The 449,614-nt window shown below is 69.1% G+C and carries 446 protein-coding genes, 6 tRNA genes, 1 pseudogene and 1 riboswitch (2 of these 454 only partly in view); of the genes and pseudogenes, 179 read left to right on the top strand and 274 right to left on the bottom strand.

Going from position 1 to position 449,614, the window contains the following annotated elements; translation table 11 throughout:
• The 5 genes from FB381_RS05740 to FB381_RS05720 form a co-directional block, all read right to left on the bottom strand.
• Positions 1-1,312: the 5' portion of a glycosyltransferase gene (locus FB381_RS05740; protein ID WP_141779401.1), read on the bottom strand. The gene continues 716 nt to the left of window position 1, outside the view; only the first 1,312 of its 2,028 coding nucleotides appear in the window; the start codon lies at positions 1,310-1,312; the stop codon falls past the left edge of the window.
• Positions 1,309-2,502 (bottom strand): UDP-galactopyranose mutase, encoded by a 1,194-nt coding sequence (gene glf / locus FB381_RS05735; protein WP_141779400.1) that lies wholly within the window; start codon positions 2,500-2,502, stop codon positions 1,309-1,311. The genes FB381_RS05740 and glf overlap by 4 nt, the downstream gene beginning before the upstream one ends.
• Before the next feature lie 50 nt (positions 2,503-2,552).
• Positions 2,553-3,470, bottom strand: a complete 918-nt coding sequence (locus FB381_RS05730; protein ID WP_141779399.1) for a glycosyltransferase — start codon at positions 3,468-3,470, stop codon at positions 2,553-2,555.
• Entirely contained in the window at positions 3,467-4,390 is a 924-nt protein-coding gene (locus FB381_RS05725) for a glycosyltransferase family 2 protein (protein WP_141779398.1), read from the bottom strand. Before FB381_RS05725 ends, FB381_RS05730 begins: the two co-directional genes overlap by 4 nt.
• A 74-nt stretch (positions 4,391-4,464) precedes the next feature.
• Positions 4,465-5,988, bottom strand: coding sequence for an LCP family protein (locus FB381_RS05720; RefSeq protein ID WP_141779397.1), 1,524 nt, complete (start codon positions 5,986-5,988; stop codon positions 4,465-4,467).
• Between the two features lie 293 nt (positions 5,989-6,281).
• On the opposite strand from FB381_RS05720, the gene FB381_RS05715 reads away from it, so the two are divergent.
• The 3 genes from FB381_RS05715 (at position 6,282) to FB381_RS05705 (ending at position 9,176) form a co-directional block, all read left to right on the top strand.
• Positions 6,282-7,535, top strand: a complete 1,254-nt coding sequence (locus FB381_RS05715; protein ID WP_170225064.1) for an LCP family protein — start codon at positions 6,282-6,284, stop codon at positions 7,533-7,535.
• 100 nt (positions 7,536-7,635) lie between these two features.
• A complete protein-coding gene (locus FB381_RS05710) occupies positions 7,636-8,391 on the top strand; it encodes an ABC transporter ATP-binding protein (protein ID WP_141779395.1) in 756 nt (251 codons plus the stop codon).
• Positions 8,391-9,176 (top strand): ABC transporter permease subunit, encoded by a 786-nt coding sequence (locus tag FB381_RS05705; RefSeq protein ID WP_141779394.1) that lies wholly within the window; start codon positions 8,391-8,393, stop codon positions 9,174-9,176. Before FB381_RS05710 ends, FB381_RS05705 begins: the two co-directional genes overlap by 1 nt.
• 26 nt (positions 9,177-9,202) lie before the next feature.
• Here the strand turns inward: FB381_RS05705 and FB381_RS05700 are convergent, their stop codons facing one another.
• Positions 9,203-9,898: a response regulator gene (locus FB381_RS05700; protein ID WP_281285035.1), complete on the bottom strand. Its 696-nt coding sequence runs from the start codon at positions 9,896-9,898 to the stop codon at positions 9,203-9,205.
• A complete protein-coding gene (locus FB381_RS05695; protein WP_170225063.1) occupies positions 9,895-11,058 on the bottom strand; it encodes a sensor histidine kinase in 1,164 nt (387 codons plus the stop codon). Before FB381_RS05695 ends, FB381_RS05700 begins: the two co-directional genes overlap by 4 nt.
• A 124-nt stretch (positions 11,059-11,182) precedes the next feature.
• On the opposite strand from FB381_RS05695, the gene FB381_RS05690 reads away from it, so the two are divergent.
• Positions 11,183-12,082 carry a crotonase/enoyl-CoA hydratase family protein gene (locus FB381_RS05690; RefSeq protein WP_141779392.1) on the top strand — a complete coding sequence of 300 codons (900 nt, stop codon included), beginning with the start codon at positions 11,183-11,185 and terminating at the stop codon, positions 12,080-12,082.
• A gap of 143 nt (positions 12,083-12,225) precedes the next feature.
• Here the strand turns inward: FB381_RS05690 and FB381_RS05685 are convergent, their stop codons facing one another.
• From FB381_RS05685 to FB381_RS05665, 5 genes are all read right to left on the bottom strand, one after another.
• Positions 12,226-13,023, bottom strand: a complete 798-nt coding sequence (locus FB381_RS05685) for a 3'(2'),5'-bisphosphate nucleotidase CysQ (RefSeq protein WP_211352329.1) — start codon at positions 13,021-13,023, stop codon at positions 12,226-12,228.
• A 10-nt stretch (positions 13,024-13,033) separates the two neighbouring features.
• Positions 13,034-15,097, bottom strand: coding sequence for a serine/threonine-protein kinase (locus FB381_RS05680; RefSeq protein ID WP_141779390.1), 2,064 nt, complete (start codon positions 15,095-15,097; stop codon positions 13,034-13,036).
• An 81-nt stretch (positions 15,098-15,178) separates the two neighbouring features.
• Positions 15,179-16,525 carry an exopolysaccharide biosynthesis polyprenyl glycosylphosphotransferase gene (locus FB381_RS05675; protein WP_141779389.1) on the bottom strand — a complete coding sequence of 449 codons (1,347 nt, stop codon included), beginning with the start codon at positions 16,523-16,525 and terminating at the stop codon, positions 15,179-15,181.
• Between the two features lie 127 nt (positions 16,526-16,652).
• Positions 16,653-17,345, bottom strand: a complete 693-nt coding sequence (locus FB381_RS05670; protein WP_141779388.1) for a response regulator transcription factor — start codon at positions 17,343-17,345, stop codon at positions 16,653-16,655.
• Positions 17,326-18,336 (bottom strand): sensor histidine kinase, encoded by a 1,011-nt coding sequence (locus FB381_RS05665; RefSeq protein WP_170225062.1) that lies wholly within the window; start codon positions 18,334-18,336, stop codon positions 17,326-17,328. The genes FB381_RS05670 and FB381_RS05665 overlap by 20 nt, the downstream gene beginning before the upstream one ends.
• A 383-nt stretch (positions 18,337-18,719) precedes the next feature.
• Between FB381_RS05665 and FB381_RS05660 the strand changes: the two genes are divergently transcribed.
• Entirely contained in the window at positions 18,720-19,355 is a 636-nt protein-coding gene (locus FB381_RS05660) for a helix-turn-helix transcriptional regulator (protein WP_141779386.1), read from the top strand.
• Positions 19,356-19,373: 18 nt separating this feature from the next.
• Here FB381_RS05660 and pth read toward each other — a convergent pair whose 3' ends face one another.
• Both pth and FB381_RS05650 read right to left on the bottom strand, forming a co-directional pair.
• The gene (gene pth, locus FB381_RS05655) at positions 19,374-19,994 is read right to left on the bottom strand and encodes an aminoacyl-tRNA hydrolase (RefSeq protein ID WP_246087976.1); all 621 of its coding nucleotides are present in this window, start codon (positions 19,992-19,994) and stop codon (positions 19,374-19,376) included.
• Positions 19,991-20,614: a 50S ribosomal protein L25/general stress protein Ctc gene (locus FB381_RS05650; protein WP_141779385.1), complete on the bottom strand. Its 624-nt coding sequence runs from the start codon at positions 20,612-20,614 to the stop codon at positions 19,991-19,993. The genes pth and FB381_RS05650 overlap by 4 nt, the downstream gene beginning before the upstream one ends.
• 223 nt (positions 20,615-20,837) lie before the next feature.
• Here FB381_RS05650 and pepN point away from each other — a divergent pair, with 223 nt between their 5' ends.
• Both pepN and FB381_RS05640 read left to right on the top strand, forming a co-directional pair.
• The gene (gene pepN, locus FB381_RS05645) at positions 20,838-23,258 is read left to right on the top strand and encodes an aminopeptidase N (protein WP_141779384.1); all 2,421 of its coding nucleotides are present in this window, start codon (positions 20,838-20,840) and stop codon (positions 23,256-23,258) included.
• A gap of 48 nt (positions 23,259-23,306) precedes the next feature.
• Entirely contained in the window at positions 23,307-24,323 is a 1,017-nt protein-coding gene (locus tag FB381_RS05640) for an LCP family protein (protein ID WP_141779383.1), read from the top strand.
• A 284-nt stretch (positions 24,324-24,607) separates the two neighbouring features.
• Here FB381_RS05640 and FB381_RS05635 read toward each other — a convergent pair whose 3' ends face one another.
• The 5 genes from FB381_RS05635 to FB381_RS05615 all read right to left on the bottom strand — a co-directional run bounded on the left by FB381_RS05635 (position 24,608) and on the right by FB381_RS05615 (position 31,679).
• Positions 24,608-25,870, bottom strand: coding sequence for an HNH endonuclease signature motif containing protein (locus FB381_RS05635; RefSeq protein ID WP_141779382.1), 1,263 nt, complete (start codon positions 25,868-25,870; stop codon positions 24,608-24,610).
• A 349-nt stretch (positions 25,871-26,219) separates the two neighbouring features.
• Positions 26,220-26,750 carry a putative immunity protein gene (locus FB381_RS05630; RefSeq protein WP_141779381.1) on the bottom strand — a complete coding sequence of 177 codons (531 nt, stop codon included), beginning with the start codon at positions 26,748-26,750 and terminating at the stop codon, positions 26,220-26,222.
• 13 nt (positions 26,751-26,763) lie between these two features.
• The gene (locus tag FB381_RS05625) at positions 26,764-27,738 is read right to left on the bottom strand and encodes a ribose-phosphate diphosphokinase (protein WP_141779380.1); all 975 of its coding nucleotides are present in this window, start codon (positions 27,736-27,738) and stop codon (positions 26,764-26,766) included.
• A 74-nt stretch (positions 27,739-27,812) separates the two neighbouring features.
• Positions 27,813-29,279, bottom strand: a complete 1,467-nt coding sequence (glmU, locus tag FB381_RS05620; RefSeq protein ID WP_141779379.1) for a bifunctional UDP-N-acetylglucosamine diphosphorylase/glucosamine-1-phosphate N-acetyltransferase GlmU — start codon at positions 29,277-29,279, stop codon at positions 27,813-27,815.
• Positions 29,280-29,540: 261 nt separating this feature from the next.
• Positions 29,541-31,679, bottom strand: coding sequence for a SpoIIE family protein phosphatase (locus tag FB381_RS05615; protein WP_141779378.1), 2,139 nt, complete (start codon positions 31,677-31,679; stop codon positions 29,541-29,543).
• 174 nt (positions 31,680-31,853) lie between these two features.
• Here FB381_RS05615 and FB381_RS05610 point away from each other — a divergent pair, with 174 nt between their 5' ends.
• Both FB381_RS05610 and FB381_RS05605 read left to right on the top strand, forming a co-directional pair.
• On the top strand, positions 31,854-37,178 hold the full coding sequence (locus FB381_RS05610; protein ID WP_211352328.1) for a HAMP domain-containing protein: 5,325 nt from the start codon (positions 31,854-31,856) through the stop codon (positions 37,176-37,178).
• 76 nt (positions 37,179-37,254) lie between these two features.
• A complete protein-coding gene (locus FB381_RS05605; RefSeq protein WP_141779377.1) occupies positions 37,255-37,875 on the top strand; it encodes a response regulator in 621 nt (206 codons plus the stop codon).
• 31 nt (positions 37,876-37,906) lie between these two features.
• Here FB381_RS05605 and FB381_RS05600 read toward each other — a convergent pair whose 3' ends face one another.
• From FB381_RS05600 to FB381_RS05590, 3 genes are read right to left on the bottom strand one after another with little or no spacing between them, the layout of a single operon-like run.
• Positions 37,907-38,143 carry a DUF6752 domain-containing protein gene (locus FB381_RS05600; RefSeq protein ID WP_141779376.1) on the bottom strand — a complete coding sequence of 79 codons (237 nt, stop codon included), beginning with the start codon at positions 38,141-38,143 and terminating at the stop codon, positions 37,907-37,909.
• Between the two features lies 1 nt (position 38,144).
• Complete coding sequence (locus FB381_RS05595) at positions 38,145-39,764, bottom strand: class I SAM-dependent methyltransferase (protein ID WP_141779375.1); 1,620 nt, start codon at positions 39,762-39,764, stop codon at positions 38,145-38,147.
• A complete protein-coding gene (locus FB381_RS05590; RefSeq protein WP_141779374.1) occupies positions 39,761-40,192 on the bottom strand; it encodes an FAD synthase family protein in 432 nt (143 codons plus the stop codon). Before FB381_RS05590 ends, FB381_RS05595 begins: the two co-directional genes overlap by 4 nt.
• A 278-nt stretch (positions 40,193-40,470) precedes the next feature.
• Between FB381_RS05590 and FB381_RS05585 the strand changes: the two genes are divergently transcribed.
• Complete coding sequence (locus FB381_RS05585) at positions 40,471-40,995, top strand: hypothetical protein (protein ID WP_141779373.1); 525 nt, start codon at positions 40,471-40,473, stop codon at positions 40,993-40,995.
• A gap of 205 nt (positions 40,996-41,200) precedes the next feature.
• Here the strand turns inward: FB381_RS05585 and FB381_RS05580 are convergent, their stop codons facing one another.
• Positions 41,201-41,923: an aquaporin gene (locus FB381_RS05580; protein ID WP_141779372.1), complete on the bottom strand. Its 723-nt coding sequence runs from the start codon at positions 41,921-41,923 to the stop codon at positions 41,201-41,203.
• Between the two features lie 38 nt (positions 41,924-41,961).
• Between FB381_RS05580 and FB381_RS05575 the strand changes: the two genes are divergently transcribed.
• A complete protein-coding gene (locus tag FB381_RS05575) occupies positions 41,962-42,630 on the top strand; it encodes an arsenate reductase/protein-tyrosine-phosphatase family protein (RefSeq protein WP_141779371.1) in 669 nt (222 codons plus the stop codon).
• 34 nt (positions 42,631-42,664) lie between these two features.
• Positions 42,665-43,156 carry an arsenate reductase ArsC gene (locus FB381_RS05570; RefSeq protein ID WP_281285034.1) on the top strand — a complete coding sequence of 164 codons (492 nt, stop codon included), beginning with the start codon at positions 42,665-42,667 and terminating at the stop codon, positions 43,154-43,156.
• Here FB381_RS05570 and FB381_RS05565 read toward each other — a convergent pair.
• Entirely contained in the window at positions 43,143-44,468 is a 1,326-nt protein-coding gene (locus FB381_RS05565) for an FAD-dependent oxidoreductase (RefSeq protein ID WP_141779370.1), read from the bottom strand. The genes FB381_RS05570 and FB381_RS05565 overlap by 14 nt on opposite strands.
• A gap of 89 nt (positions 44,469-44,557) precedes the next feature.
• Between FB381_RS05565 and FB381_RS05560 the strand changes: the two genes are divergently transcribed.
• The gene (locus tag FB381_RS05560; protein WP_141779369.1) at positions 44,558-44,908 is read left to right on the top strand and encodes an ArsR/SmtB family transcription factor; all 351 of its coding nucleotides are present in this window, start codon (positions 44,558-44,560) and stop codon (positions 44,906-44,908) included.
• A gap of 63 nt (positions 44,909-44,971) precedes the next feature.
• Here the strand turns inward: FB381_RS05560 and FB381_RS05555 are convergent.
• The 4 genes from FB381_RS05555 to FB381_RS05540 form a co-directional block, all read right to left on the bottom strand.
• A tRNA-Gln gene (locus tag FB381_RS05555) sits at positions 44,972-45,050 on the bottom strand.
• Positions 45,051-45,111: 61 nt separating this feature from the next.
• Positions 45,112-45,918: an ABC transporter permease gene (locus tag FB381_RS05550; protein ID WP_141779368.1), complete on the bottom strand. Its 807-nt coding sequence runs from the start codon at positions 45,916-45,918 to the stop codon at positions 45,112-45,114.
• Positions 45,915-46,673, bottom strand: a complete 759-nt coding sequence (locus tag FB381_RS05545) for an ABC transporter ATP-binding protein (RefSeq protein WP_141779367.1) — start codon at positions 46,671-46,673, stop codon at positions 45,915-45,917. The genes FB381_RS05550 and FB381_RS05545 overlap by 4 nt, the downstream gene beginning before the upstream one ends.
• Positions 46,670-47,035, bottom strand: a complete 366-nt coding sequence (locus FB381_RS05540) for a hypothetical protein (RefSeq protein WP_141779366.1) — start codon at positions 47,033-47,035, stop codon at positions 46,670-46,672. Before FB381_RS05540 ends, FB381_RS05545 begins: the two co-directional genes overlap by 4 nt.
• 61 nt (positions 47,036-47,096) lie before the next feature.
• On the opposite strand from FB381_RS05540, the gene FB381_RS05535 reads away from it, so the two are divergent.
• Both FB381_RS05535 and FB381_RS05530 read left to right on the top strand, forming a co-directional pair.
• Positions 47,097-47,618, top strand: a complete 522-nt coding sequence (locus FB381_RS05535; RefSeq protein ID WP_141779365.1) for a helix-turn-helix domain-containing protein — start codon at positions 47,097-47,099, stop codon at positions 47,616-47,618.
• 315 nt (positions 47,619-47,933) lie between these two features.
• Positions 47,934-48,422, top strand: coding sequence for a hypothetical protein (locus FB381_RS05530; RefSeq protein WP_141779364.1), 489 nt, complete (start codon positions 47,934-47,936; stop codon positions 48,420-48,422).
• A gap of 53 nt (positions 48,423-48,475) precedes the next feature.
• On the opposite strand, the gene FB381_RS05525 is transcribed toward FB381_RS05530, so the two are convergent.
• From FB381_RS05525 to FB381_RS05515, 3 genes are all read right to left on the bottom strand, one after another.
• Positions 48,476-48,721 carry a hypothetical protein gene (locus FB381_RS05525; protein ID WP_141779363.1) on the bottom strand — a complete coding sequence of 82 codons (246 nt, stop codon included), beginning with the start codon at positions 48,719-48,721 and terminating at the stop codon, positions 48,476-48,478.
• Between the two features lie 163 nt (positions 48,722-48,884).
• Positions 48,885-50,285 carry a Tle-like phospholipase domain-containing protein gene (locus FB381_RS05520; RefSeq protein WP_170225061.1) on the bottom strand — a complete coding sequence of 467 codons (1,401 nt, stop codon included), beginning with the start codon at positions 50,283-50,285 and terminating at the stop codon, positions 48,885-48,887.
• A 125-nt stretch (positions 50,286-50,410) separates the two neighbouring features.
• Positions 50,411-50,701 carry a hypothetical protein gene (locus FB381_RS05515; protein ID WP_141779361.1) on the bottom strand — a complete coding sequence of 97 codons (291 nt, stop codon included), beginning with the start codon at positions 50,699-50,701 and terminating at the stop codon, positions 50,411-50,413.
• Positions 50,702-51,480: 779 nt separating this feature from the next.
• Here FB381_RS05515 and FB381_RS24435 point away from each other — a divergent pair.
• Positions 51,481-51,603: a hypothetical protein gene (locus FB381_RS24435; RefSeq protein WP_281285033.1), complete on the top strand. Its 123-nt coding sequence runs from the start codon at positions 51,481-51,483 to the stop codon at positions 51,601-51,603.
• Between the two features lie 18 nt (positions 51,604-51,621).
• On the top strand, positions 51,622-53,232 hold the full coding sequence (locus tag FB381_RS05510; protein ID WP_141779360.1) for a recombinase family protein: 1,611 nt from the start codon (positions 51,622-51,624) through the stop codon (positions 53,230-53,232).
• Between the two features lie 416 nt (positions 53,233-53,648).
• Here FB381_RS05510 and FB381_RS05505 read toward each other — a convergent pair whose 3' ends face one another.
• The gene (locus tag FB381_RS05505) at positions 53,649-54,278 is read right to left on the bottom strand and encodes a class I SAM-dependent methyltransferase (protein WP_141779359.1); all 630 of its coding nucleotides are present in this window, start codon (positions 54,276-54,278) and stop codon (positions 53,649-53,651) included.
• Between the two features lie 50 nt (positions 54,279-54,328).
• On the opposite strand from FB381_RS05505, the gene FB381_RS05500 reads away from it, so the two are divergent.
• From FB381_RS05500 to lspA, 3 genes are read left to right on the top strand one after another with little or no spacing between them, the layout of a single operon-like run.
• Positions 54,329-54,718: an ArsR/SmtB family transcription factor gene (locus FB381_RS05500; protein WP_141779358.1), complete on the top strand. Its 390-nt coding sequence runs from the start codon at positions 54,329-54,331 to the stop codon at positions 54,716-54,718.
• Positions 54,715-55,425: a cation diffusion facilitator family transporter gene (locus tag FB381_RS05495; RefSeq protein ID WP_141779357.1), complete on the top strand. Its 711-nt coding sequence runs from the start codon at positions 54,715-54,717 to the stop codon at positions 55,423-55,425. Before FB381_RS05500 ends, FB381_RS05495 begins: the two co-directional genes overlap by 4 nt.
• Complete coding sequence (gene lspA, locus FB381_RS05490) at positions 55,404-55,919, top strand: signal peptidase II (RefSeq protein ID WP_211352327.1); 516 nt, start codon at positions 55,404-55,406, stop codon at positions 55,917-55,919. Before FB381_RS05495 ends, lspA begins: the two co-directional genes overlap by 22 nt.
• Positions 55,920-56,113: 194 nt before the next feature.
• Here lspA and FB381_RS05485 read toward each other — a convergent pair whose 3' ends face one another.
• The 4 genes from FB381_RS05485 to FB381_RS05470 all read right to left on the bottom strand — a co-directional run bounded on the left by FB381_RS05485 (position 56,114) and on the right by FB381_RS05470 (position 58,923).
• Entirely contained in the window at positions 56,114-56,962 is an 849-nt protein-coding gene (locus FB381_RS05485; protein ID WP_141779356.1) for a F510_1955 family glycosylhydrolase, read from the bottom strand.
• 23 nt (positions 56,963-56,985) lie between these two features.
• Entirely contained in the window at positions 56,986-57,339 is a 354-nt protein-coding gene (locus FB381_RS23815; RefSeq protein WP_170225060.1) for a DUF2752 domain-containing protein, read from the bottom strand.
• A gap of 246 nt (positions 57,340-57,585) precedes the next feature.
• Positions 57,586-57,858 carry a heavy-metal-associated domain-containing protein gene (locus FB381_RS05475; protein WP_141779354.1) on the bottom strand — a complete coding sequence of 91 codons (273 nt, stop codon included), beginning with the start codon at positions 57,856-57,858 and terminating at the stop codon, positions 57,586-57,588.
• Between the two features lie 6 nt (positions 57,859-57,864).
• A complete protein-coding gene (locus FB381_RS05470) occupies positions 57,865-58,923 on the bottom strand; it encodes an urease accessory protein UreH domain-containing protein (RefSeq protein ID WP_141779353.1) in 1,059 nt (352 codons plus the stop codon).
• Between the two features lie 62 nt (positions 58,924-58,985).
• On the opposite strand from FB381_RS05470, the gene FB381_RS05465 reads away from it, so the two are divergent.
• Together FB381_RS05465 and FB381_RS05460 are read left to right on the top strand one after the other, a co-directional pair.
• Positions 58,986-61,250 carry a heavy metal translocating P-type ATPase gene (locus FB381_RS05465; RefSeq protein WP_141779352.1) on the top strand — a complete coding sequence of 755 codons (2,265 nt, stop codon included), beginning with the start codon at positions 58,986-58,988 and terminating at the stop codon, positions 61,248-61,250.
• 11 nt (positions 61,251-61,261) lie between these two features.
• Positions 61,262-63,148: a copper resistance CopC/CopD family protein gene (locus FB381_RS05460; protein ID WP_141779351.1), complete on the top strand. Its 1,887-nt coding sequence runs from the start codon at positions 61,262-61,264 to the stop codon at positions 63,146-63,148.
• A 26-nt stretch (positions 63,149-63,174) separates the two neighbouring features.
• Here FB381_RS05460 and FB381_RS05455 read toward each other — a convergent pair whose 3' ends face one another.
• From FB381_RS05455 to FB381_RS05425, 7 genes are all read right to left on the bottom strand, one after another.
• Positions 63,175-64,116 carry a M56 family metallopeptidase gene (locus FB381_RS05455; RefSeq protein WP_141779350.1) on the bottom strand — a complete coding sequence of 314 codons (942 nt, stop codon included), beginning with the start codon at positions 64,114-64,116 and terminating at the stop codon, positions 63,175-63,177.
• Positions 64,113-64,466 carry a BlaI/MecI/CopY family transcriptional regulator gene (locus tag FB381_RS05450; RefSeq protein WP_141779349.1) on the bottom strand — a complete coding sequence of 118 codons (354 nt, stop codon included), beginning with the start codon at positions 64,464-64,466 and terminating at the stop codon, positions 64,113-64,115. The genes FB381_RS05455 and FB381_RS05450 overlap by 4 nt, the downstream gene beginning before the upstream one ends.
• Before the next feature lie 125 nt (positions 64,467-64,591).
• The gene (locus FB381_RS05445; RefSeq protein ID WP_141779348.1) at positions 64,592-65,242 is read right to left on the bottom strand and encodes a vitamin K epoxide reductase family protein; all 651 of its coding nucleotides are present in this window, start codon (positions 65,240-65,242) and stop codon (positions 64,592-64,594) included.
• Complete coding sequence (locus tag FB381_RS05440) at positions 65,242-65,910, bottom strand: DsbA family protein (protein ID WP_246087974.1); 669 nt, start codon at positions 65,908-65,910, stop codon at positions 65,242-65,244. Before FB381_RS05440 ends, FB381_RS05445 begins: the two co-directional genes overlap by 1 nt.
• 163 nt (positions 65,911-66,073) lie before the next feature.
• Positions 66,074-66,976: a c-type cytochrome biogenesis protein CcsB gene (ccsB, locus tag FB381_RS05435; protein ID WP_141779347.1), complete on the bottom strand. Its 903-nt coding sequence runs from the start codon at positions 66,974-66,976 to the stop codon at positions 66,074-66,076.
• Positions 66,973-68,457, bottom strand: coding sequence for a cytochrome c biogenesis protein ResB (gene resB, locus FB381_RS05430; RefSeq protein ID WP_246087973.1), 1,485 nt, complete (start codon positions 68,455-68,457; stop codon positions 66,973-66,975). Before resB ends, ccsB begins: the two co-directional genes overlap by 4 nt.
• Positions 68,458-68,561: 104 nt before the next feature.
• Entirely contained in the window at positions 68,562-69,185 is a 624-nt protein-coding gene (locus tag FB381_RS05425; RefSeq protein ID WP_141779345.1) for a TlpA family protein disulfide reductase, read from the bottom strand.
• Positions 69,186-69,485: 300 nt separating this feature from the next.
• Between FB381_RS05425 and FB381_RS05420 the strand changes: the two genes are divergently transcribed.
• Positions 69,486-70,280 (top strand): M15 family metallopeptidase, encoded by a 795-nt coding sequence (locus FB381_RS05420; RefSeq protein WP_141779344.1) that lies wholly within the window; start codon positions 69,486-69,488, stop codon positions 70,278-70,280.
• A gap of 107 nt (positions 70,281-70,387) precedes the next feature.
• Here FB381_RS05420 and FB381_RS05415 read toward each other — a convergent pair whose 3' ends face one another.
• From FB381_RS05415 to FB381_RS05405, 3 genes are all read right to left on the bottom strand, one after another.
• Positions 70,388-71,242 (bottom strand): cation diffusion facilitator family transporter, encoded by an 855-nt coding sequence (locus tag FB381_RS05415; RefSeq protein ID WP_378899904.1) that lies wholly within the window; start codon positions 71,240-71,242, stop codon positions 70,388-70,390.
• 65 nt (positions 71,243-71,307) lie between these two features.
• Positions 71,308-72,021, bottom strand: a complete 714-nt coding sequence (locus FB381_RS05410; protein WP_141779342.1) for a cation diffusion facilitator family transporter — start codon at positions 72,019-72,021, stop codon at positions 71,308-71,310.
• Entirely contained in the window at positions 72,018-72,395 is a 378-nt protein-coding gene (locus tag FB381_RS05405; RefSeq protein ID WP_141779341.1) for an ArsR/SmtB family transcription factor, read from the bottom strand. Before FB381_RS05405 ends, FB381_RS05410 begins: the two co-directional genes overlap by 4 nt.
• Positions 72,396-72,643: 248 nt before the next feature.
• On the opposite strand from FB381_RS05405, the gene FB381_RS05400 reads away from it, so the two are divergent.
• Positions 72,644-73,228, top strand: coding sequence for a copper resistance CopC family protein (locus FB381_RS05400; protein ID WP_170225058.1), 585 nt, complete (start codon positions 72,644-72,646; stop codon positions 73,226-73,228).
• Positions 73,225-75,219, top strand: coding sequence for a bifunctional copper resistance protein CopD/cytochrome c oxidase assembly protein (locus FB381_RS05395; RefSeq protein ID WP_211352326.1), 1,995 nt, complete (start codon positions 73,225-73,227; stop codon positions 75,217-75,219). Before FB381_RS05400 ends, FB381_RS05395 begins: the two co-directional genes overlap by 4 nt.
• On the opposite strand, the gene FB381_RS05390 is transcribed toward FB381_RS05395, so the two are convergent.
• The gene (locus FB381_RS05390) at positions 75,199-76,185 is read right to left on the bottom strand and encodes a M56 family metallopeptidase (RefSeq protein ID WP_141779339.1); all 987 of its coding nucleotides are present in this window, start codon (positions 76,183-76,185) and stop codon (positions 75,199-75,201) included. The two genes, FB381_RS05395 and FB381_RS05390, sit on opposite strands and share 21 nt — an antisense overlap.
• Complete coding sequence (locus FB381_RS05385) at positions 76,182-76,574, bottom strand: BlaI/MecI/CopY family transcriptional regulator (RefSeq protein ID WP_141779338.1); 393 nt, start codon at positions 76,572-76,574, stop codon at positions 76,182-76,184. The genes FB381_RS05390 and FB381_RS05385 overlap by 4 nt, the downstream gene beginning before the upstream one ends.
• Positions 76,575-76,923: 349 nt before the next feature.
• Here FB381_RS05385 and FB381_RS05380 point away from each other — a divergent pair, with 349 nt between their 5' ends.
• From FB381_RS05380 to mobF, 3 genes are read left to right on the top strand one after another with little or no spacing between them, the layout of a single operon-like run.
• Positions 76,924-77,367, top strand: coding sequence for a hypothetical protein (locus FB381_RS05380; protein WP_141779337.1), 444 nt, complete (start codon positions 76,924-76,926; stop codon positions 77,365-77,367).
• 5 nt (positions 77,368-77,372) lie between these two features.
• Positions 77,373-78,695: a hypothetical protein gene (locus FB381_RS05375; RefSeq protein ID WP_141779336.1), complete on the top strand. Its 1,323-nt coding sequence runs from the start codon at positions 77,373-77,375 to the stop codon at positions 78,693-78,695.
• 50 nt (positions 78,696-78,745) lie between these two features.
• Complete coding sequence (mobF, locus tag FB381_RS05370) at positions 78,746-82,477, top strand: MobF family relaxase (RefSeq protein ID WP_246087971.1); 3,732 nt, start codon at positions 78,746-78,748, stop codon at positions 82,475-82,477.
• A 9-nt stretch (positions 82,478-82,486) separates the two neighbouring features.
• On the opposite strand, the gene FB381_RS05365 is transcribed toward mobF, so the two are convergent.
• Positions 82,487-83,227: a hypothetical protein gene (locus FB381_RS05365; protein WP_141779334.1), complete on the bottom strand. Its 741-nt coding sequence runs from the start codon at positions 83,225-83,227 to the stop codon at positions 82,487-82,489.
• Between the two features lie 194 nt (positions 83,228-83,421).
• Between FB381_RS05365 and FB381_RS05360 the strand changes: the two genes are divergently transcribed.
• From FB381_RS05360 to FB381_RS05350, 3 genes are all read left to right on the top strand, one after another.
• Positions 83,422-84,096 carry a helix-turn-helix domain-containing protein gene (locus FB381_RS05360; RefSeq protein ID WP_141779333.1) on the top strand — a complete coding sequence of 225 codons (675 nt, stop codon included), beginning with the start codon at positions 83,422-83,424 and terminating at the stop codon, positions 84,094-84,096.
• A gap of 136 nt (positions 84,097-84,232) precedes the next feature.
• Entirely contained in the window at positions 84,233-85,339 is a 1,107-nt protein-coding gene (locus FB381_RS05355; RefSeq protein WP_170225057.1) for an ATP-dependent DNA ligase, read from the top strand.
• Between the two features lie 47 nt (positions 85,340-85,386).
• Positions 85,387-85,911 (top strand): hypothetical protein, encoded by a 525-nt coding sequence (locus FB381_RS05350; RefSeq protein ID WP_141779332.1) that lies wholly within the window; start codon positions 85,387-85,389, stop codon positions 85,909-85,911.
• A gap of 244 nt (positions 85,912-86,155) precedes the next feature.
• Here the strand turns inward: FB381_RS05350 and FB381_RS05345 are convergent, their stop codons facing one another.
• Positions 86,156-87,241 carry a DNA polymerase domain-containing protein gene (locus tag FB381_RS05345; protein WP_141779331.1) on the bottom strand — a complete coding sequence of 362 codons (1,086 nt, stop codon included), beginning with the start codon at positions 87,239-87,241 and terminating at the stop codon, positions 86,156-86,158.
• A 151-nt stretch (positions 87,242-87,392) separates the two neighbouring features.
• Here FB381_RS05345 and FB381_RS05340 point away from each other — a divergent pair, with 151 nt between their 5' ends.
• The 3 genes from FB381_RS05340 to FB381_RS05330 all read left to right on the top strand — a co-directional run bounded on the left by FB381_RS05340 (position 87,393) and on the right by FB381_RS05330 (position 91,000).
• Entirely contained in the window at positions 87,393-88,679 is a 1,287-nt protein-coding gene (locus FB381_RS05340; RefSeq protein WP_141779330.1) for a pyroglutamyl peptidase, read from the top strand.
• Between the two features lie 122 nt (positions 88,680-88,801).
• Positions 88,802-89,662, top strand: a complete 861-nt coding sequence (locus FB381_RS05335; protein WP_170225056.1) for a DUF4349 domain-containing protein — start codon at positions 88,802-88,804, stop codon at positions 89,660-89,662.
• Positions 89,663-89,704: 42 nt separating this feature from the next.
• A complete protein-coding gene (locus FB381_RS05330; protein WP_141779328.1) occupies positions 89,705-91,000 on the top strand; it encodes a GNAT family N-acetyltransferase in 1,296 nt (431 codons plus the stop codon).
• A gap of 7 nt (positions 91,001-91,007) precedes the next feature.
• Here the strand turns inward: FB381_RS05330 and FB381_RS05325 are convergent, their stop codons facing one another.
• Positions 91,008-91,448, bottom strand: coding sequence for a cysteine dioxygenase (locus tag FB381_RS05325; RefSeq protein WP_170225055.1), 441 nt, complete (start codon positions 91,446-91,448; stop codon positions 91,008-91,010).
• 113 nt (positions 91,449-91,561) lie between these two features.
• Here FB381_RS05325 and msrB point away from each other — a divergent pair, with 113 nt between their 5' ends.
• Positions 91,562-91,966 (top strand): peptide-methionine (R)-S-oxide reductase MsrB, encoded by a 405-nt coding sequence (gene msrB / locus FB381_RS05320; protein WP_141779326.1) that lies wholly within the window; start codon positions 91,562-91,564, stop codon positions 91,964-91,966.
• 39 nt (positions 91,967-92,005) lie between these two features.
• On the opposite strand, the gene FB381_RS05315 is transcribed toward msrB, so the two are convergent.
• Positions 92,006-93,193, bottom strand: coding sequence for an acyltransferase family protein (locus FB381_RS05315; RefSeq protein ID WP_141779325.1), 1,188 nt, complete (start codon positions 93,191-93,193; stop codon positions 92,006-92,008).
• A gap of 147 nt (positions 93,194-93,340) precedes the next feature.
• On the opposite strand from FB381_RS05315, the gene FB381_RS05310 reads away from it, so the two are divergent.
• Both FB381_RS05310 and FB381_RS05305 read left to right on the top strand, forming a co-directional pair.
• Positions 93,341-94,084, top strand: a complete 744-nt coding sequence (locus FB381_RS05310) for a sulfotransferase-like domain-containing protein (protein ID WP_246087970.1) — start codon at positions 93,341-93,343, stop codon at positions 94,082-94,084.
• Positions 94,084-94,977: an aminotransferase class IV gene (locus FB381_RS05305; RefSeq protein WP_141779324.1), complete on the top strand. Its 894-nt coding sequence runs from the start codon at positions 94,084-94,086 to the stop codon at positions 94,975-94,977. Before FB381_RS05310 ends, FB381_RS05305 begins: the two co-directional genes overlap by 1 nt.
• A gap of 118 nt (positions 94,978-95,095) precedes the next feature.
• Here FB381_RS05305 and FB381_RS05300 read toward each other — a convergent pair whose 3' ends face one another.
• Positions 95,096-95,875: an LLM class F420-dependent oxidoreductase gene (locus tag FB381_RS05300; RefSeq protein WP_141779323.1), complete on the bottom strand. Its 780-nt coding sequence runs from the start codon at positions 95,873-95,875 to the stop codon at positions 95,096-95,098.
• 102 nt (positions 95,876-95,977) lie between these two features.
• On the opposite strand from FB381_RS05300, the gene FB381_RS05295 reads away from it, so the two are divergent.
• Together FB381_RS05295 and FB381_RS05290 are read left to right on the top strand one after the other, a co-directional pair.
• On the top strand, positions 95,978-97,258 hold the full coding sequence (locus tag FB381_RS05295) for a uracil-xanthine permease family protein (RefSeq protein ID WP_141779322.1): 1,281 nt from the start codon (positions 95,978-95,980) through the stop codon (positions 97,256-97,258).
• A 325-nt stretch (positions 97,259-97,583) separates the two neighbouring features.
• Entirely contained in the window at positions 97,584-98,594 is a 1,011-nt protein-coding gene (locus tag FB381_RS05290; RefSeq protein WP_141779321.1) for an IS481 family transposase, read from the top strand.
• 282 nt (positions 98,595-98,876) lie between these two features.
• On the opposite strand, the gene FB381_RS05285 is transcribed toward FB381_RS05290, so the two are convergent.
• The 4 genes from FB381_RS05285 to hemQ all read right to left on the bottom strand — a co-directional run bounded on the left by FB381_RS05285 (position 98,877) and on the right by hemQ (position 104,394).
• Positions 98,877-99,128 carry a hypothetical protein gene (locus FB381_RS05285; RefSeq protein ID WP_141779320.1) on the bottom strand — a complete coding sequence of 84 codons (252 nt, stop codon included), beginning with the start codon at positions 99,126-99,128 and terminating at the stop codon, positions 98,877-98,879.
• Entirely contained in the window at positions 99,125-102,784 is a 3,660-nt protein-coding gene (locus FB381_RS05280; protein WP_141779319.1) for an RHS repeat-associated core domain-containing protein, read from the bottom strand. The genes FB381_RS05285 and FB381_RS05280 overlap by 4 nt, the downstream gene beginning before the upstream one ends.
• 10 nt (positions 102,785-102,794) lie before the next feature.
• Entirely contained in the window at positions 102,795-103,502 is a 708-nt protein-coding gene (locus FB381_RS05275; protein WP_141779318.1) for a WXG100-like domain-containing protein, read from the bottom strand.
• Between the two features lie 172 nt (positions 103,503-103,674).
• Positions 103,675-104,394 carry a hydrogen peroxide-dependent heme synthase gene (gene hemQ, locus FB381_RS05270; protein WP_141779317.1) on the bottom strand — a complete coding sequence of 240 codons (720 nt, stop codon included), beginning with the start codon at positions 104,392-104,394 and terminating at the stop codon, positions 103,675-103,677.
• Positions 104,395-104,479: 85 nt separating this feature from the next.
• Between hemQ and FB381_RS05265 the strand changes: the two genes are divergently transcribed.
• Positions 104,480-105,418, top strand: coding sequence for an alpha/beta hydrolase (locus tag FB381_RS05265; protein ID WP_141779316.1), 939 nt, complete (start codon positions 104,480-104,482; stop codon positions 105,416-105,418).
• A 120-nt stretch (positions 105,419-105,538) separates the two neighbouring features.
• Here the strand turns inward: FB381_RS05265 and hemG are convergent, their stop codons facing one another.
• The 7 genes from hemG to sfnG form a co-directional block, all read right to left on the bottom strand.
• Complete coding sequence (gene hemG / locus FB381_RS05260) at positions 105,539-106,843, bottom strand: protoporphyrinogen oxidase (protein WP_141779315.1); 1,305 nt, start codon at positions 106,841-106,843, stop codon at positions 105,539-105,541.
• A 37-nt stretch (positions 106,844-106,880) separates the two neighbouring features.
• Complete coding sequence (locus FB381_RS05255) at positions 106,881-107,171, bottom strand: ribosomal protein L7/L12 (RefSeq protein ID WP_141779314.1); 291 nt, start codon at positions 107,169-107,171, stop codon at positions 106,881-106,883.
• A gap of 189 nt (positions 107,172-107,360) precedes the next feature.
• A complete protein-coding gene (locus FB381_RS05250; RefSeq protein WP_141779313.1) occupies positions 107,361-107,858 on the bottom strand; it encodes a flavin reductase family protein in 498 nt (165 codons plus the stop codon).
• A complete protein-coding gene (locus FB381_RS05245; protein ID WP_141779312.1) occupies positions 107,855-109,201 on the bottom strand; it encodes an MFS transporter in 1,347 nt (448 codons plus the stop codon). Before FB381_RS05245 ends, FB381_RS05250 begins: the two co-directional genes overlap by 4 nt.
• An 8-nt stretch (positions 109,202-109,209) precedes the next feature.
• Positions 109,210-110,358 carry an LLM class flavin-dependent oxidoreductase gene (locus FB381_RS05240; RefSeq protein WP_141779311.1) on the bottom strand — a complete coding sequence of 383 codons (1,149 nt, stop codon included), beginning with the start codon at positions 110,356-110,358 and terminating at the stop codon, positions 109,210-109,212.
• A gap of 31 nt (positions 110,359-110,389) precedes the next feature.
• Positions 110,390-111,589: an SfnB family sulfur acquisition oxidoreductase gene (locus FB381_RS05235; RefSeq protein ID WP_170225307.1), complete on the bottom strand. Its 1,200-nt coding sequence runs from the start codon at positions 111,587-111,589 to the stop codon at positions 110,390-110,392.
• 5 nt (positions 111,590-111,594) lie between these two features.
• On the bottom strand, positions 111,595-112,701 hold the full coding sequence (gene sfnG, locus FB381_RS05230; protein ID WP_141779309.1) for a dimethylsulfone monooxygenase SfnG: 1,107 nt from the start codon (positions 112,699-112,701) through the stop codon (positions 111,595-111,597).
• A 171-nt stretch (positions 112,702-112,872) separates the two neighbouring features.
• On the opposite strand from sfnG, the gene FB381_RS05225 reads away from it, so the two are divergent.
• Positions 112,873-113,790, top strand: a complete 918-nt coding sequence (locus FB381_RS05225) for a LysR family transcriptional regulator (RefSeq protein WP_141779308.1) — start codon at positions 112,873-112,875, stop codon at positions 113,788-113,790.
• Here the strand turns inward: FB381_RS05225 and hemE are convergent.
• A complete protein-coding gene (hemE, locus tag FB381_RS05220; RefSeq protein WP_141779307.1) occupies positions 113,765-114,811 on the bottom strand; it encodes a uroporphyrinogen decarboxylase in 1,047 nt (348 codons plus the stop codon). The genes FB381_RS05225 and hemE overlap by 26 nt on opposite strands.
• 79 nt (positions 114,812-114,890) lie before the next feature.
• Here hemE and FB381_RS05215 point away from each other — a divergent pair, with 79 nt between their 5' ends.
• A complete protein-coding gene (locus tag FB381_RS05215; protein ID WP_141779306.1) occupies positions 114,891-115,529 on the top strand; it encodes a DUF3000 domain-containing protein in 639 nt (212 codons plus the stop codon).
• Positions 115,526-116,833 carry an HRDC domain-containing protein gene (locus FB381_RS05210; protein WP_141779305.1) on the top strand — a complete coding sequence of 436 codons (1,308 nt, stop codon included), beginning with the start codon at positions 115,526-115,528 and terminating at the stop codon, positions 116,831-116,833. The genes FB381_RS05215 and FB381_RS05210 overlap by 4 nt, the downstream gene beginning before the upstream one ends.
• Before the next feature lie 144 nt (positions 116,834-116,977).
• Here the strand turns inward: FB381_RS05210 and FB381_RS05205 are convergent, their stop codons facing one another.
• The 3 genes from FB381_RS05205 to hrpA form a co-directional block, all read right to left on the bottom strand.
• Positions 116,978-118,354 (bottom strand): ABC transporter substrate-binding protein, encoded by a 1,377-nt coding sequence (locus FB381_RS05205; protein WP_170225054.1) that lies wholly within the window; start codon positions 118,352-118,354, stop codon positions 116,978-116,980.
• A gap of 353 nt (positions 118,355-118,707) precedes the next feature.
• Positions 118,708-119,304: a hypothetical protein gene (locus FB381_RS05200; protein ID WP_246087969.1), complete on the bottom strand. Its 597-nt coding sequence runs from the start codon at positions 119,302-119,304 to the stop codon at positions 118,708-118,710.
• 136 nt (positions 119,305-119,440) lie between these two features.
• The gene (gene hrpA, locus FB381_RS05195) at positions 119,441-123,337 is read right to left on the bottom strand and encodes an ATP-dependent RNA helicase HrpA (RefSeq protein WP_246087968.1); all 3,897 of its coding nucleotides are present in this window, start codon (positions 123,335-123,337) and stop codon (positions 119,441-119,443) included.
• Positions 123,338-123,488: 151 nt separating this feature from the next.
• Between hrpA and FB381_RS05190 the strand changes: the two genes are divergently transcribed.
• Positions 123,489-124,487: an alpha/beta hydrolase gene (locus FB381_RS05190; RefSeq protein ID WP_141779302.1), complete on the top strand. Its 999-nt coding sequence runs from the start codon at positions 123,489-123,491 to the stop codon at positions 124,485-124,487.
• 80 nt (positions 124,488-124,567) lie between these two features.
• Here FB381_RS05190 and FB381_RS05185 read toward each other — a convergent pair whose 3' ends face one another.
• Positions 124,568-125,038: a hypothetical protein gene (locus FB381_RS05185; protein WP_141779301.1), complete on the bottom strand. Its 471-nt coding sequence runs from the start codon at positions 125,036-125,038 to the stop codon at positions 124,568-124,570.
• Positions 125,039-125,140: 102 nt separating this feature from the next.
• Complete coding sequence (locus FB381_RS05180; RefSeq protein ID WP_170225053.1) at positions 125,141-126,127, bottom strand: ArsR/SmtB family transcription factor; 987 nt, start codon at positions 126,125-126,127, stop codon at positions 125,141-125,143.
• A 126-nt stretch (positions 126,128-126,253) separates the two neighbouring features.
• Between FB381_RS05180 and FB381_RS05175 the strand changes: the two genes are divergently transcribed.
• From FB381_RS05175 to FB381_RS05155, 5 genes are all read left to right on the top strand, one after another.
• Complete coding sequence (locus FB381_RS05175) at positions 126,254-126,445, top strand: hypothetical protein (RefSeq protein ID WP_141779299.1); 192 nt, start codon at positions 126,254-126,256, stop codon at positions 126,443-126,445.
• An 88-nt stretch (positions 126,446-126,533) separates the two neighbouring features.
• Entirely contained in the window at positions 126,534-127,820 is a 1,287-nt protein-coding gene (locus FB381_RS05170; protein ID WP_246087967.1) for a citrate synthase, read from the top strand.
• A 50-nt stretch (positions 127,821-127,870) separates the two neighbouring features.
• Complete coding sequence (locus FB381_RS05165; RefSeq protein ID WP_246087966.1) at positions 127,871-128,479, top strand: HAD family hydrolase; 609 nt, start codon at positions 127,871-127,873, stop codon at positions 128,477-128,479.
• A 77-nt stretch (positions 128,480-128,556) separates the two neighbouring features.
• On the top strand, positions 128,557-129,462 hold the full coding sequence (locus FB381_RS05160; RefSeq protein ID WP_141779296.1) for a TIGR03621 family F420-dependent LLM class oxidoreductase: 906 nt from the start codon (positions 128,557-128,559) through the stop codon (positions 129,460-129,462).
• A gap of 75 nt (positions 129,463-129,537) precedes the next feature.
• Positions 129,538-130,902, top strand: coding sequence for a trypsin-like peptidase domain-containing protein (locus tag FB381_RS05155; protein ID WP_141779295.1), 1,365 nt, complete (start codon positions 129,538-129,540; stop codon positions 130,900-130,902).
• A 107-nt stretch (positions 130,903-131,009) separates the two neighbouring features.
• Here FB381_RS05155 and FB381_RS05150 read toward each other — a convergent pair whose 3' ends face one another.
• Positions 131,010-132,029, bottom strand: a complete 1,020-nt coding sequence (locus FB381_RS05150) for a GNAT family N-acetyltransferase (protein WP_141779294.1) — start codon at positions 132,027-132,029, stop codon at positions 131,010-131,012.
• Positions 132,026-133,717, bottom strand: a complete 1,692-nt coding sequence (locus tag FB381_RS05145) for an ABC-F family ATP-binding cassette domain-containing protein (protein ID WP_141779293.1) — start codon at positions 133,715-133,717, stop codon at positions 132,026-132,028. The genes FB381_RS05150 and FB381_RS05145 overlap by 4 nt, the downstream gene beginning before the upstream one ends.
• A gap of 106 nt (positions 133,718-133,823) precedes the next feature.
• Here FB381_RS05145 and FB381_RS05140 point away from each other — a divergent pair, with 106 nt between their 5' ends.
• Positions 133,824-134,756, top strand: coding sequence for an alpha/beta hydrolase (locus FB381_RS05140; RefSeq protein WP_246087965.1), 933 nt, complete (start codon positions 133,824-133,826; stop codon positions 134,754-134,756).
• 60 nt (positions 134,757-134,816) lie between these two features.
• A complete protein-coding gene (locus tag FB381_RS05135) occupies positions 134,817-136,157 on the top strand; it encodes a cytochrome P450 (protein WP_246087964.1) in 1,341 nt (446 codons plus the stop codon).
• Between the two features lie 81 nt (positions 136,158-136,238).
• On the opposite strand, the gene FB381_RS05130 is transcribed toward FB381_RS05135, so the two are convergent.
• The 40 genes from FB381_RS05130 to rpsJ all read right to left on the bottom strand — a co-directional run bounded on the left by FB381_RS05130 (position 136,239) and on the right by rpsJ (position 161,727).
• Positions 136,239-136,847: a class I SAM-dependent methyltransferase gene (locus FB381_RS05130; protein WP_141779291.1), complete on the bottom strand. Its 609-nt coding sequence runs from the start codon at positions 136,845-136,847 to the stop codon at positions 136,239-136,241.
• Complete coding sequence (gene truA / locus FB381_RS05125; protein WP_141779290.1) at positions 136,834-137,712, bottom strand: tRNA pseudouridine(38-40) synthase TruA; 879 nt, start codon at positions 137,710-137,712, stop codon at positions 136,834-136,836. Before truA ends, FB381_RS05130 begins: the two co-directional genes overlap by 14 nt.
• Positions 137,713-137,824: 112 nt before the next feature.
• The gene (gene rplQ / locus FB381_RS05120) at positions 137,825-138,352 is read right to left on the bottom strand and encodes a 50S ribosomal protein L17 (protein WP_141779289.1); all 528 of its coding nucleotides are present in this window, start codon (positions 138,350-138,352) and stop codon (positions 137,825-137,827) included.
• 158 nt (positions 138,353-138,510) lie between these two features.
• Positions 138,511-139,527, bottom strand: coding sequence for a DNA-directed RNA polymerase subunit alpha (locus tag FB381_RS05115; RefSeq protein ID WP_141779288.1), 1,017 nt, complete (start codon positions 139,525-139,527; stop codon positions 138,511-138,513).
• Positions 139,528-139,676: 149 nt separating this feature from the next.
• Complete coding sequence (gene rpsD / locus FB381_RS05110; RefSeq protein ID WP_141779287.1) at positions 139,677-140,285, bottom strand: 30S ribosomal protein S4; 609 nt, start codon at positions 140,283-140,285, stop codon at positions 139,677-139,679.
• A 34-nt stretch (positions 140,286-140,319) separates the two neighbouring features.
• Positions 140,320-140,721, bottom strand: coding sequence for a 30S ribosomal protein S11 (gene rpsK / locus FB381_RS05105; RefSeq protein ID WP_008361058.1), 402 nt, complete (start codon positions 140,719-140,721; stop codon positions 140,320-140,322).
• A 78-nt stretch (positions 140,722-140,799) separates the two neighbouring features.
• Complete coding sequence (gene rpsM / locus FB381_RS05100; protein ID WP_141779286.1) at positions 140,800-141,177, bottom strand: 30S ribosomal protein S13; 378 nt, start codon at positions 141,175-141,177, stop codon at positions 140,800-140,802.
• A 183-nt stretch (positions 141,178-141,360) separates the two neighbouring features.
• Positions 141,361-141,474, bottom strand: a complete 114-nt coding sequence (rpmJ, locus tag FB381_RS05095; protein WP_141779285.1) for a 50S ribosomal protein L36 — start codon at positions 141,472-141,474, stop codon at positions 141,361-141,363.
• A gap of 29 nt (positions 141,475-141,503) precedes the next feature.
• A complete protein-coding gene (gene infA / locus FB381_RS05090) occupies positions 141,504-141,725 on the bottom strand; it encodes a translation initiation factor IF-1 (protein ID WP_011757309.1) in 222 nt (73 codons plus the stop codon).
• Between the two features lie 233 nt (positions 141,726-141,958).
• Positions 141,959-143,212 (bottom strand): styrene monooxygenase/indole monooxygenase family protein, encoded by a 1,254-nt coding sequence (locus FB381_RS05085; protein WP_141779284.1) that lies wholly within the window; start codon positions 143,210-143,212, stop codon positions 141,959-141,961.
• 38 nt (positions 143,213-143,250) lie between these two features.
• The gene (locus FB381_RS05080) at positions 143,251-143,841 is read right to left on the bottom strand and encodes a GTP-binding protein (RefSeq protein ID WP_141779283.1); all 591 of its coding nucleotides are present in this window, start codon (positions 143,839-143,841) and stop codon (positions 143,251-143,253) included.
• Positions 143,819-144,163, bottom strand: coding sequence for a DUF742 domain-containing protein (locus tag FB381_RS05075; RefSeq protein WP_141779282.1), 345 nt, complete (start codon positions 144,161-144,163; stop codon positions 143,819-143,821). Before FB381_RS05075 ends, FB381_RS05080 begins: the two co-directional genes overlap by 23 nt.
• A complete protein-coding gene (locus FB381_RS05070; RefSeq protein WP_141779281.1) occupies positions 144,160-144,609 on the bottom strand; it encodes a roadblock/LC7 domain-containing protein in 450 nt (149 codons plus the stop codon). Before FB381_RS05070 ends, FB381_RS05075 begins: the two co-directional genes overlap by 4 nt.
• Positions 144,610-144,638: 29 nt before the next feature.
• Complete coding sequence (locus FB381_RS05065) at positions 144,639-145,982, bottom strand: ATP-binding protein (RefSeq protein ID WP_170225052.1); 1,344 nt, start codon at positions 145,980-145,982, stop codon at positions 144,639-144,641.
• A 391-nt stretch (positions 145,983-146,373) separates the two neighbouring features.
• The gene (locus FB381_RS05060) at positions 146,374-147,411 is read right to left on the bottom strand and encodes an LLM class flavin-dependent oxidoreductase (RefSeq protein ID WP_141779279.1); all 1,038 of its coding nucleotides are present in this window, start codon (positions 147,409-147,411) and stop codon (positions 146,374-146,376) included.
• 71 nt (positions 147,412-147,482) lie between these two features.
• Entirely contained in the window at positions 147,483-148,565 is a 1,083-nt protein-coding gene (locus FB381_RS05055) for an enterochelin esterase domain-containing protein (RefSeq protein ID WP_170225051.1), read from the bottom strand.
• 338 nt (positions 148,566-148,903) lie between these two features.
• Positions 148,904-149,719, bottom strand: coding sequence for a type I methionyl aminopeptidase (map, locus tag FB381_RS05050; RefSeq protein WP_141779277.1), 816 nt, complete (start codon positions 149,717-149,719; stop codon positions 148,904-148,906).
• Between the two features lie 19 nt (positions 149,720-149,738).
• On the bottom strand, positions 149,739-150,314 hold the full coding sequence (locus FB381_RS05045; protein ID WP_141779276.1) for an adenylate kinase: 576 nt from the start codon (positions 150,312-150,314) through the stop codon (positions 149,739-149,741).
• Positions 150,311-151,621, bottom strand: a complete 1,311-nt coding sequence (gene secY, locus FB381_RS05040) for a preprotein translocase subunit SecY (RefSeq protein WP_141779275.1) — start codon at positions 151,619-151,621, stop codon at positions 150,311-150,313. The genes FB381_RS05045 and secY overlap by 4 nt, the downstream gene beginning before the upstream one ends.
• Before the next feature lie 183 nt (positions 151,622-151,804).
• Positions 151,805-152,245, bottom strand: a complete 441-nt coding sequence (gene rplO / locus FB381_RS05035) for a 50S ribosomal protein L15 (protein ID WP_141779274.1) — start codon at positions 152,243-152,245, stop codon at positions 151,805-151,807.
• A gap of 1 nt (position 152,246) precedes the next feature.
• Complete coding sequence (rpmD, locus tag FB381_RS05030) at positions 152,247-152,429, bottom strand: 50S ribosomal protein L30 (RefSeq protein WP_141779273.1); 183 nt, start codon at positions 152,427-152,429, stop codon at positions 152,247-152,249.
• On the bottom strand, positions 152,429-153,040 hold the full coding sequence (gene rpsE / locus FB381_RS05025) for a 30S ribosomal protein S5 (RefSeq protein ID WP_141779272.1): 612 nt from the start codon (positions 153,038-153,040) through the stop codon (positions 152,429-152,431). The genes rpmD and rpsE overlap by 1 nt, the downstream gene beginning before the upstream one ends.
• Before the next feature lie 34 nt (positions 153,041-153,074).
• Positions 153,075-153,458, bottom strand: coding sequence for a 50S ribosomal protein L18 (gene rplR, locus FB381_RS05020; RefSeq protein WP_141779271.1), 384 nt, complete (start codon positions 153,456-153,458; stop codon positions 153,075-153,077).
• On the bottom strand, positions 153,458-153,997 hold the full coding sequence (rplF, locus tag FB381_RS05015; RefSeq protein WP_141779270.1) for a 50S ribosomal protein L6: 540 nt from the start codon (positions 153,995-153,997) through the stop codon (positions 153,458-153,460). The genes rplR and rplF overlap by 1 nt, the downstream gene beginning before the upstream one ends.
• A gap of 21 nt (positions 153,998-154,018) precedes the next feature.
• The gene (gene rpsH, locus FB381_RS05010) at positions 154,019-154,426 is read right to left on the bottom strand and encodes a 30S ribosomal protein S8 (RefSeq protein WP_141779269.1); all 408 of its coding nucleotides are present in this window, start codon (positions 154,424-154,426) and stop codon (positions 154,019-154,021) included.
• Positions 154,427-154,509: 83 nt separating this feature from the next.
• Entirely contained in the window at positions 154,510-154,695 is a 186-nt protein-coding gene (locus tag FB381_RS05005) for a type Z 30S ribosomal protein S14 (RefSeq protein WP_017932844.1), read from the bottom strand.
• A gap of 1 nt (position 154,696) precedes the next feature.
• A complete protein-coding gene (gene rplE / locus FB381_RS05000; RefSeq protein ID WP_141779268.1) occupies positions 154,697-155,257 on the bottom strand; it encodes a 50S ribosomal protein L5 in 561 nt (186 codons plus the stop codon).
• A 2-nt stretch (positions 155,258-155,259) separates the two neighbouring features.
• Positions 155,260-155,619, bottom strand: coding sequence for a 50S ribosomal protein L24 (gene rplX / locus FB381_RS04995; RefSeq protein ID WP_141779267.1), 360 nt, complete (start codon positions 155,617-155,619; stop codon positions 155,260-155,262).
• On the bottom strand, positions 155,619-155,987 hold the full coding sequence (gene rplN / locus FB381_RS04990) for a 50S ribosomal protein L14 (RefSeq protein ID WP_008361015.1): 369 nt from the start codon (positions 155,985-155,987) through the stop codon (positions 155,619-155,621). The genes rplX and rplN overlap by 1 nt, the downstream gene beginning before the upstream one ends.
• 181 nt (positions 155,988-156,168) lie before the next feature.
• On the bottom strand, positions 156,169-156,450 hold the full coding sequence (gene rpsQ, locus FB381_RS04985) for a 30S ribosomal protein S17 (protein WP_141779266.1): 282 nt from the start codon (positions 156,448-156,450) through the stop codon (positions 156,169-156,171).
• 1 nt (position 156,451) lies between these two features.
• A complete protein-coding gene (gene rpmC, locus FB381_RS04980) occupies positions 156,452-156,694 on the bottom strand; it encodes a 50S ribosomal protein L29 (RefSeq protein ID WP_141779265.1) in 243 nt (80 codons plus the stop codon).
• Positions 156,691-157,113, bottom strand: coding sequence for a 50S ribosomal protein L16 (rplP, locus tag FB381_RS04975; RefSeq protein ID WP_141779264.1), 423 nt, complete (start codon positions 157,111-157,113; stop codon positions 156,691-156,693). The genes rpmC and rplP overlap by 4 nt, the downstream gene beginning before the upstream one ends.
• A gap of 3 nt (positions 157,114-157,116) precedes the next feature.
• The gene (gene rpsC, locus FB381_RS04970) at positions 157,117-157,944 is read right to left on the bottom strand and encodes a 30S ribosomal protein S3 (RefSeq protein ID WP_141779263.1); all 828 of its coding nucleotides are present in this window, start codon (positions 157,942-157,944) and stop codon (positions 157,117-157,119) included.
• Positions 157,944-158,363 carry a 50S ribosomal protein L22 gene (gene rplV / locus FB381_RS04965; RefSeq protein ID WP_141779262.1) on the bottom strand — a complete coding sequence of 140 codons (420 nt, stop codon included), beginning with the start codon at positions 158,361-158,363 and terminating at the stop codon, positions 157,944-157,946. The genes rpsC and rplV overlap by 1 nt, the downstream gene beginning before the upstream one ends.
• Positions 158,364-158,406: 43 nt before the next feature.
• Complete coding sequence (gene rpsS / locus FB381_RS04960; RefSeq protein WP_141779261.1) at positions 158,407-158,688, bottom strand: 30S ribosomal protein S19; 282 nt, start codon at positions 158,686-158,688, stop codon at positions 158,407-158,409.
• 3 nt (positions 158,689-158,691) lie between these two features.
• Positions 158,692-159,528 (bottom strand): 50S ribosomal protein L2, encoded by an 837-nt coding sequence (rplB, locus tag FB381_RS04955; protein ID WP_141779260.1) that lies wholly within the window; start codon positions 159,526-159,528, stop codon positions 158,692-158,694.
• Positions 159,529-159,544: 16 nt separating this feature from the next.
• On the bottom strand, positions 159,545-159,841 hold the full coding sequence (gene rplW / locus FB381_RS04950) for a 50S ribosomal protein L23 (RefSeq protein ID WP_141779259.1): 297 nt from the start codon (positions 159,839-159,841) through the stop codon (positions 159,545-159,547).
• Complete coding sequence (gene rplD / locus FB381_RS04945; RefSeq protein WP_141779258.1) at positions 159,838-160,749, bottom strand: 50S ribosomal protein L4, sunset domain variant; 912 nt, start codon at positions 160,747-160,749, stop codon at positions 159,838-159,840. Before rplD ends, rplW begins: the two co-directional genes overlap by 4 nt.
• 2 nt (positions 160,750-160,751) lie before the next feature.
• Positions 160,752-161,408 carry a 50S ribosomal protein L3 gene (rplC, locus tag FB381_RS04940; protein ID WP_141779257.1) on the bottom strand — a complete coding sequence of 219 codons (657 nt, stop codon included), beginning with the start codon at positions 161,406-161,408 and terminating at the stop codon, positions 160,752-160,754.
• 10 nt (positions 161,409-161,418) lie between these two features.
• Entirely contained in the window at positions 161,419-161,727 is a 309-nt protein-coding gene (rpsJ, locus tag FB381_RS04935) for a 30S ribosomal protein S10 (protein ID WP_008360994.1), read from the bottom strand.
• 425 nt (positions 161,728-162,152) lie between these two features.
• Here rpsJ and FB381_RS04930 point away from each other — a divergent pair, with 425 nt between their 5' ends.
• From FB381_RS04930 to FB381_RS04910, 5 genes are all read left to right on the top strand, one after another.
• Entirely contained in the window at positions 162,153-163,223 is a 1,071-nt protein-coding gene (locus tag FB381_RS04930) for a glycerophosphoryl diester phosphodiesterase membrane domain-containing protein (protein ID WP_141779256.1), read from the top strand.
• The gene (locus FB381_RS04925) at positions 163,220-163,834 is read left to right on the top strand and encodes a DUF4129 domain-containing protein (RefSeq protein ID WP_141779255.1); all 615 of its coding nucleotides are present in this window, start codon (positions 163,220-163,222) and stop codon (positions 163,832-163,834) included. The genes FB381_RS04930 and FB381_RS04925 overlap by 4 nt, the downstream gene beginning before the upstream one ends.
• Positions 163,831-164,979: a DUF4350 domain-containing protein gene (locus tag FB381_RS04920; RefSeq protein ID WP_141779254.1), complete on the top strand. Its 1,149-nt coding sequence runs from the start codon at positions 163,831-163,833 to the stop codon at positions 164,977-164,979. Before FB381_RS04925 ends, FB381_RS04920 begins: the two co-directional genes overlap by 4 nt.
• Complete coding sequence (locus FB381_RS04915) at positions 164,976-165,962, top strand: AAA family ATPase (RefSeq protein WP_141779253.1); 987 nt, start codon at positions 164,976-164,978, stop codon at positions 165,960-165,962. The genes FB381_RS04920 and FB381_RS04915 overlap by 4 nt, the downstream gene beginning before the upstream one ends.
• Before the next feature lie 70 nt (positions 165,963-166,032).
• Positions 166,033-167,361, top strand: coding sequence for a DUF58 domain-containing protein (locus FB381_RS04910; protein ID WP_141779252.1), 1,329 nt, complete (start codon positions 166,033-166,035; stop codon positions 167,359-167,361).
• A 27-nt stretch (positions 167,362-167,388) separates the two neighbouring features.
• Here FB381_RS04910 and FB381_RS04905 read toward each other — a convergent pair whose 3' ends face one another.
• Positions 167,389-168,384 (bottom strand): stage II sporulation protein M, encoded by a 996-nt coding sequence (locus tag FB381_RS04905; RefSeq protein WP_141779251.1) that lies wholly within the window; start codon positions 168,382-168,384, stop codon positions 167,389-167,391.
• A 23-nt stretch (positions 168,385-168,407) separates the two neighbouring features.
• Here FB381_RS04905 and FB381_RS04900 point away from each other — a divergent pair, with 23 nt between their 5' ends.
• Entirely contained in the window at positions 168,408-169,244 is an 837-nt protein-coding gene (locus FB381_RS04900; protein WP_141779250.1) for an RDD family protein, read from the top strand.
• On the opposite strand, the gene FB381_RS04895 is transcribed toward FB381_RS04900, so the two are convergent.
• The 9 genes from FB381_RS04895 to FB381_RS04855 form a co-directional block, all read right to left on the bottom strand.
• On the bottom strand, positions 169,241-169,855 hold the full coding sequence (locus FB381_RS04895; RefSeq protein ID WP_141779249.1) for a hypothetical protein: 615 nt from the start codon (positions 169,853-169,855) through the stop codon (positions 169,241-169,243). The two genes, FB381_RS04900 and FB381_RS04895, sit on opposite strands and share 4 nt — an antisense overlap.
• A gap of 57 nt (positions 169,856-169,912) precedes the next feature.
• On the bottom strand, positions 169,913-170,650 hold the full coding sequence (trmB, locus tag FB381_RS04890; RefSeq protein ID WP_141779248.1) for a tRNA (guanosine(46)-N7)-methyltransferase TrmB: 738 nt from the start codon (positions 170,648-170,650) through the stop codon (positions 169,913-169,915).
• A gap of 173 nt (positions 170,651-170,823) precedes the next feature.
• On the bottom strand, positions 170,824-172,017 hold the full coding sequence (gene tuf / locus FB381_RS04885) for an elongation factor Tu (protein WP_141779247.1): 1,194 nt from the start codon (positions 172,015-172,017) through the stop codon (positions 170,824-170,826).
• Between the two features lie 84 nt (positions 172,018-172,101).
• Positions 172,102-174,216 (bottom strand): elongation factor G, encoded by a 2,115-nt coding sequence (gene fusA, locus FB381_RS04880; protein ID WP_141779246.1) that lies wholly within the window; start codon positions 174,214-174,216, stop codon positions 172,102-172,104.
• Between the two features lie 84 nt (positions 174,217-174,300).
• A complete protein-coding gene (gene rpsG, locus FB381_RS04875; protein ID WP_141779245.1) occupies positions 174,301-174,771 on the bottom strand; it encodes a 30S ribosomal protein S7 in 471 nt (156 codons plus the stop codon).
• Position 174,772: 1 nt separating this feature from the next.
• A complete protein-coding gene (rpsL, locus tag FB381_RS04870; protein WP_091052356.1) occupies positions 174,773-175,144 on the bottom strand; it encodes a 30S ribosomal protein S12 in 372 nt (123 codons plus the stop codon).
• Between the two features lie 286 nt (positions 175,145-175,430).
• Positions 175,431-176,702 (bottom strand): MFS transporter, encoded by a 1,272-nt coding sequence (locus FB381_RS04865; protein ID WP_141779244.1) that lies wholly within the window; start codon positions 176,700-176,702, stop codon positions 175,431-175,433.
• Positions 176,699-177,160: a MarR family winged helix-turn-helix transcriptional regulator gene (locus tag FB381_RS04860; RefSeq protein WP_246087962.1), complete on the bottom strand. Its 462-nt coding sequence runs from the start codon at positions 177,158-177,160 to the stop codon at positions 176,699-176,701. Before FB381_RS04860 ends, FB381_RS04865 begins: the two co-directional genes overlap by 4 nt.
• 85 nt (positions 177,161-177,245) lie before the next feature.
• Positions 177,246-177,395: a DUF1059 domain-containing protein gene (locus FB381_RS04855; protein ID WP_141779242.1), complete on the bottom strand. Its 150-nt coding sequence runs from the start codon at positions 177,393-177,395 to the stop codon at positions 177,246-177,248.
• Between the two features lie 71 nt (positions 177,396-177,466).
• On the opposite strand from FB381_RS04855, the gene FB381_RS04850 reads away from it, so the two are divergent.
• Positions 177,467-177,802, top strand: a complete 336-nt coding sequence (locus FB381_RS04850; RefSeq protein WP_141779241.1) for a DUF2530 domain-containing protein — start codon at positions 177,467-177,469, stop codon at positions 177,800-177,802.
• A 35-nt stretch (positions 177,803-177,837) separates the two neighbouring features.
• On the opposite strand, the gene FB381_RS04845 is transcribed toward FB381_RS04850, so the two are convergent.
• From FB381_RS04845 to FB381_RS04825, 6 genes are all read right to left on the bottom strand, one after another.
• Complete coding sequence (locus FB381_RS04845; protein WP_141782607.1) at positions 177,838-178,632, bottom strand: DUF3027 domain-containing protein; 795 nt, start codon at positions 178,630-178,632, stop codon at positions 177,838-177,840.
• 196 nt (positions 178,633-178,828) lie between these two features.
• Entirely contained in the window at positions 178,829-179,380 is a 552-nt protein-coding gene (locus FB381_RS04840; protein WP_084101379.1) for a GTP-binding protein, read from the bottom strand.
• Between the two features lie 40 nt (positions 179,381-179,420).
• A complete protein-coding gene (locus tag FB381_RS04835) occupies positions 179,421-179,771 on the bottom strand; it encodes a DUF742 domain-containing protein (protein WP_141779240.1) in 351 nt (116 codons plus the stop codon).
• Positions 179,772-179,798: 27 nt separating this feature from the next.
• Positions 179,799-180,041: a roadblock/LC7 domain-containing protein gene (locus FB381_RS24570; RefSeq protein WP_425465456.1), complete on the bottom strand. Its 243-nt coding sequence runs from the start codon at positions 180,039-180,041 to the stop codon at positions 179,799-179,801.
• Positions 179,983-180,195 (bottom strand): roadblock/LC7 domain-containing protein, encoded by a 213-nt coding sequence (locus FB381_RS24565; RefSeq protein ID WP_425465440.1) that lies wholly within the window; start codon positions 180,193-180,195, stop codon positions 179,983-179,985. The genes FB381_RS24570 and FB381_RS24565 overlap by 59 nt, the downstream gene beginning before the upstream one ends.
• Positions 180,192-183,494, bottom strand: a complete 3,303-nt coding sequence (locus FB381_RS04825) for a HAMP domain-containing sensor histidine kinase (protein WP_170225050.1) — start codon at positions 183,492-183,494, stop codon at positions 180,192-180,194. Before FB381_RS04825 ends, FB381_RS24565 begins: the two co-directional genes overlap by 4 nt.
• 490 nt (positions 183,495-183,984) lie before the next feature.
• Here FB381_RS04825 and FB381_RS04820 point away from each other — a divergent pair, with 490 nt between their 5' ends.
• Complete coding sequence (locus FB381_RS04820; RefSeq protein ID WP_141779238.1) at positions 183,985-184,383, top strand: cold-shock protein; 399 nt, start codon at positions 183,985-183,987, stop codon at positions 184,381-184,383.
• A 21-nt stretch (positions 184,384-184,404) separates the two neighbouring features.
• Here the strand turns inward: FB381_RS04820 and FB381_RS04815 are convergent, their stop codons facing one another.
• Genes FB381_RS04815 through FB381_RS04805 form a run of 3 tightly spaced genes read right to left on the bottom strand, consistent with a single transcriptional unit; the run spans position 184,405 to position 187,071 of the window.
• Complete coding sequence (locus FB381_RS04815; protein ID WP_141779237.1) at positions 184,405-185,115, bottom strand: M50 family metallopeptidase; 711 nt, start codon at positions 185,113-185,115, stop codon at positions 184,405-184,407.
• Entirely contained in the window at positions 185,112-185,972 is an 861-nt protein-coding gene (gene larE, locus FB381_RS04810) for an ATP-dependent sacrificial sulfur transferase LarE (protein ID WP_141779236.1), read from the bottom strand. Before larE ends, FB381_RS04815 begins: the two co-directional genes overlap by 4 nt.
• A gap of 22 nt (positions 185,973-185,994) precedes the next feature.
• Positions 185,995-187,071 carry a nitrate- and nitrite sensing domain-containing protein gene (locus tag FB381_RS04805; RefSeq protein ID WP_141779235.1) on the bottom strand — a complete coding sequence of 359 codons (1,077 nt, stop codon included), beginning with the start codon at positions 187,069-187,071 and terminating at the stop codon, positions 185,995-185,997.
• Between the two features lie 108 nt (positions 187,072-187,179).
• On the opposite strand from FB381_RS04805, the gene lepB reads away from it, so the two are divergent.
• Entirely contained in the window at positions 187,180-187,959 is a 780-nt protein-coding gene (lepB, locus tag FB381_RS04800) for a signal peptidase I (protein WP_141779234.1), read from the top strand.
• A gap of 76 nt (positions 187,960-188,035) precedes the next feature.
• Here lepB and FB381_RS04795 read toward each other — a convergent pair whose 3' ends face one another.
• The 3 genes from FB381_RS04795 to FB381_RS04785 all read right to left on the bottom strand — a co-directional run bounded on the left by FB381_RS04795 (position 188,036) and on the right by FB381_RS04785 (position 192,241).
• Positions 188,036-189,256 (bottom strand): RDD family protein, encoded by a 1,221-nt coding sequence (locus FB381_RS04795; protein WP_141779233.1) that lies wholly within the window; start codon positions 189,254-189,256, stop codon positions 188,036-188,038.
• A 61-nt stretch (positions 189,257-189,317) separates the two neighbouring features.
• Positions 189,318-191,417, bottom strand: a complete 2,100-nt coding sequence (locus FB381_RS04790; protein WP_141779232.1) for an FHA domain-containing protein — start codon at positions 191,415-191,417, stop codon at positions 189,318-189,320.
• Positions 191,414-192,241 carry a PP2C family protein-serine/threonine phosphatase gene (locus tag FB381_RS04785; RefSeq protein WP_141779231.1) on the bottom strand — a complete coding sequence of 276 codons (828 nt, stop codon included), beginning with the start codon at positions 192,239-192,241 and terminating at the stop codon, positions 191,414-191,416. The genes FB381_RS04790 and FB381_RS04785 overlap by 4 nt, the downstream gene beginning before the upstream one ends.
• Before the next feature lie 30 nt (positions 192,242-192,271).
• Here FB381_RS04785 and FB381_RS04780 point away from each other — a divergent pair, with 30 nt between their 5' ends.
• Together FB381_RS04780 and FB381_RS04775 are read left to right on the top strand one after the other, a co-directional pair.
• Complete coding sequence (locus tag FB381_RS04780; protein WP_425465439.1) at positions 192,272-194,521, top strand: helicase-associated domain-containing protein; 2,250 nt, start codon at positions 192,272-192,274, stop codon at positions 194,519-194,521.
• 9 nt (positions 194,522-194,530) lie between these two features.
• Positions 194,531-196,180, top strand: coding sequence for a DNA repair helicase XPB (locus FB381_RS04775; RefSeq protein ID WP_141779229.1), 1,650 nt, complete (start codon positions 194,531-194,533; stop codon positions 196,178-196,180).
• A gap of 7 nt (positions 196,181-196,187) precedes the next feature.
• Here the strand turns inward: FB381_RS04775 and FB381_RS04770 are convergent, their stop codons facing one another.
• Together FB381_RS04770 and FB381_RS04765 are read right to left on the bottom strand one after the other, a co-directional pair.
• Positions 196,188-196,445 (bottom strand): hypothetical protein, encoded by a 258-nt coding sequence (locus FB381_RS04770; protein WP_141779228.1) that lies wholly within the window; start codon positions 196,443-196,445, stop codon positions 196,188-196,190.
• 86 nt (positions 196,446-196,531) lie between these two features.
• Entirely contained in the window at positions 196,532-196,975 is a 444-nt protein-coding gene (locus FB381_RS04765; protein WP_141779227.1) for a pyridoxamine 5'-phosphate oxidase family protein, read from the bottom strand.
• A 35-nt stretch (positions 196,976-197,010) separates the two neighbouring features.
• On the opposite strand from FB381_RS04765, the gene FB381_RS04760 reads away from it, so the two are divergent.
• Positions 197,011-197,307 (top strand): DUF1905 domain-containing protein, encoded by a 297-nt coding sequence (locus tag FB381_RS04760; protein ID WP_141779226.1) that lies wholly within the window; start codon positions 197,011-197,013, stop codon positions 197,305-197,307.
• Between the two features lie 38 nt (positions 197,308-197,345).
• Here FB381_RS04760 and FB381_RS04755 read toward each other — a convergent pair whose 3' ends face one another.
• Both FB381_RS04755 and FB381_RS04750 read right to left on the bottom strand, forming a co-directional pair.
• The gene (locus FB381_RS04755) at positions 197,346-197,969 is read right to left on the bottom strand and encodes a TetR/AcrR family transcriptional regulator (protein ID WP_141779225.1); all 624 of its coding nucleotides are present in this window, start codon (positions 197,967-197,969) and stop codon (positions 197,346-197,348) included.
• Positions 197,966-198,562 (bottom strand): hypothetical protein, encoded by a 597-nt coding sequence (locus FB381_RS04750; protein ID WP_141779224.1) that lies wholly within the window; start codon positions 198,560-198,562, stop codon positions 197,966-197,968. Before FB381_RS04750 ends, FB381_RS04755 begins: the two co-directional genes overlap by 4 nt.
• Positions 198,563-198,664: 102 nt before the next feature.
• Between FB381_RS04750 and FB381_RS04745 the strand changes: the two genes are divergently transcribed.
• From FB381_RS04745 to FB381_RS04710, 8 genes are all read left to right on the top strand, one after another.
• Positions 198,665-199,657 (top strand): TIGR01777 family oxidoreductase, encoded by a 993-nt coding sequence (locus tag FB381_RS04745; RefSeq protein ID WP_141779223.1) that lies wholly within the window; start codon positions 198,665-198,667, stop codon positions 199,655-199,657.
• A complete protein-coding gene (locus FB381_RS04740) occupies positions 199,654-199,950 on the top strand; it encodes a DUF2087 domain-containing protein (protein ID WP_141779222.1) in 297 nt (98 codons plus the stop codon). The genes FB381_RS04745 and FB381_RS04740 overlap by 4 nt, the downstream gene beginning before the upstream one ends.
• Positions 199,951-199,986: 36 nt before the next feature.
• Positions 199,987-200,397, top strand: coding sequence for a hypothetical protein (locus FB381_RS04735; RefSeq protein WP_141779221.1), 411 nt, complete (start codon positions 199,987-199,989; stop codon positions 200,395-200,397).
• Between the two features lie 55 nt (positions 200,398-200,452).
• The gene (locus FB381_RS04730; RefSeq protein ID WP_170225049.1) at positions 200,453-201,097 is read left to right on the top strand and encodes an exonuclease domain-containing protein; all 645 of its coding nucleotides are present in this window, start codon (positions 200,453-200,455) and stop codon (positions 201,095-201,097) included.
• 135 nt (positions 201,098-201,232) lie between these two features.
• Positions 201,233-202,114, top strand: coding sequence for a L,D-transpeptidase family protein (locus FB381_RS04725; RefSeq protein ID WP_246087960.1), 882 nt, complete (start codon positions 201,233-201,235; stop codon positions 202,112-202,114).
• A gap of 74 nt (positions 202,115-202,188) precedes the next feature.
• Entirely contained in the window at positions 202,189-203,385 is a 1,197-nt protein-coding gene (gene serA / locus FB381_RS04720; RefSeq protein WP_141779219.1) for a phosphoglycerate dehydrogenase, read from the top strand.
• Between the two features lie 60 nt (positions 203,386-203,445).
• Entirely contained in the window at positions 203,446-204,045 is a 600-nt protein-coding gene (locus FB381_RS04715) for an HD domain-containing protein (RefSeq protein ID WP_141779218.1), read from the top strand.
• Between the two features lie 58 nt (positions 204,046-204,103).
• Entirely contained in the window at positions 204,104-205,384 is a 1,281-nt protein-coding gene (locus FB381_RS04710) for an MFS transporter (RefSeq protein WP_141779217.1), read from the top strand.
• 124 nt (positions 205,385-205,508) lie between these two features.
• On the opposite strand, the gene FB381_RS04705 is transcribed toward FB381_RS04710, so the two are convergent.
• Positions 205,509-205,766 carry a DUF4031 domain-containing protein gene (locus FB381_RS04705; RefSeq protein ID WP_141779216.1) on the bottom strand — a complete coding sequence of 86 codons (258 nt, stop codon included), beginning with the start codon at positions 205,764-205,766 and terminating at the stop codon, positions 205,509-205,511.
• Positions 205,767-205,827: 61 nt separating this feature from the next.
• Here FB381_RS04705 and FB381_RS04700 point away from each other — a divergent pair, with 61 nt between their 5' ends.
• Positions 205,828-206,178 carry a hypothetical protein gene (locus tag FB381_RS04700; protein WP_141779215.1) on the top strand — a complete coding sequence of 117 codons (351 nt, stop codon included), beginning with the start codon at positions 205,828-205,830 and terminating at the stop codon, positions 206,176-206,178.
• Position 206,179: 1 nt separating this feature from the next.
• On the opposite strand, the gene FB381_RS04695 is transcribed toward FB381_RS04700, so the two are convergent.
• Positions 206,180-206,893 (bottom strand): GntR family transcriptional regulator, encoded by a 714-nt coding sequence (locus FB381_RS04695; protein ID WP_141779214.1) that lies wholly within the window; start codon positions 206,891-206,893, stop codon positions 206,180-206,182.
• Between the two features lie 158 nt (positions 206,894-207,051).
• Here FB381_RS04695 and FB381_RS04690 point away from each other — a divergent pair, with 158 nt between their 5' ends.
• The 7 genes from FB381_RS04690 to FB381_RS04660 all read left to right on the top strand — a co-directional run bounded on the left by FB381_RS04690 (position 207,052) and on the right by FB381_RS04660 (position 212,875).
• Entirely contained in the window at positions 207,052-207,663 is a 612-nt protein-coding gene (locus FB381_RS04690; RefSeq protein ID WP_141779213.1) for an alpha-ketoglutarate-dependent dioxygenase AlkB, read from the top strand.
• A gap of 104 nt (positions 207,664-207,767) precedes the next feature.
• Complete coding sequence (locus FB381_RS04685) at positions 207,768-208,781, top strand: AAA family ATPase (protein ID WP_141779212.1); 1,014 nt, start codon at positions 207,768-207,770, stop codon at positions 208,779-208,781.
• A gap of 19 nt (positions 208,782-208,800) precedes the next feature.
• The gene (locus FB381_RS04680) at positions 208,801-209,688 is read left to right on the top strand and encodes a DUF58 domain-containing protein (RefSeq protein WP_141779211.1); all 888 of its coding nucleotides are present in this window, start codon (positions 208,801-208,803) and stop codon (positions 209,686-209,688) included.
• Complete coding sequence (locus FB381_RS04675) at positions 209,675-210,178, top strand: hypothetical protein (protein WP_141779210.1); 504 nt, start codon at positions 209,675-209,677, stop codon at positions 210,176-210,178. The genes FB381_RS04680 and FB381_RS04675 overlap by 14 nt, the downstream gene beginning before the upstream one ends.
• The gene (locus FB381_RS04670; RefSeq protein WP_141779209.1) at positions 210,169-211,227 is read left to right on the top strand and encodes a VWA domain-containing protein; all 1,059 of its coding nucleotides are present in this window, start codon (positions 210,169-210,171) and stop codon (positions 211,225-211,227) included. Before FB381_RS04675 ends, FB381_RS04670 begins: the two co-directional genes overlap by 10 nt.
• Positions 211,227-212,129 (top strand): vWA domain-containing protein, encoded by a 903-nt coding sequence (locus tag FB381_RS04665; protein WP_141779208.1) that lies wholly within the window; start codon positions 211,227-211,229, stop codon positions 212,127-212,129. Before FB381_RS04670 ends, FB381_RS04665 begins: the two co-directional genes overlap by 1 nt.
• Positions 212,126-212,875, top strand: coding sequence for a tetratricopeptide repeat protein (locus FB381_RS04660; RefSeq protein WP_141779207.1), 750 nt, complete (start codon positions 212,126-212,128; stop codon positions 212,873-212,875). The genes FB381_RS04665 and FB381_RS04660 overlap by 4 nt, the downstream gene beginning before the upstream one ends.
• A gap of 16 nt (positions 212,876-212,891) precedes the next feature.
• On the opposite strand, the gene FB381_RS04655 is transcribed toward FB381_RS04660, so the two are convergent.
• From FB381_RS04655 to FB381_RS04585, 15 genes are all read right to left on the bottom strand, one after another.
• Positions 212,892-213,860, bottom strand: a complete 969-nt coding sequence (locus tag FB381_RS04655; RefSeq protein WP_141779206.1) for an AraC family transcriptional regulator — start codon at positions 213,858-213,860, stop codon at positions 212,892-212,894.
• A gap of 149 nt (positions 213,861-214,009) precedes the next feature.
• Positions 214,010-215,506: a flavin-containing monooxygenase gene (locus FB381_RS04650; RefSeq protein WP_141779205.1), complete on the bottom strand. Its 1,497-nt coding sequence runs from the start codon at positions 215,504-215,506 to the stop codon at positions 214,010-214,012.
• A gap of 107 nt (positions 215,507-215,613) precedes the next feature.
• A complete protein-coding gene (locus FB381_RS04645) occupies positions 215,614-216,390 on the bottom strand; it encodes an SRPBCC family protein (RefSeq protein WP_141779204.1) in 777 nt (258 codons plus the stop codon).
• A gap of 3 nt (positions 216,391-216,393) precedes the next feature.
• A complete protein-coding gene (locus FB381_RS04640) occupies positions 216,394-217,248 on the bottom strand; it encodes an FAD binding domain-containing protein (RefSeq protein WP_141779203.1) in 855 nt (284 codons plus the stop codon).
• Complete coding sequence (locus FB381_RS04635) at positions 217,245-219,722, bottom strand: xanthine dehydrogenase family protein molybdopterin-binding subunit (RefSeq protein WP_141779202.1); 2,478 nt, start codon at positions 219,720-219,722, stop codon at positions 217,245-217,247. The genes FB381_RS04640 and FB381_RS04635 overlap by 4 nt, the downstream gene beginning before the upstream one ends.
• The gene (locus tag FB381_RS04630; RefSeq protein ID WP_141779201.1) at positions 219,719-220,246 is read right to left on the bottom strand and encodes a (2Fe-2S)-binding protein; all 528 of its coding nucleotides are present in this window, start codon (positions 220,244-220,246) and stop codon (positions 219,719-219,721) included. The genes FB381_RS04635 and FB381_RS04630 overlap by 4 nt, the downstream gene beginning before the upstream one ends.
• Positions 220,247-220,336: 90 nt before the next feature.
• Complete coding sequence (locus tag FB381_RS04625) at positions 220,337-221,560, bottom strand: sigma-54-dependent transcriptional regulator family protein (RefSeq protein WP_141779200.1); 1,224 nt, start codon at positions 221,558-221,560, stop codon at positions 220,337-220,339.
• A gap of 112 nt (positions 221,561-221,672) precedes the next feature.
• The gene (locus FB381_RS04620) at positions 221,673-222,803 is read right to left on the bottom strand and encodes an XdhC family protein (RefSeq protein ID WP_141779199.1); all 1,131 of its coding nucleotides are present in this window, start codon (positions 222,801-222,803) and stop codon (positions 221,673-221,675) included.
• A complete protein-coding gene (locus FB381_RS04615; protein WP_141779198.1) occupies positions 222,796-223,899 on the bottom strand; it encodes a vWA domain-containing protein in 1,104 nt (367 codons plus the stop codon). Before FB381_RS04615 ends, FB381_RS04620 begins: the two co-directional genes overlap by 8 nt.
• Positions 223,896-224,789, bottom strand: coding sequence for an AAA family ATPase (locus FB381_RS04610; protein ID WP_141779197.1), 894 nt, complete (start codon positions 224,787-224,789; stop codon positions 223,896-223,898). Before FB381_RS04610 ends, FB381_RS04615 begins: the two co-directional genes overlap by 4 nt.
• Before the next feature lie 56 nt (positions 224,790-224,845).
• Positions 224,846-225,406, bottom strand: a complete 561-nt coding sequence (locus FB381_RS04605; RefSeq protein ID WP_141779196.1) for a nucleotidyltransferase family protein — start codon at positions 225,404-225,406, stop codon at positions 224,846-224,848.
• Positions 225,407-225,453: 47 nt separating this feature from the next.
• Positions 225,454-226,041, bottom strand: a complete 588-nt coding sequence (locus FB381_RS04600) for a hypothetical protein (protein ID WP_141779195.1) — start codon at positions 226,039-226,041, stop codon at positions 225,454-225,456.
• 308 nt (positions 226,042-226,349) lie between these two features.
• The gene (locus FB381_RS04595) at positions 226,350-227,396 is read right to left on the bottom strand and encodes an alpha/beta hydrolase family protein (RefSeq protein ID WP_141779194.1); all 1,047 of its coding nucleotides are present in this window, start codon (positions 227,394-227,396) and stop codon (positions 226,350-226,352) included.
• Between the two features lie 166 nt (positions 227,397-227,562).
• Complete coding sequence (gene groL / locus FB381_RS04590) at positions 227,563-229,197, bottom strand: chaperonin GroEL (RefSeq protein WP_141779193.1); 1,635 nt, start codon at positions 229,195-229,197, stop codon at positions 227,563-227,565.
• 225 nt (positions 229,198-229,422) lie between these two features.
• Entirely contained in the window at positions 229,423-230,025 is a 603-nt protein-coding gene (locus FB381_RS04585) for a GNAT family N-acetyltransferase (RefSeq protein ID WP_141779192.1), read from the bottom strand.
• 144 nt (positions 230,026-230,169) lie between these two features.
• Between FB381_RS04585 and FB381_RS04580 the strand changes: the two genes are divergently transcribed.
• The 5 genes from FB381_RS04580 to FB381_RS04560 all read left to right on the top strand — a co-directional run bounded on the left by FB381_RS04580 (position 230,170) and on the right by FB381_RS04560 (position 235,403).
• Positions 230,170-230,529, top strand: a complete 360-nt coding sequence (locus tag FB381_RS04580; RefSeq protein WP_246087959.1) for a YciI family protein — start codon at positions 230,170-230,172, stop codon at positions 230,527-230,529.
• Positions 230,529-230,876: a YciI family protein gene (locus tag FB381_RS04575; RefSeq protein ID WP_141779191.1), complete on the top strand. Its 348-nt coding sequence runs from the start codon at positions 230,529-230,531 to the stop codon at positions 230,874-230,876. The genes FB381_RS04580 and FB381_RS04575 overlap by 1 nt, the downstream gene beginning before the upstream one ends.
• On the top strand, positions 230,873-232,120 hold the full coding sequence (locus tag FB381_RS04570; RefSeq protein WP_141779190.1) for an RNA polymerase sigma factor: 1,248 nt from the start codon (positions 230,873-230,875) through the stop codon (positions 232,118-232,120). The genes FB381_RS04575 and FB381_RS04570 overlap by 4 nt, the downstream gene beginning before the upstream one ends.
• 34 nt (positions 232,121-232,154) lie before the next feature.
• Complete coding sequence (locus tag FB381_RS04565; RefSeq protein ID WP_141779189.1) at positions 232,155-233,723, top strand: AMP-binding protein; 1,569 nt, start codon at positions 232,155-232,157, stop codon at positions 233,721-233,723.
• 111 nt (positions 233,724-233,834) lie between these two features.
• Positions 233,835-235,403, top strand: a complete 1,569-nt coding sequence (locus FB381_RS04560) for an AMP-binding protein (protein WP_141779188.1) — start codon at positions 233,835-233,837, stop codon at positions 235,401-235,403.
• Between the two features lie 38 nt (positions 235,404-235,441).
• Here FB381_RS04560 and FB381_RS04555 read toward each other — a convergent pair whose 3' ends face one another.
• Positions 235,442-236,350, bottom strand: a complete 909-nt coding sequence (locus tag FB381_RS04555; protein ID WP_211352325.1) for an SGNH/GDSL hydrolase family protein — start codon at positions 236,348-236,350, stop codon at positions 235,442-235,444.
• Positions 236,351-236,447: 97 nt separating this feature from the next.
• Between FB381_RS04555 and FB381_RS04550 the strand changes: the two genes are divergently transcribed.
• The gene (locus FB381_RS04550) at positions 236,448-237,818 is read left to right on the top strand and encodes a PQQ-binding-like beta-propeller repeat protein (RefSeq protein ID WP_170225048.1); all 1,371 of its coding nucleotides are present in this window, start codon (positions 236,448-236,450) and stop codon (positions 237,816-237,818) included.
• 96 nt (positions 237,819-237,914) lie between these two features.
• On the opposite strand, the gene thrC is transcribed toward FB381_RS04550, so the two are convergent.
• From thrC to napA, 5 genes are all read right to left on the bottom strand, one after another.
• Positions 237,915-239,189, bottom strand: a complete 1,275-nt coding sequence (gene thrC, locus FB381_RS04545; protein ID WP_141779186.1) for a threonine synthase — start codon at positions 239,187-239,189, stop codon at positions 237,915-237,917.
• 11 nt (positions 239,190-239,200) lie between these two features.
• Positions 239,201-239,339, bottom strand: a riboswitch (SAM riboswitch).
• Positions 239,340-239,500: 161 nt separating this feature from the next.
• Positions 239,501-241,822, bottom strand: a complete 2,322-nt coding sequence (lon, locus tag FB381_RS04540; RefSeq protein WP_141779185.1) for an endopeptidase La — start codon at positions 241,820-241,822, stop codon at positions 239,501-239,503.
• Between the two features lie 169 nt (positions 241,823-241,991).
• Positions 241,992-242,852 (bottom strand): trehalose-phosphatase, encoded by an 861-nt coding sequence (gene otsB / locus FB381_RS04535; protein WP_141779184.1) that lies wholly within the window; start codon positions 242,850-242,852, stop codon positions 241,992-241,994.
• A gap of 93 nt (positions 242,853-242,945) precedes the next feature.
• Entirely contained in the window at positions 242,946-243,473 is a 528-nt protein-coding gene (locus FB381_RS04530) for a LytR C-terminal domain-containing protein (protein WP_141779183.1), read from the bottom strand.
• Positions 243,474-243,770 carry a nucleoid-associated protein NapA gene (napA, locus tag FB381_RS04525; RefSeq protein ID WP_141779182.1) on the bottom strand — a complete coding sequence of 99 codons (297 nt, stop codon included), beginning with the start codon at positions 243,768-243,770 and terminating at the stop codon, positions 243,474-243,476.
• Positions 243,771-243,928: 158 nt separating this feature from the next.
• On the opposite strand from napA, the gene FB381_RS04520 reads away from it, so the two are divergent.
• Both FB381_RS04520 and FB381_RS04515 read left to right on the top strand, forming a co-directional pair.
• Positions 243,929-245,356 carry an alpha,alpha-trehalose-phosphate synthase (UDP-forming) gene (locus tag FB381_RS04520; protein WP_425465438.1) on the top strand — a complete coding sequence of 476 codons (1,428 nt, stop codon included), beginning with the start codon at positions 243,929-243,931 and terminating at the stop codon, positions 245,354-245,356.
• Between the two features lie 49 nt (positions 245,357-245,405).
• Complete coding sequence (locus tag FB381_RS04515; protein ID WP_141779181.1) at positions 245,406-246,428, top strand: Gfo/Idh/MocA family protein; 1,023 nt, start codon at positions 245,406-245,408, stop codon at positions 246,426-246,428.
• A 132-nt stretch (positions 246,429-246,560) separates the two neighbouring features.
• Here the strand turns inward: FB381_RS04515 and FB381_RS04510 are convergent, their stop codons facing one another.
• Positions 246,561-248,111 (bottom strand): FMN-binding glutamate synthase family protein, encoded by a 1,551-nt coding sequence (locus FB381_RS04510; protein WP_141779180.1) that lies wholly within the window; start codon positions 248,109-248,111, stop codon positions 246,561-246,563.
• A gap of 64 nt (positions 248,112-248,175) precedes the next feature.
• Positions 248,176-249,171 carry an LLM class F420-dependent oxidoreductase gene (locus FB381_RS04505; RefSeq protein ID WP_141779179.1) on the bottom strand — a complete coding sequence of 332 codons (996 nt, stop codon included), beginning with the start codon at positions 249,169-249,171 and terminating at the stop codon, positions 248,176-248,178.
• Between the two features lie 91 nt (positions 249,172-249,262).
• On the opposite strand from FB381_RS04505, the gene FB381_RS04500 reads away from it, so the two are divergent.
• From FB381_RS04500 to pdxY, 4 genes are all read left to right on the top strand, one after another.
• Positions 249,263-249,952 (top strand): uracil-DNA glycosylase, encoded by a 690-nt coding sequence (locus tag FB381_RS04500; RefSeq protein ID WP_141779178.1) that lies wholly within the window; start codon positions 249,263-249,265, stop codon positions 249,950-249,952.
• A 61-nt stretch (positions 249,953-250,013) separates the two neighbouring features.
• Positions 250,014-250,577, top strand: coding sequence for a hypothetical protein (locus FB381_RS04495; protein WP_141779177.1), 564 nt, complete (start codon positions 250,014-250,016; stop codon positions 250,575-250,577).
• A gap of 17 nt (positions 250,578-250,594) precedes the next feature.
• Positions 250,595-251,215, top strand: coding sequence for a rhomboid family intramembrane serine protease (locus FB381_RS04490; protein WP_141779176.1), 621 nt, complete (start codon positions 250,595-250,597; stop codon positions 251,213-251,215).
• 56 nt (positions 251,216-251,271) lie between these two features.
• Complete coding sequence (gene pdxY, locus FB381_RS04485; RefSeq protein ID WP_141779175.1) at positions 251,272-252,123, top strand: pyridoxal kinase PdxY; 852 nt, start codon at positions 251,272-251,274, stop codon at positions 252,121-252,123.
• Here pdxY and FB381_RS24215 read toward each other — a convergent pair whose 3' ends face one another.
• A complete protein-coding gene (locus FB381_RS24215) occupies positions 252,124-252,357 on the bottom strand; it encodes an HNH endonuclease (RefSeq protein ID WP_246087958.1) in 234 nt (77 codons plus the stop codon).
• 206 nt (positions 252,358-252,563) lie between these two features.
• Positions 252,564-252,639 (bottom strand) — tRNA-Thr (locus FB381_RS04475).
• Positions 252,640-252,811: 172 nt separating this feature from the next.
• On the opposite strand from FB381_RS04475, the gene FB381_RS04470 reads away from it, so the two are divergent.
• Positions 252,812-254,341, top strand: coding sequence for an alanine/glycine:cation symporter family protein (locus tag FB381_RS04470; protein WP_141779173.1), 1,530 nt, complete (start codon positions 252,812-252,814; stop codon positions 254,339-254,341).
• A 10-nt stretch (positions 254,342-254,351) separates the two neighbouring features.
• On the opposite strand, the gene FB381_RS04465 is transcribed toward FB381_RS04470, so the two are convergent.
• The 5 genes from FB381_RS04465 to nirD all read right to left on the bottom strand — a co-directional run bounded on the left by FB381_RS04465 (position 254,352) and on the right by nirD (position 259,412).
• Entirely contained in the window at positions 254,352-255,869 is a 1,518-nt protein-coding gene (locus FB381_RS04465; protein ID WP_141779172.1) for a metallophosphoesterase, read from the bottom strand.
• Between the two features lie 47 nt (positions 255,870-255,916).
• Positions 255,917-256,870, bottom strand: a complete 954-nt coding sequence (gene rlmB / locus FB381_RS04460) for a 23S rRNA (guanosine(2251)-2'-O)-methyltransferase RlmB (protein ID WP_141779171.1) — start codon at positions 256,868-256,870, stop codon at positions 255,917-255,919.
• Positions 256,871-256,985: 115 nt separating this feature from the next.
• Positions 256,986-258,392, bottom strand: a complete 1,407-nt coding sequence (cysS, locus tag FB381_RS04455) for a cysteine--tRNA ligase (protein ID WP_141779170.1) — start codon at positions 258,390-258,392, stop codon at positions 256,986-256,988.
• Positions 258,393-258,508: 116 nt separating this feature from the next.
• Positions 258,509-258,988, bottom strand: coding sequence for a 2-C-methyl-D-erythritol 2,4-cyclodiphosphate synthase (gene ispF, locus FB381_RS04450; protein ID WP_141779169.1), 480 nt, complete (start codon positions 258,986-258,988; stop codon positions 258,509-258,511).
• Between the two features lie 61 nt (positions 258,989-259,049).
• Positions 259,050-259,412, bottom strand: a complete 363-nt coding sequence (gene nirD, locus FB381_RS04445; RefSeq protein ID WP_141779168.1) for a nitrite reductase small subunit NirD — start codon at positions 259,410-259,412, stop codon at positions 259,050-259,052.
• Positions 259,413-259,505: 93 nt separating this feature from the next.
• On the opposite strand from nirD, the gene FB381_RS04440 reads away from it, so the two are divergent.
• Entirely contained in the window at positions 259,506-260,210 is a 705-nt protein-coding gene (locus FB381_RS04440) for an IspD/TarI family cytidylyltransferase (protein WP_141779167.1), read from the top strand.
• Here FB381_RS04440 and FB381_RS04435 read toward each other — a convergent pair.
• Positions 260,203-260,811: a glycosyltransferase family protein gene (locus FB381_RS04435; RefSeq protein ID WP_246087957.1), complete on the bottom strand. Its 609-nt coding sequence runs from the start codon at positions 260,809-260,811 to the stop codon at positions 260,203-260,205. The two genes, FB381_RS04440 and FB381_RS04435, sit on opposite strands and share 8 nt — an antisense overlap.
• Positions 260,812-260,919: 108 nt before the next feature.
• The gene (locus FB381_RS04430) at positions 260,920-261,405 is read right to left on the bottom strand and encodes a CarD family transcriptional regulator (protein WP_008360791.1); all 486 of its coding nucleotides are present in this window, start codon (positions 261,403-261,405) and stop codon (positions 260,920-260,922) included.
• Between the two features lie 238 nt (positions 261,406-261,643).
• On the opposite strand from FB381_RS04430, the gene FB381_RS04425 reads away from it, so the two are divergent.
• From FB381_RS04425 to FB381_RS04415, 3 genes are read left to right on the top strand one after another with little or no spacing between them, the layout of a single operon-like run.
• On the top strand, positions 261,644-262,489 hold the full coding sequence (locus tag FB381_RS04425; RefSeq protein ID WP_141779165.1) for a hypothetical protein: 846 nt from the start codon (positions 261,644-261,646) through the stop codon (positions 262,487-262,489).
• Between the two features lie 43 nt (positions 262,490-262,532).
• On the top strand, positions 262,533-263,336 hold the full coding sequence (locus FB381_RS04420) for a hypothetical protein (RefSeq protein WP_141779164.1): 804 nt from the start codon (positions 262,533-262,535) through the stop codon (positions 263,334-263,336).
• A complete protein-coding gene (locus tag FB381_RS04415) occupies positions 263,336-264,076 on the top strand; it encodes a phosphoglyceromutase (protein WP_141779163.1) in 741 nt (246 codons plus the stop codon). Before FB381_RS04420 ends, FB381_RS04415 begins: the two co-directional genes overlap by 1 nt.
• A gap of 87 nt (positions 264,077-264,163) precedes the next feature.
• Here FB381_RS04415 and phoU read toward each other — a convergent pair whose 3' ends face one another.
• On the bottom strand, positions 264,164-264,814 hold the full coding sequence (gene phoU, locus FB381_RS04410; protein WP_141779162.1) for a phosphate signaling complex protein PhoU: 651 nt from the start codon (positions 264,812-264,814) through the stop codon (positions 264,164-264,166).
• Positions 264,815-264,935: 121 nt separating this feature from the next.
• On the opposite strand from phoU, the gene FB381_RS04405 reads away from it, so the two are divergent.
• Both FB381_RS04405 and FB381_RS04400 read left to right on the top strand, forming a co-directional pair.
• Positions 264,936-266,093 carry a sensor histidine kinase gene (locus FB381_RS04405; RefSeq protein WP_141779161.1) on the top strand — a complete coding sequence of 386 codons (1,158 nt, stop codon included), beginning with the start codon at positions 264,936-264,938 and terminating at the stop codon, positions 266,091-266,093.
• The gene (locus FB381_RS04400) at positions 266,090-266,767 is read left to right on the top strand and encodes a response regulator transcription factor (protein ID WP_141779160.1); all 678 of its coding nucleotides are present in this window, start codon (positions 266,090-266,092) and stop codon (positions 266,765-266,767) included. Before FB381_RS04405 ends, FB381_RS04400 begins: the two co-directional genes overlap by 4 nt.
• Before the next feature lie 74 nt (positions 266,768-266,841).
• On the opposite strand, the gene FB381_RS04395 is transcribed toward FB381_RS04400, so the two are convergent.
• Complete coding sequence (locus tag FB381_RS04395; RefSeq protein WP_141779159.1) at positions 266,842-268,155, bottom strand: MFS transporter; 1,314 nt, start codon at positions 268,153-268,155, stop codon at positions 266,842-266,844.
• Positions 268,156-268,226: 71 nt separating this feature from the next.
• Here FB381_RS04395 and FB381_RS04390 point away from each other — a divergent pair, with 71 nt between their 5' ends.
• Positions 268,227-269,210: a GlxA family transcriptional regulator gene (locus FB381_RS04390; RefSeq protein ID WP_141779158.1), complete on the top strand. Its 984-nt coding sequence runs from the start codon at positions 268,227-268,229 to the stop codon at positions 269,208-269,210.
• Positions 269,211-269,357: 147 nt separating this feature from the next.
• Positions 269,358-270,266, top strand: coding sequence for a DMT family transporter (locus tag FB381_RS04385; protein ID WP_141779157.1), 909 nt, complete (start codon positions 269,358-269,360; stop codon positions 270,264-270,266).
• Here the strand turns inward: FB381_RS04385 and FB381_RS04380 are convergent.
• Complete coding sequence (locus FB381_RS04380; protein WP_141779156.1) at positions 270,254-270,967, bottom strand: ArsR/SmtB family transcription factor; 714 nt, start codon at positions 270,965-270,967, stop codon at positions 270,254-270,256. The genes FB381_RS04385 and FB381_RS04380 overlap by 13 nt on opposite strands.
• 66 nt (positions 270,968-271,033) lie before the next feature.
• Between FB381_RS04380 and FB381_RS04375 the strand changes: the two genes are divergently transcribed.
• On the top strand, positions 271,034-271,549 hold the full coding sequence (locus FB381_RS04375) for a hypothetical protein (protein ID WP_141779155.1): 516 nt from the start codon (positions 271,034-271,036) through the stop codon (positions 271,547-271,549).
• A 77-nt stretch (positions 271,550-271,626) separates the two neighbouring features.
• Here FB381_RS04375 and FB381_RS04370 read toward each other — a convergent pair whose 3' ends face one another.
• Entirely contained in the window at positions 271,627-272,130 is a 504-nt protein-coding gene (locus FB381_RS04370) for a type III secretion system chaperone family protein (protein ID WP_141779154.1), read from the bottom strand.
• On the bottom strand, positions 272,127-273,386 hold the full coding sequence (gene mshA / locus FB381_RS04365; RefSeq protein ID WP_141779153.1) for a D-inositol-3-phosphate glycosyltransferase: 1,260 nt from the start codon (positions 273,384-273,386) through the stop codon (positions 272,127-272,129). The genes FB381_RS04370 and mshA overlap by 4 nt, the downstream gene beginning before the upstream one ends.
• Positions 273,387-273,529: 143 nt before the next feature.
• Here mshA and FB381_RS04360 point away from each other — a divergent pair, with 143 nt between their 5' ends.
• On the top strand, positions 273,530-274,285 hold the full coding sequence (locus FB381_RS04360) for an SDR family NAD(P)-dependent oxidoreductase (protein ID WP_141779152.1): 756 nt from the start codon (positions 273,530-273,532) through the stop codon (positions 274,283-274,285).
• Between the two features lie 72 nt (positions 274,286-274,357).
• The gene (locus FB381_RS04355) at positions 274,358-275,047 is read left to right on the top strand and encodes an aspartate/glutamate racemase family protein (protein WP_141779151.1); all 690 of its coding nucleotides are present in this window, start codon (positions 274,358-274,360) and stop codon (positions 275,045-275,047) included.
• A 180-nt stretch (positions 275,048-275,227) separates the two neighbouring features.
• On the opposite strand, the gene FB381_RS04350 is transcribed toward FB381_RS04355, so the two are convergent.
• Positions 275,228-276,544 carry a M4 family metallopeptidase gene (locus FB381_RS04350; RefSeq protein WP_141779150.1) on the bottom strand — a complete coding sequence of 439 codons (1,317 nt, stop codon included), beginning with the start codon at positions 276,542-276,544 and terminating at the stop codon, positions 275,228-275,230.
• A gap of 98 nt (positions 276,545-276,642) precedes the next feature.
• Here FB381_RS04350 and typA point away from each other — a divergent pair, with 98 nt between their 5' ends.
• The 19 genes from typA to FB381_RS04255 all read left to right on the top strand — a co-directional run bounded on the left by typA (position 276,643) and on the right by FB381_RS04255 (position 297,020).
• Positions 276,643-278,535, top strand: coding sequence for a translational GTPase TypA (gene typA / locus FB381_RS04345; protein ID WP_141779149.1), 1,893 nt, complete (start codon positions 276,643-276,645; stop codon positions 278,533-278,535).
• A gap of 74 nt (positions 278,536-278,609) precedes the next feature.
• Positions 278,610-279,488 carry an SIS domain-containing protein gene (locus FB381_RS04340; protein ID WP_141779148.1) on the top strand — a complete coding sequence of 293 codons (879 nt, stop codon included), beginning with the start codon at positions 278,610-278,612 and terminating at the stop codon, positions 279,486-279,488.
• Complete coding sequence (locus FB381_RS04335; RefSeq protein WP_141779147.1) at positions 279,488-280,390, top strand: ROK family protein; 903 nt, start codon at positions 279,488-279,490, stop codon at positions 280,388-280,390. The genes FB381_RS04340 and FB381_RS04335 overlap by 1 nt, the downstream gene beginning before the upstream one ends.
• Complete coding sequence (locus FB381_RS04330; RefSeq protein WP_141779146.1) at positions 280,387-281,385, top strand: 1-phosphofructokinase family hexose kinase; 999 nt, start codon at positions 280,387-280,389, stop codon at positions 281,383-281,385. The genes FB381_RS04335 and FB381_RS04330 overlap by 4 nt, the downstream gene beginning before the upstream one ends.
• Complete coding sequence (locus tag FB381_RS04325; RefSeq protein ID WP_141779145.1) at positions 281,386-282,219, top strand: class II fructose-bisphosphate aldolase; 834 nt, start codon at positions 281,386-281,388, stop codon at positions 282,217-282,219.
• Between the two features lie 191 nt (positions 282,220-282,410).
• Positions 282,411-283,709, top strand: a complete 1,299-nt coding sequence (locus tag FB381_RS04320; protein WP_141779144.1) for an ABC transporter substrate-binding protein — start codon at positions 282,411-282,413, stop codon at positions 283,707-283,709.
• A gap of 6 nt (positions 283,710-283,715) precedes the next feature.
• A complete protein-coding gene (locus FB381_RS04315) occupies positions 283,716-284,681 on the top strand; it encodes a carbohydrate ABC transporter permease (protein WP_141779143.1) in 966 nt (321 codons plus the stop codon).
• Positions 284,678-285,517, top strand: coding sequence for a carbohydrate ABC transporter permease (locus FB381_RS04310; protein WP_141779142.1), 840 nt, complete (start codon positions 284,678-284,680; stop codon positions 285,515-285,517). Before FB381_RS04315 ends, FB381_RS04310 begins: the two co-directional genes overlap by 4 nt.
• Positions 285,514-286,983, top strand: a complete 1,470-nt coding sequence (locus tag FB381_RS04305; RefSeq protein ID WP_141779141.1) for a GH1 family beta-glucosidase — start codon at positions 285,514-285,516, stop codon at positions 286,981-286,983. Before FB381_RS04310 ends, FB381_RS04305 begins: the two co-directional genes overlap by 4 nt.
• 14 nt (positions 286,984-286,997) lie before the next feature.
• Positions 286,998-287,996: a LacI family DNA-binding transcriptional regulator gene (locus tag FB381_RS04300; RefSeq protein ID WP_170225047.1), complete on the top strand. Its 999-nt coding sequence runs from the start codon at positions 286,998-287,000 to the stop codon at positions 287,994-287,996.
• A gap of 116 nt (positions 287,997-288,112) precedes the next feature.
• The gene (gene ectA, locus FB381_RS04295; RefSeq protein WP_141779139.1) at positions 288,113-288,637 is read left to right on the top strand and encodes a diaminobutyrate acetyltransferase; all 525 of its coding nucleotides are present in this window, start codon (positions 288,113-288,115) and stop codon (positions 288,635-288,637) included.
• A 102-nt stretch (positions 288,638-288,739) separates the two neighbouring features.
• Positions 288,740-290,053 carry a diaminobutyrate--2-oxoglutarate transaminase gene (gene ectB, locus FB381_RS04290; protein ID WP_141779138.1) on the top strand — a complete coding sequence of 438 codons (1,314 nt, stop codon included), beginning with the start codon at positions 288,740-288,742 and terminating at the stop codon, positions 290,051-290,053.
• Between the two features lie 34 nt (positions 290,054-290,087).
• Positions 290,088-290,504 (top strand): ectoine synthase, encoded by a 417-nt coding sequence (locus tag FB381_RS04285; protein ID WP_141779137.1) that lies wholly within the window; start codon positions 290,088-290,090, stop codon positions 290,502-290,504.
• A gap of 21 nt (positions 290,505-290,525) precedes the next feature.
• Positions 290,526-291,425: an ectoine hydroxylase gene (gene thpD / locus FB381_RS04280; RefSeq protein ID WP_141779136.1), complete on the top strand. Its 900-nt coding sequence runs from the start codon at positions 290,526-290,528 to the stop codon at positions 291,423-291,425.
• Between the two features lie 131 nt (positions 291,426-291,556).
• On the top strand, positions 291,557-291,886 hold the full coding sequence (locus FB381_RS04275; RefSeq protein ID WP_141779135.1) for a DUF4333 domain-containing protein: 330 nt from the start codon (positions 291,557-291,559) through the stop codon (positions 291,884-291,886).
• Between the two features lie 38 nt (positions 291,887-291,924).
• A complete protein-coding gene (locus tag FB381_RS04270) occupies positions 291,925-292,476 on the top strand; it encodes a hypothetical protein (protein WP_141779134.1) in 552 nt (183 codons plus the stop codon).
• A 10-nt stretch (positions 292,477-292,486) separates the two neighbouring features.
• Entirely contained in the window at positions 292,487-292,990 is a 504-nt protein-coding gene (locus tag FB381_RS04265; protein ID WP_141779133.1) for a MarR family winged helix-turn-helix transcriptional regulator, read from the top strand.
• A gap of 72 nt (positions 292,991-293,062) precedes the next feature.
• Positions 293,063-296,179 carry a fused isobutyryl-CoA mutase/GTPase IcmF gene (icmF, locus tag FB381_RS04260; RefSeq protein ID WP_141779132.1) on the top strand — a complete coding sequence of 1,039 codons (3,117 nt, stop codon included), beginning with the start codon at positions 293,063-293,065 and terminating at the stop codon, positions 296,177-296,179.
• A 76-nt stretch (positions 296,180-296,255) separates the two neighbouring features.
• Positions 296,256-297,020 (top strand): helical backbone metal receptor, encoded by a 765-nt coding sequence (locus FB381_RS04255; protein ID WP_425465437.1) that lies wholly within the window; start codon positions 296,256-296,258, stop codon positions 297,018-297,020.
• Between the two features lie 14 nt (positions 297,021-297,034).
• Here the strand turns inward: FB381_RS04255 and FB381_RS04250 are convergent, their stop codons facing one another.
• Positions 297,035-297,889 carry an oxidoreductase gene (locus FB381_RS04250; RefSeq protein ID WP_141779131.1) on the bottom strand — a complete coding sequence of 285 codons (855 nt, stop codon included), beginning with the start codon at positions 297,887-297,889 and terminating at the stop codon, positions 297,035-297,037.
• A gap of 132 nt (positions 297,890-298,021) precedes the next feature.
• Here FB381_RS04250 and FB381_RS04245 point away from each other — a divergent pair, with 132 nt between their 5' ends.
• A complete protein-coding gene (locus FB381_RS04245) occupies positions 298,022-298,861 on the top strand; it encodes a helix-turn-helix transcriptional regulator (protein ID WP_246087954.1) in 840 nt (279 codons plus the stop codon).
• Here FB381_RS04245 and FB381_RS04240 read toward each other — a convergent pair.
• The 5 genes from FB381_RS04240 to FB381_RS04220 are packed head-to-tail and all read right to left on the bottom strand — an operon-like array spanning position 298,848 to position 303,649.
• Positions 298,848-299,600, bottom strand: coding sequence for a DinB family protein (locus FB381_RS04240; protein WP_141779129.1), 753 nt, complete (start codon positions 299,598-299,600; stop codon positions 298,848-298,850). The two genes, FB381_RS04245 and FB381_RS04240, sit on opposite strands and share 14 nt — an antisense overlap.
• A 38-nt stretch (positions 299,601-299,638) precedes the next feature.
• Positions 299,639-300,397 carry an enoyl-CoA hydratase-related protein gene (locus FB381_RS04235; RefSeq protein ID WP_141779128.1) on the bottom strand — a complete coding sequence of 253 codons (759 nt, stop codon included), beginning with the start codon at positions 300,395-300,397 and terminating at the stop codon, positions 299,639-299,641.
• A 46-nt stretch (positions 300,398-300,443) separates the two neighbouring features.
• Positions 300,444-301,814 (bottom strand): ABC transporter substrate-binding protein, encoded by a 1,371-nt coding sequence (locus FB381_RS04230; RefSeq protein ID WP_141779127.1) that lies wholly within the window; start codon positions 301,812-301,814, stop codon positions 300,444-300,446.
• Positions 301,815-301,871: 57 nt separating this feature from the next.
• The gene (locus FB381_RS04225; protein ID WP_141779126.1) at positions 301,872-302,729 is read right to left on the bottom strand and encodes a carbohydrate ABC transporter permease; all 858 of its coding nucleotides are present in this window, start codon (positions 302,727-302,729) and stop codon (positions 301,872-301,874) included.
• Entirely contained in the window at positions 302,726-303,649 is a 924-nt protein-coding gene (locus FB381_RS04220) for a carbohydrate ABC transporter permease (protein WP_211352323.1), read from the bottom strand. Before FB381_RS04220 ends, FB381_RS04225 begins: the two co-directional genes overlap by 4 nt.
• Positions 303,650-303,899: 250 nt before the next feature.
• Between FB381_RS04220 and FB381_RS04215 the strand changes: the two genes are divergently transcribed.
• A complete protein-coding gene (locus FB381_RS04215; RefSeq protein WP_141779125.1) occupies positions 303,900-304,238 on the top strand; it encodes an ArsR/SmtB family transcription factor in 339 nt (112 codons plus the stop codon).
• 35 nt (positions 304,239-304,273) lie between these two features.
• Here FB381_RS04215 and FB381_RS23810 read toward each other — a convergent pair whose 3' ends face one another.
• The 3 genes from FB381_RS23810 to FB381_RS04205 form a co-directional block, all read right to left on the bottom strand.
• Complete coding sequence (locus tag FB381_RS23810) at positions 304,274-304,417, bottom strand: hypothetical protein (RefSeq protein ID WP_170225046.1); 144 nt, start codon at positions 304,415-304,417, stop codon at positions 304,274-304,276.
• 31 nt (positions 304,418-304,448) lie between these two features.
• Positions 304,449-305,777 (bottom strand): MFS transporter, encoded by a 1,329-nt coding sequence (locus FB381_RS04210; protein WP_141779124.1) that lies wholly within the window; start codon positions 305,775-305,777, stop codon positions 304,449-304,451.
• Between the two features lie 425 nt (positions 305,778-306,202).
• Positions 306,203-306,877: a dihydrofolate reductase family protein gene (locus tag FB381_RS04205; RefSeq protein WP_141779123.1), complete on the bottom strand. Its 675-nt coding sequence runs from the start codon at positions 306,875-306,877 to the stop codon at positions 306,203-306,205.
• Between the two features lie 74 nt (positions 306,878-306,951).
• Here FB381_RS04205 and galE point away from each other — a divergent pair, with 74 nt between their 5' ends.
• On the top strand, positions 306,952-307,929 hold the full coding sequence (gene galE, locus FB381_RS04200) for a UDP-glucose 4-epimerase GalE (RefSeq protein WP_141779122.1): 978 nt from the start codon (positions 306,952-306,954) through the stop codon (positions 307,927-307,929).
• 387 nt (positions 307,930-308,316) lie between these two features.
• On the opposite strand, the gene FB381_RS04195 is transcribed toward galE, so the two are convergent.
• The 3 genes from FB381_RS04195 to FB381_RS04185 form a co-directional block, all read right to left on the bottom strand.
• Positions 308,317-308,958 carry a hypothetical protein gene (locus tag FB381_RS04195; RefSeq protein WP_141779121.1) on the bottom strand — a complete coding sequence of 214 codons (642 nt, stop codon included), beginning with the start codon at positions 308,956-308,958 and terminating at the stop codon, positions 308,317-308,319.
• A complete protein-coding gene (locus FB381_RS04190) occupies positions 308,936-309,379 on the bottom strand; it encodes a helix-turn-helix domain-containing protein (protein ID WP_141779120.1) in 444 nt (147 codons plus the stop codon). Before FB381_RS04190 ends, FB381_RS04195 begins: the two co-directional genes overlap by 23 nt.
• A 174-nt stretch (positions 309,380-309,553) precedes the next feature.
• Positions 309,554-310,510, bottom strand: a complete 957-nt coding sequence (locus FB381_RS04185; RefSeq protein ID WP_141779119.1) for an asparaginase — start codon at positions 310,508-310,510, stop codon at positions 309,554-309,556.
• A 28-nt stretch (positions 310,511-310,538) separates the two neighbouring features.
• On the opposite strand from FB381_RS04185, the gene FB381_RS04180 reads away from it, so the two are divergent.
• Positions 310,539-311,474: a sulfite exporter TauE/SafE family protein gene (locus tag FB381_RS04180; protein ID WP_141779118.1), complete on the top strand. Its 936-nt coding sequence runs from the start codon at positions 310,539-310,541 to the stop codon at positions 311,472-311,474.
• A 70-nt stretch (positions 311,475-311,544) separates the two neighbouring features.
• Here the strand turns inward: FB381_RS04180 and FB381_RS04175 are convergent, their stop codons facing one another.
• Both FB381_RS04175 and rfbB read right to left on the bottom strand, forming a co-directional pair.
• Positions 311,545-312,927, bottom strand: coding sequence for a sugar nucleotide-binding protein (locus FB381_RS04175; protein ID WP_141779117.1), 1,383 nt, complete (start codon positions 312,925-312,927; stop codon positions 311,545-311,547).
• A gap of 2 nt (positions 312,928-312,929) precedes the next feature.
• Positions 312,930-313,928 (bottom strand): dTDP-glucose 4,6-dehydratase, encoded by a 999-nt coding sequence (rfbB, locus tag FB381_RS04170; RefSeq protein WP_141779116.1) that lies wholly within the window; start codon positions 313,926-313,928, stop codon positions 312,930-312,932.
• 94 nt (positions 313,929-314,022) lie between these two features.
• On the opposite strand from rfbB, the gene rfbA reads away from it, so the two are divergent.
• Positions 314,023-314,895: a glucose-1-phosphate thymidylyltransferase RfbA gene (gene rfbA / locus FB381_RS04165; RefSeq protein ID WP_141779115.1), complete on the top strand. Its 873-nt coding sequence runs from the start codon at positions 314,023-314,025 to the stop codon at positions 314,893-314,895.
• 7 nt (positions 314,896-314,902) lie between these two features.
• On the opposite strand, the gene FB381_RS04160 is transcribed toward rfbA, so the two are convergent.
• Positions 314,903-315,274 (bottom strand): phosphomannose isomerase type II C-terminal cupin domain, encoded by a 372-nt coding sequence (locus FB381_RS04160; protein WP_246087953.1) that lies wholly within the window; start codon positions 315,272-315,274, stop codon positions 314,903-314,905.
• Positions 315,275-315,403: 129 nt separating this feature from the next.
• Complete coding sequence (locus FB381_RS04155; protein ID WP_141779113.1) at positions 315,404-316,570, bottom strand: nucleotide sugar dehydrogenase; 1,167 nt, start codon at positions 316,568-316,570, stop codon at positions 315,404-315,406.
• 91 nt (positions 316,571-316,661) lie between these two features.
• Between FB381_RS04155 and FB381_RS04150 the strand changes: the two genes are divergently transcribed.
• Genes FB381_RS04150 through FB381_RS04140 form a run of 3 tightly spaced genes read left to right on the top strand, consistent with a single transcriptional unit; the run spans position 316,662 to position 318,628 of the window.
• Positions 316,662-316,943 (top strand): helix-turn-helix transcriptional regulator, encoded by a 282-nt coding sequence (locus FB381_RS04150; protein WP_211352322.1) that lies wholly within the window; start codon positions 316,662-316,664, stop codon positions 316,941-316,943.
• Complete coding sequence (locus tag FB381_RS04145; RefSeq protein WP_141779111.1) at positions 316,943-317,827, top strand: HipA N-terminal domain-containing protein; 885 nt, start codon at positions 316,943-316,945, stop codon at positions 317,825-317,827. The genes FB381_RS04150 and FB381_RS04145 overlap by 1 nt, the downstream gene beginning before the upstream one ends.
• Before the next feature lie 9 nt (positions 317,828-317,836).
• The gene (locus tag FB381_RS04140) at positions 317,837-318,628 is read left to right on the top strand and encodes an IclR family transcriptional regulator domain-containing protein (protein ID WP_141779110.1); all 792 of its coding nucleotides are present in this window, start codon (positions 317,837-317,839) and stop codon (positions 318,626-318,628) included.
• A gap of 11 nt (positions 318,629-318,639) precedes the next feature.
• On the opposite strand, the gene FB381_RS04135 is transcribed toward FB381_RS04140, so the two are convergent.
• The 8 genes from FB381_RS04135 to FB381_RS04100 are packed head-to-tail and all read right to left on the bottom strand — an operon-like array spanning position 318,640 to position 326,527.
• On the bottom strand, positions 318,640-319,596 hold the full coding sequence (locus FB381_RS04135) for a PDR/VanB family oxidoreductase (protein ID WP_141779109.1): 957 nt from the start codon (positions 319,594-319,596) through the stop codon (positions 318,640-318,642).
• Positions 319,593-320,096, bottom strand: coding sequence for a hypothetical protein (locus tag FB381_RS04130; protein ID WP_141779108.1), 504 nt, complete (start codon positions 320,094-320,096; stop codon positions 319,593-319,595). Before FB381_RS04130 ends, FB381_RS04135 begins: the two co-directional genes overlap by 4 nt.
• Positions 320,093-321,214 carry a zinc-dependent alcohol dehydrogenase gene (locus FB381_RS04125; protein ID WP_141779107.1) on the bottom strand — a complete coding sequence of 374 codons (1,122 nt, stop codon included), beginning with the start codon at positions 321,212-321,214 and terminating at the stop codon, positions 320,093-320,095. The genes FB381_RS04130 and FB381_RS04125 overlap by 4 nt, the downstream gene beginning before the upstream one ends.
• Positions 321,211-322,080, bottom strand: coding sequence for an ABC transporter ATP-binding protein (locus FB381_RS04120; protein ID WP_141779106.1), 870 nt, complete (start codon positions 322,078-322,080; stop codon positions 321,211-321,213). The genes FB381_RS04125 and FB381_RS04120 overlap by 4 nt, the downstream gene beginning before the upstream one ends.
• 30 nt (positions 322,081-322,110) lie before the next feature.
• Entirely contained in the window at positions 322,111-322,944 is an 834-nt protein-coding gene (locus FB381_RS04115; protein ID WP_170225045.1) for an ABC transporter permease, read from the bottom strand.
• 5 nt (positions 322,945-322,949) lie between these two features.
• Positions 322,950-324,017 (bottom strand): ABC transporter substrate-binding protein, encoded by a 1,068-nt coding sequence (locus FB381_RS04110; RefSeq protein WP_141779104.1) that lies wholly within the window; start codon positions 324,015-324,017, stop codon positions 322,950-322,952.
• A 17-nt stretch (positions 324,018-324,034) separates the two neighbouring features.
• Positions 324,035-325,318, bottom strand: a complete 1,284-nt coding sequence (locus FB381_RS04105) for an aromatic ring-hydroxylating dioxygenase subunit alpha (RefSeq protein WP_141779103.1) — start codon at positions 325,316-325,318, stop codon at positions 324,035-324,037.
• Positions 325,319-325,330: 12 nt separating this feature from the next.
• Complete coding sequence (locus tag FB381_RS04100; RefSeq protein WP_141779102.1) at positions 325,331-326,527, bottom strand: MFS transporter; 1,197 nt, start codon at positions 326,525-326,527, stop codon at positions 325,331-325,333.
• Positions 326,528-326,670: 143 nt separating this feature from the next.
• On the opposite strand from FB381_RS04100, the gene FB381_RS04095 reads away from it, so the two are divergent.
• The 4 genes from FB381_RS04095 to cysC all read left to right on the top strand — a co-directional run bounded on the left by FB381_RS04095 (position 326,671) and on the right by cysC (position 331,149).
• The gene (locus FB381_RS04095; RefSeq protein ID WP_141779101.1) at positions 326,671-327,477 is read left to right on the top strand and encodes an IclR family transcriptional regulator domain-containing protein; all 807 of its coding nucleotides are present in this window, start codon (positions 326,671-326,673) and stop codon (positions 327,475-327,477) included.
• 203 nt (positions 327,478-327,680) lie between these two features.
• Positions 327,681-328,595: a sulfate adenylyltransferase subunit CysD gene (gene cysD, locus FB381_RS04090; protein WP_141779100.1), complete on the top strand. Its 915-nt coding sequence runs from the start codon at positions 327,681-327,683 to the stop codon at positions 328,593-328,595.
• Positions 328,595-329,860, top strand: a complete 1,266-nt coding sequence (locus FB381_RS04085; RefSeq protein WP_246087952.1) for a sulfate adenylyltransferase subunit 1 — start codon at positions 328,595-328,597, stop codon at positions 329,858-329,860. Before cysD ends, FB381_RS04085 begins: the two co-directional genes overlap by 1 nt.
• An 89-nt stretch (positions 329,861-329,949) precedes the next feature.
• Positions 329,950-331,149 carry an adenylyl-sulfate kinase gene (gene cysC / locus FB381_RS04080; protein ID WP_141779099.1) on the top strand — a complete coding sequence of 400 codons (1,200 nt, stop codon included), beginning with the start codon at positions 329,950-329,952 and terminating at the stop codon, positions 331,147-331,149.
• 21 nt (positions 331,150-331,170) lie between these two features.
• Here the strand turns inward: cysC and FB381_RS04075 are convergent, their stop codons facing one another.
• Positions 331,171-332,319 (bottom strand): FAD-dependent oxidoreductase, encoded by a 1,149-nt coding sequence (locus FB381_RS04075; RefSeq protein WP_170225044.1) that lies wholly within the window; start codon positions 332,317-332,319, stop codon positions 331,171-331,173.
• Between the two features lie 110 nt (positions 332,320-332,429).
• Between FB381_RS04075 and FB381_RS04070 the strand changes: the two genes are divergently transcribed.
• Positions 332,430-333,008, top strand: coding sequence for a TetR/AcrR family transcriptional regulator (locus FB381_RS04070; protein WP_141779097.1), 579 nt, complete (start codon positions 332,430-332,432; stop codon positions 333,006-333,008).
• 114 nt (positions 333,009-333,122) lie between these two features.
• On the opposite strand, the gene FB381_RS04065 is transcribed toward FB381_RS04070, so the two are convergent.
• The 6 genes from FB381_RS04065 to FB381_RS04040 all read right to left on the bottom strand — a co-directional run bounded on the left by FB381_RS04065 (position 333,123) and on the right by FB381_RS04040 (position 336,774).
• Positions 333,123-333,947, bottom strand: a complete 825-nt coding sequence (locus FB381_RS04065) for a beta-keto acid cleavage family enzyme (protein ID WP_141779096.1) — start codon at positions 333,945-333,947, stop codon at positions 333,123-333,125.
• A gap of 127 nt (positions 333,948-334,074) precedes the next feature.
• Positions 334,075-334,374 carry a DUF1416 domain-containing protein gene (locus tag FB381_RS04060; RefSeq protein ID WP_141779095.1) on the bottom strand — a complete coding sequence of 100 codons (300 nt, stop codon included), beginning with the start codon at positions 334,372-334,374 and terminating at the stop codon, positions 334,075-334,077.
• A 4-nt stretch (positions 334,375-334,378) separates the two neighbouring features.
• Positions 334,379-335,227, bottom strand: coding sequence for a sulfurtransferase (locus tag FB381_RS04055; RefSeq protein ID WP_141779094.1), 849 nt, complete (start codon positions 335,225-335,227; stop codon positions 334,379-334,381).
• A 72-nt stretch (positions 335,228-335,299) separates the two neighbouring features.
• Positions 335,300-335,746 (bottom strand): DUF4395 domain-containing protein, encoded by a 447-nt coding sequence (locus tag FB381_RS04050; protein ID WP_141779093.1) that lies wholly within the window; start codon positions 335,744-335,746, stop codon positions 335,300-335,302.
• A 238-nt stretch (positions 335,747-335,984) separates the two neighbouring features.
• Positions 335,985-336,455 (bottom strand): thioredoxin family protein, encoded by a 471-nt coding sequence (locus FB381_RS04045; RefSeq protein WP_211352321.1) that lies wholly within the window; start codon positions 336,453-336,455, stop codon positions 335,985-335,987.
• 49 nt (positions 336,456-336,504) lie between these two features.
• Entirely contained in the window at positions 336,505-336,774 is a 270-nt protein-coding gene (locus FB381_RS04040) for a MoaD/ThiS family protein (protein WP_141779092.1), read from the bottom strand.
• 123 nt (positions 336,775-336,897) lie between these two features.
• On the opposite strand from FB381_RS04040, the gene FB381_RS04035 reads away from it, so the two are divergent.
• The 4 genes and pseudogenes from FB381_RS04035 to FB381_RS24425 all read left to right on the top strand — a co-directional run bounded on the left by FB381_RS04035 (position 336,898) and on the right by FB381_RS24425 (position 339,496).
• Complete coding sequence (locus FB381_RS04035; protein ID WP_141779091.1) at positions 336,898-337,647, top strand: response regulator transcription factor; 750 nt, start codon at positions 336,898-336,900, stop codon at positions 337,645-337,647.
• Positions 337,648-337,678: 31 nt separating this feature from the next.
• The gene (gene mshD, locus FB381_RS04030; RefSeq protein ID WP_141779090.1) at positions 337,679-338,512 is read left to right on the top strand and encodes a mycothiol synthase; all 834 of its coding nucleotides are present in this window, start codon (positions 337,679-337,681) and stop codon (positions 338,510-338,512) included.
• An 11-nt stretch (positions 338,513-338,523) separates the two neighbouring features.
• Positions 338,524-339,069 (top strand): annotated as a pseudogene (locus FB381_RS24560) (ADP-ribosylglycohydrolase family protein); the annotation flags it as partial.
• A 148-nt stretch (positions 339,070-339,217) separates the two neighbouring features.
• Positions 339,218-339,496 carry an ADP-ribosylglycohydrolase family protein gene (locus FB381_RS24425; RefSeq protein WP_211352541.1) on the top strand — a complete coding sequence of 93 codons (279 nt, stop codon included), beginning with the start codon at positions 339,218-339,220 and terminating at the stop codon, positions 339,494-339,496.
• Positions 339,497-339,505: 9 nt separating this feature from the next.
• Here the strand turns inward: FB381_RS24425 and ygfZ are convergent, their stop codons facing one another.
• The 3 genes from ygfZ to FB381_RS04010 are packed head-to-tail and all read right to left on the bottom strand — an operon-like array spanning position 339,506 to position 341,459.
• Positions 339,506-340,465, bottom strand: coding sequence for a CAF17-like 4Fe-4S cluster assembly/insertion protein YgfZ (gene ygfZ / locus FB381_RS04020; RefSeq protein WP_141779089.1), 960 nt, complete (start codon positions 340,463-340,465; stop codon positions 339,506-339,508).
• Complete coding sequence (locus FB381_RS04015; protein WP_246087951.1) at positions 340,462-340,950, bottom strand: Fur family transcriptional regulator; 489 nt, start codon at positions 340,948-340,950, stop codon at positions 340,462-340,464. Before FB381_RS04015 ends, ygfZ begins: the two co-directional genes overlap by 4 nt.
• A gap of 5 nt (positions 340,951-340,955) precedes the next feature.
• The gene (locus FB381_RS04010; protein WP_141779088.1) at positions 340,956-341,459 is read right to left on the bottom strand and encodes a heme-binding beta-barrel domain-containing protein; all 504 of its coding nucleotides are present in this window, start codon (positions 341,457-341,459) and stop codon (positions 340,956-340,958) included.
• 53 nt (positions 341,460-341,512) lie between these two features.
• Here FB381_RS04010 and FB381_RS04005 point away from each other — a divergent pair, with 53 nt between their 5' ends.
• Both FB381_RS04005 and FB381_RS04000 read left to right on the top strand, forming a co-directional pair.
• A complete protein-coding gene (locus FB381_RS04005; RefSeq protein ID WP_141779087.1) occupies positions 341,513-341,872 on the top strand; it encodes a DsrE family protein in 360 nt (119 codons plus the stop codon).
• 92 nt (positions 341,873-341,964) lie between these two features.
• Positions 341,965-344,595 (top strand): hypothetical protein, encoded by a 2,631-nt coding sequence (locus FB381_RS04000; RefSeq protein ID WP_141779086.1) that lies wholly within the window; start codon positions 341,965-341,967, stop codon positions 344,593-344,595.
• A gap of 64 nt (positions 344,596-344,659) precedes the next feature.
• Here FB381_RS04000 and FB381_RS03995 read toward each other — a convergent pair whose 3' ends face one another.
• A complete protein-coding gene (locus FB381_RS03995) occupies positions 344,660-345,718 on the bottom strand; it encodes an alpha/beta hydrolase (protein WP_246087950.1) in 1,059 nt (352 codons plus the stop codon).
• 125 nt (positions 345,719-345,843) lie between these two features.
• Between FB381_RS03995 and FB381_RS03990 the strand changes: the two genes are divergently transcribed.
• The 3 genes from FB381_RS03990 (at position 345,844) to FB381_RS03980 (ending at position 349,744) form a co-directional block, all read left to right on the top strand.
• Complete coding sequence (locus FB381_RS03990) at positions 345,844-348,039, top strand: RNA degradosome polyphosphate kinase (protein ID WP_141779085.1); 2,196 nt, start codon at positions 345,844-345,846, stop codon at positions 348,037-348,039.
• An 81-nt stretch (positions 348,040-348,120) separates the two neighbouring features.
• The gene (locus FB381_RS03985) at positions 348,121-348,738 is read left to right on the top strand and encodes a DUF47 domain-containing protein (protein WP_141779084.1); all 618 of its coding nucleotides are present in this window, start codon (positions 348,121-348,123) and stop codon (positions 348,736-348,738) included.
• 4 nt (positions 348,739-348,742) lie between these two features.
• On the top strand, positions 348,743-349,744 hold the full coding sequence (locus FB381_RS03980) for an inorganic phosphate transporter (protein WP_141779083.1): 1,002 nt from the start codon (positions 348,743-348,745) through the stop codon (positions 349,742-349,744).
• Positions 349,745-349,845: 101 nt separating this feature from the next.
• Here FB381_RS03980 and pstB read toward each other — a convergent pair whose 3' ends face one another.
• The 5 genes from pstB to FB381_RS03955 all read right to left on the bottom strand — a co-directional run bounded on the left by pstB (position 349,846) and on the right by FB381_RS03955 (position 354,884).
• Positions 349,846-350,619 (bottom strand): phosphate ABC transporter ATP-binding protein PstB, encoded by a 774-nt coding sequence (pstB, locus tag FB381_RS03975; RefSeq protein ID WP_141779082.1) that lies wholly within the window; start codon positions 350,617-350,619, stop codon positions 349,846-349,848.
• A 9-nt stretch (positions 350,620-350,628) separates the two neighbouring features.
• Positions 350,629-351,699: a phosphate ABC transporter permease PstA gene (gene pstA / locus FB381_RS03970; protein WP_141779081.1), complete on the bottom strand. Its 1,071-nt coding sequence runs from the start codon at positions 351,697-351,699 to the stop codon at positions 350,629-350,631.
• Entirely contained in the window at positions 351,696-352,658 is a 963-nt protein-coding gene (gene pstC / locus FB381_RS03965; RefSeq protein WP_246087949.1) for a phosphate ABC transporter permease subunit PstC, read from the bottom strand. Before pstC ends, pstA begins: the two co-directional genes overlap by 4 nt.
• 91 nt (positions 352,659-352,749) lie before the next feature.
• The gene (gene pstS / locus FB381_RS03960) at positions 352,750-353,844 is read right to left on the bottom strand and encodes a phosphate ABC transporter substrate-binding protein PstS (RefSeq protein ID WP_141779080.1); all 1,095 of its coding nucleotides are present in this window, start codon (positions 353,842-353,844) and stop codon (positions 352,750-352,752) included.
• A 173-nt stretch (positions 353,845-354,017) separates the two neighbouring features.
• Positions 354,018-354,884, bottom strand: a complete 867-nt coding sequence (locus FB381_RS03955; protein ID WP_141779079.1) for an NUDIX hydrolase — start codon at positions 354,882-354,884, stop codon at positions 354,018-354,020.
• A 77-nt stretch (positions 354,885-354,961) separates the two neighbouring features.
• On the opposite strand from FB381_RS03955, the gene FB381_RS03950 reads away from it, so the two are divergent.
• Positions 354,962-356,095, top strand: a complete 1,134-nt coding sequence (locus tag FB381_RS03950) for a hypothetical protein (RefSeq protein ID WP_141779078.1) — start codon at positions 354,962-354,964, stop codon at positions 356,093-356,095.
• 35 nt (positions 356,096-356,130) lie between these two features.
• Here FB381_RS03950 and FB381_RS23805 read toward each other — a convergent pair whose 3' ends face one another.
• From FB381_RS23805 to FB381_RS03940, 3 genes are all read right to left on the bottom strand, one after another.
• Positions 356,131-356,277, bottom strand: coding sequence for a hypothetical protein (locus FB381_RS23805; RefSeq protein WP_170225043.1), 147 nt, complete (start codon positions 356,275-356,277; stop codon positions 356,131-356,133).
• Positions 356,278-356,515: 238 nt separating this feature from the next.
• Positions 356,516-356,719 carry a cold-shock protein gene (locus FB381_RS03945; protein ID WP_045548871.1) on the bottom strand — a complete coding sequence of 68 codons (204 nt, stop codon included), beginning with the start codon at positions 356,717-356,719 and terminating at the stop codon, positions 356,516-356,518.
• Positions 356,720-357,053: 334 nt separating this feature from the next.
• A complete protein-coding gene (locus FB381_RS03940) occupies positions 357,054-357,668 on the bottom strand; it encodes a TetR/AcrR family transcriptional regulator (protein WP_141779077.1) in 615 nt (204 codons plus the stop codon).
• A 58-nt stretch (positions 357,669-357,726) separates the two neighbouring features.
• Here FB381_RS03940 and FB381_RS03935 point away from each other — a divergent pair, with 58 nt between their 5' ends.
• Entirely contained in the window at positions 357,727-358,572 is an 846-nt protein-coding gene (locus FB381_RS03935) for an alpha/beta fold hydrolase (RefSeq protein WP_141779076.1), read from the top strand.
• A 59-nt stretch (positions 358,573-358,631) separates the two neighbouring features.
• Here FB381_RS03935 and FB381_RS03930 read toward each other — a convergent pair.
• Positions 358,632-358,704: transfer RNA gene (locus tag FB381_RS03930), tRNA-Lys, on the bottom strand.
• A 42-nt stretch (positions 358,705-358,746) separates the two neighbouring features.
• A complete protein-coding gene (locus FB381_RS03925) occupies positions 358,747-359,619 on the bottom strand; it encodes a helix-turn-helix domain-containing protein (protein ID WP_170225042.1) in 873 nt (290 codons plus the stop codon).
• Between the two features lie 147 nt (positions 359,620-359,766).
• Here FB381_RS03925 and FB381_RS03920 point away from each other — a divergent pair, with 147 nt between their 5' ends.
• A complete protein-coding gene (locus FB381_RS03920; RefSeq protein WP_141779074.1) occupies positions 359,767-360,480 on the top strand; it encodes a TetR/AcrR family transcriptional regulator in 714 nt (237 codons plus the stop codon).
• Here the strand turns inward: FB381_RS03920 and FB381_RS03915 are convergent.
• Positions 360,456-360,929: a MarR family winged helix-turn-helix transcriptional regulator gene (locus tag FB381_RS03915; protein ID WP_141779073.1), complete on the bottom strand. Its 474-nt coding sequence runs from the start codon at positions 360,927-360,929 to the stop codon at positions 360,456-360,458. The two genes, FB381_RS03920 and FB381_RS03915, sit on opposite strands and share 25 nt — an antisense overlap.
• Positions 360,930-361,011: 82 nt before the next feature.
• Between FB381_RS03915 and FB381_RS03910 the strand changes: the two genes are divergently transcribed.
• Positions 361,012-362,499: an MFS transporter gene (locus FB381_RS03910; protein ID WP_211352319.1), complete on the top strand. Its 1,488-nt coding sequence runs from the start codon at positions 361,012-361,014 to the stop codon at positions 362,497-362,499.
• Positions 362,500-362,637: 138 nt separating this feature from the next.
• On the opposite strand, the gene FB381_RS03905 is transcribed toward FB381_RS03910, so the two are convergent.
• The 4 genes from FB381_RS03905 to FB381_RS03890 form a co-directional block, all read right to left on the bottom strand.
• Positions 362,638-364,473 (bottom strand): bifunctional metallophosphatase/5'-nucleotidase, encoded by a 1,836-nt coding sequence (locus FB381_RS03905; protein WP_141779072.1) that lies wholly within the window; start codon positions 364,471-364,473, stop codon positions 362,638-362,640.
• Positions 364,474-364,619: 146 nt separating this feature from the next.
• Complete coding sequence (locus FB381_RS03900; protein ID WP_141779071.1) at positions 364,620-365,939, bottom strand: M20 family metallopeptidase; 1,320 nt, start codon at positions 365,937-365,939, stop codon at positions 364,620-364,622.
• Positions 365,940-366,043: 104 nt separating this feature from the next.
• Complete coding sequence (locus FB381_RS03895) at positions 366,044-367,876, bottom strand: serine hydrolase domain-containing protein (protein WP_141779070.1); 1,833 nt, start codon at positions 367,874-367,876, stop codon at positions 366,044-366,046.
• A 53-nt stretch (positions 367,877-367,929) separates the two neighbouring features.
• Positions 367,930-369,405, bottom strand: a complete 1,476-nt coding sequence (locus FB381_RS03890) for an amidase (RefSeq protein ID WP_141779069.1) — start codon at positions 369,403-369,405, stop codon at positions 367,930-367,932.
• A 95-nt stretch (positions 369,406-369,500) separates the two neighbouring features.
• On the opposite strand from FB381_RS03890, the gene FB381_RS03885 reads away from it, so the two are divergent.
• Positions 369,501-369,971: a DUF4440 domain-containing protein gene (locus FB381_RS03885; RefSeq protein ID WP_141779068.1), complete on the top strand. Its 471-nt coding sequence runs from the start codon at positions 369,501-369,503 to the stop codon at positions 369,969-369,971.
• On the opposite strand, the gene FB381_RS03880 is transcribed toward FB381_RS03885, so the two are convergent.
• Positions 369,952-371,562 (bottom strand): AbgT family transporter, encoded by a 1,611-nt coding sequence (locus FB381_RS03880; RefSeq protein ID WP_141779067.1) that lies wholly within the window; start codon positions 371,560-371,562, stop codon positions 369,952-369,954. The genes FB381_RS03885 and FB381_RS03880 overlap by 20 nt on opposite strands.
• 161 nt (positions 371,563-371,723) lie before the next feature.
• Between FB381_RS03880 and FB381_RS03875 the strand changes: the two genes are divergently transcribed.
• Complete coding sequence (locus tag FB381_RS03875; RefSeq protein ID WP_141779066.1) at positions 371,724-372,398, top strand: ATP-binding cassette domain-containing protein; 675 nt, start codon at positions 371,724-371,726, stop codon at positions 372,396-372,398.
• 22 nt (positions 372,399-372,420) lie between these two features.
• Here the strand turns inward: FB381_RS03875 and mgrA are convergent, their stop codons facing one another.
• The 3 genes from mgrA to FB381_RS03860 are packed head-to-tail and all read right to left on the bottom strand — an operon-like array spanning position 372,421 to position 374,669.
• Positions 372,421-373,482 (bottom strand): L-glyceraldehyde 3-phosphate reductase, encoded by a 1,062-nt coding sequence (gene mgrA / locus FB381_RS03870; protein ID WP_141779065.1) that lies wholly within the window; start codon positions 373,480-373,482, stop codon positions 372,421-372,423.
• Complete coding sequence (locus FB381_RS03865) at positions 373,479-373,892, bottom strand: DoxX family protein (protein WP_141779064.1); 414 nt, start codon at positions 373,890-373,892, stop codon at positions 373,479-373,481. Before FB381_RS03865 ends, mgrA begins: the two co-directional genes overlap by 4 nt.
• A 42-nt stretch (positions 373,893-373,934) precedes the next feature.
• On the bottom strand, positions 373,935-374,669 hold the full coding sequence (locus tag FB381_RS03860) for a TetR/AcrR family transcriptional regulator (protein WP_141779063.1): 735 nt from the start codon (positions 374,667-374,669) through the stop codon (positions 373,935-373,937).
• Between the two features lie 87 nt (positions 374,670-374,756).
• Here FB381_RS03860 and FB381_RS03855 point away from each other — a divergent pair, with 87 nt between their 5' ends.
• Positions 374,757-375,617, top strand: coding sequence for an SDR family oxidoreductase (locus tag FB381_RS03855; protein WP_141779062.1), 861 nt, complete (start codon positions 374,757-374,759; stop codon positions 375,615-375,617).
• A 146-nt stretch (positions 375,618-375,763) separates the two neighbouring features.
• On the opposite strand, the gene FB381_RS03850 is transcribed toward FB381_RS03855, so the two are convergent.
• From FB381_RS03850 to FB381_RS03835, 4 genes are all read right to left on the bottom strand, one after another.
• Entirely contained in the window at positions 375,764-376,750 is a 987-nt protein-coding gene (locus FB381_RS03850) for a hypothetical protein (protein ID WP_211352318.1), read from the bottom strand.
• A gap of 61 nt (positions 376,751-376,811) precedes the next feature.
• On the bottom strand, positions 376,812-377,843 hold the full coding sequence (gene dmpG, locus FB381_RS03845) for a 4-hydroxy-2-oxovalerate aldolase (protein WP_141779061.1): 1,032 nt from the start codon (positions 377,841-377,843) through the stop codon (positions 376,812-376,814).
• Positions 377,844-377,845: 2 nt separating this feature from the next.
• Positions 377,846-378,799: an acetaldehyde dehydrogenase (acetylating) gene (locus FB381_RS03840; RefSeq protein WP_141779060.1), complete on the bottom strand. Its 954-nt coding sequence runs from the start codon at positions 378,797-378,799 to the stop codon at positions 377,846-377,848.
• Between the two features lie 5 nt (positions 378,800-378,804).
• Entirely contained in the window at positions 378,805-379,611 is an 807-nt protein-coding gene (locus FB381_RS03835; protein ID WP_141779059.1) for a 2-keto-4-pentenoate hydratase, read from the bottom strand.
• A 68-nt stretch (positions 379,612-379,679) separates the two neighbouring features.
• Here FB381_RS03835 and FB381_RS03830 point away from each other — a divergent pair, with 68 nt between their 5' ends.
• Entirely contained in the window at positions 379,680-380,450 is a 771-nt protein-coding gene (locus FB381_RS03830) for an IclR family transcriptional regulator (RefSeq protein ID WP_141779058.1), read from the top strand.
• A gap of 22 nt (positions 380,451-380,472) precedes the next feature.
• Here FB381_RS03830 and FB381_RS03825 read toward each other — a convergent pair whose 3' ends face one another.
• The 6 genes from FB381_RS03825 to FB381_RS03800 all read right to left on the bottom strand — a co-directional run bounded on the left by FB381_RS03825 (position 380,473) and on the right by FB381_RS03800 (position 385,912).
• A complete protein-coding gene (locus FB381_RS03825; RefSeq protein WP_141779057.1) occupies positions 380,473-380,754 on the bottom strand; it encodes a hypothetical protein in 282 nt (93 codons plus the stop codon).
• Positions 380,751-381,284, bottom strand: a complete 534-nt coding sequence (locus FB381_RS03820) for a GNAT family N-acetyltransferase (protein ID WP_141779056.1) — start codon at positions 381,282-381,284, stop codon at positions 380,751-380,753. Before FB381_RS03820 ends, FB381_RS03825 begins: the two co-directional genes overlap by 4 nt.
• A 60-nt stretch (positions 381,285-381,344) precedes the next feature.
• The gene (locus tag FB381_RS03815; protein ID WP_141779055.1) at positions 381,345-382,433 is read right to left on the bottom strand and encodes a PDR/VanB family oxidoreductase; all 1,089 of its coding nucleotides are present in this window, start codon (positions 382,431-382,433) and stop codon (positions 381,345-381,347) included.
• Positions 382,434-382,512: 79 nt separating this feature from the next.
• Complete coding sequence (locus tag FB381_RS03810; RefSeq protein WP_141779054.1) at positions 382,513-383,475, bottom strand: metal-dependent hydrolase; 963 nt, start codon at positions 383,473-383,475, stop codon at positions 382,513-382,515.
• The gene (locus FB381_RS03805; protein ID WP_141779053.1) at positions 383,472-384,311 is read right to left on the bottom strand and encodes an alpha/beta fold hydrolase; all 840 of its coding nucleotides are present in this window, start codon (positions 384,309-384,311) and stop codon (positions 383,472-383,474) included. The genes FB381_RS03810 and FB381_RS03805 overlap by 4 nt, the downstream gene beginning before the upstream one ends.
• A 152-nt stretch (positions 384,312-384,463) precedes the next feature.
• Positions 384,464-385,912 (bottom strand): NAD(P)/FAD-dependent oxidoreductase, encoded by a 1,449-nt coding sequence (locus tag FB381_RS03800; protein WP_141779052.1) that lies wholly within the window; start codon positions 385,910-385,912, stop codon positions 384,464-384,466.
• 367 nt (positions 385,913-386,279) lie between these two features.
• Here FB381_RS03800 and FB381_RS03795 point away from each other — a divergent pair, with 367 nt between their 5' ends.
• Positions 386,280-387,176: an ATP-binding protein gene (locus tag FB381_RS03795; protein ID WP_246087948.1), complete on the top strand. Its 897-nt coding sequence runs from the start codon at positions 386,280-386,282 to the stop codon at positions 387,174-387,176.
• Between the two features lie 40 nt (positions 387,177-387,216).
• On the opposite strand, the gene FB381_RS03790 is transcribed toward FB381_RS03795, so the two are convergent.
• Together FB381_RS03790 and FB381_RS03785 are read right to left on the bottom strand one after the other, a co-directional pair.
• Positions 387,217-387,573, bottom strand: coding sequence for a metallopeptidase family protein (locus tag FB381_RS03790; protein WP_141779050.1), 357 nt, complete (start codon positions 387,571-387,573; stop codon positions 387,217-387,219).
• 30 nt (positions 387,574-387,603) lie between these two features.
• On the bottom strand, positions 387,604-387,966 hold the full coding sequence (locus tag FB381_RS03785; protein WP_141779049.1) for a WhiB family transcriptional regulator: 363 nt from the start codon (positions 387,964-387,966) through the stop codon (positions 387,604-387,606).
• A gap of 282 nt (positions 387,967-388,248) precedes the next feature.
• Between FB381_RS03785 and FB381_RS03780 the strand changes: the two genes are divergently transcribed.
• The gene (locus FB381_RS03780) at positions 388,249-389,292 is read left to right on the top strand and encodes a hypothetical protein (RefSeq protein ID WP_141779048.1); all 1,044 of its coding nucleotides are present in this window, start codon (positions 388,249-388,251) and stop codon (positions 389,290-389,292) included.
• Between the two features lie 108 nt (positions 389,293-389,400).
• Here the strand turns inward: FB381_RS03780 and FB381_RS03775 are convergent, their stop codons facing one another.
• From FB381_RS03775 to FB381_RS03765, 3 genes are all read right to left on the bottom strand, one after another.
• A complete protein-coding gene (locus FB381_RS03775; protein WP_141779047.1) occupies positions 389,401-390,072 on the bottom strand; it encodes a hypothetical protein in 672 nt (223 codons plus the stop codon).
• Between the two features lie 661 nt (positions 390,073-390,733).
• A tRNA-Asp gene (locus FB381_RS03770) sits at positions 390,734-390,807 on the bottom strand.
• Between the two features lie 76 nt (positions 390,808-390,883).
• Entirely contained in the window at positions 390,884-392,707 is a 1,824-nt protein-coding gene (locus FB381_RS03765; RefSeq protein ID WP_141779046.1) for an alpha/beta hydrolase family protein, read from the bottom strand.
• A 355-nt stretch (positions 392,708-393,062) separates the two neighbouring features.
• Between FB381_RS03765 and FB381_RS03760 the strand changes: the two genes are divergently transcribed.
• Complete coding sequence (locus FB381_RS03760; RefSeq protein ID WP_141779045.1) at positions 393,063-394,337, top strand: HNH endonuclease signature motif containing protein; 1,275 nt, start codon at positions 393,063-393,065, stop codon at positions 394,335-394,337.
• Positions 394,338-394,690: 353 nt separating this feature from the next.
• Here the strand turns inward: FB381_RS03760 and FB381_RS03755 are convergent, their stop codons facing one another.
• Both FB381_RS03755 and macS read right to left on the bottom strand, forming a co-directional pair.
• Positions 394,691-395,320, bottom strand: coding sequence for a response regulator (locus FB381_RS03755; protein WP_141782594.1), 630 nt, complete (start codon positions 395,318-395,320; stop codon positions 394,691-394,693).
• A gap of 20 nt (positions 395,321-395,340) precedes the next feature.
• Positions 395,341-396,483, bottom strand: a complete 1,143-nt coding sequence (macS, locus tag FB381_RS03750) for a MacS family sensor histidine kinase (RefSeq protein WP_246087947.1) — start codon at positions 396,481-396,483, stop codon at positions 395,341-395,343.
• 81 nt (positions 396,484-396,564) lie between these two features.
• On the opposite strand from macS, the gene FB381_RS03745 reads away from it, so the two are divergent.
• Entirely contained in the window at positions 396,565-396,939 is a 375-nt protein-coding gene (locus tag FB381_RS03745; protein WP_141779043.1) for a VOC family protein, read from the top strand.
• A gap of 101 nt (positions 396,940-397,040) precedes the next feature.
• On the opposite strand, the gene FB381_RS03740 is transcribed toward FB381_RS03745, so the two are convergent.
• Positions 397,041-397,113: transfer RNA gene (locus FB381_RS03740), tRNA-Glu, on the bottom strand.
• A 115-nt stretch (positions 397,114-397,228) separates the two neighbouring features.
• Here FB381_RS03740 and FB381_RS03735 point away from each other — a divergent pair.
• Both FB381_RS03735 and FB381_RS03730 read left to right on the top strand, forming a co-directional pair.
• Positions 397,229-397,302 (top strand) — tRNA-Phe (locus tag FB381_RS03735).
• A gap of 167 nt (positions 397,303-397,469) precedes the next feature.
• The gene (locus FB381_RS03730) at positions 397,470-400,988 is read left to right on the top strand and encodes an SCO7613 C-terminal domain-containing membrane protein (protein WP_141779042.1); all 3,519 of its coding nucleotides are present in this window, start codon (positions 397,470-397,472) and stop codon (positions 400,986-400,988) included.
• A gap of 219 nt (positions 400,989-401,207) precedes the next feature.
• On the opposite strand, the gene FB381_RS03725 is transcribed toward FB381_RS03730, so the two are convergent.
• Complete coding sequence (locus tag FB381_RS03725) at positions 401,208-401,411, bottom strand: DUF3073 domain-containing protein (RefSeq protein WP_141779041.1); 204 nt, start codon at positions 401,409-401,411, stop codon at positions 401,208-401,210.
• A 287-nt stretch (positions 401,412-401,698) separates the two neighbouring features.
• On the opposite strand from FB381_RS03725, the gene FB381_RS03720 reads away from it, so the two are divergent.
• Positions 401,699-403,867 carry a PhoX family protein gene (locus FB381_RS03720; RefSeq protein WP_246087946.1) on the top strand — a complete coding sequence of 723 codons (2,169 nt, stop codon included), beginning with the start codon at positions 401,699-401,701 and terminating at the stop codon, positions 403,865-403,867.
• A gap of 135 nt (positions 403,868-404,002) precedes the next feature.
• On the opposite strand, the gene purM is transcribed toward FB381_RS03720, so the two are convergent.
• Together purM and purF are read right to left on the bottom strand one after the other, a co-directional pair.
• Entirely contained in the window at positions 404,003-405,085 is a 1,083-nt protein-coding gene (gene purM / locus FB381_RS03715) for a phosphoribosylformylglycinamidine cyclo-ligase (RefSeq protein WP_141779040.1), read from the bottom strand.
• Positions 405,086-405,098: 13 nt separating this feature from the next.
• Entirely contained in the window at positions 405,099-406,616 is a 1,518-nt protein-coding gene (gene purF / locus FB381_RS03710; RefSeq protein WP_141779039.1) for an amidophosphoribosyltransferase, read from the bottom strand.
• Between the two features lie 180 nt (positions 406,617-406,796).
• Between purF and FB381_RS03705 the strand changes: the two genes are divergently transcribed.
• The 3 genes from FB381_RS03705 to FB381_RS03695 all read left to right on the top strand — a co-directional run bounded on the left by FB381_RS03705 (position 406,797) and on the right by FB381_RS03695 (position 412,538).
• Positions 406,797-408,689: a sensor histidine kinase gene (locus FB381_RS03705; protein ID WP_170225041.1), complete on the top strand. Its 1,893-nt coding sequence runs from the start codon at positions 406,797-406,799 to the stop codon at positions 408,687-408,689.
• A 48-nt stretch (positions 408,690-408,737) separates the two neighbouring features.
• Positions 408,738-410,573, top strand: a complete 1,836-nt coding sequence (locus tag FB381_RS03700; protein ID WP_141779037.1) for a sensor histidine kinase — start codon at positions 408,738-408,740, stop codon at positions 410,571-410,573.
• A 228-nt stretch (positions 410,574-410,801) separates the two neighbouring features.
• Positions 410,802-412,538, top strand: a complete 1,737-nt coding sequence (locus tag FB381_RS03695) for a sensor histidine kinase (protein ID WP_170225040.1) — start codon at positions 410,802-410,804, stop codon at positions 412,536-412,538.
• Between the two features lie 115 nt (positions 412,539-412,653).
• On the opposite strand, the gene FB381_RS03690 is transcribed toward FB381_RS03695, so the two are convergent.
• Positions 412,654-414,018, bottom strand: a complete 1,365-nt coding sequence (locus FB381_RS03690; protein WP_141779035.1) for a dipeptidase — start codon at positions 414,016-414,018, stop codon at positions 412,654-412,656.
• Between the two features lie 9 nt (positions 414,019-414,027).
• A complete protein-coding gene (locus FB381_RS03685; protein WP_141779034.1) occupies positions 414,028-414,384 on the bottom strand; it encodes a sterol carrier family protein in 357 nt (118 codons plus the stop codon).
• Between the two features lie 72 nt (positions 414,385-414,456).
• On the opposite strand from FB381_RS03685, the gene FB381_RS03680 reads away from it, so the two are divergent.
• From FB381_RS03680 to FB381_RS03670, 3 genes are read left to right on the top strand one after another with little or no spacing between them, the layout of a single operon-like run.
• Positions 414,457-415,179, top strand: coding sequence for a hypothetical protein (locus FB381_RS03680; RefSeq protein WP_141779033.1), 723 nt, complete (start codon positions 414,457-414,459; stop codon positions 415,177-415,179).
• On the top strand, positions 415,176-415,985 hold the full coding sequence (locus FB381_RS03675; RefSeq protein WP_141779032.1) for a serine hydrolase: 810 nt from the start codon (positions 415,176-415,178) through the stop codon (positions 415,983-415,985). Before FB381_RS03680 ends, FB381_RS03675 begins: the two co-directional genes overlap by 4 nt.
• Positions 415,986-416,001: 16 nt before the next feature.
• Complete coding sequence (locus FB381_RS03670) at positions 416,002-416,550, top strand: GNAT family N-acetyltransferase (RefSeq protein ID WP_141779031.1); 549 nt, start codon at positions 416,002-416,004, stop codon at positions 416,548-416,550.
• Between the two features lie 12 nt (positions 416,551-416,562).
• Here the strand turns inward: FB381_RS03670 and FB381_RS03665 are convergent, their stop codons facing one another.
• Complete coding sequence (locus tag FB381_RS03665) at positions 416,563-417,516, bottom strand: helix-turn-helix transcriptional regulator (protein ID WP_141779030.1); 954 nt, start codon at positions 417,514-417,516, stop codon at positions 416,563-416,565.
• Between the two features lie 215 nt (positions 417,517-417,731).
• Here FB381_RS03665 and FB381_RS03660 point away from each other — a divergent pair, with 215 nt between their 5' ends.
• The 3 genes from FB381_RS03660 to FB381_RS03650 are packed head-to-tail and all read left to right on the top strand — an operon-like array spanning position 417,732 to position 421,101.
• Positions 417,732-418,757: an ATP-binding cassette domain-containing protein gene (locus tag FB381_RS03660; RefSeq protein WP_141779029.1), complete on the top strand. Its 1,026-nt coding sequence runs from the start codon at positions 417,732-417,734 to the stop codon at positions 418,755-418,757.
• The gene (locus tag FB381_RS03655; protein ID WP_141779028.1) at positions 418,754-419,560 is read left to right on the top strand and encodes an ABC transporter permease; all 807 of its coding nucleotides are present in this window, start codon (positions 418,754-418,756) and stop codon (positions 419,558-419,560) included. Before FB381_RS03660 ends, FB381_RS03655 begins: the two co-directional genes overlap by 4 nt.
• Positions 419,561-419,604: 44 nt before the next feature.
• Complete coding sequence (locus FB381_RS03650; protein WP_141779027.1) at positions 419,605-421,101, top strand: DHA2 family efflux MFS transporter permease subunit; 1,497 nt, start codon at positions 419,605-419,607, stop codon at positions 421,099-421,101.
• Positions 421,102-421,149: 48 nt separating this feature from the next.
• Here the strand turns inward: FB381_RS03650 and FB381_RS03645 are convergent, their stop codons facing one another.
• On the bottom strand, positions 421,150-421,869 hold the full coding sequence (locus FB381_RS03645) for a TetR/AcrR family transcriptional regulator (protein ID WP_246087945.1): 720 nt from the start codon (positions 421,867-421,869) through the stop codon (positions 421,150-421,152).
• A gap of 103 nt (positions 421,870-421,972) precedes the next feature.
• Between FB381_RS03645 and FB381_RS03640 the strand changes: the two genes are divergently transcribed.
• Positions 421,973-422,728 carry a DUF2306 domain-containing protein gene (locus FB381_RS03640; RefSeq protein ID WP_141779025.1) on the top strand — a complete coding sequence of 252 codons (756 nt, stop codon included), beginning with the start codon at positions 421,973-421,975 and terminating at the stop codon, positions 422,726-422,728.
• On the opposite strand, the gene purL is transcribed toward FB381_RS03640, so the two are convergent.
• Both purL and FB381_RS03630 read right to left on the bottom strand, forming a co-directional pair.
• Positions 422,647-424,935, bottom strand: coding sequence for a phosphoribosylformylglycinamidine synthase subunit PurL (purL, locus tag FB381_RS03635; RefSeq protein ID WP_141779024.1), 2,289 nt, complete (start codon positions 424,933-424,935; stop codon positions 422,647-422,649). The two genes, FB381_RS03640 and purL, sit on opposite strands and share 82 nt — an antisense overlap.
• A gap of 67 nt (positions 424,936-425,002) precedes the next feature.
• Complete coding sequence (locus FB381_RS03630) at positions 425,003-425,647, bottom strand: hypothetical protein (RefSeq protein ID WP_141779023.1); 645 nt, start codon at positions 425,645-425,647, stop codon at positions 425,003-425,005.
• Between the two features lie 191 nt (positions 425,648-425,838).
• Here FB381_RS03630 and FB381_RS03625 point away from each other — a divergent pair, with 191 nt between their 5' ends.
• The 3 genes from FB381_RS03625 to FB381_RS03615 all read left to right on the top strand — a co-directional run bounded on the left by FB381_RS03625 (position 425,839) and on the right by FB381_RS03615 (position 429,012).
• Positions 425,839-427,194, top strand: a complete 1,356-nt coding sequence (locus FB381_RS03625) for a glycoside hydrolase domain-containing protein (RefSeq protein WP_141779022.1) — start codon at positions 425,839-425,841, stop codon at positions 427,192-427,194.
• Positions 427,195-427,324: 130 nt separating this feature from the next.
• A complete protein-coding gene (locus FB381_RS03620; protein ID WP_141779021.1) occupies positions 427,325-428,884 on the top strand; it encodes a sodium-dependent transporter in 1,560 nt (519 codons plus the stop codon).
• On the top strand, positions 428,881-429,012 hold the full coding sequence (locus FB381_RS03615) for a methionine/alanine import family NSS transporter small subunit (protein ID WP_141779020.1): 132 nt from the start codon (positions 428,881-428,883) through the stop codon (positions 429,010-429,012). The genes FB381_RS03620 and FB381_RS03615 overlap by 4 nt, the downstream gene beginning before the upstream one ends.
• A gap of 32 nt (positions 429,013-429,044) precedes the next feature.
• Here the strand turns inward: FB381_RS03615 and FB381_RS03610 are convergent, their stop codons facing one another.
• Both FB381_RS03610 and FB381_RS03605 read right to left on the bottom strand, forming a co-directional pair.
• Positions 429,045-429,551 (bottom strand): YflT domain-containing protein, encoded by a 507-nt coding sequence (locus FB381_RS03610; protein WP_141779019.1) that lies wholly within the window; start codon positions 429,549-429,551, stop codon positions 429,045-429,047.
• 32 nt (positions 429,552-429,583) lie between these two features.
• On the bottom strand, positions 429,584-430,135 hold the full coding sequence (locus FB381_RS03605) for a TetR/AcrR family transcriptional regulator (protein WP_141779018.1): 552 nt from the start codon (positions 430,133-430,135) through the stop codon (positions 429,584-429,586).
• Positions 430,136-430,304: 169 nt separating this feature from the next.
• Between FB381_RS03605 and FB381_RS03600 the strand changes: the two genes are divergently transcribed.
• Positions 430,305-431,741 carry an MFS transporter gene (locus FB381_RS03600; RefSeq protein WP_141779017.1) on the top strand — a complete coding sequence of 479 codons (1,437 nt, stop codon included), beginning with the start codon at positions 430,305-430,307 and terminating at the stop codon, positions 431,739-431,741.
• A gap of 157 nt (positions 431,742-431,898) precedes the next feature.
• Here the strand turns inward: FB381_RS03600 and purQ are convergent, their stop codons facing one another.
• Together purQ and purS are read right to left on the bottom strand one after the other, a co-directional pair.
• Positions 431,899-432,567 carry a phosphoribosylformylglycinamidine synthase subunit PurQ gene (gene purQ / locus FB381_RS03595; RefSeq protein ID WP_141779016.1) on the bottom strand — a complete coding sequence of 223 codons (669 nt, stop codon included), beginning with the start codon at positions 432,565-432,567 and terminating at the stop codon, positions 431,899-431,901.
• On the bottom strand, positions 432,564-432,827 hold the full coding sequence (gene purS / locus FB381_RS03590) for a phosphoribosylformylglycinamidine synthase subunit PurS (protein WP_141779015.1): 264 nt from the start codon (positions 432,825-432,827) through the stop codon (positions 432,564-432,566). Before purS ends, purQ begins: the two co-directional genes overlap by 4 nt.
• An 80-nt stretch (positions 432,828-432,907) precedes the next feature.
• Here purS and FB381_RS03585 point away from each other — a divergent pair, with 80 nt between their 5' ends.
• On the top strand, positions 432,908-434,152 hold the full coding sequence (locus FB381_RS03585; protein WP_141779014.1) for an MFS transporter: 1,245 nt from the start codon (positions 432,908-432,910) through the stop codon (positions 434,150-434,152).
• A gap of 139 nt (positions 434,153-434,291) precedes the next feature.
• Positions 434,292-434,915: a hypothetical protein gene (locus FB381_RS03580; protein ID WP_141779013.1), complete on the top strand. Its 624-nt coding sequence runs from the start codon at positions 434,292-434,294 to the stop codon at positions 434,913-434,915.
• A 63-nt stretch (positions 434,916-434,978) separates the two neighbouring features.
• Here the strand turns inward: FB381_RS03580 and FB381_RS03575 are convergent, their stop codons facing one another.
• Positions 434,979-435,590, bottom strand: coding sequence for a helix-turn-helix domain-containing protein (locus FB381_RS03575; RefSeq protein WP_141779012.1), 612 nt, complete (start codon positions 435,588-435,590; stop codon positions 434,979-434,981).
• A gap of 95 nt (positions 435,591-435,685) precedes the next feature.
• On the opposite strand from FB381_RS03575, the gene FB381_RS03570 reads away from it, so the two are divergent.
• On the top strand, positions 435,686-437,278 hold the full coding sequence (locus FB381_RS03570) for an MFS transporter (RefSeq protein WP_211352316.1): 1,593 nt from the start codon (positions 435,686-435,688) through the stop codon (positions 437,276-437,278).
• Positions 437,279-437,350: 72 nt separating this feature from the next.
• Here the strand turns inward: FB381_RS03570 and FB381_RS03565 are convergent, their stop codons facing one another.
• Complete coding sequence (locus FB381_RS03565) at positions 437,351-438,913, bottom strand: long-chain-fatty-acid--CoA ligase (RefSeq protein ID WP_141779011.1); 1,563 nt, start codon at positions 438,911-438,913, stop codon at positions 437,351-437,353.
• An 85-nt stretch (positions 438,914-438,998) separates the two neighbouring features.
• Positions 438,999-439,907 (bottom strand): phosphoribosylaminoimidazolesuccinocarboxamide synthase, encoded by a 909-nt coding sequence (locus FB381_RS03560; protein ID WP_141779010.1) that lies wholly within the window; start codon positions 439,905-439,907, stop codon positions 438,999-439,001.
• Positions 439,908-440,052: 145 nt separating this feature from the next.
• Here FB381_RS03560 and FB381_RS03555 point away from each other — a divergent pair, with 145 nt between their 5' ends.
• Positions 440,053-440,649: an HIT family protein gene (locus tag FB381_RS03555; RefSeq protein WP_141779009.1), complete on the top strand. Its 597-nt coding sequence runs from the start codon at positions 440,053-440,055 to the stop codon at positions 440,647-440,649.
• Between the two features lie 13 nt (positions 440,650-440,662).
• Here the strand turns inward: FB381_RS03555 and FB381_RS03550 are convergent, their stop codons facing one another.
• Entirely contained in the window at positions 440,663-441,871 is a 1,209-nt protein-coding gene (locus FB381_RS03550) for an MFS transporter (protein WP_246087944.1), read from the bottom strand.
• A gap of 83 nt (positions 441,872-441,954) precedes the next feature.
• On the opposite strand from FB381_RS03550, the gene FB381_RS03545 reads away from it, so the two are divergent.
• The gene (locus tag FB381_RS03545; protein ID WP_141779007.1) at positions 441,955-442,293 is read left to right on the top strand and encodes an ArsR/SmtB family transcription factor; all 339 of its coding nucleotides are present in this window, start codon (positions 441,955-441,957) and stop codon (positions 442,291-442,293) included.
• On the opposite strand, the gene FB381_RS03540 is transcribed toward FB381_RS03545, so the two are convergent.
• From FB381_RS03540 to purB, 3 genes are read right to left on the bottom strand one after another with little or no spacing between them, the layout of a single operon-like run.
• Positions 442,280-443,179 (bottom strand): oxygenase MpaB family protein, encoded by a 900-nt coding sequence (locus tag FB381_RS03540; RefSeq protein ID WP_141779006.1) that lies wholly within the window; start codon positions 443,177-443,179, stop codon positions 442,280-442,282. The two genes, FB381_RS03545 and FB381_RS03540, sit on opposite strands and share 14 nt — an antisense overlap.
• A 40-nt stretch (positions 443,180-443,219) precedes the next feature.
• A complete protein-coding gene (locus FB381_RS03535) occupies positions 443,220-443,633 on the bottom strand; it encodes an NUDIX hydrolase (protein WP_246087943.1) in 414 nt (137 codons plus the stop codon).
• Between the two features lie 2 nt (positions 443,634-443,635).
• A complete protein-coding gene (purB, locus tag FB381_RS03530) occupies positions 443,636-445,051 on the bottom strand; it encodes an adenylosuccinate lyase (RefSeq protein ID WP_141782590.1) in 1,416 nt (471 codons plus the stop codon).
• Positions 445,052-445,105: 54 nt separating this feature from the next.
• On the opposite strand from purB, the gene FB381_RS03525 reads away from it, so the two are divergent.
• Entirely contained in the window at positions 445,106-446,320 is a 1,215-nt protein-coding gene (locus tag FB381_RS03525; protein WP_141779005.1) for a DUF4032 domain-containing protein, read from the top strand.
• On the opposite strand, the gene FB381_RS03520 is transcribed toward FB381_RS03525, so the two are convergent.
• From FB381_RS03520 to FB381_RS03505, 4 genes are all read right to left on the bottom strand, one after another.
• Positions 446,298-446,576: a hypothetical protein gene (locus FB381_RS03520; protein WP_141779004.1), complete on the bottom strand. Its 279-nt coding sequence runs from the start codon at positions 446,574-446,576 to the stop codon at positions 446,298-446,300. The genes FB381_RS03525 and FB381_RS03520 overlap by 23 nt on opposite strands.
• Positions 446,577-446,672: 96 nt before the next feature.
• A complete protein-coding gene (gene purD, locus FB381_RS03515; RefSeq protein WP_141779003.1) occupies positions 446,673-447,968 on the bottom strand; it encodes a phosphoribosylamine--glycine ligase in 1,296 nt (431 codons plus the stop codon).
• 9 nt (positions 447,969-447,977) lie between these two features.
• On the bottom strand, positions 447,978-449,276 hold the full coding sequence (locus FB381_RS03510) for an adenylosuccinate synthase (RefSeq protein WP_141779002.1): 1,299 nt from the start codon (positions 449,274-449,276) through the stop codon (positions 447,978-447,980).
• Positions 449,277-449,512: 236 nt separating this feature from the next.
• Positions 449,513-449,614, bottom strand: partial view of a helix-turn-helix transcriptional regulator gene (locus FB381_RS03505; protein WP_141779001.1) — the end only. The gene runs 879 nt beyond the window's last position; only the last 102 of its 981 coding nucleotides appear in the window; its start codon lies beyond the right edge, outside the window; its stop codon occupies positions 449,513-449,515.

Genomic DNA, 449,614 nt, shown 5'->3' with positions numbered 1-449,614 from the left:
AGTCGAGCGCGTCGTTCTTGTCGGTCCACGGGACGTGCCACACGGCCGCGCCGGGGAACGAGACCGTCGGGAAACCGGCCTCCTTGGCGCGCAGTCCGTACTCGGAGTCGTCCCACTTGATGAAGACCGGCAGCGAGAGCCCGATCTCCTCGATCACGACGCGCGGGATCAGGCACATGAACCAGCCGTTGAAGTCGACGTCGACGCGCTTGTGCAGCCAGCGCGTCGAGCGCAGGTTGCGGGCGCCGAAGTCCCAGTCGCCGATGACGCCGGGAGCCGACTGCCACCAGAAGCGCCACGGCTGGACGATCTCGCCGAAGGTGTGCAGCCGGGACTTCGCGAAGAGCGAGAACATGTGGCCGCCGACGATGGTCGGCTGCTTGGCGAGGTCACCGAAGGTGACCGCTCGGATGATGCCCTCGGGCTCGCAGACGACGTCGTCGTCCATCATCAGGGCGTACGTCGCGGTGCCCTTGCGCACCGACTCGAGCTGACCGCGCGCGTAACCGCCGGAGCCACCCAGGTTGCCCTGCTCGATGATGCGCAGCAGGCTCCCCCCATTCTCCTTGGCCAGCGCCTTCTCAGCAGCGGGGAACTCGGGGTCGTCGACGACCTTCTTGGTGCCCTGCTCCATCACGAAGACGGTGTCGAGGTAGGGCCGCAGCTGCTCGTCCTCACCCATCTGGGCCAGCAGCTTCGAGGCGAAGTCGGGCTTGTTCATCGTGGTGACACAGATGTCGACGGTGCCGTGCTCGGCACGGTCGTCGGGGACCTCCGCGGTCCACTCGGCCGAGGTGACGACGGCGTCCTCGTCGGAGGCGATCACGTCGTACCAGTACCAGCCGCCGTCGACGAACGGCTTCAGCGGCAGGTCGAAGGTGAAGGTGCCCTCGGGGTTGCTGCCCGTGTCGGCGGCCTCGACGCGCTGCGAGCGGCCGTTGGCCATCGACTTGTAGACGATGACGCTGGCGCCGCGGCCCTTCAGGGTCACGGTCAGCTTCACGTCGTCGACCACGGTGTGCCGACGCCAGTAGCTGGCCGGGAACGCGTTGAAGTAGGTGCCGAGCGAGAGCCGGTCGCCCTGGGTGACCCGCAGCGCCGTACGCGACTCGAGCTGGTCGGGGTGCACCTGGGTGCCGTCGTTGATCGACTGGCGGATCTGGGCGTTGTTCAGCGCCTGGGCGGTCTTGTCGGGGCCGACCTCGTACTTGTCGGCGTCGAGGATCGCGGCCTGGTTGTCGACGTAGAGCGGGAGTACGTCGGAGTCACGGTCGAGCGGCAGGATCTGCCGCTGCAGGAGTCGGGTATTCACTCGTCAACGCCTCCGGAGGTGAGGGGGGTGCCGTCCTCGAAGTACGGACGGAGCTTGTTCTCGAACATGGTGAGCGCGGACGCGATCGCCATGTGCATGTCCAGGTACTTGTAGGTGCCGAGGCGGCCACCGAAGAGCACCATCGGCTCCTTCTTGGCCAGGTCGCGGTAGACCAGGATCTTCTCGCGGTTGTCGGCGGTGTTGATCGGGTAGTACGGCTCGTCGCCCTCCTGGGCGAAGCGGCTGTACTCCTTCACGACGATGGTCTTGCCGGGCTTGTAGCGGTCGGCACGCTCGGGGTGGAGGTGCTTGAACTCCAGCTCACGGGTGAACGGGACCTCCGGGTCGTTGGCGTTGACCACGCCGGTGCCCTGGTAGTCGTCGACGTCGAGGGTCTCGGACTCGAGGTCGACGGTGCGCCAGGAGAGCTTGCCCGCGGAGAAGTCGAAGTATTCGTCGACCGGCCCGGTGTAGACGATCGGGACCTTGCCCTTGAAGTCGTCGATCACCGAGAAGAAGTCGGTGTCGAGCTTGACCTCGATGTTGGGGTGGTCGGCCATCCGCTCCAGCCAGGCGGTGTAGCCGTCGACCGGGAGGCCCTCGTACTTGTCGTTGAAGTAGCGGTTGTCGAAGGTGTAGCGGACCGGCAGCCGGGTGATGATGTCGGGCGAGAGCTCCGTCGGGTCCTTCTCCCACTGCTTGGCGGTGTAGCCCTTGATGAACGCCTCGTAGAGGGGGCGCCCGATCAGGGAGATCGCCTTCTCCTCGAGGTTCTGCGCCTCGTCGGTGCTGAACTCGGAGGCCTGCTCCGCGATCAGCGCCCGGGCCTCGTCGGGCCTGTGCGACTTCCCGAAGAACGAGTTGATCAGCGCGAGGTTCATCGGCAGGGAGTAGACCTGCCCCTTGTACTTGCCGAACACCCGGTGCTGGTAGTTCGTGAACTCGGTGAACTTCCGGACGTAGTCCCACACCTTCTCGTTGGAGGTGTGGAAGAGGTGGGTGCCGTACTTGTGCACCTCGATGCCGGTCTCCTCGTCGAACTCGGAGTAGGCGTTGCCACCGACGTGGGAGCGGCGCTCGATGATGAGCACCTTCTTGTCCAGCTCGGAGGCTGCACGCTCGGCGATGGTCAGGCCGAAGAGGCCGGAGCCGACGACGACGAGGTCAGGAGTGGTTTCAGGGAAGGACACGATCGCTCAGTCTAGGTCTCTGTTGGTAGGGACTGTTGGTAGGGAATGGGTCAGGCAGACGGGACGGTGCTGGATCTCGACGGGGTGCGCATGCCCCGCGCCGCGAACAGCGCCTTGATCACGTTGACGGCTTCGTGCTTGCCGCCACGCAGCGGGCTGAGGAGGACCACAGCCGCGGTGATGAGCCAGGGCTTGAGACGTACGAGGACGTTCTCGCCGTAGCGGAGGTGAACGACGAACAGGTTGCGATACATGTAGAAGCCCTTCCAGCCGGCCAGGTCGTGCTGCTGGCTGAAGTCGAGCTGCCGCACGAGCACCGCGTCGCGCTGGGCCCAGATCGTGCGCCCGGCGCGGCGGGCCCGGATGGCCAGGTCCACGTCGTCGTAGAAGATGAAGTAGGAGGGGTCGGGGAGCCCGATCTCCTCCAGGACGGTGCGGCGGATCATGAAGCCCTCGAAGGCGACGTTCTCCACCGGCACCCGCTCGGGCATGGCCTCCCGGGTCGGGTAGGTGTCCATGACCGAGGCGGTCTTGGGCTTGATCGCCAGCGGGTTGCGCAGGTCGAACTTCAGGGCCGCCAGCTCGATCAGGTTGCCGTTGCGGTCCTCGCGTACGGAGAAGAGGCAGTCCTCGTCCTGCGCGAGCAGCACCTCGAGGCAGTCGTGGGCGGGGACGACGTCGTCGTCGATCAGGTAGAGGCGGTCCCAGCCCTGCTCGACCGCGGCCTTGGAGCCGAGGTGGAAGCCGCCGGCTCCGCCGAGGTTCTCCGGGCTGTCGATGACCTGGAGGTTGGGCGTGATCGCCTCGGCGAGCACCTGGCTGGTGTGGTCGGTCGACGCGTTGTTGACCACGATGACGGCGTCGGCGGGCTGGTCGAGCTTGGTGAGCCCGTCGAGCAGCCCGCGCAGCATGTCGGCGCGGTTGTAGGTGACGACGACGATCGCGACCGTCTCACGGGTGGTGCTCAACGAAGGAACCTCTCGTGTCCACTGAAGTCCCCCCGGATGGCTGCTCGCCATGCCTGCATCGACAGCCAGATCCGGCTCGGCTGGGGCTTGGTGAGCAGGTAGAACCATAGGGTCTTCGCCACGAAAGCCAAAGCGAAGGGCCACCCTCGGTAGTCGCGCAGGTTGAGCAGGTTGTTGCGCGCCATGCAGTAGTGCTTCAGGTCGCTGGGCGTGTGGTTGTACGTCGCTCTCCCCCACGCCATCGGGGTGCCGAGATCACCCACGGCCGGGTGGCGCACCTGGGCGCCGACGACGGTCGCGATCCGCGCCCCGGCACGCTCGGCCCGGAGCCGGTACTCGTGGTCGTCGCCCCAGATGAAGAACTCCGCACGCGGGTAGCCGATCCGCTCGACGAGGTCACGGGTGACCAGCACGCCGTTGAACGGGATCACGATGTCCTTGATCAGACCGTCGGTGGCGGCCTGCTCGACATCGTGCAGCTGGTGCACGACCTTGGAGCGGCCCGGGAGCCGGATCGGGAACACGAGACGACCGGGGTCGCCCTCGTCGACCACCAGCGGGCCCCAGAAGTCGAGATCGGTCTGCTTGAGCAGCAGAGCCAGGCACTCGGGGTCGGGCATGCCGTCGTCGTCCATCAGCCAGACCAGGTCGGCGCCACGCTCGATCGCCAGCTCGAGGCCGTCGTGGAAACCGCCGGCGCCGCCGCTGTTGCGTTCGAGGGTGTGCGCGAGCACCGGAACGCTCCGCGCCGCGCCGTCGAGATCGGCGAGCCACTGGGAGGTGCCGTCGGTGGAGGCGTTGTCGATGACGATGACCTCATCGAGGTCGGCGACCACGTCGAGCCGCTCCAGCAGAGGCTGCAGCAGCTCGAGACGGTTGAAGGTCACCACGACGGCGGCGACACGTTTGCTCCCTGGCACGGTTCCAGACTAGCCGCGACCTCGGGGGTTCCCGGGAATCAGCGGGCCCATGTGACGCCTCGTTAACGTGCTGTTCAGCACGCCGAGGCGAGGTCGTCGGTCTCGTTGGCCTGGTAGCCCTTGTTGCGCGATCCCTTCGCTCCGCCGGTGACGGGGCTGTCGTCGTCGGAGCCGTCGGCCTTCGAGCCGCCGGTGGCCTGCGCCTTGACACCGTCGTTCTTCGCGGGTGCCTTGGTCTCGCCGTCGTCGCCGCCACCCGGCTCCTCGAAGACCTCTTCCTTCTTCGGTGTGGCCTTCTTCACCGCGTCGTGCACCAGGCCGTGCACCTCGGACATGTCGGGGTCGGCACTGTCCACCAGCGGCGGCACCAGCGAGAGCGTCGAGATCTTCTGCGACTTGGCCTTCAGCGCCAGCGCGGAGAAGCGCTCGATCTCGCTCGGCGGCACGGTGGTGGTGATCGTGGAGCCGGTCGCCTTCGCGACGTCCTGGTAGTGGCGTACGACGTCGGCGGGACTGGTCTGCTCCAGGATCGCGTTCATGACGCACTTCTGACGGGCCATCCGGGAGTAGTCGTCGGAGTCGTGGCGGGCTCGGGCGTACCAGAGCGTCTCCCAGCCGTCGAGCTTCTTCGTGCCGGGCTGGATATGGGTATAGAACTTGTCGGACGGGATGCCGACCGGGATCGGCTGGCGTACGTTCATGGTGACCCCGCCGATGGCGTCGACGATCTTCTGGAAGCCGTCGAGGTCGACCATCGCGTAGTAGCTGATCTGCAGGTCGGTGATGCCCTCGACCGCGTCGATGGTGGCGGCCATGCCGGGCTTGTCCTCGTCCTTGTAGAGGTCCTTGTGGTCCTCCGCCCAGGTGCTCACGCCGTTGAGGTAGCAGCCGTCGCAGTCGAACCCACGCGGGAACTTCTTGTCCATCGGCGAACCGTCGTCGAAGGTGAAGTTCTGCATGTTGCGAGGCAGGCCGATCAGCACGGTGCGTCCGGTGACGGCGTCGATGGAGGCGACCGTGAGCGAGTCGGGCCGCAGCCCCCAGCGGGTCTTGCCGCTGTCGCCGTCGGCACCCGCGAGCAGCACGTTGAAGCGGCCGTTGTGGGCCTCGGCGGCCTCGGCGCCGGAGAAGATCGCCTCGACCATGCCCTTGTGCACGCCGACCAGGTGGGCGCCGAAGATCATGGTCGCGGCCACCGAGAACGCCAGCGCGCCGTTGATCGCGACCACGATGCGGCGCTGCTTGAGGTCGAGCTCGAGCGGCCGGCCCAGGCGCCAGGCGTCGACGAAGAGCGCGGCCCAGGCGATGGCGCCGGCGATCAGCGCGAGCCGGAAGAGACCGAGCAGCCACGGGGTCGTGCCGAGCCGGAAGACCAGGCCGTGCCAGAGCAGGGAGATGAGGAAGACCAGCCCGGCGGTGACGCCGAGGCCGAGGACGGTCCAGATCGCGATCCGGCCGACCCTGCGGTTGCCGGCGACGAGCTGGGCCGAGCCGGGCAGGAGCAGTGTGATCAGCAGCAGCGCCATCGCACGGCGGAACCGCACGCGAGAGGCGCGTTCTGCGGCCGTACGTTGGGGCCGGTAGTTCTGGTCAGCCATCACAGGTCCCTCGGGGAAGTTCTTCTTTACCAGGCAGGTCTCTTACCGGACAGTTTTAACCGGGCGAGGGGCCGACCAGGCGAAAGGGGTTGCCCCGTCAGTATCACCAGTCACACAGGTAACACGGTGGTGCGACGCGCCGTCTAACTCTACCGGCGCGGCACGGTACCTTTGAGCGCATGCCTAATCCCCGCCGACCAGGCAACCCTGACGACCCCCGGGCACAGCAGTACGGGTGGGCGTATGGCCGTGGTCAGTCTGCTCCGCCCAACGGGCCAGAGCAGACCAACGTCATGCCGACGGCCCAGCGCCCCGATCGAGGTGCGCCTCCCCCTGCACCGCCGCGTGGCGGTTATGACCGCCCGCTGCCGCAGCCTGGGCAGATCGCGCCCACGCCCGGCTACGACCAGGGCTACAACCAGGGCTACGGGCAACAGGGTTATCCGCAACAGGGCTATGGGCAGCAGGGCGGTTGGAGCCAGCCGAGCGAGTACGGCGGCGGCAACGGGGGCTACGGCGGCCCGGGCGATGGCTACGGCGGCCGCGGGGGCCGCGGTGGGCGTGGCCCCCGGCCGAAGAAGCGGCACCCGTTCCGCCGGTTCGTCGCCATCTTGATGATCCCGGTGCTGATCCTGGTCGGCGCGATCGCATGGATCGGCATCAGCGCGTGGAACAAGGTCGACAAGGTGCCCTACGAGCCGACCGCCGGCGAGCGGCCCGCCGACCAGCCCGGCACCACCTACCTCATCGTGGCCAGCGACTCCCGCGAAGGCCTGACCAAGGCGGAGAAGAACAAGCTGCACACCGGCGACGCCGCCGGCAGCCGCACCGACACGATCAAGCTGATGCACACCGGTGCCGGCAAGACGATCGTGGTCACCATCCCGCGTGACTCTCCCGTCGACATCCCCGGCCACGGCAAGACCAAGATCAACTCAGCCTTCGCCTACGGCGGCCCCGAGCTGCTGACCCAGACGATCGAGCAGAACACCGGCGTACGCATCGACGGCTACGTCGAGATCGGCATGGGCGGCCTCGCCCGGCTGGTCGACGGCGTCGGCGGCGTCGAGATCTGCCCGAAGCAGAACATGAAGGACGACCTGGCCGGCCTCGACGTCAAGAAGGGCTGCCAGGACGCCGACGGCGCGACCGCGCTGGCCTACGCGCGCTCGCGCCACGTGGAGAGCACCGGAGACCTGGCGCGAGGCGTCAACCAGACCGAGGTCATCTCCGGCATCGGGAAGAAGATGACCGACCCGACCACCGTCCTCAACCCGTTCAAGCTCGCCGAGATGGGCAAGGGCGCCGAGGGCCTCAAGGTCGGCAAGGGCATGAGCGTCATCGGTGGCGCGAAGTTCGCGTGGGCGTTCAAGGCGCTCGCCGGTGGCTCCGCGAAGACCTGCGGTGTGCCGATCGTCGGCATGAGCACCGAGTGGGACCGCGAACGTGCGCTGACGATGTTCGGTCACATCAAGGAAGACAGCGTCGACCAGATGCCGGGCGACATCTGCACCCCGACCGGTCTGCCGAAGAGCGTCACCGGCTGATCCTCGCCTCACACCACAGCCGTCCCTACCGACTTTCGTCGGTAGGGACGGCTGCTTTTCGGCCACTGTGCGCGACCGCGCGCGTCCCTAGGTTCGACGCATGATCACTCTGGACCACCTGACCAAGAGATACGGGGCGACCACCGCGGTCGACGATCTCACCCTGCAGATAGAGCCCGGGCGCGTCACCGGGTTCCTCGGCCCCAACGGCGCCGGCAAGTCCACGACGATGCGGATGATCCTCGGCCTGGACCGGCCGACGTCGGGCACCGCCACCATCGACGGCCGCCCCTACGTCTCGCTGCGGCGTCCGCTGCGCGAGGTAGGCGCACTGCTGGACGCCAAGGCGGCGCACCCCGGTCGCCGGCTGCGTACGCATCTGGTGGCGATGGCGCGGAGCAACTCGATCCCGGTGGCCCGGGTCGACGAGGTGCTCGAGCGGGTCGGCCTGGCCGGGGTCGCCCGGCGACGGGCCGGCAACCTGTCGCTCGGGATGAGCCAGCGGCTCGGGATCGCGGGCGTGCTGCTGGGCGACCCGCGCGTCATGCTCTTCGACGAGCCGGTCAACGGTCTCGACCCCGACGGGGTGCTGTGGATCCGCCAGCTGCTGAGGTCGCTCGCCGCGGAGGGGCGAACGGTGCTCGTTTCCAGCCACCTGATGAGCGAGATGCAGCAGACCGCCGACCACCTGGTCGTGATGGGCCGGGGCCGACTGCTCGCGGACTCCTCGATGGCCTCGTTCGTCGCCGGTCACGGGTCGCTCGAGGAGGCGTACTTCCGGCTGACCGCCGGGAGCGTGGAGTATTCGGGCCGAAGCGGACCCCGAGGCGACCAGCACGGGACGGAGGTCGCCTGATGCCGAGCTTCTTCGCGACGGTCTCCTCGGAGTGGACCAAGCTCTGGTCGGTGCGCTCGACCTGGTGGTGCCTGGTCGGCGCGACCGCGCTGATGGCGATCTACGCGGTGCCGCTCGGCTTCGATGCGGCCGAGCCCAACCCGGAGCTGTCCCATGCCGACCAGCTGCTCCACGTCGAGGACGTCGCCACCGCGGGGCTGCTGTTCACCCAGTTCGCCCTGATCGCCCTGGCCCTGCTGACGGTGACCTCGGAGTATGCCTCCGGCAGCATGCGCACGACGCTGCAGTGCGAGCCCCGGCGCGGGCAGGTGCTGGCCGCGAAGCTCGTCGTCGTCGAGGTGGTCGCCCTGGCCTCCGGGGCATTGCTCGCCTTCCTCGGCGCCGGCCTCGGCTACCTGACCGCCGGTGACTACGGCGTCTTCGACGTCTCCGCGGTGGCCGAGGTGGCCGGCCGGGTCAGTGTCTACCTGGGCGTGGTCGTCGCGCTGGCCGTCGGGCTCGCGGTGGGGCTGCGCAGCACCGCCGGGGCGCTCGTGGTGGCCTTCCTGGCGCTGTTCCTGCTGCCGATGGTGCTGATCATGAGCGGGATGGACCTGATGACCGACGTCTCGTTCTACCTGCCGGGCACCGCGGGCACCGAATACCTCGGCATCGGGATCGCCACCCTCTTCGGGCTCTCCGACGAGCTGCCCTACGGGCGCAACGGCGGCCTCGGGCTCCTGGCCACCTGGGCGGCGGTCACTCTGCTGGCGGGCTTCGTGGTGTTCCGCAGACGGGACGCCTGACGGCTCGCCCGGGATACCCAGAGCCTCTAACCGTCCTCGCCCACGAGCCCGGCCTCGTGGGCGAGGACTGCTGCCTGCACCCGGTTGCGTACGCCGAGCCGGCCGAAGGCGCTGCTCAGATAGGCCTTCACGGTGCCTTCCACGAGATGGAGCCGGCGACCGATCTCCGCGTTGGAGAGGCCTGCCCCGACCAGCGCCATCACGTCGCGCTCGCGGTCGGTGAGCTCGGCGACCTTGGCCCGCGCGTCGGCGGCCCGCGACATCCGGTCACCCGCCCCGGCGCCGAGCTCGGCGATGACCCGCTGGGCGACCCGTGGGGAGAGGAAGGCGGCGCCGTCGGCGACCGCGTGCACGCCGGCGAGCAGCTCGCGCGGGTCTCCGGCCTTCAGCAGGAACCCGCTGGCACCGTCGCCGAGCGCGCGGGCGATGTAGGCGTCCTCGGAAAAGGTGGTCAGCATGACCCGCGCGGTCGCCGGCGCGGTGCGGGCGATCTCGGCCGCCGCCGCCAGTCCGTCCATCCGCGGCATCCGGACGTCGAGCAGCGCCACGTCGGGCCGGTGGCGCTGTGCGGCCTCGACCGCCTCGCGCCCGTCGGCGGCCTCGGCGACCACCTCGATCGCCTCGTCGGTCTCCAGGATCGCGCGTACGCCGGCCCGCACCATCGCCTCGTCGTCGGCCAGCAGCACGCGGATCGTCCCGGTCGCTCGCCGGGGCTCGCTCACAGCGTCGCCTCGTGGCGCGACACGTCGTCGGCGACGCCGGCAGCGGGCAGGTCGGCGACGACCTCGAAGCCGCCACCCGGACGCGGGCCGTGGCGCAACGAGCCGCCGGCGGCCCGGGCCGCCTCCTCCAGCCCGACCAGGCCCAGCCGGGTCGTGGCTCCGACCCGAGCCGGAAGGGTCGCGCGCCCGTTGGTCACCGCGAGGCGTACGCCGCCGGGCTGCTGCTCGACCGAGACCGTCACCGACGACCCCGGGGCGTGTCGGGCGGCGTTGGTGAGCGCCTCCTGGACGATGCGGTGCGCGGCCGCGTCGCGCACCGGCGGGTTGGCCGGATGCTCGTCGAGCGAGCCCTCCAGGCGTACGTCCATACCCGACTCGCGCGCACGCTCGACCAGGCCACCGATCCCGACGGAGGACGGGGCCAGCGGCGCGGCCTCGCTCGCGGGACGCAGCACACCGACGATCTCGCCGAGCCGCTCGGTGGCCCCGGCGGCGGCAGCGCGGATGGCGCCGGCCGAGCGCTGGTGGGTCTCGGAGAGACCCGGCGCCATCTCGAGCGCACCGGCCCGGAGCGCGATCAGGCTGAGCTCGTGGCCCAGGGAGTCGTGCATCTCCTGCGCCAGCCGGGCCCGCTCGGTGAGCTGGACCTGCTCGATCTCGGTCTCGTGGCTGCGGGCGACCTGGCGCAGGTAGCGGCCGCTGAGCCAGGGCAGCGCCATGAAGACGACCATGTTGCCGACCATCGCGATCCGCAGGCCGCCGCCGTTGACGACGGGGTCGAGCACCGTCAGCGCGACCACGGCGGATCCCGCGACGGCCACGACGGGCCACACCCGGTCGGCCGACCTGCCGACGAGGAAGCTGACCAGGGCAGCGAAGACGACGTAGCTGACCAGGATCCAGCCGTCGTTGGCCACCAGCGTGCCACCGACCAGGGCGCACACGAGCGCCGCGGCGACCGCCGGGTGTCTCCGCAGGAGGCCCATGGACACCGCGACGCCGACCACGCCCGCCACCGCCGACCAGCCGGCCCACCGCGGGTAGTCGGTGCCGGCCAGGTAGAGATGCTCGGCGGCGACCGCCACGACCATGAGGACCGCGAGGGTCCCCGTCGCGCGAAATGGCTCGGCCCAAGCCCCGGGCCGTCGCAGCAGACTCACGCTCGCCACGTTAGTTGCCGCCCCACTCGGCGCGTACCGACTTTCGACAGTATCCGGGCGGCGCGCGGTCGGTAGGCAGACCCGGTCTTCCGAAGTCGAACACAAGCAATACAGACTGTGGCCCATGGCTTACGAGACGCTGACCTTCGACGTGGACCCCGACGGCATCGCCCTGCTGACCCTCAACCGCCCCGACGCTCTCAACTCGTTCACCGTGACGATGGCGCGTGAGCTGGAGCAGGTCTTCACCACCGACGCGATGGCCGACGAGGTGCGGGCGGTCGTGGTGACCGGTGCCGGACGCGCCTTCTGCGCGGGGATGGACCTCACCGCGGAGGGCAACGTGTTCGGGCTCGACGAGTCGCTGAAGCCGACTCCGCAGACGCTCGGCGAGCACCTGGCCGACCCCGACAAGCACCCGGAGTACGCCGACGGCGTGCGCGACACCGGCGGCAAGGTCACCCTCGCCATCCACGCGCTGCCGAAGCCGGTCATCGCCGCCGTCAACGGCCCCGCCGTCGGGATCGGGGCCACCATGCTGTGCGCGATGGACGCCCGGCTCGCCTCGTCCAAGGCACGGATCGGCTTCGTCTTCGGCAAGCTCGGCATCGTCCCCGAAGCGTGCTCGTCCTACTTCCTGCCACGCGTCGTGGGCATCCCCCGCGCCCTGGAGTGGCTCTACACCGCTGAGGTCCTCAACCCCGACCAGGCGCTCGAAGGCGGTCTCGTACGCAGCATCCACCTGCCCGACGAGCTGCTGCCCGCTGCGTTCGAGCTGGCGCGGAGGTTCACCCGCAACAGGTCTGCGGTCGGCACCGCGCTCGTACGCCAGCTGATCACCCGCAACGCCTCGGCCCGCCACCCACTCGAGGCCCACCAGGCCGACTCGCTGGCCATGTTCTACTCCTCGATCGGCGACGGCAAGGAGGGTGTCGCCGCGTTCCTGGAGAAGCGCGACCCGGAGTTCACTGCGAAAGCGTCCGAGCTGCCAGGCGTCTTTCCCGACGCTGACCTGCATCTTTAGCCGACATTTTCCTGTTGTACGGCTGAATCCCGGGTTATCGTCGAAGTGGGCCCGCCCGCTGGTCTCGCACCCGGGCGCGGCCGCGGTCGGCACGCAGTGCCCAACCCGAGATGGGCGCGTGTCGACCGCCTCTCGGCGGGGTGTTACTCGACCCCGTGCCGCTCGATGAACGAGAGGATCTGCTCGGAGAGCTCGGGGCGGCAGACGATGACGTCGGGCAGGTAGACGTCGTCCTGGTTGTAGCGCAACGGGGAGCCGTCGATGCGGGAGGTGAACAGGCCCGCGGCGGCGGCGACGGCGACGGGAGCGGCAGAGTCCCACTCGTACTGGCCGCCCGCGTGGACGTACGCATCGGAGATGTCGCGCACGACCGACATCATCTTCACCCCGGCCGAGCCCATCGGCACCAGGTCGGCGCCGATCTCCTCGGCCAGCGCCTCGACGAACGCCGGCGGCCGGCTGCGGGAGACGGCGATCCGCGGGCGCTCGGAGGTCGAAGGCGGCACCACGGGGGCCGCGCCGGTGTGGAACGTGCTCTGCACGGACGCACCGGCCAGGGCCGGCTGGGCGACCGCGCCGGCGATCAGCTCGCCCCCGTTGGAGGAGGCCCACAGGGCCACGTGCACCGCCCAGTCGTCGCGCGGCGGCTCGGAGAACTCACGGGTGCCGTCGAGCGGGTCGATGATCCAGACCCGGTCCTTGCCGAGCCGCTCCTTGGAGTCCTTGCCCTCCTCGGAGAGGACGGCATCGTCGGGACGGTGCTCGGCCACCAGCTCCATCAGCAGCTCGTGAGCCGCCAGGTCTCCGGCGTCCTTCAGCTCCTTGCCCTCGAGCCCGGAGGTCGCACGCACCTCGAGCAGCCGCTGACCGGCGGCCTCTGCCAGCCAGGCGGCCAGCAGGTGATCGGAGGCGAGGATCTCGGCGGAAGGTTCGAAAGTCACCCGCGGCACTCTAGCGAGGCGAGCGGCGGGTCCGATAAAGGGCCAGCCCGAGGCCGATCGTGACCACGAGCGCCACGCCTGTCAGCACGCCTCGCAGGATCAGCCCGGTCTTGGTGCTCTCGTGCTCGGCCGAGACGTCGTCGGAGAGGCCTTCGGCGGAGGCGAGGATGACCTCGCGCAGCGACTGGATGAACTCCACGGCACCGTCGGACCAGGTGCGTACGATCGGCTCGCCCTTCGACGCGGAGCGCAGCTCCTTGATGACGTGGTCGATGCCGCCCTTCTCGACGACCTCGTGGATGGTGCGCTGCACCATGACCTCTCCCGAGCCCTTGGCGAAGGTGCCGTCGGAGATCTTGTCGAGCTCGCCCTGCAGCTCCGGCGAGGCACCGGAGTAGAACCCCTGGGACGCCTTCACCCAGGCCGCCTCCGACTTGTTGAGCTCCTCGACGTCCTTCGCACCGATGTCACCGTCGGAGAGGGCGACGACCATGAGCTCCCGCTCGACGCTGAACGCCTCCGAGGCCTCCTTCAGGTCGGCGAGGTTGCGCACCTGCTCGTAGGCGTCTTGGTCCTTCAGCTCCGGCACCTGCCCGGCCAGCGTCAGCAGGTTGTTGGCGAGCTCGGTGTAGACCTCGCGCGCAGCGTCCTGGCTGGCCTGGTCGCCCTCCTGCATCTCCACCCGGTAGAGCTCGAAGTCGTTGAGCACGTCGGTGATGTCGTGGTGCAGCGCGCGCAGCTCGGCGTCGTCGTCGACGTCGATCTTGTCGGCGTCGGTCTGCCACTCCTCGATCGCGATGTCGGTGGTGTGCAGATACGTGGAGCGTACGTTGACCGGCGCCTGCGCCACCGGCTGCAGCGAGTCGCGCTCGAAGATCACGTCGACGGCGAGCTCGATGGTCTCCGGGAGCGCCTCGGTCAGAGCGGCCGCACGACCTGTCTCCTTGCTGTGCTGATAACCGTCGACGGTCGCCCAGGCGCCGAGCGCCAGCCCGATCACCGCCGGGACCATCGCCATGCTCATCACCCGGCGCGCACCGCCCGGGCGCTTGACCGGCCGCGCCCCCGTCGAGGGGTGCGCGGCGTAGGAACCGGAGGTGGCGAACGAACCCGACAGACCGTAGGAGCCGGAGCCGGTCGACCCGGCCGCAGGGAACGAGCCCGACGAGGCGAACGACCCTGCCGGGAAGGAGCCAGAGGACTGCGGAGTGCGCGGCCCGGGCACGTTGGCCTCGAAGACCGGCAGCGGACCCGACCCGGTGAGCACTCCGACGACGTCGTAGGCGTTGGGCCGCTGGCCGGCTTCCTTGGCCATCATCATCGCGACCAGGTCGTCGATGATGCCCGGCACCTGGACAACGCTGCTGACCCGCGGGATCGGCGCGGCGGCGTGCTGGTAGACCATCGCCGCCGGCGCGCCGCCGGAGTAGGGCGCACGGCCGGTGAGCATCTCGTAGAAGACGCAGCCGAGGGAGTAGATGTCGCTCGGCGGACCGACCTCGCCGCCCGAGCCACGCTCGGGCGAGAGATAGCCGAGGCTGCCCATGACGTCGTGGGTGGAGGTGAGTCGCTGGTCGCCGAGGTGGGCGAGCTGAGCGATCCCGAAGTCGACGATGCGGATCCGGCGGTCACCGTCGTAGACGAGGTTGGACGGCTTGATGTCGCGGTGGACGATGCCCTGGCCGTGCACCGCTGCGAGCGTACGCGCGGCCTGGACGACGACCTCGCCGGCCTCCCTGGCGCTCAGCGGGCCGTGACTGCGCAGACGTTCACCGAGGTCGGGGCCGGTGAGGAGCTCCATCACGAGGAAGGCCATCGGCCCGCTCTCGGTGCGCTCGGTGCCGGCGTCGTGGATCTGCACGGTGCCGGGGTGGCTGGCGGCCGCGGTGGAGAGCGACTCGCGACGGAAGCGCTCGATCATGGTGGGGTCGGCCGATGTCCGCACCACCTTCACCGCCACCCAGCGCTGCAGGGTGAGGTCCATGGCTTGCCAGACCTCGCCCATGCCGCCCCGCCCGATCAGGCGGTGCAGCTCATAACGGCCGGCAATCGTGGGGTGGGAGGAGGTGTGCATGGGGGACGTTCCCGTCGAGGATCCAGTTGTTGACTTCTATCGGTTGTGCACGCAATGGCCTGGGAGTTTAGGTGACACTCACTAGTAGGCGCCAGAGCCGCGGACGACGGCTTTCACCGTGCGCACGACGATGCCGAAGTCCCGCAGGAGAGTCCAGTTGTCGACATAGTCCAGGTCCAGGCGCACGGTGTCCTCCCAGGAGAGGTCCGAGCGACCCGAGACCTGCCATAGTCCGGTCAGACCGGGAGCGACGGCGAGGCGGCGGTGCGAGTCGCGATCGTACATCGCCACCTCGCTCGGCAGCCCCGGACGGGGTCCGACCAACGACATCTGGCCCAGCACGATGTTGAACAGCTGGGGCAGCTCGTCGAGAGAGTACTTGCGCAGCATGCGGCCGACCCGGGTGACTCGCGGGTCGACCCGGAGCTTGAACAGCACGTGCCCGGGCCGGTGGTCGAGGGTGCGCAGCAGCGCCTCCGCGTCGGCGACCATGGTGCGGAACTTCCAGATCCGGAACTGCTCTCCCCCACGCCCGACCCGCACCTGCCGGAAGAAGACCGGGCCGGGCGAGTCGAGCTTGATCATGATCGCCAGCACGACGAAGACCGGCAGGAGCACGACGACGGCCGCCACCGCGGCCAGCCACTCCCACACGTACTTGACCAGCCGGGTGAGCCGGGCGCGCAGCGCCTCGTCGACGTAGAGGAGCGTCATCGAGCCCAACCGCATCGACGACGTACGCTGCGGGGTGACGTCCTGCATCCGGGTGCTGACGAGCAGCGGCAGCCCGAAGGACTCGCTGGTCCAGGCGAGCCGCTGGATCTCTCGGCCGGCCAGGTCGGGACCCGGCACGACCAGCACGGCGTCGGGGGCGACCGAAGCGATCGCAGCGGACAGCCCGTCGGCCCGGCAGACCGCCGCGGCCTCCATGAGCCCGCCGCTGAGCCGGTGGGTCCACTCCGGGATCACGCCGTGGTCATGGGCCGCCTCGACGACCACGACCCGCAGCGGGTTGCGCGGCCGGGAGCTGAAGATGTAACCCACCACGCGGAAGCCGAGCGCCGTGACCAGCCCGATGATCGTCTGCGCGACCAGCTGGCCCTGCGGCAGCTCGACGACGGCACCCAGCAGCCAGGTGGCCATGCTCAGCGCCATGAACGCCTTGAAGACTCCGGAGACGGTCGCGCGCAGACGCTCGGCGCCCGGCAGGATCTTCGGCGCGGTGATCCGCGTCGTCAGACCCCACACCAGACCCCAGCCCAGGGCGTGGACGACCTCCTGGCCGACGAGCAGCGGCGCCAGCAGCATCACCGCGAGGCCATCGAGCATCGATGCCTGCAACCGAAGGGAGAGCGCCTTCGGGGACACTCTCCTGCGGTTGATGTCGATAGGAACGACCGTTCCTACCGGCGCCAGCTCGATAGTCATTCATCTCCCCTGTGGCCGGTGCGCGCCCGACCGCGTGCTCATCCGAGAACAATGAGGGATGAACGCGGCCAGTTGGGGCGATCGGCCGTCGGTTAGACCAAATGAGGGAATGACTTGCGGTGACGGGTCATTCGAGGGACTGCGGCGATCGCCAGCCGAGCCGGTGCGCGAGCCCGACGGCTGCGATCTGAGAGGTGACCTGGAGCTTGGCGAGGATCGACTTCACCTGGGTGCGCACCGTCGCCTCGGAGACGACGCCGAGCACCGCGATCTCGTGGACCGTACGCCCCATCATCAGGTGGCCCAGCACCTGGGCCTCACGCTTGGTGAGCAGCTCGATGCGGCGGCTCAGCTCGGCCACCTCGTGCTGACGCTCGAACCAGATCCTGATCAGCCGCTCGCGGTCGGAGACCGCGAGCACGCTGGCTCCCTGGTGGAGCCGCCTGACGGTGCCGAGGATCTCGCCGAGCGGGCGCGACTTGGAGAGCACCGTGCGGGCACCCTTGCGCAGCGCCTGGCCCCACCGCGCCTCCTCGATCGCCGCGGTGACCACGACGACGTCGACGCCGGCCTTGGCCAGCGGCTCGATCATCCGGATGCCGTCGCCGTAGCGGCCGAGGTCGAGGTCGAGCAGCACGATCTTGGGCTTGTTGCGGAGCACGACGGAGACCATCGTGGCGGTCGAGACGGGCTCGCTGGGCATGGGGATGCGGCGTACGTCGTATCCCTCCAGGGAGACCGCGAGCTCGAGCGACTCCGCGAAGAGCACATGGTCCTCGACGATGACGACGCGATACTGGCTACGCTGCGACGACACCATCGGCAGCGCCTTCCTTCTCGGAGCCGGCGGCGGGCTCGGTGGCAGGGACGGGGTGGCCCTCGATGACGGCGCTCGGCAGAGTCACCACGAAGGTCGTGCGCGCACGGACCGCCAGGCGCAGCGAGCCACCCATCCGCGCGGCGAGCTTGTGGGCGACGTTGAGGCCGATGCCCTGACCACCCGAGTCGGGGCCCCGCACGCCCCACTCGAAGATGCGGTCGTGCACCTCGGGCGCGACGCCGCTGCCGTCGTCGCTGACCTCGATGACCACCATCGGGCCTGACGTCTCGGACGCATGCCGCACCGCGACCTCGACCGCCCCGGAGCCGTGCTTGGCGGCGTTGTCGATCAGCACGTTGAGGATCTCCGCGACCGCGTCCGAGCTGCCGGCGGCGAGCGCCGTGCTGGGCGTGTGGACGACCGTGGTGCCGCCGGCCTCGTGGGCCAGCGCGAGGTTGTGGAGCACCATGTCGACATCGACGACGCCGGCGTCGACCGGCGCCGTGTCGGCGCCGCCCCGCTGGGCTCGGACGAGCCGCTCCAGGCGTCGGAGCTCGCTGCCCATCATCGACATCATCGCCACGCGCCGGTCGGGGTCGAGTGTCTCCGAGGTGCACAGCAGCTCGCTGGCCGAGCGGATCCCCGCGAGCGTCGAGGTGACCTCGTGCATCCGGGCGCGGTGGACCCGCTGGATCTCGCGAGCGCTGAGCAGGTCGCTGTAGACCTCGTCGGCCTCCCTCGCCTCTGCCGCGCAGACACGTCGGTAGATGCGCACACCTCCCTGCAGGAGGAAGGCTGCGGCGGCCAGCGACGAGCTCAGGACGATGAGCGGCAGGAGCCAGAAGATGTGACCGCTGGCGTCGAAGGTGACCCAGGGCCCCTGAAGGATTGCGATGAGAAAACTCTGGACGCCGATGAAGACGGCGGTGGTCGTCGCGTAGGCGGTGCCCAACCAGCCCGAGCTGATGCTCGTGAAAATGGACGTAGACATGCTGCTCCCCATGGCGGGTCGGCCAGAGAGGAAAGACGCCCGATCGGGAACCTGCTCACGGTCCCGCTTCCCCAGCCCGAGGTTGTCGGGCCTCCCCAGTTTGAATGTTATGACCGAACCTTCACTGAAGGAACGTAGTGAGAACGTTATCTCCACGCGAGGTCATCGAGGGCCAATACCGAGAATTGAGGACAAGTCGTTTTTCGGGCCCGCTCAGGGCCTCTGTTCTCCCAGGTCATCCCCAAACTTGGGGGCTGCTAGAACCTGTTTCGGATCCAGGGGGTCCCACCAGTCATGGTCCGTATACCCCCAGGGATATCGAACGGGGCCCGCGACGACCGATCGGCACGACAGACATGGCAGCCCCTTCAGCGCCTCTCAGGGTGGCCGTCACGGCCGACGAGACGATGACGCTCGACGCGGTGAAGGTCTCCCTCCTCGGCCGGGGAATGATCGTCACCGCGACCGTCTCCGTCGCCGTCGCCCCGCGCCGGCTGCTGGCCGGAGACCCGGCGGTGCTGCTGGTGGTCACCGACCTCTCCGAGTGGAGCGACCTCGAGCAGGTCTGTGCCCTGGTCGGGGGCGTACACCTGCCCGCGGTGGCGCTCACCACCGCACCGCGCGGCGGGCTGTGGGGAGCGGTGCTCGAGGCCGGCGCGTCCATCGTGCTCTCGGCCCACGCCGACTCCGACACGATCGAGGCCACGCTGCGCGACGCCTCCGCCGGCCGCCGGCTCGCTCCGGCCGAGGTCGACGACCTGGTCGCCCGGTGGCATCGCCTGCGCGAGGAGCGTGACCGGATCCGCAGCGAGCTCGACTCGCTCACCGTGCGCGAGCGCGAGGTGCTCGAGCTGCTCTACGACGGCGAGACGGTCGCCGACATCGCGGCCCGCTTGGGCGTGGCCCAGGCGACGGTGCGCAGCCAGGTGAAGTCGATCCTGCGCAAGCTCGAGGTCGGATCACAGCTGGCGGCCGTCGCGGCGTACGACTGCTCGCTGCATCCTCCGCCGCCTCGATGACTCGACCAGGAGACTCGACTAGGAGTTGAACCGCTGCTGGGTCTTCTCCAGCCCCTCGGCGACCAGCGACTCGATGGCGTCGGCGGCGGTGTCGACCACGAAGGGAAGCACCTTGCGCTCGGCACTGGAGAAGTTGGAGAGCACGAAGTCGTGCACCTCCTGGCGACCTGGAGGGCGGCCGATGCCGACGCGCAGCCGATGGAAGTCGCCGGTGCCGAGCGAGGACCGCATCGACTTGAGGCCGTTGTGGCCGTTGTCGCCGCCGCCCAGCTTGACCCGCATCGTGTCGTAGGCGATGTCGAGCTCGTCGTGGATGGCGACGATGTGGTCAGGGGCGACCTTGTAGAAGGTCGCCAGCGCCTTGACCGGCCCGCCGGACTCGTTCATGTAGGTGCGGGAACGGGCGAGCACGACGCGCGGACCGGGCACTCCCGGGCTGTGCTCATTTCTGGCACCCGGGAGCCGCCCTTCCACGACATCCGCACGGCCGGACTTGTGGGAGCGCCACTTGCCGTCCAGCCGGTCGGCCAGCTCGTCGGTGACGAGGTAGCCGATGTTGTGACGGTGCCCGGCGTACGTCGGCCCGGGGTTGCCCAGACCGACGACCAGCCAGACACCGTCGTTCACCGAGTCGTTCACTCGGCGTCGGTGGCCTCAGCCTCGTCCTCGCCGGTCTCGCCCTCGGCGGCCTCTTCCTCGTCCTCCGGCTCCTCGATGACGCGGGCCTCGGTGACGTTGACGACCAGGGTCTCCGGGTCGGTGACCAGGGTGGAGCCCTTGGGCAGGGTGACCTCGCTGGCGAAGATCTGGGTGCCGGCCTCGAGACCCTCGACGCTGACCTCGATGCTCTCCGGGACGTGGGTGGCCTCGGCCTCGACGGTCAGGGTGTTCGCGTCGGTGACGACCATGGTGCCGGAGATGGCGTCGCCCACGACGTGGACGGTGATGTCGACGGTGACCTTCTCGCCCGCGCGGACGGCGACGAAGTCGACGTGCTCGATGACGCGGCGTACGTCGTCGATCTGGACCTGCTTGGTCAGCGCCAGCTGCTTCTTGCCGTCGATGGAGAGCTCCAGCAGCGCGTTGGCGCCGTGGTTCTTGAGCGCCATCATCGTGGCGTGGCCCGGCAGGCTCAGGTGGATCGGGTCGGCGCCGTGGCCGTAGACGACCGCCGGGATCTTGTTCTCACGGCGGATGCGACGAGCGGCACCCTTGCCGAACTCGGTGCGCTTCTCGGCGACGATCTTCTCGCTGGACATGCGTTGAACTCCTCGATGGATGAAGCTGGATGTCTGTGGGCCCGGCTGGTCCAACGAAGGCCGTGCGACGAAGGCACGGCGTCCCTTTGAGGAGACGTCCACCTTGTCGATCACGGAGCGCGAGGCGCTCCCTCGCCGAGGCAACTGCCACAGCCTATCCCCGGTTGCGGCTGACAGCGAAATGCGGGCGCGCGCTGACCTGGGAGGACGTACGTTGGCCGACGTGTCACTCACTCTCGGCGAAGCCCGCACGCGAGCAGGCGTGCTCTCCTCCGTCTCCTACTCCGTGGATCTCGACCTCACCGACGTCGAGACGTTCCGGAGTCACGTGCGGGTGCGGTTCGGCTCGGCGGCGGCCGAGACGTTCCTCGAGCTCAAGGGCGCGCGCTCGGTCTCGCTGAGCGTCAACGGGGTGGCCACCGCGACCTCCTACGACGGCCTGCGGGTCGACCTCACCGGCCTCTCGACCACCGAGGTCAACGAGGTCGAGGTGGTCGCGACGCTGCCCTACACGACCGACGGCGACGGGATGCACACCTTCATCGACCCGGCCGACGGAGCACGCTACGTGGCCGCCTATCTCGGGATGGACAACGCCGCGAAGGTCTTCGCCTGCTTCGACCAGAACGACCTCAAGGCGACGTTCGACGTCTCGGTCACCGCCGACCCGGCCGACACCGTGCTGGCCAACGGAGCGCTCGTCTCCCGCGAGGGCGGTCGTTGGGTCTTCGCCACCACTCCCCCGATCCCGCCCGCGCTCGTGGTGGTCGCGGCCGGCGACTGGCACTCGGTGCGATGGTCGGCGGTGTTCGACTCCGGGGCGAGCCTCGACTTCGGCTGGCACGCCCGGCGGTCGCTGGCCGCCGAGCTCGACCGCGACGCGGCCGAGCTGCGACGTACGACGGAGGACTGTTTCGCCCACTACGCCGAGATCTTCGAGGAGCCCTACCCGTTCGACTCCTACGACCAGGTCTTCGTGCCCGGGCTCAACTGGGGTGCGCAGGAGATGCCGGGCTGCGTGACCTACCGCGACGAGCTGCTCCCCCGCGGCGCGATCACCGACACCCAGCGCGCGATCCGCGGGGTGATCATCGCCCACGAGATGTCGCACATGTGGTTCGGCGACTCGATGACGATGACCTGGTGGGAGGACACCTGGCTGCAGGAGTCGTTCGCCGACTACATGGGCTATCGGGTGGCCGAGGCGGGCGCCGGCTTCTCGGACCTGCTGGTCGAGGTCGAGATCGGGCGCAAGCCGTGGGGCTATCGCGCCGACGCCCGCAGCTCGACCCATCCGGTGGCCCCGCTGCCGACCGACGTGCCCGACGTCGACACCGCGGCCACCATCTTCGACGGCATCTCCTACGCCAAGGGCGCGGCCTGCCTGGCACAGCTCGCCTTCTGGCTCGGCGACGACGAGTTCATGGCCGGGGTCAACCGGCACCTGACCCGCTTCCGCTTCGCCAACGCGACGCTCGCCGACTTCGTGGAGTCGCTCGCGGCGACCTCGTCCAGAGACGTACGCGGCTGGGTGGATGCCTGGCTGCGCCGCCCGGGCTTCGACACCGTGGTCGTGCGGCGCGAGGCAGACGTGCCGGTGCTCGTGCGCGAGGGCGAGCGGCCGCACGCGTTCACGGTGGCCGCCTACGACTCCGCCCTGCGTCTGGTGGGCACCGAGCGGGTCGAGCTGGGTGACTCGCCGGTCGCGCTCCCCCACTACGCCGGCCTGGTCGTGATGCCCAACGCGGGCGGCGAGACCTTCGCCGCGCTGCGCCTCGACCACCACTCGTGGCAGGCGCTCTCCGACGGGCTCTCCGGGCTCAAGGACCCGCTCGTGCGCGCAGTGCTCTGGACCTCCGCCTATCTCCAGGTGCGCTCCCGTGACCTCTCGGCCGACGACTTCCTGACGCTGGTCGAGACCCACCTGCCCGCCGAGACCCGCGCGGAGATCATCGAGGGCGTGCTCGAGGAGACCAGGTCGGTGATCATCCCCCAGCGGGTGCCGGCCGAGCGTGCGGCAGGCGCGGTCGCACGAGTCGCCTCGGCGGCGTCGGCCGGGCTCGAGTCCGCCCGGGGTGACACGCAGCTGACCATGGCCTGGGCCCCGACCCTGGCCGCGACCTGCGCCGACCCCGATCTGCTGCGCGGCTGGCTGGCCGAGGAGCAGATCGGCGCCGACATCCCGCTCCTGCCCACCACGCGCTGGGACGCCGTCGCGCGGCTGGCCTCGCTCGGCGACGCCGATGCCCGGTTCATCTCCGCCCAGCGTGACCGCGACGTCACCTCCGAGGGCTATCTGGGGGCGCTGCGGGCGCTCGCCGCCCGTCCGTCTGTCTCGGCGAAGGACGCCGCCTGGGACGCGATGGGCACCCGTGACATCAACAACCGTCGCTTCGGTGCGCTCGCCGCGGGGATGTGGATCCCTGAGCAGGCCCATCTCCTGCGCCCCTACGTCGACGCCTACATCCGCGAGGCTCCGGCCCTCGCCACCCGGGGCCAGGCCTTCGCCCAGGAGGTGGGGCGCGCGTTCCCGCAGGTCGCGCTCGACCGCGACCAGCTCGACACGCTCCGCGACGCGCTGGCAGGCGGCGTACCGACGATCCTGAGGCGCTCCTGGCAGGACCACCTCGACGACCGGGAGTAGCTCCCATTAGCCTCTAGGCGCTCTCGACCCCACTTCCTGAGGACGGCCATGAAGAAGTCGCGCATCCTGCTCGCTCTCGGGATAGCGTTCGTCGTGATCGTCGGCGCCGTCGGCGGCACGGGCTGGTATCTCGCCCACCGGCTCGACCGGCAGGTGAAGTCCGTCGACGTCTTCGGGGGCCTCGAGGAGCGGCCGGCGGCGGCCACCGACGCCGCGGCCGGCTCGATGAACATCCTGCTGCTGGGCACCGACGGGCGCACCGGTGACCATGCCACCACCGGCACCGAGGCCACGGCGACCTGGACACCGGGCGAGCAGCGCGCCGACACGATGATGCTCCTTCACCTGAGCGCGGACCGTCGCTCGGCCTCCGTCATCTCGATCCCACGTGACTCGTGGGTGCGGATCCCCGGCCACGGCAAGGCCAAGGTCAACGCCGCTTTCTCCGAGGGCGGCCCCCGGCTGAGCGTGCAGACGGTCGAGCGGCTCACCGGCGTACGCATCGACCATGTCGCCTGGGTCGACTGGGCCGGGTTCGAGGAGATCGGCGACCTCCTCGGCGGCGTCGAGGTCTACGTGCCGGAGACCGTCCACGACTCGGCGCGTCACCGCACCTGGACCGAGGGCAAGCACCTGCTCACCGGCGAGGAGGCCCTCCTCTACGTACGCCAGCGCTACGGTCTCCCCGGCGGCGACCTGGACCGCGTCAAGCGCCAGCAGTACGTGCTGCGTTCCATCCTCCGCGGCCTCCGCGACAGCGTCGACCCGAAGGACCCCAAGAAGGCCTACGACCTCCTCGACGTCATCACCCGGCACCTCACCGTCGACTCCGGCTTCTCGGGCGGCGACCTCCGCGGCCTCGCCCTCGACCTCGCCCGCATGCCCTCCTCGGACCTCACCTTCTTCACCGCCCCCGTGGCCGGCCTCGGCAAGGAGGGCAAGCAGAGCGTGGTCTATCTCGACATGCGCAAGGGTCGTGACCTCTGGGAGGCCGTGCGTTCGGATGATGTGGACTCTTGGTTGGATCAGAATCCTGGGGTCGTGACTGGGAAGACGGTGAGCTGAGGCTCCTTCTTGCTGGCGCGCTTCGGCTTTCGTCGCGTGCGGGTTGGGAGCTGGCGCTGGTCGATCGCGTCTGGCTGGTGGCCGCCGACCCGTTCTTGGAGGTCTAAAGATTTGGCTGGTTATCGGGGCGGCGGCAGGGGTGTGGCGCGGAGATCTTGGGTTGGGTACGGAGTTGAGAGCCCGGGCCAGGGTCGCAGGTCGGGCAGGTGTGGTTTGCGGGGACTGTGACAGAGGGTCTGACCTTGTGAACGATTCACAAAGATCGGACCCGTGCGAGGTCGGCATCAGGTTCGCCTAGTGAACCGAATCCGTCCGTCCGGGAGACGCTCGTGCCCGTAGTCAGGGTCATGGATCCGCCGGTGGTCGCTGGGGCACAACAGGACCATGTTGGCTAGGTCGGTCTTGCCGCCTTCGGCCCAGGGTCTGAGGTGATGGGCCTCGGTCCACGCGGCTGAAGCATCGCAATCTTCGGCTTGGCAGCACTCGTCCCGTAGCCGTAGCGCTCTGTGCTGGATCGGATGCGCCAACCTGGCCGTGCGGCCTAGATCGAGGATCTCCGAGTCGGTGCCCAGCACCACCGGAACCAGGTCCGCGCTGCACGCCATCCGGCGGGCCTCAGCTGCGGTGATCTGGTCACCGTCAAAACCGAGTGCAGCTGTGCCGAGGTCCTTGCGGAGATCCTCGAGGCTCATCGTGATGAACACCGTGGTCGCGTGCCCACCATGACGGGGCAGGTTCTCCACGTCGTAGGTCTCGACGACCCGAGCGAAAGCCTGACCCAACAGCCGCTCATAGGAGACCTTGCGGCCCTTGTCCTCGGCCGACCACTTCCTCGGCTGCGCCAGGGAGTCCAGCATCGTGCGTAGACGCATCCCGACCGCACGCGAGACACGGGCGTGGATGTCGACGGTGCCGTCACCGTTGTCACGAGCCCGGAAGAACGTACGCCGCTGCGCCTGCTCTTCCTCCCGCTGCAACGCCTTCGACTCGGCGGCCTCGAAACGCTCGGGGTCGATCTCGGCCAGGATCCGCTTGCCGACGATCTTCAGCTCGTTCGCGGTCAACCGGGTCGCATGATCGACCAGCAGCTTCTCGGCGAGCACGAGGTCTTCGGCGCTGGCTGCTGGATCGGCCTCGATCGCAGACAGGGCTTTGGTGATCACCCGGGCCTTGTCCTGGGACACCACACCTTCCGCGAGACCCGCAGCGACCAACTCATACCTAGCCACCGCCGACGCGAGCTTCACCTGCCCACGACCCACACCCCGATCAACCAGAAGCGCGGTCCGCATCCAACCCGAGGCATCCTTCGCACCAGTCTCCTCAGCGATGTCACCAGCCGACGCGAGCACCCGCAGCTCGAGCGCAGCCTGCTGCGCCTTCAAGATCTCGAGCCGCGCCAACACATCCTTCTTCTGACTGGTTCGCCAATAAGCGGGCTCCATCGCCAGCAGGTCACCCAGAGCAGTTTCGATGCCAGCGAGAGCCCTCGCAACCGGGTCACTGGGGCTGGTGCCCCAGTGGTCGGCATGGTTCTCGACGCTCATCGCTGACCCCCTCTCAAGGTGCCCGTCGGATACCCCTGATTTTACTCTTTACCGACCAGTAGCTCCACCTCTTTTCGCAGGTCAACGCGCCTTTTTCGCGGCAGCGACCAGCAGTCGCTCCTCCCGGCCACACCCTGGCCGCCGCCCCGATAATCAGCCAAATCTTTTCTCGATCTGGCCCGGAGTCCAGGACCGCGTAGCGGCCGGCGTAGCCGGCGCCCGAAGGGCGTCCTTGACGCCGGGCCAGATCGAGAAGACCCTCCAGGAAAGGGTCGGCGGCCCACACCCATCCCGAAAACCATCCACCTACCGCGGCGAGGCCACAACCAGGTTCACCGCCGCCGAATCCTCAGCGCGACACACGCAGCCGAGCGTCAAGCATGCTCATGAGCTCAGCGACGCGGCTCTTGCCGGCGGGCGCGTCCGGGTAACGCAGGAGCACGTCGACCAGCACCCGATCAGCGCGCTCGACGGCACGGTTCAGAGAAGCAGAAGCAGCCCCGGGATCACCCGGCGCCTCGAGCTCGGCGATCCGCGCGACACTCGCAGGGGCGCGCAGGATGTGCCCGACCTGGGTGGCTTTGGCAATCGGATGAAGATAGGCCGCCGACCCAGCGTCACCGGCGCTCCGCGCCGCCAGCCGCGCCGCCTCCGAGGGCGCCTCGGCGGCGGCGCGGTGAGCGTCCAGCGATGTGACGCGCTGCAGCTTCGTACGCCGCGAACCACCCACGAACTCCCAGGCAGCTTCCAGCGCGGCTCTCGGACGCGGGTCGTCGGGGCACGCCGTTTCGAAGACCGGCAGCACCTCGGCGGCGGTCTCCGCGACGTAGCGGGCGACGACCCGCAGCTCGTCGGTGGTCAGCTCGAAGTCGCCCGCCACGGGGAGACCTGGCTCAGGCGTGCCCGTCGAACATCGAGGTCACCGAGCCGTCCTCGAAGACCTCGCGGATGGCTCGGGCCAGCATCGGCGCGATCGAGAGCGTGGTGAGCTTGTCGAACTGCTTCTCCTCCGGCACCGGCAGGGTGTTGGTGATGACGACCTCGGTGGCGGTGGAGTTCTTCAGCCGGTCGACGGCGGGGTCGGAGAGGATCGCGTGGGTGGCGGCGATGATCACGCCGGCCGCACCGTCCTTCATCAGCGCCTCGGCGGCCTTCACGATGGTGCCGCCGGTGTCGATCATGTCGTCGGTGAGCACGCAGATGCGGCCCTCGACCTCGCCCACGACGCGGTTGGCGACGGTCTCGTTGGGCCGGGTGATGTCGCGGGTCTTGTGGATGAAGGCCAGCGGCACGTTGCCGAGCCGCGCGGCCCAGCGCTCGGCGACCTTGATCCGACCGGCATCGGGAGAGACGACGGCCAGCGGCTGGTTGCCGTACTTCTCCTTGATGTAGTCGGTCAGCAGCGGCAGTGCCATCAGGTGGTCGACGGGCCCGTCGAAGTAGCCCTGGAGCTGGTCGGCGTGGAGGTCGACGGAGATGATCCGGTCGGCGCCCGCGGTCTTGAACATGTCGGCGACCAGGCGGGCCGAGATCGGCTCGCGACCGCGGTGCTTCTTGTCCTGGCGGGAGTAGCCCCAGAACGGCATCACGACGGTGATCCGCTTGGCCGAGGCCCGCTTGAGCGCGTCGACCATGATCAGGTGCTCCATGAGCCACTGGTTGATCGGGGCGGTGTGGCTCTGGAGCACGAAGGCGTCCGAGCCGCGCACCGACTCCTCGTAGCGGATGTAGGTCTCGGAGTTGGCGAAGTCGTAGGCCGAGGTCGGCGTCAGCTTCGTACCGAGCAGGTCAGCGACCTCCTCGGCGAGGACCGGGTGCGCCCGGCCGCTGAAGAGCATCATCTGCTTCTCGGTGGTGCGCTTGGTCATGTGCTGGCTCCTACCCCCGGGGTCACTGCCCTTGGATTCTGCATCAACAACGCCTTCGCGCCCAACCCCCGGCGTCACTCGTCCGTCGCCTCGGGTTCACCGAGGATGGGTACGCCCGCGTCGAGCGCTTCTGCGGCGGCGGCCGCCTGCGGGGTGCCCGCCCGCCTCGCGAGCGCCCACCCCTCGATGATCCTCTGCTGACCTGCAGAGACGGCCAGGGCACCGGCCGGCACGTCGTCGCGGATCAGGGCCTCTCCGCCTGTCGCAGCACCGTCACCGACGGTGACCGGGGCGACAAACGTCACACCCGAACCCGACTTCACGTGGCGGCCGATGCGGGTCTTGTGCTTGTTGACCCCGTCGTAGTTGGCGAAGATCGTGCCGGCCCCGATGTTGGTGGCCTCCCCGATCGTCGCGTCGCCGACGTAGGACAGGTGCGGCACCTTCGCGCCGGCGCCGATGGTGGAGTTCTTGACCTCGACGAAGCCGCCGATCTTGCCCTCGTCGCCGAGCACCGTGCCCGGGCGCAGGTAGGAGAACGGTCCGACGGTGGCGCCGGGCCCGACGACGGCGAGCTCTGCCTGCGTACGCACCACCCGGGCGCCGTGGCCGACCTCGGTGTCCTTCAGCGTGCAGTCGGGGCCGATGACCGCGTCCTCGTCGATCCGCGTGGCCCCGATGAGCTGGGTGCCGGGCAGGATCGTGACGTCGGTGGCGAGCTCGACGTCGGCGTCGATCCAGGTGGTGGCCGGGTCCATGACGGTGACCCCGTCCTTCATCCACCGGGTGACGATCCGCTCGTTGAGCGTCTTCCCCAGGTCCGCCAGCTGGGCGCGGTCGTTGGCGCCTTCGGCCTCGGTGACGTCGTCGAGCACGTAGGCGTCGACGCCCAGCCCGTCGGCGACGGCGAGCGCGATCGCGTCGGTGAGGTAGAACTCCGACTTCGCGTTGTCGTTGCCGATCCGCGGGAGCACGTCGGCCAGGAACGCCCCGTCGAAGGCGATGATGCCCGAGTTGATCTCGGTGATCGCGCGCTGCTCCGCGGAGGCGTCCTTCTCCTCGACGATCCCGGTGACCCCGGCGCCGGGTCCGTCGTCGGCGCGCAGGATCCGCCCGTACCCGAACGGCTCCGGCACGATCCCGCTCAGGATCGTGGCGGCCCGTCCCGCGCTCTCGTGCTCGGCGACGAGCGCACGCAGCGACTCGCCGCGCAGCAGAGGCGTGTCGCCGTACGTCACGACGACGGTGCCGGTGGCGACCGACGCCGTCTCGACCGCCATCCGCACGGCGTGGGCGGTGCCCAGCTGCTCCTCCTGCACCGCGATCACGGTCTCGGGCAGGATCTCGGCGATGTGCGGCTCGACCAGCTCGCGCTGGTGCCCCACCACCGTGACGACGCGGGTGGCGCCGGCCTCCGAGACCGCGGCCAGCACATGGCCGACCAGGCTGCGACCCGCGATCTGGTGGAGCATCTTGGGAGTCTTGGACTTCATCCGGGTGCCGCCACCGGCAGCCAGCACGATCACGGTCAGCTCGCTCATGTTGGCTCAGTCTAGGGTCACGACCGTGGTGGCCCCGAGCCTGGGATCGGCGATCCCGGCCACGGCCGGGATCGACCGCGACTAGTGGTGTGTCGCCGGAGTTCCTGAACGGTTGGCGTCGTCAGGGTGCGTGCCTCGCAAGGCGGCGTCCCGTAGTCATACCGGGCGCCAATGACAGGCGCAGCCGAGGGGCGCCAACGCGGCGAGGCGCGTGCCATGGCGGCGCGAACCGCCCAGGAAATTCGGAGACACGCCACTGGCTCAGCGAGGCGCCGGGGCAGATGCCCTGTCCAGGTCGAGGACGAGCACGGCCATGTCGTCGGAGGGCGGGGTGGCGGAGAAGTCGGCGACCGCCTCCAGCAGCCGGTCGGCGGTGGCCTGCGCGCCCGAGCCGTCACTGGTGGCCAGGACCGCCGCGACACCCGCCTCCTCGAACATCGGCACGCCGTCGCGGCGCTCCAGCACACCGTCGGTCACGATGACGAGCCGGTCTCCGCGCTCGACGCGCACCTCCTCCTCGATGTAGTCGACGGCGTCGATGACGCCCAGCAGAGCCTGCGGCCGGCCGACCCGGCGGGCGGGCGCCTCCGGGTCGACGCGGGAGACCAGGAACGGTGGCGGGTGACCGGCACACACGATGCGTACGCGGAACCTCGATGCCCCGGTGGCCTCGATCGTGCCGCAGACGAGCGTGATGAAACGGCCTCGCGGTCCCTCGTCGCAGATCGCGCCGTTGAGCCGCTCCAGGGTCGGCGCGATCGGGATGCCCGCGCGCATCAGCGCCCGCACCGTGTGGCGCGACATCCCGGCGACCGCGGCCGCCTCGGGCCCGACGCCGCAGACGTCGCCCACCATGAAGCCCCAGCGGCCGGCGCCGAGGGCGAAGATGTCGTAGAAGTCGCCGCCGGCGTCGTTGAACTCACCGGTGGGCTCATAGCCCACCCCGATGTCGACACCCGGGATCTCGGGAAGCACCGACGGCAGCAGGCTGCGCTGCAGGGCCTGGCCGATGTCGTGCAGCTCAGTGTGAGCGCGGGCGTTGTCGATCGCCAGCGCCGCCCGCCGGGCCAGCGACTCCGCCACCGTCAGCCGCTCTCGGCGCAACGGGTCACCGACGGGCCGGCCCAGGGTGAGCCAGCCGATGACCCGGTTGCGTGCCTCCAGCGGGAGGATCGCGACCTCCCCCGCGAAGTCCGGCTCCGCGGGCGCCTCCCGGCCCGCCGGCTCCGCCTTCGCGAGCGCCCCGCGCACCGCGTCGAGGTGCTGCTCGTCGGCATGCCAGGCGAACTGGAGCCGAGGATGGCCGCGGACGTCGTTGAGGTAGATGCCGCACCACGCGGCCAGCCGCGGCACCACGATCTGCCCGGTCATCGCGGTCGTCGCCTCCAGGTCCAACGACCCCGCCAGCATCACGCTGGCCTCCCCCTGGAACGCCAGCCAGGAGCGTCGCTCGCCGTCGGCGGCCCGGTTCGACGCCCGGTCGACGCTCGGCGCGACCCAGTCGGCGATGCGCTGCAGCTGGGCCCCGTCGTCGGTGGCGAAGCCGCCCGGCTCGGCCCTCGCAACCGCGAGCGTGCCGATCACGCGCCCGTCGAAGGCCACCGGCGCGGTCACCAGCGAGCGCAGCTCGAGCTCGCCGAGCAGCTCGACCGGCGTGACCCGGAGGTCGCTGATCGCCAGCGGCCGGAAGCTCGCCCGCAGGCTCGGCGCGCCCGCCTCGCCGCGGCGTACGCTCCGCCCCTGGATCGGCGCCGCGCCGCCGCTGGTGGCGGCCACCACGAACCGGTCCTCCATCTCGTTCTCGAGCAGGAGATAGGCGGCCTCGGCGTCGAGCTTCTCCCGGGTCTGGTCGACGACCAGCTCGAGCATGTCGGCGAGCGCGAGCTGGTTGAGGGCGTGACCGCTCAGCCCCAGCGGATCACCACCGTTCGCCGACGCGCTCTCTCGCTGATGCGGGTCCAGGTCGTCGGGACCTCCCCCGGAAGGGGCCTCGATCTCGAGGGGCGTGCCGACGAGCGCGAACGCCGCCCACACCCGCTTGTTGTCCTTGCGGTACTCGACGCCCCAGGCCGTCGCCAGCGCCGAGGTGAGGAGCAGACCGCGCCCGTGCTCGCTGACGCCGGGGCGGGCGTTGGCACCGACCGGGAGCACCCGGGTCGGATGCTGGTCGACCACGTCGATGCGGAGCCGGTCGGCCTCGCGTACGACCACGACGGTCGTCGGCGTGCCGGCATGGGTCACGGCATTGGTGACCAGCTCGCTGGTGAGCAGCACGGCGTCGTCGAGGAGGTCGTCGAGGCCCCAGTCGACGATCACGGTCCGCGCGAAACGGCGCGCTTCCGAGACCGACGTGGGTGCCGGTTCGAAGGTGCGCGAGAGCGTCTTGGCTCCACTGCTCATGGCACCGCCGATTCTGCACCCGTTTTGCCTGGGTGTGGGAGCGATCACCAGAAGGTACCGGCGGGTAGGTCACGAAGTGACCAGAATCGATGGGGAACGACCATTTGGCGATCGCGGAACACCGATGAGTGCGACACTGCAGCAGACACGCGACTCAGCGTGAGAGGAGGCACGATGACCTCGTCGTCGGGGAACTCGACCAGCACCACGCTCCCGGAGCAGGTGGCAGTCGATCCGCTCGCATTTCGCCGCCTCAAGGACGCGATGACGGCGATGCGCGACGGCATCTTCACGGGCCGTCTCGAGCCCATCGACGGACCGCTCGGCGACCTCGCCACCGTCCACAACGAGATCGGCGAGCGGCTGACCCACCTCTCCCTCGAGCTCTCCCGTGTGCGCCGCGAGGCCGGGCGCGACGGCCGTCACGACGAGCGTCTTCGACCGAGCATCGGCGGCGGAGCCTGGGCGGCCGCCGTCGAGGACGCCAACGACCTGGTCGCCGACCTGGCCCGCCCCACCGCCGAGGTGGCCCGGGTCGTCACCGCGGTCTCCGCCGGCGACCTCACCCAGACGATGGACGTACGCCGCGGCAGCCGCGCCCTCAAGGGCGACCCGCTGCAGGTCGCCAAGAGCGTCAACGGCCTGGTCGCCCAGCTCGCCACGATCACCGAGGAGATCGCCAGGGTCACCCGCGAGGTCGGCACCGAGGGCAAGCTCGGTGGGCGCGCGCGGGTGCGCAACGCGTCCGGCACCTGGCGCGACCTCGTCGAAGCCGTCAACACGATGTCGTCGCGGCTGACCGCGCAGGTGCGCGACATCGCCGAGGTCACCACCGCCGTCGCCAACGGCGACCTCTCGCGCACGGTCACCATCGAGGTCTCCGGGGAGATGGCCCAGCTCAAGGAGACCGTCGACCGGATGGTCGGTCAGCTCTCCGCGTTCGCCGACGAGGTCACCCGCGTCGCCCGCGAGGTCGGCACCGAGGGCCGGCTCGGCGGTCAGGCCGACGTGCGCGGTGTCTCCGGCACCTGGCGCGACCTGACCGACTCGGTCAACACGATGGCCTCCAACCTCACCTCCCAGGTGCGCGGCATCTCCTCGGTCGCCAAGGCCGTGGCGCGCGGCGACCTCTCGCAGCAGATCACGGTGACGGCGCGCGGTGAGGTCGCCGAGCTCGCCGAGACGCTCAACTCGATGACCGCCACCCTGCAGACCTTCGCCGACGAGGTCACCCGGGTCGCGAAGGAGGTCGGCACCGAGGGCATCCTCGGTGGCCAGGCGGAGGTGCCGGGCGTGGCGGGCCGATGGAAGGACCTCACCGACTCGGTCAACTCGATGGCGAGCAACCTGACCAACCAGGTGCGCGACATCGCCCAGGTCACCACCGCCGTCGCCCGCGGCGACCTGTCCCAGAAGATCACCGTCGACGTACGCGGCGAGCTCGCCGAGCTCAAGACCACCGTCAACACCATGGTCGACCAGCTCTCCGCCTTCGCCGACGAGGTCACCCGCGTCGCCCGCGAGGTCGGCACCGAAGGGATGCTGGGCGGCCAGGCCGAGGTGCCGGGCGTCGACGGACGCTGGAAGAGCCTCACCGACTCGGTCAACTCGATGGCGACCAACCTGACCAACCAGGTGCGCAACATCGCCCAGGTCACCACCGCCGTCGCCCGCGGCGACCTGTCCCAGAAGATCACCGTCGACGTACGCGGCGAGCTCGCCGAGCTCAAGACCACCGTCAACACCATGGTCGACCAGCTCTCCGCCTTCGCCGACGAGGTCACCCGCGTCGCCCGCGAGGTGGGTGGTGAGGGCCGGCTGGGCGGCCAGGCGGCGGTGCCCGGCGTCTCCGGCACCTGGCGAGACCTCACCGACTCGGTGAACTTCATGGCGGGCACCCTGACCGCCCAGGTGCGCAACATCGCCGAGGTGACGACCGCGGTCGCCGGCGGCGACCTGACCAGGAAGATCACCGTCGACGCCCGCGGCGAGATCCTCGAGCTCAAGTCGACGGTCAACACCATGGTCGACCAGCTCTCCTCCTTCGCCGACGAGGTCACCCGCGTCGCCCGCGAGGTCGGCACCGACGGCAAGCTCGGCGGCCAGGCCGACGTGCACGACGTCTCCGGCACCTGGAAGGGGCTCACCGAGAACGTCAACCTGATGGCCGCCAACCTGACCTTCCAGGTGCGCAACATCGCCCAGGTCACCACCGCCGTCGCCCGCGGCGACCTCACCCAGAAGATCACCGTCGACGCCCGCGGCGAGATCCTCGAGCTCAAGTCGACCATCAACACCATGGTCGACCAGCTCTCCTCCTTCGCCGACGAGGTCACCCGCGTCGCCCGCGAGGTCGGCACCGAAGGCGTGCTCGGCGGCCAGGCCCAGGTGCCCGGTGTCGCCGGCACCTGGCGCGACCTGACCGTGTCGGTCAACTCGATGGCCTCCAACCTGACCGACCAGGTGCGCAGCATCGCCCAGGTCTCCACCGCGGTCTCCCAGGGCGACCTCTCCCAGAAGATCTCCATCGAGGCCCGCGGCGAGGTCGCGGCCCTGGCCGGCACCACCAACGCGATGGTCGACACCCTGCGCGCCTTCGCCGACGAGGTCACCCGCGTCGCCCGCGAGGTCGGCACCGAGGGCTCGCTGGGAGGTCAGGCGCACGTGCGCGGGGTGGCCGGCACGTGGAAGGACCTCACCGACTCGGTCAACTCGATGGCGACCAACCTGACCAACCAGGTGCGCAACATCGCCCAGGTCACCACCGCCGTCGCCCGCGGCGACCTCACCCAGAAGATCACCGTCGACGCCCGCGGCGAGATCCTCGAGCTCAAGTCGACCATCAACACCATGGTCGACCAGCTCTCCTCCTTCGCCGACGAGGTCACCCGCGTCGCCCGCGAGGTCGGCACCGAGGGCCAGCTCGGTGGCCAGGCCGAGGTCGCCGACGTCTCCGGCACCTGGCGTGGCCTGACGGAGAACGTCAACCAGCTCGCCTCGACCCTGACCACCCAGCTGCGTGCGATCGCCGAGGTCACCACCGCGGTCACTCAAGGTGACCTGAGCAGGCAGATCACCGTCGGCGCCGCGGGCGAGGTCGCCGATCTGAAGGACAACCTCAACGAGATGATCGACTCGCTGCGCGAGACCACGCGTGCCAACGAGGACCAGGACTGGCTCAAGACCAACCTGGCCCGTTTCACCGGCCACATGCAGGGCGGTCGCGACCTGCTCGAGGTCGCGCGGCTGATCGTCTCCGAGCTCACCCCGCTCGTCGACGCCCAGCAAGGCTCGATCTTCCTCACCGACCAGGCTCCCGAGCACGACGGGCCGAAGGTGCTGCGTCGCATCGCCTCCTACGGCTATCGGCCGACCCCCGACGTGCCCGACGTCTTCGCGCTGGGTGAAGGGTTGGTCGGGCAGGCCGCCTACGACCGCCAACCCATCATCGTGCGCGACGTGCCTGCCGACTTCCTCCGCATCGCCTCCGGCCACGGGTCGGCGGCACCGGCCTCGATCGTGGTGCTCCCGGTGGTCTTCGAGGAGAAAGTGATCGGCGTCGTCGAGCTCGCCTCCTTCCGGCCGTTCAGCGCCGTCCACATGCAGTTCCTCGAGCAGCTCGCGGAGTCGATCGGCGTCTCGCTCAACGCCATCATGGCCAGCTCGCGCACCGAGGAGCTGCTGGTCGAGTCGCAGCGGCTCGCCGCCGAGCTGCAGGACAAGCAGGACGAGGGCGAGCGCCAGCAGGTCGAGCTGCAGCAGACCAACGCCGCGCTCGAGGAGAAGGCGCGCCAGCTCGTGGACCAGAACCAGGCGATCGAGATCAAGAACATCGAGATCGAGGACGCACGACGAGGGCTGGAGGAACGAGCCGAGCAGCTGGCCCTCTCCTCACGCTACAAGTCGGAGTTCCTGGCCAACATGTCGCACGAGCTGCGTACGCCGCTCAACTCGCTGCTCATCCTGGCCCGGCTCCTCTCCGACAACGTCGACGGCAACCTCAACGCCCGCCAGGTCGAATACTCCCGCACCATCCACGGCGCCGGCACCGACCTCCTCCAGCTGATCAACGACATCCTCGACCTCTCCAAGGTCGAGGCCGGGAAGATGGACGTGCATGTCTCCGACGTCGCGGTCACCTCGGTGGTGGAGTACGTCGAGGCGACCTTCCGGCCGCTGACCGCCGAGAAGGATCTCGCCTTCGTGGTCGACGTCGGCCCCGACGTGCCTCGGGCGCTGCGCTCGGACCAGCACCGGCTCCAGCAGGTGCTGCGCAACCTGCTCTCCAACGCGGTGAAGTTCACCGACCGCGGCGGCGTCCGGCTGCTGATCCGCGACGCTTCCGGCGAGCGCTTCTCGACGCCGAGCCTGCAGGCCGCCGACGCCGTGCTCGCGTTCACGGTGGCAGACACCGGCATCGGCATCCCGCCCGAGAAGCTGCGGGTGATCTTCGAGGCCTTCCAGCAGGCCGACGGCACGATCAGTCGCAAGTTCGGCGGCACCGGCCTCGGGCTCTCGATCAGCCGGGAGGTCGCCCATCTCATCGGCGGCGAGATCCAGGTCGAGAGCCAGCCCGGCCACGGCAGCTCGTTCACCCTCTACGTGCCGCGGATCAGCGCGGAGGCCACCGAGGCGGCGACCGTGGCGCTGCCTGCCGTGGAGCAGACGGACGACCCTGCTGCGGTGACCGACCACACGCTGCTGGTGATCAGCGGCGACGGTGAGGCCGGCACCGGCACCACCAGCGCCGTGGTCGAGGCGCTGTTCGGCCCGGTCGACGAGGTCGAGACCGTCTTCGCGTCCTCCGCCGACGACGCACAGGCGGTCCTCGCCGAGCGGGAGGTCGACTGTGTCGTGCTCGACCTCGCGCCGACCGAGGGCGGCTTCGAGGTGCTCCGCTGGATGCGTGCCCGCCGACGTACGAAGGAGATCCCGGTCGTGATGAGTAGGGTCGGCGAGGTGACCAAGGCGCAGCAGAACCGGCTCGACCGGTATGCGCAGGCGATGACCCTCCAGATGCCGGCGACCGTCGAGGAGGCGATCGACGAGGTCAGCGTGCTGCTCGGTCACACCACGACGCAGCGCCCCCAGACGTACGCCACCGACGCTGCCGACTCGACCGGCCAGTTCGCGGGGCGCAGGATCTTGATCGTCGACGACGACGTGCGCAACGTCTTCGCGCTCACCAGCGCGCTCGAGCAGCACGGCATCGACGTGCTCTACGCCGAGTCGGGCGAGGCCGGGATCGAGGCGCTCGAGCGCGAGCCGGGCGTCGACCTGGTGCTGATGGACATCATGATGCCCGGCATGGATGGCCTGACCGCGATGCGGCTCATCCGCGACATCCCGCAGTTCAAGAGCCTGCCGATGATCGCGCTGACCGCGAAGGCGATGACCGGCGACCGCGAGGACAGCATCGCCGCAGGCGCCTCCGAATACATCACCAAACCGGTCGACGTCGCCGACCTGCTCTCGCTGTTCCGGGTGTGGTTGGCATGAGCGAGCGCCAGCGAGCGACCAGCAGCCTCAGGCCGCCTCCTCCGCACCCTTGCCACTTTCCGACGGAGGCGACGGCATGAGTGGACGGGCGAAGATCCTGCTGGTCGATGATCGGCCGGCCAACCTCGTCGCGCTCGAGGCGATCCTCGGCTCGCTCGACCAGACCCTGGTCCGGGCCGGTTCCGGGGAGGACGCCTTGCGTGCGCTCCTCCATGACGACTTCGCGCTGATCCTGCTCGACGCGCAGATGCCGGGGATGGACGGCTTCGAGACGGCCACGCGGATCAAGGCGCGCGAGCGCACGAAGAACGTGCCGATCATCTTCTTGACCGCCAACGACTTCGACACCCACCTCGCGTACCGCGGCTACACGACCGGCGCGGCCGACTTCCTCGCCAAGCCGTTCGACCCCTGGCTCCTGCGTGCGAAGGTGCAGGTCTTCGTCGACCTGTGGCACGCCAGCCGCAAGCTGAGCGCCCAGGCCGACCTGCTGCGCCGATCGCTGGACGAGCGTCGCGGTGCGCTCGGCCGGGCCGACGTCGACGTCGTCACCGACCTCCGCGCCCGCGTCGCGAGTGTGGAGGAGGCCGTCGCCGACCTGGACTCCGGCGCCGACATGGGGCCCGGCGGTGACGCCCGTCGCCGGCTAGGTCAGCGGCTCGACGATCTCAGGCGGGCCGTCGACGCGCTGGAGTGAATCGCGCCAGAGTGAATGGCGTCCGGTCGAGTCAGATCCGGTCGCGGTACTCCGCCAGGACCTTCTCCGCCTTCTCCTTGTCGGCGTCCTGCAGCGGGATCAGCAGCTCGGCGACGACGTCAGTCAGCTCGGCGACACGACGGTTGAGCTGGCGCTGCTCCTGCACCTCGGCCTCGAGCGCCTCGATGCGGCGCACCAGCGAGGCGCGCGTACGGGCCGCGTCACGGGCGCCGCGGGCGATGTTCTTGATGCCGGAATCGTCGGACATGTCAGTTTCCTTCCGCAGCAGGCTGCGCTGAGTCTTGGGGTGCGGGCCAGGAGGCACGCAGACGGGCGACGCGAGGCATCGGCGTGCCGAGCATGTCGGCGCCGTCGACGATCTCGAGATGCTCGATCACACCGCCGGCCGCCTCGATCTCGGCTCGGACCAGGTCGGGGTCGACGCGGCGTACGAGGCCTTCGGGCTCGGGAGTCGGCAGGGACTCGTCGTCGCCGGTAGCTGCGAACTCGAGGTAGAGCTTGCCGCCGCCGGGCCGCAGCGCCATCTTCGACAAGGTCCACAGCTGGCTGCGCGCGGCGCCGTCGAGACAGCCGATCAGGTCGCGGGCGAAGAGGTGGTGCGGGTCGCGGGCCAGCCGCGCGCCGAGCGCGAGCGTCGAGCGCAGCTCGCCGAGGATCAGCTGGTCGACGGTGAGCGAGAGCTTGCTGCGGTTGGCCCGGCGACGGATGGCCGCCACGGCCGCGCGGGAGAAGTCGACGGCGTGCACCTGGTGCCCGTTACGTGCGAAGTAGCGCGCGTCGCGACTGTTCGCGCCGGCACCGATGTCGACGACCTTGGCGTCGTCGGGCAGCTGCTCGAGCACCCACGTGCCGAAGGGCGACTCCTTGCCCTCGATCTCGCCCGCGTGGGTGTTGTGGAACTCGGTCCAGAAGCCCATGTCGGTGCGGAAGCCACGCAGCCACCCGTCCAGACGGCGTACGCCGGCCGGCGGATCCGCGTACTTGAACGACGGGTCGGGGGTGCGCCACTGCGGCCCGTAGATGAAGGCCAGCATCTCTTCGGGCTCGGCGGGAGCCGGGAAGTCGTAGCCGTGCAGGTTGATCGTCGAGACCGGCACGATCGCCTCGCGGCGCAGCCGGCCGGAGCGGTTGCCGAGCTGGTAGAAGACCGGCTCGCCGTCGGCGTCGGGCACGTAGAACGCGACGAAGATGTCGATGTGCACCTTGCGGCCGTCGGAGACCTCGAGGAGCACCTTGATGTCGCCGCCGGACATCCGCAGCAGGCTCCAGCCGCGTCCGCGCATGGTGCGCTCGATGGCGTACGACTCGGTGATGATATCGGCCGGCACGGTGTGCTTGGAGAGGTAGCAGACGTCGGTGTCGGAGTCGTGGCCGAGCATCCGACCCTCGCGGATCGCGCCGAGGAGCGCGCCGTAGTTGAGGTAGGCCTCGACGCCGACCACGTCGCGCAGGTCGGCGAGCACACGCTGGGTGCCCTCGAGGATCTCCGCGCGGATGCTTTCGTCGGTGGCCTCGAACGAGCGGGTCAGGTGGCCGACCTTGTCGACGCTGAGCGGGTGGCCCTCCTTGTCGACGATGGAGATCGCGCCCTCACCGGTGCCGAGCGTGACCTTCTCCTCGAAGAGCGCCTCGCCCTCGTAGTCGGCGATCGTCACGGTGGCGGAGCCGTCGAGGAACCGGGTGAGCACCCCGGGCCACCGCACCAGGGTGCCGTCGCCGACCGCCTCGCCGTCGCGCTCGGGGGTCAGGGACCAGACGTACTGCCCGTCGACGGAGAGGACCAGCACCGGCGTCGAGGAGTCGCGCACGAGAACCCCGTCGTCGGAGACCTCGAACTGTCCGCCCGGTGCGGGGGAGCTGGACGTCACGAGACCTGGGCACCCTCTCGCGAGATGGCCTTCCGCAGAGCGGTGCTGCTGGTCTGGAGGGTGTAGGGGAAGTAGATGAGCTCGACACCGACCGACGCCATCTTCTTCTCGAGCGCGTCGCCCTTCTCGGTGCCCTTCCAGTCATCGCCCTTGAAGAGGTGGGTGAACCCGACCTCGCGCCAGGAGTCGACCTTGTCGGTGGTGCGCTCGGCATAGACCGCGTCCACGATCCCGATCGCCTCCACGATCTCCAGCCTCTCGACGAGGGGCACCGTCGGAATGATCCCCTTGGACGCCTCGCAGACCTCGTCGGAGACCACGCCCGCGATCAACGTGTCGCAGCGCTCCCGCGCCTGGCGAAGCATGTTGAGGTGGCCGACGTGGAAGAGATCGAACACGCCAGGTACGTAACCGATGATCGGTCCCATGCCCACGTTCCTCCAAGTGTTTGTCGATTAGTTTGGGCGACTTTACACCCTGCTCCCCCACGGCCCTGTCACAGGCCAGTATCCATGTCTCCCCAGGCATCCTCGGAATCACCAGCGCGACACGCGGACGCACACAGGAAGCCCGGTGACCTTACACGAAAGTGAACAACGTGCAGCCAACAGTGTTGTCGGCGGGGTGTCCGGACGGACGTCACGACTCCGCCCGCTGAGGCACACACAAGGCAGGTCATCGCCGTATCTGCTGCATGATGGGCGACATGAGCGACATGCCGCCGGGCCACTCCCCCGATCCCGAACGCTCTGGGAAGGACCCTCGCCGGTCCAGCACGGCGCGGGAGCCGCGCGTCGACCGCCGGCGTGCGTTGATCGTGGCCCTGGTGGCAGCCGTCGCATGGTTGGTCGCCCTGTTCCTCCCGGCCTATCCGGTCACCGACGGTGACGCGATCCCCGGGTTGATGTGTGCTGCTTTCGGCGCCCTGTACGGCGCGTGGGCGCTGACCGCCTGGGCAGGACAGCTCCTGACAGCACTGGTCGCCCTGGTCGGCGTGCTCCTACCGCACAGGTCATGGGTGCTGCGGGTGCTGCCGCTGGTCGTCGGCCTGGCCGCCATCACAGCCGCGGCGACGCTGATCGGGATGGACGTTCCACTCGACGAGAGCGGCAACAACCGCGGCGAGATCAGCGGCCTGGGGATCGGCTTCTATCTGTGGGCAGCTTCGCTGCTGCTCGTCGGCCTGGCCCCGTGGTTCGTACGCCGCCATGAAGAGCCGCCGCCGAGCTGAGGTCATCTGACCGTCTCTGCTCCCCAGGTAGGAGTCGAACCTACGTCGCTGATCCTCGCTCAAAGGCACGTTCCCACCTACACCTGAGCGTGAACGTGTGTCACTGAGTGACGCGGAAATCGCATGGGTTGGTGTGTCGTCCGTGTGCCATCAACCGGGCCAAGAGAGCGACGCGCAATCCCCCTTCCGGACCATTGATGCGTCCCTACGAGTGCGGGATCACGACGTCATCAGCACGGTCGCCGGCGTCGGGGTAGAGAGCCAGGATCAGCAGTACACCGACGACGAGTCCCACGACCTGAGCAAGGACGAACGGCGCCACTGAACCGGGCGCGATGCCAGCGAAGGTGTCAGAGAAGACTCGGCCGATCGTGACCGCCGGATTGGCGAACGAGGTGGAGCTGGTGAACCAGTAGGCAGCACCGATGTAGCCGCCCACGGCAGGGGCGGCCAGCGCGCCGCGGTCGCTGCGTACGAGCGCGAAGATCAGAGCGACCAGGCCGGCCGTGGCCACGATCTCGGCCACGAAGTGACCGCCGGTGGCGCGGTCCTTGGTCGAGATCGCCTGCTCGACCTCGAACATCACGTTGGCCAGCGCCGCACCGCCGATCGCTCCAAGAATCTGCGCGATCGAGTAGGCGCCGACCTCGGGTAACGAGAGCCCTTTGCCCGCGCGGCGGCCGAGGAACCAATCGGCGAGCGAGACCACCGGGTTGAAGTGCGCGCCTGAGACCGGGCCGAGCATCAGGATCAGAGCGGCCAACCCGAAGACGGTCGCCAGCGAGTTCTCCAGGAGCTGCAGGCCGGTGTCGGCGGGCGAGAGCTGTTGTGCGGCGATGCCGGATCCGACGACCACGGTGACAAGGAGGGCCGTGCCGAGGAGCTCGGCGAGCAGGCGGCGCGGGAGGGACAAGTTCACGGGTCGCATTCTTGACGACCCAAGATTGATCAGTCAATATTGAGTCAATGGATGCTGAGATAAAGTCAGAGTTGCAGCGACGAGCCAACGTGCATGCGTCGCTCGGCGATCCGGTGCGGCTCCGCATCGTTGACAGCCTCCAGATAACTGATGCCTCCCCCACAGAGCTCGGCGCGATGCTGAATGTCCCGTCGAACTTGTTTGCTCACCACGTCCAGGCGCTGGTGAACGCAGGCGTCGTGTCCCGTCACCATTCCGAGGGCGACGGGAGACGCACGTACCTGCACCTCGAGCAGGACACGCTCGAGAGCCTGGGCACCGCCTCCCCCATGGTGGTGCCCAGGCGTGTCCTGTTCGTGTGCACGGGCAACTCGGCACGTTCTCATCTGGCTGCGGCACTGTGGCGTCAGGTCAGCTCGGTCCCGGCCGCGTCCGCCGGCACTCATCCTGCTGCGCAGATCAACCCTGGAACGCTCGATGCCGCCGCTCGTCACGATCTGGACGTCCCCATCGTCGAGCCCCGCCATGTCGATGACGTGCTGGATCCCGAGGATCTGGTCGTCACGGTGTGTGACCGTGCTCACGAAACGCCGAAGGGGCCTGGTGAGCTGCACTGGTCGATCCCGGACCCGGTGACCAAGGGGCCTGAGGCTTTTGACGCTGTGTACGTCGAGCTCGAGCACCGCGTCAAGACGCTTGCTTCCCGCTTCTCCTGACACACAACACCCCCACACGGAACGAGTTCACCCCATGGACGACAGCCTCACCCCCGACCAGAAGCTGGCCCTGGAGAGCGCCACCGCGCACCTCGCCGAGGACGGCAAGCCGGGCGTGCTGTTCCTGTGCGTCGAGAACGCCGGCCGCTCCCAGATGGCGCTCGGCTTCTTCCAGCACTACGCCGGCGGCCAGGCGATCGGCTGGTCCGGTGGTTCAGCACCAGCCGCAGGGATCAACCCGGTTGCGGTCGAGGCCATGGCCGAGCTCGGGATCGATATCTCTGGAGAGTTCCCCAAGCCGTGGACCGATGAGGTCGTTCGCAGCGCCGATGCCGTCATCACGATGGGGTGCGGTGACGCCTGCCCGTTCTACCCCGGCAAGCGCTACGAGGACTGGAAGGTCACGGACCCGAAGGGCGGCGGCATCGAGCACGTGCGCGGCATCCGCGACGAGATCGAGCAGCGGGTGCTCGCCCTGCTGCTCGATCTCGGCGTTACACCGGATCGCTCGGTCACGAGAGAGTGATCGGCGCCCGGCTGATCGTGAACAGTTCCCCGCTCGGGGCCGACGGGCCGCAGCAGCCACCGCCACCCTGTGCACTGTCCGGGTCGTCGAACACTCCGGCGCCGCCACACACTCCGGTGTCGGGGAGCTCTAGCTCGACCCGGGCGGCGGCGTCGTGGTCACCGGCGAGCTCGGCAACCACGCTGCGTACCTGCTCGTAGCCGGTCATCGCCAGGAACGTCGGCGCCCGTCCGTAGGACTTCATCCCGACCAGGTAGAGGTCGGGCTCGGGCTGGGCGAGGTCCTTGGCGCCGGTCGCGCTGACCGAGCCGCAGGAGTGGAGGTTGGGGTCGATCTGGACCGCGATGTTGCGCGGCGCCTCGAGCGTCGGGTCCAGGTCGAGCCGCATCTCGCTCAGGAAGCCGAGATCCGGGCGGTAGCCGGTCAGGACAACGACCTGGTCGGCCTCGACGACGCGGCCGTCCTCGGAGATCACGCTCGCGCCGTCGACCCGCTCCGTGCGGAACCCGGTCACCAGCTCGACCGTGCCGTCCTGGACGGCCTTCTTCGCGCGTACGCCGAGAGCGCCCCGCTCCGGGAGCTCGTCGGCGTCACCACCACCGAAGGTGTTGGTCGAGACCGCCCGGCGGATCGCCCAGGTGATCCTGGTTCCCGGGTGGTCCTTGGCAATCGCGGTGAGCTCGTTGACGGCGTTGAAGGCCGAGTCACCGGCTCCGATCACGACCGTGTGCCGGGCGGCGTACGCCTCGGGGTGGGCACGGTCCGGGACGGCATAGCCGAGCGCGCCCGCGGCATGGGCGGCGCGCTCGCCGAGAGCGGGGAGGCCATCGGCCCCGGCAGGGTTGGGCCGGCGCCAGGTGCCGGACGCGTCGATGACGGCGCGCACCTGGACGCGTTCCTCGGCACCATCGGCGCTGGTCACATGGAGGACGAACGGCTGCTCGGCGCGGTCCGCGTCGACCAGCCGGTCACGGCCCTTGCGCGAGACGCCGGTAACCACAGAGCCGTAGTGGATGTGGTCGACAAGAGCGTCGGCCAGCGGGGCGAGGTAGCGCTCGCGCCACTGAGCGCCGGTGGGATAGCCCTTCTCCGGCGCAGACCAGCCGGCGGGCTCCAAACGCCGGACGGCTGCCTTGTCGACCAGCTCGGGCCAAGCCGAGAAGAGACGCACGTGGCCCCACTCGGCAACCGCCGCAGCAGGCTCGCTCCCCTGCTCGAACACAAGCGGGGTGAGCCCACGCTCCAAGAGATGGGCCGCGGCCGCGAGCCCCTGGGGCCCAGCGCCGATGACAGCAACAGGAAGGTCGGTCATGATGCTCCTCAGATTCACGAACGTCGATATGTTGGCGACCCTAGATGACGTATCGACGTTCGTCAATATAATTCGGTACAATAGCCGTCATGACCACCCTTCCCGCGCTTCCGTCCGCCGCCGTCGCGTGCTGCTCACCCGTGACCGCGGGCATCCTCGATGACAACCAGGCCGAGGCACTGGCGCGGATGTTCAAGGCGCTCGGCGACCCGAACCGGGTCAAGCTGCTCTCGATCATCGCGGCCGGCGAGGACCAGGAGGCGTGCATCTGCGACCTCACCGAGCCGATCGGTCTGTCACAACCAACCGTGTCCCACCACATGAAGCTGCTGGTCGAGGCCGGACTGGTCACCCGCGAGCAGCGCGGCCGATGGGCGTACTTCTCCATCGTTCCCGGCATGCTCGACGCTCTCGCCGACACCTTGGCATCTCGCCCCTAGCACCGCGACCAGCTTCCCTGCCCCACGGCTCACATCCGGCGCCGGTCTCTTCGGTGCTCTCTGCTCCCCAGGTAGGAGTCGAACCTACGTCGCTGATCCTGATTCAAAGTCAGGCGGGCCCTGCCGGCAGACCAACTGGGGAACGTACGCCGAAACGCACGGCACAACTGTAGACGGCAGAGGCCGTGGCTACCGCACTGACATCAGGTGACGTCGCGGCGCAGGGAGACGGCGGCGGCCAGGGCCGAGGACATCAGCGCGTAGCCGAGGAGAACCAGTGCTCCGATCAGCGGCGCCTGGATCGCGGGGCCGCTCTGCCCCGTCTCGGCGGCGATCATCTCCAGCAACGCGGTGGAGCCGGTGAGGGCGGAGGCGGCTCCGCCGGGCAGGAAGGGATAGGCCATGTTCACGCCCGGCACGATCATGATCAGGTTCTCCACGAGATAGAAGTAGCCCAGGGTGAGGCCGATCGCGAGGAACTGGTTGCGCGCGATCGCGCCGATGCCGACACCCAGCAGCATGTAGATGGCAGCAGCGGCCCCGTATCGCGACACGGTGCCCACCACGTCGGCGACGCCGAGCCCCAGGCCACCTCCGTGCAACGCCGAGCCCGCGTAGAGGCCGGCGACCGCGGTCAGGGCAAAGGCGAGGCCGTAGCCCAGACCGAGGGCGCTGTAGGCGACCAGCTTGGCGATCAGCACCTGCCCGCGCCGCGGGATCGCAAGGAAGGTGGTCGCGACGGTGCGGTGCCGATACTCGCCGCTGATCGCGGCCGTGCCGATCAGCGCCGGCACGAACAGGGTGACACTGAGCAGGCTCAGCACGCCCGAGACACCTTCGACCGTGTCGAGACCGGGCATCGGCGGGGTGGCGTTCTCGGGGCCGGTCAGGCTGACGAGCCCGACGAGGCCGCCTCCGCACAGCGCCGCCGCGATCAGCGTCCACCAGATCAGTCGCGTGCGTGTCAGGCGCACGAGCTCGCCCCGGATCGCACCAGTGAGCTGCCTCATGCCATCTCCTTCTCGATCATGCTCAGATAGGCCTCCTCCAGGGAGGCGTGGTTGTCGGTGAAGTCGCTCAGCGACCCCGACCACAGCGAACGACCGCCCTCGATGATCACCACGTCATCGATCATCTGCTGCAGATCGGTGAGCACATGGCTGGCGACCAGCACCGTGCCACCGGCGTCGGCGAAGGCGCGCAGCCTCCGGCGGAGCCAGATCGTGCCGGAGGGGTCGAGCCCGTTGGTCGGCTCGTCGAGGATCAGCCCGGCGGGCTCGCCCAGCAGGGCCGTGGCCAGCGCCAGCCGCTGCCGCATCCCGGTCGAGAATCCGCGTACGCGGCGACGTGCCGCCGAGCGCAGGCCGGTCTCGTCGAGCACCTGCTCGACGCGGTCGTCCGAGGCGCGGATCATGGCCGCCTGCGTCTGCAGGTGTCCCCTGGCCGTCATCCCCGGATGGGCGCCGGCCAGGTCACCGACGACACCCAGCACCCGCGGTGGGCACTCCAGCGCGGCGTACGGCATCCCGTCGATGGTCGCGGTGCCGCCGTCGGCACGGATCAGCCCGGTGAGGATGCGCAGGGTGGTGCTCTTGCCCGCACCGTTGGGCCCGATGAACCCGGTCACCCTCCCCGGACGCGCCTCCAGGTCGATCCGGTTCAGCGCCGGCACCGCGCCGAAGCCCTTGACCAGGCCCTGGGCCCGCAGCAGCGGACCCTGCAGCCGTTCGACGTCCGAGGCCGTCGCGCTCGCCGAGGCGCTCATGCCCATGCCTGAGCGCCGAGGTCGGCGGCGATCTCGGCAGCGTCGCGGTCGCTGATGAGCAGCTCGTCGAACCCGGCACCGGCATCCCGGTCGCGCATCCGCACCCGCAGCAGCGGCAGCCCGCGCGACATCGAGACCAGTCGGCGGGTGCCGTCCGGGTGCCGGAAGGTGCCGAGCTTGCGATAGCCGGAGACGACCAGGCCCGAGCGGATGCCCAGGATCTCCGAGCTCCACCCGGGCAGGGCCTCGACGTAGTCGATCCCGTCGATGTCGACGGTGTGGCTCGAGCGGCCTGCCATCAGCAGCTCCCAGCTGGGAAAGGTGACCGTCAGCCGCCGGCCGTCGAAGTTGAGGGTGGTCATCGCGCCTCCTAGACTATGTTCAGATCGATAACATTCTCAGAATGAGAATAATGGAGGGTGAATGGCTCCGCAAGGCGATATCTCCACAGTCGTCGCGCATCCCGTGCGGCTGCGGATCCTGCACGCGGTGGGCAGCCGCGACCAGACGACGGCCGAGCTGCAGACGCTGCTCCCCGACGTCCCGCAGGCAACGCTGTATCGACACATCTCGGTGCTCGTGAAGGCGGAGGTGCTCGCCGTGGCATCGGAGCGGCGCGTACGAGGCGCCGTCGAGCGCACCTACACGCTGGGCGAGCGGATGGCCCACGTCGACCAGGCCGAGCTGTCGACGCTGTCGGACGAGCAGGTGCGGGCCGCCTTCCTCGCCTTCGTCGGCGAGCTCCTCCGCACCTTCGAGGACTCGCTCGGCCTGGGCGAGGTGGCCCGCAGCCACCTCGGGTTCGGCTCGGGCCCCCTCTACGTCGACGAGGACGACCTGGCGCGGATCCAGGAGGGTTTCAACGCCCTGATCTCTCCCCACCTCGAGCAGGTCGACGACAAGCAGCGCGTGATGCTCTCCACGGTGCTGCTGCCGACCGAGTGACTTCCGCTCGGATCGGGACAGGCAACGGACGAGGCAGTGAAGGCCCGCGAGGCGTACGTCCTGACCTCGCCGAGGACCTCGCCCGAACCGGCGCCGGCCGCCGCATCGTCGCAATCGTCTCGGCTAGGCCGGTTGTTGGCATGGCGGTTTGGTTGGACGAGGCCGGCCCACCGCGGCCGGACCACCGGCATGGGGATCCGCTCCTACGTGCGGGCCGCTTCGTTCCTCCTCGCCGGGTTGGCCCCTTGGGCTGTACGGCGTGGCAACGACGCACATCCGTCTTGACGCACATCAAGGGCCGATAGCATCTCGTGCATGCAGCGACTCCTCAGACTGACATGCGGCCTCCTCCTGCTCCCATTGATGGCCTGCAACCCGATCAACAAAGCCACCGACGGATGCAAAGATGCCGATGAGGCAGTCGTCAACACGGTCATGGAGACAGTGAATCCAGACCCCAAGATCAATGGGATGCGGAAGATCGAGTTCGTGCGAGCCAAGGTCATCGACCTCCCCGACGATATGCAGAAGTTCGGCTTCAACCAGATCATGGTCATCACCACCAATCAGTTCTTTGATGAGAACCATATGGATGAAGACTCTCGCCTCCCCGGCGTGGAGACCCCCACCACCTTCGCACTCAATTCAGAGACTGACCACGTCGCTCCCATCGACAAGTTCGCCAAAACAACCTTCACCCTCACCGACGCGGCGCAAAAAGACCCGGATTGGGACGACTGGGTGAAGTCGATCACAACCACCGAGGCGTTCAGTACCGTGAGCGGATGTGCCGACAGCGCATAGCGCCCGTGCGAGATCGGCATATGGGCGCGTCGGTCGCTCCGTGAATCAACCACTTACTGGCCCGAGAACGGATCAGCGTCCTTCCATGACATCGTTGCAGCCAACGAGTCGTAGGTCGACATGCGGTCGCGGGCGTTCGGGAAGATCGTGGCGTCCAGGACGAGCGTGCGAGCGCTGGTCGGATGAGCGATCCAATAGGTCGACGACAGCGAGACATCGCCGCTGCGCTCGGCGCGAACTATCCAGAATCCGTGATCGCTCCTCAGCTCGGTCGCCTCACCGCCCGCCTCCGCCCGCAACGACTCAATCGCTGCGTCCTTGCCAGCGAAGATCGCCGGAGACGGCAGAGACCGCGGCCACGTCAGCGTCAGTAGTTCGGGCTGATCTTGGCGTAGGAAGATCTGGTGACCCCCGGCCGCGCGCCAGCGGTCGAGGTCATCACGAAACCGCGCCGCATGAAGCTCACCGGCAGGACCCGAACCTCGAAGTACGTCTAGAAGTCTGCCCACACGCTGGGCGTCTCCGGCTTGGCATTGCATCCACACCCCCTCGAGCACGAAGTCGAGCTGCGGCGGCTCTCCCATTGCCAACATTCTCATCCGTCCTTCTAGTTGCTGCCGTGCCATGGGAAGGCCCCCTACCGTGCCCCGCAGCGATACCAGGCGTCTCCGTCGGGATCGTCACCTGCACTCCGGCAGGCGGAACTACGTCGATGCCCTCCTGGCCGATGGTGAGAGGGTCGTTACTGGTCCGGAAGTTCGTCACGTTGTCAGCGCTCGCACGATCGCCGTATGCATCGGCGGCCGCGGCGTAGTTTCCTGCGCCGATGCCCTCGGCGTTGAACGTGGTCGCGTTACAACCGGTCGCAACGCTCGCGGTCGCGGCCAGGCTGCCACCAAGGGAGTGTCCGGTGAACTCGACGTTATCTATGCCGAAGGTGTCGGTAACCTGGGTCGCCAGATCGATCGCTTGCTCGTGCTGCGCTGACGAAAGGTCGCCGGCGTTCTGGAGATTCTGGCTCCAGTCGCCGGCGTTCATTTCGCTACCGCGATAGGCGACCGCGACCTCGCCCGTCTCGGGATTACGAAAGACTGATGCCTGGAAGTTCTTGTCCGTGGCCATGTCGATCCCGTATGCCGCTAACTCGGCCCCAGTCAACCGGTGCCACGGCTTGGGGGCGCCCGAATCATTGTATGAGGCGTCCGCTAGGTCGAACATCTCATCGACATGCTTCCGGTAAGCCTGCCCCGCTGGGCCTGGGTCTCTGAACTTCTCCACAGCCTCGCGCCGAGCAGCGTCAGACGCGGCGCTGGGATTCTCGTCGCCCCAAGGATTCACCAGATCGATCAGCACGTTTTCCAACGCGGACAACGACTTCGCGATCTCCGCTAGAAGATCCGCCACCGGGGCGAGCGCATCGAGAATGTCTTCGCCGAGTCCCTTGATGTCATCGAACATGCCATCGTTGAGCGGTGAGTCCTCGACGACGTCCTCGATCAGACTGTCAGCATGTTCAGCGGCGCGGTTCCAATCATCGCGTGCGGCGTTGTAGGCGGCCTCGGCGGCAGCGACATTGCCCCGAAGCTCATCCATCCTCGACTCGTGGGCGTCTGCACCGTCCTCAGGAACATCTTCATTCGCTGCCGTAGCCGCATCCTCTCGCGCCTGCTCGTACTCTAAAATCGCGCGATCGGCCGCTTCGATAGCCCCGTCCTGATCGCGAGCAAACTCCAGCAGCGCCTCACCTGCGACCTGGTAGCGCTCAGCCGCCTGCTCAAGCCGCGGTAGCACCTCCTCGGCCCGATCGATGGCCTTCTTGAGCCCTTTGCTCTCGCCACCCTCACCGTTGACCAAACGTTCCATCGTGCTGGCAGAGCTTCGGATCGACTCAGCGGTGCCCAGTAGACGCTGAGCCCCGCTACGCACTGTCCCCGGATCGCCAGGAATCGGAGTCAACTCGTAGAGATAAGCTCCGGGTCCCCCCGTCATCAGGAGACCGCCCCTTCGAGACTATCGCCGAGTTCCGCGTCCAACTCTCGGAACCCCTGCTCAACCAACCTGACACCACGCCAGACCGTGTCGAGATCATCGACCATGTCTTCTCGACGCTCGTCCCAAGAACTTCCGAAGTCCTCCAAGCGATCGGCTAGACCGTCGTGCCCGACGGCATCAATCAGGTCCACGCCGACTCCGTCGGTCTGCCCAAACTGGTCGCAAACCCTTGACAGGTCACTCCAAAGTTTCTGAAGATCGTCCAAATTGAGCCTGATGTCCGCCAACACTGCCTCCCCGAGCCGCCAAGATCTGCCGTCATGCTAGCGGTAAGGGTAGGCACCTGCATTGGCAAACCTCTACCCCAATCCTGGCAACCTGTGAACACGTGGATTCCCGAGATGCCGCCAATTCTGCCGACCAATCCGCGAAACTCGTGTCAGGCGACGGAGGGTATGTGTTCGATCCGAGGTGGGACCAATTGCAGTTGGCGCTGATCGCCCCATCCCCCAGGGCGCTGGTCGTGTCGCGAACGGCCACCCCAAGACATCAGAGAACAACATTTGTTCCCCGAATGGGTGCAATCGCTGCCACGGCAGATGCGGCGCTCACTCATCTGGGCGCCGTTGCCGAGCGGCAATGGGTCTGGTGACCACCGCGCAGGCCCGCCCACACTGAGCCCGGCGTCGAGCGGACCATCGCCGATCTGGTCAAGGTCTGCGCCGTCAGCTCGCTCATCGCCGACGCCGTTCGCGACGGCGTCCGCAGCGACTAGCTCGCCGCATCCGACCGACTCGCCACCTCCCTCACGCCCACTGCGGCTCCGGGAAAGACCGGCCGAACGCGTGCCCGAGATCTCTTCGACCTCGCCGGCACCGCACCAGAAGGTTGGCGCCATGACTGAAGGCGTGGCTACGGAAATTGGCCACAGGCGTACCGAGCACCGAGACGTTCACCGCCACGAGCGCCGCCGACCCCGCGCCAACGACTCCGCGCCCGACGCAACCTGGGATCCCCGAACCCTGACTTGGGGAACACCCACCCTCGGCTGACCTACTGTGTTCACGTGGACCTTCCCGTGATGCCGCCGATCCTGCCGATGCTCGCGAAGCCTGCCAAGGGCGTGCCGGGCGACGGGGGCTATGCGTTCGAGCCGAAGTGGGACGACATCCGTTCTAGTTGTACGTAATCGCGGTACGATGCATCCGTGAACGCACGGCGCCACAACGCCGGGCCGCAGGTGCGGCACGGAGTTGGTTACACGCGCTACTCGACCGACGAGCAGGGTTCGACGGCTGAGCAGCGCGCGATCAACGACGCCGTTGCCGCCGAACACGACATCGTCTTGACGCACTCGTTCGCCGACGAAGGTGTCTCTCGCAGTCTCGCCGACCGCCCGGGCCTCCAAGAGCTCTTCGACTACCTGGAAGCCAACCGCGATGTGCACTACCTGGTAGTCAACGAGCTCGAGCGACTCACCGCAGGTATCGGCCAGCGCCAGCAGATCACCACCCTGTGCAAACGACTCGGCATCACGCTCGTGACAGAGGACATCGGCCTGATCGATCCGCACGACGAGGACGCGATGTACGACGCCGACCTACGCGCCGTGAACGCGAAGGGCGAGGTGCTCAAGGTCAGGCGCCGCACTCGCCGCAATCTTCGCGCCAAGGTTGCGGCCGGCTCCACGATCGCCATGCGCCCCGCGTACGGCGTACGTATGAAGCCGCTCGTGGTCGATGGCGTCGAGCTTCCCAGCGGGATGCCGGCCTTCGTCGGAGGCCGCAAGGTGCGTTCAGGCGAACTCGAACTGCACCCGGACGAATACCCCTGGCTCAAGCAGATCTTCGCATGGGCCGATGAAGGCGTGCCCTCCGACGAAATCGCCCGACGGCTGAATACGGAAGCGGTACCAACCAAGACACGACGGTCCGGGTGGGGCGGAAACACGATCAACGGAATCCTCGACAACCCTCTCTACAAGGGTGAACTGGTGTGGGGCCGGCGGCAGGTTCTTCGCGACGAGAACGGCAGGGCCTACCTGGAAGCCCGCGACGAGGACGACCCTGGACGTGTCGTGAAGGCTTCCCCGCTCGGTCCGCTCGTGGATCCCGACCTCTGGGACCGCGTGCACACTCAGCGCATGGCTCGACGCGGCGAACGCCGCATGAAGAAGCGCGTCGTTCCCGAGCACGTCCTGGATCGGTTCGTCTACTGCGCCCGCTGCGGACACCGCATGTACGCCCGAGTCGATAATCCGGGCAAACCGAACATGAAGATCCGCATCAGGTTCTACTGCCCCGGCACTCGACCCGGAATGGTGGCCAAGGAAGGCTATCCAGGCACCTGCACGCGCGTGAACAGCATGCTGGCCGACCGCATCATCAAGGGTGTCGGTTCGCAGCCGATACGTGGTGGCGCCACGGTCCAGGTCACGGTCAGCCGCGGCGTCTCCAAAGACGAACACGCCCGAAGGCGGACCGCCCTAGAGGCCCGCATCGCGGAGTCTGAAGCCGAGTGGAAGAACGCCAAACGACTGGCGATCAAGGGCCTTCTCGATGACGACGACCTCGTGTCGACGAAGCGCCGCACTGATGAGGCGGTCAGTGCGGCGCGGGCCGACCTGGCTGACCTTGGTGACAGCGCGCAGATCGAGATTCTCCCGTTCGCCGGAGAGATTGCCGAGCGGTTCGCCGAGCTGGCCCAAGCCTTGGAAGACGAATCAGCACCCGTCGCTCTACGGCAGAGACTGCTACGCGACTTCGGCGTTCACCGCATCTACGTCGACAACCCAGACATCCGCGTCGAGCTGCTCTAACGGCACCCCCGCCAAGAACGCATCCCGCTTCGCCTTGAACACGGCCAGCGCTCGCACCGCCCGTGCGTCCTGCTCCGGCGTGAGGATCTTGGCTCGCTCACCGTCACAGAGCCTGTCCTGGTGCACTCGTCCGCTCGAAGCCACCTCGAGAGAACTCGATCGCGCAGGGGGTATCAACGCGTCTGGAGTCGCTTCCCGCCTGGACGCCGCCCTCATGACCGTTGCACCCCCTGATGCAGTCAGCGCGGCATGCCGCGCTCCTACTACCCAGGGTCGAAACCACTCCGCCAGTGGCCACCCTCGCCCTCGAACACCCGCTCACCGTGACATGGCGATTTTCAAGCCGCCACCTGACGTGCGGTGCGGCACGCCCTCTGACCTGCCGAAATCACGTCCCTCGGTGATGGGCATCGTGCTCATTCGCTGCCGAAGTCGAGCTTGCGGGCGGCGCCGAGCAGATAGTCGCCCTGGATGCGGGTGAATGCACCGGTCACAGCCAGGCCGTGATGGGGTAGCTCGGCGAGGAAATCCTGCGCGGTGAATCGGTCGTGCTCGGGGTGGTCGAACAGTCGCCGGTAGGTCGGTCGGGCCAGGGCATGGGCGGTGACTTCGTCGAAGATGAACATTCCGCCGGGTTTCAGCACACGTGCGATCTCAGCGACGCTCGCGCGCCAATCGGGGATGTGATGGATGATCGCGAAGTCGAAGGCCGCGTCATAGGTGGCGTCCGCGGCATCAAACGCCGCCTTCAGGTCGGTGGCGTCCGCTACCTGGAGGCGCACCCGGTCCGGACGGTCCGCTAGGCGGTGCTGGGCCTTGGCCACCATGTCGGGATCGAGGTCAAGTGCATCGACCTGTGCGGCCTGGAAGCGGTCGAGGATCATCCGTGTGCCGTACCCGGAGCCGCAGCCGATCTCCACGGCGCGGCCGCCCTCTGGTAGCGGCCCGCCGGCCAGCCGCAACAGCGCGGGGACCTCGTAGAAGCGTTGCAGGGCCCGGCGGGCGGGACTGTTGACCGCTGCTTTCTCGATTCGGTTCATCAACATGACACGACCCCTTCTAGATAAACATCGACTACGACAGTTATCATCGTTCCATGACGATTGATAGCACGGAGAGCGCACTGTCGGCTACCACCTCATGTGGGGCGCCGACCGCGGCCGTTGCCCTGTTCCGTTCCCTGGGAGACCCGGCACGCCTGGCGATTCTGCGGCGACTTGCAGAGGGCGAGGCCCGCGTCACGGACCTAGTCAGCTGCGTGGGGCTGGCGCAGTCCACAGTCTCCGCGCACCTCGCCTGCCTGCGCGACTGTGGCCTGATCACCTCCCGGCCACAAGGCCGCGCCACCCTGCACTCGCTCGCTAGGCCGGAGCTGCTCGACCTGCTCGCCTCCGCAGAGCAGTTGCTCGCCGCTACCGGCGACGCCGTCGACCTGTGCCCCACCTACGGATCCAACTCCATCGGCCCTGAGGAGTCCACCCGATGAGCAGCACACCGACCACGGCCACCACGCCGGACGTGACCGGCAAGGCTGCCCGCCGCGCTGTCAGGTACGCCCAGTTCACGATCGGCTACAACGTCGTCGAGGGCATCATCGCGATCGCGGCCGGCACGGTCGCCGGGGCGGTCTCGCTGATCGGCTTTGGGGTCGACTCCAGCATCGAGGTCGCTGCCGCGACGGTGGTCCTGGTGCGGCTGCTCGCGGAGATGAAGGGCGGCGAACCAGACGAGGCCAAGGAACGCAGGGCCCTGAAGTTCATCGCCGTCACGTTCTTCGCCCTCGCCGCCTACGTCACCATCGAAGGCATCCGCGACCTCGTCAGCGGCGAGAAACCCGACACCTCCCTGGTCGGCATCGTCTTGACCGGCGTCTCCATCGTCATCATGCCCTGGCTGGCCCACGCCAAGCGCAAGGCCGGTCTGGAGATGAACTCCCGCCTCGTCGTCGCCGACGCCGCCGAAACGAAGCTGTGCGCGTGGCTGTCCGTATCGACCTTCGCGGGACTGGTGGCCTTCGCGCTGTTGGGCTGGACCTGGATCGACCCCGTAGCCGGCTTTGTCATCGCCGCCTTCGCCATCATGGAGGGCAAGGAAGCCTGGGAAGGCGAACTCGTCTGCGACGATGGCTGCGAAGACGACGACAACGAGCCCGGCTCCGGCCAGGCGTCCTCGTGCTCGCAGGACTGCCAGTGACAGCCCCTAGCACCACCGTCGCAGCTCGGTCCCGCGTCCTCAAACGCCGGATCGGGCTGCTCGTCCTGGCCGCCGTCCTTGCCGGAGCCGACCTCGGAATCAAGGCATGGGCCGAACGCGCCCTACCTGCTGCTCCGATCGAAGGCGGCCTTCTCGATCTCCGGCTCACCTTCAACCCCGGCGTCGCATTCTCCTTCGCAGCCGACGCTCCGTCCTGGATCGTCGTCGGGATAACCGCCCTTCTCACGGCAGGGGTAGCAGTGCTGCTATGGCGCACCACGCCAGAAGCAAGCCAGCCCTGGGGCCTCGCGCTCGCCGTCATTCTCGGCGGCGCGCTCGCCAACCTCATCGATCGCACGCCGGACGGGCACGTCACCGATTACCTGCACACCGGCTGGTGGCCCACCTTCAACCTCGCGGACGTTTTCATCGTGACCGGCGGACTCCTGCTCGTTGCGCTGTCTTGGAAGGACCAACCAGCAACTGAGACCTAGGAGGCACGCAAAATTCGCCGACGCGCGTCCGTCGGCGTCACAGCACCAAGGCCGTTTCGGCGCCACCTTTGGGTAACGTCGATCCTGGAGTCCATGTTGGAACATCGGATCGATCCAGCTCGTACTGGAGAAACTGCCGGACAGGACCCGTTCGCGGTGACGCCGCTGTCGGATCAACCGGGGCACTTACGCAGTTACTGTCCGATTTCGACGATCTTGGACCACGTCGCCCCCTGATCCTCGGATGCGTAGATTCCGGTATCGGTTGCGACGTGCCAGACGGTGTCCGTGGCGTCGAGGGCTTCGGGTTGCCCAGTGACCGATCCTGGGTTGATCCAGTCGCCGGTTGCAGAGTCGGCCGTGTAGACCTTGCCGTCAGGTCCGGTGCCGACGAGCACGCCGCGCGGGGTGGCGTCGATCCACACGAGCCGGGGTGCGTCGGCGACTTTCGTGGTCTGGCCGCCGAGGTCCACCCGGACGAGTTCACCCGCTCCGGTGGTGGCGAGGACCTGATCAGTCTTGCCCGACGATGAGGCGAGGTCGATGAACTCGCCCTCCGTCACGCTCTTCCACGTCGTACGGTCGGTGGTGGCGAGGATCTGGCTGCTGTTGGAGTCGTAGCCGAACACCCGGTTGCCGACGACCTCGAGTGCGTGGAAGTCGGCCTCGCCCTGGAGTGACAGGGGTTTCCAGGTCTTGGCTGCATCGGTGGATTCGATCAGACCGAGATGGGGCGGCAGGTCCTCGTTCAGGTCCGGGTGGCCGCTGCCCAGGAAGGTGTGCGGACCGGTGACGGTGAACGCCATGGTGTCTTGCCAGCGGTTGGCGATGCGGGTTGGTGTGCCGTTCTCGATCTTGAAGACCCCGAGGTGTCCTGCTGCATACAGGGCGCCGTCGGCGGGATCGATGCCGAGCCCGTGGATGTGGCCGATCTGTTGATCGTCGCCCGTGGCGGCTGAGCGTTCCGGTTGGTCCGACGCGCAGCCGCCCAGAAGCAGGATCACGGAGGAGGAGATCGCTACAAGAACAGGCAGGCGGTGCATGGTTCGATCCTCAGGGTCAGGGTTCAACGAACAGGGTGGTCGATGAAGGTGAAGGTGCCCTGCATCAGCAGGTCGGCCCGACCCTGTTGCCGGATCTCGAGAAGGATCAGCAAGATCACGGCCGCAGCGATGGCGATCCTGCGTGCGCGGCGGGTCCAGGTGATGTGCGCGGTGAGCCAACGGCCGGTCATGATGCCGGTGGCGCCACGTAGGAGCAGCAGGCTTACGACCAGCACGGTGGCGATGCCGAGTGGGTTGTAGCGCCATGCCTCACCCCACCGACCCATCGCGGTGTAGCGGGCGGCACGAGTGCCGCCGCACAGCGGGTCCATGATCCCGTACCAGTGCAACGGCCCGTGGAGATCGATCGGGGGCAAGCCGAACACCGCCATGCCTCCAGCGATCACTGCCAGGCCCGCCGCCCCGAGACTGATCCACCGGTATCGGTCGCGCCCCTCGAGAGTCACCCGCATCGCCAGATGGGTGTGCGATGGCGCGTTCACAGGCACGTCCGCACCCCGAGCACGGTGAGCGTGAAGCCGATGACGATGAACGCCCCGAACGCATACACGGGCCACAGACTCTTCTGCGCCCATCTCTTTGAGCGGTTGCCCATCAGGACCTCACGACCGTGCCCGGCGAAACCATGCGCGCCGTGCGGGTGCAGCCTGAGCGCTCACGGATACAGGGTTGACGTCGTAGCCGGCGATGCGGATCGCCTCGGCGACGTGGGCAGGTTCGCATCGGGTGGGGTCGAGCGTGACAGTAGTGAGCTTCTTCTTGAGCGAAGTGGTCGAAGAAGTCACGCCATCGAGTTCTTCGACGGCCTCGTCGATGAGGATGCTGCAGCTGTTGCAGTGCATGCCGGTCACGGCCCAGGTATAGGTGGTCTGCATGGTGTCCTAGCTGATCGTGATGGTGCCGGAGTACATGCCCATCGAGCACGAGTAGTCGATGCGCCCGGCCTTGGTGATGCCGAGGTCGAACGGGGTGTCGCCGTTCTCGGGCAGAACTGTTTGAGTGTTGAGGGCGGGGACGACGAGCGCTCGTACGCATCCGTAGGCGCCCTGGGAACGGAAGATCACCTTGGTCGGGACGCCTGCCTTGAGTGCGAGGTTTGCTGGCGAGAACCGGCCCGAGGTGACTGTGATGACCGCAGTCTGTGTGCCGTCGGCCATCGTCACCGTAGAGGCGTCCGCGATCGCTGGTTGGTCGATACCGAAGGTCTGTTTGAGATTCTGCGCGGCCAGCGGCGAACCGGCCAGGGTGAGGCCGCCGTTCAGCGTGTAGAACCCGGCGAGAAGCACAACGATGCCGGTGGCGAGCGCGAGCCGGCCCTTCCAGGCAGCCGCCGCCTTGTGAGCGACATATCCGATGAGGGTGAACAACGGCGCGGTGCCGAGAACGAACACAGCCATGGTGAGCGCGCCCCGTACAGGGGATCCTGAGGTGATGGCCAGCGCCATCATCGACAGCGTCACGCCACACGGCAGCAGGATCGAGGCGAACCCGAGGATCGCTGGAGCCAGGGCGCTTGTCGAGTGTGCACGACCACGCACGAGCTTCACCCAGGAGGCGGGCAGAGTGATCGCGAAACTCCTGAAGCCCGGTACGCCGAGCTGAGCCAGACCGAAGGCGATGATCAGAAGGCCCGCCACGATCTGCACGGTCGAGCGGAGATTCGGAGAGAGCTGGACGGCCGAGCCGACTGCGCCGAGCAGCGCGCCGAACAGAGCGTGCGAGGTGATCTTCCCGGCGAGAAAGCCGCCCACCGGAGCCAGGTCACCTCCGAGCTGTGCCTGCCACGTCTGCTTCATCGCCGGCTGTCGCTTCCCGCCCTCAATCCCGGTCGTGCGACCCTTCTGGCGCGCCACCAGACCGGCCAGAAGGCCACCTTGGACGGCGGCACATGAGACGCCGCCAGCCAGTAGGCCGGCAAGGAGGATGGCGCCAAGGTTCATGGGGATGGTCTCCGTTCGTTCGCGACAGTGCTACTACTATGTCAGATAGTAGAAAGGACGCCATGACCGACACCTCGCTGTCCGCAGGGCCCGCCACAGGCGGCACCGTGGACCTCACGATCACCGGGATGACCTGCGCATCCTGCGCGACCCGAATCGAGCGGAAGCTCAACAAGATGCCCGGCGTCCTCGCGACGGTCAACTTCGCCACGGCCTCCGCGCACGTCACGTTCCCAGGCAGCGTGTTGCCCGACGAGCTGGTTGCGACCGTCGCGACCGCCGGATACGGCGCCGCACTCCCGAGACCAGAGCACGGATCTGGTGAGGCGTCGGCAGAGGCGGCCGAGGCGCGGCGCATCCGTTCCCTGCGGGATCGGCTGATCCTGTCTGCCGTGCTGTCCCTACCGGTGGTGGTGCTGTCGATGGTGCCGCCGGCGCAGTTCCAGTTCTGGCAGTGGCTCGCGTTTGCGCTCGCCTCACCGGTCGCCCTGTGGGGTGCATGGCCCTTCCACCGTGCTGCCGCCGTCAACGCTCGGCACGGTGCGGCCACGATGGACACGTTGGTCTCGATCGGTGTGCTGGCCGCTTGGGGGTGGAGTGTCTACGCGCTGTTCTTCGGAGGTGCCGGCGAGTCGGGCATGCACATGGAGTTCTCCCTGATGCCGCGGTCCGGCGAGCTCGGCCGCACTCCGGAGATCTACCTCGAGGTCGCTGCCGCCCTGACGGCGTTCATCCTCGCCGGCCGCTACTTCGAGGCGCGAGCGAGACGCCGCGCCGGCGAGGCGATCCGTGCCCTGCTGGACCTCGGGGCGAAGGACGTCGCAGTCTTGCGAGACGGCGTCGAGGTGCGTATCCCCGTCGACCATCTCACGATCGGCACGGAGTTCGTCGTACGCCCCGGCGAGAAGATCGCCACCGACGGCGAGGTCGTCGACGGCGCCTCCGCGGTGGACGAGTCACTGCTCACCGGCGAGGCGGTCCCAGTCGAAGTCGCCCCGGGCGACACCGTCACAGGAGCTACCGTCAACGCAGGGGGTCGACTCGTCGTACGAGCAACTCGGGTCGGCAGCGACACCAAGTTGGCTCAGATCGCCCGCCTCGTCGAGCAGGCGCAGACCGGCAAGGCCCATGCCCAACGGCTCGCTGACCGGGTGTCAGCAGTCTTCGTACCCGCCGTCCTGGTCATCGCGGCCGGCACCTTCGGGCTCTGGATCGGTCTCGGTCACACTGCCACCGCAGCGATCACGGCGGCTGTCGCCGTCCTCATCATCGCCTGCCCCTGTGCACTGGGCCTGGCCACCCCGACTGCGCTGATGGTCGGCACCGGCCGTGGTGCCCACCTCGGTCTACTGATCCGTGGACCCGAGGTGCTGGAGTCCACCCGACGTGTGGACACCATCGTCCTGGACAAGACCGGTACTGTCACCGAGGGCCGGATGCGGCTTCTCGAGGTCATCACCGACGAGGGGACGGACCGGGAAGAGGCCCTGCAGTTGGCAGGTGCGATCGAGCATGCGAGCGAACATCCCATTGCCCGCGCCATTGCCGAAACACTCAGCGACCCTCGACCTGTCTCGGACTTCCACAACCATGCGGGTCGGGGCGTCAGCGGCGTCGTGGACGGCAACGAGGTGTTCGCCGGTCGGGCAACATGGCTTGCCACGTTGGGTCTGGCGATCCCTGACGCTCTGGTTTCTGCACAGCGCAATGCCGAGGCGGCCGGTCACACGGTCGTGCTCGCTGCCTGGAGCGGACAGGCGCGGGCGGCGCTGGTGGTCGCGGACGCGCTCCGGCCCACCAGCGCGGGCGCCGTCGTCGACTTGAAGAGGCTCGGCCTGACGCCGATCCTCCTCACCGGCGACAACGAGGCGGCCGCACAGCACATCGCTGCCCAGGTCGACATCGCGCATGTCATCGCCGAAGTCCACCCCGAGGACAAGGTCGACGTCATCAAGAAACTCCAAGCCGACGGTAAGGTCGTCGCCATGGTCGGCGATGGCGTCAACGACGCGGCCGCGCTCGCGCAGGCCGACCTCGGCCTCGCCATGGGCACCGGCACCGACGCCGCCATCGCCGCTGCCGACCTGACCCTGGTCAAGGGTGATCTGCGGGGCGCCGTCGACGCCATCAGGCTGGCCCGCAAGACCTTGGGCACCATCAAGGGCAACCTGTTCTGGGCGTTCTTCTACAACGTGGCCGCCCTACCCCTAGCTGCATTCGGTCTGCTCAACCCACTCATCGCCGGCGCCGCCATGGCGAGCTCCTCGGTGTTCGTGGTCAGCAACAGCCTCCGGCTTCGCCGCTTCAAACCCCTCCACGCACGGTGATCCGATCGCTGGTGGTACTGGCCGCCGTCTGCATCGTGCTGCTGAGCCTCCCCTCACCAGCGCAGGCGCACGCGACCCTCCTCTTCACCACACCCACCGCCAACGGTGCAGTCCCCACCTCGCCGCGGCAGATCCAGCTGGTCTTCGATCAGGCCGTCGCCCCCGCAGGCAGCGCGCTCACCATCACAGGCCCGGACGGGGCAGCCCCGGTAGGAGCGGTGAGGCTCAGCCGCGGCGACCGAGTCCTGTCGGTGCCGTTGCTGTCGCGCCTCGAGCCAGGCGAGTACGAGGTGGCCTGGGCAGTCACCGCGCGTGATGGCGACTCGATGGCCGCCGAGTTCCGGTTCGCGGTCGGCTCCAGCGCCGGGCTCACTCTGGGTCCACAGACGCCACAAACACCAGGTGCCACTCCCACAGGGGTGCTCCGATGGCTGCTGTTCGCCGGCCTCGCCCTGCTGCTGGGCGGATTGGTCGGAGAGCACCTGGCGCGGCGTACGAGCGAGCCCGACGACCCCCGCCCGCTGCTCCGCACCGGCGGGGGTCTCGCCCTCCTAGGAGCCGTCGGCCTGGCGCTCGTCCAAGCCGGCGGCGGATCGCTTTCGAGCGGGGTCACCCGGGTCGGCGTGCTGGTCGACTCCGCCCCGGGACGGCTCGCCGCAGGCGAGGTGGCCCTGGCCCTCGTCGTGCTGGCCTCCCGTCGCCGCACGGTGCTGATCGCAGGGACGGTCGGTATCGCGATCCTCGAAGGCCTGCGAGCTCATCCCCAGGCGGAGCTCCCGGGCTGGGGTGCGGTGTTCCTCAGCCTTCACCTACTTGCCGCAGCGGTGTGGCTCGGAGCGCTGGTCCACACCGTCCGGGTTGCTCTACGCCGGGGCGGGCCGGGTGCTCGCGATGCCTTCGTCACCTATGCCCGACCTGCGCTCTGGGTCGTCGTAGCCGTGCTGGTCGCGGGCACGCTCGCGGCCGCGCCGCTCGTCCCTCTGGGCGACATCGTCCCCATGCTCACCGATACCTCGTACGGCCGCTGGCTCGCCGCCAAGCTCGGACTCGTTCTCGTGGCCGTCGCGCTCGCACTCGCAGCCCGCTGGTTCCTACGCCGAGGTGCCCGGCAGCCTTCGGTGGCTGCCCACCTTGAGATCGGGGCCCTCGCGGGCGTGCTCGTGGCCTCCTCAGCACTCACCGCGCTTGCTCCACCGACTCCGGAGGACGCGCCGCTACCGTTTCCTCCCCCACCCTCAGGTGAGGTCGTGGCACTGGGCACCCGGGCCGGCTGGATCGGAATCGGAGCCACAGCAAGCCAAGGCCAACTCGTGATCCGGCTCGTCACGCCGGATACGGCAGCCACTTCCGCGGACACGGGGAGCAATCGCTACACGCTGTCGGGCAACGTCACACCACCACGGCAGGCGCCAGTGAAACTGCGCTTTCGCGAGTGCGGTGAAGGATGCTTCGTCACACCGATCGACTGGAGCCCGGGATCCAGCACCGTCACCCTCTATGTCGACGACGAGGAGTTCGACGGCGGTACCGCCGCGCTCCTCGTCCCCTGGCCGGCTCGACCTGCTCCCGACCTGCTCAAGAAGGCTGTGGCTGCGACGGAGCGCGAACCCCGTGTGGTGGTCCACGAGCAGGTCACCAGCGACACGAGCATCGGCGCTGCCGGGCGATCCGCGATTCCGTTGACCGGTCGGGAGTACCTCGGCACAGGGCCGTTCGGTTCAGGGGTCGCTCCGGTGGTCATCCGCCTCGACGACAACACGCTCGCCCTCGGATATCCGGCAGAAGCAACCTACGTGCAACTCACGCTCGATCACCACGACCGCATCGTGCAGGAAGTGCTCGCCGCACCCAATCACCTCGTCACCCGGACTCTGATCTATCCCGAGCACGGCGACTAACCCAGCGCCAAGACCGTTGGCGCTTGTCAGGGCATCGCGAAGGGGCATGCAGCAGCCGGAGCAAGCGTCCCCACCGCGATCGGGCCGAGCAGTACGGCCAGCGCCACGGCCGTCACGAGAACAACCCGGAACCCTCCCGACCTGGGGTCTGGATCGACCAGGCGACGCACCCGGCGGATGACCGTGCTGCCACCCGCACCGAATGCCGTTGCCGGGGTAGCTGCCTCTGCCAGACACAGCAGGGCGCCCGCCACGACGTGTCGGTCCGTATGGCGAACCGCGGCATCGTCCGCTGCCATCTCAACCAGGCCCGGAACAGCGTTCGCCGCCGCACGGAACAGAGGCACGAACGGAAACGCCGTCCCTAGCACCGTCGCAGCAGAGACCACCAGCGCATGCCGCCCGCGCAGGTGAGCGCGCTCATGCTCGAGCACCGCCGCCAATTCGGCACGCGACAAGACCTCGAGCGCTGCATTGGTGACGTACACGTCACCACGAGCCCAGTGAGGAAGGCAGAACACCGTCGCTGGGCCCTGGTCGATCACTCGGACGTCAGGTTCAGACTCGTGCGGGACCGCCAGCATCGCCAGCCTCAGTCGCTGCGCACGGCGGTCGCGGCCGATCCTCCGAGCGTGCCGGAAGCCGCACCAGAGCACTCGCATCGCGCCAACGAGAAGAACCGTGATCCCCAACAGCCCAGCGAGAGTGACCGGCTCCGCCGTGCGTGCATGGGTCAGCAGCTCCGCGCAACGACCGAGGAGCTCCAGGCCTGATGCACTCGTCCAGATATGGCGGCATAACAGCGCTGCACCCATTCCGAACGACAGCAGCACCGCTGCCGAGGTCGTCTGCCAGGCAAGCACGCCCGACATCGGAGCAGACTCCGGTCGCATGACTCGGTCGATCAGTCGCGGCCCCAGCCCGCCGAGTGCCAAGGCGAGACTGAGCAAGATGATGCTGGCTGTCACGGCTTGTCCGCCAGGAGTGCCCTCAGCTGCGCCAGCTCGTCAGGCGTGATCTTCTCGACGAAATGCAACAACGTCGCGCTCCTGTCAGCACTTCCGGCCAGCACCTCCTCCATCAGCTCCGCCTCGTGCTCCTCTCGTGGTCGCGCAGCCTGGTAGACGTAGGCCCGACCTGCACGCCCGCGCGTCAAGAAGCCCTTCGAATGGAGATTGTCCATCACGGTCATCACCGTCGTATACGCAATCTCGCGGCTCTGCTGCAGTCTCTCCACCACCGCGCGCACCGTGACAGGCTCTCTGACCTCCCACATCACGCCCATGACGGTGGCCTCAAGTTGCCCTAGTCCACGCATGTCCGTCCTCGATCCGCGAGCGTCTCCCATGAAATCCTATCGCTCATAGTAGATGCGTCGTCCGGCGATGATCCGGCGGTGGCGAACCAGGGCTTACGACGCCGTCTGCAATGTGACCGGCGGGCTTACGCCAAGGTCGACCAGTAGTACCAGAACCGATGTGCGATCAACGTCAGCACCAGCACGGCCGCCGTGGTCACCACCACGAGATGCCAGCGTGCAGACCATCGCACCACGGCACTACGGCCGACCCTGGCGCCGAACATCCCCGCGCCGGCGTTTCGGAGAGTGACATACCAGAACACGGCCCCCATCACGGCCCACACCACCATGCAGTACGGGCACAACGCGCCGATCCGGTAGAGACTCTGGAAGATGAGCCATCCCACGAAGGCCATGCCGAACGTTGCGCCGACTTGAAGGCCGATCCAATACCAACGCTTGAGTTCGGCACCAGCAAGGAGCGCAGCGCCTGTCATTGCGACGACAGGGAAGGCGGCCACCCCGATGAGTGGGTTGGGGAACCCGAACGCCTCGGCCTGATCGGCAGACATCACCGATCCGCAGCTGAGCACCGGGTTGATGCTGCAGGTGGGCAGGTAGTCCGGGTTGCGTAGCAGCGTGAACTTCTCTACCGCCAGCACGAATGCTGCAGCTAGGCCGACCAGGCCGGCGATGAGCAGCAGCCACGCAAGGGCCTTGTCAGAGATCGGCAGCGAAGTGACAGGAACGCCATCACGGGCCCTATCGCTGCCGGACGCTCGCGTGGTGGCCATCACTTGCCCAGTGCAGCGTCGAGAGCCGTGTTGAAGTCCTCCGCAGCGGCTGGCTCGAACAGCTCGCCGTCAAGGTAGAACGTCGGGGTTCCCTGGACCCCGAGCTCGGTGCCGTCGTCGACATCGCGTTGAACGCGATCAGCAACATCCTTGGACGAGTAGTCGGCGTCGAACCGCTTCATGTCCAGCCCGAGCTCCGCAGCGTACTTGCGAAACAGCGCATCCATCGGTTTCTGCTGCTCACCCCACGCAGACTGGGTCTCGAACATCCGCTGGTACATCTGCTCGTACTTGCCCTGTCTCGCTGCCGACTCCACGGCCCGCGCGGCGCGGGTGGAGTTGAAGTGCCCAGGTAGCGGGTAGTACCGGGTCACGAAGGTCACCTCGCCGGCGTACTCCTCGCGAAGCTCCTCGACGATCGGATAGGCGGCACGACAGGCCTCGCACTCGAAGTCCAAGAACTCGACCAGCACCACGTCACTGGTTCCCCGTTCCCCGAGAACGTGGCTGTCGGGACGTACGAGGCGTGGATCAGGCGCACCGTTCGCGGTCTTCGATGAGTCGCCCGTTGCAGGTTCGTCGTCACGGCCTGTCGAGAACAGGAGGCCTCCGATGCCGATCACGAAGGCTGCGGCGATCAGCATCGCGACTTTCAACTGGATGGTCACAGGCACAACTCTCGTCTCAGTGGAATCTACGATGATGGATCGTAGTAAATGGCCGGTAGTCGATTCGCCCTCGGGCTGGACGCGACCGCGGACAGCACCCAGTTCACGGCGTCTCGACCAGGGGCACCATCAGATCGTCAGACGTTGCCAGCGCCGCGAACCTCTACACGCCTGCGTAGGAATGGAGACCGGTGATCCACAGGTTCACGCCGAACAGGTTGAACAGGAGCGCCAGGTAGCCGGCGATCGCGAACCAGGAGGCTCGGGCTCCGCGCCAGCCGACGGTTGACTGGGCGTGCAGGTAGGCAGCGTAGAGCACCCAGGTGATGAATGCCCAGGTCTCCTTCGGGTCCCATCCCCAGTAGCGTCCCCAGGAGTTCTCCGCCCAGATCGCGCCCGCAATCACCGCGAACGTCCAGATCGGGAATGCGAACATCGCTGCCCCGTGGGCGACTCGCTCGAGGATCTCCGCGGCCGGAAGGGTGGCGGCGTACCGCCGAGATGGAGCGGCATCGACACCTTGGCGTTTGTCGGAGCGGATTCGCACCAAGAAGAGTGCTGCCGCGACGAACCCCACCGTGAAGATTCCGCTGGCCGTGATCGCGGCCGCTACGTGAATGACGAGCCAGTACGAGTTGAGCACCGGAACCAGCGAGCCGGCGGGTGTGTACAGCACGGTGACGGCGAGCCCCAATGCCAGCAGCAGGACCGCGACGACCCACACCCCGAGCGTCCGGACCGGCTGCCGACGCAGAAAAATCAGATAGGCGCCGCCGGAGGCAAGGGCGGCCACGATGACGAACTCGTACATGTTGCCCCATGGCGCGCGTTGAGTCGCCAGAGCCCTCGTGGCGACGCCCCCGACATTGAGCAGGAAAGCCAGCACAGTTAGCGAGGTCCCCACAGCTCCGATCAGGACCAGACGGTTGCTCTGCCGGACTCTGGGCCCGCTGGTCGCGACACGTCCTGCGCTCTCAGCGGCATAGGCAAGCAGCGCAAGCCCATAGATGGCGATGGCCGAGTAGATCATCGAGTCGGAGAGTTCGGCAAAGGTCTGTGTGTTCATGTGCCATCGTCCTCGGGGGATTTGGTGGTGGGTCCGTCCAGGGCGGCGATCAGGTCTCTTGACTCGGATACCGGTGCCTCGCGCCTTGCCAGAGGGAGTGAGGCGAGCTCGATGTGATTCCCGTCATCCGTGTTCGTGACGCGGACCCACAGGCGTCGCCTTGGGATCGCCAGCGACATGGTGAGTCCGACCAGCAGGAGGACGGCAGCAACGAGAGAAACCTCCTTGCCGGGGTCGTAGGCGATCTGGAAGTTGGCGAACTGCGCGAGACCGTCGAAGGTGAGGCTGCCGTTGCCATCGGGGAGGCTCATCGTCTCGCCGGGCGAGAGTGCTTGGCTGAAGGGTTTGTCGTCCGTTTGGACCTGGCTCAGACCCGACTTGTCCAAGGTGAACACTGATTGCGGGGTGCCGTCGCCGAGACCGAGGTCACCGGTGAATGCGGTCAGGAAGAGCTGGGGGTCGATGGCTTTCGGGAAGGCCGAGTACGGCCCTGACTCGTCGATCGCAGCGGTGGGCAGGAAGGTTCCCTGGAACGCGATCTGTACGGGGCGCGCGTCGGGAGCCTTCACGACTCCGTCGGAGGCGAGTGCGGAGTCCTTGGGCAGGAAGATCACCGGACCTGTGAAGACCACCGCACCGGTTCCGTCGCGGACCGTGACCTTGGGCGCGTAGCCGTGACCGGTCAGAAACACCTTCGTGCCGCGAACAACGAGGGGTTGATTCGGCGAGACTGTCGTTTGACGCTCGGGACTGCTGTCGGATGTGCGGTAGGAGATGTTCGCCTTGAAGTCCCTGGGTTCTCCGGCCTTTGGTCCCGTCAATTCGTACGTTGCCATGAAGTCCTCGAGCCGGAGCGTGAACGGTTCGAGGTCGTCAACGTCGGTCCAAGGTGAGCGAGCGAAGCCGTCGTAGAGGGCACGGACGTTGGTGAACGATGATCCTTCGATGACCGCGACCCGGCCCTCATACCCAAGCAATTTGCCTGCGGCGACGCCAAAGAGGAGGACGAGCAGTGAAAGATGGAACATCAAGTTCCCCACTTCCCGAAGGTAGCCCTTCTCGGCTCGCACTTGATCGGCGTCCATGACCACTCGAAAGCCCCGACGGCGCAGGTGCCGTGCTGCGGTGTCGAGCAACTCCTCGGCGTCGAGGCGGCTGGACCAGCTTCGGTGCCCGTGCAGGCGGGCCAGGTTGCGCGGAGCCGCGGGTGGGCTACTTCGTGCGGATCGCCACAACTGGCGGGTGCGAGGTAGGACACAGCCCGTCATCGAGACCAGCAGCAGGATGTATATCGCCGCGAACCATGGCGACGCATAGACCTCGAACATGCCGAACCTGTCGAGCCAAGGCGCCAAGTCGGGGTGGTCTCGCTGGTACTGAGTCACCGCGAAGGGGTCGCTGGCTACACCGCGCTGAGGCAACAACGAGCCGGGGATCGCCGCTAGGGCGAGCAGCGCGAGCAGAATGACTGCGGTACGCATCGCAGTCAGCTTCCTCCAAGCCCAGCGACCCCACCCCCAAGAGATGCGCGCTTCCTCAGGCCGGGATGACTGCACCCTCCCCGGGCCGAACTCAGGTGAGCGCATCACGACGTGGGCCCCGATGCCTCCAGCGTTCGCGTGACCAATGCCTTGAGAGTCGAGTACTTGGCCGGGCCCAGGATCCGAGCAGCGAGCCTGCCCTCTGCGTCGACGACGAATGTGCTCGGAACGGCGCGTGGTGGAAACGCGCTACCGAACGCGAGGAGGGCATCGGGCGCCGATGCGGTGGTGATACTCGGGTAAGCGATGTCATAGGTGCGTTCGAAAGCGCGGGCCGCCTGATCATTGTCACGAACATTGATGCCGATGAACCTGACACCCGATGTCGCAAACTCCGTCGAGAGCCGACGTAGTACCGGCGCCTCGGTACGACACGGCGCGCACCATGAGCCCCACACGTTGTATACGACGACTCCGCTCACCTCGGCGCTGGAGAAAGTGCCACCGTCGAGAAGCCCACCTCGGATACTCCCGACCGGTCTGCGGTCGCCGGCTCTGTACTCCTCGACAGAGTCACCACCCGGGGAAGCGGCCGAGCTCTGGCCGGGGCCATCTCGGAGGAACATGGCCGCTCCGATGACTGCGCCGAACGCAACGACCAAGGCCACCGCCACCACGGCGAGGAGCCGGCCTCGACTTGTCGAGCCCTTGTCATTCTGCTCAAGCATGGATCCCCTTCGCACGGTCCTGTCCCCTCGTTCTTGAGGTCGCCAGGACTGTTCGTACTAGCCTACTTAGTAGGATAGTAGGTGTCTGGTCTCGTGCATCCGTGGGGGAGGGCAACACCGGCACTGGTCAAGAGATCCCGTCCGGGAGCGTTACGTTCTCTATGAGAGTTCCCTGTGGTCTTTATGAGAGTTTCCGTGGTCTGCCACTCGGGTTCGACGGTCTCCGATGTCGAATAGTAGATTGTGGGGCCGCCCCGAGAGCTGGCCAATCGCTCGCGTTCATGCGGGAGACAGGGAGCCATGGGGTGCCGCAAAGACAACCACGTGAGGAACATGAGTCGACGACCCCAGGGACGACACCGTGCCGAAAGGCTGTCGCGACGACGATGGAGCGGCGAGCGGCGATCGCCGGGCTCGCTCGGGCCCTCTGGGCTTGCGGCCGGAGCGGTGGTAGCCACCGCGGCTGCCTTCACCGTGGCGTCTGCGGTCACTCAGGACGAACGCGCTGCAGTCACCGATTCCGGAGCACAGGCTCCGGCAAGCGCCCGACCGACCGAAGCCGTGGAGGCATCCCCGAACGCAGCGACAGATCGTCGCAAGCCGGTCACGCGAGGCGCCCCGAGCACGAGGACCAAGCCCAAGCGGGATGGTGATCCGGCATGGCTCCGGTCCTGCACTGCCTCGGACCAGGCCACCTCTCATCCCAACGGAAGCCTGCCGGCGGGAGAGCTGTGCGGGCTCCCGGTCGGCAGCTCCCACGCTCTTCACCCCGATGCCGCCGAGGCCTGGTCGCGGCTCGACGACCGCTACCGTTCTGAGTTCGGCGAAGGCATCTGCGTGACCGACTCCTACCGGAGTATCGAAGCGCAGGAGCAGGTGTTCGAAGCCAAGCCGGACCTGGCAGCAGACCCCGGCACGAGCCGCCACGGCTGGGGGATCGCGCTGGACCTCTGCGGCGGTGCCGAGTCCTACTCGTCAGCTACTCACGCGTGGCTGCGGCGCAACGGTCCCGACCTGGGCTGGGACAACCCCCAGTGGGCACGCAGCGACGGGTCGAAACCGGAACCATGGCATTGGGAGTTCTCGGCGAGATAGCGTCCCCGTGCCTGCACCTTGGTGATCATGGAAACCCATCTCGCAACGGCTCTCGCGTGCACGATGACCGGCAAGGCTGTACCGACCCGCCTGGCCGGCACGAGTCCCTACCAGTTGACCTCGTGACACTGCGCCGTCGGCGCCTGCTCGACCTGCAACGTCGCGTGCTCGATCCGGTGCTCCGTGGCGAGCAGCGCTTGGGCCCGAGTCAGCACGTCATCGGGCGACACGCCTGCGCTGGTGACCAAATGGGCAGTGGCCACATTCATGCCGGAGGTGAGGGTCCAGATGTGCAGATCGTGGACCTCGCTCACGCCGTCGATGGCCTCCAGACCGGTGACGACCTCGTCCAGACTGACGCCGTCGGGCACGTGCTGGCCGAGAACGGCGAGGACCTCGCGGCCGAGCACGACAGCACGTACGGCCACGAAGATGCCGATCGCCAGAGCCACGGCGGTGTCCCACAGGCCGTTTCCGGTTGCCGCGACCAGGATCGCGGCCAGGATGACCCCAACGCTGCCGGCAGCATCGGCAACGACTTCGTAGTAGGCGCCCTTGACGTTGAGCGACTCGGTCGAACCGGAGCGGAGCAGGAGCATCGAGACGACGTTCACCGCCAGGCCGATGACACCAACGACCAGCATCGTGCCCGATGCCGGCTCCGGCGACTCCCCGATCCGGGCGACCGACTCGGCGACGACGTAGGCGGACACGCCGAGCATGATCAAGACGGTGAGGCCGGAGGCGAACACCTCAGCGCGGTAGGAGCCGTACGTCCTGCGGCCGGTCGTGTCTGGCCTGGTGGCGATCCTGGTGGCGACGAGCGCAGCCCCCAGAGCGACCACATCCGCGGCCATGTGGCCGGCATCGGAGACGAGGGCGAGAGACCCGGAGAGCAATCCCGCGACCAGCTCGACCAGGAAGAATGCGGCGACCAGGCCAAACGCCGCCGTCAACCTCACGCGGTAGCGGGAACCGGCATGCCCGGCGGCGGGCGCATGTCCGTGTCCGTGTCCGTGGCCGCCCATCAGAGCCTCCCCTCGTCGTTGCAGCATCCGTCAGCGCAGCCGCCGGAGGCGGTGTCGAGGTCGGCCGGCAGATCAGGTCCGCACGCGCATCCCTCTCCACGCCACGCCTCGAGTCCTTCCCGCACCGCGACGGCGGCGATGACGAGACCCGCGATCGGGTCGGCCCACGCCCATCCGAGCGCAGCATTGAGAAGCAGGCCCGCAAGGAGGACCGCCGACAGGTAGGTGCACAGCAAGGTCTGCGTGGAGTCCGCGACAACGGCGTTCGACCCGAGCGCTCGCCCCGTGCGCCGCTGCGCCCAGGACAGGAACGGCATGATCACAAGCGAGGCCACAGCCAGAGCGATCCCGACCGGCGAGCTTTCCGGTGCATCACCACTCAGCAGCGCGCGGACGGACTCGAACGTCACGTAGCCGGCGAGTGCGAAGAAGGACAACGCCATCAGGCGCAACGCCTGCCGCTCGCGAGACTCCGGAAGCGGATGCCGGAACTGCCACAAGATGATCAGGCCACTGCTGACCTCCACGATCGAGTCCAGGCCGAATCCGACCAGCGCGACAGACCCGGCGATCAGCCCGGCACTGATCGCGATGACTGCCTCGATCACGTTGTAGCTCACGGACGCGGCGGCCAACAGTTGAGCACGGCGGCCCAGCCGCTTGCGCCTTGCTTGGTCTCCAGTGAAGACCGGGGCGGGAAGATCGGTGGTCACTGTGCCGCCTCCTCACCGTTGACCGGACACAACACGACGGCGTCTCCAGTGGCAGCCAGAAGCTCTTCTGCGGCCGCGAACACCTTGAGCACCGCGTCGCGATGCGTCAGCGAGTACACCGACGACCGTCCGACCGACCGGGACTCGACCAGCCCGCAGTCGCGAAGGCAGGCCAGGTGCTTCGAGACCGTGGACTGGGCCAATCCGAGGTGTTGGGTCAGATCCGCCACGCGGTGCTCCCCCAGGAGCAGGTGCCGCAGGATCGCTACGCGCGAGGGATCACTCATCCCGCGGAACAAGCAGGCTGCGGCAACGCCAGCGGAACGCTCGTCGATCGGCGGAGCGCCAACCCCTTCGACATTAATGATCGCCATTCGGCGATGTTATCGCCAGTCGCGCACGCCATGTCAAGTCTCGCCAGCCGGCGATTCTCGGATGCCGGCGCAGCTCTCAGGAACTTCCCAGTCGCCACTACTACTTTGCATCGTACGCGCCTGGGTCGCGCCGACCGTGGCGGCCGAACCCAGCGAGAGCATTAGACGAACGAGCGCACCAGTCGAAGGAGACTCCGATGCCCCATCCCACGCGTCCGCGACACCTCGCAACGCTCGTTGCGGCCGCCATGGTCGGGGCGGTCGCCCTCCTCGGCTCGGTTGCTCCCGCCGAGGCGCACACCGCGGTGGTCGCGTCGAACCCGGCGGCCGGCGCGCAACTGTCGGCCATGCCGACCCAGGTGCGGCTCACCTTCAACGAGGCCATCAGCGCGGAGTACGCAACGCTGACCCTCTCCGCCCCGGAGACGCCCGCCACCTCGCTGTCCTCCCCCACAGCCGAAGGAACCCAGCTGGTCGCGGCCGTGCCTGCGACAGCCACGTCGGGCGCCGGTGGCGACGCGGTCCCGTGGACACTCAGCTTTCGCGTCGTCTCAACCGATGGTCATCCGGTCACCGGAACCGTCAAGTTCACCGTCGCGGCTCGCCCAGCGACGAACCCGGGAGACGCCTCGCCCAGTGCCTCGCCGACTGCGTCAGCTTCGATGACGGACGAACCGCGGCCATCGAGCGGTAATCGGTCCTCGGGCACCGACGCCGCCAAGGAGGCACCAGGAACCACCGCCGGCCGTATCGTGTTCCTCGCCGTCCTGCTCGTGCCCTTGATCGCGATGCCGGTCGTCCTGCTGCGTCGTCGCAAGGACGGTCAGGAGTGACCAGGAGAGCTCTCCTCATCGGTCTGCTGACCACTCCTGTCCTGGTGACCGTCGCCCTGTTGTCGCTCACCGGCGCGGTCGCGTCTCCGACATCAGGCCTCCCCGACCCCGGCGCCCTCACTCGGTGGGGTCTGCCCGTCGCTCGCGTCGTGCGCGATGTCGCCGCAACGGTGACGATCGGCAGCCTGGTGTTGGCGGCGGTGCTGCTGCCAGGAGCGGGCCGGCGCCTCCTTGGGGCTGCACAGCGCAGGAGCCAGGTCGTAGCCGCTGCCGCCGGCTCCACCTGGGTCGTTGCGGGAGCCATCGAGATCATCTTCGTACAGGCTGATGTCTCAGGGGTCTCACCGTGGTCCGGAGGGTGGGCGCCGGTGTGGTTCTTCATCACCCAGATCGACTACGGCAAGGCACTTGCGGCCAGCCTCGTCCTCGCTGCGGCCGCGACGACCACCGCGGCCCTGGTGCGCAGCGTGACCGGCATCGGATTCAGCACGTTGCTGGCCCTGGCTGCCCTGTGGCCACTCGCCCTGACCGGGCACGCCGCAGGAGACTCCGACCACGATCTCGGAGTGAACCTGCAGTTTCTGCACCTGGTCCCGGTCACGATCTGGGTCGGCACCCTGGCCGCTCTCCTGGTTGCCGGCGCCGCTGCCCGCACGACGTCCGTGATCTCGGGATTCTCTCGCCTCGCCGGCTGGTGTGCAGCGCTGGTAGGCCTGTCGGGAGTGCTCGCTGCCGGCATCCGGGTGCCTGCCGTCGCCGACCTCCTCAGCACGTATGGAGCCTTGCTCGCCATCAAGGCAGCGGTGCTAGGTGCATGCCTGGGGATCGGCTGGTGGCATCGACGGCGCCTGCTGGCCTCGACCCCGGCATCCTTCACCGGGGGCCGTTTCGCACGCCTCGCCGTTGGAGAGCTTGCCCTGATGGGCGTCGCGATCGGTACCGGGGTCGCTTTGGGCCGCTCCGCGCCTCCATCGGGCTCCGGCACAGAACCCGCGGCGACTCCGGCCGAGGCGATCCTCGGGCAGCCCATGCCGCCCGAGCTGACGGCCCAACGATGGATCACCGAATGGCGCCTGGACACGTTCTGGGGCCCTGTCGCCGTGCTCGCGGCCGTGCTCTATCTGCTCGGTGTGCGCCGACTCCATCAGCGCGGCGTCGTCTGGTCACGAGGCCGCACGGTGCTATGGCTCCTCGGTTGCCTGGTTCTGCTGTGGGCGACCAGTGGGCCCCCAGGAACCTACGGCGAGGTGTTGTTCAGCATGCACATGGTTCAACACATGACCATCGCCACGCTGGTTCCGATCCTCTTGGTGCTCGGCAGCCCGGTGACCCTGGCGCTGCGTGTACTTCGACGACGTACGGACGGCTCCCGCGGCGCCCGGGAGTGGCTCCTCGTCATCGTGCACTCGTGGCCCGTCGGCCTGCTCGGGCATCCACTGGTGGCGGCCGGCCTCTTCATCATCAGTCTGCCCACCTTCTACTACTCCGGGCTCTTCGAGCTTGCCCTGAGTACACACACCGGACATCTGCTGATGACCGCGCACTTCCTGCTCAGCGGCTACCTGCTCGCCAACGTCGTGTGCGGCGAGGATCCGGGGCCCCGCCGACCGCCCTATCCGCTGCGGGTCCTGCTGGTGATGGCGACCTTCGCGTTCCACGCCTTCTTCTCGATCTCGTTGATGTCCAGCCGCAAGATCTTGGCTCAAGAGTGGTACGGCGGGCTGGGGCGCACCTGGGGCGACACCCTCGCGCAGGACCAATATCTGGGCGCGTCCCTGGGCTGGGCCATGGGTGACCTCCCACTCGCACTTCTGGCAGCAGCGCTCGTTGCCGCCTGGGTCCGCGCCGACGGCCGTGAGGCCCGTCGTCTCGACAGGCGAGCTGAACGGGACGGAGATGCAGCGCGGGCCGCGTACAACGCTCGACTGCAAGCGCTGGCGGACCGGTCCCCCGACGGATCCGACACAGGATCAGGGCAGCGCGACGTCTGAACGTCCCGGCACGTCACAAGCATGCTCATACGGTGCGCAGTGCTCCCGCAGGGTCGACTCGATCGCCGGGAGCAGCCCGATCAGCACCGGACCGAGCAGCAGCGCGGCCGCGAGCCCGGTCAGCGCCACCCGCGCGCCGGCGCCCAGCCGCTCGGGCCGACCAAGCAGCCTCCGAACGCGGGTCACTGCGTCTGCACCGTGGGCGGCAAGCGTCGCGGTGGGCGCCGGGCCCGAGGCCATCCTGACCAGCGCCTCAGCCAGACTCTGACGACCGCTAGCTCGTGCGGCCGCGTCATCGGCATGCATCTCGACCAGCAACTCCACCTCTCGGGCGCCGTGCGCGAACGCGGGAACGAACCCGAAGGCACGGTTCAGCCCCGATGCCCACAACACCGCCCAGTGGTGCCTCGCCCGAAGATGCGCCCGTTCATGGGTCAGCACCGCGATCCTCTGCTCAGGACGCAAGAGTCGCTCGGCACCCGTGGTGAGGACGACCACCGGTCGGCGGCCAGGTACGCAGTAAGCCGCTGGACGATCGTCCTCGAGGAGCAGCACGCCATCAGATCTCGGGGCCGCAAGCAGGGCGAGCCGCCCGCGCGTGACCCGACGCGCAACGCCCGCTGCGCGGGCCTCCAACATCGTGCAACCCACCGCTCGAGCCAGGACGACACACCCGATCACCGCGCCCGTCACGCGCCCGATCCAGCCGAACGGCGCAGCATAGTGCCCCTCGAGCAGGCCCAGACAGGTCCCGAGCCAGCCAGATGCCGCCGAGAATACGGGCGGCGGCAACGCAACCAGCGCGGCCGCCAGGAGCACCGAGGCCAGGATGGTCACCGACACCGACTGCCACACGACCAACCCGATGACCGGCGCTCGCCTCACCCACCCGGCGCGCGAGAGCATCGTGGCGCCCAGGGTTCCGGCGGTGGCGGCAACCACGATCAGCACGACGACGGCGATCACGACCGTCCCTCCCCGGTCGATCGGTCCACAGGATCGACGGCGACGGCGTCTAGTGCCTCGCGCAGCTCCTGGGCCTCCTCGGCGCTGAGCTGACCGACGAAGTGAAGCAATGTCGACCGCGGCGTACCACTCGTGCTGAGCAGTTCCTCCATGGCCGTGGCAGTGTGCTCCGCACGCGACGCCACCGGACGATAGCGATAGGCCTTGCCGTCAAGCTCTCGCTCGAGGACGCCCTTGCGGAAGAGCTTGTCCATCACCGTCATCACCGTCGTGTACGCCCGCTGCCGATCGGTAGGCAGAAGCGCATGAACCTCGCGAACCGTCAGCGGCCGATCCGCCGACCACAACCGGTCCATCACCTTGGCTTCTAGATGCCCGAACTGACGCATACCGGTGATTCTCCCTCACTCTTACGCCGCAACACTCATCGGTTCTGCGCCCCGATCCTGGACAGCACATGCTGGCGCACGGCCTGTCGCTCGTGGATGCTGAGCTCGTGCTTACCGACCACGTCGGCCAGCTCAACCACGCTGTCTGCCACAAGTGTCACCTGGCAGTCGGGACAGGTCAGCTCCACGGGTGTCAACGGCACACCTCCTACTACTCATGATAGGAGACGCTCCGTCGCCGTGCGCTGCGGGTGCCGCATGTTTGGAGAACTCTCAGCACCCACCTTTACCCTCCTACTACTTGTTGTAGGAGACGGGGTGATGGCCCCGCTGACGAAAGGGATCTGCTGTGAAGAAGGCACTGGCGGTAGCTGGCGCGGGAGCGGTCGTGATGCTGCTCGCAGGATGCGGCGGTGGCGGCACAGCCCCGGCCACGACACCCACGCCTGCACAGTCCTCGTCCCCGTCCACGGGTGATCAGGCCGCCTCGCCAGCGCGTTCCTCCTCCAGCCCGGTGCAGCAGGAACCCGAAGGGCCAGTCGTCGAGGTGTCCATCTCCGGAAAGTCTGTGACTCCTAAGGGCACCCGGATTCAGGCCAAGGTCGGCGAACCGGTGACCTTTGTCGTCACCTCCGATCGGGCCGGCGGCCTCCACGTCCACTCCAGTCCGGAGCAGACCCCCGAGTTCTCCGAGGGCACGACCACGATCCAGGTCACCATCGACAAGCCGGGCGTGGTCGAAGTGGAGGAGCACGAGTCCGATGCGTTGATCGTGCAAATCGAAGCGCGCTGACACCGATGTACACCCTCTTTCCCGCTCACGGCATCGGGGGCGCACAGGACCTTCCTATCCCGGCCAGCTATGCCATCACCGGGTCCGGGATCGCGCTGGCGGCTTCGTTCGTGATCCTCATTCTTGCTTGGCGCCGCCCGCGCCTTGACGCAAGCAAGGGCCGTCGGCTGCCGACGTGGCTCGCGATCGCCCTCGATTCCCGTTGGGCCGAGGGAGCAGCACGCACTCTCGGCATGATCGCCTTCGGCTACTTCGTCTGGGCGCTCGTCGCCGGACCGGACCTTGCTTCCAACCCGGTCTTCGGGATCGTCTACGTGTTCGTCTGGGTCGGACTTGTGCCGGTATCACTCCTGTTCGGACCCGCCTGGAAGGCGATCAGCCCGCTGCGCACGGTCTATGCAGGCATCACGGCCCTGGGCGGCCCGGCCCTTCGTGGCGGACTGATCCCGCTCCCTCGTTTCGCCGGTTACTGGCCTGCCACGATCGGGCTGTTCGCCTTCGCCTGGCTCGAGTTGGCCGCACCCAACTCCACCTACATCACGCCCATTCGCGGATGGTTCACGGTCTACGTGGTCACCCTCGTCCTCGGCGCCGTCATCTTCGGGGAGCGTTGGTTCGAGCGCGCGGATCCGTTCGAGGCCTACTCGACCCTCATCGGCCAACTGTCACCGTTGGGGCGAGACGCCGACGGCAACCGCATCTGGCAATGGCCGCTCAACCACCTGGACGGCCTCGACGCCAGCCCGAGCCGCGTCGCCGTCGTGGCGGTGCTGCTCGGGTCGACCGCGTATGACAGCTTCAGCCGCTCTCCGACGTGGGCACGCATCACCCAGACCACGGTCATTGACGCCACCGTCCTCGGCACCTTGGTACTGCTGGCCTTCTGCGTCTTCGTGGGCGTCACCTTCACCGCCGGGACCATTGCCACCGCCGTCGGTCCAGGTCTAAGGCGAGCTCAGCTGCCAGCGCTCTTTGCCCACTCCGTCGCGCCTATCATCGTCGGCTACGTCGTCGCGCACTACATGACGCTCCTGCTCGAGTACGGCCAACAGGTTCTGATCCAGCTGAGCGACCCGATGCTCAACGGCTCGAACCTGCTCGGCACAGCCGATTGGACCCCGGTCTACTTCCTCTCCAGCCAACCTACGACGATCGCCGTCATCAAGGTCCTCGCCGTGGTGACCGGCCATGTCCTCGGTGTCATCGCCGCCCACGATCGCGCCGTCAAGCTTCTTCCGAGAACCCACCAGGTCACCGGACAGCTCGGCCTGCTGGTCGTGATGATCACCTACACAGTCGGCGGCTTGTACCTGTTGTTCAGTGGCTGAGCCGACAGGTCCTGGGGTCGCGCGGCACCGGGATGTGATCAGACCCGGGGGTGGCGCGCTCGGCGTCGAGTAGGAGAGGTCGAGCTCGGTCATGCCGGTCAGGGTCATTTGGTGGAAGAGCGCAATGCGGATCGCGATCGGGGTCGCGCCCGGTACCTCCTCCTCCCCGCCAGGGCGGCATGCGAGCCACGGACTACCCCGCAGAACGCACAGACCTCTTTCATTCCCGCTCCCCCTCGGCCACTCGCGGTCCTCCCCTGCCCCTGGGGTACGTGACCATGACGATCCACAAGCTGACCGCAGGCTCGGGGTACGAGTACCTGACCCGCCAGGTAGCGGCGGGTGACTCCACCGAGCTCGGCGCCACAGCGCTGGCGGACTACTACGAGGCCAAGGGCGAGGCGCCCGGTCGGTGGGCGGGATCTGGGCTCGACGCCTTCGCTGGCCCGGACGGGATCAACGCGGGCGATGTGGTGACAGCCGAACAGATGGGCCACCTGTTCGGCGTCGGCGAGCATCCCGTCACCGGGAGACCGTTGGGTCGGCGGACGCGGTCGGACGGGGTGGCAGGGTTCGATCTGACCTTCAGCCCGGTGAAGTCGGTCTCGACGCTTTGGGCGGTCGCGCCACCCGAGATCGCGCGTGCGATCGAGCAGGCCCACGATGCCGCGGTCAACGACGCGATGGCGTATGTCGAGCGCGAGGTGCTGTTCACCCGCGAAGGGACCGACGGGGCGCGGCAGGTCAAGACCCGCGGCTTGATCGCGGCCGCGTTCCGCCACCGGGACTCCCGTGCCGGCGACCCGGACCTTCATACCCATGTCGCCGTCGCGAACAAGGTGCAGGCGAAACTTTCGGGCAAGTGGCTGACCGTCTATGGCCGGCTGTTATTTCAGCACACGGTGGCGATCTCGGAGACCTATAACACCGCACTCGAGTACCGGCTCGGCGAGGCGCTCGGTGTCACGTTCGCCGAACGGGCGAACCCTCGGGAGCGGCGCGCTGTCCGCGAGATCGTGGGTGTCTCAGCCGGGCTGTGTCGAGTGTGGTCGCGGCGGGCCCGGGACATCGACCGCCGTGAGGACGACCTCGTGAGCGCGTTCATCGCGGAGCACGGTCGGCCGCCGACAGAGTCGGAACGGCTCGGGCTGGTACAGCAGGCCAATCTAGAGACGCGCGCCCCTAAGCATGAGCCGCGCGCCGAGGCCGACCAGCGACGAATCTGGCGCCGCCAGGCATCGGAGTTCCTCGGGAGCGAGTCGACCCTCGCCGCGATGATCCACGAAGCATTGGATGTGTCGCCGCCGGTGCGCCGATCGACCTCTACCGACGTCGTCGACACACACGTGATCCACGCAATGGCAGTCGCCGTCATCACCGAGCTCGAGACCCGTCGGGCGACCTGGCAAAGCTGGCATCTGCGGGCAGAGGCGGAGCGTCAGGTGCGGGCCATGGCACCTGGTCAGATCAGGGCAGGTGACCTTCCCGCGATGGCCGATGCGGTCGTCGCGGCGGCCGTCGGGATGTCGGTGTCGCTCACGCCGGACGACGATCCCATCGACCAAAGGACCGATCTTCGCCAACCCAGTGGCCTTCGTCGCTCGGGCGGAACCAGCGTGTATCGACATACCGGCGCCGATCACTACACCAGTCAGCGGATCCTTCAAGCCGAACAGCGACTGGTCGACGCGGCCGGTCTGGGCAGCGACTTCGCGTTCTCTGCGGAAGAAGTGGACATCGTCCTGGCCGCCAGCGCGGTCGCCGGGGTACGGCTCAATGACGGACAACACGCGCTCGTGCATGCGCTGGCCGGTGGTGGTCACCGGGTCCGCCTCGCATTGGCGCCGGCGGGGTCGGGGAAGACGACCGCGGTCGAGGTGCTGGCTGCGGTCTGGACGATGAATGGTTATGACGCGATCGGGCTGGCACCGTCGGCCGCCGCGGCGAAGGTACTTCAGGAGGCGACCGGCCTGCCCTGCGAGACCCTCGCGAAGATCGACGACGAGGTCGCCACCCAGCCCACCAACACTGGGGGTGACCGTCGCAGTGGGCTGAGCACCCGGATCGGACCAGAGACCCTGGTGGTGATCGACGAGGCGGGAATGGCCGACACGTTGACGCTCGACCGGGTAGTCGCGTTCTGCATCTCGCGCGGTGCCACGATCCGGCTCCTGGGCGATGACCAGCAGCTCTCCGCCGTCGGCGCCGGTGGCGTGCTGCGCGACATCACCCATCGGCACGGAGCCGACCGGCTCGAGGAAGTCGTACGCTTCATCGACCCCGGCGAGGCCGCAGCCTCCTTAGACCTTCGCGACGGTGATCAGACCGCGATCGGGTTCTACCTCGACCACGACCGCATCCACACCGCCGACGAAGACACCACGATCGCCGAGGTCCTCGCCGCCTGGCAACACGACCGAGACGACGGGCTGGACACACTCATGCTGGCCCCCACCCGAAACATGGCCGCCACCCTCAACCACCAGGCACGCACCCGGCGTCTCGCCGGCATCGCGCCGCGGACCGAGGTCGAACTGGCCGACGGCAACCAGGCATCAGTCGGGGACACGATCATCACCCGTCACAACCAGCGCCGCCTGGCCGTCTCCGGCACCGACTGGGTCAAGAACGGTGACCGGTGGACCATCACCCGCATCCGCGGCGCCGCATTGACCGTACGCCACGCCACAACCGGCTTGAAGGCGTCGCTGCCTGCCGAATACGTGCACGACCACGTCGAGCTCGGCTACGCCTCAACCGTTCACACCGCACAAGGCCTCACCGCCGACGTCGTCCACGGGATCGTCGACGGCCGCGAGGATCGGCAGATGCTGTACACGATGCTGACCCGCGGCCGCCGCGAGAACCACGTCCATCTGGTGCTCGAACCGATCGACCCCGTCGAGGCCGATCGGCGGCAGTGCATGCTGCCTGGACTGCAGGAACAACTGACCGCGATCCAGATCCTCGACGACGTGGTCGGTCGTGACGGTGCTGCGGTCTCGGCCACCACCACGCTCCGCCGCGGCCGCAGCTGGTCCACCCAGCTCCACGACGCCTCCCTACGCTACGCCGACGCGGTCGCCACCGGAGCAATGCGAGTGCTTGGCAGCGGTTGGGAAGACGCCCTCGACGCGGCCGGCGAAGGCCCACTCCCCTGGCTACCCGCGATACCTGCCGACCTGGCGCGGGATGAGTCCTGGGGTCCATATCTCACCGCTCGTTCCCAACATGTCGAGGTGACAAGACAGGGCTTCCTCGACCACCTGGTCGGCGCCGACATACCGACAGCGATCGAAAGCCAGAAGCGTCCGGCCTGGATGACGCGGTACGCCGATGTCCTCGGAGACCTCCACGACACCGTCGCGCTGTGGCGAGCCGCCCGCGGCGTACCCGAAGACGATCCGCGCCCGACCGGGCCAGCCGTCACCGAACCGCGCGCCGGCCGCTTCCAACGCCATCTCCTGCGGCAGCTCACTGGTCGCTACAGCGACTCGGTCCAGCGCTGGCACGAGCTGATCCTCCGCCGGACAGGAATCCAGGCCCAGGACGACCACACCCGAGGCGAAGCCATCGAGCTCGCTCGACTGCTCGACACGCTCCATCGCCGCGGCCACGACTCCCGCGGACTGCTAGACCGTGCCCTGAGCAGCGGCGCATTGCCCGAGGGGCATGCCATCGCCGCCCTGACCTACCGCGTCCGCAGGCTCACCCCGCGCGACCCGCTTCAGTCACGATCCGAGTCCGCCGGGCATGCTGGCCCATCGGCGATCGGTATGTGACCCCGGGGGTCACGCTGCGCCGACCTCGTCGCCGCCCTGGTGGTCGGCACGCCAGCGGTCCAGGCTGATGTCGTCGGTGCACGCGGCGGCGTAGGTCTTCAGGCGGTCCAGTGCATGGGCGGCGCGTCGCCGCAGCGTACGCGCGGCCTCCGGGTGGTCGTGGGCGACCAGTTCGACGGCCGCAGGGGTAGTCAGGCCCAATCGACCGCGATGCAGCGGTGCGCCGACGGTCTCGGCTGACGCCGCGAGCTCGCAGAGCAGGCGCACTTCATCCTCTGCTATCGCGTGGTCGCGGACTGCCTCGTCGAAGAACTCGCCCAGCTCCACCTCCGGCGCGACCTCCGCCTCCGGCGACTCACGATCGCCGGCACCGCTCGCGAGCGTGGTGAGGTCGTCGGCGAGCAGCACGCGCGCCCAGTGACGGTCGGCACGACTGCCGACCCCGAGTGAGGCCGCGACCTCGCGTCGGGTCGCGTTCAACAGCGCCCGGGCCAGCCACGGCGTTCGTAGCCGATGCGCCTGGGCGGCCTGCAGCCACAGCTCCGAGGCGACCAGCGCATCGATGTCGGGCGACAGATCGCTCAACGCCTCCGCAACCCGGCACCCTCCGGGGATCAGAAGCCACACCAGGGCAGCGACTGCTGACCGGTCGGTCGCGGTCAGCGTCGCCAGGGTCCGCAGCACCGCCGCCTTGTTCGCGACGTCAGCCTGGCGGGTCCATTCCCTGAGGTCAGCCAGGTCATCGACCACGGCCAGGCACGGGTCGACAGCGCACCATCGCTCCCACCCTTCTCGCGCTTCAGCGAGCAGCGGTGACGCTGGATCGTCGAGTCCGAACTGGTCTGCAACACTCATCGAGGCCCCCATTCCTGGCTGTCACCAGGTAGGTGCGCAAGACAAATGCAGATCTTGAGCGTGCCAGATCTGAAGAGTTATATTTTGGTATGGCCGTCGGCCACGAGGGCTCACTGTTGGAGGCCGCTCGCGCTGCTCGCGGGTTGACCCAAGAGGCGCTCGCGCGCCGATGCGGGACATCACAGCCATCGCTGTCGGCTTACGAACGTGGAGCGAAGTCGCCCACCCTCGCCGTCCTCGAGCGCATCTTGCGATGCCTTGACTTCGAGCTCGCCCTCAACGAGCGGATCACCTTCCACCAGATCACGGTTGCCGGGCCTGGACGGTCCACGGCGCTGGTGCCGAACCGGCTGTGGCGGTTGTCGCCTGAGCAATGCTTCGCGCCGCTGTGGGTGTGGCACGGTCGTGACCACAGGGTGTTCGCGCTGAGTGATCGCGACAAACGCGCCGCCGGTTATGCCTGGCTGCTGCGCTATGGCGACGAGACCCAGCTCTTCGAGCACGTCGACGCTGCGCTGCTGGTCGACCTGTGGCCCGATCTGGTCGACGGCCTGCCCCCGGAGATCCGCGACGCGTGGTGGCCACTGGTCGGATGGACCCGGGATCAGTCCGTCGAGGAACTGATCCTCGCCGACGCTCGAGCCTGGGGGCAGGACTACAGACGCCGGACCGCTACCCGCGCAAAGAGGCTGCGGGTGTTCCGACGGCTGGCCGACTACGGGCTCGATCCCGATCAGATCCGAGCACTGATGCGGCACTGGTGAGGTCATCACCGCGAGCCCGACGAGGTCGATGACGAGTATCGCGAACCTTGCGACCGGGAACCCCGACAGCCTCACCTGGACCACCGACACACCGAATGAGGCAACGATCACCCACGGGCTCACCTATCGTGACAGCGTGGACCTTCCTGTGATGCCGCCGATCCTGCCGATGCTGGCCAAGCCGGCGTCGCTTGAGAAGGTGCTCTCCATGGCACCCAACGTCCAACTAGAACCAAAATGGGACGGGTTTCGGTGCATCGTGTTCAAGGACGGCGACGAGGTGGAGCTGGCCTCGCGCAACACCAAGCCGCTGACGCGCTACTTCCCCGAGGTGGTCGAGGAGCTGCGGAGGGTGCTGCCCGACAAGATCGTGCTCGACGGGGAGATCTTCGTGTCGATCGGCGACCGGCTCGAGTTCGAGGTGCTGCAGCAGCGCATCCACCCGGCGAAGTCGCGGATCACGCTGCTGGCCGAGGAGACGCCGGCCTCGTACGCGGCCTTCGACCTGCTCGCGCTGGGCGAGGAGTCGTTCCTGGAGAAGCCGCTGAGCGAGCGGCGGGCTGCGCTGGAGGGAGCCTTCGCCCCGGTGACGTCGCAGAGCGTCCACCTGTGCACCACGACGACCGACCCCGAGGTCGCTCAGGACTGGTTCACCCGGTTCGAGGGCGCCGGCCTCGACGGGGTGATGGCCAAGCCGCTGGACGCCCCCTACTCCCCCGACAAGCGCACCATGCTCAAGGTCAAGCACTCCCGTACGGCTGATGTGGTCGTGGCCGGCTACCGCGAGCACAAGACGTCCACCCCGGAGAAGCCGCTGCTCGGGAGTCTGCTGCTGGGGCTCTACGCCCCCGGTGAGGACGGTCAGCCCGAGCTGCAGCACATCGGCGTCTCGGCCTCGTTCACCGCCGCGCGCCGCGCGGAGCTGTGGCAGGAGCTGCAGCCGCTGGTCGTGCCCATCGAAGAGCACCCGTGGGGGCGTTGGAACGAGTGGCTCACCGCCAACCCCGATCGTGTCCCGGGCACGCAGAGCCGCTGGTCTGCGGGGAAGGACCTCTCCTTCACGCCGCTGCGCCCCGAGCGGGTGCTCGAGGTGGGCTATGACCACATGGAGGGGCGCCGGTTCCGGCACACAGCCCAGTTCAAGCGGTGGCGCACCGACCGTGACCCCGAGACGTGCGGCTACGAGCAGCTCGAGGAGCCGGTGGCCTACGAGCTGTCCGAAGTGCTCGGAGGTCCACGCTGACCGGCACGGCCTGAACAGCACGACCAAATCCCGCTAGGGTCACAGGTATGAGCTACGACGTCGTACTGCTGGTCGAGCAGGCACTCACTCTCGACGACGCCACCCGGGTCCACTCTCTCCACGAGGGGGTCGAAGACCCGATCTACCACGTGCTGCTGCCCTTGGAGGATGCCGCGGCGCGGATCGAGTCGGCGATGGGCACTCTCAGCGCGGCCGAGTATCTCGGCTCGGCGATGATCATGAACGAGATCGACCTCGACGCGGTGCGCGAGGAGGCCAAGGACGAGGCCGAGAAGGCGCTCGAGCAGACGCTGAAGGTGCTGACCACCTCCGGCGCGGCCGCGCACGGCGAGCTGGTCCAGGACCCGGTCAAGGCGCTGCGCAGCAAGGTCGCCGCGGTCGACGGGCGCGAGGCGATCATCATGACCCGGCCGCACGTGGTCGCGGAGTTCTTCCACGTCGACTGGTCCCACCAGGCGCGTCGCCATCTCGACGTGCCGGTGCTGCACCTGATCGAGCACGAGAACTTCGACGAGCAGGCCGGCGAGGGCGAAGGCGTCTCCGGGATGTGAGACGCCTCAGGCGGCTTGTTCCGCCCGCGTTTCGGCTGATCGCCCCGAATATGACAGGCGACACACGAAGGGTTACCGCCCTGTTACCAAGATCCGTGGCGGTCATGCTGGCAATCCCCTAATATTTGTGCGTTCGCCGTTCCGGGGGGATCCGGCGAACGGGAAGTGCCTGCTCGTGCGATCGGGGGATCCGCGCTGAGCAGGCGCTTCCTTTTCTTTCTTCCGGTCCCCTCCTCAGGCCGACCTACTTGTCGTCGATGCGGTTGCCGTCGTCGTCCCAGTGGGAGGCGACCTTCTTGCTCGGCTGCACCCGCGGCGGCTCCCCCGGCATCTTCGGGTAGTCGGGCGGGAAGTTGAGCTCGCCGCCGGGCAACGACTCCCACAGGTCGAGCAGGGGCTCGAGGTCGTACGCCTCGTCGTCGATCTCTGCCCAGCGGTCGCCGTCGGCGAGGAAGTCGGGCACGGTGAAGAGGTTCAGCTCGCGCGGGTCCTCGAGGTCGGCGAGCTCGCCCCAGGTGAGCGGCGTGGAGACCGGAGCACCGGGCTTGGCACGCAGCGAGTAGGCCGAGGCGATGGTGCGATCTCGGTTGTTCTGGTTGAAGTCGACGAAGATGCGCTCGCCGCGCTCCTCCTTCCACCAGGCGGTGGTCACTCCCCCGTCGCGTCGCTCCAGCTCGCGCCCGAAGCCGATCGCGGCGTGACGCAGCTGCTCGAAGGTCCACTCCGGCCGGATGCGCACATAGATGTGTACGCCGCGGTTGCCGCTGGTCTTCGCGAACCCACGCAGGCCGAGCTCCTCGAGGGCCTCCTTGGCCACACCGGCGACCCGCACGACGTCGGCGAAGTCGGTGCCCGGCTGCGGGTCGAGGTCGATGCGCAGCTCGTCGGGGCGATCCACGTTCGCGCGGCGGACGGGCCACGGGTGGAAGGTGAGCGCGCCCATCTGGGCGCACCAGACCGGGATCGCAGCCTCGGTCGGGCAGATCTCGCGCGCCGTACGCCCGCTCGGGAAGGTCACCTGCACCTCTTCGAGATAGTCGGGAGCCCCCTTGGGGGTGCGCTTCTGGTAAAAGCCGTCGCCCTCTTTGTCGGTGGGTCCGGTGGCCAGCTTCATGCCCTCGCGCCAGCCGTCGGGCCAACGCTCCAGCGCGGTCGGACGATCGCGGAGCGCCCGCATCAGCGGGTCGCCGACGGCCGCGAAGAACTCAGCGACCATCAGCTTCGTCACCTCTGCGGTGCGGTCCGTCGCTTCGTAGATCACCCGGTCGGGGCTGGAGATCCGCACCTCGCGCTCGCCTACCTGCACGTGTGCCGGCGGTGTCTTGGCCATGTCGCCAACCTAGCCGTCCCCGGACTCGCCCACCCACCGAAATCGCTCGAAGTGACCCGGCAAGACGGGAGAAGCCACTAGCCAGTACGTCCCGGGAGCGGAATGATCCGCTCCAACCTCCTCCGGCGACCCACCTTCTGAAGGACTCCGCATGCCGACTCGCACCTCGGCGCTCACCCGCGCCGCCGCAGCCCTGACTTCCGCGGCCCTGGCCACTACTGCCGTCACTCTCGGGCTCGCCACCGGCGCCCCCGCAGCGGCGAGCGCCGCGCCGGGGTGCGGCACCATCACCTCCCCCGAGACCCGGGTGGAGCACACGCGGCTCACCGAGCCGGCGGTCGCAGACATCCTGGCGCGCTCCGGTTTCGACGACGTCGCCGGCACCGTCAGGGCAGCCGTCTGCGACGCCGGCCACAGCAGGGTTGCCGTCGCCGCGGCTCGGCTCGCGGGCCAGGCCCTGTGGCAGCGAGCGGTCGACCGGGTCCAGGGGCGCGGCGACACCGGCGGCGACCTGCCCCGCAGCGACGACCGTCCGCTCTACTGGGCGCGCCTCGCCGGCGAGCTCGAGCTCGCTCGGGTCGCTCCGGGCTTCCCGAGCTGGTCCGAGGACGCACGCCACAAGGTGATGCGGGCGTTCGACGAGGCGTCTCGTGGCATCGACACGACGCGGTTCGACGGCGGCAAGCACGCCAGGCAGCGGCAGGTGCTCGCCTCGGGCTTCGACCCGTTCACGCTCGATCGCAACATCCGGCAGTCCAACCCGTCGGGCGCGACCGCGCTCGCGATGGACGGACGCACCGTCTCGACCCCCGACGGGCCGGTCGAGATCCAGACCGTGGTCTTCCCCGTGCTGTGGGGGCCGTTCGCCGACGGCATCGTCGAGCGCGCGTTCCTTCCGCACCTGGTCTCCGGGCGGCGTACGGTCGACACGGCGATCACGATCAGCCAGGGTCGCGAGGGCCGCTTCGACCTGGAGTACTGGAACGGCGCCCACCGCGGCACCGTCCCCGACAACGACCGGGTCGTCGTCGACGAGACGATCCCGATCCCTGAAGACCTGCCCCACACCACCCCGCAGCCTCAGTGGACCCGCACCACGCTCCCCACGGATGCGATGAAGGCCGCGCCGACCGGCAGCTTCCCGGTCAACATCAACCACACGATCACCGAGATCCCGGCCGGATCGACGACTCCGGTCACCCGGGAGGACCCGACACCGGGCTCCACGGCGGTGGCCGGCGCAGGCGGCGACTACCTCTCGAACGAGTCCGCCTACCGCGCCACGGCGCTGCGCGACGCGCTCGAGGCCGACACCAAGCAGGGTCACATCCACGTGCCGATCCTGTCGGGTGACGCCACCGGTGAGCCCGTCGCCGAGATGCGCGACGGCATCGTGGCCCAGACCCTCGCACTGGTGGTCGCCGCGGCGACGAACTGACCAGGCCCCGACCGCACCACAACCGGCTGCATCGAAACGGTGCCCCCGGGCGTATCCCAGGCATGACATCGACAAAGGTCCGGCCTAGCTCGGGTATGGCCCTTGCGATCACCCTCACCACCATGCTCGTGCTCACCGGCTGCGGCGGGTCGGCGGGCTCGGAGAAGTCGGCCGACAGCGGCTCGGCCACGACCTCGTTGGCGGAGACCGGGGGCGGCGCCGGCAAGGCGGCGTCCGCCCCCGACCACGACGCCAAGCAGGCTCCGGCGGTCGCCGAGCAGGCGATCATCTCCACCGGCACCATCGCCACCGAGACGAAGGACGTGGCCAAGGCACGTACGCAGGTCCAGCACGTCACCGACAAGCACTCCGGCCAGGTCGCCGAGCAGGAGACCGGCACCGACGACGACGGCAGGCCCGGGCACACCCGGATGGTCCTGCGGATCCCGTCGACCTCCTTCGCGAAGGCGATGGCCGAGCTCGAGAAGCTCGGCACCCTGGTCGACTCCAGCACCACCGCGACCGACGTGACCACCGAGGTGGTCGACACCGACGTGCGCGTGAAGAACGCCCGAGCGAGCATCGAGCGGATCCGTACACTGCTCGCCCGTGCCGAGCAGATCAGCGATGTGATCTCGATCGAGTCCGAGCTCGCCAGCCGTGAGGCGGAGCTCAACTCGCTGCTCGCCCAGCAGGCACATCTGGCCGACCAGACCTCGCTGTCGACGATCACGATCACCATCTCGCGCGCCGGCACCGGCTCCGGCGACGGAGACGACGCGGGCTTCCTCCCCGGGCTCAGCGCCGGATGGGGTGCGCTCGGCGCGCTCGGGATCGGGGTCGCGACCGCTGCGGGAGCGCTGCTGCCGTGGATCCCGGTCATCGCCCTGGTCGCGGTGCCGATCTGGCTGCTGGTGCGTCGGCGTCGACACGTCTCGACCACCGTGCCGACGACCGCGACGCCAGCCGAGGCGGAGGCATAAAACCTGTCGCGGGCGCAGACGGCGGCGGCGTACGTTCGACTCATGTCACGCCTCGAACACCCCGGCCTCGTCTTCCGCAGTCTCGACCCGTCCGAGGGTGACGAGGCGTTGCTGAAGGGGTGGTACGAGGCGACCCGGCGCGGTTTCCACCAGACCCGCGGCAACGACGACGGGTTCGCGGCCTGGCGGGCACACACCCAGAACGACTCGCTGACCCTGCTCGGCGCCTGGTCGGAGGCCACCGAGTTCGCCTCGGCGACCATGCCGGTCGCCACGTTCTCCTCGTGGACGGCGCCGGTCAACGTGGGTGGCGGCACCAGCCTGCCGACGCGCCTGATCAGCGACGTCACCGTCGCCCCGACCCACCGTCGGCAGGGGCTGCTGCGCAAGCTGATGACGGTCGCACTGGCCGACGCCGTCGCCGAGGGGCTGCCGCTGGCTGCCCTGACCGTGTCGGAGGGGTCGATCTACGGGCGCTTCGGGTTCGGCATGGCCACGCACGTGCGTCAGGTGGAGGTCGAGGTGACCTCGAAGTTCAGGTTCCGCGACGACGCGATCACCGACGACGGCTCGGTCACCCTCCTCGAGCCGGCCGACGCGTGGAAGACGATCGCCTCCGTCTACGCCACGTTCCAGGAGACCACCCGCGGCTCGGTCACCCGCCCGCACTACTACGAGACCTGGCTCTCCAGCGCCTACGACTTCGGCGGCGACTCCAAGGACGAGTCCAAGCAGCGGGTGGCGCTGCACCTGGACGCGTCCGGCACCCCCGATGGTTACGTGGTCTTCAAGACCGCCGACGAGCGCAACGACGCCGGCCTGCGGATGGCCACCGTCGTCGACCTGGTCGCCCTGACCCCGGCCGCCTACCTCCGCCTGTGGCGGTTCCTCGCCGACATCGACCTCGTCGAGCGGGTCAGCTGGCGCAAGGCACCGCTGCGCGACCCGCTCTCGTGGGCGCTCGCCGAGCCGTTCGTCGTCAAGAGCGAGGAGCTCGACGACTTCTTGTGGATGCGCGTGCTCGATCCGGTCGCGGCGCTGCAGGCACGGCCGTGGCACGCCGACGGCGAGATCGTGCTCGGCGTCGACGACCAGCTCGGGCACGCCTCCGGCGCCTGGCAGGTCGTGGTCCGCGACGGCCGCGCCGAGGTCACCGCGACGGACGCACGCCCGAGCGTGACGCTGAGCGCAGACACCCTCGGCGCGCTCTACCTCGGCGGCGTGGACGTGCGCACCCTGGCGGCCGCGGGCCGTGTCACCGGCTCGACCGAGGCGATCGAGACCTGGGCCGCGATGGCCGACGGCGGGCCACTGCCCTACTGCATCACCGGGTTCTGAGCGGCGCTCAGGACCGCCCGGGCTCGGCACCGATCAGGCTGATCCGGTCACCGAGGAAGCGATAGCTGTGCATCGCGTCCAGGTGCGGCGTGTAGGCGTGCAGGCTGATCGCCGGCAGCGAACCGACGTTGCGTACGTCGTGGACATGGCCGGGCGCGTGCACCCGAGCGTCACCGGGGCCGATGTCGGCGATCTGGAGTCCGCCGAACCAGTTGTGCTCGATCAGGCTGCCCTCGAGCACGGTGAAAGCGGCAGCCGCGGAGCCGTGGTCGTGGAAGCCGGTGCTGGTGCCGGGCGCCCAGGCGATCAACCAGACCTCGACCTCGTCGTCGCGGTGCACGAGGTGGAAGTCCCGTCCGCTCTCGGGCACCTGGGTCTGCGCGAGAAGCTCGTCGTCGGCATAGGTGCGGATGGCGTCCAGCAGGGGCTGTGCGGCGAGCGTGGTCATGATGGCCTCCTCCAGAAGCAGCGCGGAATTAAAGTATAGTGAATCACTCGACATTCGCAACGGGTATCCAGCCGCTGGAATCCGGCTCCCACCCCAGACGTACCATTTCAACCATGGGTTACAACGTGGAGAAGTCCGACGAGCAGTGGCGTGCCGAGCTGTCGCCGGAGGAGTACGCGGTGCTGCGCGAGGCCGGCACCGAGCGGGCGTTCACGGGTGAATACACCGACACCGAGACCAAGGGCGTCTACTCGTGCAAGGCCTGCCAGGCCAAGCTGTTCGAGTCGGACACCAAGTTCCACTCGGGCTGCGGCTGGCCGTCGTTCTACCAGCCGATCTCAGACACGATCGAATACATCGAGGACAAGTCGCACGGGATGGACCGGGTCGAGGTGCGCTGCGCCAACTGCGGCTCCCACCTCGGCCACGTCTTCCCCGACGGCTACGGCACCCCGACCGGTGACCGGTTCTGCATCAACTCGATCTCGATCAGCCTCGCGCCGAGCGACGAGGCCTGACCCGCACCACTGGGCCGCACCGCTGAGCCCGCACCGGGCTCAGCGGTTGACCGACTCCATCTCGCGCTCACGCACGGGCGCCTCAACGCGCGTACGTGCGGGCGTCTGGGAGCGGGAGACCCGGGGGCGGCCGTCCTGGTGGGCCAACGACGCGAAAGCGCTCTTCAGTCCGCGCTTGAGCAGCGGGGCCAGCGGCCGCTCGACCAGGCGGTGGATCAGCCAGGCCAGCACGAGCGAGGCGCCGACGGCGATGGCCAGGACGGCGTAGCGGGGCAGGTCGCCGGTGAGCGCCCGGATGATGGCGAATCCCCAGTACTGGTGGATCAGGTAGAGCGGGTAGGTCAGCAGGCCCGCCGTGGTGAACCAGCGGCCCGTGATCCGTGAGACCGGGGTCAGGGTGACCACGGCGACCAGCACGAAGCACGCCAGGCTGGCCAGCACACACCAGGCCACCGGCGGGTCGAAGTTGGTCCACTCCATCAGCCGGTCACGGGTGTTGAGCGACGCCCAGCCCGCGCCGAGGGCGACGTTCTGCAGCAACACCAGCCAGGCGAGCAGGTTCCGTTTGTCGCGAGCCACCATGTAGAGGGCCATGCCGCCGGCGAACATCGGGGCGTACTCGGCGATCAGGATGTTGCTGAGGAGCCCCGCGCCGGCAGCGTCGGCGAGCACCGCGGCGGTCGGCCAGATGGCGGCGAAGGCGAGCACGCGCGCACCCGTCAGACCGAAGACCATCAAGATGCCGATCAGCACGTAGAACCGCAGCTCGAACCAGAGCGTCCAGTAGACGCCGTCGACCATCGGCACGTCGAAGGCCGTCTGCATCATCGTCAGGTTGACGCCGACGTCGGTGAGGGCCACGTGCTTGTCGTTGGGGCTCCACACGAACAGCAGCAGACCCGCGGTCAGCAGCACCGCGGCCCAGTAGCCCGGGAAGAGACGGGTGATCCGCGAGGTGGTGAACGAGGCGACGTCGCGCCCCCAGGCCGACATCAGGATCACGAACCCGGAGATGATGAAGAAGAGGTCGACGCCGAACTGCCCGAAGACCGTCACGTTCGACAGGTGCGGGAAGATCTCGGAGGAGACGGTGCCCTCACGCCAGGGGTCATGGGCCCGGGCAGTGAAGTGGTAGAGCACCACCGCGAGGGCTGCGAAGAGGCGTACGGCGTCGAGGACGGCCATCCGGCCGAGCGACGTCTCGTGATGGGTCTTGGGTGCAGACACAGCGATCCTGGGGTTGGGGGACCTTGAGATGAGCGTTGGGCGAAATTACAGCGTACCTAGCCCGAACGGGCTATGCGAAACCGCCACTCGGGTCATCTGGGGTAGTTAACTCTGCAACTTCATCCGGCGATCGCTACGTTGAGCGATGTGACTGAGCCGATGGTGACCGAGCGCATCGCGATGTGGTCCGGGCCTCGCAACCTGTCGACGGCCTTGATGCGTTCGTTCGAGAACCGGCCCGACTGCACCGTCCTCGACGAGCCGCTGTACGCCGCCTACCTCTCGGCCACCGGCATCGATCACCCCGGAAGCGCCGAGGTGATCGCCTCCCAGCCGACGGACTGGCGGGTGGTGGCCCGCGAGATCACCACCGCTCCGGTCGACTCAGCGATCCAGTATCAGAAGCACATGACCCACCACATGCTCCCCTCGATGGACTGGAAGGCCTTCTCGGGACTCTCGCACGCGTTCCTGGTGCGTGACCCGCTGCGGGTGCTGACGTCGTATGCCAAGGTGCGCGAGGAGCCGACGCTGGAGGATCTCGGTCTCCCCCAGCAGGTGGCGCTCTTCGAGGAGTTCGGTGGGCCGGTGATCGACGCCGCCTCGATCCTGGAAGCCCCTCGCGAGTCGCTCAGAGCGCTGTGCGCCGCGCTGGGGATCGGGTTCGACGAGGCGATGCTGACATGGCCGGTCGGCCGTCGTGACTCCGACGGCGTCTGGGCGTCGCACTGGTATTCGGGCGTATGGGCGTCGACCGGCTTCGCGGTCTCCTCCCCCGGCGCCGCCGACCCGTTGCCCGCACGGCTGGAGCCGCTGCTGGAGCGATGCCTGCCCTACTACGATCGCCTCGCCCCCTATGTCATGGCTCCTCGAGTCGAGAATGGTGACTGATGCTCCAGACCTACGACGCCCGCAACGACGACCTCCAGGTCTGGATCAACGGCGACCTCACCCACCGGCTCGAGGCGCGGATCTCGCCGTTCGACTCGCTCGCCCAGGGCGGCGACGGCGTCTGGGAGGGGCTGCGGCTCACCCAGGGGCGCATCTTCAAGCTCTCCGAGCATCTGCTGAGGCTGCGCCGATCGGCCCGGGCTCTCGCGTTCACCGACATCCCGTCGCACGCGTTCATGATCTCGGCGATCCGGGAGTGCCTGGCGGCGAACGGGATGCACGACGACGTCCACATCCGGCTCACGCTCTCCCGCGGGGTGAAGGTGACCTCCGGCATGGATCCGCGGCTCAACCAGTCGGGGCCGACGCTGATCGTGCTGGCCGAGTTCAAGTCGCCGGTCTACGACGACGCGGGCATCTCGCTGGTCACCGCCGCCCAGCGGCGCCCGCGTGCCGACATGCTCGACCCGAAGATCCACCACAACAACCTGATCCCCTCGATCCTGGCGAAGGTCGAGGCCAACAACGCCGGCGCCGACGACGCGCTGATGCTCGACGACCTCGGCTTCGTCGCCGAGACCAACGCGACCCACTTCTTCCACGTACGCGACGGGGTGCTGCGCACCTCGACCACGCGGGCGTGCCCCGAGGGCATCACCCGCGCCACCGTCCTGGAGCTGGCTGCCCAGCTGGGGCAGCCGGTCGCGGTCGGCGACTTCTCGCTCACCGACGCCCACACCGCCGACGAGGCCTTCGTGACCGGCACCATGGGCGGGCTGACCCCGGTGGTCTCGCTCGACGGTCGGCCGATCGAGCGTGGGCCGGTCACGCAGCAGCTCGCCAAGGCGTACGCGGATCTGCTGGTGACGTCGGGGACGGTTGTCGTCGGGTGACCGTGTTGGTCTCGACACGCCTTCGCCTGGCGGCTCCGGCGGCTCGACCACCGTTGGTTGAGCCGGGCGAGCGCCAGCGAGCCCGTGTCGAAACCAACACAGCCGCGAAGGCACGAGGTCAGGCGCCGACCGAGTCCCGCCAGGCGACGAGCTTCTCCAGCGGCGCGAGGTCGTAGTCGGGGCCGTCGACGCCGTAGGTGAACAGCGTGGCGCCGGCGTCGTGGAGCGGCTTGGCGGCCTCGACGGTGTCGGCCGCCGTCGAGACCTCGATCTCGGTCACGTCGCGGCCGATGGCCGCGCAGTGCTCGGCGAGGATGCCGCGCTTGCGCTCGAGGGTGGCCACGTCGGAGAACGAGTGCCAGATGTCGGCGTGCTTCGCGACGTACTTCAGGGTCTTCTTCTCCCCGCCGCCACCGATCATCACCGGGATGTCGCCCGAACCATCGCGGCCCAGCGGTGCGGGGTTGAGCTCGCTCCAGCGCTTCTCGATGCGCGGCAGCGCCTCGCCGAGGGCGTCGAGGCGGGAGCCGGCGGTGCCGAAGTCGTAGCCGTACTCGGTGTAGTCGCGCTCGAACCAGCCCGACCCGATGCCGAAGACCAGCCGGCCGTCAGAGATGTGGTCGACGGTGCGGGCCATGTCGGCGAGCAGCTCGGGGTTGCGGTAGGAGTTGCAGGTCACCAGGCAGCCGATCTCGACGCTGGTGGTCTGCTCGGCCCAGGCGGCGAGCATGGTCCAGGCCTCGAAGTGCTTGCCGTCGGGTTCGCCGTAGAGCGGGTAGAAGTGGTCCCAGTTGAAGATCACGTCGACGCCGATCTCCTCCGCGCGGCGCGCGGCGTCGCGGATCTGGGCGTAGTCGGCGTGCTGGGGCTGGATCTGGACTCCGATGCGGATCGTCATGTCATCAACCCTACGGAGCGTCCCACTTCCGTCCTCGCGGGAATCGGCCCTATCGTTCGGCGAGCGGCGATCGCGCCGTACGAGAGCTGAAGAGGGTGCGAGATGCGATTCGGTTGGGACCTGCACGAAGACGGCAAGAACGTACGCGACGGGGCGATCGTCAATCCCGGTGAACGGCTGAGCTGGCCGCGCACGATCGGCTTCGGCGGGCAGCACGTGGTCGCGATGTTCGGCGCGACGTTCCTGGTGCCGCTGCTGACCGGCTTCCCGCCGACCACCACGCTGTTCTTCTCCGGCGCCGGCACGCTGCTCTTCCTGCTCATCACGCGCAACCGGCTGCCTTCCTATCTCGGCTCGTCGTTCGCGTTCATCGCGCCGATCGGGGCCGCCATGGGCGGCGGCGGGATGGGCGCCGCGCTCTTCGGGATCATGGTCACCGGCGCGCTGCTGGCGCTGGTCGGGGTGATCGTGATGGTCACCGGCACCCGGTGGATCGAGGTGCTGATGCCTCCGGTGGTGACCGGTGCGATCGTCGCGCTGATCGGTCTCAACCTCGCCTCGGCCGCGACCAACAACGTCGTCGGTGGCGACCCGGCCAAGCCCGACAACGGCGCGGTGCTGGTCGCCGCGATCACGCTGGCGACGGTGCTGGTCGTCGCCGTGGCCTTCCGCGGGCTGATCGCCCGGCTCTCGATCCTGGTCGGTGTCGTCGTCGGCTACATCGCCGCGCTGATCGCCGGCCAGATCGACACCTCGGCGTTCAAGGAGGCGGCCTGGTTCGGGCTGCCCGACTTCTCCACGCCGGATGTGACCTGGTCGGTCGTGCCGATGTTCCTGCCCGTCGTGCTCGTGCTCATCGCCGAGAACGTCGGCCACGTACGCAGCGTCGCCCACCTCGCCGGCGACGACACCATCAACCGCGAGACCGGCCGAGCGCTCTTCGCCGACGGCCTCGCCACCACCATCGCCGGCGGCTTCGGCGGCTCCGCGACCACGACGTACGGCGAGAACATCGGCGTCATGACCGCCACCCGCGTCTTCTCCACCGCCGCCTACTGGGTCGCCGGCGTGGTCGCGATCCTGCTCTCGCTGTCACCGAAGTTCGGTGCCCTGCTGAACACGATCCCCGCCGGCGTCCTCGGCGGCATCACCGTCGCCCTCTACGGCCTCATCGGCCTCATCGGCATCCGGATCTGGCTCGACAACCGCGTCGACTTCGCCGACCCGGTCAACCAGTTCACCGCCGCTGCCGCCCTCGTCATCGGCATCGGCAACCTCACCCTCACCTTCGGCGACCTCACCTTTACTGGGATCGCCCTCGGCACCATCGCCGCGGTCGTGATCTTCCACGGGATGAGCGCGCTGGCGCGACTGCGGCAGTAGTCGTGAAGTTGCGGAGTGGCCTATAGGCCGCTTGGCCTCACCCTGCCTGAGCCGTCTAACCCGATGCTGCTCTGCGACCACATCGACTCCGGGTGCGATCACCCAGTCGGGACGTTGAGGATAGGGATCACCACAGCGAGGTCTGTCGAACTGAGCCAGACTTGGCCGCCGTTGTCGCACATAACGACGACGCGACTAGCTGTGATGCCCAGGCACGTTGGTCGAGTTCCTGTGACGACACGGTCTGAGGTGTAGATGGACGAAGGCCTCCCCGGTGTGGAGTGGAGCTGTCTAGGAACCAGTTCCGCCACCAGGAGAGGCCTTCGTGTCCCACGCTACCCATGCCAACGCTGCCCTGACCCCTCGCGCCCGGCTCAGGCTTGCGCGTCTCGTCGTTGAACACGGCTGGCCGCCGGCCCGCGCTGCTGAGCGTTATGACGTCTCGTGGCGTACCGCGAAGAAGTGGGCCGAGCGTTACCGCTACGAAGGTCCGGCTGGGATGCTCGACCGGTCCTCAGCGCCGCACCATCAACCCAACCTGACCCCGGCTCCGGTCGTGCGCAAGATCGTGCATCTGCGGTGGAAACAACGCCTCGGGCCGGTCCAGATCGCCGACAGGCTCAACATGGCTTCCTCGACCGTGCACGCCGTGCTCGTGCGGTGTCGGATCAACCGTCTCGCCCACATCGACCGGGCCACCGGTGAGCCGATCCGCCGCTACGAACACGACAAGCCCGGCGACCTGATCCACGTCGACGTCAAGAAGCTCGGCAAGATCCCCGACGGCGGCGGCTGGCGCTACCTCGGCAAACAGCAGGGCGACAAGAACCGCTCCACAACAGCCAAACGCACCGGTGGACCCAAGAACAAACACCGTCAACCACTGATCGGAACCTGCTACCTACACACCGTGATCGACGACCACTCCCGCGTGGCCTACGTCGAAGCCCACGACGACGAGACCAGCCAAACCGCTGTCGCGGTCCTCAAGAACGCGGTCGCCTGGTTCGCCGCCCGCGGCGTCACCGTCCAGCGTGTCATCAGCGACAACGGCAGCTGCTACAAGTCCCACCTATGGCGCGAAACCTGCGCAGATCTAGGCATCACGCCGAAGAAGACCAGGCCCTACCGGCCACAGACCAACGGGAAGATCGAACGCTTCCACCGCACCCTGGCCGAGGGATGGGCATTCAAGAAGTTCTACAACTCCGAATCCGCCCGACTCGCCGCCCTGCCAGGATGGGTCCACCAGTACAACCACCACCGGCCCCACTCAGCAATCGGGAAAGCCGCACCCATCACCAGATTGAACAACCTGGCTGGGCATCACAACTAGCGGATGTGCCGAACGGCCCTAGCAGACCTTGACCGTCATGAGGCTTTTATCGCACCACATCTAGATCGAGGAACTGCGCTTGCAGGACTTGCAGCACGTCGCCGTGCCCGCCCGGTGAAAGATCGCCTCGATGAGGATCTCGGCGCCGGTTCCGGCGTCGGGAAATCACCCCATCGGGCCGTGGTGTCATCCGGGAGTTAGTACACCTCAGAGCGCTTGAGAACATACGTGCGCGCTAAGCGTGGCCTATCGGCCACTCTCGACTTCACGGCCTCTGCGAGGTCATCTATTGGGATCGACGTAAGAGTACCTTCTCGCGTCAGCACCCGAGGCAACTGCGATCTGACAGAACTGCTGCCACTCACGCTCGTCGAACTTGTTCCCACTGTCGAATAGGTGCTCCGCCAATACGTCCAACGCAAGGATCCACTCGGTATGCGACGCCCAGTCCTTGACATCAACAACCGTCGCTTCCGGCACCTTTGGAGCGATGTCATCCGCGAACTCAATGATCTGGTTCATGAGGTCGTTCATGGCACGATCGCTCCAGTTGGCGCTCCGGGATCGGGGAATGCGGTGCGAATTTTACCTGTAGCGGGCTCAAATGCAACCCGAATCTGAACTCCGTCACGAACTTCCCAGGCCCGCCAGATCGCGGGGTTACCCGCGTTTGTCAGCGCGCCACCACTACCTGTCTGGACCCTCCAGACCGTCCCGGGGTCGGTAACGATGTCACCGACGTTATGAATGATCTGAGCATCAGACCACGACTGCGGATATGGAGTTTTGCCGGGTGCCCCGGGCCAGCGGTGCCCCCCACTGCCTGGACCATCGCCGTCAAGAATGTGCTGACGCTCGGCCGGGTCGAGAATGTCAACGTATCCGCAAGGCGCGAGACCCTGAGGATCAGCCAGCACCAGCGGGTTAGAGACATACGTACTCGGGTTCGACGCAGCCACAAGGCCAATCGGATCCTGGGCGAGGTAGCGGCCCGTGGCGGGGTCGTAGTACCGGTGATGATTGTAGTGCAGGCCAGTCTCATCATCGGCGTACTGGCCAGCGAAGCGGAGCGGGGTCGCCGACTCCTCAGATGACGCGCCCCAGATGGTGCGCCGTGCGTGCCAATGAAGGCGACCGCCTGAATCGACCAACTCCGATGGGGAACCGGCTAGGTCGGTGACGATGGAGTAGAAGCGGGCATCGACGTCGCCCTGAGTGAGCTCAACCTGGGCGAGGGGCTGGTAGCCCTGATGCACCCAGGAGAGGGTGTCGCCGATTCGATCGGTCTGCTCGATGAGGACGATGCCGTCCCAAGCAAAGAGGGTCTCCTCGATCACCTCGCCGGACTCGGCGTGGCGGCGCTTGGCGACCCGGCGGCCGAGGGCGTCGTAGAGGTAGGTCCAGCGGGTGCCGTCGGGGGTGCGGACGGCGGTGAGGCGGTCATTGGCGTCCCACTCGTAGAGCCAGGTGTCGGGCTTCTCCGACAAGCGGGTGCGGGTCTGACGCACCAGGCGCCCTTGGGCGTCGTACGCGTAGCGGTTGCGGCCGGCGCGGGTGAGGAGGGTGCCCTCGTAGTCGCGGCGCTCGGCGTCGCCACCGCCGGTGGCGGAGCGGGTGATGTTGCCGAGCGGGTCGTAGGAGTAGGTCTCGGAGACCGAGTCGTCGAGGGCGACCGAGGTGATCCGGTCGGCCAGGTCGAGCTCGAAGCGGCGGGCGCCGGTGAGCTTGTCCTCGACGCCGATCAGGCGGCCTGCCGACTCGTAGGCGTAGGTGCGCTCCTGGAGCACATCTGCTGGTGACGCGGCGTCGTTGCGCTCGAGGCGCTGGGCCAGGGGCTGACCGAGGAGGTCCCAGGTCTGCTCGAGGACGACGTCGCCGGAGGTACGCCGGGTCTCGCGGCCCGCTTCGTCGTGCTCGAAGGCGATCTCCTGGCCGGCGACGGTCATCCGCTCCGGGGCGATCCCTGCGCCGTAGGACCACTCGGTCTCGACGCCTGCGGGAGTCGTACGCCGCATCGGGCGGCCCAAGGCGTCGTACGTCTTGGTCACGCTGCGGCCGTTGACGGCCTCGGAGAGCACGCGGCCGAGCGGGTCGCGCTCGATGGCCAGGTCGACCCCCGGAGAGGTCGCACGCAGGAGGCGACCGAGCGGGTCGTAGGCCAGGGTCGTGGTCTGCTCGCCAGCTTCTTCGGTGACGACGTTGCCGAGGACGTCGTAGTCGTAGGCCACGCGCTGACCTGCGCCGTTGACCTGTTCGACCAGCTGGCCGGCGGTGTCGTAGACGTAGGTCAGGGTGCGGCCGTTGTAGTCGGTCTCGGTCGCGAGACGACCGGCGGCGTCGTACTCGTAGAGCCACGACTCACCTTGTGGATTGGTGACGCTGGTCAGCCGCAACTCAGGATCGTAGGCGTAGCGCGTGGTGGAGCCGTCGGGCGCCATGACCTCGGCCGGCATGTCGAAGTGGGTGAACCTGGTCATCGTCACCCGACCCGCCGGGTCGGTGTAGGAGACCGGGTTTCCCTCGCCGTCGTACGTCCAGGACTCCGTCGAACCGTCGGGGAGCAGACGCGCGGCGAGCTGCCCCTCGACGGTCCACCCGTATTCGGAGCGGGCGCCCAGAGCATCCGTGCTCGCGACGACCCGGCCGAAGTGGTCACGCTCGTACTCGACACGGCGGCCGTCGGCCTCGACGACACTCTTCGGCAGGCCGGCGGCGTCGGTCTCTATCGTGCGGACCCGACCAAGCGGGTCGGTGACCGAGGCCAGATGGCCGTGGTCGTCGTAGGCGAATCCGGTGGTCGCGCCGGTGGCGTCGGTGACCGAGATGCGCCGGCCGGCGTCGTCGTAGCCCAGCGTGGTCATCGAACCGTCGGGCAGCACCAGGCGCGACGGGCGCGGGCCGCCGTCCGTGTCGATCCACTCCGTCGTCGCACGACTGTCGTCGGGGCGCGCGACCCGCGTGAGGTTGCCGGCGTCGTCGTAGAAGAAGGTCGTACGGCGGCCGAGCGGGTCGACGCGCGCCAGCAGCTGGTTCTGCTCGCTCCACTCGGAGCTCGTCGTGGCGCCGAGCGGGTCCACCGTGGCGACGACCTGGAACCGGCTGTTGATCTTGAAGACGGTGGTCAGGTCGCGGGAGTCGGTCACCCGGGTCTCGCGTACTCCGCTGGCGTTGGCTTCGCCGTAGGCGAAGGTGTTGCGCATGACGCCGTCGGAGCCGCCCTGGCTGACACAACGGCCATGGGCGTCGTACTCGTAGTCGTAGAAGGTGCCGTTGCGGTCGACCCAGCGGGTCAGTCGGTGCTGGTCGTAGCCGAACTCGAGCTCTTCGCCCGAGCCGTTGAGTACGCCGACCAGGTCACCGTGGTCGCCGTAGCGGAAGGTCCTGACGGGAATGGGGTCGCTGCCGTCGGCGCCGGTCACGGTCAGGCCCGTCACTCGGTCTCCAGACGTAGCCACCTCCACCCGATATCCGGCGCTGTGGGTGACCTCGGTCGGGGCACCGTGCTCGTCACGAGCGAACCGGATCCAGTCGCCCGACGGGTTCGTGATCGACGAGAGCCATGCAGTCCCACCAGCACCGTCTGGGGTGAAGTGACGGGTCTCGCCTGTCGCCGTGTCCAGCAGGCGCACCTCGCCTTCCTCGGCGAACCGAAGGCGGAACGGGCCGCCCGCGACCGGTCGCGCATCCTGGCCGGATGTGAAGTTCTTGAACACATGCGTCCGCGCGTCGGCCGTCACCACCACGGCCGAGCTGCGTCCCACCAGGTCGGTGTGGATGTCGACACGCTCGTCGAACGTCGACGACCACGACGGGCCGAGCCAATGCCCGTAGGTCCAGTCGCTCGAGTGCTTACGCGACAAGATCAGCGGGAGATCGCCGGGCAACGAGAGGTCGGTCTGCTGGAGGAAGACCGCGCCGGTAGCGACGTCAACCGGGTCACCGCAGCCCTTCTGGTCCCGATCACCACCTTGGGCCGAACCATCCGTGGTGGACGCATTCTTCGTGTTCCCCGGGCGGTTCGAACCAGACTGCGCCGCGCTGCTGTCCCAGTCCTTGCGAGCATTCATGTGCTTGCGGATGCTCTCAGCAACGTCATCAGCGTTCTTCTTGAACGACTGTGCGACGTCGCGGAAGGCATTGGTCACCGCTTCGCGGATCTCCTCGACGACATCGCTCATCTTCTTAGCCATCGATGTCTCCTCAAGACCCTGCGAACGGAAGTGCCGAAACCTCGGCTGCGAACGTCGTGCACAACTCGTACTGATCGGTACCGCAGTCGTTGAGCGCGGTGGCGATCTGATCCATCACGTCATAGCTGAGCTCGGTCGCCGCGGTCGCGTCGCCGTCGCTCACCAGCGGCGCCGACGCGATCGACACCGCCGCCTCGGCGATCGTGCCGGTCAGCGGCTCGACCACCATGCTCGCGATCTGCCCGATCAGCTCTTCCATCAGAAGATCGGTGGCGATGTCGAGCGCCTTCTTCCGCGCCGCGATCAGGGCCGCGTTGCCAGCCACGCTGAGTCCGGCGGTGACCACGGCGGTCGCGGCGGCGGCCGCGATCTGGGCGGCCGTGATCGTCAGCTCGGCGATCACCTTGACCTTCAGACCGACGATGGCGTCAGCGGCGACATCGATGCCGGTCGCGATGCCGGGCATCGCGTCGAGCAGGCTGTCCATGTTGGCCGTGCGGTTCTCGGTCCACGCCCGGATGAGTGCGTTGGTCGACTGAGCCTTCGCACCGTCGCCGAGCTCGTTGACCCGGACCTCGAGATCGTTGAGGGTGCCGCGGAGGTCTTCCTCCAGCCGACGCACCATCTGCGCAGCTTCGCGGACAGCGTCCTCGTCGACGTTCGGCCATTCGTACCCGAGCAGGTCGAGCACGAAATCCAGCTCCCCAGGGACGGTCATCCCCATACTTCTGCCCTCCCGCAGTCACTTGGGTGTTGAGGAACCGCGACGGGATCAGCAGACGAACCCGAGCACGGTGCCACCGCGCGAGAAAGGCTAGTGGAGTCGTACGCGGCTGCCCACCGTAATTCGGAAGGCTCTGGGCATCCTGGGCAGCCAGCCCGGGCAGGAATCAGGGCAGACGGTCGAGGAGGTCGGCGATCTCGACGCGAGCGCCGGTGTAGAACGGCACCTCCTCGCGTACGTGACGACGGGTCTCGGAGCCGCGCAGGTGACGCATCAGGTCGACGATGCGGGAGAGGTCGTCGGCCTCGAAGGCCAGGATCCACTCGTAGTCGCCGAGCGCGAAGGACGGGACGGTGTTGGCGCGCACGTCGGGGTAGCCGCGGGCCATCTGGCCGTGCTCGGCGAGGAGACGACGGCGCTCCTTGTCGTCGAGGAGATACCACTCGTAGGACCGCACGAAGGGGTAGACCGCGGCGTAGTCGTGGGTGCGCTCGTCGGCGAGGAACGCCGGCAGGTGGCTGCGGTTGAACTCGGCGGGACGGTGCAGCGCCATCTGCGACCAGACCGGCACCAGGCGCGCGCCGAAGGTGGTGCGGCGCAACCGGTGGTAGGCCGACTGGAGCTTGTCGGAGGAGTCGGCGTGCAGCCAGAACATCACGTCGGCGTCGGCGCGCAGGCCAGCCACGTCGTAGGTGCCGCGGACGACGATGTCGTCGTCGGCGAAGGCGGCGAAGAGCTCCTCGACCTCGACGGCCTCCGCCTTACGGTCGGCCTCACCGAGGGTCTCGGCCAGCGAGAAGACCGACCACATCGTGTAACGGATGGTGTCGTTGAGCTCGTTGATCTTGGCGGCGTTGGACTGGATGTCGGCCTGCGGATCGGTCATGGCCCCCATTTTGCGACATGAGGGGTAACCGTCCGGATCCGGGATGCCGGACCGCGGCCGAGGGCCGATGCGGCAGGCTGTCGCCATGAGTGACCGCCTGCCGCTGCGCGCCCGAGCCCTCGCCTTCCTCCAGGCCCGCCTGGTCAAGGTGCCGACCACCGCGGAGGAGATGATCGCGCTGCGCAACCAGCGTGAGGGTTTCCGCACCGGACCGGTCGTCGGCTTCCTCTTCGGGCGCCCCGCCGACGTCGAGATCGAGGAGACGTACGTCGACGGGCGACGTCTCCTGATCTACACGCCCCGCGGGCTCAGCGGGCCCGCTCCGGTGGTCATCAACTTCCACGGCGGCGGCTGGTGCCTCGGCACCCCGGAGCAGAGCGCCTGGGTGTCGAGCAACGTCGCCGCCGAGACCGGCTCGATCGTGGTCGCACCGTCCTACCGACTGGCCCCCGAGCACCCGTTCCCGGCCGGGGTCGAGGACGCCTGGTCGACGGTGGAGTGGGTGGCGAAACACGTCGATGACCTGGGCGGAGACCCTTCGAAGATCTCGGTGATGGGCGACAGCGCCGGCGGCAACCTCGCGGCCGTCGTCTCGCTGATGGCGCGCGACGCGGGCGGTCCCCCGATCCGCGCCCAGGTGCTGATCTATCCGGCGGTGGAGATGTATGAGACCTTCCCCTCCGAGGCCGCCAACGCCGACGGCCCGGTGCTGACCTCGAAGCAGATGAGCACGTTCGGCCACCTCTACATGGGTTCGCGCTACGGCGACGAGACCTGGCAGGCCTCTCCCATGCGCGCCGACTCCCACGCCGACCTGCCGCCGGCCCACATCATCACCGCCCTGCACGACCCGATCCGCGACCACGGCACCCTCTATGCCGACGCCCTGCGTGCGGCCGGAACACCGGTCGACCTCGTCGACTACGGCACCGCGTTCCACGGCTTCATGTCGCTGCCCGGCGTCGCCCCGGTCGCCAAGGAGGCTCTCGCCGCGATCATCACCTTCTTGCGCGATCTCGACTGATCCCCGTCGAGTCGGCTCGTCCTGACCGGATTCAGCGCCGAGTCGGCGCGTCATGACGAGCCGACTCGGCGTCAATCTTGGTCAGGACGAGCCGACTCGACGTCTGACGAGCGGGCGGTCTCAGGCGATCGCGTTCGCGGCCCGATGGCCGGAGCCGATCGTCGCCGGGATGCCGACGCCGTCGTAGGAGGCTCCGGCGAGAGCGAGACCGGGCACGCCGCGTACGGCGCCGCGGATGCGGGCGACGCGGTCGAGGTGGCCGACCGGATACTGCGGGAGCGCGTCGGGCCATCGCTGGACGTGCACGTCGGACGGCTTCGCGGTGATGCCCGCGATCCGTTCGAGGGCCGCGAGGGAGTCGGCGACCAGGCGGTCGTCGTCATCGGAGGGCGGCTCGCCGTGGCGTCCGATCGACGTACGCAGGTAGTGGCCGCGCTCTCCCACCCATGCCCACTTCGCGAAGGAGAAGGTGGAGGCCTTGATCGCGCAGTCCTCGACCGGCGGCACGAGGAATCCGGACTTGCCGGCCAGCGCGGCGGGCAGGTCGGGGAAGGCGAAGGTGACCACCGCGACGCTCGCGGTCTCGATGCCCGCCAGCTCGCGAGCAGCCGACGGAGCGGTCGAGGCGAGCAGCCTCGCGGCAACCGGGGCAGGCGTCGCGACCACGACCGCGTCTGCCGTCTCGGCCTCGTCGCCGGCCTCGACGAGGAAACCCTGTGCCGTGCGCGTGACCTTGGTGACGGGCACGTCGAACCGCACGTCCAACCCCTCCGCCAACGCGGCGGGCAGGCGCGACATGCCACCTTCGATCCCGGCGAACACCGGCACCGTCGAGCTCGGGAGCGCGGCAGCGGCTTCGAGCAGCGAGCCCCTCTCGGCCAGCTTGAACAGCTGCGGGGCGGCCGCCGCCACCGAGATCGAGCGAGCATGGCCGGCGTAGACCCCGGCGAGCAGCGGCTCGGCGAGCCGGTCGGCCGTCTCGTCGCCGAAGCGGGCGGCGATGAGGTCTCCGATCGAGGTGTCGACGTCGGTGTCCGCCGGCGGGAGCGTGGGCTCGCGGCGTACGACCTCGAGGGTCTCCTCGGAGAGGAGGCCCGACGACTCCAGGCCGGCCAGGTCGAGCGGCACCCCCATGATCGAGCGCGGGATCGGCCGCAGCGACCCCCGCGACCAGATCGACGACTTCGCGTCGGTCGGGTGCACCACCTCGAGACCGATCTCCCGGGCGAGCGCGACCCCTTCGGGCCGCCGGTTGAGCATCGCCTCGGCGCCGACGTCGACCAGCTGGCCGGCGACCGACTCACCGCGGACCTTTCCGCCGACCCGGTCGGAGCTCTCCAGCACCGTGACCCGATGCCCCTTCAGCGACAGATCACGGGCCGCGCTCAGCCCCGCGATCCCTGCCCCAACGACGATGACACGCACACGGAGAGTCTCGCACCCCGTACGCAGCCTCTCGTGGTCAGGTGAGTCGCTCGACCTCGTTCTTGGCCTCGGCCAGCCCCGCGCCCGTCACCTCGCGGTAGACCTTGATCGCCTGGATCTTCTTGCCCGAGCGCGCCAGCGCCAGGATCTCCTCCTCGCGCGGGAGCGCCGGCTCCTCCAGCCCCGCCTGCTTCAGGAGCAGGTCGACCTTGCTCTCGAGCCGGTCGATCCGGCGCGACACCTCCGACCTGACCTTCTTCTCCGACGACTCGATCGCGAAGTAGACCAGGACCAGACCGAACAGAGCGACGACGCCGACGACATCCATACCCGGGATCGTAGATGCTTGGGTAAAGCCTCACCCCGCCCGGTCGAGACGTCACTCGCGCAGGTCGAGAGGTCGCTCGTGCAGGCCGAAACGTCACTTGTGCAGGTCGAGAGGCCACGTCCTGCCAACTCGACCTGCAGAGGTGACTCTTCGACCTGCAGGGGTGACTTCTCGGCGGGAGGGGGTAGGTCAGCCGGCGAGGCGGCCGAAGTTGGAGCGGTGGAAGACGAGGGGCTGGCCGGCGCCGTGGTCGGCGGCGTGGAGGCGGAGCAGCACGACGATGTGGTCGCCGGCCTCGACCTCGCGGTAGATCGAGCAGTCGAACCGGGCCAGGCCCTCGTCGAGAGTGAGGGCTCCGTCGAGCGACTCGCTGACGACGAGGTCGTCGAAGCGGGAGTCGACGGGGCCGGCGAGCTGGCGGCAGACCTCGCCGTGGTGCTCGGCGAGCACGGTGACCCCGAGGTGCGAGGACCGCCGCAGGTCGGGCCAGGTCTTCGAGGTGTTGGCCACCGAGAAGGAGACCAGCGGAGGGTCCAGCGACACCGAGGTGAACGACGACGCGGCCAGGCCGACGGGGCGTCCGTCGACGACGGCAGCGACCGCCACCACGCCGCTGGGGAAGACCCCGAAGGCCTGTCGCAGGGCGGCCTGGTCGAGATCCTGGTTCGTACGCAGCGGGCTCGTCATGACGCCACCACCTCTCTCGCGGGCTCTGCCCGCGCATCATCCACCGCAGTGTCCCGCAGCTCTTCGCCACGCGTCTCCGGCAGCAACCACATGCAGGTCAAGCTGATCGCGGCGACCACGACGTTGTAGCCGGCCACCCACCACAGCGAGCGGTCGTCGGAGAGCGCCACCAGGGCGGCCGCGATCAGCGGCGTCAGCCCGGAGGCCACCACTCCGGAGATCTGATAGAGCGCGTTGAGCGCGGAGAACCGGTAGCGGGTGTCGAACAGCTCGCTCCAGAACGCCGCCAACGGCCCGTAGACGGTGCCGTAGACCAGGCCGAGGCCACCGACGAACGCCGCCACCGAGGCCACCACCGCCCCCGACTGCACCGCTGCCGCGACCGGGAAGGCGATGACCAGCGCCGTGACAGCACCGACCGTGTAGACCGGCCGGCGCCCGAACCGGTCGCTGAGCGCACCGGCGACGACCGTCATGATCACACCCAGCAGGGCGCCCGCCATGATCGCGTCGAGCACCACCGACCGGCTCAGGCCGGCATCGGTCACCGCGTAGGAGAGCAGGAAGACCGAGTAGAGGTTGTAGGTGAACCCCTCCACGAACCGGGTGCCCATGCCGAGCAGCAGCGTGCGCGGCTGACGCCGGAAGAGCTCCGCGACCGGCAGCTTGGAGACCTTCTTCTCCGCCTGCACCTCCTGGAAGGAGGGCGTCTCCATGATGGAGAGCCGGATCCAGGCGCCGATCCCGAGCAGCACGATCGAGATCAGGAAGCAGACCCGCCAGCCCCACGCCAGGAAGGCTGCGTCGGGCAGCTGCGAGGCGATCGCGAACGCTCCCGAGGCGAGCACCAGCCCTCCCGGGACACCGATGTGCGCGAAGCTGCCGTAGAGCCCGCGCCGCCCTCTCGGGGCGTACTCGGTCGCCAGCAGCACCGCGCCGCCGTACTCACCGCCGACGCCGATCCCCTGCAGGATCCGGAGCACCACGAGGGCGATCGGGGCGAGCACCCCGATGGAGTCGTACGTCGGCAGCAGCCCGACCAGCGACGTGCCCACACCCATGATCATGAGCGTCCAGATCAGCATGGTCTTGCGGCCGATCCGGTCGCCGAAGTGCCCGAAGATCAGGCCGCCGATCGGGCGAGCGAGGAACCCGACGGCGAAGGTGCCGAAGGAGGCGAAGGTCGCGGCGGTGCCGCTGAGCCCGTTGAAGTAGAGCTTGTCGAAGACGAGGCCGGCGGCCGTGCCGTAGAGGAAGAAGTCGTACCACTCGATGGTGGCGCCGACCGAGGCTGCCAGCGCGACCCGCTTCGGGTTCGCGGTGGCCTGGTGGGGGACGGACACGGGTCCTCCTACTGGGCCGCGGCGCCGAACGGCACCGCCGCTCCGCGGCCGACGACAGGGGCGGGGTGGGACCACAGGCCCCGGCGCTCGAGCTCGGGCAGCACGCCCTCACCGAACCAGTAGGACTCCTCCAGGTGCGGGTAGCCGGAGAGCACGAACTCGGAGATCCCGACCTCGTGGTAGGCCTCGACCAGGTCGGCGATCTCGGTGTAGGAGCCGACCAGAGCCGTGCCGGCGCCGCCGCGGACCAGGCCGACGCCGGCCCACAGGTTGGGGTGGATCTCGAGCCCGTCGCGGGAGCCCTGGTTGAGCTCCAGCATGCGCCGCTGCCCCTCCGAGGCGCTGCGCGAGAGCCCCGCCTGCACGCGTGCGATGTCTTCGTCGGAGATGTTCTCCAGCAGCCGGTCGGCCTCGGCCCAGGCCTCGGCCGAGGTGTCTCGGGCGATGGAGTGGAGCCGGATCCCGAAGCGGAGCTCACGTCCGCGGTCGGCGGCGAGCTTGCGCACCCGCTCGATCTTCTCCGCGACCGCCGCCGGCGGCTCGCCCCAGGTCAGGTAGACGTCGGCGTGCTCGGCCGCGACGTCCAGCGCGGCCGGCGAGGAGCCGCCGAAGTAGACGTCCGGGATCGGCGTGGGCCGCTGCTCGAGCCGGGCGTTGTCGACCGAGAGGTGCTTGCCCTCGAAGGTCACCGTCTCCCCTGCCCAGAGCCGGCGGACGATGTGCAGGAACTCCCCGCACCGCTCATAGCGCGAGTCCTTGTCGAGGAAGTCGCCGTACATCCGCTGCTCGTGGTCCTCACCGCCGGTGACGACGTTGAGCAGCAGCCGCTCACCGGACAGGTTCTGGAACGTGCCCGCCATCTGCGCGGCCAGGTAGGGCGAGACCGAGTCGGGCCGGAAGGCGACTAGGAACTTCAGCCGCTCCGAGACCGAGCTGAGCATCGCGGTCGTCACCCAGGCGTCCTCGCACCACGCCCCGGTCGGCGTCAGCGCCGCCTCGAACCCGAGCTGCTCGGCGCTGCGGGCGATCTGGCCGAGATAGGGCACGGTCGCCGGCCGCCCGGACGCCATCGCGCTGACGCCGTGACCGCCGCCGATCACATGGCGGCCGTCACCGCCGTTGGTCGGGAGGAACCAGTGGAACTTGAGGGTGCTCATGCATTGCCTTTCGGGAGGGATGGAGGGGATGTCAGATCTGCCCGTGACGAGGTGGCCGGGTGCCCTCGACGGCCCACCGCCCGAGGTGCTGGACCTTCCACGAGGTGGGGTCGTGAAGCGTGTGGGTGCGGGCGTTGCGCCAGTGCCGGTCGAGGTTGGTCGCCGTCAGCGCCGCCCGGGTGCCGGCGACCTCGGGCAGTCGGCTGGCGACGTCGACCGACACCTTCGCCGCCGTCGCCCGCGCGGCCGCCACCGCCAGGCTGGCCTCCGCGGCCGACTCCTCACCGAGGGAGGCATCGGCCGCGTCGACGCGCCGGGCCGCCTCGGCCAGCAAGGCCTCGGCGCTGCGTACGGCCAGCTCCATCTCGCCGAAGGCGTGCACGACCAGCGGGTCCTCGCAGGCCCGTTCGGCCCCGGCGAGCTCGATGGCGTCGGGGTAGGGACGCGACTTGGTGCGCACGAACTCCCCGGCCTCGTCCAGTGCCCGCCGGGCGATCCCGGCGTCGATGGCGGCGTGCAGGAGCTGCGCGAACGCCCCGTAGGTGGTCGGCCCGTCGAAGGTGACCGAGAACGGCGTCACCCAATCGTCCGCTACGGGAACATCTGTGAAGCGAACCGTTCCAGAACCGGTCGTACGCTGCCCGACGGCGTCCCAGTCGTCGATGATCTCGATGCCCGGCGTCTCGGCGCGCACCCAGGCCACGTGCAGCGGCCCGTCGACGTCGAGGTGGGTGAGCACGGCGAGGTAGTCGGCGAAGAGCGACCCGGTGCAGTAGAACTTCTCGCCGTTGAGCAGCCACTCCCCCGGCTCCCGAGCGGGCGTGAGCGTCGTACGGATGTCACGCACGTGCTTGGTGCCGAGCTCCGACTGCGCGTTGGCGACCAGCGCACCGGCGCGCACCTCGCTGTAGATCCGCTGCTGCTGCTCACGGGTGCCGTTGAGGCGCAGCTGGTTGAGGAAGACGAAGTGGCTGTGCGGGACCTGCCCGACGTTGGGGTCGCCCCAGGAGACCAGCCGGAACACCTCGGCGACGGTCGCCGCCGGAAGGTCCGGGCCGCCGAACTCCAGCGGCACCGTGATCGCGCCCAGACCCGAGGCGGCGTACGCCTTGACCTGGTCGTGAGGCAGCACCCGGACCCGGTCGCGCCCGCCGTCGCCGAGCGCGATCTCGTCGGCCAGCCGCTGCGCCACCGCGGGCGCGGTCTCGGTGTCGAGCCGGGCGATCTCCATCGTGCTCAAACCGCGGGCTCCAGCTGCTGCGCCTCGAGCTCACGCACGATCGGGAGCACGCGCTGACCGAAGTACTCCACGTCTTCGAGGTAGTGCAGGAAGCCGCCGAGGATCAGGTCGGCGCCGGCCCTCTTGAGCTCCACGATCCGCTCGGCGACCTGCTCGGGCGTGCCGACCAGCCCGGTCTTGAAGCCGTCGTTGTACTGGACCAGGTCCTCGAAGGAGGAGTCCTGCCACATCCCGGTCTTGTCGCCGGTCGACTGGCCGGCCTGCTTCACCGCCGACCCGAAGCCCTCGACAGCCTCCCGGTCGGCCTTGTCGATGATCTCCCGGACGGTCTCGCGCGCCTCCTTCTCGGTGTCACGAGCGACGATGAAGCCGTTGATGCCGAACCTGACGCGGCGCCCCAGCGGCTCGGCGACCGCGTTGACGTCGGCGATCTGCGCGGCGAGGCCCTCAGGGGTGTTGCCGTTGGCGAAGTACCAGTCGGAGACGCGGCCGGCCATCGCCTTGGCGTCGGAGGAGTTGCCGCCCTGGAAGATCTCCGGGTGCGGCCGGCCCTCGCCGGCCAGCGGCTTCGGCTTGAGGTCGAAGTCGTGCAGCCGGTAGAAGTCACCGTTGAGCTCGGCGGCATCAGAGGTCCAGATCTCGCGCAGGTAGCGGATGAACTCCTCCGAGCGGCGGTAGCGCTCACCGTGCTCGAGCCACGGCTCGCCGAGCTTGGTGAACTCGTCCTTGAACCAGCCGGAGACGACGTTGACCGCCGCGCGTCCGCCGGAGATGTGGTCGGCGGTCGCCTGGAACTTCGCGAGCACGCCGGGCTGCCACAGCCCGGGGTGGACGGCGGCGATCACCTTCAGCCGCTCGGTCGCCAGCAGCAGCGCGAGCGAGAACGAGGTCGACTCGTGCTGATAGGCCGCGCCGTAGGAGGCCATGTAGCGCACCTGCGTGAGGGCATACTCGAAGCCGTTCTTCTCGGCCAGCTGCGCGAGCTCCTTGTTGAAGTCGTAGCTCCAGTCGGTGCGCTGCTCGATCTTGCTCACCACCAGGCCGCCGCTCACGTTGGGCACCCAGTAGGCGAACTTCAGCGGATCGGTTGCGGGTGACGTCATGGGGGTCTCCTTCGGGTCGCTTATGTCCACTAAAATAATTCACTTAAGCGCCAAACAAGCTTCCGTCTTCCCATCTGGACAACCGGAAGACCCGATCCCGTGACAAGCGCTGCCTGTCGCACGAGGTCGATCCGACAGGTCCTGCACATCACCACCACCAGGGAGACCGCCATGAGGATCGAGCAGCTGGAGTACATCGCGGCCGTGACCCAGCACGGCTCGCTGCGACGCGCGAGCGAGCACCTCCACATCTCGCAGCCGGCGCTGAGCGAGGCGATCACCAAGCTCGAGCGCGAGCTCGGCGTCACCCTCCTCGACCGCCGCCGAGCCGGCGCGCGGATCAGCCGCGAGGGCCAGGAGCTGCTCCACTCGATGTCCGACGTGCTCGAGGCCGTCGACCGGCTGCGCCTGGCCGCCGGCGACCAGAGCGCCGGAGTCAGCTCGGTGCGGGTCGGCACCGTCCATGCCGGCACCGCCACCGTGCTGCTCCCCACCCTGCGCCGCTTCAGCAGCGAGCACCCGCGCACCACCGTCGAGGTGCGCACCCTCGTGCAGGAGGACATCTATCTCGCCCTGGTCGAAGGCGCGATCGATGTCGGCCTGGTCAACCTGCTCGACGGCGACGACCTGCCGCCGACCATCGAGGGCACCACGCTGCTGCGTGGGCGACCGGTCGTGGTCGTCCCCACCGCACACCGGCTCGCCGAGCGCGAGGAGATCACGGTCGATGACCTACGCGACGAGCCGTTCGTCGGGATGCGAGCCGGCTACCTGATGCACCGTTTCGCCCACCGTGTCTTCGGCCGCGACCTCCCCCGTCACTGGCATGCCACCGACGGTGCCGAGATGGGCAAGATGATGGTCGCCGAGGGGCTCGGGCTCACCCTGCTGCCCGACTACAGCGTGATCGGTGACCCTCGTGAGAGCGGCGGTCACATCACCGCGCGCCCCCTCGCCGGAGACCGGTCCCGGGTCACGATGACGGCCGTGCGGCGGCACCAGGCACGTACGACCTCGGGCACGCACAGCCTGCTCGAGCTGCTCGCCGCGACCGCCCGCGGGGTCAGCGGCTCTGCACGAACTCCGTGAGCCGCGCGAGCTGGTCGGGGTCGGTCGACGGGATGACACCGTGGCCGAGGTTGAAGATGTGGCTCTTCGCCTGCCGACCGGTCTCGATGATGCTCGCGGCCTGATCGAGCATCACCTCGGTGGGCGCGAAGACGAGGGCCGGATCGAGGTTGCCCTGGACGACGAAGTCGTCGCCGAGCTGGCCGATCGCCCAGTCGAGCGGGGTGCGCCAGTCGACACCGACCGCCTCGGCGCCGGCGCGGCCCATCTGCGGGAGCAGCATGGAGGAGTTGACGCCGAAGTGGATGCGCGGCACCCCCAGCTCACCGATGCGGCTGAGCACGCCGGCGGAGTAGGGCAGCACGAACCGCTCGTAGTCGGCGGGGTTGCAGGCACCGGCCCAGGAGTCGAAGAGCTGCACCGCGGACGCGCCCGCGCGCACCTGGACCTCCAAGAACGCCGCCGAGATGCCGGCGATCTTGCGCATCAGCGCATCCCACACGTCGGGGGCGCCGAACATGAGCGCCTTGGTCTTGGCGTAGTCCTTCGACGGGCCACCCTCGACCAGGTACGAGGCGACGGTGAACGGGGCGCCGGCGAAGCCGATCAGCGGGGTGCCGCCGTTGATGCCGGCCAGCTCGCCGACGAGGTTGTGCACCGCCTCGGTGATGTAGGTGACGTGCTCGGGGGCGAGATCCGGGATCGCCTCCACGTCGGCCAGCGTGCGTACGGGGTCAGCGACCACCGGGCCCACACCGGGCTTGATGTCGAGATCGACACCGACCGCCTTGAGCGGCAGCACGATGTCGGAGAAGAAGATGGCCGCGTCGACGCCGTAGCGGCGTACGGGCTGGAGGGTGATCTCGGTGATCAGGTCGGCGTTCTGGCACGACTCGAGCATCCCGATGCCCTCACGCACCTTGAGATACTCCGGCAGCGAACGGCCCGCCTGACGCATGAACCACACCGGCGTACGGCTCGGCTTCTGCCCTGCGAGCGCCTGCAGGAACGGCGAGGAGACGAGCGCGTCGGAGGAGTTCATGGCTACCACTGGGCAATGGTCCCACCCGGCGCGGCGTGTACGCACATCGCGAATCGCGCCGAAGACATACGCTGTTCACATGGTCGTCCGTGGAGAGTCGCGTCCCACCGCGGGAGCGGAGAGCGGTCCAGCCGCCTTCCGATCCGCTGCGGAAGGGCTGCGCGCCGCGAGTTTTCGACCCGAGGTGCTGAGCGAGGAGATGCCCGCGCCGCAGCGGATCGCGCCGTTCGCGGCAGCGCTGTCGGCCGACGTGACCATCGACGACGTCGACGTGGCCACCGGGCGACTGATCCTGCTGCACGACCCGGACGGCAACGACGCCTGGGGATCGGTGAACGGGCTCCCCGGCACCTTCCGACTGGTCGCCTACGTGCGCGCCGACATCGACGTCGAGCACATCAGCGACCCGCTGCTGGGCGAGGTCGGCTGGTCCTGGCTGGTCGACGCCCTGGCCGGACACGGCGCCGAGCACGTCGCTGCCGCGGGCACCGTGACGAGGGTCGCCACCGAGGCCTATGGCGGGATGTCCGAGGAGGACGGCACCGCCCAGATCGAGATCCGCGCCTCCTGGACGCCCGTCGGCGACGCAGCAGGCGCTACCGACGTGAAACCACATACCGAGGCGTGGGGCGAGCTGCTCTGCACGGCCGCGGGACTTCCTCCGGTGCCGGAGGGTGTCACCGTCATGCCGAGCCGACGGGGGCAGCGCGGCGCGTGAACAACGAGAACCCAGACCCGAAGACCGACCCGAAGGCCGAAGCCGCGATCGCACCGGAGACCGAGGAAGAGGTCGCGCCGGCTCCCCTGCTGACGCTGCGCGACGGGCTGCCCGCGGTGATCGACACCGACGACGGCCTGGCCAAGGCCGCCGAGGCGCTCGCCCGCGGCACCGGACCCGTCGGGATCGACGCCGAGCGCGCCTCCGGCTATCGCTACTCCAACCGCGCCTACCTCCTCCAGCTGCGACGCGTTGGGTCCGGGAGCTGGCTGATCGACCCGATCGGGCTGACCACGATGCAGCCCCTGATCGATGCGCTCGACGGCACCGAGTGGATCCTGCACGCCGCCACCCAAGACCTTCCGTGCCTCAGTGAGCTGGGGCTGCACCCGACGGCGCTGTTCGACACCGAGCTCGCCGGACGCCTGCTGGGCTACCCGCGCGTCGGGCTCGGCACCCTGGTCGAGACCGTGCTCGGGTTCACGATGCTCAAGGAGCACTCGGCCGCCGACTGGTCGACCCGGCCGCTGCCGGATGCCTGGCTCGAGTACGCAGCTCTCGATGTCGAGGTGCTCGTCGAGCTCCGCGAAGCGCTCGCCGCCGAGCTCGTCGAGCAGGGCAAGGACGAGTGGGCCCGGCAGGAGTTCAACTGGCTGCGCGGCTTCGAGGCGCCGGTGCGCGTCGATGCCTGGCGGCGTACGTCCGGGATGCATCGCGTCCGCGGCCGCCGCGGTCTCGCCGCGGTGCGCGGGCTGTGGACCGAGCGTGACCGGATCGCGCAGCAGCGCGACGTCACGCCGAGCCGGATCATCCCCGACGCCGCGATCGTGGCCGCGTCGCAGGAGCTCCCCCAGGACAAGGCCTCGCTCCTCGGGCTGAAGGGCTTCCACGGTCGTGGCGCCGAGCGCTACGTGACCTCGTGGCTCAAGGCGCTCGACGACGCCGTCACGATGGGCGAGGACGAGCTGCCGGTGCGCTCACCCCGCTCCGACGGCCCTCCCCCGCCGCGCGCGTGGTCCGACAAGGACCCGGTCGCCGCACGGCGCCTCGCCCTGGCCCGCGAGTCGGTCAACGCTCTGGCCGAGGAGCGCAACCTGCCCGCCGAGAACCTCCTCACCCCCGACTTCCTGCGCCGCACCATGTGGGCTCCGCCCAAGACCCGCGAGCCCGGCGCACTCCTCGACGACATCATCGAGCGCCTCGCCGGCCTCGGCGCTCGAGGCTGGCAGATCGCCCTCACCGCCCCGCTCCTCACCGACGCCATCCTGCACGCCGAGCCCGACGACGACTCCTCCGACTCCTGACCCCCGCAGCCGAGAAGTCACTCCTGCAGGCCGAGGCGTCACGTCTGCAGGTCGACACGTCACCGTCTGACCTCTCAGCCTGCAGAAGTGACTTCTCGCCCTGCGGGCCTGACTTCTCGACCTGCAGGCCTGACCTCTCGACCGTCAGGCGCTCGGGGAGGGAGAGCCTGAGGGAGAGGTCGACGGGGACGAGGAAGGGGTGGGCTGGGGGAAGACGGTCTTGGAGAGCTCGTCGATCTGAACGGCGAAGTCCTCGATCTGGTCGGGCTCGGCGACGGTCATCGAACCGCGTACGGCCTGGGCGGCGATCTTCTGCAGCTGGGTGATCTGGGAGGCCTCGGGAAGCACCTGCATGTCACGCACGGTGTCGGTGAAGATGCGGGCGTTCTTGGGGTTGCGCTCGGGCTGGGTGAAGACCGGCGCATAGCCGACCTCGGAGTTGACCGGCACGAAGTGGCCGGTGCGGACCATCTTCACGACCGACTCGGTCGAGATGAGGTAGGCGAGGAAGTCGGCCGCGGTGTCGGCGTCGGCGGTCTTCGAGCCCATGCACAGGCCAGCGTACTCACCGGTGGTGCCGTTGCCGCCCGGCATCGGCATCACGTCCCACTCGATGCCCTCGGTGGCGCGCAGGTCGGAGACCAGCGACCGGTCACCGGCCAACGCGACCAGGCGGCCCTGCTTGAAGGCCTGGAACGGGGTGCGCTTGCCGAGGTCCTTGTTGGTGGCCAGCACGTTGGGCTGGCTGAACGCCTCGACGAGGTCCTCGTAGGCGCCGGCGGAGTCACCGAGCGCCGTGGACGTCGGAGTCAGCGGGTCGTCGAAGAGGGTGGCGCCGGCACCGGCGAGCCAGGGCATGAGCGCCGAGAGGTTCTGCTCGACGTAGGTGCCTCGCACACCCTTCTTGTGCTCGCCGGCGTAGGTCATCGTCGAGCTGAACTGCTCGAGAGTCCAGTTGCGCAGCGAACCGTCGGCCCGGGCGCTCGGCGTGGGCACACCGGCTTCCTTCATCCCGGCCAGGTCGACGAGTCCGGTGTTGACGTAGACGACCTGCGGCGAGACGGAGTAGGGCATGCACTCGAGGCGACGGTCGACGGAGAAGTCCTCCATCGCCTCACGGGAGTACTTGTCGCCGAAGTCGACGTTGCGAGCCTCCAGCAAGGTGTCGACGGGCTGGATCCGCTTGTCTTCGGCGAAACCGGCCACGTCGGCGCGCGGGGTGAGCACCACGTCGACCTTCTCCCCGCTCTTCATCGCGGCGGTGAGCTGGTCCTCGGTGGGCCAGGACTTCACCTCGACGGTGACGTTGGGGACGGCGCGGGTGTATTCGGCCGCTAGCTGCTTGTAGGTGTCGACCAGCTTCTTGTGGCCCGAGACGCCGAAGACGAGCGTCGCCTTGGCCGGCGCCTTCGTCGCGGCGCTCGGTGACGGCTCCGGGGCCGGTTCACCACCGCAGGCGGCGAGCGTCGCCGTGAGAACCGTCGCGAGAAGCGCCGTTGTCAGCCGCGTGCGCCGCACCATTTCCTCCATCTCAACACCAAGACCGGGTCTGTGATGGAACCACAGACCCGGTTTACCAGCGATTCACTTTACGATACCTACCTGGACAGATCCTGAGAAAGCGCTGGCCGGGATCCTCTCTCCGGCTCCATCTCCGCACTCACCGGAGCGGATCGGGTGCGTCGTTGATCACTTTTTCGACGATCTCCAGGCCGAGCGCATCGCCTGGCCGCCATCACGATGAAGAACACGCCGGACCGGGAGCGCCTCACGGCGCATGGCCGCTCGTAGCGGCTAATTTTGGGACCCGGGGCTGCCGCGGCCCGACGTGTTCGGCACCTATTCTAACGGCGCTGACAACCGCCGACACATCCTCAGGTGAGCCGCTGCGCGAGCTCGGCATGTCCCGCGGCCTCGAGCTGCTCGGAGAGCAGCAGCATGTTGCGTACGTCCTTACCGTCCGCGTCGGGGTCGAGGGCTGCCCGTCCGGCGGCGACGACGCGGGCGAAGGCGGCAGCGCGGAGCAGCACGTCGGCGAAGTCGCTGGTGACGATGCCGCGCAGCACCTCGTCGACCATCGACTTGAGCTCCTCGGGCCCCGGAGGGCTCCCGACACCGGCCACCACCTGCGCGACCTGCGCCTTCGCGCGCCCGGCCTCGAACTCGCGCGCCGCCCCGACCGGGTCGGCGTAGACCCAGCTGCGCAGCAGGTAGAGCCGCCACAGGCAGCCGGCCAGCGACTCTGCCGGCGAGCCCGACCAGACCTCGGCGATCGTCTCGATGCCCTCGGACTCGGCCAGGTGCAGGATCCGTTCGGCCACAGCCGGGTCGTCGCTGTCGCGCGCGCCGCGTACGAGCGCCGTCGCCGCCGTGTCGGCCGCCTCCTGCACCAGCGCAGGATCGTCGCCCCCGAGGAGGGAGTCGAAGAAGCCGTCCCCGGGACGCATCGGCGAATGAAACTCTCTGGCCATCCGTTCGAGCCTAGCGGGCCGCCGCGCGCTGTAACACGTCGTTCGGAGGACTATCCGGTCGTTCAGAACGGGCGAGTAGTCCTACGAACGACGTGTTACCCCTCGTCGCGCCGGCCCGTTCCAGCAGCACGACCGCTTAGCCGAGCAGCTTGCGGATGCGCGCGTCGGAGACCTTCTCGGCGGTGCCGAGGTGCTGGGCCCAGAGCTGTACGCGATATTCCTCGAGCATCCAGCGCAGCTGTCGCAGTCGCGGCCCCGGTGGCCGGCCCTCAGCCAGCGCCTCGACCTGGTGCAGGTAGGCGTCCTGGAGGGAGGCGATGCGGTCGTGGGTGGTGCGATCGGCGCGCAGGTCGGCGTCGAGCTTGCGGCGCCGCTCGACGATCGCCTTGAGATAGGTCGGATAGCGCCTGATCTGGGTCGCGCCCGCTTCCGCGACGAACCCGCGGTGCACCAGGCGAGCGAGCTGCTCCTTCATGTCGGTCAGGGCCGGCAGCTGATACATGTCGGCCCGCCCGGAGAGCGCCTTGTCGGTCTCGCGATAGGCGTCGAGGGCCCGCATCACGTCGGCGAGCACCGCACGAACAGCCGTCGTCAGATCGGCCGGCGTGCCCGCCGCGGCCAGCACTGCGGCGTACGCCTGAGAGGTCCGCGGCAGCGGGCGGGCATCGACCAGCTGACGCACGACGGCGGCTCGACAGTCCTCGACGAGCTCGGCGGCGCTCGGGTAGGGAGACCCCGCCAGTGCCAGCTTCTCCATGGTGGAGAGCCCGTCGACGACCTGCTTGCCGACGTCGGGAAGCGCCAGGAGCAGGAGGCGTACGACCCCCAGTCGGTGCCGAGCCTCGGCCTCCTCGGCCGAGCCCGCCACCACGAGGCCGACGGAGGCACCTTCGTCGGTGAGGCACGGGAACACCGTCACCTCATGACCCGCGCGCTTCTCGGTCACGGTCGCGGAGATGTCGCCGAAGACCCAGGTCGTCTCGCCGCTGCGGGTGTGTCCGCCCGAGGCCGCGACCTCGGCGATGGCCGCCTCGAACTCGCCCTTGAGCGGCTCCTTGAGACCGTCGAGATCCTTGCCCCGAGCGGTGACCCGGCCGTTCTCCCCGACCACGCGATAGGTCGGGCGCAGGTGCTCGGGGACCTTGTCCCAGTCCCACGCCTCGCGCGGGATGTGGACGCCCGCGGTCGAGCGCGCCCACCGCTCCAGAGCGGTCAGCAGCGGCTCCTCCCCCGCCGGGGTCTCCCGCAGGAAGGTGCGGGCCTTGTCGGGGGCAGGCACGAAGCTGACCCGGAGCTGCTTGGGCAGCGAACGGATCAGCGCGGTGACGAGCTCTTCGCGCAGGCCCGGCACGAGCCAGGAGAAGTCGTCGGCGCCGACCCGGTTGAGGGTGGCGACCGGCACGTCGATGGTGAGCCCGTCGTCGGCCGTGCCGGGCTCGAAGTGGTAGCTCAATGGGAACGTCAGCGGGCCGCCGCCAGGACCCTGCAGGTCCCACTGCGCCGGGAAGTCGCTGTCGGTGACCTCACCGGCGGCCTCGTTGGTGAGCATCGAGAGGTCGAAGGCGAGCAGGTCGGGGCTCTCCCGACGCGCCTGCTTCCACCACTGGTCGAAGTGGGCGCCGGAGACGATCGTGTCGGGGAGCCGGCGGTCGTAGAAGTCGAAGAGCGCGTGCTCGTCGACCACGATGTCGCGACGACGAGCCCGGTGCTCGAGCTCCTCGGCCTCCTCCACCAGCCTGGCGTTGTCGCGCAGGAACCGGTGGTTGGTGCGCCACTCGCCATAGACCAGGGCGTGCCTGATGAAGAGCTCGCGGGAGAGCTCGGGGTCGATCTTGCCGAAGGCGACCGGCCGGTCGGCGACCAGCGGCACCCCGTAGAGCGTCACCTTCTCCCGCGCCATCACCGAGGCGCGCTTCTGTGACCACACCGGCTCGGAGTAGGTGCGCTTGACCAGGTCACGACCGAGCTTCTCGGCCCACTCGGGCTTGATCGCGGCGTTCTGCCGCGCCCAGAGCCGCGAGGTCTCGACGAGCTCCGACGACATCACGAACTGCGGGTTCTTCCGGTGCAGCGCCGATCCGGGGAAGATCGCGAACTTCGCCCCGCGGGCTCCCTGATACTCCCGTGGCCCCGGCCGGCGCTTCTCCCGCGCACGCGCACCGTCGGCCTTCGCGTCGCGCTCCTCCAACGCCCCGATGTGCGAGAGCAGCCCCGAGAGCAGCGCCTGGTGGATCCCGTCGGCGTCGTAGGCTGCCCCCTCCGAGTTCAGCGAAGTCTCGCCGTCGGTCTCAGCAGACTCGACCACCGTCGCCCTGCCGAGGTCGATCTTCATCTCCCGGCACACCTGCCGCAGCTGCGACTCGAGGTCCTGCCACTCCCGCACGCGTACGTAGTGCAGGAACTCCCGCTTGCACAGCCGCCGGAACGCGCTCGAGGAGAGCTCGCGCTGCTGTTCCTTCAGATAGCGCCACAGATTCAGCCAGGTGAGGAAGTCGGAGGTCTCGTCCTTGAACCGGGCGTGCAGCTGGTCGGCCTGTGCCTGCTCCTTGGGGTGGTCCTGCCCCGGCCGCTCCCGCGGGTCCTGGAGCGAGAGCGCGGCAGCGACGACGATGACGTCGCGTACGCAGCCCAGCCGCTCGGCCTCGAGCACCATCCGCGCCAGCCGCGGGTCGATCGGCAGCCTGGCCAGCCGCCGGCCCAGCTTCGTCAGCCGCTGCCCGCGCATCGCGCCGAGCTCCTCGAGAAGCTGTACGCCGGCCGTGATGTTGCGCCGATCAGGCGCCTCCACGAACGGGAAGCGGGCGATGTCACCGAGACCGAGGGACGCCATCTGGAGGATGACCGAGGCCAGGTTGGTCCGCAGGATCTCCGGGTCGGTGAACTCGTCGCGCCCGAGGAAGTCCTCCTCGGAGTAGAGCCGGATCGCGATGCCCGCCTCGACCCGCCCCGTACGCCCCGACCGCTGGTTGGCCGAGGCCTGCGAGATGGGCTCGATGGGCAGCCGCTGCACCTTGGTGCGTGCGGAGTAGCGCGAGATGCGGGCGACACCGGTGTCGACGACGTACTTGATCCCGGGCACCGTCAGCGAGGTCTCGGCGACGTTGGTCGCGAGCACGATCCGGCGGCCGGTGTGGGGTGAGAAGACCCGGTGCTGGTCGGCCGCGGAAAGCCGGGAGAACAACGGGACGATCTCGACGAGACCGGTCCCGGAGCGCCCCTTGTTCAGCCCGAGCGCGTCACCCAGGGCGTCAGCCGCGTCCCTGATCTCCCGCTCGCCCGGCAGGAAGACCAGCACGTCGCCGGGCCCCTCGGCGGAGAGCTCCTTGACCGCGTCGACGATGGCCTCGGTCTGGTCGCGGACGACGACGTCGCCCTCTTCGTCCTCCTCGGAGAGCTCCATCAGCGGCCGGTAGCGCACCTCGACCGGATACGTACGCCCGGAGACCTCGATGATCGGTGCGGGCTCACCCGAGGCGTCGGCGAAGTGGGCCGCGAACCGCTCCGGGTCGATGGTGGCCGAGGTGATGATCACCTTCAGGTCGGGCCGTCGCGGCAGCAGCCGGCGCAGGTAGCCCAGCAGGAAGTCGATGTTGAGCGAGCGCTCGTGAGCCTCGTCGATGATGATCGTGTCGTAGCGGCGCAGGTCGCGGTCGCGCTGCAGCTCGGCCAGCAGGATGCCGTCGGTCATCAGCTTGATCCGGGACGCCTTGGACGACTTGTCCATGAACCGCACCTGGTAGCCGACCAGGTCGCCCAGCTCGGTGCCGAGCTCGGAGGCGATCCGCTCGGCGACCGAGCGCGCCGCGATCCGGCGGGGCTGGGTGTGTCCGATGATCCCGTTCGAACCGCGCCCGAGCTCCAGGCAGATCTTGGGCAGCTGGGTCGTCTTCCCCGATCCGGTCTCGCCCGCGACGATCACCACCTGGTGGTCGCGGATCGCGGCGGCGATGTCGTCGCGGCGCTGACTGACCGGAAGCTCGGCGGGGTAGGTGATCACGATGGACGGCGCAACGGACTGGTCGGACTCGGACATGAGGTCACCCATTCTCCCCCGGCGCACCCTTCGACCGCACATCGGTTTCGCGATCGCCCACCTGACGGCACCGGCCTGTGCGAGCAGGGCGCCGGTGGAGGAGGCTGGGGCCGCATCCCGACCTGTGCCCCCGACCTCGAAGGAGTGGTCCATGACCGCGAACTGTCCCGAGACCCCCGCTCGCCCGCCGTTCGACCCCGAGCTCGTGCCCGTGCTCGAGACGCTGCGGGCCGAGGCCGGTGAGACCGCGACGGTCTCGGCACAGACCCTGGAGGCCGCGCGACGACGGAACGCCGAGGGGTTCTCGGACATCGAGCCGGTGGATCTGACCGCGGGCGGAGCGGTCAGGATCGAGGAGTTCCAGGCACCGGGGCCGGCAGGAGCACCGGAGATCACGCTGCTGGTCCTGCGGCCGGTCGCCGAGAGCGCCCCTCGCCCGGCGATCTTCCACACCCACGGCGGTGGCATGGTCATGGGCAACCGCATGGCCGGCGTCGACGCCTTCCTCCCCCACGTCGCCGACGGCAGCGCCGTGGTCGTCTCGGTGGAGTATCGCCTCGCCCCCGAGCACCCCGACCCGGCACCCGTCGAAGACTGCTACGCCGGCCTCGTCTGGACGGCGAAGAACGCCGCGACGCTCGGGGTCGACCCCGAGCGCATCATGATCGGCGGATCGAGCGCGGGCGGCGGCCTGGCTGCCGGCACCGCACTGCTCGCCCGTGACCGCGGCTTCCCCCGGCTGACCCACCAGATCCTGATCTGTCCGATGCTCGACGACCGCCTCGAGACCCACAGCAGCCAGATGCTCGACGAGGAGGGCGTCTGGGACCGCAACTCCAACCTGTTCGGCTGGACCGCGCTGCTCGGCGAGCGCCGAGGCGGCCCCGACGTCACCCCGTACGCCGCACCAGCACGCGCCGAGGACCTCACCGGCCTCCCCCGCACCTATATCGACACCGGCTCGGTGGAGACCTTCCGCGACGAGACGCTGACCTATGCCCGCCGGCTCTCGGAGGCGGGCGTCAGCGTCGACCTCCACATGTGGGGCGGCGGGTTCCACGGGTTCGACCAGGTCGCCGGCCAGGCGGCCGTCTCGCGCGCCTCGGTCGCGACCCGCGAGGAGTTCGTCCGTCGGGCCCTGGCGGGCTGACCCACGACGGAGACGGAGCGTGGGCGACCTCGCTGTCGAGGTCACCCACGCTCCGTCTGCCGGATGGCTGGTGGTTCAGCTCAGCTCGGGCACGACTTGATGTACCAGATCGGGTCCCAGTCGATCTGCTCCTGCTCGTTCACCGGCTGGGAGGTGACCTTCGCCTTCCCCGACTTGGTCAGGAACTTCGCGACCCCGTCCTCGCCCCCGGTCTGGTCGTTCACGTAGATGCCGGGGTAGCCACCGAAGTACTTCAGCGAGTAGGTCTTGCACTGGTAGAACTGGAAGATCTTGAACTCCTCCTTGACCGGATCCCACGCGTCCACGCAGAGGCGACCCTTCGGGCAGTTGTAGTCGAGGAGTCCGCCCTTCTTGTGGAAGGTCTTCTCCGCGGCCGGCGAGACCGACGGCGAGTGAGCGGCCGTGCCGACCGGCTCCGGCGAGCCGCCGGACTTCACGTCCCGGCTCCCGTCCGTCGCAGCCACCGCGCCGGAGGCGAAGGTGGTGGCCGCCATCGAGAGTGCTGCTACAGCGATGATGCGCTTGATCATGAGATTGCCTTTCGGATGGATCGGATGTGGAGGAATGACCCTCCGAGACTCCGATCGACCGGCACCTCGGCGAAACCTATTTGGCCAGGGCCGAAAGGTGTATCAGGACGCCGCGGCCCCGCTCAGCACCTGCGACCCGAGCCTGGTGATCTCGTGACGGACCGAGGCGCCCTCGCGACGCGTGGTGATGAGGCCGCCTTCGCGCAGGATGCTCGCCTGCTGGCTGGCCGAGCCGACCGAGATCTCGCACCGGCGCGCCAGTTCACCGGTCGAGCACCCCGACCGCACCGCTGCGAGCGCGGCAGCACGCGTACGTCCGAGCAGGGCGCTCACCGGCTGACCGGGCGCCCCCGAGGACTCGACCGAAGCCGTGAGCCCGGTGGCCGGCTTGGCGGTGGGGTAGGCCAGCATCGGCTCGGGTCCGGGATCGCACAGCTTGAACGGGGTCTCCGGCTCGCAGAAGTAGGACGGCTGGAGCAGGAGTCCGCGGCCCTCGAGGTGTATCTCGGCATCGGTGTAGTTGTCGATCTCCAGCACGGGCGCCCGCCATCGGCACCCGGGGAGGCCGCCCAGCACCGCCTCCAGGCCGCCCTCCGACATCTGCCGGGCACGCAGGTGCCGGTCGGCCGCGACCACGTCGCTCAACGAGCGCCACACCGGCGCGATCGCACCCTCGTGGTAGATCGCCATCGCCTTCCCCAACGTACGCAGCGCCGCCGCCTCGGCACGACGTACGGCCTCGAGCCAGGGGGTCAACCGCCGCCGGCTCGCCATCGCGGCGAGCTGCGCGGAGATCGCGCCCTTCGGCGTACGCAAGGAGATCTCCATCCCGTCACCGAACCCGTGGCCTCCGCCCGACGGCGTCATGAAGTCCGGTGAGATCCCGCGCGGGGGCGCGATCTCGGCGAGCGGGCACAGCACGTCTCGCGGCAGCAGGTGCATGGTCTGCCGGCGCCATCGCGCCAGCTCCACGGCGCGTCCGTGCGTCTGGAGCGCGTGCAGGCTGAGCTGCACCTCCCAGAGCGCGTCGGGACCGTCGGCGATCCTGACGCGGGCAAGGTCCTCGCAGGTGAAGTGAATCCGCAGCATCGTGTCCCCCGACCATGATGACGACTGGCGACTTACCATGCTGCGCGCCCGGACTCACCGACTTCTGACAGAAATCTGCCACCCAGAATCCGCGTTCTTTGGCCCGGGCACCTAGATTATGTGCCCATGACCGGGGAGCCGAGCCAGAGCGACGTCGAGGGTGCGCTGCGTGCGCTCCGTGGGGAAGACGATTCGATGAACGAGCGTTCGGTGCAGACCGCGCTCGACCTCCACCGACTACGCGACGCGTTGACCCGGTTCGGCGACGACGAGCCGTCCGGTGACACCAGACCGGCCCAGAAACGGCGCCATCGCTGAGGCCCAAATCGGCCAATGGGTGGGATGCCGAGTTACGTAGGCGATTTCAAGAGCGTTAACGTTGCTGATCGTGACCGAATCTCTAACTGTGCGTGACAACCGCACCGGGGTGGAGTACGACATCCCGATCACCGACGGCACCATCCGCGCCGCCGACCTGGGGAAGATCAAGGCCGCAGACCCGGCCACCCAAGAAGATGGCCCCGGCTTGGCCGTATACGACCCCGGCTTCGTCAACACCGCCTCGTGTCGTTCGTCCGTCACCTATATCGACGGTGACAAGGGCGTGCTCGAGTATCGCGGCTATCCGATCGAGCAGCTCGCCGAGAAGTCGAGCTTCCTCGAGGTCTCCTACCTCCTGGTCCACGGCGAGCTGCCGACCAAGGAGCAGTACGACGCGTGGGTGCACGAGATCACCTACCACACGTTCGTGCACGAGAACATCAAGGAGTTCATGGAGGGCTTCCGCTACGACGCCCATCCGATGGGCATGCTGATGGCCTCCGTCGGTGCGATGTCGACGTTCTACCCGGACGCCGCCAACATCTCCGACCCCGAGAACCGTCGTCTGCAGATCATCCGGCTGATCGCCAAGATGCCGACCCTCGGCGCCTGGGCCTTCCGGCACGCGCAGGGCAAGCCCTACGTCTACCCGGACAACGACCTCTCCTACACCGGCAACTTCCTGTCCATGCTCTTCAAGATGAGCGAGAGCAAGTACGCCCCCGACGAGCGCATCGAGAAGGCGCTCGACACGCTCTTCATCCTCCACGCCGACCACGAGCAGAACGCCTCCGCCAACGCGGTGCGGTCGGTCGGCTCGACCCAGGTCGACCCCTACTCGTCGGTCTCGGCCGGCGTCGGCGCCCTCTTCGGCCCGCTCCACGGCGGCGCCAACGAGGCGGTCCTGCGGATGCTGCGCCGCATCGGCAAGGTGGAGAACATCCCCGCCTTCATCGCCGGCGTCAAGGACGGCAACGAGCGGCTGATGGGCTTCGGCCACCGGGTCTACAAGAACTACGACCCGCGGGCGAAGATCATCAAGCAGCAGGCGCTCAACGTCTTCGAGGTCACCGGCACCAACCCGCTGCTCGAGATCGCGATGGAGCTGGAGAAGATCGCGCTGGAGGACGAATACTTCGTCAGCCGCAAGCTCTACCCCAACGTCGACTTCTACTCCGGCCTCATCTACGAGGCCCTGGAGTTCCCGCCCGAGATGTTCACCGTGCTGTTCGCCATCGGGCGTACGCCCGGCTGGCTCTCCCAGTGGCTCGAGCTCGTGCAGGACAAGGAGCAGAAGATCGCCCGTCCGAAGCAGATCTACACCGGCGAGCGCGGCCTCGACTTCGTCCCGCGCGACGTGCGCTGGGCGTGATCTGGACGGTGACCGCACCTCTCCGAACCCCGACCCCGTCCACCTCTGAGGTGGATGGGGTCGTCTGGGACTTCGGGCAGGTCCTCATCAGGTGGGACCCGCTCCCGGCGATCGCGGCCGGTGTGGGTGACGCCGACGCGCGGGCGTTCCTGAGCACCTACGACTTCGGTGCGTGGAACCACGCCCAAGACGCCGGCCGCACCTGGGCGGAGGCGCTCCGGGTGCTCCAGGACGAGGCGCCGCAGTGGCTCGCCGCTGCGGCGGCGTACGTCGACAACTTCAGGCTCGCGCTGCTCGGGCCGGTCCTCGGCACCCATGAGATCGTCCGCGAGCTCGACGCCGCTGACGTGCCACAGCTCGGGCTGACCAACTGGTCGGCCGAGCTCTACCCGCATGCTCCCGCGAACTACGACGTCATCGGGCTGCTCCGCGACGTGGTCGTCTCCGGAGAGGCGAAGCTGGCCAAGCCCGACCCGGCGATCTTCCGCCTGCTCGCCGAGCGCGCCGGCACCGCGCTCGACCGGCTCGCGTTCGTCGACGACAGCGCCGTCAACGTGGCGGCCGCCGCCGAGCTCGGGATGCGCGCGTTCCAGTTCACCGGAGCCGAGAAGCTCCGCTCCGACCTGCGCTCGCTCGGGCTCCCGGTCGCGCTCGCCTGACCTGCACGCAGATCTGCGTACGCCAGGGTCGCCTGTGGTCGGATCCGCGCGCCCGCGGACGGGGCGAGGCTGGGCTCATGAACACCACACCGGCAAACACCCCCTTCCGCTTCGGGGTCGTCGCGGGCCAGGCGCCCACCGGCGCCGCCTGGAGCGACCTCGCCCGCCGCGTCGAGAGCGCGGGCTACGACACGTTCGTCATGCCCGACAACGTCTCCTTCGGCCATGCCGTGTTTCCGGCCCTCGCGGCCGCGGCGGCCGTGACCACGCGGCTCCACGTCGGCACCTACGTCTTGGCCAACGACTTCCGCCACCCCGTGCAGGTCGCCAAGGAGTCGGCGACCCTCTCGGTGCTCTCCGGCGGACGCTTCGAGCTCGGCCTGGGTGCCGGCCGCCCCGACGCGGCGCGCGAGAACGCGATGCTCGGGCTGGGCTTCGAGCGCCCGGGCGCTCGCGTCGACCGCCTCGTGGAGTCGATCGGCCTGATCAAGCGGCTCCTCGCCGGTGAGACGGTCACGGTCGACGGCCCCCACTATCGGGCCACCGAGGCGACGGTGCTGCCCTACGGCATCCCGCCTCAACAGGTGCCCGTCCTCGTCGCCGGAGGGGGTCCGCGGATGCTCCGGATCGCCGGCGAGCACGCCGACACCGCCGCCCTCGGCATCCCGTTCGTCGCCGAGGAGCCGATCGTGCGCGCCGCCGTCGATCACGTACGCTCCGCCGACCGCCCCACCGGCGGCTCGGCCGAGCTCAACCTCAACCTGATGGCGGTCGGCGACGTCGTGCCTCGCTACCTCGCCGGCAGGATCGACCCTGCCGCCCTCGCTGCCTCGGGCGCCATCGGCGCGGTGCACGGCTCTCCCGAGGAGATAGCCGACCAGCTCCGCGAGCGGCGCGACCGGCTGGGGATCTCCTACGTGCTGGTCGGCGACGAGCTGATGGATGCGTTCGCCCCCGTCGTACGTCTTCTCAGCGGCTCCTGAGCCTGCTGGCATCTCTTCGAGACCGCATAGGTCAGTCTCAGCCGGTTCACAGAGACACTGGCCAGACTGAATGACATGACCGACGAACCCACTCCTCAGCAGCCCAGTGGGACCCCTCCACAGTGGGCGCCCCCAGGCACCTCCGCAGCTCCGACCACGCCGCCTCCAGGGGTGGCCCCCAACGCGGCCCCGACCACGACCTCGACCTCGGTCATGCCGCCGCCTCCGCTCGGTCCGGTCGCCACGCCGAAGAAGAAGGACCGGCGGGCCGCGCTCGCCGCCTCTGCCCTCGTCGGCGCCCTCGTGCTCGGTGGCGGTGCCGGTTTCGGTGGCGCCGCGCTGTTCTACTCGACCCAGGACGACAGCACCCGGAGCGGTGGCAACGCCGCGACCGGCTCGCAGGTCGTCAACAGCAACGCCCCGAAGGGCACCTCCGAGAAGGTGGCAGCCAAGGTGTTGCCCTCGGTGGTGAAGATCGAGGTCGCTGGCCAGGGCGGCAGCGGATCGGGGTCCGGCATCATCCTCTCCTCCGACGGTCTGATCCTGACCAACAACCACGTCGTCGACATGTCGTCGGCATCGGCCCAAGGCGGCCAGCCAGGGTTCCCCGGAGCGCCCGGCCAGCAGCAGCCCGAGCAGCAGCAGGGGCAGTCGCCGACGATCACCGTCGACTTCAGCGACGGCACCAAGGCCAAGGCGAAGGTGGTCGGCAACGACCCGCTGACCGACACCGCGGTGATCCAGGCCGAGGGCGTCTCCGGCCTCACCCCGGCCACGATCGGGAAGTCCAGCAAGCTGGTCGTCGGGCAGGACGTGGTCGCGATCGGGTCGCCGTACGGCCTCGACTCGACGGTCACCACCGGCATCGTCAGCGCCCTCGACCGCCCGGTCAACGTCGGCTCGGACTCCTCCGGCAACGCCACCGTCTACCCGGCCATCCAGACCGACGCCGCCATCAACCCCGGCAACTCCGGTGGCGCGCTGGTCGACATGAACGGCAACGTGGTCGGCATCAACGCCTCGATCCGCTCCAACTCCTCCTCCGGCTCGGAGGCCGGCTCGATCGGTCTCGGTTTCGCGATCCCGATCGACGAGGTGCTGCCGATCATCGACCAGCTCAAGGCCGGCGACGACCCCACCCACGCCCGGATGGGCATCTCGGTCGGCGACAGCGCGGCCGCCGGCTCGGGCGAGAGCTCGGGCGACAGCTCGGTCACCGGCGCCACCGTGCAGAGCGTCACCAAGGACAGCGCGGCCGAGGAGGCCGGTCTGGAGAAGGGCGACACGATCACCAAGGTCGACGCCCACCAGATCAACGGCTCCGACTCCCTGGTCGCCACGGTCCGCTCCTACCGCCCCGGCGACAAGGTCGAGGTGACCTGGTCGCGCGACGGCGAGGAGCAGAGCGCCAAGATCACCCTGGACTCCGACGCCACCTGATCTCCCCGCACGGCGCTGGGCCCCAGAGGGGACTCAGCGCCGCGGGGTGCCAACCCGCGGTGTGCTGCCAGGAGTGCGCTCAGGCGCACCTCCGGCAGCACACCGCGTCATTTCTGGAAGCTTGCCAGCCACTCCACCTCGTCGAAGCCCATGGCTTCGTTGACGTGGATCATGTGGGCGTTGACCTCGGCGTTGTAGGTCGACACCGTCGGCACCTCGGGACGCTCGGACTGGAGCAGCCTGAGGTTGGCGACCTTCACCGCCAGACCGAGCCGGTGGCCGCGGTGAGCGGCCTCGACCAGGGTGCCCCACTGGTAGCTGTTGCCGTCGTGGCTCGAGTAGCCGATCACGGTGTAGGCGACCACCGCGCCGTGGGCGTCGAGCGCCACCGAGTGATAGAGCGTGCGCTTCTGCGCATCGACCAGCTGCTCCATCTCACGCACCCTCCCCACGTCGGGCTTCGGCGCCTCGACGTCGAGATCGCCGGTCGGTGCCTCGGTCTCCAGGCTGGCGTCGAGCGCCGCCCAGCTCTCCACGATGTCGTCAGGCACCGGTCCGACCCAGGATCGCAGCGTGTAGGCGCCGTGGCGCTCCGCCGCCTCCGCGGCCAGCCGGTCGAGGGTCTCCGCAGCCACCGGGAGGCGCAGCACGCGGCGCACCTCGATCAGCGCGGCCGCATAGCCGCGCGCGACGGCGAACTCCCGGCCCGGCGACCCGTCACCGGTCGAACCGAGCGACCACGGCCACCAGACCTCACCGGCGAGGGACGTACGCCCCGCGGCGCGCGCCTCGGCCTCGACATGCTCGAGCAGAGCGGTGCCGTGGCCGTGCCTGCGGTGAGCCGGCAGCACCGCCACCACGAGCATCGCCCGGTGGACGTTGTCGACCAACGGCATCGCCAGCCAGGCGCCTCCGACCACGGTGCCGTCGACGCGCGCGAGGTAGGCCCTCCGGTCGGTCTTCGTGGTCTTCTGCCGCAGCTCGGCGTGGAGCTCCTCGCGTGCCCACACGTCGGCGTCGGGGCCGCGTACGTCGAGCCACGAGGTCGTCACCGCGTCGAACCACGCGTCGAAGGCGTCGTCGAGAGGATCTATCCGCTCGATCACCAGACCTGTCGAGCCACTCATCGCGACCTCTCCACTCTCGTCTCGTCCCAGACCGGCTCTGCAGACTCGTAGACGTCACCGTCGGCGCCGTAGACCAGGAAGCGGTCGAAGCCGCGGGCGAACCAGCGATCGTGGGTGACCGCGACGACCGTGCCGTCGAACGACTCCAGCCCGGCCTCGAGGGCCTCGGCGGACTGCACGTCGAGGTTGTCGGTCGGCTCGTCGAGGAGCAGCAGGGTGGCACCGCTCAGCTCGAGCAGCAGGATCTGGAACCGAGCCTGCTGGCCGCCCGAGAGCGAGTCGAAGGTCTGTTCCGCCGAGTGGGCGAGCTCGTAGCGGTCGAGCACCCGCGAGGCCGCCTCGCGCCCCATGCCCGAGCGCCCGACCCCGTCGGGTCCGGCCTCGCCGCGGTGCAGGACGTCGAGCAGCGTACGCCCCGCGAGCTCGGGATGCGCATGGGTCTGCACGAACCAGCCCGGCCGCACCCGGGCTCCCAGCCGCGCCTGACCGCGGTGGCGTACGGGCTCGATCGAGACCTCTCCCACCGGCTCGTGCTCCTTGTCTGGCATCGAGCCGCCGCCGGCCAGGAGCCGCAGGAAGTGTGACTTGCCGGAGCCGTTGGAGCCGAGCACCGCCACCCGCTCGCCGTACCAGACCTCGAGGTCGAAGGGGCGCATCAGCCCGGTGAGCTCGAGCGCCTCGCAGACCACTGCACGCTTGCCGGTGCGGCCGCCGCGCAGCCGCATCACGACCTGCTGCTCGCGCGGCTGCTCGATCGGCGGCCCGGCCTGCTCGAACTTCTCCAGGCGCGTCTTCGCGGCCTGGTAGCGCGAGGCCATGTCGGAGTTGTAGGCGGCCTTCTGCTTGTACATCAGCATCTGGGCGCGCAGCTTGGCGTGCTCCTCGTCCCAGCGCTTGCGCAGCTCCTCGAAACGTTCGAAGCGTGCCTCCCGGGCCTCGTGATAGCTCGCGAAGCCGCCGGCGTGGGTCCAGACCAGGTTGCCGGAGGAGCCGAGCTCGACGGTCACCACCCGGGTAGCGGTGTTGTTGAGCAGCTCACGGTCGTGGCTGACGTAGAGGATCGTCTTCGGCGACTCCCGGATGCGCTCCTCGAGCCACATCTTGCCGGGCACGTCGAGGAAGTTGTCGGGCTCGTCGAGCAGGAGCACCTGGTCGGGCCCGCGAAGCAGGTACTCGAGCACGAGCCGCTTCTGCTCGCCACCGGAGAGGGTGTCCAGCGAGCGGTAGCGGGCGCGGTCGAAGGCCACCCCGAGGCCGGCCATGGTGCAGACGTCCCAGACGACCTCGAGGTCGTAGCCGCCCGCGTCCGCGTACTCGGCCAGCGCGGTCGCGTAGCGCATCTGCAGCCGCTCGTCCTCCGACGACATCAGCTCCAGCTCGCACCTCTCGACCTCGGCCGAGGCAGCCCGCACCCGCGGCGGCGCCACCGACATCAGCAGCTCACCGACGGTGGACGAGCCGCGGCCGACCATCTGGCGCATCACCCCGAGGCCGCCCGAGCGCACCACGGAGCCGGCGGTCGGGGTCAGCTCGCCGGTCACGATCCGCAGCAGCGTCGTCTTCCCGGCGCCGTTGGCGCCGACCAGCGCCACCTTGGCGCCCTCCCCCACCCGGAAGGAAACATCCTCGAGCAGCACCCGTCCGTCCGGCAGCTGGAACCTCACTCCGGCAACGTCTACGTGTCCCACAACGATCCAGTCTTGCATCCGTGTCGAATGGTTATTTCGGCCAGCGGTCCCGTCAGTAGAACGTGACCCTCGACACTTTTTGGCGATTACCGATATGACTTACGCCATGCCTCCGCTCGACAGCCAGATCGCCGACCTGCTCACGTTCTTGGCCAAGGGCCAGCCGCTGGAGTCCCACGACCCGCCGAGCGCCCGAGCGTTGTATCGCGCGATGGCCGTCGACGGACGTCGCGGCGAGCCGCTGATGTCGGTCAAGTCCGTGGAGGAGACCACAATCCCGGGGCCCGCCGGCGACATCCCCGTCCGGGTCTACCGGCCCGCGACGGAGGGCGAGCTGCCGACGATCGTGATGTTCCACGGCGGCGGCTGGGTCGTCGGCGACCTCGACTCCCACGAGAACCAGGCGCGCAGCCTCGCCACCCTCTGTGACGCCGTGGTCGTCTCGGTCGGCTACCGGCTCGCCCCCGAGCACCCCTTCCCCGCCGCGTACGACGACGCCGTGGCCGCGGCCCGCTGGGCGGGAGACAACGCCGCGACGCTGGGCGGTGACGGACGCATCGCTGTCGCCGGCGACAGCGCCGGAGGCAACCTGTCCGCCGTGGTCGCCCAGGTGCTCGCGGCCGAGGGACGCGAGCTCGCCGGCCAGCTGCTGATCTACCCGGCGACCGACATGACCGGCGGATATCCGTCCTATGCCGAGAACGGCCACGGCTACTTCCTGGAGCTGCCCACGATGAAGTGGTTCTCCGACAACTACCTCGGTGCCGTCCACGCCGACCGCGCCGACCCGCGGCTGAGCCCGATCAAGGGCGACCTGAAGGGTCTGGCGCCGGCGGTGCTGGTGACGGCCGAGTTCGATCCGCTGCGCGACGAGGGCGTGGCGTACGCCAAGGCGCTGGAGAGCTCCGGGGTGCCGACCACCTACCACCACTTCGACGGCCTCATCCACGGCTTCTTCGACATGGGGCACCACTCGCAGGCTGCTCAGCGGGCGGTCGAGGAGACCTGCGCGCTGTTCAGGACCCTGCTGCACGGCTGAGCGGCCCCATCAGGGGGATTCCTGATGACCGAGATCTGGTGATGGTCCAGACTGGTCCGCATGCCGATTCCTGCCCAGGTGAGTTCCTTTCGACGGGCGTTGACGCGCCCGCTGACCGAGCGTGTCCGCAAGGTTGCCCTGCAGTTCGCGATGCGGGGCAAGGAGTCACCGATCCCCGACATCACCACGCTGCGCAAGATCCCCGAGCACCTCACCTTCCCACTGCGCCGTGACGGCCTCGACCCGGTGCCGCTGCTGGCCGAGAGCCGCGCCCAGGCACCCGTCACCACGCTCGGCTCGGTGCTGGGCCTCGACATCGTGCTGATCACCGGTCACGCCGAGTCCAAGCAGGTGCTGGCCGACAAGGAGACATACTCCAACGACATGCGCCACCTGCTCGGCACCCGCAAGCGCAGCGACGCCGAAGGCATCGGCGGGCTGGGCATGACCGACCCGCCCGATCACACCAAGCTCCGCGGGCTGCTGACGCCGGAGTTCACCATGCGCCGGCTCGGTCGTCTCAACGAGATGATCGACCGCATCGTCGCCGACGCCCTCGACGACATGGAGGCCAACGGCCCCGAGGTCGACCTCGTGCAGCGCTTCGGCTTCGAGATCCCGTTCCGGGTCATCTGTGAGCTCCTGGGCATGCCCGAGGACGTACGCGACGAGTTCCACGAGCTCGGCATGGCCCGTTTCGACCTCTCCGAGGGTGGCGCAGGCTCGTTCGGCGCCGCCACCGAGACGCGCACCTTCCTGATCGAGCAGGTGCGCCAGCAGCGCGCCGACCCCGGCGACGGCATGATCGGCGAGATCATCCGCAACAAGGGCTCGGAGTACGACGACGTCGAGCTCGGCGGCCTCGCCGACGGCGTCTTCCTCGGCGGCTACGAGACCTCCGCCTCGATGCTCTCGATGGGCGCCTACGTGCTGATGCAGAACCCCGAGGCGTACGAGATCCTGCGCTCGGGCGACAAGGCCGGCGTCGACAAGGTCGTCGAGGAGCTGCTGCGCTACCTGTGCCCGGTGCAGCTCGCCTTCCCGCGGTTCGCCCGCGAGGACCACGACCTCTTCGGCACGCCCGTCAAGAAGGGGGCCGTCGTGCTGGTCAGCCTCACCGGCGCCAACCGCGACCCCGCAGTCGTGCCGAGGCCCGAGCAGTTCGACCTGCGCAACGCCGACACCATGCACTTCGCCTTCGGCCACGGCATGCACCGCTGCGTCGGCGCCGAGCTGGCCCGGATGGAGCTCCGCGCCGCCCTCACCGGCCTCGCCCGCCGCTTCCCCGACCTCGCGATGACCACCGACGACCCCGGCGACCTCGGCTGGCGCGACCTATCGGTCGTCTACAGCCTCGACCGCCTCCCGGTCCGCCTCTCCAAGGACCCCGTCCCCGCCTGACCCTCCGATCGCCGAGTCGGCTCGTTAGAACGCGCCGACTCGACGGGAAATCGTGTCGGAACGAGCCGACTCGGCGAGGGGTCAGCTGCGTACGGTCTCGAGGACTCGGAATCCCTTGGCGCTGCCGATGCGGGTCGTCGGATAGCCCTGGTCGGTGATCCAGCGCTGGAGCGAGTCGCCACCGAGGTTCTTGCCGACGACCATGACCGCGCGGCCCTCGGGGGCCAGGCGCGGGAGCCAGGTCAGCAGGAGCTCGTGGAGGGCCGGCTTGCCGATCCGGATCGGCGGGTTGCTCCAGATCTCGTCGTACGTCTCCCCCGGGTCGACCTGGGCGGGTGTCGCCGCGCGATATCGGCCCTCGAGCCCCAGCTTCGTGGCGTTCTCGTTGGCCAGCAGCACCGCCCGCTCGTTGACGTCGACGCCCGTGACGTGCGCGGAGGGGGCAGCCAGCGCGCAGGCGAGCCCGATGATCCCGTAGCCGCAGCCCAGGTCGAGGATACGGCCGCCGGCGGGCGGGTCGGTCTCCTTGAAGAGCACCGACGTGCCGATGTCGAGGCGTCCCTTGGCGAACACCCCTGACCCGCTGACCAGGTCGAGGTCCATGCCCCACACGGTCGCCGAGAGCGGGATCCGGGCGAACGGCACCGACGGGTCGGCGGAGAAGTAGTGCTCGTCGTCAGTCTCGGTCACGGTCGTTCGCTTCCAGGTCGGACTCGGTCCTGCGGTTCATCGTGCGCTCGTGCTGTGCCGCGAGCATGTCGTCGGGAGGATAGGCGACCTCCTCGAGCGTCAACCCATTGGCCGGAGCGATCGGGATCGACGAGGTCCGGGTGCGCGCGGCCAGCGACACCTTCGCCCAGGCGACGTCTTTGCGCCCCTCACCGATCACCATCAGGCAACCGACCAGCGAGCGCACCATCGAGTGGCAGAACGCGTCGGCGACGACCGTCGCCTCGATGATCCCGTCGTCACGACGGTCCCAGGTCAGCTGTCGCAGGTTGCGGATCGTGGTCGCGCCCTCCCGCGGCTTGCAGAAGGAAGCGAAGTCGTTGAGCCCCACCAGATCCGCGGAGGCGACGTTCATCGCGGAGAGGTCGAGGGGTCGGGTGCGGTAGAGCACCGCGAGGCGCTGCAGCGGGTCGACGAAGGCCGGGTCGTCGACGATCCGGTAGACGTAGCGCCGTGAGAGCGCCGAGAAGCGGGCGTTGAACCCCTCCGGCGCCTCGGTCGCGCGACGCACCCGCAGATCGGCGGGAAGGATCCCGTTCAGGCGGCGCACCAGCGCCTCCAGCGGCGTCTGCTCGGAGCGGCCACGCGAGGACTCCAGGATCTCGGCGTCGATGTCGAAGTGGGCGACCTGTCCGCGGGCGTGCACACCGGAGTCGGTGCGGCCGGCGACCGTCACCCAGACCTGAGCCCGCTCCCCCGTACGCTTCACCCGCAGCGCAGTCCCGAGCGCCTCCTGCAGCTCGCCCTGGACCGTACGCAGCCCCGGCTGGGTCGCCCAGCCGTGGAACGCGGTCCCGTCGTAGGCGAGGTCGATCCTGATACGCACGTGGCTCATTGTCCCAGCAACCCTCGCCGCGAGCGGAATGCGCGACGATACCGCCCGAAAACGGCTGTGGCCCGCCACCCTCACGGGTGACGGGCCACAGACTCAGACCTGATCAGGCCTTGGCGTCCTCGGCGGACTCCTCAGCAGGAGCCTCCTCGGCCGGAGCGGCCTCAGCAGCGGTGTCCTCGGCCGGGGCCTCGGTCTCCTCCACCTTGGTCTCCTCCACCGGAGCCTCCTCGACCGGGGCCTTGGCAGCCGGAGCAGCCTTGGTCTTCGGCTCGTAGGCGTCGGTGACGAGCTCGATCACAGCCATCGGAGCGTTGTCGCCCTTGCGGGGACCGATCTTGGTGATCCGGGTGTAGCCACCCGGGCGCTCCGAGAACTGCTCGGCGATCTCGGTGAACAGGGTGTGCACGACCGACTTGTCGCGGATGGTCTTGAGGACCTCGCGACGGTTGTGCAGGTCACCCTTCTTGGCCTTGGTGATCAGCTTCTCCGCGACGGGGCGGAGGTGCCGAGCCTTGGCCTCGGTGGTGGTGATGCGGCCGTTCTCGAACAGCGCCGTGGCGAGGTTCGAGAGCATCAGCTTCTGGTGCGCGGGCGAACCGCCGAAACGGGCACCCTTCTTCGGGGTAGGCATCCTGCCTGCTCCTTCTCTCCGGCCGTACTAGGTACCGGGGTAGACGCCCAAGTGGGCGATTTTCTTTATGGGTTACGCCGGGCCGCAGCTACGCCGCGACCCTGTGGCGAAGTGTCCGCCCGGCCTCGGGCGTTGCCGCTTGGCCGGGCGTCAACAACTCAGTACTGCTCGTCCTCGACGAACGCGTCGTCGTCATCGTCGCCGTAGGCGGCGAGGGCGGCGGACGGGTCGAAGCCCGGAGCGCTGTCCTTGAGGGACAGGCCCATCTCGTGCAGCTTCAGCTTGACCTCGTCGATCGACTTGGCGCCGAAGTTGCGGATGTCGAGCAGGTCCTGCTCCGAACGCGAGATGAGCTCACCCACGGTGTGGATGCCCTCGCGCTTGAGGCAGTTGTAGGAGCGGACGGTCAGCTGCAGGTCCTCGACCGGGAGGGCGAGGTCGGCGGCGAGCTGCTCGTCGACCGGCGACGGGCCGATGTCGATGCCCTCGGCGTCGACGTTCAGCTCACGGGCCAGACCGAAGAGCTCGACCAGGGTCTTACCGGCCGAGGCGATCGCGTCGCGGGGAGCGATCGACGGCTTGGTCTCGACGTCGATGACGAGCTTGTCGAAGTCGGTGCGCTGCTCGACTCGGGTGGCCTCGACCTTGTAGCTGACCTTGAGGACCGGCGAGTAGATCGAGTCGACCGGGATGCGGCCGATCTCGTTCTCGGCGCCCTTGTTCTGCACGGCGGAGACGTAGCCACGGCCGCGCTCGACGACGAGCTCGAGCTCGAGCTTGCCCTTGTCGGACAGGGTCGCGATCTTCAGGTCGGGGTTGTGCACCTCGACACCGGCCGGCGGCGCGATGTCGGCAGCGGTGACGTCACCGGCACCGGACTTGCGCAGGTACATGGTCACGGGCTCGTCGTGCTCCGAGGAGACGACCAGGCCCTTGAGGTTGAGGATGATCTCGGTGACATCTTCCTTGACGCCCTCGATGGTCGAGAACTCGTGGAGGACGCCGTCGATCTTGATCGACGTGACCGAGGCACCGGGGATCGAGGAGAGCAGGGTGCGCCGAAGAGAGTTGCCCAGCGTGTAACCGAAGCCCGGCTCGAGGGGCTCGATCACGAAGCGGGAGCGGAACTCCTCGACGGACTCTTCCGACAGGGTTGGGCGCTGTGCGATAAGCACTGATTTGTCCTTTCCGGGCCGACCGCTATTTGACGGACCCGAACTTCAAGGGGTGATGACGGAAGGCTGTGGGGGCGGCAAGGCCCCGGCGTACATATTCGAATGTATGTGAACGCCGGGGACTCACCGTGGTTGCTGCGTGGGGTTGATCAGAGCTTCGAGTAGTACTCGACGATCAACTGCTCCTGGACCGGCACATCGATCTGCGCGCGGACCGGGAGCTGGTGAACCAGGATGCGCATCCGGCTCGGGACAGCCTCGAGCCAAGCCGGGACGACGCGCTCGCCGTGGGTCTCGCGAGCCACGATGAACGGGGTCATCTCCAGGGACTTCTCGCGAACGTCGATGACGTCGTGAGCGGTGACCTGGAACGAAGGCACGTTGACCTTCTTGCCGTTGACCAGGAAGTGGCCGTGGACGACCAGCTGGCGGGCCTGACGGCGGGTGCGGGCGAACCCGGCGCGGTAGACGACGTTGTCCAGGCGGCCCTCGAGCAGCTGGAGCAGGTTGTCACCGGTCTTGCCGTCGCGGCGGTGCGCCTCGGAGTAGTAGGAGTGGAACTGCTTCTCCATGACGCCGTAGGTGAAGCGAGCCTTCTGCTTCTCACGAAGCTGGAGGAGGTACTCGCTCTCCTTGATGCGGCCGCGGCCGTGCTGGCCGGGAGGGTAGGGGCGCTTCTCGAACGCCGCGTCGTTGCCGACAAGGTCGACACCGAGACGGCGCGACTTGCGGGTCATGGGTCCGGTGTAACGGGCCATTACTCTTCAGTCTCCTTCGTTGTCTCGGTGGGGATCAAACGCGACGGCGCTTGGGCGGACGGCAACCGTTGTGCGGAGCCGGCGTGACGTCCTGGATGGTGCCGACCTCGAGGCCGATCGCACCCAGCGAGCGGATCGCGGTCTCGCGGCCCGAGCCCGGGCCCTTGACGAAGACGTCGATCTTCTTCATGCCGTGGTCCATCGCACGACGGCCAGCGGCCTCAGCGGCCATCTGAGCGGCGAACGGGGTCGACTTGCGCGAGCCCTTGAAGCCGACGGTGCCGGCCGAGGCCCACGAGATCACCGCACCGGTCGGGTCGGTGATCGTGACGATCGTGTTGTTGAACGTGCTCTTGATGTGGGCTTCGCCCTGAGCGACGTTCTTCTTCTCCTTGCGACGGATCTTCGTCGCACCCTGACGGGTCTTCGGAGGCATGCATTAACTCCTGTGTTGGCTGGTCTGTGTGATCGAGGCGAAGACTCGAGTGATCACGACGCGCTTAGCGCGTCAGCGTCACTTGGTCTTCTTCTTGCCGGCGACGGTGCGCTTCGGGCCCTTGCGGGTGCGAGCGTTGGTCTTGGTGCGCTGACCGCGGACCGGGAGGCCCTGACGGTGACGGCGACCCTGGTAGCTGCCGATCTCGATCTTGCGGCGGATGTCAGCCTGGACCTCACGACGGAGGTCACCCTCGGTCTGGATGCCCTGGGCCTCGATCTCGTCGCGGAGCTTGACCAGCTCGTCCTCGGCCAGAGCGTGCACCCGGGTGTTCGGGTCGACGCCGGTGGCCTCGAGGAGCTTCTGCGAGGTGGTTCGGCCGATGCCGAAGATGTAGGTGAGAGCGATCTCCACGCGCTTGTCGCGCGGAAGGTCAACACCTTGGAGGCGTGCCATTGTGTTCCTTCTGGTTCATCAGAGGTGTCGGTCGGGTCGCGTCCCGGGGTGGCACCCTCGGGCTCCGGCCTCTGTTCCGGAGGTGACTTCGGACCCAGACGAATCTGGTGGAGCGTCCTAGCGACTCGATGCGAATATTCAGTTTGGTCGAGCAGTCCGAGCCAGGGGCTCAGTCGCTCAGCCTCAGCCCTGGCGCTGCTTGTGGCGCGGGTTGGGGCAGATCACCATGACGCGGCCGTGGCGACGGATCACCTTGCAGCTGTCACAGATCTTCTTCACGCTCGGGTTGACCTTCATGTCAGCCCTTTCTTGATCGTCCGGCTTGGTTACTTGTACCGGTAGACGATCCGACCGCGGGTCAGGTCGTAGGGGGACAGCTCCACCACCACGCGGTCCTCGGGGAGGATCCGGATGTAGTGCTGTCGCATCTTGCCGCTGATGTGGGCGAGAACCTTGTGTCCGTTGCTCAGCTCCACGCGGAACATGGCGTTGGGGAGGGCCTCCACTACGGTGCCCTCGATCTCGATCACGCCTTCTTTCTTCGGCATGCCCTCTGCAATCTGTTGGTCGGTCAACTACCGTTCAAAACCACGGATCGGGTGACCCGCAGGCGGTCCGGGAACCTCTCCGAGGAACGGAGTGGACCTCGTGAAGCCATCTGCATGTCTCACCCGCGAGCGCACAGAAGCGCGCTGACCGGGCAGCCGCGAGGCACGACGAGACAGACCCACGTTGGACCGACTACCAAGCCTAGACCCCTAGATCAGCAATGCCCTAATCGTCAAGCCCCGGGCGTCGCGTTGCCCTCGGCGACCTTCGCGACGTACGCGAGCGCAGCGTCCGGATCGCCCAGGAACGGGCCGAGATCCTCGGGGTGCGGGAACAGCCTGGTGAACCGGTCGGCGACCTGCTGGTGCTGGGTGGCCGCGCCGAGCACCTGCTGCACGTGGTCCGGCAGCGGGTTGAGCAGCGCGTCGGTCATGCCGGTGCCGTGCTGGGCACGCTCCTCCCAGAACTTCTCGAAGGTCGCCTCCATCCACTCGGCGTCGAACGGCCGGTCGCCACGGTCGAGGATCGCCTTGGTGTAGATCGAGGCGCAGTGAGCGGCGTTGTTGGAGCCCTGGCCCGCGACCGGGTCGTTGAGCACCACCACGTCGGCCATGCCGAGCACGTAGGTGTCGTCAGCGATCTCGGCGTACGGCTTGCGGATCGTGCCGGGGTAGGAACCGCTCAGCGACGCGCGCGGATCGGTCGGCTCGCACTCGCGCATCAGGTCGGCCTCCCACGGCATGTACTCCTGCAGCACGTGCTGGAGGCGACGCAGATGCTCGTCGGGCTGCGGGCGGTCGAAGAAGCAGTCGAACGGCCCGTCCGGGATCGCCTCGATGAACGCCACCCGGCTCGGCCCCGTCAGCGTCTGGTTGCTGATCACGAACAGCTCGCCGATGCCGGGGACGACGTTGATGCGCATGCTCCCGGCGGGGAAGTCGTCGGGCTCGACCATCCCGTCGAGGTAGATGGCCGAGAGCGCACGACCGGGCTCGACGTACTTGGACCGGACGGGGTCGCGGTCGAAGAGCTCGACGAGCTCGCCCTTGCCCGCCGCGATCAGGCTCAGGTCGTACATCGGCGCCAGGCCGGCCAGGTCGGAGGTCATCACCGGGTGGTAGATGATGCGACCGCCGCGGTCCTCGAAGAGCTCCATCCACGCCGGCATCTTCAGACGCTGGTCGACCGACATCGCGTACGGCTGCCACGGCCCGTCGAACTTCAGCGCACGGACGCCCTTCTCCGGGCTGACCGAGATGCCGACGTCGTGGATGCGGGGCGCCGTCTCCTCCCACAGGTTCAAGTCGTAGGCCCGCTCGGTGTTGAGAGCGGGGTCGAACATGACCTGGGTCGACGTCGGCCAGCCGTCACGGATCTCGTCGGGCGTACGAGCCGACAGGACGGTCACCTCGTAGCCTTCGACCTGAAGGCTGAGGGCGAGCTGCAAGCCCGCCTGGCCAGCACCGACGATCAAGATCTTGCGCAATGGAAACAATGCTCCTTCGGTGTTGAGAAGCTCCCGGCTCAGCTGCCGGCCGGGGTCGACTTCATCGTGTGCGAGAGGCAGGCGACCAGCGTCTTCGCGGTCGCCCTCGGGTCGCGGGCGTCCACAGCCACCAGCGGCGTGCGCTCGTCGAGGCAGAGCGCGTCGCGCACCTTCTCCAGGGAGTGGGTCAGCTTCCCGTCGAACATGTTCACCGCGACGATGAACGGCACCTTCGAGTCGTTCTCGAAGTAGTTGACCGCGGGGAACGACGCGTCCAGACGACGGGTGTCGACCAGCACGACAGCACCACTGGCACCGCGGCACAGGTCGTCCCACATCGGCCAGAACCGGGGCTGCCCCGGGGTGCCGAACAGGTAGAGCATCAGGTCGGGCGCAAGAGTGACCCGGCCGAAGTCCATCGCGACAGTGGTCGTGGTCTTCTCGCTCGAGTCGTCGAGCGGGTCCACCGACTTGCCGGCCTGCGTCATCCACGCCTCGGTGTTGACCGGAGGGATCTCGGAGACGGACGCGACCATGGTCGACTTACCGACGCCGAAACCGCCTGCGATCACGAGCTTGGCAGAGGTGACGGTCGGCCCGGGACGGTCAGGCGAGCTCGGAAAGGCCATCGATAACTCTCTTCAACAGACGGTGGTCGAACGGGGAGTCATAAGCCCCGTCATTGATCTGCAGGTGCTCGGTCGAAGCCAGGTCCTCGAGCAGCACGCGGGTCACACCGAGAGAGATACCGCTGTGTGCGGACAGCTCGGCGACCGACTGCGGCCCGAGACGTACGCGGTCATAGAGCTTGCGTGACTCCGGCGCCAGCTTCGCGGCAGCGCGAGCGTCGAAGTGTGGCGCCGACACCAGCGTGTGCACGAACAGCTGATGCTTGGTCTGGGTGCGCCCACCGGTCAGCACGTACGGACGAACCCACGGGTTCGAAGTCAAGCCCGCCCCCCGGACATCGAGGTCACCGTCATCTGTCGCAGCTCGTCGCGCATCTGCGGGGTGAGCACGTGGCCGACGGCGTCGACCATCTGAGCCATCCGGTGAGCGACCACGCCCAGGTTGGCGCCGGCGCCGACGAGCACTGCGAAGCCGGCCAGATCGCCGATGCCCATGAACAGGAAGTGCCCGGTGTGGAACTTGAGCATCACCTGGTCGCAGCCGGGCTCGCCGACCTCACGCGCGATGTTGTTGCCGAGGCTGATCACGCCGGCGGTCATGGCGGCGAGCGGGTCGGCGACGTTGGCGGACATGCCGCCGGCACCGATCAGAGGGAGCCCGTCGGAGGAGACGATGAGGGCGTGCGTCACTCCCGGTGTGGAACTGGCGAAGTTGTCGATCAGCCAGCTGAATTCCGTGGGGTCGCGGGGGACGACCGGGCTTTCCATTACGACAGGGTTCCTTTCACTGCTGGGCCTTAGCGGCCGATGGAGAACGCGTCCAGGTCGTCGGCAAAGGAGTGCCGGGCCGATGACTGGTCCTCGGGCGAGGCCTCTGGGGTCTGTGGTGCTTCGGCCGGTTCACGCAGCGAACCTCCGTCTCGCAGGCTGACCGGCTCCCGGCGCGGGAGCGCCCCGGACTCTACTTGGCCATCCGGCTCCGCGGGCGCCGAGGTCCCGTCCGTCTCGCCCGCCTCGTCGGGGACCGGGAGCGGCGTCTTCATCGTGTCGGCGGAGATGTCGGGCGAGGGCTGCTGCACAGGAGGGGGCGCGAGCTGGGCCGACGGCAGGCGCATCGGCCTGGACGCTGGGCTCTGGTGCGATTCGCGGCTCGGCTCCGGGCTGGGCTCCGGCGCGGCGCCGGTCGCAGCGCCGGTCGAGGAATCCGGCAGCGGCTGACCGGAGTCCGGCAGCGGCTGACGCATCGGCAACGCCCGCTGTGAACCGGTCTGCGGGTCTCCCTGAAGACCGGGCTGCGGCCGCTGCAAGGGCCTCGGACGCGGGGCCTGCTGCGGGGCCTCCTGCGAGGTCTGCTGCGGGCCGCGGTGACGCTGTGCGGGCAGGACCGAGATGCTGCCCGCGCCCGTGCTTGCGCTCTGTCGCGGCGCCTCCGCGCGCTCGACCGGCGCGACCGGCAGCTCGCACAGCAGCTGGGCAGGCACCGTCACCATCGCGATCATGCCGTTGCCGGGCGCCGGCCTGGTGGCCAGGCGTACGTCGATGTCGTACTTGCGAGCGATGCGGTGGACGACGGGGAAGCCCGTGTGGCTCCCGGACTTGCTGACCAGCTCGACGATCGGGCCGGCCAGAAGCGCGTTGAGGCGGCCCACCGACCGCTCCGGGATTCCGATGCCGGTGTCCTCGATGCGGAACAGCACGCTGCCCGCATCGGCCAGGTGGACGTTGACCGTCACCTTTCCCGGCGAGTACTTGGTCGCGTTGTCGAGCAGCGCGGCCACCAGGCACGCGACGTCGTCGGCCGCGTAGCCGATCACGGCGAGATCGCTGACCCGGCCGATGGTGACCTGGTTGTAGCGCTCGATGCTGGACAGACCGATCCGGATGATGTCGAGCAGCGAGGTGTCGGTGCCGCCCATCTCTTCCTCGGAGCGCCCGGCGAGGGTGCGCAGGTCGCGGCTCGCGCGGCGCATCCGGGTGACCGCATGGTCGACCTCGTAGAGCTTCCGCAGCCTGTCCGGGTCGTCCTCGTCCGCCTCGAGCCCGTCCAGCGAGATACGCATCTGCTCGGCCAGGCTGATCATCTGCAGGCCGAACTGCTCCATGATCTCGGGCCAGGCCTCGTCGTCCTCCTGCGGCGACACGGACGGTGTCGAGGAAGGCTCGACGGATGGCGGCAGCTGCTGGTGCGTTGGTCCGGCGTTGAGCTGGCCGGCGTTCGGTGGCACCGACGCGTAGCCCGGTGCCTGAGAGACGGTCGGTGGGAATGAGCGAGCACGACCCGGATCTGACTGCTCAGAGAGCGTCTCAGCCTGGGGTGCCCGGCGCTTCAACCAGCGCAGGCTCCAGCGTGTCATGAGGCGGCACTTTCAACTGTGGAAAAAGAAACAGAGCGGTGAAGATATTGGCACAACGGTGCGCGAGCGTACCGAGACGAGCCACGAACCAGACAGTGTCCTAGGTCCTGGGACCCAACTTGTTCAGGCGCGCCGTCGGCCTCACGACGATGTCTGCCAGTGCTCAGTCTGCCAGTGCTCAGCCTGCCAGTAGACGCAAGGTCTCCTCACGGGTGGGGGCGGTGCGCGGGTCGCTTCCCTCGTAGGCGGACCCGACAGGGTTCACCATCACCTCGTCGACACCGTAGTCGTCGGCCATCCCGGCCAGGCTCGCCTTCGCGTACGCGGCCGAGCCGATCACCCAGCGCGACCGCATGGTGTCGATGAGCCCCTGGTGGGCCTCCGGGATCTCGGTCTTCTCAGCCTCCTCGATGCTGGGCTGCGCGGTCAGCGGCTGGCCGGTGCGCAGGTTGAGCATGGTCAACAGCTGCGGCAGCGCCCGCCGGTCGGCCTCCTCTGCCGTCTCGGCCACGCTGGCGTTGACCGTCAGGAACGTCTTCGGCTCGCTGAGCAGCTCCGAGGGCTGGAAGGTCGACCGATAGAGCTCGATCATCGCCTTGGTGTCGGTGGCGTTGCCCGCGAAGTGATGGGCGAAGACGTACGGCAGGCCCTTCTGTGCCGCCAGCCGGGCCGAGAAGTCGGAGGAGCCGAGCAGCCAGAGCTCGGCGACCGACTCGGCGGACGGCGTGGCGTGCAGGACGTGCTGGCGGCCACCTGCCATCAGCCCGACACCCTGGGGCGCCATCATCGCGGCGATGTCGTCGAGATACTCAGGGAAGCGGTTGACCGCGTCGTCGGTGACTCCCCCGGCGCCGTGGCGCAGGGCCCACGAGGTCACCGGGTCGGTGCCGGGCGCGCGCCCGATGCCGAGGTCGATCCGCCCCGGGAAGGCGGCCTCGAGCAGTGCGAACTGCTCCGCGACCACCAGCGGCGCGTGGTTGGGCAGCATCACTCCCCCGGACCCGACCCGGATCCGCTCCGTCGCACCGGCGACCAGCGAGATCAGCACCGGCGGGTTCGTCGACCCCACGGCCGGCATGTTGTGGTGCTCGGCCAGCCAGTAACGCTGATAGCCCAGATCGTCGGCCACCTTGGCCAGCGACAGGGTCGCGGCCAGGGCATCTGCGGAGGATTGGTCCTTGCGGACCGGGACGAGGTCGAGAACGCTCAGCTTCACGTGAACACTCAACCCCCGCCGAACCGTGACTTATTCCGAGCGAGACAGCAACCGCGCGAAGCGCGGAGAGGTCAGGAGGGCGGCAGCAGGGCGCGGAGACCGTCGGCGACGGCCGAACGCCACCAGGCGTAGTCGTGGCCGCCGTTGTGCTCGGCGGAGGTGACATCGATCCCGGCCGCGCGCAGACGGTCGACGAGGTCGTGGTGGAGCTCGTCGAGCACCCACTCCTGGGTGCCGTGCGCGAGGTGCACGCGCGTCTTGGAGTCGGCGGTGACCGCGTCGGCGAGGTCGTCGAGCCACAACGACGCCGACTGGCTGGCGACGCCGTGGATGAGATCGGGGTAGGTCAGACCGGCGCGCAGCGCGGTGACACCGCCGAGGCTCTGCCCCACGACGTAGGTCTCCTCGGAGACCGCACGGCGCTCGCGCACCCACGGCAGCAGCTGGTTGACGATGTAGTCGGCGCCCTCGCCGCCGGCGAGCTCCTCCCACCGCTTGTCGCGGCCCCCGGAGGCGGGCAGGACGCAACGTACGTGGCGGAGGTGGCCGTCTGCGATCAGGTTGTCGAGCGTGGTCGGCAGCGAGTGGTGGTCGGTCCAGATCTCGCCGTCGAGCGCGACCACGAGGGGCAGGTCGACGTTGGGCCCGGCGCCGGCCGGGTCGTAGAGCCAGACGTCGCGGCCGTCGGGGCCCGCTTCCAACGTCACCGTGCCGGCCACGACGTCGTCACGCCGGAAGAGCCACGGCTGCAGCGACGCGTCGGGGAGCGAGACCACCGACTGCTTGATGCCCTGCCGGTTGTGGCACCAGTCGGGGTTGAGCGGGTCGATGTAGCCACGGTCGAGCACCGCACGCAGCTCGATCTGCCCCTCGGCCTCCCAGGGGGCCTGCTCCCCCGGGTGCTTGCACAGGAAGGAGTAGGAAGCCCGCCAGTCGCTCCGCATCAGGAACGAGGCATGCCACAAGTCGGTGCCCTCTTTGCGCTCGAGCATCGTGTCGCCGGGATGGCGCTCGTCGGTGAGCCGGTTGGCATAGAGGAGCACCTCCTCGGCCTCGGCGTCGCGCCAGCAGAACGTGACGATCACGGCGTCGCCCTCGTCGGCGCCCGTCTCCTCGATGAGTGGGGTCGAGGTGGCGATCTGGTCCCAGAACATCTCGATGTCCTCAGGACTGAGACGATCGATGATCGCGCTTCGCGTACGTGCAGATGGATTGGGTCGCGCCGCTTTCGACGGCCGCAACTGCGTGCTCATCCGGTTCTTTCCTCCCGAGCGCGAGGCACTCCCTGTCCCCGCGGGCTGACCAAGTTACTCACAGTCGGGGCGACATGCGAGGTCCAAAGGTCTCTTTCTCTGTCAACTGATAGGTGATGTCGCATATCCGCTAGTGAATCGCACGGAAAGCGCCAGAAACAGTCAGTTTCCGCTGGTTGTCGGTCCACCTGGTGGCACGAAAGAGCGAGCGACCACGCTTGCCCGCCTCTGCCTCCGGCTCAGTGCCCGCCCCAGGGCACACCGAGCTTGCCGAGCATCTCCTCGCCGCCATCGAGGGCGGTGAGGACCCAGGCACCGTCGGGCGTCAGCGCGAAGGTGTGCTCGTAGTGGGCGGCCCAGGAGCCGTCGTCGGTGACGACGGTCCAGTCGTCGTCGAGGGTCGTGACCTCGTGGCCGCCGAGGGTGAGCATCGGCTCGACCGCCAGCGCGATGCCGCGTTGCAGCTTCGGGCCCTTGCCAGGCTTGCCGTAGTTGAAGACCGACGGCTCCATGTGCATCTCGGTGCCGATGCCGTGCCCGCTGAAGTCCTCGAGGATGCCGTAGTCGCCCTGGGAGTCGACGTGGGTCTCGACCGCGTGGGAGATGTCGGTGACCCGGCCGCCCAGGCGCGCGGCCGCGATGCCGCGCCACATGGACTCCTCGGTGACCCGCATCAGCTCGGAGACCTCGTCGGGCACAGATCCCATCGCCACCGTGATCGCGGCGTCACCGTGCCAGCCGTCGACGATCGCGCCGCAGTCGATGGAGATGATGTCGCCGTCCTTCAGCGTCCGGGAGCCCGGGATGCCGTGGACGACGACCTCGTTGACCGAGGCGCAGATCGAACCGGGGAAGCCGTGATAGCCCTTGAACGAAGGAACGCCACCGCGGGACCGGATCGAGTCCTCCGCGATGGCGTCCAGCTCGAGAAGGGTGACCCCGGGCCGCGCAGCGGCCCGGAGCACCTCAAGCGTCTCCCCGACCACCAGGCCGGCAATACGCATCTTCTCGATCTGTTCAGGGGTCTTGATCTGGATGCTGTTCAAGAAACCCATGGATTCAGAGTATTTCAGTTCAGGATTCGGGGATGATGTCGAGCTCGTCGAAGATGCGCTTGGTGACGTCGTCGACCTCACCCATGCCGTCGATCTCGTGGACCAGCCCGCGACCCTTGTAGACCTCGATCAGCGGCGCCGTCTCCTCGAGGTAGACCTCCTGGCGCCGGCGGATGACGTCTTCGGTGTCGTCGGCACGGCCCTCGACCTCGGAGCGCTGGAGCAGCCGCTGCACGATCTCGTCCTTGTCGACGGTCAGCACGACCACGGCGTCCAGCGCGTGGCCGGTGAACTTGATCATCCCGTCGAGCTCCTCGACCTGCGCGAGGGTGCGCGGGTAGCCGTCGAGGAGGAAGCCGTGGGATGCGTCGGGCTCGTCGATGCGGTTGCGAACCATCAGGTTCGTCACCGAGTCCGGGACGTACTCTCCCTTGTCCATGTAGGACTTCGCCTCGAGACCCAGTGGCGTGCCCTGGGAGACATTGGCGCGGAAGATGTCGCCGGTCGAGATCGCGGGGATCCCGAAGTGCTCGGCAATGAACTTCGCCTGGGTGCCCTTGCCGGCTCCCGGCGGGCCCATGATGATCAGTCTCATCGGAGGAACCCTTCATAGTTGCGCTGCTGGAGCTGGCTCTCGATCTGCTTCACCGTGTCGAGAGCGACACCGACCATGATGAGGATCGAGGTGCCACCGAAGGGGAAGTTCTGGTTCGCCCCGACGAGCGCAAGAGCGATCAACGGGATGAGTGCGATCAGACCGAGGTAGAGCGAGCCCGGCAGCGTGATACGGGACAAAACATAGGACAGGTAGTCCTCGGTCGGCTTCCCGGCCCGAATTCCTGGGATGAAGCCGCCGTATTTCTTCATGTTGTCGGCGACCTCCGGTGGGTTGAAGGTGATCGACACGTAGAAGTAGGTGAAGAAGATGATCAACGCGAAGTACGTCGCCATGTAGATCGGGTGGTCGCCCTTGACGAAGTAGTTATTGATCCAGTCGACCCACATCGGCGGGTTCTTCGCGTTCTGGTTGAACTGAGCAGCCATCGCCGGCAGGTAGAGCAGCGAGGAGGCGAAGATGACCGGGATGACACCGGCCTGGTTCACCTTGAGCGGGATGTAGGTCGAGGAGCCGCCGAACATCTTGCGGCCGACCATCCGGCGGGCGTACTGCACCGGGATGCGGCGCTGAGCCTGCTCGATGAAGATGACCGCGGCCATGATCGCCAGACCGATGACCAGCACGATCGAGAAGGTCCACCAGCCCTTGTCGTTCTTGACCGCCCACATCGTGGCCGGGAACGTGGCGACGACCTGGGTGAAGATCAGGATCGACATGCCGTTGCCGATGCCGCGCTCGGTGATCAGCTCACCGAGCCACATGATGACCGCGGTGCCGGCGGTCATGGTGACGACCATGACCAGGAAGGTCGCGGTGCCGTCGTCGTGGAGCAGCGGCTTGGAGCATCCCTGGAGCAGGTCGCCCGAACGAGCCAGCGCGACGATGCCGGTGGCCTGCAGCACGGCCAGGCCGAGAGTCAGGTAGCGCGTGTACTGAGTGATCTTCGTCTGACCCGCCTGGCCCTCCTTCTTGAGGGCCTCCAGACGGGGGATCACGACGACGAGCAGCTGCAGGATGATGCTCGCGGTGATGTACGGCATGATGCCGAGCGCGAAGATCGTCAGCTGCAGCAGGGCGCCGCCGGAGAAGAGATTCACCAGGTTGTAGAGCCCGGCACTGTCACCACTCTGGGCGGTGTCAAGACACTGCTGGACGTTCGCCACGTGAACGCCAGGAGCAGGGATCTGAGATCCTGCCCGGAAGATCACGACGATCAGGAGAACGAAGAGCAGCTTCTTGCGCAGGTCCGGTGTACGGAACGCTGAAGCGAACGCGCCAAGCACGAATGGTTCCTCTTTCGACAATCAGGGGTCGCAGGGCCTGCGCCGATGCGAAAACCCGTGGAAGCCTAACAGCCGCCACGAAGGGTCGTGAACATAGGGCCTCAAACGTCGAGAGCGCGGACGGGACCCATCAGGGCGACCCGGCCGCGCTCCCACGAGACAGGCTCTACGTTAGTAGAACTGTCAGAGCACCGTGACAGTTCCGCCAGCGGCCTCGATCTTCTCCTTGGCAGAGCCGGAGAAGGCGTTGGCGCTGATCTCGACCTTGACGGACAGGTCGCCCTGGCCCAGGACCTTGACCGGGTGGCCCTTGCGGACAGCACCCTTCTCGATCAGGGTCTCGGGGGTGACGACGCCGCCCTCAGGGAACAGCTCGTTGAGCTTGTCGAGGTTGACGACCTGGAACTCCACCTTGAAGGGGTTCTTGAAGCCCTTCAGCTTGGGGAGCCGCATGTGCATCGGGGTCTGGCCACCCTCGAAGGCAGCCGGGACCTGGTAACGGGCCTTCGTGCCCTTGGTGCCTCGACCGGCAGTCTTGCCCTTCGAAGCCTCACCACGACCAACACGGGTCTTGGCCTTCTTGGAGCCGGGAGCCGGCGCCAGGTTGTGCACCTTGAGTGCCATATCAGTCGACCTCCTCGACCGTCACCAGGTGACGGACGGTCTGGACCATGCCGCGGATCTCCGGGCGGTCCTCCTTGACGACTACGTCGCCGATCCGCTTGAGACCGAGCGTACGCAGGGTGTCCCGCTGGTTCTGCTTGAGACCAACGAGGCCCTTGTTCTGCTTGACCTTCAGCTGTGCCATCAGACCGACACCTCCGCCGCGGGCGCCTGAGCCTCGGCCTGCGACTTGAGCAGCGCCTCCGGAGCAACGTCCTCGACCGGGAGACCACGACGGGCGGCGACGGCCTCGGGCTGCTCGAGCATCCGCAGGGCCTCCACCGTCGCGTGGACGATGTTGATCTGGTTGGACGAACCGAGCGACTTGCTCAGCACGTCGTGGATGCCGGCGCACTCCAGGACCGCACGCACCGGGCCACCGGCGATAACACCGGTACCAGGGGCGGCCGGACGGAGAAGGACCACACCAGCGGCCTTCTCACCCTGCACCGGGTGCGGGATCGTGCCCTGGATGCGGGGAACGCGGAAGAACTGCTTCTTCGCTTCCTCGACACCCTTGGCGATCGCCGCGGGAACTTCCTTCGCCTTACCGTATCCGACGCCGACCAGACCTTCACCGTCACCGACGATCACGAGGGCGGTGAAGCTGAAGCGACGACCACCCTTCACGACCTTGGCGACGCGGTTGATCGCAACGACCTTCTCGATGTAGGCGGTCTTGTCGGCACCTTGGTTGCGACGGTCGTCGCGACCTCGGCGCTCGCCACCACGCTGTCCGCGCTGGGCTCCGCTCATGAGACTCTTCCTCTACTCTCTTCAGCTCTTGCGATCAGAAGGCCAGACCGCCGTCGCGCGCGCCGTCAGCGAGCGCGGCAACACGGCCGTGGTACTTGTTACCGGCACGGTCGAAGACGACCGTCTCGACGCCCGCGGCCTTGGCGCGGGAGGCGACCAGCTCGCCGACCTGCTTGGCCTTGGCGGTCTTGTCACCCGAGGCGGACCGCAGGTCGCCCTCGATGGTCGAGGCCGACGCAAGCGTCTTGCCGGCCAGGTCGTCGACGACCTGGGCGGTGATGTGCTTGGACGACCGGGTCACGACGAGGCGCGGGCGCTCCGGCGTACCGTCGATCCTCTTCCGACCGCGGGCCTGACGACGCAGACGCGAACGGACACGGGAAGCGGTGTGCTTGTTGTTCGACAGCGAGATGGCCATCACTTACCAGCCTTTCCGACCTTGCGGCGGATGTTCTCGCCGGCGTAACGAACGCCCTTACCCTTGTAGGGCTCCGGCTTGCGCAGCTTGCGGATGTTGGCCGCAACCTCACCGACCTGCTGCTTGTCGATGCCCACGACGCCGAGCTTGGTCGGACCGTCGGTGGTGAAGGTGATGCCCTCAGGAGCGTCGAAGACGATCGGGTGCGAGTAGCCCAGCTGGAACTCCAGCTTGGTCGGGCCCTTCGGCAGGACGCGGTAACCCACGCCGACGATCTCGAGCTTCTTCTCGTAGCCCTCGGTGACACCCAGGACCATGTTGTTGACCAGCGTGCGGGACAGGCCGTGCAGCGACCTGTTGTCCCGGCTGTCGTCGGGGCGCTCGACGTCGAGGACGCCGTCACCCTTCGTGACCGTGATCGGGGTGGCCACAGTGTGCGACAGGGTGCCCTTGGGGCCCTTGACCGTCACAGTCTGGCCGTCGATGGTGACGTCCACGCCGGCCGGAACCTGGACGGGGAGCTTGCCAATACGCGACATTTCTTCTTCTCCCTTCCCTGGTTACCAGACGTAGGCGAGGACTTCCCCACCTACGCCCTTCTTGTTGGCCTGGCGGTCGGTCAGCAGCCCCTGGCTCGTCGAGATGATCGCGACGCCGAGGCCGCCGAGCACCTTGGGGAGACCGGTGTGCTTTGCGTAGACACGCAGGCCGGGCTTGCTGATGCGGCGTACGCCGGCGATCGAGCGCTCACGGGTGCGGCCGTACTTGAGGGTGATCGTCAGCGTCTTGCCGACCTCGCCCTCGCCCGGCTCCGCCACCTCGTACTTGGTGATGTAACCCTCCTGCTGGAGGATCTCAGCGACGCCCTGCTTCAGCTTGCTGTACGGCATCGAAACCGTATCGTGGAACGCCTGGTTGGCGTTGCGCAGACGAGTGAGCATGTCTGCGATCGGGTCAGTCATCGTCATTGGCCGAACGGCCCTTTCTCGTAGTGGTTTCCACCGAACAGCTTCGGCGGACCTTCAACGTCAGTGGTTGGAACGGTGATCGCTCACCAGGAGGACTTGGTGACGCCGGGCAGCTCGCCCCGGTGGGCCATCTCGCGCAGGCAGATTCGGCACAGGCCGAACTTGCGGAACACGGCCTTCGGGCGGCCGCAGCGCTGGCAGCGGGTGTAACCGCGAACCGCAAACTTCGGCTTGCGGGCGGCCTTCACCTTGAGAGCGGTCTTCGCCATCTCAGTTCTCCTTGAACGGGAAGCCGAGCGCCTTGAGCAGCGCGCGACCCTGGTCGTCGTTGGTGGCAGTCGTCACGAGGGTGATGTCCATGCCCCGCGAGCGGTCGATCTTGTCCTGGTTGATCTCGTGGAACATGACCTGCTCGGTGAGACCGAAGGTGTAGTTGCCGTTGCCGTCGAACTGCTTGCCGTTGAGACCGCGGAAGTCGCGGATACGGGGCAGGGCGAGCGACAGCAGGCGGTCGAGGAACTCCCACATGCGGTCGCCGCGCAGCGTGACGTGCGCACCGATCGGCATGCCCTCACGCAGCTTGAACTGCGCGATGGACTTCTTCGCCTTGTTGATCAGCGGCTTCTGGCCGGTGATCGCGGTCAGGTCGTTGACAGCGCCCTCGATCAGCTTGGAGTCGCGAGCAGCCTCGCCGACACCCATGTTGACGACGATCTTGGTCAGACCGGGGATCTGCATGACGTTCGAGATCTCGAACTCCTTCTGGAGCTCGGGAGCGATCTCGTCGCGGTACTTCGTCTTGAGGCGCGGGGCCACAGCGGTGTCGGTCATGATCAGATGTCCTTACCGGTCTTGCGCGAGATGCGAACGCTACGCTCAGCGGCGTACGTCGAACCGTCGGGGCGACGCTTCTGAACCGTCTCGCGGCGGAAGCCGACGCGAACCGGGTCGTTGCCCTCGAGCAGCTGAACGTTGGAAACGTGGATCGGGGCCTCGGTGGTCACGATGCCGCCGGTGGTGCCGGCGCGACCGCCCTGGTCCTGGACCTTGGTGTGCTTCTTGATGAGGTTGATCCCCTCAACGATGACACGGTCCTCCTTGGTGAGGACAGCGATCACCTTGCCGGAGCCGCCCTTGTCCTTACCAGCGATCACCTTGACGGTGTCGCCCTTCTTGATGTGCGAGCGACCCATCAGAGCACCTCCGGTGCAAGCGAGATGATCTTCATGAACTTCTTGTCGCGCAGCTCGCGGCCGACCGGGCCGAAGATGCGGGTGCCTCGCGGCTCGCCGTCGTTCTTGAGGATGACGGCGGCGTTCTCGTCGAAGCGGATGTACGAGCCGTCGGCGCGGCGGCGCTCCTTGACGGTGCGCACGATGACGGCCTTGACGACGTCACCCTTCTTCACGTTGCCACCGGGGATAGCGTCCTTGACGGTGGCGACGATGGTGTCGCCGATGCCGGCGTAGCGACGACCAGAACCACCGAGCACACGAATGCAAAGGATCTCCTTCGCACCAGTGTTGTCGGCGACCTTGAGTCGCGACTCCTGCTGGATCATTACTTCTCCTTGTCGAGCTGGTTCTCTCTCCGCTCATGGCGGAGGAGCCTTGCCGAACGTAATGGGATTTGATGGGCACAGGCCCAGCGAACAATGGTCGCTGGACCTGCACCCTTTGGTCAATTTGGCGACCTGGAAATGCCCAGTTCACCAGCCGGATCCGTCTCCTAGGAGACGAGGATCACTTGGCGCGCTCGACGACCTCGACGAGACGCCACCGCTTGGTCGCGGACAGCGGCCGGGTCTCCATGACCAGGACGCGGTCGCCGACGCCGGCGGTGTTCTGCTCGTCGTGAGCCTTGAGCTTGCTGCTACGACGCATGACCTTGCCGTAGAGCGGGTGCTTCACGCGGTCCTCAACCTCGACGACGATGGTCTTGTCCATCTTGTCGCCGACGACGAGGCCCTCACGCACCTTGCGCGTGTTGCGCTCGGTGGTCTCCTGGGTTGACTCAGTAGCCATCTCAGGCCTCCTCAGTGGTCTCGGCACCCGGGGTCACGCGAATGCCGAGCTCGCGCTCACGCACCACGGTGTAGATCCGGGCGATGTCCTTCTTGACGGTGCGGAGCCGACCGTGGCTCTCCAGCTGGCCGGTGGCCGCCTGGAAGCGGAGGTTGAACAGCTCCTCCTTGGCCTCGCGCAGCTTCGACTCGAGGTCGACGTCGGTGAGCTCGTCCAGCTCGAACGCCTGCAGAGAGTTGGTCATGAGAACTCACCAGCCTCTCGCGTGATGAAACGGCACTTCATGGGCAGCTTGTGGATCGCGCGGCGCATCGCCTCGCGAGCCGTGGACTCGTCGACACCGGAAAGCTCGAACATGACACGGCCGGGCTTGACGTTGGCGACCCACCACTCGGGGGAACCCTTACCGGAACCCATGCGGGTCTCGGCAGGCTTCTTGGTCAGCGGGACGTCGGGGTAGATGTTGATCCACACCTTGCCGCCACGCTTGATGTGACGAGTCATCGCGATACGCGCCGCCTCGATCTGGCGGTTGGTCACGTAGTGACCCTCGATCGCCTGGATGCCGAAGTCACCGAAGGCAAGCTTCGTGCCACCCTTGGCAACGCCGGTGCGCTTGGGGTGGTGCTGCTTGCGGTGCTTGACTCGACGGGGCATCAGCATGGATCAGCCCTCCTGGGTCGTGGTCTCGGCGGCGGGAGCCTCAGCGGCAGCCGGCGCCTCAGTCTTGGCCGCGCGGTCGGCGCGGTTGGGGCGGTCCCCGCGGGATCCACGCGAGGGACGGTCGCCACGGCCGCCACGGCGGTCGTTGCCACCGCGACCCGGGACGCCCGCACGGGCGGCCTGGGCAGCCTGACGCTCGGCACGCGAGCCGGCGACCTCACCCTTGTAGATCCAGACCTTCACGCCGATGCGGCCGAAGGTCGTACGAGCCTCGTAGAAGCCGTAGTCGATGTCGGCACGCAGCGTGTGCAGCGGGACGCGACCCTCGCGGTAGAACTCCGTACGCGACATCTCCGCGCCGTTGAGACGACCCGAGCACTGGATCCGGATGCCCTTGGCACCGGAGCGCATGGTGGTCTGCATGGCCTTGCGCATCGCGCGACGGAACTGCACGCGGCCGCTGAGCTGCTCGGCAACACCCTGGGCGACCAGCTGAGCGTCGACCTCGGGGCTCTTGACCTCGAGGATGTTCAGCTGGACCTGCTTGCCGGTGAGCTTCTCCAGCTCGGTGCGGAGGCGGTCGGCCTCGGCGCCGCGGCGACCGATCACGATGCCGGGACGCGCGGTGTGGATGTCCACACGGACGCGGTCACGGGTGCGCTCGATCTCGACCTTGGCGATGCCGGCCCGCTCCATGCCCTTGCTGAGCAGCTTGCGGATCTTGACGTCCTCGCCGACGTACTCCTTGTACTGCTTGTCGGCGTACCAGCGCGACTTGTGGTCGGTCGAGATGCCCAGGCGGAAGCCGTTGGGGTTGATCTTCTGACCCATTAGTTCTTTCCGCCCTTCTCGACGACGTCCGCCGGCTGCACGACCAGGGTGATGTGCGAGGTCCGCTTGTTGATGCGGGTCGCACGACCCTGGGCGCGGGGACGCCAGCGCTTCATGGTCGGACCTTCGTCGACCATGGCGACCGAGACGACGAGGTCGTCACGGTCCAGACCCTCGGCCGACACCGCGTTGGCGATGGCGCTCTCGAGGACCTTGTAGACAGTCTCGGAGGCTGCCTGCGGCGCGAACTGCAGCAGGGACAAAGCCTCGTCGACGGGCAGGCCGCGGACCAGGTCGACGACCCGGCGTGCCTTCATCGGGGTGATCCGCACGAAGCGGGCACTCGCGAAGGCACCCGGCTGGTCGCCGAGGAGCGACTCGCGGCGGGCGCTGACGCGCACACGCTCGGTGGTGCTCATTCTCGTTCTCTCCAGATTCCTAGGTGGGTTGGGCACCACCGCCTCAGCGGCGGCGGCCCTTCCGGTCGTCCTTCACGTGACCCTTGAACGTGCGGGTCGGGGCAAACTCGCCCAGCTTGTGCCCGACCATCGAGTCGGAGACGAACACCGGGACGTGCTTGCGACCGTCGTGCACCGCGATGGTGTGACCGATCATCTCGGGCACGATCATCGAGCGGCGCGACCAGGTCTTGATCACGTTGTGGCTGCCCTTGTCGTTCTCGGCGTCCACCTTCTTCTGAAGGTGGTCGTCGACGAAGGGGCCCTTCTTCAGGCTGCGAGGCATTGCTTACTTCCTACCCTTCCCGCTCTTACGGCGGCGGATGATCTGCGAGTCAGAGGCCTTGCGCTTGCGCGTGCGGCCCTCGGGCTTACCCCAGGGGCTGACCGGGTGACGGCCACCAGAGGTCTTACCCTCACCACCACCGTGCGGGTGGTCGACCGGGTTCATGACGACACCACGGACGGTCGGGCGAACGCCCTTCCACCGCATCCGGCCGGCCTTGCCCCAGTTGATGTTGGACTGCTCGGCGTTGCCGACCTCTCCAACGGTGGCGCGGCAGCGCACGTCGACGAAGCGCATCTCGCCCGAAGGCATACGCAGCGTGGCCTTGGAGCCCTCACGGGCGACCAGCTGGCCGCTCATGCCGGCGGAGCGGGCGATCTTCGCGCCGCCACCGGGACGCAGCTCAACATTGTGGATGGTCGTACCGACCGGGATGTTGCGCAGCGGGAGGTTGTTGCCGGGCTTGATGTCGGCACCCGGGCCGGACTCCACGACGGTGCCCTGGCTGACGCCGACCGGCGCGAGGATGTAGCGCTTCTCGCCATCGAAGTAGTGCAGCAGGGCGATACGGGCGGTGCGGTTGGGGTCGTACTCGATGTGAGCGACCTTGGCCGGCACGCCGTCCTTGTCGTAACGACGGAAGTCGATGATCCGGTAGGCGCGCTTGTGACCGCCACCCTGGTGACGCGTGGTGACGCGACCCTGGTTGTTGCGGCCACCCTTCTTGGGAAGGGGCTTGGTCAGCGACTTCTCCGGCGTGGTCCGAGTGATCTCGGCGAAGTCGGCCACCGACGAGCCACGACGGCCCGGGGTGGTCGGCTTGTACTTACGAATAGCCATGTTCAGTCAGTCCTTCTCACGCGCCGAAGATATCGATGCGGTCACCCTCGGCCAGGGACACGATCGCGCGCTTGGTGTCAGGGCGCTTGCCCATGCCGTACCGCGTACGACGGGCCTTGCCCTTGCGGTTGACCGTGTTGACCGAGGTCACCTTGACGTCGAACACCTTCTCGACCGCGATCTTGATCTCGGTCTTGTTCGCGTCGGGGCGAACGATGAAGGTGTACTTGTTCTGGTCGAGGAGGCCGTAGCTCTTCTCGGAGACCACCGGCGCGAGCAGGATGTCGCGGGGGTCGTAGTGCAGCGTGCTCACTTGTCGGCCTCCTTGTCAGAAGCAGCCTTCTTGCCGGCCTCGACGAAGCCAGCCGCAATGGCGTCCTCAGCGGACTTGAACCAGACCTCGGCCTTGGTCGCGTCGTACCAACGGCCGCCCGGGGCGTGGAACTTCTTGTCCTTGCCCTTGACGTTGCCCTTGATCGAGTAACCCTCGGGAGCGGAGCCGTCCTCGAGCGGCGCGACAGCACCCTCGGGAAGGTCCGACTCCGCGGCAGGCGCAGCAGCGGCGGCGGTCTTCTTGGTCTCGGCCTTCTTGACCTCACCAGCGGTGGCGGTCTCCTTGGCGGCGACGACCGGCTTGCCCGAGACGAAGATCTCGTAGGCCGGCTTGGAGAAGACAACGTCGTCGGAGACGAGGACGTCGTAGGTGTTGAGCTGGTCGGCCCAGAGCAGGTGCACCTCGGGGACGTTGCGCAGGCTCAGCGCGGCGACGGACTCGGAGCGGTCCAGGACGACCAGGAAACGCTTGGCGTCCGAGATCGACCGGAGGCCGGTCAGAGCGGTCTTCGTCGAGGGACCCTCGAGGGAGAACTCGACGACGTGGATCTGGCTGGCGCGAGCCCGGTCGGAGAGGGCACCGCGGAGGGCGGCAGCCTTCATCTTCTTGGGGGTGCGCTGGCTGTAGTCACGCGGCTGCGGGCCGTGGACGGTGCCACCACCGGCGAACTGCGGCGCACGGGTCGAACCCTGGCGGGCGCGGCCGGTGCCCTTCTGCTTGTAGGGCTTGCGGCCACCGCCGCGGACCTCGCCGCGGGTCTTGGTGGCGTGCGTGCCCTGGCGCGCAGCGGCCTGCTGCGCGACGACGACCTGGTGGATCAGCGGGATGTTGAGCTCAACATCGAAGATCTCAGCCGGGAAGTCGACCTTGACGGTCTTGATAGCCATGATCAGGCCTCCAGCTTCTTAGCAGCCGAGCGCAGGACCACGAGGCCACCCTTGGGGCCAGGAATGGCGCCCTTGACCAGGATGAGGCCCTTCTCGGTGTCGACGGCGTGCACGGTGAGGTTCTGGGTGGTGACGGTGTCAGTACCCATGTGACCGGCCATGCGGACGCCCTTGAACACGCGACCCGGGGTGGCGCAGGCGCCAATCGATCCCGGCTTGCGGTGGTTGCGGTGAGCACCGTGGGAGGCGCCGACACCGGAGAAGCCGTGACGCTTCATGGTGCCCGCGAAACCCTTACCCTTCGAGGTGCCCGTGACGTCGATGTCCTCGCCGGCGGCGAAGGTGTCGACGGGGAGCTCCTGGCCGGCGGCGTACGACGCGGCGTCAGCGGTGCGGATCTCGGCCAGGTGGCGGCGCGGCGTGGTGCCGGCCTTCTCGAACTGGCCGGCGCCCGGCTTGTTCACCTTGCGGCCGTCGATCTCGCCGAAGCCGATCTGGACGGCGTTGTAGCCGTCAGCCTCGGGGGTGCGGACCTGGGTCACGACGTTGGTGTTCGCCGCGATGACGGTCACGGGGACGACGATGTTGTTCTCGTCCCACAGCTGGGTCATGCCGAGCTTGGTGCCCAGGAGACCCTTCACGTTGCGTTCGATCGTCATGTCGTCAACCTCAGAGCTTGATCTCGATGTCGACACCAGCAGGCAGGTCGAGCCGCATGAGGGAGTCAACAGTCTTCGGGGTCGGGTCGATGATGTCGATGAGGCGCTTGTGGGTGCGCATCTCGAAGTGCTCGCGCGAGTCCTTGTACTTGTGCGGCGAGCGGATGACGCAGTACACGTTCTTCTCGGTCGGCAGCGGCACCGGGCCGGCGACCTTGGCACCCGTACGGGTGACCGTGTCCACGATCTTTCGCGCCGAGGTGTCGATCACCTCGTGGTCATAGGCCTTGAGCCTGATGCGGATCTTCTGTCCCGCCATCTGTCTCTCTCGTCCTTCTTGGTCAGCGTGCCGCGTGCTACAGGCGTCCTCCGGCTGAGTCGGCCCGGCTGCTCACTTCCGGCTCCGACCCCCGAGGTCGGGCGTGTCGTCATCACTGTCATAGAAAACAACAGCGGACAACGCCGAACCAACGACGAGTCGTTCACCATCAGCTTTACTGGAATCACGCCTTCGGGATGGGCACACGGCGACCACCGACCACATCCGGGCAGACTGATCAGTCTGCTCAGGTGACGCGATTCAGTAGTCAATGTGTGCGCACCCCAGCGCACATTCACTGGAGCAACCCGAGAATCTTGTCACGGCTACGCAGGTGGCTCCAAATCAACGGTGACCCTCGGGTCCCTTCTGAAAGGATGCCCCCATCCGAGCAATCGCCGGACGTCGCGACGAGGAGCATCAGCATGTCAGGAGCGTGGCCACCCCCGCCGGGTGAGCAACCTCAACAGGGTGCGGCGACCCCGCCGACCCCGACCCAGTTCGCGACCCCGCCGGCCTGGCCCCAACAGCTGCCACCGGCACACAAGCCGGGAGCCGTCCCGCTGCGTCCGCTGGGGCTCGGCGACATGCTCGACGGCGCCTTCCGGCTCGTACGCTTCAACCCCGGCGCCACGGTCGGCGCCTCCGTCCTCGTCGCGGCCGTGGCGATGGCCATCCCGCTGGTCGTGACCGGCACGATGACGTTCACCGGCGACAGCCTCAAGACCTTCGGGTCCGCGCTCGAGGACCCCGACTACCAACCCGGCGGTGCCGAGGTCGTCGGGATCGTGGCCGCGGTCGGGTCGCTGCTCGTGGGCATGATCCTGCAGGGCTTCGGCACCATCTTGGTCGCCGGGATGATCTCCCACGTCGCCCACGCGGCGGCGATCGGCAAGAAGCTCACCCTCACCCAGGCGTGGGCCGCCACCCACGGCAACCGCTGGCGGTTGATCGGGCTCGCGGTGCTGTTCGCCGGCGTCGCGCTGCTCGCCCTCGGGGTCGCGGTGGCGCTCATCGTGCTGGTGGCGGTCGTCCAGGACAGCCCGCTCCGGGCGATCCTGGCCGGTGTCCTCCTGGGGTTGCTGCTGTTCGTCGCCGCGGTCTTCGTCTCGGTGCGCTTCTACCTGCTCGCGGTGCCGTCGCTCATGCTCGAGCGCACCGGCGTCATCGGTGCGGTCCGGCGCGCCTGGCAGCTCTCGAAGGGCCAGTTCTGGCGGCTGCTCGGCATCGCTCTGCTCGCCTCGATCATCGCCGGGTTCGCCTCACAGATCATCGGCTTCCCGATCAGCATCATCGCCAGCGTGGTCAGCGTCGCGGTGCCCGACCTCTACTTCCTGGCGACGATCACCGGCAACGCCCTCGCCACCGTGGTGGCCGCCGCGATCGCGACCCCGTTCACCGGCGCGGTGACCAACCTGCAGTATCTCGACCAGCGCATCCGCAAGGAGTCCTACGAGGTCGAGCTGATGGAGCAGGCCGGGCTGTTGAGCAGATGATCCTCGCGCAACCCACTCCCCCGCTGACGCCCACGCCCGAGGAGGGCCGCTCCTGGCTGCGGCGCGAGCTGGCCGACCCCGAGTATCACGACCTCGACCTCGTCCAGCGGATCATGCGCTGGATCGAGCGCACCCTGTCCGGCGGGCTCCCGTCTGCGGGCGACATGCCGTGGGCCCAGACGGTCGCCGCGATGGTCGTCTTCGCGCTGCTCCTGGTCGGGATCGGGCTGCTCGTCTCCCGCGCCCGGCGCAGCCCCCGAGCCGCCCGCGACCGCAACGGCGACGTGCTCACCGACGAGTCGCTCTCTGCTGCTGCGCTCCGGCAGCGGGCCGAGGCGGCGTACGGTGCGGGCGATCATGGCACCGCGGTCGTCGAAGGCTTCCGCGCGCTCGCCAGGCGACAGGTCGAGCGTGGCCGGCTGGCCGACGACCCCGGGCTGACCGCTGCCGAGGTGGCGGCGAGCCTGGAGCGTGAGGTCGCTGCTGTGGACGGTCGGGCCGTACGCGCCGCGGAGCTGTTCGACGAGGTGCTCTACGGCGACCATCCGGCGACCCGGGAACAGGCCGAGGGCGTGCTCGCTCTCGAGCAGGAGCTGGCGGTGGCGCGATGAGTGCCGCGGCCGACGCCGAGGTGAGTGGCCCGACCACCGCCGAACAGGGCCGGTTCCGGCGGCACCGCCCGCTGCTGATCGTCGCGCTGGCGTTCGTGGTCGCGGTCGTGCTGGCGTACGTCGCGACCCCGAAGGGTGGTGACTCCTATGCCCCGCTCGACCCCGAGAGCCCTGACCCCGACGGAACCCGGGCGCTCGTCGAGGTGCTCGAGGAGCACGGTGTCGACGTCGAGATCGTCCGGTCCGCGAAGGCCCTCGACGACACCCGCATCGGGGCGGAGACGACCGTCTTCGTGACCGGCACCAATGCCCTCGGCGAGCGCACCGCCGATCGGCTCCGCGAGCGCGCGGGCGGCGTGGACGACCTCATCCTGGCGGCCCCCGAGCCCTACGTTTCGGCGATGCTCGACATCCCCTACCAGGTCGCTCAGACCTCTGACTCGGTCGAGGCCGACTGCGACGACCGCCGTTGGAAAGGGCTGAGCATCCAGGCAGACGAGATCGCTGCCTACGACGGCGGCTCGTGCTTCCCCCACCAGGACGGCGCGGTGCTCGCACCGGCCGACGACCTCACCGTATGGGGCGCGCCGCAGGTGCTGACCAACGAGCAGATCCTGCGCGCCGACAACGCCACGGTCGCGCTGCGGCTGCTCGGCGGCGCCGACCACCTGGTCTGGTACGTCCCCTCGCTCGACGACGTCGCTCCGGGCGAGGGCAGCTCCCCCGCGTCGCTGCTGCCGGACTGGATCCGCCCCGGCCTGTGGATCGTGGTGCTCACCGTGATCGCTCTCGCGCTCGCCCGCGGCCGACGGCTGGGTCCGCTGGCGGTCGAGCCGCTTCCGGTCCACGTGCGCGCCGGGGAGACGACCCGAAGCCTCGGCCGGCTCTACCGCCGCTCCGGCGATCGCTCGCACGCCGCCGCGACCCTGCGCCACGCCTCGCGCAGCCGCCTGACCCGTACGCTCCGCCTCGGTCGCGACGCCACGTCCGAGGCCGTCGTGCGCGCCGTCGCCCGTCGCACCGGCCGCGCCGAGGTCGACATCTCCGCGCTGCTCCTCGACGGGACGAGCCTCACCACCGACCATGACCTGATCACGCTGGCCAACGCGCTGGCCGCTCTCGAGGAAGAGGTAAGAAACCCATGACCCAGTCCGAGACGAGTCCGTCGGGCACGACACCGGGCGGCGCCCAGGAGCGGCTCACCGCGGTCCGGGCCGAGGTCGCCAAGGCCGTCGTCGGCCAGGATGCCGCGGTCTCCGGTCTGCTGGTGGCGCTGGTGTGCGGCGGCCACGTGCTGATGGAGGGCGTGCCCGGCACGGCGAAGACCTTGCTCGTGCGGGCCCTGTCGGCCGCGCTCTCCGTCGAGACCCGGCGGGTGCAGTTCACCCCCGACCTGATGCCCGGCGACATCACCGGCTCGATGGTGGTCGAGTCGTCCCACGGCTCCCTGACGTTCCGCGAAGGCCCGGTCTTCACCAACCTGCTCCTCGCCGACGAGATCAACCGCACCCCGCCGAAGACCCAGTCGGCGCTGCTCGAGGCGATGGAGGAGGGCCAGGTCTCGGTCGACGGGGTGACCCGGCCGCTGCCGAGCCCGTTCCTCGTCGCCGCGACCCAGAACCCGATCGAGTACGAAGGTGTCTACCCGCTCCCCGAGGCGCAGCTCGACCGCTTCCTGCTGAAGGTCGTGCTGCCGGTGCCCGCGCGCACCGACGAGGTCGAGATCCTCACCCGGCACGCCTCCGGCTTCGACCCGCGCGACGTCGCCGGCGCGGGCGTCACCGCGGTGGCGTCCGGAGCCGACATCGAGGCCGCGCGCCGGCTCGTCGGCGACGTGCAGGTCTCCGCCGAGGTCACCGGCTACATCGTCGACATCGCCCGAGCCACCCGGGAGTCTCCGTCGCTGTCGGCGGGCGTCTCGCCCCGCGGCGCCACCGCGCTGCTGCGCGCCGCCCGCGCCTGGGCGTGGTTGGCCGGACGCGACTTCGTCACCCCCGACGACGTGAAGTCCCTGGCTCACGCCACCCTCGCCCACCGCCTCGCCCTGCGTCCCGAGGCCGAGCTCGAGGGTGTCCAGGTCGGACAGGTGCTCTCCTCCGCCATCGGCGCCGTCCCCGTCCCCCGATGACCAGCCCCCGCCGAGACGTCACCCCTGCAGGTCGAGCGGTCACCACCCCCGATGCACCGGGGTGGCACTGATGGCGATCACCTGGCGGGTCCCGCTGCTGATGCTGGCCGGCATCGTGCCGGTCGTGCTGTGGCCGGCCGGCAGCACGGCCGCGGTCTGGATCCTGCTCGTCATCGTGCTCGTGCTGCTCGACGTGCTCATCGCGCCGAAGCCGGCGTCGTTGGAGATCCGGCGCACGCAGCTGGGCGGCATCCGGCTCGGTGATGAGGCGGCCTCCGAGCTGATCATCCGCTCCCCCGCCAGGTCGGTGCGAGCGCTGATCCGCGACGCCTGGCAGCCGACGGCCGGGGCCGGGTCGACCACCTCGGGCTCCGCCTCGGCCACCAATCGTCACCGGATCCGGCTCGGCCTCGGCGACAGCACCAGGCTGCGTACGCCACTACGACCGCGACGCCGCGGCGACCTGCACGCGCTGGGCGTGACGGTGCGGGCCTACGGACCGCTGGGGCTGGGCGCCCGCCAACGCACGCTCCAGGTGGAGGGAGCGGTGCGAGTGCTGCCCGCCTTCGAGTCGCGCAAGCATCTCCCCTCGCGACTCCAACGCCTGCGGGAGCTGGATGGACGGGCCGCGGTGCGGGTGCGCGGACAGGGCACGGAGTTCGACTCGCTGCGGGAGTATGTCCGAGGCGACGACGTACGCTCCATCGACTGGCGCACCACCGCGCGCTCTCGCACGGTCGTGGTGCGCACCTGGCAGCCGGAGCGCGACCGCCGGGTGGTGCTGGTGCTCGACACCTCCCGCACCTCGGCAGCCAGGGTCGAGGGCGCCGGCGGCGGGGTGCCGCGGCTCGACTCGGCCATGGACGCCGGCCTGCTGCTGGCCGCCATCGCCTCCCGGGCCGGCGACCGTATCGACTTCCTCGGCGGCGACCAGCGGGTGCGCTCCCGGCTGCGTCTCGCCGGCCAGCGCGACGTCACCCAGCGACTCCAGGAGACGATGGCCGACCTCGAGCCGGTGATCGCCGAGGCCGACTGGTCCACCCTCGCCGGCGCCGTCGCGGGTCTCGGCCGCCACCGCGCCCTCGTCGTCCTGCTGACACCTCTCGACCCGCACGCGATCGAGGAGTCGCTCCTCCCCGTGCTCCCGGTGCTGACCCAGCACCACCGCGTCGTCCTCGCCTCGGTCAGAGATCCAGAGCTCGAAGCCACCGCCGCCTCCCGCGACACCCTCGACGACGTCTACGCCGCTGCCGCCGCCGAGCAGACGCTGCGCCGCCGCGACCACACCGCCGCCATGCTCCGCGCCCTCGGGGTCGACATCGTCGACGCCGACGCCGAGTCCCTCCCGCCTGCCCTCGCCGACCACTACCTGCAGCTCAAGGCCACCGGTCAGCTCTGAGTTCGACTCACGAGGTCGGGCCTACGTCTACGACTGGGTGGCGACGCGGTCCTCCAGCAGGCGCTCGTCGATGTCGCCGGTCTCGCCGTGCGAGGCGGCGGCGCGGCCGACGATGAAGACGTAGGCGAGGAACGCGAGCTCGGCGAGGATGCCGATGCCGACGCGGGCCCAGGTGGGCAGGGGTGAGGGGGTGACGAAGGCTTCGATGATGCCGGAGATCAGCAGCACGACGATGAGGCCGAGGGCGATGCCGGCAGCCGTGCGTCCCTCGCGGGCCATCGACTGGCCACGGGTGAGCGGGCCGGGGTCGATCCACGACCAGAACAGTCGCAGGCCGACGGCTCCAGCGACGAAGACGGCGGTCAGCTCGAGCAGACCGTGGGGCAGGATCAGGCCCCAGAAGAGGCCGGCGCGGTCGTGACGATGCATCAGGGTGCCGAGCACCGCCAGGTTGGAGATGTTGCCGAACATCGAGTAGATCACCGGCAGCCCGAGCACGCCCAGCGCGATGCAGAGGAACGAGACCCAGACGTTGTTGAGCCATACCTGGGTGGCGAACGACGAGGCCGCGTGCTCGCTGTAATAGCCCTCGATGTCGTGCTCGACCAGTTGCTCGACCTGGTCGGGCGCGATCAGCGACTGCTCGACCTCGGGGTGCCCCAACAGCCACCAGATCATCACCGCGGTGGCGATCACGTTGGCTGCCATCATTCCCAGCCACCACCAGCGCAGCCGGTAGAGCGCTGCCGGGAAGCGGTGGGTGAAGAAGCGCAGGAAGCCCGACCAGGTGCTGGTGTGGGTGCCGGTCGTGCGGTTGCGGGCGGCCGCCAGCAGCACCGAGAGGTGCTGCACGACCGTCGGGTCGGGGGCGTTGCTGCGTACGACCGAGAGCTGGGTGCTCACCCGCTGGTAGAGCTCGACCAGCTCGTCGGCCTGGGCACCGTTCAGCCGGCGCTCGGCGAGCAATTGCTCGAGCCGGGTGCGGTCGGCCGAGGTCGAGGCCAGATACGCGTCGAGATCCACGCCCGCAGCGTACGCTGACGCCCATGTCTCCCGCGCCGCAATCGCCCGAGCGACGCCCCGAACGAGCGCTGCTCACCGATGACGACCTCGTCACCGGCGATGCGGTCGCGCTCGACCTTCCCGCGGCCGGGCTGGGCATGCGGCTGCTCTCGGGGCTGATCGACGTCATCGTCGTGCTGGTGCTGCTGGTCGTGACGTTGATCGTCTTCATGACCGCCGCGCCCGAGTCCGACGAGGCCCTCGCCTGGGCGGCCTACATCGCGGCCACCGCGACGGTGTTCCTCATCGTCCCGACGACGATCGAGACACTCACCCGAGGCCGCTCGCTCGGCCGGCTCGCCCTCGGGCTCCGCGTCGTGCGCGACGACGGCGGTGCCATCAGCTTCCACCATGCGTTCGTGCGCGCGCTGGTCGGCTACGTCGAGATCTACGGCACCGGCGGGGCCGCGGCGTTCCTGACCGCTATGATCCACCCGCGCGGCAAGCGCCTCGGCGACATCGCCGCCGGCACCTACGTCATCCGTGTCCGGGTCCCGCTGCGGCCGCCGATCCCGATCCAGATGCCGCCGGGCCTGGCCGCCTGGGCCGCTGGCGCCGACGTCGCGACCATCCCGGTCGGCCTGAGCCTGGCCGTGCGCCGGTTCCTCTCCGGCGAGGTCGGCACCTACACCGACCCCGTACGCCGCGCCGCGCTCGCCGAGCGGCTGGCGACCGAGGTGCAGACGTACGTCGCCCCCGGGCCGCCGCCAGGCACCCCGGCGGAGGCCTACCTGGCCGCCGTGCTCGCCACCCGACGCGACCGCGACGCCGCGCGACTGGCCCGCGACGAGCGCCTGCGGGCCCGCCTCACCGCGCGCTAACCGCGCAGTCGCTTGGTGCTCAACCCCGCGGCGTTCAGCTCGAGCGCGGCCAGCTCGGCCACGACGGCGGCGTCCCCGTCGCGCCAGGCCCGGACCGGGTCGTTGCTGATCTTCGCCAGCTCGTGCAACGGCCGGGTCGACATCGCCCGCAGCGCGACGAGGTCGGCGCCGGTGCCGGCCTCAAGGAAGCGTCGGGTCGAGGTCGCGGTGCGGATGAACCGCCACCGCAACGGAACGTAGACCAGCAGCCACATCACCACCGGGACCACCACGACGGCGACAGCGAACCCGAGCGCGATGGTGCCGACGGCCTCGACCTGCGACTCACCGGCCGCCGAGAGCCGGTCGGCGGCCCGTGCGGCGCCCTCGAACGGCGTCGAGAAACCGTCACTGACCAGCGGCAGGTCGTCCACCCTCCCAGCAGCTTCGAGCAGCCTCTCGGAGAGCGACCTGCCCGCCTCGTCCATCTTCTCGCCCGGCACCGCGAGCGCGGAGATCAGCTCGTGGACGAGCCGGCCGACCACGATCCACCCGACGATCCACGCCAGCGTCAACACGTCGGCGAGCACCTGGGCGATGCGGCGCGAGGGAATGTCGGCGTACAGCAGCATGTCACCGATCCTGACGCTTCACACCCCACAGATCGGTCACGACACGGGCAGCTCGGGTCAACGCCTCCGGTAGAGCAGGTCGGTGATGACCCGGTCCTTGGCGAGGCCCTTGCGCTCGAACTTGGTCACCGGGCGCTCCTCCCAGCGCTCGACCGCACCGCCGGTCAGCAGCGGCTCGGCATCGAGCACCTCGATCATCTGCTCGGCGTACTCGACCCAGTCGGTCGCCAGACGCCACACGCCGCCCGACTTCAGCCGCTCGGCGATCATCCTGGCATTCTCCGCCGTCACCAGGCGGCGCTTGTGGTGACGCGTCTTGTGCCACGGGTCGGGGAAGAACGTCCACACCTCGCTGACCGACTCCGGCGCGACGAGGTTCTCGAGCGTCCAGAGAGCGTCGACGCTGCAGAAACGTACGTTCGTCGCACCCGCCGCCCCTACCCGGGCCAGGCTCTCCGCGACACCGGGGCGCCAGACCTCGAGACCGAGGATGTCGTACGCAGGACGAGCCGCGGCGAGCACGGCGGTCGCCTCCCCCACTCCCCCACCGATGTCGACGATCAGCGGAGCCTTCTGTCCGTCTTCGCGGGAACCGAACCAGCTCTCCAGCGAGAAGCCCGGCTCGTCGACGGCCTCGTCAGGGATGACCCACTGTTCGGCGTACTCGTCCCAAGCCCGCTGCTGCTTGGTGTCCAGGCGGCTGCCGCGGCGGGTGTAGGTGAGGACCTCGCGTACGGTGCGGCCGTCCTCCAGGAGTTTTTGGTGGGGTCTTGCGGGGCGGGCTGGGTCTGTCACTTCTTCTTACCTTGGTCTTGTGGGGCGCCGACGCGGCGCAATACGGTCCTCACTTCGTTCCGGTCCGTTTGCGCCGAGTCAGCGCCTACCTGGTCCTCCGACCACAGCAAAGGGCCCCCTTCGCCTAGCGGCTCCGGGGACCCTTCACTGTGGATCAGATGATCAGTTGACGATCACTTGTTGATCTTCGTGACGCGACCCGCGCCGACGGTGCGACCGCCCTCACGGATAGCGAACTTCAGACCCTCGTCCATCGCGATGGGCTGGATGAGCTCGACCGACATCTCGGTGTTGTCACCCGGCATGACCATCTCGGTGCCCTCGGGGAGGGTCACGACGCCAGTCACGTCCGTGGTGCGGAAGTAGAACTGGGGACGGTAGTTGTTGAAGAACGGGGTGTGACGGCCACCCTCCTCCTTCGAGAGGATGTAGACAGAGCCCTCGAAGTTGGTGTGGGGGGTCGTGGTGCCCGGCTTGATGACAACCATGCCGCGCTCGACGTCCTCGCGCTTGGTGCCACGGAGGAGCAGACCGACGTTCTCACCGGCCTGGCCCTCGTCGAGCAGCTTGCGGAACATCTCGACACCGGTGACGGTCGACTTCTGCGAACCCTCGCGGATACCGACGATCTCGACCTCTTCGCCGACCTTGACGATGCCGCGCTCGATACGACCGGTGATGACGGTGCCACGACCGGTGATCGTGAAGACGTCCTCAACGGGCATCAGGAAGGGCTTCTCGGTCTCGCGAGCCGGGGTGGGGATGTAGTCGTCGACGGCCTGCATGAGCTCGGCGATCGAGTCCATCCACTTCTCCTCGCCCTGCAGGGCGGGGAAGGCGGCGACGCGGACGACCGGAAGGTCGTCACCCGGGAACTCGTACTCGCTGAGGAGCTCGCGCACCTCCATCTCGACGAGCTCGATGAGCTCCTCGTCGTCGACCATGTCGCACTTGTTGAGCGCGACGACGATCGAGGGCACGCCGACCTGGCGGGCCAGGAGCACGTGCTCCTTGGTCTGCGGCATCGGACCGTCGGTGGCGGCGACGACGAGGATCGCGCCGTCCATCTGGGCCGCACCGGTGATCATGTTCTTGACGTAGTCCGCGTGACCGGGGCAGTCGACGTGGGCGTAGTGACGCGCCTCGGTCTGGTACTCGATGTGAGCGATCGAGATCGTGATGCCTCGCTGGCGCTCCTCGGGGGCCTTGTCGATGGCGTCGAAGGGCGACTCATCGTTCAGCTCCGGGTGCTTCGCGTGCAGCACCTTCGAGATCGCCGCGGTAAGAGTGGTCTTACCGTGGTCGATGTGACCGATGGTGCCGATGTTGACGTGCGGCTTGTTCCGCTCGAACTTCGCCTTAGCCACTGTGGGCTCCTCCTGGTGTGATTTTCTTACTGACTCGTACTGAGTGTTGCAACTGCCGAAGTCCCTGGACGGGCGACCCGAAGGTCACTCGCCACGGGCCTTCTTGATGATCTCGTCGGCGACGTTCGTGGGAACCTCGGCGTACGAGTCGAACTCCATCGAGTACGACGCCTGACCACTGGTCTTGGACCGGAGGTCACCGACGTACCCGAACATCTCGGAAAGCGGGACGAGCGCGTTGACGACCATGTCGCCGTGACGCTCCTCCTGCGAGGAAACCTGACCGCGGCGGGAGTTGATGTCGCCGATCACGGTGCCCAGGAACGTGTCCGGGGTGGTGACCTCGACGGCGAACATCGGCTCCAGCAGCACGGCCTTCGCCATGCGGGCGGCCTCCTTGAAGGCCTGGTTGCCGGCGATCTTGAAGGCGAGCTCGGAGGAGTCGACGTCGTGGTAGGCGCCGTCCTCGAGCGAGACCTTCACGTCGACCATCGGGAAGCCGGCGAGGATGCCGAACTCCAGGGCCTCCTGCGCACCCTGGTCGACCGAAGGGATGTACTCCTTCGGCACGCGACCACCGGTGACGTTGTTGACGAACTCGTAGCCCACGCCCAGGCCGGTCTCGGGGTCGGTGTTCGGCTCGATCGACATGACGACCTTCGCGAACTGACCCGATCCACCGGTCTGCTTCTTGTGGGTGTAGGAGTGGCCGTCCACCTTGCGGCGGATGGTCTCGCGGTAGGCGACCTGCGGCTTGCCGACGGTCGCCTCGACCTTGAACTCGCGCTTCATCCGGTCGACGAAGACCTCCAGGTGGAGCTCGCCCATACCGGCGATGATCGTCTGGCCGGTCTGGTCGTCGGACTTGACCGTGAAGGTCGGGTCCTCTTCGGTCAGACGCTGGATCGCGGTGCCGAGCTTCTGCTGGTCGCTCTTCGTCTTCGGCTCGATGGCGACCTCGATCACCGGAGCCGGGAAGCTCATCGACTCCAGGACGACCGGGTTCGACGGGTCGCACAGCGTGTGACCGGTCTTGGTGTCCTTCAGGCCCATGACCGCGACGATCTGACCGGCACCCACCGACGCGATCTCCTCGCGCTTGTTGGCGTGCATCTGGTAGATCTTGCCGATCCGCTCCTTGCGGCCGTTGATCGGGTTGACCACGGTCGCACCCGCCTCGACCTTGCCGGAGTAGACGCGCAGGTAGAACAGCTTGCCGAGGTGCGGGTCGGAGGCGATCTTGAAGATCAGACCCGAGAAGGGCGCCTCCTCGGAGGGCTGCCGGGTGACCTCGACCTCTTCGTCCTTGACGTCGTGACCGACGATCGACTCGACGTCGATCGGCGAGGGCAGGAAGTCGATGATCGCGTCGAGCAGGGGCTGGACGCCCTTGTTCTTGAACGCGGTGCCGGTGAGGATCGGGTTGAGCTTGTCGGCCAGGGTCGCGCGACGGATGGCGGCCTTCAGGGTGGGAACGTCGAAGACGTCGCCCTCCTCGAGGTAGACCTCCATGATGTCGTCGTCGGCCTCGGCGAGGGTCTCGACGAGCTTCTCGCGCCACTCGGCGGCCTTGTCGGCCAGGTCGGCGGGGATCTCCTCGACGACGTAGTCCTCGCCCTGGGCGGTCTCGCCGCGCCAGGTCAGCGCGCGCATGCCGATCAGGTCGACGACACCGAGGAAGTCGGACTCGGCACCGATCGGCAGCTGCAGCACCAGCGGGTTGGCGTGCAGCTTGTCGACGATGGAGTCGACGACCATGTAGAAGTCGGCACCCGTGCGGTCGAGCTTGTTGATGAAGCACATCCGCGGGACGGCGTACTTGTTCGCCTGGCGCCACACGGTCTGCGACTGGGGCTCGACACCGGCAACGCCGTCGAAGACGGCGACGGCGCCGTCGAGGACGCGCAGCGAGCGCTCGACCTCGACGGTGAAGTCGACGTGCCCGGGGGTGTCGATGATGTTGATCTGGTGGTCCTTCCACCAGCAGGTCGTCGCGGCGGACGTGATCGTGATGCCGCGCTCCTGCTCCTGCTCCATCCAGTCCATCGTGGCTGCGCCTTCGTGGACCTCACCGATCTTGTAAGAGATACCGGTGTAGTACAGGATGCGCTCGGTGGTGGTGGTCTTACCAGCATCGATGTGCGCCATGATGCCGATGTTGCGGACTACATTGAGGTCCGTGGTGATGTCGACGGCCACTGTCTTCAGCGTTCCTTAAAGAGATTGTCTTCGGTCTGGATGGGGCGGGGCGCCCAGGTCATACCGTGCACGCCCCGCCGTACGTCACCAGCGGTAGTGCGCGAAGGCCTTGTTGGACTCGGCCATCTTGTGAGTGTCCTCGCGCTTCTTCACAGCGGCACCGAGGCCGTTGCTCGCGTCGAGGATCTCGTTCATCAGGCGCTCGGCCATCGTCTTCTCACGACGGTCCTGCGAGTAACCGACGAGCCAGCGCAGCGCGAGCGTGGTGCCGCGGGTGCCCTTGACCTCGATCGGAACCTGGTAGGTCGCGCCACCGACACGGCGGGACTTGACCTCGATCGCCGGCTTCACGTTGTCCATCGCACGCTTGAGGGTGACCACGGGGTCGGTGCCGGTCTTCTCACGGCAGCCCTCGAGGGCGGTGTAGACGATGCGCTGGGCAACCTGCTTCTTGCCGTCCTGGAGGACCTTGCTCACCAGCTGGGTGACCAGCTGGGAGCCGTAGACCGGGTCGACGACGAGCGGACGCTTGGGAGCGGGACCCTTACGAGGCATGTCACTTCTCCTTCTTCGCGCCGTAGCGCGAACGGGCCTGCTTGCGGTTCTTGACACCCTGGGTGTCGAGCGTGCCGCGAATGATCTTGTAACGAACACCGGGGAGGTCCTTCACACGACCGCCGCGGACGAGCACGATGGAGTGCTCCTGAAGGTTGTGGCCCACACCCGGGATGTAAGCGGTGACCTCGACGCCGGAGGAGAGGCGCACACGGGCGACCTTCCGGAGGGCGGAGTTCGGCTTCTTCGGGGTGGTGGTGTAGACGCGCGTGCAGACGCCACGGCGCTGCGGCGATCCCTTGAGGGCAGGCGTCTTCGACTTGGTCGCCTTGTCCTCGCGGCCCTTGCGGACCAGCTGGTTGATTGTGGGCACCTCGGTGGTTCCCCTTCTTTTCTTCTCTCACGACGTGACGCTCTGTCACGAAGGATCAAATGGTGTGCGTCCAGGTGGTGCGATACCAACTGGTCCCGCCTCGCCCCCGAGGTCGGGCGTGTCGCCCTGACCCCAACAACGTGAGGACGGATCTTGCGAACCGAATCCCTCAACTGAGGGCGCCGAGCCCGGTTTCGAGACCCATTCTCGAACTTGCTCCGGGCACGCGCAGCGGCCTGGTTGTCCCAGACACGCTTCAGAGGCTACCCGGCGGCTTGAGAGAGGGTCAAAACGGAACGCTCTGCGGCATTTGCCGCGGGCTCCGCTTGGGTCCCTGCCTGGGCCAGCCGCCCTGAAGTCGCACCAGAACGAGCACTCCCACCAGCGTACCGAACAGCACCATGGCGCCACTGGCGTACAAGGTCGCGCGGGCGCCGAAGTGCTCCCCGACGAGGCCGATCAGCGGGGCGCCCATCGGGGTGCCGCCCATGACGACGGTCATGTAGATCGCCATCACCCGGCCACGGAAGGCCGGAGCGGCCTCGGTCTGCATCGTGGCGTTGCACGTGTTGAGGGTGGTGATCGTGAAGAAGCCGAGGAACGGGCCGGCCAGGGCGAAGAGGGCGTACGTCGGCATCAGCCCGGAGACGATGAGCATGAGCCCGAAGCCCGTGGCGGCCAGCACGATCAGCCGCAGCGGGATCCGGGTGCGCCGCGCACCGAGCAGCGCGCCGGAGAGCGAGCCGATCGCCAGGACGGTGCCGAGCAGACCGAACTCGCTGGCGCCCTTGCCGAACTCCTCGGTCGCCATCAGGGCGGAGGTGATCGGGAAGTTCATCCCGAAGGTGCCGGCGAAGAAGACGATGACGAGCACCATCAGCATCTTGGGCTGCGTACGGATGTAGGCGATGCCCTCGCGCAGCATCCCTGGCCGCCGGGCGACAGGGTCGGGTGAGTGCAGCTCGGCGGTGTTCATCCGCTGCAGCTGCCCGATCACCGCCAGGTAGGAGACGGCGTTGATCAGGATCACCCAGCCGGTCGCCTGCGGCCCGCTGCCCAGCCAGCCGATCAGGAGCCCGGCCAGGGCCGGCCCCACCAGGCGGGCGAGGTTGAACGAGGCCGAGTTGAGCCCGACGGCGTTGGTGAGGTCGTCGGGGTGCACCATCTCCGAGACGAACGACTGCCTGCCCGGGCCGTCGAAGGCCGCTCCGACGCCGAAGAGGAACGCGATCACGTAGACCATCCACACCTGCGCGTGCCCGCTCACCGCCAGCACACCGAGAGCCAGTGCCATCAGCGCCATCCACCCCTGGGCGACCTGCAGGATGCGCCGCTTCGGGAAGCGGTCGGCGATCACCCCGGCATAGGGGCTGAGCAGCAGGATCGGCAGGAACTGCAGCCCGGTCGTGGCACCGAGTGCCGCTCCCCCGCCGCCAAGGCTCAGGACCAGCCAGTCCTGGGCGATGCGTTGCATCCAGGTGCCGACGTTGGAGACGACACTCCCGGCCAGGTAGAGGCGGTAGTTGTGGCTGCGCAGGGAACGGAATGTGGGGCTCAACTGGTGGCTATTCTCTCCATGATGGTGGCGGCAGTGCGGAGGGCGGCGAGCTCGTCGGCATCGATGTCGGCGAGCTGACGGGCGAGCCACGCATCGCGGCTCAACCGGTCCTTGCGTACGGTGCGGCGGCCCTTGTCGGTGATCGAGACCAAGACCTGGCGGCGGTCGGTCTCGCCCTGTCGGCGTGCGACGTAGCCGCCCTCCTCGAGGCAGTTGACCATCCGGGTCATGCTCGGAGGCTGGACCCGCTCGCGAGCGGCGAGGGCGCCGAGGGTCATCTCGTCGTTTGCGAACAGCGCCCCCAGCACCGCCATCGACCCCAGCGAGAGGTCGTTGTCGGGGTGGCGCTCGTTGGCCAGGCGGCGGCGCATCCGCATGACGGAGGTGCGCAGCGACGACGCGACCTCGGGGATGTCAGAGGTCGCGCCGGCGGCGATCGAGGACTGTGCGGTAGGCATGACGGTAAGCATAACTGCTTACCATCGCTAACTATTCCCGCAGACCTGTCGAAGCGGGTGAACGGGTCTCAGCGGCGCGAGCCGGTCAGGACATCGCGGCGAGCATCAGGATCTCGTCGCGGCTGTAGGTGCGGTCGGGGTGCGCCTCGGCGAGGTGCTCCTGCACCTTCTCGACCAGCTCGTCGTCGGTCTCGGTGCGGAAGTTGGAGCCACAGGGGCAGCGAAGCGAAGCCATGCCTCCCAGCGTAGCGCCCGGTCGAGACCCACAGGTGTCGCGCTCCCCGCTCCTCGCCTAGATTGGAGCCCATGAACGACCAGTGGCGCGACGAGGACTACTCCGGCACCTACCCGGAGCAGCACTACGACGCCTACGAGGGCGACTACTACGCCGCCGACGACCCGGGCTACGCCGAGGCACCTCCCGAGCCGAAGATCGAGCTCGTCGACGAAGACGGTGTCAGAGCCTTCGAGCTCTCGACGCTCGGCTGGCTGGTCGCGTTCGTCGCCCTGCTCCCCTTCTGGGGCCTGCTCAGCGACCGCGGCTGGACCTGGTGGGTCTGGACCTGCCTGGCCGCCTTCGGCATCGGCGCCATCGGCATCGAGGTCACCCGGCGACGCAGGGCGCGTCGGATGCGCAACTGACCCAGGCGCCCGTTAGGCGTTGGGCGCGTCTCGGGTCAGAGCGCCTCGACGTCGAGGCTGAGTGTGTCGAAGACCGGCTCCGGCAACGGCTGCGGCTCGTGCTTCTTCGCCAGCCGCACCTCCGAGTGCGCACCGCACCCGTGGTTGAGGCTGACCACCTTGCCGTCGTCGTTCGCGTCGCCGTTGGCGCACACCCCGAAGCTGGAGGCGAGGTGACCGGTGAGCCGGACCAGGAAGCCACAGCTGTGGCACTGGTCGGGGGCAGCCTGGGCGAGCGGCGCCTCGGGGCCGCCGTCACCGGCGTACCACCGCTCGGCGGCGTCGTCGAAGCCGGAGGCGGAGAGGGTACGGACGCGGCCGAGACCGAGGTCCTTGGCGACCTGGCGCACCTGAGCCTTCTCGTCGGCGTCGAGCGGGTCGTCACCGAAGGCGTACGTCGGGACCAACCGCTCGTCGTCGTCCTCGACCGGCAGCAGATCGCCGGGAGTGAGATCGCCGGGCTTGATCCGGTCGCGGTAGGGAACCCAGGCAGGTGCCACGACCGCTGCGTCACCCGGGACCAGGACTACCTCGTTGACGGTCAGCCGGCTCGTGTCGCCCAGCACGGGGACGTAGACGACCGTGACCGACCAGTGCCAGCCCACATAGCCCTTGCGGGTGCAGGCGAACAGGTGGGTCACGACGCCCGGACCGGCGCCCTCCTCGGCCACATGGCCGAGGTGTTCTCCGACGTCACCGGCTGGGACGTCGGACAGGAGCGCGGAGCGGGCCTCGTCGACGGCAGCGACGGCCGTCGCATCGGCGTACGGGGTCGTGATCACGGACCACATCCTCGCCCACAGGCGTCTCAGGTTCCACTTCGGGGTCACCTTGCGCCACCACAACCTGAACTTCCGCACAACTCGTCATCCTCGCAGACGCCCGCCGCTACCGCACAGTCAGGGCTCGCCACACCTCTCCTGAAATGCCCGACACCCGCCGGAGCCGGGCTCCAACGGGTGTCGGGGTGTGATCGCGGGTCGCGGACTACTGCAGCGCGCGGGTCGAGACCATCGAGAGGACGTACTCGACCAGAGAGATCAGCGTCGCCTTGGTCGACTGGCGGTCGCGAGCGTCGCAGGTGACGATCGGGATGTCCGGGCGAAGAGCCAGGGCCTCACGGATCTGCTCCGGCTTGTAGGCCTGGTTGGCACCGAAGACGTTGTGCGCCACCACGAACGGCACGTTGCGGGACTCGAAGTAGTCGATCGCGCCGAAGGAGTCGGCGAGGCGACGGGTGTCGATGAGCACCACAGCACCGATGGCGCCCTGGGTCAGGTCGTCCCACATGAACCAGAACCGGTTCTGGCCCGGCGTACCGAAGAGGTAGAGGATCAGGTCGGAGTCCAACGAGACCCGGCCGAAGTCCATCGCGACGGTCGTCGTCTTCTTGTTGGGCACGGCGGAGAGGTCGTCGACACCGGCCGTGGCCTGCGTCATCACGGCCTCGGTCGTCAGCGGGACGATCTCCGAGACGGATCCGACGAAGGTCGTCTTACCAACGCCGAACCCTCCGGCGATGACGATCTTCGCAGACATTGTCGCCTGCTTGGAGTCGGTGGTCACTGCATTACTCCTGTCAAAGCTTCCTCAGGCCGGACAGCACGCGCTCGAGGAGAGCGGTGTCCGGGGCGTCCGGGACCTTGCTGGCGTGCACCTGCACCACGCCGCGTTCTGCAAGGTCACCGATCAGGACTCGGGCGACACCAAGGGGCACCCGGATGAGTGCCGCGACCTCAGCGACGGAACGGCTCTCACGGCAGAGCTCGGCGATCGTCCGCTCCTCTGGCGAACGGACGTATCCGTCGATCACATACCGGTCGGTGATCACCAGGGCTTCCAGCGGGAAGACGCGCTTGGGTTGAGTGCGTCCACGGGTCAGGGCGTACGGCCTGACCAGCGGCGGCGGTTCGGAGGCGTGGTTGCTCACGATCTCAGTCCTAGGGTCGGGGCACGATCAGGCGCCGGTTCTGGCATCTGGGGTGAGGGCGGTGGCGACACGCGAGATCAGCAGCTGCATCTGGTAGCCAACCTGTCCCAGATCGCAGTCGGGGGCGGCGAGGGCGGCAAGGCTGGAGCCCTCACCAACCGCCATGAGAACCAGATAGCCACCGTCCATCTCGATGACCATCTGCTGGACGTTACCCGCGGCGAAGCAGCGCGCTGCTCCCTGGGTAAGACTGGTGAGACCGGAGGCGATCGCCGAGAGCTGGTCGGCCCGGTCCGGGGGGGAAGTCGACGGAGCTGGCCATCGGCATGCCATCAGCCGACACCAGGATCGCGTGGGCGATGTCGGGGGTGCGCTGGGTCAGGCTGTCGACAAGCCAGTCCAGTCCTGCGGGGGCCGTTGTCACTGCTGCTCCTCACCTTCGGGGTTGCTTTCCGCCTCAGCGGGATTGTTGCGGGCGCGGCTGACGCCCTTCTGGAAGCTGGACATGCCGCGAGTGCGGCGGGCGTCCATGTTACGCGGACCTGATGTCGGCGGTGTGACCGAAGGGGCCGCGCCGGGGATGAGGTTCTGACCAGGGACACGTACGGGGAGGCCACCCTGAGTGATCGACTCGGGGTCCTGCTCCTGAAGCTGCTCGAGCTCCTGGGCGCGGCGCCAACCTTCGTCACCGGGCGAGGACCAGCTCGGCGGCGTCGTCGGCTCGTCGTCCTGGGGAGCCTGGTCGTCGGCCGGCGCACCGGGAGCTGCGGGCGCAGCGCCGGCGTCTCCGGGCTTGGCTCCGTTGGCCGCCTTGGCGGCCGGACCCTCGAGCGGGTCGCTCAGCGGGTCGCCCTTGGCCTCCATCGCGCGGCGCGCACCGAGCGGCCGGCGACGGGTGAACCACTCCGACTGGAGGTCGTCGAAGATCGAGCCACCCTGGTCGTCCTCGAGGATCTGCACCTCGGTGGTCGAGTCGAGCGGGCTGGCCGCGTTGGTCGGCTCGGGCGCCATCGGGCCCGGGGCGATCGCGTCGCCGGCGGGACCGAACGGGTCGTCGTCCGGACCGAAGCCCGGAGGCGGCGTGCGCGGAGTGGTGTGCTCGTTGGGACGCTCGAACGTACGGAAGGAGCCGGTGTTGGTGCCGAACGGGCTGCCGCCCTGACCGCCCGGGTCGCGCCGCGGCAGGTCGTCGGTCTGGCTCGGGTCGAATCGACCGTCGGGGAACCGCGCGGCCAGATCCTCGGCCTTGCGAACCGGCAGCATGTTGGACAGGAAGCTCTGCGGCTGTCCGCCCGGCTGGCCGCCCTGTTGCTGGGGCTGCTGCGGCTGCTGCGGCGCCTGGTTGCCACCGAACGGGTCGCCACCGAACTGCTGCTGGCTGCCGCTGAACTGCTGCGGCTGAGCGGGGAAGCTGCCGCTGCGGGAGGTCGGGCCCTCGAAGCCCGGGTCGCCCGGCATCGGCGGCACGCCACCGTACGCAGGCTGCTGACCGGTCTGCGGACCGTTCTGCCCGAAGCCGTTGTGCTGACCGGAGAAGCCGTTGGCGCCCTGCTGCGGGAACGACCCGGTGCCGCCGGCGAGGTTGGGGTGGTTGGAGGCACCCGGGGTGCGGCTCGGCAGCGCCGGGGCCGCGGCCGAGTTCATCGGCGCCTCCGGCGCGGGGAGCGCGCCGACGGGAACGTCGTAGGGGTTGCCGCCGGCGTAGGGCTGCGAGTCGTAGGCAGGCATGCCGTACTGCATCTCGTAGGGAAGCTCACCGGTGACGGGGTAGCCGCCGGTCTGCTGCCCGTAGCCGCCCTGGAAGGCGTAGGCGTCGTAGCCCTGCTGCTCGGCCGAGGGGGCCTCGGCGTGGGCGCCGACGATCGTGGTGACCGGCATCTCGACCCGCGCGACCACACCGCGGGGGCGGTTGGGCACGAGCTCGATGTAGAGGCCGTGGCGCGCCGCGAGGCGCGCGACCACGACGAGACCCATCATCCGGGCGACGTCGGCGTCGAGGCCGGTGGCGCGGCGCAGCTTCATGTTGGCCGCGTCGAGCTCCTCCGGCGTCATCCCGATGCCGAGGTCTTCGATCTCCACCAGCAGCGGCGCGGCCGGGCCGGCGCGGAAGGTGCGGATCGTGACCGCGGTGTCGGGCGGGGAGAAGTTGGTGGCGTTCTCGATCATCTCCGCGAGGAGGTGCACGAGGTCACCGGCGATCGCGCCCTCGAACTCCGCGTTCTCCTCGGAGTCGATGTCGACCCGGGCGAACTGCTCGATCTCAGAGGCGGCCGCACGCAGCACGTCGAGCACCGGCACGGGGCCGCGAGCGGCGTGGCCGATCTCGCCGCCGGCGAGGACGAGGAGGGACTCGTCGTTGCGGCGCATACGGGTCGCGAGGTGGTCGAGGCGGAACAGGTTGGCGAGGTCGTCGGGGTCCTGCTCGTTGGCCTCGAGCTGGTCGATGAGCTGGAGCTGACGCTCGACGAGGCTCTGCGAACGGCGGGAGAGGTTCATGAACATCTTGTCGACGTTCGTACGCAGCTCGGCCTGCTCGCCGGCGAGCCGGACCGCCTCGACGTGGACCGCGTCGAACGCGTCGGCGACGTCGCCGATCTCGTCTCGACGGGCGATGTCGAGCGGCTCCACATAGGTGTCGACCGGGCCTTCGGCCTGGTTCATGTAGGTGACTCGCTCAGGCAGGTCGTGGTTGGCCAGGTTGTAGGCCAGACGACGCAGCTGACTCAGCGGCGACAGGATGGAGCGGGCCGCGACCAGACCGACGGCGAGAGCGAAGATCAGCACGCCGAGGACGAGGACACCGATGATGATGGCGTCGCGGGTCGCGTCGTCCTTGATCTGGCCGACGTCGTCGCTGATCTCCTGGGCGGTCGCGACGATCATCTTCTGCAGACCGCGGATGAACTCGGTGCTGGCGCCGGTGTACTGGTCCGGGCTCATCTTGATCCGGTCCATGCTGCCGCTGGAGATCACCTGGTTGACGACCCGGTGCGCGGGGGCTCCGATCGAGCCGTCGGTGGTGGTGTCGTTGGTCAGCTCGTCGAGCATCTTCTGGATGTCGGGAGAGGTCTTGAGGTAGTAGTCGGAGGTGGACAGGCGCCACTTGGCCTCGGCACGCGCGAGCTCGGCGAAATCCTCGTCGCTGAGCACGTCGGGGTTGACCTCGCCGTTCTTCTCCCTGACCGCCTTCTCGCCGAGCGCCTTCATCATGATGACGCGCTCGGTGCCCATCGCCTCCGAGGCGGGGCGCACGTTGCTGATCGCGGAGATCTTGGAGAAGACGTCGTCGTCCTCCAGGGTCGGCATCTGCGCGGAGATGCCGAAGAGGTTGTTCATCACGTTCGTGTAGGCCAGCTGCGCCTCGACCGCGGTGTCCTTCTCCTGGATCTGGGCGCGCAGGTCGTCGATGCCGTTCAGCGCCTGCTGGATCTCGACGATGTTGTTCTCGAGGTCCTTGTCGTCGCCGGCGTCGATCTCCTTCGCCTTGGCGCTCCACGCCTCGATCGACTCGTCGGTCGTCTGCTGCAGAGGCCGCATGACGACCTCGGGAACGCCCGCAAGGGCACCGTCACGCTCGAAGAGGATGTTGATCGCGAGGTTGTAGGTGTCAGGCAGCGCCTGGGCGACCGTCTCGGCCTGGCGCGCTTCCGCCTGAGCTGAGAGGGCGCGCGAAATGCTCAGCCCGCCGAACACCATGGCCGCGATGGTCGGGATGAGCAGCACGAAGATCAGGCGTGCTCGAATTCCCTGCCAGGGCTTTCGTTCCGGACGGTGGGTTGAGCTTGCGTATGGCTCGGCCATTACTCCCTCTCGTGGCCATGTCACATCATTCCCGAGCAAGGTGCACACCGTCTGTGGCGCACACCCAATCCCCCGCCGCGAAGTCTGCCGGCACTCGGGGCGTGCCTGTCTGCAGTCTTTGGCGACGTAAACCTACGTCATAACTGGTCTCGATTACCAATGGTGTGCGAAATCATTTGCAAATCTACTGAGGGGTAGCCGGAGTATACGGCCCCGGCCGAGTCGGGGACCAGCCGTCCGGCCACAGACACCGTGCTGAGCGGCCCGACTGCGGGGTCCTGCCGGGCGGTCCGAAGGGGAATACCTCGCGCGCCTGTAGGCGCCGAGGGCTAGGCTCTCCCGCGTCAGCCGTCACAGTCGCCGGCCGACGTACGTTGTGGAGCGCTGTTGCGCGAGGAAGGGGCAAGCTGCCGTGCCTACTGGCAAGGTTAAGTGGTTCGACGCCGAGAAGGGCTTCGGGTTTCTGTCGCAGGACGACGGCCCGGACGTCTACGTCCACGCCGACGCGCTCCCCGAGGGCGTTGCCAAGACCCTGAAGGCCGGCACCCGGGTGGAGTTCGGCATCGCCCAGGGCCGCCGCGGCGAGCAGGCGCTCTCGGTGACCGTGCTGGAGCGCACGCCTTCCGTCTCCGGCCGTCAGCGTGCGGCCAAGCGCCGCAACCCCGAGGAGATGGAGCTGATCGTCGAGAACGTCATCAAGCTCCTCGACGACATCCGCGACGGCTACGCCAAGGGTCGCCCGCCCACGCGAGAGCTGGGTCAGAAGGTCTCCCCCGCGCTGCGTCAGATCGCCGACGAGTTCGAGCTGTAGGCAGATCGCGCTCGGAACCGGTCAGACCAGGTCGGACAGCGTCGGCACGAGCGTGGTGACACCCACGACGAGCCCGGCGAGGTTGACCACCAGCAGGCCCAGGATCCACATCACCGACGGGATGCCGGTCAGCCCGGCGAGCTGGTCGGGGTCGGATCCGCGGCGCCCACGCGCTCCTCGGCCGAGGAGTTCCAGGAGCGGCCTCGGCGAGGCGAGCAGGAGCAGCCAGGTGACCAGGGTGGCGGCGACGGTCTGGATCCGGTCGTCGCCGTACCAGCTGATCGCGCCCAGCGCCGCCCCGAGCACCAGCAGCACGACGAGGCCGTAGCCGTTGCGCACCCACAGCAGGAGCACGAGCATCGCCGCCACCAGGAGCCACAGCAGCCCGAGGGCGTGACCGGCGGCGAGGAGCGTGGCGCTGAGCAGACCGAGCAGCGCGGGCGCGAGGTAGCCGGCGGCGAGCATCGCCACCATCCCGGGGCCGCTCGGCTTGCCGCGCGAGAGCGTGACCCCCGAGGTGTCGGAGTGGAGCTTGATGCCCGACAGGCGCCGGCCCACCAGCACGGCCACCACCGCGTGGCCCGCCTCGTGGACGACGGTGACCCCGAGGCGTACGGTGCGCCACGACGTACGCCACACGACCAGCGCCAGGGCGACGAGCCCGGCACCGATCAGCCAGGGCGCTTCGGGCACGGCTTGGGTCGCGGTGATCGTGTGCCAGAAGTCGATCACCGGGGCGCCTGCCTCGATCGCGGTTCGTTCATGGATCCGGAGCGGAAGCCCTTCGGATCGATCACCGCGTCGGTGAATCCTGCGTCGGTCACGGTCGTGAGCACCTCATCAGCTTCGTGGGGGTCGAGAGGCAGGAGGCTAGCCGACAGCTCCACGGTGGCCTTCTCCCCGTGGTCGCGCACGCGCAGGTCGAGCTTGGCGGCGTCGTGTCCGTGGGTGGCCAGGACGCTGCGAAGGTCGCGCTCGGCGCGCTCGACGCGCGCCAGCCGACGCGGGGTGACCTCGAGGCCGTAGGCGATGCGGCTGGAGAGGCAGGCGGCGGCCGGCTTGTCCCAGGTGGGCAGGCCCCAGATCCGCGAGGCCTCGCGGATCTGGGCCTTGGTGAGGCCGGCGTCCTTGAGCGGGGTGATCGCGCCGCGCTCGGCGGCCGCGCGGATGCCCGGCCGCAGCCCACCGAGACCTTCGACGGCGTCGTCGGCGTTGGTGCCGGTGGCCACGTGGGCGAGACCGAGCTCGCGGGCCAGCGGGGTCAGGGTGTCGAGCAGCTCGGCCTTGCAGAAGAAGCAGCGGTCGGTGCCGTTGGCGCGGTAGCCCTCCCGCTCGATCTCGTGGGTGCGCGGGGTGATGAGGCGTACGCCGAGGCTCTGCGCCAGCTCCGCGGCCGGGTCCCTCTCGGAGACCGGGAGACTGTGCGAGTAGCCGGTCGCGGCAGCCACGTTGTCGCTGGTCAGGACCCTGGTGGCGGCGGCGAGGAGGAAGGCGCTGTCGGCACCGCCCGAATAGGCGACCAAGACACTTCCCCGCACCTCGAGATCGTGCTCGAGAGCCTCGAGACGACGGGCGAGTTCTGGAGACACGCGTCGAGCGTATCGGGGCCGATCACACCCGGCGGCGACTCAGGACGATGCCGAGCACGAGCAGCACCAGCGCGACCACGAGCAGCACCACGACGACGCAGACGACACCGATGACGATCATCAGTGCGGTGGTGCTCGCGTCCTGTCGGATCTGAGCGGCATCGGCGCTCACCTCCTCGGCGGACCCGGCCGATATCCGCTGCAGCCCCAGGGTCAGGTCCAAGACCGAGGAGAAGTAGCTCCCCGGGGTCGCGGCGACCTTTCCGAGGCCGCCGTCGATGACCTCGCCGACCGCCTGCTGAGCAGGTGTGCCGACGGCGCCCTCCTCGGCCGTCCCGTCGGTGAGCTGGTCGAGGGCGTGACGCTGCTCGTCGGAGGTGTGCGCGTAGAAGTCGCCCAGGGACGTACGCCACGTGGCTTCGGCCTCGGCCAGCGCGGCCAGCTCTCGATCACCGGCTCGCGATGGCTGGGTGGGCCCCGCAGCCATCTCCTGCGGCACGAGGGCAGCCATGATGCTCCGCTCCTGGCCGAGGGCGACCCAGGCCGCGCCGAGGTCGGCGAGCGCCTTGCTCCGCGTGTCGTCGGCTTCCTCGCCGAGCGACGGCATCCGCGCCGGGAGGCCGAACAGGCTGGTGGTCAGATCGGTGTATCGCCGGGCCGCCTCCGACCGGGTAGCCTTCTTCCGGAGCTGCTCGCGCAGGTCGTCGATCCCGTTCAGCTCGCCGCGGATGTCAGCGACCTGACGCCCGAGCTCCTCGTCGCCGTCGGTGTCGATCGCCCGCGCCGCGCTCAGCCAGGCCTTGATCGTCACATCGGTCGCCTCCTGCAGAGGACGCATCACGACGGGAGGCACGCCGGCCAGCCGGCCGTCGCGCTCGGAGAGCAGGGAGGAGGCCACGGCGTACGTCTCCGGCAGCGCCTCGGCGACCGACTCCGCCTGACGAGCGTCCTCCTCGGCGGCGAGGGCGCGCGAGATGCCCGATCCACCGACGACTGCTGCCGCGACAGCGAGGAGGAGGACGACCGCGAGAGCGACCCAGATCCACCACGGGCGCTTCCTGGCAAGGTCTCGGGCGGTCGGTTCGGCGATCTGGGTCATCGGACTCTCTTGTCATCACGTGAACGGCATCCCGAGTGGTGTCAACCTAGCGGTCGGCGGCCGGGCGCGACCCTGAATTTCGACGGCTCGCGGGTAGGGTCCGGATGCATGGGGGCCATGAACGAGGAGCCGGCAGCCGGGTCGGGCCAGGGGTCCAGGGGATTCCTGCGCTCGCTCGGCGAGATCGTGATCATCGCGGTCACGGCGGTGCTGCTGGCCATCTTCATCAAGACCTTCCTGGTGCAGGCGTTCTACATCCCGTCCGGGTCGATGGAGCCCGGTCTCGCGATCAACGACCGGGTGCTGGTCGAGAAACCCTCCTACTGGCTGGGCGGCTCCCCCGAGCGCGGCGACGTGGTCGTCTTCGCCGATCCCGGTGACTGGATCTTCGCCAACCAGATCCCACCCTCACCCTCCGGCTTTCGGGCCGCGCTCTCGAAGATCGGGCTCTACCCCAGCGGCGACCACCTCGTGAAACGGGTCATCGGCGTCGGCGGCGACACCGTCGAGTGCTGCGACTCGGGGCGCATCCTCGTCAACGGCACCGCTCTCGACGAGACCTCGTTCATCGCCCCGACCGACCACTGCGACGGGCCGATGACCCAGGACAACGGCGCCTATCTCGCGGGCGGCTGCAAGGGCTGGAAGGCGGTCGTCCCGAAGGGTCGGCTCTTCGTGATGGGTGACAACCGCGCCAACTCCGCCGACTCCTCCTTCCACCTGTGCAGCCCGAAGCGTCAGAGGTCGACCGACCCCGCGATCAAGGAGACCTGCTCGAGCGCGTACGTGCCGGTCTCCGACGTCGTCGGCCGTGTCGCAGCCGTCTTCTGGCCGACCGACCGCTTCGGTCTCGAGCATCGCCCCGCGACCTTCGACAACGTCGACTGAGCGCCGAGAAGTCACGCACGCAGGCCGAGAAGTCACGAGCGTGACTTCTCGGCCTGCAGGGGTGACTTCTCGGCGCTCAGGCCTCGCGCACGACGTCCATGGTGCGGTCGCCGAACTTGACCTTGTCGCCGTCGATCAGCGCCGCCGGGCGGCGGGCACCGAGGGCCCTGGCGGCGCCCTTGCGGATCAGGGTGCTGCCGTTGGTGGAGCCGCGGTCCATGACCACGAGGCTGCCGTCGGCAGCGACCTGGAACTGGGCGTGGGTCTTCGACAGGGACATGTCGCTGGAGGGAAGGGCAACCCGGTGGGAGACCTCCTCGCCCGGACGCGGCTCCGGGCCGCGGCCGACGATGGCGAGGCCCTCGACGACGAAGCTCTGCCCCGTGTCGAAGGTGACCTTCCAGCGAGCCGTCGCCGCGGGAGGTGCGGTCGTCGGCGGGGGCGGCGGAGCGGCAGGCTGCGCAGGAGCCGGAGGAGCCGGAGGAGCCGCCGGAGCCGGAGGCGTCGGCACCGGCGCGGCCGGGGTCTGGCGAGCGGCGGGAGTCGGCCCGACCTGAGTCGGGGCGTCCTGGGCGGCCGCGGCCGCCCGAGCCTGATCGATCCGAGCCTGGTCGGCCGGGTCGCCCTGGAACTGGACGACCGGGGCCGACGGGTCCTGGGTCGGGGCCTTCTGCGCCGGCACGGTCTGGGTCGGAGCCGCAGGGGTCTCCGGCCTGGCCGACCGCTCCGGTGCGGCCTCGGCCTGCTTCAGACGCATGGTGGTCAGGTTGACGATGCGACGCGGCGCCGGAGCCTCCTCCTCTGCCTCGACGACGACCGGCGGACGTACGTCGACGACGACGGAGCCCGCGCGACGGTCGTGCCAGCCCTGACGGCGACCACGGTCGTCCATGGCCGCGACCCAGGCGAAGGTGGCGGTGCCGATGCCGAGCGTCGGGATGGTGCACAGCCCGAGCAGGCCCTGGCGTACGAACGCCTTTCCGACGCCGATGGGGCCACCCCCGGATCCCGCGTCGTCGCTGACCACACGGAGACCGAGCGCCACCTTCCCGGGGGTCTTGCCACCGGAGCCGGTCAGCACGGCACCGACCAGCCAGACCACCAGCACGACACCGAGAACCAGCGCGACCCCGGGCAGCGGGCTGCCGTTGCGGAAGAAGACCAGCCAGGCGACGAACGCCGCCGCGGCGAAGATCGCCCAGGCGATCACCCTGTCGATCGCGAACGCGTAGAACCGGCGGTCCGGCTCCGCGATCGCAGCCTCGACCACCGGGCCCTGGATGCCGGCAGCACTCATGCCGCCGCCCCCGTGGCACAGAGCGAACACGGAGGCGGCGGCATCAGCAGATGCTGGTGGATCACGGGTTGGTCACCCGGATTGTCAGACTGTCACCGAGGTCGATGACAGCACCGGGCATGAGCTGGACGGGTACGCCGGGGCGGAGGTCCTCCGGGCCGAGCCCGGGCTGGACCAGCACGGTGCCGTTGGTCGAGCCGAGGTCGGTGACCACCGCAGCACCGTGGTCGACCCCGGCACCCGGCCGGATCTCACAGTGGGTCGAGGAGATCTCCTGGTGCGGGCTCGGCACGGTCACCAGCATCGGCTGCTCGGTGGGCGTGAACCGGCTCGCCTCGGGCGCACGGCCCACCAGCACGACCCGGTCGACCTCGACGCGGTCGCCGCTGGAGAACTCCAGACGCGCAACCGGGTAGGCGGTCACCTTCGGGGCCTCGGGCTGGCCGGGGATCCCGGCGAGGCCGGCGTTGAGGTCTTCACCGACACCGATGCGGGTCAGACCGTCGTGGTCGTCCTCGTCGGGGTTGGGCTCCTCCCAGGACTGCTCCTCGGGCGCCTCCGGCGCCGGAGGCGCCGAGGGCGGGGCGGGCGGCGCCGGCGGGAACGGGAACGCACCCGGGGCCGGTGGCGCGGGCGGGGCCGGCGGGATGTCACCCACCGACGACTCGGCCGGCGGACCGTCCAGCGGCGGGCCAGCGAGCGGCGGACCCTCGGCGGGCGGACCGTCCAGCGGCGGGCCGTCCAGGGGCGGGCCGTCGACCATCGGCCCGTCGAGCGGCTCGCCGTCCGAGACGTGATCGCCCTCTGGTGCAGCCTCGGCCTCGGCGTCGCCCCCAGCGGGCACGTCGGCCTGCGACTCGACGTCCGCGTCGGCGAAGGCCGCGGGCGGCCCGTCGATCGGCGGCGGCGGAGGGGTCAGCGGCGGCGGGGGCGGCACCGGCGGCGGACCGAACTCGGGCGCAGCGGCCGACTCCGGCTGCTCGTGGCCGGGCTCGTCGTCCGACGCCTCGAACGACCGGCTGTCATAGCCCTGGTCGTCATAGCCTTGGTCGTCGAAGGTCTTCTCGTCGACGGCCTGAAGGACCTCCGTCTCGTCGTCCGCACCGGCGTCACCGTCGGAGAGCGGGTCCGGGGAGACCGCGGGCGGCCCGAAGGACGACGCCACCGCAGCGGCGTGCTCGTCGCTGGCGTAGTCGTCCTCATAGCCGTGCGAGCCCGCGTCGGGGGCCTGCTCGTCGGACTGCTCCGAAGCACCGGGGAGCTCGAAGGACTCGGTGTGCTCGGTCAGGTCGTCGTGGCGCGGCGCCAAGGCATCGCCGGACTCCTCGCCGCGGCTCACCGAGATCGGCTCGTCCGAGTCGGGCTCCTGGCCGAGGGCAGCGTCATCATCGGAGTCGTAGCCCGACTCAGAGTCGCCGTCAGACTGATCGCCGGAGACCGGGATCGGGGGCACGACCGACAGCGACGGCGCCGCGGACGACTCCTCCTCGACCGGCTGCTCCTCAGCGACGGCCTCGTCGACGCCGTCGCGCTCGGCGGAGTCGTCGTAGTTGTGCTCGGGCAACGGGTCGGAGAGCGGGTCGGCGACGGCCGCGGCCGGCTCGACGCTCTCCTCGTTGCCCTCTTCGACCGCGACCCGGGAGCCGACGAAACCGGCGCGGCTCTCGGGCGAGTCGTCGTGGTTGGACTCCGGGGCGAGCGGCGGGACCTCGAGCCCCGAGACGCGCAGCAGCCCGCCCAGGGCTGTCATCGGCTCACCGGTCGCGCCCTCCTCGCCCAACGAGACCGACATCCGGGTCACACCGTCGAGCGTGCGCTCGACCCACGTCTTCGACGTCGAGCCGTCGACCTCGACCGCCCCCTCACCGGCCTCGAAGGAGACCACCGAAGGACCGCGGACGACCGTGCGTACGCTGCCGCCCTCCGGTGTCACGTCTCCAGAGATGAGGACGAAACCGGGCAACGAGCTGAGCCCGGTCGCGACGAGCGCGTCGAGCACCTCGTCGAACCCGGCACCGTCGTCGACGAGCGCCCAGAGGGCACCCGCGCGGCCCTTCTCCGAAGGCGGGAGCAGCACCGTGGCGCTCTCACCGATGATGCCGAACCACGTGCCCGGCGTATAGGACGTGCTTGCGATGGTTGTCGGCTGACGCTCACTCATGGCAGCACTCCTAGCTTCTGCTCCATACTCACCCTTTGTTGCTCCGAGTCATACGGGTTCTCCTCGGTCAATCCCATCACATCGACCACGATTGCGGTGGCGTTGTCACGCCCGCCTGCCTCGACCGCTGCGGCGACGAGCTTCTCGGCGGTGTCGCGCGCATCGGTCGACTCCGAGGCCAAGATGTCGGAGATCTCAGAATCCGAGATCATTCCGCTCACGCCGTCCGAGCACAGCATCAACCGCGCGCCGACGGGAAGCGTCACCTGGAAGATGTCGGGAACGGCAGGTGCCATCCCGCCCAAGGCCCTGGTCACGACGTTGCGCTCCGGGTGGCGCTCGGCCTCCTCGGGCGTGATCTGGCCGGCGTCGACCAGCTCCTGGACCAGGCTGTGGTCGCGGCTGAGCTGACTCAACGTACCGTCGAAGTATCGGTAGATGCGCGAGTCGCCGACGTTGAGGAGCACCCACAGCGGGCTGCTGCCGCCGTCGGCGATCAGGGCCGCGGCGCACGTCGTGCCGGACTGGTATTCGGCGGATCCGCGCGAGCGCTGCTCGAGCGCGAAGGCCACGATGCGGTCCTGGGCGGCCTGGAGCGCTTCGACCATCGCCTGGCTGCCGGCCTCGGACTCGTAATGGGCGCCGCCGAGCTTGGCGAACTCCTGGATCACCATCTCGCTGGCGATGTCACCACCGTCGTGGCCGCCCATGCCGTCGGCTACGACGAAGACCGGTGGCTCGGCCACGTGGGAGTCCTCGTTGACCTTGCGCACCTGGCCGACGTCGGTGGCCGACCCGTGCGCGATCACTACTTTCCTGGACATCTCGCTCCCTAGGTCTGCCGGGATAGCGTGATGCCGATGGACACAGGCTTCCGCTCACTGGCAGACCAATTGCGCTCTTGGTCCACAGAGCGCATCTCGCACCTGCTTCTTGCTCGTCCTGATCTCGCCACGCCGTCCCCTCATGACTCCAGCCAACTCGCCGCCCGAGCAGCCACCCGCACATCTTTGCAGCACGCTCTGGATGACCTTAACCATCTCGAACTGGTCGTGCTTGATGCCGTTGTCCTGGCGAATCAAACCACCAAAGCCCACCTATCTTCCATGGTGAACGCTGAAGTCGACGCTTCGACACGGGCACTTTCTCATCTGGAGGCACGCTGCCTGGTCTGGCACTCCCTCGGAGGCCTCCGCGCGGTGACCGGGGTCTCGGCCCTGCTGGGCCGCTCCGGCGGGGGCTCGGGGCTGCAACCGTTCACCGGTGACCACGACGATGCCGTACGCCGCCTGGCGGCCGTATCGCCCGAGGCCAGGGCCATGTTGGAGGCCGTCGACGCCGGCGGCGGGCAGGCCTCCTCCGCCCGCGCGCGCACGGACATCTCGGTGGCCGAGGCCGCCGGGCCGGCCGAGGAGCTGATCGCGCACGGCCTGTTGATCGCATCTCCGTCGGGCGGGGAGATGCTGACCCTTCCCGGCGAGGTGGGACTCGCCCTGCGGGGCGGGGTGACCACGCGGGCAGCCGCTGACGTCGCGCCGCCGCTGCCGACCTCCGAGCGCGCTTCCTCGCTGGTCGACCGCGCTGCCGCGGGAGCCGCCTTCGAGGTCGTGCGCAACCTCGAGCTCCTCCACGACGCCTGGGGGTCCACACCTCCTCGGACGTTGCGCGGCGGGGCCGGCCTGACGGTGCGTGACCTGAGGGCGAGCGCCGAGCGGCTCCATGTCTCCGAGTCTGTCGCGGCGCTGCTGGTCGAGGTCGCCTGGGCCTCGGGGCTGCTCGCCCAGAGCGCCGACGAGGAGGGCGACCCGTGCTGGATGCCGACCGACCTCTTCGACCAGTGGCTGCAGCAGCCGATGGCATCGCGATGGGCCCACGTGGCCGGTGCCTGGCTGGCGACACCACGCATCCCCGGGCTGGTCGGCGAGCGAGATGTCGCCGGGAAGACGTGGAACGCGCTCGCTCCCGAGATGGCCGGGGCCACGGTCGCCGAGACGCGGAGACTCACCCTCGGCCTGCTCGCCGACCTGCCCGCAGGAGAGGTGCTCGCCGCGGGCACCGGACCCGCGGCCGTCGTGGCCAGGCTCTCCTGGGAGCGGCCTCGACGCCCGCGCACCCGCACCGAGTCGCGCGAGTCGCTGGTGGCCTGGGCGCTCAGCGAGGCGGAGACGCTCGGGCTGGGCGCCTTCGGCGGGCTGGCTACCTACGGGCGGACGCTGCTCGCCGGCGAGGACGCTGTGGCGGTGCTGGCCGAGCTGCTGCCGGCACCCGTCGACCATGTGCTGCTGCAGGGCGACCTGACCGCGGTCGCCCCCGGGCCGCTCGAACCCACCCTCGGGCGCACGCTCGCCGTGGTCGCGACCGTGGAGTCGCACGGCGGAGCGACGGTCTACCGGTTCACCAAGGAGTCGGTGCGCCGCGCGATGGACCGTGGCTGGACCGCCGCCGAGATCCATGCCTTCCTCGCGGTCGCCTCCCGCACACCGGTGCCGCAGGCGCTGACCTACCTGGTCGATGACACGGCCCGCACCTTCGGCACCGTGCGGGTCGGGTTCGCTGCCGCCTATCTGCGCAGCGACGACGAGACCGCGCTCGCCGAGCTGCTGGCCCACCCGGCGGCCGACTCGCTCGGGCTGCGACGGCTCGCGCCGACCGTGGTGGTCAGCACCGTCGCCCTCGACTCGCTCCTCCCCCGGCTGCGCGAGCTCGGGCTCGCGCCGGTCGTGGAGGCTCCCGACGGCTCGGTCCATGTCGCGCGGCCCGACGCCAAGCGCGCCAAGGCTCGCGCGCGGCGTACGCCCGCGGCCGACGAGGCGCAGGTGACGGCCCGGGCGCGCGCGGTCGCGACGAAGATCAAGGCTGGCGACGAGGTGGCCGACTCCCGGCCGAGGCCGGCCGAGCCGGCCACGACCATGGCGATCCTCCACGAGGCCATCGACGCCGGTGAGCCGGTGGTGCTCTCCTACGTCGACGGCCGCGGGGTGGGCGGCGAGGCACGCGTGGAGCCGTTGGGCGTCGACGGCGGCTTCCTCGAGGCGCGGGTCGGCGACGACCTGCGCACCTTCGCGCTCTCCCGAGTTCGGAGCGTACGACCCTCGCAGCCGTAGGCTGGTGCGGTGAACGACGGCCCCCTGATCGTCCAGTCGGACAAGACGCTGCTGCTCGAGATCGACCATGCCCGGGCGGGTGAGTGCCGCAAGGCGATCGCGCCGTTCGCCGAGCTCGAGCGGTCACCGGAGCACATCCACACCTACCGGCTCACACCTCTGGGGCTGTGGAACGCTCGCGCTGCCGGGCACGATGCCGAGCAGGTGGTCGACACGCTGCTGGAGTTCTCCCGCTACCCGGTGCCGCACTCCCTTCTGGTCGATGTCGCCGAGACGATGGCCCGCTACGGCCGGCTGCGGCTGGAGAAGAACCCGGCCAACGGGCTGATGCTGGTCTCCTCCGACCGCGCGGTGCTCGAGGAGGTCGTGCGCGCCAAGAAGGTCGCCGGGATGCTCGGCGAACGCCTCGACGACGACACCGTCGCGGTCCACCCCTCCGAGCGGGGCAACCTCAAGCAGGCGCTGCTCAAGCTCGGCTGGCCGGCCGAGGACTTCGCCGGCTACGTCGACGGCGAGGCCCACTCGATCGCGCTCGACACCACCGACTGGACGTTGCGGCCCTATCAGGCCGAGGCGGTCGAGTCGTTCTGGCACGGCGGCTCCGGGGTCGTCGTGCTCCCCTGTGGCGCCGGTAAGACGCTCGTCGGGGCGGCCGCCATGGCCGAGGCGCAGGCGACGACGTTGATCCTCGTCACCAACACCGTCTCCGCACGGCAGTGGAAGGACGAGCTCGTACGCCGCACCTCACTGACTCCGGACGAGATCGGCGAATACTCGGGCAGCGTCAAGGAGATCCGCCCGGTCACGATCGCCACCTACCAGGTGCTGACCACGCGACGGAAGGGCACCTACCCCCACCTCGAGCTGCTCGACGCCCGCGACTGGGGCCTCGTCGTCTACGACGAGGTGCACCTCCTCCCTGCCCCGATCTTCCGGATGACCGCCGACCTCCAGGCGCGGCGCCGACTCGGCCTGACCGCCACGCTGGTGCGCGAGGACGGGCGCGAGGGTGACGTGTTCTCACTGATCGGGCCCAAGCGCTACGACGCCCCCTGGAAGGACATCGAGGCGCAGGGTTGGATCGCACCGGCCGACTGTGTCGAGGTGCGGGTGACCCTGCCGACCGACGAGCGTCTCGTCTACGCCACCGCAGAGCCCGACGAGCGCTATCGGATCGCCTCGTGCACGCACCACAAGATCGACGTCGTCAAGGAGATCGTCGGGGCTCACGCGGGCAAGCCGACCCTCGTGATCGGCCAGTATCTCGACCAGCTCGACGAGATCGCCGACTCGCTCGGCGCTCCCGTCATCGAGGGCAAGACGACGGTCAAGGAGCGCCAGCGGCTCTTCGACGCCTTCCGCTCCGGCGAGCTCGACCTCCTCGTCGTCTCCAAGGTCGCCAACTTCTCCATCGACCTCCCCTCCGCGGAGGTCGCGATCCAGGTCTCCGGCTCCTTCGGGTCGCGGCAGGAGGAGGCCCAGCGCCTCGGCCGCCTGCTTCGCCCCGGCGACGGCAACAAGACCGCGCACTTCTACACGATCGTCTCCCGCGACACCATCGACGCCGACTTCGCCCAGAACCGCCAACGCTTCCTGGCCGAGCAGGGCTACGCGTACCGCATCGTCGACGCCGAGTCGCTCGACGACCTCACGCCCTGAGCTCACCTCAGCCCAGCGGCGCGACGCGGATCTGGTGGGGCGGTGGACAGCTCTGCACCCACTGGTCGCGGCACTCCCGGCACAGCAGGTAGGTGTGGGTGCAGCGGTCTTCGGGGCAGAGCACGGTCACGGCGTAGGCGGCCACCTCGCCACAAGGCAGCGCATCGTTGTCCGGGTCGCCGCAGCTGCACTCGCACTCCGGCGGCTCGGTGAACTCCTCCTCGAGCCGTTCGATCTCCTCGTTGATGGTCGTGCTGATGGTCATGACATCTCCTCCGTCCGGATCGGATGTCGTCCTCGGCTCCATCAAAGCAGGGAGCACCGACAGTCATGGCTCGGTCGGCCGAGGCCTCACTCGTCGAGCCAGCGGCCCTCGCGCATCAGATGGCGTCCGTCGAGCTCGTTCGACTCGCGCCAGGCCTGGATCTTCGTCGGCCGCACCCGGATCAGGCTGTCGGCCCAGGCGCTCGGATCCCCACCCTGCTTCTCCACGTAGCGCTCGAGCACCGCCTGCGGCGTACGCCCCATCGGCTCGACCTCGGCCCGGCCGTCGATGATCACCACGTCACGCAGCTCGCCGAGCGCCAGGCGCACGACCGGGGACGCGGAGAGGTTGCGCTGCGTACGCGCCCCGCCCATGCTCGCGATCCAGATCTCGTCGTCCCACCACACGAACGAGATCGGCACCAGCCAGGGCTGGTCGTCGTGCGCGGAGGCGATCCACAGATCGATGTCGCTCTCGAGACGGGCGCGGGTGTCGGCGAGCCGCTGGGCGAGAGGGCGAGGGTCGGCCATGCGCCTACGCTAGCGGGCACCTGAGGAGGAATGCCGTGGATACGTGGGAGTTCGAGGCCGAGCTGTGGCCGTGGAAGGACGAGACCGACGCCCGCATCTTCGTGACCGCTCCACCCGAGGTGACCGAGGAGATCCGAGAGGCGACGATCGCCACCGGCCCACCCCGCGGCTTCGGATCGGTGAGGGTCGAGGCGAGGATCGGCACCACCACCTGGCGCACCTCGGTCTTCCCAGGTCAGGAAGGCTATGCGCTACCGATCAAGAAGGACGTACGTCGCCGCGAGGCCCTGGCGGTCGGCGACCTCGCGCGGGTCGCGCTGACCCTGCTCTGACCGACAACGTCTGCCTCCCGCCGCCGTGCCCAGCTGTCTCAGGTCCGCCCCTTGAGCCGGGAGCGGAGCACGAGCCGGGCGGCGGGGCCGAGGTCTTCGATGACCTCCACCAGCGCACCGAGCTGCTCGAGCGACGCGAAGGCCGCCTCGGCACCAGGGCGATCGACGCCGTCGTAGAGGAGCAGCCCGACGAACGCGGAGCTGATCGCCCGGGACAGACCGGAGGCGTCCACCGCCTCCTCGAACGGGCCACCGTCGAGCGCACGGGCCACGGCCGTCTCGATCTCCTCGTTCCACCGTGCCATCGCGTAGCGCGCGGTCTCCGCCAGCGTCTGGTCGCGCTGGGCACCGGCCATGAGCTGGGCCATCAGGGTGACGGTGCCGGCGGCTCGCTCGCGCTCGTGAAGACTGCGGCCGACCTCCAGCAGCTCCCCCAACGACGCCACCTCGGCGAGCTCGTCCCGGTAGGACTCCGCGGCCTCGTCCGTCGCCGCCCGGCACGCCTGGTCGACCAGGTCCGTCACCGTGCCGAAGTGGTAGAAGACCAGGGCCTGGTTGACGTCCGCCCGGGCTGCGATCGCCCGCGCCGAGAGCCCGGCGATGCCGTCGTCCTTGAGCAGGTCGGTCACCGCCAGCATCAGCTTGGCCTTGGTGGGGTTCATTCTGCGGCGGGCTCCTTGGTGACGAGCAGATTGAAGATGATCAGCACGGAGCCGAGTATGCCGCCGACGATCCAGCCCAGGAACGAGACCCCGAGAAGTAGCCCCGGCTCACCGAGACCCTCGAGCGTCACGACCCGCCAGGCACCCACCGCAGCGCCGACCAGGCTGGCACAGACCGCGACCCGCGGCGTACGCAAGGACAGGATGCGCACGCCTCGCACCACCACCCCACCGAAGCACACCCCGAGCGCTCCGGCGATGACGACGAGCACGAGCAGATAGACGAAGTTATCGCCGTCCCACATGTCCGACCCTGCGAACACAACCTCGGTGACCAGCAGGTATGCGGCGCCGGTCGCCACTGCCCCTGGCCACACCCGATCACCGAACACCGACGGACCCAGCAGCGCGGCCGGAGCGACCAGCACGGCCGCCGGCAGACCTGCGAGGGCACCGACCACCACCCCGGCCACTCCTCCGAAGACCGTCCCCACCACGGGCACGACGAACGTGCCGAGCCCACCGCCGAGCACGAGTCCCAGCAGGATCCCGAAGAGCCATCCCCGTCCGACGGCCAGCATCACAGACCTCACCCGACCAGCCATGTACGCCTCCCGAACATCCGTTGAGCGATTGCTCAAAAACACCATAGCGCGGTATTGAGCGATCGCTCAAACATGCCTATCGTGAGCTCCATGAAGATCGTGATCCCCGGTGGAACGGGCCAGGTCGGAGGCATCCTGCGGCGCGCGTGGAGCGCGCGAGGGCATGAGGTCGTGGTGCTCTCCCGCCACCCGGAGCAGCTCGAGGAGGGCGTACGTCATCTCGCCTGGGACGGGCGCACGCTCGGCCCCTGGGCGGCCGAGATCGACGGCGCGGACGCGGTGGTGAACCTCGCCGGGCGCACGGTCAGCTGCCGCTACACCGACGCCAACCTGAAGCAGATGATGGACTCGCGCGTCGAGTCGACCAGGGTCGTCGGGGAGGCGATCGCCCGAGCCGGCGCTCCCCCGCGCGCGTGGCTGCAGATGAGCACCGCGACGGTCTACGCCCACCGTTTCGACGCCCCCAACGACGAGGCCACCGGCATCATCGGCGGCGACGAGCCCGACGTGCCGGCCCACTGGGAGTTCTCGACCCGCATCGCCAAGGCGTGGGAGGCCGAGCAGGCCGCGGCGGAGGCTCCGGAGACCCGCAAGGTCGCGCTGCGCTCGGCGATGGTGATGAGCCCGGACCGGGGCGGCGTCTTCGACGTGCTCCTCACCATGACCCGCCTCGGCCTCGGCGGCCCGGTCGCCGGCGGCGACCAGTTCGTCTCCTGGATCCACGAGCACGACTTCGTACGTGCCTGTGACCTGCTCATCGAGCGCGACGACATCTCCGGGCCCGTGAACGTGGCGGCGCCGGGGCCGCTGCCCCAGCGCGACCTGATGCGCGTGCTGCGCAAGGAGGCCGGGATGCCGATCGGGCTGCCGGCGACCGCCTGGATGGCCGAGATCGGCGCCTGGGCGATGCGCTCGGACGCCGAGCTGCTCCTCAAGAGCCGCCGCGTCGTGCCGGGTCGGCTGCTCGAGGCGGGCTTCGAGTTCGAGCTCCCCGAGTGGGAGGCGGCGGCCCACGACCTCGTCGTCCGGCGACGGGTAAACCGGTCGCACCGCGCGTCCACGAGGAGCAGGATGGGCGGGTGACCCGCGCGACCTGGCAGCCCCGACCCGACGACGCCGAGACGCTGAGACGGTTCTTCGGCAAGGACGGGCGCCTGCTCACCATCCCCTCGAAGCACGTGAAGAAGCTCGTGGTGCTCAACCAGCTAGCCCAGGCCTTCGAACCTGGCCAGGTCTATCCCGAGCGCGAGGTCAACGAGATCCTGGGACGGTTCCACGACGACTACGCCGCGCTGCGCCGCTACCTCTACGAGGAGGGGTTCATGATGCGTGAGGGCGGCCGTTACTGGCGCGCGGGCGGCAGCGTCGACACCTGATCGCGGCCTCCGATCGCGATCGGGCATGATCGCCCCATGACGATGCCGGAGCAGCCGGGCCAGCCAGTGCCCGGACCGCAGCCCGTGGGATGGATCGACGTGACCATCCAGGGCAGCGCCATGACCTCGAACATGATCGTGCCGACAGTGCTCCTCAACGGGCACCAGATGCCGACGAAGTACGGCCGCAACGTCTTCCCGGTGCCGCCCGGATCCTGGAAGATCGACATGTACGCCCAGTGGACCTGGAAGTTCGGGAAGGCGTCGCTCACCTGCGACGTCGCCGAGGGCCAGACCGTGCCGGTCTTCTACGCCGCGCCGATGACCGGGTTCAACAAGGGCGCGATCGGTCACGAGAAGCAGCGTCGGCCCGGGGTGCTCGGGTTCGTGCTGCTGATGGTGGTGCTCGTGCTCGTCGTCGCAGGGATCGTCGCCCTCACGATCTGACCGCCGGCGTGGCGGGCCGGCGAGAGTGTCGGTGCTCACCGATAGCGTCAGCATCGTGACCAGGACCGAGGTGCGCCGACAGAGCCGAGCGCGGGGCTACGCGGTCCTCGACGTCGAGACGACCGGGCTCGACCCCTACCGTGACCGGGTGATCCAGGTGGCGATCCGCCAGATCTCCGCCGACGGCGTCACCGAGTCGGTGTGGGAGACGCTGGTCAACCCGGGCGCCGGGGTCGACCCCGGCCCGGTCGAGGTGCACGGCCTGACCAGCGCCCACCTCGCCGAGGCCCCCTCCTACCAGGAGGTCGCCGCCACGATCGCCCACCATCTCCGAGGCCGGGTCTTCGTGGCCCACAACGCCGCCTTCGACTGGGCATTCGTGTCCGTGGAGTCGGATCGCGCCGGCGTACGCCTCGAGGTGCTCGACTGGCTGTGCACGATGCGGCTGGCGAAGGTGCTCGCCCTCGAGGTCGCCGACAAGTCGTTGGCCACCATCGCGGCCTACTACACGGTCGAGCAGCTGAAGGCCCACGACGCCGGCGACGACACCCGCGTGGCCGCCGAGATCCTGCTGCGGGAGCTGGCCGACGCCACCAAGATCGGCGTGGCTCTCCCGCTGGTCGCGTGCAACACCGCCCGCCACCGCGTCGAGCGCACCGTGCGCCGCTGGTTCAGCCGCCTCGGCCCAGCCCGTCGCTGAGAGCCCGTCTCGCGAGCGAACGTCCCACTGACCGAGACGTTTCGGGCAGGTATGCAACCGATGACCCCGGTTCGGACATCAAGGTGTCGTCGGCCCGATCTAATTGAAGGCCCAGAGTCCGGAGCGAGGCGCGGAATGATCAAGCGGGGAATGATCGAGCAGGGCACGTTCAAGGGGAGAACCATCGAGCGGGGCATGGCCGTCGGGGCGCTCCTCACCCTCCTGGCAGGCATGTCCGTGGCATGCGGCACCGACCCGGCAGCGCAGACGGCGCCCGAGGCGAACACCTCACCGGCGGCCGCCTCCTCGACCAGCCCGTCGACCTCACCGAGCGCGAAGCCGAAGCCCAAACCGAAGCCCAAGCCGTCACCGACCTCGGGCCCGCGGCTGTTCGGCAACGGCGCGAGCGGCGACAACGTACGCGACCTGCAGGCGCGCCTGAAGCAGATCGGCTGGTTCAACGCCGGCGTGACCGGGTTCTACGGCAACGTGACGACCGAGGCGGTGAGCGGGTTCCAGGCCAAGCGCGGCATCGCGGTCACCGGCTTCGTCGACCAGACCACGCTCGACCGGCTCCACGCGATGACCCGCGAACCGACAGAGGCCGAGCTGACCAACGCGCCGCCGCCGGTGGCCGCCGCCAAGCTCGATCCGCGCTGCCTGAGCGGCCGGGTGCTGTGCATCGACAAGTCCACCTCGATGCTGCGCTGGGTCATCGGCGGCACGGTGCAGATGAGCGTCGAGGTGCGCTTCGGCTCCCAGGAGCTGCCCACCCGCGAGGGCCAGTTCTCGATCTTCGCCAAGAGCCGCGACCACGTCTCCACCATCTACAAGACCTCGATGCCGTTCGCGATGTTCTTCTCCGGCGGCCAGGCGGTCCACTACTCCCCCGACTTCGCCGCCAACGGCTACAACGGCGCCTCCCACGGCTGCGTGAACGTACGCAACCATGCCGCCATCACCTCGCTCTACGACCAGGTCCACATCGGCGACGGGGTCGTCGTCTACTGGTCCTGAGGCGGGTGCGCCGGCAGCTGTCCGGCCTGCGGCGAAGATTCCTGACACGTACGCAGACGGCCTACCCTTGAGCCATGAAGGCGCTGCTCCTGGAGAACATCCATCCCGTCGCTGTCGAGAACCTCGAGAAGGCTGGCTTCGAGGTCGAACTGCGCAGCAAGTCCCTCTCCGAGGACGAGCTCGTGGAGTCCCTGCCGGGCGTGACCCTGCTGGGCATCCGTTCCAACACCCACATCACCCCGCGCGTGCTCGAGGCGGCCACCGACCTCAAGGCGATCGGCTGCTTCTGCATCGGCACCAACCAGGTCGACCTGACCTCGGCGGCCGAGCACGGCGTGGCCGTCTTCAACGCCCCCTACTCCAACACCCGGTCGGTGGTGGAGCTGGTCCTCGGCTACATCATCAGCCTCGCCCGCCGTCTTCCCGAGAAGACCGAGAAGATGCACGCCGGCGTCTGGGACAAGTCGGCGAAGGGCTCCCACGAGGTGCGCGGCCGCACGCTGGGCATCATCGGCTACGGCAACATCGGCACCCAGCTGTCCAACGTCGCCGAGGCGCTGGGCTTCTACGTCATCTTCTACGACATCGCCGACCGGCTCGCCCACGGCAACGCCCGCCGGATGAATTCGCTCGACGAGCTTCTCGAGCAGGCCGACGTGGTCTCGATCCACATCGACGGCCGCCCCGGCAACCTCGGGATGTTCGGCGAGGAGCAGTTCGCGAAGATGAAGCCGCGCTCGATGTTCATCAACGCGGCGCGAGGCTTCCTGGTCGACAACGACGCGCTGCGCAGGCACATCGAGTCCGGCCACATCGCCGGCGCCGCCCTCGACGTCTTCCCGACCGAGCCCAAGGCGCAGGGCGACCCGTTCGAGTCGCCGCTGCTGGGGCTCGACAACGTCATCCTGACCCCGCACGTGGGCGGCTCGACGCAGGAGGCCCAGGAGGAGATCGGCTGGTTCGTCTCCGGCAAGCTGCGTGACTTCGTTCACGCCGGGTCAACCGCGCTCTCGGTCAACCTGCCGGCCGTCCAGCCGCCGCCGCTGACGGAGGGATCGCGGCTCGCGCTGCTCCACGACAGCGTGCCCGGCGTGCTCGCCGAGCTCAACAACCTGCTCGCCGCCGAGGGGCTCAACGTGACCGGCCAGTATCTGGCCACGAGCGGCGAGACCGGCTTCGTGGTCACCGACGTCACCGACGTACCTCCGACGACGCTGGAGAAGATCACCGCCGACCCGCACACGAAGTGGGTGCGCGCCTACAACGCGTGAGGCTGGGGCATGCCTGCCGAAGAAGGCGATTTCGCCAGGCATGCCCTACGGTTTCAGCCCATGGATCTCCCTCAACATTGGCCGCTGCCTGAGGCAGCCGACCTTCTCGGCGACATCTTGGCGGCCTACGCCGAGCCGACTCGCCGCTATCACGACAGCCGTCACCTCGCCGAGGTGCTGGAGCGGATCGAGGAGCTGCGGGAGGAGGGTGAGCGTTTCGACCCGCTGACGGTCACGCTCGCGGCGTTCTTCCACGACGCCGTCTACGACGGCGAGCGCGATGCCGAGGAGCGCTCGGCGACGTGGGCCGAGGAGGCCCTGCGCGACCACCTGGACGCGGACGTGGTGGCCGAGATCGCCCGCCTGGTGCGCTTGACCGAGACCCATGACCCCGAACCGCACGACCTCGGTGGGCGCGTGCTCTCCGACGCCGACCTGGCGATCCTGGCGTCCCCGAAGGAGCGCTACGGCGAATACGCGGCGACCGTCCGTGAGGAGTACGGCTACCTCTCCGACGAGGAGTTCCGCGTCGGCCGCGCCCAGGTCCTGGAGGGCCTGCTGGAGAAGGAGTCGCTCTTCTCGACCCCCTACGCGAGGATCAGCTGGGAGGCCGCCGCCCGGGCCAACATCGCGGCCGAGATGGAGACCCTGGCTCCATAACTGTCACCTGATCGATAACGATTGGTGGCGGGCCGATCGCCGGTGACAGAATCTGGCGGTGAGCTTCCAGACGTACGCCGAGCTGTGGCGGATTCCCGATGTTCGCCGCATCCTCGTGCTGGGTCTGTTCCTGCGCCTGCCGATGCCGGCGTCGGCGGTGATCGTGACCCTGCACGTGGTCGGCCCGCTCGACCGCTCCTACGCCGAGGCCGGCCTGGTCTCGACCGTGCTCGCGATCGCGATGGCGATCTCCGCGCCGTGGCTCGGTCGGCTGCTCGACCGGCTCGGCCTGCGGCGTACGCTCCTGCTGCCGTTGGCCGTGCTCCCGATCGCGTGGTCGGTGGCGCCGTGGGTCGGCTACCTTCCGCTGCTCGCGCTGGTCGCCGTGGCCGGCCTGTTCACCGTGCCGTCCTTCTCCGTCGTGCGGCAGGTGATGATCCGCTCGGTCGGCCCCGGCAAGCGCACCGCCGCGCTCAGCGCCGATGCGGTCATGACCGAGCTGTGCTTCATGACAGGGCCGCTGATCGGGGTGCTCGGCGCGAGCTACCTGGGCACCTCGTGGGCGCTGATGCTGAGCCAGTGGCTCGGGATCGTGGCAGCCGTCGGGCTCTGGCTGCTCAACCCGGCGATCACGGAGAGCGAGAGCGTCGACCCTGCCGAGGCGACCGCCTCCGTACCTGCCGTCGCGGCGGCCATCCCCGCCGCCGTGGCCACCGCCGACGGCGGCGCCGCCGAGCCCTCGTCCCGGCGCTGGAGGCTGCCCACCTGGGTCAGCCCCGGCGTCGTGCTCCTCCTCGCCGGCACCTTCGCCGCCTCGCTCATCCTCGTCGCCGAGGATCTCGGCACCGTCGCCGCGATGCGAGACTTCGACCGGACCACCTATCTCGGCCTGGTGATGGCGGTCTGGGCCCTGGGGTCGCTGCTCGGCGCGCTGATCTACGGTGCGCTCAACAGCCATCCGTCGGCCGCGATGATGCTGGTGCTGCTGGGGGCGACGACGATGCTCGCCGCCATCGCCCCGGAACCGATCTCGTTCGCAGCGCTGCTGCTGGTCAGCGGGTTCTTCTGCGCACCGACCCTGACCGCCGCGCTCGAGGCGATCACCAGCCGGGTCTCCTCGTCCGTACGCGGCGAGGTGATGGGCTGGCACGGCTCGGCCATCACCCTCGGCAGCGCCGTCGGCGCCCCTGCCGCCGGTTTCGCCATCGACATGATCGGCTGGCAGGGCGGCTTCCTCCTCGGCGGCGGCCTCGGCCTGCTGATCTCGACAGCGATCTGGCTCACCACCCGTCGCATCTCGAAGCCCTACCCCGAAGCGTCAGGCCTGCAGGCCGAGTAGTCACTCCTGCAGGCCCAAGCGTCATTCCTGCAGGCCGAGACGTCACGGGGTGACTTCTCGACCTGCAGACCCGACTTCTCAACCTGCAGACCTGACCTCTCGACCTGCAGGGGTGACTTCTCGGCTAGCGGGGTTTGCGACGGCGGAGGCCGGCGGCGATGAGGGCGGAGACGAGGTCGCGGGAGGAGACGGCGACGGCACCGGCAGAGATCATGTCGTCGTAGGCCTCCGCCGGTACGTCGTAGTGGTCTCGGTCGAAACCGCGCGGCGGCACTCCGACACGGCCGGCGAAGGCATGCAGCTCGTCGTAGGAGGTGTCGCTGGCGAGGTGCGACCACATCCGGCCACGGCTGGGTACGTTCGGCGGGTCGATGAGGATCACGACCCCTTCATACCCTGCGCACCGCTACCGCGGGCTTGATCCGTCGGCAACAATGGCCTCGATGAACACGACAGTGCTGTTCGATGCTCGGGCGAAGGTCCTCCACGACCTGGAGGCCCGTGGACTCGCAGGTGCAGCCGCCGTCTCCGCCCTCGAGGACGCCATGACCCAGCGGGGCTGGTGGGTCGAGCAGTGGCCCGAGGGCAAGGCGTACGTCGCCGGGCTGGTCGCCCAGGACGTGCAGGACCTGCTCTTCGACTCAGACAGGTCGGCACGCTGGCCGGTGTGCGTCTCGTGCCCGCCGGAGGCGCCGGTGCACTCGCTCCACATCACCCCCGACCTCGGCGGGCCGGACCCGATCTGGATCTGCGAGGAGAGCGGCGACGCGGTCGCGTCGCTGGGCGACCTCTGAGTCAGGACGGCCCGAGCTGCAGGTGCAGCGCATACCGGTCGGCGCGGTAGACCGAGCGGCACATCTCGACGTAGCGGTCGCTGGCGACCGACCTCCGCTGCCTGCGGAGGACCGGCACACCGACCGAGAGGCCGAGCAGGGTGGCCTCCTCGATGTTGGCCACGTCGGCACGGAAGGTGTCGTCGACCCACGTCGGGCGCATCTCGCGGCTGGCCAGCTCGGCATAGAGGCTCGTGGGCGCGGTGCGTTCGAGCAGCCCGGGCACGATCGCCTCGTCGAGGTAGACGTCCTCGATGCAGATCGGCACGCCATCGCCGCTGCGCAGCCGGCGCCAGTGGACCACGGACGTCCCCGGGCTCACGCTCAGCCAACGCGCGATGGTGGGGCCGGCCTTCTCGCGTTTGAGCATCAGCGTCTCCGAGCTCGCGTGCATCCCTCGGCGAGCCATCTCCTCGCTGAAGCCCATCACGGCGCTCGCCATCCGCGGCGGCCGGGCCACGAAGGTGCCCCGCCCCGGGATCCGCACCAGCAGACCGTCGGCGACGAGCGCGTCGAGCGCCTGCCTCACCGTCGCCCGCGCGACGCTGAACTTCTGCACCAGGTCGCGCTCGGACGGCGCCGAAGCCCCCGGCTGCTCACCGGCGAGCAGCTCTCGGACGTACTCCCGGATCTGGACGTGCTTGAGCGAGCGCTCACCCGCGACCGACCGCACCATGAAAGCAGAGCGTAGGTGTCCTTCCGGCGTACGTCCGGCGTATGCCCCAGGTTTGGTCAAGTTGTGACATTGCAACGAGATGAGGCAGTTCGGCTGCAACGAAACCGAAACCGCTCGATTCACTAGAACAAGTGTTCGATAACGAGTACACTGCAGGAGTGGACTTCCAGGGAACACTCTTCGCGCCCGCCGACGACGAGACCACCGAGCCTGCCTACGAGCGGCTCCACCTCGACCGCGGTGCCTGGGTCGACATCGCCCGCGGCTGGCTGCCCGAACCCGACGACGTCTTCGAGACGCTGGTCAGCGAGGTCCCGTGGCACGAGGAGACCCGTCAGATGTATGACCGCGTCGTGGAGGTGCCGCGCCTGCTGCACACCTACATGCAGGGTGATCCGCTCCCCCACCCCCGCCTGGCCGAAGCCCGTGGCCGGCTCACCGCCCACTATCTGCCCGAGCTGGGCGAGCCGTTCGTGACTGCCGGCTGCTGCTACTACCGCAACGGCAACGACTCGGTCGCCTGGCACGGCGACAAGATCGGCCGCGGCCGCACCAACGACACGATGGTCGCGATCGTCTCGGTCGGAGATCCGCGCCGGCTCGCGCTGCGACCTCATGGTGGCGGCAAGGGGATGAGCGTGGAGATGGGCCACGGTGACCTCGTCGTGATGGGTGGCTCCTGCCAGCGCACCTGGGAGCACGCCATCCCCAAGGTCTCCTCCGCCGGCCCGCGGATCTCGGTCCAGTTCCGGCCTCGCAACGTCTTCTGATCCCGGCGACCAGCGGGCGGTCCACCGTCCGGAGGCGGGGCCCGGATGCGTTCCGTACGCTGGTAGGAAAGGATGGGACCGCCAGCCGAAGCCTTGGAGCCGCCTTGACCACGACAGCACCACCCCTCGCCCCGCCGACCGCCGAAGACCTCGCGAGGGCGAAGGAGATCGTCGGGCGGGTCAGCAACGCCTTCAGCAGCCGAGTCGTCGGGCAGGAGCGGCTGCGCACCGCGCTGTTGATCGCGCTTCTCTCCGAGGGTCACGTGCTGCTGGAGAGCGTGCCCGGGCTGGCTAAGACGCTCGCCGCCTCCACCCTGAGCCAGACGGTCAAGGCGCAGTTCTCCCGCATCCAGTGCACCCCCGACCTGCTGCCCAGCGACATCATCGGCACCCAGGTCTACGACCAGCGCAACCACGAGTTCGAGACCCAGCTGGGCCCCGTGCACGCCAACTTCGTGCTCCTCGACGAGATCAACCGCTCCTCGGCCAAGACGCAGAGCGCCATGCTCGAGGCGATGCAGGAGCGCCAGACCTCGATCGCCGGCCACATCCATCCGCTGCCGCGCCCGTTCATGGTGCTCGCCACGCAGAACCCGATCGAGGAGGAGGGCACCTACGTCCTCCCCCACGCACAGATGGACCGGTTCCTGCTCAAGGAGATCGTCAACTATCCCAGCGACGGCGAGGAGCTCGTCGTGCTGGAGCGCATCGAGGCCGGCACCCTCGGCCCCGACCACGACGACACCGCACCGGTGGCCTCCCCCGACGACGTGATCTGGCTGCAGGAGCTCACCAAGCGGGTCTACGTCGACCCGGCGATCAAGCGCTACATCGTCGCCCTCGTGCAGGCCACCCGCAACGCCGACAAGCTGCTCGGGCCGCAGATGGGCTCCTACGTCGAGATCGGCGCGTCACCGCGCGCCTCGATCGCCTTCCTGCAGGCTTCCCGTGCGGCGGCGCTGCTGCTCGGGCGCTCCTACGTCACCCCCGAAGACGTCCGCGAGCTGCGCCACAGCATCCTGCGTCACCGGCTCCACCTCAGCTTCGAGGCCCTGGCCGAGAAGGTCCAGCCCGAGATGCTGGTCGACGCGCTGGTCCGCGCGGTGCCGAGCCCCTGACCTGGCCGAGACACACGACATGGCGACCTATCTCCCCCGGATCCGCACGCGGCTGATGATCCACGCCCACCGTAAGGTGGTGGGTCTGCTCGACGGTGAGTACGCGTCGCTGCAGACGGGCAGGAGCATGGACTTCCACGACCTTCGCGGCTACGTGCCCGGCGACGACGTGAAGGACATCGACTGGAAGGCGACCGCCCGCTCGCGCACCCTGCTGGTCAAGCGGTTCGCCGCCGAGCGGCAGCACCTGGTGCTGCTGGCGATCTCCACCGGCCGGAGCATGGCCGCCCAGGCGACCGGCACCACGACCAAACGCGACCTGGCCATCTTCACCGCCGGGCTCGTCGGCTGGCTGGGCGTGCGCCACGGCGACAAGGTCGCGGTCGCCTACGGTGACTCGAGCGTGCAGAAGCTCACCAAGCCCGCCGACACCGAGATCGCGCTCGAGCGTGCGCTGGGGCTGGCCCACGACGCCACCAGCGTCGACGCGGCCGAGGCCGACATCGTCGCGGTGCTGCGCCACATCGCCGCCAACGTACGCCGCCGGGCGATCCTGCTCGTCGTCACCGACGAGCACGAGCTCAGCGAGGAGATGGCCACCGTGCTGCGACGCCTCACCGTGCAGCACGAGGTGCTCGTCGCCGGCATCGACGATCTCGACCCGACGGCCGCCGTGACCGGCAGCGGGCCGACGGTCGACGTCGACACGGTCGCCGCCCTGCCCGGCTGGCTCAGCGGCGATGCCGTCCTCCAGGCGCAGTACGCAGAGCTGGCCGCCACCGAGGAGCACGGCCTGCGCGGCAGCCTCGACCGTCTCGGCATCGCCTACCAGCGCGTCCGCGACGACTCCACCGCCATCGGCGCGATCTTCCACCTGCTGGAGAGGCACCGGCATGCGCGGCGCTGAGGTCCCGGAGGAGTTCCAGCAGCCGATCGCCCACTCGGGGTGGTGGCTGGTGCTCGCGCTCGCGCTGCTGGCCGCCGTGGTGCTCTACTACCTGGCGGTCATCGTGCTGACCCGCCGGCCGAAGCCGACCGTCGAGGTCGAGACGCCGTGGGTGCCGCCGGCGCGCGACGTACGAGCCGAGCACCTGGCCGAGATCGACCGGATCGAGCGCGCGGTGAGCCGCGGCGACCTACCGGCGCGGGTCGGGCATCAGCACCTGAGCCGTACGGTGCGCGACTACGTCGCCGAGGTCAGCCAGGTGCCGGCCGACAAGATGGTGCTCGCCGACCTGAGGGCGAGCGTACGCAGCGACCCCCGCACCCGTCCGCTGGCGATGGCCGTCGAGGTGATGTACCCGCCCGCCTTCGCCTCCGACGAGGAGGGCCGGGCGGCCGACCGTTTCCCCGAGGCGCTCGGCCGGGCTCGGCAGGTGGTGACGTCATGGACCTGAAGTGGCCCCTGATCGGCGTCATCGTGCTCGTCATCACGATCGCCGCGGCCGTGGCGATCGTCGTCTGGGCGGATCGGGTGCACCGCCGTCCCGTCGATGCGGTGCTGGTCGCTCACACCGAGCGGCTGCGACGGCTCCCCCGTTTCCGCGAGCTCGCGACCCAGCAGCGGTGGCTCTCCTGGTGGCAGACCGCGGCAGTCGCCCTCGCCGTCATCGGCTGCATCTGGCTGATCGCCCGCCCGCAGGCCACCGACGTCAGCCAGCACCGCTACTCCACCCGCGACATCGTGCTCTGCCTCGACGCCTCGACCTCGATGTTCGACGAGGACACCCAGGTCACCCAGGCCTACTCCCAGCTCGTCGACGGCCTCGACGGCGAGCGGGTCAGCCTGGTGCTGTGGAGCGACGCCGCGGTCACCGTCTTCCCGCTCACCGACGACTACGGCTGGGTGCAGGACGAGCTCGGCCGCGCGGGCCGTGCCTTCGCCCTCGGCGACCAGGAGTACGTCGCCGGCACCTATCTCGGCAAGGAGCGCGCCTCGCTGATCAGCGACGGCATCGTCTCCTGCGTGAAGCGGTTCGACATGTCCAACTCCGAGCGCGGCCGGGCCGTCATCGTCGCCTCCGACAACGACCCGCAGGGCGGCCCACCGGTCTACTCGCTGCCCGAGGCCACCAAGTTCGCCAGCGAGCGCGACGTGCAGCTCTTCGGCATCGGCTCCTCCGACCTCAGCTTCCAGGAGGACAAGCGCGCCAGCTTCGAGCAGGCCGTGACCGACACCGGCGGCACCTTCTCCCTGCTCGGCGACGACGGCTCGATCGAGTCGATCCTGGCGGGCATCGACAAGCTCTCCGCCGACGAGGTCGTCGAGCCGCCCAAGTATCAGGTGCGTGACGCCCCCGGCTGGCCGATCGCGACGATCGTGCTCGGGGTGCTCATGCTCCTCGGCGGCTGGCTCTACGCCCTCTTCCGCTCCGGCGGCCTCTCGCCGACGGCCTGGTCTCGGCAGGCTCGACCGCCGATGGCCCGCCCGAAGGAGCGGGTGTGATGAGCGCGAAGACCTGGCAGATCCTCACCATCGCCCGCCGTGTGCTGATCGTGCTGCTCACCGTCGTCGTCCTGGCGCGTCCGACCTGGGGCGCGGCACCGTCGCAGATGCGTACGGCCGACCTGGACGTGCTCGTCGTGGTCGACCGCACCCGGTCGATGGTCGCCGAGGACGGACCGGGCGACGTGTCTCGGATGGCGCTGCTCAAGAAGGATCTCAAGGCGCTCTCCGCCGAGCTGCCCTCGGTGCGATTCGGGGCGATCACCTTCGGCGGCGAGGTCGTGCGCACGGAGATGCCGTTCACCTACGACACCACCGCCTTCGACGCGTGGGTCGACGGTCTCTACGCCGAGCGTGCCTTCGACGGCTCGGGCTCCTCCGTCGATGCCCCGCGCGAGGAGGTCGTCGACGCCCTCGAGCGTGACCGGGAGCGCTATCCCGAGCGACGCCGGATCGTCGTGTTCGCCTCCGACGGGGAGAACACCCGTGGCGGAGGCGACCAGGAGTCGTTCTCCGAGGTGAACGACCTCTCGGCGGGCGGAGTGGTGCTGGGCTACGGCACCGAGCAGGGCGGCCGGATGCCCTGGGACGACGAACGCCCCCAGGACGGCTACCTCAAGGACGGCGAGGGCCAGGAGGCCCGCTCCAAGATCGACCTGGCCAACCTGCGTGAGATCGCCTCCCAGATGGGGTTGGAGTCGTTGCATCGCACGACGACGGACCCTGCCGAGATCGCCACCGAGGCCTCCACCTGGGACTCCAAGCTGCTCACCGAGGAGTCCGCGACCGGAGCCAAGGTCTCGCGCGTCTGGATCTTCGGCTTCCCGCTGATCGCGCTGCTGCTGTGGGAGCTGTGGGGCCACCGTCGCCGCGGCCACGAGGCCGAGGAGGTGCTGTCATGACCGTCACCGATGAGACGCCCGTCGACGACGCCGCCGGGTCGGCCGGAGCGTCGAGCACGGCCCCGACCACCCGCGAGCAGCTGCGCCGCGTGCTGCTGCTGATCGGGATCGTGCCCGTGGTCATCGCGCTCGCGTTCCTGATCAAGGTGGTCGTGATGGGCCACCACGACCGAGGCGGCCTCGAGGCCTGGGACGAGCGCGACGCCGCGAGCGCGATGGAGCACTACGACGCCAACCGCGGCCTCAACGTCCTGCAGCCGTGGATCGCTCACTTCGACGCCGGCAACGCCGCCTTCCTGCTGGGCGAGAACGCCCGTGCCATCGCCTACTTCGGCGAGGCCCTGGAGCGTGCGCCGAAGGAGCACGAGTGCACCGTACGCATCAACATGTCGCTCACCCAGGAGGCGGTCGGCGACCGGGCGCGAGACGCCGGTGACCAGGAGCTGGCGAAGTCGGCCTACGAGGAGGCGCTCGCCACGCTGAAGGACGGTGACTGCCCCACCTCCTCCGGGCAGGGCGAGGAGCAGTCGCAGCAGGGCAAGTCGGCCCAGGAGCGGCTCGAGGACAAGCTCGACCCCAAGCAGCCGCCGCCGCAGAGCAACGAGAAGCCGCCGCCCGAGAAGCCGCAGGACCAGAGCGAGAAGGAGGACAAGCTCGACCAGCGCAACGGCGACGGGGAGGACTACCGGCGCGACGACGCCGACCTCGACGACTACGGCGGGTTCAGCGACGAGCCCCAGTGGTGAAGTTCAGCGGTGAGTCTCAGCGCATGAGCGTCTGAGACGGAAGCTCTCCGAACTGCGCGCGGTAGGCCTGCGAGAACCGGCCGAGGTGGAAGAAGCCCCACTGGGCCGCGACCTCGGTGACCGAGACCGCACTGGCGTCCGCGGCGAGCAGGTCGGCGTAGGCACGCTCCAGCCGGGCCCGCCGCCAGTATTCCAACGGCGTGGTGCCGAGGTCGCGCTGGAACCCCTCCTGCAGCGTGCGGGGCGAGACCCCGACCGCCTTGGCCAGCTCGGCGACCTTCCAGGCGCGGTCCGGCTGGGCCTCGAGCAGATCGACGGCCATGCGTACGGCCCGCGAGATGCTGGAGGAGGCGTGCTCGGGCGCGATCTCCAACGACGTGTTGGCCTGCACCGTGAGCAGCCCGCCGATCAGCGCCTGCTCATAGGGCGCGGCGACCAGCGGTGAGCTCATCAGGGAGCCGCCCGCCTCGACGTTGTCGTAGGCCAGACGCACCATCTTCAGCCAGTCGCGCACCTCGGGACGACCCAGGTCGAGGGTGGGGTCGAAGACGACCGGGCCGGAGGACCCCAGCCCGGCGGCGGCCTCCTCGACGGCACTGCGCCGGATGTAGACCTGCAGCTTCTCGCAGCCGTCGGACCAGAGCATGTCGACAGCCTCGGTCGGCGACCCGATCGAGGCGCGGGTGCGGTCGGCGAGCACGACCTGCTCACCCACCTTGACCTTGGCGGTGCCGGCGAGCGGGAGCTGGATCAGGTAGAAGTCGTCGAAGGTGCCCGGCGTGATCCGCACCTCGTCGCCGTAGCGCATGTAGTTGAGCATCACGTCGTCGCCCAGGGGCGCGGCGTTGTGCACCATGTCGAGCTGCGATCCCGCCTTGGTCAGCGCCAGGTAGTGGGAGCAGAACCGCTCCGCCACCGCTTCGCGCGCCTGGTCGACGTCAGTGGTGGCGATCAGGTTGTGACGGCCCAGTAGAGGACGGGGCAATGGGGGCTCCTGGAGCGAGGCTCGACGGACCGAACAGCGTAGTGGAGCCGAAGCCGTCTACGCGGGATCTCGGCGCGATCACCGTCAAAGGTCCCACTCCCGACGAGATGCCGACCCCACCCATATATGCCGGCATCTCGTCGGGTGGACTACCCCTTCGCCGCCAGCTTCCGCGCGAGACGGGGAGTGATCGAGGCGTACGCCTTCGGGTCGATCGGCAGCAGCCACTGCTTCGCCTTGGTCGCGCTGCCGATGTCGAGCCCGACGTCGTCGAGCACCTCGTCGATGTTGTGCATGGAGAACGGGATGACGTTGGTGCCGCGGGCGTGGTGGCCGTCGGTGCGCTCACGCATCCAGGCGACCCGCTCGGCGACGTGCGACTCCATCTCCTCGGCCGACGGCAGGTCGTGCCCGCCGGCGAGGTGGGAGCCGATCCAGACGGCACTCATCTCGGCCGAGAGCGGCGCGAAGAGAGAGGAGTTGTAGCCGGCGAAGGTCAGGTCCGGCACGCCGAGCGGCAGGATCTGGCGGTAGAGCCGGTAGTCGCCGTTGTCGTCGGTGAGCTGGTCCTGGATCTCCTCGGAGAAGAACGGCAGCTCCTGCTGGAAACCGGTCGCGGTCACCACGACGTCGGCAGGCACCGCGCGGCCGTTGGCGAGCTCGGCGTACGCCTTGTCGTCCTTCGAGGTGAAGGTGGCGATCTCGGTGTCGCGCTCGACCACGATGTCGCCGGCCTCGACACCCTCGAAGAATCCCTCGGTGGCCAGCGAGACGGTCGAGCGGGCGATGTCGGTGAACTGACCCTTGGGCAGCAGCCCGAGCTTCTTCAGCTTGAGCTGGCCGGTGGTGACCGACTCGACGCTGCCGACCATCGACCCCGCCATCTTCGAGCCTCCGGCATGCAGCACCTTCTCGGCGCCGTGGATCTCCTGGTAGGGGAAGAGCCCCTCCCCCAGGCGGGTCAGCAGCAGCATCTTGTAGTTGAGGACGCCCTTGATGCGGCGCGGCATCTTCCACAGCAGCTGGCGCGCGACCACGGTGGTCGAGGCGGCTTCCTTGGCGACCTCGACCGCCACGTCACAGGCCGACTTGCCGTAGCCGACGATCACGACGTCCTTGCCCTTGACGGACTCCAGGTCGTGCAGCCGGCTGGGCGGGAGGATCGTGCCGCCCGCGGCCTCGAGCTCGTCGACCCCGTCGTACGTCGGCGAGAACGGCTCCGAGAAGACCCCGCTGGCCACCACCAGGTGGTCGAAGTGCTCGGCCGTCTCGTCCTCCCCGTCGGCCGACGTGACGGTCGTCGAGGTGATGTCCCAGCCGCCCCCTCCAGCCGGCTGGGCACTGCTCACCTCCGTGGAGAGCCTGATCATCGGGGCGAGCTCGAACTTCTCGACGTACATCTCGAGATAGGTCTGCACCTGCTCGCCGCTGAGCCACTCGGGGAACGCCTTGGGCATCCTCAGGTCCGAGAGCGTGTAGGAGTCCTTGCTGTTCTGCGTGGTGAGGCCCGGATAACGACGGGTGCGGCTCCAGACGCCACCGACGTCGGGCGCCTTCTCGAAGACGGTGACGTCGTGACCGAGCTCGGTGAGCACCTTCGCCGACGCAATACCTGCGAACCCGGCACCGATGACCGCGATCTTCACTTTTCTGTTTCCTCTCGCAGCGGGGTCTGCGTAGTGGAAACGCTAGAGACGTCGCCCGGCACCCGCTATCCAGGTTGCGCGGGCGCTATCCGGATTGCGCGACGGATTCACCTCCGCACGAGCTTGCGGACAAACACCACTGCGGCGACGATGGCGGCACCGATGGCGATCTTCTTGCCGTAGTTCTTCATCAGCGCCGGACCCACCGTCGCGCCCAGGTCGATCGCATCGGCTCTCCCTCCGCTGGTCGAGCCGCCCCCGCTGATCGAGCCGCCGGAGCCGCTAGGCGGAGGGGTGTCGAGACCAACACGGTCGTCTGTCGCGCTCGAGGGGACTGTGTTGGTCTCGACACGCTCGCTAGCGCTCGCGGCTCGACCAGCGGAGTCGTCGGCGCTCGCGGCTCGACCAGCGGGGGCGTCGGGCTCGACCGGCGGGGCGGCTGCCGGGGCCGACTTCTCCTCCAGGCACGCCACGAACTGGCCGAGAAGCTTGTCGGAGACGTCCTGCATCACCCCGCGCCCGAACTGGGCGGGCTTGCCGGTGACGGCGAGCTCGGTGACGATCTCGACCTTGGTGCCGTCGCCGTCGGGAGCCATCGTCAGGGTCGCGTTGGCACCCGCGGTGCCGTTGCCTCGCTTGTCACGGCCTTTGGCCTCCACGACCAGCCGACGGGCGGCCTCGTCCTTCTCGACGAAGGTGCCGGAGCCGGCATAGACCATGGCGATCGGGCCGAGCTTGACCTTCACCGTGCCGGAGAAGGTGTCGCCCTCGGCCGAGGTGACCTGGGCTCCCGGGAAGCATTCGGCCAGCGAGCCGATGTCCAAGAAGCTGTCCCAGGTCTCCTCGACCGAGGTCGGAACCGTGAACTCGTGCGTCAGATCCACGCCTCAGCCTCCGAGCGCCTGTGTGATGGCGCGCCTGGTCAGCACGGTGACCAGGTGGCGCCGGTAGTCGGCGTCGCCGTTGAGGTCGGAGGGCGGCTCGACGCCGTCGGCGGCCAGGGCCGCGGCGCTGCGTACGACCTCCTCGGTGGCCTGCTGCCCGACCAGCGCCTGCTCGACGCCGGCTGCGCGCAACGGGGTCGCCCCCATGTTGGTGAGCCCGATCGCCGCGCCCTCGATCACACCCCCGGAGACCTTGAGCGTCGCGCCGACCGCGCAGATCGGCCACTGGTGGGCGACCCGGACGAACTTCTCGTAGTGGGCGCTCCATCCGGTGTGCTTGGGGATGCGTACGCCGGTGAGCAGCTCGTCGTCGGAGACGGCCGTCTCGAAGAGCCCCTGGAAGAAGTCGGCGGCCGGCACCACTCGCTCCCCGGCCGGCCCGGCGATGACGAGCTCGGCATCCAGCGCCAGCGCCGGGGCTCCGAGATCGCCCGCCGGGTCGGCGTGGGCAAGCGCGCCACCGAAGGTGCCACGGTGGCGGACCTGCTCGTCGGCGACCGTAGCCGTGGCATGCGCGACCAGCGCCGCATGCTCGGCCACCAGAGGATCGGTCGCGACGTCGCAGTGACGCGTCATGGCGCCGACGAGGATCGAGTCCCCCTCGTCACGTACGCCGCGGAGCGAGTCGATGCGACCGAGGTCGATGACCCACTCCGGGGCGTTGAGACGCATCCTCAGCACCGGCAGCAGGCTCTGGCCGCCGGCAATCACCTTGGCCTCGTCGCCGTACTGGGCGAGCGCGGCGAGCGCCTCCTCGACCGAGGTCGGGGCGACGTAGTCGAACGATGCGGGAATCACTGGGCGTCTCCTTCCGTGCGGTCGACGTTGCCGGACATGCCCGTCGACGGATCGAAGTGTGCTGCGGCCGCACCGGTGGTCTCGCCGCCGGCCGAACCCTCGTTGATCGCCCGCCACACCCGCTCCGGTGTGCAGGGCATGGCCACGTCGTGCACGCCCAGCGGGCGCAGCGCGTCGACGACGGCGTTGACCACCGCCGGGGTGGAGGCGATCGTGCCGGCCTCGCCGACACCCTTGGTGCCGAGCGTGTTGGTGGTGGCCGGCGAGGTGGTGTGGTCGATCTCGAAGGAGATCGTGTCGGCGGCCGTCGGGAGCAGGTAGTCGACGAACGAGCCCGACACCAGCGTGCCGGCGTCGTCGTAGACCGCGTCCTCCCACAGCGCCTGGGCGATGCCCTGCACCAGTCCACCGTGCACCTGACCTGCGACGATGAGCGGGTTGATGATGTTGCCGATGTCGTCGCAGCAGATGTATCGGCGCATCTTCACCGCCCCGGTCTCGGTGTCGACCTCCATCGCGCACAGGTGGGTGCCGTGCGGGAAGTTGAAGTTGTCGGGGTCGAAGGTGGCCTCGGAGTCGAGGTTGGCCTCGACGCCGTCGGGCAGGTTGTGCGCGGCGAAGACGGCGGTGGCGAGCTCACCGATGGCCATGCCCTGGTCGGTGCCCTTGACCGCCCACCTACCTCCGGAGAACTCCAGGTCGTCGACGCTCGCCTCGAGCAGGTGGGCAGCGATCGGCTTCGCCTTCTCGAGCACCTTGTCGGCGGCCCGCACCAGCGCCTCACCGCCCACGACCAGGCTCCTGGAGCCGTAGGTGTCATAGCCCTTGGCCGCGATCTGGGTGTCGCCGTGGAGCACCTCGACATCCTCGAAAGGCACCCCGAGGCGGTCGGCCACGATCTGGCTGAACGCGGTCTCGTGGCCCTGCCCGTGCGCGCTCGCGCCGGTGATGACCTCGACCTTGCCGGTGGGCGTGAGCCGCACCTCGGCGTGCTCCCAGCCGCCCGCGCCGTAGTCGAGGCTGCCGAGCACCCTCGAGGGCGCCAGGCCACACATCTCGGTGAAGGTCGAGATGCCGATGCCGAGCTGGATCGGGTCGTTGTTGGCCCGTCGCTCAGCCTGCTCGCGACGCAGCTCGTCGTAGCCGAACATCTCCTTCGCCTTGGCGGTCGCGGCCTCGTAGTTGCCCGAGTCGTAGGTCAGGCCCGCGACGGTGGTGAACGGGAACTCCTCGTGCTTGATCCAGTTCTTCTCCCGGATCTCGAGCGGGTCGACCCCGACCTCGGCGGCCAGCTCGTCCATCAGCCGTTCGATGGCGTACGTCGCCTCCGGCCGTCCCGCGCCGCGGTAGGCGTCGGTCCAGGTGGTGTTGGTGAGCACCGTCTGGCAGTTGAACTGGTAGGCCGGGAACTTGTAGATCGCGTTGAACATGAACGCGCCGAGCACCGGGACGCCGCCGCCGACGATCGCGACATAGGCACCCAGGTTGGCGTCGAGCTCGACCTTGAGCCCGGTCACCTGGCCGTCCTTGGTGGCCGAGAGGGTGAGCTTCTGGATCTGGTCGCGACCGTGATGGGCGGCCAGCAGCGACTCGGAGCGGGTCTCGGTGTATTTCACCGGCTTGCCCAGCCGGCGGGCCATCGCGAAGACGATCATCTCCTCCGGCGTCTGCTGGAGCTTGCCGCCGAAACCGCCGCCGACATCGGGCGCGATCACCCGGATCTTCGACTCCGGCACCCCCGTGGTCGCTGCGAACGCGAACCGCAGGATGTGCGGGATCTGGGTAGCGCTCCACACCGTGAACTGCTCACCGGTCGGGTCGCACACGACGCTGCGCGGCTCCATGAAGGCCGGGATCAGGCGCTGCTGGCGGTAGGTGCGCTCCAGGACGATGCCACCGTTCTGCGCGGTGGAGATCGCCTCGTCGACGCTGCCGCCGGTGCCGGCCTCGGCGCTGTCGAAGACCCACAGGGCCGACTTGTTGGTGCCGAGGTCGGGGTGGGCGAGCACCTCGTCCTTGACCGCCTCCTCGAGGGAGACGACCGCGGGGAGCTCCTCGTAGTCGACCTCGACCAGCTCGGCGGCGTCTCGGGCCGCTGCCGCGGACCGGGCGGCCACCACGGCCACGATCTCACCGGCGAAGGTGACCCGGTCGACGGCGACCGGCGGGTGGGCCGGCGCCTTCTGGTCGGGCGTGATCGGCCAGGCGTTGATGCAGACGCCGAGGCTCTCGTCGAAGTCCTTGGCCGCCAGCACGGCGACCACGTTCTCCGAGGTCTCCGCGCCGCTGGTGTCGATGCCGGTGATGCGCGCGTGGGCGAACGGGCTGCGCACCATCGCCAGATGGAGCATCCCGGGCAGGTTGATGTTGTCGGTCCAGCGGGTCCTGCCCGTGATCAGGCGCGCGTCCTCCTTGCGGCGCCGGTCGCGGCCGATCTCGCTCGACTTGTCGGGGCGTGCGTCCACGGCGGTCACAGCGCGTCGACCTCCTCGGTCGCGCCGCGCGTGTCGGCTGCCGTGGCCAGCTGACCGCTGGCGTACTGCACGGCGCGGACGATGTTGTGGTAGCCCGTGCAGCGGCACAGGTTGCCCTCGATGCCCTCACGGATCTCGGACTCGGACGGCTGCGGGTTGCGCTTGATCAGGTCGACGGACTGCATGATCATGCCCGGCGTACAGAATCCGCACTGCAGGCCGTGGCACTCGCGAAACGCCTCCTGCATCGGGTGGAGGCCGCTCTCGGAGGAGTCGGTCGCGGTGGCGGCGAGCCCTTCGATGGTGGTCACCTCGCATCCGTCGGCCTGCACGGCGAGCACGTTGCACGACTTCACCGAGTCACCGTCGAGATGGACCGTGCACGCGCCGCAGTTGCTGGTGTCGCAACCGATGACCGTGCCGGTCTTGCCGAGTCCTTCGCGCAGATACTGCACGAGCAGCGTGCGAGGTGCGACGTCGTCGGTGACCTTCATACCGTCGACGTTCATGCTGATCCGGGTCATGTTGACTCCCTGCCAGACGTCACTGTGTGGGCCAGGTCACACTAGGACGCGCAGGGTTGGGCAGCGGTTGGCCAGCCGCTGCAGGAGCTCCTACCGGCTGGCGGCCAGACGGGCCCGCAGCAGCGGCACCGCCGGATGAGCGCTCCCGCCGAGCCGCCTCAGGCAGTGGTCGACGACCTCGGTGTCGTAGGGAGCCAGCTCGCTGTAGCGCAGCACCGCGTCGGGCTGCGGGTCACCGATCAGCGACTCGCGCAGCGCGACCGCGACGTACTCGGCCATCTCGGCCAGAGCCGGGCTGTTGGTGCCGGGCAGCAGATCACCGCCGTACGCCTCCACGGCAGCAGCGACGCGGCCGTGGCGGATCAAGGTCAGCACCTGCTCGACGTCGGTGGCGACCGGCATCAGCAACCGGTAGGGACGCGAGGCCACCTGACCACCGAGCGCCTGCCGCAAGTGGGAGACCTCGGCCTTGAGCGTGGAGAAGGTGACCGCCTGGTCGCCGTAGACCATCGCGTGCAGTCGCTCGAGCGAGAGCCCTTCGGGATGAAGCGCGAGCAGCGCCAGGATCTCGGTCTGGCGGCGGTTGAGCAACAGCCGCTGGCCATCGAGCCAGGTCTCCGCGGTGCCCAGCAGAGTGAGCACCAGACCGGGTTGGGCGATCGCCTCGTCGGCCTGCTGGGTCGGCAGGCTCGGCAGCGCCCCCTCGATCAGCCGGGCCATCACCCGGGCCGTGGCCAGACCGATCGGGTGGGTGCGGTCCCAGGTCGTGGAGAGGTCGAGCACGCCGAGGTGGGTGCCGGTGACCGGGTCGTGGAGCGGCGCGGCCCAGCAGACCCAGTTGTGCACCGCCTCGGCGTAGTGCTCGGCACCGAAGACCATCGCCGGGGCGTCGGTGCGGTTGGCGAGGTCGAGCGCGTTGGTGCCGGCCGACTGGTCGTCCCAGCGACCCGCGGGCACGAAGTTGACCGCCTCGGCCTTGCGCCGCATCACCCGTCCGCCGTAGGTCCACAGCACCCGCGTGTCGGGGTCGGTGACCGCGATGACGAGGTCGCCGTCGTCGGCGGTGCTGCGCAGATCCTCCTCGACCCGCTCGACGGCGAGCTGGAGCGGCGAGCCGCGCCACATCTCGCGGGTCTCGTCCTCGTCGGCCAGCGGCGCCTCGCGCACGTCGGGCCGCACCGCCGTCGCCGAGCGCGTCCAGCTCGAGAGGATCTCGGGCCGCACGAACTCTTCGGCGTCGTCACCGCCCTCGATGAACGTGGTCCAGGCACGCGTCGCGTCGACGCGACGCGCCTGCAGGTCGCTGCGAACCATCACTCCCCCTCTGGGGTCCGGCTCTGTCGAGCTGGCTGGTCCTGCCAAGGTAGCACTCGGTGACGCACCTCACGACCGCCTTCGCGGTAGTGCGGACGACCCGGGCCCGACCTCAGCGATAGACGACGTCCTGATGGATCCGGCCCTGCGTCGCAGCCAGGCGCTCGCCGGTGCCGCCCCAGCGACCGGCGATGATCTCGGCGGCGATCGAGACGGCGGTCTCCTCCGGCGTACGGGCACCGAGGTCGAGTCCGATCGGGCTGCTCAGGCGGGCGATCTCCTCGTCGGTGAGGCCGGCTTCGCGCAGGCGGGCGAGGCGGTCGTCGTGGGTGCGGCGCGAGCCCATCGCGCCGATGTAGGCGACCTCGGGGAGGCGGAGGGCGACCTCGAGGAGGGGTACGTCGAACTTGGGGTCGTGGGTGAGGACGGCGATCACGGTGCGCTGATCGATGCGGCCCTCCTCGAGCTCGGTGCGCAGGTAGCGGTGGGGCCAGTCGACGACGACCTCGTCGGCCTCCGGGAAGCGGGAGTTGGTGGCGAAGACCGGGCGGGCGTCGCAGACGGTGACCCGGTAGCCGAGGAAGGTGCCGACCCGGGCGACGGCGGCGGCGAAGTCGATCGCGCCGAAGACGAGCATCCGGGGCTTGGGCGCGAAGGACCACACGAAGACGCGCATGCCCTCGCCGCGGCGCTCGCCGTCGATGCCGTAGGAGAGCGTCTGGTTGGTGCCGTGGGCCAGGAGCCCGAGCGCGTCGTCGTGGACGGCGTCGTCCATCCGGGCGCTGCCCAGCGATCCCTTGACCCCTTCGGGGTGGATCAGCACGCGGCGCCCCAGGATCTCTGGGTCGGGATGCTCGATGACGGTCGCGAGCGCGACCGGGCTGCCGCTGCGTACGTCCTCGGCGAGCTCGCCGAGCTCGGGGAAGGTCTCCTTCGAGACCTTCTCGACGAAGACGTCGAGGATGCCACCGCAGGTCAGGCCGACCGAGAAGGCGTCGTCGTCGGAGACGCCGTAGCGGTTGAGCTCGGCCACACCGGTCTCGGCGACCTCGCGGGAGACCTCGTAGACCGCGCCCTCGACGCAGCCGCCCGAGACCGAGCCGACCGCGGTCTCGTCCGGGCCGACCAGCATGGAGGCCCCCGGTGGCCGGGGCGCCGACTGGAAGGTCGCCACCACGGTGGCCACCGCCACGGTCTCGCCGGAGTCCCACCACTTCATCAGATCGTCGAGCACGTCACGCACGCGCGATCACCTCCACCAGATCCTCGTACGTCGCCAGTGAGTGCCCGGCGACGAAGTCGTCCACGTGCGGCAGCACCGCGACGATGCCTCGCTGCAGCGGCTCATATCCAACCTTGCCACGGTGTGGGTTGAGCCACACCACCCGATGGGCGAGACGATGCAGCCTCGCCGTCTGCTCCTCGAGGAGCGTGGTGTCGCCGCGCTCCCAGCCGTCGCTCGCGACGACCACCACGGCGCCCCTGGCCAGGCCGAGGTGTCGCCGCAGGAATGCCTGCAGGTTGTCGCCGAGCCGGGTGCCGCCCGACCAGTCGGGCACCGCCTCCCCCGCCGCGACGAGCGCGCGGTCCGGGTCGCGGTGGCGCAGTGCGCGGGTGATGTCGGTGAGCCTGGTGCCCAGCGTGAACACGGCGCCGTGCCCGCCGGCCGTGCTCACCCGGTGGGCGACCCGCAGCAGCACGTCCGCGTAGTCGCTCATCGATCCGGAGACGTCGATCAGCCAGACCACCCGCCGCGGGCGCTCGCCGCGCCGGCGGTAGTGGATCTCGGCGGGTTCGCCGAGGTGGCGCAGGCTGGCTCGCAGGGTGCGGTGGGCGTCGACGCGGCCGCGGCGCCAGGCGTCCTGACGCGGCGTGGGTCTGCGCGGCGTCTGCGGTCGCAGTCTCGCGATCAGGCCGGCGACCCGCTCCTGCTCGGCCGAGCTGAGGTCGGCGACGTCTCGGTGACGCAGGGTCTCGATGTCGCTGGCCTGTGCCCGGACGACGTCACCGTCCTCCTCACCGGCGCCGTCCCCGGCCTGCGGCTCGGTCTCGGGGAGGGTGGAGACGGCCGAGACCGTACGCAGCGACACCGGCGGCACCGGCATCCTCGCCGTCGACCCGAACCAGGCCTCGAAGACCTGGTCGTAGCGGCGCAGGTCGTCGGGGCCGGCGCACAACGTCGCGCGTCCTGCGGCATAGGTCGCAGCCGCGTCAGCGGCGCCGAGGATCGCCGTGGCCTGCAGGAAGCCGTGAGCGCGGTCCTGGGTCGCCGCCACCCCTGCCGCACGCAGGGCTCGGGTGAAGCCGAGCAGGATCTCCGTGCCGTCGTGATCGTTCATGCCAGCAGCCGATCCAGGGCCGCCCGCACCCGGTCGCCGTCCTCACGATGCTTGACGAGCGCGCCGAGGGTGGCCGCGGCGCTCTCCAGGTCGAGCTCGAGCGCCCCCAGGTGATGCAGCGCGCGGGCCCAGTCGAGGGTCTCGGCCACGCCCGGCGCCTTGAGCAGAGCGCTCGCGGCGCCGGCGCCGCTGTCGGTGCCGCGCAGCTGCTGCACGACGGTGACCACCTGGCGAGCGAGCGTCTCGGAGACCTCGGGGGCCCGGCGACGTACGATCTCGACCTCGCGGTCGAGCCCCGGATGGTCGATCCAGTGGTAGAGGCAGCGGCGCTTGAGGGCGTCGTGGAGCTCGCGGGTGCGGTTGGAGGTGAGCACGACGATCGGCGGCACCGCGGCGGCGACCGTGCCGAACTCCGGGATCGTCACGCGATAGGTCGAGAGCACCTCGAGCAGGAACGCCTCGAACTCGTCGTCGGCCCGGTCGATCTCGTCGACGAGCAGCACCGACGGCGAGCGTCGCAGCGCAGCCAGCACCGGACGGGCGAGCAGGAACCGCTCGTCGTAGAGCGACTTCTCCGCCTCCTCGACCTCGGCGTCGGTGCCGGCCGCCTCGAGGGCGCGCAGGTGCAGGATCTGGCGGGCGAAGTCCCAGTCGTAGAGCGCCTGGGTGGAGTCGATGCCCTCATAGCACTGCAGCCGCACCATCGGGAGGTCGAGAGCCTCCGCGATCGCCTCGGCCAGCGCGGTCTTGCCGGTGCCGGGCTCCCCCTCGAGGAGCAGCGGCCGCTGCATCTTCACCGCGAGGAACGTCACCGTGGCCAGCTCGGGGTCTGCCAGATATCCGGTGGAGGCCAGCCGCTCGGCAATCACCCCAGGCGAGTTCGGCTCCATGTCGCAACCCTAGAGGGCGAGAAGTTGGCTGGTGGTTGGGAAACCAGGGAACGGCATCAGCGGGCTCGGTCGACGTCGGAGCCGGTCGCCAGGTCGCCGCACTCCACCAGGCGTACGTCGTGCGACCTCAGGTAGGTCCGCGCACCCTGGTCGCCCACCGCGGCGTCGGTGACTCCCTGCCAGTGGTCGCGGCCGATCAGCACCGGATGGCCGGGAACCCCTGCGTACGCCGCTCGCGCCAACCCAGCGGTGGCGTCGTCGTCCGCTCCGGCCCGGACCATCCGCGCAACCACGTCAGCGCCCACGTCGGGCAGATCGACGAGGTGGACGAGAGCCCCCTCGACGTCCGACCCGAGGGCGCCCGACCCGAGCGCGTGCAGACCGGCCCGGAGCGAGGCGCCCATCCCCTCGTCCCAGTCGTCGGCGACGACGACCTCCTGGCCGGCCGGGAGCAGCGCACGAGCCTCCTCGGCGGCGGCGCCGAGCACCACGAGCACGCGGTCGCAACCACCCTCGCGAAGCACGCCGATCGACCGGACCAGCCAGTCGTCGACGAGCGCCTTCGGTCTCCCCATCCGGCGCCCCGCGCCGGCGGCCAGCAGCAGCCCGGCGATCATCGGCGCGGCCCGCTCGGGTGCGGCATCACTTGAAGATCACGTGAAGGTCACTTGAAGGCGTTGGTGTACATCTTCTGCAGCTTCGCGTCCTTGACGTCGCTGTAGCCGCAGCCGATCACCTTGGCGTCGCCCTTGGCCGCGACGAGATAGGTCTTGTCCTTCTTGAACTCCGGCATCGGGATCGTGCTCGGCTTGGGCAGGCTGACCCGGACGGTGTCGGTGCCGCCGAAGCCGTCGGCGTACATCCAGGTCTTCACCCGCAGCTCGGCCTCGCTGCCGGCAGACGTCGTCGTGGTCGAGACCACGGTGCCCTCGAAGGCCAGCGCGGCGTTCTGGGCAAGCCACTTCGCGGTCGGCGGGATGCAGCGGGCGGCGTCGCCGACCACGGTCAGCTCGGTCGCCCCGTCACCCTCGGCAGGAGCCGACGGCGAGGGCGGCTCCGCGGTCTCGGTGACGGTCGCGGTCGGCGATGCGGGGCCGGCCTTCGGGTCGTCGGCCTTGTCGTCGGACCCGAGGAGCCCGAAGGAGGCGACCACGGCGACCAGGACGACCAGGACGGCGACGACAGCCGCGATCCAGCGCCACGGTGAACGCGGCTGCTTCATCTCGGTCTTCTGTCCGGCGTCGACGCTCATGCCAACATCATGCCCCATCGTCGTGCGTCATCTGCGGACGTCGCCGGAGGTTCGGCGACCGGCGGCCACCACACACGCAGGCACACACGCAGGCGGGGCCCTGACTTCGATGAGCCCTGACCCCGCCCGCCTCTGCAGAACCTCACCCGGACGTCATTGGGCTTCAAAGCCCCCCAGGTCCAGACGCTTCCCCGCAGTTGGCCACTGTGTGTGGAGCACCCATGCTGCGTTACCGACCTGTTGCCGAAACAGTGTCGAAAGTCCTCAAATGACGGGACCTGTGGGCCCGCCCGAGCCACCTGATCAGGTCATCCCAGGTGGCGATCGAGAAACCCGGCGACCCGCCTGATGGAGAGGTCCCACTGCGGCCCGAAGGCGTGCTGCTCCCCCTGATAGACCCACAGCCGCTGACGTACGCCCGCGGCCTCGAGCAGGTCCCGGGTCCGGTAGGCCCACCGGATCGGGCAGGACTCGTCGTCGGTCCCGTGGTGCATCTGCAGCGGAACCTCGATGCGATCGAAGTAGGTCCGGGCCGACAGCCCGGCCCAGAACTCAGGCTCCCGCTCGGGGTCGCCGTGCTGTCGGTAGAGCCGGGCCACCTCGTCCGGCCGCGACGGCACCGCCCAACGGTCGATGCTGTCGACGATGTCGGAGGAGACCGAGGCGTACGCCACGCCTGCCCGCACCAGGCCGGGCCGGGCGACCAGCACGTTCATCACCACGGCGCCGCCCATGGAGCGGCCGAGCAGCGCGGTGCGGTCGGGGTCGACGTACGGGAGCCGCTTCATCGCCTGGACGGCGTTGATCGTGTCGCGGGTGTAGCCGAGGCGGCTCTCGTCCTCCTCGGTGCCCTCCGGGCTCTGCCAACTCTTGGGCGACGAGGAGCCGGCATGGCCGCGATAGTCGGTGTGCAGGACGACGTAGCCCTCCCGCGCCAGCCGGTCCTGCTCGCGTCGTAGCCCCTGCCCGGTCACGTAGATGTCGGTGTCGATGTGGCCGTGCGCGAAGACCACGCCCGGGAACGGACCGGACCCCCGCGGCCGGAGGAGCACCCCGGTGATCGTCAGCCGATCGCTCGGGTAGCTGACCTCGAAGCGCCGGTAGGCGTCCGTGCTCCCCGACTCGCGCAGCACCTTCACCTCGCCACCGGGGAAGTCCTCCCGCATCAGCTGCGGGAGCGAGACCTTGTCGGTCACCGGCGGCAGCGTCTGCGACGGGCTCGAGGAGGGCGCGGACGGTGTCGTCGAGGCTCCTGGTGTCGCGCTCCGGGACGGTGGCGAAGCCGCCGGCTCGCCGCCGCATCCGGCGAGAAGCACGGCTGAGAACGCCAGCGCCGACATCGCCTTCGGGCCCATGCGGTCGAGAGTAGCGCCGCGCCCGCGGTACGACGGGACACTTCGGTCGCTCTACCCGCTGGTAACGGACGCGAACGTCCCGTCGTACCTCCTGGCGGCAACCGGAACACGCGAAGAGGGCCTCTCCCGAAGGAGAGGCCCTCTTGGTGGAGCTAGCGAAACAGCCTCAGAAGCCCATGCCGCCCATGTCACCCATGCCACCGGTCGGGTCGCCACCAGCGGCGGCCTTCTCCGGCTTGTCGGCCACGACGGCCTCGGTGGTGAGGAACAGCGCGGCGATCGACGCAGCGTTCTGCAGCGCGGAGCGGGTCACCTTGGCCGGGTCGATGATGCCGGCCTGGAGCAGGTCGACGTACTCGCCCGTGGCCGCGTTGAGGCCCTGGCCGATCGGGAGACCGGCGACCTTCTCCGCCACGACGCCGCCCTCGAGGCCGGCGTTGACCGCGATCTGCTTCAGCGGCGCCGAGATGGCGGCCCTGACGATCGAGGCGCCGGTGGACTCGTCGCCCTCGAGCTCGAGCTTCTCGAACGCGGAGACGGCGGCCTGGATCAGCGCGACACCACCGCCGGGGAGGATGCCCTCCTCGACAGCAGCCTTCGCGTTGCGGACGGCGTCCTCGATGCGGTGCTTGCGCTCCTTGAGCTCGACCTCGGTGGCCGCGCCGACCTTGATGACGGCCACGCCGCCGGCCAGCTTGGCGAGGCGCTCCTGGAGCTTCTCGCGGTCGTAGTCGGAGTCGGACTTCTCGATCTCGGCGCGGATCTGGTTGACCCGACCCTCGATCTGACCCTCGTCGCCGGAACCCTCGACGATGGTGGTCTCGTCCTTGGTGATGACGACCTTGCGGGCCTGCCCGAGCAGCTCGATGCCGGCGGTCTCCAGGGAGAGGCCGACCTCCTCGGAGATGACCTGGCCACCGGTGAGGATCGCGATGTCCTGCAGCATGGCCTTGCGGCGGTCACCGAAGCCCGGAGCCTTGACGGCGACGGACTTGAAGGTGCCCTTGATCTTGTTGACGACCAGCGTCGAGAGAGCCTCGCCGTCGACGTCCTCGGCCAGGATGACCAGCGGCTTGCCGGTCTGCATGACCTTCTCCAGGACCGGGACCAGGTCCTTCACGCTGGAGATCTTCGAGTTGACGATCAGGATGTACGGGTCGTCGAGGACGGTCTCCATACGCTCCGGGTCGGTCACGAAGTAGGCCGAGATGTAGCCCTTGTCGAAGCGCATACCCTCGGTCAGCTCGAGGTCGAGCCCGAAGGTGTTCGACTCCTCGACCGTGATGACGCCTTCCTTGCCGACCTTGTCCATCGCCTCGGCGATGATCTCGCCGACGGTGTTGTCAGCAGCGGAGATCGAGGCGGTAGCAGCGATCTGCTCCTTGGTCTCGATGTCCTTGGCCTGGGCGAGCAGCTGCTCGGAGACGGCGTCGACGGCCGCCTCGATGCCGCGCTTCAGGCCGGCCGGGTTGGCACCCGCGGCGACGTTGCGAAGACCCTCGCGAACCAGCGCCTGGGCGAGAACGGTCGCGGTCGTCGTGCCGTCACCGGCGACGTCGTCGGTCTTCTTCGCGACCTCCTTGACCAGCTCGGCACCGATCTTCTCGTAGGGGTCCTCGAGCTCGATCTCCTTGGCGATGGAGACACCATCGTTGGTGATCGTGGGGGCGCCCCACTTCTTCTCGAGAACGACATTGCGGCCCTTGGGGCCGAGGGTGACCTTGACGGCGTCTGCGAGGGTGTTGAGACCCTTCTCCAGACCCCGACGGGCCTCCTCGTTGAAAGCAATAAGCTTCGGCATTAGCTCCTGCGATCCTTCACTTGGGAAGTTCGTTGGATCCGGTCCGATGGGTTGCCCGCGACGGACGACGCCGTCAGCCACGAACCCTTCTCGTGACCTCTGAACGCCTCAACGTCACCGGTCCGGTTGTTGTCACTCTCATGGTAAGAGTGCCAGCCTCATGTTTAGCACTCGACCCCTGAGAGTGCAAGAAATCCGAGGCCGTCAGGCCGCGTCACAGAGCCTTCACAGAGGCTTCACGAGCTCGGCGAACTCGAGGTCGTCACGCAGCGGGACGCCGAAGCGCTCGTCGCCGTAGGGGAACGGCTCGAAGGCGCCCGTGCGCCGGAACCCCCGCCGCTCGTAGAACGCGATCAGGTCCTCGCGCTGGCGGATCACGGTCATCCGCATCTCCCCCGCACCGAGCTCCTCGCGCGCGATCCGCTCCGCCTCGGCCAGGACCGCCTTGCCGACACCGCCACCCTGCAGACCCGGGGAGACCGAGAACATCCCGAAGTAGACGTAGGCGAATCGAGCGAGGTCGGGCGGCGAGCTTGCTCGTCCGTCCGCGCCGAGCGAGGGAGCAACCGCGCGAAGCGCGGACGCGTCGCGCTTCTGCAGCTGGCAGCAGCTGACGATCCGCTCCGACCGCTCGGCGACCAGCAGCCGCGAGCCCGGCGCGAGGATCACGTCGCGTACGCCCTCGGGGTCGGTGCGCTGGCCGGCCAGCAGGTCCGCCTCGGTCGTCCAGCCCACCCGGGAGTCGTCGCCCCGGTACGCCGACTCGATCAGCCCGACCAGGGGTTCGACGTCGGAGAGGGTCGCATCACGGAAGACCAGTTCGGGCACGGCGTCGAGCGTAGCCGCCGGGTGGACGACGTACGTCCTCGTTCGTTCTCGGTGTCGATGTGGCCTCTCTGTGTCGATTTGGCACTGCCCCACCCGTCATCCCGGTGTAAGACTCGAACCGAGGCACACGAAGGGATCACGACGATGACCAGATACATGGTGCTGCTACCGACGAACGAGGCCTTCTGGGCCGAGGCCACGCCGGAGGAGAAGGCGGCCGGATACGAGGTGCACGGCAGGTTCGCCAAGCTCCTCGCCGAGCGCGGCCACAAGGTCACCGGTGGCGCCGAGCTCCACCACTCCAGCAAGGCCAAGACGCTGCGGAAGACCGGTGAGGGCGTGTCGATCACCGACGGCCCGTACGCCGAGAGCGTCGAGCACGTGACCGGCTTCTACACGATCGAGACCGACGACGTCGACGACATGCTCGAGTGCTGCACCGTGCTCGCCGAGCTCGAGACGGCGCTCGAGGTCCGCGAGATCGTCGACCACGAGGAGATGTGATGAGGTATCTCCTCCTGCTCGGCGGCCCCGACCACCACGCCCGCTGGGACGCCCTCTCTGAGGAGCAGAAGCAGGCGGCGTACGCCGACTTCGGTGCCTTCGCGACGGCGGTCGCGGAGCGGGGCGAGCTGATCGACGGAGACGCCCTCCAGCCCGCCACCACCTCGCTCACCGTCCACGAGGACGGCTCGGTCACCGACGGCCCGTTCGCGGAGTCGGTCGAGCAGCTCGGCGGCTACTACGTGGTCGAGGTGCCCTCGATCGACGACGCCGTCGCCCTCGCGAAGCTGCTCCCGAAGCACTTCGCGGTCGAGGTCAGGCCGACCCAGGGCGTCCAGATCAGGTGACGTACGCCGAGACGTTGCTGCGCGAGGAGTGGGGCCGCCTGCTGGCCCTGCTCGTCGCGCAGTTCCGTCGGCTCGACCTGGCCGAGGAGGGCTTGGCCGACGCGTTCGAGGCGGCCGCCCGGCACTGGCCGGTCGACGGCGAGCCCGACAACGGACCGGCCTGGCTGCTCACCACCGCGCGCCGGCGGATCGTGGACCGGATGCGCTCCGAGGAGGTGCTGGCCCGCAAGATGCCGCTGCTCGCCGTGGATGCGGCGGTGACCCAGGAGGCGCAGCGGGTCATGGCCACGGTGCCGGCCGGGGCGGGCGGCGAGACGGTCTCCGACGAGCGGCTGCGGCTGGTGCTGCTCTGCACCCACCCGACGCTGTCGCGCGAGGCGGCGGCCGCGCTCACCCTCCGGCTGGTGCTCGGCGTCTCCACCGAGGACATCGGGCGGCTCTTCCTGCAGTCGAAGGCGACGATGGCGGCGCGGCTGACCCGGGCGCGGAAGCGGCTGGCGGGCGCCTCCTTCGAGGTGCCCGCGGACCTCGCCGACCTGGCCGGCCGGGTCGGCATCGTCGCCGAGGTCGCCTATCTCGCGTTCACAGCCGGCTACGCCCCCGGCACCGGCCCCGATGTCGTACGCACCGACCTGGCCGGCGAGGCGATCCGGCTGGTCCGGGTGCTGCGCGCCGTGCTCCCGGCGCCCGACCACGAGGTCGACGCCCTGCTCGCCCTGATGCTGCTGCAGCACTCCCGCCGCGACGCGCGGATCGGACCGGACGGTGCCCTCGTCCTGCTCCCCGACCAGGACCGCACCCGCTGGCGCACCGAGGAGGTCACCGAGGCGGTGGCGCTCCTCACCCCGCTCGCCCACGCCGCGCCGGCGCCGTATCTCCTCCAGGCCCTGATCGCCGCCGAGCACGCCGTCGCGCCCACCTCCGAGGCGACCGCCTGGCACCGGATCGTCGAGCGCTACGACGAGCTGCTCGCACTCTGCGACACCCCCGTCGTCCGGCTCAACCGCGCGGTCGCGGTCGCCGAGGCAGACGGAGCCGCTGCCGGGCTCGAGGCGCTGGAGTCGGTCGCGCTCCCGGGACACCGGCTCCCCGCCGTACGTGCGCAGCTGCTGGAGCGGTCGGGGCAGCACCTCGACGCGATCGAGGCCTACGCCGCGGCGGTGGCGCTCTGCACGCACGGGCCGGAGCGGGCCGATCTCGACCGACGACGGGCCGTCCTGGAAGGTTTGCACACCGATCCCTAGACGAGAACACGTTCTACTTGTCACACTCGGAGCTGTGACCCCGATCACTCTGCCCGACATCCTCGAGGCGATGGCCGACGCCATCCCCGACCACACCGCCGTGTTCACGATGGACCGCGCCTACAGTTATGCCGAGCTCGACGAGCGCGCGAGCCGTCTGGCCAACCACCTCATCGGCCAAGGCATCGAGCCGGGCGACCACGTCGCCGTGCACTCCCGCAACCGCATCGAGTGGGTCGACGCGTTCTACGGGATCATGAAGGCCCGGGCGGTGCCGATCAACATCAACCACAAGTATCTCCACGACGAGCTCGACCATCTCTACCGCAGCTCCGACGCCGTCGCCGCGATCATCGGCCCCGAGCACGTCGAGGCCGTCGCGAACCTCGACCTCGGCATCCCGACGCTGGTGCTGGGCGAGGCGTACGACGCCGCGGTCTCTGCGGCCTCCAAGGAGCGCCCCGACGTCGAGCGCAGCGCCGACGACCGCTACGTCATCTACACCGGTGGCACGACCGGGATGCCGAAGGGTGTCGAGTGGCGCCAGGAGGACATCATCCGCGCCGCGATGAACGCCAGCCGGTTCGGCGCGCCCTTCGAGACCGTCGAGCAGCTCACCGAGGAGGCCGCCGCCCGGGAGACCCCGATGATGCTGCTGGCCTGCGGCCCGATGATGCACGGCGGCAGCCAGTGGATCATGGGCAACGGCCACGTCGCCGGGTGCGCGGTCGCCCTCTACACCGAGCCCACCTGGTCGGCCGAGACGATCCTCGACCTGGTCGAGGCAGCCGGGGTCAACTCGCTCACCTTCCTCGGCGACGCGATGGGCCGTCCGGTCGCCGAGGCGATCCTGCGCGAGCCGGAGCGCTGGGACCTGAGCAGCCTGTTCGCCGTCTCCAACGGCGCCGCGCCGATCTCGGCGGGCGTGCGGTCACAGCTGCAGCAGGCGCTGCCCGGCCGCTACCTGCTCGACACCTACGGCGCCTCGGAGTCGGGGGCGACCGGCATGCACGTCGACGAGGGCAAGGAGGGCGCGCAGGCGGCGCCGAGGTTCCAGGTCGGGATGGACGTGCAGGTCTTCGACACCGACCTGTCGCCGTGCGCACCGGGCGAGAGCGGGATGCTCGCCCGCACCGGTCCGATCCCGTTGGGCTACTACGGCGACCCGGTCAAGACCGCCGCGACGTTCAAGGAGATCGACGGACAGCGGTGGTCGATCCCGGGCGACTTCGCACGGCGCGAGGAGGACGGCTCGATCACCGTGCTGGGCCGCGGCTCGGGCTGCATCAACACCGGCGGGGAGAAGGTCTTCCCCGAAGAGGTCGAGGCGGTGCTGCTGCGCCACGAGGACGTCTTCGACACCGCGGTCGTCGGCACCCCGAACGAGCGGTGGGGCCAGCAGGTCACAGCGCTCGTGCAGCTCCGCGACGGCGCGCAGGCCTCTCCGGAGGCCCTGCGGACGCACTGCCGGAGCCTGATCTCCGCCTACAAGGTGCCCAAGGACATCCTTCTCGTCGAGCGGGTCCCCAGGACGCCCGTGAGCAAGGTGGACTATCGTGCGAGCGCTGCGGTCGCTGCCGAGCTGCTCGAGGCGCACACGTGACGACCGTCTGATCCGACGTACGGTTCGGTTCCGTACGGCCCTACCCAAGGAAGCGCATCCGTCTCTGTGTCCGCCGTGATCCCCCTGACATTGCCCGACATCCTGGAAGCGATGGCCGATGCGATCCCCGACCGCACGGCCGTCGTCACCACCGACCGCGCCTACACCTACGCCGAGATCGACGAGCGTGCCACCCGCCTGGCCAACCACCTGCTCAGCATCGGCCTCGAGCCGGGCGCGCAGGTCGCGATCCACGCCACCAACCGGATCGAGTGGGTCGACGCGCTCTTCGGCTGCCTCAAGGCGCGCACGATCCCGGTCAACATCAACCACGGCTACCGCCGCGAGGAGCTGGCCCGCACCTACGCCGCCGCCGACTGCGTCGCGGCCATCGTCTCCCCCGAGTTCGCCGACGACCTGGACGAGCTCGACCTGAAGCTGGACCACCGGATCGTCCTGGGCGCCGACTACGACGCGAAGGTCGCCGCCGCGTCCAAGGAGCGCCCGAAGGTCGAGCGTACGCCGGGCGACTGGCACATCATCTACACCACCGGCACCACCGGCACCCCGAAGGGCGCGGTCTGGCGCCAGGAAGACCTGATCTGGGCGGCGCTCAACACGGTGCGCCGCAACGCGCCGATCCCGTCGGTGGCCGGCCTGGCCGCCGAGGCGACAGCGCGCGAGTCGGGCGTCGTGCTGCTCGCCGGTGGTCCGCTGCTCCACGGGCAGAGCCAGCTCCTGCTCCTGCGTGCCCTCGTCGCCGGCGGCACCGCGGTGCTCGACACCTCACCGACGTTCTCGGCCGAGGCCTTCCTCGACCTCGCCGAGAAGACCGGCGCCACCGCGATCACGCTGCTCGGCGACGCCCAGGCCCGACCGGTCGCCGAGGCCCGCCTGACCGGCAAGAAGCGCTGGCCGCTGCGTTCGCTGGCAGGGGTCTCCAACACCGCCGCGCCGCTCTCCGACGGGGTGCTCTCGGTGCTGCGCAACGCGTTCGCGCGCCGGGTCATCGTCGACTCCTACGGCACCCTGGAGACCGGTGTCACCGGGTCGCGTGCCGACGACGGGTCGTCGCTCGCACCCGGCGAGGCGCGCTTCATGGTCGGCCCGGAGGTGCAGGTCTTCAACCCCGACCTCACGCCGGCTGCTCCCGGGGTCGAGGGGCTCGTGGCCCGCTCGGGTCCGGCGGCGCTGGGCTACTACAAGGACAACGCCCGCTCGGCGAGCGCCATCAAGCTGATCGACAACCGCCGCTGGACCTTCGCCGGCGACATCGCCCGCCGCGAGCAGGACGGCTCGATCACCCTGCTCGGCCGGGCCGCCACCCTGGTCAGGACCGGCGACCTCGAGATCCACCCGGAGAACATCGAAGGCGTGCTCCTCGCCCACGACGACGTCGTCGACGCCGCGGTCTTCGGTATGCCCCACCCGCGCTGGGGCCAGCAGGTCGCCGCACTCGTGCAGGTGGCTGCGGCCTCCGAGGCCACGGCCGCCGACCTGCGCAGGCACGCCCGCGAGGTGCTCGGGGAGTCGCACGAGCCCAAGCTCGTGCTGCTCGTCGAGTCGGTGCCGCGTACGCCTGCGGGCACGGTGGACTACCGCGCCGCCGCGGGGCTCACCGCCGACCTGCTCAGCACCGGCCACAAGCGCCCCGACGAGGACGACGCCTCGAGCGACTGACCGCGGGGCGGCTCAGCCCACCACGCCGAGTCGGCTCGTCATGACGAGCCGACTCGACCTGCATCTGCGTCAGGATGCGCCGACTCGGCAGGGTCGGGCAGATGGTGGCCGAACGGGACCTGCTGGACCTGCCCCAGCGCAGCGAGCACGGAGGGCAGCATCGCCTTGGCGGTGCGCTTGTAGCCCATGGCGCTGGGGTGGAAGTGGTCGATGGCGAACATCTCGTCGGGGTTGGTGATGAAGAACGGGCCGACGACGTCGGAGAGGGAGACGACGTGGGCTCCCTTGGCCAGCGCGGTCTCGCGCTGCCCGTCGGCCAGCTGCTTGGCGATCCGGCGGCCGAGCGAGCGCAGCGGCTGCGGCAGGGGTCGCACCGCGCCGACATCGGGGCAGGTGCCGACGACGACCTCGGCTCCGCGCTCGCGCAGGGTGTCGATGACCTCGCCCAGCACTCGGGTGGAGTCCTTCTGCGGCACCCGGTGGGTCACGTCGTTGCCTCCGACGATCACCACGGCGACGTCGGGCCGATAGCGCTTCGGCAGCGAGTCGAGCTGCCCGGGGAGCATCGAGGTCTCGGCCCCGACCACCGCCGCCGTACGCAGCCGCACCGGTCGTTGCAGAGCCTTGGCCACCCCCTTGGCCAGCCGGCCGCCGAGCGTGCCGCCCCTGGTCTCCGCGCCGAGCCCGGCGGCGATCGAGTCGCCGAGCACGAGCAGCTCGACCGGCGTACCTCCGTAGGTCTTCTTGTAGACCTTGTCGGCGTCGATCGCCTCCTCGCCGAGCGGCTTGCCGATCACGTCGCGCGCGTGCGCCGCCTGTCTCTTCAGCAACGTCACGAACCCGGCTCCCGCCGCCGCTCCCACGACGCCGATCGCACCGGCGACCCCGGCGGTCGCGGCGACCATGCCGAGCCACCTGGCCTCTTCACTCGTCTTCGCGCTGCTCACATTCCTTATCTGTAGCGCACGAGGGTGAACGGACGGTTCACCCGGGTGCGACCTGCGACGCAGCGGACGGCAGAGGCCGCATAGTGGTGCCATGGTCATGTCTCGGGCACAGGCGATCACCGCTGCGGCCATGTTCATCGTCGGCGTCGCACTGGTCGTGTGGACGCTGATCGGTGATCTCGGGATGCGGTGGGGTGTGATCGGGAGCGTCCTGCTCGGCTTCACGGCGGTCGAGGTCTACCTGATGCTGCTGGACGACGAGCAGCGCAGGCCGGTCCGCACCCGGCTCTACCTGCTGACCCCGTTGATCAGTGGCGGGATCTTCGCGGCCGCGGTGATCCAGGAGCGCCCCGACCCGGTGCCTGGTGCCGTGCTCGCCGAGGGCGGATCGGCGATCGGGTCGTACGACGGGGGCGCACTCACATGGGGCATGTTGGACGGGCTGGCGAGGACTGCGAACGGCCACACCCGTCCTGTCGGCGATGACGACGACAGCTTCTTCGATCCTCCGGTGCTGGCCACCGAGAACGTCGTGATCGACAGCCGTCGTTACGTCGTAACCTCGTATGACCCGGTGTCCGGCAAGGAACGATGGTCGCGGCGGATCCCGTACTTCGACGTGTTCCGACGGTACGGCGACCTGCTCGTCTATGAGGGCGACGGCTACACCGCCGCGTTGGAGATCACCTCAGGTGAGGACCGATGGCGTCGGGTCGGTGGGCCGACGCTGGGCAACGGCGGGCTGATCGTCACCGGCACCGATCGGTGGTGGGACCTCAACTTCACCTCTGGGATGCACGGACTGATCGATCAGGTCCGCTACGTCGGAATCCGCGACACGAAGTCCTACCGGCACCTCGCTGTCGTCGACGTCACGAGCGGGAAGGTGGTCCGCACCGAGCCGTTCGCCTTCCAGAGGGACCCGTTCGCCATCGCCGGCGACTTCCTCTACACCGCCGACTCCGACGGTGCGCGCGCCATCTCGCTGGTCGGCGACGGACCGCCCCGGCCGGTCGCGATGCGGCCCCACGACAACTCCGCCGACGTCGAGGAACCGGACAGGCTCTTCGAGTCGAAGTATCCCGGCTTCATCGGGGCCATGCCGGACGCGTGGCAGTTCCCGGAGAAACCGGACATCACGATCGATCGCAATGCGACCGGCCGACCGGCCTTCCCCGTGGTCTCGGCCTCGGGCGAGCAGGCGGTCTGGTTCGCCGGGTCGCCCCGCGTGGTCAGGATCGAGGATGCGTACGAGGAGATCCTCGCGTACGCCTACGACGACGGCACCTATCTCCAGCTCGTCACGGATCGCGATGCCGTCGGCACTCGAGTGCATCGTCTCGACGTGGTGCGCGGGCGCACGGTGGCGAGCTACGCGGTGGCCGTCGACACGGAGGCCGAACCGACGCTGTCACTGCGCAACGGGCTGGCCTGCGTCGGCGGCGAGTGTCGCCGACTGACCGAGTGACGCCTCGCTATGACAGAGGGTCTGACCTCGTGATTCTTTCACAAGGTCAGACCCTCTGTCATAGTCGCGAAGGACCCGCGTTACCCGCTGACAGCCCTACGCCTGGGAGAGCCCGGCGTCCTCGAAGGCGTCGTAGTTGGGGGCGATGGTGGCGCGAGGGCCGACGATGCCGCTGACCGCGTCGAGGGTCTTCAGGCCGTGGCCGGTGTTGATGATCACCGTCTCCAGGCTCGGGTCGAGGGCACCGGTCTCGACGAGCTTCTTGGTGACCGCGAGCGTGGTGCCGCCGGCCGTCTCGGTGAAGATGCCCTCGGTGCGCGCCAGGAGCACGATCGCCTCACGGATCTCGTCGTCGGAGACCTCCTCGACCGCGCCGCCGGTGGAGCGGGTGGCGTCGAGCACGTAGATGCCGTCGGCGGGGTTGCCGATCGCCAGCGACTTGGCGATGGTGTCGGGCTTGACCGGGCGGATCGCGTCCACACCCGACTTGAAGGCGGTGGCGACGGGGTTGCAGCCGGTGGCCTGCGCACCGAAGATCCGGTAGGGCTTCTCCTCGACGAGACCGAGCTTGATCAGCTCCTTGAAGGCCTTGTCGACCTTGGTCAGCTGGGATCCGGAGGCGACCGGGATGACGATCTGGTCGGGCAGGCGCCAGCCGAGCTGCTCGGCGATCTCGAAGCCGAGCGTCTTGGAGCCCTCGGCGTAGAAGGGACGTACGTTGACGTTCACGAACGCCCAGCCCTCCTCCTCCGCGGCGATCTCCTGGGCGAGCTTGTTGACGTCGTCGTAGTTGCCGTCGACGGCGATCAGGTTGTCGGTGAAGACGGCCGAGTTGACCTGCTTGGGCTGCTCGAGGTTGCTCGGGATGAAGACGGCGGTGGGGATCCCGGCGCGGGCGCCGGCGGCGGCGACGGCGTTGGCCAGGTTGCCGGTGCTCGGGCAGGCGAAGACCTTCGCATCGAGCTCGCGGGCGGCGCTCAGCGCGCAGGCGACCACGCGGTCCTTGAAGGAGTTGGTCGGGTTGGTCGAGTCGTCCTTCACCCAGATCTTCTCCAGGCCGAGCTCCTTGGCGAGGTTCTTCGCGTCCAGGAGGCGAGTGAAGCCGGGCTCGGTGTTGGGGCTCTGCTCGATGTCGGCCGGCACCGGCAGCAGCGCCTTGTAGCGCCAGATGTTGCGGGGTCCGGCCTCGATCTCCTCGCGGGTCACGGCCGGGAAGTCATAGGCCACCTCCAGTGGCCCGAAACACTCCGGACAGGCGTAGTGCGGACCGAGCTCGATCTGGTGACCGCACTCGCGGCACGACAGCGCCGAGGCGTTGCCGAAAGCGCCCTCGCGCAGGCCCTTCGTCGTCTCCGTGGTCGCAGCGCTCATGAGAAACCTCCTCCTCATCTTCCCCGATCACGTCTCTCGCGCCGGGCCGGAATTAGCACCTGCTCCGCTACCCGCCCTGGCATGGGAGGAGGCTCGCGGTCGGTTGCCGGGACTTCACTGGGCCGTTCCCTCAGTCCCTCTCGATGAGCAGTAGCGATCGTACGGCAGGTATCAACCGCCCAACACACCCGGGTTCCACTCCGCGGACCGGCTGTCCAGCATCCGGGATGCCCCGAGGTGTAACACGCTGTTACGCGGACTACCCGGTCGTTCAGAACGACCGGGTAGTCCTACGAACGACGTGTTACAGCTCAGGCGGCGTGCGCCGGAGCGACCGTCGACTCCCCCTCGGCGGCGGCCAGGGCGCCGCGTACGACATCCCTGACATCGCTCACCAGGTTGATCTTCAGCGCCTGCTTCACCTCGTCGGGCACCTCGTCGAGGTCGGGCTCGTTGCGCTGGGGCACGAAGACCTCGGTGAGACCGGCACGCTGGGCGGCGAGCAGCTTCTGCTTGAGGCCGCCGATGGGCAGCACCCGGCCGGAGAGGGAGACCTCACCGGTCATGCCGACCTCGCCGCGCACCGGGCGACCGGTGGCGAGCGACGTGAGCGCGGTGACCATCGTGATCCCGGCGCTGGGCCCGTCCTTCGGCACCGCACCTGCCGGCACGTGGACGTGGAGCGAGCGGTCCAGCACGGCCGGGTCGACGCCCAGCTCGGCCGCGTGCGAGCGGACGAACGAGAGCGCTATCTGCGCCGACTCCTTCATCACCTCACCGAGCTGGCCGGTGATGTTCAGGCCGGTCTGCCCGTCGGACGCGGACGCCTCGATGAAGAGCACGTCCCCACCGAGCCCCGTGACGGCCAGTCCGGTGGCAACACCCGGGACCGACGTACGCTCCGCCGACTCCGGCGTGAAGCGCGGGCGGCCGACGAGGTCCTTGAGGTTGTCCAGGTCGATCTCGACGCGCTCCGCCCCGGTCGCCAGCCGTGTCGCCGCCTTGCGCAGCGCCTTGGCGAGCAGCCGCTCGAGCTGGCGTACGCCGGCCTCACGGGTGTAGTTGGCGGCCAGCTCACGCAGCGCCTCGTCGGAGATCGTCGCCTCCTCGGTGGTCACCGCGGCGCGCTCGAGCTGCCGGGGCAGCAGGAAGTCGCGGGCGATGGCGACCTTGTCGTCCTCGGTGTAGCCGTCGATGGTGACCAGCTCCATGCGGTCCAGCAGCGCCGACGGGATCTGCTCGACCACGTTGGCCGTGGCGATGAAGAGCACGTCGGAGAGGTCCAGGTCGAGCTCGAGGTAGTGGTCGCGGAAGGTGTGGTTCTGCGCCGGGTCGAGCACCTCGAGCAGCGCCGCAGCGGGGTCACCGCGGTAGTCGGAGCCGACCTTGTCGACCTCGTCGAGGAGCACGACCGGGTTCATCGAGCCGGACTCCTTGATGGCCCGCACGATCCGGCCCGGGAGCGCGCCGACGTAGGTGCGCCGGTGGCCGCGGATCTCGGCCTCGTCGCGGACGCCACCGAGCGCGACGCGAACGAACTTTCGTCCGAGCGAGCGCGCCACCGACTCACCGAGCGAGGTCTTGCCGACTCCCGGAGGACCGGCGAGCAGCACCACGGCGCCGGAGCCGCGGCCGCCGATGACCTGCAGCCCGCGCTCGGCGCGGCGCGAACGCACCGCCAGATACTCGACGATCCGGTCCTTGACCTCCTCGAGGCCGTGGTGGTCGGCATCGAGCACCTCACGCGCGGCCTCGACGTCGGTCGAGTCCTCGGTGACGACACCCCAGGGCAGCTCGAGCACGGTGTCGAGCCAGGTGCGGATCCAGGCGGTCTCGGGGTTCTGCTCGGATCCCCGCTCGAGCTTGTCGACCTCGCGCAGCGCGGCCTCGCGTACGGCCCCGGGAAGGTCGGCGGACTCGACCCGGGCCCGGTAGTCGTCGGAGCCCTCGGGCTCGCCCTCGCCGAGCTCCTTGCGGATCGCGGCCAGCTGCTGGCGCAGCAGGAACTCCCGCTGCGTCTTCTCCATGCCGTCGCGTACGTCCTCGGCGATCTTGTCGGTGACCTCGGCCTCGGCGATGTAGTCCTTGGCCCACTCGATCACCTTCTCGAGGCGCTCGACGACGTCGGGCGTCTCCAGCAGCTCGCGCTTGGCCTCGTCCTCGAGATAGGGCGCGTAGCCGGCGGTGTCGGCGATCTCCGAGGGGTCGCTCAGGCGGTTGACCTGGTCGATGACCGGCCACGCCTCACGGCGCTGCAGCACGGCGACGACCAGGCGCTTGTAGTCCTCGGCCAGCTCGTGCGCGCGCTCGTCGGCGGTCTCCTCGACCGTCTCCACCTCGACCCACAGCGCCGCACCGGGGCCGGTCACGCCGGCACCGATCCGCGCCCGCGCGTCGGCACGCAGCACCGCCGCGGCCTCGCCACCACGGAAGCGGCCGACCCGCTCGACCGTCGCGACCGCACCGTACGTCGCGTAGCGATCGCCCAGCCGTGGCGCGACCAGGACCCGGCTCTCCGAGCTGGCCCGAGCGGCATCGATCGCCGCCTGGGCTGCTTCGTCGAGCTCGATCGGCACGACCATCCCTGGCAGCACCACGGCATCGGAGACGAACAGCACGGGAAGCTTGTCCATGACGGACCCTCCTAGAAGAAGTTGAGTGATACCGGCTCAACTTCCGAGGGAAACCGGATGTTCCCTCCGGTTAAAGTGTTCGCTGTGGGCGAACGGAGCGAGGTGTAACACGCTGTTACACCGACTATCCGGTCGTTCTCATAGGGCGGGTAGTCCTACGAACGACGTGTTACCCCTCCGCTGCGGCGGCCGTCAGCCCCCGCAGCAGCCCCAGCACACCTTCCACCCCGTCGACCTCGACATCGGCGAGCTCGGCGAGCGGGCCGCGGTCGAGGCCGGGGTGGGCGTAGACGAGGAGCGTCGGCGCGGAGGCGCGCTCGCCCCACTTCCTGATCGCCTCGAAGGCCTCGATGTCACCGAGGTCGTCACCCCCGAACACGATCGCGCGCGGAGAGACCTCGTCGACCAGCGTGTCGATCGCATGACCCTTGTGCATGCCGGGCGCGCGCACCTCGATCACCTGCTTGCCGGGCTCGATCATCAGCCCGTGCTCGGCAGCGAGAGCGGTCATCTCCGGGAGCAGCCGCTCGACCAGTCCGTCAGGGTCGGGGAGCCGGCGGGTGTGCACGCCGACGGCGAGACCCTTCTCCTCGATGTAGGCCTCCTGCACGCCCTGGCTCTCGAGCAGCGCCGGCAGAGCCTCCTCGAAGGCGGCGAGCCCCTCGGGCGGCGGCGGGCCGACGACGACCCGGTCGGAGCCGCTCCAGCGCTCGTTGCCGTACTGCCCGAAGACGTAGAGCTCCTTGCCCATCTCCGCGAGCGCGTCGGCGATCGCGTCGAGCCCGCCGAGCTCGACGACCTGGCCGGCAGGGCGGCCGGTGACGATGGCCAGCGCCTTCACCCGGGCGCCGAGCGCGATCAGCACGTCGGCGGCGTCGGGGTGGATGCGCGCGGCGGACGGGTCGACGACGATCGGCGACAGCGTGCCGTCGAAGTCGAGTCCGACGAGCGCGTCGGCGGCAGCAGCGGCGACCGCGGCGTACTTCTGCTCACCGACGTCGGTGGAGCCATCACGCTGGAGTTCGGGCATGCCTCAATCGTGACACGTCAACCACGTCCCGGCAGAGCCGTCGGCGGGTGGGCGTGCGGCAGATCACATGCCCGCGAAACGTCCGTGTTGAGCTCAGAGGGCGCCGGTCAGGACGACCGTCAGCCGGTCACCCTTCATCGAGCCCTCGACGGCCACATGGGTTCGTTTGATGCCGAGATCCGCGGCGAGCTGCTCGCCCTCACGCTTCATCACCGGCGGGTAGTAGACGGTGCTCTCGGGGATGGCGCCGACCCAGTTGTCCTCGCCGACCACGTTCCACCCGACCGTGGTGGCCTTCCCGGCGACCTCGCCGGCCAGCCCCGCGATCCGGGTGTTGTTGTAGATCTCGACGTTGACCTTGCTGCGCTCGACGGGCTTGGGCGCGGTCTTCGCCGGCTTCTTCTCGACCGGCTTCTTCTCGGCCTTCTTCGGGGCCGTGGACGCGGTCGCCGACGGAGTGCCACCGGCAGGGGTGATCTCCTTCTCCCCGCCCTTGTCGTCGCCGCCGGTGAGCCAGAAGACGATCACCGCCGCGACGACGGCGAACACGCTGAGCGCGATGACGGGCGCGGGCAGGGCAACTCCCCGCTCGTCCTTCGAGTGACGTACGCAGCCGGTCATTCAGACCTCGAAACCGAGCCGTCTCGCCGAGCGCTGACGCTGCCGGGCCGCGCGGAGCCGACGGAGCCGACGCACCAGCAGCGGGTCGGCCTCGAGGGCCTCCGGCTTGTCGATCAAGGCGTTGAGCACCTGGTAGTAGCGAGTGGCGGACATGTTGAACGCCTCGCGCACGGCTGCTTCCTTCGCGCCGGCGTACTTCCACCACTGACGCTCGAAGTCCAGGATCTGCTTGTCACGCTCACTGAGGCTCGAGGGGTCCTCACCCTGGCCGGTGACCTGCACATTGACAGCGCTCATTCTTCGTCCCCCGGGGTCGTCTGCATCTGGCCACAGACTAACCCGGCGAACTACACGCCTGTGGTTCACCCTGCGGCGTGTTACTTGACAGGTATTTCTCCCCACCGGCTGAGACCACTCCGCGCCCAACCGGGCCTCGGTCGATTAGAGTCGGAGACGTGCAGGCTGACCTGGTAATCGTGGCCAACCGGCTGCCCGTCGATCGCGTGGAGATGCCGGACGGCACGAAGGCGTGGCGACGCTCGCCCGGAGGCCTCGTCAGCGCGCTCGAGCCGGTGCTCCGCGCCAACGAGGGTGTCTGGATCGGGTGGCCCGGCGGCACCGACGAAGACCTCGAGCCGTTCGAGGACGACGGCCTCCACCTGCTGCCGATGACGATGACCGCGCAGGACATCGAGGAGCACTACGAGGGCTTCTCCAACGGCACCCTTTGGCCGCTCTACCACGACGTCGTCGCCAAGCCGGAGTTCCACCGCGAGTGGTGGGACGGCTATCAGCGGGTCAACCAGCGGTTCGCCGAGAAGTGCGCCGAGGTCGCCGCCAAGGGCGCGACCGTCTGGGTGCAGGACTACCAGCTCCAGCTGGTGCCGCAGATGCTGCGCGAGCTCCGCCCCGACCTGCGCATCGGCTTCTACCTGCACATCCCGTTCCCTCCGGCCGAGCTGTTCCAGCAGGTGCCGTGGCGCCGCCAGTTGCTCGAGGGGCTCCTCGGGGCCGACCTGGTCGGCTTCCAGCTCCCGCAGGCGGCACAGAACTTCGTACGCCTCGTGCGCCAGCGCGTCGGCCACAAGACCCATCGCGACCTGGTCTACCTGCCCGACGGGCGCACCGTGCGCGCCGCCGCCTTCCCGATCTCGATCGACTTCATCGGCTTCGACGAGATGGCCCACGACGAGGGCGTCAACCAGCGCGCCAAGGAGATCCGCCAGCAGCTCGGCGACCCGAAGAAGATCCTGCTCGGTGTCGACCGGCTCGACTACACCAAGGGCATCTACGCCAGGCTGCGCGCCTACGGCGAGCTGATCCGCGACACCCACCTCGACGTCGAGGACGCCATCTTCGTGCAGGTGGCGGTGCCCTCGCGCGAGCGCGTCGAGCAGTACCGCAAGCTGCGCGACGACATCGACCGCCTCGTCGGCCGGCTCAACGGCGACCTCGGTCGCATCGGCCGCCCCGCGATCGCCTACCTGCACACCTCGCTGCCCCGCAACGAGATGGCCGCGCTCTACCGCGCCGCCGACATCATGGTCGTCACCCCCTACCGCGACGGGATGAACCTGGTCGCGAAGGAGTACGTCGCTACCCGCTACGAGGACGACGGCGCGCTCGTGCTCTCCGAGTTCGCCGGCGCCGCCGAGGAGCTGCGCCAGGCCTGGCTCGTGAACCCCTACGACATCAACGGGATGAAGGCCGCGCTGCTGGAGGCCTACGAGGCCGAGCCCAAGGAGCTCACCCGCCGGATGAAGGCGATGCGCAAGCAGGTCGCCGCCCGCGACGTACGCCACTGGGCAGACACCTTCCTCGAGGAGCTCGCCGGGGTGCCGGGCAACCACACCAAGAGCGTGCTCCCACCCAACGCACGGTGACGGCTGCTGCCCTGGTGCCGCCCGGGCAGGGCGCCACTAGAGTCGGGGCGTGACCACCAACTCTGACCCGATCAGGTGGGGAATTCTCGGCACCGGCCGGATCGCCCACTCCCTCGCCACCGACCTGATGCTCGTGCCCGACGGCCGTCTCGTGGCCGTCGGCTCGCGGACCAAGGAGTCGGCCGAGTCCTTCGCGAAGGACTACGAGGCCGACGGACCTGTCCGCGCGCACGGCTCCTACGAGGAGCTGGCCGCCGACGAGGAGGTCGACGTCGTCTACATCGCCTCGCCCCACTCCCACCATCTCGAGCACGCCACGCTGGTGCTCGAGGCCGGCAAGCCCGTGCTGTGCGAGAAGGCGCTGACGCTCAACGCCGCCGACTCGCAGACGATGGTCGACCTGGCCGCCTCCAAGAAGCTGTTCCTGATGGAAGCCATGTGGATGGCGACCAACCCGATCATCCGGCGCGTGGTCGCCGATGTGCAGTCGGGGCGGTTCGGCGCACCTCGTCACGTGCACGCCGAGCTCGGCTTCGTCGCCGACCCCGAGAAGCACCAGCGGCTCCTCGACCCGGCGCTCGGCGCCAGCGCGCTGCTCGACATGGGCATCTACCCCCTCACCTTCGCCCACCTCCTCTTCGGCGAGGCCCGCTCGCTGACCGCACAGGCCAACCTCGGTGAGGGCGCCGACGGCGGCACCTTCGACCTCGACCTGGTGATGACCGGGAAGTACGCCGAGAACCGGCTCTCCACGATGGTCGCCTCGGTCACCTCCTACTCCTCGCGCTCGGCGGCCATCGCCACCGACCAGGGCCGCGTCGAGCTGAGCGACTTCCACCACCCCTCCTCGGCGGTCTTCAAGCCCGCCAACGGCGACGAGCCGGTCGAGATCGTGGGCGACGAGCCCGTCATCGGCGCGGCGTACGGCAACGAGATCGTCGAAGTGCAGCGCTGCCTGCGCGAGGGCCTCCTCGAGTCGCCCCTCGTCACGCACGCCCAGACCCTCAGCCTGATGCGTCAGATGGACATGATCCGCGCGTCCATCGGCGCCCGCTACGCCACCGAGGCCTGACCCCCTCCAGCCCAGGAGTCACTCCCACAGGCCGAAGCGTCAGCTCTGCAGGTCGAGTGGGCACCTTCGTGCCCACTCGACCTGCAGAAGCGACCTCTCGACCTGCAGGAGTGACGTCTCGGCGGGGATCGATCAGGCGGTCGACGGCTTCTCGTTGAACGTACGCTGCGGGTGGACCACGGCGAGGAGGTCGTCGGTGACCTGGCGGCCGAGGCTGCCCCAGTGGTCCTTGTAGCCGTAGACGCCGGCGAGGGTGCGGGACTCGTAGTCGCCGTTCATGACCTCGATGTCGTGCGGGGTGATCAGGCCGGGGTGGGCGACGCCGACGGCGGCGGAGAGCTTCATCAGCTCCTTGCGCATCGTCTTGAGGTAGCTCGCACAGCGGTCGCCCTTGTCCATCGGGTCGAGGCCGCCGGTGAGCCACTTGTTCTGCGTCGCGACGCCGGTCGGGCAGACGTCCTCGTGGCACCGCTGCGACTGGATGCACCCGATGGACAGCATCGCCTCCCGGCCGACGTTGATCATGTCGGCACCGAGTGCGAAGGCGACCGCGGCGTTCTCCGGGAGCCCGACCTTGGCCGAGGCGATGAAGGTGACCGAGTCGGTCAGCCCGAGCTCGGCGAAGGTGCCGTAGACCCGGGAGAAGCCGATCCGGAAGGGCATCGCGACGGCGTCGGCGAAGATCAGCGGCGCGGCGCCGGTGCCACCTTCGGCACCGTCGATGGTGATGAAGTCGACCCCGCGCTCGCCCGACTGCATCTTGGCGGCGAGCTCCTGCCAGAACCCCATCTCACCGACCGCCGACTTGATACCGACCGGCAGCCCGGTCTCCTCGGCGAGCATCTCGACGAAGTCGAGCATCGAGTCGACGTCGGAGAAGGCGCTGTGGCGAGACGGCGACGCGCAGTCCTTGCCGACCTCGATGCCGCGGATCTCGGCGATCTCCGGGCTCACCTTGGCCGCCGGCAGCAGGCCGCCGAGGCCGGGCTTGGCGCCTTGGGAGAGCTTGATCTCGATCGCCTTGACCGGCGCCGTCGCGACCCGCTCCTTGAGCCGGTCGAGGCTGAAGGAGCCGTCGGGGTTGCGGCAGCCGAAGTAGGCGGTGCCGATCTGCAGGATCAGGTCGGCCCCACCCTCGAGGTGGTAAGGCGAGATGCCGCCCTCGCCGCTGTTGTGCATCGCGCCGGCCCGGCTCGCGCCGCGGCTGAGCGCCTTGATCGCCGGCCCCGACAGCGACCCGAAGCTCATCGCCGAGATGTTGATGACCGACTCCGGCCGGAACGCCTTCGCCCGGCCCCGCGGCCCGCCGAGGACCTTCGCCGAGGGCAGCTTCGCCGCCGGGTCGTGGTCGTCGGGCAGGGCGTCGGCAAACGTACGGTGCTTGATCTGGACGTGGCCCTGAAGGTGCTCGATGTCGTTGTCGGTGCCGAAGCCGAAGTAGTTGTTCTGCTCCTTCGACGAGGCGTAGACCCATCGACGCTGGTCACGGCTGAACGGCCGCTCCTCGTCGTTGCTCGTCACGATGTATTGGCGCAGCTCCGGCCCGATCTTCTCGAGCAGGTAGCGGGCATGTCCCAACACCGGAAAGTTCCGCAGGACCGCGTGCTTGCGCTGGGTGAGGTCGCGCGCGGCGATCACGCCCGCGGCAACGGCCACTCCCCCGACCAGGGTCGTCATCTTCATGTACGTCTTCCTACCTGTCGCTCATGCACTTGTAAACGTTCCACCCGGGGCGTCGGCCATCGCCTCAGGCGAGCTCCGGGATCACCTGCGACTCGAAGAGCTCGAGCGAGGAGCGGTCGTAGGCGGCGTCGGCGAAGTAGGTGATGGCGTAGGTCATCCCAAGCTCCTCGAGCGCCTTCAGCTTCTCGACGATCTGCTCCGGTGTGCCGACCAGCCCCTGGACGCCGATGCGGCGGGCATGCTCGGGGCCCGCACTCTCGCCCAGCGACGTGGCGAGGTGGTCGGCGTACCAGTCGATCTTGTCCTGCGCCTCCTTCTCGGTCTCCCCGATGAAGACGTTGTAGTTGGACGAGCGGGTGATCTCGGAGAAGTCGCGGCCGACCGTGTCGCAGTGGGCCCGCAGGATCTCCGACTTCGACCGGAACGTCTCGGCGTCCCCACCGAAGTTGGTGTAGTCGGCGTACTGCGCGGCGATCTTGAGCGTCACCTTCTCGCCTCCGCCGGCGATCCACAGCGGGATGCCGGAGCGGCCCTTCTGGAGCGGCAGCGGCTGACAGATGGCGCCGTCGACCTGGTAGTACGTGCCGTCGAGCGAGGAGACGCCCTTCGTCCAGGCCTGCTGGAAGATCTGCACACCCTCGCGCAGCATCCCGAGCCGGTCGCGGGCCGCGGGGAAGCCGTAGCCGTAGGCGCGCCACTCGTGCTCGTACCAGCCCGCGCCGATGCCCATCTCGATCCGGCCGCCGCTGATGTGGTCGGCCGTGGCGGCGACCTTCGCCAGGTAGGCCGGGTTGCGGTAGGACATGCACGAGCACATCTGACCGAGCCGGATCCTCGACGTCACCGCACCCAGGCCGGCCATCAGCGACCAGGCCTCGTGGGTCGCCTGGTCCGACGGCTCCGGGGTCGTGTGGAAGTGGTCGTAGACCCAAGCGCTCTCGAAGGCCGAGCCGGCGTCGGCATGGGTCACCAGATCCCTCATCGTCGTCCACTGGTCCGCGGGGTCGACCCCGACGAGGTCGAAGCGCCATCCCTGCGGGACGAAGAAACCGAACTTCATGCCTACTCCTTCATGGATCCGATGTGGCTGCCACAGAACCGCCTGTCACAGACAACGTATCCGTCGGCGCCAGCCGATACCCTCACGATCTATGAGTGGACTCGCTGGACTCGTGGACAAGGGCCTGATGGCAGCCGACTGGGCCGAGGCGCTGGCTCCGGTCGAGCCTCAGATCGAGCAGATGGGCCGCTTCCTGCGCGACGAGCTCGCGGCCAGGCGCCCCTACCTTCCCGACGGCGACCGCATCTTCAACGCCTTCCGACGGCCGCTGCGAGACGTACGCGTCCTGATCGTCGGCCAGGATCCCTACCCGACGATCGGGCACCCGATCGGGCTCAGCTTCGCCGTCGAGAAGGACGTACGCCCCCTGCCCGCGTCGCTGCGCAACATCTATGCCGAGATGGCGACCGACCTCGACGTGAAGGCGCCCGAGCACGGCGACCTCTCGGCCTGGGCCGACCGCGGGGTGATGCTGCTCAACACCTCGCTGACGGTGCGTCCCGGCGCACCTGCGTCGCACTCGAAGAAGGGCTGGGAGGAGGTCACCGGGCGCGCGATCGACGTGCTCGGCAACCGCGGCGGCCCGCTGGTCGCGGTCCTGTGGGGCCGGCACGCGCAGAATCTCGAGCCGAAGCTGCGCAGCGTTCCCGCGATCAAGTCGGTCCACCCCTCACCGCTCTCCGCGCGACGCGGGTTCTTCGGCTCGCGGCCGTTCTCCCGCGCCAACGCGCTCCTGGTCGAGCAGGGCGGCTCACCGATCGACTGGTCGTTGCCCGACTGAGCCTCCCGCACACCGTGCGCGGACTAGGATCGGAGCATCGGCGCGCTGAACGGGGGTCAGGGTGGGTGAGGAGACGACCGGACCGACCCTGTCCGTCCCGCAGGGGGTCAAGATCGGCGGCGCCGTCGTCGCGATCCTGCTCGCGGTGTGGGCCGCCGTCCTCGGTGGCCGGATCCTGATGGACCGGTCCGGGCCGCCCGAGTTCCCCGCCGGCGGCGTACGCGACTGGGCGACGTTCGCCGACCACCTCGTGCTCGGCACCCCTGACGGCGAGGACCGGCTCGACATCACCACGGTCCTGTGGTCGCGGCAGGGCGCGCACCCGATCAACCGGCGGATCACGGTCGCGGCCGAGATGACCGAGGGCGAGGCGTACGCCGTGCCGGTCGCCTGGCTCGAGGACGACGACGGCGGGGACGACGGCCGCTGGGTGGCGCTGTCCCAGGATGCGGTCGTGCGGCTGTCCGAGGGGCGGATCGCCGGCGCCGGTGACACCTGGGCCGAGCATCACCTCGGGGAGCATCCGCGTGCTCTGGCGAGCGAGCTCTACGAGACCGGCCCCTATCCGGCCGCGGTCCCCCACCTCTACGAGAGCCTCCGCCAACGACTGGCCGCTGTGGAGTAGTCGGTAGGATTTCTGCCGTGAGCCAGGAATCCCCCACGCGCATCCAACGCACCCACTGGCTCCGTGCCGGGATCTGGGCGCTCGGTTTCGTCGCTCTGCTGTGGGTCCTCGAAGCCACCGACTACATCAGCGGGCACCAGCTCGACACCCTCGGCATCGTGCCGCGCACCGACGCCGGGCTGCTCGGCATCGTGTTCGCCCCGGTGCTGCACTTCGGGTGGGCCCACCTCTACGGCAATACCCTGCCCGCGCTCATCCTCAGCTTCCTGGTGCTCGCCTCCGGGGTCGGCCGCGGGATCGTGGCCACGCTCATCGTCTGGGTCGTCGGCGGTGTCGGCGTCTGGCTGATGTCGCCGGCGGGCAGCATCACCGCCGGCACCTCGATGCTGATCTTCGGCTGGCTGACCTACCTGATCCTGCGTGGCATGTTCAGCCACCGCGTCGGTCAGATCGTCATCGGCGTGCTCATCTTCCTGGCCTACGGCAGCCTGCTCCTCGGTGTGCTCCCCGGGCAGCCCGGGGTCTCGTGGCAGGGACACCTCTACGGCGCGATCGGTGGCGCGCTGGCGGCCTGGCTGCTCCACGACCCGTCACAGAAGACGGCCGGAAAGAAGAAGCCGACCAAGAAGTCCGCCTGACCTGCCTTGGTCGACCCGGTCGACGCGCAGGCCGGGTTCTGGAGGAAACTGTGACCATGCAGATCCTCTCCATCCAGTCGCACGTCGCCTTCGGCTACGTCGGCAACTCGGCGGCCGTCTTCCCCATCCAGCGGCTCGGTCACGAGGTCTGGCCGGTGCTCACGGTCAACTTCTCCAACCACACCGGCTACGGCGCCTGGCGTGGACCCGTCGTGTCGGCCGACCAGGTCGCCGAGGTCATCGAGGGGATCTCCGAGCGCGACGGTCTTTCCACCGTCTCCGCCGTGCTGTCCGGCTACCAGGGCGATCCCGCCGTCGGCGCGCACATCCTGGAGACCGCGCGCCGGGTCAAGGAGCTCAACCCGCGCGCGCTCTACTGCTGCGACCCGGTGATGGGCGACGTCGGGCGGGGCATGTTCGTGCGCGAGGGCATCCCCGAGTTCATGCGTGACGAGGTCGTGCCGGCCGCCGACGTGATCACACCCAACCACTTCGAGCTCAACTTCCTGGCGGGCGTGGAGTCGACCAACACGCTGGACGAGGTGCTCGCGGCCGTCGACTCGGTGCGGGAGTCCGGCCCGTCCAACGTGCTCGTCACCTCGGTGATCACCGAGACCGACCCCACCCACCTGGATCTCGTCGCCGTCTCCGACGAGGGCGCCTGGTCGGTCACCACGCCCCTGCTCCCGATCTCTCCGAACGGCGGCGGCGACGTCACCGCGGCCGTCTACCTCTCCCACCTGCTCTCGACCGGCTCGACCCCGACCGCCCTCGGCCACACGGCCAACACCCTCTTCGCCATCCTCGCCCGCACCCTCGAGTCCGGCCGCCGCGAGCTCGAGCTCGTCGCGAGCCAGGACGACATCGCCCACCCGCCGACGACGTACGAGGTCACGCAGCTGCGCTGATCAGTAGGACTTGCCGTCGGCGTACCGCTGCCGCCGCCAGGCCCGGCCGCTCCCCCGGTTCTTCGCCTTGTACGTCGGGAGCTGGCTGTCGCAGTTCGGGCAGACCAGCCTCAGGTTCTCCCGCCTGTTGTTGGTCGCGTCGCCGTCGATGTGGTCCAGCACGAAGGTCAGCTCGAGGTCGTTCCACGACGCTGGGAATGCGCATATCGCACAGTGGCCGACTTGATCCTCCATCAGGTGGAGCTTCACGTAATGACGCCGGCTGCCGCTGAGGTTAGCCTCACCGGTCTTCAACCATCGTTCGATCTTCGCCCGACGTTCCATCGCCCTCTGGCAGGCGTTGCTGCAGAATCTGAGCTGGTGGCGCTTCTCAAGGGGCGCACCACACCCCACGCAAACTCTCATGTCGGTGAGACTAAGCGCGACCACCGACAACTTCGTGGAGCCGATGACAGGACTCGAACCTGCGATCTTGGTCTTACAAGGACCCTGCTGTACCAACTCAGCTACACCGGCATGCCGTACGCCAGAGCGACGACTGCACAATCGTAGCCAGTCGCAGCCCGATCTGCGCAGCCAGCGGGTCGCCCGACCGACGGGTCGCTGAGCAACCCTCGAAAACACTCGCATGATCGAGGTCTGAGATGGTTCCCTTCTTCCGAACAAACGGCAGACGAAGGGAAAGCGGATGACGGACGTCTTGGGCGCGATCAGCGCGGTCGTATGGAGCGACTGGCTGGTGTATCTCTGCCTCGCGGTGGGGGTGTTCTTCTCCGTGAGATCTCGGTTCCTGCAGGTGCGTCACTTCCCCGAGATGCTGCGGCTCCTGGCGCGCGGCCAGAAGTCGCCCTCCGGGGTCTCCTCGTTCCAGGCGCTCGCGATGTCGCTCGCCGGGCGCGTCGGCACAGGCAACATCGCGGGTGTCGCGACCGCGATCGCGTTCGGTGGCCCGGGTGCGATGTTCTGGATGTGGGCGGTCGCCTTCCTGGGTGCCTCGACGTCGTTCGTGGAGAGCACGCTGGGTCAGGTCTACAAGACTCGCGACCCGCTGACCGGTGAATACCGCGGCGGTCCGGCCTACTACTTCAGCCGGGCGTTCGCGCACACTCGCGCTGGCCGCTACTTCACGATCTATGGGTTCATCTTCGCGGCCGTGACGGTGCTGGCGTGCGGCGTACTCCTGCCCGGCGTGCAGGCGAACTCGATGTCCGCCGCGATGACCAACGCCTGGGGCGTCCCGGACTGGGGCGTCGCGCTCGCGACCGTCGTCGTGCTCGCGTTCGTCGTGGTCGGTGGCGTCAAGCGCATCGCGTCCTTCGCGACCCTCGTGGTGCCGTTCATGGCGGTCGCCTACGTCCTCGTCGCCATGGTCGTCGTGGTCGTCAACGCCGACCGTCTCCCGGCGGTGCTCAGCGACGTCTTCTCGAGCGCCTTCGGGCTCCACTCCACGTTCGGCGCCGTGCTCGGTATGGCCGTGATGTGGGGCGTCAAGCGTGGCGTCTACTCCAACGAGGCCGGGCAGGGCACCGGCCCGCACGCGGCCGCCGCGGCCGAGGTCTCGCACCCCGCCAAGCAGGGCCTCGTGCAGGCCTTCGCCGTCTACGTCGACACCCTGTTCGTCTGCTCCGCCACCGGTTTCCTCATGCTCTCCACCGGCGCCTACCGCGTCTTCGAGGGCGGCAGCGAGAGCGGCGGCGTCCTCGCCGACGGTGGCAGGCTCCCCGCCGGGACCGAGGTCGGCCCGGCCTACACCCAGACGGCCTTCGACACCGTGTTCCCCGGCATCGGTGCGTCCTTCATCGCGATCTCGCTGCTGTTCTTCTGCTTCACCACGATGGTGGCCTACTACTACATGGCCGAGACCAACCTGCGCTTCCTCGTCGGCCGCTTCGCCACCGTGCCGCTGGGCGGTCGCCGTGGCGTCTCGCTCGGCCGCGTGGTGACGCTCCTGCTGCAGGTGCTGATCCTCGCTGCCTCGGCCTACGGCTGCGTCTCGACGGCCAGCGACGCCTGGACGCTCGGCGACATCGGTGTCGCCCTGATGGCGTGGCTGAACATCATCGGGATCCTCGTGCTCCAGCAGCCGGCGTTCGCTGCGCTCCGCGACTACGAGCGGCAGAAGAAGCAGGGGCTCGACCCGGTCTTCGACCCGCGTGCGCTGGGCATCACCGGAGCCACCTTCTGGGAGACCTACGAGCCCGAGCGTCAGCGGGTCTAGCCAGCCGGGTCTAGCGAGCCGGGTCTAGCGGGACGTAGGTGTGTGCGGTGAGGGCGCCGTTGGTCTCGAGCTCGACCGACTGGAGCCCGACGGGGAGCCCGTCGGCGTAGGTGATCAGGGTGACCTCGGCGGTGCGGCGGATCTTCCCCATCGCGAAGGCGTACGCCGCGCCGCCGGTCGTGCCGTTGGTGTAGGTCCAGCCGACGTCGCCGTTCTCGCCCTCGACCTCGCTGGGCCCGGAGTGCACGTGGCGGTGCCCGCCGACGACGAGGGTGGCGCAGCCCCGGGCCAGGGTCTGGCGGCCCAGGGAGGGGTCGTGGACGAGAAGGGTGCCGATCGGCGTGCCGTCCTCCTGGGCGGCGCAAGCGATGTCGGCCAGCTTCGAGCCCGCCTCCTCGAAGCTGATCCCCTGGTCGTCGACCCAGTTGCCCAGGCCGCTGGTGCGTGGGTCGGGTACGCCGAGGATCGTGGAGTCGCCGGGGCCGTCGACGACCTCTCCGTCGAGGACGGTCCAGCCCTTCTTGTCGAGATAGTCGCCGACGGTCGGGCCGTGGTCGTGGTTGCCGGTGACCGCCCACTTGTCGAGCCCGTCGCTCGCGTCGGTGAGCGAGTCGAGGGAGAAGGTCTCCCAGTCGGAGCCGGTCGAGGTGTCGTCGCCGGCGTCGAGGATCCCGGTGGCTCCGCCCTCGTCGGCGATCGCACGCACGACGGCGTCCATCCCGACGTTGTCGTGCCGGTCCGAGACGAGCACCGACACGGTCTCGTCGGCCGACGGCTTGCGCAGCTCCAGGTCCGACGTCTTCTCGACGACCTTCTGATAGAAGGTGCGGCTCGAGTCATAGGTGTCGACGGCGCTGGCCACCAGCCGCCGGGTCTGCCTGGCGTAGGCGTCGCCGCGCACCTCCACCCCGGCGAGGTCGTCGGGCAACGGGATCTCGGGGCCGAGGAAGTCGCCCAACGGGGTCCACCTGCCGGCGACCAGTGCGGCGTCCCTGTCGGCGGCGGGGGCCTCCGGCTCGTTCCAGGGCTGCCAGACGGCGACCGCGACCACTGCCACGGCGACCACGCCGACCCCTGCGGTGGCGAGGCCTCGTCGCGTACGGACCCGGCCCTTGGCCAGGCGAAGCAGGTCGGCACGACGCCGTGGGCCGGGCAACCGCCACAGCAGGACGCCTCCGGCGACGATCACGAGCGAGACCGCAGCACCACGCACCGCCGCGGCGACGAGCATCGACTCGACCTGCTCGACGACCACGGCACGCTGGCCGTCGGGCGCCGACCCGAGCACCGCATAGCGCTCGAAGAGCTCGTCCATCGAGTGCAGCTCGGTCTTGCCGAGCGTGACGTCGACGCCCACCGGGCCGGAGACGTCGAGGCGTACGTCGGGCAGCACCGGCCCGGTGTGGATGATCGCCTTGCCCGACAGCGTCGGGCGCAGGGTCGAGTCGTGGCCGGCGAGCACCATCTGACGTTCGCTGGACAGGAAGAGCCACGCGCTCACCCCGACGGCGAGCACGAGCCACAACACTCCTAGCCCCGCCCACAGGGCGAGGCCACGAAGCAGGCTGCGACGGGTCAGCGCCGCGCCTCCGCAACCGCGTAGAGCACCACCGAGGCAGCGACGCCGGCGTTGAGCGACTCGACCGAGTTGACCATCGGGATCGAGACGATCTGGTCGCAGGTCTCCTGCACCAGCCGGGAGAGCCCACCGCCCTCGGCGCCGACGACGATCACCAGCGGACCGTCGGCGAGCCCCTCGGGGGCGGCCAGACCGGGCAGGTCGACGTCGCCCTCCATGTCGAGCCCGACGACCATGCAGCCGGCCTCCTGGTAGGCCTTCAGCTGCCGGGTCAGGTTGACCGTCTGGGCGACCGGGATCCGCGCCGCCGCGCCCGCGGACGTCTTCCAGGCGGCGGCGGTCACGCCGGCCGCGCGCCGCTCCGGGATCACCACACCGTGGGCGCCGAACGCGGCCGCGCTGCGCACGATGGCGCCGAGGTTGCGTGGGTCGGTGACCTGGTCGAGCGCCACGATCAGCGGCGGCTCCCCCACCTCGTCGGCACGGTCGAGCAGATCGTCGGCGTGGGCGTACTCGTAGGCCGGGATGCGCGCCGCCAGCCCCTGGTGACCGTTGAAGCCGGTCTGGCGGTCGAGCTCGCCCTTGGTCACCTCGAGCAGCGAGATGCCCTTCTCGGAGGCGAGCTGGAAGGCCTCGCGCAGCCGGCCGTCGCGCTCGGCACCCTCGGCGACGTAGATGCCGTTGACCGGCACGTCCTCGCGCAGCGCCTCCACGACCGAGTTGCGGCCGATGATCCACTCGGCGTCGCCGGCTGACCGCTTGCGCGGCTTGCCGCCACGCTGCTCAGCGGCCTTCGCCGCCTTGTAGGCCTTGTGGTAGGGCCGGTCCTTCGCCTTCGGCGTCGGTCCCTTGCCCTCGAGCCCGCGGCGTACGTTGCCGCCGGTGCCCGCCGTGGCGCCCTTCTTGCGACCCTTCGAGATCGCCCCGCGACGCTGGGAGTTGCCTGCCATCAGTGTTGTCCCGTCCGTTGATCACCGAGGTGGCTCGGTGAGATGTCACTTCCTTCGCGGAGCTCCACGAAGGAGGTGCGCGTTCGCCGAGTTACCTCGGTCAGCATCCGAGCCATCAGATGCTCCACTTCGGCCCGGCCGGAGTGTCTTCGATCTCGATCCCGGCGTCCTTGAGGCGGTCTCGCAGCGCGTCGGCGCGGGCCCAGTCCTTGGTCGCGCGCGCCTCCGTACGCTCCTCGAGGAGGCCACGCACCAGGACGTCGATCGCCAAGGTCAGCTTCTCGTCGTCGCCGCCGGCCGGGCCCCAGGCGGGGTCGGCCGGGTCGAGCCCGAGCACGTCGAGCATGCTGCGTACGCTCGCGGCGACCCCACGCAGCGCGGGAGTGTCGCCGCCGGCGAGGAGCTTGTTGCCCTCGCGGACGACGTCGTGCAGGGCGCCGACCGCCGCCGGGGTGCCGAGGTCGTCGTCCATCGCCTCGACGAACTCCGCGCAGGCGACACCGTCGCTCGGGATCTCGCCGATCGTCTCGGCGGCCCGGTCGAGGAAGTTCTCGATCCGCTGGAACGCCTGCGCCGCGTCGTCGAGCGCCTCGAAGGAGAACTCGACGTGGGAGCGGTAGTGGGCGGCCACGAGGTAGTAGCGCAGCTCGATGCCGCGCACCTTCTTCAAGACCTCGGGGATGACCAGCGAGTTGCCCAGCGACTTCGACATCTTCTCGCCCGAGGTGGTGATCCAGGCGTTGTGGAGCCAGTAGCTCGCGAACGGCCGGCCGGCGGCGCGCGACTGCGCCTGCTCGTTCTCGTGGTGCGGGAAGCGCAGGTCGAGGCCACCGCCGTGGAAGTCGAACGCCGGGCCGAGGTATTTCCCGGCCATCGCCGAGCACTCGATGTGCCATCCGGGACGACCCGGACCCCAGGGCGAGGGCCACGAGGCGGTCTCCGGCTCGGAGACCTTCCGGCCCTTCCACAGCGCGAAGTCGCGCGAATCGCGCTTCCCGCGAGGGTCGGCGTCGGCCGCGGCCTCCATGTCGTCGACCTTCTGGCCGGACAGCTCGCCGTAGGCGGGCCAGGAGCGCACGTCGAAGTAGACGTCGGCCGAGCCGTCCTCGGCCGCGTAGGCGTGGCCCTTGGCGATCAGCTCCTCGATCAGCGCGATGATCTCGGGGATGTGGCCGGTGGCCAGCGGCTCGTAGGTGGGCCGGGCGACGTTGAGCGAGGCGTAGGCGGCGTCGAGCTCACGGTGCATGTCGTAGGCGAGGTTGTACCAGGGCCGGTGCTGCTCGCCCGACTTCGCCAGGATCTTGTCGTCGATGTCGGTGACGTTGCGGATGAAGGTCGTCTCATAGCCCGAGGCCCGCAGCCACCGCTGCAGCACGTCGAAGTTCACGCCGCTGCGTACGTGACCGACGTGGGGCTCCGACTGCACGGTCAGCCCACAGACGTAGAGCGACGCCTTGCCGGGCTGCAAGGGAGTGAAGTCACGTGCTTCACGGGTCGCCGAGTCGTAGAGCCGAAGTGCCATGCCCCAAGTCTAGGGACGCAGCCTGCGAGTACAGGATTCGCGACGCGCGTTGAGCGAGCGCCAGCGAGCGAACCGTGGGCATCTCATCGTGCCCCGCCGGTATTCTGGCGCCTGCGCTACCGGCGGGGCGCGATGAGCACGGTGGCGATGGCGGCGACGCCTTCGCCGCGTCCGGTGAGTCCGAGACCGTCGGTCGTCGTGGCGGTCACCGAGACGCTCGCGCCCGCCGCCTCGGAGAGCGCCTGGCTGGCCTCCGCCCGCCGGGGGCCGATCTTCGGTCGGTTGCCGATCACCTGGACGGCGATGTTGCCGATCTCGAAACCGGCCTCGCGCACCCGGCGAGCCGCCTCCTGCAGCAGTGTGGCTCCGGCCGCGCCGGACCACTCCGGCTCGGCGGTGCCGAAGTTGGACCCGAGGTCGCCGAGGCCTGCGGCCGAGAAGAGCGCGTCGCAGCAGGCGTGGGCGGCGACGTCGCCGTCGGAGTGGCCGGCCAGGCCCTGCGGCTCGTCGGGGAAGCTGAGCCCGGCGAGATGCATCGGCACACCGTCGGCGAGGCTGTGTACGTCGGTCCCGACGCCGACCAGAGGAAGCTGCACGCTCCGCAGTCTCCCAGATGCTCCCAGATACCCGGTCAGCTGCCCGGCCGGGCGGGCGCGGTCAGCCCACCTTGCGGCGCCCGACGTGAATGAGCCCGTCGACGACCCGCACCTCGTAGGCGGGGATCGCGACGTGCGGGTCGTCGAGACACCGTCCCGTACGCAGGTCGAACCCGTGCCGGTGAGCGGGCGAGGCGACGAACGGCACGCCGTCGCGGACGCCCACGATCCCTCTGGCGATCACCGACGCCTTGGCGAACGGATCGTGGTTGCCCAGCGCGTAGACGATGTCGCCGGGCATCCGGAAGATGGCGATCGCCTGGCCGTGGACCAGTGCGGTGGCTCCCCGCTCCATCCCGAGCGCGGCGACCTGGCAGACCGAGTGCCACTCGGCATGCCTGTCCCCGTGAGAGCGAGTGCTCATGACGTCGAACCTAGGGCGCGCAGCTTCCGTCTCCTGTTTCGGCTTGTAACGGGTGCGTAAACACCCGAGCGCCGGTGCCGATAGCCTCGAGGCGTGCCCGCTGCTCTCGTCCTCCTGGCCGCCGGATCCGGCACCCGTGTCGGGGCCTCCGTCAACAAGGTGCTGCTCCCGCTCGACGGTTCCGAGGATCCGGCCACCTCGGCCCTCGGTCTCTCGCTGCGGGTCGCGCTGGAGGTCGACGACGTCGAGCGCATCGTCCTCGTCGTACGCAGCGGCGACGAGGACGCGGTCGCGGCGATCGTGCAGCCCCTGCTCGGCGAGCGCGAGGTCGCGATGGTCGTCGGCGGCGCCACCCGTCACGCCTCCGAGCAGGCAGCGCTCGGGGTGCTCCGGACCGACATCGAGGGCGGCCGGATCGATGTGGTCGCGATCCACGACACCGCCCGGCCGCTGGCCGACACCGGCCTCTACGCGGCGGTCGTCGACGCGGCTCGCGAGCACGGCGGGGCCATCCCGGCCGTGCCGCTCACCCACCTCGCGACCATGTCTCTGCAGCCCGTCGAGAAGGCCGCGGGCGATGCGCTCGTCGGCGTACAGACGCCGCAGGCGTTCGGAGCGGCGAGCCTGCTGGCGGCCTACACCCGGGCCGCGGCGGACGGCTTCGACGGCACCGACACCGGTGCGACGCTGGAGCGCTATCAGCCCGATGTACGCATCGTGGCCGTGCCCAGCAGGCCGGGCAACCTCAAGGTGACCTTCGCCGACGACCTCCGCATGGTCGAGGCGCTCCTCAGCTGACCGCTGCCCGCGAGAGCGCCTCCAGGAGGCGTACGTCCTCCTCGGAGGCCACCCGCCGACCGACCGGCGGCGCCTCGACGGAGATGACCGGCACCCGGCTCGCCAGCGACGCGGCGATCGTGGCGAAGTCGCCGGAGGGCCACTGCTCCAGCGTGGCGACGACCGCCGGGGGCAGCACGATCGGCGAGGCGATCGAGATCAGCTCGGAGCGGTCGATCGTCCGGCCGAGCTCGGCAGCCCCCTCGGAGATCGAGATCGTCTTGACCGTGTCGGTGACCGGGCGTACGCCGATCACGACCGCGTCGCGCTCGACCGCGGTCGAGAGGCAGTGAGCGATGAAGGCCGGCGGGGTCATCGGGCACAGCGAGTCGTGGAGGACCAGCGGCTCCTCGGCCGCGACGATGCCCTCCCACGAGGTGGTGAAGTCGACCGGCGTCACCCCGGATTCCCCCAGCGCCCAGGTCGCCGCGGCGACCAGCGCCTCGTCGTGGATCAGCGCGAACGGCAGCGACCCTCGGCCGTCGTCGGCGACGATCCCGAGCGCCGGCGGGACCTCGACGGTCTCGTCGATCTCGTCGTAGTCGGCGTAGATGTCCTCCATGGGGGCCACGCTAGTGCCACCGGCGGATCGGCCCGCCCACCCAGCCTGCAAAACGCGAAACAGGCCCCGGGTTCACCCCGGAGCCTGTAACGCAGACCCGAACCAGCTTCAGCTGGCCAGCACCTCGTCGAGGAGGACTTCAGCCTTGTCTTCGTTGGTGTGCTCGCACAGCGCGAGCTCCGAGACGAGGATCTGGCGTGCTTTGGCAAGCATGCGCTTCTCCCCGGCGGAGAGGCCACGGTCACGTTCACGACGCCACAGGTCGCGCACGACCTCGGCGACCTTCATGACGTCGCCGCTGTGCAGCTTCTCCAGGTTTGCCTTGTAACGACGCGACCAGTTGGTCGGCTCCTCGACGTGCTCCGCGCGGAGCACCTCGAAGACTCGATCGAGCCCGTCCTTGTCCACGACGTCTCGAACTCCGACGAGCTCGAGGTTGTTGGCCGGAACACGAACCACGAGGTCCTGCTGAGCGATGATGCGGAGCACAAGATACTGTCGCTCCTCACCCTTGATGGTGCGCATCTCGATGTCTTCGATGACGGCCGCGCCATGGTTCGGGTATACGACGGTCTCGCCGACGGTGAAAGTCATTTTTTTAGGTACCCCTTCCTAGGGCTACAAGTCTACCACGGATCTTAGAATTCGGATTCCGCGTTTTTGCAGGTCAGGGCATCAATGTGGGGTTGACAGATCGATAAGTTGTGTGTTTCCGCGCGCGGAGGTCGCAGCGCGTGTCGCGAGGTCGCTCGTTTCGAAACGACACTGAAATCTTTGGCGTGGCTCAGCCAGTTGTCCTGCGCGGCTTGGCCCCGTATCGGATACTGCCGCCATGGCGAATGCATCGCAGAGCGCCCCCAAGACCATCTTCACCATGTCGTCGAACGCCCAGGTGCAGGACCAGGAAGCGACGCAGGCCAGTGCGTCCGCCGTGCCTGCTGCCTCGGCGCACGAGCAGAGCGTCATGGACAAGGTCGGCAACTGGGCCCCGCTCCTCCTTGTTCGTAGCGCGCATCCGCGTCAAGCAGTCCTGACCGCAATCGGCATCGCGGGGGCTGCGGTCCTCGCCGGTCTCTCGACCCGCGAGGTCGCGCTGATCGCGATCACCGTGCTGGTCGGGCAGGCCGTGCTCGGCTGGCACAACGACCTCGTCGACCAGTCGGCCGACCGCCGTCACGGGCGCGGCGGCAAGCCGATCTCCGACGGTCGCCTCGAAGCCGGCGGCGTCTGGTTCGTGCTGTGCTGCGGCGTACTCCTGATCATCCCGCTCTCGGTGACCTCCGGCACCGTGGCCGGCCTGTTCTATCTCGGCTCGCTGGTGCTCGGGATGCTCGCCAACGTGGTGCTGCGCAAGGGGCTCTTCTCCTGGGTCCCGTGGGCGGCGACCTTCGCCTGCTACCCCGGATATCTCTCGTATGCCGGCTGGGCCGGTGAGTCCGCGGGCGGACCACCTCACTGGGCGATGATCGCCCTCGCCGCTGCCCTCGGCGTCGGCGCGCACTTCCTGACCGCCCTGTGGGGGCTCGTCGCCGACAACGAGGACGGCTGGACCTACCTGCCGCTCAAGGCCGGGCTCAAGCTGGGCGCGGGCAAGCTGCTGCTGGTCACGCTCGTCTACATCGCCGCCGTGGTCGGCGCGATGCTGTACGTCGCGAGCACCGTCGGGCTGCGTGCCTGACCCTTTTCCATGATCGCCGGATCGGGCGGATAGAGTGTCGCGCGTGACGACCATGGTTAAGCAGAAGCGGCTCGCGATCGCGGGTGTCCTCGTGGCTCTCGCCGTGCCCGCGCTGAGCGCCTGCAACAGCTTCGACTACGCGACCGACCGCCCCAACGAGATCACCCACGGCGGTTCGACGCTCGATGGCGCAGTGCGGGTCAACGCCGCTCGCATCGTGACCGCGCAGGAAGGCACCGGCATCCTCGTCGGCACCTTCTCGCTCGACCCCGCCATCAACCCGGCGGTGACCGGCAAGACGCTGCCGACGGTCACCGCCATCGAGACCGCGGACGACGCCACCAAGACCGTCACCCCCGAGTCGTTCAAGGCGATCGAGCTGCCCGACGCCGGCATCATCAACCTCGCCGACCCCGCCATCGGTGGCATCGCGGTCACCGGCGACTTCAAGCCGGGCGACAGCATCCCGATGACCTTCACCTTCTCCGAGGGCGACCCGAAGACCATCTCGATCCCGGTGGTCTCCCAGTGCGGCACCTACCTCGACGTCGTCGCGGCCACCGACAAGGCCGAGAAGCCCGCCAAGAAGGGCAAGAACGCGGGCAAGCAGGGCACTGCCGACGAGGGCACCGCCGGTGAGGGCACCGAGGAGGCCTCGACCCTTCCGGCCGACGCTCCCACCGAGTCCGAGGGCGCCGCTTCCGAGGGCGCTCAGGCCGAGGGCGCTCAGGCCGAGGGCGCTCAGGCCGAGGGCGAGCACGCGGAGGGCGAGCACGCCGCCAGCCAGGACCCCTACTCCTGCGAGTTCCCCGAGGCTGCCCTTCCGGGCGCCGAGGAAGCGCACTGATGACCTACAAGCTCGTCCTGCTGCGTCACGGCGAGAGCGACTGGAACGCGCTCAACCTCTCCACCGGCTGGGTCGACGTCGACCTCACCGACAAGGGTCGGGCCGAGGCCGTCAACGGCGGCAAGTTGCTGGGCGAGGCGGAGCTGCTTCCCGACTTGGTCCACACGAGCCTGCTGCGCCGTGCGATCAACACCGCCAACATCGCGCTCGACACCGCCGGTCGTCACTGGATCCCGGTGCGGCGCGACTGGCGCCTCAACGAGCGTCACTACGGCGCGCTGCAGGGCAAGAACAAGTCCGAGACGCTGAAGAAGTTCGGCGAGGAGCAGTTCCAGCTCTGGCGCCGCTCCTACGACGTACCGCCGCCGCCGATCGAGGCCGACTCGGAGTTCTCCCAGGCCGATGACCCGCGCTACGCGGACATCGAGGTGCCGGCCACCGAGTGCCTCAAGGACGTCGTGGCCCGGATGATCCCCTACTGGGAGTCGGCCATCGTGCCCGACCTCGAGGCCGGCAAGACGGTGCTGGTCACCGCCCACGGAAACAGCCTGCGCGCGCTGGTCAAGCACCTCGACGACATCTCCGAGACCGACATCGCCAAGCTCAACATCCCCACCGGCCAGCCGCTGGTCTACGAGCTCGACGAGTCGCTCCGCCCGGTCGTCGCCGGCGGCACCTACCTCGACCCCGAGGCCGCAGCGGCCGCCGCCGAGGCAGTCGCCAACCAGGGCAAGCAGTAGCCAAGACCACGCACGAATCGTCGAGTCGGCTCGTTGTGACGAGCCGACTCGACGCGTTTTCGTGTCAGGACGAGCCGACTCGACGGGTCAGGAGTCGGCGGGGGTCTTGCCGGTGACGACGAAGACGACCCGGTTGGCGACCGTCACGGAGTGGTCGGCGATGCGCTCGTAGTAGCGGCCCAGCAGGGCGACGTCGACGGCCGCCTCGACGCCCGCGTCCCAGTCCTGGCCGAGCAGCTCGGCGAACGACTTGCGGCGCAGCCGGTCCATCTCGTCGTCGTCGGCGACGAGGTCCTGGGCCGCGGAGACGTCGCGGTCGCGGAGGATCTGGCAGGTGCGGTCGACCATCTGCTCGGCCACCTCCGCCATCTTGGCGATGGTCTGGTGGGCCAGCTCGGGAACAGCCTTGTTCGGCGTACGCAGCCTGGCGATCTTGGCGACGTGGACGGAGAGGTCGCCCATCCGCTCGAGGTCGGCGATCATCCGCAGGGCGGCGACGACGACCCGAAGGTCACCGGCGACCGGCGACTGCAGGCCGAGCAGCTCGAGCGCGTTCTCCTCGATCCGCTCGCGGGCGTCGTCGATCGCGACGTCGTTGTCGATCACCTGCTCGGCAAGGTCGCTGCGGGCCTCGAGAAGAGCCGCGGTGGCGTCGCGCACGGCGACGGAGACCAGCTCGCAGACGCTGGTCAGGTCGGTGAAGATGGCATCGAGGTCGTCATGGAAAGCAGCACGCATGAACCGATCGTAGACACCCGACGTGTACTACATCCCCCACAGAGTGAACCCGTGGTGAACGTTCGGCGCGATCGCGTCCACGGGTAGGGATGAGGGTGTTTGATGGGATTACCCTGATCGTGTGGACTCGACGACGCAGGCCTTTCTTGCTGCGCTCCTCGGCGCGGTCGTCGCCGGAGCGGCGGTGCTTGCATGGGCGATGAGCGAGCGCTCCCGTCGACGCACGCCTGACGCGGATCCCCCGAAGGTCCCCTCCGAGGTGGCCGCGGTCCTCTCGGTGCTGCGCAGCAGCGCGGTCGTCGTCGACGAGGACGACACGGTGCTCAAGGCCAGCGCCCCGGCGTACGCCCTCGGGCTGGTGCGCGGCACCTCGCTGGTCTCGCCCGAGCTCTCCGAGCTAGTCCACGGCGTGCGCCGCGACGGCCAGATCCGCGAGACCGAGCTGGTGATCTCGCGCGCCAACGGGGCCTCGCGACACGTCACCGCCCGCGTCGCGCCGCTCGGCACCCGCCTCTGCCTCGCGCTGGTCGAGGACCGCACCCGCGAGCGCCGCGTGGAGGCCGTGCGCCGCGACTTCGTCGCCAACGTGAGCCATGAGCTCAAGACGCCGGTCGGCGCGATCCGGGTGCTCGCCGACGCGGTCACCGAAGCCTCCGGCGACCCCGATGCCGTACGCCGCTTCTCCAACCGGATGATCACCGAGTCCGAGCGCCTGACCGCGCTGGTCCAGCAGATCATCGAGCTCTCCCGGCTGCAGGGCGACGAGCCGTTGGAGACGCCGGTCGCGGTCGACGTCGACAAGGTCATCGCCTCCTCCGTCGACAGCTCGACCGTCGACGCCGAGGCCAAGAACATCAACGTGGTCAGCGCCGGCACCGCCGGCCTGCACGTCTTCGGCAACGAGGAGCAGGTGCTGGCCGCGGTCACCAACCTGGTCTCCAACGCCGTCGCCTACTCCGAACCCGGCTCGACGGTGACCGTCTCGACGCGCGCGACCGACGGCTCGGTCGAGATCGCCGTCGTCGACCAGGGCATCGGCATCCCGTCGACCGAGATCGACCGGATCTTCGAGCGGTTCTACCGTGTCGATCCGGCCCGCCATCGCTCCACCGGCGGCACCGGGCTCGGCCTTTCGATCGTCAAACACGTCGCCGCCACGCATGGTGGCGAGGTCAAGGTCTGGTCGCAAGAGGGTCAAGGGTCCACCTTCACCCTCACGCTCCCCCAGCACCTACCAACTGCCGGTCAGACCGGCACGAGCAAGGAGGAACGCCCGTGACCCGGGTACTCGTCGTCGAAGATGAAGCCAGCTACAGCGAGGCGCTGTCCTACGTGCTCCGCAAGGAGGGCTTCGAGGTCGCCATCGCCGAGGACGGCACCGATGCGTTGAAGGAGTTCGACCGCAACGGCGCTGACATCGTGCTGCTCGACCTGATGCTTCCCGGACTCTCCGGCACCGAGGTGTGCCGCCAGATCCGAGCCACCTCGTCCGTGCCGGTCATCATGGTGACCGCGAAGGACGACGAGGTCGACAAGGTGGTCGGGCTCGAGCTCGGCGCAGACGACTACGTCACCAAGCCCTATTCGCCGCGCGAGCTCGTCGCCCGGATCCGCGCCGTCCTGCGTCGTGGTTCCGAGCCCGACGCCGCACCGGCCACGCTGGAGGCAGGCCCGGTCCGGATGGACGTCGAGCGTCACGTCGTGACCGTCGACGGCTCCGAGCAGCGCCTGCCGCTCAAGGAGTTCGAGCTCCTGGAGATGTTCCTGCGCAACCCGGGTCGCGTGCTGACCCGCGGCCAGCTCATCGACCGCGTCTGGGGCTCCGACTACGTCGGCGACACCAAGACCCTCGACGTCCACGTCAAGCGCCTGCGCGCCAAGCTCGAGCCGGACCCGTCCGAGCCGAAGTTCCTGGTCACCGTGCGCGGGCTGGGTTACAAGCTGGACCTCTGAGGCTGGTGCACCGCGGCGCCCGTTCACCGAGGTGACTCGGCGAACGGGCGCTTCCTTCGTGGAGCTCCGCGAGGTCAGTGCACCTCCACCGAGTCACCTCGGTGAGCATCCAGCGCTCCCCTCGGCACCACCAGCGACATCAACGCGGCGGCGGCGCACAGGGCGCCGGCGGCGTACCAGACCAGGTCGTAGGAGCCGGTGACGTCGCGTACGACCCCGCCGACCCAGGCGACCAGGCCGGCGCCGACCTGGTGGGAGGCCAGCACCCAGCCGAAGACGATCGGGGCGTCCTCGGGCCAGACCTCGCGGCACAGCGCGAGCGTGGGCGGCACGGTGGCGACCCAGTCGAGGCCGTAGAAGACGATGAAGAACACCATCGGGATGTGCACCTCGGGTGCCAGCAGCATCGGCAGGAAGATCAGCGAGACGCCCCGCAGCGAGTAGTAGACGCCGAGCAGCACGACCGGGTTGAAGCGGTCGGTGAGCCAGCCGGAGAAGATCGTGCCGGCGACGTCGAAGATGCCGATCACGGCGAGCAGCGAGGCGGCCGCGACGGTCGCCATCCCGTGGTCGTGCGCAGCGGGCACGAAGTGGGTCCTGATCAGGCCGTTCGTGGTGATCCCGCAGATCGCGAAGGCGCCGGCCAGAAGCCAGAAGGCCTTGGTACGCATCGCCATCCCGAGCACGCGCACGGTCCGTAGCGCGGCGCCGGTCGCGGGCACCGGCCGGGGCACGATCTGGGCGGCCCCGTAGGGCGCCAGGCCGACGTCGGCCGGGTAGTCGCGCAGCAGGAGCATCACGAACGGAATCACGGCGGCGGCGACCAGCGCGATCGTGACCGAGGCGGCGCGCCAGCCGTACTCCCCGATCAGCACGGCCAGCACCGGCAGGAAGATCAGCTGTCCCGACGCGCCGCCGGCGGTGAGCAGGCCGCTGACCAGCCCCTGTCGCTTCACGAACCATCGGGTGGTGATCGTCGCGCCGAAGGCGAGCGCCATGCAGCCGCTGCCGCCGCCGACCAGCACGCCCCAGCCGAGCACGAACTGCCACGACTCGCTCATCCAGACGGTGCCGAGCGAGCCCAGGGTGATCATCGTGAGCGCGACCGCGACGACCGGGCGGATCCCGAAGCGGTCCATCAGCGCGGCGGCGAACGGCGCGGTCAGTCCGTAGAGAGCGAGCTGGAGCGTGATCCCGACCCCGATCGTGCCGCGTGACCAGCCGAACTCGTCGTGCAGCGGGCCCACGAGAAGTCCGGGCGCCGCGGTGAAGGCGGCGGCGCCGATGATGGTCACGAAGGCGACCGCGGCCACCCACCAGGCGGGATGGATGCGGGGGCGGCGCGCAGAGGTGCTGCCCGCAGGCGGCGGGGTCGTCGTCTGGGTCATGGCAGTGATTCTTCCGCCTCCGACTCCTCGCAGACAGTGGCCTGATTGACATCAAGCGATAAGATCGGGCCATGAGTGACGTACGAGCTCCTTCGCCGCACCGGGTCGCGGTGCTGATCCAGGACGGGTTCATCCCGTTCGAGAGCGGCATCCCCCACCGGATCTTCGGCAAGGCTCGCGACAGCGATGGCCGCCTCCTCTACGAGGTGATCACCTGCACCACCGACGGCCCCGGGCCGGTGCAGTCCGACTCCGACATGGTGGTGCTCGCACCTCACGGGCCGGAGGCGCTGGCGACCGCCGACACCGTCGTGGTCCCGAAGTTCGGTTCCTACGACCTGACGTCGGCCGACGAGGTGCTGACCGCGCCGTTGAAGGAGGCCCTCGGCATGATCCGGCCGGGCACCCGGATCATGTCCATCTGCACCGGCGCCTTCGCCCTGGCGGCAGCCGGGCTCCTCGACGGCCGCCCGGCGACGACCCACTGGGCGCACACCGACGACTTCCGAACACTGTTTCCGCAGGTCAAGCTGGACCCCGACGTACTCTTCGTCGACGACGGCGACATCCTCACCTCCGCCGGCGTGGCCTCCGGTGTCGACCTCTGCCTGCATGTCGTACGCCGTGACCACGGCGCCGCGGTCGCCAACCGCGTCGCCCGGGTGACCGTCGTGCCACCTCACCGCGACGGCGGCCAGGCGCAGTTCATCCGTCGTCCCGCCCAGGTCTCGGGGTCCAGCGGCATCTCGACGGCGATCGCCTGGGCCCTCGAGCACCTCGACCAGCCACTCACCCTGGAGAAGATGGCGGTTCAGGTCTCGATGTCCGTGCGCACCTTCACCAGGAGGTTTCGCCAGGAGACCGGCGAGTCGCCGGGTCGCTGGCTGCAGCGGCAGCGCATCGAGCTGGCCCGCAACCTGCTGGAGACCACCGACCTCACCATCGACCGGGTGGCCGCCCGCTGCGGCTTCAACACCGCCCAGTCGCTTCGCCTCCACTTCCACGCCGCCCTCGGCGTCACCCCCGCGGCCTACCGCCGCACCTTCCACGGCTGACCCTCTCCCGCCGAGACGTCACCCCCGCAGGCCGAGAAGTCACCCCTGCAGGTCGAGTTGGCACGGCGGTGACGTCTCGACCTGCAGGAGCGACGCTTCGACCATTAAAAGTTCGCCAGGATCAGCAAACATACCTAGCCTTTTATCGTGACGACGACGATCGACCCGACGCCTGCCCCCACCGCCACCACGCCGCTGTGGAAGCCGCTCGTGGCCTGCGGGATCACCCTGGTTCTGTGGGCTTCGGCGTTCGTCGGGATCCGTCACCTCGGCGACACCGTGCCGCCGGGAAGCCTCTCGCTGGGCCGGCTCGTGGTGATGGTCGCGGCGCTCGGCGTCTACCTCGCGCTCAAGGGTGGGTTCCGGCTGCCGACGCGGAAGGAATGGCCGCTGATCGCACTCGGCGGGGCGGCCTGGCTGGGTGTCTACAACCTGGCGCTCAACGAGTCGGAGCGGCGCATCGATGCCGCGACGGCGGCGCTGATCGTGCAGGTCGGTCCGATCGTGGTGGCGCTGCTCGCCGGGCTGGTGCTCAAGGAGACGCTGCACAGGTGGGTCCTGATCGGCACCGGGGTCGGCTTCGCCGGCGTCGTGATCATCGGGCGCGCGTCGGCCAACGGTGACACCGGCGACTGGATCGGCGTCGCCCTCTCGGTGGTCGCCGCGCTCACCTTCGCGATCGGGGTGCTCACCCAGAAGAAGCTGTTGCCGACGATGGGCGCGCTGCTGCTGACGTTCTGGTACGGCGCGATCGGCCTCATCGTGTGCCTGCCGTGGTCGGGCGAGCTCGTCTCGACCATCCCCGACATCAGCGTCGCCAACCTCGGCTGGCTCGTCTACCTGGGCCTGTTCCCGAGCGCCTTGGCATTCGTGACCTGGGCTTATGCCCTCTCCCACTCCGACGCCGGCAAGTTCGCACAGACCACCTTCCTGGTGCCGTTCATCACCGCGCTGATGGCGTGGCTGCTGCTCGACGAGGTGCCACCGGCGCTCGCCTTCGTCGGCGGCGCGATGTGCATCGCGGGCGTGCTGATCACCCGCCGTCAGCCGCGCTGACCCAGCGACTCCTCGCCCCAGAGCCCTCCCAGCGCAGCCGAGCCCTCCTCGGTGAGCCGCAGCGCCCGGGTGTCGGAACCGCGGCGGACGAACCAGCCGAGAGCGAGCAGGCGGTCGACGGTGACCGCGGCGAGCGCACCCGCCAGGTGCGGGCGGCGCTCGGTCCAGTCCAGGCACGGGCGGGCGAACGAGCGGCGCCGGGCACGCTCGGCGCTCACGTCGACACCCAGCTCGGCGAACCAGGCCTCGCCCGCCGCCGAGACGTCGTAGCCGCCCGCGGCCCCGACGATCAGCTCACGCTCGAGGAGCAGGTCGTGCAGGGCGACCCCGCACGCGCCAGCGAGGTGGTCGTAGCAGGTGCGCGCGAACCACAGCGACCTCGCGCGCGAGGACTCCCGCAGCGTACGGACGGGCTTGGCCGGCGCGATGTGCGAGAGCGACTCGAGCGCCTGGGCGACGTCGGGGCCGGAGAGGCGGTGGTAGCGGTGGCGCCCCTGCTCGGCCACCTCGACCAGCCCGACGTCGATCAGCCGGGCCAGATGTGCGCTGGCCGTCGACGGGCCGATCCCGGCGACCCGAGCGAGCTCGCCGGCGGTCAGCGCGGTGCCGGTCATCAGGGCGTCGAGCATGGCCGCCCGGCTCGGCTCACCGATCGCTGCGGCGACCGAGGCCAGGTCGACGTCGGCTCTGGGCGGGCTCATGGAGATGACGCTACGCCGCGCACGTTTCGGTGATCACCGCACTGTCCGGGCCGTACGTTTCGGCGCATGGACCACACCACGGATCACACGACCACCACCGCCGACCTCACCGCCGACCTCACCGCCGACCTCGCTGTCACCGGCCCGGGCGCGCAGATCGAGGAGGCCGCCGCGTACTGCCTGGACCTAGCCGCCACCTGGATCGGCTGGGACGGTCGGCCACGGGTCAGCGAGGACGGCGACCGCATCTACACGCCGCACAAGGCGATCCGGCGGATCGCCGACCACCTGGTCGACCATCTCGCCGAGGTCGAGGCGCTGCTCGCCGGGACGGCGACCCAGCCCGACCGCTGGCAGGCCAGCGGCATCACCCTCGAGCAGGACTGGTCCCGGTTCACCGAGGCCGACCTCGGCGAGGCCCGCGAACGGATCACCCGGCTGGCCCGCACCTTCAGCCTCCGCCTCGAAGCGGCGGGCGCGGAGGCGTGGGACGCACCGCGCACACCCAGCTGGACGCTGCGGGAGATCGCCGAGCACGTGGCCGGGATCCGCTGGTACGCCGACCAGGTGGGCCGTCTGTGAGGCCGGCCCGTCGAACCTGGCCCGTTGAACCTGGCCCGTTGAACCTGGCCCGTTGAACCTGGCCCGTTGAACCTGGCTCAGTCCTCGAGCCAGCCGCGGAAGGCCTCCAGGTTGGCGGTCGACTCACCGCGGAGCTTGCGCCACTCCCACTCCTTGCGGATCGATGAGGCGAAGCCGAGCTCGAGGAGGGTGTTGAAGGACTCGTCGGCGTAGGTCAGCACCGAGCCGAGCAGACGGTCGAGCTCGTCGGCGTCGACCGTCGCCAGCGGCAGCCGGCCGTCGAGGTAGATGTCGCCGAGCCGGTCGATCCCGAACGAGACCCCGTAGAGCCGCAGGTTGCGCTCGAGCAGCCAGCGGTAGACGGTCTCGAAGTTCTCGTCAGGGCGGCGGCAGACGAAGGCGTGCACGCCGAGGGCATGCTGCCCCACGTCGAGCCTGACGGGCGTCTGCAGCTTCCGCTCCCCCGGGAGGGCGAACGAGAAGACCAGCTCACCGCCGGGCTGCTCGGCCTCGTCCCAGGACAGGTCGTTGGACTTCAACCAGCTGCGTACGACCTCGTCCAGGTCCCCGCGCTCACTCATGACGCCGTCAGCTCCTTACGCATCAACATCTTGGCCTCTTCGTAGACCTCGAGCGTATTGCGTGCGGTGAGATCCCAGGAGAAGTCCTGCGCGTGTTCGAGCGCGCCGTCGGCCAGCGCCGCCCAGCGCGAGTGGGAGCTGATGGCGTTGGTGAGCGCGTCGGCCCACCGCGCCGGGTCGTGGCCGTCGACGAGAAGGCCGCTGCGGCCGTGGCGTACGGCGGTGGTCAGTCCGCCGACCGCGGCCGCGACGACGGGGGTGCCGCAGGCCTGGGCCTCGACCGCGACCAGCCCGAACGACTCGTTGTAGGAGGGGACGGCGACGACCGAGGCCGCCGAGTACCACTGTGCGAGCTCGTCCTGCCGCACCGGCGGCACGAACCGCACCACGTCGGAGATGCCCAGCTCGGCGGCCAGGTCGGCCAGACCGGTCGGGTGCTCCAGACCGGATCCGGACGGACCGCCGACGATCGGCACCACCAGGTTGTGACGCAGCGACGGGTCGCGGGCGAGCATGACCGCGGCCGCCCGCAGCAGCACGTCGGGTGCCTTGAGCGGCTGGATGCGGCCGGCGAAGAGCAGCACGTGGGCGCGGGCGGGGAGCCCGAGCGCCGCCCGCGCCGCGGCCCGGCCGCGGGGGCGGAAGACACGCAGGTCGACACCCGGGTGCACGACCGCGACACGGCCCGGCTCCGCGTCGTACATGTTGATCAGCTGCTTGGCCTCGAGGTCGGTGTTGGCGATCAGCATGTCGGAGGCCTCGACGACCTGCTGCTCACCGATCAGGCGCGCCTCCGGCTCGGGGGTGTCACCCTCGGCGAGCGCGGCGTTCTTGACCTTGGCCATGGTGTGCATGGAGTGCACCAGCGGCACACCCCAACGGTCGCGGGAGAGCGCTCCGACCTGGCCCGAGAGCCAGTAGTGGGAGTGCACCGCGTCGAAGTAGCCCGGCGGGTTCGACGCCTCGGCGCGGAGCACCTCGCGCGCGAACGTGCACAGCTGCCCGGGGAGATCACCCTTGGCCAGGCCCTCGAAGGGACCGGCGTGCACGTGGTGGACCGCGACCCCGTCGTACGCCTCGGTGACCTGCGGCAGGCGCGAGGACGTGGCCCGGGTGAAGATGTCGATCGCGATGCCCTGCGCCGCCAGACGCCGGGAGAGCTCGAGGACGTAGACGTTCATCCCCCCGGCGTCGCCGGTGCCCGGCTGGTCGAGCGGAGAGGTGTGCAGACTGACCATCGCTACGCGGTGGATCATTCCTGCCCCTTTGTCTCTACGCCTGTGGTCCTGAGTCTCAACGCCCGATCTCCCGCCGGCATTCCCAGACCGTTCCTGTGTGAGGCACGCCCCAGGATGAGACCGTCTGCGCGCCTCAGCACGGCGGCGAGCAGAATGGGGGCATGCCTTCGAAGAGTGCCGCCAAGACCGCCGTCGTGACCGGAGCCTCGAGCGGGATCGGGGCCGCCACCGCGCGTCGCCTCGCCGACGACGGCTACCACGTCTTCCTCGCGGCTCGCCGGGCCGACCGCATCGAGGCTCTGGCCGAGGAGATCGGCGGCACCGCGATCGCGACCGACGTCACCTCCGACGACTCCGTCGCCGAGCTCGTCGAGGCCGTCGGCGACCGCCTCGACCTGCTGGTCAACAACGCCGGCGGCGCCTTCGGCGTCGACAAGGTCGCCGAGGCGGACCTCCAGAAGTGGCAGGCGATGTTCGAGGTCAACGTGGTCGGGCTGACCCGCGTCACCAAGGCGTTGCTCCCGGCGCTGATCGCCTCCGGTGCGGGAGCCGTGATCAACGTCGGCTCGATCGCCGGCCGGCGCGCCTACGAAGGCGGTGCGGGCTACAACGCGGCCAAGTTCGGCACCCGCGCGGTCACCGAGGCGCTGCGCCTGGAGATCGTCGACCAGCCGGTGCGGATCATGGAGGTCGCCCCGGGCATGGTCCACACCGAGGAGTTCTCCCTCGTACGCCTCGACGGCGACCAGGCGGCTGCCGACAAGGTCTACGCCGGCGTGGAAGATCCCCTGGTCGCCGACGACGTCGCCGACGCGATCTCGTGGATGGCCACCCGCCCGGCCCACGTCAACATCGACGAGCTGGTCATCAAGCCGCGTGCCCAGGCCGCACCGCACAAGGTGCACCGCGAGGGCTGATCCGTGCTCTGACCTGGCCCGGGGCACGTCGAGGATTCAGTACGCGGCAGCGGTCGATGTCACACTCGACGTGTGCAGACGATCGGACTCATCGGCGGTATGAGCTGGGAAAGCACCGCCGCCTACTACGAGGGACTCAACAAGGGTGTCCAGGAGCGTCTCGGCGGGCTTCATTCCGCCAAGATCGTGCTGGCCTCCGTCGACCTCGCCGAGCTGACGGCCCTGCAGGACAAGGAGGCCTGGGACCAGGTCGCCGAGATCCTGGTCGCCTCCGCCAAGAGCGTCGTCGCAGGTGGCGCCGACTTCATCCTGCTGTGCACCACCACCTTCCACAAGGTCTACGACCAGGTCGAGGCCGCCGTCGACGTGCCGGTGCTCCACCTGGCCGACGTGCTCGCCGAGAAGTCCAAGGAGCTCGGCATCACCAAGGCCGGCTTCCTCGCCTCGCGATACACGGTCGAGAACGACTTCTTCGCCCAGCGCATCTCCGACCACGGCGTCGACGTCAACCTCCCCGACACGCTCCACGTGGAGATGCTCGACTCGATCATCTACGAGGAGCTCGTGCACCGAAACGTGCTCGCCGGTTCGCGCAAGCGGGTGCTCGAGGTCGTCCACGAGCTGTGGGACGCCGGCTCCGACGGCGTCATCCTCGGTGCCTCCGAGCTGAGCCTTCTGGTCAGCCCCAGCGACGTCGACGTCCCGATCCTCGACGCCATCACCGTGCACGTCGAAGCCGCGCTCGCCCGCGCGCTCGACTAGTCACTCCCCCCCGGGGAGTCGAGAAGTCACCTCTGCAGGTCGAAGCGTCACGTCTGCAGGTCGAAGCGTCACGTCTGCAGGTCGAAGCGTCACGTCTGCAGGTCGAGTGGGCATCGAGATGCCCACTCGACCTGCAGGACTGACTTCTCGACCTGCAGGAGTGACTTCTCGGCTGAGGGTCTACTTCCCGAGCAGCTCGTTGGCGAGGGCGTGCAGGTCGGGGGTCAGGTCGCCCTCGTGGACGACGGCGGTCTGGCCGTCGACCTCGAACTCGTAGACGTAACGGTCGGCGCCCTTCGGCTTCCCGGGCGCTGTGGCACGGGCGACCAGGGAGCGCACGGTGACCACCTGCGCGGCCGAGGAGGCCAGCTCGGCCTCCCCCTCCTTCGTACGCCCCAGCAGGCCGCCGCTGCGGCGCACCTTCACCACGGTGCTGGTCGGCTCCTCACCATCGGGGGCGGGCGTGCCCTCGGCAGCGGTGACGCCCACCTGTGACCAGGCGGTGGTGACGGCCTCGGCGTGGTCGCCCGCGGCGGCGACGGTCGCGGCGGCGAACCCGGCGAAGTCGGTGTCGGTGGTGACCGATCCGCCGGTCAGCGCGGCGTACCAGATCTTGCCGGCGCCCTCCCACGAGGTGCCGCCTATCGCGGTGGCGGCGAGGGCGAAGGCGCGGTTGGGGATGCCGGAGTTGATGTGGACGCCGCCGTTGTCGTCGGTGCCGTCGTAGATGTCGTCCATGTGGGCCGGCTGCGGGTCCTTGCCGAGGGTGGGGTCGTCGTAGGCGGTGCCCGGCTCGAGCATGTGCCGCAGGCCGACCCCCTGCACCGACTCGGTGAAGAGGCCTTCGCCGATGATCCAGTCGGCCTCCTGCGCGCTCTGGCCGAGGAGGCGTTGCTTGAGGCAGGAGCCGTAGACGTCGGAGATGTGCTCGTTGAGCGCGCCCGACTGGCCCTCGTAGACGAGCCCCGCCGTGTGCTCGGTGACGGCATGGGAGAGCTCGTGGCCGATCACGTCGACGGCCTTGGTGAAGCGCTGGAAGATCTCGCCGTCGCCGTCGCCGAAGACCAGCTGGGTGCCGTCCCAGAAGGCATTGGCGTAGTCCTTCTCGTAGTGGACGGTCATCACGACCTCCGCGCCGCGCGCGTCGTAGGAGTCGCGGCCGTAGACCTCCTCGAAGAGCGCCAGCGACCCGGTGATGCCGGTCGCCGCCTCGTCGACGCTCTCGTCACCCGACTCCGGGTCGCCCGCGGCGCGCACCTTCTCGCCGGGCAGGTCGGCGCCGTTCGCGGCGGTGTAGACGGTCCAGTCGCCGGCCTCGGCGGCGCTCGCGTCAGCCTCGGGAACGGCCTCGGGCACGGCCGGACCGGCGGCAAGCACCCTGGCGAGATGCTCCGCTCGACCGGCGCGGAATGCGTTGTCCTTCTCGAGGCAGGTGGCATCGAGCCGCTGCATCAGATACGGGGGCACGATCTGGCACACGCGATTCCGAGGAGTCATGGTCTCAGCCAACCGCTATCTCCGGATGCAGGTCAAGGAGGTCGCGGCGGATAGGATCAGGCGTCCCGTCCCGCGCCAGAAATCGAGCCGCTTCGCACATGTCAGAGATCCTCAAGGCCAATCTCCGCAACGTCGCCATCGTTGCGCACGTCGACCACGGCAAGACCACGTTGGTCGACGCCATGCTGCGTCAGGCAGGCACCTTCACCGAACACGAGGCCGAATCGGTCGCCGACCGGGTGATGGACTCCGGCGAGCTCGAGCGCGAGAAGGGCATCACCATCCTCGCGAAGAACACCGCCATCCACTACGCCGGGCCCTCGGCGCCCGAGGGGATGACGATCAACATCATCGACACCCCGGGGCACGCCGACTTCGGTGGCGAGGTCGAGCGCGGTCTCTCGATGGTCGACGGCATCGTCCTGCTGGTCGACGCCTCGGAGGGCCCGCTCCCCCAGACCCGCTTCGTGCTGCGCAAGGCCCTCAACGCCGACATGCCGGTCGTGCTGGTCGTCAACAAGGTCGACCGCCCCGACGCCCGCATCGAGGAGGTCGTCGACGAGACGTACGAGCTCTTCATGGACCTGCTCGACGACTCCCACAGCCAAGACGCGCTCGACTTCCCGGTGATCTACGCCTCCGGCAAGGCCGGCGTGGCGAGCCTGGAGCAGCCCGGCAACGGCGAGCTGCCCGACTCCAAGGACCTCGAGCCGCTCTTCTCCACGATCATGGAGACCATCCCGGCCCCGACCTACGAGGCCGGCGCGCCGCTGCAGGCCCACGTCACCAACCTCGACGCGTCGCCGTTCCTCGGCCGCCTCGCCCTGCTCCGCATCCACCAGGGCACCCTGAAGAAGGGTCAGAGCGTCGCCTGGATGCAGCGCAGCGGTGAGGTCAAGAACGTACGCATCACCGAGCTCCTCATCACCGACGGCCTCGAGCGCAAGCCCGGTGAGCAGGCCGGCCCGGGCGACATCGTCGCCGTCGCCGGCATCCCCGACATCACCATCGGTGAGACGCTGGCCGACCCGGAGAACCCGGTCGCGCTGCCGCTCATCCACGTCGACGAGCCCGCGATCTCGATGACCATCGGCACCAACACCTCGCCGCTGGTCGGCAAGGTCAAGGGCGCCAAGGTGACCGCCCGCCTGGTCAAGGACCGCCTCGACGCCGAGCTCATCGGCAACGTCTCGCTGAAGATCCTCAACACCGAGCGTCCTGACGCCTGGGAGGTCCAGGGTCGTGGCGAGCTGGCGCTGGCGATCCTCGTCGAGCAGATGCGACGCGAGGGCTACGAGCTGACCGTCGGCAAGCCGCAGGTGGTCACCAAGGAGATCGACGGCAAGGTGCACGAGCCCTACGAGCGCCTGACGATCGACGCTCCCGAGGAGCACCTGGGCAGCATCACCGAGCTGCTCGCCCACCGCAAGGGCCGCATGGAGGGCATGACCAACCACGGCACCGGCTGGGTCCGCATGGAGTTCATCGTGCCGGCGCGTGGCCTGATCGGCTTCCGCACCGAGTTCCTCACCGAGACCCGTGGCACCGGCATCGCCCACCACATCTCCGAGGGCTACGACCGCTGGGCCGGCGAGATCCGCTCGCGCAACAACGGCTCGCTCGTCGCCGACCGCGCCGGTGCCGCCACGGCCTACGCCATGACCTCGCTGCAGGAGCGCGGCGTCATGTTCGTCGACCCGGCCACCGAGGTCTACGAGGGCATGATCGTCGGCGAGAACTCCCGCCAGGACGACATGGACGTCAACATCACCAAGGAGAAGCAGCAGACCAACGTCCGCTCCGCCACCTCCGACAACTTCGAGAAGCTCATCCCGCCGAAGAAGCTCTCCCTCGAGCAGTGTCTGGAGTTCTGCCGCGAGGACGAGTGCGTCGAGGTCACCCCCGACATGGTCCGCATCCGCAAGGTCGTGCTCGACCAGAACGAGCGCGCCAAGGTTGCATCAAGGGCTCGTAAGGCCAACAAGGCCTGACCGCTCTCAACGCGCGGCCGTCGACCTTCGGGTCGGCGGCCGCGTTGTCGTCGGTGGTTTGCAACACTTCCTCCATGACGCGTACGCATGTGGAGGCCGAGATCACGAGCCAGCCGTCGACCTGGCGGGAGGCGGCGGCGCTGCTGCCGTCGGTGGCCGGCCTGTTGCCGCGCCGTGGCGAGCGGGTCGCGGTCGTCGGGTGCGGCACGTCGTGGTTCATGGCGATGGCCTACGCCGGGCTGCGGGAAGCCGCAGGCCAGGGCGAGACCGACGCCTTCACGGCATCGGAGTTCCCCACCGCGCGCGCCTATGACCGGGTCGTGGCGATCACCAGGTCCGGCACGACGACCGAGGTGCTGCGGCTGCTCGCCGCGGTGGACGCGCCGACCGTCGCGATCACCGGAGTGCCGCAGGAGCAGGTCAAGGACGTGGCCGACGAGATCATCGGGCTGCCCTTCGCCGATGAGGAGTCGGTCGTGCAGACCCGGTTCGCGACCACCACGCTGGCGCTGCTGCGGGCCCATCTCGGCGATGACGTCGAAGGCTTCGCCGGCGACGCGGAGCGTGCCCTCGCCGCCGACATCACCCCGCACCTGAGCGCTGGGCAGATCAGCTTCGTCGGGCAGGGCTGGACGATCGGGCTCGCCCACGAGGCTGCCCTGAAGACCCGCGAGGCCGCACAGTTCTGGGCCGAGGCCTACCCCGCGATGGACTACCGTCACGGCCCGGTCGCGATCGCCGAACCCGGCCGCGAGGTGTGGTCCTTCGGAGCGGCTCCCGACGGGCTCGCGGAGCAGGTGGCCGCAACCGGTGCCGGCTTCGTGAGCAACGACCTGGACCCGCTGGCACAGCTGGTCCTCGCTCAGCGCGTCGCCGTCGGCCTCGCACTCGCCCGTGACCTCGACCCCGACCGGCCCCGCCACCTGACCCGAGCCGTCGAGCTGCCGGACTGATGCCCCCGACAGTGGCGGCCGTCGACGTCGGCGGCACCGCGATCAAGTACGGCATCCTGCGAGACGGCATCCTCGAGCCCCGGGCCGAGATCGCGACCCCGCTGCGCGGCCCCGACACCGCGCGCGAGGTCGTCGACGTCGTCGCAGAGGCTGTCGCTGACCTGCGGAGACAGTCTGATATCGAGGCGGTCGGGCTGGTCGTGCCCGGCCACGTCGACGCCGAGAGCGGCATCGCGACCCGCTCCGACAATCTCGGTTGGCGCGCGGCTCCGCTCCGCGACCAGGTCGCCGCCCGGGTCGGGCTGCCGGTGGCCTTCGGCCATGACGTACGCGCCGGGGCGCTTGCCGAGGCGAGGCTCGGGGCCGCGCAGGGCCTGCGTGACGTGCTGGTGGTGCCGATCGGCACCGGCATCGCCGCCGGCGTGGTCCTCGACGGCCGGCTCCTCGAGCGCCCCGGGCCGTTCGGCGAGATCGGCCACCTCGACGCCGGCCACACCCGGCCGTGCGTGTGCGGCCGCATCGGCTGCCTGGAGGCGATCGCCTCGGCGGCCGCGATCAGCAGGGCCTACGCCGAGCAGAACGGTCACCCCGCCACCGCGGCCGAGGTCGCGGCACGAGTCGGCCAGGGCGATCCGGTGGCGGCGCTGATCTGGCAGCAGGCGGTGGAGGCGCTGGCTCGCACCCTGGCGCCGTGCGTCACCCTCCTCGCCCCGGATGCCGTCGTGATCGGCGGCGGACTGGCCGGTGCGGGCGACCTGCTGCTGCGCCCGCTGCGCCGAGCGCTCGAGCGGCTCACCCCGCTCGAGATCGACCTCCGGCCCGCCGCGCTCGGCACGCTCGCCGGCTGCACCGGCGCCGGGCTGCTGGCTCTCGACCTGCTCGGTGACGCGGAGGCCGGATGATCCTCACCATCACGCTCAATCCTGCGCTCGACGTGACCTACCGCGTCGACGAGATCGTGCTCCATGGCAGCCACCGGGTGCGCTCGGTGCACGAGCGGGCCGGCGGCAAGGGAGTCAACGTGTCCCGCGTGCTCCATCAGCTCGGACACGCGACCACGGCGACAGGCCTGCTCGGCGGAGTCATCGGCGAGCAGGTCCGCGCTGATCTCGATGCCGCCGGGCTCGACTCTGCGTTCGTCAGCATCGCCGGCACCACACGCCGCACCGTCGCCGTCGCCGACCCCGACGACGTGACCATCTTCAACGAGCCCGGCCCCACCGTCACCGCCGCCGAGCGGGACGGTCTTGCTGACCGGCTCGGACAGCTCGGACGGCGTGCCACCTGCGTCGTCATGTCGGGCAGCCTCCCGGTCGGCCTCGGCCCCGAGACGTACGCCGAGCTCTGCGCCATGCTGAAGACCCTGCCGAGAGCTCTGCCCCAAACCCAGCCGCCCAGCCCAGCAGGGCCCTCCCCCGATCTGACTGACCAGTCAGTCAGATCGCATCCCGCCCTCCTCGTCGACACCTCCGGGCCGGCCCTGATCGCCGCCGCCGAGGCCGGCGCCGACCTGCTCACCCCCAACGCCGCCGAGCTCGCCGACGCGACCGGCATCCACGACCCGTACGCAGCGGCCCGGCACCTCCGCGAGCTGGGCGCAGGCGCAGTCGTGGTCACCAGGGGCCCCGACGGCATGCTCGCCGTCACCCCGGACGGCGTGTGGTCAGCACGCCTCGACGAGCGGCTCGTCGGCAACCCGACCGGCGCCGGAGACGCCGCGACGGCCGCGCTCGCTCTCGGCCAGGCGTCCGCTTCGCGCGGCGTCGACTGGCACCAGTCCCTGCGGGAGGCGGTGGCCTGGTCGGCCGCAGCAGTCCCGGTCGCGCACGCCGGCGAGCTCGACCTCGCCACCCTCGACCGACTCCGCCCCCTCGTCACCGTCACCAAGGAGACCTGAGTGACCCTCACGACCACGGCCGCGCTCATCACCGCCGCCCACGAGGAAGGCCGCGGCGTCGCCGCCTTCAACACGATCAACCTGGAGACCGTCGAGGCGCTCGCCACCGGCGCCGAGGCCGCCAACCGACCTCTCATCGTGCAGATCAGCGAGAACGCGGTCCGCTATCACGGTGGCCTGGCCCCGCTGGCCCAGGCCGCGATCGCGGTCGCGTCCGGCTCGACGATGCCGATGTCGCTCCATCTCGATCACGCGACCTCCGAGCGCCTGGTCGGGGTCGCGGTCGACCTCGGTTTCTCCTCGGTGATGTACGACGCCTCCCAGCTCCCCTATGCGGAGAACCTCGCCCGCACCGCAGCCGTCGTGCAGCGCTGCCACGACCGCGGCGCCCACGTCGAGGCCGAGCTCGGCGAGGTCGGCGGCAAGGACGGCGTACACGCTCCGGGAGCCCGCACCGATCCCACCGAGGCGGCCGAGTTCGTCGGCAGCACCGGCGTCGACGCCCTCGCCGTGGCAGTCGGCTCGAGCCACAAGATGACCACCCGCGACGCCACCCTCGACGTCGACCTCATCGCCGCGTTGGCCCGGGCGGTGAGCGTCCCCCTCGTCCTGCACGGCTCCTCCGGGGTCAGCGACGACGGGCTCCGCGCCGCCATCACCGCCGGGATGACCAAGATCAACGTCGCCACCCAGCTCAACAAGGCCTTCACCGCAGCCGTGCGCGAGCAGCTCGAGACCGACCAGGCTCTGGTCGACCAGCGCAGATACCTCGGCGCCGGCCGCGACGCCATGGCCGCCGAGACCGCGCGCCTCCTGACCGTCATCTCCACCTGACCCCCGTCGAGTCGGCTCGTTCTGACGAGCCGACTCGGCAAATTATTCACCCCAAACATGGAAGCGCTCTCACGTTCACAGATTCGTTACCCGAGCGCTCTTGACACCACCTTGTGACTCCAATCACACTCTGTCTAATCCCGAGAGTGGAAGCGCTCTCACTCCCCACATCGACGTGCAGGAGCACTCCCGTGTCCAAGATCTCCAAGTCCTGGCGCCGCACCCCACGGACGGCCCTGGCCGCGTGTGCGGTCGCCTCTCTCGTCACCGGCCTGACCGCGTGCGGCGGGGGCGGCGGTGACGACGAGCAGTCCGCTCTCGGTAAGGACGACACGCTCACCATCACCACCTTCAGCGAGTTCGGCTATGACGAGCTCATCAAGGAGTGGAACGCCGATCCCGAGCGTCCCTTCAAGGTCAAGCAGACCAAGATCTCCGAGTGGGACACCTGGAAGCAGACCCTCACCACCAGCCTCCAGGCCGGCACCGGCCTGACCGACGTGGTCGCGATCGAGGGCGACGCGATGCCGCAGTTCCTCGCCGAGGGCGCCTCCGACCAGTTCGCCGACATCACCGACCCCGAGCTCGACGACCGGTGGGTCGAATACAAGTACAAGGCCGGCCAGACCACCGACGGCGTACAGATCGGATATCCGACCGACGCCGGCCCGGAGGCGATCTGCTACCGCGCCGACCTGTTCAAGAAGGCCGGCCTACCCTCCGAGCCCGCCGAGGCCGCCAAGCTCTTCACCGACTGGGACACCTACTTCGCCTCCGGTGAGAAGTTCGCCAAGAAGGTCCCGAAGACCAAGTGGTACGACTCCAGCGGCTCGATCGCCCAGGCCATGCTCAACCAGGTGAAGTACCCGTTCCAGACCGAGGACCAGAAGGTCGACGTCGACAACGAAGAGCTGAAGGCCGTCTACGACACCGTCGCGAAGTACACCCCGACGCTCTCCACCCGCGCCGTGCAGTGGAAGGAGGACTGGCAGGCAGCGTTCACCAACGACGGGTTCGCCACCATGCCGTGCCCCGGCTGGATGTTCGCCAACATCAAGTCCTCCGCGCCCGACGTGAAGGGCTGGGCGATCGCCGACGTGTTCCCCGGTGGCGGCGGCAACTGGGGCGGCTCGTTCCTCGCGGTCCCGGCGCAGTCCAAGCACCAGGAGGAGGCCAAGCAGCTGGCCAACTACCTGACCGACGCCGACTCCGAGGTCACCGCGTTCGAGGCGACCGGCAACTTCCCGGCCAACATCGAGGCCCAGGAGACGCTCGCGGCCGAGAACAAGGAAGACCCCTACTTCGGCAACGCCAAGACCGCCGAGATCCTGGCCAACCGCGCCAAGGCGGTGGAGCCCGACCTCCCGTTCAAGGGTGACAAGTACTCCGACATCCTCGGCCTCCTCCAGACCGCGATCCAGCGCGTCGACGAGGGTGCCGACCCGGAGAAGTCGTGGGAGACCTTCACCCAGGCAGTCGGCAGGCTCTAAGCGCAGATGCTCGATCAAGCCTCGCAGGCACGCCGCTCGCCGCAGGGCCCCTCGGCCCTGCGGCAGCGGCTGAGCCGCTGGGACGTGAAGTACGCGCCGTACCTCTTCATCGCGCCCTTCTTCGTCGTCTTCGCGGTCATCGGCCTCTACCCCCTCCTCTACACGGGCTACCTCTCGTTCTTCTCGTGGCCGCGCTTCGGCGCGGAGCACGGCGACGCCGTCGGGTGGGCCAACTACTCCCATGTGCTCTCCGACCCGGTCTTCCGCAAGGCGATCGTCAACACCATCGGGATCTTCCTGCTCTCCTCGGTGCCGCAGGTCATCGTCGCGACCGTCATCGCCGCGCTCCTCGACACCAACCTGCGCGGTCGCTCCTGGTGGCGGATGTCGGTGCTGCTCCCCTACGTCGTCGCACCCGCCGCGGCCGCGCTGATCTGGGGCGCGATCTTCGCCGACAATTCGGGACTCGCCAACGAGATCCTGCGGGTGGTCGGCATCGACCCGATCGGCTGGCACTCCGACCGCTTCGCCAGCTGGACGGCGATCGCGACGATGGTCAACTGGCGCTGGACCGGCTACAACACCCTGATCATCCTGGCCGCGATGCAGGCGGTGCCTCGCGACATCTACGAGTCGGCTTCGATCGACGGCGCCAACCGCGTACGCCAGTTCTGGAACATCACCCTGCCCTCGATCCGGCCCACGATGGTCTTCGTGATCGTCACCTCGACGATGGGTGGCCTGCAGATCTTCACCGAGCCCCGGCTCTTCGACACCAACCTGCAGCACCAGGGCGGCGCCAACTACCAGTTCCAGACCCTGACGATGTACGTCTTCAACACCGCCAACAGCGCGACCGACCCCTATCCACGGGCGGCTGCCGCGGCCTGGCTGCTCTTCCTGCTCATCGTCGGGATCGCCCTGCTCAACTTCCTGGTCACCCGGGCCGTGCAACGTAGGAGTCTGCGATGAGCAGAAGCGTCAACAAACCCGGCTTCCTCGTCTACGGACTCCTGGGAGCGTTCATCCTCGGATCGGTCTTCCCGCTCTACTGGTCCTACGTGCTCGGCACCGTCACCAAGGAGCGGGTGCTGCAGACACCACCCCCGTTCCTCCCGGGAGGCCACTTCCTCGACAACGCCGGCCGCGTCTTCGACCAGATCGACTTCTGGTCGGCGCTGGCCAACTCGGTGATCGTCTCGGCGGCCGGCGCGGTCTCGGTCGTGCTCTTCTCGACCCTGGCCGGCTACGCCTTCGCCAAGCTCCGCTTCCGCGGCTCCAACATGCTGATGGCGTTCATCATCATGACGCTGGCGGTGCCGACCCAGCTGGCGCTGGTGCCGATGCTGAAGCAGTTCAGCAACCTGGGCCTGACCGGCACCCACGCGGCGGTGATCCTGCCGTGGCTGGTGACGGCGTTCGGGGTGTTCTTCATGCGGCAGTACCTGGTCGACGCCATCCCCGACGAGCTCATCGACGCCGCCCGCGTCGACGGCTGCTCGCAGCTGCGCATCGCCTGGACGGTCGCCGTCCCGGCCGCGCGCCCGGCGATGGCGATCCTCGCGCTGTTCACGTTCATGAGCGTGTGGACCGACTTCATGTGGCCGCTCCTGGTGCTGCAGAACTCCGACGTACAGACCCTTCAGACCGCACTCGACCAGCTCAAGATCGCCCCCGGACAGGGGCTGAGCGACCTCGCTCTGCTCCAGGCCGGGACCATCATGGCAACGATCCCGTTGCTGCTGTTGTTCATCGCCACCGGCCGCCACCTGGTGTCCGGCATCATGCAAGGAGCCGTCAAGGGATGACCCTCTCGACACACCCCGCCCACGCCGAACGTACGTTCCCCAAGGACTTCCTCTGGGGCGCGGCGACCGCGTCCTACCAGATCGAGGGAGCCATCGACGAGGACGGACGCACGCCGAGCAACTGGGACACCTTCTCGAAGGTGCCGGGGGCGATCCTCAACGGCGACACCGGCGAGACCGCCTGCGACCACTACCACCGGGTGCCCGAGGACGTCGCGCTGATGAAGCGCCTCAACCTCGCCTCCTACCGCTTCTCGACGGCGTGGCCGCGGATCCGGCCCGACGGCGGGAAGGTCAACCAGGAGGGCCTCGACTTCTACAGCCGCCTCGTCGACGAGCTGCTCGAGGCCGAGATCGCGCCGTGGGTCACGCTCTACCACTGGGACCTGCCGCAGGCGCTCGAGGACCAGGGCGGCTGGACCAACCGCGACACCGCCTACCGGTTCGTCGAGTACGCCACGACCGTCTACGACGCGCTCTCCGACCGCGTCGACCACTGGACCACGCTGAACGAGCCGTGGTGCTCGGCGTTCCTCGGCTACTCCGGCGGCCAGCACGCTCCGGGCCGCCAGGAGGGGGTGGCCGGCATCGTCGCCGCCCACCACCTCATGCTCGGCCACGGCCTCGTGGTCAACGAGCTGCGCGGTCGCGGCGCGACCCCGGAGAACGGCAAGTCGCTGGGCATCACCCTCAACCCGACGGTCGCCGACCCGTACGACCCCGAGCGCCGGGAGGACGTCGACATGACCCGGCGGGTCGACGGGCTGCACAACCGGGTCTTCCTCGACCCGCTGTTCCGGGGCGCGTACGCCGACGACCTGGCCGCCGACACCGAAGGGCTCACCTTCCAGGGCCGGCCGTGGCAGGACTGGGTGCTCGACGGTGACCTGGAGGTCATCTCGGCGCCGCTCGACGTGCTCGGCGTCAACTTCTACTTCGGCAACGCCATCGCGGCGGAGCCGTTCGAGATCGACCCCGACCAGGTGGTGGGCAGCCGGCTCGTCCACTCCGAGATGCCGCGCGGCAACCCCTACCCCGGCGCCGACTTCGTCACCCCGCGCACCGGTCGTGCCACGACCGCGCGCGACTGGGAGATCGACCCGGTCTGGCTGACCCGGCTGCTGACCCGACTCAGCGACGAGTACGGCGCCCCGCCGCTCTACATCACCGAGAACGGTGCCTATTACGACGACGTGGTGGAGGATGGCGCCGTGCACGACACCGCCCGACTCGACTACATCGACCAGCACCTGCGCGCGACCCTCGACGCGATCGAGCAGGGCGCCGACGTACGCGGCTACTTCGCCTGGTCGCTGCTCGACAACTTCGAGTGGAGCTACGGCTACCAGCACCGGTTCGGGATCGTGCACGTCGACTTCGAGACCCAGGAGCGTACGCCGAAGGACAGCGGCCTCTGGTTCGCCGACGTCGCCGCCCACAACCGGGTGCCGGCCCGGAAGGAATAGGCACTGTCGTGAACATGCCCACGCTCGACGAGGTCGCCCGGCTGGCTGGTGTCAGCCGGGCGACCGCGTCGCGTGCCGTCAACGGCGGCTCGCGCGTCTCCGCGCGAGCCGCCGAGGCCGTGGCCGAGGCGGTCAACACGCTCGGCTACGTGCCCAACCCGGCCGCCCGCTCGCTGGTGACGCGCCGCACCGAGACGGTCGCGATGATCGTGCCGGAGCCGGACGAACGCGTCTTCGCCGACCCGTTCTTCGCCCGCACCCTGCACGTCGCGACCCAGGTGCTCTCCCAGCGCGACCTGCAGGTCGTGCTGCTCATCGCCCGCCCGGGCGACGAGATGCAACGTACGCTGCGCTACCTGCGTGGCGGGCACGTCGACGGCGTCATCGTCGTCTCCCACCACCGCAGCGACGCGCTCGCCGACCACCTCGCGGCCATCGGGCTGCCGGCCGCGTTCATCGGCCGGCCGCTGACCGGCGCGGAGAAGGTCTTCTACACCGACCCCGACAACGTGGCCGGCGCCCGTGAGGTCACCCAGATCCTGATCGAGCGCGGCTGCCGCCGCATCGGCACCATCACCGGCCCCGTCGACATGAGCGCCGGCACCGACCGGGCCGCGGGCTGGCGGGCCGCGCTCGACGCCGCCGGCCTCGCCACCGACGCAGCCATCGAGGGTGACTTCACCGAAGACGGCGGCGAGGCCGCCTGCAAGGCCCTGCTGCGCGACCACCCCGACATCGACGGCCTCATGGTCGCCTCCGACCTGATGGCCTCGGGAGCGTTGCGCGCCCTCGGCGCCGCCGGGCTCCGGGTGCCGGACGACGTCGCGGTCGTCGGCTACGACGATCTCGGCATCGCCGAGCGCACCACTCCCCCGCTCACCACGGTCAAGAACCCGATCAGCGCCATGGCCGAGGAGGCCGCCCGGCTCCTCCTCGCCCAGCTCGACGGCACCACGACCGTGCCCCGGCGCATCGTTTTCGCTCCCGAACTGGTGCGGCGTACGTCTGCCTGAACCGGCTGGTTCGCCGCGTTTGGCGCGTTCAAAAATGAGGCGCATCTCACACCTCCCCGCTCGCAGAGCGGACCTGCCGGGCATTCGGGCCGCCAGCCTGTTAACGTCCTGACGCGATGCCACATCGCAACTCGACTGGCAGCGTGCCCCGCCCGGAGTCGGCAACCCGAGTCGACTTCCGCTCACCGAACCTCGAGGACGGTCAGCATCTGTGGCGGATGGCACGGGAAGCGCGGGTACTCGACGTCAACACCTCGTACGCCTACCTGTTGTGGGCGCGCGACTTCGCGGAGACCTCGATCATCGCGACCATCGATGACGACCCTGGAGGATTCGTCACCGGTTACCGGCGCCCGGACGACCCGGAGACGCTGATGATCTGGCAGGTCGCCGTCGGCGACCAGTACCGCGGCCAGGGCTTGGCCAGCCGCATGCTCGACGACCTCGTCGACCGCAGCTCCGACGCTCCGGTGCGCCACCTGGAGACAACCATCACGGCCGACAACAGCGCCTCCATCGCGCTGTTCACCTCGTTCGCGAACGCACGCAAGGCGCCGATCGAGCGCACGCCGCTCTTCGAGGCCGAGATGTTCCCGGACGGCCACGACGCGGAGCTGCTCTTCCGCATCGGCCCGTTCTGACCGCTCGACCCGACCCGAACCGCACCCCGGTCCGCCTGGGCGCGTGCGCCCGCGTTCTCGGGGGGCGACGACACATCGACAACCCACGGAGGTGTCATACCCATGACTACGACCACCGACAACACCCACACCGACACGCCCCAGACCGGTGGCGACATCTCGATCTTCGAGTCCCTGGAGTCCCAGGTCCGCAGCTACTGCCGCAACTGGCCCGCCGTGATGACCCACTCGCAGGGCTCCACGGTCACCAGCGAGGACGGGCGTGAGTTCCTCGACTTCTTCGCCGGTGCCGGCGCGCTCAACTACGGCCACAACAACCCCGCGCTGCTCGAGCCGCTGCTCGACTACCTGCGCGAGGGCCGCATCCTGCACTCGCTGGACATGCACACCAGCGCCAAGCGCGACTTCCTGCAGGCCTTCTCCGACCTGATCCTCAAGCCGCGCGACCTCGACTACAAGGTGATGTTCCCCGGCCCGACGGGCACCAACTCCGTCGAGGCCGCGCTCAAGCTGGCCCGCAAGGTGACCGGCCGCCAGCACGTGCTGTCGTTCACCAACGCCTTCCACGGGATGACCCTCGGCTCGCTGGCCGTGACCGGCAACTCGATGAAGCGCAAGGGCGCCGGCATCCCGCTGACCAACAGCTCGAAGATCCCCTACGACGACTACTTCAACGGTGCCGTCGACGACTTCATGTGGCTCGAGCGGGTGCTCCAGGACAGCGGCTCCGGCGTCGACAAGCCCGCCGCGATCATCGTCGAGTCCGTGCAGGGCGAGGGTGGCCTCAACGGCGCCCGGCTGGAGTGGCTCAAGGCGCTCTCCGACCTGTGCCGTGAGCACGACATCCTCCTGATCGTCGACGACGTGCAGGCCGGCTGCGGCCGCACCGGCACCTTCTTCAGCTTCGAGGAGGCCGGGTTCACCCCCGACATCGTCTGCCTCTCGAAGTCGATCTCCGGTTTCGGTCTGCCGATGGCGCTGACCCTGTTCCGCCCCGAGCTGGACCAGTTCGAGCCGGGCGAGCACAACGGCACCTTCCGTGGCCACAACCTCGCCTTCGTCACCGGTCGGGTGGCACTGGAGAAGTTCTGGGCCGACGAGACCTTCCAGAACGAGGTCCAGGCGAAGGCCGACGAGCTGCGTGCTGGTCTGACGAAGATCGCCGAGCGGTACGAGGGCGCGTCCGTCCGCGGTCGTGGCTTCCTGACCGGCATCTTCTTCCCGGACGTCGAGGCGGCCGGGAAGATCGCGGCAGCGGCGTACGAGATGGGGCTGCTGGTCGAGACCTCCGGACCCTCCGACGAGGTGCTCAAGACGATGCCGCCGCTGACCACGACCTCCGAGGAGCTCGCCAGCGGTCTGGCCATCATCGAGAAGGCCGCCGTGTCGGTCCTCGGTGACGGCAACCCGGCCTGACCACTCACTCCCTCAACACCTGAATCGAGACATCATGCGCGTCACCTACCTGGAAGACCTCAACGGCACCGACCGCGACGTCAGCGTCGAGGGCGAGCACGGCAACTGGCGCAGCCGCCGGATCGTGCTCGCCCGTGAAGGCGTCGGCTTCTCCTTCCACGAGACCAACATCCCCGCGGGGACGACCAACGAGTTCTGGTACGCCAACCACATCGAGGCCGTCTACTGCGTCGCCGGCGAGGGCGAGCTCCTCGACCGCGAGACCGGCGAGACGTACGAGATCCGCGATGGCATGTGCTACCTGCTGGACAAGCACGACAAGCACACGGTCACCGCGAAGAAGGACCTGCGCCTGATCTGCACCTTCAACCCGCCGGTCACCGGCCGCGAGGTGCACGACGAGAACGGCGTCTACCCGCTCCTGACGGAGTCTGGCGCCGAGACGAAGTAAACCGACCGAGGAGGTAACTGCATGACCGCTACCATCGAACACGCCAATGACGTGTACCCCACTCGCCTCGATGGCGGCTACGGCGTGCTCCCCCGCCACGACCAGGTGGTCTGGGGCACGACGGAAGACGGGCCGATGGACCAGCAGTCGCTCGAGTCCTACGACGAGAACGGCTATCTGGCCATCCCGGAACTCATCACCCCAGAGGAGGTCGATGAGCTGCGGGCCGAGCGGCAGCGGCTCTGCAACGATCCCTCGATCCTCAACGACGAACGCACCATCGTCGAGACCGCCTCGCAGGAGGTGCGCTCGATCTTCGAGGTGCACAAGATCAGCGATGTCATCGCCCGGCTGGCCGCCGACCCACGCGTGGCCGGCCGGGCGCGGCAGGTTCTCGGCTCCGACGTCTACATCCACCAGAGCCGGATCAACTTCAAGCCCGGTTTCGGCGGCGGCGACTTCGCGTGGCACTCCGACTTCGAGACCTGGCACGCAGAAGACGGTCTGCCCCGGATGCGCACGGTGAGCATCTCGATCTCGCTGACCGACAACCACTCCTACAACGGGCCGCTGATGATCATGCCCGGCACGCACCGGTCGTACGTCTCGTGCGGCGGCACCACGCCCGAGGACAACTACAAGGCCTCGCTGATGATGCAGGGCGCCGGAGTCCCCGACACGAAGACGCTCACGAAGATGGCCGACACCTACGGCATCGACGTGCTGGCCGGCGCGGCCGGCAGTGCGGTCATGTTCGACTGCAACTGCATGCACGGCTCCAACGGCAACATCACGCCCTACCCGCGCTCGAACGTCTTCTTGGTGTTCAACAGCGTGGAGAACACCGCGGTCGAGCCCTTCTCGGCCACGAAGCCGCGCCCCACGTTCATCGGGGCACGCGACTTCACCCCGGTGGGCTGATCGCAACCGGCGCCGAGTCGGCTCGTCATGACGAGCCGACTCGGCGCCGCTTTCGGTTGGTCCGGCGGGGCGTACCTCTCCCTGGTCCGGCCGGACCGCGCGCTGTCGGCTCAGCCCACTACTCTGAGCCCATGACACGCACCCGCGCCATCTCGGGCGCCCTGACCGGCGCGGCCCTGCTCGTGCTGTCGTTGAGCCTGACGGCCTGCGGCGACTCGGAGAAGGACTACGTGCAGGAGAAGACCGTCGAGCGGATCGCGACCGAGCAGCTCACCAACGCCGTCGGCGTCACGCCCGAGGATCTCGACTGCCCGGGCGACCTGGAGGGCAAGGTCGGCACCAAGATGACCTGTGTGCTCACCTCCGAGGGCAAGGACTACGACGCCATCATCACCGTCGACGACGTCGAGCGGGGCCGGGTGCACTTCCAGATCGACGTGCCTCCGAACGCGGAACAGTAGGTCCACAAGAGCCCCTCGAACAGATAACCTGTTGAATCGTGTCCCCTCATGCACGGCCGTTCTTCGACCATGTCGCGCGCGTGTGCGTCGGCACGCCCTACAAGGCGACCGAGACCTCGCGCGGCTTCGACGTGGAGCTCGACCTCAACGACCCGCAGTGGCACCCCCAGCTGCAGAAGGCCAAGCTGAGCTGGGTCTTCACCTACCACGTCTCGACGCCGTCGCGGCACTCCTACGCGATCATCGAGGACACCCGCAGCATCGTCTGGTTCGGCGACGTGCCGCACACGCAGCGGACCGGTGTGCGTCGCATCGAGGCCAAGGACGAGCAGACCGACCAGGGCATGTGGACGGTGCACGACCCCGAGGCCGTGCCTGACCTGGACCAATACCGTTTCGACGCCGAAGAGGGCCGCACTCTGATCACCAGCGTCGCCCGTCTCTACGCCCTGCAGCAGCGCGGTGCGCGACACGAGGGCGCGGGCTTCTCCGTCGCCGTGGGGCTGGTCGTGACCCTCTCGGTGATCGCGACCGTCATCGGCCTGGCCGTGATCCTCAACCTGCTCGGCACTTTCGACGCATCCATGTGATGCTGATCGCATGGATCCCATCCGTGAGGCGCAACGGCAATGGATCGCGCACGGTTGGGACGCAGCCGCCGACGGCATGGCACTGGTCACCTCGCTCGCGCGCGTCCACCAGCTCGTCATGGAGCGCATCGACGCCTCGCTGCGCCCCCACGACCTCTCCTTCGCGCGCTACGAGGTGCTCCGGCTCCTCGCCTTCACCCACGGCGGCGAGCTGCCGATGGCGAAACTCGGCTCCCGCCTCCAGGTCCACCCCGCGTCGGTGACGAGCGCCGTCGGCCGGCTGGAGAAGCAGAGCCTCGTACGCCGCGCCCGCTCGGAGACCGACCGGCGTGTGGTGCTCGCCGCCATCACCGACGAGGGACGCGAGGCCGTCGAGGCCGCCACCGTCTCGCTCAACACCGAAGTCTTCGAGAAGCCGGGGATCGAGGAGGTGCGCGAGCTGACCGCGCTGCTCTCCCAGCTCCGGGAGGCCTCGGGGGATTCGGTCGGGACGAGCATGCGGACTGGCGAGTAGCGCCCGGACGACTTATCCTGGTAATTACTTGGACGTCCAACTATTTTACCGACGACTGGCGGAGCACCCCGAATGACCGACCTCCACATCCCCCAGCACCACGTGCGGATCGTGACTGCGAGCAGCCTGTTCGACGGGCATGACGCGGCGATCAACATCATGCGCCGCATCTTCCAGGCACAGGGGTGCGAGGTGATCCACCTCGGCCACAACCGTTCGGTCACCGAGATCGCCGACGCCGCCGTGCAGGAGGACGCCCACTGCGTGGCCGTCTCCTCCTACCAGGGCGGCCACGTGGAGTTCTTCGAGTATCTCGTCTCCGCGCTCAAGGATCGCGGCGCCGGCCACGTGAAGGTCGTCGGCGGTGGCGGCGGCGTGATCGTGCCCTACGAGATCGAGCGGCTCGCCAACTCGGGCGTCAAGATCTTCTCCCCCGAGGAGGGCCAGCGGATGGGCCTGCCGGGGATGATCAACTCGGTGGTGCGCGACATCGACCGCGACCTGTGGCCGATCTTCAACGTCACCCCCAACGGGGTGATCGCCGGCTACGGACACTCCATCGGGCGTGCGATCACGGGTGCCGAGCAGGGCCGGCTCCCCGACGACTTCCTGGCGCGCCTGCACGAGGCCGACCAGGCCGTCGTGCTCGGCGTCACCGGCACCGGTGGATCGGGCAAGTCCTCCCTCACCGACGAGCTGGTCCGGCGCCTGCGCATCGACCAGGAGGACAAGATCCGCGTCGGCGTGCTCGCCATCGACCCGACGCGACGACGCGGCGGCGGCGCGCTCCTCGGCGACCGCATCCGGATGAACTCGCTCGCCGCGATCACCGACGGTGGCTCGACCACCTTCTACCGCTCGCTGGCGACCCGCGGCGGCCACGAGGTGCCCGATCACTTCGCCGAGGTGCTCTCGGTGATGAAGGCCTCCGTCGACCTGGTGATCGTCGAGACCCCCGGCATCGGACAGGGCGACACCGGCATCAGCGACTTCGTCGACGTCTCGCTCTACGTGATGACCCCCGAGTTCGGTGCCGCCAGCCAGCTCGAGAAGATCGACATGCTCGACTTCGCCGACGTCGTGGCGATCAACAAGTTCGAGCGTCGCGGCGCCGAGGACGCGCTGCGCGACGTCTCGCGCCAGCTCGTGCGCAACCGGGAAGCGTTCACCTCCTCCCCCGACGAGATGCCGGTCTACGGCACCTCCGCGGCCGCCTTCGACGACGACGGCGTCACCGCGCTCTACCAGCACCTGCGCGGCCTGCTCGCCGAGTCCGGGCTCGTGCTCGGCGAGGGTGTGCTCCCCCGGGTCGAGACCCGGCACTCCACCGGGCTGCACCCGAGCATCCCCGAGAAGCGGGTGCGCTACCTGGCCGAGATCGCCGGCAGCGTACGCGACTATCACGCCGCGACCGACGATCTCGTGGCCGCCGCACGCAAGGAGCAGGCCTACGAGATCGTGGCCGCCGACCACCCCGAGCTCGACGTGCCCGCCGGGGACCTCCCCGAAGACCTGCGCACCCAGCTGGCCTCCTGGGAGGAGACGAAGGCGACGTACGCCGCCGACGACAGCGGCCGCACGTCGTTGTCGGGCAACTACATCCCGCGGGTCTCGACCCCGGGCTACACCGACCGCGGCGAGCTGACCCGGTTCCTGCGCCGGGAGAACCTCCCGGGCTTCTTCCCGTTCACGGCAGGTGTCTTCCCCTACAAGCGTGCGAACGAGGACCCGGCGCGGATGTTCGCCGGCGAGGGTGACCCGTTCCGCACCAACCGCCGCTTCAAGCTGCTCTCCGAGGGCCAGCCCGCCACGCGGCTCTCGACCGCGTTCGACTCGGTGACGCTCTACGGCCGCGACCCCGGCCTGCGCCCCGACATCTACGGCAAGGTCGGCACCTCCGGCGTCTCGGTGGCGACGCTGGACGACATGAAGGCGCTCTACGACGGCTTCGACCTGCTCGCCCCGACCACCTCGGTCTCGATGACGATCAACGGGCCGGCGCCGACGATCCTGGCGTTCTTCCTCAACACGGTGATGGACCAGGCGCGCGAGCGCGGCATCGACCCCTACGAGGCCATCAAGACGGTGCGCGGCACCGTGCAGGCCGACATCCTCAAGGAGGACCAGGGGCAGAACACCTGCCTGTTCTCCACCGAGTTCTCGTTGCGCTGCATGGCCGACATCCAGGAGTGGTTCATCGAGCAGGAGGTCCGCAACTTCTACTCCGTCTCGATCTCCGGCTACCACATCGCCGAGGCCGGGGCGAACCCCATCTCCCAGCTCGCCTTCACGCTGGCCAACGGGTTCACCTACGTCGAGTCCTACCTGGCTCGCGGGATGTCGATCGACGACTTCGCACCCAACCTGTCGTTCTTCTTCTCCAACGGGATGGACCCCGAGTACTCGGTGATCGGCCGCGTCGCCCGCCGGATCTGGGCGGTCGCGATGCGCGACCGCTACGGCGCCTCGGAGCGCTCGCAGAAGCTGAAGTACCACATCCAGACGAGCGGGCGATCGCTGCACGCGCAGGAGATGGACTTCAACGACATCCGCACCACGCTGCAGGCGCTGATCGCGATCTACGACAACGCCCAGTCGCTGCACACCAACGCTTTCGACGAGGCCGTCACGACGCCGTCGGAGGAGTCCGTACGCCGCGCCCTGGCGATCCAGCTGATCATCAACCGCGAGTGGGGCCTGGCTTTCAACGAGAACCCGCTCCAGGGCTCCTACATCATCGACGAGCTCACCGACCTCGTCGAGGAGGCCGTGCTCAAGGAGTTCGACCGCATCTCCGAGCGCGGCGGCGTGCTCGGCGCCATGGAGACCGGCTACCAGCGCGGCAAGATCCAGGACGAGTCGATGCTCTACGAGCACCGCAAGCACGACGGCACGCTGCCGCTCATCGGCGTCAACACCTTCGTCCGCGACACCAACGGCGAACCGGCCGGACCGGTCGAGCTCGCCCGCGCCACGGAGAAGGAGAAGAAGTCGCAGCTGGACCGCGTGCACGACTTCCAGACCGCCCACGCGAGCGAGGCGGAGGCCGCGATCCAGCGTCTCAAGCAGGCCGCCACCTCCGACGAGAACGTCTTCGCCGCGCTCATGGACGCGGCTCGGGTCTGCTCGCTCGGCCAGGTCACCGAGGCGTTCTTCGAGGTCGGCGGGCAGTATCGACGCAATGTGTGAGGTGTGGCTGTTCACCGAGGTAACTCGGTGAACAGCCACTGCCCTCGTGGAGTTCCGCAAAGGAAGCGAGCGTTGAGTGAGTTACCTCGGTGAGCATTCACCCCGCGACGACCTCGGCACCGCCTATGACGGCCCGCACCCGGCGACCCGGGTGGTCTGTCTGGTCCCGTCGCTGACCGAGGCACTCGCCTCGGTCGCGGCCGACCGGCTGGTCGGCGCGACCGAGTGGTGCACGCATCCGGTCGACCTCGACGTGCCCCGTGTGCGCGGCACCAAGAACCCTGACCTGGCCGCGATCGTGGCGCTGGCACCGGACGTCGTCGTGGCCAACAAGGAGGAGAACCGAGAGCTCGACGTACGCCGCCTGCGCGAGCGCGGCGTACGGGTCTGGGTCACCGACATCGAGACCGTCCCCGACGCGATCGACTCGATGGAGAGGCTCCTCGACGGGCTCGGCTGGAGCCGCCCTCCCTGGCTCGCGGAGGCCCGCCGGCTCTGGTGCGGTCCGCTCCCTCCGGTCACCCGGAGGGTCGTCGTGCCGATCTGGCGCGACCCGTGGATGGTGGTCGGGTCGCGTACGTTCACCGGCGACCTGCTGCGGCGGCTCGGCTGGGAGAACGTCTACGACCCGCATGCCGACCGCTACCCGCACGTCGACCTGGCCGACGTCGACGCTGCTGGCGCCGACGTCGCGCTGCTCCCCGACGAGCCGTACGTCTTCACCGCCGACGACGGCCCGGAGGCGTTCGTGCGGACCCCGACCGAGCTGGTCAGCGGGCGCCTGATCACCTGGTACGGGCCCAGCCTCATCGAGGCGGCCGCACTGGCCTCCTCCGGTTAACTGGCCTTCTAGGGCTAGCGACCGATCGCGTCCAGCTCGGCCAGATCGTCGGGCCCGAGCTCGAGGGCTGCGCCGGCGACGTTGTCCCGCAGATGCTCCACCGACGAGGTGCCGGGGATGAGCAGGATGTTGGGTGAACGCTGGAGCAGCCAGGCCAGCGCCACCGCCATCCGGCCGGCACCCAACCTGTCGGCCACGGCGTCGAGAGCCCCGGACTGGAGCGGCGTGAACCCGCCGAGCGGGAAGTAGGGGACATAGGCGATGCCCTGCGCGGCCAGCGAGTCGATCAGGTCGTCGTCGCCCCGGTTGGCCAGGTTGTAGAGGTTCTGCACGCCGACGACCGGCGCTACCTCCTGTGCCGCGGCGAGCTGCTCCGCGCTCGCCTCGCTGATCCCGAGGTGACGGATCAGGCCCTGCTGCTGGAGCTCGGCCAGGACGGCGTATCGCTCGGCGACATCGCCGGCGTCGCCGTCCATCACCCGCAGGTTGACGACGTCGAGCGTCTCGAGGCCGAGGTTGTCGAGGTTGGAGTGCACAGCGGCGCGCAGCTCGTCGGCGGAGCTCGCCGGGAGCCAGGCACCCTCGGCATCGCGGCGCGCGCCGACCTTGGTGACGATGTGCAGACTCTCGGGGTAGGGGTGCAGCGCCTCCTTGATGATCTGGTTGGTGACGTACGGCCCGTAGAAGTCGCTGGTGTCGATGTGGTCGATGCCCAGGTCGAGCGCCTCCCGGAGCACCGCGATCGCGGCGTCCCGGTCGGCCGGAGGCCCGAACACGTGCGGCCCCGCGAGCTGCATCGCGCCGTACCCCATCCGGCGCACGGTGAGATCGCCGAGCGTGTAGGTGCTGTGCGTGGTGGTGTCGGTCATTGATGTTCCTCTCCTCGGATGTCTCCAGCATCTCTCGCCGAAGACGGCCCAGGGAGAGGGCCGCTGATCCTGGTAGTGCGGGGACCAGTCTGGAGCCCCCGCACCCGGCGGGCGCGCGCCTATCCTGGGATCGTGAGCGACGACAACCGGCTGGGCGCCTATCTCCGAGCCAGACGAGAGCTCGTACGCCCCGACACGGTGGGCCTGCCGACCGTGGGCGTACGCCGCGTTCCCGGCCTACGCCGCGAGGAGGTCGCTCTGCTCGCCGGTGTCAGCGCCGACTACTACCTGCGGCTCGAGCAGGGTCGCGACCGCAACCCCTCGCCTGCGGTGCTGGAGTCGATCGCCCAGGTGCTGCAGCTCGACGAGGCCGGCACGACCTATCTGCTGAGCCTGGTGGCTCCTCGCGTGCGACGTGCCCGTCGCAGGCGGAGGGCACAGGTGCCGCCGTCGCTCGCCCAGCTCCTGGAGGTCATCGGCGTGCCTGCGGTCATCGAGGACAGATATCTCGACGTCCTCGCCAGCAACCCGCTGGCCCGCCTCCTCGACCCCTCGATGGTCGTCGGCGAGAACCGGATCCGGTCGGTCTTCCTCGACCCGGCGGTGCAGGCGCTGCACGCGGACTGGGAGTCGGTCTGCGACTCCCTGGTGGCCTCGTTCCGCACCTCGGTCGGCAGCGACACCGACGACCCACGTTTCGTCGAGCTGGTCGGCGAGCTCTCCTTGGCGAGCGAGCGGTTCCGGAAGCTCTGGGCACGCCACGACGTCAAGGCCCTCGCCGGTGGCAGCATGCTGTTCGACCATCCGCAGGTCGGGTCACTGCGGCTGCACCGCCAGAAGTTCACGCTCAGTGACGGGAGCGGCCTGATCCTCGGCACCTTCCACGCCGAGCCGGGCTCGGAGAGCGCGGAGAAGCTGGCGCTGCTCGGTTCGCTCGCACCCGCCGAGGACGAGCGGCTCAACCAGCGGTGAGCACCGCCAGGTCACGCACGGCATAACGGTGGTGCTCGGCCTCCTCGAAGAGCACCACCTGGAGGCAGTGACGCACGTCGACGTCGGCGCCCTGGTCGCCGCCGGGCTTGGCACAGCGCCGGTCGAGGTCGGCATCGGTGAGCGTCGCGACGTAGTCGCGCATCGTGCCCATCCGGACCAGGCGCGGCTCGAGGACCTCCTCGAGCGACGGGTCGATGTCGACAGTGCCCCCTGAGGTCGTCTCGTCCCAACCGCCGGGCACGTTGCCGAACGGGTGGAAGGGGTCGTCCTCCTCGAGGACGGGGCCGCCGAGCCACTTGTCGCTGGCGTGGAGCAGGTGGCGCAAGGTCTCGAGAAACGACCACTCGTCGTCGACCCGCTCATGGAGCAGCTCCTCCCCCATCCCGCGCGCCTGCTCGACCGTGGCCGCCCACGTCGACTCGATGGCCGCCCAGGCCGCGCGGAAGTCGTCCGCGGTCCGCGCCTCGCGAGCGAGCACCCGGTTGGGCTCGATGCGATCGAGCTCGGCCTCGACGTACGCCGTCACGTCGACGTCGTTGACCACGACCTTGCCGAACTCACCGCCGAGATAGATGTCGCTGCCGTAGCAGTCGACGACCTTCACCCGCTCCTCGAACCAGCAGTCGCGGATCTCGAGACCGCTGAGGTCGCTCTGCCGGATCAGGGCACCACGGAACTGCTCGGTCTCGGCGTACGTCGCGGTCGGTTCGGAAGGCATACGCCATCGTCGGTCGCGCCGGAGTCTCCGTCAACGGATTACCCGAACGCCGGCTTCTCCTTGGCCAGGAACGCGCGCACGCCCTCCTTGAAGTCGGCTCCGGTGTAGACCTCGCGCAGCAGGTCTTCGTCGCCCTCCGGCGAAGCCTCGGCTCGGGCGGCGAAGGCGGCGAGCTGGGACTTCGTGGCCCGCACGGTCACCCGCGAGAGCGGCAGGATGCCCTCGACGAGGGCGTCGACCTCGTCGGAGAGGGAGTCGGTGACGGCGGTCAGGGCGCCGGTGGCGTAGGCGCGGTCGGCGCCGACGAGGCGCGCCGCAAGCAGCATCTCGCGCACGACCGGCTCACCGAAGACGGCCGCGGCGCGGTAGACGATGGAGGCCGCGAGCGCGTTGCCGAGGGTCTTCGCGATCGGGTATCCGAAGCGCGAGTGCGGGGTCGCGACCCGCAGATCGCAGTGGGTGGCCACCGCGAGCCCGCCACCGACGCAGACCCCGTCGACGGCGGCGATGGTGACCTGCGGCAGCGCGTAGAGCTTCTCGAGCAGCGCGCGGATCCAGTCCTCGTAGTCGACCGCGTCTCGTGCGAGGAAGTCGGAGATCTCGTTGCCGGCGGCGAACGCGCGCCCGCCGGCCCCGGTCAGCACCAGCACCTTCACCGACTCGTCGACCGCGAGCTCGTCGCACAGCGCGTGCAGCGCGGCGTACATCTCGGCGGTGAAGGCGTTGTGCTTCTGCGGCCGGTTGAAAGTCACGTGTACGACGCCGGGCCGTCGTTCTACTACCAAGTCCTCGCTCACGGCACCGAGCGTAGGGCACCCGCAGCCGCCCTACGCTCGGCACTCATCAGATGAGCGGCTTGACCTGATCGGTGTAGATCTTGTCGAGCGCGGTCTTGAGGCTGTCCATCTCGGCCTGGACGTCCTTGTTCTCGGTGAGGATCGAGGCCATGTGGTTGGCCATCTCCAGGTCACCACCGGGCAGGAAGACGCGGGCGTAGTCCTGCGAGCGGGTGTTGGGGAGCTGGTCGATCGCGACCTGGGCCTGCGGGGTCTTCTTGAGGATCGCGGCCGGGTCTGCCGACTTGCGGACCGGCACGTAGCCGGTCGCCTCGGAGAACTTGATGGCCTGCTCCGGCTCGGTGAGGAACTTGAGGAACGTGCCGGCCGCGAGCTGCCGCTCGGGGCTGATGTCCTTCGGGATGCCGACGCCCGAGCCGCCGGTCGGGCAGATCTTGTCGGTCTCGGCCGGCCCGGCGGGCAGCGGCGCGACGCCGACGTCGAACTTGGCCGAGGTGATCGCGGTGATCAGGTCACCGGTCGAGCCCACGGTGGTGCTGGCGACGCCTGCGGCGAAGTCCTGGATCTGGTCGACCCCGGCCACACCGGCCACCTTGTCCTTGTAGACCCAGTCCTTGAGGAAAGAGAGCGCCTCGACCGACTCCTTGGAGTTGCAGGAGATGTCGAAGGACTCCTCCTTCGACCAGCCGCCGCCCCAGCCCCACAGGTTGTTCTGCAGCGTCCAGCCGGCGTAGCCCGCCAGGGCGGGGAACTGGAAGGCGAACTTCGCCCCGCCCTTGGCGGCGAGCTTGGCCTTCCACTCGTCGAACTCCTCCCAGGTCTCCGGCCCGTGGTCGGGCAGCCCGGCCTTTTTCCAGTGATCCTTGTTGTAGTAGAAGAGCGGCGTCGAGCGTGCCCACGGAACCGCCCAGTGGGCGTCGTCGTAGAGGTAGTCGCCCAGCAGCGAGTCGACGAAGTCGTCGGTCTCGAACTCGAGAGTCTCGAAGAGGGAGTCGAGCGGGATGATCTGGTCGTTCATCTTGTAGCGGAACCACCACACGTCCGACAGGTTGATCAGGTCGGGCAGGTCGCCACCGGTCTGCGCGGTCTGGAACTTCTGCGCGATCTCCTCGTAGTCGGCGCCGGCGGTGACCAGCTTGACCTTGATGTCGGTCTGGGAGGCGTTGAAGGCGTTGACCAGCTCGGTGCTGACCTTGATCGAGTCGCCCGGGTTGGAGGTCCAGAAGGTGATCTCCTTGGCCGGCTTCACGCCGCTGAAGTCGATCTGCTCGACCTTGCCGGCGGCCTTGCCGCCGCTGGTCGAGGGCCCGCCACCGCAGGCAGACAGGGCCGCGGCGGAGAGTCCGAGAGCCGAGAGTCCGAGGAAACCGCGCCGATCGAGAGAGATCCCCGAGCGTGGAATGTAGAGGTTGTTCATTGGTGCATTCCTTCCCTTTCGTGCCCACTGTTGGCCAAGAGATGTCGGCTGAGAGCCTCAGCCTTTGACGCCGCCTTGGGTGAACCCGTTGACGATGTGGCGCTGGAGCAGCGCGAAGACGGCGAGGATCGGCAGCAGCACCATCACGGTGCCGGCCATCAGGACCCCGAACGAGCTGGCCGCGGACTCGCTGTTCTGCAGCAGCGTCAGACCTCGCGGCAGCGTCATCATCTCCGGCTCGGTGATGATGATCAGCGGCCACAGGTAGTCGTTCCACTCGTAGACGACGTTGACCAGGGCCACGGTCGCGATCGACGGCAGCGCCATCGGCACCACGCAGTGCCACAGCCGCCGCCAGTGGCCTGCCCCGTCGAGGTGGGCCGCTTCGAGCACCTCGAAGGGCAGCTGCATGAACGACTGGCGCAGCAGGAACGTACCGAACCCTGTGCCGAGGCCCGGGAGGATGATCCCCCAGTAGGTGTTCTCCCCGCCGAGCCCGCTGACGAAGACGTAGTTGGGCAGCGCGGTGACCTGCGGCGGCACCATCATCGTGGCGAGCACGCCCCAGAAGACGAACTTCTTGCCGGGGAACTCGCAGAAGACCAGGCCGTACGCCGTCAGGATCGCGAGCAGCACCTTCAGCCCGGCCCCGACGACCGTGACGATCCCGGAGTTGAGGAAGAGCCGGCCGAACGGCACCTTCTGGGCCGCCTCGGAGTAGTTCTGCGGCTGCCAGACGTCGGGGAAGACGACGAGGTCGGTGGTGGCCAGGTCACCGGCACCCTTGAAGGACGCCAGGATCATGTAGCCCAGCGGGAGCACCACGATCAGCACCGCGAGCAGGAGCACCAGGTAGTCGCGTACGGTCAGCGGCGTCAGCCGGACTCTGCGCGAGGGGGCGTTCGTCGCGCTCATCGGTAGTGCACCCGCCTCTCCACGACGACGAGCTGGATGAGAGTGAGCACCACGAGGATCGCGAAGAGCACCGTGGAGAGCATCGCCGAGTAGCCCGCCTGGCTCTGCTCCTTGAAGCCGGTCAGGTAGGCGTCGAAGATCAGCGTGCGTGCGCCGCGGCCGAGCTTGTCCATCGCGATCAGCAGGTCGAAGGCCTGCAGGCTGTTGAGGATCGTGGTGACGAGCAGGAAGAAGGTCGTCGGCGAGAGCAGCGGCACGGTCACCTTGAAGAATCGCTTCGCCGGCCCGGCGCCGTCGAGCTGGGCGGCCTCCATCAGATCGACCGGCACGGCTTGCAGCCCGGCGAGGTAGACGACAGCGGCGTAACCGAGGTTCTTCCAGACGTAGACGAGGATCACCATCGTCAGCGTCCACGGCGGGGAGTTGATCCACTCCGGGCTGTTCAGACCGACGTCGCGCAGGATCGCCGAGAGCGCACCGATGTTGGGGTCGAAGATGTAGAGCCAGGCCAGCCCCACGCCGTAGCCGGAGAGGATGTAGGGCGCGAAGACCGTGGCCTGCGCGAGCCCGGCGCCCGGAAGCTTGCGGTTGAGCGCCAGCGCGACGCAGAGCCCCAGCACCAGGGTGAGCCCGACCGTGGCGACGGTGAAGATCGCCGTGGTGGTCAGCACCTTGCCGGCTTCACCGGAGGTGAAGAAGTTGCGGTAGTTGCCCAGCCCGACCGGCGTCGCGAACTTCGAGCCGAGCGTCCAGTTGAGCGTCGAGTAGTAGACGTTCTGGAACAGCGGCCGATAGACGAAGATCGCGATCAGGGCGATGTTGGGAAGCACGAACGCCACGAAGATCAGCCACTCCCGGATCCGTCTGCCCGAGAGTGCCTGACGAGGTCGCTTGGTGGTGGCTACCGCCGTTCCTGGCACGATCGGTGAGTCAAGCCGTTAGGCCCGACCCCGTCAAGGGAGAAACTCTCGGTCTCAAGATTTCGTTATCGGAAACAGACCGTGAACTCTCCAGGCCCACAGCGGCCCCGGTGCCTGGCCCCGGGCCACCGACATCGGCCCCGCCCTCTCCCGGCGGCCTGAAGGTTCAGCGCTCGTCACGAGCATTTCAGACTTGGTTGACCTATCATTGTTCTCGTACCTGTGGTGTCTGCGAGTGAAGGATGGGCGCATGCCTGAACGTCCCGACGACCATCCCGCGGTGGCTGATTTCGACCTGAGCAAGGTGCTCTCCTGCCTCGCCGAGACGAATCGCCGGTCGGTGATCGAGGCTCTCTACCACCAGCCCGACGGCCAGGAGCAGTTCTGCAGCGTCTTCGGACTTCCGTGGGCGCCGTCGACGCGCACCCATCACTTCCGGCTGATGCGCCAAGCAGGCCTGATCCACCAACGAGATGTCGGCAACGGACAGATGACGCAGCTGCGGCGCCTGGACATCGAGGAGGCGTACCCGGGCCTCCTCGAGGCTCTGTTCGGGCCGCGCCAGGTGCGCCGCGAGCCCGTCGCCTGACGGTCGCGGTCCACCCGGCCGGCCCGAGCAGACACCTACCAGGTGACCGGCAGCGACGTCGGCCGGTGCACCAGCACGCCCGTCTCCCACGGGATCTCCGACGCGTCGACGTCGAGTCTCATCTCCTCAAAGCCCTGTCGCCGGGTGCCCAGGCGTTCGCACTGGGGTCTGGGGTCCAAGCTGCTTGACGGTGTGGGCGGAGTGCATGCGTCAGACCTCTTCCATAGCGGTTGCGTGAGTGGGATGTGCGGAAAGGTCGGCGCGGGATCTTTCGACCCGGCGCGCGGCAGCGCGCAAGGCGATCACGGCGACGGTGATCAGCACGACAAGGCCGGCCAGGCCGAGCGCGACGACGTGGAACGCGTCGAGATAGACCTCCGGGTGGCCGGGCTGGCCGGCGGCGGTACGTGCGCCGGCATCCCCGGGCAGGTCGCGACCGATCAGCGTACTGATAGCCAGGGCGTAGACGGCCACGAAGAGGGCCTCGCTGCCGATCCGCCCGAAGTTGAGCAGCCCGGCCGCGGTCCCTGCCCGCTGGGCGGGCACTACCGACAGGGCGTGTCCGTCGACCAGGCCGATCGGTAGACCGAAGCCTGCGCCGATCAGCAGCATCGGCACCACGAGGGCGGCGATGGGACCGTCGATCGAGAGCAACATCATCCCGGCCGCACCAACGGCCAGGAAGGCCAGGCTGGCGTAGATCACTCGCCCGATGGTGACCCACTCGGTGGTGGTGACGGCCCGGGAGACCAGCATCGGGGCGACCAGCACCGGCAGGGTCATGACGAGCATCAAGGCGCCAGATGTGCTCGCGTCCATGCCGCGCACCCCGGACAGGGCGCTGGGCAGGTAGGTGAGCAGCGTGACGAACCCGACCGACCCTGCGACCGGAACCAGGCAGGTGGCCAGGAACTCACGATTGGCAAGTAGGCCCACATCCAAGATCGGGGCCTTCCCACCCGGCTCTGCAGCGGCCGTCCGGATCGCGGGGATGGCAACCGACCCGAGGAGAGCGATCAGGACGAAGGCGGCCTGGACCGCAAAGACGCCGCGCCAGCCGACCAGGCCGATGACCCCGCCCGACATGCTCGGCCCCAGGGCAAGACCGAGGCCGTTGACCGTACCGAAGACGGCGAAGGCTCTGGTTCGCCGAGATCCCTCGAACAGATGTGAGATCAGGGCGGTGGACCCGGTGAGGATCGATGCCGCGCCGACGCCGGCCACGAGGCGGGCGACGTCGAGGATCAGCAGCGACGGGGCGGCGGCGCTCAGTGCGCCACCTGCGACGACGAGGACTGAACCAGCACGGAAGGCTGCGCGGTAGCCGATGCGGTCCGAGACCGCGCCCCACACGAGGGCGAAGAGGGCGAAGGTCACGTTGAACCCGTTGACGGCCCATTGCAGGCCGGTCTCGTTCGTCCCCAGGTCCTGAGAGATGAGTGGGAGGGCGATCGCGGTGCCGGCGATGGACAGGGGTGTGACGAACTGTGCAAGCAGGAGCACGGGCAACGTGGCGCGGGAGGTCTGCGACGAGTCCATGGGTCACCTTCTTTCCGAGAGGTACGATAAAATACGTACCTATGACATAGTTCGTTGCATGCCCTGTCAAGACGAGAGCCTCGCCCCAGGACTGACCGTGCACGCCGCCGTCTACACAGGCGTGACTTTCATCGGCCCCGAGATGCTGCGCGAAAGGTCGCCGACGAGATCCGGGCCACGCCACGCAGTCGCTCGGGGTGGCCATCCACCGCGGCACGATCCTGGGCCTGCCAGTCGTCCTCATCTCTGCGACCCGGTCACCTCAGCGGTCGTCGAGATTGCCGCGGCGACCTCGGTTCGTCGGGACCCTTTGCAGGCAACCCGTCTCGATACACCCCCGACGGCTGGATCTCCGCACAGCGCGAGTGACCATCGTGGGCAAGGTCCCGGTCGCAGACTTCGCTACCGGTAACAGCGCGTACGCGTCATCGACCTACGAGCCAGCGCCCCAGCAGAGTGCCGTCCTGCTCGATGAGCGAGGCCAGCGTCACCGGGACGTCGATGGGTGGCCCGGTGACGATCCGTCGGCCGTCGCCGCCGAGCAGCTTGGGCGTGATCGTGTGGGTGAGCTCGTCGACCACGCCCGCGTCGAGCAGGGAGGCGAGCAGGGTCGGGCCGCCCTCGCAGAGCAGGTGGCGAAGGCCCTCGTCGTGCAGCCGGGCGAGGAGCGCCGCCAGGTCGACCTCGGAGGAGCCGACGACGTACACGTTCTCCGCGCCGAGCTCGTCTCGTGCGGCGGTGAGACCGGGCGAATCAGAGCAGGTGGCGAGGCGGACCGCGCCAGGCTCGGACCCACGGAGGTCGTCGGGGACGCGGCCGCGGCCGGAGACGACGACGATGGGCGTACCGCCGGCCTGATAGGTCTCGGCGATGGCCGTGCCGGCGCCGACCAGCACAGCATCAGCGAGGTCGCGCAGGGCATGGAAGACATCGACGTCGACCTTGTTGTTGACGGTGCCGGAGAGGCCGTCGGCGCCCGTCGCCGCACCGTCGACCGAGCTGACCATGTTGACGCGCAGCCAGGGCAGCCGCGGAGGCGCATAGATGGCACGCAGGCCCTCGGAGGTCGTCGGGTCACCGTCGCCGCACAAGAGCTTCATCCTGCGAACCTAGGGCATCGTCATGTACGGGCCCTTGGACGACGCGCACGACGCTCACCGCTATCGTCTGCGCCATGAGTTGGTTGGTTACCGGAGGCGCGGGCTACATCGGATCGCACGTCGTGCAGGCGCTGCTCGACGCAGACCTGGAGCCGGTCGTCATCGACGACCTGTCCTCGGGGTTCGCGAAGTTCGTGCCCGACAACGTCACGTTCGTCGAGGCGTCGCTGCTCGACAAGGCCGCGATCGAGCGGGCGATCACCGACCACGGTGTCGAGGGCGTGATCCACCTCGCCGGCTTCAAGTACGCAGGCGTCTCGGTGCAGCGGCCGCTGCACACCTACGCGCAGAACGTCACCGGCACCGCCAACCTCCTCGAGGCTATGGTGGCCAGCGGCGTCGACAAGCTCGTCTTCTCCTCCTCCGCCGCCACCTTCGGCACCCCCGACGTCGACCTGGTCACCGAGACCACGCCGACCACGCCGGAGAGCCCGTACGGCGAGTCGAAGCTGATCGGCGAGTGGCTGATCGCCGACGTGGCGCGCGCCGAGGGCCTCTCGCACACCAGCCTGCGCTACTTCAACGTGGTCGGCTCCGGGAGCGACGACCTCTACGACACCAGCCCCCACAACCTCTTCCCGCTCGTCTTCGACGCGCTGGCAGGCGGGAAGACGCCGCAGATCAACGGCGACGACTACCCGACCCCCGACGGCACCTGCGTACGCGACTACGTGCACGTCGCCGACCTCGCCCACTCCCACGTCGTCGCCGCCAAGCGGCTCGCCTCGGGCGCCGATCTGGAAGCCGTCTACAACCTGGGCTCCGGCGACGGCTCCTCGGTGCGGCAGATCATGGACACCATCCGCGAGGTCACCGGCATCGAGTTCGTGCCCGTCATCAAGCCCCGCCGCGCCGGCGACCCCGCCCGCATCGTCGCCACCGGCGAGCTCGCCCGACGCGACCTCGAGTGGGAGATGCGCCACGACCTCCGCTCGATGGTCTCCACCGCCTGGGAAGCCCGGCAAGCCGCCGGCGCCGACTACCCCAGCTGACCCTTCCCGGTCGACACGTCACCCCGCCGCCCGAGAAGTCACTCCTGCAGGCCGAGAGGTCACTCGTGCAGGTCGAGACGTCACACCTGCAGAGCGAGGAGTCACTCGTACGAACCGAAAGGTCGCTCGTACGGTCGAGGCGTCGCTCCTGCAGGCCGAAGCGTCAGCCCTGCAGGTCGAGAGGTCAGTTCTGCAGGTCGAGATGGCACCGCGTACATCTCGATCTGCACATGTGACTTCTCGACCTGCAGGAGCGACGCCTCGACCTGCACGAGCGACCCCTCGACCTACAGACGTGACCCCTCGACCTGCAGGGGTGACTTCTCGGCAAAAGAAAAGGCGGCCCGCTCTTTCGAGCGGGCCGCCTTCTCTGAGACCTGGGTCAGATCAGGCCTTGGTGCTCTTGGCCGTGGACTTCTTGGCCGGAGCCTTCTTCGCCGGGGCGTCGGTGGACTTCGCCTGGGTCGACTTGGCCTGCGTGGACTTGGTCTCGCTCGACTTGGCCGGGGTGGACTTCGCCTGGGTCGACTTGGTCTCGGTCGACTTGGTCTCGGCGGGCTTGGCCGGGGCGTCGGCGGTCTTGGTCGCGGTCGCCTTGGCCGGAGCCGGGGTGGCGTCGGACTTCTTGAACTTGGCGACGACGGACTCACCGCGGTTGGCGAGCTTGTCGTAGGTGCCCGTGGCGTTGCCGGCGGTCTCGTCGAGCTTGGCCTTGACGGTGGTCTTCACCTTCTCGGGGAGCACGGTGTACTGCTCCTTGGCCAGGGCCGGGAGGGACTTCGGGTCGAAGCCGGTCACGGTGGTCCGGGCCGCCGTGGCCTTCTCGGTCGCCTGGGTGCGGTAGGTGGTGGCGCGCTCGGTGACCTTGCTGCGGGCGTCGGTCAACTTGGTGGTCGCGTCGGAGCGGTAGCCGTCGACCTTCTTCTGGACGTCGGTGGCGTAACCCTTGACGGTCTCGTAGGCGAGGTCGGCGACGCCGGCGACGGCGTTGAGGGGCTTGGTGGTCTCAATCTTGGGCAGGGTGGGCATCTGGCTTCTCCTCTGGGTTGGACTCTTGGGCGGATTCTTCGACGGCCGGCGCGTCGTCGGTGACACGATTGTTGAGAGCAAGGAACGAGTGGTAGACGTCGAGCAGCGAGTGCTTCTGCCGCTCGGTCAGGCTGGGATCGGCGAGCACCGCGAGCTCCACAGAGCCTCCGACGTTGGAGTCAGGGCTGAGGATCCCGGCACGCACGTAGACCTGCTCTGCCGAGATGCGCAGCGCCTTGGCGATCTGCTGGAGGACCTCAGCCGATGGCTTGCGCAGACCGCGCTCGATCTGGCTGAGGTAGGGGTTGGACACGCCCGCCTGGTCGGCCAGCTGGCGCAGAGACATCTCGGCAGAGACCCTCTGCTCCTTGAGGTATTCGCCAAGCGAGCCGACCGCACTCGTGACCTTGTTCTTGACCATGTCTCCAGTGTGCTAACAAATGCTAGCAAACTCAACCCTGAACGGGCTCAAGTGACACGGATCACCCCGGTAGTTGCAGGGTCAACAGGCGGAAATGCCCCGCCCCGCACTCCGTCGGCGCTTGCTAGCAACCCGCTAGCAATCTTCGGCAACCGCCCCGAAACACTCCGGCGATCACAGCAGTGCGCGCAGCTCCCCCACCCGATGCCCGCCGCCGAGGATCGCCGCGTCACCCGTCGCTCGCAGCGCCTCGGCGTCGACGCCGTCCAGGTCACCGACGCCGTCGCGCAACAGCGCGGCCGCCATCACGACCGGGCGCGCCCGGTCGCCACCGTCGTCGGTCTTCAGCGCCCAGGCCCGGCCGTCGGGAAGCGCGACGGCGTAGACCGCCTCGGCACCGAGCTTGCCGATCAGACCGGGTACGGCCCGATGCAGTGCGAGCTCGTCACGGGTCGTGCCCGAGACATGCTCCGGGTGCGTACGCATCGCCGCGGCGACCTTCGCGGCCGGGCCGTCGACCGCCGAGGCGATCGACGCGAAGGCCCGGGCCAGGCCGGTCAGCGACGTGGACAGAGCCGGCGCACCGCAGCCGTCGACGGTGACGTACGCAGCCTCGCCGGTGTACGCCTCGAAGGTCTCCTGGATGCTCTGCTGCAGCGGGTGCGCGGGGTCGAGATAGCCCTCGAGCGGCCAGCCGGCGGCGACGCAGGTCGCCAGCATCGCGGCGTGCTTGCCGGAGCAGTTCATCGCCAGTCGGGTCTTCGGCTGCCCGCGACGCAGCGCCTCCTCACGCGCCCCGACGCCGAACGGGTGGTCCACGATATTGCCCAGCGCGGACTCATCGAGCCCGGCGATCGAGAGGAGGCGGCGTACGCCCTCTTGGTGGAAGGCCTCACCGGAGTGGGAGGCGCAGGCGAGAGCGAGCAGGTCAGCGGGGAGATCGAGGCCGAGGCTCACCATCGCGAGAGCCTGGACCGGCTTGGTCGCCGAGCGCGGCAGGATCGCCGCCTCGATGTCGCCGAGAGACCATCCGACCGTGCCGTCGGGGCTCAACGAGACCACCGATCCGTGATGGTGCCCCTCGACGAAGCCGGAGCGGACGATCTCGACGAAGGGAACAGGTGCGGGCATGGTGTGGAGACTATGTGAGAGTTGCATCGTGTTCGGCGACCTCCTCACCCAAGACGCGCTCGGCGTGCTCGTGGTCAGCTTCGGGATCGGCATCGTTGTCGGCCTGACCGGTATGGGCGGCGGCGCGCTGATGACTCCCGCGCTGATCTTCCTCGGCGTGCCACCGACGACCGCGGTGGCCAACGACCTGGTCGCCGCCTCGGTGAACAAGTCGGTCGGCGCAGCGGTGCACTGGCGCCACGGCTCCCCCAACCTCCGGCTGGCGACCTACCTGATCATCGGATCGGTGCCGTGTGCCTTCCTCGGCACGTTCGTCCATCGGCTCGCGCCCGGCGACACCGACCACTTCCTCAAGCTGATCCTCGGCGGCGCGCTGCTGTTCGCGGCCGCGTCCTACATGTTCCGCATGTATCTCCAGCTGCGGCTGGTCACCCAGGGCAACGAGGCTCCCCAGGACGCACCTGACCTGAAGCCGCTGCTCACCATCTTCATCGGCGCCGTCGGCGGCCTGCTGGTGGGCGTCACCTCGGTCGGCTCCGGGTCGGTCATCATGATCGCGCTGCTGCTGGTCTACCCGACGCTGTCGGCGGTCAAGCTGGTCGGCACCGACCTGGTGCAGGCGGTGCCGCTGGTGCTCGCTGCCGCGATCGGGCAGGTGCTCAACCACGGCGTCGAGTGGGCGGTGCTGATCCCGCTCATCCTCGGCGGCACCCCCGGCACCTTCCTCGGCTCCCGGATGGCGCGCTGGGTCTCCCAGTCGGTCATCCGCCGCGGCATCGTCATCATGCTGACCCTCTCGGGCGCCAAGATGCTCGGCGCCGACGGCGACCTGCTGCTCCTCCTCGGCGGCGCGATGCTCCTCCTCGGCCCGCTGGCCTGGGGCTTCCTGCGCCAGACCCGTGGCCTGCCCGCGTTCGACAACAACGCCGCAGCCTGGCGCCTCCCCGACCGTACGAACAAATGACCCGTCGAGTCGGCTCGTTCTAACGAGCCGACTCGACGCGGATATCGGTCAGAACGAGCCGACTCGGCGCTCAGGGCGTCAGATAGCGGCGCAGCGCCTCGAGGTGGTCCTCGGGCTCGAAGCCGGTGGCGGTGAGCTTGTCGAGCACCATCACCGAGTTGAGGGGACGCGGCGCGACGCCTTCCTTGCCGGCGAAGTAGGCCTCGGTGGAGGTGGCACCGACGTCGCCCGGCTCGCGGCCGCTGAGCGCGTAGACCTCGGCGGCGATGTCGCGCCACGAGCACGGTTCTCCGGCGTTGGTGCAGTTGTAGATCCCGTACGCCGCCTCCGACCGCAGCAGGTGAGCGGTGGCCGCGGCGAGGGTGTCGGTGAAGGTGAGCCGGCCGATCTGGTCGTCGACCACGGTGGGCGAGACGCCCTTCTCGGCAAGGCCCTTCATCGTCGCCACGAAGTTCTTCCCGTCGCCGACGACCCAGGAGGTGCGCAGGATGTAGTGGCGAGCGGTGCCGGCGGCGGCGATGTCGCCGGCCGCCTTGGACTGCGCGTAGACGCCGAGGGGCGAGATCGGCTCGTCCTCGGTGTGCTCGGTCGCGGTGCCGTCGAAGACATACTCCGTCGAGTAGTGCACGAGGGTGAGCCGGTGCTCGGTCGCCACCCGGGCGAGCCGCGCCGGGGCGGTCGCGTTGGCCGCCCAGGCGGTGCGCCGACCGTCGTCGGTCTCGGCGAGATCGACTGCGGTGTAGGCGGCGGCGTTGAGGATGAGCTGGTAGTCGGCCCACGGCCAGGCCTCGACCGCCTTCTCGTCGGAGATGTCGAGCTCGTCGAGGTCGACCGCGTCGGCGTCGGGGAAGACCTCCGCGAGCGCCCGGCCGAGCTGGCCGTTGGCGCCGATGATCAGCGTCTTCTTCGGCTTCATCGGGGTGACGTCGGCCAGGCGCGGGTTCGCGAGGTCCTTCTCGGAGATCTCCGCGGACTCCAGCGGGATCGGCCACGCGAACGCGGCCGTCTCGTCGGCGAGGTTGACCGCCGGGTAGGCGATGCCAGGCCGCCAGTGGTCGTTGACCAGGTAGGAGTAGACGGTGTCATCCTCCAGCGCCTGGTAGGAGTTGCCGACACCTCGCGGCACGAAGACCGCGACATCGGGGCCGATCTCGATCGAGAAGGTCGCCCCGAAGGAGTCGCCCTCGCGCAGGTCGACCCACGCCGCGAAGACCCGCCCGAACGCGACGGAGACGAACTTGTCCCACGGCTCGGCGTGGATGCCCCGGGTGGCTCCGCGGGCGGCGTTGAAGGACATGTTGTTCTGCACCGGCCCGAAGTCGGGCAGCCCGAGCTCGGTCATCTTCGCGCGCTGCCAGTTCTCCTTGAACCAGCCGCGGGCGTCGCCGTGCACGGTCAGGTGGGTAACCAGCAGACCCGGGATCGGGGTCTCCTCGAGGGTCAGATCGGGCACAGTCACTGCCCCTTCGCGGCGTACTTGGCTTCGGTCTCGTGCTTGAGCGGCGACCACCAGGCCTCGTTGTCCTGATACCAGGCGATCGTCGCGGCCAGGCCCTTGTCGAAGTCCTCGTAGGCCGGCGACCACCCCAGCTCGGTGCGCAGCTTGCCCGACTCGATGGCGTAGCGACGATCGTGGCCGGCGCGGTCGGTGACCCACTCGATGTCTTCTTCGGGACGCCCGAAGCGGCGCAGGATCGCGCGGACCACGTCGACGTTGGACTTCTCGCCGTCGGCGCCGATCAGGTAGGTCTCCCCGATGCGCCCCTTCTCCAGGATCGTCCGGACCGCGGAGGAGTGGTCCTCGGTGTGGATCCAGTCGCGCACGTTGAGCCCGTCGCCGTAGACGCGCGGCCGGCGGCCCTCGATCACCTCGGTGATCTGGCGCGGGATGAACTTCTCGACGTGCTGCCACGGGCCGTAGTTGTTGGAGCAGTTGGAGATCGTCGCGCGCACCCCGAAGGAGCGCACCCAGGCGCGCACCAGGTGGTCGGAGCCCGCCTTGGTCGCCGAGTAGGGCGATGACGGCTGATAGGGCGTGTCCTCGGTGAAGCGCTTGAGGTCATCCAGGTCGAGGTCGCCGTAGACCTCGTCGGTGGAGACGTGGTGGAACCGCACATCATGGCGACGGACCGCCTCGAGCAGCACAAAGGTGCCGACGATGTTGGTCTGCACGAACGGCGCGGGGTCGGAGAGCGAGTTGTCGTTGTGCGACTCGGCCGCGTAGTGCACCACGGCGTCCGACTCCGCCACCAGCGGCTCGACGACCGCGGCGTCGGAGACGTCCCCGACGACGAGCCTGACCCGATCCTCCGGGAGCCCCGCGATCGCCGCCTCGGAAGAGGCATAGGTCAGCTTGTCGAGCACCGTGACGTACGCATCGGTGTTGGCCACGAGGTGGTGCACGAAGTTGGAGCCGATGAACCCGGCCCCACCGGTCACAAGAATCGAATCCACCGGCTCATCGTAGGCAGAATTAACCGCGCCTTGAGCCCCGGGCCTCGGCGGGTTCCACGGAACGTCGGATGAACATCCGTAGGATCGACGAACCATGAAGGGCATCATCCTTGCCGGGGGCACCGGCTCACGTCTGCACCCGATCACGCTGGCGATCAGCAAGCAGCTGATGCCGATCTACGACAAGCCGATGATCTACTACCCGCTGACCACCCTGATGCTCGCCGGCATCCGCGACATCCTGGTGATCACGACGCCCCACGAGGCCACCGGGTTCCACCGGCTCCTGGGCGACGGCAGCCATCTCGGCGTCAACATCAGCTACGCCGAGCAGCCCTCCCCCGACGGCCTCGCCCAGGCCTTCACGATCGGCGCCGACGTCGGCTTCCTCGACGAGTCCGAAGACGGTGTCGGGCTGGTCCTGGGCGACAACATCTTCTACGGCCCCGGCCTCGGCACCCAGCTGGCCCGCTTCAAGACGATCACCGGCGGCGCCGTCTTCGGCTACCGCGTCGCCGACCCGCGGGCCTACGGCGTCGTCGAGTTCGACGAGTCGTTCACGGCGATCTCGCTCGAGGAGAAGCCCGACAAGCCGAAGAGCCCGTACGCCGTGCCCGGCCTCTACTTCTACGACAGCTCGGTGATCGAGCATGCCCGCAACCTGCGGCCCTCCGCGCGCGGAGAGCTCGAGATCACCGACCTCAACCGCATCTATCTCGAGGCCGGCACGCTCCAGGTCGAGGTGCTGCCGCGCGGCACCGCCTGGCTCGACACCGGCACCCTCGAAGACCTCAACGAGGCCGCCAACTTCATCCGCGCCATCGAGCACCGCCAAGGCACCAAGGTCGGCTCCCCCGAGGAGGTCGCCTGGCGTCAGGGCTGGCTCTCCGACGAGCAGCTCTCCGAGCTCGCCCAACCGCTGCTGAAGAGCGGCTACGGGAAGTATCTGCTCGGGCTGCTGGCCTGAGGCTCGCTCACGCCTCTGCCGTGGCCGCCTTCTGCTCAGCGCGACCGAAGTCGTCCTCGAGCCGGACGATGTCGTCCTCGCCGGTGTAGCCGCCGCGCTGCACCTCGATGATGGAGAGCGGCTCGTCGGTCTCGTTGCAGATGCGGTGGGCCTGGCCGACGGCGACGTCGACCGACTCACCTGGGCCGGCGACGGTGGTGACGCCGTCGATGACGCAGGTCGCCTTGCCGTAGATGACCACCCAGTGCTCGGAGCGGTGGTCGTGGGTCTGGTAGGAGAGGCGGCTGCCCGGCAGCACCTCGATCCGCTTGACCTTGTAGCCCGGACCGATGTCGATGACGTGCCACGAACCCCAGGGGCGGGTCTCGGAGTCACCCATGATGTTGCCTCATTCCTAGACGCTGAACAGAAGACGCGACCATAACTGTACGCATCAGCGCACTCTCGGCTGCGGGCCGAAGTTCATCGGCCTGCGACCCGCTGGTCGCCCACGGGCGTACGTCGCGGGTCAGTCTCGCCCGTAGATGTCGCGGGTGTAGACCTTGTCGGCGACGTCGGCGAGCACGTCGGTGCGCCGGTTGGCGATGATCACGTCGGCGCGCTTCTTGAACTCCTCGAGGTCGTTGATGATCTCGGAGTTGAAGAAGGTCGCCTCGTCGAGCTCGGGCTCGTAGATGACCACCTCGACGCCCTTGGCCTTGATCCGCTTCATCACACCCTGGATCGACGACTCACGGAAGTTGTCGGACCCCGACTTCATGATCAGGCGGTAGACGCCGACCACCTTGGGCTCGCGGCGCAGGATGTCGGTGGCGACGAAGTCCTTGCGCGTGGTGTTGGCCTCGACGATCGCCGAGATGAGGTTCTGCGGCACGTCTTGGTAGTTGGCCTGCAGCTGCCGAGTGTCCTTGGGCAGGCAGTAGCCGCCGTAGCCGAAGCTCGGATTGTTGTAGTGGGTGCCGATCCGGCTGTCGAGCCCGACGCCCTCGATGATCTGGGTGGTGTTGAGGCCGTGGGTCGCGGCGTAGGTGTCGAGCTCGTTGAAGTAGGCGACCCGCAGCGCGAGGTAGGTGTTGGCGAACAGCTTGATCGCCTCGGCCTCGGTGGCCCCGGTCATCAGCACCGGCACGTTGGACTCCAGAGAGCCCTCGAGCAGCAGCTCGGCAAAGCCCTTCGCTGCCGGAGAGTCGTCGCCGACGACGATGCGGGAGGGGTGCAGGTTGTCGTGGAGCGCCCGGCCCTCGCGCAGGAACTCGGGGCTGAAGATGAGCGTCGTCTCGGGGTGCTCCTCGCGCTTGGCGGTGATGTATCCGACCGGGATGGTCGACTTCACCACGACCGTCGCGTCCGGCGCATGGCTCGTGGCGTCGGCGATCACACCGTCGACGCTGGAGGTGTCGAAGTAGTTCGAGGCCTCGTCGTAGTTGGTCGGCGTCGCGACGATGACGTAGGTGGCGCCGGCGTAGGCGTCCTCCTTGTCGAGGGTGGCGCGCAGGCCGAGGTCCTTGGTCGCCAGGAAGGCGGCGATGTCGGCATCCTCGATCGGGCTCGTGGCGTTGTTGACCAGGTCGACGCGCTCCTGGGAGATGTCGAGGACGACGACCTCGTGCTTCTGGGCGAGCAGGACCGCGAGCGACATCCCGACGTAGCCCACGCCGACAACGGTGATCTTCATGTTCGGCACTGTAAGCAGCGGTTTGAGCGCGGTGACAGCACCATCGCCCGACGGTGTTCCCGTACGGGAACACCGCGATAGACTGTTCACCGTGCCGTCGCCCTACCTGACCTCCCCGGCCGCCTTCGGCGCCGCCGTACGCTCCGCCAGGCAACGTGCCGGCCTGACCCAGGGCGATCTCGCGCAGAGCGCCGGCGTCGGCCGGCGCTTCGTCGTCGACGTCGAGGCGGGCCATCCGCGCGCCGAGCTCGGCAAGGCGCTCGCGCTGCTGGAGGTGCTCGACGTCTACCTCGCGCCCGCCCAGCTCACCGCCATCGCCCCGCACCTGGAGGACGTCGACCTCGACGCCGTGCTCGCGCACTGCACCGGCTGATGGCGGAGCTGTACGCCTTCGCCGGCCGCCGCCGTATCGGGATCTTCCGCCACGCCGGGCCGCGGATCGCGTTCGCCTACGACGACAGCGCCGGCCCCACCCCGATCTCCCTCTCGCTGCCCCGCTCCGGCCAGCCGGTGACCCCGGCAGCCGCCCGGGCATGGCTCGACAACCTGCTGCCCGCCCGGGAGGACGTACGCCGCCGATGGGCGCGCGAGCGAGGCCTGCCCGACACCGAGCCGATGACGCTGCTCGCCTCCTACGGCGACGACCTCGCCGGAGCGATCTCGCTCTCCCCCGACCCCGACCTGCCGTGGCGACGCGCGCCGCAGCCCGTCGAGGCTCCCCTGCACGAGATCGCGACCCGGCTCGCGGCGCTGCGCAACCAGCCCACCTCGTGGCTCGACCAGCGCGCGCGGCCGAGGTTCTCGCTGGGCGGTCACCACGGGAAGTTCGCGCTGCGGCGGGCATCTGGCAAGTGGCTCTGGCCGACCTACGAGCACCCCTCGACCCACATCCTGCGACCCACGACGCCCGAGGAGGGCGCTGCACGCATCGCGGACCTCGACCACGCCCGCTCCCGCGGGATCCCCGCGACCCGCACCGAGCTGGTCACCTTCGGCGGGCAGTCGGCCCTCGTCGCCGAGCGGTGGGACCGGCTCGGCGGCCAACGGATCCATGCCGAGACGATCCGGCAGGCGCTGGGACTTCGCCCGGCAGACGACATCGACCCCGGCCGCGTACGAGATCTGTTCCTACGGCTCGGGCTGGGCTCCACCGTCGAGCATCACGACCTGCCCGGGCGCGCGCTCCTGCTGGCGGGCGATCGCTGCGTCCTCGCGCCGTTGTCTCGGGCGCCACGACGTGGCGCGGGCGTTGAGTAGAGTCGACGCATGACCTCGACGCCGGCAAGCAGCGAGACCGTCACCTCCCTGCTGCGCGGCCTCGACGTCCTCGGGATCCTGAGCCGCGCGGACCATCCGGTATCCCTGGCGGAAGTGGCACGGCTGGCCGACACGACCCGGGCGACCGCCCGCAGGTTGCTGCTGACGCTCGAGAAGCTCGGATACGTCGCGACCGACGGCCCGACCTACTGGCTGCGCCCCAAGGTGATGGAGCTCGGCGACCTCTACCTCGCCGGGCTGGGGCTCCCCGAGGTCGCTCACCCACACCTGGCCGCCCTCGCCGCGCGGGTGCACGACACCTGCTCGCTCACGGTCCTCGACGGCGACTCGGTCGTCTACGTCGATCGCGTGAAGGCCTCACGGATGATGACGGTCAACATCGCCGTCGGCACCCGGCTACCTGCCTTCGCGATGTCCAGCGGTCGCGTCCTGCTCGCCGACCTGGGCGAGCAGGACCTGCAGCGGTTCCTCGACGGTCTGCACGGCGAGCCGATCACCGGCCACACCCGCACCTCGCCCGCGGAGGTGGCGCGCCTGGTCGCTCGGGCTCGCGCGGACGGCTATGCGATCACCGACCAAGAGCTCGACCCGGCGCTGCGCTCGCTCGCGGCACCCGTGCGCGGCCCGGACGGCCACACCGTCGCGGCGGTCAACGTCGCCGTGCACGTCACCCGCACCAGCGTGCAACAGCTCCGCGACGACGTCCTCCCAGAGCTGCTCGTCACGACACGGGCGATCGAGGCCGACCTGGCGGCGGCGCCACAGCTCAGCGCCGGCTGAGACCCCAGGGGTCAGAGGTCGAGCACCAGACGGGGGCCTTTGGACCGGCCCACGCAGACCATCATCGTCTTCCCGGCCTCCCGCTCCCTCTCGTTGAGGATCGTGTCGTGATGCTCGGGCGTGCCCTCGAGCACAGCGGTCTCGCAAGTGCCGCAATAGCCGTCCTCGCACGAGGTCATCACGTCGCAGTGAGGTTCGATCACCTCGAGCAGGCCCTGATCGGCTCCGACGGTGAGCACCGTGCCCGACCTGCGCAGCTCCACCTCGAATGCTCCCCCGCTCGCCGACTCGGCCGCGGCCGCGCCGTCCGAGGCGAACCGCTCCGTACGCAGCTGGCCGGCACGGCCGGCTCGTTCGCAGGCCGCCTCCAGATCCTTGAGCATCGCGTCCGGCCCGCAGGCATAGACGAGGGTGTCGTCGGTGACCGAGCCGACGAGCTCGTCCAGGTCAGGGCGACCGGTTGCCGAGCTCACCAGCACCTTGACGTGCGGGCCGGTGGCCAGCTTGTCGCGGAACGCCATCGACTCCAGGTGGCGGCCGACGTAGACGACCTCGTAGGGCGACTTCTCGCGCTCCGCCCGGATCACCATCGCCAGCATCGGGGTGATGCCGATGCCCCCGGCGATGAACAGGTAGCGGGGTGACGGCTCGAGCTGGAAGTGGTTGCGCGGCCCCCGGATCCGTAGCCGCTTGCCGACGAGCATCGTCTCGTGGATCTCCGCGGAACCGCCACGTCCCTCGGGCTCACGCAGAACGGCGATCCGATAGAAGCTCAGATCGGCCGGCGGGCTGCACAGGCTGTATTGGCGCACCACGCCGGAGGGCAGCTCGATGTCGAGGTGGGAGCCCGGCTCGTACGCCGGGAGCAGCCCGCTGTCCGGAACCAGCTCCAACGAGATCACGCCGTCGGCCTCGAGCCGAGCCTGGCGGACCGTGACCTCGAAGAAGTCCTGCTCCTCGCCGGTCATCGCGCCACCTCTGCCACCAGCTGCGGGTCGATCTCGGCACGGGGACCGCCCCGCAGCACGTCGAGCAGCGCCGCCAGCAGCTTCGGGCCGCGTACGGTGACCAGCATGTCGACCTCCTGGCGGAGGGTGACCATGGCCGCGGCGCCCGCGGGTGTATCCCAGTTCTGAGGCGCCACCAGCACCGCGGCGATCAGGTCACCACCGGCCCTTGCCGCCTCGCAGACCTCGCGCACGGTGTCGACCGGCGCGTCGGCGAGGTCGGTGGCCACCAGGACCACCATGTCGGCCGCCTCGGTGACCTGGCCGGTGCTCGCCGGTGACGGCGGCTCCCAGGCGCTCTCCCCGAGCGGCTTCGTCGTCGCGTCGACCAGGTCAGCCCCGGTCAACACGCGTACGCCGTCGACCCCGAGGCCGACGAGCTGATCGGCGAGCGCCGCGTTGCCGGCGCCCAGCGGGACCATCAGCACACGTGCTTCGTAGGAACGGCGAAGTGGATTCATCGGGTTGCCTCCAAAGATGAACGATCGTTCTCGTCGACCGCGAGCAGCTGCCAGGGGTCGATCACGACATGCGGTGTGGCGGGGCCGGTCCCGGAGCCCATGGCGTGCAACGCGTCGCCGACCTCCTCGAGCGGAACCGCAAAGGTCGGTACGCCATCCAGCCGGGTCGAGCCGGCATCAAGCAGCGCGATGGCTCGGGCGACGGACTCCGGGGATCGTCCGCGGACGCCTCGCACGGTCAGCATGTTGCGTACGATCGCGGTCGAGTCGAGCGTGGGGCCACCGCCAGCCAACCCGGCCAGCACCAGCACACCGAAGCGGCTCAGAAGCTGAACCGCCGCCGCCGAGGTCTGCGGTGACCCGATGGTGTCGATGACAGCGTCGACAGGACCGGACCTGTCGAGCACCCGCCCGACGACGCCATCGTCGCTCAGCTCGGTGTGCGCACCCATCCGTGCCGCCATGTCGAGCCGGGCAGCGCTGCTCCGCCGACCCAGGACGGTCACGGACTCCGCCCCACCTGCCAGAGCAGCGGCCACGCACGAGATGCCGTGGTAGCCGGGCCCGATGACGACCACGTTCTTGCCGGGACCCACCTGTCCTGCCTCCAGCGTCCAGTCGACGGCGTTGGCCAGGGGAAGGGTCCACGCGGCCATCTCGACACTGAGGTGCTCGGGCAGGGCGTGCAGCACGTGCCGCGAGGTCAGCTCCAGGTATTCGGCGTTGCCACCGTGCAGGCCCGAGGCGCGGGTGGCGGGGATCATCCCGACCCGCTCGCCGCCGGTCCACAGGTCGACCGAGGGGCACAGCCGGTAGCGGCCAGCACGGCACTCCGCACACTCACCGCAGCCTACGTACTCCTCCACGGCGACCCGGGTGCCGACCGCGACGCCGAGAGACTCGGCGTCGGACTCGGTCAGATGGTCGACCCGGCCGATGACGTGGTGCCCGAGGATGGCAGGCTTCTCGAGCCCGCCCGCGTGGAGCGTCACGTCGGTCCCGCACACCGCCGAGGACTCGATCTTCAGACGGCTGACGTCGTCCGGTAGCCCGAGCTCCCGGACGGCCGTTCCACCGCGGCCGTCGCTGACGGCGCCACGCACCCGGATCGTGCTCATCGTCGGAACAACCCCCGCCTCGTGGGGGCTTTCTTGGCCTCGGCCTGCTGCTTGGCGCGCTCGACCTCTTCACGCAGCTGCTGCCAGATGTCGTAGACGATGGCGCCGTACTCCGGGCGATGGCGCAGCTCGAGCACGTCACGCGGTCGCTCGAACGGTACGTCGATGAAGGCCTTGGCGGTGCCGGGCTGGGCACTCATCACCATGATCCGGTCGCTCAGCGTGACCGCCTCGTCGACCGAGTGGGTGATGAAGACGACGGTCTTGCGGGACTCGTCCCAGATTCGCAGCAGCTCGGCCTGGAGCAGTGTCTTGTTCTGCTCGTCGAGCGCCGAGAACGGCTCGTCCATCAGCAGGATCTCGGGGTCGTTGGCGAAGGCGCGGGCGATCGAGACGCGCTGCCGCATGCCTCCCGAGAGCTGGTGCGGGTAGGCATCGGCGAACTTGGTCAGGCCGGTGGCGTCCAGGTAGTGCCCGACGGTGTCCTTGATCTCGGACCTGGAGGCGCCCCGAACCGCGAGGCCGTAGGCCGCGTTGTCCCACACACTCATCCACGGGAAGATCGAGTCGCCCTGGAACACCATCGAGTTCTCGGGGCGCCCGGCGGTGCCGCCGTTGACCTCGATGGTGCCGCTGGTCGCCGCCTCCAGACCTGCGAGCATGCGCAGCAGGGTCGTCTTGCCGCAACCGGAGGGGCCGACGATGGTCAGGAACTGTCCCTGGGGGACATCGAGGTCGAAGCTCTCCAACGCGGTGACGACATGGCCACCCGAGACGTCGAACCGCTTGTCGAGGCCACGGATCTTGATCTTGGGTTCGTCGGTCGCCGACGCGGTCGTGCTCGTGGAGGCAATCGTGTTGGACATGGTGAATCCCTTCTCGGTTGGGTCGTGGCGTCAGTGACGAGTGATCCACGGGGTGAGCCGACGGCCCACGAACCCGACGATCAGGGCGAGCAGGAGACCGACGATGGCGAAGACCAGCAGGTAGGCGTACATCGACTCGATCGTGAACAGCTGGAAGGAGTTCCAGACCATGAAGCCCCAGCCGTTGCCCTGACCGCCCATCATCTCGGCGATGGCGAGCATGATCAGCCCCATCCCCGCACCGAGCTCGAGGCCGGTGATGATGTTGGGCATCGCACCGGGCAGCGCCACCGTCCAGAAGACCCGCGCCCGCTTGGCGCCAAAGTTCTCTGCGACGTCGTAGTAGATCCCGGAGACGTTGGCCACCCCGGTGAACGTGTTGATCACGACCGGGAAGAAGACGCCCATCGCGACGAAATACCAGATGGTGTCCTCGCCGAGGCCGAAGAAGAGCAGGAAGAGCGGCAGCACCGCGCTCTTGGGCACGGGATAGAGCGCCGAGACGATCGGGCGCAAGGCAGCGTTGACCATCTTCGACAGGCCCATCGCCACGCCGAGCACGACGGCCGGGACGGCACCGATCAAGAACCCGACCACCAGCCGGCTGAGACTGTGCCGGGACTGCTCCCAGAGCGCACCGGTGGTCGCTTCGTCCCACAGGGCCTGGAAGATCAGGGTCGGGGCCGGGAAGAAGCGCTCGTCCAGGACTCCTGCTCGGGAGAGGATCTCCCAACCGACGAGCAGGAGCACCGGGCTCAGGACAGAGACCGTACGCAGCGCGGTGCGGCTCGGCGTCAGACGTCTCTTGACCTGGGTGGCCGTGACGGCGGCCGGCGGCGCCGTCACCTCTGCGATGTTCGTCATCTCACTCATCCCTCCGACGCGGACTGCGTCGCCTTGTCGACGAAGCTGGTGTCGACCAGCGAGTCGAAGTTGATCTCTGACTGGCCCTGGTAGAGGCCCTGCTTGACGAAGACGCCGTAGTCGCGCTCGAGGCTCGCGACGTTGAGGGCGGCACCCGCGTCGACGAAGCTGGGGACGGTCTTCTTGATGGCCTCCGAGTCGGTGTCGACGTTCGTCGCGATGATGTCGGCGATCTCGTCGGCCCCTGGGCCGGTCCACTCGCCCCCGTCCACGGCGGCGTTGTAGTCCTTGGCGGCACGGGTGTAGGCGTCCATGAAGCACTGCGCCGCGGCGCCCTGCTCCTTGGGGAAGTCGCCGCTGTAGAGCAGGACGGCGAGCTGTTGGTTGTTGTAGACCTCGGTGGAGTCGGCGAGCTTGACCACCGCGCCGCTCGCGAGCGCCTTGGTGGCAGCCGGCTCGGTGGTGAGCGCGGCGTCCACAGAGCCGTTCTGCAGAGCGGCAACATGATCGGGGAACCCGATGTAGGTGTGCCGGATGTCGTCGTAGGTCAGCCCGGCAGCCTCCAGCAGTGCTGCCGCGGTGGAGGTGGTGGCGGTGCCCGGCGCGGGCTCGGCGACCTTGAGGCCCTTCAGATCAGCGACGGTCTTGACCTTGCCGGAGTCGACCAGCTCCTTGCGGACCAGCAGCGGCATGTAGTCGTAGTCGGTGACCAGCTTTCCCTTGTCAGCGACGATCTTGATGTCGATGTCCCGGGCGATCCCGTTGTAGAAGCCGGCCGAGGGCGCGCCGGCGCCGACAGCGAGGTGACCGGCGGCGAGATACGGGATCATCTCGCCGGCGGACTTGAACGGACGGAGGCGTACGTCGAGACCTTCTGCCTCGAAGTAGCCGCGGTCCTTGGCGATGTAGAGCAGCGAGTCGGAGAGGCTGTTGGTGATCCCCGCCTCCACGCTGGCCCCCTCACAGGACGTTGCGCCTGCCGACTCGCTGGCCGTGCATCCGGCGAGCGACGCCGCGGCGAGGCCCAGCGCCACAGCGCTCGCCAACCGCGTACGCAGCAATGACTTGTGCATGAGAGCTCCCTGGTGGCTCAGATGGAGACGAAGTTCTCGCCCGGCCGGACCTGGATCGCTTCGGCAGCACCCTCCTCGAAGGGCACCTCCTTCGGCAGCAGCACCGAGGTCGAGCGGACATTGGTGTGCGCCGGGTCGAGACCGGGCAGGTCGTCGGAGTCGACGTCCTCGAGAGCAGCCAGCAGACGGCGGCGAGCCAGGATGATGGCGGCGTCGCTGGTGCCGAGACGCTCCTTGGTGCGGTCGCAGATCTGGCCCATCGACTCCTGCAGGGAGAAGTCCTGTGCCGCGATGCCTGCGATGCCGGAGAAGGACTCCTTGCGCCGCTGGGCGCCACGGTCCATCAGGTAGTCGTTGGACCGCTCGGCGATCGGATCGTAGGTGCCGGGCTTGTACTTGACGTGGATGCCGTCGCCGCCCTGGAGGGCGTCGAGCTCGCGTTCACCGAAGTCCTGGGTGGGGTGGTAGTTCCAGCTCCAGGCCCAGCAGGTCTCGTCGTCGATCGGCACCCAGGCGTGGCCGCCGAGCGGGTTGTGGGTGCCGAACGGCGGGATGATCGTGTACCACGGCATCATCCACTGGGTGATGCGCCAGTAGTAGTTCTTCTCGTCCGCGTTGCGTCGGGCGCCGATCAGCAGGCCGCCGTCGGACTCGGAGACCTCGAACCTCGGCCTGGTGTCCGCCTTGAGGTATTTGTTGCCCTCGGTGCCCGAGTGCAGCGGGTCGTCATCGAGGTTGAACCGGTGCGCGAAGGAGACGTGGCTTGAGTCGATGCCACCCTCCATGGCCTGCAGGTAGTTGCTGAACTGGCGCCGCTTGGAGATGAAGCGCTGCTCCGGACGAAGACCGATCCATTCCAGCTCCGGCAGCGGTGGCTTCTTGTCCGCGGGGCCCATGTAGATCCAGATGACCCCACCCGCCTCGACGGCCGGGTAGGCCCGCAACTTGATCTTCTCCCGCATCTTGGTGCCCTCGGGTTCGGAGGGCATGTCCACGCAGTTGCCGTCGACGTCGTACTTCCAGCCGTGGTAGGCGCAGCGCAGGCCGCACTCCTCGTTGCGCCCGAAGAAGAGCGAGGCCGTGCGGTGTGCGCAGAACTCGTCGAGGATGCCGATGCGGCCCTCGCTGTCACGGAAGGCGATGAGCTCCTCCCCGAGCAGCTTGATCCGCACCGGGTCGCTGTCCGCGCCCTCGATCTCCTCGGCGTGCAGCGCGGGGATCCAGTAGCGGCGGAACAGATCACCCATCGAGGTTCCGGGACCCGTCTTGGTGAGGAGGTCGTTCTGTTCGCGGGTGAGCATGGTGCGTGCCTTTCAGGAGATGCGTACGGGACGGGTGAGAGCAGAGCGAAGGCCGATCAGCGCAGCGACACCGAAGGCGCACAGCGGGAGCAACCACGCGATGCCGAAGCCGGCACCATGGTCGAGAACCAGGCCGAACCCGAGCGGACCGGTCGCAAAACCGGCGTACATGCCGGTGACGAGCAGGCCGGTGGCCGAGCCGAGCGAGGCGGCCGGCACGCTGCGCACGAGGGCCACCATGGTCACGGCGTTGGAGGCGAGCGCGGCGGCACCGAAGACGCCCGCGCCGAGCCAGACCAGCCAGCCGCCGAGCCACATCGCCAGCACGCAGAGGACCACACCGAGCGCGGATCCGGCGGCGAGGGTGAGCAAGGTGGTCGAGCGGAGGCCGACGCGGTCCGACGTACGCGCCCACCAGATCCGGCTGGCCAGCCCGACGCAACCGACGACGGCCGCGGTGAGACCGGCGGTGCCGATGTCGAAGGCGAGGCGGCGGTGGGCGAAGAGCGGGAGGTAGGCGTTGGTCGCCTGCAGACCGAACCCCATGAAGAACGTGTACGCCGTCAGCGTGCTCACCGACGCCTGGGGCCGTTCCGCCGAGCCGGCGCCGTCGGCCGGGGCAGGCGCGTGCGGCCGGATCCGCAGGGCACTGACGACACCGGCAACCGCGACCAAGAGGCCGGCCACCGCGGCCCAGCGCCAGCCCACGAGCAGCGCGATCGCCGGAGCGGCGAGCCCGGCAGCCAGCTGCGCCATCTGGACCCCCGACTGTTTCCAGCCGATCAGAGCGCCCCGGCGATCGGCGGGGAGACCGGCGACGATGCGGTTGGTGGCCGGGTTGGAGAGCGCCTGCGCCAGACCGCTGACCAGCGCGGCGGCCAGGATCACGGGGTAGGAGTCGGCGACGGCGAGCAGCGCCAGACCGGCGCCGGCCCCGATCGAGACGGCGACCATGACGGCGCGAGCGCCATAGCGGCTGCTCGGGGCCGCGAGCAGGAGCGCGCCGAGAGCCGCGGAGATGAAGGTGATGGCCGCGATCGCGCCGTACTGCGCCGGGCTCAGGCCGAGGTCTTCGATGATCAGCGGCGAGACGGCGGTGAGCGTATAGAGCATCAGCGGGCCGACGGCCATACAGAGCGCAAGCCCGGCCCAGAGCGCGACCTCGCCGCGTCGCTCGGTGGCGACGTCGTCGTGTGTGGTGGCCGGCATTCGCTCTCATTCCGCTATGCGTACAGTTGTGCGCTCTTGTCGTTGGTCACGGTGTCACGCACGTCACATCGACGTCAAGAGCGCGTCACGACATTCCTCCGGTACGCACCGAACGTCCGGCCCCGAGAAGTACAGTGGTACGCATGGCGGAACATGTTGCGGTTCGGGGAACGGCGGAGTCCTCTGACCGTGATGTCGTCCAGTCCCTCGCGCGCGGGCTGGCCGTGGTGCGCACCTTCGACGCCGGACACCCGGCGCTGAGCCTGGACCAGGCCGCAGAACGCGCCGGGATCAGCCGCTCCGCCGTACGTCGCCTGCTGCTGACCCTCATCGAGGCGGGGCTGGTGACCTTCGACGGCCATCTCTACCGGCTGACCCCGCGACTGCTCGACCTCGGATACGCACAGCAGTCCCGTCTGAGCCTCGCCGAGGTCGCCGAGCCACACTGCGCGAGCCTCTCCTCCGAGCTGGGCCGGACGGTCTCGATGGCGACGCGCGACGGCGCCGAGGCGGTCTATCTGGTCCGCGTCGGCGCGCCGCGGCTGATGTCGATCTCGGTCCACGTCGGAACGCGCCTGCCCGCCCACCATCTGGCGATCGGCCGCGTCCAGCTGGCGTGGCTCCCCGAGGCAGAGCTGGCAGGCTTCCTCGGCTCGGCCACCTTTCTCGACAACCCCGGTCGCACGCCGCGCACCGCCGACGAGCTCCGCGCCGAGCTGGCGGCGACGCGCGAACGCGGCTGGTGCCACGTGGCCGATGAGCTCGAGGCCGGGCTCAGCGCGGTCGCCGCGCCGGTGCGAGACCGCACCGGCCAGGTCGTCGGCGCGGTCAACGTATCGAGCCGTTCCGACGGCCGCCCGGACGTACGCGACCTCCTCGAGACCGTCCCGGATCTGCTCCGCACCGCGGAGAGCATCGGTGCCGACGTGCACCACAGTCATCTGTGGTGAGTCTCGATTCCAAGGCCGGCGGCGTCTGGCGGAGAGCGATGCTCGAGCCCCATCTCACCGTGCGAGTGGCGGTACCGGCGAGGTGTCGGCTGCTGCGTACACTCGAATCCTGCCCAGGCGGGGGCTGGGACATTTCGCCGTGCCGTGGAAGCCGCCACTAGCATGGGCGCCTCAACCTGACGGAGAGGTCCTCTGGTTTCGTAATGACTGCTACACACGCCGACTACCGGCTCAGCCAGCTCGACCAGCTGGAAGCCGAGTCGATCCACATCTTCCGCGAGGCCGCGGCAGAGTTCGAGAAGCCCGTCCTGATGTTCTCGGGCGGCAAGGACAGCATCGTGATGCTGCGCCTGGCGGAGAAGGCCTTCTTCCCGGCCAAGATCCCGTTCCCGGTGCTCCAGATCGACAACGGGCTCGACTTCCCCGAGGTCGCCGAGACGCGCGACCGCTGGGTCAGCCGCCTGGGCGTACGCCTGGTGATCGCGAGCATCGATGACGCCATCGCGCGCGGCATCGTCGTCGAGGACGGCAAGACCTCGCGCAACCGGCTGCAGACGCCGACGCTGCTCAACGCCATCGAGGAGAACGGCTTCACCGCCGCCTTCGGCGGTGGTCGCCGCGACGAGGAGAAGGCCCGCGCCAAGGAGCGCGTCTACTCCCACCGCGACGAGTTCGGTCAGTGGGACCCGAAGAACCAGCGTCCCGAGCTCTGGTCGCTCTACAACGGCCGCCTCCACGAGGGCGAGCACATGCGGGTCTTCCCGATCTCCAACTGGACCGAGCTCGACATCTGGGACTACATCGGCCGCGAGGGCATCGAGATCCCCTCGGTCTACTTCGCCCACAAGCGTCGCGTCTTCGAGCGCGACGGCATGCTGCTCACCGAGACCCCGCACAACCCGCTGCGCGAGGGCGAGGTCGTCACCGAGCGCACCGTCCGCTACCGCACCTGCGGAGACATGACCATGACCGGCTGTGTCGAGAGCACTGCGTCGACCATCGAGCAGATCATCGACGAGGTCGCCTCGGCGCGCGTCACCGAGCGCGGCGCCACCCGTGGCGACGACCGGTTCTCCGAGGCAGCCATGGAAGACCGCAAGAAGGAGGGCTACTTCTGATGGCCACCCCCGCAGGAAAGATGGACCTCCTCCGGTTCGCGACCGCCGGTTCGGTCGACGACGGCAAGTCCACGCTCATCGGGCGTCTGCTCTTCGACTCGAAGTCGATCTTCACCGACCAGATGGAGTCGGTCGAGCGCACCTCGCAGGACAAGGGTCACGGTTACGTCGACCTCTCGCTGCTGACCGACGGTCTCCGCTCCGAGCGCGAGCAGGGCATCACCATCGACGTGGCCTACCGCTACTTCGCGACGCCCAAGCGCAAGTTCATCATCGCCGACACCCCCGGCCACGTGCAGTACACGCGCAACATGTTCACCGGCGCCTCCACCGCCGACCTCGGCCTGGTGCTGGTCGACGCGCGTCACGGGCTCACCGAGCAGTCGCGTCGTCACGCGGTGCTGCTCTCGCTGCTGCGGGTGCCCCACCTGGTGCTGTGCATCAACAAGATGGACCTCGTCGACTACTCCAAGGAGGTCTACGACAAGATCTCCGCCGAGTTCAGCGCCTTCGCGACCAAGCTCAACATCCCTGACCTCGAGGTCATCCCGATCTCGGCGCTCCAGGGCGACAACGTCGTGTCCCGCTCGGAGAGCATGGACTGGTATTCCGGTCCGACGCTGATCCACCACCTCGAGCACGTCCACGTCGCCTCCGACCGCGACCTGGTCGACGTGCGCTTCCCGGTTCAGTACGTCGTGCGCCCCAAGTCGGACGAGCACCACGACTACCGCGGCTACGCGGGGCAGCTGGCCGGCGGCGTGATGAAGCCGGGCGACGAGGTCATCGTGCTCCCCAGCGGGATGACGAGCAAGATCGCCGGGATCGACCTGTTCGACAAGGAGATCGCCGAGGCCTACCCGCCGATGTCGGTGACCGTGCGCCTCGAGGACGACGTCGACGTCTCCCGCGGTGACATGATCGCGCGCACGAAGAACACGCCGGAGTCGACGCAGGACATCGACGCGATGATCTGCTGGATGACCTCCGCTCCGCTGCGTCCGCGGCAGAAGCTGGCCATCAAGCACACCTCTAACTCGGCGCGTGCCCTGGTCAAGGACATCCAGTACCGGCTCGACGTCAACTCGTTGCACCGCGATCTGGAGACCAAGGAGCTCGGCCTCAACGAGATCGGCCGCGTGCAGCTGCGCACCACCAAGCCGCTGCAGTGCGACCCCTACTCGAAGAACCGCACCACCGGCTCCTTCATCCTCATCGACGAGGCGACCGGCGTCACCGTCGGCGCGGGCATGATCAACGACTGACGAGAAGCGTTCAGCCAGCACTGAGTCGGCGCACCCTGGCGACGGGGTGCGCCGACTCGCCATCTCAACCGAACCCACCAGGTGATCTTGTGCCCCAGCAGCTCTCTCCCACGCCGCGCGAGCTCGACGACATCGAGCTGATCGTCTCCGGCGCCCTCCCGGGTCCGCTCAACGCTCCCGGGTCGCCGCTGCGGCTCGACCTGCCCGCCGCGGTCGAGGAGAGCGCGGTCCGCGACGGCGCGGTGGAGATCGTCGATCCCGAGGGGCTTCCGCTGGCCCGCGTCAGCTGGCCCGCCGGCGAGGTCACCGGGCTCTCCTCCCCCGCCTACGGTCCTTTCCGGCGGCTCTATCTGACCCCGGAGCAGACCCGAGAGGCGTACGCCGGGCGCACGGTCGTGCCGGTCACCGACGCCCTCACCACGACGGAGATCGAGGAGATCGGGGCCCTCGGGCCGGTGCTGCTGCTCGCTCTGGTCGGTCACGGCACCCCGTCGCTCACCACGGTCGCGCTCCTGCGCGCGACCACCATCGCCGCAGGTCAGCTGCCTGATGCCGCCGTGGTGGCGGTGCCGCTGGCCGCCCACGACGACCCCGAGGCCGACCATGCGCTCGGCGTAGCCGTCGTCGAGGCGTACGCAGGGGGCGACCCGGTGCACGCACTGGCCGCACCCACGTCCAACGACGACCCCGACGACTACCCAGACGACATCGCTGCGGTGGTCGACAGCGACCGGCCGGCACCCGAGGAGCAGGGGCTGGTCATCTTCTTCACCGGCCTGTCGGGCTCGGGCAAGTCAACACTCGCCCGCGCCCTGATGGACCGGATCCTCGAGCAGGGTGCACGCACGGTCACCTCGCTCGACGGCGACGTCGTGCGCCGCAACCTGTCGGCAGGTCTGACCTTCTCCAAGGAGGACCGCGAGACCAACATCCGCCGCATCGGCTGGGTCGCCGCCGAGATCTCCCGCCACGGCGGCCTCGCCGTCTGCTCCCCCATCGCCCCCTTCGACGCCACCCGCCAAGACGTACGCCGCTACGTCGACGACGCCGGCGGCGCGATGTTCCTGGTGCACGTGGCCACCCCGCTCGAGGAGTGCGAACGCCGCGACCGCAAGGGCCTCTACGCCAAGGCCCGACGCGGCGAGATCCCCGAGTTCACCGGCATCTCCTCCCCCTATGAGGAGCCGGCCGACGCCGACGTACGCGTCGACACCACCGGTCGCTCCATCGACGACGCGTTGGACGACGTTATCGCCGGGCTGCGCGAGTCCGGCTACCTGTCCCTCTGAGGACGCCACCGTCCTGCGATCTCAACGGCCGCGGTAGACCAGACCGGAGAGACGCCAGGCAAGCATCCGGCGGAAGCGCGGGACCTTCGCGAGCACGGACAGCACCACGTTGCGTACGCTGCGCCGAACCCCCTGAGCGAGACCGAACTGGGTCAAGCGGTCGGAGAGCTCGACGACTTCTTGGGCGACCGGTCGGCGGCGGGCGCCATAGTCGTCGAGAGCGGTCTCATCGCCACCGGTGATCACGGCGACGAGCGCGTCACCGAGCACAACCGCATCCTGAAGTCCGGTGTTCATGCCCTGACCCCCGGCCGGACTGTGCACGTGGGCGGCATCGCCGGCGATCAGCACTCTGCCCGCACGGTAGGTGTCGGCGACGCGGTGGTGGACCAGGAACCGCGACCCCCACACCACCTCGGTGACCTTGACGGGGCTGCGTCCGCCGCGCCGGTCGAGGAGACCTTGGACGTAGTCGACGTCGGGCTCGGCCGGCGCTTCCTCGACCGGAGCCACGAACCGGAACGAGCCGTCGGGCAAGGGCGCAGAGACCAGGGTGCCCTCGGGCGAGAAGTAGAGGATGACCTCGTCGTGCGGCAGGTCGCCCTCGAGGCGCACGTCAGCAAGGCTGAACGACTCGGCATACTTTCCTCCCGGGAAACCGATCCGGGCCTTGTCGCGCACGGTGGAGTGCATCCCGTCGGCGCCGACCAGATAGCGTGCGCGGATCTCCGTACCGTCCTGGGTGGTGGCCGTGACGCCGGTCTCGTCCTGGGCGAGGTCGACGAGGCTGAGCGGTCGACGCACGTGACCACCGAGCTCGGTGAGCCGCTCCAGGAGGACCCGTTCGGTGACCGCCTGAGAGACCATCAGAGCGTAGGGGAAGTCGCTGGGCAGGTCGTCGAAGCGGATCGGCACCAGCACTCTGCCCCGGTCACGGATGGTGAAGCGAGGTGCCTTGCTGCCCTCCTCGACCAGGCGTCGGGAGACATCCAGGTCGGCGAGGACCTCGAGAGTGCGCGCGTGGACGACCGCCGCGCGCGAGGTGTTGTCGCCGGTCGCCTGGTGGTCGATGACGGTGACGTCGACACCGGCCGCTGCCAGCTTGGCCGCGACGGCGAGCCCGGTGGGGCCGGCTCCGACGACGAGGACATCAGTGGTGATGGTGGACATGATGCACTCCTTGCTCGACATTTAGTCAACACGTGTTGGCCAACTGATGTTGACCAACGTAGACCCGCAGAGGTATTGCCGTCAACGCCCGTTGGCCTACACTTGTTGACATGACCGACGTACGCCGCTCCGGGGCCGAGAGCCGCGAGCGCATCCTCGCCGTCGCACGGGAACATTTCGCGCGGCAGGGATACGACCGCACGACGATCCGCGCGATCGCCGCCGAGGCACAGATCGACCCGTCGATGGTGATGCGCTACTTCGGCACCAAGGAGGATCTGTTCACCCTGGCGGCCTCGATCGACCTGGCGCTCCCTGATCTCACGTCCGCACCGACCGGCGAGGTCGGCCGGACGATGGTCCGCCACTTCATGAAGATGTGGGACTCCGACGGCACGCTGATGGCTCTCCTGCGTCGAGCCGCCACCGACCCCGGCGCGGCCGAGCAGATGCGGACCATCTTCGCCACCCAGGTCGCGGTCGCCGTGGCGCCGGTCTGCCCCGATCCCTCCCAGGCACCGCGTCGCGCAGCGCTGGCGGGCGCCCAGCTCATCGGCATCGCACTCGGCCGCTACGTGCTCGACCTTCCACCCATCGTCGAGATGGACGCCGAGGAGATCGTCGACTGGGTCGCCCCCACAGTCGAGCGCTACCTGACAGGCCCGCTCCCCAAGCCAGCCGACGACTGACCCTCCACTCCCCCTGCCGAGTCGGCTCCTTCTGACCAGAATCCGCGTCGAGTCGGCTCGTTACAACGAGCCGACTCGACGTGCTTTTCGGTCAGGACGAGCCGACTCGACGGGTTAGTGCTTGAGGCCGAGGAGGGACCAGGCCTCGTCGGTGCTCATCAGGGTGCGCTGGGCGACGGAGGCCGCCTCGACGGCGCGCTCGACGAGCTGGCGGTTGGAGTCGACCGGGACGCCCTTGGCGAGGGTGAGCACGTCCTCCATGCCGACGCGGAGGTGTCCGCCCATGGCCAGGGAGGTGAGCATGACCGGCAGAGTGGTGCGGCCGATGCCGGTCGCAGACCAGGAGGTCACCTCGGGCGGGAGGGCGGCGACACCGGCGACGAGCGCGGCCGAGGTGCCGGGCATGCCGCCGGGCACACCCATGACGAAGTCGACGTGCACCTTCCCACCGGCCGGCAGGCCGTACTTTCCGAGCAGACGCTGCAGCGCGGCGACATGGCCCAGGTCGAAGAGCTCGAACTCCGGCACCACGCCGCGCTCCTGGGTGAGCTGGTAGAGCTCGGCGATGAACGGCCACGGGTTGGAGAAGACGTCGTCGCCGAAGTTGGTGGTGCCCATGGTCAGTGAGCACGAGTCGGGGCCAGCGTCGAGCACCTTCAGCCGCTGGTCGAGAGGATCATGCACCGAGCCGCCGGTGGAGAGCTGCACGATCAGCTCGGTCTTCTCGTGGAGCGCGTCGACGGTGTCGGTCAGCCGCCCCATGTCGAGGGTGGGCGCGTGGGCGTCGTCGCGGATGTGCACATGGATCATCCGCGCCCCGGCGGCCTCGCACTCGACGGCCGTCGCCACCAGCTCCTCGAGCGTCGTCGGCAGCTGCGGGCAGTCTTCCTTCGCGGTCTCCGCCCCGGTCGGCGCCACGGTCACAAGCAGTCCAGTCACCCGGACAACCTACCGCCAAATAGCACAACGACCGCAAGATCTCCGCCACAGAACAGTTCTGGGCAAATCAGAACGTGGGAGTCCCGAGGCCACCCAGTGACCTCAGAACTCCCACGTCCGGTGGCTGTCAGCCGATCGGGATCGTCACCTCGGCGACGTTTCCGACCGCGGCGTGGACCAGCTTGTCCACCGGCTCCGCCTTCGGCGCGAGCGTACGCAGGGTCCACTCGCCGTCGCCGGCGAAGAACCGGAAGTGGCCGGTGGCCGAGGTCGGCACCTCGGCGGTGAACTCGCCGGTGCGGTCGAGCAGGCGCACGTAGGCACCGTTGACCGGCGCACCCTCGCGGGTCACCTGACCCTGGATGACTGCTTCCTTGGCGACATCGACGCCGTCGAGCGAGAGTCCGCCCTCAGTTGCTCCGCACATGCGCTCAGGCCTCCCCGGGCTCGTCGCCGAGGGCCACGGGCACGCCGACGAGCGAGCCGTACTCGGTCCAGGAGCCGTCGTAGTTCTTCACGCTCTCGTGACCGAGGAGCTCCTTGAGCACGAACCAGGTGTGCGAGGAGCGCTCGCCGATCCGGCACAGGGCGATGGTCTCCTTGCTGTCGTCGAGACCGGCCTCGCCGTAGATCACACGCAGCTCGTCGTCGGACCGGAAGGTGCCGTCGTCGTTGGCCGCCTTGCTCCACGGCACATTGATCGAGGTCGGCACGTGGCCGGCGCGCTGGGCCTGCTCCTGCGGCAGGTGAGCCGGGGCCAGCAGGCGACCGGCGTACTCGTCGGGCGAGCGCACGTCGACGAGGTTCTTGACGCCGATGGCCTCGACGGCCTCGTCGCGGAAGGCGCGGATCGAGAGGTCCTGCTCCTGCGCCGTGTAGGTCGTCGCCTCGCGGGTGACGGCGTCGTTGGTCAGCTCGCGGGAGTCGAGCTCCCACTTCTTGCGGCCGCCGTCGAGAAGCTTGACGTCCTGGTGGCCGTAGAGCTTGAAGTACCAGAACGCGTACGCCGCGAACCAGTTGTTGTTGCCGCCGTAGAGCACCACGGTGTCGTCGTTGGCGACGCCGCGCTCGGAGAGCAGCGCGGAGAACTGGTCCTTGCTGACGAAGTCGCGGCGGACCTGGTCCTGCAGATCAGTGGTCCAGTCGAGCTTGATCGCACCCTTGATGTGGCCCTTGTCGTAGGCGGTGGTGTCTTCGTCGACCTCGATCAGCACCACCTTCGGGTCCTCGAGGTGCTCCTCCACCCACTGGGCGGAGACGAGGGAGTTCTCGCGGGTCATCTGGGTACCTTTCGTCTGCGCCGGAGCGGCGCGGTTTTCACTGGGGTTGATGCTTGTTGGGATGCGTGCGGATCAGGCGAAGCGCTTGATCAGGAGGTAGACCTCGCAGCCGAGGCAGAACCGGAACACGGCGTTGAGCACGGCCGCGAGCAGCGCGAACCCGAGGGCGATCTGGGCCACGAGCGTCGCGCTGAGGAGATAGGCGACGAGGCCGACGACCGTGAACGCCAGGCCGACACCCTGGGCGAAACGCGGCGGTGCCGGATCCTCGAGCTCGTGCGGAGCGCTGAGTCGGGGGCGCAGGAGCGTCTTGAACAGCCACGCGTGTGGCGTGCGCTGCACACCGAGACCCGCACCAATGGCGAAGAGCACCGTCTGGACGGCGGTCACCACCAGCGCCCACGGCTGTGGGAGCAGCAGCGCCAGGAGAAGCACGACAACGGTCAGCGCCGCAGCGAACTGCGGGCCACGCGGATCGATGCCGGTCTTGGGCGCCGTCTGGCTTGAGGTCTCGGACATGGGTCAGCTCCTGCGAGAGAGAAGGGGATCGTCAGGACGAGCCTGACAGGCGAAGCGATCCCCAGGGTCGACTCGATCGACAAATCTCGGGATTCAGCGGCAGGAACGACACAGCGCCGAGCGCACGCGGCAGTGGTCCACTGCGCGGCGCTTGGTCAGCATGGTCGAGAACATGGAATGACAGTAGCGCGAGCCGGATCGGACGCGAAATGAATGTCTCGCATCGCGGACGCGCGTTTCAGGATTCGAGATCGTAGGTCGGGATCGCGCTCAGGACCTGCTCCTTGCGGGGCGCTCCGGTCGCGCGCGCGACCTCGGCGCCGGCACCGTCGAGCACCAGCGTGGTCGGCGTACGCAGGATGTCGAGGCGTCGCACCAGGTCGAGGTGGTGCTCGGCGTCGATCTCGATGTGGACCACGCCCGGCACGATCTCGGCGACCTCACCGAGGATCCGGCGGGTGGCGCGGCACGGGGCGCAGAAGGCGCTGGAGAACTGCACGAGGGTGGCCCGCTCACCGCGCTCCGCGTCGCGCTCGTGGAGTGCATCGGTCACCGCGTCCCACGCGCGCGGCTCCGGCACGGCATGTGGCTCGTCGGACACCGCGAGCTCCTTCGTACCTCGGAAATGGCCGTCGGTGAGCAGGCGGAACAGACCGAACGCCAGCGCGATCACGATGGCGGCGACGGCGATCCAGGCTCCGGTGCTCACGAGGGGCACAACCCCTCGCCCGCGCCGATTAATCCCGAGAACCTCATCCTCAGCCCCCGGCGAAGGGCGGGAGGAACTCGACCGTCGACCCGGGCGCGACCTCGACCGATGCCGGATCCTGGGACCCGACCGGCTGGTCGCCGACCATGGCGGAGCACACCGCGAGCACCTCGGAGAGGCGCGTGCCGGCGTGGAGATCGACCGCGCGGCGTACGACCTCGGCCAGCGTCAGCGGGCCGTCTGCCTCGATCCGGTCCGACCCGGTGCCTGCCGCGGCCTTGGCCGCGGCCCAGTAGTGAACCTCTATTGCGTTCGTCACTTTCTCGTGGACAACCTTCCTATGTCACCTCGAGGTTTCGATAATATGGTCCAACGATCACCTCACCGAGGCTCAGTGTTGCGTTTCGGTGCTCCTCTTTCGCTGACCGAGAGGCACCATCCCATGAGCTCGCTCGTGTTGTTGACCAGTTCGCTCCAGTGCTCGACCGAGGTGCTCCCCGGGCTCTCTCTGCTCGGTCACCACGTGAAGATCCTCCCCGCCGAAGGTAGCGCGCTCCTCGAGGCGCCCGACTCCGACCTGCTGCTGGTCGACGGCCGGCAGGACCTCGCCCAGTCACGCGACCTGTGTCGCCTGATCCGCGCCACCGGCACCGACGTGCCCGTGCTCCTCATCGTCACCGAAGGCGGCCTCGCCGTCGTCTCCCACGACTGGGGCATGGACGACGTCGTGCTGCACACCTGCGGCCCGGCCGAGCTCGAGGCCCGGATCAAGCTCGGCATCGGCCGCATCTCGGCGGCTCGCGAGGCCTCCGACCCCGACGCCCACGTCATCCGCTCCGGCGAGGTCGTCGTCGACGACGCCACCTACACCGCCAAGATCGGCCGCCGCACGCTCGACCTGACCTTCAAGGAGTTCGAGCTCCTGAAGTATCTCGCCCAGCACCCCGGTCGCGTCTTCTCCCGCCAGCAGCTGCTGGCCGAGGTGTGGGGCTACGACTACTTCGGTGGCACCCGCACCGTCGACGTCCACGTGCGTCGTCTGCGCGCCAAGCTCGGCCCGGAGAACGAGACCCTCATCGGCACCGTACGCAACGTCGGCTACCGGTTCGTGGTGCCCTCGAAGGGCAAGGAGGCCACCGCCGACGGCGCGCGCATCACCCCCGCGCCACGGATCGGCGCCGACGCGGTCTGACGCGCTCCGACCCGCCGATTACGCTCCTCGTATGGCACTCACCGTCGAGCAGGTCCTGGCGATCACCAAGGCAACCGAGGCGTACGACGGGGTGGCCCCGCTCGACGAAGCCACGCTGCTGACGCTGCGCAACCGTCCCGAGGCGGCCACGATCTGGGGTGACGTACGCGGATTCGGGCTGCTGATCGGGACCGAGCTGTCGCTGGTGGTGCTGACCCAGCACCGCGGCGTCGGGCTGGGGCGCCAGCTGCTCCTCCGGGCGCCGGCGACGGAGCCCGGCACGACGGCCTGGTCGCACGGCGACAACCCCGCGGCGGCCCGGCTGGCCACGAGCCAGGGCTGGGAACGCACCCGGGAGCTGTGGGTGATGCGGCGCGCGGCCGCGGATCTCCCGCCGGCCCCGGCCACCCCCGACGGGGTCGTCGTCAGGGGTTTCGAGCCCGGCGACGAGTCCGAGCTGCTCCGGGTCAACGCCGCCGCCTTCGCGCACCACCCCGAGCAGGGCGGCATGACCGCCTCCGACCTCGCCGAGCGGATGGCCGAGTCGTGGTTCGACCCGGCCGGGCTGATCACCGCCTGGGAGGGCGAGCGGCTGCTGGCCTTCCACTGGACCAAGCGCCACAGCGACTCCGAGGGCGAGGTCTACGTCGTCGGCGTCGACCCCGCCGCCCAGGGCCGCGGGCTCGGCAAGCTGGTCACGCTCCTCGGCCTCGAGCATCTGGCCGCCTCCGGCGTCGCGGCGATCCACCTCTACGTCGAGGGCGACAACACCCCGGCCGTACGCCTCTACGAGGGCCTGGGCTTCACCCGGGCCGCGGCGGACACGCACGTGCAATACACCCGCCGCCCGACGGACACGGCCTAACCTCAGGTCGTGTGAAGCTCACCGACTCTCAGCTCGACCGCGCCGTCGGCGCCGTCCTCGGGACAGCCGTGGCCGACGCCCTCGGCGCTCACTACGAGTTCGACCGCCCTCGGCTCGGCGCCGACGAGAAGGCGCAGATGCTCGGCGGCGGCCTCGGGCCGTTCGCGCCCGGGGAGTGGACCGACGACACGACCATGTCGTGGTGCATCCTCGACGTCGCCGCGAGCGGCCTGGACCTGCGCACCGACGAGGGGCTGACCGCGGTCGGCCGCAGCTTCCGCACCTGGGCGGAGTCGGACCCGAAGGACATCGGCAACCAGACCGCCCGGGTGCTCGGCACCGTCGGGCCGGCGCCGAGCGCTGCGGGACTGCGGCAGGTGTCCGAGGCCCTGCACAAGGCGACCGGCCACACGGGTGGCAACGGCTCGCTGATGCGCACCGCGCCCGTGCCGTTGCGCCATCTCGACGACCGCGCCGCCGTCGTGGCCGCCGCCGACGCCGTGAGTGCGCTGACCCACTGGGACGAGCACGCCCGGTCCGGCTGCGCGCTCTGGTCGCTGGCGATCCAGCACGCGGTGATGCACGGCGAGATCGACGTACGCTCCGGCCTCGCGCTCCTCTCCCCCCACCGAGGCCGCCTTCTGGTCCGAGAGGCTCGACGAGGCCGAGACCGAGCCGCCGTCGACGTTCAACCCGAACGGCTGGGTGGTGACCGCGTTGCAGGCCGCGTGGTCGTCGATCGCGCAGACCCCGGTGCCCGAGACCGACCCCGGGAGCCACTACGTCGAGGCGCTCGACACCGCCATCCGGATCGGCAACGACACCGATACGGTCGCCGCGATCGCCGGCGGCCTCCTCGGCGCCCGCTGGGGCACCGCAGCGATCCCCGCCGAGTGGCGCGAGCTCAGCCACGGCTACCCCGGCCTCACCGGCGACGACCTCGCCGCCCTCGCGCTGAAGACGGTCGCTCGCGAGCCGCGCTGACGGTCTGCGTCAGCGCAGCGGGCGGACGTGGAGGCCGATCTCGGGGTCGACGAGCACTTCCTGCGTGACCGGCATGCCGTCGACGACGAGCTGCGCGTCGACGGGCACGTTGCGCTTGACCAGGCCCAGCGCGATCGGGCCGAGCTCGTGGTGACGAGCCGACGAGCCCACGAAGCCCACCGTCTTCTCGCCGTTGACCAGCTCCGAGCCGGCCGCCGGCAGTCGGTTCTCCGAGCCGTCGAGGTGGAGCAGGACGAGGCGTCGGGGCGGGCGCCCGAGCGTGTGGACGCGCGCGACCGTCTCCTGCCCGCGGTAGCAGCCCTTGTCGAGATGCACCGCGAACTCCGCGCCGGCCTCCCCCACCGATCCCGGCACCCAGCCGACCTCGTTGGGGATGGTGCGCTGGTCGGTGTCGATGCCGAAGCGCGGCTCGCCGCGCTCGATCCGCAGCGCCTCGAAGGCCCACAGCCCGCAGGCGGGGCCGGCAGCCTGGGCGTACGTCTCCAACGACTCGCGCGGGACGAACGAGTAGCCCTGCGCCGGCCGCCAGACCGAGGCCAGCGGGGGCTCCAGCGTCACCGTCACGTCGGACCAGAACTTCATCCGCTCCAGGAAGCCGACCAGGGCCTCGCCGGCGCCCGGCTCCGTCCAGGCCGTGAACGCGGTGCCGTCGTCGACGCCGGAGAAGAAGTGCTCGACGTGACCCTGCGGCGACAGGATCAGCGCCGAGGTCCACACCCCCGCGCCGAGGCCCTCGAAAGCCTGCGAGGTCAGCGAGTGCAGCCAGGTCAGCCGGTCGGGCCCGGCGACCCGCACCACGTCGCGATGAGAGAGATCGACGAAGCCCTCACCGGAGGTGAGGGTGCGCTGCTCGAGGTTGAACGAGCCGTAGTGGGCGGCGACGGGCGCGTCGACCCCGTCGCCGGCGACAGCTCCGGGCAGCGACAGAAGTGGGCTGGCGGTGGTCATGTTGGCTCCTGGTTGCAGTCGACACACACCCCGAAGACGGTCAGATGAGCGACATCTGCCTCGAAGGCGTATTCCTCGCGCAGCCGTCCGCAGATTCCGTCGGCCACAGTGGGGTCAACACTGGTGACCTTCTGACACTTCCTGCAGACGGCATGAAAATGCGGCCGCCCCGAGACCGCGTGATAGGTCGAGGCCCGCTCCCCCAGATGTGCGTGGCGCACCAGGCCGAGCTCCTCGAGCACCTCGAGGTTGCGGTAGACGGTGGAGAGGTTGATCGCCGCCGACGACTCGCGCACCACCGCGAGCACCTCTTCGGGGGTGGCGTGCCGCAGGCTCTCGACGGCGGCGAGTACCAGCTCGCGCTGGGGCGTGAGGCGATAGCCCTTCGCCCGCAAGGCTTCGCGCCAGTCGGCGCGCGTCGCGGGATCCGGCGACGCCTGACCGGCGCCCTCCGGGTTTCGCGACTCGCTCCGTGCCACGGCCATCGCTGCTACTGGGTCGCTCGCTGGAGGCGCGCCCACAGGTGCGGCTGCAGCGACTGCCCCATCGCCGCCATGTCGAAGGCGTAGAGCAGGTCGCCCTCGACGTTGCCGTAGAGCCGCTTGCCGGCGGTGTATTCCTTGGCGGTCTCGGTGCGGCCGACCGCGTCGGTGGCCAGGTCGAGCTTGCCGCCCTCCGCCTTGCCGTACCAGACCTCGACGATGCCGGTGCTGTGGGTCATCACCCACTCGACGTCGCCGCCGGGGCGGAACCGCAGGAAGCCGGTCTCCAGCGCCGCGTCGCGCACCTTCTCGCCCGACTCCGGGTCGATGATCCACGAGCGCGCGAAGTAGTGGAAGAACGGCCGACCGTCGTGGGTGAAGATCAGCTCCTGCCCGAACTCGAACTTGTCGATCGTCGGGTAGTCACCGTGCCCGTTGCCTCGCCAGGTGCCGAGCATCCAGGCGCAGGGACCGGCGTCGGGGTGAAGATTCTCCGGAAGTTCGAAAGCCACACACCGAGTTTAGGCGTACTCCTGGCGTGACTCGAAACGCTAGTCTGCTCCGCATGCGAGATCTCGTGGTGAAGGTGACCGTGGGCGCAGAGGCGCCCGAGCGTACGAACCAGGCCTTCACGGTCGCTTCGGCGGCCGCGACGGCCGGGGCGAAGGTGTCGCTCTGGCTCACCGGCGAGGCCACCTGGCTCGCGGTGCCGGGCCGCGCGGAGGAGTTCGCCCTCGAGAAGGCGACCCCTCTCAACGAGCTGATCGCGCTGATCCTCGAGACCGGCCAGGTCACCGTCTGCAGCCAGTGCGCCACGCGGCGAGAGCTCACCGAGGACGATCTGATCGAAGGCGTAAACATCAAGGGTGCGTTCGTGTTCTCGGAGGAGATCTTGCGCGATGGAGTGCAGGCGATCGTCTATTAGCCGAATGCCAACGGTGTAGTTCCAGGTAGCAGTCGTGTTATTCCTCTCGGAGACTCCACGAACCACCTACTTCGCCGTTAGCATTCACCGTCGTGAGCACGCAGACCCCCAGTGGCAAGTGGTGGAGCCGGGATACGGCCGCCCAGCCGGACGACGAGGAAGACCTGACGGCGCGCGCTGCAGAGCTGGCTCGCGCCGCTGCCGCAGCGGAGTCGCTCCGTATCTCCGCCGAGCATGCGGCCGCCGAGCAGGCCGCCGAGCGGCTGGTGGCCGAGGAGTCCGCGGCCAAGCACGCGTCCGCGCGCGCCAAGGCCGACGAGACCGCCAAGCTCCACGCCGAGCTCGCCGCTGACGCGCACCAGGCGCGCGAGGCGGCAGAGAAGGCCGCCGAGGAGTACGCCCGCGCCCGCGTCGAGGCCGAGAAGCTCGCCGACTCCCGCGCCAAGGAGCGCGCCGAGGCCGAGCAGGCCGCGGTCGCCAAGGCGAAGGAGCTGGAGGAGGCCGAGCGGCGCCACCTCGAGGCCTCCCAGGCCGCCGAGGCACAGACCATCGCTCGCACCGAGGCCGAGGAGAACGCTCGCCTCAGGGCCGAGGAGGCCGCCGCGGCTGCCGAGTCCGCCGCCGAGGCTCACACGAAGGCGACCGAGCACGCCGAGATGGCCCAGGCCGCCCACGCGGCGCGCAGCCTCGCCGAGGCAGAGGCCGAGGCTCGCGTCGAGGAGATGGAGGAGCTTCGCGACGCCCTCGCGGCAGCCGAGAAGGCCGCCCGCAAGGCGGCCGACGAGGCCCGCGCGGCCCACCAGGCCCGCAGCGAGGCCGAGACGGCGGCCGAGACCGCCTACACCGCGCGCACCGAGGCCGACAGCCGCTCCGAGGAGCTCGCACGGATGCGCGAGGAGGCCGACACGGCCGCCGCCGGCCGCGCCGAGGAGGCGCTGACCGCCTTCACCGCGCGCCAGGCGGCCGAGCAGGCAGCCAACGAGCGTGCCACCGAGGCCGAGAAGGCCGCCGCCGCCCGCATCACCGCCGAGGAGTCGGCGGTGGCGATGGCCACCCAGGCCGAGGAGGCCGAGGAGGCTCGCAAGGAGGCCGAGACCGCCGCAGCGGCCGCGCACACCGCTGCCGAGAAGGCGGAGAGCGCCCGCGCCAAGGCCGAAGAGGCCGCCAAGGAGGCCTTCGACGACCGGCAGGCCGCCGATGCCAACGCCGAGGACCACGCGATGAGCCGGGCCGCGGCCGAGGCCGCCGCTGCCGACCAGTACGCGGTGGCGGCCGAAGCGCTCGCCGCCCGCACCGAGGCCGAGGAAGCCGCCCTGCGCGCCTTCAAGGCGGCCGACGCCGCCAGCGACGCCCGGCTCGAGGCCGAGAAGAGCGCGAAGCAGTACGCCGAGTTCGCTGCCGCCGCCGCGCGCGAAGCCAACGAGAACGAAGACCGCTACCGCGAGCTCACCGAGCTCGCCTCGCAGGCAGAGCGGGCGGCGGAGAACGCCAACCGGGCCCGGATCGCGGCCGACCAGCGCGCCTCCGAGCACGCCGACCTCGCCGTCCAGGCCCTCGAGGGCCGCCGCGCCGCCGAGCGGGCTGCGACCGACGCCAACGAGGGCCGTCGCGCGGCCGAGCGCGCGCTGCGTACGGCGCACGAGTCGATGACCGAGCTGGTCAACGAGCAGGCGATCGAGCGCGACGAGGCCGAGCGCCGGATGACCGACATGATGAACCGTCTCGCCGACGTGCAGGAGCTGGCCGCCGAGGCCGTACGCCTGCGCACCGAGGCCGAGGAGGTCGCCGGCCAGAAGGCGATCGACCGCCAGGCCGTCGAGGCATCGATCCTGCACAACACCGAGCTGGTCGAGCGGGCCATCGGCGACCGTCAGATCGCCGAGCGGCGCAGCGCCCAGCTCGCCAAGCAGCTCGCCGACCTGCGCGAGGCCGTCATGCTCACGGTCAAGGGCGGCAGCACCAACAAGCGGGCGATGCAGGCCCTCGAGCTCACCCTGGCGGCGACTCCCTCGCCGCCGGAGGCGAAGCTTCCCATCCCGGACGCTCCCGACCCGGCCGACCTCCCGGACGTCGAGCCGCCCAAGGCGACCGCGCCCGCCCCGGTCACCTCACCGGCACCGCCCCAGGCCGGCCCGCCCACCGCGCCGGTGACCCTGCCCGAGCGCTCGAGCGCCAAGAACGGCGGTAAGAACGGCGGCAAGAAGCAGTCGAAGGACCCGCTCTCGGATCCGCTCGACCTGCCCGACACCCCTAGCGACGCACTCCCCCAGCGCTCCAGCGGCTGGCTGGCGGCGGTCAAGCTCGCCGAGTCGGGCAAGTTCCCCGGCGCCAAGGTGTCCGGTGGCTCCACCAAGATCCCCGGCGCCGACACGCCCGCCTCCGGCACCACCATGCCCGAGACGACCGACTCCGGCGAGAAGCTCAACGGCAAGAAGCTCACCGTCCGCACCTTCGCCCCCGAAGACGGGTCGCTGATGACCGAGAGCACCGTGACCGTCACCGAGGAAGGTGTGCTCGACGTCCGCAAGGACGAGCAGAGCCACACCTACGACCTCTACGACACCCACACCGACATCACCATCAAGGGTGAGCCGGCCACCGACGAGTGGGTCGTCGAGTTCAACACCGACGAAGCCGGTGCGGTCAAGGTCGACAAGTCGATGGTCGACCCCGAGGCCTTCCAGCGCGAGGTGCTCCGCTGGCGCCCCGACATGGCCGGCTGAGCGGCTCGTTAGCACGCATCCGGCGGCGCAGTCGCCGGCTACGCACTAGCGAGCCGCTCTGTGCTCAGAGGTTGGTCTTGAGCACCTGAGCGAGCTCGAGGACGGCGGCGCGGGCGGTACGGCCGGCGCCGACCACGTTCAAGAAGCCGTGGATCTGGTCGTCGTAGCGCTTGTGGGTGACCGTGACCCCGGCGTCGCCGAGCTTGGTGGCGTACGCCTCGCCCTCGTCGCGCAGCGGGTCGAAGCCGGCGGTCGCGACGTAGGCGGGTGCGATGCCGCTCTCCGGGATGTCGGCGTGCAGCGGCGCGTGGCGCGCATCGAAGAGGTCGGTGCCCTCGGGCAGGTAGTTGCTGGTGGCCGCCTCGATGAACCCCGAGGTCAGGTAGAAGCCCTCGCCGAGGTCCTTACGGCTCTGCGTGACCTCCCCCGACTGGGTGACGGGGTAGATCAGCAGCTGGAACGCGCAGTCGTCACCGACGGCGAGCGCGACGCCGGCCGCCAGGTTGCCGCCGGCCGAGTCGCCGCCCACCCCGATCCGGGACCGGTCGGCGCCGAGCTCGGCGGCATGGTCGACCGCCCACCGGAAGGCCGCGACGGAGTCGTCGTACGCCGCCGGGAACGGTGCCTCGGGAGCGAGCCGGTAGTCGATCGAGAGCACCTTGACCCCCGACTCGCTGGCGAGCAGACGGCAGGGGGCGTCGTGGCTGTCCAGGTCACCGAAGATGAAGCCGCCACCGTGCACGAAGACCAGCAGCGGGTCGTTGCCCGAGGCGCCCGTCGGCGAGTAGAGCCTCGCCTTGAGACCGGCGACCCAGAGCTCGCGCACCGACCCGATCTCCTGGTGACCGCCGCCGAGCTGCGACTGCCGCAGCAGCGCGACCCGGCCCTTCGGGATCGGCAGGGTCGAGGGGTCCGGCTCGCCGGAGACCTTCATCAGCGCGAGCATGAGCTGGGTGTCGACCGCGAGCGTCTGCCCGTCGTACGTCACCGGCTTGCCGACGATCTTGCGCTGCACGGTGCCGGGCAGGTTGAGCGCCGTCGTGAACAGCCGGCCCTTGATCGGGTCCAGCGCCGGGACCAGCAACGGTTCGATCAGGTCTTTCACGCTCTTGAGAATCGCCATGCGCTCAAACTACCGGCCAGTCGGACACGATGTAACAGGTAGTTCACCCGGCGAGCAGACCAGGCGAACCTCAGATTTCGGATCTTGTCTCCCGCAAGGTCATGGCGGTGCGTCACACTGGCCCCATGAGTCTCGACCCGCAGGCACCGACGCGCTCGGCGGAGGACACGGTCAGCCTGACCGCCGTCCCCGACCAGCCCTTCGACGTCGAGCCCGAATACATCCCCGACCACGAGGCGCTGGCCGAGGTCGAGAAGTTCGAGGACCGCTTCCTCGACCGCGAGCTGTCCTGGCTGCGGTTCAACGAGCGGGTGCTGGAGCTGGCCGAGGACGAGACGCTGCCCCTGCTCGAACGCGTACGTTTCCTGGCCATCTTCACCTCCAACCTCGACGAGTTCTTCATGGTGCGCGTCGCCGGCCTGAAGCGTCGGATCGCGGCGGGCGTGGCCCTGCGGGCAGCCTCGGGGACGATGCCTCGCGAGGTGCTCGAGGCGATCTGGCGTACGGCCCGCGAGCTCTCCGAGCGGCACGCTCGGGTCTTCCGCGAGCAGGTCAAGCCGGCCCTCGTCGAGGAGGGCATCCAGCTGCTGCACTGGGAGGATCTGACGCCGGAGGAGGTCAAGGCCTGCAAGAAGCTCTTCAAGGAGCGGGTCTACCCGGTGCTCACCCCGCTCGCGGTGGACCCGGCCCACCCCTTCCCCTACATCTCCGGTCTCTCGCTGAACCTCGCGGTCCGGATCCGCGACCCGAAGACCAAGAAGAAGCACTTCGCGCGGGTGAAGGTGCCGCCGATCTTCAGCCGTTTCGTGCCCCTGGGCAACGACCGCTTCGTGCCGCTGGAGGAGGTCATGGCCGAGCGGCTGCAGAAGCTGTTCCCGGGCATGGAGATCATCGAGGTGCACACCTTCCGGGTCACGCGCAACGAAGACCTGGAGGTGGAGGAGGACGACACCGAGAATCTCCTCACCGCGCTGGAGAAGGAGCTGCTCCGCAGGCGCTTCGGCCCGCCCGTACGCCTCGAGGTGCAGGAGTCGATGACCGACTCCACGCTCAACCTGCTGGTCTCCGAGCTCGGCATCTCCGACAAGGAGGTCTTCCGGCTGCCCGGCCCGCTCGACCTGCGCGGTCTGCACGGCATCGCCGACATCGACCGGGAGCAGCTGAAGTATCCCGCGTTCGTGCCGAGCACCCACCCGTCGCTCGCGCCGGTCGAGTCGGCCGCGCCGGTCGACGTCTTCAAGGCGGCCCGTCGCGCCGACGTGCTCCTGCAGCATCCCTACGACTCGTTCGCGACCAGCGTGCAGCGCTTCATCGAGCAGGCTGCCGCCGACCCGCGGGTGCTGGCGATCAAGCAGACGCTCTACCGCACCTCGGGCGACTCCCCCATCATCGATGCCCTGATCGACGCCGCCGAGGCCGGCAAGCAGGTGCTGGTGCTGGTCGAGATCAAGGCCCGCTTCGACGAGCAGGCCAACATCCGCTGGGCGCGCAAGCTCGAGCAGGCCGGCTGCCACGTCGTCTACGGCCTGGTCGGCCTCAAGACCCACTGCAAGCTGGCGATGGTGGTGCGCGAGGAGCCCGACGGCTCCATCCGCCGCTACACCCACATCGGCACCGGCAACTACAACCCCAAGACCTCCCGGCACTACGAGGACATGGGGCTGATCACCACCAACGAAGGCATCGGCGAAGACATCGCCCACCTGTTCAACAACCTCTCCGGCTGGAGCCGCGAGGCGACGTACGAGCAGCTGCTCGTCGCTCCCGACGGCGTGCGCCGTGGGCTCATCGACCAGATCCACGCCGAGATCGCGCACCACCTGGCCGGGAGGCCGGCCCGGATCCGGATGAAGGCCAACTCCGTGGTCGACGAGGCGGTCATCGACGCGCTCTACCTGGCGTCGCAGGCCGGCGTGCCCGTGCAGCTGCTGGTGCGTGGCATCTGCGCTCTCCGCCCGGGTGTGCCGGGGCTCAGCGAGAGCATCGAGGTGCGCTCGATCCTCGGCCGGTTCCTCGAGCACTCGCGGATCTTCTGGTTCGAGAACGACGCTACCGACGACGGCGACGGGCCCGCGGCGTGGATCGGCTCGGCCGACATGATGCACCGCAACCTCGACCGCCGGGTCGAGGTGCTCGTACGCCTCCCCACCGCCGATCTGGTCGAGGAGGCCGGCGCGCTCTTCGACCTGGCTTTCGAGCCGACCACCGACGCCTGGGTGCTGGGGCCCGACGGATCCTGGACCCGCAACCACGCCGCCAACCATCTCCAGGCGTCGCTGATCGCCCGGCAGCGGCAGCGCCGGCGCGCATCGACAGGCTGAACAAGCCCCTGACTTTCGCCGTGTCAAGGGGACTCGCCTACCATGGGTCGGCACTCTGCCTAGCGATGTCCAGGAGCCCCCGTGCGTTTCCGTATCCGACCGGTCGACACGTCGTTCTACGACCTGTTCGCCGATTCCGCCAACCACCTCGTCAACGGTGTCTCGCTGTTGGCCGAGATGCTGAGTGAGTCCGCAGATCGTGAGGACGTCGCTCGACGGATGCGCGACGCGGAGCACGCGGCCGACGAGTCCACTCACGCCATCGTCAAGAAGGTCAACTCGACCTTCGTCACGCCGTTCGACCGTGAGGACATCTACGCCCTCGGCTCCGGTCTCGACGACGTGATGGACTCGATGGACGAGGTCGTCGACCAGATCTTCGTCTACGGCGTCAACGTCCTCCCCGCCGAGCTCTCCGACCAGGTCACCGTGCTCCAGCGGTGTGCCGAGCTCACCGCGGCCGCGATGCCCAACCTGCGCTCCATGAAGGAGCTCTCCGAGTACTGGATCGAGATCAACCGTCTCGAGAACCAGGGCGACAAGAACCACCGCCGCATCCTCGCCAAGCTCTTCTCGGGCGAGTACGACGCGATGGAGGTCCTCAAGCTGAAGGACATCGTCGAGTCGCTCGAGGACGCGATCGACGGGTTCGAGAGCGTCGCGAACACCGTCGAGCAGATCGCCGTCAAGGAATCCTGACACCGTGGAACTAGCCATCGTCATCGCGGTGGTCGTCGTCGCCCTGGTCTTCGACTACACCAACGGCTTCCACGACGCCGCCAACGCCATCGCGACCTCCGTGTCCACCCGCGCGCTCACGCCGCGGATCGCCCTTCTGCTCGCTGCGGTGATGAACTTCGTCGGCGCATTCCTGGGCCAGAAGGTCGCCCACACCGTCTCCGACACGATCACCCCACCATCAGGCGCGCACGGTCTGACCGTGGTGATGGCCGGGCTGCTCGGCGCGATCGCCTGGAACCTGATCACCTGGTACTTCGGCCTGCCCTCGTCCTCCTCGCACGCCCTCATCGGTGGTCTGGCCGGCTCGGCCATCGCCGCCGGCGCGTTCGTCAACTGGATGACGGTGCTGGAGAAGGTCGTCATCCCGATGTTCGTCTCCCCCGTGGTCGCCTTCGGCCTCGGCTTCGGCGTGATGCTCGGGGTGATGTGGATCTTCCGCCGCACCAACCAGCACCGTGCGCAGAAAGGCTTCCGGATCGCCCAGACGATCTCGGCCGCCGCGATGGCGCTCGGTCACGGCCTCCAGGACGCCCAGAAGACGATGGGCGTCATCTTTCTCGCCCTGGTCACCGGTGGCTTCCTGAGCGCCGACGAGGGGCTCCCCTTCTGGGTCATCGCCGCCGCCGCGACCGCGATCTCGCTCGGCACGATGTCGGGTGGCTGGCGCATCATGCGCACCCTCGGCCGCCGGATCATCCACCTGGACCCCTCCCGCGGATTCGCCGCCGAGTCGGTCGCCGCCTCGGTGCTCTACACCACGGCGTACGTCTGGGAGGCCCCGATCTCGACCACGCACACGATCACCTCGGCGATCATGGGTGTGGGCGCGACCAAGCGGTTCTCGGCGGTCCGCTGGGGCATCGCGAAGTCGATCGTCGCGGCCTGGGTCTTCACCTTCCCCGCCGCCGGCGGTGTCGCGGCTCTCACCTACCTGATCTGCCACTTCGTCTTCCAGCTCCCGTAAAAACCCCGCCGAGTCGGCGCATCTGACCCCGTGCCTCGCGAAGCGAAGCGAGCGAGAGGGGTCGGATGCGCCGACTCGGCAGTTTTGCGCTCAGCCGAAGCTCAGCCGAAGCGACCGGAGATGTAGGCCTCGGTGTCGGCGTTGTCGGGCTTGGTGAACATCTGCTTGGTGGGGTTGAACTCCACCAGGTGGCCCGGCTGGCCGGCAGCCTTCAGGTTGAAGAAGCCGGTGTCGTCGGAGACACGGGCGGCCTGCTGCATGTTGTGGGTGACGATCACGATCGTGTAGTCGGACTTCAGCTCGTGGATGAGGTCCTCGATCGCAGCGGTCGAGATCGGGTCGAGCGCCGAGCACGGCTCGTCCATGAGCAGCACCTCGGGCTGGACGGCGATCGCGCGGGCGATGCAGAGCCGCTGCTGCTGACCGCCGGAGAGACCCATGCCGGGCTTGCCGAGACGGTCCTTGACCTCGTTCCACAGGTTGGCCCCGCGCAGCGCGCTCTCCACGATCGAGTCGGCCTCGGCCTTCTTGATCCGCTTGGAGTTCAGCTTGTTGCCGGCCAGCACGTTGTCGTAGATCGACATCGTCGGGAACGGGTTTGGCCGCTGGAAGACCATGCCGACCTTGCGGCGTACGGCGACCGGGTCGACCCCGGCGCCGTAGATGTCTTGACCTCCGATGGAGATCTTCCCGTCGACGTAGGCGCCGGGGATGACCTCGTGCATCCGGTTGAGGGTGCGCAGGAAGGTCGACTTGCCGCAGCCGGACGGACCGATGAACGCGGTCACCGCCTTCGGCTTGATGGACATGGAGACGTCCTCGACGGCCTTGAAGTCGCCGTAGAAGATGCTGGCGTCCTTGACTTGGATGGACATGTGTTACTCCTAGCGCCCGGTCTTGGGGGCGAAGATCGTGCCGATGATGCGGGCGATGAGGTTGAGGACCATGACGAGGATGAAGAGCACGAGCGCTCCACCCCAGGCGTACTCGACGCCCTTGCCGGTGGCCTCCGACAGCTGGGTGTAGATGAAGACCGGCACGGTCATCATCGGGCTGTCGTCGAAGGCGTTTCCGTTCATGTTCGGGTTGAAGCCCGAGGCGACCAGCAGCGGCGCGGTCTCACCGATCACTCGCGAGATCGCGAGCACGACACCGGTGACGATGCCGCCGATGGCTGTCGGGAGCACCATCCGGGTGATGGTGCGCCACTTCGGCACCCCGAGGGCGTACGACGCCTCGCGCAGGTCGTCGGGCACCAGCTTGAGCATCTCCTCGGTGGAGCGCACGACGGTCGGGATCATCAGCAGCGAGAGCGCGACACCGCCGCCGAAGCCGAAGCGCGTGCCCGGCCCGACGATCAGGGTGAAGAGCGCGAACGCGAACAGACCCGCGACGATCGACGGGATGCCGGTCATCACGTCGACGAGGAACGTGATCGACCTGGCCAGGCGGTTGCCCTTGCCGTACTCGATCAGGTAGATCGCGGTCATGATGCCGATCGGGATCGAGATCACCGCGGCGATGCCGGTGACGATCAACGTGCCCATCAGCGCGTGGTAGAGCCCGCCCTGATCGTCGCCGGTGACCGAGCGCATCGAGTAGGTGAGGAACTCCGGGCTGATGGTCGCCAGACCGCGGGCGAAGACCATGTAGACGAGCCAGATCAGCGGGATGACCGCGACCCCGAAGGCCGTCCACACCAGCCCGGTGATGAGCTTGTCGGTCGCCGAGCGCTTGTTCTCGACCAGCAGCGCCCACAGCGGGTAGCCGATGAGGAAGCCGAGCAGGCCGATCGCGACGGCAGCGACGATGCTCAGGCCGAGCACCAGGGCCAGGCCACCGAGCGCGACGGCGGCGATGCCGACCAGCCACTGCGCGCCGCGCGGGAGCGTGGCGTGGGAGAGCCTGGTCTCCAGCTGGGCCGTGTCGTTGACAGAAGGGTCGATGTTGGTCACTTGGCCCTCCCTCGGGCGACGATCCAGCGAGCGAGCGCGTTGACCAGGAAGGTGAAGGCGAACAGCACGAGGCCGGTCGCGATCAGCACGGAGAGCCGGTCGGGCGTGCTCTCCTTGTAGCCCTGGGCGATGTACGACGCGATGGTCTGCGGGTTCTGGGTGCCGACGATGAACAGCGAGACGACCACCTTCGGCGAGGCGATCATCGCGATCGCCATGGTCTCGCCGAGGGCGCGCCCGAGGCCGAGCATGACCGCGGAGACCATGCCGGAGCGGGCGTAGGGGAAGACCGCGTAGCGGACCATCTCCCAGCGGGTCGCGCCGAGCGCGAGCGCCGCCTCCTCGTGCAGACGGGGGGTCTGGGCGAAGACCTCGCGGCAGATCGAGGTGATGATCGGCAGGACCATCACGGCCAGCACGATCGAGGCGGTGAACAGCGTGCGCCCGTTGCCGGAGGGCTGGCCGCTGAAGAACGGCAGCCAGCCGAGGTGGTTGGCGAGCCAGGTGTGGGCCGGCACCAGGTAGGGACCGAGCGCGACCGCGCCCCACAGGCCGAAGACGACCGAGGGCACCGCGGCGAGCAGGTCGATGATGTAGGCCACGGGGGCCGCGATGCGCCGCGGGGCGTAGTGGCTGATGAAGAGGGCGATCGCGATGGAGAACGGCACCGCGATGATCAGCGCCAGCACGGCGGCGTACATCGTCGCGAAGAGCAGCGGCACGACCAGGCCCAGGAACGAGCCCTGGCCGGTGTAGTGCTGCGCGTCCACGTTGAACCCTGGGAAGCCCTCGAGCCCCAGGAAGATGAAGACGGCTGCCAGCGCCACCAGGATCAGGGCGGCAGCGGTGACGGCGAGGCCCCGGAAGACGACATCACCCACCGAGCCACGGCCGGAGAGCTCCGACTTCGTGTCAACGCCAGGGTCGGCGCCGGGGTCAGCGGCGACAGTCACAGGCATTCCTCGACTTTCTAGTTTCGGTTCAAGACAGCCGTACGGGCGGCGGCCGCAGCCACCGCCCGGACGGCGATCAGATCAGACGTGAGGACACTTACTTGATGCCACCGACGAGCTCGAGCGCCTTGTCGGCGATCTTGCGGTCGAGGGGCGCCGAGCCGGCCTCTTCGGCGGAGGCCTTCTGGCCCTCCTCGGAGAGGATGTACTCCAGGTAGCCCTTCACGTTGGCCGCGTCCTCGGCGTTCTCGTAGGACGGGCAGGCCAGCAGGTAGGAGACCAGCACGACCGGGTAGACGCCGGCCTCGGTGGTCGTGCGGGCGACCTCGACGGCCATGTCGTTGTCGCTCAGCCCGGCCGGCTTGGAGGCGGCCAGGATCTTCGCGGCGGCCTCGGGGCTCGGCTCGACGAACTCGTCGCCGACCTTGATGTTGGCGACCGTCAGGTCGTTCTCACGGGCGGCCGACTCGTCGAGGAAGCCGATGTAACCGGCACCGGAGAGCGAGGTCACGACACCGGAGGTGCCGTCGGCGCCCTCGCCGACCTTGACGCTGGAGGGCCACTCACCGTCGGGCTCCTCGGCCCAGTCACCGGCCTGCGAGAGGTAGTCGGTGAAGTTCTCCTGCGTGCCCGAGTCGTCGGAGCGGTGGACCGGGGTGATCGCGGTGTCCGGAAGCTTGGCGTCCGGGTTGAGCGCGGTGATCGCCTTGTCGTTCCACTTGGTGATCTTGCCCGAGAAGATCGCACTCAGCGTCTTGGCGTCGAGGTTGAGCTCGTCGACACCCTCGACGTTGAAGGCGACGGCGATCGGCGAGACGTACGCCGGGACCTGGATCGGGTCGCCGCCGCACTTCTCCTTGGCGCCCTTGAGCTCGCCCTCGTCGTCGTTGAGGGCGGAGTCGGTGCCGGCGAAGAGGTAGCCGCCGGAGACGAAGCCCTCACGGCCGGAGCCGGAGCCGACCGGCTCGTAGACGACGCTGAGGTCGGGGTTCGCGTCCTGGATGCCGGCGACCCATGCCGCCTGGCCCTTTTCCTGCGAGGAGGCGCCGCCACCCTTGATGGTGCCCGAGAGGCCTTCCCCTTCGCTGCCGCTGTCCTGCTCGTTGGCAGCGCCGCAGGCGCTGATGGCGAGAGCAAGGGTCGCAGCCGTGATGGCCGGGACGAACGCCCGGCGCAGCGAGGTGGTGTTCACGCAAGTCTCCTGAGGATGCAGTCGATTCGGAGTTGTCTCGATGACCGTAAGGAGTCGAGGTGGACGGGAAACTCGACGTAGGTGAACGCAGGCTGAACGAGGAAAACAATGTCGATGGCATGTCCATGTCGGTTACGGGCACAGAAGATGAACAAGCCACCCTCGGGCCGGTTTCAGGCCTGGAGTGCCTCAACTGCTCGCACTTCATCTTTGTGCATGTGCAGCACCATCAGCTCGCCCTTCGCCAGCTTCGGGTTGCGCACACCCAGGCCCGCGAAGAGCCATGGCAGCACCGGTCGGTGCGTGCAGATCACCGTCGGAACCGACAGGTCACCGACGACGTCGGCGACCAGCGCCGACACGCTATCTTCCTCGGCGCCCTCCTCGCTGAGCCGTCTCATCCGCTCGGGCTCCAGACCGGCGAGCCCGGCGTACGGGGTGACGGTCTGCACGCAGCGGGTGCTCGTCGAGGTGAGGATCCGGCCGACGCCGTAGGCCGCCAGCAGGCCGGCCACGGTGACCGCCTGGGCGCGGCCGGTGTCGTCGAGCGGCCTCTCCTCGTCGTCACCGGACCAGGCCGACCGGCCGACGGCCGCGGCGTGGCGGAGGATGATGAGCGGCGCGCTGGGGTGGCGTACGTCCTCGGCGTGCTGCAGCGTCTCCCGGTCGTGGGCGTAGGTGAGGCGGCGGCGCGCCTTCTTCACCGAGAGCCAGCGGACGGCGTCGATCTCGTCGTTTGCCTGATAGCCGTCGACGTCGTCGTCGGCACCGTCGGCGAGCCGGCCGACCCAGTAGTGGACCACCTTCTCGCCGGCCACGACCGGATAGCGCTGCGACGGCAGCGGTCGTCCGAGTGTGACCCGCAGCCCGGTCTCCTCGCGCACCTCACGGATCGCGGCGACCGGCACCTGCTCACCGCGATCGACCTTGCCCTTGGGAAAGGACCAGTCGTCGTACTTGGGTCGGTGGACCAGCACCACCTCGGTCCTGTCGTCGTGCTCGCGAAAAACCACTACGCCGGCGGCCGGGATCTCGGGCATGGCCCCAGAGTATGTCGACCAGGATCGGGCCGAGCGGGTATGTCCGCGAGATGCCGCGTCGTCTAAGGTTCGTCGGGATGCTCAGCACCCGCCAGCTTTTCGACCGCTCCACGACGTGGGCAGGTCGTGCCGTACGAACCATGCGCACGCACCCCGTGGTGACCGTGATCGTGGGCGTCGTCGTCATCGCTCTCGTCGTCGTCCTGGCCCGCGCGTGGGTGACCCGCGGTGGCGACATGGACGAGGCGCTACGACTCGCACCTGCCGAGGCGACCCGGGTCTCCTTCACCGATTGGAAAGGCATCCGCGAGAGCGTCGGTGCCGACCTCGACGCCGACTCCTCCCCGGAGGAGGTGCACGAGATGATCGACAAGGCCTACTCGAGCGACCTCACCTCGACCTCGGTGCTGCCCGACTCCTCCGGGCTGCTGCAGCAGCACTTCGGCTGGTCACCGGCGACCATCGACTGGGAGCTCTTCACCCAGTCGACCGAGGGCGCGCTGACGATCGCGCATCTCGACGACATGGACTCCGACCACCTCGCCGAGCAGCTCACCTCGATGGGCTTCGAGGCCCCCAAGGACGATCCGAACGACGGTGGCGTCTGGGACGGCACCCTGGTCCCGTTCTCGACGTTCACCGACTCCGGGGTCGACTCCGAGACCACCCCGCAGATCAGCTACATCGCATTCCTGCCCGAGCGCGACCTCATCCTCGCCTCCGACGGCCGCCGCTACCTGAGCGACCAGGTCGACAAGCTCGGCGATGGCGACCTGCACGAGCCGATGACAGCCGCGGCCGGCAGGCTCGGCGACCCGCTCTCGGCGTTCATCTACGACGGCGACTACACCTGCCGCGAGATCGGGCTCGGCGACTCCATGGCCGCCGACCAGGACCAGGCGGACGCGCTCGTGGACAACGCCGGCGAGATCAACCCGATCGCCGGCTTCGCGATGGCGGCAGAGCCGGGCGGCGACGTACGTGCGTCGATGGCGTTCGAGAACGACGACCAGGCGCGCACCAACGCCGACTCCCGGGCCAAGCTCGCCGTCGGCCCGGCGCCGGGTCAGGGCGGCAGCTTCGACGAACGGTTCAAGCTGGGCAAGGTGGCCGCGGACGACGAGGTCGTCACCATGCAGCTCCAGCCGAAGAACGACACCGCCGTGCTCTCCGACCTCGCGAACGGGCCGCTCCTCTTCGCGACCTGCTGACCGAGGCCCCGCTCAGGGGCCGGTCGGGGGGCCAGTCAGGGGATGATGCCGAGGATGCGGTCGATCTCCTCCTGGGAGAGGTGATCCTCGGACTCGGTGGCGGCGACGATGAGGTTGGTGGTGAGCTCGACCTCGAGGAGCAGCTCAGGATCTTCCAGCGTCACATCGAACTGGTCAGCCACTTCCGTCGCCTCCTCACGTCACCCTCAGAGCTCGTCGTCACATCATCGCCCAGTCTTGGTTGATCTGCGCGCTGATCCGCGAAGAACCACCAAAAGTTGTCATATCAAGCGTGACACAGGAGCCTGAGAGGCCCCAATCAGACGACAGCACAGACGACGAGGCCCCAGCCGAACGGCTGGGGCCTCGTTGCAGATGATCAGTGTCGACAGGTGCCGAACCCGAGATCGTCTTGGTTTCTCAGAGAGGGCGAACGTTCTCCGCCTGCGGGCCCTTCGGGCCCTGGGTGACGTCGAACTCGACCTTCTGGTTCTCGTCCAGCGACTTGTAGCCGTTGGTCTGGATCGCCGAGTAGTGCACGAAGACGTCGTCGCCGCCGTCCTCCTGCGCAATGAAGCCGAAGCCCTTCTCGGCGTTGAACCACTTAACGGTGCCCTGAGCCATGTGCTCGATACTCCTTAGTCGGGGCGAGAGGCCGCCAGGTTCGGCGGCCCCACATCAGATGCGGGTGACACGTCGCTCCGACCTGTGTTCCCAGACCGGGGCCTGGGTGGGCACAGAGCAGAAACGCCGTTGGATCACAAACTCCGCAGGCGTCAGACCTTCTGGAACTTGCACCTGTTGCGGGAGTGACATTAGCAACTAGTGAGCCTGGGGGAACCCCCTTGGCCGATGGTTTTGTACGTGGCGCCGCCAACGTGCCGCCGCAGAGGCCCGAAACCAGCGATCTGCTGGCCTTCCACTGCCCGTTCTGATAGTGGTGCCGCGCTCGCCCCGGTCACCCTCGGTCCACGACGAGCCCACGCACGAGCGCGTCGATGATCTGGACGATCTCCGCCCGCGCGGCCGCCCTGTCGTCGGCCGCGTGCATGAACATCGCCGCCTCGTCGGCGACGGCGATGAGCAGGTGCGACAGCGGCTTGATCGGGAGCGGCATCAGCTGACCGTCGGCGGCCGCCTGGCTCAGCACGATCTCGATCATGCCGAGCACGTAGGGCTGGCAGATGGCACGCCACCGCACCCAGCCGAGCACCGAGGGGCCGTCGACGAGCACGATGCGCTGCACCTCGGGGCTCTCGCAGGCGTCGAGCCAGGTCTCCACGGCCTGTCTCATCACCGTGACGAGGTCGATGTCGCCGTCGCCCGCCGGCACCGCCTCCGCCAGTCGCTGGGTGACGTCGGCCTCGACGGCGGCGAGGACCTCCGCGAACAGCTCCGTCTTGTCGCCGAACTGGTGATAGAGGGCACCCCGGCTGACACCGGCCTCACGGACCAGGGTCTCGGTGCCGACGCCCGCGAAGCCGTGCTCGGCGAAGAGAGCCCTACCCGCGCTGATCAGAGCGGCGCGCGTCGCCGCGGTCCGCTCCTCTTGTGTCCGTCGGGAAACTTTCATACGATCTGTCCGTAAGTTCCATACACACTGTATGTTACTCCATGGCGAAGGAGATCTCATGTCAGCCATCGATCTGCCCAGCGGCACCGTCCACTACCGCACTGCCGGGCCCGAGCAGTCCACCCAGCCGCCGGTCGTGTTCGTGCACGCGTTCCTGATGAACGGCTCGGTCTGGTCCGGCGTCGCCGATCTCCTCGCCGAGCAGGGCATCCGGTCCTACGCTCCCGACTGGCCGCTGGGCTCCCACCCCACTCCCCTGCACCCCGACGCCGACCAGAGCCCGCGCGGCATCGCCCGCCAGATCCTGGCCTTCCTCGACGCGCTCGACCTCGACGACGTCACCCTCGTCGGCAGCGACACCGGCGGCGGGCTCGTGCAGTTCGTGCTCGACACCGACGCGAGCAGGATCGGGCGTGTGGTGCTGGCCAACTGCGACGCCTTCGAGGCCTTCCCACCGTTCCCGTTCAACGTGATCCTGGGGCTGCTCAAGGGTTCGCGGAGGATGAAGCTCAACCTGCTGCCGATGCGAAGCACGATGCTCCGCCACTCTCCGCTCGGGTTCGGGCTGCTCGTCAACGAGCCGGACGCCCAGCTCACCCGATCGTGGATCGAACCAGCGCTGACCCAACCAGGCGTCCGAGACGATGCCGTACGCCTCCTCCGTGCCCTCGACCCGCGCGAGCTGCTCGATGTCTCCACCCGGCTCAAGCACTTCCAGGGGCCGGTCCGCATCGTCTGGGGCACGGCCGACCGCTCCTTCACCCTCGACCTCGGCCGCCGCCTCCAGCAGGCGTTCACGGATGCCGAGCTGGTCGAGGTGCCCGGCGCTCGTACGCTCGTCCAGCTCGACGCACCGCAGATCCTCGCCGACCAGATCGCCGGCTTTGCCGCCGCGCGCCGGTAGCGACCGGCTCGAGCCTCCGCCCGATCTCTCGGGCGGAGGCTCGAGCCACGCGTGTGCGGTAGGCCGTGTCGGGCTCGAACCGACGACCCATGGATTAAAAGTCCACTGCTCTACCAACTGAGCTAACGGCCCGGGGACAGTCTGCCGTACGCGGCGGCCGCGGCGCCAAAGAGGTCAGGGTGTCGCGCCACCGGGTCGATGTCGGTCTTCGCGGCGTTCGAGGATCTCGGCACACCGGTCGGCGGCTTCCTGGCCGACCAGAGCGTGCTCGAGCAGGAGTCGGGTCCAGCGCTCGTATCGGGCGACCTCGGCGGGGTCGGCGACCTCGAGGTCACCGGCGGTGGTCTCGACGGTGACGATCTTGTCGCGCTGGTCCCACCCGTGACGGAGCAGCACCGGCACGCTCTCGAAGGGGACGATGCCGATCGTCGCGCGAGTGCTGGTGGCCAGCCTGCCGATGTGCTCGATCTGCGCTCGCATGATGCTCGGCGAACCGATCAGATGACGCAGGGCGGCCTCACCGAGCAGGATCGTGATCGACCGGCCGGGCTCGTAGAGGACCGCCGAACGGCGAAGCCGGGACGCGATGGCGGAGGATGCCTCCTCGGGGTCGGCGTCGCCGCCGCCCGCCCCGGCCAGCGCCAGCAGGGCGCGGGCGTAGTCGGGCGTCTGCACCAGGTCGGGGACCATGCTCGGGTGAACGCTGGCCAGGACCTGCGCAGCGGACTCGGCGATGGCGTACGCCTCCTGGCGACCCTCGACGCCACCTGCTGAACGACGGGCCTCCCGGAGGGCCGAGACCTCGTGGCGGGCGCGCGCGTGGAGCGCGACGAACTTCTCCGGGTCGACGCCGGTCGCCTCGGCCCAGGCCTGGATGTCGGCGGCGCTCGGCACCTGCCGGCCGGACTCGATCTTGGAGACCTTCGGCTGGGCCCAGCCACTACCGAGAGCGTCGGCGAGCCCGGCACCGGTGAACCCCGCGGAGCGACGCGCATCCCGCAGCGCTTCGGTCAGCGCTTCGGCGGCGCGGTGGTCGGGGCGGGGCACGGCAGCTGCCTCCTCGTGTAGGTCGCAGGTCGACCACCATGTGGCCAGGCACATAGATGGCGTCCGGATCGGCATCAACGTTGGCATGAGGAGAATATCATGCTCTAATGAGCTCGGGGTCGACGCCGACAGGAAGGTAGGGCCTCGATGAACGCCCAGCGAGCACACCCCGGACGGCCACGTCTCGTGCCACCGACCACCACCGCCTCACCACACGACCAGGTGCTGCACGCCGCGGCCGAGCTGTTCGTGACCAAGGGCTTCGCGGCCACCTCGACCCGGGAGATCGCCGAGAGGGTCGGGATCCGCCAGGCGTCGCTCTACTACCACTTCACCGGCAAGGACGAGATCCTCGCCGAGCTGCTCCAGCGCTCGGTGCGCCCCGCGGTCGACAAGGTCGAAGAGATCGAGAAGCTGGCGGCGACCGAGACCGACGAGACCGCGCTCTATGCACTGGCCCTGGTCGACGTCCACACCTTGGCCGAGGCGCCCCACAACGTCGGCATGCTCGCCACCCTCCCCGACGTGACCAGCAGCGGGGCCTACGACGCCTTTCGGAGCACCCGCGTCGAGCTTGCCGAAGCCTACGGCCGGCTCGCCGCCCGGGTCGCCACCCCCGGAACCTCCGAGACCCCCGAGCCACGCCATCTCGGCGAGATGCTCATGCACCTGGTGGAGGTGGTGACCAGCCTGCGCGGCATCGGTGCCACGATCGACCCCGCGACCGCCGACGCGATCGCCGCCACCTGCCTGCGGGCGTGCGGGGTTTCCGGCGGTCGCATCTCCGCGGCGGCCGCATCCGCAGCCGCTCTCGTCCGGCGAATGCCCGCGTCGGCCTACTCGCGCACCGCTTCGCCGTAGGCACCGACGAAGGTCTCGAGCAGGTCGAGGAACTCGTCGGAGTCGTCGCCGAGCGCGGCCAGCCCGTCGGCGTACGCACCGAGCGCCCGCGCCGAGGCGGCCTCATAGAGGGCGAGCCCCTCCTCGGTCGGCTCGATCAGCCGCGCCGGCAGCCCAGGCTCGGCGAAACGGCGTAGGTGACCGGCCGAGAGCGCGGCGTTCACCTGGCGGTTCACGGTCGACTGTTCGAGGTTGAGGCCGTCGGCGATCTCCCGGAGCGTACGAGGCCGGCCGTCGGAGAGGAACCAGAGCAGCCGCCCGTCCGACTGGTTGAGCGCGCTGCGGTCCTCGGCGAGACGCCGATGCACCTCGAGCCGCCAGAGCAACGAGGCGACACGGCGCTCGTCGCGCAGACCAGCACGCACCTGATCGAGGGTCCGGTCCGTCGACGACGGTGTTGTGGACGGCATCACACCTCCGTGCGTTGTGGTTCGAACCTCATGGTGTGTAGTCTACACACCTGATATGTAACTTACACACCCGAGGTGTACCTTGACTTCCGCTCCGCCCTCCGCCACCGGGGCGACCGCTCACCAGCGGCCGCCCCGCTCGAACGGCGGCGCCGTCGCCGTCATCGTGGTGCTCTGCTTCGGCAGCCTCTGCGCCGCCCTGATGCAGTCGCTGGTCATCCCGATCCAGAGCGAGCTCCCCGAGCTGCTCTCCACCACCGCCAGCACCTCCTCCTGGGTGGTCACCGCGACGCTTCTCGGAGCCGGGGTCACGATGCCCGTCACGGGCCGCCTCGCCGACCTCTACGGCAAGAAGCCGGTGCTGGTGATCTCCGGCATCGTGCTGGTCGTCGGCTCTCTCGTGGTCGCGCTCTCCGACGCGGTCGGCCCGGTGCTCGTCGGTCGCGTGCTCCAGGGCATGGCGATGGGCTACATCCCCGTCGCGATCAGCCTCGTGCGCGAGGTCGCCCCCGTCCACCTGCGCAACACCGCGGTCGCCGGGGTGAGCGCCACGCTCGGCGTCGGCGGTGCGCTCGGTCTGCCGCTGGCCGCCTGGATCGCCCAGGACTTCGACTGGCACATGCTCTTCTGGGTCTCTGCCGTCCTGGCGCTCCTCGTCACGATCGCGACCGCGACCGTCGTCCCGCACGTACGCGACGCCCACCCCGGCCGCCTCGACCTCGTCGGCGCGCTCGGGCTCGCCGTCGGTCTCGTCGGCGTGCTCGTCGGTGTCTCCAAGGGCAACGACTGGGGCTGGGGTCAGCCGGAGACCATCGGCATGATCATCGGCGGCATCGTCGTGCTGCTCCTGTGGGGCTGGTACGAGCTGCGCCACGACGACCCGCTCGTCGACCTGCGCACCTCCGCGCGCAAGCCGGTGCTGCTCACCAACATCGCCGCTGTGCTCATCGGGTTCGGCATGATGGCGCAGTCGATCGTGGTGCCGCAGCTGCTCCAGATGCCCGAGGCCACCGGCTACGGCCTGGGCCAGACGATCTTCCAGGCGGGCATGTGGATGGCGCCGGCCGGGCTGATGATGATGCTCTTCACCCCGGTCTCCTCGCGGCTGCTGTCCCGCCTCGGTGGTCGCGGCACGATGGCCATCGGAGCGCTCGTGCTGGCCGCCGGCTACGTCGTCGCGGTCTTCCTGATGGACGCCCCCTGGCAGCTCATGCTCGCCTCCTGCGTCGCCTCGGCGGGCGTCGGGATCGGCTACGCGGCCATGCCCACGCTGATCCTCAGCAACGTCCCGGCGGCCGAGGCCGCGGCGAGCGTCGGGCTCAACAGCCTGATGCGCTCGATGGGCACCACGGTCGCGGGCGCGGTCATGGCGATCGTGCTGACCAGTCGCACCATGGTCCTGGCGCCCGGCACGCCCGAGATCCCGACCGCCGGAGCCTTCCAGCTCTGCTTCGTGATCGGGGCGCTCGCCGCCGGTGTCGGGGCGCTGATCGTGCTCCTCATCCCCCGTCCGCGCCGGGAGCCGGCCGGCGACACCACCGATGAATCGGTGCTCGCCGGATCGCGCTGACCCGACCCGGAGACCACACCCGGAGACCACACCCGGAGACCACACCCGGAGACCACACCCGGAGACCACAGCGGGCCCGACCAGCTCAGAGCTGGTCGGGCCCGCTGCGTACGGACGCTGTCTCGTTTCGGGGTTCGTTCAGTGGGTGCCGGTGATGCGGTCGAGCGCGCCCGGGGTGTAGGGCGAGCTGGCCTCCAGGTAGTTGGCGAAGGCGTCGATGTCGAGGCCGCCGTAGTAGGGGTCGGTGCCCTTGGTGAACGCCTCGAAGGCGTCGCCGCCGCCCTGCAGGAAGTTGTTGGTCACGACCCGGTAGGACGCGGCCTTGTCGATCGGCTCGCCGTTGAGCTTGACGGAGCCGTCGACGGGACCCGAGGGGCTGATCTCGTACGAGAAGCCCTTCGAGACCTGCAGGATCTTGTGAGAGCCGGCGTTGGCGCCGGTGACCTGCTGGGTGAGCAGGTCGTAGATGTCCTGGCCGGTCATGGTCAGCGAGACCAGGTAGTTGTTGAACGGCTGCACCGTGAACGCCTCGTCGAAGGTGACGTCGCCGACGGGCTCGCCGTAGGGCGAGTTGGCCGCGGTCAGATCGGCACGGATGCCACCGGGGTTCATGAACGCGATCACCGGCGCCTGCCCGTTGTAGACCGTCGACTCGTCGGCGAGCTGGGCGTCGGCGATGAGGTCACCGAGCGCGTTCTCGCCGGCGGGGCTCTGGACGCGGTTGACGTCGGCCGAGATCGAGCCGAGCACGCGCGAGGCGATCGGGGTGACCAGCTCCTTGTAGGTGTTGATCAGCTCCGTCTGCTCCGGCGCCTTGGCCACGTCGCGGGTGACGAGCAGGTTGGACCCCTTGACCGAGGAGCGGACGATGTCGTGCTTCTTGAGGTCGTACTTCAGGTTGGTCTCGGTGAAGAGGCGCCCGAAGGACGAGGCCGAGGTGACCAGGCGCGACTTGCCCTTCGGGTCGGGTACGTCGCAGACGTAGGGGTTGTGGGTGTGGCCGGTGACGACCATGTCGATCTGCGGGTCGAGGCCCTCGGCGATCGGCACGATGGGCGAGTCGGCGATCAGCTCGCCACCGCCCTCGCAGGTGTAGTCGAAGGAGGCGTTGACCTCGTGGACGGTGCCGGTCGCCGGGTCGGTCCACTTCTCCTTGGGCAGGTTGGCGCCCTCGTGGATCAGCGTGACGATCGCCTTGACGCCCTTCTTCTTCAGCACCGGCACGAGCGCGTTGGCGGTCTCGACCTCGTCCTTGAAGGTGAGCCCCTTGACGCCCTCGGCGGTGACGATGTCGGGGGTGCCCTCCAGGGTCATCCCGATGAAGCCGATCTTGGCGCCGTCGACCTCCTTGATGGAGTAGGACGGGAGGATGGTCTTGCCGCTGGCGTCCTCGACCACGTTGGAGGCGAGGATGTCGAAGTCGGCGCCCTTGAACTCGTGGGCGGCGCACGAGTTCTGGTTGTCCTTGCCGTCACCGTCGTCGATGCAGCCTCCGGCGTCGATGCGCTGCAGCTCCTTGTAGCCCTCGTCGAACTCGTGGTTGCCGACCGCGGTCACGTCGAGGCCCACCTTGTTGAGGGCCTCCACCGACGGCTCGTCGTGGAAGGCGGCCGAGAGCAGCGGCGAGGCGCCGACCAGGTCGCCCGCAGCGACGGTCAGGGAGCGATCGTGGCCCTTGCGGGCCTCGGCCAGATGGGTGGCGAGATACTCCACGCCGCCCACGTCGGCGGTCTCGTCGACCGGCTTGCCGGTCGCCGGATCGATCTGGTGGCCGGTGACCAGCCGCCCGCTCGACCCCGACGGCGCCTCGAGGTTGCCGTGGAAGTCGTTGAAGGAGAGCAGCTGGATATCGACCAGGTGCTTCCCAGGCTTGGCCGAGGCGGAGTTCGCGACCGGGTTGGCGACTGCGGCGGCCGCGAGAGCAACTGCGGCGACGGCGACAACAGGGCGGAGTCTTCGGGTGTTACGAGGCATTGCTGTGCTCCCCATCTGAGTGATCGACGAAGCGAACAATGCCCCTTCGGGTTCCCGTTGTGAAGAGGTAATCCGGTTACCGCTGCCGAATCGTCATCAACCGTTAATCAGTCGCTTCAGCCGCACATATTGCTTCGGGCTTCGCCTCAGCCGAAGAACTCGTTGACGTCTACCGCGCCACCGGCGTCCTCGAACTCCTCACGCACCGCGTCGCGCAGCTTCGCGTCGGAGAGGTAGTCGACGGCGACCCCGGCGAGACCGTAGGCGGCGTCGACGAGCACCTCGTCGGCGTACGGCGTGACCGCGGCAGCGGCGAACTCGCGGCTGTGCAGCGAGACGTCGGGCTCGGCGATCTTGACCATCGCGTGCAGGCCGGGGATGCGGAAGGAGACGTTGCCGAAGTCGGTGGAGCCGGCGAGCAGGTCGGGCACGACGCCCGGAGCGAGCACGGTGTGGTTGCGCTCCTGGTAGCGACGGTTCCACGCCTGCGCGAGCCCGGCGTTGTTGCGGATCGGCAGGTAGACCGGCGACTCGTCCCAGCTGAACTCGACGCCGCAGCCGGTCATCAGCGCCGCGCCCATCGCCATCTCCTCCAGCCGCTGGGAGAGGATCTTGAGCGTCTCGGGGTAGGCCGAGCGTACGTAGAACTCGACCGCCGAACGCTCCGGGATCACGTTGGGGCGCAGCCCGCCGTCGGTGATGATCGCGTGCACGCGGTCGGTGGGTGGCATCTGCTGCCGGTTGAGCGCGACGCCGGTGTAGAGCAGGTTGGCCGCATCGAGGGCGTTGCGCCCCATGAACGGCTGGATGGAGGCGTGGGCCGGCACCCCGACGTAGGTCACCTTCAGCTGACGGCGGCCGAGGAAGACCGGCTCGGAGCTGTCATAGGTGAACGGGTGGACCATGATCGCCGCGTCGATGCCGTCGAAGGCACCCTGCTGCGCCATCAGCTCCTTGCCACCACCGCCCTCCTCGGCCGGGGTGCCGAGCCAGACGACCCGGCCGCCGACGCGGTCGATCACGCTCGCGATGGCAAGGAACGCACCGACACCGACGGTGGCGATCAGGTTGTGCCCACAGCCGTGACCGATGCCGGGCAGGGCGTCGTACTCGGAGAGCACCGCGATCGTCGGCCCCTCCTTCGTGCCTCCGGCCGAGGCGTAGAGCGCGGTCGGGAGGCCGTAGGCACCGCGGGCCACCTCGATGCCGTGAGCCTCTACGAACTCGGCCAGGCCGGCGGCGCTGCGGTGCTCCTCGAAGCTGGTCTCCGGGTGCTCGGCGAGGTCGTGGGAGACCGAGACCAGCTCCGGACCGAGCTCGTGGAGCTTGCCGCGGATCGCGTCGAGGATGCCCTGCGGCGCGCCCGCGGCGCTCGACTCGACCGCCCTGGTGACGAGCGCTTTCGCGTCGGCCTCGTCACGCAGCTGGTTGAGCAGGAAAGGATTCGTCCGCTGCGGCTCGCTCATCGTGCCGCCTCGGTAGCGAAGGTCAGAGAATACCGAGAAGGCGGCCTGAGGCCCGTTGTCATTCGCTGGCGCTCACTCATGCCGCCGAGGTTATCGGTGACACGTCACCGATCGCTGAGCGCCCAGCCGTCGGTGACGATCCGCGCCGCGTCGGCGCGACGAGAGGAGTCGAACAACGTACGCCGCCCCTGGCTGACCACGATGTCGTCGACGAAGATGCCGCGACCCTGCGAGGTCGCGTCGGTCTCGTAGATCCACCTGAGCGCGGTGGTGCCTGCCGGCAGGTCGGCGCTGCCCCGCAGCCACCGCCGACCGCCGTAGCCGTCGACCGCCTCGCTGGTCTCCCAGTCGAACCCGCCGCCCTCGAGCGTGAACGGCAGCGGGCTGAAGGTGGTGCCGTCGGTGGAGTAGCGCAGCCGGCCGTAGTCGTAGAGCGGCTCGGTGTCGAACCAGTAGCTGAACCGGAGCCTGGCGCCCGCGGTCGCCGGCAGCGGCACGTCCAGCGTCGCCTCCGTCGAGCTCGCGCGCCCCGAGAACCACGACGTACGCCCGCTGGCCGGCCGCACCGCCGAGGCCATGCCCAGGGCGTCGGAGACCGCGCGGCGAGACGGGTTGTTGCTGCCCCAGTCACGGCTGGGGTGGACGCGGTTGGTCATCAGCACGACGAGCTGGTGGCCGATCGGGTCCATCACGATGCTGGTGCCGGTGTAGCCGGTGTGGCCGAAGGAGACCGGAGACCAGATCGGGCCGTGATACCAGGTCGTGGCGAGCTCCCAGCCGAGGCCGCGGCTGCTGCCGGGGAACTGGGCGCCGGTGTAGTCGTGCAGGCTCAGCCGGACGGTCTCCTCCGACAGGATCCGGGTGCCGCGGTAGACGCCGCCGTTGAGGAACATCTGCCCGAACCTCGCCATGTCGGCGGCGGTCGAGAAGACGCCCGCGTGGCCGGCGACGCCGCCGAGCGCCCAGGCGTTCTCGTCGTGCACCTCGCCGCGGATCATCGGGCGCCCGGCCCAAGGTTCGTACTCGGTCGCGGCGACCCGGTCGAGGCGGTCCGCGGGCGGGTTGTACATGGTGTCGTGCATGCCGAGCGGCCCGGTCACATGGTCGCGGACGTAGGCGTCGAGCGTCGTGCCGGAGAGCCGCTCGACCAGCAGCCCGAGGGTGATCAGGTTGATGTCGGAGTAGCGGTAGACCTGCTCGGGCGCGTGCGTCGGCTCCGTGTCCATGATCGCCGCGACGCGCTCCTCGTAGGTGTCGTAGCCCTCCCACAGCGACGGGACCGGACCGGCGAGCAGGCCCGAGACGTGGGTGAGCAGGTGACGCAGGAGGATCGCGTCCTTGCCGTGCGGCGCGAACTCGGGCAGGTAGGTGACCACCGGCTCCTCGAGGTCGAGCCTGCCCTGCTCGATCAGCTGGAGGATCGCGGTCGTGGTGAACAGCTTCGACATCGAGGCGATGTCCCACATCGTGTCGAGCCCGGCGTCGACCTGCTGGTCGTCGGGCAGCTCGACGACGGTGGTGCCGTCGAGGCCGTAGCGCAGCGCCTTGCCCACGCTCTCGTGGGCGACGATGACGCCGTCCTTGACCGCGATCGCGGTGGCCCCGGCGTAGAGCGGGTGGTCGGGATTCTCCGGGGTCGGCTCGAGGAAGCGGGTGAGCTCGGTGCGGATGGTGGCGATCTGGCGAGGGTCGAGGCCGACCTGGCGGGGATGACCTGGCCGCAGCCACGTGCGTGGGGTGAAGGTGAGCTCGTCAGGTGCGACCGTCGGTGGCTGACCGGCGAGCGACGCGAACGTCCTCGCGCCCGCCTTGGTCGGATCCTCCGGTGTCGAGGCGACCGCGGCGCCGCCGATCAGCGACATCGTGATCCCGCCGAGAGCGCCGCCGAGAAGGCTGCGACGCGAGGGCATGAACAGGTCCGGCCGTGGGGGCGTCATGCTCCGATACTGCTCCTCCGGAGGCGTCCGCGCGCCCGAAAGAGAAAATTCCGTCAGAGCAGCGCCCGGTGCTCCGCCCACGGCGTCGCCTGCTCCAGCTGAGCGGCGACCTGCAGCAGCAGACCGTCGTCGCCGAGCTGACCGGAGAGCTGTACGCCGAGCGGCAGCCCGGCTCCGGTGCGGTAGGTCGGCACCGAGATCGCCGGGCGTCCGGTGAGGTTGGCGAGCTGGGTGTAGGGCACCCAGCCGAGGTTCTCGTCGACCAGCTGGTCGATCAGGCCGGTCGCCCGCATCACCCGGCCGCCGCGCAGCTTGTAGAGCAGCCGCGCCGCGGTCTGCAGGGCCTTGGGCGTGGTCACCTCGCCCACCCGCAGCGGCGGCTTCGCCAGCGTCGGCGTCAGCAGCAGGTCGTACGCCGCGTGGAACTCGCTCAGGCGGCGTACGTGGTTGCGGCGGTTCATGTGCGCCAGCTCGACCGCCACCACTCCCCCGGCGCGGCCGAGCTCGGCGACGGCCAGGGTGTCGGCCTCGAAGTCGGTGTCCTTGGCGCCGGTGCGACGCTTCACCTCGGCGACGTTGGCGGCTGCCGAGGCGAACCAGATGCTGAGGAAGTCGCGGCCGAGCTCGGCCGCGTCGTAGGGCGCCTCGACCTCCTCGACCTCGTGGCCGAGCGCCTCCAGCGCGGCTGCCGCCTGCTCGACCGCCGCGATCGCCTCGGGGTCGGGGGCGGTGATCGACGACGCGGAGGTGAACCCGATGCGGAGCTTGCGCGGCGAGGTCGCGACGGCCTCGGCGAAGGCGGTCTCCGGCCGGGGCGCGTGGAGCATCGCCAGCGGCTGGTCGCCGGCAAGCGCGTCGTAGAGACCCGCCGCGTCGCGCACGGTGCGGGTCACGACACCTTGGACGACGAAGCCGTTGGAGGGGTCCAGGCTGTGCGGACCCAGCGGCAGCAGGCCGCGGGTGGTCTTCAGCCCGACCAGGCCGTTGCAGGCGGCCGGGATGCGGATCGAGCCACCACCGTCGTTCGCGCCGGCGACCGGGACGATCCCGGCTGCGACCGCAGCACCGGAGCCGCCCGAGGAGCCACCCGGGGTGTGGTCGGTGTTCCACGGGTTGCGGGCCGGCCCGAACAGCTCCGGCTCGGTGATGCCCTTCGAGCCGAGCTCCGGGGTGTTGGTCTTCCCGAAGATCACCAGACCGGCGTCGAGCGCGCTCCGGGTGAAGTAGGAGTGCTCTTCGGCGACGTCGTCGACCAGCGACCGGGAGCCGTAGGTCGTCGGGTGGCCCGCGTACTCCTGGGCCAGGTCCTTCACCAGGAACGGCACCCCGGCGAACGGTCCGCTCAGCGCCTCGTCGGCGGCCTGCTCGTCGGCCTCCGGGATGTCGGCGACGATCGCGTTGATCCGCGGGTTCACCGCCGCCGCCCGCTCTCGCGCCGCGGCCAGCACCTCGGTCGCGGTCACCTCCTTGGCAGCGATCAGCTGCGCCAGCCCGGTGGCGTCGTACGTCAGATACTCATCGACCCGCATGAGCGCAGGCTAGCGCCCCTGCTCGGGTGGCCCCACCGGACGTCCACCCACCAAATCAGGTGCCGTCTCCGGAATGCCTGGCTATGTTCTCGACCATGACCACCATCGACGGCGACGCCACGGCGCTATCGGACCGGACCGCCGTCGAGGATCTGGTGCGCGGGTTCTTCTCCGCCTTCACCTCCGGGCCCGACGTGGCCGCGCGCCTGGACGAGCTGCGGCGGATCATGATTCCCGGAGCGACCGTGGTGCGCACCTGCGGGATGCCGGTCGAGGTCTACGACGTCGAGTCGTTCATCGCGCCGCGTCTCGCACTGCTGACCGGAGGCGAGGTCACCGACTTCGAGGAGTGGCCGGAGCCGGGTCGCGTCGAGATCTTCGGCGACATCGCCCAGTGGTGGGGCGCGTACGGCAAACGCTGGCGCGTCGACGGCGAGCTGCACACGGGGCGAGGCATGAAGACGATGTCGTTCGTGCGCACCGCCGAGGGCTGGCGGATCAGCTCCGCCGCCTGGGACGACGAGCGCGAGAGCGTACGCCGCGCCGTCAGGGCATCCGCGGGCTGACTCCGGGCCCCACGTCGAGGCCGCCGAAGTAGAAGACGACCAGCACCAGCAGCCAGGCGACCCAGAACGGGATCACGAACGGCAGCGTGCGGGAGATCAGGGTGCCGAGGCCTGCTGCCGGCTCGTACTTCCTGATCATCATCAGCACCACGAACATGTAGGGGTTCATCGGCGTGATCACCTGGGTCGCGCTGTCACCGATGCGGAAGGCGGCCTGGGTGAAGCCGGGTTCGAAGCCGATCAGCGCGAACATCGGCACGAAGACCGCGCCCATGATCGTGTACATCGAGGATCCGCTGATGATGAACAGGTTGAGGATCGAGCACAGGACGATGAAGCCGATGATCACCGGGAAACCGGTCAGGCCGGTGCCCTGCAGCCCATCGGCGCCGACCTTCGCCAGCGCCGGGCCGACGTTGGACCAGTTGAACAGCGCGATGAACTGACCGAGCATGAACGCCAGCACCAGGAACGGGGCCATCTCCTTGATCCCCTCGCCCATCACCTTCGGCACGTCGGCGGCCGTCTTGAGGGTGCCGGCCACGAAGCCGTAGACGATGCCCGGAGCGAGGAAGAGCACGAAGGTGATGAAGACGATCGAGTCCATCAGCGCCGACTCGGGCAGGAAACCGCCGTCGTCGTTGCGCCAGGGCGATCCGTGCGGCAGCACCGCCAGCACCATCGCGACGGCCAGGGCAGCGCCCGTCCCGATCGCCGCCCAGAGCGCCTTGCGCTCCCGCGCGGTGAGCTCGGCGTCGAGCGGCCGGCGGTTGTTGCGCAGCGCCGCGGCGACCTCCTCGTCGTTGCTCACGAAACGCTCGTCCTCGTCGACGGCGACCTCGTCGGTCGGCACGTTCTGGCGCACCATCCTCGGCTCGAGGATGCGGTCGATGATGAAGCCCGCGACCAGCGCGAGCACGATCGCCGAGGCGATGTTGAAGTAGTAGTTGGAGACCGGTGTCACGGCCGCGCCCGGATCGGGCAGGGTCGCGGTCACCGAGTTGGTGATGCCGGAGAAGAGCGCGTCGAGGCTGGTCACCACGAGGCTGGTCGAGTAGCCGGCGCCCGCCGCCGCGAACCCGCCGACGAGGCCCGCCATCGGGTGTCGCCCGGCGGCCTTGAACACCGCCGCGGCCAGCGGCGGGATGACGATCATCGACGCGTCGGCCATCACGCTCGCGGTGACACCGACGATCCCGAGGGCGTAGGGCAGCAGCCACCGCGGCGCCGAGGCCAGGGTCAACCGGATCGCTGCCGCCAGCAGGCCGGTGCGCTCGGCGACGGTCACGGCGAGCAGGATCGTGACCACGGTCAGCAGCGGCGGGAACCCGATGAAGTTGGCGCCGAGGTTGACCGTGAGCCAGGTCAGCCCCTCGGCGGTGAAGAGCCCGTTGATCACCAGCGGCTTGTCGGCACCGGGCAGCGTCACCTCGGCGTGCATCGCCGCCAGGAGCGTCGAGATCGCCCCGACGACCAAGAACAGGATCAGGAACAGGATGAACGGGTCGGGCAGCTTGTTGCCGGTCCTCTCGACCCAGGCGAGCAGCCGGTCGCCTCGCGTCGACGCGGTGGGTTCGGTGGTTGCGGACATGCGGCTCTCCTACCGAGTCGGAGCGTGGGGTCGCCTGCAACAACGAAGGCCCCGCGACGTTAGCAAATCCGCCTCTTCCGAGCGGGACGATTCGGGCGATCCGCCGACCGGCCGTCGACGGGCCGGCGATCTGGCGATGGCTCGTGCGCCACACTGGCCCCATGGCGGCCGAGCTTCATGACCTGACCGTCGACGTCCGCACCGACCGCTGGCACGCACGCGTGCTCACCGAGGTCAGCCTGAGCGTTGCGCCCGGGGAGATCACCGCGCTCGTCGGCGGGCCGGGTGCGGGCAAGTCGATGATCGCGCGCGCCCTCACCGGCCGGCTGCCGGCCTCAGCGACCGCCAGCGGTGAGGTGGTGGTCGACGGGATCGTCGGCTACGTGCCCCAGGACGGCGTCGACGCGTTCGCGCCCGGCAGGCCGGTCGGCGCCCAGCTCCGCGATCTCGCCGGCGACGCGGGAAGCGTCGAGGAGGCCTGCGCCGCGGCTGCCTACCCGGCCGAGCCGATGGGCCTCCTGCCCGAGGAGAACTCCGCGGGCCAGATCCAGCGGGCCGCGCTCGCCGCCGCCCTGATGGGAGAGCCCGACATCCTGGTCGCCGACGGCCCGACAGCCCCGCTCGACCGCGCCCTCGGCAACGTCGTGTGGCGGTCGCTGCGCAGGTACGCCGACGCCGGCGGCACCCTGCTGGTCATCACCCACGACCTGCCGCTGATCACGGCCGCCGGTCTCGCCGACCGGATCGTCGTGGTCGACGACGGCAGGGTGCTCGCGGCGGGCACGCCCGCGGAGGTCGCCGCCGTCGACGACCCGCTGGTCCGGATGTACTTCTGACCGGCGACGTCGCTGCCGTGGATCAGTTGAAGATCTCGCGGTGGTCGCCCTCGACCCGCGCGCGCTTCCACAGGTCGATGGCGTCTCCGGTGCCTGCGGCGTACTCGTCGATCCTGGCCAGCTCCTCGGCGGTGAACTCCGGCCCCGCGAGGGCACCGACGCAGTCGGTGACCTGCTCGGGCCGGGAGGCGCCGATGACGACCGAGGTCATCCTCGGGTCACGCAGCGCCCAGGCGAGCGCCATCTGCGCGAGGGTCTGGCCGCGGTCGGCGGCGAGGCCGTTGAGCGACTCGATCGCGCCCAGCACCTCCGGGGTGAGCGTCGAGGCTGCCAGCGACTTCTCCTGGCTCGCCCGGGAGCCGTCGGGGACGCCACCGAGATACTTGTTGGTCAGCATGCCCTGAGCCAGCGGCGAGAACGAGATGGCGCCGGCTCCGACCTCGTCGAGCGTGTCCAGCAGCGAGTCGGTCTCCAGCCAGCGGTTGAGGATCGAGTAGGACGGCTGGTGGATCAGCAGCGGGGTGCCGAGGTCGTTCAGGATCGCCACCGCCTCGCGGGTCAGCGTCGAGGAGTAGGAGCTCAGCCCGACGTAGAGCGCCTTGCCGGAGCGCACGATCTGGTCGAGCGCGCCCATCGTCTCCTCCAGCGGCGTGCTGGGGTCCGGGCGGTGGTGGTAGAAGACGTCGACGTAGTCGAGACCCATCCGCTGCAGCGACTGGTCGAGGCTGGAGATCAGATACTTCTTCGAGCCGCCGATCTTGCCGTAAGGCCCCGGCCACATGTCCCAGCCGGCCTTCGTCGAGATCACCAGCTCGTCGCGGAGCCCGGCGAAGTCCTCGCGCAGGTGGCGACCGAAGTTCTCCTCCGCCGACCCGTAGGGCGGGCCGTAGTTGTTGGCCAGGTCGAAGTGGGTGATGCCGGCGTCGAAGGCCGTACGCAGGATCGCCCGCTGCCGCTCGAAGGCCAGGTCGTCGCCGAAGTTGTGCCACAGCCCGAGGCTGACCGCGGGCAGGTCGAGCCCGCTGTTCCCGCAGCGCCGGTAGGTCATCTGGTCATAACGAGAGCCCGACGGCACGTAGGTCATCCGCGCTCGCCCTTCCCGGCGCTCAGCGCGACCTTGATCATCGGCCACTGCAGCGGCAGCCGCGCGAGCGTGCCCGCGAAGAATCCCGCCGACTTGGCGGTGCGCTTCCGGTTGGCCCGCTTGCCGGCGTCGACGCTCATCTGCACGTTGGCCGGGAACACACCCGCCAGCAGCGCCGCGCTCGCGAACCCGGCGACCCGTCGGGTCTTCGGGTGCAGCAGCCCCAGCGCGCAGACGATCTCGGCGACCCCGGAGATCTCCACGACCTTGCGTGTCTCCGGCAGCTGCGGCGGCACGATCGGCTCGAACACCTCCGGCTTCACCAGATGCAGGGTGCCGGACCCGAGGAAGATGGCGGCCAGGCCGGCCAGTGGAAGATCGATCCGGGACGAAGAAGACTCAGTGCTCACAGGGCGACTCTTTCACGCGCACCCAACCGGAGGGCCCTGACGTCACCCAGTGACCTCAGGGCTCCCCGGTCGACCTACGAGCCGAGTCAGCCATTCGTGCAACAGTCTCTGCTCGGCATCGCTCAGGACGTCGGCGCCCTCAGGGAGGGCGGCGCGCAGCGCGCGGGCGGCTGCGGCGGCACCCGGCTCCGCACGGGTGAGCATCGGCTCGGCGTGAGTGACGGCGGCGACCATGGACTCGCGCAGGACGGTCAGCAGCTCCGGGTCGCGACGGTCCGCGGGCGTGGCGTGCCAGGTCAGGACAGCGCCCTGGCCGGTCGCCTGGATGATCTGCGCGGCGAGCTCCTCGTCGACCCGCAACCATCCGGCGGCGGCGAGCCGACGCACCCGCCCGTGCAGGATCTCCAGGCCGGCGCGGTGCGCTGCGCCCGCCCCTCCCCCGACGGTTCGGTTCATCACCGCGAAGAGCTCGGGCCGCGAGACCCCGAACTCGACGACCATGTCCCAGCCGCGCCGCAACTCCTCCACCAGATCAGGCGCGTCAGGATCGAGCTGCGCCTGTTTCCGCTCCAGGAACTGCGCGTAGCCGTGCTCACCGACCGCCTCGAGGAGCCCGTCCTTGTCGCCGAAGATGCGGTAGATCGCGGGCGGCTGCATCCCGGCCGCAGACGCGACCGCACGGGTGCTCACCGCGTCGGGGCCACCGTCCTCCAACAGCTTGATGGCGGCCTCGACGATGCGGAGTCGCGGGCTGTCGGTCGAGTCCTCTGTTGCCATGAATCGACGGTATCAGAGTTTTGCTTCCGCTGGAATTTCCTGTGTTAACATCGAAGTGATTCCACTGGAAACATATGAGGAGGACCAATGATCATCGTCACCGGAGCCACCGGAAAGCTGGGCCGCCGCATCGTCGAGCGCCTCTTGGAGCGGGTCCATGCCGATCGTGTCGGGGTCAGCGTCCGCGACCCCGACAAGGCGAAGGATCTCGCCGACCGAGGCGTACGCGTGCGGCAGGGCGACTTCGACGACCCAGCCTCGCTAGCCCGCTCCTTCGAGGGCGCCGAGCAGCTGCTCCTCGTCTCCCTCGACCGCACCGGCGAGGAGTGCGTCAACGGCCACCGTGCCGCCATCGATGCCGCCGTACAGGCCGGGATCGGCCGCATCCTGTACACCAGCCAGATGGGCGCCGCCCACGACGCCCGCTTCCAGCCCTGCCGCGACCACGCGCGGACCGAAGACATGCTCCGGGCCACCGGTCGACCCTGGACCGCGCTGCGCAACGGCTTCTACGCCGCCAGCGCGCTGCAGTTCCTCGAGTCCGCCCGCCCGACCAGCGACATCGCCCTCCCCGCCGACGGTCCCGTCGCCTGGACCGGGCACGACGACCTCGCCGAGGCCGCAGCAGCGATCCTTGCCGACGAAGCCCGCTTCGAGGGACCCACCCCACCGCTCACCGCCTCGGCGGCGCTCGACTTCGACGCCATCGCCACGATCGCCTCGGAGGTCACCGGGCGGCCGTTCACCCGCACCGTCGTCCCCGACGATGCCTTCCGCGAGCAGATCCTGGCCCACGGCGCCCCCGCCTCAGCCGCCGACATGCTGCTGAGCATCTACGCTGCAGCGCGACACGGCGAGTTCGCTTCCGCCGACCCCACCCTGGCCGATCTGATCGGACGCGAGCCCACCACCTTCCGTGCCGAGCTGGAGCGCGCCTGGGGCGTGTGATGTCTCCATCAGGAAGGTCGGGGTCGACGCCCACACGGCTCGTGACGCGGCTCCGCTCCACCGCTACAGCGGCGAGCTTCGTTAGGCGTACGCCGGACCGGTGACGATCGGCGCACCTGGGGAGTCTGAAGCGCACCAGGTACGCCTCAGACTCCCCAGGTCCGATCAAGCTTCTTCATGCGGCACGCCTCGCCGCAGGCTCTCATGGTTCCGTTCCAACCGTTGCGCCTCAGGATCCTGGCGATCCTCGTGGCGGTCTGACAGGGAGTGTCGAAGACCTGATGGAAGCGGAGACGGGCGGTGACCGCCCCGGTCGACGCGAGGTCGTCGAGGGCGCGATCGGCGTCGCGCGCCTGATCGCGCCAGGACTCGTGACCGAGCGATCCGTCGAGCTCGACGACCAGCTGGTGGGCCGCGTAGTCCATGTCTCGGAACTGGTTCCCATCCGGACCACGACGTGCGGACTGGCGCCTTCCGACAGGCAACCCATGGGCACGCTCGACCTTGGTGAGGTAGCCGTGCTCGAGCACGGAGTGCGTGCCTGCGTCCAGGTCGCCGATCAGACCCTGGAGCAGGGATCGGCGCCGGATGGAGGGATAACGGCTCAGGGCCGCACGAAGCGTCGTCGCGGTGACGTACGTCCTGCTCGCCGCCTCGGCGAGCCGGGCAATGGCATCGATCTCCCGCGTGGCCTCGTGAGCCATCGCCAACGCGTTGTCCTCGACCGCAAGGCGGGGCGGGACACCTCCGTACGCTCGCTGTTCCATGTTCTTCATCCGGTGGATGACGATCCCGTCCTGCGGACTGACCCTGCGGTCATGGTCGATGGCGACGTGGATCGGAGCGCCGTCGTCGCGACCCCTCGGTTCCTCGAGACTGGTCCAGCACAGGTACGCGGGCTCGGCGTAGAGAACGGCGGCCCACGCCCGCTGCGTCCACGTCATCGGTCCGGCATGATCGACGTAGACCCGGGGATGGACCCGGCGGAGCTCCCTCCTCCGAAGCCTCCGCTCGATGTCGGCCTTGGTCACCCCGCCGGCGACCAGCTGCGCGTGGCTGGCCACCCCGTCCTGCATGAGCATCTGAGCAGCCAAGAACCGAGCAGCATCCTCCCGCTCCTCGGTCGAGCCCATGAGGGACGGTAACCCGGGGAGTGTGAAGCGCACCAGGTGCGCCTCACACTCCCCGAGTTCCTTACCTGCCCGAGTTCGCCGCCTCGCGCTCCTCGAGCTTCGTGAGGCAGATGTCGACGATCATGTCCTCCTGACCGCCGACGAGGCCGCGCCGGCCGCACTCCATGAGGATGTCTCGGGTGTCGACTCCGTAGCGGGCCGACGCGTTCTCGGCGTGGCGGAGGAAGCTGGAGTAGACACCCGCGTAGCCCATCGTCAACGTCTCGCGGTCGACGCGGACGGGGCGGTCCTGCAACGGGCGGACGATGTCGTCGGCGGCGTCCTGGAGCTTGAACAGGTCGCAGTTGTGCTTGAAGTCCGACAGGTTGGCGACGGCGATGAACGCCTCGATGGGGCAGTTGCCGGCGCCGGCGCCGTGGCCGGCCAGGGAGGCGTCGACGCGGTAGACGCCGTTCTCGACGGCGACGACCGAGTTGGCCACGGAGAGCGAGAGGTTCTCGTGGGCGTGGATGCCGATCTCGGTCTCGTCGTCGAGCACGTCGCGGTAGGCGCGGGCGCGGTCGCGGACGTCGTTCATCGTCAGCCGGCCGCCGGAGTCGGTGATGTAGACGCAGTGGGCGCCGTAGGACTCCATCAGCTTGGCCTGCTGCGCGACCACCTCGGTCGGCGCCATGTGGTTGAGCATCAGGAAGCCGGAGACGTCCATGCCCATCTCGCGCGCGGCGGCGATGTGCTGAGCGCTCACGTCGGCCTCGGTGCAGTGGGTGGCGACCCGCACCGAACGTACGCCGAGGTCATAGGCCCGCTTCAGGTCGTGGATGGTGCCGACACCGGGGAGCAGCAGAGTGGTCAGGCGCGCGTTCTTGATGACCGAGGCGGCAGCCTCGATCCACTCCCAGTCGGAGTTGGAGCCCGGGCCGTAGTTGACCGAGCCGCCGGTCAGGCCGTCGCCGTGGGCGACCTCGATGGCGTCGACGCCGGCCTCGTCGGCGGCGATCACGATCCGCTTGACGTCTTCGGGCGTGATCCGGTGGCGTACGGCGTGCATGCCGTCGCGCAGCGAGACTTCCTGGACGTAGATGGGCGTGCTCATCGTCAGTTCTCCTTCGCGGCCGCGATGCGTTCGGCCATCTGCAGCGCGGCCGAGGTCATGATGTCGAGGTTGCCCGCGTACGCGGGGAGGTAGTGCGCGGCGCCCTCGACCTCGAGGAACACCGAGACCTGATGGGTCGGCCGGGTCGTCTCCCCTTCCGCCAGCAGCGTCTCAACCGGTTGATCCGAAGGGATCTCCTGCACCTGCACCTTCTGCTTGAGCCGGTAGCCGGGGACGTACGCAGCGACGTCACCGACCATCTTCTCGACCGACTCGGTGATCTCCGCGGTCAGCTCCTCCAGCGACCGGGACCCGCCCTCGACCAGCGTGAAGACCGTGTCGCGCATGATCAGCGGCGGCTCGGCCGGGTTGAGCACGATGATCGCCTTGCCACGCTTGGCGCCACCGACCGTGACGATCGCGCCCGAGGTGGTCTCGGTGAACTCGTCGATGTTGGCCCGGGTGCCGGGGCCGGCGGACTTCGAGGAGATCGAGGCGACGATCTCGCCGTAGGCCACCGGCACGATCCGCGCGACCGCGGCGACGATCGGGATCGTCGCCTGCCCGCCGCAGGTCACCATGTTCACGTTGGGAGCATCGATGTGCTCGTCGATGTTGACGGCTGGGATGACGTACGGGCCGATGGCCGCCGGAGTGAGGTCGATCAGCCGCTTGCCGTAGGGCTCGAGCGCGGCCGCGTTGGCGACGTGCGCCTTGGCCGAGGTCGCGTCGAAGACGATCTCGATGTCGTCGAACTCCGGCAGCCCGATCAGGCCCTCGACACCCGCGGCGGTCGTCGCGAAGCCGAACCGCTCGGCGCGAGCCAGGCCGTCGGAGTCGGGGTCGATCCCGACCATCGCGCCCATCTCCAGGTGCTGGGACGTACGCATCACCTTGATCATCAGGTCGGTGCCGATGTTGCCCGACCCGATGATCGCCACTCTTGTCTTGCTCATCGAGGTCACTTCCCTACGGTGAAGGCCACCGAGCCGAGGCCCGACACGGTGGAACGAACGGTGTTGCCCGGGGCGATCGGCCGCATCGGGCCGAGCGCGCCGGAGAGGATGAGCTGGCCGGCACGCAGCGGCTCACCGAAGTCGCGCGCGTAACGGGCCAGCCACTGGACGGCGTTGACCGGGTCGCCCAGGCAGGCTGCGCCGGTGCCGGTCGAGACCTCCTCGCCGTCGATCGACATCGACATGGTGACCTCGCGCGGCTCGAACTCGTCGAGCGTCTTCCGCTCCGTGCCGAGGACGTAGGCGCCCGCGGAGGCGTTGTCGGCGACCGTGTCACCGAAGGCGATCTTCCAGTCGGCGATCCGGCTGCCGCAGATCTCGATCGCGGCGACAGCGTGGTCGATGGCCTCCCTGACCTGGTCGTAGGAGAGGTCACCGTCGGCGAGGTCGGCCCCGAGCACGAAGGCGATCTCGGCCTCGGCGCGCGGCTGCAGGGTCGCGTCGGCGGGGAGCACGTCGCCGTCGGCGTAGGCCATGTCGTCGAAGAGCACGCCGAAGTCGGGGGTGTCCACGCCGATCTGCTGCTGCACGGCCTCGGAGGTGAGCCCGATCTTGCGGCCGACGATCTTCGCGCCGCCGGCGACCCGGGCCGCGGTGAGCCGCTCCTGGATCGCGTACGCCGTGTCCAGATCGGTCGCGTCGAGCAGGTCGCGCATCGGCGGCACCGGGGTGCCGGTCGCCGCGGCGTGCTGCAGCCGGTCGGCGGCCGCCTCGACGGCAGCGGCGTCAGGCGGAGTGGTCACGTTACTCATGCGACCACGGTCTCAGCAGACGGCCGCGTCAGCAGGGCCCACGTCCCACTGACCGGTACGCTGATCGCATGCCATCCGAGCCTGCCGATCTCGACACCGTGCTCGGCAAGGCCGTCACCATCCTGCGAGCCTTCACGGTCGACGACCAGGTGCTCCCTCTGGCCGAGCTCGTCCGTCGCACCGGGCTGCCGAAGGCGACCGCTCACCGGGTCGCCGGCGACCTGGTCACCAACCGGCTGCTCGACCGCACCAACCTCGGCTACCGCCTCTCGGGCGGCCTCTTCGAGCTCGGCATGCGCGCCTCGGTCGAACGCTCGCTCCTGGAGATCGCGATGCCGTTCCTCCAAGACCTCTACGAGCGCACCCACGAGACCGTCCATCTGGGCGTGCGCGAGGGCCACGACGTGGTCTACGTCGCCAAGATCGGCGGCCACCGCCAGGCCAAGTCGCCGTCGCGGCCGGGCGGGCGGATGCCCGTGCACTGCACGGCGATCGGCAAGATCCTGCTCGCCTACTCCGACACGGAGGTGCAGCAGGAGGTGCTGAGCGGCCCGCTCGAGCGGCGTACGCCTCACACGGTCGTCGCGCCCGGCCTGCTCGAGCGGCAGCTCGCCACCGCGCTCGAGAGCGGCGTCGCGTTCGAGCGCGAGGAGTCGGCGCCGGGCCTGCAGTGCATCGCCGCGCCGATCCTCACCGACGCCGGCGACCGGGCGCTGGCGGCGGTCAGCATCACCGGCCCCGTCGGCCGCTTCCGCCCCGAGGCCCACGTGACCCTCGTCAGAGCCGCTGCCCAGGGTCTCTCCAGCCTCGTCGCCCGCCGCCGCTCGCTGTCGAGCTGAGCCGGATCGGGCCGAGGCCGGCTCAGTCGGTGCGCGCCGGCGGCAGGTCGGCCAGCGCGGCGTCGGGGTGCGCCCGGACCGCGTCGAGCAGCTCCAGCCAGCCGCGGCCGACGTCGTCGATCCGGTCCTGGGAGACGAGCAGGAAGGCAGCGGCCCGCAGGACGTCGACGTCCGCCTCCTCGGGCGTACGCCCGGTGGCGCTCAGGACCGCCAGCACCTGCTCGGCCTGCTCGACGAGCGCAGCCGAACCGCCGTCCGAGGCCCACGCCAGCTCGTCTGCCGTGGCGACGTCGTGCTCGCTCACAGCTCGATCCAGTAGCGCCGCTTGGGACCGTAGCCGTAGGCCGACCCGTCGATGACGTCCTGCAGGCGACCGCCCTGCGACTCGATGGTGCGCGCCGAGGCCGCGTTGTCGTCGTCGCAGCTGATCATCACGCGCTCGAGCCCGAGCGCCCGAGCCTCGGCGAGGGTCAGACCCAACGCGCGCCGCGCGTGCCCCTGGCGACGGGCCGAGGGCCGCACCGCATAGCCGATGTGGCCACCGACGTTCTCGAGGAAGTCGTTGAGCTCGTGGCGCAGCTGGATGAAGCCGACGACCTCGTCGTCGGAGGTGATCCAGAAGGCCGAGGCGTGCACCCGCCCGGGCTCGGGCTCGACCGAGGCGTCCCGGCTCCGGGCAGCCTTCTCGACCAACCGCTCGCAGGCCTCCCGGCTCACGTCGCCGGCTTCCTCGTCGGGGATGGAGGAGCCGTCGATGTGCTCGCCCTCGAACTCGGCGACGGCGGCAGCCCAGGAGGGGTAGAGGCCGAGGGTCGGGTGTGCGAGTGCAGTCATGTGGCTAGCAGAACAGCCCAGAGGCGTGCCGGACAATCCTTTATCGCGGATCGCCCGGGTTCAGGCGTCGATCACCACGGTCCCGCGTGCCCGCGAGACACAGAGGATCATGTGGCCCTCGCGCTCGTAGTCGGCCAGCGCGTGGTCGCGGTGATCGACCTCGCCCTCCAGCACCCGCACCCGGCAGGTGCCGCAGAACCCCTGCTGGCAGGAGTACGCCTGGCCGAGCCGCACCCGCCGCACCGCGGTCAGCGCCGACTCCTCGGCGCCCACCTCGACCTCGGTGTCGGACTCGGCGAGGCGTACGCGGAACGGGTGGCCGCCGAGCACCGGGGGCGGCGAGAACCGCTCGTAGTGCAGGGCGTCGATCTGCGGGTCGGGGATCTGCGCGCGGATGGCGTCGATCATCGGCATCGGCCCGCAGCAGTAGAGCGCGGCACCCTCGGGCGCGAGCGCGAAGATCTTGGCCACGTCCGGGTGCCCCGACCCGGTCGCCGTCTCGTCGTCGGGCCACACGTGGATCTCGTGGTCGCCGGCGATCTCCCGGATCTCGTCGAGAAACGGCATCGACTCGCGCGAGCGCCCCGTGTAGACGAACTCGTACGGCACGCCTCGACGCACCACGTCACGCAGCATCGGCAGGATCGGGGTGATCCCGATGCCGCCGGCGACGAAGAGGTAGCCGGCGGGCGAGTCGACGAACGGGAACGCGTTGCGCGGCCCCTTGAGCACCAGCTGGTCGCCGACGGCGAGGTGGTGCATCTCGACCGACCCGAGCCCGCCACCGGCCGACGGGTCGATCCGGCGCACGCTGATCCGGTAGCCGGAGAGGTCGTCGGGGTCGGAGTTGAGCGAATACTGCCGCAGCCGCCCGCTGGGCAGCAGCACGTCGACGTGGGCGCCCGGGTCCCAGGCGGGCAGGTCGGCGCCGTCGGTCCGCTCGAACCAGATCGCCTTGACGCCCACGCCCTCCTCGTCGATCCGGCTGACCCGGACGCTGAGGTCACGATCGATCCGGCCGAGCGGCTTGCGACGGCGCCAGGAGCGGTAGGCCGCCTTGGTCCAGTAGGCCCCGACGACCCCTTCGAAGGCGCGGTAGAGCCGTGAGTCGGGGATGTCCGGGTGGGTGTAGCGCGCGGCGGTGCTCACGCTCCCACCTCCGTAGCGCAAGCGCCAGGGTACGGACGCGGTCGCGCGTGGTCTTGTCGGGTCGCTCGCTGACGCTCGCTCACTGCGCCTCCGCACCGGACGCTTCGGCCAGCGCGTCGGCCCGCAGGGCAGCAGGAGACTTCGCCAGGTAGCTCACCGCCTGAGCCGTCGAGCCCTCCTTGGACGGGTCATAGGTGGGCAGGAAGTACTTCCAGCTGGCCCACCCGATGCGTACGATCCCGGGCACCAGCCCTCGGCGCTCGGTGTCGATCAGCTTCAGCAGGGTCGCCCGGGGCCGCTTCACGGGGTCGAGCCGGGACCCTTCAGCCTGCTCCGGGTCGAGCGGCGTCGGGTCGTTCCTCATCAGATATCCGGCGCCGCGCCACCACAGCACGAGCAGCGCCGTGCCGCCGAGCAGGTAGGTGCGGACGCGACGGCTGTAGCGCCCGTCGACATGCTGAAAGACGTCGTAGGCGACGTTGCGGTGCTCGACCTCCTCCGCGCCGTGCCAGCGCAGCAGGTCGAGCATCGTCTCGTCGGCACCGGCGGCGTCGAGCTCGGGCGAGTTGAGCACCCAGTTGCCGAGCACGGCGGTGAGGTGCTCGAGGCCGGCGATGATCGCGGCCCGCTCGATCAGCCACTCCTCCTTGGCCCGGCCGGTCAGGTCGCGGTCGCCGAGGATCTTCTTGAAGAGCGCCTCGATCTCGGCCGCGAACGGGCGCACGTCGAGCCCGTTGTCGTTGAAGTAGTCCTGCACACCCTGGTGCGAGGAGGCGTGCACGCCCTCCTGCCCGATGAAGCCGATCACGTCCTCGCGCAGCTGGTCGTCCTCGATCAGCGGCAGGATCTCGGAGAACACCTTGACGAACCACCGCTCCCCCTCGGGCAGCAGCAGGTGCAGCACGCTGATGTAGTGGGAGGCGAAGACCTCGCCGGGGATCCACACCAGCGGCAGGCTGGTCCAGTCGAACTTCACGTTCCGCGGGTGCAGAGCCACCTTGACCGGCTCGTGTCCGCGCTTGGTCCTGCTCGCCCTGCTCATCGCGCACCCGCTCCCTCGATGAAGGCCGCGATCTCGTCCGCGACCAGGTCCGGACTCTTCTCGACCACCCAGTGGCCGCCGTCGATGGCCTTGGTGACCAGCGAGGATGCGTACGCCTTCGGTGCCTCGGTCTGCAGCGGCACCGTGACGTAGGCGTCGTCGCGCGGCGCGAGCACCTGCACCGGCACATCGGTCGAGCGTGGCTCGGGCCGCACCAGCTTGCCGAGGAAGTTGGCGCGGTAGAGCTCCACCCCGTTGACCTGATCCCTCTCCGGGCGCGGCCGGCCACCGACGAAGCGGCTGAGCACTCCCGAGCGCACCATCGCCTCGGGCAGCAGCGGCAGCTGGAAGGCGAAGACATACCAGGAGTGGGCCAGCTGGCGCAGCGAGCTGCGGGCGTGGCCGCGCTCGCGCAGCCAGGTGGTCGCCATGCCCAGGTCGGGTCCCGAGATCGAGGTGTACGACGAGATCCGGCTGCTCAGCGAGGGCGACGTCACCGACTCCCACGTCTGGATCGAACCCCAGTCGTGAGCCGCGACATGCACCGGCGCGTCCGGCGAGACCGCGTCGATCACCGACCGGAAGTCGTCCGAGAGCTGCGCGAGGCGATAGCCCGCGGTCGAGTCGGGCGCCTCGGACTCCCCCGTGCCGCGTACGTCATAGGCGACGACGTGGAACCGGGCGGCGAGCGCCGCGGCGGCGCCGTCCCAGACCGAGTGGTTGTCGGGATAGCCGTGGACGAGCACGACGGTCTCGGCGTCGGCCGGGCCCTGCTCGTAGACAGCGAGCCTCAGTCCGTCGGTGGTCTCGACCAGCCGTCTGGATAGCTCGGTCACTCGTCCTCCTCGGTTGTGCGGGCGTCCGCCGAGTTTAATGGGACACCGTGTCCGCAAACAATAGCAAGCGCGGATCCTGATCCGCGGACGCACAACGAGACGACCCGCCGTGGACCATGTCCACGGCGGGTCGTTCTCTGTCAGCGGGGCGCTCAGGAAGCGCCGCGGGAGCCGGAGTCGGCCAGGCGCGACTCCTCGGCGGCATGCTCCTCGAGCTCCTTGCGCCGTGACTCCACCTGCGCAGCGACGTCGGCCGGATCGTCGATCAGCGCGGCCATGCCACCCGGGACCCGTTCGAGCGCCTCGCGGGCGAAGATCTGCTGCATCGTCGTCGTACGCTCGGAGCGGTCCTTGCCGATGAACGACATCATCCAGTGCAGCGTCGCGGTGAGGCGGTTGCGGAAGCCGGTCATGTAGGCCAGGTGGACGACCAGCCAGCCGAACCAGGCGAGGATGCCCGAGAGCTTGAACTTGCCCATCGAGAGCACGGCGTTGAAGCGGCTGATGGTGGCCATCGAGCCCTTGTCGAAGTATTTGAAGTCGCCCGGATCCGGCTTGCCCTTCAGGCGGGCCTTGATGGTCTTGGCCGAGTGCTTGCCGCCCTGGATCGCGACCTGCGCGACACCGGGAAGGTGGTCGAGGTTGATCATGTCGCCGACCACGAAGATCTCGGGGTGGTCGGGCAGGGTCAGGTCGGGCTTGACCGAGATCCGGCCGGCACGGTCGAGCTCGGCACCGGTCTGCTCGGAGAGGGTCTTGCCCAGCTCGGAGGCCGAGACGCCGGCCGCCCAGATCTTGGCGATCGACCCGATCCGCTGGGTCTTGCCGTCCTTGAACTTCATCTCGATGCCGAACTCGTCGACGTGGGTGACCATCGCGCCGAGGATGACCTCGACACCGGCCTTGCCCAGCGCCTTCTCGGCCTTGTCGCCGAGCTTCTCGCCGAACGGCGGCAGCACCTGCGGAGCGGCGTCGACGAGCACGACCCGGGCCTTCTCCGACTGGATGTGGGTGAAGTCCTTCTTCAGCACCCGGCGGGACAGCTCGGCGATCTGGCCGGCCATCTCCACACCGGTCGGGCCGGCGCCCACGACGACGAAGGTGAGCAGGTCGCCGACCGGTTCACCCCGCGAGGCGGTCAGCTCGGCGATCTCGAAGGCACCGAAGATGCGCCCACGCAGCTCGAGCGCGTCGTCGATCGACTTCATGCCGGGGGCGAACTCGGCGAAGTGGTCGTTGCCGAAGTAGGACTGGCCCGCGCCGGCGGCGACGATCAGCGAGTCGTAGGGGACGCTGATCTCCTGGTTGAGCACGCTCGCCTTGACCGTCTTGGCCTCGGCGTCGATGTCGTTGACCTCGCCGAGCAGCACCGTCGCGTTCTTCTGCCGGTGCAGGATGTCGCGGGTCGGCGGGGCGATCTCGCCCTGCGAGAGGATGCCGGTCGCCACCTGGTAGAGCAGCGGCTGGAAGAGGTGATGCGTCGTCTTCGCGATCAAGGTGACCTCGACGTCGTCGCGGCCCTTGAACGCCTTGGCGGAGAAGAGCCCGCCGAAGCCGGAACCGATGATGACGACCCGGTGCTTTGCCTGGTCCGCTGACATTGCCTAAACCCTCCGCTAGCTCAACTCTGAGCGACCGTTTGAACGTTCCACCTCTCATTCTGAACCATTCAGGCGGATCTGTTCATTCCACGGTGTGACTACTTCGTCACACTCACCACGAGGCGCTCCAACAGGCCCCTACGCCGCGTGTCCGTTACGGACTCGAGACCTCCTGAACCTAATCTGTCGGGTGACCGGGACCTTGTGCCCTAGTGGTTCGTGGCCCGGATCAGAGACCTTCAAGTGCTGAAAATTCTTGCTACGAACGGCACACAACGCCGACGTATGAGATCTGAGACGCAAGCCCCGAGGAGGAGACATGCCGCTGAGCCGGCCGGCACTCCTTCTCCGACCTGACTCTCGCGCCGTGCAGGACGCGCGCACCTGGGTGCGAGCCGCCTGTGAGGAGCTGGGCCGCACCGAGCTCCTCGACTGCGCCGAGCTGGGTGTCTCCGAGCTGGTCTCCAACGCCCTCTTCCACGGCGCCGCCCCGGTCACGATCCGGATGCGCGGCACCGTCGACCATCCGCGCGTCGAGATCCGCGACGCCTCCCCCGAGCCGCCGCTGCTCCCGGTGCCGCTCGCGCTCGACGACGAGGACGAGGTGCTCCTGACCGTCGGGCGCGGCCTCTCGATCGTCGCCAACGTCTCGGAAGCCTGGGGCGCCGACCTCGACGCGAGCGGCAAGACCGTCTGGTTCACGCCCACCGTCGAGATCGCCGACGGCGACGGGGTCGAGGGCGTGATCACCGGGCCACCCGGTGCGCCGCCGAGACCGGAGCGCCTCGGGCCGGAGACCGTCCAGGTCAGCATCCTCGGCGTACCGCTCGCGCTCTACCGCGGTTTCGAGCATCACTTCCGCGAGCTGAGGCGAGAGGTACGCCTGCTCTCGCTCGCGCACGCCGAGGACTATCCGCTCGCGGCCAGCCTCTCGGCCCTGTTCGGCACGCTGGAGCGCCAGCTCCTCGACGGCCTCGGCCACGGCCAGCTCTCCGGCGTGATCGGCACCGCCTCGAACGGCGAGCGGGAGACCGCCGACCTCCACGTACGCATGCCGCGGTCGGCCGCCGAGACGGTGCGCCGCTTCATCGACATGCTCGACCTCATCGACGAGTTCTGCCGCCAGGAGCGGCTGCTGGTGCTGGCCCGCTCACCCGAGCAGGTCACCTTCCAGCGCTGGTTCCTCGGGGAGTATCTCGCTCAGGCCTCGGGCGGCCGGCCGACCCGCTGGAGCGAGGCCCAGATGACCGGGCCGATCCGCTAGCCGAACCGCTGGCCGGGCACTCGTCGGGCGCTCGTCGGGCTCAGGCCCAGCCGAGCTGGTGGAGCTTGTCGTCGTCGATGCCGAAGTGGTGGGCGATCTCGTGGATGACGGTGATCCGGATCTCGGCGGCCAGGTCGTCCTCGTCCACGCACATCTGCTGGAGAGGCTGACGGAAGATGAAGATGCGGTCGGGGAGGGTGATCCCGTAGAGGTCGTTGCGGTCGGTCAGCGCGACGCCGTCGTAGAGCCCGAGGATGTCTTGCGGCTCGCTCTCCGGCGGCCACTCCTCGACGAGCACGACGAGGTTGTTCACCTGAGCGGCCAGCTCGTCCGGGACAGCATCGAGCGCCTGGTCGACCAGAGCGTCGAACCGCTCCGGGCTTATCTCAATCCCCACAGGCTCTATTCTGCCGGGTGACAGATACCGCTACGCAACCGCTCCAGAGGTATTTTTCCGAAGGTTTGCGCGAGCCTCGCGCTCCAGGTCGCGCTGGCGGAGCTCGCCGTTGCGCGGGCGTCCGCGAGTGCGCTTGCGAGCGACGACGATGCCCTCGTAGAAGACCTCGCCACCCCACACGCCGTGGGGCTCCTGCCGGGCGATCGCTCCCTGCAGGCAGGAGCGCTGCAGCGGGCAGGTGTGGCACAGGGCCTTGGCTCGGTCCGCGTCGATGCTGGTCGCGGCGAACCACAGGTCACCGTCCTCGATCGCGCACGGAAGCTCGCTCCAGTGCACGCCGGACCCTGCGTCGTCCGACCCCTTGCGCTCCATCACCACAGCTGAATCGATCATCTCTGTCCCATCCCCTCGCTGATCCCCCTCGTTCGAGATCTCCACGGAAGAGAGTGGTCTGGTGACCTGTCAGTTTTCTGTCAATGGACAGGGGCTTGGAACGGTCGCGCAGAGTTGAGGTGTCACCTACACCAGGGGATTCCACGTCACCGCGACCGTGCTGGTACAAACGATCCACACTCGAGGGAGGAAGGGCTAGGGTTTGCGACCATGCGCTCAATGAGAAAGGCCGCGGCGTCCATCACCGTGGGCCACCGACCCGTGGAGGATTTCCACCGGCGGATGGCGCATGATCGCCACAGCCGAGCCATCGCGACCGAGACTCGCGACTGGCTGCTGGTGAAGTCCCTTCTCCAACCCGGCGAGGTGCAGTGGTCGCGGGTCGCGGTGAAGTTCCCGCACGAGGGGAACGCGTCGGGTCACGCCTTCCTGACCGACCGCCGGGTCATGTTCGAGTTCCACGAGCGGGTCTTCTCGGTCAACCTCGCGGTGGTCACCTTCATCGGTGTCCCCCCGCCACCGAGCCTGGGCGATTTCATCATCGAGGCCCTGGTGCCCGGGTCGTCCTACTCGACCACGATGAAGATCCGCGACAAGGACGCCTTCCACGACTTCTTCCCGACCCTCGACTACGCCGCGCGCGCGGCGGGGGCGCAGCTGAACGTCGACGCCAGCTGGGGCGGCGAGTTCACCGGCGGCGGCAACGCCTACGGACGTCCCGCCCCCGCCTCCTACGGGGTTGCACCGGCTCCCGGCCCCTCTCCCAACCCCGGCTCCTACTACCCCAACCAGGGGCCGTACGGCGCCAACACCGGTGCCTACGGCCAGGCTCCCAACACGGGCGCCTACGGGCAGGCCCCCGCTACCGGCGCCTACCGCGCCGTCGGCGGCTCGGGCTACGGCCAGCGCGCGCGGGAGGAGGCCGCGATGCTCGAGGCAAACCTCGCTCAGGCGCTGCCCGCGTTCCTGCACGAGGGCGAGTCGATCCTGGCGGGCGCCGACATGATCCAGAACATGACCGACGTCGAGATGAAGGTGATGGCGACCGCCACCCGCCTGATCGTCGTCGAGGGCAACATCATGTGGGCCTCCCCGCTCGAGCACACCCACGTCATCTACGCCGGCGGCGAGCGCAGCCACCTGCGGCTGCTGGCCGACCGCGTCACCGAGACGATGGCGCTGAGCCAGGGGCCGCCGACGGCCAACCCGACCAACCAGCGCCGCCTGGTGCTCCGCACGATGCACGACCCTGCCGCCGGCGAGCAGCTCCACAACCACCTGACCACCAACGGTGGCCAGGTCTACGACGCCTGGCCGGAGCAGTAGGGCGCGGAGCAGTCGCGCCGCGGCGTACGTCGTGCGTACGCCACCCAGGTCTTGAGAACGACAAGAGCCCCAGCCGATCGGCTGGGGCTCTCGTGCGTGCTGCGAGGGTCAGTCCTGCGGGTTGAAGAACAGACCGAGGGCGACGGCCCAGACGACGTGCCACAGGTAGACACCGACGACGGTGCCCCACCCGAGGTTGATCGAGAAGAAGCCCGGGTCGACGCCGATGACGTCCTCCGGGTGCAGGGCCGGGATCCACCAGCCGCACGAGGCGGTGGCGAGGAACATGCCCATGCCCATCGAACGGGCGAGGTTGCTGGCGGTGGTGTGGGTCTTGCCGAGCCACGGGAAGATCACCAGCGCGTAGGCGAGCGAGAAGACCATGCCGTTGAAGTAGTGGAAGCCCATGCCGGCGAACCACTGCGAGACGGCGAAGCCGGACTCGTTGGCGGTGGCGTTCGGGGTCAGGATGACACCGTTGAAGAACGCGAAGTCCAGCGAGGTGTCCATGATGCCGAGGCCGTAGACCCAGTAGCCGAACATCGTGGCGAGCTGGGTGGCGGCGAAACCGGCCACCAGCGCACCGATGAGGCGGTTGTTGTTGACGAACTGCGGCCAGTGGGTGCCGGTGGTCTGAGCCATGACGGCCGGCTGCTGCATCGCCGGCTCCTGGTATTGCGGCTGAGCCTGAGACTGCTGCGGACGCTGGTCCCAACCGAGAGCGGGGGGCTGTTGCTGTCCGGGCGCGGTCGGGGTGCGGTAGGCACCGTTCGTCTGCATCCGTGACGCAAGCTCGTCCGCACTCGCCGCATGGGGCGGCCGATGCGGGTAGTACGACGACATGGTGGTGTTGCCTCCTGAATACCGAACGTCTTAGTCGTTCCCCCGTGCCGGGCCGAACAACGACCGGCGCAAGCGATGCTGGATCCTCTCACGAGGGAACAGCAGCCCGCACGTTACCGTCATTTCGGCTTATATCCCACAGGGTCGAACGGCCCGAACCGGGGGTGAGATCAGCGATCTCCGGCCCGAGACTCCCACCGAAGCAGGGCGACCACCCTCCCACGGCCGAAGGCGATCGCGCTCCCCACAACACGGCGTGTCCCGGCTCCCGGAACAACACCTGGCCCACCAGTCACACCGGCTCCACGAACCCCCGAAGAACCCCTCCCGGGCCATTCAAAACACTGCAATCCCATGCAGAATCAGAAGCCGAAAGAAACCAGCCACAAGCACACTAAAACGCACGACTAATACTGGCGGGGAGATCCCCCAGCGACACATCACCCCGCGACCCCAAACCGAGCCGACTCCCGCATCACGAAACATCCCACCCCACAACTAAGGGGTGCGGGGATATCCCCGCCGCGCGCGAAGCGCGCCGTGTAAATCGAGAAACGACGTGGGCTGCTTTGCAGCCACACGTCGTCTTCGTTTCGAGCGACCCTGACGAGACTTGAACTCGCGACCTCCGCCGTGACAGGGCGGCGCGCTAACCAACTGCGCTACAGGGCCTTGTTGCTCCCGCTGTGTGCGGCAACGGGAAAAACATAGCCCATGGTTCGCGAGGATTCACAATCGGGGAGACGCTCTACTCCTCGAAGGGTTCCTCCCCCATGGGCGTCTCGTCGGTGAGGCCTTCCACGAGATGGTTCTTGACCATGTAGGTCATGGCCCGCTCGGCGGCCCGGGCCTTGCGGCGCAGGGCTTCGACACCCGGTGACTTCTCGTCGCTGTAGGCCGAGAGCCGGGCGACCTCGCGGCCCGTCTGGCGCTGGATCTCCGACATCGCCAGCCATACGCCGAGGTCCTGCTCGAGGCCCTCACGCTCGCGCAGGATGGCGGCGGTGAGGAGCTGGATGACGGTGACCTCGACGTCTTCGGCGGTGCTGGAGGACTGCACCAGGGTCGCGGCGATGGTGCCGGCGCCGGTGGTGGTGATCGCACCCGCGGTGACCAGGCCTCCGACCATCCCGCCGGGCCCGAACGCGGCGAGCGCACCGACGATCGCGGCACCTCCGGCGAGACCGGCCGGCGCGGCCAGGGCGATGCCGATCGGACCGGCGACCAGCACGGCGGCACCGATCCCGATGCCGACCCACAGCTTCCACTGGTCGACCGGGTAGACGGCCTTCGAGGCCGACTGCATCGCGATGTGCAGGTTCTCGCCGAGCCCGCCGCCGAGCCCCATCCAGACCGTCAGATCGCGGAAGGCCTGGCGGCGTACGTCGTCGGGGATGTCGATCTCGTAGGGGCGCACCGGATTGGCGGTCGCCAGGGCGACCAGCGCGAGGACCGCGTCCTCCTTGGTGAGCTGGGTCAGCGGCACCGGCCGCGGCAGGTCGTGCTCGTCCGGCCCGCCGAGCGGCGGCGCCGTGGGTGAGACGCGCAGGTCGAGGAGCTGTTGCGGGATGCGTACGTCGTCGGCCTGGTAGTTCTCGATCAGCCGCTCCAGCACCTCGTGCTGGACGACGTGCAGGGCAGCGCCGAAACGCTCCTGGGTCGCCCCCTTGAGGTGGTCGCGCACGAACTGGGCGTAGGCGAGCCAGAGCGCCAGGCGCACCTCGAGAGAGTTGAGCGATACGTCGGGGGTGCCTTCGACCTTCACGATCTCCTTGGAGAGCGGGCCGAACAGGCCGCGTCCGATCGCGGTGGCGACCGGCTCGGCGCGGAGATAGGTGGTGGTGCGGTGGTCGAGCCCCAGCCCGACCTGAAGGTCCAGCGCCCACGGGAAGTGGCGCCAGATGCCACGCAGGCCGGTCACCGCGTCGCCGTTGCTCCAGACGTTGACCCACCAGCCCACGTGGCCGAGCGGCGCCTTCATCTCCAGCCGGTCGGAATCCTCGTGGAGGTTGGGATGGGCGGCCGGGCTGCCGATCGTCACCAGCCCCCTGACCGTGACCTTCGGCGGCAGCCGGCGGAGCAGGTCGATCGCGATGATCGAACCCAGACTGTGGCCGACGATGACGATCTCCCCCTCCTCGGGGAGCGCGTCGAGCACGGTCTGCAACGTACGCGCCCTGATCCCGGGCTTCGTCACATAGTTGTGCGCCTGACGGAGCACACGGAGCACGATCGGCGCGAACGAGTCCGTCACGCCCACCGGCGACGCCGGCACCGGCTCACCGAGGATCTCCTCGAGCTCGGCCGTGACCCGCTCGACCCGGCGACGTACGTGGCGCTGCTCCTCCGCGCTCAGCTTCGGCGCCGTGATCGGCGGGATCTTCACATCCTTCGCGGTGCCCGCCTTGTCGTTGCTTCCCGTGCGCAGCACGTCGGGGTATTTCGGTGCGATCACCTCGACCTCGTCGAGCCCCGGGTAGCCCGCATCCTGCAGCGCCTTGTCCAACGCGCGCCGCCAGGCGTCGCGCGGGTCGCCGTTGCCGACACCGTGAAGATAGAGAAGCGAGACCACGTCTGGATTGTCTCCTATGGGGGTGGGTGGGGTGTGGGCTCCCTGCCGGGGATGCTCGTTCTTTGGGCTGGCCTTGGCCGCCGACCCGTTCGTGAGGGTCTCTCGACCTGGACCGGAGTCAAGGACGGCCTTCGGCCGCCGGCTTCGCCGGCCACCTTCGGTGGTCCTGGACACCGGACCCAGGTCGAGAAAGATTTGGCTGATTATCGGGGCGGCGGCCAGGGTGTGGCCGGGAGGAAAAACTGTTGATTCGCTGCCGCAAAACATGGTTTGACCTGCGGAAATAGATGGATTTACTCGTCGGTAAAGAGTAAAATGAAGGGTACTTGACAGGCACCTCGAGAGGAGGTCAGCAATGAGCGTCGAGAACTACGTCGACCACTGGGGCACCAGCCCTCGTGACCCGGTTGCGACTGCTCTTGCTGGCATCGAAAACGCTCTCGGTGACCTGCTCGCGATGGACCCCGCCTACTGGCGAACAAGCCAGAAGAAGGACGTCCTCGCGCGGCTGCAGCACCTCAAAGCGCAGCAGGCTGCACTCGAGCTGCGCGTCCTCGCCACCGCTGGCGATATCGCTGAGGAGACCGGCGACAAGGACGCCTCGGCCTGGATGCGGGCTGACCTGCTCGTCGACAAAGGAACGGCACGCGCACAGATCAAACTCGCCGCCGCCATGTCCAAGCACGAACTGCTCGCTGCCAGCCTTGCCGATGGCGTGCTCTCTCACGACAAAGCCAGAGTGATCACGAAAGCCTTGGACGCGATCGAAGCCAACCCCGTCGCGAGCGCCGAAGACCTGCTGCTCGCCGAGAAGCTGTTGGTCGACTACGCCACCCGCCTGACCGCCAACGAACTACGGATCGTGGGCAAGCGGATCCTCGTCGAGATCGACCCAGCACGGTTCGAAGACGCCGAAGCCAAAGCCCTCCTGGCCGAAGAGGAACGTGCCCAACAGAAGACCGCACTGCGGATCTGGGACAACCACGACGGCACCGTTGGATTCGACGGCGTCTTGCCGGTCGCGCTCGGGATGCGGTTCAAGACCCACGTCGAAGCCTGGGCCCAGCCCCGTAAGCAGCAACTGCTTGAGAAGGGCACCCCGTTGCCCCCGTGGGAACGACTCATGGGACAGGCCTTCACCCGCCTCCTGGAGACCATCGACCCCGATGCCCAGCCCCGCCACGGCGGCGACGCAACCACCATCAACGTAGTCATCTCGCTCGACGACCTCCGCAAAGAACTCGGCACCGCAATCCTCGGGTTCGACGAGACCAACGGCGCCACGATCAGCGCGACCGAGGCTCGGAAGATGGCCTGCAACGCGCAGATCATCCCCTGGGTGCTCGGCACTGACGGCCAAGTCCTCGATGCGGGTCGTTCGAGCAGGTTCTTCCAGCCGATCCAGCGCAAAGCACTCCGGTTGCAGCAGAAGTGCTGCCAAGCCGACGGGTGTGACATGCCACCCGAATGGTGCGACGCCCACCACCTGACCCCCTGGTCACTCGGCGGGAAGACCGACCTCAAAGACGGCGTCCTGCTCTGCCCTCACCATCACCGGTTGGCGCACGCACCCGGTTTCACCCATGAACGACTGCCCGACGGAACGATCCGGTTCACCCGACGCCCCTGAATCAGGCGGCCCGCTTGTGAACGATTCACAAAGCGTCATCGTCTAGTGCAGCGACCCGCGACCACCCTCTCGGGCAGCCAGACCTGCCCCCATCCCGAGCCCGGCACCCGACCCAAAATGTCGCGCCAGACCCCTGCCGCCGACCCGATAGACAGCCAAAATTCTCGCCGGCGCCCGGTGTCAAGGATCGCCGAAGGCGACCGGCGAAGCCCGCGGCCGCAGGCCGTCCTTTACTCCGGGTGCCGGCGTGAAACACCCTCCGCGTACGGGTCGGCGGCAAGCAGCCCCACGCGACGACAGCCGAGACGAAGCGCAGCACCCCGCACACGACCCCATCCGACCAACCACGCCGATCACTCAGCGTCGAGACCCTGTTCGATCGCGTAGCGGGTGAGCTCGACGCGGTTGTGCATCTGGAGCTTGCGCAGAGTGTTCTGCACGTGGTTCTGGACGGTGCGGTGGGAGAGGACGAGGCGGTCGGCGATCTGGCGGTAGCTGAGGCCCTTGGCGACCAGCTTGAGGATCTCGGTCTCGCGGTCGGTGAGGGCGGGTTTGTCGCCGCACACCTCGGTGGCGGCGCTGTGCTGGAACTCGCCCAGGACGAGGCCGGCCAGGCCGGGGGTGAAGACGGGGTCGCCGGCGGCGACGCGGCGTACGGCCTCGAGGAGCTCTTCGCGGGAGGCCGACTTCACGAGGTAGCCCGTGGCGCCGGCTTTCACGGCGGCGAGCACGTCGGCCTGCTCGCCGGAGGCGGAGAGGATCAGGACCTTGGTGGTCGGATGGAGAGCGACGACCTCGGTGGTGACCTGCACGCCGTCGGGCTCGGGGATCTGCAGGTCGAGCACGACGACCTCTGGACGCGTCGCGGCGAACCTGGTGATCGCCTCGCGTCCGGTGCTGGCAGTGGCGACGACCTCGAAGCCGGCGCCGGCGAGGTCGCGTTCGACCGCCTCACGCCACATCGGATGATCGTCGACGACCATCACGGCTGCCGGCCGGTCCCTCACCGACGATCCAGCCTGTCGAGACTCCGTGGAACGATCAGCTCCCATTCCGTTCCCATCCTTCCTGTGAAGAGCTCGGCCGTGCCGCCGAGATCGACGATCCTGCCTCGGATCGAGCCCGCGATGCCTAGCCTGCCGTCTTTCTCCGCCTCCGCAAGGCGCCCTTCGGGAATTCCTGCGCCCTCGTCGCGAACCGATACCTCGACGTGATCTGGGAACGCCTGCAGAAGCACCCAGGCGCGCGCGTCCGCGCCGACATGGAGGCGTACGTTGTCGAGGGCTGCGCGGGTCGCGGCGACGATCTCGCCGGCCGGGTGGGCAGGGAGCTCGACCGCGGAGGCGGGCCCCGAGACGGTCACGGTGCCGGTCTCCAACGCGGCAAGGGCGGCCGCCAGGTCGGTCATACCCTCCTGCGCACGCCACTCGGGCTGCTCACCACGCACCAGCGCCCTCAGCTCGCGCTCCTGCTCCCCCGCCAGCCGCCCGAGCTCGGCAGCGTCACCGCCCAGCTCGCCGCCGCGGCGCTGCACCAGAGCGAGCACCTGCAGCACGCCGTCATGGACCGCTCGGGCGAGGCGAGTGCGCTCCTCCGCTCGCGCCGCGGCCCGTTCGGCCGCGTCGCGTTCGAGCGCCATCTGCTGCACCGACTCGCACATGTAGCCGACCACCACACCGCCGATGACCAGCAGGAACGCATTGCCGTAGGTGGACTGGTCGATCTCCTGCCGCAGCGCCAGGTCGGCCACCGCCAGCATCACCCCGGCCAGCAGCCCACCGATCCAGCGATAGTGGATCGCGCAGGCCAGCAGCGCCCCGCTCACCCAGAACCCGGGCACGCTCGCATGGAAACCGGGGCCCTTCACCAGCGGCGTCACGAGCAGAAGCCCGAGCGCGATCACCAGGTCGGCTCCCACGAGCAGGGCCGTGCGGCGCTCGGGCGCTGCGTACGCCCAGACGGCGAAGCCGGTCCACCCCACCATGACCAGCGCACAGACCAGCGCGGTCACCGGCGGATGGAAGTTGCCGGCTCGGTAGATCGTCAGACCGACCGCGTTCACGAGCACCACGATGCGCATGACCACGAGCGCTCGGAGGAGCCTGCTCTCCACCTCCACCGCCGCCGGCGACCCCCACGCACTCACAGTTGGAAGTGTCGCACCATCCCCTCGGTGCCAGAGCCAACAAGTGGGCCACAAGATTCGCAGGTGTGGGATCGTTCCAAGATGATCGGAAGCCTGAACTGCATCGTTATCGACTGTCCTGACCCGCGGGAGCTGGCCACGTTCTACGAGAAGCTCCTGGGTCTTGCGCGGGTCGAAGACGGCGACGACTGGGTCACCTTGGGCGACGCGGATCAACCGCCCAGGGTCGCGCTCCAGCGCACGCCGAGCTTCATGCGGCCCGACTGGCAGACGTCGACGGTTCCACAACAGATGCACCTCGACGTCCTCGTCGAGAACCTGGATGTCGCGCAGTCGGCCGTACTCGGGCTCGGGGCGACCCTTCTCGACGGTTCCGACAAGCCCATCGGCTTCCGCGTCTACGCCGACCCCGTCGGGCACCCCTTCTGCCTCGTGACGCCAGAGGGGTTGGGCTGATCTTCGCGACGTACGCCCTGGAGATGAGTGCCGGAGATGAGTATCCGTGCGGATGCCCACCCCGGCGAGCGGGACGAGAATCGAGCCATGAACGAGCTCTGTACCCCCTACCGGATTCGAACCGGCGCTACCGCCGTGAAAGGGCGGGGTCCTGGGCCGCTAGACGAAGGGGGCCTGCCGGCACATCCTAGAGGCCCGTCTCCGAGGCAGCCAAAGCGAGGGCGCGCATTCGTGTTCGGGTCCCGATTCGGAACGTCGCCGTCGCTTCCGGTAATGTTTCCTCTCGCTTGGGCAGGTAGCTCAGTTGGTACGAGCGATCGCCTGAAAAGTGATAGGTCGGCGGTTCGACCCCGCCCCTGCCCACAAGCAACAACCGGCTCCGACCTGCTGTTATGGGTTGGAGCCGGTTGTGATTTGTGCCCCTCCCCTCACCTCTCAGTGGCACCGAGACGCTCCAGATCGCGAGATGTCGGCCGCGCGTTAGCGTTTCCCCCACACCTCAGCGCGGAACTACGCAAGGATTATTCGTCGTGAAGTACGCCGATCCTGGTCGCTGTCCCGACTGCCGGGAGACCTTCGAGCCCGGCACCAGCCCCTGCCCGCACTGCGGGCTGCCGCTGGAGAACGCCGTGGCTCAAGAGCTCTACGGCGCCCTGCTGCGAGCCGACGTACTCATGACCCGGCTGCGCTCGATCCGGGAGGAGGAGACGCGAGCGGCGCGACAGACGACACCGCCGCCTGCGCCCGCCCAGATCCCGCCGCCGGCACCTCGCCGGATCCAGCCCGAGCCCATGCCGGCGCCCGCCCGCGAGCCGGTGGCCGGCCCTGAACCGCAGACGGACCCGCAGCCCGGCCACGAGCACGTCTCCTCGCCCCTCGACGCCCCCATCTCGGCGCCGGCCGCCGGGCTGGCCGCGGATGCGATCGCCGACCCGGCCACCGCACTCCCGGAGGCCAGCGCCAAGGCCAGGCGCGCGCCGATCACGGTGCCGCTGATCCTGGTCGGCGTCGGAGCGCTGTTCCTCCTGGTCGCGGGCGTCATCTTCCTCGCGGTCGCCTGGGCGGCGATGGGCGTCGGCGGCCGCACCACGATGCTGCTCGTCTTCACGGTGATCTTCACCGTCGCCGGCGGCGTGCTCATGCGTCTCCAGCTCAGAGCAGGCACCGAAGGTGTCTGGACCCTTGCCCTCGGACTGTTGGCGCTCGACATAGCCGGCATGAAGTACGCCGGTTGGCTGGGCGACTCCGAGTGGGGCGGCGGCTTCCTGGTCGCTGTCGGCGCAGCCGTCTTCGTCGCCGGCATCGCGATGTCTCTCCTGGCCGCTCGCGGCGACAAGCTGACCACGGTGATCGGTCCGCAGCTGGCGGCCGCCGCGGGGCTGTTCACCGCCCTCCTCGGTCTCGAGCTCATCTCGACCCTCAACTGGTTCCCGCTGATCCCGACCGTCGTCGCGCTCGTCGCGGTGATCGTGGCGAGCAAGACCGACCTGAAGGCGCTGACGCTCGGCGCGATGGTCGTCATGGCCGGCTTCTGGCTGCTGCTGCTCGTGCGCGGCCTGCTCGACCCGGCGCTGACCGGCTCCGAGCTGCTGCGCGACGGCACCCTGCCGATGCTGCTCGGCGCGGCGGCCGTGCTGGCCGTGGTCGCCCTGCTGTTCCCGCTGCCCGCCAACGCGAAGGTCGCCATGACCGGGGCAGCGCTGCTGATCGCCGCCTACACCTTCACCCAACCGGCCCTCGACGACGGTGCGGTGACGCTGACGACGGTGGCCGTCGTGGTCACCCTGGTCGCGGCCGGTGCGCTCATCGCACTCCCCCGGCCCTGGCGTTGGGCCGCGACCGCGCTGACGCCGTACGTCGCCATGCTGGTCTTCGCCATCATCGTGCTCGCCGTCTCCGCGGGTCTCCGGCTCGCCGACGAGCCCTGGTCGGTCTCGGCGCTCGCGCCGGTCACCGGGCCCGAGCCGATGCTGGCCGGATGGCTGGCGCTGCCGGTGCTGGTCGCGATCAACGCGTTCGGCACGGTCTGGCTCTTCCAGATGAGCCGGCCGGCCTTCCGCAGCTACCGGACCAGTCTGGCGTGGCTCAACTTCTCCGGCGGCGTCTCGGGCCTGGCGATCACCGCGGCCTGCTACGGCGCCCCGCTGCTGGTCCCGGCGCTGCTGCTGCTCGCCGTCGCGGTCGGTCTCGCGTGGTGGGCGCAGCGGTGGCACCGGCGCCTCGCCGGTGGCATCTTCGGGCTGCTCGCCCTCGGAGCCGCACTGCCCAGCGACCTGCTCACCGTCGTCGTCGCGCTCACGATGGCCGGGGTCGCGGCGTACGCAGCCAGGGGGCTGGTCGGTGTCGACCGCGAGGCCACCGCCAGCTACTCGGTGGCGGCCCTCACCGTCGGCGTCTGGTCGCTGGCGCCGCTGATCGACATGGAGCGGCAGTGGGCCGCGTGCCTGATCGTCACCGGCCTCGGCCTGATCACGCTCTTCCGGTTCCGGGCGTCGGGTTGGTGGGCGGCCGCGGCCTGCGCCGCCATCTCGATCGGCATCGGCGCGGTCGACGTCACCTGGGCGGCAGTGCTGCTGACCATCGCCACGGTGCTCGCCGCGGCCATCGGGCTGCACCATCGCCAGCCGCACGCACTGGGCGTCGCCGGCGTCGTCGGGATCGGCGCGGCGACGTCCGCCGTGCTCGCCGACGACGTGCTGGCCCTGGCCGTCAGCGTCATCCTCGCCGGCCTGGCGATCGCCGCCGATCTCACCCAGACAGGCAGGACCCGAGACGTCGCGGCGAGCTACTGGATCCTCGCCGTGACCGCCGCCGCCTGGCAGGCTGCCCGCCTGGCCGACATCGAGCGGCCGTACGCCGCAGTGGTGGTCATCGTCGCGATGGGCGTCATCGCGCTCGTACGCCGCAGCCCCGCCACCGAGGCGGCGGCCGCCACCGGCGCCCTGGTCTCCGTCGGCCTGGGGGCCTTCGGCGGGAGCAGCATCGACACCGACTGGCTGGCCATCCTGCTGCTGATCGCCGGCGTCATGTGCACCGCGACGATCCTGCGCCACGAGGTCGACCAGTCCGGTCCACGGCTCACCATCGCCGGGCTGCTCGGCCTGGCCTCGCTGGGCTCCGCCTTCACCAACGACCTGCTCGCGCTGGTGGTGGCAGGCGTGCTCACCGCGGCAGCGATCGCCGTCGACCGGATCACCCGGGAGCATCAGGTCAAGGCCGTCACCGCGCCCTACTGGATCATCACGCTGACCGCGTTCTGCTGGATGTTCGCCAACCTCACCGGCATCGCGCAGCCTCACGCCGCGGTCGGGATCATCCTGATCCTGACCGTCGTCACCGTGCTGCGGGTGCTGCCGTCGGCCGAGATCGCCGCCGCGGTCGCCGCGGTGGTCACGATCGTCGTCGGCTCGGTCAGCCTCGGCCCGGAGATCGTGCTGACGCCCGACGGGCCGGTCGCGACCGGTTCGCGAGGAGTCGATCTCGCCTGGCTGAGCATCCTGCTCGCGCTGGCCGCCGCCGGTGTCTTCGCCCACGCGATCGCCCACGACGAGCGGCGCTGGCTCGGCTGGGCGGGCCTGGCGCTGGCCACCGTCGCGTTGTGGATCCGACTCGCCGACACGTCGACCTCGACGTGGGAGTCCTACACGCTGCCGCCCGCGATCGCGCTGATCCTCTACGGAGTCTTCAAGCTCCGCACCGACTACGAGGTCACCTCGCTGCCGGTGCTCGGGCCGGGCGTCTTCCTCGCCCTGGTGCCCTCGGTGCCGGCCGCCCTCCAGGACCCGGTCTCGATGCGCACCGCACTGCTCGGCGTCGCCTGCCTGGTGTTCATCATCGGCGGTGCCGGGCTGCGCTGGGCGGCGCCGCTGGTCTGCGGCGCCCTGGTCGCCACCGTCCTCGCGCTCGCGCAGATGCCGTCGGCGCAGATGCTGCAGCAGTGGTGGGCGCTCGGCGCGGCCGGTCTGCTGCTGCTCTTCCTGGGCATCACCTGGGAGGCACGGCTCCATGACCTACGGCGCGCGACGGCCTACGTCCGCGGGCTGCGCTAACGGGCGCAGCTGGCGGGCGCTGGCGAAGAGCCCGGGGCGAGCACGCCGAGCACGGACGTGACACATGTGTCACGTCCGTGCTCGTTGCGGATCTGCGTACGTCACGTGGCTGCGCGTGACCTACGACCGTTCGCCACGTGGCGAACGGTCGACAGCTACAGCAGCGACGGAGAGGTCGTGGTCAACCGATCCGTCAAGAGAGTCCGGGTCGGACGCTCTTCAGTCGCGCGAGGATCCCGCGTCGTTGTCCGACCAGTCGTCGTAGTCGTCCGACTTCTGATCGGTCACCGGGTCCGTAGACGGACCAGTGTCTTCATCACCATGAAGTTCGCGCGCAAGGGCCCCGAAGTCGGTCTCATAGGTCCGGTACTTCAGGTCGCGTGCGACCTTCGTCTGCTTGGCTTTCGCTCGGCCGCGCCCCATAGGGTCCAGCCCCCTCGTCGCACTTGGCCGGGATAGTCCCGGGCTGTTCACAGTTTCTCGTAGAGACAACGCTACCGGTTCATCCCAAGATTGCGCACGCCGGGGTGTCGAAAATCCGTTCGCTCAAAGCGAATGAGACTGAGGTCACACGGTTTTACGGCTCCGGCGACTCGTCACCGTCCGTTCACCTCGCCGACGGATTGAGTGGCAGGACGGTTGACTCGAGGTGCATAGCCTCCCTGGCAAATCTTGGGAGACCTATCAAACGCGTCTTGAACGGAATTGCAGTGACCGAACTGAGCGACCCCCACAACGATCTCCAGGCCGATCTCCAGACCGACCTCCAGGCAGACGCCGGCTGCCCCTCGTGCAGCGAGCACGCTGCGCCGGCAGTCTCCAACGGCCGACGCAACATGCTGTCCCTGCTTCCGATGGCCGGTCACACGAGCGGCAAGCGCAGCGCCGTGACCTGCGCGCTCAAGTGCGACAGCGCGTGCGCCAAGCCGGTGCCCAACACCTCCGACAACGGCTACTTCCGTGACATCGCCGGCAAGGCGCTCAGCCGTCGTCACGCGTTGGGCCTCGCCGGTGCCGGTGCGGTCGCGCTCGCCGTCGGCGGCAGCGGCCTGGCCCCTGCCGCCGCCAGCCCCGGCCAGGCCGGCGCGCTCGCCGCGGGCGGTCACGGTGGGCGTACGAAGCTGCCCTTCAAGCCGATCACGCCGGTCGCCGCCACCGAGGACACCTTCGTGGTGCCGCAGGGCTACATCTGGGAGCCGATCATCCGCTGGGGCGACCCGATCCTGCCCGGCGGCGTGCCCTTCGACGTGGCCGCGCAGAGCGCCGCGAAGCAGGAGCTCGCGTTCGGCTACAACAACGACTACACCGACATCATCGTGACCAACAGGGCCGGCACCAAGGCCCTGCTGTGCTGCAACCACGAGTACGTCAACGCCGAGATCATGTTCCCGCCCGACCTCGCCACCGAGGAGCAGCTCAAGATCGCGATGGCCGCCCACGGCTTCGCCATCGTCGAGCTCGAGCGCTCGGCGCCGGGCGAGAAGTGGAGCTACGTGCCCTCGGCTCCGAAGAACCGGCGCATCACCGCCTCCACCCCGTTCGAGATCACCGGCCCCGCCGCCGGCAGCGACCTGCTCAAGACGAAGGCAGACCCGACCGGCACCGTCGCGCTCGGCACGATCGGCAACTGCTCCGGCGGCACCACCCCCTGGGGCACGATCCTCTCGGGCGAGGAGAACTTCAACGGCTACTTCCGCGCCGATGGCACCGCTCCCGAGGGCAAGCGCTACGGCCTGAGCGACGGGGAGTCGTCCTACGGCTGGGAGGCCATCGAGCCGCGGTTCGACGCGCGTACGCCCGACTACGCCAACGAGCCGAACCGGTTCGGCTACATCGTCGAGATCGACCCGACCGACCCGACCTCGACGCCGCGGAAGCACACCTCGCTGGGCCGCCTCAAGCACGAGGGCGCCAACGTGGTGATCGCCGACAGCGGCCACGTGGTGGCCTACACCGGCGACGACGAGCGCTTCGACTACCTCTACAAGTTCGTCTCCAAGGGGCGCTACAACAAGCACAACCGTCGCAAGAACCTCGACCTCCTCACCGAGGGCGACCTCTACGTCGCCCGCTTCCACGGTGACTCCCCCGAGGCCGAGATCGACGGCACCGGAAAGCTCCCCAGCGACGGGAAGTTCGACGGCTACGGCCAGTGGATCCCGCTGGTGAAGAACGGCCGCAGCAAGGTGTCCGGGATGAGCGTCGAGGAGGTGCTCGTCCACACGCGCCTGGCCGCCGACAAGGCCGGCGCCACCAAGATGGACCGCTGCGAGGACGTCCAGCCCTCCCCCACGACCGGCAAGGTGTACGTCGCGTGCACCAACAACACCGACCGCGGCAAGGACGGCAAGGCCGGCCCCGTCGAGCCCAACCCCCGCAACGCCAACAAGGACGGTCACATCGTCGAGATCGTCGAGGACGACGGCGACCACACCTCCCGGGTGTTCCGCTGGAACCTCGTCATCGTCGCCGGCGACCCGACCGCGGAAGGCACCTACTTCGCCGGCTACCCGAAGGACAAGGTCTCCCCGATCTCCTGCCCGGACAACCTGGCCTTCGACTCCGAGGGCAACCTGTGGATCTCCACCGACGGCCAGCCCGACTCGATCGGCCTGTGCGACGGTCTGTTCAAGGTGCCGCTCGAGGGCCGCGAGCGTGGCCACGTGCAGCAGTTCCTCTCGGTGCCGCGCGAGGCCGAGACCTGCGGCCCGGTCGTCCACGACAAGGACGGCTCGGTCTTCGTCGCCGTGCAGCACCCGGGCGAGGACGGGTCCTGGAACGACCAGCACTCGCAGTTCCCCGACTACGTCGACGGCACCGCCGCCAAGGGTGAGTTCGCGGGTCCGCGGCCTTCGATCGTGCAGGTCTTCAAGAAGTAGCGCTGATCGTCACGTCAAGCCCAGGGATACCCGGTCGACCGGGTATCCCTGGGCTTGAAGGGTGTTTCAGTGCTCGTCAAGTCCATGAATACCCGGTCAACCGGGTATTCATGGGACGGGTGTGACAGCCGAGCCTCAGGCGGTCCAGCCGGCGTACGCCCCGGTGAGCTCGACCTTGCCTCCAGGCGTGTCGGTGACCTCACCGGCGGCCCAGGCGCGGATGTCGTAGCCGTCGAGGACGCGTACGGCCTCGTCGACGTCGTCGGGGTCGATCAGCGCGACCATGCCGACCCCGCAGTTGAGGGTCATCTCCAGGTCGGGCAGCGCGATGGATCCGGTGCGGCGCACGAGGTCGAAGACCGGCGCCGGGGTCCAGGTGGTGCGGTCGATGCGCGCGGAGAGCTCCTCGGGCATGACCCGCTCCAGGTTGGCCGCAAGGCCGCCGCCGGTGACGTGGGACATGGCGTGCGTCTTGGTCGAGCGGGCCAGCTCGAGGCAGGCCTTGGCGTAGACGCGGGTCGGGGTGAGCAGCTCCTCACCGAGGGTCTTGCCGAGCTCGTCGACCTGCGCGTCGAGCGTGTAGGCGCCGGAGTTGAGCAGCACGTGGCGCACCAGGGAGAAGCCGTTGGAGTGCAGGCCGGAGGCCTCCATGGCGAGGACGACGTCGCCCGGCTTCACCAGGCCGGCACCGAGCAGGCTGTCGGCCTCGACGACGCCCGTGGCCGCACCGGCCACGTCGTACTCGTCGGCAGCGAGCAGCCCGGGGTGCTCGGCGGTCTCGCCGCCGACCAGCGCGCAGCCGGCCTCGACGCAGGCCTCGGCGATGCCCTTGACGATCGCCGCGACCCGCTCCGGCACGACCTTGCCGGTGGCGATGTAGTCGGTCATGAACAGCGGCTCGGCGCCGCAGACGACGAGGTCGTCGACGACCATGCCGACGAGGTCGAACCCGATCGTGTCGTGCTTGTCCAGCGCCTGCGCGAGCGCGACCTTGGTGCCGACGCCGTCGGTGGAGGTGGCCAGCAGCGGACGCCGGTAGTCCTTGAGAGCGCTCGCGTCGAAGAGGCCGGCGAAGCCACCGACGCCACCGAGCACCTCGGGACGCCGGGACTTCTCGATCCAGACCTTCATCAGGTCCACCGCGCGGTCACCGGCGTGGATGTCGACGCCGGCTGCGGCGTAGGCGTTGGCCGAGGACGTCTCGGGGGTCTGGCTCACTGTGGATCTCCGATCACGGGTTGTTCAGGACCGGAAGGGCCTTGCCCTCGGTCGGGGACTGCAGCGAGACCTCGAGGAGGTGCTTGCCGAGCAGGCTCTGGTCGGGCAGCTCGACGGGGTATTCGCCGTCGAAACAGGCTGCACACAGGGTGGAGGGCTCCTGGCGGGTCGCCGAGATCATCCCGTCGATCGAGATGTAGCCCAGCGAGTCGGCACCGACCGACGCGGCGATCTCGTCGACCGAGAGGCCGTTGGCGATCAGCTCGGCGCGGGTGGCGAAGTCGATGCCGTAGAAGCACGGCCACTTCACCGGCGGCGAGGAGATCCGCACGTGGACCTCCAGGGCGCCCGCCTCGCGCAGCATCCGCACCTGGGCGCGCTGGGTGTTGCCACGCACGATCGAGTCGTCGACCACGACGATCTTCTTGCCGCGCACCATGTGCTCGAGCACGTTGAGCTTGAGCCGGATGCCGAGCTGGCGCAGCGTCTGCGACGGCTGGATGAACGTACGCCCCACGTAGCCGTTCTTCACGAACGCCTGGCCGAACGGCAGGCCGCTCTCCAGGGCGTAGCCGGTGGCGGCGGGGATGCCGGACTCGGGCACCGGGATGACCAGGTCGGCGTCGACGGGGTACTCACGAGCAAGCTCGCGGCCCATCTCGACGCGCGACTCGTGCACGTTGCGGCCGGCGATGTTGGCATCGGGCCGGGCCAGGTAGACGTACTCGAAGACGCAGCCCTTGCGGTCGGGCTCGGCGAACTTCACCGAGCGCAGCCCGGACTCGTCGATGACGATCATCTCGCCGGGCTCTACCTCACGGACGACGGAGGCGCCGACGGTGGCCAGCGCGGCGTCCTCGGAGGCGACCACCCAGCCGCGGTCGAGGCGGCCCAGCACCAGCGGGCGGATGCCCTGCGGGTCACGGGCGGCGAAGAGGGTGTCCTCGTTCATCCACACCAGCGAGAAGGCGCCGGTGATGGTCGGCAGCACCTCCAGCGCCCGGTCCTCCAGCGAGGAGTCGGGGTGGTAGGCGAGCAGCTCGGTGAGCAGCGAGGTGTCGTTGGTGGAGACCGGCGCACGGCGCCCCTCGGAGTGCTCGGGCAGCTTCTCCGCGGCCGTACGCATCGCCGCGACGTTGATCAGGTTGCCGTTGTGACCGAGCGCGACGGAGCCGTTGGGCGTCGGCTTGAAGATCGGCTGCGCGTTCTCCCACACCGAGGCACCGGTGGTGGAGTAGCGCGCGTGGCCGATGGCGACGTGCCCCTTGAGCGACTCGAGGGTCGGCTCGTCGAAGACCTGGCTGACCAGGCCCATGTCTTTGTAGACCAGGATCTGGCGCCCGTTGCTGACAGCGATGCCCGCCGACTCCTGGCCACGGTGCTGCAGCGCGTACAGGCCGAAGTACGTCAGCTTCGCGACGTCCTCGCCCGGCGCCCACACACCGAAGACCCCGCAGTGGTCCTGGGGACCCTGGTCGTGGGGGTCGAGGGCGGCGGTGAGCCGGCCATCGCCACCCTTGCGTCGGGACACGTGCCTACCTGAGCTGGTGAGGTTGACCACGACTAGGAGTGTACGGGCGGACGCAGGCGATCGCCCAAACCCTTGACAGCCCTGTAAGGGTGGTCACATGAACGACTCGGGATCATGAATGCAAAGACTTATCCACGTCCGCCCTACCGTCCGACCAGTTCATCCCGGATAATCGACCCGATGACTTCTTCAGCGCCCCAGCCCGCCGGTGGTCACCGACTGACGGTGCCGCCGGGATTCGCTCCGCCTCCACTGGGCGGCGGCCGCGCCAGAAGCGACTTCACCACGACGATGACGACGATCACCACCGATCTCGCCGAGATGGGTGGTCTCCTCACCGATGGTGAGGATCTCTCCGACCTCCAGCTCATCGCCGACAGCCTGACCGCTCTGGCCGGTTTCGAGGCCGCCACGATCAGCATCGCGCGCCCCGACAACCGCCTGCACGTCGCCGTCGTCTCCGGCCCCGAGGCGGCACGGGAGAAGCTCCACGGCCTCTCCACGCCCCTCTCCCAGCTCGAGCGCGACCTGTCTCGCGCCGACGACTGGGGGATCTTCATGTTCGTGCCCGCCGAGCGTCGCGACGACACCGACGCCGAGGTCGGCTGGACCTCCAACCGCGAGCGGCTCAACGAGTCCGGCGCCTGGGATCCGCTCGACCTCCTGGTCGCACCGTTGCGCGACGAGAGCGGACGTCTGCGCGGGACGTTCATGGTCGACCTCCCCAGCGACGGCCGTCGGCCCGACGCCGAGAAGCGCGCCATCCTGAGCCGCCACGCGGTGCAGGCTCAGCGCGCGATCCTGCTCGCCCTCGAGCGCGAGGAGCTCTCCGAGCAGGTACGCCTCGCGGAGGCCGCTCGCGACGTGATCCGCCGCGCCGGGCGCGAGCTCGACCCCGACGAGATCCTCAACTCGCTGAGCACCGGGCTGGTCGACGTGCTCGACCTGACCGACTTCTGGCTGCACCTGTCCAAGCCGGGCGGCAAGGGCATCCGCACGAAGGTCTACCGCGAGGAGTTCAAGCTCCCGATCGAAGACCTGACCAACGTGCAGTTCATGGTCGACTACGGGCGCTACCTGTGGGAGCAGCGCAGCATCACGGTGCAGACCCGCGACGGCGCCGAGCGCCTGCCCCACCCCGACCCGGAGGCCCAGGCGGCCATCACCGAGTGGATCCAGCGCCACCCGCTCGGCTCGGTCGTCGGTGTGCCGATCGGCTCCGGCCAGACCTGGTACGGAGCGATGCTGCTGTGCCGCGGCACCGACAAGCCCCACTGGAGCGAGCTCGAGCTGATCACCGCCGCCGACCTCGGGCGCGACTTCGGTCGTGTCGTCCACAACTCCCGGGCCTACCTGCGTCAGCGGGCCGCGGTCGACTCCCTGCGCGAGCTCGAGGCCCACAAGAGCCGGCTCATCGCGACGGTCGCCCACGAGCTGAAGAACCCCCTCTCCGCGTTCCGCTGGAACATCGAGTCGCTGCCCTACGCGGAGTCGGAGGAGGAGTACGCCGAGGTGCTGACCGCGCTCACGCGCAACCGTGACCGCACCGAGAAGATCGTGGCCGACCTCGCGACCCTGTCGAAGGTCTCCGACCCCGACCACCTGCCGACGACCGAGCCCGTCCAGGTCGCGCACGTGCTCTCCGAGGTGCACAGCCAGCTGAGCGCCGAGGCCCCGCCCAACGACAGCCACGAGCTCGTCTTCGACATGCCGCCCGACGACGTCTACGTGACCATGGCCCCCGGCGACCTCGACCGCGTGCTGATCAACCTGGTCACCAACGCGATCAAATACAGCCCCGAGGGCGGCCAGGTCACCGTCAGCACACGCACCAGCCCCGCCTGGTTCGAGCTCAGGGTGACCGACCAGGGCCTCGGCATCTCCCCCGACGACCAGGATCGTCTCTTCACCGAGTTCTTCCGCTCGACGAACCCCACTGCTCTCAAGCAGCCGGGCACCGGGCTCGGCCTGACCATCGTGTCGCGGATCGTCGGTCGTTCCGGCGGTCTGATCTCGGTCGATTCAGCCCCTGGCTCAGGAAGCACGTTCCGTGTGACCTTGCCCATTGTTTAACCTTGTGCACCTGTAACAGGTTGCAGATTCGATCTCGGCGGAGAACCCATGACCAGCACGCCTCCTCAGCGACCGGACGCGCCACGCGGCGCGTCCGGCGACGAGGCGTACGCAGCTCCGGATCCTGGGCTGCAGCTGATCGCCGAAGGGGTGACCCAGCTGGTCGGCTTCGGCGCGGCGGTCATCAACATCAGGCGAGGTGACGAGTTCGAGATCGTCGCGGCGACCGGCGACGAGATCGGACGCACCGCCGGCAGCGAGACGACGGTCTCGGAGATGCTCGGCACCCGGTTCCCGGTCTCGGTGGTCACCGACCTGCTGGAGATGTCGGTGGACTGGGGCGACATCAAGTTCGTCCCGCACGAGAAGAACACCATCGGGGAGGCCGAGGGCTACTGGGTGCCCGACACCGACGAAGACCTGATGAAGCGTCCGGAGGACTGGCACCGGCTCGATGAGCTGCTCGCACCCTTCTACGACGAGGACGGCGAGCTCGTCGGCGTGCTCTCCGTCGACCGCCCGCTCAGCGGCCATCGGCCGGGACGGCGACAGCAGCGCATCCTGAACCGGTTCGCCCGCCAGGCCAAGCGGGCCGTGCTGCTGACGCTGCACCGCGAATACCTGGAGGAGCGAGCCAACAACCTGCTCGAGGCCCAGGCCTTCTTGCGCGAGGCCAACTCCCAGCTCGGTCTCACCGGTGTGCTGGAGGCGGCGCACGACGCGATGAGCCGCGGTCTGGACGCCGACGGCCTCTACGTGCAGACCGACGACGGCGACGGCGCGGCCGTGGCGTACGCCTCTCCCGGCGTCAACTGGGACCCCAGCGAGCACGCGCTCGCCGCGGGCCAGTCCTACCGTGACTCGAACCTGTGGCGAGAGGGACAGCACGCGATCGTCAACCGCGACCTGCTCGTGCGCCTGCGCGACCACCGTGATCCGGAGCGGCGCAAGTTCGCCGTCTTCGGCATCGAGTTCCTCGACTCGGTCGGAGCCGACTCGCTCCTGGTCGTGCCGATCGGGGTCGAGACCACCTCGCTGGGCCATCTCGTGCTGCTGCGCAGCGCCGGACGTCCCCGCTGGACCGACGCCGAGGGGCGCCTCGCGATGGAGTTCGGCCGCGACTTCGGCCGCATCGTGCTCACCTCCAACGCCTACACGCGCGAGCGCGACCTGGCCGAGCGCCTCGCCACTGCCGACAAGGTGCACAGCCGGCTCATCGAGTCGGTCGCGCAGGAGCTGCGCTACCCGCTCACCGCGCTCACCACCGGCATCAACGCCATCGGTCACGAGGAGCGCGGCTCGCCGACCTGGTTCCAGCAGGTCGGCAACCTGATCAGCCGGTCCGACCAGCTCGTCTCGATGGTCGACGACCTGCTCCTCTTCTCCCGCTTCTCCGATCCGTCCTCCCGGCCGACGCTCACCTACGTCAACCTGTCCTCGCTGCTCGAGGAGGTCCACGAGCAGCGGACGTACGAGGCGGAGAAGCGTGGCATCGAGGTCAGTCTCGACGTGCCGAACCACGACGTCGCGGTGATGGGTGACCGCAGCGAGCTCAAAGCGGCGATCCTCAGGCTGGTCGACAACGCGCTGGTCTACACCCACCGCGGTGGCCGGGTGCGGCTCTACCTCGTGGCCAGCGCGAACGAGGTGGCGGTCTCGGTGGCCGACAACGGGGTCGGCATCCCTGCGGCCGAACAGCTGCAGATCTTCACCGAGTTCTACCGCGGCACCAGCAAGGCGGTCGGCGGCCGGAAGGGCGTCGGGCTCGGCCTCAGCATCGTCGACCGGGTCGCCCGCCGGCACGACGGCCGCGTCACGCTGCGTTCCGAGCCCGGCACGGGCACCCGCGTCTCCCTGGTGCTCCCGCTCGGCCGCGTCTACTGATCCCTAACGGCTTGTCACAATCTGGTCGAGACTGTGACGCACACCTGCACAGGTTGGGGTATTCGTGCAACACTCCGTGGTGCCACGATCCTCAAGACTGCCACGTTGTTGCAACACACATGCCAGCCTGACCCGAGAGCAAGGATGCCCCCACCACAGTCAGCCGATGCCCTCGACGTAGCACCGCGCACGTCGGGTCGACAGGCGACGACTCCTGAGGTGACACCGGTGGCGGACCCCGCTCTCCAGATGATCGCCGAGGGGATCTGCGAGCTCCTCGGGTTCGGCATCGCCGTGGTCAACGTGGTGCGTGGCGACCAGCTCGAGGTGGTCGCGCTCAACGGCATGATCAGCGCCCTCAACGCCAACGGGGAGCGCGAGACCGCCGAGGAGATCCTCGGCACCCGGTGGGCCCTCTCCGACCTGCGCGACAACCTCGCCCGGGGCGAGAACTGGGGCGCCTGGCGGTTCGTCCCGCACGAGCGGGTCAATCTCCATGAGGGCACCTGGATCGCCACCACCAACATGATCAACGCCTCCGACGCCTGGCATCCCCACGACATGCTGATCGCGCCGATCCTCGACGACGACGGCGAGATCCGGGGCTGCCTCTCGGTCGACATGCCGATCAGCGGGCACCGGCCCGACTTCACCCATCGGCGTGTGCTCAACCGGTTCGCGAAGCGCGCCCAGCGGGTCGTGCTCGGCTATCTCGAGCGGGAGCAGCTCTTCGAGCGTGCCGCCAACCTCGAGACGGCCAAGGAGTTCCTGCGCGACGCCAGCTCCAAGCTCAGCCTCGCCGAGGTGCTCGACGCCAGCCACGACGCGTTGATCCGCGGTCTCGACGCCGATGGCATCTGGATGGCGACCAAGGGCCCCGGCCGCCGGATGGTCGTGCACTCCACACCGGGCCTCAACTGGGATCCCGACCCCGCCCTCGCCGCGCTCACCTCACGCAACTCGGCCCGCTACTGGGCCGAGGGCACCTACTCGATCCAGCGACGTCAGCGCATCACCGACTCCTCGGAGTGGAACGACCAGGCTGCCGTCGCCGACAAGTTCTTCGAGACCCTCGGGGCCGAGAGCGCGCTCGTCGTGCCGGTCGGCGCCGACTACGAGTGGCTGGGTCACATCGTGCTGCTGCGCTCCCCCGGGCGCCCGACGTGGAGCGACGCGGAGGGGCGGCTGGCGCTGGAGCTGGGCCGCGACTTCGGGCGCATCGTGCTCACCGCGAACGCCTACACGCAGGAGCGAGACCTCGCCCAACAGCTGGCCGACGCCGACCGTGAGCGCAACCGGCTGATCGAGGCGGTCGCCCGCGAGCTCCGCATCCCGGTCACCGCGCTCGGCACCTCGCTCAACGCCCTGGGCAGCGAGCACGTCAACACCCTGCAGTGGATCGTGCAGGTCGAGACGCTCACCGCGCGCAGCGCCCAGATCGAGGGCATCGTCGGCGACCTGCTGCTGCTCTCGAGGGTCGCCGACCCGGCGAACGCTCCCGGCGAGACCACCATCGAGGTCTCCGAGATGCTCGACGACGTGCTCGACGAGCTCGACCCCGACGGCGCCCGCAAGGACATCGAGTGTGTCCTGACGACACCGACCGGACCGGCGTACGTCCGGGGCGACCCGCGCGAGCTGCGGGCGGCCTTCCTACACCTGGTGAAGAACGCGCTGACCTACAGCCACCGCGGCTCACGGGTGAACGTCACGCTCTACAGCGCCGGCAACGAGGTCACCATCATCGTCGCCGACGCCGGTGTCGGGATCGACCTCGAGGAGCACTCGAAGGTCTTCGACGCGTTCTACCGAGGCTCCAACTCCGCGCTCGGCGGCTCGCGCGGCGCCGGTCTCGGGATGACCCTGGTCGAACAGATCACCCGGCGTCACCAGGGGCTCGTCGAACTCGACTCCAGCCCGGGTAACGGCACCCGGGTCGCGCTGACTCTGCCCGGGGTCGGGTAGCGCGGCCGGATGCTCACCGAGGTAGCTCGGTGAACGCACGCTGCCTTCGCGGAGCTCCACGAAGGCAGCGCGGCTCGACCGAGATACCTCGGTGAACGGTCAGCCGGTCAGCCGGTCAGCCGCGTCCCAGCTTCTGGAGCAGCAGTGCCTCGGCGACGATGACGCGCTCGAACTCAGCGAGGTGGAGACCCTCGTTGGCGCCGTGGGCGCGGGTGTCGGGGTCTTCGACGCCGGTGACCAGCACGCTCGCCTTCGGGAACGCCTCGAGGAACTCGGCGATGAACGGGATCGATCCGCCCACGCCCATGTCGATGGGGGCGGTGCCGTCCCAGGCCTCGGTGAAGGCCGCGCGGGCGGCGTCGTAGGCCGGTCCGGTCGCGTCGAGGACGATGGGCTCGCCGGTGTCGACCACCGTGGTGGTCAGCTCGGCGCCCCACGGAACGTGCTTCTCCAGGTGCTTGGTGAGGGCGGCGACCGCGTTCTCACCGGAGTCGCCCGGGGCGATCCGGATGGTGACCTTGGCGCGTGCGCTCGCCGCGAGGGTGTTGGAGGCACCATCGACCTTGGGGGCGTCGATGCCGGTGATCGTGATCGCCGGCTGGGTCCACATCCGCTCGACGGCCGATCCCTTGCCCACCCACTGCAGCGCCTCGATCGCCCCGGACTCGGCACGCAGCCGCTCCTCCGGGTAGTCGACGTCGGCCGCGGTGCCGCTGACCAGACCCTCGACCGCGGGCGCACCGTCTTCGTCCCAGAGGGTGTCGAGGAGGCGTACGAGGGCCATGATCGCGTCGGGAGCCAGACCGCCCCACATGCCGGAGTGGACCGCGTGGGTCAAGGTGCGCAGCGCGACGTCGACGCGGATCAGGCCGCGCAGCGAGGTGGTCAGCGCGGGCACGCCGATGTCCCAGTTGCCGGAGTCGGCGATGACGATGACGTCGGCCTCGAGCCGGTCCTTGAACTTCTCCAGGAGCGCGGGGAGCGTGCCGGAGGCGACCTCCTCCTCACCCTCGATGAAGAGTCGGACCGTCACCGGCAGCTCACCGTTCTCGCCCAGAGCGGCCAGCGCCCGGACCGCGCCGACGTGGGCCGCGATGCCGGCCTTGTCGTCGGCCGCGCCGCGACCGTAGAGACGCTCACCGACCTCGGTCGGCTCGAACGGCGGAGTGTCCCAGTCGGCGTGGTCGTTCTCCGGCTGCACGTCGTGGTGGGCGTAGAGCAGCACCGTCGGCGCACCCTCCGGCCCCTTCTTCTCGCCCACGATCGCGGGCGGGGCGCCGTCGTAGGCGCGCACGATCTCCACGTCGAAGCCCTCCGCGGCGAAGAGCGCGTGGGTCTTCTCCGCGCTCTTCTCCACCTCGCTCAGGCGCTCGGGGTCGGCGCTCACCGACTCGATGCGCACCAGGTCCTCGAGGTCTTTGCGGATCCCGGGGAAGAGCTCGCTTACCCGGGCCTTGATGTCTTCGGTGGAGTTGCTCATGGAATGAGATTACAAGGGCAGATGGACCGAGAGATCGGTGCGCTCTCCCGAGGCGCGGACCCGGGCGCTGTCGACGGCCTCTGCCCAGGTCAGCTCGGCGGTGGCGAGCGCGATCCAGGTCGCCGCGTCGGTCTCGATCACCGCCGGCGGAGTGCCTCGGGTGTGCCTGACGCCGTCGATGACCTGCACCGCTGCGTAGGGCGGCACCCGGACCTCCACGCTCTTGCCCGGTGCACGCTCCTCGAGGAGGGCGAGGAAGTGCTTGGTCAGGAGCCGCAGGTCGGCCTTGGCCTGCTCCCCGTTGCGTACGCGGTCGAGAGCATCGGCGACGGCTGCGGCCGCCGCGGGCTTGAGTCGGGCTGGCACGACCCCACTTTATCCGCCGGGCTCACCCGACTCCCACCACGTCGGCGGTCGCGGGCACTACGCTCCGGTGACGTGGGACTGGAGAGACTTGAGTCGGCGCAGGTGCTGCGCACCGTCGAGACGCTGCACGGGCGGATCGCCGCACGGTTCCCCAGCCGTGGCCTCGTGAAGGTCGCGGAGGAGCTGTCCGCCCTGATCAAGGAGACCTCCGACGTCGGCGACCGGCTCCGCCGGCGGCTCCTGTGGACACGGGCCGCCTCCCGCACGCTGATCGCGATCGTCCTGGCACTCACCCTGGCCGCCATCGTCTGGGCGCTCGCGACGGCGTTCGGCGACGAGACGCTGACCGGCGTGCAGTGGCTGCCGCTCATGGAGAGCACCGTCAACGACCTCATCTTCGCCGCCGTCGCGATCTTCTTCCTCTACACGATCCCCGAGCGTCTGCTGCGCTCACGGGCGCTGAGGCTGCTCCACCGGCTGCGTTCACTGGCCCACATCATCGACATGCACCAGCTCACCAAGGACCCCGAGCGGCTGCGCACCGGGTTCACCCCGACGCAGGCCAGCGTGCGGTTCACCCTCGACGCCGACGAGCTGGCCCACTACCTCGACTACTGCTCCGAGCTGCTCAGCCTCGTCGGCAAGACCGCCGCGCTGTGCGCCGAGGACTCCCAGGACAACGTCGTCCTCGACACGGTGAGCACCGTCGAGACGCTCACCGTCGACCTCTCCAGCAAGATCTGGCAGAAGATCCAGGTCGTCGGGGAGCTGCGCGAGGACCAGTCGGCGTCATGAGCCCGGCGACCCGACAGCCCGGACCGGCCCGGTGGTCGATCCTCGCGGTCGACACCGCCTCGGGCGACGTGATCCTCGAGCACGACCCCGACCTGCTCCTGCCGACCGCGAGCGTGGGCAAGCTCTTCCTGCTCCACCACCTCGCCGAGCTGATCGACGCCGACCCGTCGGTGGGCCGGCAGCTGCTGCGCAAGGACGCCGTGGCCCCGGTCGCCGACAGCGGGCTGTGGCAGCACCTCGACGCCGCCTCGCTCACGGTCGGCGACTGCGCGCGCCTGGTCGGCGCGGTCTCCGACAACCTGGCCACCAACGTGCTCCTCGACCACGTCGGCATCGCTGCGGTCCAGGCGGTCGCCGAGCGGTTGGCCGCAGGCGGGTCGACGCTGCTCGACTCGGTGCGCGACGTACGCCGCCCCGAGGGTCCACCGATGCTCTCCACGGGCTGCGCCTCCGACTGGGTCGCCTACTTCCGGGAGCCGCACCCGACCGTGCTGTCCTGGCTGGCGCCGGCCACGGACCTCTCGATGCTCTCCTCCGCGTTCGGCCTCGACCCGCTGGCGCACACCGAGCCTTCCTCCACCGGTCCGGTCGACGGTCTGCGGGTGTGGAGCAAGACCGGCACCGACGACGGCGTGCGCGCCGAGGTCGGGCTGCTCGAGGTGGGCTACCGGCGGGCTGCGTACGCTGCGATCTGCCGTTTCGAGGGCGAGGTCGGTCCGGTGCTGGCTCGGATGCGGGCCCACGGGGAGCAGCTCCTGGAGGCGCTGCGGCCGGCCGGCGGCGTACTATCCGAAGCCCGTCCCTGACCGGCGTAGGAGACCTGTGTTCAACATCGACCTCGGCGACGGGGCGGAGATCGTCCTGCGTGACCGCTCGACCGACTACGGCGTCCACAAGCTCATCAACGCCAACCTCGAGCATCTGCGCGAGTGGGAGCCGTGGGCCCACTCCGACCAGAGCATGATCAGCGTCGCCTCGCTCGGCACCTACCTGCTGACCCAGTGGGTCAAGGGCGAGATGATCCCGTGCGTCATCCGCCAGGACGGTCAGGTCGCCGGCGCGACGACCGCCCGCATCAACCTCTACGAGAAGTCGGCGACGATCGGCTACTGGCTGGGCGAGGACTATGAGGGCCGCGGCCTGGTCACCCGGGCCGTCTCGGCGCTGCTCGACACGCTCTTCAAGGACCATGACATCGCCCGCGCGATCATCGACACCTCGGTGATGAACACGCGCAGCCGTGCGGTGGCCGAGCGCCTCGGTTTCACCCTCGAGGGCACCATGCGCGGGGCCCAGGCCTATCCGGGCGAGCGCCGCGATCTGGTCGTCTACGGCCTGCTGCGCGAGGAATGGCGGCGCGAGGAGCAGTGACGCCGGGCGCCCTCACGACCGGGCGCCCGAGCGGGCGAACCTCTCCCCCGCCTTCGCGACCAGCTCGGCGAGCTCCGCGGGCCGCTCGACGGTGAAGTCGGCGTCGATCCCGACGAGGATCATCACCGGCCACCCCAGGTCGTCGACCTGCATCCGCAGCCGGCAGCCGCCCTCGGCGGGCTCGACGTCGCCCCAGCGCCCCACCCGGCGCGCGACCACGTCGGGCTCGGCCTGCAGCACGACGGAGACGTCATGGGCCGCGGGCCGGGCACGGATCCCGGCCTGCACGTAGGCAGCCGCGTCTCCGCCGGGGATCTCGCGGGGGCGGAAGGTCTGGCCGGTGGTCATCGGGGCGCTGACCCGGTCGACACGGAACGAGCGCCAGTCGTGGCGCACCCGGTCGTAGGCGAGCAGATACCACCGGCTGCCGAGCATCACGAGCCGGTGCGGCTCGACCCGGCGCTGGGCCGGCTCGGCGGAGGGAGCCTGGTAGACGAAGGTCAGCGCCTCGTCGTCGCGACAGGCCTGGGCGAGGACCCCGAGCACCCCGGCGTCCAGCGACACCCGGCCACCCCAGGGCAGCGAGTCGGTCTGCGAGGTGACCGCGTCCATCCGGCGGCGCAGCCGCGGCGGCATCAGCGCGACCACCTTCCCGAGCGCCTGTGCGGAGGTGTCGCCCATCCCGGCGACCAGCCCGGCCGCGGCCGTACGCAGCCCGACGGCGATCGCGACCGCCTCGTCGTCGTCGAGCAGCAGCGGCGGCAGCGCGTTGCCGGCGCGAAGCTGGTATCCGCCGGCGACGCCTCGGCTGGCATCGACGTCGTAGCCGAGGTCACGCAGCCGCTCGATGTCGCGGCGCAGCGTACGTTCGCTGACCTCGAGACGGCTGGACAGCTCGGTGCCGGGCCAGAATCGATGGGTCTGCAGCAGCGACAGCAGCTGCAGCATCCGGGCACTCGTGCTCATGAGACCACCGTAGACACGATTGCGGTCAGTCCATGGCCTGAATCCCGGTGAGGCTGTCGACCGATCCGGCGCGACGGTCGGCTTGCCCCCTCCACGAGCCGACCGTCGCGGCGCAGTCACACTCTTACCCGATCGGTCGGCTTATCAACCTCAATTATGCAAAATTGTTTCGAAAGCGGACAGAACCTGGCCTGATTACTTCAGAGGCTGGTCGCATGACGCACTACACCAACCGACCGGTGATCCGCACCGAAGGCCTGACCAGGAGCTTCACCCGGGGCAAGAAGACCGTCGAGGCCGTACGCGGGCTCGACCTCGAGATCCAGGAAGGCGAGCTCGTCGCGTTCCTCGGCCCCAACGGAGCCGGCAAGTCGACCACACTGCGGATGCTGACCACTCTCATCCCACCGACCTCCGGCACCGCCGAGGTCGCCGGCCACGACGTCCTTCGCTCCCGAGCAGCCGTGAGGCGCTCGATCGGATACGTGGGGCAGGGCAACGCCGCCGCGTTCGTCCAGCGCGGCCGCGACGAGCTGATGTCGCAGGCCCGGGCGCACGGCATCCCGCGTGCCGCCGCGAAGCCGCGCATCGACGAGCTGCTCATCGCCTTCGACCTGCACGACCATGCCGACCGTCCGGTGCAGACGCTCAGCGGCGGCCAGCGGCGCCGGCTCGACATCGCGATCGGGCTGCTCAACCACCCCGAGGTGCTCTTCCTCGACGAGCCCTCGACCGGCCTCGACCCGCAGAACCGCGCCAACCTGCAGGAGCAGATCCGCCGCCTCCACGACGACGGCACCACGATCGTGCTCACCACCCACTACCTCGAGGAGGCCGACGCCCTCGCCGGACGAGTGATCGTCGTCGACCACGGGGTCGTGATCGCCGACGACACCGCGTCGCGGCTCAAGGACCGTCTCGGCGACCTGGTGGTCCTCGGCTTCGCCACCGAGTCCGAGGCTGCGTCCGCCGCCGCCCGCGCCGAGACGGGATCGGCCGGCCCCACGCTCATCGAGCGGCACGGCACCCAGGTCACCATCCGTACGCCGCGCGGCACCGAGAAGGCGCCGGGGCTGGCCATCGACCTGGCCACCCAGGGCACCCCCGCGATCCGCATGGAGGTGCACGCACCCACCCTCGACGACGTCTTCCTCGACCTCACCGGCCGCAGCCTGCGCGAGTCGGCGCAGTCGGCGGAGTCGGCCGGTTCCACCACCCACACCGAAGGAGCAGCAGCATGAGCACCATCACCGTCCCGAGCGCGGAGATCCAGCGCACCGCCCGCCTCGCGAGCAGGCCGACCGGGTTCCTCGTCGACACCTGGACCGTGCTGGTCCGCGAGCTCACCCCGAAGCTGCGCCAGCCGGCCTCGATGCTCTTCGCGATGGTGCAGCCGCTGGTCTTCCTGGGCCTGTTCGCGCCGCTCCTGCCCGCGGTCGAGAGCGGCAGCGCGCTGCAGTGGTTCGTGCCGGGCATCGTCGTCATGACGGCGCTGATGGGCGCCTCCATGACCGGCGCCGACCTGACCGCGGAGATCCGCTCCGGCTCCCACGAGCGGCTGCTGGTCTCGCCTCTCTCCCGGCCGTCGCTGCTGGTCGGGCGGGCCCTGAAGGAGGTCGTGCCGGTGCTGTTCCAGACGGTCGCGATCCTCGTCGTGGTCACCCCGTTCAGCTTCGATCTCCACCTCGCCGGGGTCCTGGTCGGCGCCGTCATCGTCTCGTTGTTCGCGATCGGGATGGGCGCGCTCAGCTTCGCCCTGGCCACCGCCGCGAAGGAGCAGGACTGGGTCTTCTGGACGGTGCAGCAGATGCTGATCTTCCCGCTGCTGCTCCTCTCCGGCGTGCTCCTCCCCCTCGACGGCGCCCCCGGATGGCTGCGGTTCCTCAGCGACATCAACCCGATGACGTACGTCGTCGAGGCCGAGCGTGCGCTCTTCGCCGGTGAGTTTCCGGCCGATGTCGTCGCCGGCGGCTTCGTCGCGGGAGCGGTCGTCGCGGCGATCGGGGTGCTCGTCGGCGTACGGACCATGGACCGGGCGAGCTGAAACCCACTTGACCTGAAGTTGACTTCAGCTTTCACACTGGACTCATGACCCGCCACCCCAGCCCGACCACGATCGTGCTCACCGTCATCACCGGCACGGTGATGATCCCCATCGACATCACGATCGTCGCGGTAGCGATCGCCCGTCTCTCCCAGGAGACGGGCGCTTCGCTTCCGGTGATCCAGTGGGTGGCCACCGGCTACACGCTCGCGCTGGCGACGGTCATCCCGGCCGCAGCCTGGGCGATCAGCCGCTTCGGCGCCCGCCAGGTCTTCCTGACCGCGATCGGCGTCTTCACGATCGGCTCCGGCCTGGTCGCGGCGTCGTGGAACGTCGAGTCGCTGATCGCGTTCCGAGTGCTGCAGGGGCTGGGCGGCGGCTTCGTGATGCCGGCCGCGATGACGCTGACGCTGCGGTCGGCGCCGCCCGAGCAGCGCGGCCGGCTGATGGCCCTGATGGGCCTGCCGGTGCTGATCGGCCCAGTCTTCGGGCCGATGCTCGGCGGTTGGCTGCTCGACACCATGTCGTGGCGGTGGATGTTCCTGATCAACCTGCCGCTGGGCATCGGCGGCCTGCTCCTCGGGCTGCGCAACCTCCCCCGCCTGACCGACGGCGCCAGCACCCGCCTCGACCGTCGTGGCCTGCTCCTGCTGCCGCCCGCGATGGCCCTGCTCGTGCTGGGCACGTCGTTCGCCGAAGACACGCTGCTCGCCCCCGACGTGCTCATCCCGATCGTCGCCGGCGTCGTCCTGGTGGCGCTGTTCGTGCGGCACGCACTCCGCGCGCCGGCACCGCTCCTCGACATCCGGCTGCTGCGTCGCCGCCTGACCGGCGGCAGCGCCGCGCTGCTGGTCTGCTTCGCGGGCGGCTACTTCGGCTCGATGATCCTGGTGCCCCTCTACTGGCAGGTCGTACGCGGCGAGTCGGCCACCACGGCCGGGCTGCTGATGGCTCCGGCCGGCATCGCGGCCGGCATCATGATCCAGATCTCCGGGCGCCTCATCGACCGCTTCCCGCCGCTGCCGGTGGTCGGCTCGGGCATCGTGGTCTCCACCCTGGCGTTCGGCGCCCTCGCGCTCCAGCTCAGCGCCGACGCCTCGATGCTCGCGCTCGCCACGACCCACGCGATCGCGACCGCGGGCGCCGGGTTCGTGATGCTGCCGACGATGACGATCGCCACGCGCTACCTCGAGGACAGCGCCATCCCGGCCGGCTCGACGATGATCAACGTGCTCAACCAGCTCGCCACCGCACTGTGCACGGCCGGCGTCTCGGTGCTCCTCGCCGCCGCGCTCTCCACGCGCCTTCCCGGCCTGGCCGGTGACGGCATCGGTGCGCTCAGCTCGGTGACACCGGCCGCGCGCGCCGAGGTCGCGCCCCTGGCCGCCGAGGCCATGCAGGCCGCCTTCTGGCTCCCGGTCACCATGATGGCGATCTCCGCGCTCATCGCGCTCATCGTCTTCCGGCGCACCCCATCGGCCCGAGCCACCATCGAGTCGGCCCGTCCCGACCAGAGATCAGGTCGAGTCGGCGCATCCTGACAAAAATTAACGTCGAGTCGGCGCGTCTTGACGAGCCGACTCGGCGGGTCAGCGGGGAGAGCTGCGCTCGATGTGGGCCTCGATGCCCGCCATCAACAGGCTCTGCCCGAACGCCGACGGGTCGCCTGACTCCGACTCCTCGCCTGGTCCCGCCGGGCGCCAGCTGGCCATCGACGACATCAGGTTCGGGAAGCGCTCCGGATCGGCGTACGTCACGAGCATCTGCTCGAAGGAGGCATAGGGATTCTCCGTCGACCGCGCGGCCTCGATCTCGATCCTGGCCTCGCCCAGGGCGTACTGCGCGACGATGCCCAAGATCGCCAGCTTCTCCTCGGGAGGCAGGCTCACCTCGCGCAGGTAGTGGAAACCCAGGTCGACCCAGGCGAGGCGGTGGGGCCCGGGCAGCGTGGAGGCGAGCGGGAGATCGAGGAACCAGGGCCGGCTCACCGCCATGTCGACCTGAGCGCGCATCCACGCCGCCAGGCCCTCGCGCCAGCCCAGGTCGCGAGGCGGCTCGACCAGATCGGCGCTGAGCCGGTCGCCGAGGTGCACGAGCAGCTCTTCCTTGTTCGTCACGTGGCGGTAGAGCGCCATCGGCGAGCAGCCGACGGCGTCGGCGACCCGCGCCATCGACACGGCCGCGAGACCCTGCTCGTCTGCGATGACATAGGCAGCCTCGACGATCTGGGCGACGTTCAGCGCCGGCTTCGGGCCACGCCGGCCGGCCGGAAGCTTGCCCCACAGGCGAGGGATCAGATCAGAGCTCATCACGTCCATCATGCCCTGCCCCGTCCGGAAACGGGTTGACCGCCTCCTCTATCTGCGTATTCTATAAACAGTTAACATCATACGCTATTAGATCGGACGGCTCATGAGCACGACGACAAGACCTCTGGCGAGGCAGTGGTGGGTCTTCCCGCTGGCCGCGGCGACGGTGATCTTCCTGGCGACGGCACTGCCGAGATATGTGGGCCTCGACCCGTCGCAGGCGCTCAGCGACCCCGACCGCGGGCCGGCCTTCTACCCGGCGCTGGTCACACACATCTTCTTCGGCTCGGTGATGCTCTGCTGCGGCGTGCTCCAGCTGTGGCCGTGGCTGCGCAACAACCACCCCACGGTGCACCGCTGGACCGGTCGCACCTACGTGGTCATGGCGATCCCCACCGGCGTGGCAGCCCTGGTGACCAGCCAGTTCCCCGCGGCCGGGCCGTCGCAGCAGGTCGGCAACACGTTCCTGGGCGTGCTGTTCCTGCTGTTCACCGTGCAGGGCTACCGCGCCGCACGGCAGCGCCGCTTCAAGGACCACCGCGAGTGGATGTATCGCAGCTATGCGATGGCGTTCTCCATCGTCGCCAACCGCTTCTGGGGCATGGTCATGCTCATCATCTTCGTGCCCGAGGCCATGACCGGCGCCGACATCGGCACCGAGGACCCCACCCTCGCCAGCGCCGCCGCGGCGTCAGCCTGGGTCAGCTGGGTCGTGAACCTGCTGATCGCCGAGTGGATCATCCACCGCAAGCCGCGCCGGCGCGCGGCCCGCGCCGGTCAGCCGAGGGCGTCGCGCAGCGTCGAGCGCCAGACCCCGGTGAGCTCCTCGAGCGGGATCTCGACGGTGTCGCCGTCGTAGGCGATCGCGTAGGAGGCGCCGCCGGTCACACCGAGCTTCGTCGCCGCGACGCCGTGGCGCTCGGCCAGCGCGGTGAGCCGCTCCACGTCGTCGGCCTTGACGGTGACGATCGCACGGGCGACCGACTCGGAGAAGAGCGCGACGAACGGGTCGCCGGCGAGCGTGACGGAGACGCCGATGCCCGACGACATCGCCGGCTCGGCCAGCGCCTGCATCAGGCCGCCGTCGGAGAGGTCGTGGGCGGAGGTGATGAAGCGCGCCTCGCCGAGCAGCTCGGCCAGGGCCTTCTCCGCCGCCAGGTTCACCGCGGGCGGCAGGCCGCCGAGGTGACCGTGGGCGACGTGGGCCCACTCCGAGCCGGAGAGCTCCTCCTGGGTCTCACCGAGCAGCACGACGACCTCGTCGGCGGCCTGGAACTCCGAGGGCGTACGCGTGGTGACATCGTCGATCACACCCAGCGTCGCGACCACCGGGGTCGGGTGGATCGCCACCTCGCCGGTCTGGTTGTAGAGGGAGACGTTGCCGCCGGTGACCGGGATGCCGAGCTCGAGGCAGGCGTCCTTCAGGCCGCGGGTGGCCTCGGCGAACTGCCACATCACGTCGGGGTCCTCCGGGGAACCGAAGTTGAGGCAGTCGGAGATGGCCAGCGGCTTGGCGCCGACCGAGGCCACGTTGCGGTAGGACTCCGAGAGCGCGAGCTGGGCACCGGCGTACGGGTCCAGCTTGGCGAACCGGCCGTTGGCGTCGGTGGCCAGCGCGACACCGAGGTTGGTCGACTCGTCGACGCGGATCATGCCGCCGTCGGCGGGCTGGGAGAGCACCGTGTTGCCGCGCACGTAGCGGTCGTACTGCTCGGTGATCCACGACTTGTCGCAGAGGTTCTCCGAGGCGACCAGCGTCAGAATCGTCGAGCGGAGCTCGTCGGCGGACACCGGGCGGGCAAGCTTCTCGGCGACGTCGGCCTGGAGCGCGTCCTGCCACGACGGGCGGGCGAACGGGCGCTGGTAGACCGGGCCGTCGTGGGCGACGGTGGTCGGGTCGACGTCGACGATGGTCTCGCCGTGCCAGTCGACACGCAGCCGGCCCTCGCCGGTCACGGTGCCGATGGTGGCCGCCTCGACGTCCCACTTCTCGCAGATGGCCATGAAGGTCGCCTCGTCCTCGGGCGCGATGACGGCCATCATCCGCTCCTGCGACTCGCTCATCAGAATCTCCTCCGGAGCGAGCGTCGAGTCGCGCAGCGGCACCCGCTCGAGGTGCACGTGCATGCCGCCGTCACCGGCGGCGGCCAGCTCGGAGGTGGCGCACGAGATGCCGGCCGCGCCGAAGTCCTGGATGCCGCGCACGATGCCCGAGGAGAAGAGCTCGAGGGTGCACTCGATGAGCAGCTTCTCCATGAACGGGTCGCCCACCTGCACGCTGGGGCGCTTGGCCGGACCGTCCTCGTCGAACTCCACGGAGGCCAGGATCGAGGCGCCGCCGATGCCGTCGCCACCAGTGCGCGCGCCGTACATGATCACCAGGTTGCCCGCGCCGCTCGCCTTGGCGAGGTGCAGGTCTTCGTGGCGCAGCACGCCGACGCAGAGCGCGTTGACCAGCGGGTTGCCGAGGTAGGAGGCGTCGAAGACGGCCTCGCCACCGATGTTGGGCAGGCCGAGGCAGTTGCCGTAGTGGCCGACGCCGGAGACGATCCCGGGCAGCACGCGGTGCGTGTCGGGCTCGCTGAGCGGGCCGAAGCGGAGCGGGTCCATCACAGCGACCGGGCGCGCGCCCATCGCGAGGATGTCGCGGACGATGCCGCCGACGCCGGTCGCGGCGCCCTGGTGGGGCTCGACATAGCTCGGGTGGTTGTGCGACTCGACCTTGAAGGTGACCGCGTAGCCCTGCCCGACGTCGAGCACGCCGGCGTTCTCACCGATGCCGGCGAGCATCTTGCCGGCCGGCGTCTCCTGCGGGATCTCGCCGAACTGCTTCAGGTGCACCTTGGAGGACTTGTAGGAGCAGTGCTCGGACCACATCACCGAATACATCGCGAGCTCGGCACCGGTCGGCCGGCGGCCGAGGATGCTCTTGATCTCGGCGTACTCGTCCTCCTTCAGGCCGAGCTCGGCCCAGGGCAGCTCGCGGTCGGGGTCACCGGCAGCGTGGTGCACGGTGTCGAGGAGCGGAAGATCGGACGCGGCGGCGGGCGACGAAGTCTCGGACACGAGGGAAAATCTACGTCAGAAGTAGGCAATCCCCCGACTCGTCACCGACGCCGAGACTCCTGCGCCGCTAGCGAGGCAGCCCGCGCCACTGCCTCAGGTCGCGGATCTCGCCGAACTCCTCGAGGGCGTCCCTGGCGACGTCGTCGTCTCCGGCGTACGCCGCCGAGCTCCAGCCGTGGCCCTCGACCATCTGGGCAGCGACCCAGGAGGCCGCGCCGTGCGGGGTGGGCATCCGGCGCGGGCGCCAGGAGAGCGACATCGCGCCGTCGGAGCGCTGCGCGATCAGCGGGGTGGAGCCGAGGGCGGTGTATTTCTTCTCGCCGGTGTGCCAGTCGCTCCAGAAGGCGTAGTGCACGTAGACCTGCTGACCGTGCCAGCTGATCGAGCACTCGACGAAGAGGTCGCGCGAACCGGTCTCGCTCATCCCGCACCTGCCCTGCCGGGCGGCACCGTCATATCCGGGGAAGACCCACGTCAGGCCGTCCTGACCACGTGGGTCGGGGCAGCGGGTGAGCGAGCCGGCGCCGTTGCCGTCCCAGCAGACGTAGGGGGTGTTGACCTGGCGGGTCGACGAGCTGACCTGGTCGGCGACCGCGAAGGGGCCGATCCCCTCACCACCGCGGGCGACATGGATGATCGCGGCGACGGTCAGCGACAGCATGACGGTGATCGCGAAGAGCACCGGCGTAGCCCAGTCGCGTCTCTTCTCCATGGCGTCACCTCCCCCTTGCGGTCCGCTCCTTTACCAAAGTAACGCCGCTCGGGTCCATTGGTTAGGGGCCAATGGCTCGGATGTTCCGACACGCAGCACACGGGCGTGCCCTGATGCCAGGTCAACTAAACGGGCTCCTCTGAGCGCGTCTGCTGGTGCTGGTGTGACGATTGTGATTACCGTGGCGAGGTATGGGCGACTACACCAGATTCAGAATCGTCAGGCGCGCAGTCGGCGCCGGTGTGATCTCGGGTGTCATCGCGGTCGCGGGCCTGTCCGCACCGAGCCCGGCCGCCGCCGCCAACCCTGTGACGCCGGGCAACTTCACCGGCTTCGGCTTCGACCAGTGCGACGCCCCGTCCCAGAGCGCGATGGAGCGCTGGCGCAAGCACTCCAAGTACGCCGCCGTCGGCATCTACATCTCCGGCAAGTCGCGCGGCTGCCGCAAGCAGACCCACCTCAGCCCGTCCTGGGTGCGCCACCAGCAGGCGCGCGGCTGGCGGCTGCTGCCGATCACGCTCGGCCGGCAGGCCTCCTGCAACCCGACGTACCCGCGCTACAGCGACGACCCGCGGATCAGCTCGAACCCGACCAAGCGCTACGCCTCCGCCAAGCGCCAGGGCATCAGCGAGGCCAACGCGACCGTCAAGGCCGCCAGGCACTACGGCATCCGCGCCGGAAGCACGATGTTCTACGACCTCGAGGGCTTCGACATCGACAACAAGCGGTGCCGTGAGTCTGCGATGTGGTTCGTCTCGGCCTGGAACTACCGGATCAAGAAGCTCGGCTACCGCCCGGCGCTCTACTCCAGCGCCGCCTCGGGGATCAAGGCGATGTACGACGTCCTGCGCGCCCACCCCCGCGGCTTCACCTACCCGGCAGACGGCTGGATCGCCGACTGGGACGGCCGCGCCAACACCTCGACCAAGTTCCTCCCCGGCTGGGTCTGGGACAACCACCGCCGCGCCAAGCAGTATCGAGGGCCCCACAAGGAGACCCACGGCGGCGTCACCATCGAGGTCGACTCCAACTACATCGACCTCGGTCGCGGCTCGAGGTCCGCGAGAGCGATGACCCACTGCGGCGGTGTGCCCGTCAGCTTCACCGGCTACCCCGCCCTCGCCCCGAAGTCGAGCTCCTACACCCCTTCGCCCGTCTACGTGAAGGCGCTCAAGTGCATGCTCAGCGAGCGTGGCAGCTTCCGCGGCACCGTCGACGGGACGTACGGGCCCGAGCTGGTGAAGGCCGTCAACGCCTGGCAGCGCTCGCACGGGCTCCAGGTGCGCAAGACCTGGACCATGCCGGCCTGGAAGACGCTGTGGGCCGCCAACAGCCGACCGCTCCTCAAGCGCGGCGCGACCGGCGAGCGCGTGCGCGACCTGCAGCGCGCCCTCAACGCCACCTCGGCCCCCGAGCGCGCCAAGGTCACCGGGGTGCTCGACCAGAACACCCACGTCGCCCTCGTGGCCTACCAGAAGCGCCTCGGTCGCACCGCCCACGGCATGGCCACCGAGGTGACCTGGTACGACCTGGCCCACGGCCGCTGACCCGGCAGCGACCGGCGATACCCGCCGGGGTTCTTTACTCCTAGGCGCCTGCGGGCCGCTCACCTCGGCTACTAGCATGGCCCGATCGCAGCTCCGAACGGCGGAGCCGGCAGACCGCCGAGGAGGCAGCATGACCACAGCCAAAGACGAGGAGATCGAGCAGAAGAGGGGCTCGTTCTCTTCACGCAGAGTGTTCATATTCGCGGCGATCGGGTCCGCGGTCGGTCTCGGCAACATCTGGCGTTTCCCCTATGTCGCCTATGAGAACGGCGGCGGCGCCTTCGTCATCCCCTACCTGGTGGCGCTGCTCACCGCAGGCATCCCGTTCCTGCTCCTCGACTACTCCCTGGGGCACAAGTTCCGCGGCTCGGCGCCGTTGTCGTTCGCCCGGCTCCGCCCCGGAGCCGAGGGCCTGGGATGGTGGCAGGTCGGCATCTGTTTCATGGTCGCCGTCTACTACGCGGCAGTGCTGGCGTGGGCGTTGCGCTACACGTTCTTCTCGATCGACAAGTCGTGGGGCGACGACCCCGAGGGCTTCTTCTTCGGTGAGTTCCTGCAGGCCGGCGACCCCGGCGTCGACTTCAACGTCGTCGCCGGCGTGCTGATCCCCCTGCTCCTGGTGTGGGCAGCGATCATCGTGGTGCTGATCCTCGGCGTGCAGAAGGGCATCGGCGCCACGTCGATCGTCTTCATCCCGGTCCTGATCCTGGCCTTCGGCGCGCTGGTCGTGCGATCGCTGTTCCTGCCTGGTGCGGCCGAGGGTCTCAACGCGCTGTTCACACCCGACTGGGCAGCACTCACCGACGCTTCGGTGTGGGCGGCGGCGTACGGCCAGATCTTCTTCTCGCTGTCGATCGGCTTCGGCATCATGATCACCTACTCCTCCTACGTGCACCGGCACACCGACATGCCCTCGAGCGGGATGGTGGTCGGCTTCGCCAACTCCAGCTTCGAGCTGCTCGCCGGCATCGGTGTCTTCGCGGCCCTCGGCTTCATGGCTCAGGCCAGCGGCGTCGCAGTCGGTGACGTCGCCACCGACGGTGTCGGGCTCGCGTTCATCGCGTTCCCGGCGATCATCAGCGAGGCGCCGGCTGGTGCGCTGATCGGCGTGCTCTTCTTCGGCTCCCTGGTGATCGCCGGGTTCACGTCGCTGATCTCGGTGATCGAGGTCGTGATCTCCGCCGTGCGCGACAAGTTCGACATGTCGCGCACCGGTGCCACGGTGGCGGTCTCGCTGCCGATGGCGATCGTCAGCCTGGTCTTCCTCTCGACCACCAGCGGCCTGTACGTCCTCGACATCATCGACCACTTCATCAACCAGTTCGGCATCCTGCTCGTCGCCGTCGTCTCGATGATCGTCATCGCCTGGGGGCTGCGCGCACTTCCCATGCTCGGCAGCCACCTGAGCGACGGCAGCGTGATCGACGTCGGCATGTGGTGGCGCGTGCTGGTCTCGGTGGTCGCGCCGCTGGGCCTGCTGCTCGTGCTCGGTCTGGCCTTCTGGACCGATGTCAAGGAGCCCTACGGCGGCTATCCCGGCTGGCTGCTCGCCGTCTTCGGATGGGGAGTGGCGGGCATCGTCATCGTCTTCGGCGCCCTCGCTGCCCGAGCACCGTGGCGAGACCCGAACGCATTGCTCGACCCCAGCCTCACCAGCGACAGCAACCAGGAGAAGGGACAGCAGTCATGAGTGCAGCAGCCATCACGATGATGATCGTGGCCATGCTCGTCATCTGGGGCGGCCTGGCCGCCGCGGTGATGAACCTACAGCGGTCGGCCGATCTGCCCGAGCCCGACGAGATCCGTCGCGATCTCTGATCCTGTCCGGCCCCTTCGCCCGGCCTTCCCGGTCAGGCGAAGGGGTTGGGCAGTGCGCCCGGAAGCTCGGCGAGCAGCTCGCGGGCGCGGGCGGCGACCTTGTGCTCGACCAGCACCTCGTATCTGGACGGCACCACGACCTTCACGCTCGAGAAGTCGCGGGTGCCGCGGGTGGCGCTGTAGCCGATCAGCGACCAGATGAGGCCGAAGACGATGCCGAGAAGCACCGTCGAGAGCAGCCGGAACAGGAAGTCGTCGCCGCCGAAGAGCGACATGATCAGGCCCACGAAGACGCCGAGCCAGGCGCCGGAGAGCACACCCGCGAGCGCGACCTTGCCCCAGGTGAGGCGGCCGGTGATCCGCTCGATCTGCTTCAGCTCGGTGCCGACGATCATGCAGTTCTCGACCGGGAACTCCTTGTCGGAGAGGAAGTCGACGGTCTTCTGCGCGGCCGCGTAGTCGTCGTAGGTCGCTAGCGACTGGGGGAACTCCAGCTTCAGCGGGCTCTTCTGGCCGCCGACCGGCGAGGTGAAGGACATGTGTCCAGTGTGCCGCACGCGCGGTCGGCCGGTCAGGACCTGAGCACGCCGTTGGCGATGACGTCGAGCATGGGGCGTACGGCGTGGGCGTCGAGCGAGGACTGGTCGGCCATGGTGGCGACCCCGCCGAGGAGGCGGCAGACGTCGAGGTTGTCGACGCCCTCACGCAACGCTCCGTCGTCGGCCATCGCCTCGAGGACCCGTTCATTGGCGTCGGCGTAGGCCTGGCACTTGGTGCGCAGCGGCGAGTCCTGGCAGCCGAGGGATGCGGTGATCTTCGCGGCCGCACCATGGTTGCGGGTCAGCAGCGCGACGTACTCCTCGAACCACGCCAGCAGCTTCTCCCGGCTCCCGCCCTCGGTCAGCATCGCCTTGTCGACGTGCGAGCGCACCTCCTCGATCCACGAGGAGAAGATCGCCTCGTGGAGCGCCTCCCGCGTCGGGAAGTGGCGATAGAGGGTGCCGGGGCCGACGCCGGCACGGCGGGCCACCTCGTCGAGCGGCGCGTCGAGACCGCGCTCCTTGAAGACCTGATGGGCGACCTCGATCAGCCGCTCGCGGTTGCGCTGCGCATCGGCTCTCATTCGGTCCTCCTCGGTGGCTCCCGCCCTTGCTGCGGGGCCTCAAGTTATCAGCAAGCACCGCCTCGGGTGCTAAATGCATTGCTAAACGGAGACACCCTCCGTTAATGTCTATGAAGCGGAGTCTTTCTCCGTTTCATCTTACTCCTCCGTCTCCACCAGGAGCTCACGAATGACAACCACCGTGGCACCACCCACGCCACCCGCGACCACCAAGACCGCCGGCGCCGGGATCGCCCTGGTCCTGGTCGCCCAGCTGATGATCGTGCTCGACTCGGCGGTCGTGAACGTCGCACTCCCCCGCATCGCCCGCGACCTCGAGTTCACCCCGGCGGCACTCACCTGGGTGCTCAACGGCTACACCCTCGCCTTCGGCGGCCTGCTGCTGCTCGGCGGTCGGCTCGGCGACGTGTTCGGCAGGCGGCGTACGTTCGTCGCCGGTCTCTCCGTCTTCACCCTCTTCTCCCTCGCCGGCGGGTTCGCGCCGACCGACGACCTGCTCGTCGCCGCCCGGGCCCTGCAGGGCTTCGGCGCTGCGATCGCCGCCCCGCAGGTGCTCGCCCTGCTCACCACCTCCGCGAAGGACGAGGCCGCTCGCGCCAAGTCGATCGCGCTCTTCGCCGCCGTCTCCTCCAGCGGCGCCTCGATCGGACTGATCCTCGGCGGCATCCTGACCGATGTCGGGTCGTGGCGCTGGACGCTCCTGATCAACGTGCCCATCGGCCTGGTCGTCCTCGCCCTCGTCAGCCGGCTCGTCTCCGAGACCGCGCGCCGACCGGGGCGTTTCGACGTCGTCGGCGCCGTGACCGCGACCGGCGGTGCGGCCGCGATCGTCTGGTCGCTGATCGGTGCACCCGAGCACGGCTGGACCTCGGCTCGCACCATCGGCGGCATCGCCGTCGGCCTGCTCCTGCTGGTCGCGCTCGTGCTCACCGAACGCCGGGTCGCCCACCCGCTGCTGCAGCTCCACCTCTTCAACAGCCATCGCCGCGTCACCGCGTTCATCGCCGCGATCGGCCTGGTCGGCGCGCAGTTCTCGACGTTCTACCTGACGGTGATCTACCTGCAGGGTGCGCTGGGCATGGGGCCGCTCACCTCCGGGCTGGCGTTCCTGCCGCTGAGCCTCACGATCTTCGCGATGTCACGGGTGTCGCCCCGCATCGCCGCCCGGATCGGGATGCCGGGAGTTCTGGTGCTCGGCGCAATCGGCCTGACGCTCTCGTTCCTGCTGCTCAGCACGGTGTCGGAGACCAGCTCGTACGCCGGCGCGGTGCTCGTGCCGTTCATCCTCAACGGCGCCTTCGCCTCGCTCGTCTTCACCGCCACGATGGCCCTCGGGCTCGAGGGCGTCGACCCCGCTCACGCAGGCGCCGCCTCCGGACTGGTGCAGACGACCCAGCAGCTCGGCGGGTCGATCGGCCTGGCCGTGATCGCCTCGGTCTACGTCGCCAACGGCACACCCGGCGAGGTCGTACCCGGGATGCGTGAGGCCTTCTACGCCGCCGCCGCGCTGGCCTCGATCGGCATCATCGCGTCGCTGACCCTGGTGCTCCGCCGGCCCTCCCGGACGCGGTCGTACGCTCCGGCGCCGGTCGTCGTGGCTGAGTGAGTGTTCCTCCGTCAAGGTATGCAGCCGGAGGCTCACATCCCTCGCGGAGCTCCGCACGGGATGTGAGCGCTGACCTGCATACCTTGACGGAGCGACCGCCCCGAACGACATCGGCCCGGCCAGCGATCGCTGGCCGGGCCGATTCGGATGTCGAAGCTCAGGCGAAGGCCTTCTCGGCCAGCGAGGTGAAGAAGCCGAGGCCGTCGGTGCCGGAGCCGGTGAGGCTCTCGACGGCATGCTCGGGGTGGGGCATCAGGCCGACGACGTTGCCGGCGGCGTTGGTGATGCCGGCGATGTCGGCCGCGGAGCCGTTGGGGTTGACGTCGAGGTAGCGGGCGACGACCCGGCCCTCGTCCTCGAGCTGCTTGATGGTGTCGGCGTCGGCGACGTACTGCCCCTCGCCGTTCTTCAGCGGCACCACGATCTCCTGGTCCTGCGTGAACGCGGAGGTCCAGGCGGTCGAGGTGTTCTCGATGCGCAGCTTCTGGTCACGGCAGATGAACTTGAGGTGGTCGTTGCGCAGCAGGCCGCCGGGGAGCAGGTGGGACTCGACCAGCATCTGGAAGCCGTTGCAGATGCCGAGCACCGGGAGGCCCTTCTGAGCACCCTCGATGACCTCGGTCATGATCGGGGCGAAGCGGGAGATGGCACCGCAGCGCAGGTAGTCACCGTAGGAGAAGCCACCCGGCAGGATCACCGCGTCGACGCCCTGGAGGTCGTGGTCGCCGTGCCAGAGCGCGACGACCTCGTTGCCACCGACGCGCACCGCACGCTGGGCGTCGACGTCGTCGAGGGTGCCCGGGAAGGTGATGACGCCGATCTTCATCGGGTGGTCTCCTGAGCCGGCTCTTCCACGCGCACGACGAAGTTCTCGATCACCGTGTTGGCCAGGAAGGTCTCGGCCAGCTTCTCGATCTGCGCGAGCGCGGCGTCGGTGACCTCGGGGATCTCCAGCTCGAACCGCTTGCCCTGGCGGACCTCGGTGACCCCGGTGAACCCGAGCCGCGGCAGGGCGCCGAGGACGGCCTTCCCCTGCGGGTCGAGAATCTCGGGCTTGGGCATGACGTCGACGACAACGCGAGGCATGGCTGCAGTCTAGGTCGGGCGTACGCCGCTCACCTAAACCGTTCGCACCTCGACGCGCCCGGTCCTTAGGATCGATCCTCGTGCGCCACCTGCTGATCGACATCACCCCGTTGCGTACGTCACCCGCTTTCCGGCGTTTCTTCATCGGGCGCGCGATCTCGGGGCTCGGTGGGCAGATCACGATCGTCGCGGTGATGTTCCAGGTCTGGGAGGCGACCCACAGCCCGTTCTGGTCCGGCAGTGTCGCGATCGCACAGCTCGTGCCGATGCTGACCGTCGGGCTCTGGGGCGGATCGGTCGCCGACCGTGTCGACCGACGCACGATCCTGATGACGACCAACATCGTGCAGCTGGTCCTGGCAGTGCTGCTGATGACGCAGGCTCTCTGGCTGGGCACCTCGCCGTCGTCGCTCGGTGTCGTCCTGCTCCTGGTCGCCGCGATGGCGGCCGCCGGCTCCGTGGCCGCACCCGCAGGCATGGGAGTGATCCCCCGCCTGCTGCCCGCCGACCAGGTCGGCGCCGGCCTCGCGCTCAACCGGCTGAGCTTCCAGGGGTCGATGCTCCTCGGCCCCGCGCTGGGCGGGCTGATCATCGGCTATGCCGGCCTCGAGATCGCGTACGCCGTCGACGCGGCCTCCTTCGCCGCCGGGTTCCTCGGCGTCGCCGGCCTCCCCCGTCTCGCCCCGGCACAGCGCACCAACGGCGGCGGAATCCTCGAGGGCCTCCGGTTCGCCGCCACGCAGCCGGTCATCCGCGGTGTGCTCCTCGTAGATCTGGCCGCGACCGTCCTGGCGATGCCGGTGAGCCTGTTCCCCGTCATCAACGAGGAGAGGTTCGGCGGCGACCCGCGTACGCTCGGGCTCTTCCTGACCTCGATCGCGGTCGGTGGCGTGGCAGCCTCGCTGGTTTCGGGCACGTTCACCAGGCGCACCCGCCCGGGCCTGGTCACGATCGGTGCCGCCGCGGTGTGGGGCATCAGTGTGGGTGCGGTCGGCCTGGTCACCGCGCCGTGGCTCTGCCTCGGCCTGCTCGCCATCGCCGGCGCGGCCGACTCGGTCAGCGTGGTCACCCGCGGCACCCTGATCCAGCTCGCCGTGCCCGACGACCTGCGTGGCCGCACCGCAGCGGTCGAGATGATCATCGGCACCGGCGGGCCGGAGCTCGGCGACCTCCGCGGCGGCGCCGTCGCTCAGCTGACGTCCGGCTCGTTCGCCCTGGTCAGCGGCGGCATCGCCTGTCTCCTCGCCCTCGCCGCCGTCGGCGCAACCTCCCGACCGATGCTCGGCTTCCGCACACCGTCACGGAGCGAGCGGTCCATCAGGTGACCGCCGCCCGACGACCGTGGCTCAGGGTGCCTGCCGTTGCGGTTCACCGTGCGTGGTTGCCGGTGATCCCGAAATCCATGGCCTTCCGCGTCCCAGCACGCAACAATCCGGTTCCACCAGAATCCTGGGAGGTCCCCCGATGACCGAGCCACGCGCACGACACCACCTGCTCAGCAAACGCGCGGAGCGACGAGGTCATCTGGCAAAGGTGGCGCTCGGTGTCACGCCGCTCGCTGCCACCCTGCTGGTCCGAGCCTTCGGCCCCGACGGCCAAGCCGTGGACATCCTGGTGACAGTTGCTGTGACCTGGGCCCTGATCGCAATCGTGATCATCCTGGTCATGCCGATGATGAACCGCCGCCGGCGCGTCCTGGCCGAACGAATCCTCGCGGCCCATCCTGATGCCGACGTGATCACAGGATTCGCGTCGAAAGGCACCAGGGATCACGCGCGGACGCTGGGAGTGAACCTGGTCAGCCTCAACAACGGCGCGGCGATCGCTCTCGGCGTCCGCCCTGGTCTCATCGAGGTCTGGAGCACGGGCGACACGGAGCCGAGATGGGTCCTCGACCGGAGATCGAGCGCTCTCCAGGTCGAGGTCGAGCGGCTCCCCCACCTGGACCGCACGCTCCTGGGTATCCGGATCACCGACGGTCACGCTTCCGTCGAGCTCATCCCAGCCGACCGAGCCGGGCGGATCGCAGCCGTCGAGGCAGCCCTCGACGCGCTCGGCGTGGACCGCGACGATCACATCAGGCCGTAGCCGCCACGTCACGACCGATGCTCGCGGTCCGGGCGTTCCAGGTGTCACGGACCAGCAGGCAGTTCACCTCGCAGCGCCTCGACGCGCGCTCGGCGCTTTGGGGGCGGCCCGAACGTGAGCGCGTTCCCCTTGCTTGCCGACCAAGCTGAGGTATTCCACCGGTCCTGAGCTGGTGGCTGCGAACCAGTGCGGCGTGCGTGTGTTGAACTCCGCTGCCTCACCGGGCTCGAGGATCAGGTCGTGCTCGCCGAGGACGAGCCGGAGCCTGCCGTTGAGGACGTACACCCAGTCGTGTCCCTCGTGAGTACGCAGGTCGGGGTGGGCATCGTCGCGGCCGGCGGGAAGGACGAACTTGTAGGCCTGAATGCCGCCCGGCCTCCGGGTCAGGGGCAGGATCATCGAGCCGTCCGCGCAAGGGATGGGGCGCAGGTTGATGCGCGGATTGCCGGTAGGTGGCGCGTCGACGAGGTCGTCGAGGGTGACTCCGTAGGCCCGCGCCAGGGGAAGGAGCTGTTCCAGGGTCGGGCGGCGCAGGCCCGCCTCGAGCCGGGACAGTGTGCTGGTCGAGATCCCAGTCTCCTCAGCCAGGTGGCTGAGGGTGATGTCGCGACGTTGGCGCAGCTGCTTCAGTCGCGGCCCCACCTCGTCGAGTGTGCGATTGGGCGAGTCGTCCATGCCCCCATGTTGCCAATCGGCAACAACGTTTGCGAATCCGCACAGAACTTCGGACCATCGAATCCAGTGTCAGGCAGGATCTGAAAGGAAGTCCATTGAGCACCAATCCACCGATCATCAGCACCGACCCGGGCGACTCGGTCGAGGAGGGTGACCCCACCATTCATGACGCGCGGCAACGCCGCGCGATCCTGATCGCGGTCTGCATCGCGCTGATGGCAGTCATCGCCTCGGTCACCGGCCTCAACGTGGCGCAGCCCGATCTGGCCGTCGAGTTCGACGCCTCACAGAGCACCGTGCTGTGGTTCATCAACATCTACACGATCAGCCTCGCCGCGCTGCTACTGCCGCTTGGCGCCCTCGGAGACCGGATCGGCCGCAAACCGGTGTTGCTCGTCGGACTCATGGTCTTCGGTATCGCTAACGTGACAGCCGGCCTGGCCACCTCCTCGGAGATGATGCTCGCCTCACGATTCGTCTCCGGCGTAGGCGCGGCCATGATCATGCCGGTCACCCTCGCGGTGATCACCTCGACCTTCCCCGAGGAGGAACGTGCCAAGGGGATCGGCGTGTGGACCGGCGTCGCCGGCGGTGGCGGAATCCTGGGCATGTACCTGTCCGCGCTGCTCGTCGACGTCGCCACCTGGCGCTGGCTCTTCGTCCTGCCGGTCGCGCTCGTTCTGGTCGCGGTCGCGATGATCGTGCGCTCCGTGCCCAACTCGCGCGAGGACAGCCAGCACAGGTTCGACACCATCGGGTCGACCACCTCCGTCCTCGCCGTACTCGGGCTGATCTTCGCCCTCCACGAGGGTCCGGTCCACGGCTGGACGGAACCGGCGACGATGATCGGACTGATCGGTGGCACCATCGCCGCCGTCGCCTTCGTCGCCTGGGAGGTGCGCCAGATGGCGCCCCTGCTCGACGTCCGGCTCTTTCGCGAGCGGAGCCTGGCCAGCGGATCGGTCGCACTGCTGGTGGTCTTCGGCGTGCAGGCAGGGATCTTCGTGGTGCTCTTCCCGTTCCTCCAGGCAGTGCTCGGGTGGTCAGCGCTGCGGGCCACGTTGGCGATGATGCCGATGGCGTTGCTGATGATGCTCGCCTCCGGCCTCGCCCCACGGGTCGCCGCCCGCATCGGAGCACGAGCCACCATGGCCACCGGCATCCTCCTTGTCGGCACCGGGCTTGCCCTCATGGCCAGCCTGGTCTCCATCGAAGGTGGCTATCTCGCGGTCCTGCCCGGGATGCTCGCCATGGGCCTCGGCATGGGTCTGTCCATGACGCCGTCGACCGAGGCGATCACCGGCTCACTGCCCCGGGACCGCCAAGGCGTCGCGTCCGCCCTCAACGACGTCACCCGCGAGCTCGGCACCGCACTGGGCATCGCCCTCCTCGGAGCCGTCCTCTCAGCCGGTTACAAGGGCGCGATCGACGATCATCTCGCCGGAGTTCCGAACGACGTCGCGGACTCCGCCCGCGAGGGCATCGCGAACGCCGTCGCCGCCGCGGGCGGCGCCGGCGACAAAGCCCCTGCCCTGGTCCGTGCGGCGCAGGAGTCGTTCGTCGCAGGATGGCAGGACGCGATGTGGGCCGGAGCCGCGGTGATGACCATCCTGTTCATCTATGTCCTTGCCCGTGGTCCTCAGCGAGCCAACGAGCCGGCCGACGATGTCACCGAGGCTCATCGGTGATCCATGCCGAAGGTCGCAGCCACCGAGTGGCTGCGACCTTCGAGCTATGGCTGTGCCGGCGTACGAAATGACCTACTTGAGCTCGCGCTTGAGGATCTTGCCGGTGGCGGTCATGGGGAGGGCGTCGACGATGGTGACGACGCGGGGGTACTTGTAGGCCGCCATCTGCTCCTTGCTCCACTCGACGATCTCCTCGGGGGTCGCCGAGGCGCCGGGCTTGAGCACGAGGACGGCCTTGATCTCCTCGCCGTGGGAGTCGTGCGGGACGCCGATGACGGCGGCCAGCGAGACCGCCGGGTGGGTGAGCAGGACCTCTTCGATCTCACGCGGGTAGACGTTGAAGCCGCCGCGGATGATGAGCTCCTTGGCGCGGTCGACGATGTAGTACCACCCGTCCTCGTCGCGCTTGGCGAGGTCGCCGGAGCGGAACCAGCCCTCGTCGGTGAGCACCTCGGCGGTGGCCTCGGGGCGGTTGAAGTAGCCCTTGAAGATGTTGGGGCCCTTGATCGCGATCTCGCCGATCGCCTCCGGGGTCCACTCGACCTCGTCCCACGACGCCGGGTCGACGAGCTTCATCTCGACCCCGGGGATCGGGACACCGATCGAACCGGGGCGCACCGGCTGGCCGTAGACGGAGAAGGAGGCCACCGGAGACGTCTCGGAGAGGCCGTAGCCCTCGAGGATGGTCACGCCGAAGCGCTTCTCGAACTCCTTGTGGATCTCGACCGGGAGCGCCGAGCCACCGGCGGCGGCGACGCGCAGGTTCTTGGCGATGGTGGCCACGTCGACGTCCTCGGAGAGGGCCCCGAGCAGGCCCCAGTACATCGTCGGCACACCGGCGAAGAAGGTCACGCTCTCCTTGAGCATCGTGGCCAGCGCGGCGTTGGCTTCGAAGCGTGGCAGCAGCACGACGGTGCCGCCGAAGGCGATCGCGCCGTTCTGCACGACGGTCTGGCCGAACGCGTGGAAGAGGGGCAGCACCGCCAGATAGGTGTCGGGGCGCTCGGCGTCGGCACCGAAGAGGTCGGCACCGGCCAGCGCGTTGTCGCGCATGTTGCGGTGGCGCAGCTCGGCGCCCTTGGGCTGCCCGGTGGTGCCGGAGGTGTAGAGGATGACCGCGGTGTCGTCCTCGTCGGTGGCGACCGTGTCGAAGGTGGGCGGCTGGGTGCCGATGCCCTGACCCAGAGTGGTGACGCCCTCGATCGGCGAGGGTGCGGTCGGGTCGGCGGTGATCACGAAGAAGTTCTCGACCCCGGCAGCCTGCGCACCCGCGTGGGCCTCCGCACCGATGGCGAGCTCGGGCGTGCCCTCGAAGGCGAAGAGGGCCTTCGCGTCGGAGTCCTCGAGGTGGTAGGCGACCTCGCGCCCCTTGAGCAGCACGTTGAGCGGCACGACGGTCGCCCCGGCCTTGAGGATGCCGAAGTAGACCATCGTGAAGTAGGGCAGGTTCGGGCTCATCAGGGCGACCCGGTCGCCCGCGCCGATGCCCTTGCTCGCCAGCAGGTTGGCCACCTGGTTGGCGGCGCCGTCGACCTGGGCGTAGCTCAGACGGATGTCACCGAGGACGATCGCGGTGCGCTCGAGATGTTTCGCGGCGGACTCTTCGAGCAGCGAAGCGAGGTTGTACGTGGACACTTGGCCTCCATTGGGTCTGCGTGGTGCGGATCACAACCTACCCCGACACCGAAGTTAGTGCGACACGCGTCTCAGGAACAACTGGTCAGAAACGAAGCCCGGTCAGCTTCTCGTACGCCTCGACGTACCGCGCCCGGGTGCGCTCGACGATCTCCTCGGGGAGGTCCGGCGGCGGGCCGCCCGCGGCACGGTCCCAGCCGGAGTCGGGCGAGAGGAGCCACCGACGGATGACGTCCTTGTCGAAGCTGGGGATCGCGGAGCCGGGGTGCCACTGCGACGCGTCCCAGTAGCGGCTCGAGTCGGGCGTGAGCACCTCGTCGGCGAGCACGATCGTGCGGATGCCGAGATCGTCCTGCCGCACGCCGAACTCGAACTTGGTGTCGGCCAGGATGAGGCCACGGCCGCGCGCGATCTCGTCGGCGCGCTGGTAGATGTCGAGGGTCAGCCGACGCAGCTCGGCGGCATCGTCCTCACCGATCAGCTTCGAGACGTACTCGTAGGTGACGTTCTCGTCATGGTCACCGATCTCGGCCTTTGTTGCCGGCGTGAAGATCGGCGGGGTGAGACGGGAGCCGTCGACCAGGCCGTCGACCAGACGGATGCCGCAGACCTCGCCGGTCTCGGCGTACTCCCGCAGGCCCGAGCCGGTCAGATAGCCGCGCGCGACGCACTCGACGGGGAGCATGTGGAGCTTCTGGGCGACCACCGCACGGCCGGCCACCGACTCCGGCACGTCGGTCGAGAGCACGTGGGTCGGCACCAGGTCCTCGAACTGCTCGAACCACCACAGCGACAGCCTGGTGAGGATCTCACCCTTGTCGGGGATGACCGTGTCGAAGACGTGGTCGAACGCCGAGATGCGGTCGCTGGCGACCATCAGCAGCTGGCCGGCGTACGGACCTTCCTCGAGCTCGTAGAGGTCGCGCACCTTGCCGGAGTGGAGGTGCTTCGCGCCCGGGATCGCCGGAGCCTGCGGGATGTTGAGTTCAGCCACAGGGCCAGCCTAAGAGATCGCGGAGGCGGCGATGCCGTCGCGGGATGTAACACGTCGTTCGTGGGGCTGCTCGCCCTCTCGGAACGACCCGATAGTCCTGCAAACGGCGTGTTACATCTACGCCCACTGTGGCATCGTTCGAGCCATGGCCGAGACAGCTGAAGAGATCTATGCCCGCGTCCAGGCCGGCGGCGACCTGCCCACGCCGAGCGTGACCGAATGGGATGTCTTCCCGTGGGTCGTACGCGACGGGGAGATCGCTCCGAAGCCGCTCGCGGCGCCCGGCGCCGAGGAGCCACGCCGTGGCAAGGACGGGGCCGACTGCAACCTGTGCGGCACCGATCTGCCCGGCGTTATCTGGCAGGACGAGAGCTGGCGGGTGAAGCATCTGCAGCAGTCCGGCCTGCCGCTCGTGCTGATGCTCGAGCCGCTCGAGCACTACGACCTGCCCGACCTCGACGAGCACCAGGCGGCAGAGTTCGGTGTGCTCACCGTGCGGATCGCCCGGATCGTGGAGAGCCTCCCCAACATCGCCCGCTGCCACGCGATGCGCATCGGCGACGGCGCCGAGCACCTGCACATGTGGTTCCTGGCCCGCCCGAAGGGCCTGCTCTCCGTGCGCGGCAGCTTCTCCCCCGACTGGGACGACATCCTGCCGCCCGGCCCCGAGGACGTCTGGCGTGCCGACCTCGCCGAGGTCGCCCGCAAGCTCGCCACCCACGGTGGCGCGCTGGCCCGTTAGATCACCTGAGAGATCAGTGGTCGCTGCGCCAGCGCAGCAGCCCGGCCGTCGCGGAGAGCGCTATGACGACGGCACCGTAGGCGTAGGTCGTGGCGGCGAGCCCGATCTGCGGGGTCAGCAGCCCCGCGACGACGGCCGGGACACCGAAGGCCAGGTAGGACACGATGAAGATCACCGCGAAGACCTCGGCCCGCTCATGGGCCGGCAGCAGCGGCATGATCGTGCGCAGGATGCCGAAGAACGCCGTACCGAAACCGGATCCGGCGACCACGACCGCGACCAGGTAGGCCACCGGCGACCCGGTCGGGAGCGCGAGCAGGCTGAGCGCGGTGCCGCCGGCGAGGGCAGCCGTGCCGTAGAGCGTCGTCACCCGCGGGGAGCGGTTCCTGAAGACGTACGCCGCGACCGCACCGGACCCGGCCAGGACCCCGATCGCCAGCCCCTGGAGGACATGGCTGGTCGCACCCAGCTCCGTGCGCACGATCGCCGCCCCGAGGGAGAGGAAGAGGCCACCGGTGGCCCAGCCGGCGAAGATCGCGGGCGCGCTGCGGGCGAGCAGGCCACGGATCGCCGGCGGCACGGCCACCCGCGGACGCAGCGAGGCGAGCAGCCCCTCGTGTCGCGGAGCGGTCTCCGGGATCAGCCACACCGCGGCGGCGAGGAGGAGCGAGAGCACGACCAGCGTGTCGAAGACGACCAGCTGCGCATCGCCCGCCACCTGCAGCACGACACCGGCGGAGACGGCCCCGACCGCGAGCCCGACCATCGGGGCGACGGCGTTGGCGACCGCCGCCGAGCCGGGACGCGAGGGCCGCTCGAAGTCGGCGACGGCGGCAGAGAGGGTCGAGAGGAGCAGGCCGCTGGCGACCCCCTGCAGGATCCGAGCCCCGAAGAGGACGGCAGCAGTGTCAGCGCCCTGGAAGAGCGCGAAGCTGGCGGCCAGGAGGAGGGACCCCGCGGTCACCACCGGCCTACGGCCGACATGGTCGGAGACCGAGCCGAGCACGAGCAGCGTGACCAGCAACGCGATCGCATAGACGGCGAAGACCGCTGTCATCACCCACGGCGCGAGCCCGAGGTCGAGCGTCAGCCCGGGATAGAAGGGCGACGGAGCGCTGGCTCCGGCCATCATCAGCACGACCGCCCCCACGGCCACGCCTGCCCCGGCCCGGCGACCTGCGACGGCGTCGGTCGCCGCGTCGCTCACTACTCCTGCCGACATCTCCACTCCTTAATAGTTCGAACTATTTCGAACCATTAAGGAGCCTACGTGGCTTCCTCTGACTGTGCAACTATTATCGAACCATGAGTTCTTCCCCGGACCTCCCGCACCCCGAGCGCGCCGACCTCTCCCTGACCGCTGTGCTCTTCGCACTCAGCGACCCGGAGCGACTCGCGATCGCGCGGCAGCTGGTCGACGGCCCTCTCGACATGGCCGAGTGCCACCTGAGCAACCCGGACGTGCCGAAGTCGACCAAGTCACACCTGATGAAGGTGCTGCGCACCTCGGGGGTGGTCCGCAACGAGGCGAACGGCCGCGCGCGGCGTCTCTCGCTGCGCCGCGCCGACCTCGATGCGCGGTTCCCCGGGCTGCTCGACGCCGTGCTCTCGGCCGAGGAGGGCGCTCCGGTCAAGCAGGCGTGACGTCGGAGACACCGGGGATGCTGACTCCGCCCCGTCGCACCAACGACTGCTCCCCGCGCTGGACGACCTGGTAGAAGCGCTCGCTCCTGCCGCGCAGGAGCGGTGTGGGCCCGAGGAGCGAGAGCCGGCCGTGGGCGAGACGGCTGGCGCTGCGTACGGCGCGCCAGCGGGCCTCGTCGGCGCTCGACCAATCGATGCCGTAGTGCTCGCGCACGACCGGCGGGAGGCTGCCCTGCACGACGGTGCGCAGCGTCTCGGAGGTCAGCGGACCGCCGGGGAGGCGATAGCCCGAGGTGCCCGCGATGTTGCGTCCGACCAGACGGGCCTCCTCGACCAGATGCGGTTCGTCGGAGACGAGCCAGGCGTCGAAGCGGCGGCGGAAGTCGGGATAGGACGCCGGCGCGGCCTCCGCCGGCATCCCGAAGAGAACGGCCCAGGTCACGAACCCGTCGAAGAGCTCCTCGCGCTCGTGGGGGCGCAGCGGGCGGACCAGGGCGTCGTACATGAACTCCACCGAGTCGAGCGCGAACGCCGCCGTCCACCACATCAGCCCCGGGTCGAGGGCCGAGTACGGAGCGCCCGCCGGGTGATGCGGCCCGCCGTCGACCTCCATCGTGCCCTCGACGGGAACATGCCGCTTGGCGGTGAACTCCAGCGCGCGGTCGGCCTCCTCCTTGGTGCCGAGGAAGACCGTCTCCATCAGTCGAGCCGTCAGCGCGAGCCGGGTGTAAGGCGTCGCCCGGTGGGCGGTGTGCTGCGCGGTGCCGACGAAGAGCCGCGGGTGCAGCCCGCCGACCACCAGCGCCCGCTGGCCCCAGCTCAGCCCGACGGCCCGCTGACGCATCGCACGGACGACGATCGAGTCTGCGGCGAAGTACCCGGACATACCGACAGTCTGCCACCGTGCGGCAGCCCGCCGTAGGGATTCAGGAAGGCTGGAGGGCGGGGACTACGTGCTCCCTGGTCAGGGGCGCGAACTGCGCTCCTTCGACGATCTCGGCGAGGCTCGCCCAGCGCAGCTCGGCGATCTCGGCGGCAGCGTCCGGGCTCACCTCGCCGGTCCAGGTGAAGACCGTCGACCGCAGCAGATGACCCGGCTCGTTGGCCGCGTCGGAGTCGAACTCGCCCAGCAGCGCGAGCTCCTCGAGACGAAGACGTACGCCGAGCTCCTCTGCGACCTCGCGGACGGCCGCCTGCGCCGCCGACTCCCCCGGCTCCAGCTTCCCGCCGGGCAGCATGAACTTCTCGGTGCCGTTCTTGCGCACCGTCAGCATCCGCCCCTCGGCGTCGCGGAAGACCACGGCGGCGACGGTGATGACCGGCCCGCCGACCGGGCCCACGCTCAGAGGATCTCTCCCGGTGCGTACGCAGCGGCCTCGGGGTGGCGGGCGGTGACGGCCTCCACGCGGCGTACGACCTCCTGCACCTGCGCGACGGCGGCACCGGTGAACTCGATCGGCTCGGCGACGAGCGAGGTGATCTGCTCCTCGGTCAGGCCGAGGCGGGAGTCGGCGCCGAGCTTGGCGAAGACGTCGTTCTCGGCCTGGCCCTTGCGCATCGACAGCGCGGTGCCGACGGCGGCCTCCTTGATCGCCTCGTGGGCCTCCTCGCGGCCGACGCCGTTGCGGACGGCGGCCATCAGGACCTTGGTGGTCGCCAGGAACGGCAGGTAGCGGTCGAGCTCGCGCTGGATCACGGCCGGGAAGGCGCCGAACTCGTCGAGCACGGTCAGGAAGGTCTGGAAGAGACCGTCGGCGGCGAAGAACGCGTCCGGCAGCGCGACCCGGCGCACGACCGAGTCGGAGACGTCGCCCTCGTTCCACTGGTCGCCGGCCAGCTCGGAGATCATCGAGAGGTAGCCGCGCAGCACGACCGAGAGGCCGTTGACCCGCTCGGTGGAGCGCGAGTTCATCTTGTGCGGCATCGCGCTGGAGCCGACCTGGCCCTCCTTGAAGCCCTCGGTGACCAGCTCGTTGCCGGCCATCAGCCGGATCGTGGTCGAGAGGTTGGACGGGCCCGAGATCAGCTGGACCAGCGCCGAGACGGCGTCGAAGTCGAGGGAGCGCGGGTAGACCTGGCCGACGCTGGTGAAGACGTTCTCGAACCCCAGGTGGGCGGCGACCCGCTCCTCGAGCGCAGCGAGCTTGTCGGCGTCGCCGTCGAGCAGGTCGAGCATGTCCTGCGCGGTGCCCATCGGGCCCTTGATCCCGCGCAGCGGGTAGCGGCCGATCAGGTCCTCGACGCGCGCCAGACCGACGAGCATCTCGTCGGCGACGGTGGCGAACCGCTTGCCGAGCGTGGTCGCCTGGGCGGCGACGTTGTGGCTGCGACCCGCCATGACGGTGGTCTCGTGCTCTGCGGCGAGCCGCGCGAGGCGAGCCAGCGTCGCGACGGCGCGGTCGCGGATGACCTTCAGGCTCGAGAGCACCTGGAGCTGCTCGACGTTCTCCGTCAGGTCGCGGCTGGTCATGCCCTTGTGGATGTGCTCGTGGCCGGCCAGCGCGGCGAACTCCTCGATCCGCGCCTTCACGTCGTGGCGGGTCACCCGCTCACGGGCCGCGATCGAGTCGAGGTCGACGGTCTCAACGACCTTCTCGTAGGCCTCCACGACCCCGTCGGGGACCTCGATGCCCAGATCCTTCTGAGCCTTGAGCACCGCGATCCAGAGCTGACGCTCCAGCACGATCTTGTGCTCGGGACTCCAGATCCCGGCGAGGTCGGCCGCTGCGTAGCGGTTGGCAAGGACGTTGGGCACCACAGTCACGGTCGATATTCTCCCATGCCCCACCCCGACCCCCACTAACGTGGCCACATGGCCCTGCGGATGCTCGCCAGCCGGCCCGATCCGGCCCTCTACACCCTGCCCTGGTCGCTTCCCCTGGAGGAGTGGCCCGACGATGTCGTGGTGCCGCTGACCCGCGGGCTGAGCCGTCACGTCGTACGCATCGTGCGGGTGCGCAACAACATCTACGCGGTCAAGGCGACCCAGGCCGACATCGCCCGGCGGGAGTACGACATGCTGCGCGAGCTGCAGCGCCTCGGGCTGCCGACGGTGGTCCCGAAGTGCGTCGTCACCGGCCGCACCGACCGCGACGGCAACGATCTCGGCGCCGCGCTGATGACCGACCACCTGACCTACTCGCTCCCCTATCGGGCGCTGTTCGAGCGTGGCCTGGCCGCCGACCGGCTACCCAGCCTGATCGACGCCCTCGTCGTCCTGCTCGTGCGCCTCCACCTGGCCGGCTTCTACTGGGGCGACGTGTCGCTGTCGAACGTGCTGTTCGTGCGTGACGCCGCCGGCTTCGCCGCCTACCTGGTCGATGCGGAGACCGGAGAGCTCAAGGCCGACCTGTCCGACCGGCTGCGGGAGTACGACCTCGACGTCGCCTACCAGAACATCTACGGGGAGCTGCTCGACCTGCAGGCGAGCGACTCGCTGCCGGAGTCGTTCCCGATCGACGCGATCGTCGAGCGGCTGCAGAGTCGTTACGACGCGCTGTGGCGTGAGCTCACCGAGGAGCAGGTCTTCTCGGCCCAGGAGATGTGGCACATCGAGCAGCGCATCGAGCGGCTTCACGACCTCGGTTTCGACGTCGAGGAGCTCGACATCACCACCAGCGACGACGGCGACACGGTCGCGCTCCGGCCACGGGTCGTCGAGCTCGGCCATCATCGACGCGAGCTGCGTACGCTGACCGGTCTCGACGTGCAGGACGCCCAGGCGCGGCGGATCCTCAACGACATCGCCGCCTTCCGCGCCACCCGCGACCTCGGCAACCTGCCGATCGAGATCGCCGCCGGCCGGTGGGTGCGCGAGGTCTACGACCCCATCGTCGCCATGCGACCGCCCGGTGCCGCCGCCAAGCTCACCCCGGCGCAGATGTTCCACGAGATCCTCGAGCACCGCTGGGTGCTCTCGGAGTTCGCCGGCGAGTGGGTCAAGCTGATCAACGCCGCCGAGTCCTACTACGAGGACATCATCGAGCACCGCCCCGACGAGGCCGTCACTCCGCCTTCCGAATCGTGACCCGCCCGGCATTCAGGTCGACACCGTGGGGCGGGTCGTCACCATCCGGCGACGGGATGACGTGACCGACGTTGTCCTGCTCCTTCAGGTCGCGCGCAGCACGCGCCTGTGCGGGGTCGAAGACGTCGATGAAGCTGCCCAGTCCGTCGCCGATCGTCGACCCGCGCTTGCGTGAGGAGCGGAGCGCGGTGTTGCTCGCCCAGATGATCAGCGCGAGCACCAGCGTGAACGCGACACCGAAGACGACCCACGTCATGACGCGAGCCTACTGCTCGGCTGTGACAGAGGGTCCGACCTTGTGAACAGTTCACTAGGTCGGGCCCTCTGTCACAGCGGCCCGAACATGCCTCCCTCAGAGCAGCGAGGCGCCCTCGACGACCCCGAGCGGCTCGGCGGCGATGTCGGTGCGCCGCTGGAGGCCGTCGAAGCTGATCAGGTCGGCTGCGGCGTACGCACGCGAGCGGGCGTCGTCGATGTCGTAGCCCGTCGCCCGGACGGCCAGCACGCGGCCTCCGGCGGTGACCAGGTGACGGTGGGCGGGCTCCTCCGGAGTGGAGGCGTCGACGATCTTCGTGCCGGCGTGGATCACGTCGACGTCGTTGATCGAGTTGGCGTTGCCGGCACCGGTGATGACGTCGCCCTTGGAGGACGACTCCGGATAACCGGCCGAGGCCAGCACGACCGTCACCGAGGCACCGTCGGAGAAGGTCGGCGCCTCGACGGTGTCGAGCGCGCCGGTGGCGGCCGCGAACAGCAGGTCACCGAGCGAGGACTCGAGCAGGGCGAGCACGGGCTGGGAGTCGGGGTCGCCGAAGCGGCAGTTGAACTCGATCACCTTGGGGCCCTTGGCGGTCAGGGAGAGACCGACGTAGAGGCACCCGACGAACGGCGCACCGCGCTCGGTCATCTCGGCCAGCGTCGGCTCGACCACCGTCGAGAGCACGACCTCGGCGAGGTCCGGCTGCGCCCACGGGAGCGGCGAGTAGGCGCCCATCCCGCCGGTGTTGCCACCCTTGCCGCCGTCGAAGATCCGCTTGAAGTCCTGCGCCGGCTGCAGGGCGTAGGCACGCGAGCCGTCACAGATCGCGAACAGCGAGACCTCGGGGCCGTCGAGGAACTCCTCGATCACGACCCGGTCGCAGGCCTCCGCGTGCGCCAGCGCCTCGTCCCGGTCGCGCGTCACGACGACACCCTTGCCGGCGGCGAGGGCGTCGTCCTTGACGACGTAGGGAGCGCCGAACTCGTCCAGCGCCGCCGCGGCCTCCTCGGGTGTGGTCGCGACCCGCGACCCGGCGGTCGGCACCCCGGCCACCGACATCACGTCCTTGGAGAACGCCTTCGACCCCTCCAGCTGAGCGGCCGCCTCCGAGGGCCCGAAGACCGCGATGCCGCGCTCACGAACCGCGTCGGCGACGCCGGCCACCAGCGGAGCCTCCGGGCCCACGATGACCAGATCGACGCCCAGCTCGCCCGCCAGAGCGGCGACCGCGGCGCCGGACATGATGTCGACGTCGCGGAGCTCGGCGAACTCCGCGATCCCGGGGTTGCCGGGCGCGGCGTACACCTCGTTCCCCTCCTGGGAGAGCTTCAGCGCGAGCGCGTGCTCACGACCACCGGTGCCGACGACGAGGATCTTGCGAGAAGTCACGCGGACACCTTAGGTCAGCGAGTTGATGATGACCGTCTCGTCGCGGGCGGGGCCGACGCCGATGACCGACATGGGGGCGCCGGAGATCTCCTCGACGTACTTCACGTAGGCCTGGGCGTTGGCCGGCAGGTCGGCGAACGAGCGGGCGCCCGAGATGTCTTCCTTCCAGCCCGGCAGCATCTCGAAGATCGGCGTGGCGTGGTGGAAGTCGGACTGGTTGACGGGCATCTCGTCGTGGCGGACGCCGTCGACGTCGTAGGCCACGCACACCGGGATCTCGTCGAGACCACCGAGCACGTCGAGCTTGGTGAGCACGAAGTCGGTGACACCGTTGACGCGCGCGGCGTAGCGGGCGATGACCGCGTCGTACCAGCCGCAGCGGCGCGGGCGGCCGGTGGTCGTGCCGAACTCGTGGCCGTTCTCGGCCAGGTAGGCGCCGGACTCGTCGAAGAGCTCGGTCGGGAACGGGCCCTCTCCCACGCGGGTGGTGTAGGCCTTCACGATGCCGACCACCCGGTCGATCCGGGTCGGCGGGATCCCGGAGCCCGTACAGGCGCCACCCGAGGTGGCGTTGGAGGAGGTCACGAACGGGTAGGTGCCGTGGTCGACGTCGAGCAGGGTCGCCTGGCCGCCCTCGAGGAGCACGGTGTCGCCGCGGTCGAGCGCCTGGTTGAGCAGCAGCCCGGTGTCGCAGACCATCGGTGCGATCCGGTCGGCGTAGGAGAGCAGGTCTTCCACGATCGCGTCGATGGTGAAGCCGCGCCGGTTGTAGACCTTGGTGAGCAGTTGGTTCTTCAGCTCCAGCGCGCCCTCGACCTTGCTGCGCAGGATCGACTCGTCGAAGAGGTCCTGCACGCGGATGCCGATGCGGTTGACCTTGTCGGCGTAGGTCGGGCCGATGCCGCGGCCGGTGGTGCCGATCTTGCGCGAGCCGAGGAACCGCTCGGTGACCTTGTCGAGCTGGCGGTTGTAGTCGGCGATGACGTGGGCACTGGCCGAGAGCCTCAGCTGGGAGATGTCGACGCCGCGCTCCTCCAGGCCGCTCAGCTCCTCGAAGAGCACCGCGAGGTCGACGACCACGCCGTTGCCGATCACCGGCGTCACGCCGGAGGTCAGGATGCCGCTGGGCAGCAGGTGGAGGGCGTACTTCTCGCTGGTCCCGTCCTCCTGGCGGATCACCACGGTGTGGCCGGCGTTGTTGCCGCCGTTGAACTTCACGACGTAGTCGACGTGCTCACCGAGCAGGTCGGTCGCCTTGCCCTTGCCTTCGTCGCCCCACTGGGCACCGATGATCGTGATCGCGGGCATGTGTGTTGCTCCTTCACTCCGGACGGAGTCCCTCCGCCGTGAGGCGGCTGCTCAACGCACCTTATTCGCCCGAACCGGCGTGGCTCAGGCTCCGGTAAATGCAAGAAGCCCCGGCAAGGCACCGGAGCTCTTGCGACAGCACATTACCAAGACGTACGCCGCGGGGTCATCTCTGCTCATCACCGGACTCGTTTCCGGGCTCACAACCGGGCTCACAACCGGGCTCACAACCGGGCTCACAACCAGCCCCGTCGCGCGGCCTCCGCGCCGGCCTCGAACCTAGAGGTCGCGTCGAGGTCCTCGAGCAGCTCGGCGACCCGTCGCCGGACCGTACGCAG

It is taken from the genome of Nocardioides albertanoniae (genome assembly GCF_006716315.1).
Lineage (GTDB): Bacteria > Actinomycetota > Actinomycetes > Propionibacteriales > Nocardioidaceae > Nocardioides > Nocardioides albertanoniae.
This window is presented reverse-complemented; position numbering and strand designations above follow the sequence as displayed.

Coding starts and splice junctions, on each gene's coding strand:
- FB381_RS05720 (WP_141779397.1), bottom strand. CDS start 5,988: ATGGCTGACCAGAACTACCGGCCCCAACGTACGGCCGCAGAACGCGCC.
- FB381_RS05715 (WP_170225064.1), top strand. CDS start 6,282: ATGCCGACGGCCCAGCGCCCCGATCGAGGTGCGCCTCCCCCTGCACCG.
- FB381_RS05710 (WP_141779395.1), top strand. CDS start 7,636: ATGATCACTCTGGACCACCTGACCAAGAGATACGGGGCGACCACCGCG.
- FB381_RS05705 (WP_141779394.1), top strand. CDS start 8,391: ATGCCGAGCTTCTTCGCGACGGTCTCCTCGGAGTGGACCAAGCTCTGG.
- FB381_RS05690 (WP_141779392.1), top strand. CDS start 11,183: ATGGCTTACGAGACGCTGACCTTCGACGTGGACCCCGACGGCATCGCC.
- FB381_RS05680 (WP_141779390.1), bottom strand. CDS start 15,097: ATGCACACCTCCTCCCACCCCACGATTGCCGGCCGTTATGAGCTGCAC.
- FB381_RS05675 (WP_141779389.1), bottom strand. CDS start 16,525: ATGACTATCGAGCTGGCGCCGGTAGGAACGGTCGTTCCTATCGACATC.
- FB381_RS05670 (WP_141779388.1), bottom strand. CDS start 17,345: ATGGTGTCGTCGCAGCGTAGCCAGTATCGCGTCGTCATCGTCGAGGAC.
- FB381_RS05665 (WP_170225062.1), bottom strand. CDS start 18,336: ATGTCTACGTCCATTTTCACGAGCATCAGCTCGGGCTGGTTGGGCACC.
- FB381_RS05650 (WP_141779385.1), bottom strand. CDS start 20,614: ATGTCCAGCGAGAAGATCGTCGCCGAGAAGCGCACCGAGTTCGGCAAG.
- FB381_RS05640 (WP_141779383.1), top strand. CDS start 23,307: ATGAAGAAGTCGCGCATCCTGCTCGCTCTCGGGATAGCGTTCGTCGTG.
- FB381_RS05635 (WP_141779382.1), bottom strand. CDS start 25,870: ATGAGCGTCGAGAACCATGCCGACCACTGGGGCACCAGCCCCAGTGAC.
- FB381_RS05625 (WP_141779380.1), bottom strand. CDS start 27,738: ATGACCAAGCGCACCACCGAGAAGCAGATGATGCTCTTCAGCGGCCGG.
- glmU (WP_141779379.1), bottom strand. CDS start 29,279: ATGAGCGAGCTGACCGTGATCGTGCTGGCTGCCGGTGGCGGCACCCGG.
- FB381_RS05615 (WP_141779378.1), bottom strand. CDS start 31,679: ATGAGCAGTGGAGCCAAGACGCTCTCGCGCACCTTCGAACCGGCACCC.
- FB381_RS05610 (WP_211352328.1), top strand. CDS start 31,854: ATGACCTCGTCGTCGGGGAACTCGACCAGCACCACGCTCCCGGAGCAG.
- FB381_RS05605 (WP_141779377.1), top strand. CDS start 37,255: ATGAGTGGACGGGCGAAGATCCTGCTGGTCGATGATCGGCCGGCCAAC.
- FB381_RS05600 (WP_141779376.1), bottom strand. CDS start 38,143: ATGTCCGACGATTCCGGCATCAAGAACATCGCCCGCGGCGCCCGTGAC.
- FB381_RS05590 (WP_141779374.1), bottom strand. CDS start 40,192: ATGGGACCGATCATCGGTTACGTACCTGGCGTGTTCGATCTCTTCCAC.
- FB381_RS05585 (WP_141779373.1), top strand. CDS start 40,471: ATGAGCGACATGCCGCCGGGCCACTCCCCCGATCCCGAACGCTCTGGG.
- FB381_RS05580 (WP_141779372.1), bottom strand. CDS start 41,923: ATGCGACCCGTGAACTTGTCCCTCCCGCGCCGCCTGCTCGCCGAGCTC.
- FB381_RS05575 (WP_141779371.1), top strand. CDS start 41,962: ATGGATGCTGAGATAAAGTCAGAGTTGCAGCGACGAGCCAACGTGCAT.
- FB381_RS05570 (WP_281285034.1), top strand. CDS start 42,665: ATGGACGACAGCCTCACCCCCGACCAGAAGCTGGCCCTGGAGAGCGCC.
- FB381_RS05565 (WP_141779370.1), bottom strand. CDS start 44,468: ATGACCGACCTTCCTGTTGCTGTCATCGGCGCTGGGCCCCAGGGGCTC.
- FB381_RS05560 (WP_141779369.1), top strand. CDS start 44,558: ATGACCACCCTTCCCGCGCTTCCGTCCGCCGCCGTCGCGTGCTGCTCA.
- FB381_RS05550 (WP_141779368.1), bottom strand. CDS start 45,918: ATGAGGCAGCTCACTGGTGCGATCCGGGGCGAGCTCGTGCGCCTGACA.
- FB381_RS05545 (WP_141779367.1), bottom strand. CDS start 46,673: ATGAGCGCCTCGGCGAGCGCGACGGCCTCGGACGTCGAACGGCTGCAG.
- FB381_RS05540 (WP_141779366.1), bottom strand. CDS start 47,035: ATGACCACCCTCAACTTCGACGGCCGGCGGCTGACGGTCACCTTTCCC.
- FB381_RS05535 (WP_141779365.1), top strand. CDS start 47,097: ATGGCTCCGCAAGGCGATATCTCCACAGTCGTCGCGCATCCCGTGCGG.
- FB381_RS05530 (WP_141779364.1), top strand. CDS start 47,934: ATGCAGCGACTCCTCAGACTGACATGCGGCCTCCTCCTGCTCCCATTG.
- FB381_RS05520 (WP_170225061.1), bottom strand. CDS start 50,285: ATGGAACGTTTGGTCAACGGTGAGGGTGGCGAGAGCAAAGGGCTCAAG.
- FB381_RS05505 (WP_141779359.1), bottom strand. CDS start 54,278: ATGTTGATGAACCGAATCGAGAAAGCAGCGGTCAACAGTCCCGCCCGC.
- FB381_RS05500 (WP_141779358.1), top strand. CDS start 54,329: ATGACGATTGATAGCACGGAGAGCGCACTGTCGGCTACCACCTCATGT.
- FB381_RS05495 (WP_141779357.1), top strand. CDS start 54,715: ATGAGCAGCACACCGACCACGGCCACCACGCCGGACGTGACCGGCAAG.
- FB381_RS05485 (WP_141779356.1), bottom strand. CDS start 56,962: ATGCACCGCCTGCCTGTTCTTGTAGCGATCTCCTCCTCCGTGATCCTG.
- FB381_RS05475 (WP_141779354.1), bottom strand. CDS start 57,858: ATGCAGACCACCTATACCTGGGCCGTGACCGGCATGCACTGCAACAGC.
- FB381_RS05470 (WP_141779353.1), bottom strand. CDS start 58,923: ATGAACCTTGGCGCCATCCTCCTTGCCGGCCTACTGGCTGGCGGCGTC.
- FB381_RS05465 (WP_141779352.1), top strand. CDS start 58,986: ATGACCGACACCTCGCTGTCCGCAGGGCCCGCCACAGGCGGCACCGTG.
- FB381_RS05450 (WP_141779349.1), bottom strand. CDS start 64,466: ATGCGTGGACTAGGGCAACTTGAGGCCACCGTCATGGGCGTGATGTGG.
- FB381_RS05445 (WP_141779348.1), bottom strand. CDS start 65,242: ATGGCCACCACGCGAGCGTCCGGCAGCGATAGGGCCCGTGATGGCGTT.
- ccsB (WP_141779347.1), bottom strand. CDS start 66,976: ATGAACACACAGACCTTTGCCGAACTCTCCGACTCGATGATCTACTCG.
- resB (WP_246087973.1), bottom strand. CDS start 68,457: ATGCGTACCGCAGTCATTCTGCTCGCGCTGCTCGCCCTAGCGGCGATC.
- FB381_RS05425 (WP_141779345.1), bottom strand. CDS start 69,185: ATGCTTGAGCAGAATGACAAGGGCTCGACAAGTCGAGGCCGGCTCCTC.
- FB381_RS05420 (WP_141779344.1), top strand. CDS start 69,486: ATGGGGTGCCGCAAAGACAACCACGTGAGGAACATGAGTCGACGACCC.
- FB381_RS05405 (WP_141779341.1), bottom strand. CDS start 72,395: ATGGCGATCATTAATGTCGAAGGGGTTGGCGCTCCGCCGATCGACGAG.
- FB381_RS05400 (WP_170225058.1), top strand. CDS start 72,644: ATGGTCGGGGCGGTCGCCCTCCTCGGCTCGGTTGCTCCCGCCGAGGCG.
- FB381_RS05385 (WP_141779338.1), bottom strand. CDS start 76,574: ATGCGTCAGTTCGGGCATCTAGAAGCCAAGGTGATGGACCGGTTGTGG.
- FB381_RS05375 (WP_141779336.1), top strand. CDS start 77,373: ATGTACACCCTCTTTCCCGCTCACGGCATCGGGGGCGCACAGGACCTT.
- FB381_RS05360 (WP_141779333.1), top strand. CDS start 83,422: ATGGCCGTCGGCCACGAGGGCTCACTGTTGGAGGCCGCTCGCGCTGCT.
- FB381_RS05350 (WP_141779332.1), top strand. CDS start 85,387: ATGAGCTACGACGTCGTACTGCTGGTCGAGCAGGCACTCACTCTCGAC.
- FB381_RS05345 (WP_141779331.1), bottom strand. CDS start 87,241: ATGGCCAAGACACCGCCGGCACACGTGCAGGTAGGCGAGCGCGAGGTG.
- FB381_RS05340 (WP_141779330.1), top strand. CDS start 87,393: ATGCCGACTCGCACCTCGGCGCTCACCCGCGCCGCCGCAGCCCTGACT.
- FB381_RS05335 (WP_170225056.1), top strand. CDS start 88,802: ATGCTCGTGCTCACCGGCTGCGGCGGGTCGGCGGGCTCGGAGAAGTCG.
- FB381_RS05330 (WP_141779328.1), top strand. CDS start 89,705: ATGTCACGCCTCGAACACCCCGGCCTCGTCTTCCGCAGTCTCGACCCG.
- FB381_RS05325 (WP_170225055.1), bottom strand. CDS start 91,448: ATGACCACGCTCGCCGCACAGCCCCTGCTGGACGCCATCCGCACCTAT.
- msrB (WP_141779326.1), top strand. CDS start 91,562: ATGGGTTACAACGTGGAGAAGTCCGACGAGCAGTGGCGTGCCGAGCTG.
- FB381_RS05305 (WP_141779324.1), top strand. CDS start 94,084: ATGCTCCAGACCTACGACGCCCGCAACGACGACCTCCAGGTCTGGATC.
- FB381_RS05300 (WP_141779323.1), bottom strand. CDS start 95,875: ATGACGATCCGCATCGGAGTCCAGATCCAGCCCCAGCACGCCGACTAC.
- FB381_RS05295 (WP_141779322.1), top strand. CDS start 95,978: ATGCGATTCGGTTGGGACCTGCACGAAGACGGCAAGAACGTACGCGAC.
- FB381_RS05285 (WP_141779320.1), bottom strand. CDS start 99,128: ATGAACGACCTCATGAACCAGATCATTGAGTTCGCGGATGACATCGCT.
- FB381_RS05280 (WP_141779319.1), bottom strand. CDS start 102,784: ATGGCTAAGAAGATGAGCGATGTCGTCGAGGAGATCCGCGAAGCGGTG.
- FB381_RS05275 (WP_141779318.1), bottom strand. CDS start 103,502: ATGACCGTCCCTGGGGAGCTGGATTTCGTGCTCGACCTGCTCGGGTAC.
- hemQ (WP_141779317.1), bottom strand. CDS start 104,394: ATGACCGATCCGCAGGCCGACATCCAGTCCAACGCCGCCAAGATCAAC.
- FB381_RS05265 (WP_141779316.1), top strand. CDS start 104,480: ATGAGTGACCGCCTGCCGCTGCGCGCCCGAGCCCTCGCCTTCCTCCAG.
- FB381_RS05255 (WP_141779314.1), bottom strand. CDS start 107,171: ATGGATGTCGTCGGCGTCGTCGCTCTGTTCGGTCTGGTCCTGGTCTAC.
- FB381_RS05250 (WP_141779313.1), bottom strand. CDS start 107,858: ATGACGAGCCCGCTGCGTACGAACCAGGATCTCGACCAGGCCGCCCTG.
- FB381_RS05240 (WP_141779311.1), bottom strand. CDS start 110,358: ATGAGCACCCTCAAGTTCCACTGGTTCCTCCCGACCAACGGCGGTGAC.
- FB381_RS05235 (WP_170225307.1), bottom strand. CDS start 111,589: ATGGAGATCGCCCGGCTCGACACCGAGACCGCGCCCGCGGTGGCGCAG.
- sfnG (WP_141779309.1), bottom strand. CDS start 112,701: ATGACGTCACCCGCAACCGATCCGCTGAAGTTCGCCTACTGGGTGCCC.
- FB381_RS05225 (WP_141779308.1), top strand. CDS start 112,873: ATGAGGATCGAGCAGCTGGAGTACATCGCGGCCGTGACCCAGCACGGC.
- hemE (WP_141779307.1), bottom strand. CDS start 114,811: ATGAACTCCTCCGACGCGCTCGTCTCCTCGCCGTTCCTGCAGGCGCTC.
- FB381_RS05215 (WP_141779306.1), top strand. CDS start 114,891: ATGGTCGTCCGTGGAGAGTCGCGTCCCACCGCGGGAGCGGAGAGCGGT.
- FB381_RS05205 (WP_170225054.1), bottom strand. CDS start 118,354: ATGGTGCGGCGCACGCGGCTGACAACGGCGCTTCTCGCGACGGTTCTC.
- FB381_RS05200 (WP_246087969.1), bottom strand. CDS start 119,304: ATGGCCAGAGAGTTTCATTCGCCGATGCGTCCCGGGGACGGCTTCTTC.
- hrpA (WP_246087968.1), bottom strand. CDS start 123,337: ATGTCCGAGTCCGACCAGTCCGTTGCGCCGTCCATCGTGATCACCTAC.
- FB381_RS05190 (WP_141779302.1), top strand. CDS start 123,489: ATGACCGCGAACTGTCCCGAGACCCCCGCTCGCCCGCCGTTCGACCCC.
- FB381_RS05185 (WP_141779301.1), bottom strand. CDS start 125,038: ATGATCAAGCGCATCATCGCTGTAGCAGCACTCTCGATGGCGGCCACC.
- FB381_RS05180 (WP_170225053.1), bottom strand. CDS start 126,127: ATGCTGCGGATTCACTTCACCTGCGAGGACCTTGCCCGCGTCAGGATC.
- FB381_RS05175 (WP_141779299.1), top strand. CDS start 126,254: ATGACCGGGGAGCCGAGCCAGAGCGACGTCGAGGGTGCGCTGCGTGCG.
- FB381_RS05160 (WP_141779296.1), top strand. CDS start 128,557: ATGAACACCACACCGGCAAACACCCCCTTCCGCTTCGGGGTCGTCGCG.
- FB381_RS05155 (WP_141779295.1), top strand. CDS start 129,538: ATGACCGACGAACCCACTCCTCAGCAGCCCAGTGGGACCCCTCCACAG.
- FB381_RS05150 (WP_141779294.1), bottom strand. CDS start 132,029: ATGAGTGGCTCGACAGGTCTGGTGATCGAGCGGATAGATCCTCTCGAC.
- FB381_RS05140 (WP_246087965.1), top strand. CDS start 133,824: ATGCCTCCGCTCGACAGCCAGATCGCCGACCTGCTCACGTTCTTGGCC.
- FB381_RS05135 (WP_246087964.1), top strand. CDS start 134,817: ATGCCGATTCCTGCCCAGGTGAGTTCCTTTCGACGGGCGTTGACGCGC.
- rplQ (WP_141779289.1), bottom strand. CDS start 138,352: ATGCCTACCCCGAAGAAGGGTGCCCGTTTCGGCGGTTCGCCCGCGCAC.
- rpsD (WP_141779287.1), bottom strand. CDS start 140,285: ATGGCCCGTTACACCGGACCCATGACCCGCAAGTCGCGCCGTCTCGGT.
- rpsK (WP_008361058.1), bottom strand. CDS start 140,721: ATGCCTCCGAAGACCCGTCAGGGTGCGACGAAGATCCGTCGCAAGGAG.
- rpsM (WP_141779286.1), bottom strand. CDS start 141,177: ATGGCACGCCTCCAAGGTGTTGACCTTCCGCGCGACAAGCGCGTGGAG.
- rpmJ (WP_141779285.1), bottom strand. CDS start 141,474: ATGAAGGTCAACCCGAGCGTGAAGAAGATCTGTGACAGCTGCAAGGTG.
- infA (WP_011757309.1), bottom strand. CDS start 141,725: ATGCCGAAGAAAGAAGGCGTGATCGAGATCGAGGGCACCGTAGTGGAG.
- FB381_RS05080 (WP_141779283.1), bottom strand. CDS start 143,841: ATGGCCTTTCCGAGCTCGCCTGACCGTCCCGGGCCGACCGTCACCTCT.
- FB381_RS05070 (WP_141779281.1), bottom strand. CDS start 144,609: ATGGAAAGCCCGGTCGTCCCCCGCGACCCCACGGAATTCAGCTGGCTG.
- FB381_RS05055 (WP_170225051.1), bottom strand. CDS start 148,565: ATGTTCTGGGACCAGATCGCCACCTCGACCCCACTCATCGAGGAGACG.
- map (WP_141779277.1), bottom strand. CDS start 149,719: ATGGGTTTCTTGAACAGCATCCAGATCAAGACCCCTGAACAGATCGAG.
- FB381_RS05045 (WP_141779276.1), bottom strand. CDS start 150,314: ATGAGACTGATCATCATGGGCCCGCCGGGAGCCGGCAAGGGCACCCAG.
- rplO (WP_141779274.1), bottom strand. CDS start 152,245: ATGGCACTCAAGGTGCACAACCTGGCGCCGGCTCCCGGCTCCAAGAAG.
- rpmD (WP_141779273.1), bottom strand. CDS start 152,429: ATGGCACAGCTGAAGGTCAAGCAGAACAAGGGCCTCGTTGGTCTCAAG.
- rpsE (WP_141779272.1), bottom strand. CDS start 153,040: ATGAGCGGAGCCCAGCGCGGACAGCGTGGTGGCGAGCGCCGAGGTCGC.
- rplR (WP_141779271.1), bottom strand. CDS start 153,458: ATGGCCATCTCGCTGTCGAACAACAAGCACACCGCTTCCCGTGTCCGT.
- rplF (WP_141779270.1), bottom strand. CDS start 153,997: ATGTCGCGTATTGGCAAGCTCCCCGTCCAGGTTCCGGCCGGCGTGGAC.
- rpsH (WP_141779269.1), bottom strand. CDS start 154,426: ATGACGATGACTGACCCGATCGCAGACATGCTCACTCGTCTGCGCAAC.
- FB381_RS05005 (WP_017932844.1), bottom strand. CDS start 154,695: ATGGCGAAGACCGCTCTCAAGGTGAAGGCCGCCCGCAAGCCGAAGTTT.
- rplE (WP_141779268.1), bottom strand. CDS start 155,257: ATGACCGACACCGCTGTGGCCCCGCGCCTCAAGACGAAGTACCGCGAC.
- rplX (WP_141779267.1), bottom strand. CDS start 155,619: ATGGGTCGCTCGCACATCAAGAAGGGCGACACCGTCAAGGTGATCGCT.
- rplN (WP_008361015.1), bottom strand. CDS start 155,987: ATGATCCAGCAGGAGTCGCGACTCAAGGTCGCCGACAACACTGGTGCG.
- rpsQ (WP_141779266.1), bottom strand. CDS start 156,450: ATGGCTACTGAGTCAACCCAGGAGACCACCGAGCGCAACACGCGCAAG.
- rpmC (WP_141779265.1), bottom strand. CDS start 156,694: ATGACCAACTCTCTGCAGGCGTTCGAGCTGGACGAGCTCACCGACGTC.
- rplP (WP_141779264.1), bottom strand. CDS start 157,113: ATGCTGATGCCCCGTCGAGTCAAGCACCGCAAGCAGCACCACCCCAAG.
- rpsC (WP_141779263.1), bottom strand. CDS start 157,944: ATGGGTCAGAAGATCAACCCCAACGGCTTCCGCCTGGGCATCTCGACC.
- rplV (WP_141779262.1), bottom strand. CDS start 158,363: ATGAGCACCACCGAGCGTGTGCGCGTCAGCGCCCGCCGCGAGTCGCTC.
- rpsS (WP_141779261.1), bottom strand. CDS start 158,688: ATGCCTCGCAGCCTGAAGAAGGGCCCCTTCGTCGACGACCACCTTCAG.
- rplB (WP_141779260.1), bottom strand. CDS start 159,528: ATGGCTATTCGTAAGTACAAGCCGACCACCCCGGGCCGTCGTGGCTCG.
- rplD (WP_141779258.1), bottom strand. CDS start 160,749: ATGGCTATCAAGACCGTCAAGGTCGACTTCCCGGCTGAGATCTTCGAT.
- rplC (WP_141779257.1), bottom strand. CDS start 161,408: ATGACGATCGAACGCAACGTGAAGGGTCTCCTGGGCACCAAGCTCGGC.
- rpsJ (WP_008360994.1), bottom strand. CDS start 161,727: ATGGCGGGACAGAAGATCCGCATCAGGCTCAAGGCCTATGACCACGAG.
- FB381_RS04930 (WP_141779256.1), top strand. CDS start 162,153: ATGTCAGGAGCGTGGCCACCCCCGCCGGGTGAGCAACCTCAACAGGGT.
- FB381_RS04925 (WP_141779255.1), top strand. CDS start 163,220: ATGATCCTCGCGCAACCCACTCCCCCGCTGACGCCCACGCCCGAGGAG.
- FB381_RS04920 (WP_141779254.1), top strand. CDS start 163,831: ATGAGTGCCGCGGCCGACGCCGAGGTGAGTGGCCCGACCACCGCCGAA.
- FB381_RS04915 (WP_141779253.1), top strand. CDS start 164,976: ATGACCCAGTCCGAGACGAGTCCGTCGGGCACGACACCGGGCGGCGCC.
- FB381_RS04910 (WP_141779252.1), top strand. CDS start 166,033: ATGGCGATCACCTGGCGGGTCCCGCTGCTGATGCTGGCCGGCATCGTG.
- FB381_RS04900 (WP_141779250.1), top strand. CDS start 168,408: ATGTCTCCCGCGCCGCAATCGCCCGAGCGACGCCCCGAACGAGCGCTG.
- FB381_RS04895 (WP_141779249.1), bottom strand. CDS start 169,855: ATGCTGCTGTACGCCGACATTCCCTCGCGCCGCATCGCCCAGGTGCTC.
- rpsG (WP_141779245.1), bottom strand. CDS start 174,771: ATGCCTCGTAAGGGTCCCGCTCCCAAGCGTCCGCTCGTCGTCGACCCG.
- FB381_RS04860 (WP_246087962.1), bottom strand. CDS start 177,160: ATGCCTACCGCACAGTCCTCGATCGCCGCCGGCGCGACCTCTGACATC.
- FB381_RS04855 (WP_141779242.1), bottom strand. CDS start 177,395: ATGGCTTCGCTTCGCTGCCCCTGTGGCTCCAACTTCCGCACCGAGACC.
- FB381_RS04850 (WP_141779241.1), top strand. CDS start 177,467: ATGAACGACCAGTGGCGCGACGAGGACTACTCCGGCACCTACCCGGAG.
- FB381_RS04845 (WP_141782607.1), bottom strand. CDS start 178,632: ATGTGGTCCGTGATCACGACCCCGTACGCCGATGCGACGGCCGTCGCT.
- FB381_RS04840 (WP_084101379.1), bottom strand. CDS start 179,380: ATGTCTGCGAAGATCGTCATCGCCGGAGGGTTCGGCGTTGGTAAGACG.
- FB381_RS04805 (WP_141779235.1), bottom strand. CDS start 187,071: ATGACCCAGATCGCCGAACCGACCGCCCGAGACCTTGCCAGGAAGCGC.
- lepB (WP_141779234.1), top strand. CDS start 187,180: ATGGGGGCCATGAACGAGGAGCCGGCAGCCGGGTCGGGCCAGGGGTCC.
- FB381_RS04795 (WP_141779233.1), bottom strand. CDS start 189,256: ATGAGTGCTGCCGGCATCCAGGGCCCGGTGGTCGAGGCTGCGATCGCG.
- FB381_RS04790 (WP_141779232.1), bottom strand. CDS start 191,417: ATGAGTGAGCGTCAGCCGACAACCATCGCAAGCACGTCCTATACGCCG.
- FB381_RS04785 (WP_141779231.1), bottom strand. CDS start 192,241: ATGTCCAGGAAAGTAGTGATCGCGCACGGGTCGGCCACCGACGTCGGC.
- FB381_RS04780 (WP_425465439.1), top strand. CDS start 192,272: ATGCCGATGGACACAGGCTTCCGCTCACTGGCAGACCAATTGCGCTCT.
- FB381_RS04770 (WP_141779228.1), bottom strand. CDS start 196,445: ATGACCATCAGCACGACCATCAACGAGGAGATCGAACGGCTCGAGGAG.
- FB381_RS04765 (WP_141779227.1), bottom strand. CDS start 196,975: ATGGCCGACCCTCGCCCTCTCGCCCAGCGGCTCGCCGACACCCGCGCC.
- FB381_RS04755 (WP_141779225.1), bottom strand. CDS start 197,969: ATGAACCCCACCAAGGCCAAGCTGATGCTGGCGGTGACCGACCTGCTC.
- FB381_RS04745 (WP_141779223.1), top strand. CDS start 198,665: ATGAAGATCGTGATCCCCGGTGGAACGGGCCAGGTCGGAGGCATCCTG.
- FB381_RS04735 (WP_141779221.1), top strand. CDS start 199,987: ATGACGATGCCGGAGCAGCCGGGCCAGCCAGTGCCCGGACCGCAGCCC.
- FB381_RS04725 (WP_246087960.1), top strand. CDS start 201,233: ATGATCAAGCGGGGAATGATCGAGCAGGGCACGTTCAAGGGGAGAACC.
- serA (WP_141779219.1), top strand. CDS start 202,189: ATGAAGGCGCTGCTCCTGGAGAACATCCATCCCGTCGCTGTCGAGAAC.
- FB381_RS04715 (WP_141779218.1), top strand. CDS start 203,446: ATGGATCTCCCTCAACATTGGCCGCTGCCTGAGGCAGCCGACCTTCTC.
- FB381_RS04700 (WP_141779215.1), top strand. CDS start 205,828: ATGAACACGACAGTGCTGTTCGATGCTCGGGCGAAGGTCCTCCACGAC.
- FB381_RS04695 (WP_141779214.1), bottom strand. CDS start 206,893: ATGGTGCGGTCGGTCGCGGGTGAGCGCTCGCTCAAGCACGTCCAGATC.
- FB381_RS04680 (WP_141779211.1), top strand. CDS start 208,801: ATGGCGACCTATCTCCCCCGGATCCGCACGCGGCTGATGATCCACGCC.
- FB381_RS04675 (WP_141779210.1), top strand. CDS start 209,675: ATGCGCGGCGCTGAGGTCCCGGAGGAGTTCCAGCAGCCGATCGCCCAC.
- FB381_RS04670 (WP_141779209.1), top strand. CDS start 210,169: ATGGACCTGAAGTGGCCCCTGATCGGCGTCATCGTGCTCGTCATCACG.
- FB381_RS04665 (WP_141779208.1), top strand. CDS start 211,227: ATGAGCGCGAAGACCTGGCAGATCCTCACCATCGCCCGCCGTGTGCTG.
- FB381_RS04660 (WP_141779207.1), top strand. CDS start 212,126: ATGACCGTCACCGATGAGACGCCCGTCGACGACGCCGCCGGGTCGGCC.
- FB381_RS04630 (WP_141779201.1), bottom strand. CDS start 220,246: ATGACCCGGATCAGCATGAACGTCGACGGTATGAAGGTCACCGACGAC.
- FB381_RS04625 (WP_141779200.1), bottom strand. CDS start 221,560: ATGGTTCGCAGCGACCTGCAGGCGCGTCGCGTCGACGCGACGCGTGCC.
- FB381_RS04615 (WP_141779198.1), bottom strand. CDS start 223,899: ATGAACGATCACGACGGCACGGAGATCCTGCTCGGCTTCACCCGAGCC.
- FB381_RS04610 (WP_141779197.1), bottom strand. CDS start 224,789: ATGGAGCCGAACTCGCCTGGGGTGATTGCCGAGCGGCTGGCCTCCACC.
- FB381_RS04605 (WP_141779196.1), bottom strand. CDS start 225,406: ATGATCGCCGGGCTGCTGCTGGCCGCCGGCGCGGGGCGCCGGATGGGG.
- FB381_RS04600 (WP_141779195.1), bottom strand. CDS start 226,041: ATGAGCGTCGACGCCGGACAGAAGACCGAGATGAAGCAGCCGCGTTCA.
- FB381_RS04595 (WP_141779194.1), bottom strand. CDS start 227,396: ATGGGCCCGAAGGCGATGTCGGCGCTGGCGTTCTCAGCCGTGCTTCTC.
- groL (WP_141779193.1), bottom strand. CDS start 229,197: ATGCCGAAGCTTATTGCTTTCAACGAGGAGGCCCGTCGGGGTCTGGAG.
- FB381_RS04580 (WP_246087959.1), top strand. CDS start 230,170: ATGACCAGATACATGGTGCTGCTACCGACGAACGAGGCCTTCTGGGCC.
- FB381_RS04575 (WP_141779191.1), top strand. CDS start 230,529: ATGAGGTATCTCCTCCTGCTCGGCGGCCCCGACCACCACGCCCGCTGG.
- FB381_RS04560 (WP_141779188.1), top strand. CDS start 233,835: ATGGCCGATGCGATCCCCGACCGCACGGCCGTCGTCACCACCGACCGC.
- FB381_RS04550 (WP_170225048.1), top strand. CDS start 236,448: ATGTCTCGGGCACAGGCGATCACCGCTGCGGCCATGTTCATCGTCGGC.
- thrC (WP_141779186.1), bottom strand. CDS start 239,189: ATGAGCGCTGCGACCACGGAGACGACGAAGGGCCTGCGCGAGGGCGCT.
- lon (WP_141779185.1), bottom strand. CDS start 241,822: ATGGACAAGCTTCCCGTGCTGTTCGTCTCCGATGCCGTGGTGCTGCCA.
- otsB (WP_141779184.1), bottom strand. CDS start 242,852: ATGCCCGAACTCCAGCGTGATGGCTCCACCGACGTCGGTGAGCAGAAG.
- FB381_RS04530 (WP_141779183.1), bottom strand. CDS start 243,473: ATGACCGGCTGCGTACGTCACTCGAAGGACGAGCGGGGAGTTGCCCTG.
- napA (WP_141779182.1), bottom strand. CDS start 243,770: ATGAGCGCTGTCAATGTGCAGGTCACCGGCCAGGGTGAGGACCCCTCG.
- FB381_RS04510 (WP_141779180.1), bottom strand. CDS start 248,111: ATGAAGATGACGACCCTGGTCGGGGGAGTGGCCGTTGCCGCGGGCGTG.
- FB381_RS04505 (WP_141779179.1), bottom strand. CDS start 249,171: ATGAAGTTCGGTTTCTTCGTCCCGCAGGGATGGCGCTTCGACCTCGTC.
- FB381_RS04500 (WP_141779178.1), top strand. CDS start 249,263: ATGAGTGGACTCGCTGGACTCGTGGACAAGGGCCTGATGGCAGCCGAC.
- pdxY (WP_141779175.1), top strand. CDS start 251,272: ATGCAGATCCTCTCCATCCAGTCGCACGTCGCCTTCGGCTACGTCGGC.
- FB381_RS24215 (WP_246087958.1), bottom strand. CDS start 252,357: ATGGAGGATCAAGTCGGCCACTGTGCGATATGCGCATTCCCAGCGTCG.
- FB381_RS04470 (WP_141779173.1), top strand. CDS start 252,812: ATGACGGACGTCTTGGGCGCGATCAGCGCGGTCGTATGGAGCGACTGG.
- rlmB (WP_141779171.1), bottom strand. CDS start 256,870: ATGGCAGGCAACTCCCAGCGTCGCGGGGCGATCTCGAAGGGTCGCAAG.
- cysS (WP_141779170.1), bottom strand. CDS start 258,392: ATGGCACTTCGGCTCTACGACTCGGCGACCCGTGAAGCACGTGACTTC.
- nirD (WP_141779168.1), bottom strand. CDS start 259,412: ATGAGCACTCGCTCTCACGGGGACAGGCATGCCGAGTGGCACTCGGTC.
- FB381_RS04435 (WP_246087957.1), bottom strand. CDS start 260,811: ATGGAGGACATCTACGCCGACTACGACGAGATCGACGAGACCGTCGAG.
- FB381_RS04430 (WP_008360791.1), bottom strand. CDS start 261,405: ATGACTTTCACCGTCGGCGAGACCGTCGTATACCCGAACCATGGCGCG.
- FB381_RS04425 (WP_141779165.1), top strand. CDS start 261,644: ATGGCGAATGCATCGCAGAGCGCCCCCAAGACCATCTTCACCATGTCG.
- FB381_RS04415 (WP_141779163.1), top strand. CDS start 263,336: ATGACCTACAAGCTCGTCCTGCTGCGTCACGGCGAGAGCGACTGGAAC.
- phoU (WP_141779162.1), bottom strand. CDS start 264,814: ATGCGTGCTGCTTTCCATGACGACCTCGATGCCATCTTCACCGACCTG.
- FB381_RS04395 (WP_141779159.1), bottom strand. CDS start 268,155: ATGACCCAGACGACGACCCCGCCGCCTGCGGGCAGCACCTCTGCGCGC.
- FB381_RS04390 (WP_141779158.1), top strand. CDS start 268,227: ATGAGTGACGTACGAGCTCCTTCGCCGCACCGGGTCGCGGTGCTGATC.
- FB381_RS04380 (WP_141779156.1), bottom strand. CDS start 270,967: ATGAGCCCGCCCAGAGCCGACGTCGACCTGGCCTCGGTCGCCGCAGCG.
- FB381_RS04375 (WP_141779155.1), top strand. CDS start 271,034: ATGGACCACACCACGGATCACACGACCACCACCGCCGACCTCACCGCC.
- FB381_RS04370 (WP_141779154.1), bottom strand. CDS start 272,130: ATGAGTGAGCGCGGGGACCTGGACGAGGTCGTACGCAGCTGGTTGAAG.
- mshA (WP_141779153.1), bottom strand. CDS start 273,386: ATGATCCACCGCGTAGCGATGGTCAGTCTGCACACCTCTCCGCTCGAC.
- FB381_RS04360 (WP_141779152.1), top strand. CDS start 273,530: ATGCCTTCGAAGAGTGCCGCCAAGACCGCCGTCGTGACCGGAGCCTCG.
- FB381_RS04350 (WP_141779150.1), bottom strand. CDS start 276,544: ATGACTCCTCGGAATCGCGTGTGCCAGATCGTGCCCCCGTATCTGATG.
- typA (WP_141779149.1), top strand. CDS start 276,643: ATGTCAGAGATCCTCAAGGCCAATCTCCGCAACGTCGCCATCGTTGCG.
- FB381_RS04340 (WP_141779148.1), top strand. CDS start 278,610: ATGACGCGTACGCATGTGGAGGCCGAGATCACGAGCCAGCCGTCGACC.
- FB381_RS04335 (WP_141779147.1), top strand. CDS start 279,488: ATGCCCCCGACAGTGGCGGCCGTCGACGTCGGCGGCACCGCGATCAAG.
- FB381_RS04330 (WP_141779146.1), top strand. CDS start 280,387: ATGATCCTCACCATCACGCTCAATCCTGCGCTCGACGTGACCTACCGC.
- FB381_RS04315 (WP_141779143.1), top strand. CDS start 283,716: ATGCTCGATCAAGCCTCGCAGGCACGCCGCTCGCCGCAGGGCCCCTCG.
- FB381_RS04310 (WP_141779142.1), top strand. CDS start 284,678: ATGAGCAGAAGCGTCAACAAACCCGGCTTCCTCGTCTACGGACTCCTG.
- FB381_RS04305 (WP_141779141.1), top strand. CDS start 285,514: ATGACCCTCTCGACACACCCCGCCCACGCCGAACGTACGTTCCCCAAG.
- FB381_RS04300 (WP_170225047.1), top strand. CDS start 286,998: ATGCCCACGCTCGACGAGGTCGCCCGGCTGGCTGGTGTCAGCCGGGCG.
- ectA (WP_141779139.1), top strand. CDS start 288,113: ATGCCACATCGCAACTCGACTGGCAGCGTGCCCCGCCCGGAGTCGGCA.
- ectB (WP_141779138.1), top strand. CDS start 288,740: ATGACTACGACCACCGACAACACCCACACCGACACGCCCCAGACCGGT.
- FB381_RS04285 (WP_141779137.1), top strand. CDS start 290,088: ATGCGCGTCACCTACCTGGAAGACCTCAACGGCACCGACCGCGACGTC.
- thpD (WP_141779136.1), top strand. CDS start 290,526: ATGACCGCTACCATCGAACACGCCAATGACGTGTACCCCACTCGCCTC.
- FB381_RS04275 (WP_141779135.1), top strand. CDS start 291,557: ATGACACGCACCCGCGCCATCTCGGGCGCCCTGACCGGCGCGGCCCTG.
- FB381_RS04265 (WP_141779133.1), top strand. CDS start 292,487: ATGGATCCCATCCGTGAGGCGCAACGGCAATGGATCGCGCACGGTTGG.
- icmF (WP_141779132.1), top strand. CDS start 293,063: ATGACCGACCTCCACATCCCCCAGCACCACGTGCGGATCGTGACTGCG.
- FB381_RS04250 (WP_141779131.1), bottom strand. CDS start 297,889: ATGACCGACACCACCACGCACAGCACCTACACGCTCGGCGATCTCACC.
- FB381_RS04240 (WP_141779129.1), bottom strand. CDS start 299,600: ATGCCTTCCGAACCGACCGCGACGTACGCCGAGACCGAGCAGTTCCGT.
- FB381_RS04230 (WP_141779127.1), bottom strand. CDS start 301,814: ATGAACAACCTCTACATTCCACGCTCGGGGATCTCTCTCGATCGGCGC.
- FB381_RS04225 (WP_141779126.1), bottom strand. CDS start 302,729: ATGAGCGCGACGAACGCCCCCTCGCGCAGAGTCCGGCTGACGCCGCTG.
- FB381_RS04215 (WP_141779125.1), top strand. CDS start 303,900: ATGCCTGAACGTCCCGACGACCATCCCGCGGTGGCTGATTTCGACCTG.
- FB381_RS04210 (WP_141779124.1), bottom strand. CDS start 305,777: ATGGACTCGTCGCAGACCTCCCGCGCCACGTTGCCCGTGCTCCTGCTT.
- FB381_RS04205 (WP_141779123.1), bottom strand. CDS start 306,877: ATGAAGCTCTTGTGCGGCGACGGTGACCCGACGACCTCCGAGGGCCTG.
- galE (WP_141779122.1), top strand. CDS start 306,952: ATGAGTTGGTTGGTTACCGGAGGCGCGGGCTACATCGGATCGCACGTC.
- FB381_RS04195 (WP_141779121.1), bottom strand. CDS start 308,958: ATGCCCACCCTGCCCAAGATTGAGACCACCAAGCCCCTCAACGCCGTC.
- FB381_RS04190 (WP_141779120.1), bottom strand. CDS start 309,379: ATGGTCAAGAACAAGGTCACGAGTGCGGTCGGCTCGCTTGGCGAATAC.
- FB381_RS04185 (WP_141779119.1), bottom strand. CDS start 310,510: ATGCCCGCACCTGTTCCCTTCGTCGAGATCGTCCGCTCCGGCTTCGTC.
- rfbA (WP_141779115.1), top strand. CDS start 314,023: ATGAAGGGCATCATCCTTGCCGGGGGCACCGGCTCACGTCTGCACCCG.
- FB381_RS04160 (WP_246087953.1), bottom strand. CDS start 315,274: ATGGGTGACTCCGAGACCCGCCCCTGGGGTTCGTGGCACGTCATCGAC.
- FB381_RS04155 (WP_141779113.1), bottom strand. CDS start 316,570: ATGAAGATCACCGTTGTCGGCGTGGGCTACGTCGGGATGTCGCTCGCG.
- FB381_RS04145 (WP_141779111.1), top strand. CDS start 316,943: ATGGCGGAGCTGTACGCCTTCGCCGGCCGCCGCCGTATCGGGATCTTC.
- FB381_RS04140 (WP_141779110.1), top strand. CDS start 317,837: ATGACCTCGACGCCGGCAAGCAGCGAGACCGTCACCTCCCTGCTGCGC.
- FB381_RS04135 (WP_141779109.1), bottom strand. CDS start 319,596: ATGACCGGCGAGGAGCAGGACTTCTTCGAGGTCACGGTCCGCCAGGCT.
- FB381_RS04130 (WP_141779108.1), bottom strand. CDS start 320,096: ATGAATCCACTTCGCCGTTCCTACGAAGCACGTGTGCTGATGGTCCCG.
- FB381_RS04125 (WP_141779107.1), bottom strand. CDS start 321,214: ATGAGCACGATCCGGGTGCGTGGCGCCGTCAGCGACGGCCGCGGTGGA.
- FB381_RS04120 (WP_141779106.1), bottom strand. CDS start 322,080: ATGTCCAACACGATTGCCTCCACGAGCACGACCGCGTCGGCGACCGAC.
- FB381_RS04115 (WP_170225045.1), bottom strand. CDS start 322,944: ATGACGAACATCGCAGAGGTGACGGCGCCGCCGGCCGCCGTCACGGCC.
- FB381_RS04110 (WP_141779104.1), bottom strand. CDS start 324,017: ATGCACAAGTCATTGCTGCGTACGCGGTTGGCGAGCGCTGTGGCGCTG.
- FB381_RS04105 (WP_141779103.1), bottom strand. CDS start 325,318: ATGCTCACCCGCGAACAGAACGACCTCCTCACCAAGACGGGTCCCGGA.
- FB381_RS04100 (WP_141779102.1), bottom strand. CDS start 326,527: ATGCCGGCCACCACACACGACGACGTCGCCACCGAGCGACGCGGCGAG.
- FB381_RS04095 (WP_141779101.1), top strand. CDS start 326,671: ATGGCGGAACATGTTGCGGTTCGGGGAACGGCGGAGTCCTCTGACCGT.
- cysD (WP_141779100.1), top strand. CDS start 327,681: ATGACTGCTACACACGCCGACTACCGGCTCAGCCAGCTCGACCAGCTG.
- FB381_RS04085 (WP_246087952.1), top strand. CDS start 328,595: ATGGCCACCCCCGCAGGAAAGATGGACCTCCTCCGGTTCGCGACCGCC.
- FB381_RS04075 (WP_170225044.1), bottom strand. CDS start 332,319: ATGTCCACCATCACCACTGATGTCCTCGTCGTCGGAGCCGGCCCCACC.
- FB381_RS04070 (WP_141779097.1), top strand. CDS start 332,430: ATGACCGACGTACGCCGCTCCGGGGCCGAGAGCCGCGAGCGCATCCTC.
- FB381_RS04060 (WP_141779095.1), bottom strand. CDS start 334,374: ATGTGCGGAGCAACTGAGGGCGGACTCTCGCTCGACGGCGTCGATGTC.
- FB381_RS04055 (WP_141779094.1), bottom strand. CDS start 335,227: ATGACCCGCGAGAACTCCCTCGTCTCCGCCCAGTGGGTGGAGGAGCAC.
- FB381_RS04050 (WP_141779093.1), bottom strand. CDS start 335,746: ATGTCCGAGACCTCAAGCCAGACGGCGCCCAAGACCGGCATCGATCCG.
- FB381_RS04035 (WP_141779091.1), top strand. CDS start 336,898: ATGAGCTCGCTCGTGTTGTTGACCAGTTCGCTCCAGTGCTCGACCGAG.
- mshD (WP_141779090.1), top strand. CDS start 337,679: ATGGCACTCACCGTCGAGCAGGTCCTGGCGATCACCAAGGCAACCGAG.
- ygfZ (WP_141779089.1), bottom strand. CDS start 340,465: ATGACCACCGCCAGCCCACTTCTGTCGCTGCCCGGAGCTGTCGCCGGC.
- FB381_RS04015 (WP_246087951.1), bottom strand. CDS start 340,950: ATGGCCGTGGCACGGAGCGAGTCGCGAAACCCGGAGGGCGCCGGTCAG.
- FB381_RS04005 (WP_141779087.1), top strand. CDS start 341,513: ATGCGAGATCTCGTGGTGAAGGTGACCGTGGGCGCAGAGGCGCCCGAG.
- FB381_RS03995 (WP_246087950.1), bottom strand. CDS start 345,718: ATGGCGATTCTCAAGAGCGTGAAAGACCTGATCGAACCGTTGCTGGTC.
- FB381_RS03990 (WP_141779085.1), top strand. CDS start 345,844: ATGAGTCTCGACCCGCAGGCACCGACGCGCTCGGCGGAGGACACGGTC.
- pstB (WP_141779082.1), bottom strand. CDS start 350,619: ATGTCCATCCAAGTCAAGGACGCCAGCATCTTCTACGGCGACTTCAAG.
- pstC (WP_246087949.1), bottom strand. CDS start 352,658: ATGCCTGTGACTGTCGCCGCTGACCCCGGCGCCGACCCTGGCGTTGAC.
- FB381_RS03955 (WP_141779079.1), bottom strand. CDS start 354,884: ATGCCCGAGATCCCGGCCGCCGGCGTAGTGGTTTTTCGCGAGCACGAC.
- FB381_RS03950 (WP_141779078.1), top strand. CDS start 354,962: ATGCTCAGCACCCGCCAGCTTTTCGACCGCTCCACGACGTGGGCAGGT.
- FB381_RS03945 (WP_045548871.1), bottom strand. CDS start 356,719: ATGGCTCAGGGCACCGTTAAGTGGTTCAACGCCGAGAAGGGCTTCGGC.
- FB381_RS03940 (WP_141779077.1), bottom strand. CDS start 357,668: ATGAAAGTTTCCCGACGGACACAAGAGGAGCGGACCGCGGCGACGCGC.
- FB381_RS03935 (WP_141779076.1), top strand. CDS start 357,727: ATGTCAGCCATCGATCTGCCCAGCGGCACCGTCCACTACCGCACTGCC.
- FB381_RS03920 (WP_141779074.1), top strand. CDS start 359,767: ATGAACGCCCAGCGAGCACACCCCGGACGGCCACGTCTCGTGCCACCG.
- FB381_RS03915 (WP_141779073.1), bottom strand. CDS start 360,929: ATGCCGTCCACAACACCGTCGTCGACGGACCGGACCCTCGATCAGGTG.
- FB381_RS03905 (WP_141779072.1), bottom strand. CDS start 364,473: ATGCCTCGTAACACCCGAAGACTCCGCCCTGTTGTCGCCGTCGCCGCA.
- FB381_RS03900 (WP_141779071.1), bottom strand. CDS start 365,939: ATGAGCGAGCCGCAGCGGACGAATCCTTTCCTGCTCAACCAGCTGCGT.
- FB381_RS03895 (WP_141779070.1), bottom strand. CDS start 367,876: ATGACGCCCCCACGGCCGGACCTGTTCATGCCCTCGCGTCGCAGCCTT.
- FB381_RS03890 (WP_141779069.1), bottom strand. CDS start 369,405: ATGCGGGTCGATGAGTATCTGACGTACGACGCCACCGGGCTGGCGCAG.
- FB381_RS03885 (WP_141779068.1), top strand. CDS start 369,501: ATGACCACCATCGACGGCGACGCCACGGCGCTATCGGACCGGACCGCC.
- FB381_RS03880 (WP_141779067.1), bottom strand. CDS start 371,562: ATGTCCGCAACCACCGAACCCACCGCGTCGACGCGAGGCGACCGGCTG.
- FB381_RS03875 (WP_141779066.1), top strand. CDS start 371,724: ATGGCGGCCGAGCTTCATGACCTGACCGTCGACGTCCGCACCGACCGC.
- mgrA (WP_141779065.1), bottom strand. CDS start 373,482: ATGACCTACGTGCCGTCGGGCTCTCGTTATGACCAGATGACCTACCGG.
- FB381_RS03860 (WP_141779063.1), bottom strand. CDS start 374,669: ATGGCAACAGAGGACTCGACCGACAGCCCGCGACTCCGCATCGTCGAG.
- FB381_RS03855 (WP_141779062.1), top strand. CDS start 374,757: ATGATCATCGTCACCGGAGCCACCGGAAAGCTGGGCCGCCGCATCGTC.
- FB381_RS03850 (WP_211352318.1), bottom strand. CDS start 376,750: ATGGGCTCGACCGAGGAGCGGGAGGATGCTGCTCGGTTCTTGGCTGCT.
- dmpG (WP_141779061.1), bottom strand. CDS start 377,843: ATGAGCACGCCCATCTACGTCCAGGAAGTCTCGCTGCGCGACGGCATG.
- FB381_RS03840 (WP_141779060.1), bottom strand. CDS start 378,799: ATGAGCAAGACAAGAGTGGCGATCATCGGGTCGGGCAACATCGGCACC.
- FB381_RS03835 (WP_141779059.1), bottom strand. CDS start 379,611: ATGAGTAACGTGACCACTCCGCCTGACGCCGCTGCCGTCGAGGCGGCC.
- FB381_RS03830 (WP_141779058.1), top strand. CDS start 379,680: ATGCCATCCGAGCCTGCCGATCTCGACACCGTGCTCGGCAAGGCCGTC.
- FB381_RS03820 (WP_141779056.1), bottom strand. CDS start 381,284: ATGACTGCACTCGCACACCCGACCCTCGGCCTCTACCCCTCCTGGGCT.
- FB381_RS03810 (WP_141779054.1), bottom strand. CDS start 383,475: ATGAGCAGGGCGAGCAGGACCAAGCGCGGACACGAGCCGGTCAAGGTG.
- FB381_RS03800 (WP_141779052.1), bottom strand. CDS start 385,912: ATGTCAGCGGACCAGGCAAAGCACCGGGTCGTCATCATCGGTTCCGGC.
- FB381_RS03785 (WP_141779049.1), bottom strand. CDS start 387,966: ATGATCGATTCAGCTGTGGTGATGGAGCGCAAGGGGTCGGACGACGCA.
- FB381_RS03780 (WP_141779048.1), top strand. CDS start 388,249: ATGGCGCATGATCGCCACAGCCGAGCCATCGCGACCGAGACTCGCGAC.
- FB381_RS03775 (WP_141779047.1), bottom strand. CDS start 390,072: ATGCAGACGAACGGTGCCTACCGCACCCCGACCGCGCCCGGACAGCAA.
- FB381_RS03760 (WP_141779045.1), top strand. CDS start 393,063: ATGAGCGTCGAGAACTACGTCGACCACTGGGGCACCAGCCCTCGTGAC.
- FB381_RS03755 (WP_141782594.1), bottom strand. CDS start 395,320: ATGGTCGTCGACGATCATCCGATGTGGCGTGAGGCGGTCGAACGCGAC.
- FB381_RS03745 (WP_141779043.1), top strand. CDS start 396,565: ATGATCGGAAGCCTGAACTGCATCGTTATCGACTGTCCTGACCCGCGG.
- FB381_RS03725 (WP_141779041.1), bottom strand. CDS start 401,411: ATGGGGCGCGGCCGAGCGAAAGCCAAGCAGACGAAGGTCGCACGCGAC.
- FB381_RS03705 (WP_170225041.1), top strand. CDS start 406,797: ATGACTTCTTCAGCGCCCCAGCCCGCCGGTGGTCACCGACTGACGGTG.
- FB381_RS03700 (WP_141779037.1), top strand. CDS start 408,738: ATGACCAGCACGCCTCCTCAGCGACCGGACGCGCCACGCGGCGCGTCC.
- FB381_RS03690 (WP_141779035.1), bottom strand. CDS start 414,018: ATGAGCAACTCCACCGAAGACATCAAGGCCCGGGTAAGCGAGCTCTTC.
- FB381_RS03675 (WP_141779032.1), top strand. CDS start 415,176: ATGAGCCCGGCGACCCGACAGCCCGGACCGGCCCGGTGGTCGATCCTC.
- FB381_RS03665 (WP_141779030.1), bottom strand. CDS start 417,516: ATGAGCACGAGTGCCCGGATGCTGCAGCTGCTGTCGCTGCTGCAGACC.
- FB381_RS03660 (WP_141779029.1), top strand. CDS start 417,732: ATGACGCACTACACCAACCGACCGGTGATCCGCACCGAAGGCCTGACC.
- FB381_RS03655 (WP_141779028.1), top strand. CDS start 418,754: ATGAGCACCATCACCGTCCCGAGCGCGGAGATCCAGCGCACCGCCCGC.
- FB381_RS03650 (WP_141779027.1), top strand. CDS start 419,605: ATGACCCGCCACCCCAGCCCGACCACGATCGTGCTCACCGTCATCACC.
- FB381_RS03645 (WP_246087945.1), bottom strand. CDS start 421,869: ATGAGCTCTGATCTGATCCCTCGCCTGTGGGGCAAGCTTCCGGCCGGC.
- FB381_RS03640 (WP_141779025.1), top strand. CDS start 421,973: ATGAGCACGACGACAAGACCTCTGGCGAGGCAGTGGTGGGTCTTCCCG.
- FB381_RS03630 (WP_141779023.1), bottom strand. CDS start 425,647: ATGGAGAAGAGACGCGACTGGGCTACGCCGGTGCTCTTCGCGATCACC.
- FB381_RS03625 (WP_141779022.1), top strand. CDS start 425,839: ATGGGCGACTACACCAGATTCAGAATCGTCAGGCGCGCAGTCGGCGCC.
- FB381_RS03620 (WP_141779021.1), top strand. CDS start 427,325: ATGACCACAGCCAAAGACGAGGAGATCGAGCAGAAGAGGGGCTCGTTC.
- FB381_RS03615 (WP_141779020.1), top strand. CDS start 428,881: ATGAGTGCAGCAGCCATCACGATGATGATCGTGGCCATGCTCGTCATC.
- FB381_RS03610 (WP_141779019.1), bottom strand. CDS start 429,551: ATGTCCTTCACCTCGCCGGTCGGCGGCCAGAAGAGCCCGCTGAAGCTG.
- FB381_RS03605 (WP_141779018.1), bottom strand. CDS start 430,135: ATGAGAGCCGATGCGCAGCGCAACCGCGAGCGGCTGATCGAGGTCGCC.
- FB381_RS03600 (WP_141779017.1), top strand. CDS start 430,305: ATGACAACCACCGTGGCACCACCCACGCCACCCGCGACCACCAAGACC.
- purQ (WP_141779016.1), bottom strand. CDS start 432,567: ATGAAGATCGGCGTCATCACCTTCCCGGGCACCCTCGACGACGTCGAC.
- purS (WP_141779015.1), bottom strand. CDS start 432,827: ATGCCTCGCGTTGTCGTCGACGTCATGCCCAAGCCCGAGATTCTCGAC.
- FB381_RS03580 (WP_141779013.1), top strand. CDS start 434,292: ATGACCGAGCCACGCGCACGACACCACCTGCTCAGCAAACGCGCGGAG.
- FB381_RS03575 (WP_141779012.1), bottom strand. CDS start 435,590: ATGGACGACTCGCCCAATCGCACACTCGACGAGGTGGGGCCGCGACTG.
- FB381_RS03555 (WP_141779009.1), top strand. CDS start 440,053: ATGGCCGAGACAGCTGAAGAGATCTATGCCCGCGTCCAGGCCGGCGGC.
- FB381_RS03550 (WP_246087944.1), bottom strand. CDS start 441,871: ATGTCGGCAGGAGTAGTGAGCGACGCGGCGACCGACGCCGTCGCAGGT.
- FB381_RS03545 (WP_141779007.1), top strand. CDS start 441,955: ATGAGTTCTTCCCCGGACCTCCCGCACCCCGAGCGCGCCGACCTCTCC.
- FB381_RS03540 (WP_141779006.1), bottom strand. CDS start 443,179: ATGTCCGGGTACTTCGCCGCAGACTCGATCGTCGTCCGTGCGATGCGT.
- FB381_RS03525 (WP_141779005.1), top strand. CDS start 445,106: ATGGCCCTGCGGATGCTCGCCAGCCGGCCCGATCCGGCCCTCTACACC.
- FB381_RS03520 (WP_141779004.1), bottom strand. CDS start 446,576: ATGACGTGGGTCGTCTTCGGTGTCGCGTTCACGCTGGTGCTCGCGCTG.
- FB381_RS03510 (WP_141779002.1), bottom strand. CDS start 449,276: ATGCCCGCGATCACGATCATCGGTGCCCAGTGGGGCGACGAAGGCAAG.